The sequence below is a fragment of the Rhodobacterales bacterium HKCCA1288 genome, assembly GCA_015693905.1.
Lineage (GTDB): Bacteria > Pseudomonadota > Alphaproteobacteria > Rhodobacterales > Rhodobacteraceae > M30B80.
Genome location: CP065161.1, coordinates 1,139,086 through 1,590,000 on the forward strand (window position 1 = coordinate 1,139,086; position 450,915 = coordinate 1,590,000).

Annotated in this window: 438 protein-coding genes, 3 tRNA genes, 2 rRNA genes, 1 other RNA gene, 3 pseudogenes and 1 riboswitch (2 of these 448 cut by a window edge); of the genes and pseudogenes, 192 read left to right on the forward strand and 255 right to left on the reverse strand. The window is 56.5% G+C overall.

Annotated elements, in window-relative coordinates:
• From I3V23_05550 to I3V23_05560, 3 genes are all read left to right on the forward strand, one after another.
• Positions 1-883: the 3' end of a glycosyltransferase family 2 protein gene (locus I3V23_05550; protein QPI86706.1), read on the forward strand. Its footprint begins 884 nt before the window's first position; only the last 883 of its 1,767 coding nucleotides appear in the window; its start codon lies off the left edge, out of view; it ends in the stop codon at positions 881-883.
• Positions 840-1,364 carry a DUF563 domain-containing protein gene (locus I3V23_05555; GenBank protein ID QPI86427.1) on the forward strand — a complete coding sequence of 175 codons (525 nt, stop codon included), beginning with the start codon at positions 840-842 and terminating at the stop codon, positions 1,362-1,364. Before I3V23_05550 ends, I3V23_05555 begins: the two co-directional genes overlap by 44 nt.
• Positions 1,365-1,437: 73 nt before the next feature.
• Entirely contained in the window at positions 1,438-2,646 is a 1,209-nt protein-coding gene (locus tag I3V23_05560) for a glycosyltransferase family 2 protein (protein QPI86428.1), read from the forward strand.
• Positions 2,647-2,651: 5 nt separating this feature from the next.
• Here the strand turns inward: I3V23_05560 and I3V23_05565 are convergent, their stop codons facing one another.
• Both I3V23_05565 and I3V23_05570 read right to left on the reverse strand, forming a co-directional pair.
• Positions 2,652-3,116: a DUF1178 family protein gene (locus I3V23_05565; GenBank protein ID QPI86429.1), complete on the reverse strand. Its 465-nt coding sequence runs from the start codon at positions 3,114-3,116 to the stop codon at positions 2,652-2,654.
• 85 nt (positions 3,117-3,201) lie between these two features.
• Positions 3,202-3,678 carry an NUDIX hydrolase gene (locus I3V23_05570; GenBank protein QPI86430.1) on the reverse strand — a complete coding sequence of 159 codons (477 nt, stop codon included), beginning with the start codon at positions 3,676-3,678 and terminating at the stop codon, positions 3,202-3,204.
• Positions 3,679-3,922: 244 nt separating this feature from the next.
• Here I3V23_05570 and I3V23_05575 point away from each other — a divergent pair, with 244 nt between their 5' ends.
• Positions 3,923-4,393: a glutathione peroxidase gene (locus I3V23_05575; GenBank protein ID QPI86707.1), complete on the forward strand. Its 471-nt coding sequence runs from the start codon at positions 3,923-3,925 to the stop codon at positions 4,391-4,393.
• Positions 4,394-4,398: 5 nt separating this feature from the next.
• On the forward strand, positions 4,399-5,532 hold the full coding sequence (locus I3V23_05580; protein ID QPI86431.1) for an acetoin utilization protein AcuC: 1,134 nt from the start codon (positions 4,399-4,401) through the stop codon (positions 5,530-5,532).
• Positions 5,533-5,586: 54 nt separating this feature from the next.
• Here I3V23_05580 and I3V23_05585 read toward each other — a convergent pair whose 3' ends face one another.
• Positions 5,587-7,074 carry an NAD(P)(+) transhydrogenase (Re/Si-specific) subunit beta gene (locus tag I3V23_05585; protein ID QPI86432.1) on the reverse strand — a complete coding sequence of 496 codons (1,488 nt, stop codon included), beginning with the start codon at positions 7,072-7,074 and terminating at the stop codon, positions 5,587-5,589.
• A gap of 18 nt (positions 7,075-7,092) precedes the next feature.
• A complete protein-coding gene (locus I3V23_05590; protein ID QPI86433.1) occupies positions 7,093-8,667 on the reverse strand; it encodes a Re/Si-specific NAD(P)(+) transhydrogenase subunit alpha in 1,575 nt (524 codons plus the stop codon).
• A 235-nt stretch (positions 8,668-8,902) separates the two neighbouring features.
• On the opposite strand from I3V23_05590, the gene kynU reads away from it, so the two are divergent.
• The 3 genes from kynU to moaA all read left to right on the forward strand — a co-directional run bounded on the left by kynU (position 8,903) and on the right by moaA (position 12,547).
• A complete protein-coding gene (gene kynU / locus I3V23_05595; GenBank protein ID QPI86434.1) occupies positions 8,903-10,093 on the forward strand; it encodes a kynureninase in 1,191 nt (396 codons plus the stop codon).
• Between the two features lie 127 nt (positions 10,094-10,220).
• Positions 10,221-11,495, forward strand: coding sequence for a DUF3422 domain-containing protein (locus tag I3V23_05600; protein QPI86435.1), 1,275 nt, complete (start codon positions 10,221-10,223; stop codon positions 11,493-11,495).
• Positions 11,496-11,536: 41 nt separating this feature from the next.
• A complete protein-coding gene (moaA, locus tag I3V23_05605; GenBank protein ID QPI86436.1) occupies positions 11,537-12,547 on the forward strand; it encodes a GTP 3',8-cyclase MoaA in 1,011 nt (336 codons plus the stop codon).
• 10 nt (positions 12,548-12,557) lie between these two features.
• On the opposite strand, the gene I3V23_05610 is transcribed toward moaA, so the two are convergent.
• Both I3V23_05610 and I3V23_05615 read right to left on the reverse strand, forming a co-directional pair.
• Positions 12,558-13,721 (reverse strand): amidohydrolase, encoded by a 1,164-nt coding sequence (locus I3V23_05610; protein QPI86437.1) that lies wholly within the window; start codon positions 13,719-13,721, stop codon positions 12,558-12,560.
• Positions 13,722-13,806: 85 nt separating this feature from the next.
• A complete protein-coding gene (locus I3V23_05615) occupies positions 13,807-15,165 on the reverse strand; it encodes an exodeoxyribonuclease VII large subunit (protein ID QPI86438.1) in 1,359 nt (452 codons plus the stop codon).
• An 86-nt stretch (positions 15,166-15,251) separates the two neighbouring features.
• Here I3V23_05615 and purD point away from each other — a divergent pair, with 86 nt between their 5' ends.
• On the forward strand, positions 15,252-16,514 hold the full coding sequence (purD, locus tag I3V23_05620; protein ID QPI86439.1) for a phosphoribosylamine--glycine ligase: 1,263 nt from the start codon (positions 15,252-15,254) through the stop codon (positions 16,512-16,514).
• A gap of 21 nt (positions 16,515-16,535) precedes the next feature.
• On the opposite strand, the gene phaR is transcribed toward purD, so the two are convergent.
• The 3 genes from phaR to phaC all read right to left on the reverse strand — a co-directional run bounded on the left by phaR (position 16,536) and on the right by phaC (position 19,626).
• Positions 16,536-17,096, reverse strand: coding sequence for a polyhydroxyalkanoate synthesis repressor PhaR (gene phaR, locus I3V23_05625; GenBank protein ID QPI86440.1), 561 nt, complete (start codon positions 17,094-17,096; stop codon positions 16,536-16,538).
• A gap of 170 nt (positions 17,097-17,266) precedes the next feature.
• Positions 17,267-17,722 (reverse strand): Phasin, encoded by a 456-nt coding sequence (locus I3V23_05630; GenBank protein ID QPI86441.1) that lies wholly within the window; start codon positions 17,720-17,722, stop codon positions 17,267-17,269.
• 131 nt (positions 17,723-17,853) lie between these two features.
• A complete protein-coding gene (gene phaC / locus I3V23_05635; protein ID QPI86442.1) occupies positions 17,854-19,626 on the reverse strand; it encodes a class I poly(R)-hydroxyalkanoic acid synthase in 1,773 nt (590 codons plus the stop codon).
• A gap of 158 nt (positions 19,627-19,784) precedes the next feature.
• Between phaC and phaZ the strand changes: the two genes are divergently transcribed.
• Positions 19,785-21,041, forward strand: coding sequence for a polyhydroxyalkanoate depolymerase (gene phaZ / locus I3V23_05640; protein ID QPI86443.1), 1,257 nt, complete (start codon positions 19,785-19,787; stop codon positions 21,039-21,041).
• Here the strand turns inward: phaZ and I3V23_05645 are convergent.
• Entirely contained in the window at positions 21,038-21,784 is a 747-nt protein-coding gene (locus tag I3V23_05645; protein QPI86708.1) for an alpha/beta hydrolase, read from the reverse strand. The genes phaZ and I3V23_05645 overlap by 4 nt on opposite strands.
• A gap of 159 nt (positions 21,785-21,943) precedes the next feature.
• On the opposite strand from I3V23_05645, the gene thrS reads away from it, so the two are divergent.
• A complete protein-coding gene (thrS, locus tag I3V23_05650) occupies positions 21,944-23,896 on the forward strand; it encodes a threonine--tRNA ligase (GenBank protein ID QPI86444.1) in 1,953 nt (650 codons plus the stop codon).
• Between the two features lies 1 nt (position 23,897).
• On the opposite strand, the gene I3V23_05655 is transcribed toward thrS, so the two are convergent.
• The gene (locus tag I3V23_05655) at positions 23,898-24,227 is read right to left on the reverse strand and encodes an arsenate reductase (GenBank protein ID QPI86445.1); all 330 of its coding nucleotides are present in this window, start codon (positions 24,225-24,227) and stop codon (positions 23,898-23,900) included.
• Positions 24,228-24,454: 227 nt separating this feature from the next.
• Here I3V23_05655 and I3V23_05660 point away from each other — a divergent pair, with 227 nt between their 5' ends.
• Positions 24,455-24,661: a cold-shock protein gene (locus I3V23_05660; GenBank protein ID QPI86446.1), complete on the forward strand. Its 207-nt coding sequence runs from the start codon at positions 24,455-24,457 to the stop codon at positions 24,659-24,661.
• Positions 24,662-24,711: 50 nt separating this feature from the next.
• Here the strand turns inward: I3V23_05660 and I3V23_05665 are convergent, their stop codons facing one another.
• The 3 genes from I3V23_05665 to I3V23_05675 form a co-directional block, all read right to left on the reverse strand.
• A complete protein-coding gene (locus tag I3V23_05665; GenBank protein ID QPI86447.1) occupies positions 24,712-25,116 on the reverse strand; it encodes a DUF2177 family protein in 405 nt (134 codons plus the stop codon).
• Between the two features lie 69 nt (positions 25,117-25,185).
• Positions 25,186-25,662, reverse strand: a complete 477-nt coding sequence (locus I3V23_05670) for a dihydrofolate reductase (GenBank protein QPI86448.1) — start codon at positions 25,660-25,662, stop codon at positions 25,186-25,188.
• Positions 25,663-25,672: 10 nt separating this feature from the next.
• Positions 25,673-26,491: a thymidylate synthase gene (locus tag I3V23_05675; GenBank protein ID QPI86449.1), complete on the reverse strand. Its 819-nt coding sequence runs from the start codon at positions 26,489-26,491 to the stop codon at positions 25,673-25,675.
• Between the two features lie 161 nt (positions 26,492-26,652).
• Between I3V23_05675 and I3V23_05680 the strand changes: the two genes are divergently transcribed.
• The 4 genes from I3V23_05680 (at position 26,653) to I3V23_05695 (ending at position 30,316) form a co-directional block, all read left to right on the forward strand.
• Positions 26,653-27,081: a VOC family protein gene (locus I3V23_05680; GenBank protein ID QPI86450.1), complete on the forward strand. Its 429-nt coding sequence runs from the start codon at positions 26,653-26,655 to the stop codon at positions 27,079-27,081.
• Positions 27,048-27,746 (forward strand): DUF1194 domain-containing protein, encoded by a 699-nt coding sequence (locus tag I3V23_05685; protein ID QPI86451.1) that lies wholly within the window; start codon positions 27,048-27,050, stop codon positions 27,744-27,746. Before I3V23_05680 ends, I3V23_05685 begins: the two co-directional genes overlap by 34 nt.
• A gap of 81 nt (positions 27,747-27,827) precedes the next feature.
• Complete coding sequence (locus I3V23_05690; protein ID QPI86452.1) at positions 27,828-28,283, forward strand: Lrp/AsnC family transcriptional regulator; 456 nt, start codon at positions 27,828-27,830, stop codon at positions 28,281-28,283.
• A gap of 62 nt (positions 28,284-28,345) precedes the next feature.
• On the forward strand, positions 28,346-30,316 hold the full coding sequence (locus I3V23_05695; protein QPI86453.1) for a cation:proton antiporter: 1,971 nt from the start codon (positions 28,346-28,348) through the stop codon (positions 30,314-30,316).
• Here I3V23_05695 and cobT read toward each other — a convergent pair.
• Positions 30,313-31,323 carry a nicotinate-nucleotide--dimethylbenzimidazole phosphoribosyltransferase gene (gene cobT, locus I3V23_05700; protein QPI86454.1) on the reverse strand — a complete coding sequence of 337 codons (1,011 nt, stop codon included), beginning with the start codon at positions 31,321-31,323 and terminating at the stop codon, positions 30,313-30,315. The two genes, I3V23_05695 and cobT, sit on opposite strands and share 4 nt — an antisense overlap.
• 87 nt (positions 31,324-31,410) lie before the next feature.
• Between cobT and I3V23_05705 the strand changes: the two genes are divergently transcribed.
• Positions 31,411-32,175, forward strand: a complete 765-nt coding sequence (locus I3V23_05705; GenBank protein ID QPI86455.1) for an adenosylcobinamide-GDP ribazoletransferase — start codon at positions 31,411-31,413, stop codon at positions 32,173-32,175.
• A gap of 57 nt (positions 32,176-32,232) precedes the next feature.
• Here I3V23_05705 and I3V23_05710 read toward each other — a convergent pair whose 3' ends face one another.
• The 5 genes from I3V23_05710 to I3V23_05730 form a co-directional block, all read right to left on the reverse strand.
• Positions 32,233-32,745 carry a CarD family transcriptional regulator gene (locus I3V23_05710; GenBank protein ID QPI86456.1) on the reverse strand — a complete coding sequence of 171 codons (513 nt, stop codon included), beginning with the start codon at positions 32,743-32,745 and terminating at the stop codon, positions 32,233-32,235.
• Between the two features lie 318 nt (positions 32,746-33,063).
• The gene (locus tag I3V23_05715) at positions 33,064-33,399 is read right to left on the reverse strand and encodes a ferredoxin family protein (GenBank protein QPI86457.1); all 336 of its coding nucleotides are present in this window, start codon (positions 33,397-33,399) and stop codon (positions 33,064-33,066) included.
• Positions 33,400-33,456: 57 nt separating this feature from the next.
• Positions 33,457-33,831 carry an RNA-binding S4 domain-containing protein gene (locus tag I3V23_05720; protein ID QPI86458.1) on the reverse strand — a complete coding sequence of 125 codons (375 nt, stop codon included), beginning with the start codon at positions 33,829-33,831 and terminating at the stop codon, positions 33,457-33,459.
• On the reverse strand, positions 33,828-36,626 hold the full coding sequence (locus tag I3V23_05725; protein ID QPI86459.1) for a disulfide oxidoreductase: 2,799 nt from the start codon (positions 36,624-36,626) through the stop codon (positions 33,828-33,830). Before I3V23_05725 ends, I3V23_05720 begins: the two co-directional genes overlap by 4 nt.
• Before the next feature lie 46 nt (positions 36,627-36,672).
• Positions 36,673-37,131 carry a tetratricopeptide repeat protein gene (locus I3V23_05730; protein QPI86709.1) on the reverse strand — a complete coding sequence of 153 codons (459 nt, stop codon included), beginning with the start codon at positions 37,129-37,131 and terminating at the stop codon, positions 36,673-36,675.
• A 230-nt stretch (positions 37,132-37,361) separates the two neighbouring features.
• Between I3V23_05730 and I3V23_05735 the strand changes: the two genes are divergently transcribed.
• Both I3V23_05735 and I3V23_05740 read left to right on the forward strand, forming a co-directional pair.
• Positions 37,362-37,655, forward strand: a complete 294-nt coding sequence (locus I3V23_05735; GenBank protein ID QPI86460.1) for an SCP2 sterol-binding domain-containing protein — start codon at positions 37,362-37,364, stop codon at positions 37,653-37,655.
• A complete protein-coding gene (locus I3V23_05740) occupies positions 37,652-38,569 on the forward strand; it encodes an alpha/beta hydrolase (GenBank protein QPI86461.1) in 918 nt (305 codons plus the stop codon). Before I3V23_05735 ends, I3V23_05740 begins: the two co-directional genes overlap by 4 nt.
• Here the strand turns inward: I3V23_05740 and I3V23_05745 are convergent.
• The 9 genes from I3V23_05745 to I3V23_05785 all read right to left on the reverse strand — a co-directional run bounded on the left by I3V23_05745 (position 38,566) and on the right by I3V23_05785 (position 47,088).
• Positions 38,566-39,258, reverse strand: a complete 693-nt coding sequence (locus tag I3V23_05745) for an ABC transporter ATP-binding protein (protein QPI86462.1) — start codon at positions 39,256-39,258, stop codon at positions 38,566-38,568. The genes I3V23_05740 and I3V23_05745 overlap by 4 nt on opposite strands.
• On the reverse strand, positions 39,251-40,564 hold the full coding sequence (locus I3V23_05750; GenBank protein ID QPI86463.1) for a lipoprotein-releasing ABC transporter permease subunit: 1,314 nt from the start codon (positions 40,562-40,564) through the stop codon (positions 39,251-39,253). The genes I3V23_05745 and I3V23_05750 overlap by 8 nt, the downstream gene beginning before the upstream one ends.
• 33 nt (positions 40,565-40,597) lie before the next feature.
• On the reverse strand, positions 40,598-41,170 hold the full coding sequence (locus tag I3V23_05755; GenBank protein ID QPI86464.1) for a peroxiredoxin: 573 nt from the start codon (positions 41,168-41,170) through the stop codon (positions 40,598-40,600).
• 11 nt (positions 41,171-41,181) lie between these two features.
• Positions 41,182-42,537 carry a proline--tRNA ligase gene (locus tag I3V23_05760; GenBank protein ID QPI86465.1) on the reverse strand — a complete coding sequence of 452 codons (1,356 nt, stop codon included), beginning with the start codon at positions 42,535-42,537 and terminating at the stop codon, positions 41,182-41,184.
• Between the two features lie 110 nt (positions 42,538-42,647).
• Positions 42,648-42,974 carry a multidrug efflux SMR transporter gene (locus I3V23_05765; GenBank protein QPI86466.1) on the reverse strand — a complete coding sequence of 109 codons (327 nt, stop codon included), beginning with the start codon at positions 42,972-42,974 and terminating at the stop codon, positions 42,648-42,650.
• Between the two features lie 30 nt (positions 42,975-43,004).
• Complete coding sequence (locus I3V23_05770; protein QPI86467.1) at positions 43,005-44,213, reverse strand: peptidoglycan DD-metalloendopeptidase family protein; 1,209 nt, start codon at positions 44,211-44,213, stop codon at positions 43,005-43,007.
• A gap of 132 nt (positions 44,214-44,345) precedes the next feature.
• Positions 44,346-44,987: a protein-L-isoaspartate(D-aspartate) O-methyltransferase gene (locus I3V23_05775; protein ID QPI86468.1), complete on the reverse strand. Its 642-nt coding sequence runs from the start codon at positions 44,985-44,987 to the stop codon at positions 44,346-44,348.
• A 6-nt stretch (positions 44,988-44,993) separates the two neighbouring features.
• Positions 44,994-45,779, reverse strand: a complete 786-nt coding sequence (gene surE / locus I3V23_05780; protein QPI86469.1) for a 5'/3'-nucleotidase SurE — start codon at positions 45,777-45,779, stop codon at positions 44,994-44,996.
• A 91-nt stretch (positions 45,780-45,870) separates the two neighbouring features.
• The gene (locus I3V23_05785) at positions 45,871-47,088 is read right to left on the reverse strand and encodes a multidrug effflux MFS transporter (GenBank protein ID QPI86470.1); all 1,218 of its coding nucleotides are present in this window, start codon (positions 47,086-47,088) and stop codon (positions 45,871-45,873) included.
• A gap of 214 nt (positions 47,089-47,302) precedes the next feature.
• On the opposite strand from I3V23_05785, the gene I3V23_05790 reads away from it, so the two are divergent.
• The 5 genes from I3V23_05790 (at position 47,303) to I3V23_05810 (ending at position 52,215) form a co-directional block, all read left to right on the forward strand.
• Positions 47,303-48,835, forward strand: coding sequence for an acyl-CoA carboxylase subunit beta (locus I3V23_05790; protein ID QPI86471.1), 1,533 nt, complete (start codon positions 47,303-47,305; stop codon positions 48,833-48,835).
• A 159-nt stretch (positions 48,836-48,994) separates the two neighbouring features.
• Positions 48,995-49,141: a hypothetical protein gene (locus I3V23_05795; protein ID QPI86472.1), complete on the forward strand. Its 147-nt coding sequence runs from the start codon at positions 48,995-48,997 to the stop codon at positions 49,139-49,141.
• 54 nt (positions 49,142-49,195) lie between these two features.
• Positions 49,196-49,570: a hypothetical protein gene (locus tag I3V23_05800; GenBank protein ID QPI86473.1), complete on the forward strand. Its 375-nt coding sequence runs from the start codon at positions 49,196-49,198 to the stop codon at positions 49,568-49,570.
• Between the two features lie 280 nt (positions 49,571-49,850).
• On the forward strand, positions 49,851-50,057 hold the full coding sequence (locus I3V23_05805) for a hypothetical protein (protein QPI86474.1): 207 nt from the start codon (positions 49,851-49,853) through the stop codon (positions 50,055-50,057).
• Between the two features lie 112 nt (positions 50,058-50,169).
• Positions 50,170-52,215: an acetyl/propionyl/methylcrotonyl-CoA carboxylase subunit alpha gene (locus tag I3V23_05810; GenBank protein QPI86475.1), complete on the forward strand. Its 2,046-nt coding sequence runs from the start codon at positions 50,170-50,172 to the stop codon at positions 52,213-52,215.
• Between the two features lie 21 nt (positions 52,216-52,236).
• Here I3V23_05810 and I3V23_05815 read toward each other — a convergent pair whose 3' ends face one another.
• Positions 52,237-52,668, reverse strand: a complete 432-nt coding sequence (locus I3V23_05815) for a DUF4174 domain-containing protein (GenBank protein QPI86476.1) — start codon at positions 52,666-52,668, stop codon at positions 52,237-52,239.
• A 134-nt stretch (positions 52,669-52,802) separates the two neighbouring features.
• Between I3V23_05815 and scpA the strand changes: the two genes are divergently transcribed.
• From scpA to I3V23_05845, 6 genes are all read left to right on the forward strand, one after another.
• Positions 52,803-54,932, forward strand: a complete 2,130-nt coding sequence (scpA, locus tag I3V23_05820) for a methylmalonyl-CoA mutase (GenBank protein QPI86477.1) — start codon at positions 52,803-52,805, stop codon at positions 54,930-54,932.
• 96 nt (positions 54,933-55,028) lie between these two features.
• Positions 55,029-56,096: an AI-2E family transporter gene (locus tag I3V23_05825; GenBank protein ID QPI86478.1), complete on the forward strand. Its 1,068-nt coding sequence runs from the start codon at positions 55,029-55,031 to the stop codon at positions 56,094-56,096.
• A gap of 1 nt (position 56,097) precedes the next feature.
• Positions 56,098-56,772: a chromosomal replication initiator DnaA gene (locus tag I3V23_05830; GenBank protein QPI86479.1), complete on the forward strand. Its 675-nt coding sequence runs from the start codon at positions 56,098-56,100 to the stop codon at positions 56,770-56,772.
• Positions 56,773-56,824: 52 nt separating this feature from the next.
• Positions 56,825-59,002 carry an RNA degradosome polyphosphate kinase gene (locus I3V23_05835; protein ID QPI86480.1) on the forward strand — a complete coding sequence of 726 codons (2,178 nt, stop codon included), beginning with the start codon at positions 56,825-56,827 and terminating at the stop codon, positions 59,000-59,002.
• A gap of 33 nt (positions 59,003-59,035) precedes the next feature.
• Positions 59,036-60,622, forward strand: coding sequence for a Ppx/GppA family phosphatase (locus I3V23_05840; GenBank protein QPI86481.1), 1,587 nt, complete (start codon positions 59,036-59,038; stop codon positions 60,620-60,622).
• On the forward strand, positions 60,619-61,068 hold the full coding sequence (locus tag I3V23_05845) for an NUDIX domain-containing protein (protein ID QPI86482.1): 450 nt from the start codon (positions 60,619-60,621) through the stop codon (positions 61,066-61,068). Before I3V23_05840 ends, I3V23_05845 begins: the two co-directional genes overlap by 4 nt.
• Here the strand turns inward: I3V23_05845 and I3V23_05850 are convergent.
• The 3 genes from I3V23_05850 to I3V23_05860 are packed head-to-tail and all read right to left on the reverse strand — an operon-like array spanning position 61,065 to position 64,746.
• A complete protein-coding gene (locus tag I3V23_05850; protein QPI86483.1) occupies positions 61,065-61,934 on the reverse strand; it encodes a DMT family transporter in 870 nt (289 codons plus the stop codon). The two genes, I3V23_05845 and I3V23_05850, sit on opposite strands and share 4 nt — an antisense overlap.
• Positions 61,931-63,073, reverse strand: coding sequence for an alpha-D-ribose 1-methylphosphonate 5-triphosphate diphosphatase (locus I3V23_05855; protein ID QPI86484.1), 1,143 nt, complete (start codon positions 63,071-63,073; stop codon positions 61,931-61,933). The genes I3V23_05850 and I3V23_05855 overlap by 4 nt, the downstream gene beginning before the upstream one ends.
• Positions 63,074-63,078: 5 nt before the next feature.
• Positions 63,079-64,746, reverse strand: coding sequence for an NAD+ synthase (locus tag I3V23_05860; protein ID QPI86485.1), 1,668 nt, complete (start codon positions 64,744-64,746; stop codon positions 63,079-63,081).
• A gap of 173 nt (positions 64,747-64,919) precedes the next feature.
• Here I3V23_05860 and I3V23_05865 point away from each other — a divergent pair, with 173 nt between their 5' ends.
• Entirely contained in the window at positions 64,920-66,404 is a 1,485-nt protein-coding gene (locus I3V23_05865; GenBank protein QPI86486.1) for a 2-isopropylmalate synthase, read from the forward strand.
• Between the two features lie 2 nt (positions 66,405-66,406).
• Here I3V23_05865 and I3V23_05870 read toward each other — a convergent pair whose 3' ends face one another.
• The gene (locus I3V23_05870) at positions 66,407-68,113 is read right to left on the reverse strand and encodes a bifunctional sulfate adenylyltransferase/adenylylsulfate kinase (GenBank protein ID QPI86487.1); all 1,707 of its coding nucleotides are present in this window, start codon (positions 68,111-68,113) and stop codon (positions 66,407-66,409) included.
• Between the two features lie 209 nt (positions 68,114-68,322).
• Positions 68,323-69,288 (reverse strand): thioredoxin-disulfide reductase, encoded by a 966-nt coding sequence (gene trxB, locus I3V23_05875; GenBank protein QPI86488.1) that lies wholly within the window; start codon positions 69,286-69,288, stop codon positions 68,323-68,325.
• A 245-nt stretch (positions 69,289-69,533) separates the two neighbouring features.
• On the opposite strand from trxB, the gene I3V23_05880 reads away from it, so the two are divergent.
• Positions 69,534-70,034 carry an Lrp/AsnC family transcriptional regulator gene (locus I3V23_05880; GenBank protein ID QPI86489.1) on the forward strand — a complete coding sequence of 167 codons (501 nt, stop codon included), beginning with the start codon at positions 69,534-69,536 and terminating at the stop codon, positions 70,032-70,034.
• Positions 70,035-70,045: 11 nt separating this feature from the next.
• On the opposite strand, the gene I3V23_05885 is transcribed toward I3V23_05880, so the two are convergent.
• The 4 genes from I3V23_05885 to I3V23_05900 form a co-directional block, all read right to left on the reverse strand.
• Positions 70,046-70,186 (reverse strand): hypothetical protein, encoded by a 141-nt coding sequence (locus I3V23_05885; protein ID QPI86490.1) that lies wholly within the window; start codon positions 70,184-70,186, stop codon positions 70,046-70,048.
• Positions 70,187-70,314: 128 nt separating this feature from the next.
• A complete protein-coding gene (pgeF, locus tag I3V23_05890) occupies positions 70,315-71,091 on the reverse strand; it encodes a peptidoglycan editing factor PgeF (GenBank protein ID QPI86491.1) in 777 nt (258 codons plus the stop codon).
• Position 71,092: 1 nt separating this feature from the next.
• Positions 71,093-72,181: an SAM-dependent methyltransferase gene (locus tag I3V23_05895; protein QPI86492.1), complete on the reverse strand. Its 1,089-nt coding sequence runs from the start codon at positions 72,179-72,181 to the stop codon at positions 71,093-71,095.
• A complete protein-coding gene (locus I3V23_05900; protein ID QPI86493.1) occupies positions 72,181-73,107 on the reverse strand; it encodes a prolipoprotein diacylglyceryl transferase in 927 nt (308 codons plus the stop codon). Before I3V23_05900 ends, I3V23_05895 begins: the two co-directional genes overlap by 1 nt.
• Before the next feature lie 141 nt (positions 73,108-73,248).
• Here I3V23_05900 and I3V23_05905 point away from each other — a divergent pair, with 141 nt between their 5' ends.
• The 4 genes from I3V23_05905 to I3V23_05920 all read left to right on the forward strand — a co-directional run bounded on the left by I3V23_05905 (position 73,249) and on the right by I3V23_05920 (position 75,462).
• Positions 73,249-73,494 (forward strand): accessory factor UbiK family protein, encoded by a 246-nt coding sequence (locus I3V23_05905; GenBank protein ID QPI86494.1) that lies wholly within the window; start codon positions 73,249-73,251, stop codon positions 73,492-73,494.
• A 280-nt stretch (positions 73,495-73,774) separates the two neighbouring features.
• Complete coding sequence (locus I3V23_05910) at positions 73,775-74,278, forward strand: YbjN domain-containing protein (protein QPI86495.1); 504 nt, start codon at positions 73,775-73,777, stop codon at positions 74,276-74,278.
• 30 nt (positions 74,279-74,308) lie between these two features.
• Entirely contained in the window at positions 74,309-75,121 is an 813-nt protein-coding gene (locus I3V23_05915) for a pyrroline-5-carboxylate reductase (GenBank protein ID QPI86496.1), read from the forward strand.
• Positions 75,122-75,123: 2 nt separating this feature from the next.
• A complete protein-coding gene (locus I3V23_05920) occupies positions 75,124-75,462 on the forward strand; it encodes a tRNA-binding protein (protein ID QPI86710.1) in 339 nt (112 codons plus the stop codon).
• Here I3V23_05920 and I3V23_05925 read toward each other — a convergent pair.
• Positions 75,454-76,044 (reverse strand): thymidine kinase, encoded by a 591-nt coding sequence (locus I3V23_05925; protein ID QPI86497.1) that lies wholly within the window; start codon positions 76,042-76,044, stop codon positions 75,454-75,456. The genes I3V23_05920 and I3V23_05925 overlap by 9 nt on opposite strands.
• Positions 76,045-76,185: 141 nt before the next feature.
• On the opposite strand from I3V23_05925, the gene I3V23_05930 reads away from it, so the two are divergent.
• Positions 76,186-76,632 carry a YHS domain protein gene (locus tag I3V23_05930; protein QPI86498.1) on the forward strand — a complete coding sequence of 149 codons (447 nt, stop codon included), beginning with the start codon at positions 76,186-76,188 and terminating at the stop codon, positions 76,630-76,632.
• 8 nt (positions 76,633-76,640) lie between these two features.
• Here I3V23_05930 and carB read toward each other — a convergent pair whose 3' ends face one another.
• From carB to I3V23_05950, 4 genes are all read right to left on the reverse strand, one after another.
• Positions 76,641-79,970, reverse strand: coding sequence for a carbamoyl-phosphate synthase large subunit (gene carB, locus I3V23_05935; GenBank protein QPI86499.1), 3,330 nt, complete (start codon positions 79,968-79,970; stop codon positions 76,641-76,643).
• Between the two features lie 175 nt (positions 79,971-80,145).
• Positions 80,146-81,222 (reverse strand): 5-(carboxyamino)imidazole ribonucleotide synthase, encoded by a 1,077-nt coding sequence (locus I3V23_05940; GenBank protein ID QPI86500.1) that lies wholly within the window; start codon positions 81,220-81,222, stop codon positions 80,146-80,148.
• Positions 81,212-81,703 (reverse strand): 5-(carboxyamino)imidazole ribonucleotide mutase, encoded by a 492-nt coding sequence (gene purE, locus I3V23_05945; protein QPI86501.1) that lies wholly within the window; start codon positions 81,701-81,703, stop codon positions 81,212-81,214. The genes I3V23_05940 and purE overlap by 11 nt, the downstream gene beginning before the upstream one ends.
• A 59-nt stretch (positions 81,704-81,762) precedes the next feature.
• Entirely contained in the window at positions 81,763-81,981 is a 219-nt protein-coding gene (locus tag I3V23_05950; GenBank protein QPI86502.1) for a DUF465 domain-containing protein, read from the reverse strand.
• 205 nt (positions 81,982-82,186) lie between these two features.
• On the opposite strand from I3V23_05950, the gene I3V23_05955 reads away from it, so the two are divergent.
• The gene (locus tag I3V23_05955; GenBank protein ID QPI86503.1) at positions 82,187-82,642 is read left to right on the forward strand and encodes an Hsp20 family protein; all 456 of its coding nucleotides are present in this window, start codon (positions 82,187-82,189) and stop codon (positions 82,640-82,642) included.
• Entirely contained in the window at positions 82,639-82,866 is a 228-nt protein-coding gene (locus tag I3V23_05960; protein ID QPI86504.1) for a DUF1150 family protein, read from the forward strand. Before I3V23_05955 ends, I3V23_05960 begins: the two co-directional genes overlap by 4 nt.
• Positions 82,867-82,957: 91 nt before the next feature.
• Here I3V23_05960 and groL read toward each other — a convergent pair whose 3' ends face one another.
• Together groL and groES are read right to left on the reverse strand one after the other, a co-directional pair.
• Positions 82,958-84,601: a chaperonin GroEL gene (gene groL / locus I3V23_05965; protein ID QPI86505.1), complete on the reverse strand. Its 1,644-nt coding sequence runs from the start codon at positions 84,599-84,601 to the stop codon at positions 82,958-82,960.
• 53 nt (positions 84,602-84,654) lie between these two features.
• A complete protein-coding gene (gene groES, locus I3V23_05970; protein QPI86506.1) occupies positions 84,655-84,942 on the reverse strand; it encodes a co-chaperone GroES in 288 nt (95 codons plus the stop codon).
• A gap of 272 nt (positions 84,943-85,214) precedes the next feature.
• On the opposite strand from groES, the gene I3V23_05975 reads away from it, so the two are divergent.
• The 6 genes from I3V23_05975 to I3V23_06000 all read left to right on the forward strand — a co-directional run bounded on the left by I3V23_05975 (position 85,215) and on the right by I3V23_06000 (position 90,215).
• The gene (locus I3V23_05975; GenBank protein ID QPI86507.1) at positions 85,215-86,138 is read left to right on the forward strand and encodes a manganese-dependent inorganic pyrophosphatase; all 924 of its coding nucleotides are present in this window, start codon (positions 85,215-85,217) and stop codon (positions 86,136-86,138) included.
• Positions 86,139-86,248: 110 nt separating this feature from the next.
• Positions 86,249-87,139 carry a TIGR01459 family HAD-type hydrolase gene (locus tag I3V23_05980; GenBank protein ID QPI86508.1) on the forward strand — a complete coding sequence of 297 codons (891 nt, stop codon included), beginning with the start codon at positions 86,249-86,251 and terminating at the stop codon, positions 87,137-87,139.
• Positions 87,140-87,263: 124 nt separating this feature from the next.
• Positions 87,264-87,716: a MaoC family dehydratase gene (locus tag I3V23_05985; protein ID QPI86509.1), complete on the forward strand. Its 453-nt coding sequence runs from the start codon at positions 87,264-87,266 to the stop codon at positions 87,714-87,716.
• Between the two features lie 71 nt (positions 87,717-87,787).
• Complete coding sequence (locus I3V23_05990; GenBank protein QPI86711.1) at positions 87,788-88,714, forward strand: bifunctional riboflavin kinase/FAD synthetase; 927 nt, start codon at positions 87,788-87,790, stop codon at positions 88,712-88,714.
• Positions 88,711-89,163: a YcgN family cysteine cluster protein gene (locus I3V23_05995; GenBank protein ID QPI86510.1), complete on the forward strand. Its 453-nt coding sequence runs from the start codon at positions 88,711-88,713 to the stop codon at positions 89,161-89,163. The genes I3V23_05990 and I3V23_05995 overlap by 4 nt, the downstream gene beginning before the upstream one ends.
• The gene (locus I3V23_06000) at positions 89,160-90,215 is read left to right on the forward strand and encodes a low specificity L-threonine aldolase (protein ID QPI86511.1); all 1,056 of its coding nucleotides are present in this window, start codon (positions 89,160-89,162) and stop codon (positions 90,213-90,215) included. Before I3V23_05995 ends, I3V23_06000 begins: the two co-directional genes overlap by 4 nt.
• On the opposite strand, the gene I3V23_06005 is transcribed toward I3V23_06000, so the two are convergent.
• Complete coding sequence (locus I3V23_06005) at positions 90,212-90,811, reverse strand: 2-hydroxychromene-2-carboxylate isomerase (protein QPI86512.1); 600 nt, start codon at positions 90,809-90,811, stop codon at positions 90,212-90,214. The two genes, I3V23_06000 and I3V23_06005, sit on opposite strands and share 4 nt — an antisense overlap.
• Positions 90,812-90,915: 104 nt before the next feature.
• Between I3V23_06005 and I3V23_06010 the strand changes: the two genes are divergently transcribed.
• Positions 90,916-91,944 (forward strand): ribose-phosphate pyrophosphokinase, encoded by a 1,029-nt coding sequence (locus I3V23_06010; GenBank protein ID QPI86513.1) that lies wholly within the window; start codon positions 90,916-90,918, stop codon positions 91,942-91,944.
• Positions 91,945-92,050: 106 nt separating this feature from the next.
• Here the strand turns inward: I3V23_06010 and I3V23_06015 are convergent, their stop codons facing one another.
• The 6 genes from I3V23_06015 to I3V23_06040 all read right to left on the reverse strand — a co-directional run bounded on the left by I3V23_06015 (position 92,051) and on the right by I3V23_06040 (position 97,997).
• The gene (locus I3V23_06015) at positions 92,051-92,467 is read right to left on the reverse strand and encodes a F0F1 ATP synthase subunit epsilon (GenBank protein QPI86514.1); all 417 of its coding nucleotides are present in this window, start codon (positions 92,465-92,467) and stop codon (positions 92,051-92,053) included.
• Between the two features lie 12 nt (positions 92,468-92,479).
• Positions 92,480-93,904, reverse strand: a complete 1,425-nt coding sequence (gene atpD / locus I3V23_06020; GenBank protein QPI86515.1) for a F0F1 ATP synthase subunit beta — start codon at positions 93,902-93,904, stop codon at positions 92,480-92,482.
• Between the two features lie 18 nt (positions 93,905-93,922).
• Positions 93,923-94,801 (reverse strand): F0F1 ATP synthase subunit gamma, encoded by an 879-nt coding sequence (locus I3V23_06025; protein QPI86516.1) that lies wholly within the window; start codon positions 94,799-94,801, stop codon positions 93,923-93,925.
• Positions 94,802-94,813: 12 nt separating this feature from the next.
• Positions 94,814-96,352: a F0F1 ATP synthase subunit alpha gene (locus I3V23_06030; GenBank protein ID QPI86517.1), complete on the reverse strand. Its 1,539-nt coding sequence runs from the start codon at positions 96,350-96,352 to the stop codon at positions 94,814-94,816.
• Positions 96,352-96,912: a F0F1 ATP synthase subunit delta gene (locus I3V23_06035; protein QPI86518.1), complete on the reverse strand. Its 561-nt coding sequence runs from the start codon at positions 96,910-96,912 to the stop codon at positions 96,352-96,354. The genes I3V23_06030 and I3V23_06035 overlap by 1 nt, the downstream gene beginning before the upstream one ends.
• A 296-nt stretch (positions 96,913-97,208) precedes the next feature.
• Positions 97,209-97,997, reverse strand: coding sequence for a hypothetical protein (locus tag I3V23_06040; GenBank protein QPI86519.1), 789 nt, complete (start codon positions 97,995-97,997; stop codon positions 97,209-97,211).
• Between the two features lie 63 nt (positions 97,998-98,060).
• Between I3V23_06040 and gloB the strand changes: the two genes are divergently transcribed.
• From gloB to I3V23_06055, 3 genes are all read left to right on the forward strand, one after another.
• A complete protein-coding gene (gene gloB / locus I3V23_06045; GenBank protein QPI86520.1) occupies positions 98,061-98,849 on the forward strand; it encodes a hydroxyacylglutathione hydrolase in 789 nt (262 codons plus the stop codon).
• A 163-nt stretch (positions 98,850-99,012) separates the two neighbouring features.
• The gene (clpA, locus tag I3V23_06050; protein QPI86521.1) at positions 99,013-101,349 is read left to right on the forward strand and encodes an ATP-dependent Clp protease ATP-binding subunit ClpA; all 2,337 of its coding nucleotides are present in this window, start codon (positions 99,013-99,015) and stop codon (positions 101,347-101,349) included.
• Positions 101,350-101,387: 38 nt separating this feature from the next.
• Positions 101,388-102,332 carry a M23 family metallopeptidase gene (locus I3V23_06055; GenBank protein QPI86522.1) on the forward strand — a complete coding sequence of 315 codons (945 nt, stop codon included), beginning with the start codon at positions 101,388-101,390 and terminating at the stop codon, positions 102,330-102,332.
• On the opposite strand, the gene I3V23_06060 is transcribed toward I3V23_06055, so the two are convergent.
• The 3 genes from I3V23_06060 to I3V23_06070 form a co-directional block, all read right to left on the reverse strand.
• Positions 102,329-103,822, reverse strand: coding sequence for a peptidoglycan -binding protein (locus I3V23_06060; protein QPI86523.1), 1,494 nt, complete (start codon positions 103,820-103,822; stop codon positions 102,329-102,331). The genes I3V23_06055 and I3V23_06060 overlap by 4 nt on opposite strands.
• Positions 103,822-105,024 carry a biopolymer transporter ExbB gene (locus tag I3V23_06065; GenBank protein ID QPI86524.1) on the reverse strand — a complete coding sequence of 401 codons (1,203 nt, stop codon included), beginning with the start codon at positions 105,022-105,024 and terminating at the stop codon, positions 103,822-103,824. Before I3V23_06065 ends, I3V23_06060 begins: the two co-directional genes overlap by 1 nt.
• Before the next feature lie 80 nt (positions 105,025-105,104).
• Positions 105,105-105,671: a gamma-glutamylcyclotransferase gene (locus tag I3V23_06070; protein QPI86525.1), complete on the reverse strand. Its 567-nt coding sequence runs from the start codon at positions 105,669-105,671 to the stop codon at positions 105,105-105,107.
• Between the two features lie 59 nt (positions 105,672-105,730).
• Here I3V23_06070 and I3V23_06075 point away from each other — a divergent pair, with 59 nt between their 5' ends.
• The gene (locus I3V23_06075; GenBank protein ID QPI86526.1) at positions 105,731-106,738 is read left to right on the forward strand and encodes a DUF2125 domain-containing protein; all 1,008 of its coding nucleotides are present in this window, start codon (positions 105,731-105,733) and stop codon (positions 106,736-106,738) included.
• On the opposite strand, the gene I3V23_06080 is transcribed toward I3V23_06075, so the two are convergent.
• The 3 genes from I3V23_06080 to I3V23_06090 all read right to left on the reverse strand — a co-directional run bounded on the left by I3V23_06080 (position 106,735) and on the right by I3V23_06090 (position 111,026).
• A complete protein-coding gene (locus I3V23_06080; GenBank protein QPI86527.1) occupies positions 106,735-107,658 on the reverse strand; it encodes a prephenate/arogenate dehydrogenase family protein in 924 nt (307 codons plus the stop codon). The two genes, I3V23_06075 and I3V23_06080, sit on opposite strands and share 4 nt — an antisense overlap.
• Complete coding sequence (locus I3V23_06085) at positions 107,655-108,749, reverse strand: histidinol-phosphate transaminase (protein ID QPI86528.1); 1,095 nt, start codon at positions 108,747-108,749, stop codon at positions 107,655-107,657. Before I3V23_06085 ends, I3V23_06080 begins: the two co-directional genes overlap by 4 nt.
• Before the next feature lie 84 nt (positions 108,750-108,833).
• Positions 108,834-111,026 (reverse strand): primosomal protein N', encoded by a 2,193-nt coding sequence (locus I3V23_06090; protein QPI86712.1) that lies wholly within the window; start codon positions 111,024-111,026, stop codon positions 108,834-108,836.
• Positions 111,027-111,297: 271 nt separating this feature from the next.
• On the opposite strand from I3V23_06090, the gene I3V23_06095 reads away from it, so the two are divergent.
• Both I3V23_06095 and I3V23_06100 read left to right on the forward strand, forming a co-directional pair.
• Positions 111,298-111,993 carry a DUF484 family protein gene (locus I3V23_06095; protein ID QPI86713.1) on the forward strand — a complete coding sequence of 232 codons (696 nt, stop codon included), beginning with the start codon at positions 111,298-111,300 and terminating at the stop codon, positions 111,991-111,993.
• Positions 111,994-111,997: 4 nt separating this feature from the next.
• Positions 111,998-112,924, forward strand: coding sequence for a tyrosine recombinase XerC (locus tag I3V23_06100; GenBank protein ID QPI86529.1), 927 nt, complete (start codon positions 111,998-112,000; stop codon positions 112,922-112,924).
• On the opposite strand, the gene I3V23_06105 is transcribed toward I3V23_06100, so the two are convergent.
• Together I3V23_06105 and I3V23_06110 are read right to left on the reverse strand one after the other, a co-directional pair.
• The gene (locus tag I3V23_06105) at positions 112,921-113,721 is read right to left on the reverse strand and encodes an inositol monophosphatase (GenBank protein QPI86530.1); all 801 of its coding nucleotides are present in this window, start codon (positions 113,719-113,721) and stop codon (positions 112,921-112,923) included. The genes I3V23_06100 and I3V23_06105 overlap by 4 nt on opposite strands.
• Before the next feature lie 114 nt (positions 113,722-113,835).
• Positions 113,836-114,747 (reverse strand): LysR family transcriptional regulator, encoded by a 912-nt coding sequence (locus I3V23_06110; GenBank protein QPI86531.1) that lies wholly within the window; start codon positions 114,745-114,747, stop codon positions 113,836-113,838.
• Between the two features lie 95 nt (positions 114,748-114,842).
• Here I3V23_06110 and metF point away from each other — a divergent pair, with 95 nt between their 5' ends.
• The 3 genes from metF (at position 114,843) to argF (ending at position 118,110) form a co-directional block, all read left to right on the forward strand.
• Positions 114,843-115,709, forward strand: a complete 867-nt coding sequence (metF, locus tag I3V23_06115; protein QPI86532.1) for a methylenetetrahydrofolate reductase [NAD(P)H] — start codon at positions 114,843-114,845, stop codon at positions 115,707-115,709.
• Between the two features lie 269 nt (positions 115,710-115,978).
• Positions 115,979-117,157, forward strand: a complete 1,179-nt coding sequence (locus I3V23_06120; GenBank protein QPI86533.1) for an aspartate aminotransferase family protein — start codon at positions 115,979-115,981, stop codon at positions 117,155-117,157.
• Positions 117,158-117,183: 26 nt separating this feature from the next.
• A complete protein-coding gene (gene argF, locus I3V23_06125) occupies positions 117,184-118,110 on the forward strand; it encodes an ornithine carbamoyltransferase (GenBank protein QPI86534.1) in 927 nt (308 codons plus the stop codon).
• Here argF and I3V23_06130 read toward each other — a convergent pair.
• The gene (locus I3V23_06130) at positions 118,107-118,892 is read right to left on the reverse strand and encodes an ABC transporter permease (protein ID QPI86714.1); all 786 of its coding nucleotides are present in this window, start codon (positions 118,890-118,892) and stop codon (positions 118,107-118,109) included. The genes argF and I3V23_06130 overlap by 4 nt on opposite strands.
• A 276-nt stretch (positions 118,893-119,168) precedes the next feature.
• Here I3V23_06130 and I3V23_06135 point away from each other — a divergent pair, with 276 nt between their 5' ends.
• On the forward strand, positions 119,169-119,807 hold the full coding sequence (locus I3V23_06135; protein ID QPI86535.1) for a GcrA cell cycle regulator: 639 nt from the start codon (positions 119,169-119,171) through the stop codon (positions 119,805-119,807).
• On the opposite strand, the gene mnmH is transcribed toward I3V23_06135, so the two are convergent.
• The 7 genes from mnmH to I3V23_06170 all read right to left on the reverse strand — a co-directional run bounded on the left by mnmH (position 119,804) and on the right by I3V23_06170 (position 126,767).
• Positions 119,804-120,847, reverse strand: a complete 1,044-nt coding sequence (gene mnmH / locus I3V23_06140) for a tRNA 2-selenouridine(34) synthase MnmH (GenBank protein ID QPI86536.1) — start codon at positions 120,845-120,847, stop codon at positions 119,804-119,806. The two genes, I3V23_06135 and mnmH, sit on opposite strands and share 4 nt — an antisense overlap.
• Complete coding sequence (locus I3V23_06145; protein ID QPI86537.1) at positions 120,844-122,130, reverse strand: glycerate kinase; 1,287 nt, start codon at positions 122,128-122,130, stop codon at positions 120,844-120,846. The genes mnmH and I3V23_06145 overlap by 4 nt, the downstream gene beginning before the upstream one ends.
• 3 nt (positions 122,131-122,133) lie before the next feature.
• Entirely contained in the window at positions 122,134-123,018 is an 885-nt protein-coding gene (locus I3V23_06150; GenBank protein QPI86538.1) for an NAD(P)-dependent oxidoreductase, read from the reverse strand.
• A 71-nt stretch (positions 123,019-123,089) separates the two neighbouring features.
• A complete protein-coding gene (locus I3V23_06155; GenBank protein QPI86539.1) occupies positions 123,090-124,583 on the reverse strand; it encodes a TRAP transporter large permease in 1,494 nt (497 codons plus the stop codon).
• A complete protein-coding gene (locus I3V23_06160) occupies positions 124,576-125,121 on the reverse strand; it encodes a TRAP transporter small permease subunit (GenBank protein QPI86540.1) in 546 nt (181 codons plus the stop codon). Before I3V23_06160 ends, I3V23_06155 begins: the two co-directional genes overlap by 8 nt.
• A 27-nt stretch (positions 125,122-125,148) precedes the next feature.
• A complete protein-coding gene (locus I3V23_06165) occupies positions 125,149-126,219 on the reverse strand; it encodes a TRAP transporter substrate-binding protein (GenBank protein QPI86541.1) in 1,071 nt (356 codons plus the stop codon).
• 194 nt (positions 126,220-126,413) lie between these two features.
• Positions 126,414-126,767, reverse strand: a complete 354-nt coding sequence (locus I3V23_06170) for a hypothetical protein (GenBank protein ID QPI86542.1) — start codon at positions 126,765-126,767, stop codon at positions 126,414-126,416.
• 535 nt (positions 126,768-127,302) lie between these two features.
• Between I3V23_06170 and I3V23_06175 the strand changes: the two genes are divergently transcribed.
• Together I3V23_06175 and I3V23_06180 are read left to right on the forward strand one after the other, a co-directional pair.
• Positions 127,303-127,944: a response regulator transcription factor gene (locus I3V23_06175; protein ID QPI86543.1), complete on the forward strand. Its 642-nt coding sequence runs from the start codon at positions 127,303-127,305 to the stop codon at positions 127,942-127,944.
• Between the two features lie 68 nt (positions 127,945-128,012).
• Positions 128,013-129,809, forward strand: coding sequence for a hypothetical protein (locus I3V23_06180; protein ID QPI86544.1), 1,797 nt, complete (start codon positions 128,013-128,015; stop codon positions 129,807-129,809).
• Positions 129,810-130,021: 212 nt separating this feature from the next.
• Here I3V23_06180 and I3V23_06185 read toward each other — a convergent pair whose 3' ends face one another.
• From I3V23_06185 to I3V23_06225, 9 genes are all read right to left on the reverse strand, one after another.
• On the reverse strand, positions 130,022-130,459 hold the full coding sequence (locus I3V23_06185; protein QPI86715.1) for a DedA family protein: 438 nt from the start codon (positions 130,457-130,459) through the stop codon (positions 130,022-130,024).
• Positions 130,459-130,872 (reverse strand): VOC family protein, encoded by a 414-nt coding sequence (locus I3V23_06190; GenBank protein QPI86545.1) that lies wholly within the window; start codon positions 130,870-130,872, stop codon positions 130,459-130,461. The genes I3V23_06185 and I3V23_06190 overlap by 1 nt, the downstream gene beginning before the upstream one ends.
• A 70-nt stretch (positions 130,873-130,942) precedes the next feature.
• The gene (locus I3V23_06195) at positions 130,943-132,430 is read right to left on the reverse strand and encodes a mannitol dehydrogenase family protein (GenBank protein ID QPI86546.1); all 1,488 of its coding nucleotides are present in this window, start codon (positions 132,428-132,430) and stop codon (positions 130,943-130,945) included.
• Positions 132,430-133,203, reverse strand: coding sequence for an L-iditol 2-dehydrogenase (locus tag I3V23_06200; GenBank protein ID QPI86547.1), 774 nt, complete (start codon positions 133,201-133,203; stop codon positions 132,430-132,432). Before I3V23_06200 ends, I3V23_06195 begins: the two co-directional genes overlap by 1 nt.
• The gene (locus I3V23_06205) at positions 133,200-134,204 is read right to left on the reverse strand and encodes an ABC transporter ATP-binding protein (protein ID QPI86548.1); all 1,005 of its coding nucleotides are present in this window, start codon (positions 134,202-134,204) and stop codon (positions 133,200-133,202) included. The genes I3V23_06200 and I3V23_06205 overlap by 4 nt, the downstream gene beginning before the upstream one ends.
• An 11-nt stretch (positions 134,205-134,215) precedes the next feature.
• Positions 134,216-135,046 carry a carbohydrate ABC transporter permease gene (locus I3V23_06210; protein QPI86549.1) on the reverse strand — a complete coding sequence of 277 codons (831 nt, stop codon included), beginning with the start codon at positions 135,044-135,046 and terminating at the stop codon, positions 134,216-134,218.
• Positions 135,047-135,058: 12 nt separating this feature from the next.
• On the reverse strand, positions 135,059-135,925 hold the full coding sequence (locus I3V23_06215) for a sugar ABC transporter permease (protein ID QPI86550.1): 867 nt from the start codon (positions 135,923-135,925) through the stop codon (positions 135,059-135,061).
• A 128-nt stretch (positions 135,926-136,053) separates the two neighbouring features.
• Positions 136,054-137,358 carry a sugar ABC transporter substrate-binding protein gene (locus tag I3V23_06220; GenBank protein QPI86551.1) on the reverse strand — a complete coding sequence of 435 codons (1,305 nt, stop codon included), beginning with the start codon at positions 137,356-137,358 and terminating at the stop codon, positions 136,054-136,056.
• A 115-nt stretch (positions 137,359-137,473) separates the two neighbouring features.
• On the reverse strand, positions 137,474-138,505 hold the full coding sequence (locus I3V23_06225; GenBank protein ID QPI86552.1) for a LacI family DNA-binding transcriptional regulator: 1,032 nt from the start codon (positions 138,503-138,505) through the stop codon (positions 137,474-137,476).
• Between the two features lie 162 nt (positions 138,506-138,667).
• Here I3V23_06225 and I3V23_06230 point away from each other — a divergent pair, with 162 nt between their 5' ends.
• Together I3V23_06230 and I3V23_06235 are read left to right on the forward strand one after the other, a co-directional pair.
• On the forward strand, positions 138,668-138,931 hold the full coding sequence (locus tag I3V23_06230; protein QPI86553.1) for a hypothetical protein: 264 nt from the start codon (positions 138,668-138,670) through the stop codon (positions 138,929-138,931).
• 158 nt (positions 138,932-139,089) lie between these two features.
• Complete coding sequence (locus I3V23_06235; GenBank protein QPI86554.1) at positions 139,090-139,650, forward strand: hypothetical protein; 561 nt, start codon at positions 139,090-139,092, stop codon at positions 139,648-139,650.
• Positions 139,651-139,814: 164 nt separating this feature from the next.
• Here the strand turns inward: I3V23_06235 and I3V23_06240 are convergent, their stop codons facing one another.
• From I3V23_06240 to cadA (I3V23_06255), 4 genes are all read right to left on the reverse strand, one after another.
• Positions 139,815-140,768: a cation transporter gene (locus tag I3V23_06240; protein ID QPI86555.1), complete on the reverse strand. Its 954-nt coding sequence runs from the start codon at positions 140,766-140,768 to the stop codon at positions 139,815-139,817.
• A gap of 61 nt (positions 140,769-140,829) precedes the next feature.
• Positions 140,830-141,294, reverse strand: a complete 465-nt coding sequence (cueR, locus tag I3V23_06245) for a Cu(I)-responsive transcriptional regulator (GenBank protein QPI86556.1) — start codon at positions 141,292-141,294, stop codon at positions 140,830-140,832.
• A complete protein-coding gene (locus I3V23_06250; protein ID QPI86716.1) occupies positions 141,291-141,548 on the reverse strand; it encodes a glutaredoxin family protein in 258 nt (85 codons plus the stop codon). Before I3V23_06250 ends, cueR begins: the two co-directional genes overlap by 4 nt.
• An 85-nt stretch (positions 141,549-141,633) precedes the next feature.
• On the reverse strand, positions 141,634-144,162 hold the full coding sequence (cadA, locus tag I3V23_06255) for a cadmium-translocating P-type ATPase (protein ID QPI86557.1): 2,529 nt from the start codon (positions 144,160-144,162) through the stop codon (positions 141,634-141,636).
• 320 nt (positions 144,163-144,482) lie between these two features.
• Here cadA (I3V23_06255) and I3V23_06260 point away from each other — a divergent pair, with 320 nt between their 5' ends.
• Positions 144,483-145,130, forward strand: a complete 648-nt coding sequence (locus I3V23_06260; protein QPI86558.1) for a hypothetical protein — start codon at positions 144,483-144,485, stop codon at positions 145,128-145,130.
• A gap of 482 nt (positions 145,131-145,612) precedes the next feature.
• Here the strand turns inward: I3V23_06260 and I3V23_06265 are convergent, their stop codons facing one another.
• The 7 genes from I3V23_06265 to I3V23_06295 all read right to left on the reverse strand — a co-directional run bounded on the left by I3V23_06265 (position 145,613) and on the right by I3V23_06295 (position 151,363).
• A complete protein-coding gene (locus I3V23_06265) occupies positions 145,613-146,278 on the reverse strand; it encodes a L,D-transpeptidase (GenBank protein ID QPI86559.1) in 666 nt (221 codons plus the stop codon).
• A gap of 37 nt (positions 146,279-146,315) precedes the next feature.
• The gene (locus I3V23_06270; protein QPI86560.1) at positions 146,316-147,044 is read right to left on the reverse strand and encodes a thioredoxin domain-containing protein; all 729 of its coding nucleotides are present in this window, start codon (positions 147,042-147,044) and stop codon (positions 146,316-146,318) included.
• A gap of 4 nt (positions 147,045-147,048) precedes the next feature.
• On the reverse strand, positions 147,049-147,537 hold the full coding sequence (locus tag I3V23_06275) for a cytochrome c (protein QPI86717.1): 489 nt from the start codon (positions 147,535-147,537) through the stop codon (positions 147,049-147,051).
• Complete coding sequence (locus I3V23_06280) at positions 147,537-148,931, reverse strand: multicopper oxidase family protein (protein QPI86561.1); 1,395 nt, start codon at positions 148,929-148,931, stop codon at positions 147,537-147,539. Before I3V23_06280 ends, I3V23_06275 begins: the two co-directional genes overlap by 1 nt.
• Positions 148,932-148,975: 44 nt before the next feature.
• Entirely contained in the window at positions 148,976-149,914 is a 939-nt protein-coding gene (locus I3V23_06285; protein QPI86562.1) for a cytochrome c, read from the reverse strand.
• A 2-nt stretch (positions 149,915-149,916) separates the two neighbouring features.
• Positions 149,917-150,516, reverse strand: coding sequence for a cytochrome c (locus I3V23_06290; protein QPI86563.1), 600 nt, complete (start codon positions 150,514-150,516; stop codon positions 149,917-149,919).
• 391 nt (positions 150,517-150,907) lie between these two features.
• Entirely contained in the window at positions 150,908-151,363 is a 456-nt protein-coding gene (locus I3V23_06295; GenBank protein QPI86564.1) for a cytochrome c, read from the reverse strand.
• 163 nt (positions 151,364-151,526) lie between these two features.
• Between I3V23_06295 and I3V23_06300 the strand changes: the two genes are divergently transcribed.
• Together I3V23_06300 and I3V23_06305 are read left to right on the forward strand one after the other, a co-directional pair.
• Positions 151,527-152,294, forward strand: coding sequence for a DsbA family protein (locus tag I3V23_06300; GenBank protein ID QPI86718.1), 768 nt, complete (start codon positions 151,527-151,529; stop codon positions 152,292-152,294).
• 41 nt (positions 152,295-152,335) lie between these two features.
• Positions 152,336-154,426, forward strand: coding sequence for a thioredoxin family protein (locus tag I3V23_06305; protein ID QPI86719.1), 2,091 nt, complete (start codon positions 152,336-152,338; stop codon positions 154,424-154,426).
• 21 nt (positions 154,427-154,447) lie between these two features.
• On the opposite strand, the gene I3V23_06310 is transcribed toward I3V23_06305, so the two are convergent.
• The 10 genes from I3V23_06310 to I3V23_06355 all read right to left on the reverse strand — a co-directional run bounded on the left by I3V23_06310 (position 154,448) and on the right by I3V23_06355 (position 163,805).
• Entirely contained in the window at positions 154,448-154,669 is a 222-nt protein-coding gene (locus I3V23_06310) for an SHOCT domain-containing protein (protein QPI86720.1), read from the reverse strand.
• 7 nt (positions 154,670-154,676) lie between these two features.
• Positions 154,677-156,188 (reverse strand): HAMP domain-containing protein, encoded by a 1,512-nt coding sequence (locus I3V23_06315; protein QPI86565.1) that lies wholly within the window; start codon positions 156,186-156,188, stop codon positions 154,677-154,679.
• On the reverse strand, positions 156,185-156,907 hold the full coding sequence (locus tag I3V23_06320) for a response regulator (GenBank protein ID QPI86566.1): 723 nt from the start codon (positions 156,905-156,907) through the stop codon (positions 156,185-156,187). The genes I3V23_06315 and I3V23_06320 overlap by 4 nt, the downstream gene beginning before the upstream one ends.
• A 22-nt stretch (positions 156,908-156,929) precedes the next feature.
• On the reverse strand, positions 156,930-157,991 hold the full coding sequence (locus I3V23_06325; protein ID QPI86721.1) for an IS630 family transposase: 1,062 nt from the start codon (positions 157,989-157,991) through the stop codon (positions 156,930-156,932).
• Positions 157,992-159,053: 1,062 nt separating this feature from the next.
• Complete coding sequence (locus I3V23_06330; GenBank protein QPI86567.1) at positions 159,054-159,740, reverse strand: L,D-transpeptidase; 687 nt, start codon at positions 159,738-159,740, stop codon at positions 159,054-159,056.
• On the reverse strand, positions 159,737-160,468 hold the full coding sequence (locus I3V23_06335; GenBank protein ID QPI86568.1) for a DsbA family protein: 732 nt from the start codon (positions 160,466-160,468) through the stop codon (positions 159,737-159,739). Before I3V23_06335 ends, I3V23_06330 begins: the two co-directional genes overlap by 4 nt.
• Before the next feature lies 1 nt (position 160,469).
• Positions 160,470-160,982 (reverse strand): cytochrome c, encoded by a 513-nt coding sequence (locus I3V23_06340; GenBank protein ID QPI86569.1) that lies wholly within the window; start codon positions 160,980-160,982, stop codon positions 160,470-160,472.
• The gene (locus I3V23_06345) at positions 160,964-162,358 is read right to left on the reverse strand and encodes a multicopper oxidase family protein (protein QPI86570.1); all 1,395 of its coding nucleotides are present in this window, start codon (positions 162,356-162,358) and stop codon (positions 160,964-160,966) included. The genes I3V23_06340 and I3V23_06345 overlap by 19 nt, the downstream gene beginning before the upstream one ends.
• A 66-nt stretch (positions 162,359-162,424) precedes the next feature.
• Complete coding sequence (locus I3V23_06350; GenBank protein ID QPI86571.1) at positions 162,425-162,943, reverse strand: copper-binding protein; 519 nt, start codon at positions 162,941-162,943, stop codon at positions 162,425-162,427.
• 397 nt (positions 162,944-163,340) lie between these two features.
• Entirely contained in the window at positions 163,341-163,805 is a 465-nt protein-coding gene (locus I3V23_06355; GenBank protein ID QPI86572.1) for a cytochrome c, read from the reverse strand.
• A 261-nt stretch (positions 163,806-164,066) separates the two neighbouring features.
• On the opposite strand from I3V23_06355, the gene I3V23_06360 reads away from it, so the two are divergent.
• Both I3V23_06360 and I3V23_06365 read left to right on the forward strand, forming a co-directional pair.
• Positions 164,067-164,327, forward strand: a complete 261-nt coding sequence (locus tag I3V23_06360; GenBank protein ID QPI86573.1) for a DUF2933 domain-containing protein — start codon at positions 164,067-164,069, stop codon at positions 164,325-164,327.
• Between the two features lie 381 nt (positions 164,328-164,708).
• Positions 164,709-166,760 carry a thioredoxin family protein gene (locus tag I3V23_06365; GenBank protein QPI86722.1) on the forward strand — a complete coding sequence of 684 codons (2,052 nt, stop codon included), beginning with the start codon at positions 164,709-164,711 and terminating at the stop codon, positions 166,758-166,760.
• A 104-nt stretch (positions 166,761-166,864) separates the two neighbouring features.
• Here I3V23_06365 and I3V23_06370 read toward each other — a convergent pair whose 3' ends face one another.
• From I3V23_06370 to I3V23_06380, 3 genes and pseudogenes are all read right to left on the reverse strand, one after another.
• Positions 166,865-167,086 (reverse strand): SHOCT domain-containing protein, encoded by a 222-nt coding sequence (locus I3V23_06370; GenBank protein QPI86723.1) that lies wholly within the window; start codon positions 167,084-167,086, stop codon positions 166,865-166,867.
• A 103-nt stretch (positions 167,087-167,189) separates the two neighbouring features.
• Positions 167,190-168,608: a HAMP domain-containing protein gene (locus I3V23_06375; protein ID QPI86574.1), complete on the reverse strand. Its 1,419-nt coding sequence runs from the start codon at positions 168,606-168,608 to the stop codon at positions 167,190-167,192.
• A pseudogene (locus I3V23_06380) lies at positions 168,605-169,327 on the reverse strand (response regulator). The gene I3V23_06375 and the pseudogene I3V23_06380 overlap by 4 nt, the downstream one beginning before the upstream one ends.
• Before the next feature lie 170 nt (positions 169,328-169,497).
• Here I3V23_06380 and I3V23_06385 point away from each other — a divergent pair.
• The 8 genes from I3V23_06385 to I3V23_06420 all read left to right on the forward strand — a co-directional run bounded on the left by I3V23_06385 (position 169,498) and on the right by I3V23_06420 (position 176,399).
• Entirely contained in the window at positions 169,498-170,124 is a 627-nt protein-coding gene (locus I3V23_06385; GenBank protein QPI86575.1) for a calcium-binding protein, read from the forward strand.
• A gap of 75 nt (positions 170,125-170,199) precedes the next feature.
• Complete coding sequence (locus I3V23_06390) at positions 170,200-170,586, forward strand: DUF302 domain-containing protein (GenBank protein QPI86576.1); 387 nt, start codon at positions 170,200-170,202, stop codon at positions 170,584-170,586.
• 12 nt (positions 170,587-170,598) lie between these two features.
• On the forward strand, positions 170,599-171,072 hold the full coding sequence (locus I3V23_06395; GenBank protein ID QPI86577.1) for a rhodanese-like domain-containing protein: 474 nt from the start codon (positions 170,599-170,601) through the stop codon (positions 171,070-171,072).
• Positions 171,035-171,805 carry a TVP38/TMEM64 family protein gene (locus tag I3V23_06400; GenBank protein ID QPI86578.1) on the forward strand — a complete coding sequence of 257 codons (771 nt, stop codon included), beginning with the start codon at positions 171,035-171,037 and terminating at the stop codon, positions 171,803-171,805. The genes I3V23_06395 and I3V23_06400 overlap by 38 nt, the downstream gene beginning before the upstream one ends.
• Positions 171,802-173,148 (forward strand): APC family permease, encoded by a 1,347-nt coding sequence (locus I3V23_06405; protein ID QPI86579.1) that lies wholly within the window; start codon positions 171,802-171,804, stop codon positions 173,146-173,148. The genes I3V23_06400 and I3V23_06405 overlap by 4 nt, the downstream gene beginning before the upstream one ends.
• A gap of 49 nt (positions 173,149-173,197) precedes the next feature.
• Positions 173,198-175,531 carry a heavy metal translocating P-type ATPase gene (locus I3V23_06410; protein QPI86580.1) on the forward strand — a complete coding sequence of 778 codons (2,334 nt, stop codon included), beginning with the start codon at positions 173,198-173,200 and terminating at the stop codon, positions 175,529-175,531.
• 150 nt (positions 175,532-175,681) lie between these two features.
• On the forward strand, positions 175,682-175,876 hold the full coding sequence (locus tag I3V23_06415) for a heavy-metal-associated domain-containing protein (protein QPI86581.1): 195 nt from the start codon (positions 175,682-175,684) through the stop codon (positions 175,874-175,876).
• 67 nt (positions 175,877-175,943) lie between these two features.
• Positions 175,944-176,399 (forward strand): DUF411 domain-containing protein, encoded by a 456-nt coding sequence (locus I3V23_06420; GenBank protein ID QPI86582.1) that lies wholly within the window; start codon positions 175,944-175,946, stop codon positions 176,397-176,399.
• Between the two features lie 165 nt (positions 176,400-176,564).
• On the opposite strand, the gene I3V23_06425 is transcribed toward I3V23_06420, so the two are convergent.
• The 4 genes and pseudogenes from I3V23_06425 to I3V23_06440 form a co-directional block, all read right to left on the reverse strand.
• Complete coding sequence (locus I3V23_06425; GenBank protein ID QPI86583.1) at positions 176,565-176,822, reverse strand: hypothetical protein; 258 nt, start codon at positions 176,820-176,822, stop codon at positions 176,565-176,567.
• Positions 176,819-177,235, reverse strand: a pseudogene (locus I3V23_06430) (DUF882 domain-containing protein). Before I3V23_06430 ends, I3V23_06425 begins: the two are co-directional and overlap by 4 nt.
• A 286-nt stretch (positions 177,236-177,521) precedes the next feature.
• Positions 177,522-178,031: a hypothetical protein gene (locus I3V23_06435; protein ID QPI86584.1), complete on the reverse strand. Its 510-nt coding sequence runs from the start codon at positions 178,029-178,031 to the stop codon at positions 177,522-177,524.
• A 90-nt stretch (positions 178,032-178,121) separates the two neighbouring features.
• Positions 178,122-178,406, reverse strand: coding sequence for a hypothetical protein (locus I3V23_06440; GenBank protein QPI86585.1), 285 nt, complete (start codon positions 178,404-178,406; stop codon positions 178,122-178,124).
• A 162-nt stretch (positions 178,407-178,568) separates the two neighbouring features.
• Between I3V23_06440 and I3V23_06445 the strand changes: the two genes are divergently transcribed.
• Positions 178,569-180,917: a cation-translocating P-type ATPase gene (locus I3V23_06445; protein ID QPI86586.1), complete on the forward strand. Its 2,349-nt coding sequence runs from the start codon at positions 178,569-178,571 to the stop codon at positions 180,915-180,917.
• A gap of 62 nt (positions 180,918-180,979) precedes the next feature.
• Complete coding sequence (locus I3V23_06450; protein ID QPI86587.1) at positions 180,980-181,492, forward strand: L,D-transpeptidase family protein; 513 nt, start codon at positions 180,980-180,982, stop codon at positions 181,490-181,492.
• On the opposite strand, the gene lnt is transcribed toward I3V23_06450, so the two are convergent.
• The 10 genes from lnt to I3V23_06500 are packed head-to-tail and all read right to left on the reverse strand — an operon-like array spanning position 181,473 to position 188,925.
• Positions 181,473-183,080, reverse strand: a complete 1,608-nt coding sequence (gene lnt / locus I3V23_06455; GenBank protein QPI86588.1) for an apolipoprotein N-acyltransferase — start codon at positions 183,078-183,080, stop codon at positions 181,473-181,475. The two genes, I3V23_06450 and lnt, sit on opposite strands and share 20 nt — an antisense overlap.
• A complete protein-coding gene (lspA, locus tag I3V23_06460) occupies positions 183,047-183,505 on the reverse strand; it encodes a signal peptidase II (GenBank protein QPI86724.1) in 459 nt (152 codons plus the stop codon). The genes lnt and lspA overlap by 34 nt, the downstream gene beginning before the upstream one ends.
• 28 nt (positions 183,506-183,533) lie before the next feature.
• On the reverse strand, positions 183,534-184,316 hold the full coding sequence (locus I3V23_06465; GenBank protein QPI86589.1) for a ZIP family metal transporter: 783 nt from the start codon (positions 184,314-184,316) through the stop codon (positions 183,534-183,536).
• Between the two features lie 12 nt (positions 184,317-184,328).
• Positions 184,329-184,784 (reverse strand): DUF411 domain-containing protein, encoded by a 456-nt coding sequence (locus tag I3V23_06470; GenBank protein QPI86590.1) that lies wholly within the window; start codon positions 184,782-184,784, stop codon positions 184,329-184,331.
• Positions 184,785-184,787: 3 nt separating this feature from the next.
• Positions 184,788-186,161 carry a M23 family metallopeptidase gene (locus I3V23_06475; GenBank protein QPI86591.1) on the reverse strand — a complete coding sequence of 458 codons (1,374 nt, stop codon included), beginning with the start codon at positions 186,159-186,161 and terminating at the stop codon, positions 184,788-184,790.
• Complete coding sequence (locus I3V23_06480; protein ID QPI86592.1) at positions 186,158-186,784, reverse strand: SCO family protein; 627 nt, start codon at positions 186,782-186,784, stop codon at positions 186,158-186,160. The genes I3V23_06475 and I3V23_06480 overlap by 4 nt, the downstream gene beginning before the upstream one ends.
• Positions 186,784-187,251, reverse strand: coding sequence for a copper chaperone PCu(A)C (locus I3V23_06485; protein QPI86593.1), 468 nt, complete (start codon positions 187,249-187,251; stop codon positions 186,784-186,786). The genes I3V23_06480 and I3V23_06485 overlap by 1 nt, the downstream gene beginning before the upstream one ends.
• 23 nt (positions 187,252-187,274) lie before the next feature.
• A complete protein-coding gene (locus I3V23_06490) occupies positions 187,275-187,934 on the reverse strand; it encodes a thioredoxin domain-containing protein (protein QPI86594.1) in 660 nt (219 codons plus the stop codon).
• Complete coding sequence (locus I3V23_06495; GenBank protein ID QPI86595.1) at positions 187,931-188,353, reverse strand: disulfide bond formation protein B; 423 nt, start codon at positions 188,351-188,353, stop codon at positions 187,931-187,933. Before I3V23_06495 ends, I3V23_06490 begins: the two co-directional genes overlap by 4 nt.
• Before the next feature lie 5 nt (positions 188,354-188,358).
• A complete protein-coding gene (locus I3V23_06500) occupies positions 188,359-188,925 on the reverse strand; it encodes an SCO family protein (protein ID QPI86725.1) in 567 nt (188 codons plus the stop codon).
• 207 nt (positions 188,926-189,132) lie between these two features.
• Here I3V23_06500 and I3V23_06505 point away from each other — a divergent pair, with 207 nt between their 5' ends.
• Positions 189,133-189,561 (forward strand): helix-turn-helix domain-containing protein, encoded by a 429-nt coding sequence (locus I3V23_06505; protein ID QPI86596.1) that lies wholly within the window; start codon positions 189,133-189,135, stop codon positions 189,559-189,561.
• A 22-nt stretch (positions 189,562-189,583) separates the two neighbouring features.
• Here the strand turns inward: I3V23_06505 and I3V23_06510 are convergent.
• Positions 189,584-189,889 (reverse strand): annotated as a pseudogene (locus tag I3V23_06510) (transposase).
• A 319-nt stretch (positions 189,890-190,208) separates the two neighbouring features.
• Entirely contained in the window at positions 190,209-191,237 is a 1,029-nt protein-coding gene (locus I3V23_06515; protein ID QPI86597.1) for an IS110 family transposase, read from the reverse strand.
• 35 nt (positions 191,238-191,272) lie between these two features.
• Between I3V23_06515 and I3V23_06520 the strand changes: the two genes are divergently transcribed.
• The 7 genes from I3V23_06520 to I3V23_06550 all read left to right on the forward strand — a co-directional run bounded on the left by I3V23_06520 (position 191,273) and on the right by I3V23_06550 (position 196,352).
• Positions 191,273-192,175, forward strand: coding sequence for a cation transporter (locus I3V23_06520; GenBank protein QPI86598.1), 903 nt, complete (start codon positions 191,273-191,275; stop codon positions 192,173-192,175).
• Positions 192,176-192,511: 336 nt separating this feature from the next.
• Complete coding sequence (locus I3V23_06525; protein QPI84289.1) at positions 192,512-192,832, forward strand: helix-turn-helix transcriptional regulator; 321 nt, start codon at positions 192,512-192,514, stop codon at positions 192,830-192,832.
• Positions 192,829-193,749 carry an ImmA/IrrE family metallo-endopeptidase gene (locus tag I3V23_06530; GenBank protein QPI84290.1) on the forward strand — a complete coding sequence of 307 codons (921 nt, stop codon included), beginning with the start codon at positions 192,829-192,831 and terminating at the stop codon, positions 193,747-193,749. Before I3V23_06525 ends, I3V23_06530 begins: the two co-directional genes overlap by 4 nt.
• A gap of 222 nt (positions 193,750-193,971) precedes the next feature.
• Entirely contained in the window at positions 193,972-194,163 is a 192-nt protein-coding gene (locus I3V23_06535) for a hypothetical protein (GenBank protein ID QPI84291.1), read from the forward strand.
• Complete coding sequence (locus I3V23_06540) at positions 194,147-194,647, forward strand: DUF2924 domain-containing protein (GenBank protein ID QPI84292.1); 501 nt, start codon at positions 194,147-194,149, stop codon at positions 194,645-194,647. Before I3V23_06535 ends, I3V23_06540 begins: the two co-directional genes overlap by 17 nt.
• The gene (locus I3V23_06545) at positions 194,647-195,972 is read left to right on the forward strand and encodes a recombinase family protein (protein QPI86726.1); all 1,326 of its coding nucleotides are present in this window, start codon (positions 194,647-194,649) and stop codon (positions 195,970-195,972) included. Before I3V23_06540 ends, I3V23_06545 begins: the two co-directional genes overlap by 1 nt.
• A complete protein-coding gene (locus tag I3V23_06550) occupies positions 195,969-196,352 on the forward strand; it encodes a hypothetical protein (GenBank protein QPI84293.1) in 384 nt (127 codons plus the stop codon). Before I3V23_06545 ends, I3V23_06550 begins: the two co-directional genes overlap by 4 nt.
• A gap of 173 nt (positions 196,353-196,525) precedes the next feature.
• Here the strand turns inward: I3V23_06550 and I3V23_06555 are convergent, their stop codons facing one another.
• Entirely contained in the window at positions 196,526-196,939 is a 414-nt protein-coding gene (locus tag I3V23_06555; GenBank protein ID QPI84294.1) for a helix-turn-helix domain-containing protein, read from the reverse strand.
• A gap of 112 nt (positions 196,940-197,051) precedes the next feature.
• Between I3V23_06555 and I3V23_06560 the strand changes: the two genes are divergently transcribed.
• The 6 genes from I3V23_06560 (at position 197,052) to I3V23_06585 (ending at position 201,341) form a co-directional block, all read left to right on the forward strand.
• Positions 197,052-197,423, forward strand: a complete 372-nt coding sequence (locus tag I3V23_06560) for a mercury transporter (protein ID QPI86727.1) — start codon at positions 197,052-197,054, stop codon at positions 197,421-197,423.
• 15 nt (positions 197,424-197,438) lie between these two features.
• The gene (locus I3V23_06565; protein ID QPI84295.1) at positions 197,439-197,744 is read left to right on the forward strand and encodes a periplasmic mercury ion-binding protein; all 306 of its coding nucleotides are present in this window, start codon (positions 197,439-197,441) and stop codon (positions 197,742-197,744) included.
• Positions 197,745-197,761: 17 nt separating this feature from the next.
• A complete protein-coding gene (locus tag I3V23_06570; GenBank protein QPI84296.1) occupies positions 197,762-198,016 on the forward strand; it encodes a hypothetical protein in 255 nt (84 codons plus the stop codon).
• Positions 198,013-198,399 carry a mercury resistance system transport protein MerF gene (gene merF, locus I3V23_06575; protein ID QPI84297.1) on the forward strand — a complete coding sequence of 129 codons (387 nt, stop codon included), beginning with the start codon at positions 198,013-198,015 and terminating at the stop codon, positions 198,397-198,399. The genes I3V23_06570 and merF overlap by 4 nt, the downstream gene beginning before the upstream one ends.
• A gap of 135 nt (positions 198,400-198,534) precedes the next feature.
• A complete protein-coding gene (merA, locus tag I3V23_06580; protein ID QPI84298.1) occupies positions 198,535-199,965 on the forward strand; it encodes a mercury(II) reductase in 1,431 nt (476 codons plus the stop codon).
• A 23-nt stretch (positions 199,966-199,988) separates the two neighbouring features.
• Positions 199,989-201,341 (forward strand): NAD(P)/FAD-dependent oxidoreductase, encoded by a 1,353-nt coding sequence (locus I3V23_06585; protein ID QPI84299.1) that lies wholly within the window; start codon positions 199,989-199,991, stop codon positions 201,339-201,341.
• 461 nt (positions 201,342-201,802) lie between these two features.
• Here the strand turns inward: I3V23_06585 and I3V23_06590 are convergent.
• Positions 201,803-201,892 (reverse strand) — tRNA-Ser (locus I3V23_06590).
• 1,321 nt (positions 201,893-203,213) lie between these two features.
• Between I3V23_06590 and I3V23_06595 the strand changes: the two genes are divergently transcribed.
• Positions 203,214-203,987 carry a hypothetical protein gene (locus I3V23_06595; GenBank protein QPI84300.1) on the forward strand — a complete coding sequence of 258 codons (774 nt, stop codon included), beginning with the start codon at positions 203,214-203,216 and terminating at the stop codon, positions 203,985-203,987.
• Here the strand turns inward: I3V23_06595 and ychF are convergent.
• A complete protein-coding gene (gene ychF, locus I3V23_06600; GenBank protein QPI84301.1) occupies positions 203,984-205,081 on the reverse strand; it encodes a redox-regulated ATPase YchF in 1,098 nt (365 codons plus the stop codon). The genes I3V23_06595 and ychF overlap by 4 nt on opposite strands.
• A 142-nt stretch (positions 205,082-205,223) precedes the next feature.
• Between ychF and I3V23_06605 the strand changes: the two genes are divergently transcribed.
• Both I3V23_06605 and I3V23_06610 read left to right on the forward strand, forming a co-directional pair.
• Complete coding sequence (locus I3V23_06605; GenBank protein ID QPI84302.1) at positions 205,224-206,018, forward strand: tryptophan synthase subunit alpha; 795 nt, start codon at positions 205,224-205,226, stop codon at positions 206,016-206,018.
• A gap of 60 nt (positions 206,019-206,078) precedes the next feature.
• Positions 206,079-207,242 (forward strand): alpha-hydroxy-acid oxidizing protein, encoded by a 1,164-nt coding sequence (locus tag I3V23_06610; protein ID QPI84303.1) that lies wholly within the window; start codon positions 206,079-206,081, stop codon positions 207,240-207,242.
• Here I3V23_06610 and I3V23_06615 read toward each other — a convergent pair.
• Positions 207,239-208,447, reverse strand: coding sequence for an MFS transporter (locus I3V23_06615; protein QPI84304.1), 1,209 nt, complete (start codon positions 208,445-208,447; stop codon positions 207,239-207,241). The genes I3V23_06610 and I3V23_06615 overlap by 4 nt on opposite strands.
• Before the next feature lie 155 nt (positions 208,448-208,602).
• On the opposite strand from I3V23_06615, the gene I3V23_06620 reads away from it, so the two are divergent.
• From I3V23_06620 to I3V23_06630, 3 genes are all read left to right on the forward strand, one after another.
• Positions 208,603-209,229 carry a 50S ribosomal protein L25/general stress protein Ctc gene (locus tag I3V23_06620; protein ID QPI84305.1) on the forward strand — a complete coding sequence of 209 codons (627 nt, stop codon included), beginning with the start codon at positions 208,603-208,605 and terminating at the stop codon, positions 209,227-209,229.
• A gap of 109 nt (positions 209,230-209,338) precedes the next feature.
• On the forward strand, positions 209,339-210,028 hold the full coding sequence (locus tag I3V23_06625) for an aminoacyl-tRNA hydrolase (GenBank protein ID QPI84306.1): 690 nt from the start codon (positions 209,339-209,341) through the stop codon (positions 210,026-210,028).
• A 63-nt stretch (positions 210,029-210,091) separates the two neighbouring features.
• On the forward strand, positions 210,092-210,460 hold the full coding sequence (locus I3V23_06630; GenBank protein QPI84307.1) for a DUF2237 domain-containing protein: 369 nt from the start codon (positions 210,092-210,094) through the stop codon (positions 210,458-210,460).
• 56 nt (positions 210,461-210,516) lie between these two features.
• Here the strand turns inward: I3V23_06630 and trpB are convergent, their stop codons facing one another.
• The 6 genes from trpB to I3V23_06660 all read right to left on the reverse strand — a co-directional run bounded on the left by trpB (position 210,517) and on the right by I3V23_06660 (position 213,814).
• Entirely contained in the window at positions 210,517-211,743 is a 1,227-nt protein-coding gene (trpB, locus tag I3V23_06635; protein QPI84308.1) for a tryptophan synthase subunit beta, read from the reverse strand.
• 74 nt (positions 211,744-211,817) lie between these two features.
• Positions 211,818-212,459, reverse strand: coding sequence for a phosphoribosylanthranilate isomerase (locus I3V23_06640; protein QPI84309.1), 642 nt, complete (start codon positions 212,457-212,459; stop codon positions 211,818-211,820).
• Positions 212,460-212,465: 6 nt separating this feature from the next.
• Positions 212,466-212,837, reverse strand: coding sequence for a LapA family protein (locus I3V23_06645; protein QPI86728.1), 372 nt, complete (start codon positions 212,835-212,837; stop codon positions 212,466-212,468).
• A 26-nt stretch (positions 212,838-212,863) separates the two neighbouring features.
• Complete coding sequence (gene ihfB / locus I3V23_06650; protein ID QPI84310.1) at positions 212,864-213,142, reverse strand: integration host factor subunit beta; 279 nt, start codon at positions 213,140-213,142, stop codon at positions 212,864-212,866.
• 223 nt (positions 213,143-213,365) lie between these two features.
• Positions 213,366-213,442: transfer RNA gene (locus I3V23_06655), tRNA-Arg, on the reverse strand.
• Between the two features lie 60 nt (positions 213,443-213,502).
• Positions 213,503-213,814: an ETC complex I subunit gene (locus I3V23_06660; protein QPI86729.1), complete on the reverse strand. Its 312-nt coding sequence runs from the start codon at positions 213,812-213,814 to the stop codon at positions 213,503-213,505.
• A 419-nt stretch (positions 213,815-214,233) separates the two neighbouring features.
• Between I3V23_06660 and uvrB the strand changes: the two genes are divergently transcribed.
• Together uvrB and I3V23_06670 are read left to right on the forward strand one after the other, a co-directional pair.
• Positions 214,234-216,447, forward strand: a complete 2,214-nt coding sequence (gene uvrB / locus I3V23_06665) for an excinuclease ABC subunit UvrB (protein QPI84311.1) — start codon at positions 214,234-214,236, stop codon at positions 216,445-216,447.
• A 170-nt stretch (positions 216,448-216,617) separates the two neighbouring features.
• Positions 216,618-217,874: a lytic murein transglycosylase gene (locus I3V23_06670; protein QPI84312.1), complete on the forward strand. Its 1,257-nt coding sequence runs from the start codon at positions 216,618-216,620 to the stop codon at positions 217,872-217,874.
• Here the strand turns inward: I3V23_06670 and I3V23_06675 are convergent.
• Together I3V23_06675 and I3V23_06680 are read right to left on the reverse strand one after the other, a co-directional pair.
• Complete coding sequence (locus I3V23_06675; protein QPI86730.1) at positions 217,866-218,324, reverse strand: tRNA (cytidine(34)-2'-O)-methyltransferase; 459 nt, start codon at positions 218,322-218,324, stop codon at positions 217,866-217,868. The genes I3V23_06670 and I3V23_06675 overlap by 9 nt on opposite strands.
• A gap of 22 nt (positions 218,325-218,346) precedes the next feature.
• The gene (locus I3V23_06680) at positions 218,347-218,943 is read right to left on the reverse strand and encodes a carboxymuconolactone decarboxylase family protein (GenBank protein QPI84313.1); all 597 of its coding nucleotides are present in this window, start codon (positions 218,941-218,943) and stop codon (positions 218,347-218,349) included.
• 82 nt (positions 218,944-219,025) lie between these two features.
• On the opposite strand from I3V23_06680, the gene I3V23_06685 reads away from it, so the two are divergent.
• Positions 219,026-219,505 carry a pyridoxamine 5-phosphate oxidase gene (locus tag I3V23_06685; GenBank protein ID QPI84314.1) on the forward strand — a complete coding sequence of 160 codons (480 nt, stop codon included), beginning with the start codon at positions 219,026-219,028 and terminating at the stop codon, positions 219,503-219,505.
• On the opposite strand, the gene I3V23_06690 is transcribed toward I3V23_06685, so the two are convergent.
• The 3 genes from I3V23_06690 to I3V23_06700 form a co-directional block, all read right to left on the reverse strand.
• On the reverse strand, positions 219,502-221,796 hold the full coding sequence (locus tag I3V23_06690) for a right-handed parallel beta-helix repeat-containing protein (protein QPI84315.1): 2,295 nt from the start codon (positions 221,794-221,796) through the stop codon (positions 219,502-219,504). The genes I3V23_06685 and I3V23_06690 overlap by 4 nt on opposite strands.
• 152 nt (positions 221,797-221,948) lie before the next feature.
• Complete coding sequence (locus I3V23_06695) at positions 221,949-222,383, reverse strand: DUF4864 domain-containing protein (protein QPI84316.1); 435 nt, start codon at positions 222,381-222,383, stop codon at positions 221,949-221,951.
• A gap of 71 nt (positions 222,384-222,454) precedes the next feature.
• A complete protein-coding gene (locus I3V23_06700; GenBank protein QPI84317.1) occupies positions 222,455-224,035 on the reverse strand; it encodes a lysine--tRNA ligase in 1,581 nt (526 codons plus the stop codon).
• Between the two features lie 116 nt (positions 224,036-224,151).
• Here I3V23_06700 and I3V23_06705 point away from each other — a divergent pair, with 116 nt between their 5' ends.
• Entirely contained in the window at positions 224,152-224,571 is a 420-nt protein-coding gene (locus I3V23_06705) for a tellurite resistance TerB family protein (protein QPI84318.1), read from the forward strand.
• Between the two features lie 35 nt (positions 224,572-224,606).
• Complete coding sequence (locus tag I3V23_06710; protein ID QPI86731.1) at positions 224,607-225,872, forward strand: SulP family inorganic anion transporter; 1,266 nt, start codon at positions 224,607-224,609, stop codon at positions 225,870-225,872.
• 3 nt (positions 225,873-225,875) lie between these two features.
• Here the strand turns inward: I3V23_06710 and dacB are convergent, their stop codons facing one another.
• Positions 225,876-227,357, reverse strand: a complete 1,482-nt coding sequence (gene dacB, locus I3V23_06715; GenBank protein ID QPI84319.1) for a D-alanyl-D-alanine carboxypeptidase/D-alanyl-D-alanine-endopeptidase — start codon at positions 227,355-227,357, stop codon at positions 225,876-225,878.
• 62 nt (positions 227,358-227,419) lie between these two features.
• Positions 227,420-228,025 carry a nicotinate-nucleotide adenylyltransferase gene (locus tag I3V23_06720; protein ID QPI84320.1) on the reverse strand — a complete coding sequence of 202 codons (606 nt, stop codon included), beginning with the start codon at positions 228,023-228,025 and terminating at the stop codon, positions 227,420-227,422.
• 144 nt (positions 228,026-228,169) lie between these two features.
• Here I3V23_06720 and ettA point away from each other — a divergent pair, with 144 nt between their 5' ends.
• Both ettA and I3V23_06730 read left to right on the forward strand, forming a co-directional pair.
• On the forward strand, positions 228,170-229,825 hold the full coding sequence (ettA, locus tag I3V23_06725; GenBank protein QPI84321.1) for an energy-dependent translational throttle protein EttA: 1,656 nt from the start codon (positions 228,170-228,172) through the stop codon (positions 229,823-229,825).
• Between the two features lie 215 nt (positions 229,826-230,040).
• A complete protein-coding gene (locus tag I3V23_06730) occupies positions 230,041-230,574 on the forward strand; it encodes a DUF4329 domain-containing protein (GenBank protein ID QPI84322.1) in 534 nt (177 codons plus the stop codon).
• 3 nt (positions 230,575-230,577) lie between these two features.
• Here I3V23_06730 and gcvP read toward each other — a convergent pair whose 3' ends face one another.
• The 10 genes from gcvP to I3V23_06780 all read right to left on the reverse strand — a co-directional run bounded on the left by gcvP (position 230,578) and on the right by I3V23_06780 (position 242,112).
• Positions 230,578-233,418: an aminomethyl-transferring glycine dehydrogenase gene (gene gcvP, locus I3V23_06735; GenBank protein QPI84323.1), complete on the reverse strand. Its 2,841-nt coding sequence runs from the start codon at positions 233,416-233,418 to the stop codon at positions 230,578-230,580.
• Between the two features lie 22 nt (positions 233,419-233,440).
• Positions 233,441-233,803, reverse strand: coding sequence for a glycine cleavage system protein GcvH (gcvH, locus tag I3V23_06740; GenBank protein QPI84324.1), 363 nt, complete (start codon positions 233,801-233,803; stop codon positions 233,441-233,443).
• 17 nt (positions 233,804-233,820) lie between these two features.
• Positions 233,821-234,924: a glycine cleavage system aminomethyltransferase GcvT gene (gene gcvT / locus I3V23_06745; protein ID QPI84325.1), complete on the reverse strand. Its 1,104-nt coding sequence runs from the start codon at positions 234,922-234,924 to the stop codon at positions 233,821-233,823.
• A 135-nt stretch (positions 234,925-235,059) separates the two neighbouring features.
• Positions 235,060-235,151: riboswitch (glycine riboswitch) on the reverse strand.
• 93 nt (positions 235,152-235,244) lie between these two features.
• The gene (locus I3V23_06750; GenBank protein QPI84326.1) at positions 235,245-235,997 is read right to left on the reverse strand and encodes a LamB/YcsF family protein; all 753 of its coding nucleotides are present in this window, start codon (positions 235,995-235,997) and stop codon (positions 235,245-235,247) included.
• Complete coding sequence (locus I3V23_06755) at positions 235,994-237,010, reverse strand: biotin-dependent carboxyltransferase family protein (GenBank protein QPI84327.1); 1,017 nt, start codon at positions 237,008-237,010, stop codon at positions 235,994-235,996. Before I3V23_06755 ends, I3V23_06750 begins: the two co-directional genes overlap by 4 nt.
• Positions 237,007-237,759, reverse strand: coding sequence for a carboxyltransferase domain-containing protein (locus tag I3V23_06760; GenBank protein QPI84328.1), 753 nt, complete (start codon positions 237,757-237,759; stop codon positions 237,007-237,009). The genes I3V23_06755 and I3V23_06760 overlap by 4 nt, the downstream gene beginning before the upstream one ends.
• A gap of 77 nt (positions 237,760-237,836) precedes the next feature.
• Positions 237,837-239,162 carry a glutamate--tRNA ligase gene (locus tag I3V23_06765; GenBank protein QPI84329.1) on the reverse strand — a complete coding sequence of 442 codons (1,326 nt, stop codon included), beginning with the start codon at positions 239,160-239,162 and terminating at the stop codon, positions 237,837-237,839.
• A 90-nt stretch (positions 239,163-239,252) separates the two neighbouring features.
• The gene (locus tag I3V23_06770; protein ID QPI84330.1) at positions 239,253-239,804 is read right to left on the reverse strand and encodes a 2OG-Fe(II) oxygenase; all 552 of its coding nucleotides are present in this window, start codon (positions 239,802-239,804) and stop codon (positions 239,253-239,255) included.
• A 104-nt stretch (positions 239,805-239,908) separates the two neighbouring features.
• Positions 239,909-241,438, reverse strand: coding sequence for a cryptochrome/photolyase family protein (locus I3V23_06775; GenBank protein ID QPI84331.1), 1,530 nt, complete (start codon positions 241,436-241,438; stop codon positions 239,909-239,911).
• Complete coding sequence (locus I3V23_06780; protein QPI84332.1) at positions 241,432-242,112, reverse strand: SDR family NAD(P)-dependent oxidoreductase; 681 nt, start codon at positions 242,110-242,112, stop codon at positions 241,432-241,434. Before I3V23_06780 ends, I3V23_06775 begins: the two co-directional genes overlap by 7 nt.
• Positions 242,113-242,435: 323 nt before the next feature.
• Between I3V23_06780 and I3V23_06785 the strand changes: the two genes are divergently transcribed.
• The 7 genes from I3V23_06785 (at position 242,436) to I3V23_06815 (ending at position 250,883) form a co-directional block, all read left to right on the forward strand.
• Positions 242,436-244,001 carry a 2-isopropylmalate synthase gene (locus tag I3V23_06785; protein QPI84333.1) on the forward strand — a complete coding sequence of 522 codons (1,566 nt, stop codon included), beginning with the start codon at positions 242,436-242,438 and terminating at the stop codon, positions 243,999-244,001.
• A 186-nt stretch (positions 244,002-244,187) separates the two neighbouring features.
• A complete protein-coding gene (locus I3V23_06790; GenBank protein ID QPI84334.1) occupies positions 244,188-245,228 on the forward strand; it encodes a rod shape-determining protein in 1,041 nt (346 codons plus the stop codon).
• A 61-nt stretch (positions 245,229-245,289) separates the two neighbouring features.
• The gene (gene mreC, locus I3V23_06795) at positions 245,290-246,237 is read left to right on the forward strand and encodes a rod shape-determining protein MreC (protein QPI84335.1); all 948 of its coding nucleotides are present in this window, start codon (positions 245,290-245,292) and stop codon (positions 246,235-246,237) included.
• The gene (locus tag I3V23_06800) at positions 246,234-246,761 is read left to right on the forward strand and encodes a rod shape-determining protein MreD (GenBank protein ID QPI84336.1); all 528 of its coding nucleotides are present in this window, start codon (positions 246,234-246,236) and stop codon (positions 246,759-246,761) included. The genes mreC and I3V23_06800 overlap by 4 nt, the downstream gene beginning before the upstream one ends.
• Positions 246,762-246,763: 2 nt before the next feature.
• Positions 246,764-248,731 (forward strand): penicillin-binding protein 2, encoded by a 1,968-nt coding sequence (mrdA, locus tag I3V23_06805; GenBank protein QPI84337.1) that lies wholly within the window; start codon positions 246,764-246,766, stop codon positions 248,729-248,731.
• Positions 248,728-249,867: a rod shape-determining protein RodA gene (gene rodA, locus I3V23_06810; protein ID QPI84338.1), complete on the forward strand. Its 1,140-nt coding sequence runs from the start codon at positions 248,728-248,730 to the stop codon at positions 249,865-249,867. Before mrdA ends, rodA begins: the two co-directional genes overlap by 4 nt.
• A 74-nt stretch (positions 249,868-249,941) precedes the next feature.
• Entirely contained in the window at positions 249,942-250,883 is a 942-nt protein-coding gene (locus tag I3V23_06815) for a glyoxylate/hydroxypyruvate reductase A (protein ID QPI84339.1), read from the forward strand.
• A 74-nt stretch (positions 250,884-250,957) separates the two neighbouring features.
• Here I3V23_06815 and odhB read toward each other — a convergent pair whose 3' ends face one another.
• The 5 genes from odhB to mdh form a co-directional block, all read right to left on the reverse strand.
• On the reverse strand, positions 250,958-252,457 hold the full coding sequence (odhB, locus tag I3V23_06820; GenBank protein ID QPI84340.1) for a 2-oxoglutarate dehydrogenase complex dihydrolipoyllysine-residue succinyltransferase: 1,500 nt from the start codon (positions 252,455-252,457) through the stop codon (positions 250,958-250,960).
• A gap of 5 nt (positions 252,458-252,462) precedes the next feature.
• Positions 252,463-255,423: a 2-oxoglutarate dehydrogenase E1 component gene (locus I3V23_06825; protein ID QPI84341.1), complete on the reverse strand. Its 2,961-nt coding sequence runs from the start codon at positions 255,421-255,423 to the stop codon at positions 252,463-252,465.
• 62 nt (positions 255,424-255,485) lie between these two features.
• Positions 255,486-256,367 carry a succinate--CoA ligase subunit alpha gene (gene sucD, locus I3V23_06830; GenBank protein QPI84342.1) on the reverse strand — a complete coding sequence of 294 codons (882 nt, stop codon included), beginning with the start codon at positions 256,365-256,367 and terminating at the stop codon, positions 255,486-255,488.
• A 4-nt stretch (positions 256,368-256,371) separates the two neighbouring features.
• Complete coding sequence (gene sucC / locus I3V23_06835) at positions 256,372-257,565, reverse strand: ADP-forming succinate--CoA ligase subunit beta (GenBank protein ID QPI84343.1); 1,194 nt, start codon at positions 257,563-257,565, stop codon at positions 256,372-256,374.
• A gap of 277 nt (positions 257,566-257,842) precedes the next feature.
• Complete coding sequence (mdh, locus tag I3V23_06840) at positions 257,843-258,805, reverse strand: malate dehydrogenase (GenBank protein ID QPI84344.1); 963 nt, start codon at positions 258,803-258,805, stop codon at positions 257,843-257,845.
• A gap of 182 nt (positions 258,806-258,987) precedes the next feature.
• Here mdh and I3V23_06845 point away from each other — a divergent pair, with 182 nt between their 5' ends.
• From I3V23_06845 to I3V23_06895, 11 genes are all read left to right on the forward strand, one after another.
• Positions 258,988-259,740: a sulfite exporter TauE/SafE family protein gene (locus I3V23_06845; GenBank protein QPI84345.1), complete on the forward strand. Its 753-nt coding sequence runs from the start codon at positions 258,988-258,990 to the stop codon at positions 259,738-259,740.
• Between the two features lie 117 nt (positions 259,741-259,857).
• Positions 259,858-260,736, forward strand: coding sequence for a CoA ester lyase (locus I3V23_06850; protein ID QPI84346.1), 879 nt, complete (start codon positions 259,858-259,860; stop codon positions 260,734-260,736).
• Positions 260,736-261,290 carry a hypothetical protein gene (locus I3V23_06855; GenBank protein QPI84347.1) on the forward strand — a complete coding sequence of 185 codons (555 nt, stop codon included), beginning with the start codon at positions 260,736-260,738 and terminating at the stop codon, positions 261,288-261,290. The genes I3V23_06850 and I3V23_06855 overlap by 1 nt, the downstream gene beginning before the upstream one ends.
• Positions 261,283-261,498 (forward strand): DUF1737 domain-containing protein, encoded by a 216-nt coding sequence (locus I3V23_06860; protein QPI84348.1) that lies wholly within the window; start codon positions 261,283-261,285, stop codon positions 261,496-261,498. Before I3V23_06855 ends, I3V23_06860 begins: the two co-directional genes overlap by 8 nt.
• A gap of 20 nt (positions 261,499-261,518) precedes the next feature.
• Positions 261,519-262,550, forward strand: a complete 1,032-nt coding sequence (locus tag I3V23_06865) for a MaoC family dehydratase (GenBank protein ID QPI84349.1) — start codon at positions 261,519-261,521, stop codon at positions 262,548-262,550.
• 193 nt (positions 262,551-262,743) lie between these two features.
• A complete protein-coding gene (gene sdhC / locus I3V23_06870; GenBank protein ID QPI84350.1) occupies positions 262,744-263,127 on the forward strand; it encodes a succinate dehydrogenase, cytochrome b556 subunit in 384 nt (127 codons plus the stop codon).
• Between the two features lie 19 nt (positions 263,128-263,146).
• Positions 263,147-263,518, forward strand: a complete 372-nt coding sequence (gene sdhD / locus I3V23_06875; protein ID QPI84351.1) for a succinate dehydrogenase, hydrophobic membrane anchor protein — start codon at positions 263,147-263,149, stop codon at positions 263,516-263,518.
• Positions 263,519-263,543: 25 nt separating this feature from the next.
• Entirely contained in the window at positions 263,544-265,352 is a 1,809-nt protein-coding gene (locus tag I3V23_06880) for a succinate dehydrogenase flavoprotein subunit (GenBank protein ID QPI84352.1), read from the forward strand.
• A gap of 26 nt (positions 265,353-265,378) precedes the next feature.
• Positions 265,379-266,194 carry a sulfotransferase domain-containing protein gene (locus I3V23_06885; protein ID QPI84353.1) on the forward strand — a complete coding sequence of 272 codons (816 nt, stop codon included), beginning with the start codon at positions 265,379-265,381 and terminating at the stop codon, positions 266,192-266,194.
• Positions 266,191-266,490, forward strand: a complete 300-nt coding sequence (locus tag I3V23_06890; GenBank protein ID QPI84354.1) for a hypothetical protein — start codon at positions 266,191-266,193, stop codon at positions 266,488-266,490. The genes I3V23_06885 and I3V23_06890 overlap by 4 nt, the downstream gene beginning before the upstream one ends.
• A gap of 13 nt (positions 266,491-266,503) precedes the next feature.
• Entirely contained in the window at positions 266,504-267,283 is a 780-nt protein-coding gene (locus I3V23_06895; protein QPI84355.1) for a succinate dehydrogenase iron-sulfur subunit, read from the forward strand.
• 31 nt (positions 267,284-267,314) lie between these two features.
• Here I3V23_06895 and I3V23_06900 read toward each other — a convergent pair whose 3' ends face one another.
• Positions 267,315-268,298 (reverse strand): hypothetical protein, encoded by a 984-nt coding sequence (locus I3V23_06900; protein QPI84356.1) that lies wholly within the window; start codon positions 268,296-268,298, stop codon positions 267,315-267,317.
• Between the two features lie 141 nt (positions 268,299-268,439).
• On the opposite strand from I3V23_06900, the gene I3V23_06905 reads away from it, so the two are divergent.
• From I3V23_06905 to I3V23_06915, 3 genes are all read left to right on the forward strand, one after another.
• On the forward strand, positions 268,440-268,583 hold the full coding sequence (locus I3V23_06905; GenBank protein QPI84357.1) for a hypothetical protein: 144 nt from the start codon (positions 268,440-268,442) through the stop codon (positions 268,581-268,583).
• A gap of 95 nt (positions 268,584-268,678) precedes the next feature.
• Positions 268,679-269,527: an urea carboxylase-associated family protein gene (locus I3V23_06910; protein QPI84358.1), complete on the forward strand. Its 849-nt coding sequence runs from the start codon at positions 268,679-268,681 to the stop codon at positions 269,525-269,527.
• Between the two features lie 178 nt (positions 269,528-269,705).
• Positions 269,706-270,890 carry a type III PLP-dependent enzyme gene (locus I3V23_06915; protein ID QPI84359.1) on the forward strand — a complete coding sequence of 395 codons (1,185 nt, stop codon included), beginning with the start codon at positions 269,706-269,708 and terminating at the stop codon, positions 270,888-270,890.
• A 37-nt stretch (positions 270,891-270,927) separates the two neighbouring features.
• Here I3V23_06915 and I3V23_06920 read toward each other — a convergent pair whose 3' ends face one another.
• Both I3V23_06920 and I3V23_06925 read right to left on the reverse strand, forming a co-directional pair.
• Positions 270,928-271,236 carry an H-NS histone family protein gene (locus tag I3V23_06920; protein QPI84360.1) on the reverse strand — a complete coding sequence of 103 codons (309 nt, stop codon included), beginning with the start codon at positions 271,234-271,236 and terminating at the stop codon, positions 270,928-270,930.
• A gap of 122 nt (positions 271,237-271,358) precedes the next feature.
• Positions 271,359-273,326 carry a protein meaA gene (locus I3V23_06925; GenBank protein ID QPI84361.1) on the reverse strand — a complete coding sequence of 656 codons (1,968 nt, stop codon included), beginning with the start codon at positions 273,324-273,326 and terminating at the stop codon, positions 271,359-271,361.
• 348 nt (positions 273,327-273,674) lie between these two features.
• On the opposite strand from I3V23_06925, the gene ccrA reads away from it, so the two are divergent.
• Entirely contained in the window at positions 273,675-274,970 is a 1,296-nt protein-coding gene (gene ccrA, locus I3V23_06930; GenBank protein ID QPI84362.1) for a crotonyl-CoA carboxylase/reductase, read from the forward strand.
• A 51-nt stretch (positions 274,971-275,021) separates the two neighbouring features.
• Here ccrA and I3V23_06935 read toward each other — a convergent pair whose 3' ends face one another.
• Positions 275,022-275,708, reverse strand: a complete 687-nt coding sequence (locus I3V23_06935) for a ribulose-phosphate 3-epimerase (protein ID QPI84363.1) — start codon at positions 275,706-275,708, stop codon at positions 275,022-275,024.
• Positions 275,709-275,841: 133 nt separating this feature from the next.
• Between I3V23_06935 and deoC the strand changes: the two genes are divergently transcribed.
• The 3 genes from deoC to I3V23_06950 are packed head-to-tail and all read left to right on the forward strand — an operon-like array spanning position 275,842 to position 280,346.
• Positions 275,842-276,855, forward strand: coding sequence for a deoxyribose-phosphate aldolase (gene deoC / locus I3V23_06940; GenBank protein QPI84364.1), 1,014 nt, complete (start codon positions 275,842-275,844; stop codon positions 276,853-276,855).
• A gap of 8 nt (positions 276,856-276,863) precedes the next feature.
• Positions 276,864-279,227, forward strand: a complete 2,364-nt coding sequence (locus I3V23_06945) for an aldehyde dehydrogenase family protein (GenBank protein ID QPI84365.1) — start codon at positions 276,864-276,866, stop codon at positions 279,225-279,227.
• 15 nt (positions 279,228-279,242) lie between these two features.
• On the forward strand, positions 279,243-280,346 hold the full coding sequence (locus I3V23_06950) for a pyridoxal phosphate-dependent aminotransferase (protein ID QPI84366.1): 1,104 nt from the start codon (positions 279,243-279,245) through the stop codon (positions 280,344-280,346).
• A 1-nt stretch (position 280,347) separates the two neighbouring features.
• Here the strand turns inward: I3V23_06950 and I3V23_06955 are convergent, their stop codons facing one another.
• The gene (locus I3V23_06955; protein QPI84367.1) at positions 280,348-281,553 is read right to left on the reverse strand and encodes an aminotransferase class V-fold PLP-dependent enzyme; all 1,206 of its coding nucleotides are present in this window, start codon (positions 281,551-281,553) and stop codon (positions 280,348-280,350) included.
• A gap of 137 nt (positions 281,554-281,690) precedes the next feature.
• On the opposite strand from I3V23_06955, the gene I3V23_06960 reads away from it, so the two are divergent.
• The gene (locus I3V23_06960) at positions 281,691-282,452 is read left to right on the forward strand and encodes a folate-binding protein YgfZ (protein QPI84368.1); all 762 of its coding nucleotides are present in this window, start codon (positions 281,691-281,693) and stop codon (positions 282,450-282,452) included.
• On the opposite strand, the gene yghU is transcribed toward I3V23_06960, so the two are convergent.
• The 7 genes from yghU to I3V23_06995 all read right to left on the reverse strand — a co-directional run bounded on the left by yghU (position 282,453) and on the right by I3V23_06995 (position 293,122).
• Entirely contained in the window at positions 282,453-283,316 is an 864-nt protein-coding gene (gene yghU / locus I3V23_06965; GenBank protein ID QPI84369.1) for a glutathione-dependent disulfide-bond oxidoreductase, read from the reverse strand.
• Positions 283,317-283,394: 78 nt separating this feature from the next.
• The gene (locus I3V23_06970; protein QPI84370.1) at positions 283,395-286,373 is read right to left on the reverse strand and encodes an isoleucine--tRNA ligase; all 2,979 of its coding nucleotides are present in this window, start codon (positions 286,371-286,373) and stop codon (positions 283,395-283,397) included.
• A 212-nt stretch (positions 286,374-286,585) separates the two neighbouring features.
• A complete protein-coding gene (locus I3V23_06975; protein ID QPI84371.1) occupies positions 286,586-287,575 on the reverse strand; it encodes a TIGR01620 family protein in 990 nt (329 codons plus the stop codon).
• A 131-nt stretch (positions 287,576-287,706) separates the two neighbouring features.
• Entirely contained in the window at positions 287,707-288,327 is a 621-nt protein-coding gene (rpsD, locus tag I3V23_06980; GenBank protein QPI84372.1) for a 30S ribosomal protein S4, read from the reverse strand.
• A 200-nt stretch (positions 288,328-288,527) separates the two neighbouring features.
• Entirely contained in the window at positions 288,528-289,619 is a 1,092-nt protein-coding gene (locus I3V23_06985) for a Hint domain-containing protein (protein ID QPI84373.1), read from the reverse strand.
• A gap of 143 nt (positions 289,620-289,762) precedes the next feature.
• The gene (locus tag I3V23_06990) at positions 289,763-290,689 is read right to left on the reverse strand and encodes a DUF2219 family protein (protein ID QPI84374.1); all 927 of its coding nucleotides are present in this window, start codon (positions 290,687-290,689) and stop codon (positions 289,763-289,765) included.
• A 153-nt stretch (positions 290,690-290,842) separates the two neighbouring features.
• The gene (locus I3V23_06995) at positions 290,843-293,122 is read right to left on the reverse strand and encodes an adenosylcobalamin-dependent ribonucleoside-diphosphate reductase (protein ID QPI84375.1); all 2,280 of its coding nucleotides are present in this window, start codon (positions 293,120-293,122) and stop codon (positions 290,843-290,845) included.
• Positions 293,123-293,239: 117 nt separating this feature from the next.
• Here I3V23_06995 and I3V23_07000 point away from each other — a divergent pair, with 117 nt between their 5' ends.
• Positions 293,240-293,671, forward strand: coding sequence for a DUF1489 domain-containing protein (locus I3V23_07000; protein QPI84376.1), 432 nt, complete (start codon positions 293,240-293,242; stop codon positions 293,669-293,671).
• Here I3V23_07000 and I3V23_07005 read toward each other — a convergent pair.
• Genes I3V23_07005 through I3V23_07015 form a run of 3 tightly spaced genes read right to left on the reverse strand, consistent with a single transcriptional unit; the run spans position 293,668 to position 296,944 of the window.
• On the reverse strand, positions 293,668-294,357 hold the full coding sequence (locus I3V23_07005; GenBank protein QPI84377.1) for an ATP phosphoribosyltransferase: 690 nt from the start codon (positions 294,355-294,357) through the stop codon (positions 293,668-293,670). The genes I3V23_07000 and I3V23_07005 overlap by 4 nt on opposite strands.
• Complete coding sequence (locus I3V23_07010) at positions 294,354-295,466, reverse strand: ATP phosphoribosyltransferase regulatory subunit (GenBank protein ID QPI84378.1); 1,113 nt, start codon at positions 295,464-295,466, stop codon at positions 294,354-294,356. The genes I3V23_07005 and I3V23_07010 overlap by 4 nt, the downstream gene beginning before the upstream one ends.
• The gene (locus I3V23_07015; protein QPI84379.1) at positions 295,463-296,944 is read right to left on the reverse strand and encodes a histidine--tRNA ligase; all 1,482 of its coding nucleotides are present in this window, start codon (positions 296,942-296,944) and stop codon (positions 295,463-295,465) included. The genes I3V23_07010 and I3V23_07015 overlap by 4 nt, the downstream gene beginning before the upstream one ends.
• Positions 296,945-297,081: 137 nt before the next feature.
• Here I3V23_07015 and I3V23_07020 point away from each other — a divergent pair, with 137 nt between their 5' ends.
• The gene (locus I3V23_07020) at positions 297,082-297,282 is read left to right on the forward strand and encodes a SlyX family protein (GenBank protein QPI84380.1); all 201 of its coding nucleotides are present in this window, start codon (positions 297,082-297,084) and stop codon (positions 297,280-297,282) included.
• A gap of 3 nt (positions 297,283-297,285) precedes the next feature.
• On the opposite strand, the gene dnaE is transcribed toward I3V23_07020, so the two are convergent.
• The 7 genes from dnaE to I3V23_07055 form a co-directional block, all read right to left on the reverse strand.
• Positions 297,286-300,780 carry a DNA polymerase III subunit alpha gene (gene dnaE, locus I3V23_07025; protein ID QPI84381.1) on the reverse strand — a complete coding sequence of 1,165 codons (3,495 nt, stop codon included), beginning with the start codon at positions 300,778-300,780 and terminating at the stop codon, positions 297,286-297,288.
• Positions 300,781-300,890: 110 nt separating this feature from the next.
• On the reverse strand, positions 300,891-303,407 hold the full coding sequence (locus tag I3V23_07030; GenBank protein ID QPI84382.1) for an FAD-dependent oxidoreductase: 2,517 nt from the start codon (positions 303,405-303,407) through the stop codon (positions 300,891-300,893).
• A 184-nt stretch (positions 303,408-303,591) separates the two neighbouring features.
• Entirely contained in the window at positions 303,592-304,167 is a 576-nt protein-coding gene (locus tag I3V23_07035; protein QPI84383.1) for an ATP F0F1 synthase subunit B, read from the reverse strand.
• Positions 304,168-304,170: 3 nt separating this feature from the next.
• Complete coding sequence (locus I3V23_07040) at positions 304,171-304,719, reverse strand: F0F1 ATP synthase subunit B' (protein ID QPI84384.1); 549 nt, start codon at positions 304,717-304,719, stop codon at positions 304,171-304,173.
• An 89-nt stretch (positions 304,720-304,808) separates the two neighbouring features.
• Complete coding sequence (locus tag I3V23_07045; GenBank protein ID QPI84385.1) at positions 304,809-305,045, reverse strand: F0F1 ATP synthase subunit C; 237 nt, start codon at positions 305,043-305,045, stop codon at positions 304,809-304,811.
• Positions 305,046-305,101: 56 nt separating this feature from the next.
• On the reverse strand, positions 305,102-305,809 hold the full coding sequence (locus tag I3V23_07050) for a F0F1 ATP synthase subunit A (GenBank protein QPI86732.1): 708 nt from the start codon (positions 305,807-305,809) through the stop codon (positions 305,102-305,104).
• 155 nt (positions 305,810-305,964) lie between these two features.
• Positions 305,965-306,303, reverse strand: coding sequence for an AtpZ/AtpI family protein (locus I3V23_07055; protein ID QPI84386.1), 339 nt, complete (start codon positions 306,301-306,303; stop codon positions 305,965-305,967).
• A 244-nt stretch (positions 306,304-306,547) separates the two neighbouring features.
• Between I3V23_07055 and I3V23_07060 the strand changes: the two genes are divergently transcribed.
• The gene (locus I3V23_07060; GenBank protein ID QPI84387.1) at positions 306,548-306,892 is read left to right on the forward strand and encodes a winged helix-turn-helix transcriptional regulator; all 345 of its coding nucleotides are present in this window, start codon (positions 306,548-306,550) and stop codon (positions 306,890-306,892) included.
• Here the strand turns inward: I3V23_07060 and I3V23_07065 are convergent.
• The 3 genes from I3V23_07065 to I3V23_07075 are packed head-to-tail and all read right to left on the reverse strand — an operon-like array spanning position 306,889 to position 308,705.
• Complete coding sequence (locus tag I3V23_07065) at positions 306,889-307,770, reverse strand: LysR family transcriptional regulator (protein ID QPI86733.1); 882 nt, start codon at positions 307,768-307,770, stop codon at positions 306,889-306,891. The genes I3V23_07060 and I3V23_07065 overlap by 4 nt on opposite strands.
• Positions 307,771-307,781: 11 nt before the next feature.
• Complete coding sequence (locus I3V23_07070) at positions 307,782-308,384, reverse strand: DUF1523 family protein (GenBank protein ID QPI84388.1); 603 nt, start codon at positions 308,382-308,384, stop codon at positions 307,782-307,784.
• A gap of 42 nt (positions 308,385-308,426) precedes the next feature.
• Complete coding sequence (locus I3V23_07075; GenBank protein QPI84389.1) at positions 308,427-308,705, reverse strand: hypothetical protein; 279 nt, start codon at positions 308,703-308,705, stop codon at positions 308,427-308,429.
• A 118-nt stretch (positions 308,706-308,823) separates the two neighbouring features.
• Here I3V23_07075 and I3V23_07080 point away from each other — a divergent pair, with 118 nt between their 5' ends.
• Positions 308,824-310,107: an acetylornithine deacetylase/succinyl-diaminopimelate desuccinylase family protein gene (locus I3V23_07080; protein QPI84390.1), complete on the forward strand. Its 1,284-nt coding sequence runs from the start codon at positions 308,824-308,826 to the stop codon at positions 310,105-310,107.
• On the opposite strand, the gene I3V23_07085 is transcribed toward I3V23_07080, so the two are convergent.
• A complete protein-coding gene (locus I3V23_07085; GenBank protein QPI84391.1) occupies positions 310,104-310,289 on the reverse strand; it encodes a hypothetical protein in 186 nt (61 codons plus the stop codon). The two genes, I3V23_07080 and I3V23_07085, sit on opposite strands and share 4 nt — an antisense overlap.
• A gap of 293 nt (positions 310,290-310,582) precedes the next feature.
• On the opposite strand from I3V23_07085, the gene I3V23_07090 reads away from it, so the two are divergent.
• Positions 310,583-312,052: an ABC transporter substrate-binding protein gene (locus I3V23_07090; protein QPI84392.1), complete on the forward strand. Its 1,470-nt coding sequence runs from the start codon at positions 310,583-310,585 to the stop codon at positions 312,050-312,052.
• A 78-nt stretch (positions 312,053-312,130) separates the two neighbouring features.
• On the opposite strand, the gene hemC is transcribed toward I3V23_07090, so the two are convergent.
• The gene (gene hemC, locus I3V23_07095) at positions 312,131-313,087 is read right to left on the reverse strand and encodes a hydroxymethylbilane synthase (GenBank protein QPI84393.1); all 957 of its coding nucleotides are present in this window, start codon (positions 313,085-313,087) and stop codon (positions 312,131-312,133) included.
• A 118-nt stretch (positions 313,088-313,205) separates the two neighbouring features.
• On the opposite strand from hemC, the gene I3V23_07100 reads away from it, so the two are divergent.
• Positions 313,206-314,234 (forward strand): uroporphyrinogen decarboxylase, encoded by a 1,029-nt coding sequence (locus I3V23_07100; protein ID QPI84394.1) that lies wholly within the window; start codon positions 313,206-313,208, stop codon positions 314,232-314,234.
• Between the two features lie 48 nt (positions 314,235-314,282).
• Complete coding sequence (locus I3V23_07105) at positions 314,283-315,341, forward strand: glycosyltransferase family 4 protein (protein QPI84395.1); 1,059 nt, start codon at positions 314,283-314,285, stop codon at positions 315,339-315,341.
• Here the strand turns inward: I3V23_07105 and hemF are convergent.
• Both hemF and I3V23_07115 read right to left on the reverse strand, forming a co-directional pair.
• Positions 315,338-316,219, reverse strand: coding sequence for an oxygen-dependent coproporphyrinogen oxidase (gene hemF / locus I3V23_07110; GenBank protein ID QPI84396.1), 882 nt, complete (start codon positions 316,217-316,219; stop codon positions 315,338-315,340). The two genes, I3V23_07105 and hemF, sit on opposite strands and share 4 nt — an antisense overlap.
• 185 nt (positions 316,220-316,404) lie before the next feature.
• Complete coding sequence (locus I3V23_07115; GenBank protein ID QPI86734.1) at positions 316,405-317,466, reverse strand: IS630 family transposase; 1,062 nt, start codon at positions 317,464-317,466, stop codon at positions 316,405-316,407.
• Between the two features lie 250 nt (positions 317,467-317,716).
• Between I3V23_07115 and I3V23_07120 the strand changes: the two genes are divergently transcribed.
• A complete protein-coding gene (locus I3V23_07120; protein ID QPI86735.1) occupies positions 317,717-319,120 on the forward strand; it encodes a serine hydrolase in 1,404 nt (467 codons plus the stop codon).
• 3 nt (positions 319,121-319,123) lie between these two features.
• On the opposite strand, the gene ccoS is transcribed toward I3V23_07120, so the two are convergent.
• The 8 genes from ccoS to ccoN all read right to left on the reverse strand — a co-directional run bounded on the left by ccoS (position 319,124) and on the right by ccoN (position 327,195).
• Positions 319,124-319,282, reverse strand: coding sequence for a cbb3-type cytochrome oxidase assembly protein CcoS (gene ccoS, locus I3V23_07125; protein ID QPI84397.1), 159 nt, complete (start codon positions 319,280-319,282; stop codon positions 319,124-319,126).
• Between the two features lie 8 nt (positions 319,283-319,290).
• Positions 319,291-321,489 (reverse strand): cadmium-translocating P-type ATPase, encoded by a 2,199-nt coding sequence (gene cadA / locus I3V23_07130; protein QPI84398.1) that lies wholly within the window; start codon positions 321,487-321,489, stop codon positions 319,291-319,293.
• A gap of 7 nt (positions 321,490-321,496) precedes the next feature.
• On the reverse strand, positions 321,497-321,988 hold the full coding sequence (locus I3V23_07135) for a FixH family protein (GenBank protein ID QPI84399.1): 492 nt from the start codon (positions 321,986-321,988) through the stop codon (positions 321,497-321,499).
• Positions 321,985-323,415: a cytochrome c oxidase accessory protein CcoG gene (ccoG, locus tag I3V23_07140; protein QPI84400.1), complete on the reverse strand. Its 1,431-nt coding sequence runs from the start codon at positions 323,413-323,415 to the stop codon at positions 321,985-321,987. Before ccoG ends, I3V23_07135 begins: the two co-directional genes overlap by 4 nt.
• Before the next feature lie 332 nt (positions 323,416-323,747).
• Entirely contained in the window at positions 323,748-324,644 is an 897-nt protein-coding gene (gene ccoP, locus I3V23_07145) for a cytochrome-c oxidase, cbb3-type subunit III (protein ID QPI84401.1), read from the reverse strand.
• On the reverse strand, positions 324,641-324,844 hold the full coding sequence (locus tag I3V23_07150; GenBank protein ID QPI84402.1) for a cbb3-type cytochrome c oxidase subunit 3: 204 nt from the start codon (positions 324,842-324,844) through the stop codon (positions 324,641-324,643). The genes ccoP and I3V23_07150 overlap by 4 nt, the downstream gene beginning before the upstream one ends.
• 15 nt (positions 324,845-324,859) lie before the next feature.
• Complete coding sequence (ccoO, locus tag I3V23_07155) at positions 324,860-325,579, reverse strand: cytochrome-c oxidase, cbb3-type subunit II (protein ID QPI84403.1); 720 nt, start codon at positions 325,577-325,579, stop codon at positions 324,860-324,862.
• A 14-nt stretch (positions 325,580-325,593) separates the two neighbouring features.
• The gene (ccoN, locus tag I3V23_07160) at positions 325,594-327,195 is read right to left on the reverse strand and encodes a cytochrome-c oxidase, cbb3-type subunit I (protein QPI84404.1); all 1,602 of its coding nucleotides are present in this window, start codon (positions 327,193-327,195) and stop codon (positions 325,594-325,596) included.
• 205 nt (positions 327,196-327,400) lie between these two features.
• Here ccoN and I3V23_07165 point away from each other — a divergent pair, with 205 nt between their 5' ends.
• Positions 327,401-328,255 (forward strand): universal stress protein, encoded by an 855-nt coding sequence (locus I3V23_07165; GenBank protein ID QPI84405.1) that lies wholly within the window; start codon positions 327,401-327,403, stop codon positions 328,253-328,255.
• A gap of 2 nt (positions 328,256-328,257) precedes the next feature.
• Here I3V23_07165 and I3V23_07170 read toward each other — a convergent pair whose 3' ends face one another.
• The gene (locus tag I3V23_07170; protein QPI84406.1) at positions 328,258-329,475 is read right to left on the reverse strand and encodes an FAD-dependent oxidoreductase; all 1,218 of its coding nucleotides are present in this window, start codon (positions 329,473-329,475) and stop codon (positions 328,258-328,260) included.
• A 66-nt stretch (positions 329,476-329,541) separates the two neighbouring features.
• Positions 329,542-330,291: a helix-turn-helix domain-containing protein gene (locus tag I3V23_07175; protein ID QPI84407.1), complete on the reverse strand. Its 750-nt coding sequence runs from the start codon at positions 330,289-330,291 to the stop codon at positions 329,542-329,544.
• Positions 330,292-330,376: 85 nt separating this feature from the next.
• Here I3V23_07175 and hemN point away from each other — a divergent pair, with 85 nt between their 5' ends.
• The gene (hemN, locus tag I3V23_07180) at positions 330,377-331,732 is read left to right on the forward strand and encodes an oxygen-independent coproporphyrinogen III oxidase (protein ID QPI84408.1); all 1,356 of its coding nucleotides are present in this window, start codon (positions 330,377-330,379) and stop codon (positions 331,730-331,732) included.
• Here the strand turns inward: hemN and I3V23_07185 are convergent.
• The 5 genes from I3V23_07185 to I3V23_07205 all read right to left on the reverse strand — a co-directional run bounded on the left by I3V23_07185 (position 331,729) and on the right by I3V23_07205 (position 338,166).
• A complete protein-coding gene (locus tag I3V23_07185; protein ID QPI84409.1) occupies positions 331,729-333,312 on the reverse strand; it encodes an ABC transporter ATP-binding protein in 1,584 nt (527 codons plus the stop codon). The two genes, hemN and I3V23_07185, sit on opposite strands and share 4 nt — an antisense overlap.
• A complete protein-coding gene (locus I3V23_07190) occupies positions 333,309-334,418 on the reverse strand; it encodes an ABC transporter permease (protein ID QPI86736.1) in 1,110 nt (369 codons plus the stop codon). Before I3V23_07190 ends, I3V23_07185 begins: the two co-directional genes overlap by 4 nt.
• Before the next feature lie 7 nt (positions 334,419-334,425).
• Positions 334,426-335,580: an ABC transporter permease subunit gene (locus I3V23_07195; protein QPI84410.1), complete on the reverse strand. Its 1,155-nt coding sequence runs from the start codon at positions 335,578-335,580 to the stop codon at positions 334,426-334,428.
• Positions 335,581-335,585: 5 nt separating this feature from the next.
• Positions 335,586-337,493, reverse strand: a complete 1,908-nt coding sequence (locus tag I3V23_07200; GenBank protein ID QPI84411.1) for an ABC transporter substrate-binding protein — start codon at positions 337,491-337,493, stop codon at positions 335,586-335,588.
• 145 nt (positions 337,494-337,638) lie between these two features.
• Positions 337,639-338,166 (reverse strand): cytochrome c family protein, encoded by a 528-nt coding sequence (locus I3V23_07205; protein ID QPI84412.1) that lies wholly within the window; start codon positions 338,164-338,166, stop codon positions 337,639-337,641.
• A 104-nt stretch (positions 338,167-338,270) separates the two neighbouring features.
• On the opposite strand from I3V23_07205, the gene I3V23_07210 reads away from it, so the two are divergent.
• Positions 338,271-339,125 carry a prephenate dehydratase gene (locus I3V23_07210; protein QPI84413.1) on the forward strand — a complete coding sequence of 285 codons (855 nt, stop codon included), beginning with the start codon at positions 338,271-338,273 and terminating at the stop codon, positions 339,123-339,125.
• A 72-nt stretch (positions 339,126-339,197) separates the two neighbouring features.
• Entirely contained in the window at positions 339,198-340,118 is a 921-nt protein-coding gene (locus I3V23_07215; GenBank protein QPI84414.1) for a DMT family transporter, read from the forward strand.
• A gap of 2 nt (positions 340,119-340,120) precedes the next feature.
• Here the strand turns inward: I3V23_07215 and I3V23_07220 are convergent, their stop codons facing one another.
• Positions 340,121-340,591 (reverse strand): hypothetical protein, encoded by a 471-nt coding sequence (locus I3V23_07220; GenBank protein QPI84415.1) that lies wholly within the window; start codon positions 340,589-340,591, stop codon positions 340,121-340,123.
• A gap of 94 nt (positions 340,592-340,685) precedes the next feature.
• Entirely contained in the window at positions 340,686-341,669 is a 984-nt protein-coding gene (gene nudC / locus I3V23_07225; GenBank protein ID QPI84416.1) for an NAD(+) diphosphatase, read from the reverse strand.
• Positions 341,670-341,790: 121 nt separating this feature from the next.
• Here nudC and I3V23_07230 point away from each other — a divergent pair, with 121 nt between their 5' ends.
• The 3 genes from I3V23_07230 (at position 341,791) to I3V23_07240 (ending at position 344,606) form a co-directional block, all read left to right on the forward strand.
• Positions 341,791-343,641, forward strand: a complete 1,851-nt coding sequence (locus tag I3V23_07230) for a bifunctional 2',3'-cyclic-nucleotide 2'-phosphodiesterase/3'-nucleotidase (GenBank protein QPI84417.1) — start codon at positions 341,791-341,793, stop codon at positions 343,639-343,641.
• Positions 343,642-343,697: 56 nt separating this feature from the next.
• Positions 343,698-343,796: signal recognition particle sRNA small type (gene ffs, locus I3V23_07235), an RNA gene on the forward strand.
• Positions 343,797-343,892: 96 nt separating this feature from the next.
• The gene (locus tag I3V23_07240) at positions 343,893-344,606 is read left to right on the forward strand and encodes a CatB-related O-acetyltransferase (GenBank protein ID QPI84418.1); all 714 of its coding nucleotides are present in this window, start codon (positions 343,893-343,895) and stop codon (positions 344,604-344,606) included.
• Between the two features lie 5 nt (positions 344,607-344,611).
• On the opposite strand, the gene I3V23_07245 is transcribed toward I3V23_07240, so the two are convergent.
• Complete coding sequence (locus tag I3V23_07245; GenBank protein QPI84419.1) at positions 344,612-344,929, reverse strand: hypothetical protein; 318 nt, start codon at positions 344,927-344,929, stop codon at positions 344,612-344,614.
• A gap of 129 nt (positions 344,930-345,058) precedes the next feature.
• Here I3V23_07245 and I3V23_07250 point away from each other — a divergent pair, with 129 nt between their 5' ends.
• The 3 genes from I3V23_07250 to recR are packed head-to-tail and all read left to right on the forward strand — an operon-like array spanning position 345,059 to position 347,790.
• Positions 345,059-346,810 (forward strand): DNA polymerase III subunit gamma/tau, encoded by a 1,752-nt coding sequence (locus I3V23_07250; protein ID QPI84420.1) that lies wholly within the window; start codon positions 345,059-345,061, stop codon positions 346,808-346,810.
• An 18-nt stretch (positions 346,811-346,828) separates the two neighbouring features.
• Positions 346,829-347,173: a YbaB/EbfC family nucleoid-associated protein gene (locus I3V23_07255; protein ID QPI84421.1), complete on the forward strand. Its 345-nt coding sequence runs from the start codon at positions 346,829-346,831 to the stop codon at positions 347,171-347,173.
• A gap of 5 nt (positions 347,174-347,178) precedes the next feature.
• Positions 347,179-347,790 carry a recombination protein RecR gene (recR, locus tag I3V23_07260; GenBank protein QPI84422.1) on the forward strand — a complete coding sequence of 204 codons (612 nt, stop codon included), beginning with the start codon at positions 347,179-347,181 and terminating at the stop codon, positions 347,788-347,790.
• A gap of 122 nt (positions 347,791-347,912) precedes the next feature.
• On the opposite strand, the gene I3V23_07265 is transcribed toward recR, so the two are convergent.
• From I3V23_07265 to I3V23_07275, 3 genes are all read right to left on the reverse strand, one after another.
• Entirely contained in the window at positions 347,913-349,361 is a 1,449-nt protein-coding gene (locus I3V23_07265) for an NAD-dependent succinate-semialdehyde dehydrogenase (GenBank protein ID QPI84423.1), read from the reverse strand.
• 20 nt (positions 349,362-349,381) lie between these two features.
• On the reverse strand, positions 349,382-350,377 hold the full coding sequence (locus I3V23_07270) for an aldehyde dehydrogenase (protein QPI84424.1): 996 nt from the start codon (positions 350,375-350,377) through the stop codon (positions 349,382-349,384).
• 69 nt (positions 350,378-350,446) lie between these two features.
• Entirely contained in the window at positions 350,447-351,079 is a 633-nt protein-coding gene (locus tag I3V23_07275; protein ID QPI86737.1) for a ribonuclease T2, read from the reverse strand.
• Between the two features lie 148 nt (positions 351,080-351,227).
• On the opposite strand from I3V23_07275, the gene I3V23_07280 reads away from it, so the two are divergent.
• Complete coding sequence (locus tag I3V23_07280) at positions 351,228-351,983, forward strand: DUF1013 domain-containing protein (GenBank protein ID QPI84425.1); 756 nt, start codon at positions 351,228-351,230, stop codon at positions 351,981-351,983.
• 59 nt (positions 351,984-352,042) lie between these two features.
• Here I3V23_07280 and I3V23_07285 read toward each other — a convergent pair whose 3' ends face one another.
• From I3V23_07285 to clpS, 3 genes are read right to left on the reverse strand one after another with little or no spacing between them, the layout of a single operon-like run.
• Complete coding sequence (locus I3V23_07285) at positions 352,043-352,855, reverse strand: SDR family oxidoreductase (GenBank protein QPI84426.1); 813 nt, start codon at positions 352,853-352,855, stop codon at positions 352,043-352,045.
• A gap of 20 nt (positions 352,856-352,875) precedes the next feature.
• Positions 352,876-353,898 (reverse strand): class I SAM-dependent methyltransferase, encoded by a 1,023-nt coding sequence (locus tag I3V23_07290; protein ID QPI84427.1) that lies wholly within the window; start codon positions 353,896-353,898, stop codon positions 352,876-352,878.
• A 21-nt stretch (positions 353,899-353,919) separates the two neighbouring features.
• A complete protein-coding gene (gene clpS / locus I3V23_07295; GenBank protein QPI86738.1) occupies positions 353,920-354,240 on the reverse strand; it encodes an ATP-dependent Clp protease adapter ClpS in 321 nt (106 codons plus the stop codon).
• Positions 354,241-354,398: 158 nt separating this feature from the next.
• On the opposite strand from clpS, the gene I3V23_07300 reads away from it, so the two are divergent.
• Entirely contained in the window at positions 354,399-355,106 is a 708-nt protein-coding gene (locus tag I3V23_07300) for an HAD hydrolase-like protein (protein QPI84428.1), read from the forward strand.
• On the opposite strand, the gene I3V23_07305 is transcribed toward I3V23_07300, so the two are convergent.
• The gene (locus tag I3V23_07305; GenBank protein QPI86739.1) at positions 355,103-356,089 is read right to left on the reverse strand and encodes an NAD(P)H-quinone oxidoreductase; all 987 of its coding nucleotides are present in this window, start codon (positions 356,087-356,089) and stop codon (positions 355,103-355,105) included. The two genes, I3V23_07300 and I3V23_07305, sit on opposite strands and share 4 nt — an antisense overlap.
• A gap of 26 nt (positions 356,090-356,115) precedes the next feature.
• A complete protein-coding gene (locus tag I3V23_07310) occupies positions 356,116-356,823 on the reverse strand; it encodes a COQ9 family protein (GenBank protein ID QPI84429.1) in 708 nt (235 codons plus the stop codon).
• 105 nt (positions 356,824-356,928) lie between these two features.
• Between I3V23_07310 and I3V23_07315 the strand changes: the two genes are divergently transcribed.
• Positions 356,929-357,135 (forward strand): 30S ribosomal protein S21, encoded by a 207-nt coding sequence (locus tag I3V23_07315; GenBank protein QPI84430.1) that lies wholly within the window; start codon positions 356,929-356,931, stop codon positions 357,133-357,135.
• Positions 357,136-357,234: 99 nt separating this feature from the next.
• Here the strand turns inward: I3V23_07315 and I3V23_07320 are convergent, their stop codons facing one another.
• The 3 genes from I3V23_07320 to I3V23_07330 form a co-directional block, all read right to left on the reverse strand.
• A complete protein-coding gene (locus tag I3V23_07320; protein QPI84431.1) occupies positions 357,235-357,810 on the reverse strand; it encodes a hypothetical protein in 576 nt (191 codons plus the stop codon).
• Between the two features lie 18 nt (positions 357,811-357,828).
• Entirely contained in the window at positions 357,829-357,969 is a 141-nt protein-coding gene (locus tag I3V23_07325; protein ID QPI84432.1) for an aa3-type cytochrome c oxidase subunit IV, read from the reverse strand.
• Positions 357,970-358,095: 126 nt separating this feature from the next.
• On the reverse strand, positions 358,096-359,121 hold the full coding sequence (locus tag I3V23_07330; protein ID QPI84433.1) for an MBL fold metallo-hydrolase: 1,026 nt from the start codon (positions 359,119-359,121) through the stop codon (positions 358,096-358,098).
• A gap of 94 nt (positions 359,122-359,215) precedes the next feature.
• On the opposite strand from I3V23_07330, the gene I3V23_07335 reads away from it, so the two are divergent.
• On the forward strand, positions 359,216-360,196 hold the full coding sequence (locus I3V23_07335) for a threonylcarbamoyl-AMP synthase (GenBank protein ID QPI84434.1): 981 nt from the start codon (positions 359,216-359,218) through the stop codon (positions 360,194-360,196).
• Here the strand turns inward: I3V23_07335 and I3V23_07340 are convergent.
• Positions 360,193-360,795 carry a YqgE/AlgH family protein gene (locus I3V23_07340; GenBank protein QPI86740.1) on the reverse strand — a complete coding sequence of 201 codons (603 nt, stop codon included), beginning with the start codon at positions 360,793-360,795 and terminating at the stop codon, positions 360,193-360,195. The genes I3V23_07335 and I3V23_07340 overlap by 4 nt on opposite strands.
• A 116-nt stretch (positions 360,796-360,911) precedes the next feature.
• On the opposite strand from I3V23_07340, the gene I3V23_07345 reads away from it, so the two are divergent.
• Positions 360,912-361,766, forward strand: a complete 855-nt coding sequence (locus tag I3V23_07345; GenBank protein QPI84435.1) for a hypothetical protein — start codon at positions 360,912-360,914, stop codon at positions 361,764-361,766.
• Here I3V23_07345 and I3V23_07350 read toward each other — a convergent pair.
• The 4 genes from I3V23_07350 to I3V23_07365 form a co-directional block, all read right to left on the reverse strand.
• Positions 361,763-365,134, reverse strand: coding sequence for an efflux RND transporter permease subunit (locus tag I3V23_07350; GenBank protein QPI84436.1), 3,372 nt, complete (start codon positions 365,132-365,134; stop codon positions 361,763-361,765). The two genes, I3V23_07345 and I3V23_07350, sit on opposite strands and share 4 nt — an antisense overlap.
• A 2-nt stretch (positions 365,135-365,136) precedes the next feature.
• Complete coding sequence (locus I3V23_07355) at positions 365,137-366,477, reverse strand: efflux RND transporter periplasmic adaptor subunit (protein ID QPI84437.1); 1,341 nt, start codon at positions 366,475-366,477, stop codon at positions 365,137-365,139.
• A 106-nt stretch (positions 366,478-366,583) separates the two neighbouring features.
• Positions 366,584-367,126, reverse strand: coding sequence for a molybdenum cofactor biosynthesis protein B (moaB, locus tag I3V23_07360; protein QPI84438.1), 543 nt, complete (start codon positions 367,124-367,126; stop codon positions 366,584-366,586).
• Positions 367,123-367,947 (reverse strand): uracil-DNA glycosylase, encoded by an 825-nt coding sequence (locus tag I3V23_07365; GenBank protein ID QPI84439.1) that lies wholly within the window; start codon positions 367,945-367,947, stop codon positions 367,123-367,125. Before I3V23_07365 ends, moaB begins: the two co-directional genes overlap by 4 nt.
• A 133-nt stretch (positions 367,948-368,080) precedes the next feature.
• Between I3V23_07365 and I3V23_07370 the strand changes: the two genes are divergently transcribed.
• Genes I3V23_07370 through plsY form a run of 3 tightly spaced genes read left to right on the forward strand, consistent with a single transcriptional unit; the run spans position 368,081 to position 370,916 of the window.
• Positions 368,081-369,037 carry an aspartate carbamoyltransferase catalytic subunit gene (locus tag I3V23_07370; protein QPI84440.1) on the forward strand — a complete coding sequence of 319 codons (957 nt, stop codon included), beginning with the start codon at positions 368,081-368,083 and terminating at the stop codon, positions 369,035-369,037.
• Complete coding sequence (pyrC, locus tag I3V23_07375; GenBank protein ID QPI84441.1) at positions 369,034-370,317, forward strand: dihydroorotase; 1,284 nt, start codon at positions 369,034-369,036, stop codon at positions 370,315-370,317. Before I3V23_07370 ends, pyrC begins: the two co-directional genes overlap by 4 nt.
• Positions 370,318-370,328: 11 nt before the next feature.
• Complete coding sequence (gene plsY / locus I3V23_07380; protein QPI86741.1) at positions 370,329-370,916, forward strand: glycerol-3-phosphate 1-O-acyltransferase PlsY; 588 nt, start codon at positions 370,329-370,331, stop codon at positions 370,914-370,916.
• Here plsY and I3V23_07385 read toward each other — a convergent pair whose 3' ends face one another.
• The 3 genes from I3V23_07385 to I3V23_07395 are packed head-to-tail and all read right to left on the reverse strand — an operon-like array spanning position 370,917 to position 373,574.
• Positions 370,917-372,287, reverse strand: a complete 1,371-nt coding sequence (locus I3V23_07385) for a glutamate--cysteine ligase (protein QPI84442.1) — start codon at positions 372,285-372,287, stop codon at positions 370,917-370,919.
• A gap of 20 nt (positions 372,288-372,307) precedes the next feature.
• Entirely contained in the window at positions 372,308-372,847 is a 540-nt protein-coding gene (locus tag I3V23_07390) for a hypothetical protein (GenBank protein QPI84443.1), read from the reverse strand.
• A complete protein-coding gene (locus I3V23_07395) occupies positions 372,834-373,574 on the reverse strand; it encodes a 16S rRNA (uracil(1498)-N(3))-methyltransferase (GenBank protein ID QPI84444.1) in 741 nt (246 codons plus the stop codon). The genes I3V23_07390 and I3V23_07395 overlap by 14 nt, the downstream gene beginning before the upstream one ends.
• 11 nt (positions 373,575-373,585) lie before the next feature.
• Between I3V23_07395 and I3V23_07400 the strand changes: the two genes are divergently transcribed.
• The 3 genes from I3V23_07400 (at position 373,586) to I3V23_07410 (ending at position 376,798) form a co-directional block, all read left to right on the forward strand.
• Positions 373,586-374,539 (forward strand): 4-hydroxybenzoate octaprenyltransferase, encoded by a 954-nt coding sequence (locus I3V23_07400; protein QPI84445.1) that lies wholly within the window; start codon positions 373,586-373,588, stop codon positions 374,537-374,539.
• 64 nt (positions 374,540-374,603) lie between these two features.
• The gene (locus tag I3V23_07405; protein ID QPI84446.1) at positions 374,604-376,484 is read left to right on the forward strand and encodes an OmpA family protein; all 1,881 of its coding nucleotides are present in this window, start codon (positions 374,604-374,606) and stop codon (positions 376,482-376,484) included.
• Positions 376,481-376,798 (forward strand): hypothetical protein, encoded by a 318-nt coding sequence (locus I3V23_07410; GenBank protein ID QPI84447.1) that lies wholly within the window; start codon positions 376,481-376,483, stop codon positions 376,796-376,798. The genes I3V23_07405 and I3V23_07410 overlap by 4 nt, the downstream gene beginning before the upstream one ends.
• Position 376,799: 1 nt before the next feature.
• On the opposite strand, the gene I3V23_07415 is transcribed toward I3V23_07410, so the two are convergent.
• The 7 genes from I3V23_07415 to I3V23_07445 all read right to left on the reverse strand — a co-directional run bounded on the left by I3V23_07415 (position 376,800) and on the right by I3V23_07445 (position 382,248).
• Entirely contained in the window at positions 376,800-377,261 is a 462-nt protein-coding gene (locus I3V23_07415) for a molybdenum cofactor biosynthesis protein MoaE (protein ID QPI84448.1), read from the reverse strand.
• A 4-nt stretch (positions 377,262-377,265) separates the two neighbouring features.
• Positions 377,266-377,514 (reverse strand): molybdopterin converting factor subunit 1, encoded by a 249-nt coding sequence (gene moaD / locus I3V23_07420; GenBank protein QPI84449.1) that lies wholly within the window; start codon positions 377,512-377,514, stop codon positions 377,266-377,268.
• 4 nt (positions 377,515-377,518) lie between these two features.
• Positions 377,519-378,133, reverse strand: a complete 615-nt coding sequence (gene pgsA, locus I3V23_07425) for a CDP-diacylglycerol--glycerol-3-phosphate 3-phosphatidyltransferase (GenBank protein ID QPI84450.1) — start codon at positions 378,131-378,133, stop codon at positions 377,519-377,521.
• Positions 378,134-378,151: 18 nt separating this feature from the next.
• A complete protein-coding gene (gene uvrC / locus I3V23_07430; protein QPI84451.1) occupies positions 378,152-380,047 on the reverse strand; it encodes an excinuclease ABC subunit UvrC in 1,896 nt (631 codons plus the stop codon).
• A gap of 301 nt (positions 380,048-380,348) precedes the next feature.
• The gene (locus I3V23_07435) at positions 380,349-381,128 is read right to left on the reverse strand and encodes an SDR family oxidoreductase (GenBank protein ID QPI84452.1); all 780 of its coding nucleotides are present in this window, start codon (positions 381,126-381,128) and stop codon (positions 380,349-380,351) included.
• A 14-nt stretch (positions 381,129-381,142) separates the two neighbouring features.
• Complete coding sequence (locus I3V23_07440; protein QPI84453.1) at positions 381,143-382,087, reverse strand: calcium/sodium antiporter; 945 nt, start codon at positions 382,085-382,087, stop codon at positions 381,143-381,145.
• Positions 382,084-382,248 carry a hypothetical protein gene (locus I3V23_07445; protein QPI86843.1) on the reverse strand — a complete coding sequence of 55 codons (165 nt, stop codon included), beginning with the start codon at positions 382,246-382,248 and terminating at the stop codon, positions 382,084-382,086. Before I3V23_07445 ends, I3V23_07440 begins: the two co-directional genes overlap by 4 nt.
• Before the next feature lie 216 nt (positions 382,249-382,464).
• Between I3V23_07445 and arfB the strand changes: the two genes are divergently transcribed.
• Both arfB and I3V23_07455 read left to right on the forward strand, forming a co-directional pair.
• Entirely contained in the window at positions 382,465-382,881 is a 417-nt protein-coding gene (gene arfB / locus I3V23_07450; protein QPI84454.1) for an aminoacyl-tRNA hydrolase, read from the forward strand.
• Between the two features lie 255 nt (positions 382,882-383,136).
• Positions 383,137-384,249, forward strand: coding sequence for a Fic family protein (locus tag I3V23_07455; GenBank protein QPI84455.1), 1,113 nt, complete (start codon positions 383,137-383,139; stop codon positions 384,247-384,249).
• Here the strand turns inward: I3V23_07455 and pncB are convergent.
• On the reverse strand, positions 384,246-385,538 hold the full coding sequence (pncB, locus tag I3V23_07460) for a nicotinate phosphoribosyltransferase (GenBank protein QPI84456.1): 1,293 nt from the start codon (positions 385,536-385,538) through the stop codon (positions 384,246-384,248). The two genes, I3V23_07455 and pncB, sit on opposite strands and share 4 nt — an antisense overlap.
• Positions 385,539-385,605: 67 nt before the next feature.
• Between pncB and I3V23_07465 the strand changes: the two genes are divergently transcribed.
• Positions 385,606-386,700, forward strand: a complete 1,095-nt coding sequence (locus tag I3V23_07465; protein ID QPI84457.1) for a class I SAM-dependent RNA methyltransferase — start codon at positions 385,606-385,608, stop codon at positions 386,698-386,700.
• On the opposite strand, the gene pncA is transcribed toward I3V23_07465, so the two are convergent.
• Positions 386,689-387,300: a bifunctional nicotinamidase/pyrazinamidase gene (gene pncA, locus I3V23_07470; protein ID QPI84458.1), complete on the reverse strand. Its 612-nt coding sequence runs from the start codon at positions 387,298-387,300 to the stop codon at positions 386,689-386,691. The genes I3V23_07465 and pncA overlap by 12 nt on opposite strands.
• 79 nt (positions 387,301-387,379) lie before the next feature.
• Between pncA and I3V23_07475 the strand changes: the two genes are divergently transcribed.
• The 4 genes from I3V23_07475 (at position 387,380) to arsJ (ending at position 391,437) form a co-directional block, all read left to right on the forward strand.
• The gene (locus I3V23_07475; protein ID QPI84459.1) at positions 387,380-388,282 is read left to right on the forward strand and encodes a rhodanese-related sulfurtransferase; all 903 of its coding nucleotides are present in this window, start codon (positions 387,380-387,382) and stop codon (positions 388,280-388,282) included.
• Positions 388,283-388,360: 78 nt separating this feature from the next.
• A complete protein-coding gene (locus tag I3V23_07480; GenBank protein ID QPI84460.1) occupies positions 388,361-389,185 on the forward strand; it encodes a helix-turn-helix domain-containing protein in 825 nt (274 codons plus the stop codon).
• 3 nt (positions 389,186-389,188) lie between these two features.
• Positions 389,189-390,187, forward strand: a complete 999-nt coding sequence (locus I3V23_07485) for an ArsJ-associated glyceraldehyde-3-phosphate dehydrogenase (GenBank protein ID QPI84461.1) — start codon at positions 389,189-389,191, stop codon at positions 390,185-390,187.
• Positions 390,184-391,437: an organoarsenical effux MFS transporter ArsJ gene (gene arsJ, locus I3V23_07490; GenBank protein ID QPI84462.1), complete on the forward strand. Its 1,254-nt coding sequence runs from the start codon at positions 390,184-390,186 to the stop codon at positions 391,435-391,437. The genes I3V23_07485 and arsJ overlap by 4 nt, the downstream gene beginning before the upstream one ends.
• Here the strand turns inward: arsJ and I3V23_07495 are convergent.
• A complete protein-coding gene (locus tag I3V23_07495; GenBank protein ID QPI86742.1) occupies positions 391,417-392,262 on the reverse strand; it encodes a DMT family transporter in 846 nt (281 codons plus the stop codon). The genes arsJ and I3V23_07495 overlap by 21 nt on opposite strands.
• A 192-nt stretch (positions 392,263-392,454) precedes the next feature.
• On the opposite strand from I3V23_07495, the gene I3V23_07500 reads away from it, so the two are divergent.
• Positions 392,455-393,975: a deoxyribodipyrimidine photo-lyase gene (locus I3V23_07500; protein ID QPI86743.1), complete on the forward strand. Its 1,521-nt coding sequence runs from the start codon at positions 392,455-392,457 to the stop codon at positions 393,973-393,975.
• A 1-nt stretch (position 393,976) separates the two neighbouring features.
• Here the strand turns inward: I3V23_07500 and glpD are convergent, their stop codons facing one another.
• Positions 393,977-395,554: a glycerol-3-phosphate dehydrogenase gene (gene glpD / locus I3V23_07505; GenBank protein ID QPI86744.1), complete on the reverse strand. Its 1,578-nt coding sequence runs from the start codon at positions 395,552-395,554 to the stop codon at positions 393,977-393,979.
• A gap of 190 nt (positions 395,555-395,744) precedes the next feature.
• On the opposite strand from glpD, the gene I3V23_07510 reads away from it, so the two are divergent.
• From I3V23_07510 to I3V23_07520, 3 genes are all read left to right on the forward strand, one after another.
• On the forward strand, positions 395,745-396,524 hold the full coding sequence (locus I3V23_07510) for a DeoR/GlpR transcriptional regulator (protein ID QPI84463.1): 780 nt from the start codon (positions 395,745-395,747) through the stop codon (positions 396,522-396,524).
• A gap of 3 nt (positions 396,525-396,527) precedes the next feature.
• Positions 396,528-398,024, forward strand: coding sequence for a glycerol kinase GlpK (glpK, locus tag I3V23_07515; GenBank protein ID QPI84464.1), 1,497 nt, complete (start codon positions 396,528-396,530; stop codon positions 398,022-398,024).
• Positions 398,025-398,134: 110 nt separating this feature from the next.
• Positions 398,135-399,565 (forward strand): NAD-dependent succinate-semialdehyde dehydrogenase, encoded by a 1,431-nt coding sequence (locus I3V23_07520; protein QPI84465.1) that lies wholly within the window; start codon positions 398,135-398,137, stop codon positions 399,563-399,565.
• Here I3V23_07520 and I3V23_07525 read toward each other — a convergent pair.
• Positions 399,562-400,458: a LysR family transcriptional regulator gene (locus tag I3V23_07525; protein QPI86745.1), complete on the reverse strand. Its 897-nt coding sequence runs from the start codon at positions 400,456-400,458 to the stop codon at positions 399,562-399,564. The two genes, I3V23_07520 and I3V23_07525, sit on opposite strands and share 4 nt — an antisense overlap.
• Positions 400,459-400,566: 108 nt before the next feature.
• On the opposite strand from I3V23_07525, the gene I3V23_07530 reads away from it, so the two are divergent.
• The gene (locus I3V23_07530; GenBank protein QPI84466.1) at positions 400,567-401,643 is read left to right on the forward strand and encodes a sodium-dependent bicarbonate transport family permease; all 1,077 of its coding nucleotides are present in this window, start codon (positions 400,567-400,569) and stop codon (positions 401,641-401,643) included.
• 46 nt (positions 401,644-401,689) lie between these two features.
• On the opposite strand, the gene I3V23_07535 is transcribed toward I3V23_07530, so the two are convergent.
• From I3V23_07535 to I3V23_07550, 4 genes are all read right to left on the reverse strand, one after another.
• On the reverse strand, positions 401,690-402,724 hold the full coding sequence (locus I3V23_07535; GenBank protein QPI84467.1) for an AbrB family transcriptional regulator: 1,035 nt from the start codon (positions 402,722-402,724) through the stop codon (positions 401,690-401,692).
• A gap of 75 nt (positions 402,725-402,799) precedes the next feature.
• Complete coding sequence (locus tag I3V23_07540) at positions 402,800-404,317, reverse strand: tripartite tricarboxylate transporter permease (GenBank protein QPI84468.1); 1,518 nt, start codon at positions 404,315-404,317, stop codon at positions 402,800-402,802.
• A gap of 12 nt (positions 404,318-404,329) precedes the next feature.
• Positions 404,330-404,836 carry a tripartite tricarboxylate transporter TctB family protein gene (locus I3V23_07545; GenBank protein QPI84469.1) on the reverse strand — a complete coding sequence of 169 codons (507 nt, stop codon included), beginning with the start codon at positions 404,834-404,836 and terminating at the stop codon, positions 404,330-404,332.
• A 108-nt stretch (positions 404,837-404,944) separates the two neighbouring features.
• Complete coding sequence (locus tag I3V23_07550; GenBank protein QPI84470.1) at positions 404,945-405,931, reverse strand: tripartite tricarboxylate transporter substrate binding protein; 987 nt, start codon at positions 405,929-405,931, stop codon at positions 404,945-404,947.
• Positions 405,932-406,072: 141 nt separating this feature from the next.
• Here I3V23_07550 and I3V23_07555 point away from each other — a divergent pair, with 141 nt between their 5' ends.
• The 3 genes from I3V23_07555 to I3V23_07565 all read left to right on the forward strand — a co-directional run bounded on the left by I3V23_07555 (position 406,073) and on the right by I3V23_07565 (position 409,121).
• On the forward strand, positions 406,073-406,741 hold the full coding sequence (locus tag I3V23_07555; GenBank protein QPI84471.1) for a response regulator transcription factor: 669 nt from the start codon (positions 406,073-406,075) through the stop codon (positions 406,739-406,741).
• A 92-nt stretch (positions 406,742-406,833) separates the two neighbouring features.
• A complete protein-coding gene (locus tag I3V23_07560) occupies positions 406,834-408,123 on the forward strand; it encodes a sensor histidine kinase N-terminal domain-containing protein (protein ID QPI86746.1) in 1,290 nt (429 codons plus the stop codon).
• Positions 408,093-409,121 carry an ABC transporter substrate-binding protein gene (locus I3V23_07565; GenBank protein QPI84472.1) on the forward strand — a complete coding sequence of 343 codons (1,029 nt, stop codon included), beginning with the start codon at positions 408,093-408,095 and terminating at the stop codon, positions 409,119-409,121. Before I3V23_07560 ends, I3V23_07565 begins: the two co-directional genes overlap by 31 nt.
• Before the next feature lie 2 nt (positions 409,122-409,123).
• On the opposite strand, the gene I3V23_07570 is transcribed toward I3V23_07565, so the two are convergent.
• Positions 409,124-409,324 (reverse strand): hypothetical protein, encoded by a 201-nt coding sequence (locus I3V23_07570; GenBank protein ID QPI84473.1) that lies wholly within the window; start codon positions 409,322-409,324, stop codon positions 409,124-409,126.
• Between the two features lie 16 nt (positions 409,325-409,340).
• Positions 409,341-410,561 (reverse strand): MFS transporter, encoded by a 1,221-nt coding sequence (locus I3V23_07575; protein QPI84474.1) that lies wholly within the window; start codon positions 410,559-410,561, stop codon positions 409,341-409,343.
• Between the two features lie 131 nt (positions 410,562-410,692).
• Here I3V23_07575 and I3V23_07580 point away from each other — a divergent pair, with 131 nt between their 5' ends.
• Positions 410,693-411,547, forward strand: coding sequence for a shikimate dehydrogenase (locus I3V23_07580; protein ID QPI84475.1), 855 nt, complete (start codon positions 410,693-410,695; stop codon positions 411,545-411,547).
• On the opposite strand, the gene I3V23_07585 is transcribed toward I3V23_07580, so the two are convergent.
• From I3V23_07585 to I3V23_07595, 3 genes are all read right to left on the reverse strand, one after another.
• The gene (locus tag I3V23_07585; GenBank protein ID QPI86747.1) at positions 411,544-413,028 is read right to left on the reverse strand and encodes a fused MFS/spermidine synthase; all 1,485 of its coding nucleotides are present in this window, start codon (positions 413,026-413,028) and stop codon (positions 411,544-411,546) included. The genes I3V23_07580 and I3V23_07585 overlap by 4 nt on opposite strands.
• 171 nt (positions 413,029-413,199) lie before the next feature.
• A complete protein-coding gene (locus tag I3V23_07590) occupies positions 413,200-414,600 on the reverse strand; it encodes a purine permease (GenBank protein QPI84476.1) in 1,401 nt (466 codons plus the stop codon).
• A gap of 252 nt (positions 414,601-414,852) precedes the next feature.
• Entirely contained in the window at positions 414,853-415,737 is an 885-nt protein-coding gene (locus tag I3V23_07595) for a glycerophosphodiester phosphodiesterase (protein ID QPI86748.1), read from the reverse strand.
• Between the two features lie 217 nt (positions 415,738-415,954).
• Between I3V23_07595 and I3V23_07600 the strand changes: the two genes are divergently transcribed.
• From I3V23_07600 to I3V23_07610, 3 genes are read left to right on the forward strand one after another with little or no spacing between them, the layout of a single operon-like run.
• Positions 415,955-416,599: an SGNH/GDSL hydrolase family protein gene (locus I3V23_07600; protein QPI84477.1), complete on the forward strand. Its 645-nt coding sequence runs from the start codon at positions 415,955-415,957 to the stop codon at positions 416,597-416,599.
• A 21-nt stretch (positions 416,600-416,620) separates the two neighbouring features.
• On the forward strand, positions 416,621-417,529 hold the full coding sequence (locus I3V23_07605) for a 2-dehydro-3-deoxygalactonokinase (protein ID QPI84478.1): 909 nt from the start codon (positions 416,621-416,623) through the stop codon (positions 417,527-417,529).
• The gene (locus I3V23_07610) at positions 417,526-418,131 is read left to right on the forward strand and encodes a 2-dehydro-3-deoxy-6-phosphogalactonate aldolase (protein ID QPI84479.1); all 606 of its coding nucleotides are present in this window, start codon (positions 417,526-417,528) and stop codon (positions 418,129-418,131) included. Before I3V23_07605 ends, I3V23_07610 begins: the two co-directional genes overlap by 4 nt.
• Before the next feature lie 52 nt (positions 418,132-418,183).
• Here I3V23_07610 and I3V23_07615 read toward each other — a convergent pair whose 3' ends face one another.
• The gene (locus I3V23_07615; protein QPI84480.1) at positions 418,184-418,567 is read right to left on the reverse strand and encodes a DoxX family protein; all 384 of its coding nucleotides are present in this window, start codon (positions 418,565-418,567) and stop codon (positions 418,184-418,186) included.
• 395 nt (positions 418,568-418,962) lie between these two features.
• On the opposite strand from I3V23_07615, the gene xylB reads away from it, so the two are divergent.
• Positions 418,963-420,411, forward strand: a complete 1,449-nt coding sequence (gene xylB, locus I3V23_07620) for a xylulokinase (protein ID QPI84481.1) — start codon at positions 418,963-418,965, stop codon at positions 420,409-420,411.
• A 217-nt stretch (positions 420,412-420,628) separates the two neighbouring features.
• Here the strand turns inward: xylB and I3V23_07625 are convergent, their stop codons facing one another.
• The 4 genes from I3V23_07625 to I3V23_07640 form a co-directional block, all read right to left on the reverse strand.
• Complete coding sequence (locus I3V23_07625) at positions 420,629-421,177, reverse strand: carboxymuconolactone decarboxylase family protein (GenBank protein QPI84482.1); 549 nt, start codon at positions 421,175-421,177, stop codon at positions 420,629-420,631.
• 86 nt (positions 421,178-421,263) lie between these two features.
• A complete protein-coding gene (locus I3V23_07630; protein QPI84483.1) occupies positions 421,264-422,025 on the reverse strand; it encodes an SDR family oxidoreductase in 762 nt (253 codons plus the stop codon).
• A 147-nt stretch (positions 422,026-422,172) separates the two neighbouring features.
• Positions 422,173-423,501 (reverse strand): histidinol dehydrogenase, encoded by a 1,329-nt coding sequence (hisD, locus tag I3V23_07635; protein QPI84484.1) that lies wholly within the window; start codon positions 423,499-423,501, stop codon positions 422,173-422,175.
• A gap of 200 nt (positions 423,502-423,701) precedes the next feature.
• A complete protein-coding gene (locus I3V23_07640) occupies positions 423,702-424,193 on the reverse strand; it encodes a flavin reductase family protein (GenBank protein QPI84485.1) in 492 nt (163 codons plus the stop codon).
• A gap of 108 nt (positions 424,194-424,301) precedes the next feature.
• Between I3V23_07640 and I3V23_07645 the strand changes: the two genes are divergently transcribed.
• Both I3V23_07645 and I3V23_07650 read left to right on the forward strand, forming a co-directional pair.
• A complete protein-coding gene (locus tag I3V23_07645; protein ID QPI84486.1) occupies positions 424,302-425,246 on the forward strand; it encodes a LysR family transcriptional regulator in 945 nt (314 codons plus the stop codon).
• A 65-nt stretch (positions 425,247-425,311) separates the two neighbouring features.
• Entirely contained in the window at positions 425,312-426,325 is a 1,014-nt protein-coding gene (locus I3V23_07650; protein ID QPI84487.1) for a Gfo/Idh/MocA family oxidoreductase, read from the forward strand.
• A gap of 19 nt (positions 426,326-426,344) precedes the next feature.
• On the opposite strand, the gene pcaD is transcribed toward I3V23_07650, so the two are convergent.
• The 4 genes from pcaD to I3V23_07670 form a co-directional block, all read right to left on the reverse strand.
• Entirely contained in the window at positions 426,345-427,163 is an 819-nt protein-coding gene (gene pcaD, locus I3V23_07655; GenBank protein ID QPI84488.1) for a 3-oxoadipate enol-lactonase, read from the reverse strand.
• Positions 427,160-428,266 (reverse strand): LLM class flavin-dependent oxidoreductase, encoded by a 1,107-nt coding sequence (locus I3V23_07660; protein ID QPI84489.1) that lies wholly within the window; start codon positions 428,264-428,266, stop codon positions 427,160-427,162. Before I3V23_07660 ends, pcaD begins: the two co-directional genes overlap by 4 nt.
• 129 nt (positions 428,267-428,395) lie before the next feature.
• A complete protein-coding gene (locus I3V23_07665; protein QPI84490.1) occupies positions 428,396-429,712 on the reverse strand; it encodes a TRAP transporter large permease in 1,317 nt (438 codons plus the stop codon).
• Positions 429,713-429,726: 14 nt separating this feature from the next.
• Positions 429,727-430,248, reverse strand: a complete 522-nt coding sequence (locus I3V23_07670; protein ID QPI84491.1) for a TRAP transporter small permease — start codon at positions 430,246-430,248, stop codon at positions 429,727-429,729.
• A gap of 226 nt (positions 430,249-430,474) precedes the next feature.
• Here I3V23_07670 and I3V23_07675 point away from each other — a divergent pair, with 226 nt between their 5' ends.
• Both I3V23_07675 and I3V23_07680 read left to right on the forward strand, forming a co-directional pair.
• Entirely contained in the window at positions 430,475-431,551 is a 1,077-nt protein-coding gene (locus I3V23_07675; GenBank protein ID QPI84492.1) for a C4-dicarboxylate TRAP transporter substrate-binding protein, read from the forward strand.
• A 74-nt stretch (positions 431,552-431,625) separates the two neighbouring features.
• A complete protein-coding gene (locus tag I3V23_07680; GenBank protein QPI84493.1) occupies positions 431,626-432,507 on the forward strand; it encodes a polysaccharide deacetylase family protein in 882 nt (293 codons plus the stop codon).
• A gap of 40 nt (positions 432,508-432,547) precedes the next feature.
• Here the strand turns inward: I3V23_07680 and I3V23_07685 are convergent, their stop codons facing one another.
• From I3V23_07685 to I3V23_07695, 3 genes are read right to left on the reverse strand one after another with little or no spacing between them, the layout of a single operon-like run.
• Complete coding sequence (locus I3V23_07685; protein QPI84494.1) at positions 432,548-434,938, reverse strand: xanthine dehydrogenase family protein molybdopterin-binding subunit; 2,391 nt, start codon at positions 434,936-434,938, stop codon at positions 432,548-432,550.
• Positions 434,935-435,414: a (2Fe-2S)-binding protein gene (locus I3V23_07690; GenBank protein ID QPI84495.1), complete on the reverse strand. Its 480-nt coding sequence runs from the start codon at positions 435,412-435,414 to the stop codon at positions 434,935-434,937. The genes I3V23_07685 and I3V23_07690 overlap by 4 nt, the downstream gene beginning before the upstream one ends.
• Entirely contained in the window at positions 435,415-436,266 is an 852-nt protein-coding gene (locus I3V23_07695) for an FAD binding domain-containing protein (GenBank protein ID QPI84496.1), read from the reverse strand.
• A 114-nt stretch (positions 436,267-436,380) separates the two neighbouring features.
• Between I3V23_07695 and I3V23_07700 the strand changes: the two genes are divergently transcribed.
• Both I3V23_07700 and I3V23_07705 read left to right on the forward strand, forming a co-directional pair.
• Positions 436,381-436,842: an OsmC family protein gene (locus tag I3V23_07700; GenBank protein ID QPI84497.1), complete on the forward strand. Its 462-nt coding sequence runs from the start codon at positions 436,381-436,383 to the stop codon at positions 436,840-436,842.
• Positions 436,843-436,858: 16 nt separating this feature from the next.
• Entirely contained in the window at positions 436,859-437,374 is a 516-nt protein-coding gene (locus I3V23_07705; GenBank protein QPI84498.1) for a redoxin domain-containing protein, read from the forward strand.
• Positions 437,375-437,376: 2 nt separating this feature from the next.
• Here I3V23_07705 and I3V23_07710 read toward each other — a convergent pair whose 3' ends face one another.
• Together I3V23_07710 and I3V23_07715 are read right to left on the reverse strand one after the other, a co-directional pair.
• Positions 437,377-438,054, reverse strand: coding sequence for a TetR/AcrR family transcriptional regulator (locus I3V23_07710; protein QPI84499.1), 678 nt, complete (start codon positions 438,052-438,054; stop codon positions 437,377-437,379).
• Positions 438,055-438,067: 13 nt separating this feature from the next.
• Positions 438,068-438,556 carry an OsmC family protein gene (locus tag I3V23_07715; GenBank protein QPI84500.1) on the reverse strand — a complete coding sequence of 163 codons (489 nt, stop codon included), beginning with the start codon at positions 438,554-438,556 and terminating at the stop codon, positions 438,068-438,070.
• 149 nt (positions 438,557-438,705) lie between these two features.
• Between I3V23_07715 and I3V23_07720 the strand changes: the two genes are divergently transcribed.
• Both I3V23_07720 and I3V23_07725 read left to right on the forward strand, forming a co-directional pair.
• Positions 438,706-439,662, forward strand: a complete 957-nt coding sequence (locus I3V23_07720; GenBank protein QPI84501.1) for a cyclase family protein — start codon at positions 438,706-438,708, stop codon at positions 439,660-439,662.
• A complete protein-coding gene (locus I3V23_07725; GenBank protein ID QPI84502.1) occupies positions 439,659-440,288 on the forward strand; it encodes a glutathione S-transferase family protein in 630 nt (209 codons plus the stop codon). The genes I3V23_07720 and I3V23_07725 overlap by 4 nt, the downstream gene beginning before the upstream one ends.
• Positions 440,289-440,300: 12 nt before the next feature.
• Here the strand turns inward: I3V23_07725 and I3V23_07730 are convergent, their stop codons facing one another.
• Positions 440,301-441,494, reverse strand: a complete 1,194-nt coding sequence (locus I3V23_07730; protein QPI84503.1) for an FAD-dependent oxidoreductase — start codon at positions 441,492-441,494, stop codon at positions 440,301-440,303.
• 77 nt (positions 441,495-441,571) lie between these two features.
• On the opposite strand from I3V23_07730, the gene I3V23_07735 reads away from it, so the two are divergent.
• The 7 genes from I3V23_07735 (at position 441,572) to I3V23_07765 (ending at position 449,074) form a co-directional block, all read left to right on the forward strand.
• Positions 441,572-441,991 carry a hypothetical protein gene (locus I3V23_07735; protein ID QPI84504.1) on the forward strand — a complete coding sequence of 140 codons (420 nt, stop codon included), beginning with the start codon at positions 441,572-441,574 and terminating at the stop codon, positions 441,989-441,991.
• 170 nt (positions 441,992-442,161) lie between these two features.
• Positions 442,162-443,118: an SLAC1 anion channel family protein gene (locus I3V23_07740; protein ID QPI84505.1), complete on the forward strand. Its 957-nt coding sequence runs from the start codon at positions 442,162-442,164 to the stop codon at positions 443,116-443,118.
• Between the two features lie 134 nt (positions 443,119-443,252).
• A complete protein-coding gene (locus tag I3V23_07745; GenBank protein QPI84506.1) occupies positions 443,253-443,897 on the forward strand; it encodes a hypothetical protein in 645 nt (214 codons plus the stop codon).
• Positions 443,898-444,126: 229 nt separating this feature from the next.
• Positions 444,127-444,324 (forward strand): helix-turn-helix domain-containing protein, encoded by a 198-nt coding sequence (locus tag I3V23_07750; GenBank protein QPI84507.1) that lies wholly within the window; start codon positions 444,127-444,129, stop codon positions 444,322-444,324.
• A gap of 183 nt (positions 444,325-444,507) precedes the next feature.
• Entirely contained in the window at positions 444,508-446,304 is a 1,797-nt protein-coding gene (locus tag I3V23_07755) for a site-specific integrase (protein QPI84508.1), read from the forward strand.
• On the forward strand, positions 446,301-447,431 hold the full coding sequence (locus I3V23_07760; protein ID QPI84509.1) for a tyrosine-type recombinase/integrase: 1,131 nt from the start codon (positions 446,301-446,303) through the stop codon (positions 447,429-447,431). Before I3V23_07755 ends, I3V23_07760 begins: the two co-directional genes overlap by 4 nt.
• On the forward strand, positions 447,431-449,074 hold the full coding sequence (locus tag I3V23_07765) for a recombinase family protein (GenBank protein ID QPI86749.1): 1,644 nt from the start codon (positions 447,431-447,433) through the stop codon (positions 449,072-449,074). Before I3V23_07760 ends, I3V23_07765 begins: the two co-directional genes overlap by 1 nt.
• Here I3V23_07765 and I3V23_07770 read toward each other — a convergent pair.
• From I3V23_07770 to I3V23_07780, 3 genes are all read right to left on the reverse strand, one after another.
• Positions 449,031-449,107 (reverse strand) — tRNA-Met (locus I3V23_07770). The genes I3V23_07765 and I3V23_07770 overlap by 44 nt on opposite strands.
• Before the next feature lie 83 nt (positions 449,108-449,190).
• Positions 449,191-449,305, reverse strand: a 5S ribosomal RNA gene (gene rrf, locus I3V23_07775).
• A gap of 89 nt (positions 449,306-449,394) precedes the next feature.
• Positions 449,395-450,915, reverse strand: a 23S ribosomal RNA gene (locus I3V23_07780) (it continues 1,311 nt past the right edge of the window).

A 450,915-nucleotide genomic window follows, 5' to 3' on the forward strand; every position in this document is an offset into this window, starting at 1 on the left:
GGCGCGATTGGCGGATTACAAACAAACCGAAGCCTATATCACCTTACGCGACAGCCTGATTGCGGCTTCGGCCGTGCCGATTACCCAAGTTGAGGCAAAACCGCCCCAAGCCCGAGATCCTGCAAAAATTGCAGCCTTGATGAGCCGCGTGGAAAAGTCAGTCGCCGACCAACCCAAAGAGCAGCGCCGCAACGAAAATGTTGCAGGATGGGCAGCGGCGGATGGCTATCCCTATCTGCAAAGCGCGATTGACCTTTCTGCTGAGATTGCGGTCGATTGGGTTTCCAATCACGATATTCTTTTGCCTGCTGATCCCCGTATTTTTGCGCCCGAGGCCTTGAGCGCCATTATCACGGGCCGCTTTGAACGCCGTCATGCCCGCAACGCCACCGCCTATGCCGAAGACGCCACTCGCCTGCTAGAGCTGGGTGCAGGTGTCGGGTTTATTGCCCTAAAGCTTGCGCGGGATTTGCCCAATACGATTGTCATGGCCCAAGAAACCCGACCCGAATTGGCGCAGATGGCCGCGCGTGTTGCCGAGAAAAATGCACTGATCAATAGCGCCAAGTTCAAATTGGTCTCGGGCAATTTAGTGTTTGAGACAGATGGCGCTGCGCAGGCCACAGGGCTTGCTGCCTATCTGCGTGACTTTCGACCCGATACATTGCGCATCAACCCCTATGCCGATCTTACGCCTGAGGCGCTGCGCGGCGCTGATTTAGGGCCCGTCACCCGCGTGATATTTCCCTTCGAAAGTGACACCCGTGCAGGTCAATTGCGCCAAGGGTTCGGGGCTGCCCTGATCCATCAAGGCTTCACCGAGGATGAGGTGCGGGCCAATGCGGGCTCCTTGCTTTATCGCCGTGTCTCAGCCTCAAGATAGGGCAGTAATTTCTGGCGCGCCTGAAAGGCAAAGAGATATTTCTCGCGCTTCTCTAGGACAGACAAAGGGCCGTGTCTTTGCCGAAAGTCGGATCGAGGCCATGTTGGCCGCGGAAGGATACGAGATTTATCATCCGCAACTCCATTCACAGCTTGATCAATTGGCGCGCTATCGCGCGGCGCGTCATGTTGTGGGCCTAGATGGCTCGGCCTTTCATTTGGCGGCCTTCGCTTTGGCGCCTGAGACGAAAATCGGCCTCATCGCCCGCCGCACGACCGCCTTGCAAGATTATCTGACAGATCATCTGCAGCAGTTCACTGGCGCTGAAATTCATTCCATCAATGTGCTGCGCGATGTTTGGGTGAATAAGGGCCAAACTCGGGTCGATTATAGCGCGATTGGCGAGTTGGATTTTCCTGCCTTGGCCGCGGCCCTGCGGAAATCTGGTTTCTTAAAAAAATGCCGAAAGTGGAAAACCTAAGCGCTGGCGATCTCGCCCTAGCAATCTCGCAAAGTGGGCGGGGCGACATGGAACGGTTCAGTGACGCCGCGCCATGAGGGGGGCCACGCTGATTACGATGATGAAGGATGAAGGCCCCTATCTTTTGGAATGGGTCGCCCATCATCTGGCTTTGGGATTTGACCATATCTTGGTCTACACCAATGATTGTCGTGATCGCACTGATGCAATCTTAGACAGGCTCGGCACGATGGCGCCTGTGATACACCGCGAAAATGTGGTGGAGGCAGGCCAAAAGCCGCAAGCCTCCGCCCTCAAACGCGCACAATCCGAAGCACTGGTGCAAAACAGCGCATGGGTGATGGTGCTTGACTGTGATGAATTTCTCGACCTGAAGTCGCGCAGTTTATCAGAATTCACCACCCTCATCGAAGGGCAGACCCATGTTGACGCTGTGGCGCTGACATGGCGATTCATGGGATCGGGCGGGATTGAGAATTGGAACCCCGGTCTTGTCACACAAACCTATCAGCATGGCGCACGCGATGGGTTTCAACGCGGATGGGGGGTGAAAACCCTGTTTCGCCCTTTTGCACAGATGCGATTGGGCATTCACCGCCCCTCAATCGCAGGGCTTAATTCGGACGCAAAGGCGCGGGCGCAAATCACTGCGCAACATTGGGTCAATGGGTCTGGTCTGCCTTTGCCCCCAAGGTTCAAATTGGGGGCATGGCGCAGTTCCCCCCTGACAGTCGGGCGCACCTTTGGCGAGGTAAAACATTACGCAACCCGCAGTTTTGAAAACTATCTCCTGCGGGGGATGCGGGGCAATGTGAACAACAAAAAAGCCAAATATGATCTGGCCTATTTCACAATATTTGACCGCAACGAACAGGCCGATGAAGGGCTTGTTAAGCATGGGCCTGCGCTTCGGGCTAAATTGGCGGAATTCCTGAGTGATCCAATTTTGGCGCAGCTCTACCATGACAGCCTTGCTTTTCACGAAGCCCGATTGGCCACGCTAAAATCGAACCCCGGCTATAAGCAAATCATCGCAAGCCTGCGCGCGGCGCATGAAACACCATACAGCGCTCTGAGCAGCGTATTATTCACCCAACCCCTGCCCCCCGTAGCAAAGGATATGGTCGCGCAACTGCGCGCAGGCGGTCATAGCGATCGAGAAATCGCGCAAATGATTGCTCAGTCCCCCCTCATCGCGGCAAAAGAGGCCGAGATTGACGCGGCTGATGCCGCCTTTTATCGCGAGTTGGGGCTTACGCCGATCCGAACGTCACCAGAATAGCGGCGTTAATTTGCCTTTGACTTTGGCAAGAAGGGCAAGGGCGCAATTTGCACCCCGTCCTCAACCAGGGCTTTTGCCTCCTCAGGGGCTGCTTCGCCGTGGATCATGCGTTCGGGCGCGGTGCCATCATGGATTGCGCGCGCTTCTTTTACAAAATTCTTGCCAACATAGGTCGAATTTTCTTCGACATGTTTGCGCATCGCTTGGATCATTTCCTGAAGTTTACCATCGGGGGCGCTTAACGCCCCTGTGGGCGGGGTGCTTGGCACGGGCAGGTTATCTGCAATTTGAGGGCTATCGCCATCGCTTGGGGCGACACGAGGCGCCATGATCGCCTTTGTGACATCAGAAGATCCGCAAACACCACAAGACAGCAATCCCCGCTCCGCCAGATCGTCAAAGGCGGCAGCAGATTGGAACCAACTGTCAAACCCGTGCCCTTCGGCACATTTCAACGCATATCGGATCATAGAAGCCCTAATTGTGGCGAAAACGTCAGATTGCAAGTGGCGCTAAGTGTTACATCCTGCACATTGCCCCCTGCAAGGGCCAAAATTACGCTGCGGGTGGTGGTGGCAGAAACCCTTTCAGGATCGCCTTAAGGTCAGGTTCCCGCACCTTTGACGCGGCCTTTTTCGGGGAAAACCATTTGCGCCGCCGTTCCCCCGCTTCGGGATATTTATCGGCCAAAGATTTCACCTCGACAGGAAAGACGGAGACGATACAGGGCACTGGATCGGCGCTATCAATCTCTTTGGAATAGGAATAAAGCCCGACACAAAGGTCTAGGGTCGTGCCGCGCACACCTGCCTCTTCCCATGCCTCTATCCCTGCGGCTTCGGCGGGGGTTTTGCCATCCATGGGCCATCCTTTGGGGATGATCCACCGTTCACTATCACGCGAGGAGATCAACAAAATCTCAACGCCTTTTTTCTTGCGGCGAAAACACAGCGCTGCGAATTGCGAGCGCGGATCCCGTTTGGATGCCCCCTCAACCCGTAATGGCCCTTGCACTGTGCGAAGATTGCTCATCGCGTTTTATCACCGCTCTTTGTTATGTTCGTTATGCCCCAGTCTGCCGAACTTTCCCAAGAAAAGCAAAACAAACCATGAATTTTTCAAGGGAGGATGGGCGCATGTAGCACCCGCGCCCTTGATCGCTTTGGCATTTCGACTAACTTTTGCACAAATGCCAATCGAAGGAGCAGCATTGATGACAGTCTCAGGGATTTTGGCCAAATCCGTTTTGGTTTGGGCAGTGGCCGCATCAATGGCCATGGCTGTCGAGGATTTCACATTTCCTTCGATTGATGGCGGTGAATATCGGTTTTCAGACTGGCACGGGCAGCCAATTTTGGTGGTAAACACGGCATCGCAATGCGGCTTCACACCACAATATGAGGGGTTGCAGGCCTTGCATGATCGTTATGCCGATCAGGGATTGATTGTATTGGCCGTGCCTTCCGATGATTTTGGGCAGGAACTGGCCAACGAGGCCGAAGTGGCCGAGTTTTGTGAATTGAATTACAATTTGACCCTTCCGATGACCGAGATCACGCGGATTAAAGCCCCCGATGCACATCCATTTTTCGAATGGCTCGCACGCGAACATAATGCGCGGCCGTCATGGAATTTTTCAAAGTTCCTCATTGGTGGAAATGGTGAATTTGTCGAAGATTGGTCAAGCCTGACAGGCCCGACCAGTGGCGCGATCATTCGGGCGGTTGAGCGCGAATTGGCGCGCTAGTCCCTGTGACCACGCCCGTTTTTCTTGGCTCCGAGATATATCGCGGATCAACCTATGGTTCGTGGCACCCCTTACGCATTCCGCGTGTCTCAACTGTGATGGATTTATGCCGCGCCATGGGGTGGCTCAGCGCCGCGCAATATCGCCAAAGCCCGCGCGCCAAGCCAAAAGCCCTAACGGCATGGCATGACCCCCTCTATATCGAGGCGCTCATGCGCGCTGAAGAAACCCAAGATGTGGATGACGCAACCCGCGCGCGCCATGGCCTTGGGACTGTGGCAAACCCCGTCTTTCCCGAAATGTATCGCCGCCCCGCCACGGGGGCAGGTGGCGCGCTTTTGGCGGTTGAATTGCTGCGCGCGGGCGGTGTTGTGTTTCATCCAGGCGGTGGCACGCATCACGGGCTGCCCGACCGCGCGAACGGGTTTTGCTATCTCAATGACCCTGCGCTTGCGATCACGGCGTTGCGACAGCAGGGGCTGACGCGCATCGCCTATGTCGATATGGACGCCCACCATCCAGACGGGGTGGAGCATGGGTTCAAGGGCGCGTCCGATGTCTTGATGATCTCTGTGCATGAAGAGCGGCGTTGGCCATTTACAGGGGCGCTGGACGATGATGGCGGGGGAAATTGCCTAAACCTGCCCGTCCCGCGCGGGTTTCATGATGCGGAAATGGCACTCATTCGCGATATGCTGATCTTACCCGCACTTGCGGCGTTTTCGCCTGAGGCTATCGTATTGCAATGCGGTGCTGATGCGGTGACCGATGATCCGCTCTCAAGGCTCTGTCTCTCTGCGCAAAGCTATTGGGACATGGTCGCTGCCGTTCAATCGTTACGCTGTCCCCGCCTATTGGTGACAGGGGGTGGGGGCTATAACCCGTGGACAGTCGCCCGCGTCTGGAGCGGGATTTGGGCCACACTCAGCGGGCAAGATATTCCTGACCGCCTCCCACAAGAGGGCGAAGCGGTCTTGCGGGGCCTATCTTGGGCGGGGCATTCGAAAGGGAAATCGCCACCCGCGACATGGTTCACGCAGTTGCATGACAGCCAAGACGAAACACCAATTCGCGACACAATCCGAGATCGCATTGCCCTGCTCTCTGCGCGCCCTGCGGCGCAGGGCGTTTTGCCATAAAAAAGGCGGCCCCGAATAAGGGCCGCCTGATTGTCATTCGCGCACCACAAGGGCTTAGGCGATTTTCGGCAGCAAGCTGTCGATTGAGGCCTTTGCATCGCCGTAGAACATCCGCGTGTTCTCTTTGTAGAAAAGCGGGTTCTCAATGCCCGAATAGCCTGTGCCCTGCCCCCGTTTGGAGACGAAAACCTGCTTGGCTTTCCAGCATTCCAACACAGGCATCCCTGCGATTGGCGAGTTGGGGTCTTCTTGCGCGGCTGGGTTCACGATGTCGTTTGAACCGATCACAATGGCCACATCGGTGGATGGGAAATCCTCGTTGATTTCATCCATTTCCAGAACGATGTCATAGGGCACTTTGGCCTCTGCAAGCAGAACGTTCATGTGACCAGGCAAGCGGCCTGCAACGGGGTGAATGGCGAAACGCACAATTTTGCCCGCCGCGCGCAGCTTGCGTGTAAGCTCGGCCACACCTTGCTGTGCCTGTGCCACCGCCATGCCATAGCCGGGGATGATGATGATGCTGTCGGCCTCGTTCAGCGCATTGGCCACACCATCGCTGTCGATTGCGATTTGCTCGCCCTCAATGGCCTGCTGCTCGCCTTTGGCACCGCCAAAACCACCCAAAATCACGCTGATGAAACTGCGGTTCATGGCTTTACACATGATGTAGCTGAGGATGGCACCCGAAGAGCCCACCAAAGCCCCCACAACAATCAACAGATCATTGCCAAGGCTAAAGCCAATCGCCGCCGCCGCCCAACCTGAATAGCTGTTCAGCATGGACACAACCACGGGCATATCCGCGCCGCCGATCCCCATGATCAGGTGATAGCCGATAAAGAGAGCCAGAACTGTCAAGGCAATCAATGTCCAGCCGCCTGCGCCGCCCAAATACATCGCGGCCAACGCCAAGGATGCGGCAGCGGCAGCAGCGTTCAAGATATGCCCACCAGGCAATTGCTTCGCCGCACTGTTCACACGCCCTGCAAGTTTGCCATAGGCGATGACGGAACCCGTAAAGGTCACGGCACCGATCCAAATCCCCAAGACCAATTCAACGCGCAAAATGCCAACTTCAACGGCGGTTTTCTTGCCCAACAGTGCCGCGAAATTGGACAGGGTGCCAAGCATGTCATAAACAGGCGCCTCAATCGGGCCTTTGGGTTGCGGGAAGGCCATACCTGCCTCGCGCAAAACCTCGCCCACGCTGACCAATTCAAGATGCGCGTTAAAGCCCACGAAAACGGCAGCAAGCCCCACCAAGGAGTGCATGATTGCCACAAGTTCAGGCATTTGCGTCATTTGCACCTTGGTGGCGAGTTGATACCCAACCCCTGCGCCTGCCGCGATCAAGACCAATGACATCAGCCACAGCCCCGAACCTGGGCCGATTAAGGTGGCCGAAATCGCAATGGCCATGCCTGCGATGCCATACCAAACCGCGCGCTTGGCACTTTCTTGTCCCGACAAACCGCCCAGCGAGAGGATGAAGAGGACGCCCGCGACTGCATAAGCCGCAATGGTGAAACCGAAATCCATATCTGATACCCCTGCTGCTTACGATTTCTGGAACATGGCGAGCATCCGCCGTGTCACGAGGAAGCCGCCGAAAATATTAACTGCAGCCATAAAGATACCAAGGGCCGCCAAGATCGTGATCAGCGCAGAGCTAGAGCCGATTTGCATCAGCGCGCCCAAGATCACAATCGAGGAAATCGCATTGGTCACCGCCATCAAAGGCGTGTGAAGGCTGTGCGCCACGTTCCAAATAACTTGGAACCCGATGAACACCGACAGCACAAAGACGATGAAGTGCTGCATAAAGCTCGCAGGCGCAATCAAGCCCACGCCCAAGACCAACGCGGCACCAATCGCCACAAGGGTGATTTGGTTCTTCGTCTGCGCCTTGAAGGCGGCAATCTCTTGCTCCCGCTTTTCTTCGGGCGTCAGTTCTTTGGGCTTTTCACGCTTCTGCGCGGCAATTGCCGCCACTTTGGGTGGGGGCGGTGGGTAAGTGATCTCACCGCTAAACACCGCAGTTGCCCCGCGGATCACGTCATCCTCCATGTTGTGCACGACCTGCCCATCCTTTGCGGGGGTAAGATCGGCCAACATATGGCGGATATTCGTGGCATAGAGGGTTGAGGATTGCGCCGCCATACGGCTAGGGAAATCGGTATAGCCGATAATCACCACGCCATTGTCGCTGACAATCCGCTCATCTGCCTTGGTCAATTCACAATTGCCGCCCCGTTCTGCGGCCAGATCGATGATCACCGAGCCAGGCTTCATCGCCTCGACCATATCCTTCGTCCACAGCAATGGCGCAGGGCGGCCTGGGATCAAGGCCGTGGTGATCACGATATCCATATCTGGCGCGATCTCGCGGAATTTGGCCAATTGCTTGGCTTGGAACTCAGGGCTTTGGGGCGGGGCATACCCACCAGTCGCTGCCCCATCGGGCAATTCGTCATCTGAGAATTCAAGGAACACGAATTCCGCGCCCATGGATTCAATCTGTTCTGCAACTTCGGGACGCACGTCAAACGCATAAGTGATTGCGCCCAGAGATGTGGCCGTGCCGATGGCGGCTAGGCCCGCAACGCCTGCACCAACCACCAAAACCTTTGCAGGGGGAACCTTGCCTGCCGCAGTCACCTGACCTGTGAAGAAGCGGCCAAAGTTATTGCCTGCCTCAATCACCGCGCGATAGCCTGCGATATTCGCCATTGAGGAGAGCGCATCCATTTTCTGCGCGCGGCTGATGCGGGGCACCATATCCATAGCGATCACATTGGCACCTTTACTGCGGGCCAATTCCATCAACGCCTCATTCTGGCCGGGCCAGAAGAATGAAATCAGGGTCTGCCCCTCGCGCAAGCGCTTGACCTCAGCCTCTTGGGGCGGGCGCACTTTGATCACAACATCCGAGGCTTTGCACAAGGCCGCCGCTGTTTTCACAACGCTGACGCCAGCCGCCTTGTAGACTGCGTCTGAAAAGCCAGCTGCTGCACCCGCACCTGTTTCGATCACGCATTCATGGCCAAGCTTCTGCAATTGCGCCGCGCTGTCGGGTGTCATCGCAACCCGCGCTTCGCCCTGTTCGATTTCTTTTAAAGCGCCAATTTTCACGCTACATTCCCTCCAGTTTTTGGTGGCTCCCGCCCCCATAACAACTGCCGCAGATGGATACAACGGCCCATTCCGCGACATAATATTTCGTATACAACCGCATACCGCGCAATATCTGTTCAAAACAAGAATTGGCTCAAGTTGCGGCAATGTCCAGAGGCAGAACGCAGCCGCGCCAGATCAATTGACCTCAACAGGCAGATGCGGCAGCAATTCGAAAAGAGGAGAGGCCAAGATGACAGATTTCACCAAAACCCGTGCGGCGTTCCATATTCCCGATGGGGTGATCTATCTTGATGGCAATTCCCTCGGCCCCCTGCCCTTGGCGGCACAAGCAGCAGCCAGCCAAACCTTGACCGACCAATGGGGTGAGATGTTGATCACTGCATGGAACCGCGCAGGCTGGATTGATCTGCCGCGCAAATTGGGGGATCGCATCGCACCACTGATTGGGGCTGAGCCTGAAACAGTTCAAGTGGGCGATACATTATCCCTGAAACTTTATCAGGCGCTTGGGGCCGCTTTGGCGATGACAGATCGCAAGATCATTCTTAGCGATCAGGGCAATTTTCCGTCCGATCTCTATATGGCCGAAGGGTTGATCCAAACCATGGGCCAAGGCCACGAACTGCGCTTGGTTGCACCCGAAGCCGTGGAGGAAGCGCTCAGTGACGAGATCGCCGTGCTGATGCTGACCCAAGTTGATTATCGCACAGGCCGCAGGCATGACATGGCGCGCCTGACGGCTCGGGCACATGAATTGGGGATTATCACAATCTGGGATTTGGCCCATTCGGCGGGGGCGTTCCCCGTGCATCTGGCGCAAACAGGCGCGGATTTTGCCGTTGGATGCAGCTATAAATACCTCAATGGCGGGCCAGGGGCGCCCGCCTTTATCTATATCGCCCCGCAGTATCGTGACCATGCGCATACCGTGCTCAACGGGTGGCTTGGGCACGCAACACCCTTTGCATTTCCGCTAGACTATACACCCGCCACAGGGGTGGATCGAATGCGGATTGGCACCCCTGCGGTGGTGCAGATGCAAATCCTAGATGCCGCCCTTGATGCGTGGCAGGGGGTTGATCTGAATGATCTGCGTGCGGCCTCGGTCGCGCTATCCGAGCGTTTGATTGCGGGCATTGAGGCCAGTTGCCCTGATTTGCGCCTCGCAAGCCCCCGCGACCCCGAGCAACGCGGCAGTCAGGTTTCATTTCATTTTCAAGACGCTTATGCCCTATGCCAAGCCCTGATCGCGCGCGGTATCATCGGAGACTTCCGCGCGCCCGACATTCTGCGATTTGGGATCGCGCCGCTTTATATCGGCACGGCTGACATTGACACAGCCATTGCCGCAATTTCGGAAATCATCAAAGGCCGCCTTTGGGATCGCCCCGAATGGAAGACACGCAACGCGGTGACCTAAGGTTGCCTGATTGCATACCGCGGTGTGCAGATAAACCTTTAAAATACAAATAAATTTTTGGTTTACATATCCAGAAATTTTCGTCAGGTTGAAGCATCTTCCCCCCGCCTGAAAGGCGTGACGGCATATGCTACAAGATCATCCGCTGCGCTATGCGCTTGCCAATGAGTTGCACGCGCGGCCCTTTCCTTCGCTGAACGCGCCTTCGCAGGCTTTGTTCCTCGCGATCAAACAGCCGCAAAATGCCGCCAAGCGCGACCGCGCTCTTGATCGCGCACATCTTATCGCGCTGCTTGATCGATTTGGCGCCGCGCATCCGCAGCCTGATGCCACCCATTATTTCGGTGATATGGGCAAGTTCCGTATCAAATGGGAGATGCATACGGAATTTGTGACCTATACCGTCTTTGTGGACGGGCCAGAAACACGCGCCTTTGATCCTGAGCTGTGGCAGGTCTTTCCCGAGGCGTGGCTAAAATCCGCACCCGGTGCGCGGATCACATCCCTGCATATTCGCGTGGCCAATGCCCCAAGCGATGCCCAAATCGCGCAAGAGATTGACGAGTGGTTCGTTCCAGAAAGCCTAGCCGTAAGTTCGGTTCTCGATGGAAGTGCCGTGATTGCAGGCGATTTTCGTATTGATAGCGGCGGGCATATGCGCTTTGCCGTGTTTGTGGATAGCGAGACAGGTCAACGGCGTATCGGCCGCGTGGTGCAGCGTATTTGCGAAATCGAAACCTATAAAACCATGTCCATGCTCGGCCTTCCGCGCGCGCGCGATATTGGCGCAAGGATGGGAGAGTTGGACGAAACCCTGTCGCAACTTGTCGCTGATATGAATGGTGACTTGGCACAGCCCGAAGACACGCTTGATCAACTTCTCTCCATCGCCGCGGAATTGGAGAAATTACAATCCGAAAGCGCGTTTCGCTTTGGGGCCACCACCGCCTATAACGCGCTCGTCAATCAACGCATCAATGTGCTGCGCGAAGAGCGGTTCGCGGGGCGGCAAACCTTTGCGGAATTTATGATGCGCCGCTTTGACCCCGCTATGCGAACAGTCAAGGCGAATGAAAACCGCCTGCAACAGATCACAGATCGCGCCATTCGCGCGGGCGATTTGTTGCGGACACGAGTCGATGTGGGACGGTCAGCGCAGAACCAATTGCTGCTGGAAAGCATGAACAAACGCGCGGATCTGCAGTTGCGGCTGCAAAAAACGGTTGAGGGTCTTTCGGTCGTGGCCATCAGCTATTACGCCATCAATCTGGTGGCCTATCTTTTGGCCCCTTTGTCCGAACCTTTGGGGATTTCCAAAACCACACTCACAGCCGCTGCGGTGATCCCTGTGATCGGGCTTGTCTGGTTTGTGATCAACCGCCTGCGCCGCCATATCGAATGAGGGCTTGCGCAGGGTTTATGCGCTGATTTAGGCTTGTGCGCATGAACACCACCGCGCCTTTAATCGACCCATTTGCCCGCGCGATTTCCTATCTGCGCGTCTCCGTCACGGATCGCTGCGATTTTCGCTGCGTTTACTGTATGGCGGAGAACATGACATTCCTGCCCAAGGCCGAATTGTTGAGCTTGGAAGAGTTGGATCGGCTTTGTTCCAGTTTCGTCAATCTTGGGGTCAAGAAACTGCGGGTCACAGGCGGGGAACCCTTGGTGCGCCGTGGCATCATGACCTTTTTCGAGGCGATGGGACGGCATCTGGAAACAGGCGCGCTCGAGGAATTGACCCTCACCACCAATGGCAGCCAACTGAGCCGCTTTGCGCAGCCGCTTTATGATTTGGGGATGCGGCGGATCAATGTCTCGCTTGATACGCTGAAGGATGACAAATTCGCCGCCATCACCCGATGGGGCCGCCTGCCCCAAGTCCTCGCCGGGATCGAGGCCGCGCGCGCCGCGGGTCTGCGTGTCAAAATCAATGTGGTGGCCCTTAAAGGGTTCAATGAGGATGAGTTATTCGACATCCAATCCTGGTGCGCGCAGCACGATATGGATCTGACCTTTATCGAGGTGATGCCAATGGGCGATCTGGGAAATGAAGACCGCTTAGACCAATATTGGCCCCTGTCGGATTTGCGCGCACGTCTGGCCACGCGCTTCACCCTGACCGATCTGGCCGAACGCACAGGCGGCCCTGCCCGCTATGTCCGCCTTGAGGAGACAGGGCAGAAAATCGGGTTCATCACGCCACTCACGCATAATTTCTGCGAAAGCTGCAATCGCGTGCGCCTGACCTGCACGGGGAAGCTTTATATGTGCTTGGGCCAAGAGGACATGGCCGACCTGCGCGCGCCCTTGCGCAACAGCGATGATGACGCCGCCCTAGAGGCCGCCATCCGCGCCGCCATCGCCCGCAAACCCAAGGGCCATGATTTCGACTATTCCCGCCAAAAAGTGGCGGGGCAGATGTCACGGCATATGAGCCATACGGGGGGGTAGGTTTACCCCTTCAGCCCGCCGCCATCCGCCGCTCTACGATCTCGGCCCACCAGCTGCAGCCTGCGGGGATGGCTTCATCGTTGAAATTGTATTTTGGGTGATGCACGCCTGCGCTGTCACCATTGCCGACCAGAATATAGGCCCCCGGGCGGGAATTGAGCATGAAGGCGAAATCTTCGCCACCCATAATCAGGGGCGCTTCGACACAATCGCCTGAAACGGCGCGGGCGACTTCGGCGGCGAATTCGGTTTGCTCCTCCGAATTGATCATCACAGGATAGCCGTGGTGATACTGCACCTCGGCCTGCCCGCCAAAGCCCTCGGCGGTGGCTGTGGCAATCGCGGTAATCCGCGCTTCGGCCAATTCGCGCAGATCAGGGTCAAGCGTGCGCACCGTGCCGCGCAGATGGATTTTCTCAGGGATCACATTATAGGCCTCGCCCGCGCTGTGCATCGCCGTCACCGACACCACCACCTGTTTCACAGGGTCGGCGTTGCGACTGGCAATGGTTTGCAGGGCAAGCACCAGATGGCTGCCCATCACCACAGGGTCAACCGTGTCTTGCGGTTTGGCGGCATGGCCCCCTTTGCCCGTCAGGTAAATATCGAATTGATCGGTCGCGGCGAAAAATGGGCCGGAGCGGATCGCGAATGCGCCCGTAGGCATCCCCGGCCAATTATGCATCCCGTAGACCTCTTGGATGCCGAAGCGCTCCATCATCCCGTCATCGACCATTTCGCGGCCACCGCCGCCGCCCTCTTCGGCGGGTTGGAAGATGATGGCGACTGTGCCATCAAAATTGCGCGTCTCAGCCAGATATTTCGCGGCACCAAGCAACATGGCTGTGTGCCCGTCATGGCCGCAGGCATGCATCGCACCGGGTGTTTTCGAGGCATAATCAAGCCCCGTTTCCTCATGGATCGGCAGGGCATCCATATCCGCGCGCAATCCGATGCAGCGGCCCGATGCAGTGGATTTGCCTTTGATGATGCCCACAACCCCTGTGCGCCCTAAGCCCGTAACCACCTCGTCACAGCCAAATTCGCGCAACCGCTCGGCCACCACGGCCGAGGTGCGATGGGTTTCAAACAGGATTTCTGGGTTCTCGTGCAGATCGCGCCGCCACGCGGTGACTTCGGGCAGCAATTCGGCAAAGCGGTTTTTGATCGGCATAAGAGGCCCCTTTCTTGTGCATAGGCTGTCTCACGAAAACTATAGCCCGCCGAGATAGGGCAGCAAGCGGATTCCCACCGCCCCGTTACCGGAGCGGCTTAACCTGCGCCTTACCATCGGCCAGTTCAACCTCAACCTCAGACGCCGTTCGCAAAGCCGCGGTTGTGGTGATCAACCCCGTCTCATTGCGCAACACCGCATAGCCGCGCTTGAGCGTTGCCGTGTAACCGAGGCTTTGCCGCATCCGTTCAAGGGCATTCAGTTTCTGCTGTGCATCGGCAATCGCGCGGCTCAGAACCGAGGGGCGCAAATTGGCGCAAGCGCGCTCATAAGGCAGGCGCTTTTGCGCTAAAGCACGATCCAAGGCAGGCACCAGTCGCGCGCCCACAGTTTGCACATGATGGCTGCGGGTTTGCACGGATTGCACCAATGCAGGCTCAAGCCTGTCTGCCACGCGATCAAGGCGCTGCTGCGCAGTCTCAAGCAGTGACGCAGGGCGCGGCAAGGCGCGCGAGAGATCCGCCAGCCGCACGCGGCGCTGCGTAACACCCGCCTGCGCCCCCCGCGAGAGGCGCGCGCCGCAATCTTGAACCCAAGTGAGGATATCCATCCGCACAGGCACCGCACGCTCGGCCGCAGCGGTCGGTGTGGGCGCGCGATAATCGGCCGCAAAATCGATCAAGGTGGTATCGGTTTCATGCCCCACAGCTGAGATCAGCGGGATCCTGCTTTCGGCGGCGGCGCGCACCACGATTTCCTCGTTGAACCCCCACAGGTCTTCAAGGCTGCCCCCGCCCCTCGCCACGATGATCAAATCAGGACGGGGGATGTGCCCCCCCGCGGCGAGGGCGTTAAACCCCCGAATGCCTGCCGCCACTTCTGGCGCACATTTCTCTCCCTGAACCGCGACAGGCCAGATCAAGACCTGCCGTGGAAAACGATCTCGTAGGCGGTGCAAAATATCGCGGATCACCGCCCCAGAGGGCGAGGTAACCACACCGATCACCTCAGGCAAAAAGGGCAGCTCTTGTTTGCGCGCGGCATCAAATAAACCCTCAGCAGCCAGTTTCAGACGGCGTTGTTCCAACATCGCCATCAAGGCACCCGCCCCTGCAGGGCGCATGTCTTCGATCACCAATTGATATTTCGATTGGCCTGCAAAGGTCGTCATGCGCCCCGTGGCGACAACCTCCATCCCCTCTTCGGGTCTGTGGGTGAGGCGCGCGGCTGTGCCCTTCCAGATCACGGCATCCAAATTTGAGCGATCATCTTTCAAGGTCAAATAGATATGACCAGAAGCAGGGCGCGAAATACGGCCCAATTCGCCGCGCACGCGGATATGCGAGAATTCCCCCTCAATCATGCGCTTGACCGCGCCAGAAAGCTCGGTGACAGAGAACTCTGGTGCGTTTCCGCCCTCGGCTTCTTCGATCAAATCCGACATCTGCCCCTCGTCCCTTGGGTTGGCTTGCGTTGATTTCCCTCGCAGCTTAGAACGCGGCAACGAAAAGGCCAAGTGGAGCGGATGCGATGAATATCTTGATTTTGGGCAGTGGTGGCCGTGAACACGCGTTGGCTTGGGCGGTTCTGCAAAACCCCAAATGTGATACGTTGATCGTTGCCCCTGGCAATGCGGGGATCGCGCAAATCGCCGCTTGCGCGGATATCAATATTCTCAACCCTCAGGCGGTTGTGGATTTCGCTGCCGAAAACGCGATTGATTTTGTGATTGTTGGCCCCGAAGCCCCGTTGGCCGAGGGCGTGGTAGATGCCTTGTCACAATCGGGCATCTTGGCTTTCGGCCCAAGCCGAGAGGCGGCGCGGCTTGAGGCCTCTAAGGCCTTTACCAAGGAAATCTGTGATGCGGCCAAGGCACCGACTGCAGCCTACGCGCGGTTCACCGATGCAGCATCCGCGCGGGACTACGTCACAGCACAAGGCGCGCCCATCGTGGTCAAGGCCGATGGTTTGGCGGCGGGCAAAGGCGTGATCGTGGCCATGACCTTGACCGAAGCGTTAGACGCGATTGACGATATGTTCGGCGGCGAGTTCGGCGATGCAGGTGCCGAGGTGGTGATCGAAGAGTTCATGGAAGGTGAAGAAGCCAGTTTCTTCATTCTCTCTGATGGCGCATCCATCCTGCCTATTGGCACGGCCCAAGATCACAAACGCGCCTTTGACAATGATGCGGGGCCGAATACGGGTGGCATGGGTGCCTATAGCCCTGCCCCCGTCCTAAGCGATGAGATCGCCGCGCGCGCCTTGCGCGAGATTGTTCAGCCCACGATTGACGAAATGGCCAAGCGCGGCACGCCCTATCGCGGTGTGCTTTATGCAGGGTTGATGATCAAAGACGGCCAAGCACGCTTGGTTGAATATAATGTGCGCTTTGGTGATCCTGAATGTCAGGTGTTGATGATGCGCCTCGGCGCGCAGGCCTTAGATCTGATGGTGGCTTGCGCGGAACAGAGGCTTGACCAAATGTCGGTCAACTGGGCCGACGATCACGCGCTGAGCGTTGTGATGGCGGCAATTGGCTATCCAGGATCATATGAAAAAGGCAGCGTGATCAACGGGCTTGAGGCGTTGGCGCAAGATAGCAACCACATGGTATTTCACGCAGGCACCAAGGAAGTGAATGGCGCAATCACAGCCGCAGGGGGGCGCGTTTTAAACGTCACCGCCCGTGGCGAAACTTTGGCCGAGGCCCGCAGCCGCGCCTATGACATGGTCAATAAAATTGATTGGCCTGACGGGTTTTGCCGCTCAGACATAGGATGGAGGGCGCTGTAGCACAGCGCACCTCCGATGCCGTCACAGCTTGGAGAGCTTGTTTTGCAATTCCGCAAGCTGGCGTTTGATCTGGCTCAGTTCGTCCTCTTCGCGCGCAGGGGTGGGCGCGTCTTCCTCCTCTGCGCTCGGGCCTGACCACCCTTTTCCCAAACCACCAGTCATGGCCTTCATGAAGGCTTCTTGCTGCGCGCGCATGGCCTCGAACCCGGGCATGGAGGCCATCGGGTTAATCGCGCTCATGTTTTCCATCATCGCGGATTGGCCCTGTTTGAGCATATCAAAGGACATCGCGAGAAAATCGGGAACCACGCTTTGTGCTTGGCTTGTGTAACTGCGCACCAAGTCATTCAGCACGGCGATTGGCAAAACACTTTCGCCGCGTGATTCATGTTCTGCGATAATCTGCAACAGAAATTGGCGGGTCAGATCATCCCCTGATTTCAGGTCAACAATCTTCACCTCGCGCCCTGCGCGGATGAACCCCGCAATATCATCAAGCGTCACATAATCGGAGGTCTCAGTATTATAGAGCCTGCGGCTGGCATAGCGTTTGATCAATAAAGGCTCTTGTGCCTGTGCCATTTCATCCTCCCTGACTTACTGTCACGCGTTCACCCTAGGGATCAGCCTAAGCAGTCGCAGAAAAAAAACAATAATTGTTTTGCAGATGCAAAAAGGGCAGGCGGTGAGGCCTGCCCTTCTTGGGAGCGCGTTGGAAGGGAGGATACCAACGCGGCACAGAAATCTGTAGCTTATGCAGCTGCAGTTGCTGCTTTCTTGGCTGCTGCAGTAACTTCAGCAGTTGCTTTTTTAACAGCTGCAGAAGCTTCTTCAGTTGCAGATTTGCCTGCAGCCATCATCAACTCAACAGTGTCCATCTGAACTTTTTTCGCAACTTCAGCGAAAGCAGCCATGTTTTCAGCTGCGATTTCTGCTTGTGCAGAAGCGAAATCGGTCAGGGCTTTGCTGTAGTCAGCAGGCTCTTCTTTAACTTTGGCAACATCGCCGAGTTTCGCGATGGTGTCTTTTGTCCAACCTGCTTGGATCTCAGCGGATTTCTCAGCGGCTTCAAGAGCAACTTTCGAGAACTTCTCGCCCATCGCGGCAGAGTTTTTGAACGCATCGGTCATTGCCGACATGTCCATTGGGTAAGCCTTCATCATGTCCTGAAGAACTTTTGTGAATTCGTTTGCGGCGGTTTTTGCCATGGTCTCTACTCCAAAAAATATCGCGTGTTTCGCGGGCTGCGTTTGCTGCATGCGCAGTATATGCCATGCTGCACTGCAGCAAGTCAAGCATTTTTCTGCACCGCAGCAAAAGCCAAAAATTTTATGGATTATCAGAGTTCTGGCGTTTCCTTGACATAGGTGCCAGGGGCTTGCGCCAATATTTTATAGCCCGACTCACCCAAGCTGCGCGCAGCAACGCGCTTTCCCGAATGGGTGCGCAACCATGCTTCCCACCGAGGCCACCATGACCCTTCGTGGAATTCAGCCTGCTCGCGCCAGTCTTTCACGGAAAGGCTAAGGTCATCATTTGTATAGTGACCATATTTCTTTTTGTTGGGCGGATTGATGATCCCCGCGATATGGCCCGATTGGGACAAGATAAAGGTTTTATCCTCTGACCCCATTTTTTGCACACCGCGATAACTGTCCTTCCACGCCGCAATGTGATCCGCCTCGCAGGCAATGGCGCAAAGCGGCAGGTCGACATCACTGACCTTGAGCTTCTTTCCCATCAATTCAAACGTGCGCTCCGCAAAATCATTGCTTTGGCAAAGACCTCGCAAATATTGCACAGTCATCTTGCCAGGCAAATGCGTCCCGTCACCATTCCAGTAAAGCAGATCAAAGGCAGGCGGGGCCTCGCCCATCATATAGCTGCGCACCGCAGGGCCGTAGATCAAATCCTTGGCGCGCAAAAAGCTAAAGGTCTTGGCCATATATTTGTTATCTAACACACCATCTTCGGCAACCTGCCGTTCGATGGCATCGACAAAATCATCTTGCAGAAAGACCGTAAATTCACCCTGATCGGAAAAATCCGTCAGCGTGGTGAAGAAGGTAGCAGATGAGATCGGCTTTTGGCGGCGTTTTTTCAGCAGCGAGAGCGTGAGGCTGAGGGTGGTGCCTGCAATGCAATAGCCCACCGCATTGACCGCCTTACTCCCCGTGACCTCTTTAACCACGTCAATAGCCTTGAGATAGCCTTTCTCGATGTAATCTTCGAGGCCCTTATCTGAATAGGATTTATCAGGGTTCTTCCACGACACTACGAACAAGGTATAGCCTTGATCCACAATCCATCGGATCAAACTATTTTCGGGGCGCAAATCCATTACGTAATATTTGTTGATCCACGGCGGGAAGATGATCACAGGTTTTTTGTAGACGGTTTCTGTGGTCGGCGCGAATTGCAGCAACTCCATCATTTCATTGCGATAGATCACGGCGCCTTTTGCGGTTGCAATATTCTTGCCCAATTCAAAGGCCGAACCATCGGCCAAGGTTGGCAAGATCTCACCCTTATGGGCCTCAATATCACGCACGAGGTTCTCTAAGCCTTTCACAAGGCTTTCGCCCTCGGTTTCAACCGCACGCTCTAACGCATCTGGGTTCGTGGCCAGAAAATTTGTTGGTGCAAAAAGATCAACCATCTGTTTTGCAAAGAATTCGATTCTCTGCCGATCTTTATGCTCTAGCCCCTCAAGATCCTTCAACGAAGCCTCTATGGCATTGGCCGAGATCATATATTGCTGTTTGACGTAGTTAAAATAGGGGTGCGTTTTCCACAGCGGATTGGAAAAACGGCGATCATCTGGGGTGTTATCCTCGGGCGGCTCTAGCTTGCCTTGCGCAAGATTCTGTTGAGCTTCGGCGTAATGCGTGACGGAGTCAGCCCAAAATTTGACCTGCCGCTCCATTAATTTTGCGGGGTTATTCACCAGTTCCGACCAATACGCCATGCTGGCTTTCATATAGAGATCGGGGCCTGGCCCATTCAGGCCAGGGTCGTTTTGGCCTTTATTTGCGAGGGCTTCAACCAAACGTTGGCTTAACTCTTCCACGCGTTTGAGATTGGTGTTTAACTTTTCTAAATGGTCACCCATGACCCTTGCCTCCTCGCGCGCGGATCGTCACTTTGCTTGATTTTATCCGATAAATGCTGCATTTGCATAGAGAGGCTTTACCAAGGTGAGGGGGTAGGGCTGATTTACCGCAGGGTGCATTGACGGCGCCCAAGCTCAATTTTGGAGATATGCATCCGATGCGACAGCTTCTCACCTATGATTTCATGGAAACCATGCGCGTGACCAATCAATGGCTTGGATCAACCGCGCGGGCGATGTGCTCCTATCCGCAATTCGGGCTTGTAGCCAATCCTGCCATCCAAATGACCGCCGCTTGGGGCGAGGTGATGGAGCGCAGTTTTGCGCGTATGGCCGTAAAACCTGATTGGGGAATTCGCTCCATCACACTCGGCGATGGCCGTGACCACGCTGTCAGTCCAAATGTGGTTCTTCCAAAACCTTTTGGCGATTTGGTGCATTTCGCTGTTGCCGGGCGCGAGGCTATGGCCCGCAAAGTGTTGTTGGTTGCCCCAATGTCGGGCCATTACGCCACGCTTCTGCGCTCGACCGTCATCAGTTTGCTGCCCGATTGTGATGTCTATGTCACCGATTGGCACAATGCCCGCGACATTCCTGTCAGCGCGGGCAAGTTCGATGTCGAGGATTACACTCTCTATCTGGTGGATTTCATGCGCCACATGGGGCCAGACACCCATGTTATCGCGGTCTGCCAACCCGCCCCACTGACCTTAGCGGCAACCGCCTATCTGGCCGAGGAAGACCCCAAGGCACAGCCCCGCTCATTGACCCTGATTGGGGGGCCAATCGACCCGGAAGCCGCGCCAACGGATGTCACCGATTTTGGCAATCGCGTCACCATGGGCCAGTTGGAACAGTCCATGTTGCAGCGGGTGGGGTTCAAATATGCCGGCGCGGGCCGCATGGTCTATCCAGGCTTGCAGCAGCTTAGCTCGTTTATGGCGATGAATGCCGAAAAACACAGCCGCGCCTTCACCGAGCAGATCCTTCGTGTGGCCAAGGGCGAGGCATCTGACAATGACAAGCATAACCGCTTTTATGATGAATATCTTGCGGTGATGGATATGCCTGCGGAATTCTACCTCTCAACCGTGGATCGTATTTTCAAGAAACGCGAAATTGCGAAAAATACCTTCACCGTTGCGGGTAAGCCTGTCGATATCGGCAAAATCACATCGGTTGCGGTGAAAACCGTTGAGGGCGGCAAAGATGATATTTCCGCCCCGGGCCAATGTATTGCAGCCCTAGATCTATGCACGGGCCTGCCAGACAGCAAAAAGGCGAGCCACCTCGAGCCTGATGCAGGCCATTACGGGATTTTTGCAGGCAAAAGCTGGCGCAACAATATCCGCCCGCTTGTTCTGGATTTTATTGACGCCAACAATAAGTCCGCGAAGATCAAAGCCGTCAGTTAAACCGCGCTTTCCAGCATTTCATCCAGCCTGCGCGCCAAAAGATCAAGGCAATGCGGGCTGGAAAAGCGGTGATCTTCGCCTTTGACCAATTCCAAATGCAAATCATCGCACTGCAAGTGCGCAAGAAGGCGCAAAGCCACCGCTTGATCTACCGCCTCATCCTCGGTGCCTTGGAAAAGGCGCACAGGGGCATCAATCACCAAAGGGCTGCGCAGAACCAAATTCTTGCGCCCATCTTCAATCATACGCTTGGTGACGATCATCGGCTCCCCGTATTCTGAGGGCAGCGCGGTTTGCCCCTGCCCCATGACTTCAGCGCGTTGATCTTCGGAAAAACTGGCCCAAAACCCATCTTCAGTAAAGTCAGGGGCAGCCGCGATGCCAATCAGCCCTGCAATCCGTTCGGGGTTTCGGCGCGCCATCAACAGTGAAATCCATCCCCCCATGGACGACCCCACCAAAACCACCCGCTTCGGGGCAAGGCGATCTAAAACCTCCGCAGCGTCTTCGGCCCAATCGCCAATACAGCCCTCAGTGAATGCGCCGCTGCTTTCGCCATGGCCAGAGTAATCAAACCGCAGAAAAGCGCGGCCACGGGATTTAGCATATTCCTCAAGGAATACGGCCTTGGTTCCCGCCATGTCTGAGCGCAAGCCGCCCAAAAACACAACCATCGGATGGGTGCCTTCTGTCAGATGATAGGCAATGCGGCGAGATTTCGCGGTGATCAGATGGTCGGGCATGGTTTCGCTTTCATGTGCGGGCATATGCCCCCTCCATGCCAAAAACCTGCCCCCCCGCGCAAGAGTTGACACCACATCAAAGCCGCGCCAAAAGACCAAGCAACACTTAACCCGCAACCGGGCGTTTCGTAGGCGCCAAACTGACGAGGAGCTATGGCGATGCCACAGATTTCCCTAACATTTCCCGATGGCAATTCCCGCAGCTACGAGGCTGGCGTGACAGCCGCCGAGGTGGCCGAAAGCATCGCAAGCTCGCTTGCCAAAAAGGCGATCAGCGCCACAGTGAACGGCGCGCATTACGATTTGGCTTGGCCAATTGATACCGATGCCACCATCGCGATCAACACTATGAAGGACAATGACGCCGAAGCCTTAGAGCTGATCCGTCACGACTTTGCCCATGTGATGGCGCGCGCCGTTCAAGAAATCTGGCCAGATGTAAAAGTGACAATCGGCCCTGTCATAGAAAATGGCTGGTATTACGATTTCGACCGCAAAGAGCCCTTCACCCCAGATGATCTGGGTCGGATTGAAGCGAAGATGAAAGAGAGCATCAACGCCCGCGATACCGTGCGCACAGAAATCTGGGATCGTGCACGCGCAATCGCCCATTACGAAGCGGCAGGCGAACCATATAAGGTTGAACTGGTTGGGATGATCCCCGAAGATCAACCCGTGCGGATGTATTGGCACGGGGATTGGCAAGACCTCTGCCGTGGCCCGCATTTGCAGCACACGGGGCAATTGCCCGCTGATGCGTTTAAATTGATGAAGCTCGCAGGCGCATATTGGCGCGGCGACAGCAATCGCCCTATGCTGCAGCGCATCTATGGGGTCGCGTTCAAAAACCGCGATGACCTCAAGGCACATCTGACTTTCTTGGAAGAAGCCGAAAAGCGCGACCACCGCCGCTTGGGCCGCGAGATGAACCTGTTCCATATGCAGGAAGAGGCCCCAGGTCAGGTGTTTTGGCACCCCAATGGGTGGCGCATATACACGGCGCTGCAAGATTACATGCGCCGCCGTCAGCAAGATGGCGGCTATGTAGAAGTTAACACCCCGCAAGTGGTTGACCGCCGTCTTTGGGAGGCCTCGGGCCACTGGGAAAAATACCAAGAGAATATGTTCATCGTGGAAGTGGACGAAGACCATGCCCGCGAAAAGGCCATCAACGCCCTGAAGCCGATGAACTGCCCCTGCCATGTGCAGATTTTCAATCAAGGCATGAAGTCCTATCGCGACCTGCCCTTGCGGATGGCGGAATTTGGATCATGTAACCGATACGAACCATCAGGTGCCTTGCACGGTATTATGCGGGTGCGCGGCTTTACCCAAGATGACGCGCATATCTTCTGCCGCGAAACGCAGATTGAGGATGAAACAAAGCAATTCATCGAATTGCTTTCGGCGGTTTACAAGGATCTTGGGTTCGAGAAATTCCGCGTGAAATTCTCTGACCGCCCCGACACCCGCGCGGGCAGCGATGAGGTTTGGGACAAGGCCGAAGCGGCGCTGAAATCTGCCACCGAAGCGGCGGGATATGCCTATGAACTGAATCCCGGCGAAGGGGCATTTTACGGCCCGAAACTGGAATTCGTGCTGACCGATGCCATTGGGCGCGATTGGCAATGCGGCACGTTGCAGGTGGATTTCGTTCTGCCCGAACGTCTGGACGCCACCTATATCGGTGAGGATGGCGCGAAACACCGCCCCGTCATGCTGCACCGCGCTATTTTGGGCAGCTTTGAGCGTTTCATTGGCATCTTGATCGAGAACTTCGCAGGCCGCCTGCCCTTCTGGTTGGCCCCGCGTCAAGTTGTGGTTGCCTCTATCGTCTCCGAAGCGGATGGGTTTGTGGATGAGATTGTAGCGCTGCTCAAAAAACGGGGCGTGCGCGCCGAGGCTGATAAGCGCAACGAAAAGATCAATTATAAAATCCGCGAGCATTCCACAGGAAAGGTGCCTGTGATTTTGGCCGTTGGACGCAAAGAGATGGAAGATCGCAGCGTGACCTTGCGCCGTTTGGGTGAACACCAAACTTCCGTTCAGCCCTTAGATGCTGTGATCGATGCCTTGGTCGCCGAGGCGATTGCGCCTGATCTGCGCAGCTAATTTATAAAAGCGCGGCTTTTACATCCGCGCCCCATCCCAGATAGAGCGCCCCGTTATCCGCAAGGATGACGGGGCGTTTCATCAGCGCGGCATGGGTCGCCAATAGCGCCTTTGGGTCAGTAGCGCGCGTGTTCTCATCCAAACCACGCCACGTGGTGGATTTGCGATTAATGAGGGCATCCGCCCCAAATTCTGCCAAAAACTGCGAAATCTCAGCATCGCTCAACGGGGTTTCGCGCAGATCACGCAACACGGCGCTATGACCTGCAGCGGTCAATTCCTTCACCGCCTTGCGGCATGTGTCACAATTTTTCAGCCCAATAATCTGCATCTGTGCCTCTTTTTTATTCCATAAACCACAGCATAGGGCCGCAGGCGCTGGGTTCCAGAGAGTTTTTCTTGATTTTTAGCAAAACCAAGGCACTCTCTTGGCGTGCCTCTAGGTCACCTGTTGAACTGCTTTTGAGACGGCAGCAAAGGTATGGTCATCGGCCCTGGCTGCACCCCACGCGCAGACACGCTTGTGGGATCGAGACTTGAGACAGGAAAGATACGAAAATGCCCACTGGCACTGTGAAATGGTTCAACACCACCAAAGGTTACGGGTTTATCGCGCCTGATGGCGGCGGCAAAGATGTGTTCGTGCATATCTCTGCAGTTGAACAAGCGGGGATGAAAGAATTAGCCGATAACACGAAAATCAGCTTTGAGCTTCGTGAAGGCCGCGATGGTCGGGCCTCTGCGGTCGATCTGAAAATTCTCTGACGTCAAAACCCCGCGCGCAAGGCAGCCACACCGCTTTGCGCGCATGGCCCCTAGGCCGTGATGGCGCGCGCGATCATGACCCCACCCCATGCGGCAACCCCTGTCAGCGTGGCGCCCCAAATCACATCCATCACCACCATTTGCGGGTGCCAGTCACGCATTACCGCCCATGACGTGAACTCATAGGTGCCATAGGCCACAAACCCCAAAATTGCGCCATTGATCAGGGCCAGGCTTGGCGTATCTGCGCGCATCGCGGGGGTGGAGGCAAAGTAAAGAATGCCCCCCATATAGGTCAGATAAAACAAGATTGCAGGCAACAGGCGAAACCCACCTTCATAAAGCAAATCGCCAATATGCCGCGCAAAGACAGGCTGTAACACTGTGTTCAACATCACCGCATCGGCGATGAGGAAGATCAAAGATGTCGCCACAAAGAGGATTAAGAGGGTCATCAAGTGCCGCCTTTTCGCGCTACGTCCCGCATGGCATTAGTTAGCGGTGCTTTTGCATAAGGCAAAACCTTAGGCCCGCACCAATTCCCGCACCACGCACGCGGGGCCATCCTCGCGCAAGGAATGCCGCCACGCCTCGCGCCAATCACCTTCGTTGATCTCAGGGAAGTAGGCATCTGCCGCCTCAATCACCAAATCAACCTCGGTGACCAAAAGCCTGTCTGCCATCGGCAGCATTTGCGCATAAATCTGTGCGCCGCCAATCCCGTAAATCCGCGGATACCCTGCGCTTCGGGCCAACTCAATCGCTGCATCCACAGAAGCGACAACCGTATCGTGCAGCGTTTTATCACGGCTGACCACGATATTGAGGCGATTTTTCAGCGGCTTAAACGGTAGGCTCTCCCATGTGTTGCGGCCCATAATCACCGCCCCGCCCAGTGTTTCACGTTGGAAAAAGGCCAAATCTTCGGGCGCATGCCACGGGATTGTGTTGCCTTTACCAATCGCGCCGTTCTGCGCCCGCGCTACCACAAGTGAAATCATGACCGCCTCCCTAAACCGCCACAGGCGCTTTGATGGCGGGATGGGGATCATACCCTTCGATGATGAAATCATCGTAGCGGAAATCGAAAATCGACCCGACATCGCGTGCAAGCCGCAAGGTCGGCGCAGGGCGGCTGTCGCGCGACAGCTGTTCTTTCACCTGATCCATATGGTTCGAATAGATGTGACCATCCCCAATGGAATGCACAAATTCACCAGGCTTATAGCCCGTGACATGGGCCAGCATCACCGCAAGCAAGGCATAAGAGGCAATGTTAAACGGAACCCCTAAAAACATATCTGCCGAACGCTGATAAAGCTGCAGGCTCAGCCGCCCGTTCAAGATTTTCACCTGCCACAGCGTATGGCAGGGCGGCAGGGCCATTTGATCCACCTCGCCAGGGTTCCAAGCAGACACAATCAGGCGGCGGCTGTCAGGCGTGCGTTTGATCATCTCAACCAAATTCGAAATCTGATCAACCGATCCAATCGACACGGCGCCATCTGCGCCACGCGCAACCTTTGGGAAATGTCGCCATTGGTGGCCGTATACAGGGCCAAGATCGCCCTTCTCATCGGCCCATTCATCCCAAATAGACACACCATTTTCTTTGAGATAGCCGATATTCGTGTCGCCCGCGAGGAACCATAACAACTCGTGGATGATGGATTTCAGATGCAGCTTTTTGGTTGTGATGAGCGGGAAAGTCTCGCTCAAATCATAGCGCGCTTGCAGGCCGAAATAGCTGCGCGTGCCCGTGCCTGTGCGGTCGGTTGTATCCACGCCCTTTTCAAGGATCAGCGCCAATTGGTCATGATATTGCTGCATCGCCACACATCCACAGGTTGGGCCATCGTTACGCTATATATTGAAACGATTTTAGCGCAAACCGCAATATCGGGTAGGGCATTTCTTGCCCCAGCCCCCTGTAATTCTGCAAATTTCACGCTAAGCTTGAAGCAACGCGAATTTTCACGAGGGAGACAGCCGTGGCAATCCGATATCTTCATACAATGGTGCGCGTCAAAGACCTTGAAGCAACCCAAAAATTCTTTGCGCTTTTAGGCCTAAAGGAGACGCGGCGCTCTGATTATGAAAGCGGGCGCTTCAGCCTGATCTTCATGGCCCCTGAAGGCCAAGAAGAATGTCCCGTTGAACTGACCTATAACTGGGATGGCGATGATGGGCTGCCATCAGATAGCCGCCATTTCGGGCATCTCGCCTATGAGGTGGATGATATCTACGCGATGTGTCAGCACTTGATGGATCATGGCGTGACAATCAATCGTCCCCCGCGCGATGGTCGTATGGCCTTTGTGCGCTCACCCGATAATATCTCGGTGGAATTGCTTCAAAAAGGGGCGGCACAAGAGCCCGCTGAACCATGGGCTTCGATGCCAAATATCGGTCATTGGTAAGGGCCGCCCTCATAATTGGGGTGGCTTTGCTGCTGCCCCAATCGGCAACAGCTTGCCGCTTGGCCTTGGCCCTTGGGTTGGATGCATCGGCATCGGTTGACAGTGATGAACACAGCCTGATGCGCGCGGGCCTTGCCAATGCGTTGACAAGCCCAGTTGTCATGACCGCACTCTTTGACAGCGCGGCACCTGTGGCCATCTTCGTGTATGAGTGGTCAGGGAGGAGGCAACAGCAGGTTTTGGTTGACTGGACGATCCTCGACACCCCGACAACCCTCACCGCTGTTGCTGCCGAAATTGTGGCCGCGCCGCGCGGGGATGATGAATTTCCAACCGCACTTGGATACGCGCTTGGCTTTGGAGCCACGCAATTAGCCGCCGCACCTGCCTGTGATTTTTATACGCTCGACATCTCTGGGGATGGTGAAAATAACGAGGGATTTCAACCAAGCCATGCTTTTGCCCATTTCCCCTTTGACGGTGTTACTGTGAACGGGTTGGCGATTGGGGGCGCGGCGGTTGATATTGTCGAATATTACCAACGCGAAATCCTGCGCGGGCCGGGTGCCTTTATCGAACAGGCGCGCGATTACCAAGATTTTGAAGCCGCCATGTTGCGCAAACTCGAACGCGAATTGCGCCCCATGATGTTGGGCGGCCTTTAATCCGCGCGCAAAAGACTTGGAAAGCCCCAAAAAACATGCAAATTATATGCAAGTTTTGAGTATATTTTGGGTGATTTGCGCATGCTTGATCGAACTGACCGCCGCTTATTGCGTGCCTTGCAACAAAATGGCGCAATGACGGCGCAGGAGATGGGGCGCCATCTTGGTCTTTCGACCTCTCAAGCAGGGCGGCGGCGACAAAAGCTAGAACAAACAGGCGTGCTGCGCGCGGTCAGCATAGATATTGCACCAGAGGCCTGCGGCCTCTCCGTGCAGGCGTTTTTGACACTCACCCGCAGCGCCCATGATCCTGCCTTGATGGATGATTTCAAGCGATTGCTGCACAGCACCCCTGAAATCGTTTCAGCCTTTGATGTCACAGGCTCTGCAAACACAATCCTGCGCGTTTGGTGCAGCGATCTAGACGCGCTACGCGAGCTTATTGATACCATCATCTTACCCCATCCGATGGTCGAGAAATTGCACACCGAGATCGTGATGGCGCAAATCAAGCCAGACAGTGCCTTGCCGCTCTGATCCACTCGTGTCAAAGTTGCACTCAAGACGAACGCAACCTCCCCCACGCAAAGGACAGGCCGATGGAAAGCCTGCTTTTACAGGCGACAATCTATCTTTCTGCGATGGTGATCGCTGTGCCCCTGACCGTGCGGTTTGGTCTGGGATCGGTCTTGGGGTATTTGCTTGCTGGCATCGCGATTGGCCCATTGATTGGGTATATCGGCTCGGACACAGATGACCTTCAACATTACGCCGAATTTGGCGTGGTGCTGATGCTGTTTCTGATCGGTTTAGAGCTAGAGCCGCGCAATCTTTGGGATATGCGGCAACGCTTGATTGGTTTGGGCGGGGCGCAGGTTGTTTTGACAACCTTCGCGCTTGCAGGGGTCGCGCTGCTCTTTGGCTTGCAATGGCAATTGGCCTTGGCAACAGGGATGATCTTGGCCCTGTCTTCGACCGCGATTGTGCTACAGACGCTCAGCGAAAAGGGATTGATGAAAACCAACGGCGGCCGCGGCGCGTTTTCTGTGCTTATGACCCAAGATATTGCCGTCATTCCGATGTTGGCGTTCCTTCCCCTTTTGGCCGTGTCGGGCAGTTTAAGTTTTGCGCAAGACGGCTCGATCCAACGCGCCACCGATACGGCGGATCATGGGGCCCATTCCTTCTCACTGGTCGAAGGACTGCCGGGATGGGGGGTGACGCTGGTCACAATTGCCGCCATCGCGCTTGTGATCCTTGCGGGGCATTTCCTATCCCGCCCCCTGTTCCGCTTTATCCACATGGCGCGTTTGCGCGAGGTCTATACCGCGGTGGCCCTCGTGATCGTTGTTGGAATCGCAGCCCTGATGATCTTGGTGGGTCTTTCGCCCGCGCTTGGGGCGTTTATTGCGGGCGTTGTCCTCGCCAATTCCGAATTTCGCCATGAATTAGAGGCCGATATCGCCCCATTCAAAGGCCTGCTCTTGGGGCTATTCTTTATCACAGTGGGCGCAGGTATAAATTTCGGAACGCTATTTTCAGCGCCCCTGACAATCTTGGGTCTGACCTTGGGAATGATGGCCCTCAAAGGCGTGATCCTTCTGGCTATCGGCTTTGCCTTTGGAATGCGGAAAAAAGACCTGTCTCTCTTTACGCTGGGCCTTGCACAAGCGGGCGAGTTTGGCTTTGTTTTGATCTCATTCTCAGTGCAGCAATCGGTGATGACCGATGCGACCGGCCAAATGCTATTGTTGGTTGTGGCGCTGTCCATGCTCCTGACACCTTTGGCCTTCATCCTCTATGATCGGCTTGCCCATCGTTTGGCCGATACAGGCACCGCCCCAGAGGCCGATGAAATCGGGGAAACCGCGCCCATCATCATCGCAGGCGTGGGGCGGTTTGGGCAGGTGGTCAATCGTGTTGTCCAAGGTGCAGGGTTTAAGACGGTGGTGCTCGATGCCGATTTATCGGTCATCCAGCTGATGCGCGGCTTTGGCTTTAAGGCGTTTTTCGGTGACCCGACCCGCCCCGAACTTTTGACCGCGGCAGGGTTAGAAGAGGCCAAGGTTCTTGTCGTTGCGGTCGACAACAAGGAAAGCGCGGTGCGTCTTGTCACCTATGCGCGCCGCATCAGGCCAGATCTCCATATCACCGCACGGGCGCATGATCGGCTGCACGTCTACGAGCTTTATAAGGCAGGTGCAGATCATATCGTGCGCGAGATGTTCGACAGCTCACTGCGGGCCGCGCGCTATGTGCTTGAGGATATGGGCCTGTCTGATTACGAGGCCCATGAAATGGAGGTGGCCTTTTACCGCCATGACCGCCAAAATCTGCGCGATTTGGCGGAACTGTGGAAACCAGGCGTGCCGATTGCCGAGAACCCCGCCTATATGGAACGCGCGCGCGAATTGAACGCGAACCTTGAGGCGGCGCTGCTCAGCGCATTAGACGAAGCCACGCGTGAGAACGCCATGGGGGAAGGCCCGACAGATCGCCGCCGCGCGCGCGGTGATGCCAGCGCACTTTCGGGCAAGCTGTCACGTGGCGGTGCGCGGGATGCCTCTTAACCCGCGCTGACGCCAGCTTCAGCAAAGCTTGCCATGCCTGAGTGGCAGGCAAGCGCCCCTTTAAGAATTTGAATGGCCAAGGCGGCCCCGCTGCCTTCACCAAGACGCAATCCAAGGTTCAGTAAAGGCTGTTTGCCAATCGCGTCCAGCAATTTGCGATGCCCCCCCTCAGCCGAAAGATGGCCTGCCACACAATGATCCAATGCACCCTTTTGGGCCTGCTCCAAACAGGCGGCCGCCGCAGTGCAGATAAATCCATCAAGGATAACAGGGATGCAGTTTGCGCGCGCCGCAGCAATCGCGCCCGCCATGGCAACAATCTCGCGCCCGCCCAAGCATCGCAAAGCCGTCAATGGATCGCTCCGCGCCCCAGGGTTCGCGGCAATCCCCCGCGCCACCACATCCGCCTTGCGCGCAAGGCCCGCATCATCCACACCCGTGCCGCGACCAACCCAATCGCCCCCCGTGCCACCAAACAGCGCACAGGCCATCGCCGCAGCCGCGGTGGTGTTGCCGATCCCCATTTCTCCTACCACCAAAAGATCAGAAGTTGGATCAACAGCCCCCCAGCCTGTTGAGAACGCAGCCAAAAACGCGGCCTCATCCATTGCAGGGCCTTCCGTGAAATCTGCGGTTGGCTGTTCCAGATCAAGCGCATGAACATCCATCTTCGCACCAGCAAGTTTGGACAGTTGATTGATCGCTGCCCCGCCTGCCTCGAAATTAGCAACCATTTGCACTGTGACCTCAGGGGGAAAGGCACTGACACCCTGAGCTGTGATCCCGTGGTTCCCTGCAAAGACAATGACCTGTGGGGCGTCAATTTGCGCGCGCGCATTGCCGCGCCACCCGCAATACCAGATTGCCACCTCCTCAAGCCGCCCCAAAGCAGCAGGCGGCTTGGTCAATTGGCCGTTGCGCAGCTCGGCAGCCTCCAACGCGGTTGCGTCAGGTTTGGGGGCTGCGGCAAGGGCCGCGTGAATGTCGGAAAGGGTCTCAAATTGCATGACGAGCTTTGTCCACTAGATCAAAGGATTGCGTGCTGCCCCCCCTATCCGATAGACAATGGCGGGGACAACAGGAACATCGCAAGAATGACCCATAACTTTCTGCATGGAAACCGACCAAAACTAGGCGATATCGCCGTTGCCTTTGCGCTTTTGAGCCGCCTTTCCCTGCCCTTCAAACCCGATTACACGCGCGGCGCAGAGGCCGCATGGGCCTATCCGCTTGTGGGCGCGGCTATCGGCGCGATTGGGATGGGGCTTGGCGGTGCGGCTTTGGGGCTGGGCCTGCCGCTTAGCGTTGCGGGTATAATCGCGCTTGCCGCCCTTATCCTCAGCACAGGCGCGATGCATGAGGACGGTCTCTCGGATGTGGCTGATGGGTTTTGGGGCGGATGGAGTGTGGAAGATCGCCTGACCATCATGAAAGACAGTCATGTGGGCGTATACGGCGTCATTGCCCTGACCTTATCGCTGCTGCTTCGCGCAAGCCTAATCATCACGGTTTTACCGCAAGCCCCCCTTGCCCTGATTGCCATCGCCGCATTGAGCCGCGCGCCCATGGTCGTGCTGATGCGTTTTTTGCCCAACCCCCGCGCCGCGGGACTGTCGCGCAGCGTGGGAACCCCGTCTAACGTCACCACGGGCGGCGCAGCTATTCTTGCCTGTCTGATAACATTGGGCCTGATCGGGCCGCTTTCGGGCCTCTTGGTGATTGGCGTTGCGGCCTTGGCGGCATTAAGCCTTGGTTTGTTGGCTAAGGCCAAAATCGGCGGGCAAACGGGGGATGTGTTGGGGGCAAGCCAACAGATCACCGAAATTGTTGCCTTAGCGGCAATTGCATCTGTCTTATAACGAAAACGCCGCGCGAAGATCCCTTCACGCGGCGCATCGAATGTTTCAAGAAATGGCTTAGGCCGCGCGGGCGGTCAAAACCTCATCCACGCGCTGCTGCGCGCCGCGCTCATCCATGCCTTGCACGGCGGCCAACTCGCGGGTCAAACGCTCGAGCGCTGCTTCATACAGCTGACGCTCAGAATAGCTTTGCTCGCGCTGGTCATCCGCACGATGCAAATCGCGCACCACTTCGGCAATTGCGATCAAATCGCCAGAATTGATCTTTTGCTCATATTCTTGCGCACGGCGCGACCACATGGCCCGCTTCACCCGCGCCTTACCCTTCAGCGTATCTAGCGCCTTGGACACGACATCGGGGCTCGACAGCGAGCGCATCCCGACCTCAGTGGCCTTTGCGGTTGGCACCCGCAGGGTCATTTTGTCTTTTTCAAACGAGATCACGAACAGCTCCAGATTGATGCCAGCAATCTCTTGCTCTTCAATCGAGATGATCTGACCCACACCATGGGCGGGATAGACCACATAATCATTGGGGCTGAATTCTTGCGATTTACGCGCCTTGCTCATAAGCAGTGTTTCCTTTGCACGGGCCACCCACGGCAATCAGCCGAAAAAACCGCATGCAGAAAAGAGCTGCTTTTCTACATTGGCGATTGTTACGGAATGTGAGGCGATGGCCTAAGCCCGTGAATATGTTGGTTTGGGCAGTGATTCCAAAAAAGTTTGCAACAGCAATGTAACACAAAATTACGCTGATTCAAAGTTGGCGCAGCAGACCTGCGCCCATATCCCTATTTTTTCAGATAAATTTGCGCACAAATAAAGGCCAGCACAAATAGAACACAGGCGAATCGGTGCCAGAATCGCCGCGCCCTTGTTTGCTATTTAGCCACCTTCACCGGGCTTTTCGGAAAAGAGATCCATTTTGCCAGGCTTGCCATCCATCTCCTCTGCCTCGGGCAGTGGGTCTTTCTTGGTGATGATCACAGGCCATGCTTCTGACCATTTGCGGTTAAACTCAACCCACTGCTCCATATCTGGCTCAGTATCGGGCCGGATCGCATCGGCAGGGCATTCAGGCTCGCAGACGCCGCAATCGATACATTCGTCTGGATGGATGACCAACATATTCTCGCCCTCGTAGAAGCAATCCACGGGGCATACCTCAACGCAGTCTGTATATTTGCAGGCAATGCAATTGTCGGTCACGACATAGGTCATAGGGTCATCACTCTTTTCAAAAGATCATGCGGCATGGGTTTACTGCCCTGCCGCCCATCATTCAAGCACCCCTTGGCGCAAAGAAATAGCCTGTCGCCTTTCGCGTTTTGAGGGGCGTCCATGTCCCTCCATCTGGGGCTTTTCTGGAACAGTTTCTTTGATCTCGCTCAAATCGGCATAACAGGCCTGCGCCTCCGAAGCGGGGCCGCGGCGGACGGGCAAGGATATAACCCGCACCACGCGCACCGTCTGGCCTTGCGCGAAGGTCAGAACATCCCCCGCGCCGATGGCAGTTGCGGGTTTGGTAACCCGCGCGCTGTTCACCCGCACCGCCCCCTCCTCAACAATACGGGTGGCGAGGCTGCGGGTTTTGAAGAACCGCGCATGCCACAGCCATTTATCAATCCGCAAGGTCGGGCGGGGTTGGGTCAACCTTTCTCCTTCAGACCCATCAAGGCCTGCGCAAATGGGTTATCGGGATCAATGCGATCTTTTTTCTCAGGCTTGGCGCTGAAACTGCGCGCGGCCTCAGGCTTGCCGCCCTGACCCTTTCCTTTGGGCCCGCGCTGCGGCTTGCCACCTTTGCGCGGAGGCCGTCCTGATCCATCCGTCTCACCCGCACCTTCGCGGCGCGGGTTTGGTTTACGATCCCGCCGTGGTGGCGCCCATTTGAAGTTATAGAAAACTTCCATCTCTGGCGCATCCTCTGGGGCATCGGGTGCGGCAGCATCTGCCACCTGTGGCACTTCGGCGGTTGGCTCAGGCGTAGTTTCGGCGGGTTCCGCATCCGTGGCGGCATCAGGCGCTGCGATCTCTGCGGGGGCATCAACCACCGCCTTAACCTTCACCCGTTCGCCCCTCTCAGCGCGATAGCCAAGACCTGTCATCAAATCCGCGAATTGCTCCAGCGTGAGGCCTGTGATGGACAGCATATCTGCATTGCCCTCGAACCCTGCGCGGCTGTCTTCCTTGCGCAGCATGTCAGCGAGACGTTCAAGCATATCAATACGGATCGCACGCGTACCAGCGGGACGGTAACCTGACATTGTGAAATACCCCTCTGGCGCTTCTGCGTCATTGGGAATTGTCACGAGCCCCGGAGGGGGGCTTTCGGGGAATTGATCCAACTTGCCCGCCAACGCCCATAGAACCAAGCGCAACCGTGTCGGCGCGGGTTTTAGCAAGGCAGGCATGAACACGGTGAACTGACCAAAGCGCACCCCATGTTTGCGCAAGAGCGCGCGTGCCTCTTGATCAAGGGCTTTGACATCTTCTGCGACATCGCTGCGTGGCAAGATGCCCATGGCCTCAGACAGGCGGAAGGCAAAACCGCGCGCAAGCCCCGTGATGCCCTCATCTTTTTGCATCGCCAACATAGGCTCAAACAGGGCCGCAATTTTGCGATCAATAAAATGCTGCAAGCGCCGCTGCACTTTCTGGATAACCTCAGGGCCAGCATCCTCGTCCACAAAGGCCTCAGCCACGGGGCGTGTTGCGTCACTGCCAAGGGTGAGTTTGCCAACTGCTGATTGGCCCCACATCAGCCCACCTTGCTCGGTGAAGTCAAATTCTGTGTCGGGCGCATTATATAGACGATCTGCGCGCAGATGCAGCTCGGGCTTGAGGGCAGCCACGGCGGCTTGGCGCAAAGTTTTCGCCTCATCAGGGGTGGCGGCACTATCTTGGCGGAAGCGGAACCCGTCCAAACGACCAATGAATTGGCCCTCTACGGTGACTTCCCCGTTTTCATTCACTTCGGCCACAAGGCTCTCCTTCTGTTTCAATCGCCGCATCAAAACCGATGTGCGCCGATCGACAAATCTTTGGGTCAGTCGCTCATGGAGCGCATCTGACAAGCGGTCTTCTACCGCACGGGTTTCCTCGCGCCAATACGCGACATCATCCACCCAAGCAGCACGTTGTGCGACAAATGTCCATGTGCGGATATAAGCCAAGCGTTTCGATAATGTGTCAATGTCGCCATCTTGCCGATCAATCCGCTTTACCTGCCGCGCAAGCCAATCATCAGGCACGCGGCCCAATTCATGCAAATATTGAAAGATACCCGCCAAGAGGCTGCTATGCTCAGCGGGGCTAATCCCCCGAAAATCAGGGATACAGCATACATCCCACAAAAGCCGCACATCTTGGGCATCTCTGATCCGATGGGTCACATCGGCCCGTTCCGAAAGCGTCCGCAGCGCGATGACATCATCTGCTGCACGCGCCCGCGTCAGCCATTCATTGTCGGTTTGCGCCTCTAAAGACATCAAAAGACGCGAAATTGATCCAAATGACAGGCGACTGTTGCGCCATTGCAATTTGCGGATGGGGGCAAAACGATGCTCGGTGATGGCTTTAGCCACTTCATCATCTAATGGGCTTGCCTCGCCCGTGACGCCAAATGTGCCTGGCAAAGTATGACGGCCCGCGCGGCCCGCGATCTGACCCAATTCATTCGGCGCCAAATCGCGCATCTTGCGGCCATCAAATTTGCGCAGACCCGAAAAGGCCACGTGCTTGATATCCAGATTAAGCCCCATGCCAATGGCATCCGTAGCCACCAGAAATTCAACATCGCCGTTTTGATACAAATCGACCTGTGCATTGCGCGTGCGCGGGCTAAGCGCACCCATCACAACCGCAGCACCGCCCTTTTGGCGGCGCAAAAGCTCGGCAATGGCATAGACGTTTTCAACCGAAAACCCGACAATGGCCGAGCGCGGCGACATGCGCGACAGTTTCTTTGAACCAGTATAAGTCAGTTCCGAAAAGCGTTCTCGGCTCAGGAATTGCGCCTTCGGCACAAGCGCCGCGATTGCGCCCCGCATCGTATCTGCGCCCAGAAACAACGTCTCATGCAGGCCCCGCGCATGAAGCAAGCGATCGGTAAAGACATGGCCCCGCTCTGGATCAGCACAAAGTTGGATTTCATCCACAGCCAAAAAATCGCATGCGTGATTTGTGGGCATCGCCTCGACTGTGCAGACCCAATATTGCACGCGATCAGGAATGATGCGTTCCTCGCCCGTGATCAGCGCGACCACGGAAGGGCCGCGTATGGCCACAATGCGATCATAGACTTCGCGCGCCAAGAGGCGCAAAGGCAGGCCAATCACGCCAGTGCGATGCGCCAACATCCTCTCGATGGCGTAATGGGTCTTGCCCGTATTGGTGGGGCCTAATACGGCAGCGATCCGCCCTTGGCCCATCAATGTGCCCGTCATGCCGCCCATCTTGCCCGTTTTAGGCAGAGCCCTGCCCGCCTCCTGCCTAGAGGCTGATTCCTTCAAGCTGGCGCTCCAGCCGCTCCACTGCCTGTTCTAGGTCGGGGCGATGCGGATGTATAGCGCGCGCGGCACGAAAAGCGTCCAAAGCATGGGAATAGGCCTCCACCTGCTCCATGATCATGCCCAATCCCGTGAGCGCCCCAAAATGATTGGGGTTCAAGGCCAAAGTGCGCGCGATATCATCAAGGCTTGGGCCATAATCGCCCATTTCATAAAATAAGGTCGCGCGCGCGTTCCAGCCTTCCGCAAATTCAGGCGCATGATCGGTCAAGGCCGTCAAATGGGTCAATGCAGCGGAATAATCCCCCCGTGCCATGGCCTGCCTGCCACGGCGCAGCAATAAATCCATCGCGGGAGAGCCCGAGCGCGACCAAAGGTTTAGGATTTCGGCTTCGACCCGTTCCCAATCGGGCAAAATGGGGCTTTGCAACTCGCTCAACAGCGAGGCGAGCCTTGCATCGGATGCAGCTTCCTCACTGGGTGCAGCAGGGGCAGATTGTGCGAGGGCAGCACCGCAGAGGGCCGTATTTATTGAAAATACCGCGATCAGGATGTTGAAGCTGATCCGAAATAGCCACATCATAGGTGAGAAGTTAGCAGCCAATCACGCGACATCCAGTCCTGATTTTCAAAATCCTTGCGGTGAGGCCGCGTTATGAAAGAGAAATTCCAATGTCCGATTTGATTGCCGCAGCCGTGGATGCAATCGCCAAAAAACTGGTCAAACCTTACGATGGCGCGGCAAAATTCGTGATCGAGGGGGCGGGCTGCGTGATTATCCAAGGCGCAGACGTGCGCCCCAGTGACGAGGCAGAGCCTGCCGATGTGACCATGCGTGCATCATCAGAGGTGTTCCAAGACATCCTCGCAGGGCGATTAAACCCCGCCATGGCATTTATGTCAGGCAAACTTAAACTTGAGGGCGATATGAGTGCCGCCATGCGCCTTGGTGGGGTTCTGGCGTGACACCTCCCCCGTTTTACGGCGCAGATCGGCCCGAGGATATACGTTGGATCACCGCCGCAGACGGCAAACGCCTACGGGCGGGCCATTGGCCGAAGGGGCAAAAGGGAACAATTCTTTTGTTCACGGGGCGCACCGAATTCCTTGAGAAATACACGGATGCGGCCCAAACTTTTGCCGCGCTAGGATGGGGGATGGCCTCGCTTGACTGGCGGGGGCAAGGCCTCTCGGCGCGGCTGCTAGAAGATCCACAAATCGGTCATGTGGGTGATTTTTCTGAATATCAACGCGATGTGGATGCGTTTCTTGACTATTGCGCGCGTTGCGATTTGCCCAAGCCATGGGTCATGTTCGCCCATTCGATGGGGGGCGCTATCGGCCTGCGCGCCCTTCACAACGGGTTCCGCCCCGCGGCTGCGGTGTTCTCAGCGCCAATGTGGGACATTCAACTGAGCCCCGTCTTGCGGATCTTGGCAAAGCTTGCCTATGTCATCGCTAAGCCGATTGGCCTTGCCGCGCGCTATGCGCCTACGCAAGGCCCGCATGAGCCGATGGTGTTTGAAGGCAATCCCCTAACCCATGATCAGGCGCGTCTCGATTGGATGAAGGAACAAGCTAAGGCAGACCCGCTGCTGACCCTTGGGGGGCCATCCATTTCATGGGTCTATCATGCCTTGACCGAGTGTCAGGCCCTTGCCGCACTGCCTGCGCCAAAAGGTGTTCCGACCCTTGGCTTTGTCGGCACGGATGAGCGCGTGGTCTCGCGCGAGAGAATTGCAGAGATCATGGCGACATGGCCTGATGGTCAGTTTCTTGAAATTGAAGGCGCCGCGCATGAGGTGTTGATGGAAACAGATCCCCTGCGCGATCAAGCCTTGCGCGCCATAGCCCAGATTTTGGGGCGCGTTGCCCCTTAGGGGCGATGCGGGGCAATCTGCCCTTGGGATAGCACCACCACCCGATCCATGCGCGCAGCCAAGGCGTGGTTATGGGTGGCCACAAGCGCGGCCATGTTAGAGGCGCGCACGAGATCAAGCAGCATATCAAACACCATATCCGCCGTATCAGGATCAAGATTGCCCGTTGGCTCATCCGCCAAAAGCATCCGTGGCGCATTGGCCAAAGCACGGCAAATTGCCACGCGCTGCTGCTCACCTCCAGACATTTGGGCGGGGCGATGCTGCGCCCTTTGCGAGAGGTCAACACGATCAAGCAAGGCGGCGGCCCGTGCCCGTGCGGCCCCCTCACCATGGCCAAGGGCCAATTGTGGCAGCACGATATTCTCTAGCGCGCTGAATTCAGGCAAGAGATGGTGAAACTGATACACAAACCCCAGATCACGGCACCGTGCAGCACTGCGCGCCGCATCAGTCGCGCGCGCCATGGCCTGACCGCAGAGATCAACCTGCCCCGCGTCAGGCGTATCAAGCAGGCCCGCGATATGCAAAAGCGTGGATTTACCAGCGCCTGACGGCGCAATGAGCCCAACAATCTCGCCTGCATGAATGCGCAGATCCGCACCCGACAAAACACGCGTCTCATTGGGGCGACCAAGGTTATAGGACTTTTCCACCCCCTCAAGGCGCAGCACAGGCTGATCATTCATAACGCAGTGCCTCCACAGGGTTCATTCGCGCCGCACGGCGCGCAGGGAAAATCGTCACCAAAAATGACAACCCAAGCGACAGGGACATGGCGGAAAGAATATCGCCCATCTCCAATCGGGCAGGCAATTGCGACAGATATCGAACCGAAGGATCCCAGACCCCGCCCCCTGCCATCCAATTCACGGCAGCAAAAATGGGGTCAATATAAATCGCGAAGGCCGAGCCAAGGGCCACGCCACACAGCGTTCCCGCCACCCCTACAGAGGCCCCGCAAATGAAGAAGACGCGCAAAATCGCCCCTTGCGTGAGGCCAACTGTTCGCAAAATCCCAATATCGCGCCCCTTGTTTTTAACCAACATGATAAGGCCCGAAACAATATTGAGCGTGGCAATCATCACAAGGATCGACAAGATGATGAACATCACATTGTCCTCCATTTGCAACGCTTGCAAAAAGGCGCCAGAACTGTCTTCCCAAGTCCACGCTGTGGCCATGGGCCCCGCTGCGCCGAGCACACGGGTCACGGCCGCATTTGCTTGTTCGGGGTCGTCCAGCATCACATCGATGCGATCAACCAGACCTTCGCGGTTAAAATAGGGCTGCGCTTGGTCAAGTGGCATATAGACCCGCACGCGGTCGATATCGAAACGGCCCACTTGGAAAATATAGACCACTTCAGCATTCACAATTCGCGGGCTTGTGCCAAAAGCGGTGCGCGCGCCATCGGGCGAAATCAGGCGGATTTTATCTCCAACCACCACCCCCAATTCCCGCGCCACGCCCGAGCCGATAGCGACACCTTGATCAAATTGATCCAGATTGCCCCATGCGCGTTCAGGGTCCGCGACAAGGGGCAGACTACGCAAATCTGCGCCTGTGATCCCCACAACCTCAACGCCTGCATTTCGGCCAAAAGCGGCGGCCATGACCTGCCCCGTGACCACCGGGGCCACATGGGCCACGCCATCTAGCGTTGCAATTGCCGAAGCAATATCCGTGTAATCTGAAATCTCACGGCTCATCGCGCCTGTTGCACTGTAATTGGGCGCACCATAGACTGAAATATGTGGGTTCGCGCCCAAAATCGTGCCAACAAATTCATGTCGAAACCCCGCCCGCACCGAGAGGGTCGCAATCAACGCCGCCACGGCCAAAGCGATGCCAAGAAAGCTGATCCATGTCATCGCGGACACGCCCCCCTCAGCACGGCGGGCGCGCAGGTAGCGCAAGGCGATCATAAATTCAAACCGCGCAAACGGGCGCGGGGAACGCGGTGCAGGGTTGGCGGTGGCAGCGGTGGTCATGACCACTCCTTCGCAGAGCTTCCTTGCCCTGATTTAGGGCTTCTTAAGGCGCTCTACAACTTGGCTCGCGTTTTCGTCAGGCGGAAACACGGGATAGATCACATCTTCGATCACCCCATCGCGACAGATCAGGGTCAGGCGTTTCAACAACACCTCCCCCGCAACCTCAAAACTGGGCAACCGCAGCGCATCGCGCAGAGCAAGCCCCTGATCCGATAGCATCGCATAGGGCAGATGCAGACGCAGAACCGCCTCAGCCTGATAGGCGCTGTCTTGGGTTGAAAGGCCAAAAAGATGATCGACCCCAAGCGCGCGCAAATCTGCGTAAAGATCACGAAACGCGCAAGATTGGGGGGTGCAGCCCCGCGCACCGGGTATGTCATTCCACCCGTCTGGCAGCGCGACATCAGGTCGTCCCGTGCGCGGATAGGCAAAGACCACGCTCCGCCCCCGAAGCGCCGCCAGAGAGACAACCGCCCCATCGGTGGCAGGCAAAGATACATCAGGCAAGGTCATACCGCGCAAGTGATCTGCCGCACCATCATCAACAGGCGCAGGGATGGTTGACCAATCAATCTCAAGCCCGTGCTTGGCAGATGCAGACATGGCTGCGCTCCTCAGTTCTGGATATGCCCGAAATGCGGGGCGTAAATCTCGACCAAGCGTGCAATCGCATCTTCTGGCTTCATCTCAACGCTTTCGCCCGTGCGCCGCGAGGTCAATTCAACCACGCCATTGGCAAGGCCACGCGGGCCAACAGTGATACGCCATGGCAGGCCGATCAAGTCCATCGTGGCGAATTTGCCCCCTGCCCGCTCGGCGCGATCATCATAAAGCGGCTCAAGACCCTTGGCACTGAGCGCCTTGTAAATCTCGTCACAGGCTGCATCTGCGGCAGCATCACCCTGCTTGAGATTGACAATCCCGCAATGGAACGGGGTCACGCCTTCGGGCCAGATGATGCCATTATCATCGTGGTTGGCTTCAATGATCGCACCCAAAAGACGGCTCACCCCGATGCCATGGCTGCCCATATGGACGGGCACACGATTGCCATCACGATCTGAGACAACAGCCCCCATTGCCTCTGAATATTTTGTGCCAAAATAGAAAATCTGGCCCACCTCAATCCCGCGCGCCACGCGCTGACGCGCTTCGGGCACTTGCGCGAAAATCTCGGCATCATGTGTTTCATCTGTGCGCGCATAGCGGCTTGTGAATTCCTCCAGCACGCTTTGGCACTGGTCGACATTGTCGTAATCAATATCCCGATCACCAAAACGCAGATCCGTGATTTCGCTGTCATAGAATACCTCAGACTCGCCCGTCTCGGCCAGAACAAGGAATTCATGGGTGTAATCGCCGCCAATAGGGCCACCATCTGCGCGCATCGGAATGGCTTGCAGACCCATACGCTCATAGCTGCGCAGGTAACTGACCAGATGGCGGTTATAGGCGTGCAGCGCATCCTCTTTGGTCAGGTCGAAATTATACCCGTCCTTCATCAAGAATTCGCGGCCCCGCATGACACCGAAACGCGGGCGGATTTCATCGCGGAATTTCCACTGGATATGATAGAGCGTCAGCGGCAAATCCTTGTAACTGCCGACATGGGCGCGGAAGATATCAGTGATCAATTCCTCATTGGTCGGGCCATAGAGCATATCGCGACCATGGCGGTCTGTGATGCGCAGCATTTCTTGGCCGTAATCATCATAGCGTCCGCTCTCGCGCCAAAGATCGGCAGATTGCAAGGTGGGCATCAGCATTGGAATATGGCCTGCGCGCACCTGCTCTTCATGCACGATCGTCTCGATCCGCTTGAGAACCTTATATCCTAAAGGAAGCCAGCTATAGATCCCCGCGCTGGCCTGTTTGATCATGCCTGCACGCAGCATCAAGCGGTGGCTTGCAATCTGCGCTTCGGAGGGCGTTTCTTTCAGGACGGGCAGGAAATAGCGGGTCAGGCGCATAGCGATCCTCATGGATTATGGTGATGCGCCCTCTCAATCAGGCGCAATACGTTTGACAAAACCGCTTAGGCCATCATCCGCGATGCGGCAAGGGGCCTGTGGCCAAGATGCTAATCTGTGCTGTTGGAAAAAAGCTGCACCACCACAATGCCGCCCACGATCATGCCAATCCCAATGATGCCCGCAAGGTCAAGTTTTTGCCCATAAACCCACAGGCCCACCAGTGCGATTGCGGCAATCCCTGCCCCTGACCAAATCGCATAGGCCACGGCCAAATCAAAAACCCGCAAGGCCTGTGAAAGCATGACAAAGGCCAAGCCGTAACTGATCACAACCACCACAGATGGCAAAACCCGTGTGAACCCATCAGAAGCCTTGAGCGCGCTCGTTCCCGCTACTTCTGCGCATATCGCGATAGTAAGATAGATCCAATGCATGGGTTAAGCTGCCTTCTACCCCAGAGCGGGTTAATCAAAGAAGGGCATCGGATCGATGGCTTCGAACCCGCGCCGCACCTCAAAATGCAAGAAGGACGGCGAACCTGGCCCAACCTCGGCAATGGTTTGACCGCGGCTGACACGATCCCCGCGCGAGACGGTGATGTCGCGGATATTGGCGTAAACGGTCAGCAACCCATCGGCATGGCGCAAAACCAAGATCGGCACTTGATCTGTATCTTGGGTAATCGCCGCCACTTCGCCAGCCTCAGCTGCGCGCACGGGCGTGCCAACCGCCGAGGCGATATCAACCCCCTCATTGCTGGCCGAGAAGGCACGGATGATATTGCCCGATACGGGGCGCAACAAAGCCCCCCCTGCATCTGCCACTGCGGGCGCGGCTGCCTGCGGCTGTGCAGCAGGTGCAGGTGCGGGTGCGCTGCTTGGGGTCGCGGGGCGCGGCGCAGGCGCAGTGCTGCTTGCAGGTGCCGCCGCGCTTTGTTGTGCGGGCAGCGTTTCGCTAGTGATGGGGGCTGGCAAAGCTTGGCTTGCAGAAGGCGGCGGGGGTGGGGTCGAGGCACCTGGCACCGCCCCATCGGCAATATTGCCTGTGGCGGTTTCAAGGGCCAATGGGATGATGAGATATTGCCCCTCGCGCACCTCCAGATCGGGGCCAAGCCCATTCCAATCCGACAAGGCGCGCACAGACACGTTGTAAAGGCGCGCAATGGAATAGGCCGTTTCCCCGCGTGTCACGCGGTGGCGCACAGGCTCTTGACCAGATTGCACGGCGGGCGATTGCGGGCTGCGTGTCTCAGCCGCATCAATGGCCGAGCTTGCAATCTGTGTGATGTCACGCCCCGCACCGCCACTGCCCACACGCGCATCGCGCGGCAAGGCCAAAATCTCGTTCGGGCGCAGCGGATCATCCGCAGTGCGGCCATTGAACCGCGCCAAGCTGTCCGCATCAATACCGATGCGCGATGCCACGCTGCGCACTGTGTCACCCGACCGCGCGACAGCAAGCTGATAATTGGGATAGGTGATTAGCCCTTGCGCATCAGGCTCAGGCCGTGGGGCTGTGGCGCTGACATCCGTGTTGGAAATTGCATTTCCACGGAAATCAAAATCTAAATCGCTGACCGCACCAACGCAGCCCGACAACAGCGCAGCGCTCAGCCCGAAGGCGAGAATATTGGTCACAGGCAAGTGGCGCGCCACCGAAAATTTGCGTTTCATCATCTGCTCTTTCAGCTTCTGGCCGCTCAGCCAGAGGGAGGGCATCGGTTTCACCGCTGCACGTTCTTTACGCTCAACTATATATCAAAGATGTGGGTCGTTTCTACCCTTTGTCCCGCGTTATTGCGCGCTTTATGCCTCGGCCAATCCTTCGACAAGCGGAACAAAGCGCACAGGCATCAATTCTTCGTAGTCAAACCCGTCCTCATGGCGCACAACCTTGATCAGGCTTTGCACCTGATCGGACTGCCCCACAGGGAGCACCATGATGCCGCCCACCTTCAACTGCGCCAATAAGGGTGTCGGCGGGTCCTCGGCCGCGGCTGTGACGAGGATACGATCAAACGGGGCTTGTTCCTCCATCCCGAAACACCCGTCCCCGGTCACAACAGTGACATTGGGAATACCGAGCGCCGTGATCACCTCTTGCGCGGCACGGGTCAGGTTGCGATGTCGGTCAATCGTATAGACACGGCGCGCCAGATGCGACAGCACCGCAGCCTGATATCCAGACCCTGTGCCAATTTCCAAAACCTTATCGCGTTCGCTCACCTCAAGGGCTTGGGTCATCAACCCCACCACGGAGGGTTGCGAGATGGTCTGACCCGAGGCAATCGGCAAGGGCATATCTTCATAGGCCCGATCCGCGAAATGGCCGCGCACAAACATGCCGCGGTCGACTTTTTCCATAGCCGCCAAAACACGCGCATTGCTGATCCCCTTGGAGCGCAAGGTGAACAGAAACTGCATTTTGCGTTCGGCCAGATCGCTCATATTGGATCACTCAAGGCGGGATTTCAGATCTGACAGCGCATCATGGGCGGTCAAATCTGCGCGCATTGGCGTGATTGAGATATAACCTGCCAAATTGGCATGGGCATCCGTATCGGGCTGGGTCGGCACATCTTGCGCGCCGCCCTTGATCCACAAAAAGCGGCGCTGGTTGGGGGCGATCATAGCCTCGACTTTAAAGCTTGTTTCGCGGCGGAAGCCCTGCGCAACAACGCGGCGCCCTTTCACATCTGCTGCGGCAACGGGTGGGAAATTCACGTTATAAAACAGCCGATAATCATTTTGATCCCAATGCGCCTGCTGCCACAACGCGCGCAAAAGATCTGCGCCATGCGCCTCGGCAGCCTCAAACGGGTTTTCAAGATGGGCATTTTGCGGCCCGAAATATTGCGACAATGCGATGGCAGGCAAGCCCTGCAAGGCCGCCTCCATCGCACCGCCAATCGTGCCAGAGTAGAGCACGTTCTCAGCAGAATTATTGCCGCGATTGATGCCAGACAAAACCAAATCTGGCGGGCTGTCTTGCAGCACATCGTAAAGCCCTGCCAAAACGCAATCCGCAGGCGTGCCTTCAGCGGCAAATTTTTTCGGGCCAAGTTCAGCGATCATCGTAGGATGCACATAGGAGATACAATGCGCCACACCTGACTGTTCAAAGGCAGGGGCAACCGTCCAAACTTCGCCATCAGGGCCTGCGAGATCAGTTGCGATTTTGTAAAGGCTGGCCAGGCCCGGCGCATTGATGCCATCGTCATTGGTAATCAGAATTCGCATCAATCGCACTCCTTCACGGCTATCGTTCTGTGAGTGTTGTTAGCGAAGGGGGCGGCGCACGACAAGGGCAGAGCTGCGCTGTGGGGATCGTCTAACTGATCCGAAGCGCATGATTGCGCCGCGCCGTGTAGATCGCCGAAGCGGCGGCGCCAATAGCGCAAGCGAGCATCAAATAAATCAGCGGATAGGCCTGATCCGATTGAGACAGAATGACGCCCGAAAGCGCGGAAAGACTGGCCCCACCCGCCAACATAATCGAGCCACCAAGCCCCGAAGCCGTGCCCGCCAGATCAGGTCGGATGGACATCATCCCAGATGTTGCATTCGGCAGCACCATCCCATTTCCAAGGCCCACAAAGGTCATTGAGCCAAAAAAGACCAGTGCGGTCTTATAGCCTAAGAAAAACATACCCAAGCCCGTGCTGAGACCTGCAACGGTGATCAGTGCGCCCCATAGGATCATGCGGTCAACGCCCACGCGCACTGAGAAGCGCCCCGATATAAAATTACCAAAGAAATAACCCAAAGCGGGCGCGCCAAAAAACAGGCCAAGCAATGCAGGCTCTAGACCGAAGATGCGCGCGCCCACCAAAGGAGCACCGCCCAAATAGGCAAAAAAGGCGCCCGAGGCCAAAGTGCTTGATAGGCTGTAGCCCCAAAAGCGGCGCGAAAGCAGCAAAGTGGGATATTGCGCGAATTGATCCCGCAAGCGCCCCTCCCCCTTGCGCGCGGTCTCGCCCAAATCAGCCCATGCCAAGAGCAAGATCACGAGGCCTGCGCCGAATAAGAGCCAGAAATTGGCCTTCCATCCGAAGGCTTGCCCCAAAGCGCCGCCGATGACAGGGCCAACCATTGGAACAATCGCCATACCCATGGTGACATACCCAATCATCGAGGCCGCTTGATCCCGAGGGTAAAGGTCACGCACTACAGCACGTCCCAACACCAAACCCACAACAACGCTGGCTTGTATCATACGAAACACCAGAAAGGTGATGACATCTGGCGCCCAAAGGCAGCCCAAACTGGCCAAGCAATAGATCGCCACCCCAACAAGCATCACAGGTCTGCGGCCATAGCGATCAGAGAGCGGGCCAACCAACAGCTGCAAGGCCGCGTTCACCCCCAAATAAAGCGCCACAGAAAGCTGAACCACACCGTATTCTGCCCCGAAATACTCGGCCATCTGCGGCAAAGACGGCAGAAATACATTCATCGACAACGCGCCCAAGCCCGTGAGCACGATCAATGTGAAAATGGATGGGGCCGTGCTGCGGTCTAAGAACCGCTGCGGAGGGATGTGAGACATAGCCCATCGCTAAGCCTGTTTGACTAAACTGTCTAGTTCAAAATCTACACATGGCGGCAATGCCTCTGATATTTGCAGATTTGCAAAATTATTAAAAGCAAAGCGAAGTAATTTGCAAATATGCCAGAGAAGACTCGCCCGACCCCATCAGATTGCGTAAGGTCAATGGAATTGTGAGACCGCTCCATGACGCGGCACGAAGGAGGATCGCCTGATGAAGGATATTTTGCAACAGCTTGAGGACCGCCGCGCGGAGGCGCGTTTGGGGGGCGGGCAAAAGCGCATTGATGCCCAGCACAGCAAAGGCAAGCTGACCGCACGCGAACGGATCGAACTGTTGCTCGATGAAGGCTCCTTCGAAGAATATGATATGTTCATCACCCATCGCTGCACCGATTTTGGCATGGCCGAAAGCAAGCCACGCGGCGATGGGGTGATCACAGGATGGGGCACCATCAATGGCCGCTTGGTCTATGTGTTTAGCCAAGACTTCACCGTGCTTGGTGGTTCCGTATCAGAAACCCACGCGCAGAAAATCTGCAAAATTATGGATATGGCCATGCAAAATGGCGCGCCTGTGATTGGCATGAACGACTCGGGCGGTGCGCGCATCCAAGAAGGCGTTGCCTCCTTGGCCGCCTATGGCGAGATTTTTCAGCGCAATATTGAGGCCTCAGGCGTTGTTCCGCAGATCAGCTTGATCATGGGGCCCTGTGCGGGCGGTGCGGTCTATAGCCCCGCGATGACTGATTTTATCTTCATGGTCAAAGACAGCTCTTACATGTTCGTCACAGGGCCAGATGTTGTGAAAACCGTGACCAACGAGGTCGTCACAGCCGAAGAATTGGGTGGCGCCTCGACACATACCAAGAAAAGCTCAGTCGCGGATGCCGCCTTTGAAGATGACGTTCAGGCTATCTCAGAAGTGCGCCGATTGATTGATTTCCTTCCGCTATCCAACCGCGAAAAACCCCCAGTCCGCCCTTTCTACGATACGCCCAATCGGATTGAGGAGAGCCTTGATACGCTCGTCCCCGACAACCCCAACACGCCCTACGATATGAAAGAGCTGATCGAAAAGGTCGCGGATGAGGGCGATTTTTACGAGATCCAAGAAAATTTCGCGAAAAACATTATCACGGGCTTTATCCGCCTTGAGGGGCAGACCGTGGGTGTCGTTGCCAATCAGCCGATGGTTCTGGCGGGTGTTCTTGATATCGACTCGAGCCGCAAAGCCGCCCGCTTCGTACGTTTTTGCGACTGCTTCGAGATCCCGATCCTGACCTTCGTGGATGTTCCAGGCTTCCTGCCAGGCACGAAGCAGGAATATGACGGGGTGATCAAGCACGGCGCAAAGCTGCTCTTTGCTTATGGCGAGGCGACCGTGCCAAAAGTCACTGTCATCACCCGCAAAGCCTATGGCGGGGCCTATGTGGTTATGGCCTCCAAACATCTGCGCGCCGATGTCAATTACGCGTGGCCCACCTCAGAGGTGGCCGTTATGGGCGCGAAAGGTGCCACCGAGATCCTCTATCGTTCCGAATTGGGCGATGCCGCAAAAATCGCGCAGCGCACCAAAGATTATGAGGATCGGTTCGCCAATCCTTTCGTGGCCGCAGAGCGTGGCTTCATTGACGAGGTGATCCAACCGCAATCCACCCGCAAGCGCGTTTGCAAAGCTTTTGCCATGCTTCGCAGCAAAAAGCGCAGCATGCCATGGAAGAAGCACGACAATATCCCGCTCTAGGACAGAACGACCCATCATGGGCATGAAAATCATGTTTAATTTATATTGGGAATTTCCTTTGACTGCGTATATGATGCGCGCAAGCCATGAGTTCATGGCCAAAGCGTTGCGCGAATTCGGAAGCGAATTTGCGCCTATAACAAAGTTGAGGAGAGCAAGATGTCAGCGAGCATCAAAATTATTCTGGTTGCGGCAGGTTTGGCCAGCCTTGCAGGCTGTGCGCAACGCGCGCCTGTGCAAGACGAAGTCATCTATGTCGAGCCTGCACCAATCATGCCAGAGCCTGTTTACAACAAATACCGCTGAACCGCGTTATAATCGGTTTGGGTTCACGATGGCCGCTCCTTACGAGGTGCGGCCATGATCAAGCATCGCGGTTTCCCCTCGCGCCTTCCAGGCACCGATTATCACTTCACCATCCGCCGTGAAAGCCGTGAAGGGGCCACCCCCCTTAAGCGCCGCGAGCGTTTTGCGGATCGCAAAGCCGCAGATCGCCGCGCAGATGCAGCTTTCATGGAGGCGTTGTGGCTCTATTTCGGCGAGGCCCCTTTCGAGCGGGGAAATCTCGATGCAGGTCGCCTGTCATGGCTCTTTGGGCGCGAAATTATCGCCGCCGAAGACCCGTTTGATCCAGAAAGCTATGATGCGCTTTTGCGGATTGATGTGGCCCGCGCGCAGGCCGCCTTCCCTGAAGCCTTTGATGGATCAGGCGTTTGGGAGGGGGGATCGGCATGAATCTGCCCATCTTCGACAGATTTCAGCGAATTGCCGCCGATGCCAAATCTGCGCCCGCTTCCCCGCTTGAAGCACGGCAGCCGCCTGCCCATATGATTGATCACGCAACGGATTTTACCTCCTATTCTAGCCGCTGCAGCGGGGCCCATACGGCCCCAAGATGTTCCATCTATTCCCCTTCGAAAGGGTCGGTGCGCCCCGCGCATCGACCCTCTAGGATTGCATGGATAAAACATGTATTATTTTCGCATAGAGGCAGTCATCGGACAGGAGATCCAATATGCAAAAAACACTCAAACTCTTCGGCATCGTTCTTGTGGGCGCAATGCTTTCGGCTTGCGTCTCCTCAGATATTGAGCGCGCGGGCGTTGGCGCCGCTGCGGGGGCTGGTGCAGCTGTTATCTTGGATGGCGACATTGCCACAGGCGCCATTGTCGGCGCAGCAGGCGGTGCGCTTTGTGACGATGTGGGGCTGTGCCGCCGCTAACCCAGCGCAATACGTAAAAATTCAAATCGCCGCGTGTGGGGAAGCGCCCCGCACGCGGCTTTTTGTTTGAGACAGACGGCCAGCTTGGCCCAAAAGGAAGGAACGTGAACCCATGTTCAAAAAAATTCTGATTGCCAACCGTGGCGAAATCGCCTGTCGCGTCATCAAAACCGCGCGCAAAATGGGCATCGCCACTGTGGCGATCTATTCCGATGCGGATCGCAACGCGCTGCATGTGCAAATGGCAGATGAGGCGGTGCATATCGGCCCCGCCCCCGCCAATGAAAGTTATATCGTCATCGATAAGGTGATGGCAGCCATCAAGGCAACGGGTGCCGAGGCCGTGCATCCCGGCTATGGGTTCTTGTCCGAAAATAAGAAATTCGCCGAAGCCCTTGAGGCTGCAGGCGTGGCCTTTATCGGGCCACCTGCAGGCGCGATTGAGGCCATGGGGGATAAGATCACCTCAAAGAAACTCGCCAAAGAGGCAGGAGTCTCAACTGTTCCGGGCTATATGGGGCTGATTGAAGATGCTGAAGAAGCTGTGAAAATCAGCAATGAGATCGGCTATCCCGTGATGATCAAGGCCTCCGCAGGCGGCGGCGGCAAGGGGATGCGCATTGCATGGAATGATGACGAGGCACGCGAAGGGTTCCAATCCTCCAAGAATGAAGCGGCCAATTCCTTTGGGGATGACCGCATCTTTATCGAGAAATTCGTAACCCAGCCGCGCCATATCGAAATTCAGGTTCTCGCCGATGGTCACGGCAATTGCGTCTATTTAGGCGAGCGCGAATGTTCAATCCAACGCCGCAACCAAAAAGTGATCGAAGAAGCCCCCTCGCCCTTCTTGGATGAGGCCACCCGCAAATCCATGGGCGAGCAGGCCGTGGCCTTGGCCCAAGCAGTGAATTACACCAGCGCAGGCACAGTTGAATTTATTGTCGATGGCAATCGCAATTTCTACTTCCTTGAAATGAACACCCGTTTGCAGGTGGAGCATCCTGTGACCGAGTTGATCACGGGCGTTGATCTGGTCGAGCAGATGATCCGTGTCGCCTATGGCGAGAAACTGCCTTTCTCGCAAAAGGATGTGACGCTGACAGGTTGGGCCATGGAAAGCCGCCTCTATGCAGAAGACCCGTATCGGAACTTCTTGCCTTCAATCGGCCGCCTGTCCCGCTATCGCCCCCCTGTCGAAGTGGCTGCGGGGCCGCTGTTGGAAAGTGGCAAATGGCAGGGCGATGCCCCCAAGGGCGATACGGCGACACGCAACGATACGGGCGTCTACGAAGGCGGCGAAATCAGCATGTATTACGACCCGATGATCGCCAAGCTGTGCACTTGGGCCCCAACGCGGGCAGAGTCCATCGAGGCCATGCGCCACGCCCTAGACGGATTCGAGTTGGAGGGGATTGGCCACAACCTGCCCTTCCTCTCTGCCGTAATGGATCATCCGAAATTCGTGTCAGGTGATATGACCACGGCCTTTATCGCCGAGGAATATCCCGAAGGCTTCGAAGGCGTGACCTTGCCTGAGGATCAAATGCGCCGTGTCGTGGCCGCCGCAACCGCAATGTATCGCGTCAGCGAAATCCGCCGCACCCGCGTGTCGGGTCGGATGGACAATCACGAGCGTGTGGTTGGCAATCACTGGGTTGCGCGCATGGGTGAAACAGAATGGTCTGTGACCATTACGGCAGATCATGACGGGGCCACAATTCGCTTTGATGATGGTCAAGACATACGAGTGACATCGGATTGGCGGCCTGGAACGATGTTGGCAAAACTGACTGTTGATGGCAGCCCATTGACTGTGAAAGTGTCAAAAATTCCGCAGGGCTTCCGCGTGCGCACGCGCGGCGCGGATTTCAAACTGTTCATTCGCAGCCCGCGCCAAGCCGAGCTTGCGCGCCTGATGCCTGAAAAGCTGCCCCCAGATACTTCGCGCCTTCTGCTTTGCCCAATGCCAGGATTGATGGTGAAACTCAGCGTTGAGGAAGGCCAAGAAGTGCAAGAGGGTCAGGCCCTTTGCACAGTTGAGGCCATGAAGATGGAAAACATCCTCCGCGCTGAGCGCAAGGGTGTTGTGGCCAAGATCAACGCCGCAGCAGGCGACAGCCTTGCGGTCGATGATGTGATAATGGAGTTCGTATAAATGACCCTTGCCGCCCAAAGCCTAGCGGTTGCGCAACTCGTCCTGACGCAGGGCGAAATTGTCAATCGCGCGGGTCAGTTCGCGCACATCGCGCGGGCTGGGGCGGCGCAGGCCGACACGGCCATCTTTCTGCAAAATCACGACTGCAAAACCACGCGGGCGCAAGGTGCTGCGAATGTCACTTTGGCCATCGGGGTCAGTGTCGATGATCACGACAACATCGCGCTCCAACAACGGGGCGGGGCGCGCCGCAAGCCGCGCCATTTGTTCCGCAAACCGCGGATCGGCCTCGGTGTCGGCGAAAACAATCAGCGGTCGCGCCGTCCACAGATAGTCATCCAGACTGACATCTTCGGCCCGCAAAATCGGCAACTCCCCCCCCTCATCGGCCCATGCGCCATTGGGGGCGAGTGCCATCCAGACTGTAATCACAAAGGAAAGAACCCGTTTCATCACGCCTCCTGCTGATGAAAGACATATAGGGCCTAAGCCACGAAACCAAAGGCCGAAGCTACGAGAAACTGCGCCAAACAAGCATTTCCGCCACAAGGATTTGCGCCGCAGATGAAGGACAGAGGAAGACGGATATGACTGTGACCAAAAAAGACTGGCAAGAGCTCGCCTCGAAAGAATTGCGCGACAAGCCGCTTGAGAGTTTGAACAAGGAAACGCTTGAGGGGATCACTGTCCAACCGCTTTACACCCAAGAGGACATCCAAGACTTGCCCCATATGGGGAATTTACCCGGATTTGCGCCCTTCACGCGGGGGGTAAAGGCCACGATGTATGCGGGCCGCCCTTGGACGATCCGCCAATATGCGGGTTTCTCAACTGCCGAAGAGTCAAACGCCTTCTATCGCAAGAACCTTGCAGCGGGGCAGCAGGGCGTCTCGGTCGCCTTCGACCTCGCCACCCATCGCGGCTATGACAGCGACCACCCCCGTGTCGAGGGGGATGTCGGCAAAGCAGGCGTGGCCATCGACAGCGTTGAAGATATGAAAATCCTCTTTGATGGCATCCCGCTCGATCAAGTGTCGGTGTCGATGACGATGAACGGGGCCGTTATCCCCATCTTGGCCAATTTCATCGTAGCAGGCGAGGAGCAAGGCGTGTCCCGAGCCGCCCTGTCTGGCACGATCCAGAATGACATCCTCAAAGAATTCATGGTGCGTAACACCTATGTATATCCACCAGAGCCCTCGATGCGGATAGTGGCGGATATCATCGAATATACCTCCAATGAGATGCCAAAATTCAATTCGATCTCAATCTCAGGCTATCACATGCAAGAGGCAGGCGCCAATTTGGTGCAGGAATTGGCCTATACTTTGGCCGATGGCCGCGAATATGTGCGCGCTGCGATTGCGCGCGGCATGAATGTCGACAAATTCGCGGGCCGTCTCAGCTTTTTCTTTGCCATTGGCATGGATTTCTTCATGGAAATCGCCAAGCTACGTGCCGCGCGCCTGCTCTGGTCGCGGATCATGGACGAGTTTGACCCCAAAGATCCCCGCTCGAAAATGCTGCGCACCCATTGCCAGACTTCAGGCGTAAGCCTGCAAGAGCAAGACCCCTATAACAACGTGATCCGCACGGCCTATGAGGCCATGTCAGCGGTCTTGGGCGGGACGCAAAGCCTTCATACCAATGCGCTTGATGAAGCGATTGCGCTGCCCACCGAATTCTCGGCGCGTATCGCGCGCAACACGCAATTGGTGCTGCAAGAAGAAACACGCGTGACCGATGTGGTCGACCCGCTTGCTGGGTCTTACTATGTCGAAAAGCTCACCCATGACCTCGCCGAAGCTGCTTGGAAACTGATTGAGGAAGTTGAAGATATGGGCGGCATGACCAAAGCTGTGGCTTCGGGTCTGCCGAAATTGCGGATCGAGGAATCCGCCGCCAAACGCCAAGCCATGATTGATCGTGGCCAAGAGGTGATCGTTGGCGTCAACAAATATCGCAAAGAAAAAGAAGACCAGATCGACATTCTCGAAGTCGATAATGACAAGGTGCGCGCGTCACAAATCGCGCGGCTTGAGCATATCCGCGCCACCCGAGATGGGGCGGCGGTTGAGGCGGCTTTGGCCGAATTGACCCGCCGCGCAGCAGAGGGCGGCAACCTTCTCGAAGCGGCCGTTGATGCGGCACGCGCAAGGGCCAGCGTAGGAGAGATCAGCATGGCGATGGAGAAAACATTCGGGCGTCACCGCGCCGAGGTCAAAACTCTCGCAGGGGTCTATGGCGCGGCCTATGAAGGCGATGCGGGCTTTGCACAAATTCAAAAAGATGTCGAAACTTTCGCAGAGGAAGAAGGCCGCCGCCCCCGCATGTTGGTGGTCAAAATGGGCCAAGACGGCCATGATCGTGGCGCCAAGGTGATCGCCACGGCCTTTGCTGATATAGGCTTTGATGTGGATGTCGGCCCCTTGTTCCAAACGCCCGATGAGGCGGCCCAAGATGCCATCGACAATGACGTCCATGTGGTGGGCATTTCCAGTCAGGCGGCAGGTCACAAGACCCTAGCACCCAAATTGATCGCCGCACTTAAGGCGCAAGGTGCCGAGGAAATCATCGTCATTTGCGGCGGCGTGATCCCGCAGCAAGATTACGACTTCCTCAAGGCTGCAGGGGTCAAGGCAATCTTTGGGCCTGGCACGAACATCCCCGCCGCAGCCGCCGATATTCTGCGCCTTATTCGCGAGGCACGGGGATAGTTTTGCAGCGCGCCTTTGGCGAAACCCCTTGAACCACAGGCAGCAATGCCGCAGATGTGAGGAAAGGGAAGTCTGGTTCAAAGGCGCGCGCAATCAATGGCATTGCCAATCAAACAACAAGCAGCGATTTGGGGTGGCATTATTGCCGTCTTTTTGGCGCTGTTATGGTTCTTGGGTGATGTCATTCTGCCCTTTTTGACAGGGGGGGCGATTGCCTATTTTCTTGATCCTCTCGCAGATCGGCTTGAGAAATGGGGGCTTGGTCGTGCGGCGGCTACAACCGTGATCTCCTTGGTTGCGCTTTTGGTGGTCGTGGCAGGTATTTTTGTGATCGTTCCACTTTTGGTGGCGCAAGCCACGGCGTTAATCCAATCCGCACCGCAAATATTCAGCGAATTGCAGGCCTTTTTGACCCAACAGTTTCCGTCATTGATGGATGATGGATCGCCTTTGCGCCAATCCTTGGTCTCGGTCGGCCAGACCATTCAGGCGCGCGGGGGCGAATTGCTCAATACGGCTCTCAGTTCAGCAATCAACGTAGTAAACGCGATCGTGTTTATGGTCGTTGTGCCTGTTGTCGCCTTTTACATGTTGCTCGATTGGGATCATATGGTGGCCCGTATCGATGAATTGCTGCCCCGCGACCATCGCCCCGTGATCCGTCAAATCGCCGCTGATGTGGATCGCACTTTGGCAGGGTTTGTGCGGGGGCAAGGCACAGTGTGTCTCATCTTGGGCACATTTTATGCCATCGCGCTCATGGTCGTTGGCTTGCAATTTGGGCTTGTGGTGGGTTTGATTGCAGGGCTTTTGACCTTTATCCCCTATGTTGGCGCTTTGGTGGGGGGGCTTTTATCCATAGGGCTTGCCCTTTTCCAATTCTGGGGAGATTGGTGGAGCATCGCAGCCATCGCAATCATCTTTCAGGTCGGACAGATGCTTGAGGGCAATGTATTGACCCCGAAACTGGTCGGCTCCTCCGTTGGGTTGCATCCCGTTTGGCTGATCTTCGCGCTCTCGGCCTTTGGGGCGGTGTTTGGCTTTGTCGGGCTTCTGGTTGCTGTGCCTGTGGCCGCAGTGATCGGCGTTTTGGTGCGCTTTGCCATAACCCGCTATCAGGCAAGCCTGCTCTATCGCGGGCTTGAACCCCCTCAGGACGACTGACATGGCCAAACAGATGCAATTTGATCTGCCCTATCGCGCAGCTATGGGGCGGCAAGATTTCTTTCTTTCCCCCTGCAACGCGGTTGCGGTCGCGGGCATTGACGCGTGGCACCATTGGCCCTTGTCAAAAATGATCTTGATCGGGCCTGAAGGCGCGGGAAAAACCCACCTCGCCCATGTGTTTGCGGCACAATCAGGGGCGCTGATCCACAACGCAACGGGGCTGCAAGAGGCAGACATCCCAAAACTCATGCAAGCCTGTGCTTTGGTGATTGAAGATTGCGACCAAATCGCAGGCGATGCTGCGCGTGAGGAAATGCTGTTTCACCTGCACAACGATGCAGCCACCCGTCAAGCGCCACTCTTGCTGACCGCTCGCGACAAGCCAGAGGCCTGGGGCATCGCCCTGCCCGATCTTGAGAGCCGCTTGCGTCAGGCCGATCTGCTGCGCCTTGAGGCCCCAGATGATGCGGCCTTAATGGCGGTCACGATGAAACTGGCCCATGACCGCGGCATCAGCCTGCCTGCATCAGTCCTACATTACGCGCTGCCCCGCATTGAGCGCAGTTTCAAAGCCGTGATCGATTTTGTGATAGAACTTGATCAACAAGCCCTTTCTGAAGGAAAATCCCCAAGCCTTTCGCATGCCCGTGCAATCCTTGGGATGGAGGGGTGAGCCAATGTTGACTGTCATTGAATTGTGATAGAGAGCCAGTAAAGACGCAGGCATGACACATTTTACAGATTTCCTGAATGCCCCCATGCCTGATCCCGTGACCCTTCCTGAGCGGGAGATCACGGGGCCTAGCCGTTATTTCAACCGCGAATTGAGTTGGTTGGCCTTTAATTGGCGCGTTTTGGATGAGGCGGAAAATCCGCGTGTTCCCCTGCTTGAGCGGGTGCGCTTTGTGTCAATCTCGGCAAGCAATCTGGACGAGTTCTACACTGTGCGCGTGGCAGGTTTGCGCGAATTGGCCCATAGTGGCAACACAACCCCATCTGACGATGGGCGCACTGCGATTGAACAGCTCAAGCTCATCAACGCAGATGCGCGCAAATTGATGACCTATCAACAACAGGTGTGGCGCAAGCTGAAATCCGAATTAGAGGCCGAAAAGATCACGGTCTGCACCCGCGCCAATCTCAAGGCGCGCGACAAGGCAGATCTTGAAGAGATTTTCATCCGCCGCGTCTTTCCAATCTTGTCGCCCTTGGCGATTGACCCCGCGCATCCGTTTCCCTTCATCCCAAACGAGGGGTTTGCCCTCGCCCTCCAGATGAAGCGTAGCAAAGATGGGCGGATGTTATCGGCGCTGCTGCCAATCCCTGCGCAAATTGATCGCTTCATTCGACTGCCCGCCGCAGAAGGCCAAGCGCGGTTCTTGCCCCTTGAAGAGCTGCTGCTGCTGCATCTTGGCAAATTATTTCCTGGCTATGAGTTGACAGGTTCCTGCACCTTCCGCGTCCTGCGCGACAGCGATTTGGAGGTTGAGGAAGAAGCCGAAGATTTGGTGCGTGAATTTGAAACCGCCCTCAAACGCCGCCGCCGTGGCGAAGTGGTGCGCCTTCAAATCAGCGCGGGCGCGCCCGAAGATCTGCGCGATGAGATCATCGACCAATTGGGCGTGGATGACACTGAGATTGTCGAAGTGCGCGGCATGATTGGCCTTGTGCATCTCAAGGAGTTGGTGATTGACGAGCGGCCCGATTTGCTGTGGCCCGCCTTTGCCCCGCGCGTGCCAGAACGGGTGCAGGATTTTGAAGGCGATATGTTCGCCGCAATCCGCCAAAAAGATATGCTTTTGCATCACCCCTATGAAACCTTTGACATGGTGATCCGCTTCCTCGCACAGGCCGCGCGCGACCCGAATGTTGTGGCGATCAAACAGACGCTGTATCGCACCTCAAATGAAAGCCCGATTGTGGCGGCCCTGTGTGAAGCGGCGGAAAACGGCAAGTCAGTTACGGCCCTTGTGGAGTTGAAAGCCCGTTTTGACGAGGCCGCCAATATTCGGCAGTCACGCAAACTCGAGCGCGCAGGCGCCCATGTGATCTATGGCTTCATCAACTATAAAACCCATGCCAAGATCAGCTCGGTTGTGCGCCGTGAGGGTGACCGATTGGTGACCTATACCCATTATGGGACAGGCAATTATCACCCGATCACGGCGCGAATTTACACTGACCTTAGCCTCTTTACCTGTGACGATTCTTTGGGGCGCGATGCGGTCAAAGTGTTTAATTATGTAGGCGGCTATGCCGAACCTGAGGGGCTGGAAAACCTGTCCATCTCGCCCATCAACCTAAAATCGCGCATCTTAGAGGAAATCGATGCCGAGATTGCCCATGCAAAAGCGGGTCGCCCTGCGATGATGTGGGCCAAGATGAACAGTCTCATCGATCCCGATGTGATTGACGCGCTCTATCGCGCATCTCAGGCTGGGGTGCGAATTGATCTGGTGCTGCGCGGCATTTGCGGCTTGCGTCCCAATATCAAAGGGCTGTCTGAAAATATCCGCGTCAAATCTATCGTGGGCCGCTTTCTCGAACATTCCCGTATCGTTTGCTTTGGAAATGGGGCGGGGCTGCCTTCGAAAAAGGCGCGGGTCTATATTTCTTCAGCTGACTGGATGGGCCGCAATCTCGGTCGCCGCGTAGAGACTTTGGTCGAATGTAAAAACCCGACTGTAAAGGCGCAGATTGTCAGCCAAATTATGGCGGCGAATATGGCAGATGTCGCGCAATCTTGGATGTTGCAGCCTGATGGAAGTTTCCTGCGCCCTGACCTCAGCGTGATTGACCAACCCTTCAACTGTCACCGCTTTTTTATGGAAAACCCATCCCTTTCAGGGCGGGGGTCTGCGGGGGCAAATGATGTGCCCGAATTGACCCATACAGAAGATTGACGCAAGACCACGCTTTGTGAAACAACCAATTCCATGAGTATCGTGGCGCCCGCTGAGAAATCCGAATTGGTGGTTGAGGATCATCCTGAATGGGGGCCTTTCGGCGCGCCCCTTTTTGATGCCGATCATGCCCGTTCGCTCTCTCGGGTGGGGGTTATCGACATCGGCTCAAACTCTGTGCGGATGGTAGTGTTTGATGGGGCCGCCCGCAGCCCTGCCTATTTCTACAATGAAAAAATTCTCTGTGGTTTAGGGGAAGGCTTTGCAGAAACGGGGCGCTTAAACCCAGAAGGCCGCCAGCGCGCCCTTGTCGCGCTGCGCCGCTTTGCCACGCTGTGCAAGGGCATGGGGGTGGCACCTCTTTTGACTGTGGCCACTGCGGCGGTGCGCGATGCTCAAGATGGCGCGGACTTCCGCAAAGATGTGCTTGATCAAACAGGCCTCGCGATCCGCATCGTAACAGGCGAAGAGGAGGCCCGTCTTTCTGCGCAGGGCGTTCTCTTGGGGTGGCCCGGAGCCTATGGGTTGATCTGCGATATTGGTGGCTCATCAATGGAATTGGCCGCCCTTGAAGGCGGCGGCAGCATCGGGCGGCGCAGATCGGTGGATCTTGGGCCGCTGAAGCTGATGGGGATCACAGGCGGCAAACGCGCAATCAAGGCGCATATCAAAGCACGCATTGCGGAGCTCAAGGCTGAATTTCCCGAAGATCACCAAAGGCTGTTCTTAGTCGGCGGATCATGGCGCGCTATCGCGCGGATCGATATGGAGCGGCGCGGCTACCCGCTTAAGGTTTTGCATGAATATCGCATGACGCCAAAGGCCATTCTTGAAACGATTAAATATATTGCCAAGACCGATATCGAGACGCTGCGCGCACAGACAGGCACCAGTCTTGAACGTCTGCGCCTTGTGCCCCTTGCGGCGATCGTGCTGAAGGAATTGCTGCGGCAGTTGAAACCACGCGATGTGGCCATCTCAAGCTATGGTATCCGCGAAGGTCTGCTCTATGAACAAATGTCCGAAGAGCTGCGCCAACGCGACCCGCTGATCGAGGCCGCCCGCCACGCCGAGGCCATGTCAGCCCGCATTCCAGGGTTTGGGCGCAAACTCTATCATTTTGTTGAGCCGCTTTTTCCACGGGCAAAGCCCGCAAAAAAGCGACTGATCCGTGCGGCGTGCTTGCTGCATGATGTCTCATGGCGCGCGCATCCCGACTATCGGGCCGAGACATGTTTTGACAATGCAACGCGCGCCAATTTGGGCGGGCTCGCCCATTGGGAACGCGTCTATTTGGGTCTTGCCCTGTTGCATCGGTATAAATCGAACCGCGAGGCGACACATTTTGACACCAATCTCTTGACCCTCTTGCCCGAGACCGAGGTGCAAGAGGCCGAGATTTTGGGGCGCGCCATGCGCTTTGGAGCGATGCTGACCTTGGAAAAACCGCTGGATCATTGCTATCTCGAAGTGAACAGGCGGCGCAAAAAATTGATCCTACATTTGCTCAGCGATGCGGCGGATGACCTGTTTGGCGAAGTCGCCCAAGCACGTTTCGGGGCTTTAGCCTTGTCTATGGGTCTTACGCCCGCCATCACCGATGAGCGCAACAGCCGATGATCCGCGCCAAACCCCGTTTGGCCGTGCGCGGCCTGTTGGTGGTGGCAGATAAGCTGTTGCTTGTGAATGCCTATAAGGGGCGTGAAGGGGCGCTGTATTGCGCCCCAGGCGGTGGGGTTGAGGCAGGCCAATCCCTGCCCGAAAACCTGCAGCGCGAGTTTCACGAAGAAACGGGGCTGACAGTTGAGGTAGGGGCACCCTGCTTGGTCAACGAGTTCCACGACCCTCACGGCACATTTCATCAGGTCGATATTTATTTTCATGTGACCCATATCGCAGGCAATCTTACGGGAGAGTGGCGCGATCCAGAGGGTGTGGTGAGCGAAAGGCGCTGGGTGACGCGTGCAGAGCTTGCGACCCTAAGGGTGAAACCTGATAGTCTTGCACGCGTTGCATGGGATGGCGAGATCATGATCTATGACGCGCTAGAGCCAATTCTGCGCTAAGGCGCTTTATGCGCGCCCGTCAGACCATAGGCCACGCCACCAATGACCACGAGGCTTGCAGCGATCAAATGCAGCGTCAAAACCTCGTCCAACAGCAGCACACCGCCCAAAATTGCCAAAGGCGGCACACTGAGCTGCGCAAGCCCTGCGCGGGCGGCACCCAGATGCGGCAAGATCGTATACCACAGCGCATAACCCATTCCCGAAGTCACCGCACCTGACAGGATCGCCAAACCCCGCCCCGTTGCATCGGCAGTCTGACCTTCGGGAAGGGGAAACAAGAACAGGGCCAAGGCGCAAAGGCCAAAGGCAATCCAAAAATTCACGGCTGTTTCAGGGATCGGGTCGCGGGCCTTTCGCCCCAAAAGCGAATAGCCCCCCCATCCTAACCCTGCGACCGCAATTGCAGTGACCGCATCTAGCGGCAAAGTGATCTGCCCTTCTGGCAGAAGCAGCCAAACCAACCCTGCAAGCGCGACAGCCGCGCCCCCCAAGCGGCGGGGTGACACCCCCTCCCCCAAAAGGAGCGATCCTGAAAACATGGTCAATTGCACCGCGCCGAAGAGCAGCAAAGTGCCCAAGCCTGCATCCAATTTCAAATAGGCCAATGAAAAGCCCAACATATAGGTCGCAAGGCAAAACCCGCCCGCAAGGCGCATCTTGGGATTGGCGCGCGCAATCGTCAGAAACGTCCGCCCGCGTAAAATCACACTCAGGCCAAGCAGCGTCACAGCGCCCGCAGCCACACGCCAAATTGCGAAATCCCCAACGCTGATATGCCCCCCCGCCACGGCCATACGGTTCAGCACCGAATTGGCAGCAAAGGCAATCAAGGTCAGAAGGGCCGCGAAGATCAACCGCGTCATGACAACAGCCTTTGCACAATATCCCCGCGCGCATAGGCAATCTGCCCGCCCGCGATTGTGGCAGCCACCGCATGGCTTTTGGCATCTAGGATGACAAAATCGGCGCGCTTGCCCGTGGCAATCACACCACGATCCTCCAAACCCAAAAGCCGCGCGGGGCCAGAGGACACGAGCGCCCAAGCCTCTGTCAAACCCATTCCCCCTTGCCACAAAGTCAGCGCGGCGCGCAGCAAAGCAGGGTAGTGGTAATCTGACGCCAACGCATCGACCAAACCCGCTTCGACCAAAAGCCGCGCAGAGACCTTGCCCGCATGCGACCCGCCACGCAGAACATTGGGCGCCCCCATCACCACGCCATGGCCTTCTGCGCGCGCGGCCTCTGCGGCTTCGACTGTTTCAGGAAATTCCGCCAAGCTGACGCCAATCTCCGAGAATTGCGCATGTGCGGCGGGGGTTGCGTCATCATGGCTGCCCATCACCACCCCAAGTTCAGAAAGCTGTCCCGCCAGATCACGCAAGGCAGGCATCACTTCGGGCTTTCGGTCATGGAGGCTGTGCAGAAACGCGAGATGTGCCTCAGGCGAGCGGCCCGCCTTAAGCGCCTGCCCCGTCAAACGTGGCGGGCGTTTTCCCGCCGCTAAAGCCTCATGCGGCAGATGATCATTAAACACCACGCACGCGATTTGGTGATCGCGCACCAAGTCTAAAATCGCGGCGAAATGGTCGACCATATTCATCTCAACGCGCAATTGCAGACGCAAATCACAGATCAAGCCCTGCGCATCTTGCAAGGCGCGGGCCATGGCGGCGGCGAAATCGGGGCCGCGCATCCCCCCCTCCCAAGAGTAGAATTGTGCAAGCATAGCTGTCGTTATCCCATTGGCCGCCAACTCCGCTTCGATGGGACGTATCCCCTCGCGCGGGTCAACAACGGCCCCACGGCGGGGCGCAACATGGCGTTCGAACCCATCGCCATGGAAATCGACCAATCCCGGCAAGATGATATAGCCAGATAGATCAATACAGCGCGGGCCTTGATCTTGGGTGATAACCCCCTCCGCTATGCTCACAGGGCGCGGCGCAAGCCCCTCAGGGCCCAAGACCTCAGCCCCCATTAGCGTTAGGTTCAGACCCAGCATGCGCCCTATTCCGCAGATGGATCGCGCCAGCGATTGACGATTGGATAGCGCCGATCCAACCAGAATGCGCGGGACGTCAGCCGCGCCCCCGGTGCGGATTGAAAGCGCTTATATTCCGAAATGTAGATCAGATGCTCAACCCGCTTGACTGTCGCGGCATCAAACCCTTGTGCAACCAAATCTGCAACGCTTGCCTCATGATCTATCAGCCCCTCAAGGATGGCATCCAAAACCTCATATGTCGGCAGGCTATCCTCGTCTTTTTGATCATCGCGCAATTCCGCCGATGGCGGCTTTTCAATCACTGACACAGGCATCACAGGCCCGTCTGGCCCTTTCATCCAAGCGCGGTGGTTGGCATTGCGCCAATGGCATGTTGCAAAGACGCGCGTTTTGTAAAGGTCTTTGATCGGGTTATAGCCCCCCGCCATATCGCCATAGATGGTGGCATAACCTACCGCGACCTCGGATTTATTGCCTGTGGTCAACAACATTTCGCCGAATTTATTCGACAACGCCATCAGAAGAACCCCGCGCAAACGGGATTGGATGTTTTCCTCGGTCAAATCTGGATCGCGGCCTGCAAAGAGCGGGGCAAGCGTGGCCTCAACCGCCTCTTTCGGGGCCTCAATCGGCAAACTGTCAAGCCTGACCCCAAGCATCTGGGCCACATCGCGGGCATCATCAAGCGAAGCCTGCGAGGTATAGCGCGAAGGCAGCATCACGCAATGCACGTTTTCAGGGCCAATGGCATCGGCGGCAATGGCCGCAACCAAGGCCGAATCCACCCCACCCGACAGGCCCAAAACCGCGCGAGAAAACCCTGCCTTGGCCATGTAATCACGCAGACCCAAAACCATCGCGTGATAATCCGCCTCGATGTCATCGGGCAGGCGCGTCAGGTCAGTCTTGTCAATCTGCCAGCCCTCAGCCCCCTCTTGAAGTGTCAGATGGGTCAGTCCTTCTTCAAAGGCGGGCATCTGCGCCACCAAGGCCCCGCCTTGGTTCAAGGCGAAACTGGCCCCATCAAAAATCTGATCATCTTGCCCACCGACAAGGTTCAGATAGATCAATGGCAGGCCCGTCTCGATCACGCGCGCGACCATATGGGTCTGCCGCAATCCCATCTTGCCGCGATGATAGGGCGAGCCATTGGTGACAAGCAAAACCTCTGATCCCGCTTCGGCGAGCGTCTCGGTAATGTCCTCATGCCACGCATCTTCACAAATCGGGATGCCGATCCGCACAGGGCCAATGCGCACGGGGCCAGACGGATTGCCTGACTTGAAATACCGCTTTTCGTCAAAAACGCTGTCATTAGGCAAATGATGTTTATTGATCCGCGCAATCTGCACGCCGCCTTGCAAAATGACATAGGCATTGTTGATACCCCCGCCTTCGGCAGGCAAAGGCACGCCAATCCCACAGGCAGGGCCATCCTTGGTGGCCTCTGCCAAATCTTCTAAGGCCTGCACGACTGAGGCCAAAAAAGCGGGCCGCGTGACAAGGTCTTGCAGCTGATAGCCCGTCAGCGCCATTTCGGGGAACACCACCAAATCAGCCCCCGCATCCCGCGCTTCGGCCCAATAAGCCAAGACCTTTTGTGCATTGCCTGCGAGATCACCGACTGTGGGGTTAATCTGCGCAACACTCAAACAAAACCGAGACGCCATTTAGCTGTGCCTTCCCTACTCACTCACCCGAGGTTCTAGCAGATCAAACCCGCAGGCCAAGGCCATTGCGCATATTGATCGCACCCAAAGGCGCAAAAGACGTTGCGAGATGAGGCGGGCTTCAATAGTTTCTTTGACAAGGCCAGAGGAAGCAGATGGGACATTTGCTAAATATGCGAAATAAAATGCGCCCCTTGGAAAGGACAGCACAGGCAGCTTTGCTTGGTCTTTTTTTTGGATTAGCGCCGCAGAGCGGGCTTGCCCAAGAGGGCGAAATCATCCGTGACGAACAGCAATATGACAATGGCGCGATCTATCGCGGGCAATTCCGCAACGGGCTGCAACACGGGACGGGCACCTATACTTTGCCCAACGGGTATGAATATACGGGGCAGTGGGTTGATGGCCAAATTATGGGCGAAGGCCGCGCAACCTTTCCTGATGGGTCGGTCTATGAAGGCTCGTTTGTGGCGGGCAAACCCAATGGCCAAGGCACGATCACCTTTGTCGATGGATCAACATATACAGGCACTTGGGCAGACGGCCTCATGTCGGGCGAAGGGCGCGCCTTTTATTCCAACGGAATGACCTATACGGGCAGCTTTGTCGCAGGCCTTCAAGAGGGACAGGGGCGGCTGTCTAACACTGATGGTTACGTCTATGAAGGTGGGTGGCAATCTGGCCAGAAGCATGGCCAAGGAAGCCTCACTTTCCCAGATGGCTCAACATATGTGGGGGAATTTCTCAACGATATGCGCCACGGCGCAGGACGTTTGGAAACCTCGGATGGCATGGTGTTTGAGGGCGAATGGGAAAATGATCAGATCAACGGTCAAGGCAGCCTGACCCAACCCAATGGCGATATATATGAGGGCGGTTTGGTCAATGGCGCGCGCCAAGGCCAAGCCGTAGTGCGCTATGCGAATGGCGATCTCTATGAGGGCGAATTTCTCAATGACCGCCGCCATGGCCAAGGTCGTTTCACAGGGCATCAGGGGCTTGTTTATGAAGGCCAATGGGTCGAAGGGCGCATTGAGGGGCAAGGCGTGATGACCTACCCAGATGGGGTGGTCTATGCTGGCGGATTTGAAAATGATTTGGCCCATGGGACGGGAACCATAACCTATCCTGACGGCACCAAATACGAGGGCGATTGGGTCGCGGGGGCGATGCAAGGCTTTGGCATTGCGGAATATGCCGATGGGTTGCGCTATGAGGGCCAATTCCTCAATGGGCGCCAACACGGCCAAGGGGTCATGACCTCAACCAACGGCTATCGCTACGAGGGCGGATGGAACGCAGGCCTGCGCGAGGGGGAAGGGATCACAACCTATCCTGATGGCAGCAGCTATCGTGGGCAATTCGTAGGCGGGGCGCGCGAAGGCATAGGCCGCCTCGAGATGGCCGATGGGTTTACCTATGAGGGCGCTTGGCGCGCAGGTGAAATCACAGGTCAAGGCGTGGCGCGCTATCGCTCGGGCGATGTTTATGAAGGGACGTTTGAAAACGGAACCCGCCAAGGTCAAGGGCGACTGACCTACGCCACGGGCCAAGTGGTAGAAGGACTGTGGGAAAACGGCCAATTCGTGGGCGCGGGGGCGGCGGATTTGCCACCTGCCCCCGAAACCCCTGATGTCAGCGAACCGCAATCGCAGTAAAATCAGGCTGCAATCAGCCCCATGCTTTCGAGTTTCAACAGCACCTGCTGCGCGCAGTAATCCACCTCTGTGCCTTCGGTATCGACCACCAATTCTGCGGCGGTTGGGGCCTCGTAAGGATCAGAAATCCCAGTGAATTCCTTGATTTTGCCCTCGCGCGCCAATTTATAGAGACCCTTGCGGTCACGGCGCTCGCATTCTTCAAGGCTGGTGGCCACATGCACTTCAACAAAAGCGCCAAAGCTTTCAACCATCTCGCGCACTGAGCGGCGGGTCGCTGTATAAGGCGCGATGGGGGCGCAAATGGCGATCCCGCCATTCTTCGTGATCTCCGAAGCGACATAGCCAATGCGGCGAATATTGATATCGCGGTGTTCCTTGCTAAACCCCAATTCCGAGGAGAGATGCTTGCGCACCACATCCCCATCAAGCAGCGTCACAGGACGGCCGCCCATTTCCATCAGCTTGACCATCAGGGCATTCGCAATGGTCGATTTGCCCGAGCCTGAAAGCCCCGTGAAAAACACTGTAAAGCCCTGCTTGCTGCGCGGTGGAGAGGTGCGGCGCAATTCCTTAACCACCTCAGGGAAGGAGAACCATTCGGGAATTTCCAACCCCTCGCGCAGACGGCGGCGCAGTTCCGTGCCCGAAATATCCAGAACAGTGTCGCCCTCTGGTACCTCATTGGCGGGGTAATATTGGGCCTTTTCTTGCACATAGACCATGTGCTTGAAATCCACCATCTCAAGGCCAATTTCGTCTTGGTGCTGCTTGAACAGCTCCTGCGCGTCATAGGGGCCATAGAAATCTTCGCCGTTTGAATTCTTTCCTGGCCCCGCGTGATCGCGCCCCACGATGAAATGGGTGCAGCCATGATTGGCGCGGATCAAGCCGTGCCAAACCGCCTCGCGCGGGCCAGCCATGCGCATGGCAAGGTTCAGCAAGCTCATGGTTGTGGTTGCGGCAGGGTATTTATCAAGCACAGCCTCGTAGCAGCGCACACGGGTAAAGTGATCCACATCGCCGGGCTTAGTCATGCCAACCACAGGATGGATCAGTAGGTTTGCCTGTGCCTCTTTGGCGGCGCGGAAGGTCAATTCCTGATGCGCGCGGTGCAGCGGGTTGCGGGTTTGGAAGGCAACAATCCGCTTCCACCCCAATTTGCGGAAATAGGCCCGCATCTCGTTGGGCGTATCACGGCGTGCGCGGAAATCGTAATGCACGGGCTGTTGGATCCCCGTGATCGCCCCGCCCAAATAAACGGGGCCTGCCACATGATGCAGATAGTTTACCGCAGGATGGGCCAGATCATCTGCGCCAAACACCTTTTCTGCCTCGCGCGCCTTATTGGGCACCCATTTGTCAGAGATAGAGAGGATCGCAAGGATCACCCCCTCCTGATCGCGCAGTGCGATATCTTGGCCCGTCTCGACCTTGGCGGCGAAGTCCTCGGAAATATCAAGCGTGATCGGCATCGGCCAAAGCGTGCCATCTGCCAGACGCATGGTCTCGACCACGCTGTCATAATCCTCCTGCCCCAAAAACCCTTTGAGCGGGTTGAACCCGCCATTCATCAGCAATTCCAAATCGCAGATTTGGCGCGGGGTCAGATCCCATGAAACCAACTCCGCGGCCTCAAGCTTGAGCTTCTGCGCGGAGTCGTAAGAAACATAAAGTTCAGGGATCGGGGCGTGAAATTGGGCAGCCATCAAGTTTACTTTCCAACAAGGGTCAAAACATTAGGGGCCGCAAAAAACGACACGGCCCCGCATTCAGCGCCGCCATAGACCCCGAATGTGGCGAAATTCAAGCAAAGCTGTCTTTTTCAAAGAAAAAAGAAACAGCGTGATTGCCGATCCGCCGCAAACGAAATGGCGGTGCTGAAAAATCGGCAATCACGCAGCCCCTGTTCTTAGCCCTATTCGGCGGCTTTCACATCACCTGCCGCTTGTTCCGCCAACCACCGCTCGGCATCCAAAGCGGCCATACAGCCCATGCCCGCGCTTGTGACCGCTTGGCGATAGGTGTGGTCGGTCAAATCCCCCGCCGCAAAAACGCCAGGGATCGAGGTGCGGGTCGTGCCGGGTTCAACCCAAACATAACCGCCCGAATGCAGCTTAAGCTGATCCTTGATCAAATCGCTGGCAGGTGCATGGCCAATGGCCACGAAAAACCCTTTGCAAGGCACTTCGGTGATGGCGCCAGTCTCGACATGGCGCGCTTTGACCGCCTCAACACCACGGGGGGCATCTGTCCCGACCACCTCATCCACCTCGTGGTTCCAGATCACCTCGATTTTCGGATTTTTGAAAAGGCGATCTTGCATGATCTTTTCCGCACGCAGGCTATCGCGGCGGTGGATCAATGTGACCTTTGAGGCGAAATTGGTGAGAAACAGCGCCTCCTCAACGGCTGTATTGCCGCCACCGATAACCACCACCTCTTGCCCGCGATAGAAGAACCCATCACAGGTCGCACAAGCCGACACGCCAAAGCCCTTGAAATGCTCTTCAGAGGGCAAGCCCAACCACCGCGCCTGCGCGCCTGTCGCCAGAACCACAGCATCGGCCGTATATGTTGTGCCTGTATCGCCCGAAGCGCGGAAAGGGGGCTGCGATAAATCGAGATCAGAAATATGATCCGAGATGATCTCTGCCCCCATCTCGCGGGCGTGGTTCTCCATCCGCACCATGAGATCAGGCCCCATGACGGAGGCATCACCCGGCCAGTTTTCAACATCCGTTGTGATGGTCAACTGTCCGCCCGGTTGGATGCCTTGCACCAAAATCGGCTCGAGCATAGCACGGCTGGCGTAAACCGCCGCCGTATAGCCCGCAGGGCCAGAGCCAATAATCAATAGACGGGTATGGCGGGTTGCACTCATGAGATGGATCCTTCATTAAACCTGTCACGCGCCGCCATCGCAGCATGGGCAATGACACCCGAACGACACAGCGCGACACTTATCTTAATCCTGATATAACCACCGATCGCCCGCGATGAAAGCCCCGCCTAAGCCTTGCAAAGCGGCGCTCAATATTCCATATATTGCGCGGGTGCGAAATAAAATTGCGTATTTCTGGCATTATCGCTCAGGATCGCAAAGTCGCGAGCGAGAGGATAACAATAATGCCAACGACCAAACTCGATCCGATTGACCGCAAGATTCTTGCGGAACTGCAAAATGACGGGCGGATGACCAATGTGGAATTGGCCAAACGCGTTGGGATTTCTGCACCCCCTTGCCTACGGCGCGTGCGCACTTTGGAGGAGTCGGGCTATATCCGCGGCTATCACGCAGATGTCGATGCGCGGATGCTTGGGTTCGAAGTTCAGGTTTTCGCCATGGTGGGCCTGCACAGTCAGGCTGAGGCTGATTTGGTCGCCTTTGAAAACCGCTGTGCCGAGTGGCCCCTCGTGCGCGAATGTCATATGCTGAACGGCGAGATTGATTTCATCTTGAAATGCGTGGCGCCTGACCTGTCCACATTCCAAAGCTTCCTCACCGAACACCTAACCGCCGCCCCGAATGTTGCAAGCGTGCGCACATCGCTTGTCATTCGTGGGGCTAAGGATCAACCAGGCGTACCCTTCGAAGTTCTCGAAGACCGACTGGCTAAGATGGATTAAGGCGAAGCGGATTATCCTGCCCGTTTCAAGCCAATTTCTGCACGATCCGTCATCGCTGGTCGCTGCACTTCGGTTTCTTCGCGCATCCAAGGCATGCGTGGCGCTTCGTGCTCGGTCATCGCGATAACCGACTCCATCCAACGTGTTTTCATCTCAGACCCTCCAAAAAGATTCGCGCAACATTGCGCTTCGATGGGTCTAAAGTCGCGTCCAAATCTGTCAAAGATTGGACGAAATCCCGTCAGCTTGGGGAAAGAAAAAGGTGATTGCGCGGCAAAGCCTAAAGGCGAATAGCCGAAATGAGGCGCCCGTAATCCGCCTCGCCCCGATGTGTGGCGCGGCGGTAGGAGAAGAACAGCTCTTCGTCACGATAGGTGCAATGCCCACACCATTCTGCCTGCCCGATGCCCGCGTTGCGCAGGCGCGTTAATCCGTAGCTTGGTAAATCAAAGAGATATTTATCAGGTGCTGCCCCGTTGATAAAAAACCGCGCAGACTCCGGATCATCATCTACGAATTCCTCAAAGAATTCTTGCCCGACCTCATAATTGGCTTGGCTGATCGTAGGGCCAATCACCGCGTTGATTTTTTCGCGCACCGCCCCTTGTGCAACCATCAAGTCAATCGTGGCCTCAAGCACCCCTGCCCGCGCGCCCTTCCAACCCGCATGGGCAGCGCCAATCACGCCTGCCTCCGCTTCATGAAACAGGACGGGCTGACAATCGGCTGTGAGAATCGCAATGGCCAAATCCTTGCTGCAGGACACCAGACCATCTGCCTCAGGGGTGCCACCACCAATCGGGCCTTCAACCAAGACAACATCCGCGGAATGCGTTTGATACACCGTCACAAGGCAATCTTCCGCCACCCCCATCTCACGCGCCACGCGCGCGCGGTTGATTTCGACCAAATCCGATTGATCAGATGATCCCGCACCACAATTCAGACTGCTAAAAATGCCGCTAGATGCACCACCCTTGCGTGTAAAAAAACCATGCTTTGCTGCCCCCAAAAGCGGCGATGTGATCGGGTCAATTGGAGCAAAATGCGCAGCCATCTCACATATCCCTTATTTCAAGATCATCCAAACCTGGCAGGGCGGGCGCAGACTGTTGTGTAAGACCCAGCACTTTGAATAGCTGTCCCATTTCTTCGGGGTGGGTCAACCTACGATGCGCGGCAATGTGCGATTGAAGCGCGTCACCGTGCAATTTTTGCGCAAGCGCCTGCGCCCGTGCGGTGATCCCAAGACGCTCAAGAAACAGACCTTGCGTCTGTAGCGGTGCCGCGCGGGCGGGTGCGGCACTGGCCGCCAAAGGCTGAAACGCCACATGGGCGGTCAGATCGGATGTGCCAATATCCACCAATGGATCAGCGTATCTGTGATCTTTGACGGCTTGAAAGGTGTCGCCTGCGCTGATCCAATCCCCGTAATCAATCAAAAGCGCCGCGCCGCCATGCGCATCAATGCGCCGCCCTATATCTGATGCAATCGCCTCGGCCGCAGCATTAACCTCGACAATCGCACCCTCTGGCATGTCACCAAAACGGGCCGTTAGCCAATCGGGCGCAATGACAGGGCCAAGCCCCCATATGAGCGCGCCCTGATCTGCACCAATTTGGCGTTCATGCCATCCGTCACGCCCTTTTTGAAATTGCCGAATGGGCAAAGCATCAAAAAATTCATTCGCGACCAAATAAAGCGGCCCGTCAGGTAGGGTGGCAATAGTGTCGTGAAATTGCGGTTGATACTGTCCCAAAGCCTCTGCTTGGGCTGCGCGCATCAAGGGCGAGGCTTCGACCATGTGCAATCTGATCGTTTGGGTGAATTCGGGCAGCAGTTTTGCAGCGCGCAAAATATCGGCCATAAACGTCCCACGCCCGCCGCCAAGCTCGACCAAATTTACATCGGATGGTCTGCCTTGGTCAGACCAAACCTGCAGGAACCACAACCCAATCATCTCGCCAAAGATTTGCGAGACTTCGGGTGCCGTCACAAAATCCCCGCCCCGACCGATGGCGGGTTTCTTCATGTAATACCCAAATTCAGGGTGAAGCAGCGCCTCGGTCATAAACTCGGCCACAGAAAGCGGGCCTGACTGCGCGATACGGCGCAACAGCCGATCCTGCGCGCGCCCTGCCCCCATTAGGCACCTGCCTTACGCCGCGCGACCTGCCGCGCGACCAAGATCACCGCTAGCCCCACAATGACCATGGGCAATGACAAGATCTGCCCCATGCTCAGACCAATATCATCAGACAGCCACAGCGCATAACCGCGCGGATGGTTCACGAAGAACTGTGCATCAGGTTGGCGGAAATATTCGACAATAAACCGCCCCACCCCATAGCCTGCAAGAAACAGACCCGCCACTTGCCCTGGCACCCGCAACGCCCCTTGGCGATGGATCACATACAGGATCACAAGCCCCAAGATGAGCCCCTCAAGCAGCGCTTCGTAAAGCTGTGACGGGTGGCGCGCGCAAACTTGCATGCCTGCGTCCATCACAATCCCCACAGGGCCCGAACAGTCCTGTGCCGCGGCCCCGGGAAAGATCACGCCCCAAGGCGCATCGGTGGGTCGCCCCCATAGCTCGGCATTAATGAAATTTGCGCTGCGCCCCAGAAAGAGCGCAGGCGGGGTGGCCAAGGCTAACAGGTCGGCAAGGCTGGCTATGCTGACCTTGTGGACACGACAAAACAAAAGCCCCGCGATGACAACACCCAAAAAGCCACCATGAAAAGACATCCCCCCCTGCCAAACCTGCAAAATCTCAGTAGGGTTTTGCAGGTAATAGCTTGGCTGATAGAACAGCACATATCCAAGCCGCCCCCCAAGGATCACACCCAAGACCATCCATGTCAAAAGCGGTTCTACAACTTCGGGGGACATCGGGGCGGTGGCATGTCTCCACAGCGTGGATTTGCGCAAATGCCGTCCGATCATCCATGCAGCGATGAGAAACCCAGCGATATAGGCCAGCGCATACCACCGCAGGGCAAAGTGAAACCCACCAAAATCAATTGAGAAGAGCGCAGGCGAGATATCTGGAAACGGTATCGCGTAAAACATAGCGGCCCTTTTAGATGCGCGTGGGAACCCTTGTTAGATAGACTCCCATGCGGCGATGTCAACCTTGAAGCGGCGCGCCATTTACCCCATATCAAGGTCGAACGTATGAACGCGCCCCGCCGCGAGACAAGAGGACAGCCTATGCAAACCCGCAATAAGATGATGGATGACATCAGCCAATTGATGACCAACGCCATGGGTGTGGCCCAAGGCGCACGCGAGGAAGCGGAAAATGCGATGAAATCGCTGATGGATCGCTGGCTTGCGGATCGCGACTTTGTCACCCGCGAGGAATTTGATGCCGTGCGCGCAATGGCCCAAAAAGCGCGCGAAGAAAATGAGGCGCTGTCTGCGCGGCTAGAGGCATTGGAAAAGAAAAAGAAATAAGCGCGGTCACAGCGCAGTTGAACAAGGGCGGGTTTGGCCAGACCAAACCCGCCCTATCTTTATGCACAGCCCCCAATTTCTTGTGGACAGGATTAGGAAAACCGCAATTTCTGGGTGCGTCATCAAAATATTGCTTTACAGGTGAAGAAAGTAACCGCACCATATTTGGTATGGGGCCGCGCAAATCAGCCGACCCTTAGTGGAGACACCCAGCCTTAGTGGGCAAATTGGGATTGAACCCAACGCCCGCAACAGGCTGCCAAGAATGAGGCCTAGGGCAATGTCACTTTCCGAGCAGTATATGGATGTCGAAGACCTCCATCCCATCGATATCGTTGAAACCCTTGCCACACGGCATGAATGGGATTTCGACCGTGTTGCCGATGATCAAATCGCAATGGCCCTCGAGGGGCAGTGGCGCACCTATTCGGTGACGCTGGCATGGTCGAGCTATGACGAAACGCTGCGGATGATCTGCACCTTCGACATGGATCCACCCGCCGAATCTATGGGCAAGCTTTACGAGACATTGAACCTTGCCAATGACAAATGCTGGGCGGGTGCGTTCAGTTTCTGGGCCGAGCAAAAGATGATGGTCTATCGCTACGGCTTGGTTCTCGCAGGGGATCAACTGGCAAGCCCTGAGCAGATTGCCTGCATGGTTGAAACCGCGATTTTGGCAAGCGAGCGCTATTACCCCGCCTTCCAATTGGCCTGTTGGGGCAGCCAATCACCGAGCGAAGCAATCCAAGTGGCCATTGCCGAAGGGTTCGGTCGCGCCTAACCTGTTGCAAACCGCAACAGGGGATGAGTGATGACGTATGACGATATTGCCGCGCGCGGCATGGTGATTTTCGGCTGTGGGAAAATGGGCTCTGCAATGTTGGCAGGGTGGCTTGCACGAGGAATACCACCTGCCTGCGTGACCGTAATTGACCCGCACCCCTCTGATTGGCTCAAGGCTGCGGGGGTAAATCTCAACACGCCCCTGCCCGCAAATGCCGCTGTGGCCATTATCGCGGTAAAACCGCAGATGATGGGCGAAGCTTTACCCAATCTTGCGGCGCATATGGGCCGTGAGACATTGGTGATCTCTGTGGCGGCAGGCACACCAATCGCCAGATTTGAAGCCGAATTTGGCGCATCCACCAAAATTATCCGCGCTATGCCCAACACCCCCGCCGCAATCGGGCGAGGGATCACCGCGCTTATTGGCAACGGGCAATGCAGCCAAGCCGATCTTGCGCTTGGCGAAACCCTGTTATCTGCGGTCGGTCAGGTGGTGCGTCTTGAAACGGAAGATCAGATTGACGCTGTGACAGGCGTCTCGGGCTCTGGCCCTGCTTATGTATTCTATATGATTGACTGTCTCGCTGCTGCCGCGCGCGCCGAAGGCCTGCCTGACGCGATGGCGATGGAATTGGCAAAGGCCACAGTCGCGGGCGCAGGGGCCTTGGCCCGAGAGGCCAGCGAAAGCCCAGAACAATTGCGCATCAACGTGACATCGCCCAATGGCACCACGCAGGCGGGGCTAGAGGTTTTGATGGATGAGACAAGCGGCCTCGCCCCCCTCATCCGCGAAACAGTCAAGGCTGCGGCGGCGCGATCCCGCGCGCTGAAAGGATAAGCCTGATGGAAACCGATTTTGAAACATTCCTGAAGGTCGACATTCGCGTGGGGCGCGTCACCCGCGCCGAGCCCTTTCCCGAGGCCCGCAAACCTGCAATCAAGTTATGGGTGGATTATGGGCCAGAGATTGGGGTCAAAAAAAGCTCGGCCCAAATCACCGCGCATTATGCGCCCGAGGCATTGGTGGGCAAGCTTGTTATGGGGGTGGTGAATTTCCCACCCCGCCAGATCGGCCCCTTCATGTCCGAGGCGCTTGTGCTTGGATTTCATGATGCGGGCGGGGATGTGGTTTTGGCCGTGCCCGACAAGGATGCGCCCCTTGGCGCGCGACTATGCTGACGGGCTATCGCCGACCGCTTCGCGCCAGTGACGGCGGCACAAGCTGACATAGGTTTCATTGCCGCCGATTTGCACCTGCTCCCCCGATTTGGCAACGCTGCCATCAGGAGATTTTCGCACCACCATCGTGGCTTTGCGCCCGCAATGGCAAATCGTTCTGATCTCACGCAAATCATCCGCCAAGGCCAAAAGCGCGGCGGAGCCTTCGAATAATTCACCACGGAAATCGACCCGAAGGCCGTAGGTCATCACGGGCAGCCCCAAATCATCAGCCACGCGCGCCAATTCCCAGACCTGTGCCTTTGTGAGGAACTGCGCTTCATCCAGAAAGACGCAATCAATCGGCTGCGCTCTGTGCGCCGTCTCGATAAGCGCGAACAAGTCCGTATCAGGGGCAAAGGTTACGGCCTCTTTCGACAGCCCAATGCGGCTTGCAATAAGGCCTTGGCCTGCGCGCGTATCGTGATGCGCCGTCAGCAGAAATGGGGTCTGGCCGCGTTCGCTATAATTATGGGCCGCTTGCAAAAGCAGGGTCGACTTGCCCGCATTCATAGTCGAAAAATTGAAATATAGCTTGGCCATGGCGCGCCCTGTTGTTCCTTTGTCGCCATATGCCAATAGATGCGCCCGCCTTGCAAGCGCGCCCTCTCACGCGAAGTTCAAAACCCGTGATCTAAAAACAGGCTATACCCAAGCCAAGTTTTGGCAACAGGAGCACCCACTATGATCACCCGCCGCGCAGTCATAAAGTCAGGCTTAGCACTGCCGCTCGTCACACAGCCTCTGCTTGCTCAGGCCGTCTTCCAACGTGATGGCGTGGCTTTGCGGGGATATGATCCTGTGGCCTATTTCACCAATAGCGCCGCCACCAAAGGTGCGGCAGACTTCGCCGCGCACTGGGACAACGCCATATGGCATTTTGCATCAGCAGCCAACCGCGCGCAATTCTTGAACAGCCCCGAAGCCTTTGCCCCGCAATATGGGGGCTATTGCGCTTGGGCCGTGTCGCAAGGTTACACGGCCCCGATTGACCCTGATGCATGGCGCATTGTTGACGGAAAATTATACCTCAACGCCAACCGGCGCATTCAACGCCGTTGGGAACAGGATGTTGCGGGGCATATTGCCCGCGCAGACGCCAATTGGCCAAACCTCCGCGCGGGGCTGTAACTAGGGCTTTACCCCTGCAGCGAACGCACCGCCAATTCACCCTCACGTGCGGCTTTCATGGCCAAGGCTGCCGCATGGCTGCCTGCAAGCGTGGTGTAATAGGGAATCTTGTCATAGAGCGCGACTGTGCGCATCGAGCGGCTGTCTTCCACCGCTTGCGCGCCTTCGGTCGTGTTCAAGACCAGATCAACCATCCCGTCCTTCATCATATCGACAATCGTGCGCCCACCTTCATAGGCCTTGTTGACCACATCAGATGAAATCCCGTGATCGGCCAAGAATTTCGCCGTGCCTGAGGTGGCCAAAATCTTGAGGCCCAAATCGGTCAAGGTTTGCGCAGTCTCCACCAAGAGCGGCGATTTATCCGCATCTTTGATCGACAAGAACACTGTGCCTGCCGTTGGCAAAACAGTTCCCGCGCCAAGCTGCGCCTTGAGGAAGGCACGCGCAAAGCTGCGATCCCACCCCATAACCTCGCCCGTTGACCGCATTTCTGGCCCAAGCAGCGTATCCACGCCAGGGAAACGGGCAAAGGGCAGCACCGCTTCCTTGACCGAGAACCACGGCGTGCGGAAATCTGACAGGCTCATCGGATCGCCCATCGGGATAGACGCGTTATCATCCACAGGTTGATGAGGCGCGGCCTTGGGGAAAACCGAAAGTTTCTCTCCCGCCATCAAGCGCGCTGCGATAGAGGCAATTGCGCTATCCGTGGCCTTGGCCACAAAGGGCACAGTGCGCGAAGCGCGTGGATTGACCTCAATCAAATAGATATCATCGCCTTTGACCGCGAATTGAACATTCATCAAACCAACCACATTGAGCGCGCGCGCCAGTGCCTCGGTCTGGCGGGTGATCTCTGCGATAATCGCATCGCTAAGCGTATGAGGCGGCAAAGAACAGGCACTGTCGCCCGAATGCACGCCCGCCTCCTCAATATGCTGCATAATGCCCGCGACATGAACCGCGTCACCATCGCACAGCGCATCCACATCAACCTCGGTCGCGCCATCAAGATAGCTGTCAAGAAGCACAGGGCTGTCGCCAGACACCACCACAGCCTCTGCGATATAGCGGTTAAGCTGTGCCGTATCGCGCACGATCTCCATTGCGCGCCCCCCCAGAACGTAAGAGGGGCGGATCACCAAAGGATACCCCAAGGCCTCAGCCGCGGCTTTTGCTTCCTCGTCAGAATGGGCAATCGCATTTTCGGGCTGCTTAAGCTCGAGCTTTTGAACAAGCTGCTGGAACCGCTCGCGATCCTCCGCCAAATCAATCGCATCGGGCGATGTGCCAAGGATTGGGATACCTGCCTCATGCAGCGCGTTGGCCAATTTCAGCGGGGTCTGACCGCCAAATTGCACGATAACCCCATGCAATGTGCCTGCGTCCTGCTCCACGCGCAGAATTTCCATCACATGCTCGTAGGTGAGAGGCTCGAAATACAGGCGGTCGGATGTATCGTAATCTGTTGAAACCGTCTCTGGGTTGCAGTTGATCATGATGGTTTCATAGCCTTGCGCGGTCAGCGCAAAACACGCGTGGCAGCAGCAATAATCAAATTCGATCCCCTGCCCAATGCGGTTTGGCCCGCCGCCCAAAATCACAACTTTTTTTGCATCCGAGGGACGCGCCTCGCATTCCACATCGCCCATCGCAGGGGCCTCATAGGTGGAATACATATAGGGGGTCTGCGCCTCAAACTCGGCCGCGCAGGTGTCGATCCGCTTAAATGCGGCAACAATCCCTGCACTGGTGCGATCAGCCCGCACAGAGGCCTCGCTGCGGCCCGTCAGTGTCGCCAAACGCGCATCGGTGAAGCCCATCATCTTGATCTTGCGCAAGGCATCCGCCTCGCGCGGCAGGCCATTGGTGCGAATATCTTCCTCGACATCCACGATCTCGCGAATGCGGGCCAAGAACCATGGATCAAATTTGGTGACATGACCGATCTCATCATTGGTCAGACCATGGCGCATGGCTTGGGCGATCACACGCAGACGATCAGGCGTCTGCAGGCTGAGCGCCTTCGTGATGGCGGCCTTATCAGGCGCGCCGGCAATCTCGATCTCGTCAAAGCCAGACAGACCCGTCTCAAGACTGGCCAAGGCTTTTTGCAAACTTTCGTGGAAGCTGCGGCCAATGGCCATTGCCTCGCCAACGGATTTCATCGCCGTGGTCAATTCAGGCTTAGAGCCGGGGAATTTCTCAAAAGCAAAGCGTGGAATCTTGGTGACAACATAATCGATGCTTGGCTCAAAGCTGGCCGGGGTGACACGGGTGATGTCATTGTCCAACTCATCCAATGTGTAACCTACGGCCAATTTCGCCGCGATTTTCGCAATCGGGAACCCCGTGGCCTTAGAGGCAAGCGCCGATGAACGCGACACGCGCGGGTTCATCTCGATCACCACCATCCGCCCATCGGCAGGGTTAATCGCCCACTGCACGTTGGAGCCGCCCGTCTCAACGCCAATTTCGCGCAATACAGCAATCGAGCCGTTGCGCATGATCTGGTATTCTTTATCGGTCAGGGTCAACGCGGGCGCGACTGTGATACTGTCGCCCGTATGCACACCCATCGGATCTACGTTTTCGATGGAACAGACGATGATCGCGTTATCCGCTTTGTCGCGGACGACCTCCATCTCGTATTCTTTCCAACCAAGCAGCGATTCATCGACCAAAATCTGCGCCACGGGCGAGGCCTCAAGCCCAGAACGGCAGTAATACTCATATTCTTCGCGGTTATACGCCACACCGCCGCCTGTGCCGCCCAAGGTAAAGGCGGGGCGAATGATGGCGGGCAGACCGATGTCTTCCAAGGCCTCCATCGCATCGCGCAGACCTGCGGCGATGTCGAATTTGCCGTTCTCTTTTTTCGGCGCCGCAACGATCGTGGCGCGCGGGTTTTCAAGGCCAATACGTTCCATCGCCTCGCGGAACAGCTTGCGGTCTTCGGCCATTTCAATCGCAGGGCGCTTTGCCCCAATCATCTCGACCCCGAATTTCTCCAACACACCCGCTTCTTCAAGTGAGAGAGCGGTGTTCAGACCCGTCTGGCCGCCCATGGTGGGCAACAGCGCATCGGGGCGCTCTTTTTCGATGATCTTTGCTACAACATCGGGGGTGATTGGCTCGATATAGGTGGCATCGGCCAATTCTGGATCGGTCATAATGGTCGCGGGGTTAGAATTGACCAGAATAACGCGATATCCTTCTTCGCGTAGGGCCTTACAGGCTTGTGCGCCCGAATAGTCAAATTCGCAGGCTTGCCCAATGACGATTGGCCCCGCGCCGATGATCATGATGGAGCGGATATCGGTTCTTTTGGGCATCGGATAACCTCGGTATTGGCTGCGGGCCTACAAACGGCGAAACATCAGGGTGCGACCGCGCACGCAAAGGCGCGCTTCGAGAGCGGTGCAAATTGATGGCGTTATAGTCAAGCGAGAGCGCGGCGCAAGGGCAGAAGCGCGGCAAAATTTCCTACACCCTTCCCAAGAGGCAGGATCACGCTGGGCCTGTCACTCGATTAACATGGCCCATCTTACGGCCTGCACGGGTTTCAGCCTTACCATATAGGTGGATTTGAACGCCTTTTGTCTCGGCCATTTCAGCCGCGCGCGCCACATCATCACCGATGAGATTCTCCATCACAACATTCGCGTGACGGCTGCCATCCCCTAAAGGCCAGCCAGTGATGGCCCGGATATGCTGCTCGAACTGATCGACTGCGCAGCCTGCTTGCGTCCAATGGCCAGAGTTATGCACCCGTGGTGCAATCTCATTGACGACCAAGCCCTCAGGCGTGACGAACAGCTCGACCCCCATGACACCCACATAATCCAAAGCCGTGACAATTTTTGAGGCCAGCAAAACTGCATCAGCGCGCAGCATGGCAGGCAAGTCAGCAGGGATAGTGGTGGTTGCAAGAATGCCATCGCGGTGGATGTTTTCACCTGGATCATAGGCCGAGACACGGCCATCGCGCCCGCGCGCAATGATCACCGAAACCTCTCGGCTAAACTTTACAAAGCCCTCGGAAATTGCAGGCGCCCCATTGAGACTAGCATAAGCGGCATCCGCCTCGGACGCGGCCATAACCCGCGCTTGCCCCTTGCCGTCATACCCAAAACGGCGGGTCTTGAGGATCGCGGGACAGCCCGTTTTTTCAAGCGCCTGCGCCACGCCCTCGGCCGCATCAATCGCACAATATGGCGCGGTTTTCAGACCAAGACTGTTGAGAAAATCCTTCTCCACCAAGCGATCCTGAGACACTTCAAGCGCCGTGCGTGCAGGAAAGAGCGGGCGCGTATCTTCGAGCAGGGCCAAGGCCGCGCTTGGGATATTTTCAAATTCAAAGGTCAACACATCGCAAGACAGCGCAAAGGCCTTGAGCGCCTCATGATCATCATATCCCGCTTGCGTCACGGATATTGCCACATCACCCGCAGGGGGCTGTGCGCCTGGTTCGAAAATCCGAACTTTATATCCAAGGCGTGCTGCGGCCATAGCAAGCATACGCCCCAATTGACCGCCCCCCAAAATACCAATCACGCTGCCATTGGGCAGAACCTCATGCGTCATCTTGAGGTTCCTCGGGGATCGAAGCGGAGAGATCGGCGCGCCATTGATCCAGACGCGCGGCAAGATCTGCGTCATGCACGGCCAAAATGGCCGCCGCCATCAGCCCGGCATTGGCCGCCCCCGCAGCGCCAATCGCCATGGTCGCGACAGGAAATCCGCGCGGCATTTGCAAAATCGAATAAAGCGAATCAACCCCAGACAAGGCCTTGGTTTGCACGGGCACGCCGATGACGGGCACCCGCGTCTTTGACGCCATCATACCCGGCAAATGCGCGGCCCCACCTGCGCCTGCGATAATCACCTTCAAGCCACGGCTTGCGGCGGTTTTACCATAGTCCCACAGCCGATCAGGTGTGCGATGCGCAGAAACGATTTTGGTTTCGTAAGGAACGCCCAACGCGTCAAGCATTTCGGCGGCTTCGCGCATGGTGGGCCAATCAGACTGGCTGCCCATGATGATGCCAATTTCGATATCCGCCATGGGGAGGATCCTTTGCAATAAGCCTTGTGAGAGGGGCGCACTATAGCGAGATCAAACCGCTATGCAATGATGTCAGGGGTGAGTTCATCCTCAATGCGGGTGATCGCATCTTTGAGGGACAACTTCTGCTTTTTCAGACGACGCAGCGTCAATTGATCAGGGCTTGGCCGTGTCTCAAGGGCGGCAATCGCCTCGTCCAAATCCCGATGCTCGCGCTTAAGCACCTCCAAGCGGATGCGCAGCACGTCTTCGTGGCTCATTTCGGTCGGGGCGTTCATGGGGCGCTTATGTCTTTCTGAATCTGGGGTGGTGCCGCACCATACTGTGACATTGCACGCCACGCAAAGGAAATGGCGCGCCTGCGTGCGCCAGATGCAAACAGGGCTTGCAGGGGGACTGGGCAGGCCCCATATTTACCTCAGATCCAGTTGCCGAATTACGGGGCTGGCGCTTGCACAGATCGCTTATCAAAGGATGTGCCTTATGACGAAACTAACCCTAGGGACGCACCCGTTTCTGTTGGGCTTTGATCAACTCGAACGTTTGGTCGAACGCACTGTGAAATCTGGGAATGATGGTTACCCCCCCTATAATATCGAACAACGCGGCGACACGGCTTATCGCATCACTTTAGCGGTGGCAGGCTTTGCCGAAACAGATCTCTCAATCACAGAAGAAGATCGCCAATTGGTGATCCGTGGCCGCCAATCAGATGAGGATGCGGAGCGCATCTTTTTACATCGTGGGATTGCGGCGCGGCAATTTCAGCGCAGCTTTGTCTTGGCCGATGGGGTCGAGGTGACAGGCGCCACGATGGAGCATGGGCTGTTGCATATCGACCTGCATCGCCTGCAGCCCGATAGCGTTGTGCGCAAGATTGAGATTTCAAATTCTGGTGCAGCCTCAAAATCGCTGCAAACGAAAGGGGGAAGATCATGACCAATCCCGAACACCCAAAGAGCAAGTCCGAGCGGCCTATCGTTTATATCCGCCCCGTTGATGTGGCGAGCCTCCCTTCGGAGATCCGCGCCCAAGCGGGTGCGCGCGAACAACTTTACGCAATTGGAACCGAGGAAGGCACGCAATTGGCCCTCGTCAAAGATCGCGCCTTGGCCTTCGTTGTGGCGCGCCAAAATGATCTGACACCTGTAAGCGTCCATTAACACGCAACGGTTTCATTTAGCCCAAATGAAAAAAGGCCCGCATGACGCGGGCCTTTCTTTTGTCCAAAGCCACAGGGCCTTGGGGGCATGATTACATCATGCCGCCCATGCCGCCCATGCCGCCCATGTCAGGCATTGCAGGTGCGTCCTCTTTCTTTGGCTTGTCGGCCACCATTGCTTCGGTGGTGATCAAGAGGCCTGCAACAGAAGCTGCATCCTCAAGCGCAGTGCGCACCACTTTCGCAGGGTCGATCACACCGAATTTGAACATGTCGCCATATTCTTCGGTCTGAGCGTTGAAGCCAAACTTGACGTCTTTGGATTCGCGGATTTTGCCCGCAACAACCGCACCGTCAACGCCTGCGTTTTCCGCAATCTGGCGCAGTGGCGCTTCAAGCGCACGGCGCACGATGGCGATACCTGCGTCTTGATCCGCGTTTTCACCAGACAGGCCGTCCAGGGCTTTTGCACCTTGAACGAGGGCAACACCGCCGCCCACAACGATACCTTCTTGAACGGCAGCGCGGGTTGCGTTCAACGCGTCATCCACGCGGTCTTTGCGCTCTTTCACTTCGACTTCGCTCATGCCGCCGACTTTGATAACCGCAACACCACCTGCCAATTTGGCAACGCGCTCTTGCAGTTTTTCTTTGTCGTAATCGGAAGAGGTTTCTTCGATCTGCTGACGGATCTGCGAAACGCGTGCTTCGATTTCGGCCTTATCGCCTGCGCCGTCAACGATGGTGGTGTCGTCTTTCTTGATCATCACTTTCTTCGCGGAGCCGAGCATATCAAGCGTAACGCTTTCCAGCTTCATGCCGAGATCTTCGGAGATCACCTGACCACCGGTCAAAATGGCGATATCCTGAAGCATCGCTTTGCGGCGATCGCCAAAACCAGGTGCTTTCACCGCAGCGATTTTCAGACCGCCACGCAGCTTGTTGACCACGAGGGTCGCCAAGGCTTCGCCTTCTACATCTTCAGCGATGATCAGAAGAGGCTTCTGAGACTGGATCACAGACTCGAGCAGTGGAACCATTGGCTGCAAGGAAGACAATTTCTTCTCATGCAACAGGATCAAGCAGTCGTCCAACTCTGCAACCATTTTGTCAGGGTTGGTGACGAAGTAAGGCGAAAGGTAACCGCGGTCGAACTGCATGCCCTCTACGACCTCAACATCGGTCTCAAGGCCTTTGTTCTCTTCAACAGTGATCACGCCGTCATTGCCGACTTTCTGCATCGCGTCCGCGATCATGCGGCCGATTTGCGCCTCGCCATTTGCCGAGATCGTGCCGACCTGCGCAACCTCATCGGAATCTGCAACAGGGCGTGCAGATGCTTTGATGCTGTCGATGACTTTCGTCACTGCGCTGTCGATGCCGCGCTTCAGATCCATTGGGTTCATGCCCGCCGCAACCGACTTCATGCCTTCGCGCACAATGGCTTGGGCCAGAACAGTTGCAGTGGTGGTGCCGTCACCCGCTTCGTCATTGGTGCGCGATGCCACTTCTTTGACCATCTGCGCGCCCATGTTTTCGAACTTATCTTCCAGTTCGATTTCCTTCGCCACGGAAACACCATCTTTGGTGATGCGTGGTGCACCGAAGGATTTTTCAAGAACCACATTGCGGCCTTTTGGGCCGAGAGTCACCTTTACCGCATTGGCAAGGATGTTGACGCCTTTGAGCATACGGTCGCGGGCATCGGTATTGAATTTGACTTCCTTGGCAGCCATTTCAGGGCTCCTCCTTGGATGAAATCAGGTTAAAAATTCGATCAGGAACGGTCTCAGGCGATGATGCCGAGAATGTCCGATTCCTTCATGATCAGCAGTTCTTCGCCATCAACCGTGACTTCGGTGCCAGACCATTTGCCGAACAAGACGCGGTCGCCAGCTTTGACGCTCATTGCGATCAGCTCGCCCGAGTCCTTGCGTGCGCCTTCGCCAACGGAGACGATTTCGCCCTCTGCGGGTTTCTCTTTTGCGCTATCGGGGATGATCAGACCGCCTTTGGTCTTTTCGTCGCTCTCTACGCGGCGAACCAGCACGCGGTCATGCAGTGGTTTCAATGCCATCTGTCGAACACTCCTTAAGGTTCGTATGTTTCACTGTATTAGCACTCAGTCTATGCGAGTGCTAACGACAGGCAGATAGGCAGGGGATGCGGAGGTGTCAACGGGCCGCAGGCGGAAAATTTCGAAAAAAGTTTCTGCGCGCGAGAACCCTGCCGAAATTATGGAAATTAAAGCCTAAGCCGCGACAAATTCCCGCCTTTGCCCCCCGTGACATGGCCAAAGCCCTGCCCTATAAGGCGCGCGAGTTTTCACAAAAATAGATGGATAATGACATGAGCACCTTGGTCTTTGGCCACAAATCGCCAGACACAGATTCCACTGGCTCCCCGATTTTGTGGGCATGGTATCTTAATGAGGTGAAAGGCGTAGAGGCAGAAGCCGTTCTTTTGGGTGAGCCAAACACCGAAGCCGCCTTTGTTTTGCAGAAATGGGATTTGCCAAAACCGCGTCTTATTGACGATGTTGCAGAAGGTCAGGCGTGCGTTGTGGTCGACACCAACAACCCTGCAGAACTGCCTGCCTCAATCAACGCTGCCGATGTTCAGGCCATCATTGACCACCATAAACTGGTGGGCGGGCTTGAGACGAAAGGGCCGATTGATATCACCATCCGCCCCTTGGCCTGCACAGCGACCTTGATGATTGACCTGATGGGTGATGATGCGGCGAAAATGCCAAATTGGGCGAAAGGTGCTGCCTTGTCCTGCATCCTGTCTGATACGTTGGAATTCCGCTCCCCGACCACAACCGATCATGATCGCGCCGTGGCCGAAGGCCTCGCTGCTGATCTGGGCGTGTCTATCCCCGATTATGCTGCTGAAATGTTTGCGGCGAAATCTGATGTCTCGCGCTTTTCTGATGCAGAATTGCTGCGCATGGACAGCAAAACCTATGAGGTGGGGGGCAAGACCTTCCGTGTTTCCGTTCTGGAAACAACTGCGCCCGCAACGGTTTTGTCTCGCAAAGCAAGCCTGATGGACAGCATGATCACAGTCGCCAAAGAGGACGGCGCCGATCAGGTTTTGTTGTTTGTCATCGATATTTTGCGCGAAGAAGCCACGCTTTTGGTGCCAAACGATCTGGTGCGCCAAGTGGCCGAGAAAAGTTTTTCCACTGTTGTGGGCGATGCCGATCAGGTCGTGCTGCCAGGGATTGTGAGCCGCAAAAAGCAGATCATCCCGAACCTCGCGCTTTGATCAGATGAAAGTTTGATGAAAGGGCGGCCTGAGGGCCGCCCTTTTCCTTTTATCCCATCGCAGGGCGCGGTAAGAGAGGCGCGAAGAGCCTCAAAGAGAAAGCACGCCCCATGAGCCATAGCGCAGACGCCCCCGCGATCATCTCTCACCTCTCCGAGATTTCCGACCGCTATGACGCGCTTTTTTGCGACCTTTGGGGCTGCGTGCATAATGGCATCGCCCCTTTTCCTGACGCGATTGCGGCGCTGCAGGCCTTTCGCACCAAAGGGGGTGTTGTGGTTTTGGTCACCAATGCCCCACGTGCCCATGTCGAGATTGCCAAACAGTTGGATGCAATGGGGGTTCCCCGCGATGCATGGGACATGATCGCAACCTCTGGCGACAGCGCACGGGCGGCGATGCTAACGGGGGCAGTTGGCGAGAAGGTCTATTTCATTGGCGAGCCGCGCGATGACACATTTTTCGCACCGATGAAACTGATTGAAAACCCTGTAACCCTGACCAAGGTCGATGTGGCCGACGCCGAAGGGATTGTTTGCACAGGCCCGTTTGATCCCCATGCCGAACCTGATGTGCTGCGCCCGCAATTGCTTTTGGCGAAAACACGCGGGCTCAAGCTTCTCTGCGCAAACCCTGACATCGTGGTGGACCGTGGAGAAAGCCGCGAATATTGCGCTGGCGCAGTGGCGAAACTTTACACCGAGATGGGCGGCGAGAGCCTTTATTTCGGGAAGCCCCACCCCCCCATCTATGATCTGGCACGGCGGCGCTTGGTGCAAAATGGCCATGATATCAGTGACGAGCGAATCTTGGCCGTTGGAGATGGCATCTTTACCGATGTGCAGGGCGGGATTGGCGAAGGCATTGATACCCTGTTTATCACAGGCGGTTTGGCCCGCGAAGAAACAGCGACAACCGATCAGCCAAATCCAGAAAAACTTGCTCAATATCTGAAAGATAGCGGTCAAAATCCAACATTTAGCATTGGGTTCTTACGCTAATCGGGCAAATTGTCGCGCAACAAAATTACAACATTTGCGCGCCTGAGTTAATTTAATTGTTGCTGCATTGCAGAAATTTGCTATGGTCAGTTCCAAGCGAAGGGCATTTCTCTTGGAGACTGGAATGTTGGACACGAGTCATAACCTCCCCCGTGGGACGATCTGCATCGAAGATATCGAATTGGGGATGACGCGGCATTTGACCAAAACTGTCAGCGACCGCGATATTGAGCTTTTCGCAGAGGTCTCAACCGACCGAAACCCCGTTCATCTTGACGATGATTACGCCCGTGACACGATTTTTGAGGGGCGCATCGCCCATGGGATGCTAACCGCAGGGCTGATTTCAGCCGTTATCGGCGAACAACTGCCAGGGCATGGCACTGTTTACTTAGGTCAAACGCTGAAATTCATGGCACCCGTGCGCCCTGGTGATCAAGTGCGGGCCGAGGTGGAAGTGACCGCGATTGACCACGCGAAGCGCCGTGTGACCCTTGAGACGCGCTGCCTGATTGATGGCAAACCTGTCCTCAAAGGCGAAGCAGTCGTCCTCGCCCCGTCACGGAAATTCGATTAACCTCGCAGCGGCGCAGGATTTTTACCGACCCGATGCTTGCCCTAGATCGCGGGCTTGGATATTCGGGCAGTATGCGTATCGTTCGTGACCATCAATTTGTCCGACCCGAAAACCGTGGCGCCTCTGTGGCCATTGGGAATTTTGATGGTGTGCATCTGGGTCACGCGCATTGCATCGACCTTGCCCGCGGTCATGAGGCCCCTTTAGGGGTTTTGACCTTCGAGCCGCATCCGCGCGAATTCTTTAACCCTGACGCCCCGCCATTTCGGCTGATGAATGCCGAAGCCCGCGCCAATCGCCTTGAGAAAATGGGGGTGGAGATCCTCTATGAGCTGCCCTTCAATCGCACCCTTTCCGCACTTGATGCAGAAGATTTCATCCGCGAAGTGGTGGTTGAGGGGCTGGGTCTGAAGCATCTGGTCGTGGGTGCGGATTTCTGTTTTGGCAAAGGCCGCAAAGGCACAACCGATATGCTGCGCGCCTTCGGGGCGCGTTATGGGTTTGATGTGACCGTGGTCGATCTGCTGAATTCGGGCGGTGTGGCCGTGTCATCCACCGCTATCCGAGACGCGCTCAGCTCGGGTGATCCGCGCCAAGCCCGCGACATGCTTGGCCACTGGCACCGCATCGAAGGCCCCGTGATCCATGGCGAGAAACGGGGGCGCACATTGGGCTACCCGACCGCCAATATGTCATTGGATGGCCTGCACGTTCCCAAACTTGGCGTTTACGCAGTTTTGGTTGAATTGCGCAGCGGGCCATATGCGGGCCAGTATCACGGCGTGGCCAGTCTTGGCGTGCGGCCCATGTTCAATGGGCAAGAGCCAAATCTCGAAACCTTCATCTTTGATTTTTCGGGCGATATTTACGGCATGGATATGTCTGTCGGTCTGGTCGAGTTTCTGCGTGGTGAGGAGAAATTCGACAGCCTTGAGGCCTTGATCGCCCAAATGGATCGCGACAGCCAGATGGCGCGCGAGATCCTTGCTGCGTTATGACCAAGAAAGCCCCCTTTTGGAAACGCAAATCCTTGGCCGATATGACGGCACAAGAATGGGAAAGCCTCTGTGATGGGTGCGGGAAATGTTGTCTCAACAAGCTAGAAGATGCCGATACGGGTGAGGTGGCCCTGACACGGGTTGCATGTCGCCTGTTTGATGATGCAACCTGCCGATGCGGACAATATGAGATTAGAAAGACACTTGTGCCCGAGTGTATCCAATTGACCCCTGAGGGCATGAAGGATGTCGCCTATTTCATGCCTGAAACCTGCGCCTATAGATTGCTGCATGAGGGCAAGGATTTGTATTGGTGGCACCCTTTGGTGTCAAGGGATCCTGAAACTGTGCACCAAGCGGGGATTTCCGCGCGCGGGATCACGGTTGCCGAATTCGACATTCCAGAAGAAGACTGGGAAGATTACATTATCGAGGAGCCAGGATTATGAACTTTGCCTCCGACAATACAGGCCCCGCCCATCCAGATGTGATTGCGGCCATTACAGCGGCCAATGAGGGCTATGCTATGCCCTATGGCGCAGATGACGCCATGGCACGCGTGCGCCAATCCATCCGCGACCTGTTCGATGCCCCAGAGGCGGCGGTTTATCTCGTCAGCACGGGCACAGCCGCCAATGCTTTGGCCTTGTCGGTGATGGTGCAGCCGTGGCAGTCGATCTTCTGCCATCGCATCGCCCATATCGAAGAAGATGAATGCGGCGCACCTGAATTCTATGCCAATGGCGCGAAACTGGCCTTGGTCGAAGGCGAAGGGGGCAAGATGACCCCTGATGGCTTGGCGCAGACCATTGCACATACGGGCGACAAAGGTGTGCATGGCATGCAGCGCGGCCCTGTGAGCCTAACCAATATCACCGAAGTTGGCACCGCCTATAGCCTAAGCGAGATCAAGGCGCTCAGTGATGTTGCAAAATCCTATGACCTGCCCGTTCATCTTGATGGCGCGCGTTTTGCCAATGCCTGCGCGGCCCTTGGCTGCCGCCCTGCCGATATGACATGGAAAGCGGGTGTGGATGCAGTCAGTTTTGGCGGCACAAAGAACGGCTGCATGGGTGTTGAGGCCGTGATCCTGTTCGACCCGAAAAAGGCGTGGGAATTTGAATTGCGCCGCAAGCGTGGCGCACATCTATGGTCAAAGCACCGCTTTCTCTCGGCACAGATGGAGGCCTATACGCGTGATGATCTCTGGCTGCGATTGGCGCAATCCGCCAATGCGCGCATGGCAGAATTGCGCGCAGGTTTGGCGCAGATCGAGGGGGTGCATATCGCGCATGAACCTGCGGGCAATATGCTGTTTGCGCATCTGCCCCGTGCAGCCCATAAACGCGCTTTTGCGGCGGGGGCGCAATATTACCTCTTTCCCTTCAACGCCACGCTTGAGGGGCCAGAGGATGAGTTGATCCTCTGCCGCCTCGTCACCGATTGGTCATGCTCACAGAGCAAGGTTCAGGCTCTATTGGACTGCTTTAAGGCGGGCTAAAGCTTACCCTCTAAATGGAGCGCAAGATCGTCTAGGCGGTCTTGCCCCCAGAAATGCGTGGCCCCATCCACCACATAGAAGGGCGCGCCAAAAACACCTGCCTCAACCGCGGTTTCGAGATTGGCAGCATATTCTTCGGCCCCTGATAACAGCCCGCGATCTGCCAAGTTGGGGTCAAAGCCTGTCGCCGTCAGAGCAGCGCGGATCACATCATCCTCTGCAATGTTCTTTTCCTCGCGCCACACCGCGCGCGTTACCCCGTGAACCAGTTCGGCCAAATCCCCGCCACCTTCGTTTTGGGCGGCAATAATGGCATAAGATGAAGGCGCAGAATTGGTTGGGAAAAATGCAGGCTTCAGCGTAAGGGCAAGCCCCGTCTTTTTAGACTGGCGCTGCAGCTCTTGAAGGCGATAGGCCTGCCGTGCGGGGTGGCGTTCGGCGGGTGGTGTGCCGCCCGTGCGCGCAAAAAGGGCGATAATATCCAAAGGTCGATACCGAATTGTCGCCCCATGTGCGGCGGCAATCTCCTCAAGTCGCTTTCCCGCGAGATAGGTGTAGGGAGAGATGGTCGAGAAATAATAATCAATATGCGACATTTCGCGGATCCTTTTTGGCTTTGCGTCACGTTGGCCTGAGTGCTAGGGGGTGTCAACGCGCCAAATGGGGCGCGCCCTGCACAGATCAAGGACTTTGCGAAAAGATGAGCGCCTCAGACCCAAAACTGATTTCTGGTAACGCCAATCGCGAATTGGCCAAGACGATTGCAAAACGGATGTCGATGCATCGCGGCATGAAAGTCGGTCTTGTGGATGCCCGCGTGGAACGCTTCAACGACCAAGAAATTTTCGTAGAAGTTTACGAGAACGTGCGCGGCGAGGATATGTTCATCGTCCAACCCACATCGAAGCCTGCCAATGACAACTTGATGGAGCTGTTGATTATCGCTGACGCGCTGCGCCGCTCATCTGCTGCACGTATCACGGCGGTGATCCCCTATTTTGGATATGCCCGCCAAGACCGCCGCACCAAGGCGCGCACGCCAATCTCTGCGAAACTTGTAGCGAACCTGATTGCCGAAGGCGGCGTTGAGCGCGTATTGACCATGGATTTACACGCCGCACAGATCCAAGGCTTTTTCGATATCCCCGTGGACAACCTTTATGCGAGCCCGATTTTCGCGCTGGATATCTTGCATCAATTTGAGGGCAAGGTGGATGATGTCATGGTGATCTCGCCTGATGTTGGTGGCGTGGCGCGTGCGCGCGAACTTGCCACGCGTATTGGCGCGCCTTTGGCAATCGTGGACAAGCGCCGCGAAAAGCCAGGTGAGGTTGCTGAAATGACCGTGATCGGGAATGTCGAAGGCAAGCGATGCTTGATCGTGGATGATATGTGCGACACCGCTGGCACATTGTGCAAAGCGGCCGAAGTGTTGCTTGAACATGGTGCGACCGAAGTGCATGCCTATATCACCCACGGCGTGATGTCTGGCCCTGCGGTAGAGCGCGTGACCAAATCGGTTATGAAATCGTTGGTCTTGACCGACACGATCGAGCCAACCGAAGCTGTCAAAAACTGCCCCAATATTCGCATCGTTCCAACGGCGCCCATGTTTGCGCAGGCGATTTTGAACATTTGGAATGGCACAAGCGTCTCATCCCTGTTTGAGACGGAAACCCTCGTGCCGATCTATGAAGGGCTGTATCCCAACGGAATGTGGGGCCGCTAAGCGGCCACATTCTGGCATAACACACTCAACAGCGCGCCCATGAAAAAAGGCGCGCCTTTTTTATAGGCGCGCCTTTTCTAAATTGCGTCCTCAAGGGGACAGGGAATCACAGGTTGATGTGATCGCCCAATGCCACCATGTCAGACAGAAGCTTGGCCGCGTCATCCACGGGGCCAGGCTCGTTTTTGAATGTCTCTTTCGCAGTCTCATGTGCCTTGCGATACTCTTCCACCATTTCGGCATAGAGTTCTTTAGTCACTTCCGCGCGGGGCAATGCACGCTCTGCAAGAACAGTGACCTTATCGGCGCTGATCTCGGCAAAGCCACCCAGAACGATGTAATCGTCCTGACCGCCCGCATGGATGACCTGCAGCAAACCCGGACGCAGCGTGGTGATCGTAGGCGCGTGGTTTGCCATCGCCGTCATATCACCCCCTGCACCAGGGATTTGCACCTCGGTTGCATCTAACGAGGCCAAGCGGCGCTCGGGAGAGACGAGGTCAAATTTGAACGCTTCGGCCATTCGGCCCTCCTATCAGGCTGCTTCTGCTGCCAGACGCTCGGCCTTGGCTTTCACGTCTTCGATACCGCCCACCATGTAGAACGCGGCTTCTGGCAGGTGGTCATATTCGCCTGCAACAACCGCCTTAAAGGAGGCAATCGTGTCTTCCAATGGAACCTGAATACCATCAGAGCCAGTGAAGACCTTCGCCACGTCAAATGGCTGCGACAAGAAACGCTGGATCTTACGTGCGCGAGACACTGTCAGCTTATCTTCTTCACTCAATTCGTCCATGCCGAGGATGGCGATGATGTCCTGCAGCGATTTGTAACGCTGAAGGATACCCTGAACGTCACGAGCCACGTTGTAATGCTCCTCACCAATGACAGCAGGGTCAAGCAGGCGCGAGGTCGAGTCGAGCGGGTCAACCGCAGGGTAGATGCCCAATTCCGAAATCGCACGGCTGAGAACCGTGGTTGCGTCAAGGTGCGCAAACGAGGTTGCAGGTGCAGGGTCGGTCAAGTCGTCCGCAGGAACGTAGATCGCCTGAACCGAAGTAATCGAACCAGCTTTGGTCGATGTAATCCGCTCCTGCAGCGCGCCCATGTCGGTCGCAAGTGTTGGCTGGTAGCCCACCGCAGAAGGAATACGGCCCAAAAGCGCCGACACCTCAGAACCCGCCTGCGTGAAGCGGAAGATGTTGTCCACGAAGAACAGAACGTCTGTGCCCGACTGGTCCCGGAACTGTTCCGCCAAGGTCAGACCCGTCAAAGCCACACGCGCGCGCGCCCCTGGAGGTTCGTTCATCTGGCCGTAGACCAAGGCCACTTGGCTTTCGCTCAACGCGTCTGGCTTGATAACGCCAGATTCGATCATCTCGTGGTAAAGGTCATTGCCTTCACGGGTGCGTTCACCCACGCCCGCGAACACCGAGAAGCCCGAGTGCACTTTTGCGATGTTGTTGATCAATTCCATGATGAGAACGGTTTTACCCACGCCCGCACCACCGAACAGACCAATTTTACCACCCTTCGCGTAAGGCGCGAGAAGGTCGATCACCTTGATACCTGTGACGAGGATTTCAGACTCGGTGGACTGTTCCGCGAACTCAGGCGCAGGCTGGTGAATGGCGCGGGTTTCATCCGCTTTCACAGGGCCTTTTTCGTCAATGGGCTCGCCCACAACGTTCATGATGCGGCCCAATGTGGCGTTGCCCACTGGAATGGTGATTGGCGCGCCCATATCGGTCACTTTCGCGCCGCGCACCAAACCCTCGGTTGCGTCCATCGCGATGGTGCGCACGGTGTTTTCACCCAAGTGCTGCGCCACTTCGAGGATCAGTTTCTTGCCATTGTTCTCGGTCTCAAGCGCGTTCAGGATCTCCGGCAGGTGATCTTCGAACTGCACGTCAACGACAGCGCCGATGACCTGAGTAATTTTGCCGACTGCTTGTGCCATGTCGTGTCTCCGGTTTCCTTAGAGCGCTTCCGCGCCCGAGATAATTTCAATCAATTCATTGGTGATCACAGCCTGACGCGAGCGGTTAAACTCAATCGTCAGTTTGTCGATCATGTCGCCTGCGTTGCGGGTTGCGTTATCCATTGCGGACATACGCGCCCCTTGCTCCGAGGCCCCATTTTCGAGAAGCGCTGTAAAAATCTGCGTTGTCACGCCAATGGGCAGCAGATCAGACAGGATTGCCTCTTCGGAAGGTTCATAGTCATAGGGCGTTTCTGCCCCAACATCTTCTGCAGCATCTTCAAAAACAGCAGGGATGATTTGCTGCGCAGTTGGGATCTGAGAAATCACCGACTGGAAGCGATTGTAGAAGATGGTGGCGACATCAAATTCGCCCGCATCAAAGCGTGCCATCACATCCTTTGCGATGGCTGCTGCGTTTTCGTAACCCACGCGCTTCACTTCCGAGAGGTCAACGTGACCAATCAAAAGGTTTGCATATTCGCGGCGCAGTTGTTCACGGCCTTTTTTGCCGACAGTCAAAACCTTCACAGTTTTGCCCTGTGCGGTCAGCTCGGCAATGCGCGCTTTTGCAAGACGCGCGATGGAGGAGTTAAAGCCCCCACACAAACCGCGCTCGGCTGTCATGACAACGAGCAGATGTGTCTGGTCTTGACCCGTCCCTGCCAAAAGGCGCGGGGCACTGTCCGACTCACCGACCGAAGCGGCCAGCCCGCCAATCACCGCTGCCATTTTCTCGGCATAAGGCCGCCCAGCTTCGGCTGCTTCCTGCGCACGGCGCAGTTTTGCAGCAGCCACCATCTGCATGGCCTTGGTGATCTTGCGGGTCGATTTGACCGACTCGATCCGTGTTTTCAGATCCTTGAGACTTGGCATAAACCCGTCCCCTTACGAGAAATCTGCGGCGAATTCTTCGATGACTGCCTTCAGTCGGTCGGCTGCATCACCTTTGATCTTTGGATCTTCATTGGTGATCCAATCGAGAACATCCTTGTGCTTCCCACGCAGATGCTGAAGCAGACCCTGCTCAAAGCGGCCAACTTCGCGCACGGCGATCTTGTCAAGGAAGCCAGAGATACCCGCGAAGATCACACAGACGATTTCTGCGTTGGTCAGCGGTGCATATTGTGCCTGCTTCATCAACTCGGTCAGACGCGCGCCGCGGTTCAGCAAACGCTGTGTCGCCGCATCAAGGTCAGACCCGAACTGCGCGAAGGCCGCCATTTCGCGATACTGCGCCAGTTCCAGTTTCACCGAACCTGCCACCGATTTCATCGCATTGGTTTGGGCCGAAGAGCCCACGCGAGACACGGACAGACCTGTGTTCACAGCAGGGCGAATACCCTGATAGAACAAGTCGGTTTCAAGGAAGATCTGGCCGTCTGTGATCGAGATCACGTTGGTCGGAATAAACGCCGAAACGTCACCGCCTTGGGTTTCAATCACGGGCAGAGCGGTCAAAGACCCTGCACCAAGATCTTCGTTCAGCTTCGCCGAACGCTCCAACAAACGAGAGTGGAGGTAGAAAACGTCACCAGGATAGGCTTCACGCCCTGGGGGACGGCGAAGCAGCAAGGACATCTGGCGGTAAGCAACAGCTTGCTTGGACAGATCATCATAGATGATCAGCGCATGCTTGCCGTTGTCACGGAAATACTCGGCCATAGCGGTCGCGGAATATGGCGCAAGGAACTGCATCGGGGCAGGGTCAGACGCGGTCGCGGCCACAACGATGGAATATTCAATCGCGCCTGTCTCTTCGAGCTTCTTCACCAACTGCGCCACAGTCGAACGCTTCTGGCCAACCGCAACATAGATGCAGTAAAGCTTCTTGCTTTCGTCTTTGCCAGCCGCTTCGTTATAGCTTTTCTGGTTCAGGATCGCGTCCAAAGCCACGGCAGTTTTGCCTGTCTGACGGTCGCCAATGATCAATTCGCGCTGACCACGGCCGATGGGGATCATCGCGTCAACAGCCTTGAGGCCTGTTGCCATAGGCTCATGAACAGATTTACGCGGGATAATGCCAGGCGCTTTGACGTCCGCAACGCGGCGCTCTTTCGACTTGATCGGGCCTTTGCCATCAAGTGGGTTGCCCAAGCCGTCTACAACGCGGCCAAGCAATTCTGGGCCAGCAGGAACGTCCACGATTGAATTCGTGCGCTTAACAGTGTCACCTTCTTTGATGTCACGGTCAGAGCCGAAGATCACGACACCTACGTTGTCGGCTTCAAGGTTGAGGGCCATGCCCATAATTCCACCTGGGAATTCGACCATTTCACCCGCTTGAACATTATCAAGCCCGTGAACGCGGGCGATCCCATCGCCAACACTCAGCACGCGGCCAACTTCGGCCACTTCTGCATCCTGACCGAAACTCTTGATCTGTTCCTTCAGGATCGCGGAAATCTCTGCAGCTTGGATCGCCATTATCCGACCTCTTTCATGGTGTTCTGGAGGGAGTTGAGCTTGGAGCGGATCGAGCTATCGATCATCTTCGAGCCAACCTTTACGATAAGACCGCCAATGAGGCTTTCATCAACGGTCGCATTCAAATTAATTTTCTTGCCCACGGAAGCTGACAAGGCTTTTGCCAGTTTATCCGCTTGGGTTTTGGTCAGGGCCTTGGCAGATACGACCTCTGCGGTCATCTCGCCACGGCTTTCTGCGATTTGGGCGCGCACGGCGCGCAGCACCATCGGCAGAACGAAGAGACGGCGCTTTTGCGCCATAACTTGCAGCGTGTTGGTTGCGACCATACCCAATTTCATCGCCTTGGCGACAGCGCCAACGGCAGCCTGAGACTCGTCACGGCGGTAGATCGGGGAGGAGATCAAATCGCGCAGGTCTGCGCTTGCGGCCAATGCGGCTTCGAGCGCGTCAACATCTTTGGCCAGCGCATCAATCGCTGCCGCCTCGGTGGCTAGGTCGAACATCGCGGTCGCGTAGCGCGCGGCGATGCCAGTTGAGATCGAAGCCGATTCGGACACGTCCACCCTTTCAACAATTTGGCTCGGGCAGCGTGAGGATCACGCCCGAGCAGTTCGTTCTTCGCGACTTGGAGATGCCGCCGTTCCTCAGATTTGGCGGTCGTTTAGCAGAGGGTTTAATTTGCTGCAACCGCCGATGGCGCAAACATGATTTTGACAAAATCCTTGTTTTTCAGAGGTTAACCAAATCTTTCTGCAGATGCGACGCTTTGAAGCTAAAAAAAAACGCGCCCATGGAGACGATTTTGCCCCTAATTTAGGCGCAAACGTCCCGAGTTGGCCTCTTTTGGCCCACCTTAGCGATTCTGCATCTGCGAAATAGAGGGGCCTTTTTGGCGGCGCACGCGGCCTGTTGCAGGGCTTGGAACACCATCAAGGATGCGCAAGGGATTGCGCATGCGTGCGGCGTGACCCCGTTTTGTAGGGGCAAAGACTTGCTTACTCGCTTCAACCATGATCACACCGCCTGCATAGTGCGAACTCATCCAGCGCCCCGCGCGTTCCATCATATCGGCAGACCTGAGCCAGAACCGCGCATGGCTTGGCGGCGCAAAAAGTGCGGCACGGTGACGTTCTGGCACAAAGCCATGGTGGCGCAATTGTGCCTCAAGCTGGCTGAGGCTGTAGGGCCGCCCATAGCCGAAGGGCGTGGCATCGCTGCGCGCCCACAAGCCACCGCGATTTGGCACAATGAACAAAGCCCGCCCCCCTGCGCCAAGCGCGCGGGCGGCTTCATCCAACAGCGCCGCAGGATCATCGCTTGTCTCAAGCCCATGCAGCATGACCAAGCGGTCTGCCATCCCCTCAGACAAGGGCCAACGCGCATCTTCGCACAGGGCCGCAACATTCGACATCCCAGCAGGCCAAGGCATCACCCCCTGCCCTTGCGGCATCAAGCCAATCACGCGGCGCGATTGATCGAGATACGGGCGCAACAGTGGAACAGCAAAGCCAAAGCCCACCACAGTCTGCCCACTTGCATTAGGCCAAAGTGACAACATCGCATCGCGCACAGCCTTTTGCGCAATTCGCCCCAATCGGGTGCGATAGTAAAATTGACGCAAATCAACGACATCAAGATGCATTGCAAAAGCCAGTCCGCTGCGATTGTCTGAGGCCATATGTGCCACGAAGCTGAGGAGATTGCCATGACCACCACCGCGCCCGTCACTGAAATTATGACAATCCCCTGCCTCAAGGACAATTATGCCTTTGCGTTGCATCTACGCGAAACGGGTCAAACCTTGATCGTAGACGTGCCAGAAGCCGCGCCCATTGTTGCCGAATGTGCGCGGCGCGGATGGGTGATTACAGACGTTCTCTTAACCCACCACCATTGGGATCATGTGGACGGCTTGCCCGATCTGCATGCGGCGACCGACAGCCCAATTCGCGTTTGGGGGGCCGCCGCAGATGCCCACCGACTGCCCGCGCTTGACCACGCGCTCTACGAAGGCGATGTCATGGAAATCGGGGCCTTGCGTGGCACGGTTTATGATGTGTCTGGCCATACTGTCGGGCACATCGCCGTTCATTTCCCACAGGCGGGCGTAATCTTTACCGCTGACAGCCTCATGGCGCTTGGCTGTGGTCGCCTGTTTGAGGGCACACCCGCTCAGATGTGGCAAAGCCTGTCAAAACTGACCGCACTTCCGCGTGATACGCTTGTCTGTTCGGGTCACGAATACACCCAATCAAATGCGCGGTTTGCCTTGACCATTGATCCCGAAAACAAGGCGCTCCAAGCTCGCGCCACCCGCATTGACGAGGCGCGCGCAAAAGGCTTGCCAACAGTGCCAAGCAGCCTTGGCATGGAATTGGACACAAACCCATTCCTGCGCGCCAATGATCCCCAAATCAAAGCACATTTAGGGATGACACAAGCCAGTGACGCAGAATGCTTTGCTGAGATCAGGCAGCGCAAAGATCACTTCTGATGGATTTTCACGCAAATTTGCGCCGATCACAGGTTTTTTTTCAAGTTTAGCTTGAAACTGGCAAAATAAAACCGAAGCTTAATACCATGAGGCTATGGCTAGACTCAGTGGAGGCGGGCCGAACCCGCTTGCGCCTCTGGCCGCAACGAAAGGAGCACTTATCGTGCCGTCGTTTTCAAATACCCTAGAGCAGGCCATCCATGCGGCTTTGGCGCAGGCGAATGCGCGCAAGCATGAATTGGCAACATTGGAACATCTTCTGCTGGCGCTGTTGGACGAGCCTGACGCGGCCAAAGTCATGCGCGCCTGTAGCGTAGACATTGATGCCCTGCGCGAGACGCTTATCACCTTCATTGATGAAGAATTGGCCACGCTTGAGACAGATATCGAGGGCTCTGAGGCAGTGCCGACCGCGGCCTTCCAGCGGGTGATCCAACGCGCTGCGATCCATGTGCAATCCTCGGGTCGCACCGAGGTCACAGGGGCAAACGTCCTTGTCGCGATTTTCGCAGAGCGCGAGTCAAACGCAGCCTATTTCCTGCAAGAGCAGGATATGACCCGCTATGACGCGGTGAATTTCATCGCCCATGGCGTGGCGAAAGATCCGTCTTTTGGGGAAAGCCGCCCTGTTTCAGGCGCGACTGATCCGATGGACGAGGGCGGTGAAACAAGTGGCAACCCGCCCGAGGGTAGTGATGCCAAGGAATCCGCCCTTGCCAAATACTGCGTTGATCTGAACAAAAAGGCGCATGATGGCGATGTTGACCCGCTGATAGGTCGCCATGATGAGGTGGAACGCTGCATTCAAGTGCTGTGCCGCCGCCGCAAAAACAACCCGCTCTTGGTCGGCGATCCCGGTGTTGGCAAGACTGCCATTGCCGAAGGTCTGGCGAAAAAGATTGTCGAGGGCGAAACGCCTGAGGTTTTGGCGAAATCCACCATTTATTCGCTCGACATGGGCGCGCTTTTGGCAGGCACACGCTATCGCGGTGATTTTGAAGAACGGCTGAAGGCCGTGGTCAACGAATTGGAAGACCATCCTGACGCGGTTCTTTTCATCGATGAAATTCATACTGTCATCGGGGCGGGTGCGACATCGGGTGGGGCCATGGATGCCTCAAACCTGCTTAAGCCCGCGTTGCAGGGCGGCAAATTGCGCTGCATGGGATCGACAACCTATAAAGAGTTCCGTCAACATTTTGAAAAAGACCGCGCGCTCTCGCGCCGCTTCCAGAAGATTGACGTCAATGAACCATCCGTTGAGGATTCGGTGAAAATCTTGCGGGGGCTGAAGCCTTATTTCGAAAGCCACCATGATGTGAAATACACCGCCGATGCGATCCGCACCGCGGTGGAACTGTCGGCGCGCTATATCAACGACCGCAAATTGCCCGATAAAGCAATTGACGTGATAGACGAGGCCGGTGCGGCACAGCATCTGCTGCCAGATAGCAAGCGGCGCAAGACCATTGGCCCAAAGGAAATCGAAGCCGTGGTCGCCAAAATCGCGCGCATCCCGCCAAAGAACGTCTCAAAGGACGATGCAGAAGTGCTGCGCGATTTGGAAAAAACACTCAAGCGCGTGGTGTTCGGCCAAGACAAAGCGATCGAGGCCTTGGCCTCTGCGATCAAATTGGCCCGCGCGGGTCTGCGGGAACCAGAAAAGCCGATTGGCAACTATCTCTTCGCGGGGCCAACAGGTGTTGGTAAAACCGAAGTGGCCAAACAACTGGCAGATATCCTTGGGGTCGAGTTGCTGCGTTTTGACATGTCCGAATACATGGAGAAACACGCAGTATCCCGCCTGATTGGCGCGCCTCCGGGATATGTCGGGTTCGATCAGGGCGGACTTCTGACTGATGGTGTGGATCAGCATCCTCATTGCGTGCTGTTGTTGGACGAAATCGAAAAAGCCCATCCTGATGTGTTCAACATCCTGTTGCAGGTCATGGATCACGGTACGTTGACCGATCACAATGGACGTTCAGTCGATTTCCGCAATGTCGTCTTGATCATGACCTCAAACGCAGGCGCAGCCGAACAGGCGAAGGCGGCTATTGGATTTGGTCGCGACCGCCGCGAAGGTGAGGATACCGCCGCGATTGAGCGCACCTTCACCCCTGAATTCCGCAACCGCTTGGACGCGGTGATCAGTTTCGGCGCACTGCCAAAAGATGTAATCCTGCAGGTGGTTGAGAAATTCGTGCTGCAACTTGAGGCGCAGCTGCTTGATCGCAATGTGACGATCGAGCTGACCAAACCCGCAGCTGAACTTTTGGCCGATTTGGGCTATGATGATCGTATGGGCGCGCGCCCATTGGGCCGTGTCATCCAAGAACAAATCAAAAAGCCACTGGCCGAAGAATTACTGTTTGGCAAACTGGCCAAGGGTGGCAATGTGAAGGTTGGTGTTAAAGACGGCAAAATCGACCTGCGCATTGAAAACGGTGCGCCACCGCGGATCAGTTCGAAAAAGCCACCGCTGCTCACGGCAGAATGACCTGCGGCGCAGCGTTAACATCAAAAGCGACCCCCTTTTTGAGTGGGGTCGCTTTTTTCTGCGCCTCTTTTGCAGGTAATGCCACCCCGCCGAGCCTCAGCTTTCCTGTCGACTGCCGATTGGGTGAGACCTGTTTCATTCAGCAATATGTCGACCATGATCCAAGCATAGCGGCGCGCGATTACACCTGCGGCCCCCAAAGCTATGACGGGCATCAAGGCACTGATTTCCGCCTTTCTGATCTGGCAGCCCTAACGCGCAATGTCGCCGTTCTGGCTACGGCGGATGGTATTGTGCAGGCCACGCGAGATGGGGTTCTCGATCAAGGCATCGCCGCCATGCCCAAGGGGCAGGATTGCGGAAACGGTGTTGTGATTGACCACGGCGATGGATGGCAAAGCCAATATTGCCACCTTGCCCAAGGCAGCATCGCCGTGACCCACGGGCAAAATGTTCAAGCCGGCGCGCGGCTTGGGGTGATCGGGCTGTCAGGGCGCACCGAATTTCCGCATCTGCATTTCACCTTGCGCCACAATGGCACGGTGATTGATCCTTTCAATCAAAGTGCTGAGGGGCATTGCGGCCTCGACACGGCCCAACTCTGGCACCCTGCATTGCCCGCGCCCACCGCAGATGTCATGGCAGCAGGTTTTTCCGATGCCCTGCCCGATTATGATGCAATTCGCGCAGGGCGCGCGCATCTGCCCATGGCCACCCGCAGCGCAAGCGCCTTGGTGGTCTGGGGCTTTGCCCATAGTGGGCAGATCGGCGATCGTATGGAGTTTGAAATCACAGGGCCGAACGGGGCGCTTCTGCACGAAAACAGTGTCACATTAGAGCGCGCCCAAGCGCAGTTTTTTCGCGCCTCTGGCCGCCGCGCGCCAAACGGGGGATGGGGCGCGGGACGATATATCGGGGAAATCCGACTGATCCGCGAAGGTGAACTTATCTCAATCCGTCAAACAGAAATCGAGCTGCGCTAACGCTCAGTCAATTTAAGTTCTATCCTGCGGTTTTGCGCCCGCGCTGCGGCGCTATCCCCTTCGGCTACGGGGTGGAATTCACCAAACCCTGTGGCGGCCAATCGCTCGGACGGAATGCCCAATTCCTCGCTCATATAAAGAACCACGGACAAGGCGCGCGCCTGCGACAATTCCCAGTTGCTCGAAAATTCCGCATTGGCTGATAGGGGGACATTATCGGTATGGCCATCAACACGAATGATCCAATCGATGGTATCTGGAATTTCATCGGAAACCTGCAACAGCAATTCTGCCACATTGGCAATTTGTGCGCGCCCCTCAGGGCTCAGATCAGCGCGGGCGCTGTCAAACAAGACCTCAGACGAAAACACGAAACGGTCGCCCACGATCCGCACGCCATCACGCCCCTCAAGCACCTCTCTCAGGCGACCAAAGAAATCGGATCTGTAGCGTTCCAAACGCTGCGCTTCTGCGGCTTCGAGATCAGCACGCGCGCGCTGCTCGGCCGCTACTTGCGCCAGAGCCGTGTTCAATCGCGTTCCTAGCGCGTCAATTTGGACTTGTGCCGCCTCATCGCGCGCCTCGGATTCGTCCAATGTAGTTTCAAGCGCGGCGAGCTGCGCGCGCAGGGCTGCAAGCTGCTCATTTAGCACAACCACACGCCGCTGCGCTTCGGTCGATTGCGCCTGCGCCGTGGCAAGCTCGGCATTGGCGACCGCTAAAAGGGCCTCTCGCTCAGACAGTTGGGATTGCAAATCTTCAACGGCGGGTAGGTTTTCTTGCGCCGCCCGCGCGGCGGCCAACAGGGTCAGCGTTTCTTCGGCCCTTGCGCGCTCCTCCTCTAATGCGAGGGTGAGCGCGGTCAATTCTGCGTCAGAATTGGCCAATCTCTCGCGTAGGGCTTCGGCTGCCGCGGCATCGGCCATGCGTGCGGCTTCTTCTCCAGACAGTTGGGTTTGCAGATCGCTGTTCTCACGGCGCAAATCTGCCAACAATGCCTCAAGCGCCTCACGCCGCGCTGCTGCTAGGCGCGCGGCCTCAGCGGCGCTGTCAATCTCGCTGCGCGCTTGTGCAAGCGCAAGGTTCAACGCCTCCTCGCGGGAGAGTGTTTCTGCAAGTTCAGCGCGCGTGCTGTCCACTTGAGCGCGCAAATCAGCCTGACGCGCCAAGAGACTGGCCACCTGCTCCTCAAAGGAGGCGATGCTTGCCTGTGCCTCGGATAACTGGCCGCCCAATGTGGCAAGGCGGGTTTCCAGATCGCTGGAGCGGGCCTGTTCCAACCCAAGCGCATCGCTGAGCGCATTCAATTCTGCATTGAGCGCATCAAGCTCATTATCCTTCGTAGCAATCTGATCGCTTAGAACGAACTGCACTACCATGAAAATGGTCAGCACAAAAATCATCACCATCAGCAATGCGGTGATGGCATCCACAAAACCCGGCCAAATCGCGGCAGAAAACCGATTGCCTGTTCTGCGGTGAAACGCCATCAGGCTTGCCCTTCCCCGTTTTCATCCGTCTCGGTCACACGCCGAATAGCCGCGGTCAGTGCCGCCATCTCACGGCGTAACGCGCGCACTTCGCCATCGCCTTCAGACGATTGGTTCACCCGCGCGGCCATTTGTTCAAAAATTTGCACAAGCTGCAGGTCAATCGACCGCATCCGCGCGCGGGCTTCATCGTCAAATCCGCCGAGACTACCCAGAATTTCCAATCGCTCGACCAGTTGTTCTTGAGCTTGGGCCTGACGCGCCGCGATTTCTTGCGATTGCGGGGTCATCCGTTCAGCTAAGGCCACAACCGCGCCTGTCATCTCTACCATCCGCGCTTCAACTTCGGCCTGCCGAGCGTTGGATTGCGTGAACATCGCCTGCAAGCTGTCGATCTGGTCAACCATGTGATCCAAGACTGTGGCCACGGCCGCACGATCCACCCCACCGCCGTCCCCATCAGCATCTGACGAGGAAAAACTCATCCGCGTGATGGAGGACAGCCATTCTTCCATTTCACGGTAAAATCGGTTCTGGCCATGTCCCGCGAAAAGTTCCAAAAGCCCCACAACCAAAGAACCCGCGAGCCCCAAAAGCGAGGAGGCGAAGGCCGTGCCCATCCCGCCCAACTGGCTTTCAAGCCCCGTCATCAGCCGCGCGAAAACCGCAAGCCCGTCTTCATCGGCACTGGGCTGTAGACCGCGAATTGTATCTACAACTGCAGGCACTGTTGTGGCCAATCCAAAAAACGTGCCCAAGAGCCCGAGAAAAATCAGCAAATTCGCCAAATAGCGGGTGATGTCGCGGCTTTCTTCCATCCGCGCGCCCACGGAATCCAAGACCGAACGGGTCGTCATGGTCGACAGTTGCATCCGTGCACCGCGCCCTTGCAAAGCGGCGGCCAAAGGCGCCAATAGTTCGGGACGCCGTTGATCTGTCAAACCTTGCTGCGCCGCGCCTTCGATCCAGCGCACCGAAGAAAATAACTGCAGCACCTGCCAGAAACAGGCCATCACGCCGACCAAGAACACCACGCCTATCGTGCCATTGAGGTATGGGTTAGAGAGGAAAACAGGCAGCACCATAGGATAAACCACTGCGCCCCCTGCCGCGACCAAGCCGCATATGATCATCATCAGGAAAATCTGGCGGGTGGGGCGTGTGAAACTAGACTGCGCCCCGCTTCTGTTGCTGCCGCTCATCAAAAACTCTCCTGCCCCGTGGCCTCGCTTGGGCCCAACCTACCGCCCTTCCATGGCTCTGCCAACAGGGGGGCGCAAGATCACGATGGTTTTATCTCTGCTTTTATCTCGGCAACGCGTGATTGCAGCCACGATAATTCGGCATCAGGAACGCCGATTTGGTGCAAATGCTCGGCTGTGTTGATCAGATATTCATCGTTTGGCCCCCGCCCACCCACAGCGCGCGCGATAATCTGGGCTTGGGTCTCAAGGTCAAGATCGCCGCGATATTGGCAATGGTCGGGGTCAATGACAAAAGTCAGCACATTCTCAAGCGTCCCACCCGCTGACAGATGCACCGTTTGGCGCGTCTCAAGATAGGCAGAGCTGACCAACTCACGCTCGCGCAAATATTCCAAGGTTGCGCTTTCATGACCATCAGTCACGCGAAACGCTACCCCGTCACAATGGGCATTTTCGGCCTGATCCAAGGCCAAAACCAACCCTGGTGCCTCGGGCGTGCCGCGGTGGTGAATAGAGGACATGCAAAACGACCGCCGCCAGCCCATAAGCCGCGCATGCGCGGTCTGCGCCACAGGAAAGCCCGGGTTCCAGATTAGGCTGCCATAGCCAAAGACCCAAAGAGGTTCAAACTGTGCCTCAGACATGAGATGCCACCTCGCTTTGGCGCTTGGCAGTCCTGACGCGCAGCGTTAAGGAATAGCGCATGAAAAAGGTTCTTATCATCATCGCGGCCCTTTGCCTGTTGGCCAGTGGGGTTTGGTTTGGGCTTGCCGCAGCAAGCAAATCGACCCTCGCAGCATGGTTTGAAGCACGCCAAGCCGATGGGTGGCTTGTCTCACATGATCCGATTGAGGTGAAGGGCTTTCCCCTCAGCCTGAATGCCACAATCCCGAATTTGGAACTGGCTGACCCTGAAACAGGGTGGCTTTGGTCAGGCCCAGCAATCTTGATTGATCAGGCCTTGCTGTCTGCAGGGGACATATCCGTTACATGGCCAAGCGCCCATGTTTTTGCCACGCCCGAAGCACGTTTCGATATCGCCTCGGCGCAGTTTCAGTCCAATTTGCAGCTTGAACCAACCCGCAATCTGGCAGTGTCAGGGGCGGCGACCCAGTTGCGCGATCTCACCCTTCAGCGCGCGAATGACGCTGCTTGGCAGGCCAGTTTAGACGCGGCCACGATCACATTCACCCGATTGCAGAATGAGGATCAAACCTATGATCTGAATGCCGCAATCGAGGGGTTATCTCTCCCCCAAGGCCTGCGCGCGCGGCTTGATCCTGCGGGGGTCATGCCTACGATTTTCGAGCAATCCAGCCTTGATGCCACTTTGACCTTTGATCGCCCGTGGGATTTGGAAGCGCTTGAACAGGCCCGCCCGCAATTTACGGCCATCCAAATTGACGAAGCCTCTGCCATCTGGGGGGATATGGTTTTGCGCGCTTCGGGTGCGGTCACAGTGGATGCACAAGGCATAGCTGAGGGTGATCTGGCGCTGAGGGCAGAAAACTGGCGCGCGATGTTAGATATGGCCTTGCGCGCTCGGGTCATCTCGCAAGACCTGTATCAAATGCTAGATGGCGGGCTTGGGCTTTTTGCGCAGCTCTCGGGCCAGCCCGAAAACCTTGATATCATCTTACGCTTTAGCGGGGGTGCGGTCTTTGCAGGGCCGATCCCCATTGGCCCCGCACCACGCTTGATCCTGCGTTAATCTTTCTTGCGCGCAATCCGCCCAAAATCAGGCGCATCTGTATCCTGCCCCGCCTCAATAATGCCGCGCCGAATGGCGCGGGTGCGGGTGAAATAGGCGTGCAGATGATCCCCATCGCCCCGCCGAATAGCGCGCTGCAATGCGAATAATTCTTCGGTAAAGCGCCCCAAAATCTCTAGGGTGGCATCTTTGTTGGACAAAAAAACATCGCGCCACATGGTCGGATCAGAGGCTGCAATGCGGGTGAAATCACGGAAACCCGCCGCAGAATATTTGATCACTTCGCTATCCGTCACGCGGCGCAAATCATCGGCGACACCGACCATCGTGTAGGCGATCAAATGCGGTGTATGGCTGGTGACGGCAAGAACCAGATCGTGATGATCTGCGTCCATCTCCTCAACCTTAGCACCGCACCCTTCCCATAGGGCGCGCAATCGCGCCACCGCATCAGGGTTGCTGTCTGCCTCTGGGGTGAGGAGCACGTAGCGATTATCAAACAACTCGGCAAAGCCCGAGCGAGGGCCAGAATGTTCGGTGCCTGCAAGCGGGTGCGCAGGGATGAAATCCACCCCGTTCGGCAAATGCGGGGCGACCGCATCGATCACCGCGCGCTTCACCGATCCCACATCAGAGATTGTGGCACCTGTGGCCAAATGCGGGGCCATTTCACGCGCTACGGCCTCCATCGCGCCAACAGGAACGCAAAGAACCACCAAATCCGCACCCGCGACCGCGCTGGCCAGATCATCCGCGATATGATCACAAAGCCCGATTTCGCGCGCAACATCCCGCGTCTGGGGCGAGCGGGCATAGCCCACCACCTCGCCTGCAAGACCCGCGCGGCGCATCGCAAGCGACATTGAGCCTGCAATCAGCCCCAGACCGATGAGGGCAACACGAGTGTAAAGCTGGCTCATTCCGCCCCCCTGAAGGCGCGCATTGCCGCCAGAACATGAACATTATCCTCGGGCCGCCCGATGGTGATCCGCAGCCCATGCGGAATTTTATAAGACTTTGGCGCCCGCACGATAATGCCGCGCGATTTGAAAAACGCATCAGCCGCGTCAGCGGTCGCCTCATCCTCGAAACGGGCCAAGATGAAGTTCGCTTCACTGTCCGACACTTTGATCCCCAACTCACGCAAGCCTCGCGTCAGGGTATCGCGCTCGGCATTGTTGATGCGCACCGAATTTTGGGCGAAATCTTGGTCTGCAATCGCCGCCTCTGCCCCTGCAAGCGCAAGGGTTGAGAGGTTAAAGGGCTGACGCAAACGCGTTAAAATTTCAATTAACCCTTTCGCGCCATAGCCCCACCCCACCCGGAGGCCCCCAAGCCCATAAAGCTTGGAAAACGTGCGGGTCATCACAACATTGTCGCGCTCTGTTGCAAGGCTTGCACCGCCATCATACCCATCAACAAACTCTGCATAGGCCGCATCAATCACCAACAAACAATTTGGCGGGATAGCATCGGCCAAACGCGTCAATTCCTCATGGCTGAGAAAAGTGCCTGTTGGGTTTGCAGGGTTAGCAATAAACACCAATCGGGTGCGCGGCGTTATCCCCGCGATCACGGCATCAATATCGACACGAAAATCCGCCTCGGGAACCTCAACGGGTGTGGCGCCAACCATCAGCGCACAGATGCGATACATGGCAAATCCATGCTCGGTGAACAGAACCTCATCCCCCTGCCCCGCAAAAGCGTGGCACAGAAACTGGATCACCTCATCCGAACCAACGCCACAGATAATGCGATCAGGGTCAAGCCCGTGCAACGCGCCTATGGCTGCGCGCAAGGCCGTGTGACCCGTGTCAGGGTAGCGGTGCATATCCGCCGTTGCCGCCTCAATCGCCGCGCGAGCCTTGGGGCTTGGCCCGAACGGATTTTCGTTTGACGAAAGTTTAATCGGGTTTTGATGCCCCTGAAGCGCACTTAATCCGCCCTGATAAAGGGCAATCTGCATGATCCCTGCCTTGGGGTCAGGATATGTGCCGCGCGCGCTCATGGATGCGATCCTTCTTGTCAAATCACCCCCGCCTTCTAACGGGGCTTGCGCGCCAAGGGAAGTTCCCGCGCAAAAATTGCCAGATCAATAGAAACTTTGCGGATCAATATCGACCGAGAGACGCAGCTTGTTGGAATATTTCAATCCGTTCAGCCAATGCGCAAGCGCAGCTTGAATGGGCGCGCCTTTTGGGGCCTTGACCAAAAGGCGCACACGATGCCGCCCCCGCACCCGTGCGACAGGCGCAGGGGCAGGGCCAAAAACCTGCGCCTCAATCTGACGCAGCGGGCCATCATGGCGGGCCAGATGATTGCCCAGATCAAAACATTCGGCCAAATCGGGGCTTGAGATCACGATCCCCGCAAGCCTGCCATAGGGTGGCATCGCGGCCGCTTCGCGCATCGCGGCCTCGGCACGCCAGAACCCCTCATCATCATTTGCCAGAATGGCGGTGATCACGGGGTGCTCGGGCTGATAGGTCTGCATCATGGCGACCCCTGCTTTTTCAGCGCGCCCTGCGCGGCCTGCAACTTGGCGCATCAGCTGAAAACTGCGCTCAGCCGCGCGCAGGTCAGAGCCGTGCAACCCAAGATCAGCATCCACCACCCCCACCAAGGTGAGGTTCGGGAAATTATGCCCCTTGGCCACCAATTGCGTGCCGATAATAATATCGCATCCGCCTTCTGCAATCTCAGCAATCTGCGCTTTCAGCGCGCGGGCGGAGCCAAACAAATCAGATGATAAAATCGCCACGCGCGCCTGTGGAAATAGGGCTTGCGCCTCTTCGGCAATGCGTTCGACCCCAGGCCCTAAGGCCGTCAACTTACCATCAACGCCACAGGCGGGGCAGGTTTCGGGAATATCTTTCGTCTCGCCGCATTGATGGCACATCAACCGCTTTTGAAAGCGGTGTTCAACCATGCGAGCATCACAATGATCACAGGCGATTTGCACACCGCAAGCACGGCATAGGGTAATCGGCGCAAACCCACGGCGATTGAGGAATAGCAAGCTTTGCTCACCTGCTGAAATACGCGCCGCCACCTCATGCGCCAAGCTCGGTGAAATCCATTGCCCCGAGGGCACATCCTCAAGGCGCATATCAATCGCGCTCATCTGTGGCAATTCAGACGCGCCAAACCGCGCGGGCAGATCAAAGCGTTCATATTTGCCCGCCTCCGCATTCGCCCATGTCTCAAGCGAAGGGGTCGCCGATGCCAAGATCACCTGCGCGCCTGCAACGGAGCCGCGCAGAACAGCCATGTCGCGGGCATTGTAGAACACGCCGTCTTCCTGCTTGTAAGAGGCATCATGTTCTTCATCGACCACGATCAAACCCAAATCTCGGAACGGCAGGAACAGGCTAGAGCGCGCGCCCACCACCAATTGCGCCTCCCCTTCGCCCACCATTTTCCAGACGCGCCGCCGTTCTGCCATGGTGATCCCTGAATGCCATTCGGCAGGGCGCGCACCAAACCGCGCTTCAACCCGCGTCAGGAATTCCGCAGAAAGGGCAATCTCAGGCAAAAGGACAAGCGCCTGTTGGCCTTTTGCCAAAGCCTCGGCAACCGCCTCAAGATAGACTTCGGTTTTGCCTGACCCCGTGACCCCCTTGAGTAAACTAGCTCCAAAGCCGCCTGCCGCAATTTTGTGGCGCAAGCGGCGTGAGATATCGGCCTGATCGGGGCTGAGGTTCTTGCCCTCAAGGTGATGATCCAAAGCGGGGAAAGGCGCATCGCGGGGGGCCTCGACTTGCGCCAATGCGCCTTGTTCGACCAATCCTTTGATGACCGCGCTGCTGACCCCTGCCGCCTGCGCCAATTCGGATTGCGACAGCGCGGCCCCCCCATATTCGTCAATCACATCCATGACACGGGCCCGCGCATCCGTCATCCGCGCAGGCGTGCTTGCCCCCCGCGTGTATAGTCTGCGCGCTTGAGGCGAAGCCCCCAATGCAGGCGCGCGCGTGGCCAAACGCAGCATCGCCGACAAGGGCGTAAAGGTGTATTGCGCCGCGCGCTCTAGAAATTGGCGCATTTCAGGGCGCATTGGCGCCACATCCACCACATTCGCGATTTTACGAATTTTTGCAGGGTCATAGCCCCCCTGCCCCCGGCCCCAAACCACGCCAATCACGCGGCGCGGCCCAAGCGGCACTTCGACAAAGGCACCGATCCCACAGCCACCCTCTGGCGCGCGATAATCCAGCACGCGATCCAGCGGTTCAGCGGTCAGCACACCAACAAGCGCCCCTTCAGTGAAATAATCAGCTTCCATCGCGTTGGCGTTCATTCTCTTTTGCATTCAAGGTCAAGCGGGATATATGCAAAGAACCACGCAAGCGCCGCGATGAAAAGCACCAAAACCAAGCCCCCACCGCCCCATAATTTGCAGAAGCGAAAAAACAGGGCAGAAATCGGAAAAGCTTTGGTGTAAGGTGACGGCGTAGCAAGTAAACAGCACGGCACCAGACCGTGGCACAAATGAGATGCCCCCCAAAAGGCGGGGCGCGCAGAATGAGGCAAGGACAGTGACACAGAAAGCAGAAATGCTCGGCGATTGGCGTGAGCGCGTTCTCAAAGACCCCGAACTCATCCTAGAGGATCGCGACCTAATGCGCGTTCTGATCTCGGCCAATGATCGGCTGATGGGCGGTAATGTGGTCGATATGCGCGGCATTGCAATGGAGCGATTGGAAAGCCGCCTTGAACGCCTAGAGGACACGCATCGCTCTGTGATCGCGGCAGCCTATGAAAATCTGACGGGCACTAATCAAATTCACCGCGCCGTTTTGCGTGTGTTAGAGGCCGAGAATTTCGAAGATTTTTTAAAAATTACAGCCGCAGACCTACCTGAAATCCTGCGTGTTGATCGCGCGAAACTGGTTCTCGAAAGTCATGAGGCCGAAGAACGTGACCCCGATGACCTGAGCGGTCTTGATGAGGTTCTCTCCATCGTGCCGGCAGGTTTTGTTGATGCCTATCTCACAGGCGGGCGCGATGTGCCCTCGCGTCAGGTTACATTGCGCGGCGCAAGCCCCCATGCCGAACAGGTTTTTGGCACGGCCGCAGAATGGATCAAATCCGAAGGTCTTGTGCGTCTGGATATGGGGCCAGATCGGCTGCCTGGGATGTTGGCTTTTGCCGCAGAAGACCCGCATCAATTCCGCCCCAGCCAAGGGACTGACCTCTTGGCGTTTTTTGCAGGCGTCTATGAGCGCGTGATGCATACCTATTTGGGCTAAACCCATGCTGATTGCCCCCGCCACCCGTGATCTTTTCGAGCGATGGATCACCCATTTGCGCGGGGTGGAGGGGCGTGCGGAGGCCACGATCGAGGCCTATGGGCGGGATCTGCGTGATTTTCTTGAATTTCACGCCCGCCATGACCCAGACAACCGCGGCCCAAACGCCCTAAAATCTATCAGCTTGCGCGACATGCGGGCCTATATGGCCGCGATGCGCGCGCGCGGTGTATCAGCCCGATCTTTGGCGCGCGCCTTGTCATCGGTGCGCAGTTTTTACAATTGGTGGTCAGACCACGATGGCTTTGATGCAAGCGTGGTGCTCTCTATGCGCGCGCCCCGCTATCAACGCAGCCTGCCGCGCCCTCTGAGCGAAGGGGATGCACGCCACCTGCTTGACCAAGTGGCGAGCGAAGATCACCGCCCGTGGGTGCAGGCCCGAGATTTGGCGATTGTCACGCTGCTGTATGGGTGCGGTTTGCGCCGTGGTGAGGCTTTGGCCCTTACAGGGGCGACCCTCCCCTTAGGCGATGTCTTACGGGTGCGCGGCAAGGGCAATAAGGAACGCGAATTGCCCGTTTTGCCCGCTGCACGCAACGCATTGGCGCGCTATGCTGACCTGTGCCCTTATGAATTGACCGCCGATGCGCCGCTTTTTCGCGGCATTCGCGGCGGCGCGCTAAACCCGCGCATCATTGCACTGATTGTCGAGAAAGCACGGATGCAGCTTGGCCTGCCCCCAAGCGCGACACCGCACGCGCTGCGACACAGTTTTGCTACCCATCTGCTAAATGCAGGGGGCGATTTGCGCGCCATTCAAGAATTGCTTGGCCATGCAAGCCTATCGACAACCCAAGCCTATACTGCGATTGACACGAAAAGATTGGTTGAGATTTACGAAACCGCCCATCCCAAAGCGCGCGCGGTTTAACTGTCCTCGCGGCTGCGGATGATTTTCGCGAAAGCCTCAAAAATCGGCTCAGCAGCGGCAATTAGGTGGCCATCCACCATCATATCCTGCCCTTCGCGGATCGGCTCAACAAAGCCGCCCGCTTCGCGCACGATCAACAGACCTGCGGCAAAATCCCATGGCTTCAGGTGGTAATCCCAAAAACCCTCATACCGCCCCGCCGCCACATAGGCGAGATCAAGCGAGCCTGCACCCAAGCGGCGAACCCCCGCGCAAACAGGCAAAAGCTGCCCCATATCGCGCAAGACAGCGGGCAGATATTTCTGCGTGCCGAAAGGAACGCCCATTGCAAAGATTGATTCAATCAAACGATTGCGGGCCGAGACGCGCAAGCGTTGACTGTCATTAAGCCAGGCACCCGCACCTTTTTCGGCAAAAAACAATTCATCGCGGCTTGGATCATATACCACCGCAGAGACGACCTCGCCCTTATGCTCAAGCGCGATGGACACGGCCCAATGGGGCAGACCATGCAAATAGTTTGTCGTGCCATCAAGCGGGTCAACAATCCAACGGCGGGTTGGGTCAGTGCCTGCAATCTCGCCACCTTCTTCGCCCAAGAAACCATAATTGGGGCGTGCGCCCATCAATTCTTCGCGCAGAATTTCCTCCGCGGCCCGATCCGCACGGCTTACGAAATCGCCCGGCCCCTTTGAAGAAACTTGAAGGTTCTCAACCTCACGGAAATCTTTCAACAAGCTGCGCCCCGCTTTACGGGCAGCTTTGATCATGACGTTGAGATTTGCAGAACCTTGCATCGCGGTATTCCTTTCGGGGGGCGTTTCGCCCAAGCAACAGGCGCGCCCTATAGCCCGCGCGGGGCCAAGTGCCAAGGGTGCAGGGGCGCGATTTCTTCAAAATCTGCGCGCGCCTTAACCACGGCGCTGTAATTTTGGTGGCTCAGTGCGCGCAAGGCGCAGCACATTGGCCATGAAGGGCTTGGCCGTATCTTCGGCACGCGTAGCCCCATAGAGACGTTTGGTCACCCCGTTTTGCGTCAGGCGTTTCGAGACAATAGAGGCGTTTTGCAACGCCTGCCCCCGCACAACCCAATCGGGCAAAACTGCCACCCCGCGCATAGAGGCCACCAAAAGCACGATCACGGCAGATAGCTCGACCCGCCGAATTGCTTTTGGCTCGATCCCTGCGGGCATCAAAACTTCGGTAAATACATCCAGCCGCGCGCGATCTACGGGGTATGTGATCAAGGTTTCCTGCGCGAAATCCTCGGCGCTGATGAAATCCTTTTGTGCAAGCGGATGATCCTTAGAGCAGATGAAAACGGGCTCGTAATCAAAGAGCGGGGTAAAATCGACCCCATCCAAATCTTCTGGATCAGAGGAGACAACCAAATCCACCTCCTCGCGCAGAAGGGCAGGCAGGGCCTCGAATTGCAAACCGGGGCGAATATCGACATCAACCTCTGGCCATGCGGTGCGGAAGGCCTCAAGCACGGGCAAAAGCCAGTCAAAACAGGCGTGGCATTCAATGGCGATATGCAACCGCCCCGCTTTGCCAGACCGAAGGCCTGAAAACTCATCTTCTAAGGCCTCGATGCGTGGCAAAACCTCTTCAGCCAAACGCAGCAGCTTCATCCCCGCCGCAGAAAGCCGCATGGGTTTGGAGCGGCGCACAAATAGTTCCAACCCCGCTTGATCCTCCAGCCCCTTGATCTGGTGGCTCAAAGCACTTTGCGTGATGTGCAACTGATCCGCCGCTTTGGCGAGGCCACCGCATTCATGGATCGCTTTGATCGTGCGCAGGTGACGAAACTCGATATGCATATCAACCTCATGTTGATGATGAATTTTATGAATTTGCTTCACTGAACATCTCTATGCGACAAGATCTCAAGCAATTCAAGGATTTCAGAATCACCATGTCCACACCGCGCATTTCATTCGAGTTCTTTCCACCTCAGTCGATTGAGGCCTCCTTCCGCCTGTGGGACACATTGGGCAAGTTGGCCCCGCTCTCGCCCGAGTTTGTCTCCGTGACCTATGGCGCAGGCGGCACAACGCGGGACTTGACCCATGATGCCGTGAAAACAATTCACGCTAATTATGGCGTTGCGGTTGCAGCGCATCTGACTTGCGTGAACGCGACCCGCGAAGAAACTTTGGCCATTGCGGACAGCTATGCTGAGGCGGGCGTGACCGAGATCGTGGCATTGCGCGGCGACCCACCGAAAGGTGCAGGCAAATTCACCCCCCATCCTGAGGGATTTGCAAGTTCGGTCGAATTGGTTGAGGCCTTGGCCAAAACGGGCAAATTTCACCTACGTGTGGGCGCCTATCCTGACCCGCATCCAGAGGCAGAAAACCTAGATGCCTGTGTCGAGTTCCTGAAGCGCAAGGTTGATGCAGGTGCGAATTCCGCAATCACACAGTTTTTCTTTGAAGCTGATACGTTTTTCCGCTTCCGCGATGCTTGTGCGGATGCGGGGATCAATGCACCCATTATTCCTGGAATTCTGCCCGTCAACAATTGGACACGCGTGCGCCGATTTGCATCGGCCTGCGGTGCGCATATTCCCGCTTGGGTGGATGAGGCCTATGAAAAGGCCATCCGCGATGACCGCGAAACGCTGCTGTCGACCGCCCTGTGCACCGAACTTTGCAGCGATTTGATCGAAGGCGGCGTTGACGATTTGCATTTTTACACTCTCAACACGCCTGAATTGACGCGCGATATTTGCGCTGCCCTTGGCGTGACACCGAAACAAGCCTTGGCACAAGTTGCATAAAGCATAAAAACGGCGCCCTGAGATGGGCGCCGTTTTTTCTCTGGCCTGTTGGCAGAAAACACTTTATGCCGCAGCCTATGATAACAAAACCGCATCCTATCGCGCAAAAGCGCCGCCGACGCTAAGGCCTTGGCCCTCCCCGCCGCTTCTGGTGTGGGATTTGGTGCATTTTTTGTCCCGCTGCCCTTGCGCAGCAGCTTTTTCCTCTGTTCAATCTCGACTTTCACAAAACCGCTGATGACGCGGTCAACCACAAGGATTTCCGAGCGATGACTTCCTCGATTCTTCCAACCTATAACCGCACCCCGCTTTCCTTCGTGAAGGGTGAAGGCGCTTGGCTGGTCGAGGCAGATGGTCGCCGATTTTTGGACATGACGGCGGGCATTGCGGTCAACGCGCTCGGTCATGCCCATCCCAAACTGGTGCAGGCGCTCAACGATCAAGCACAAAAACTGTGGCACGTCTCCAATCTCTACACGATCCCTGAACAGGAGCGCCTTGGTGATCTATTGACCGAACATACATTCGCAGATCGGGTCTTTTTCACCAATTCAGGCACCGAGAGCGCCGAGTTGGCGATCAAGATGGCGCGCAAATATCATGCTGAAAAAGGCGCGGCGCATCGTGTCGAGATTGTCGCCTTTGAGGGCGCGTTTCACGGCCGTTCAACGGGTGCAATTGCGGCGGCAGGGTCTGAGAAGATGATCAAGGGCTTTGGCCCGTTAATGCCAAATTTCACGCATTTGAAATGGGGCGACCACGCCGCGCTTGAAGGGGCTATCACAGATCAAACCTGCGCCGTCATCATTGAGCCAATCCAAGGCGAAGGCGGAATTCGTCGGGTGCCTGAGCAATGCCTAAAAGGTCTGCGTGATCTGTGCGACAAGACAGGCACGCTGCTGATCTTTGATGAGGTGCAATGTGGCATGGGCCGCACGGGGCGGCTGTTCGCCCATGAATGGGCAGGCGTGACCCCTGATATCATGATGGTCGCCAAGGGCATTGGCGGCGGCTTTCCACTGGGTGCAGTTCTGGCCACCGAAGACGCGGGCAGCGGCATGGTTGCAGGCAGCCATGGGTCAACCTATGGCGGCAATCCTTTGGCCTGTGCGGTTGGCACCGCCGTTATGGAGGCCATGCTAGAGGATGGGTTTTTTGATCATGTCTCGCGGGTCAGCGGTGTGTTGCGTCAGGGCTTGGAGGGTTTGATCGCACAATTCCCCAACCATCTCGAGGAGGTGCGCGGCAAAGGTCTGATGCTCGGTCTGAAGTGCAAAATCAGCAACCTTGACCTTGTGCGCGCCGCGCAAACGCAATTGATGCTCAGCGTGCCTGCCGCAGATAATGTGGTGCGCCTGCTGCCCCCCCTCACCTTGACCGAAAACGAAGCGCAAGAGGCTGTGTCTCGCCTGTCACATGCGCTTGAAACCCTTGACGCAGGCGCGTGATCGCTGCCGCGAATGGAAAAAAAACAATGAACCATTTTCTCGATATCCATAAAACAACGCCAAGCGATTTACGGGCCATGATTGATCAGGCGGCCGCGATGAAACAAGCACGGGCAGGCAGGCCTAAAGGGGCAGCCGATGACACGCAGCCGCTTGCGGGGCATATGGTGGCGCTGATCTTTGAAAAGCCCTCGACCCGCACCCGCGTCTCGTTCGATGTGGGCGTGCGCCAGATGGGCGGTCAATCCATGGTGCTTTCTGGCAGCGAAATGCAGCTTGGCCATGGCGAAACCATTGCAGATACGGCGCGGGTGTTGTCTCGCTATGTTGATCTGATCATGATCCGCACCTTCGAGGAAGATGTGCTGTTGGAATTGGCAGAGAATGCCACCGTGCCTGTCATCAACGGGCTGACCAATCGCACCCACCCCTGCCAGATCATGGCCGACATCCTGACCTATGAGGAACATCGCGGGCCGATTGCAGGCAAAAAAGTGGTCTGGTCGGGAGACGGGAACAATGTCTGCGCCTCAATGATCCATGCCGCGGGGCAGTTTGGGTTTGACCTGACCTTCACGGGCCCCGAAACCCTTGATCCTGAGCGCGTCTTCATCGAAGAAGCCCGCGCCAAAGGCTCGAAAATCGAAATTGTGCGCGATCCTGCTCGTGCTGTGGAAGGGGCGGATTTGGTGGTGACAGATACATGGGTGTCGATGCATGACAGCCAAACCACCAAGGAACGCCGCCACAACCAATTGCGCCCCTATCAGATCAATGCCGCGCTGATGGCACAGGCCAAGGAAGATGCGTTATTCATGCATTGCCTGCCCGCGCATCGCGGCGAAGAAGTCACCAATGAGGTGATGGATGGCCCACAATCCGTGATCTTTGACGAGGCCGAAAACCGCCTGCACGCTCAAAAAGCCGTGATGCGGTGGTGTCTTGGTCTTTAACTTTTGAGGCGATAGCCTGAACGAAACATCGCCCAAGCCACAAAGGCAATGGCAACCGTGGCGCCACCTGCGACAGCGAGTCCCAAAACGGGGCTGCTGTCCGACACCCCCAAGACTGAATAGCGCAAACCATCAATCAGGTAGAAAACTGGGTTAACGTGGCTCACCACATAAAGCCAATTAGGCAGGCCTTCGATCGAATAGAATGTGCCTGAAAGAAAGCTCAGCGGGGTCACAATGAAATTTGTGATCGCGGCAATCTGGTCGAATTTCTGCGCGATGATCCCCGCGACAACGCCCACAAGCCCCAAAAACCCCGCGCCAAGGATCACAAAGACAAGCGCCCAAAGGGGATGCGCAACCCCAAGCCCGATGAAGGGGAAAATCACCGCCATCGTGCAAAGCGCCACCAAAATCCCACGCGCGATGCCGCCCGCCATATAGCCCACAACCAATTCTAGCGGGCTAAGAGGTGGCATCAATGTATCAACGATATTGCCCTGCACCTTTGAAATGACGAGGGAGGAGGACGTGTTGGCAAAGGCGTTCTGGATGACTGTCATCATCAATATCCCCGGCGCAATGAAATGCACAAACGGCACCCCCATCACATCCCCGCGCTTTGCACCAATGGCGAGTGAGAAAATCGCAATGAATAAGGCGGCCGTGACCAATGGCGCGAGAATTGTTTGGCTCCAGACCGTGGCAAAGCGCATCACCTCGCGCCAGATCAAGGTATAAAGACCCAACCAATTCATCCGACCAAATCGGCGCGCGCCCATCTCTGCTGACATTGCCTGCTCTCCGCCCTTTATCAATGCCCAACAGGTAGAGCAGCCCCTGTCGCATCTCAACCCCCCATGCTTTGACAAGGTCAGCCCCCACCTTGACCTTTCGCCACCGCTTCGCCTCTTGTCTTGGCGAGTGGGACAGTTAGAATAGGGCTTCACTTTCGGGTGTAAAACGCCCATATCCCTATCTTTATGACTGGCGCGATTGCGCTGTGTAAGGATGGGCCGCAAGGGCCACAAAGCCATATCTGATGCAGGAGGGACGTGATGTCCTGGACCGATGAGCGCGTAGAGCTACTCAAGAAAATGTGGGCCGAAGGGCAATCCGCAAGCCAAATCGCTAAAGAGTTGGGCGGGGTGACGCGCAATGCCGTCATCGGCAAAGTGCATCGCTTGGGTTTGTCGAACCGCTCGACCACCACCCCTGCAAGCACGGCCAAAGCCCCCAAAGAGACAAAGGCCCCCGCCGAGCCAAATGCCGCAACAGCGCGCGCCAATGCAAAGCGCGACACAGCCGCAGAGACGAAACCAAGCCCCAAGCCGCGCCCCGCAGCAGAAGCCAAGCCCGCGACAGAAGCCCCTGCCGCAGCCCCTGTGCCACGCGCGAATAATGTCACGCCTTTGCGCAAGCCGATTGTCCCCGCAGGTCAACCATTGCCGCCGCAGCCTTCGGCAAATGAAATCAGCCCCGAGGCTTTGGCGAAGGTGAAAGAAGTGGAAAACCACGCCAAGCGGATCAGCCTGATGGAATTGACCGAGCGCACCTGCAAATGGCCCATTGGCGACCCCGCCACAGAGAATTTTTATTTCTGCGGCCTGCCTGTGCAACAGGGGAAACCCTATTGCGAGGCCCATGTTGGCGTTGCCTTCCAACCCATGAGCACCAGACGCGACCGCCGCCGTTAAAGCGCGGCTTCGATCTCATCCACGATTTGGGCTATCTCTGCAGGGCCTAAGCTGTCTTTTGTGATGCGCATCATCTGCGACGCCTCTGCCTCTGTGCTGCGCAAGCGCGCATAGGCAGGGTCATAATGATGCTTGATCAACTCAAGCGCCAAATCGGGCCACGCCCCTTGGCGGATCATATCTTGCCACTGATCAAGGCGTTCGTTGCTTTGCAGCCCGCGCAAATGCTCAAGTCGCGCGGCAAATTCCGCCTGATCTGCGGTTAAATCTGCATAGGCTTTGGCCAGATAGGTGGCGCGGGCAGCAGGGCTGATATCGAGCATGATACGCGGGCTGTCGCGCATCGCGACCCACAGCATGGGCGGTATGCGCAACGTGCCAATACGCGCGGATTCTGCCTCAACCAAAACAGGTCGTGACGGGTCAAAGCGACTCAGTTTTGCGGCAATCGCAGATTCATAGGCTTTTTGGCTCGGCTGCGCCCCTGCCATTTGACCCAAGCTCGAACCGCGATGGCGCGCCATGCCTTCAAGATCCAGAACCTGCACCCCGCGCGCCTCAAGGCGGTTCAAAATTTCCGTCTTGGCGCTGCCCGTATTGCCATCAAGGCGAATGATCCGCAGCCCCAAAGGCTGTTCGTAAAGCCGTGCCACGACCAATCTGCGATAGGCGCGATAGCCCCCCTCAACCACTTCTGCCCGCCATCCGATTTGGCGCAATATGGTTGCGAAAGAATTGGATCTCTGCCCGCCGCGCCAACAGTAAACCAAGGGCCGCCATGCGCCGTCATGATGGGACAGTTGGGTTTCAATGTGATGCGCCGCGTTCCGCGCAACCAAGGCCGCCCCGATCTTGCGCGCGGCAAAGGGGCTGTCTTGTTTGTAAACTGTGCCAACCCGCGCGCGCTCCTCATCAGACAGCACGGGGCAACTGATGGCATTGGGCATATGATCTTCTGCAAATTCAGATGGGCTGCGCACATCCAAAATCGCGTCAAATTCGGAAAGGGCCGTAAAATTCAGACCATCAAGGGCAATCATAGCGCGGCATCCGCAGGGATCAGGATGGCCCGAAAATCATTCACGTTGGTATGGGTTGGGCCAGTGGTGACAACACCATCTGCCATCTCAAAAAACTGCAATGCATCATGGGCAGCAAGAAAGGCGCGTTTGTCGAGATCTGCGCCTAGGCGGGCCACGCGCGGCGACCAGATCGCGCCTGCATTGGTGCCTGCCCCATCTATCCCATCCGTATCACATGCCAAAGCATAAACCCCTTTAGGCGCATGGGTGGCAAAAGACAAAAGAAACTCGGAATTGCGGCCACCTCGCCCGGGCTTGGTCTGCCCAATGGTGACAGTGGTTTCCCCACCCGACAAGAGCAACACAGGCGCCGAAAATGGTGCGCCGTGACGCAAGATGGATTGCGTGATCCCTGCCATGGCTTGCCCCAAATCGCGCGCTTCCCCCTCCAAAGCGTCACCCAAGATCACCACGCTCAGATCAGGCCAAAGCGCCTTCGCACGGGCCTGCGCGGCGCGTAACGCTGCCATGGGCGTTGCGATCATATTGGTCTGTGCGGCCCCGAATACAGGGTGATCCGCGGACGGCGTGCCCTGTCCTGACGCAAGGCGCGCCGATACGCTTGGCGGCAGATCAAGGGCGTAGCGCCCCACGATGGCGCGCGCCTCATCTATGGTTGATGGGTCAGGGACAGTCGGCCCTGATGCAATAATCGCGGGGTCATCGCCTGGCACATCCGAGATCAAGAGGGTCACCACCTGCGCGGGATGGGCCGCCACAGCCAGATGGCCGCCTTTGATCGCAGAGAGTTGCTTTCGCAAAATATTCATTTGCGAAATGGACGCGCCCGAGCGCAAAAGCGCGCGATGCACCGCCTGCTTATCAGCGAGACTAACCCCTTGGGCGGGGGCGGCCAACAGCGCCGATCCCCCACCAGAGATGAGAAACAGCGCAAGATCATCGGCGCCTAGGCCTTGCGCCAGTTCAAGCAGACGCACGGCCGTGGCTTCACTGGCCGCGTCAGGCACGGGGTGGGCGGTTTCCACCACCTCAATACCCTGCAAAGGCAGGCTTGCGCCATGGGGCACGGCAATAAGCCCCTCGCATGGCCCCCATGCGGCCTCAACCGCCTGCGCCATACGCGCTGTGGCCTTACCCGCCCCCATAACCACCACGCGTCCCTTTGGGCGTTGAGGCAAATAAGGGGCAAGGATTGCGCGCGGATCAACGGCGGCAATCGCCGCGTCAAAGATATCCCGCAAAAACCCCTCAAGATCTGTGGGGGCCGCCGACTGTTCCATGCGTTAGATATCCATATCATGCAATTTGCGGAAGCGTTGGATCAGGCTAGACGTATCCCAACGTCCGCCCCCCAAAGCCTGCACATCGCCGTAATATTGATCCACTATGGCAGTCACAGGCAGTGAAATGCCCAATTCCTTGGCCTGCCCCAAGGCAATGGCGAGGTCTTTGCGCATCCAATCCACCGCAAATCCGTGATTGAACTTATTGTCCACCATTGTCTCGGCGCGGTTGGCCAATTGCCATGACCCACCCGCCCCTTGCGACACAAGGGCTGCCACCTTTTTCGCATCAAGACCTGCCTGCATAGCGAAAAACAGCCCTTCAGAAACGGCTTGAATAGCGCCTGCGATGCAGACTTGATTGATCATTTTGGTGATTTGGCCATTGCCCAATTCCCCGAAATGGACTGTCGCCTTGGAATAGGCGGCAACGATGCTCTCTGCACGGACGAAATCGGCTTCCGCGCCACCGCACATGATGGCAAGCTGTCCATTTTCTGCGCCTGCCTGCCCCCCTGAGACGGGGGCATCAACCCAACCCACGCCAGATGCGGCGGCGGTTGCGCCAAGCTCACGCGTGACAATCGCGGAAACTGTCGTGTGATCCACGTAAAGCGCGCCCTTGGCCATACCCGCCAAAGCGCCCTCATCCCCTAGCACAACGGCGCGCAAATCATCGTCATTGCCCACGCAAGACAAAACCACATCTGCGCCCTCGGCGGCAGCGCGCGGGGTGGTGGCGAAGCCGCCCCCATACTCTGCCGCCCATTTCTCTGCCTTGGCTGTGGTGCGGTTATAGACTGTCACCTCGTGACCCGCTTTTTGCAGATGACCCGCCATCGGATAGCCCATCACGCCCAAGCCCAAAAATGCAAGTTTTGCCATTGCCGTCTCTCTCCCTGCCGAAGTTTTTCAGATTTCTGCTATCCTAGCCCGCAGCGCGGCACGAGCAAGCTTTAGATCAGCCAGATCAACGTGATCGCAGGAAAGGCCACCAATAAGGCCACGCGCAAGAGATCACTGGTGACAAAATAAAGAACCGCCCTATACGTGGCCGAGACAGGCGTGTCGCGATCCATTGCGGAAATCACAAAGAGGTTCATCCCAACGGGTGGCGTAATCAACCCTGTTTCCACCACAATCAGCACAAGGATGCCGAACCAAATAGCCACCAATTCGGCCTCCATCCGCGCGACACGCGCCTCGGTCAAAGTGATCCCCAATGCCCGCGCCGTATCTTGCGCAAGGGGGAGGCCTGCCTCAAGAGCGGCCCGCGCCTCGGCCAATTGATCCGCTGCAAAGCCAGAGAGATCACCGCGCAGAACCTCGGCCACAGCCTCGAGCTGTAGCGAGGTGAAATCCAACAAGCCAAAATCAAGGGATAAGATGACAGGGAAAAAAATCGGTATCGTAAGAAGGATCATCGACAAGCTGTCCATGACACAGCCGAACAGCAGGTAAAGACACAAGATCAGCAAGAGGATCACATAGGGGTTCCATCCCAGCCCCCCAACCCATTCGGCCAAGCCTTGCGGCACTTGGGTGAGGGCAAGAAATCCATTGAAATAGGCAGCGCCTAGAATGATAAAAAATATCATCGCGGTCGAACTGGCCGTTTGCAGCAGGCTTTGCGCGAGGGTTTCGCGCGTCAACCCGCCCTGCGCCCAAGCCACACCACCCGCCCCAAGCGCACCGATTGCAGCGCCCTCCGTGGGGGTGAAGATGCCCCCATAAATACCGCCCACCACCACCAAAAACACCGCCAACACAGGCCAAGTTGCGCGCAAAGCCCGCGCGCGCATCGCCCAAGGGGCACGCGGGCTCAGCCTGCCTTCCTGAGGGTGGCGGCGCATATAAATCGCAATGGCCGCCATATACCCCAGGGCCGCCAAAACCCCAGGGATGAGCGCGGCGGCAAAAAGCTTAGCGATATTTTGTTCCGTAAGGATCGCATAGATCACCAAAACGATGGAGGGGGGGATCAAAATGCCCAAGGTGCCCCCTGCCGCCAATGTGGCGGTGGCAAGCCCCCCCGAATAGCCCTTGGCGCGCAGTTCGGGCAAGGCGACCCGCCCCATCGTGGCCGCTGTGGCCAGAGAGGAGCCACAAATGGCCCCGAAGCCCGCACAGGCCCCAATCGCAGCCATCGCCACCCCGCCCCGCCGATGCCCTAAGAAAGAGGCCGCCGCATCAAAAAGCGCACGGCTCATTCCACCCAAAGTGGCGAAATGGCCCATCAATAGAAACATCGGGATGATGAAGAGCGCATAATTTGCGAATGTCGTGTAGCTTTCACTGCGCAGCCGCCCTAAGGCCAAACTGGCGTCACCCTGCACGGCGCACAGGCCCAAAAAGCCAACCCCAAACATCGCCAACCCAATCGGAATGCGCAGAAAAATCAGCGCAAGCAAGGTCGGAAAAGACAGGATGCCGATCCAAAGATCACTCATCTTGCGACCCTTGCCCAAATTGGCGCATCGCCACATAGAGCGCGACTATGGCCGCCACCCAAGCCGCAATGACAGCCGCCGCTTGCGGCATCCATACGGGAATGGCGAGGATGAACGAGGTCTGACCTGATTGATATTTTGACCATGTTCCCACCGACAACATAGCCGCCATGACCGCAAATGCCGTGGCAAATCCCCATGCGCTCAAATGATCGCTTCCCCTCTTCACGCTACGGGGCAGATAGGGGGTCAAGAGGTCAACCCGTGCATGCGCGCGCTGCAAAGACGCAAGGGGCATGAAGGCGAAAATGACAAACCCTAGGGCCGCTTCGACCAATTCAAAATCACCACGAATAGCCCCAAGGCCCAGATCAATCAGCGCTTGTGCGAAAGGCAGGCTATCGCGCAGACCATGAGCAAGGTCGCTAGAGGCGCGCCCTAAAACGGACAGGCCCACCATCACAATCACAGCGCACAAAACAATGCCCCCCGCGAGGGCCATTCCAATCGCCACGCGATGAGTGAACCTGTCCAACATGGGGCGCATATCCCCTTCCACTTGGGCTTAGGGGTTTGCGGCCTCATATTCGGCCATCAAGGCGCGCGCCTCGTCAATCAGAGCCGCGCCATCACGCCCCTGCGACGCCATATCGGCCACCCATGCCTCGTATACGGGCGCGGCAAGATCGCGCCATTGGGCTGCATCCGCCTCTGGGATCGTGATGATCTCATTTCCCAAATCAACAGCAATATCGCGTGCAGGCGCATCGGCGGCTTGCTGTGTGCGTCCTGCAAAAACCGAGAACTCTAGCCCTGAATTTGCGTCAATGACCGCCTTCAGATCATCGGGCAGCCCCGCGTAAACATCCTTATTCATCGCCATAACGAAGGTCAGGTTGTAGACAGCAGGCCCTTCGAATTCGGTGTGATAAGAGATCAACTCAGCCACGCGCACAGAGGATGTAACCTCCCACGGGAAGGTCGCACCATCAATCACGCCCCGCGAGAGTGCCTCGGGAACAGCGGGGGCAGGCATACCAACTGGCTCAGCCCCCAATTGCTCTAGCAATTGGTTCACAAGTCGCGAGCCACCACGGATTTTCATCCCCTCAAGGTCACTGGGCACTGAAATGGGCGCATTGGCATGGAACACGCCTGGGCCATGAACCCAAGTCCCCAAAACATGATAATCTGCAAATTCGCCTTGCGCCATGTGCCGCTCGAACATCGTCCAATAGGCGTATGAGGCCGCTGCTGCATCTTCGACCATGAAGGGCAGCTCAAAAACCTCAGTGGTTGGGAAGCGGCCCGGCGTATAGCCCACCACAGTCCAAACAATATCCGCCACACCATCGCGGAGTTGGTCAATCAATTCAGGCGGCGTGCCGCCAAGCTGCATCGATGGATAGCGTTCAATCTCAATCCGACCGCCAGAGGCCGCTTCGACAGTATCGGCCCAGACATCCAAAATCTGCGCAGGCACAACGGATTGTGCGGGCAAGAATTGGTGAAGTCGTAACGTCACTTCTTGCGCCAGAGACATCGAGGGAAGCGCGGCAAAGCCAACGGCCGCCGCTATCAAGCTGCGCCGTGTCAGCCCAGTGAGTTTATTTGAAAGTCCTGAAAAAGAGGTCATCACCAACCATCCCCCAAAATGATAGCCCAAGGTTCATATCCGCAAGATAGGCGCGGCCAATTGCGTTTGCTATCACGCTGATAAACCCTGCCATGGGGCATGTGAAACACCTATTTCACCAATCTGCGCCCTCAATGCTGCGACACTGCGCCTGCCAAAGGCGACTTGCGGCGCAGTTCAGGGCGCGTTTTGGCTTAGGCTTGCTCTTTCATCAAGCGAGTGCGAAGCGCAAAGTAGTTCTCGACCTCTGCCTTCAGGCTGTTGGACAAGGTCAGGGTTTTGCGGCTTTTCTTGGCGCCAAATTGCACCTCCAAAGCGCCATTCGAAATTTGCGCGCGTAGGAAATTGGACAGCGTCAATCGGGTCACACTGCCCGTTTTGCACATGTCGATATAGTCGTTGATGCCATAGGTTTCATCGCCATCTAGGACATAGATATTGCACAGCAATTCCCAATGCGCTGGCGAACGCATAAAACCTTTCAAAACTGGAAATCGGCTTGTTTCGGCCAATAGATTAAGATCGACCAGCGCCATCTGCTTTGACATCAAACTACCCTCACCAACTAACATACGAAACCAAAACGCCGTCCCAAACTCCTAAATGGGCAGCGCTGCTTAAGCCGAGCCTATAAAATTACTACCTATCATAAAAGATCAAAATGATAATTTTTTTGATTTGCCTAATTTCCGCTTTTACCATCAAAACGAAAACGGCGTATGGGGCGACTTTCCCACCCCATACGCCGTCACGCGCCCCGTCTTTTTCGTTCGATGTATTTGATTGCGCGCTTAAATCACGCCCATGCTCAAAGTGGCCAATATGACCAATGCCAGAACGGCCTTTCCAAATGAAGACAGCGCATTATGCCACGATGCACGGCGATAGGTGCGCCCACTTGGGTCAAACATATCTCAGCCCCCTAATTTTCCCCTAAACCTATGCGTCTTTCCAAGAGCTTAGGTAACATTGGATTCGCATCTAAAAAATATATAGAATCATATATACTCATGCAGTCGAGAAGTGCCAAAATAAGGGCATGAAACGGGGCACTGAACGCCCAAAGGCTCGGCGGGGGCGAAGATGCATTCAGTCATCATCCTTGAAGATAAGCTCGAAATTCTTTCACGGCTGCAAACCGCAGTGAATGAAACAGAGGGTCTCTGCGTTGTGGGAACCGCCACGCATCTCAGCGATGGCCTTGATTTGATTTACGACAAAAAACCAAGGGTGGTTTTGGTTGATCTTGGCCTGCCAGATGGTTCGGGCATCGAGGCAATCCGCGCCGCCGCGCAAGCGGATTGGCCCATTGATACGCTGGTGATTTCTATCTTCGGGGATGAGGCCCGCGTGGTTGAAGCAATCCGCGCTGGCGCAAAAGGCTATATTCTAAAAGGCGGCCCCATTGACCAAGTAGGGGCAGATATTCACGCGATCCTTAAGGGTGGCAGCCCCATCAGCCCATCGATTGCCCGCCACCTTTTGGGAATTGTGACCCGCGAATATCACACCGCCGAAATTGAAATGGGGAAATGCCCCCTCAGTGAGCGTGAGATGGAAATCCTAAATGCTGTTTCTCGGGGCTATAAAAGGCGCGAGATCGCCCAAAAGCTATCCATCAGCGAGGGGACAGTCGGCAATCACATCAACTCCATCTATCGCAAATTAGGGGTCGCCTCGAACTTGCAAGCCGTGGCAACCGCAACACGGATGGGGCTACTTTGACCAACAGCACGGCGCACAGGGGTGCGGCCGATCCCGTTTCGCTTAAAGCCTATCTGTTGAACGGGGGCATGGCCATATTTCTGACAGGCCTCGTCTTGTTGGTCATGATTTTCGTGCGTTTTGGCAATGTGCAGCCCATCGAAGGCACGCTTATGATCACCGAAGCGGTGCTGTGCCCGATGCCGCCCACCGCAGCAGCCTGTGATACGGGCACCCCCGTCACCCTGCCCTATAACATACCCGCCCGTGGCAGCGCAGATATTCATGACCCAAGGTTTCGGATCACGGCAGAGCTTGACGGGCTACAGCGCCCTTTGGCGATATTTTTACCACGGGTAAAACGCAGCCTCGAAATCACAGCGAACGGCACGATCATCCAAACGCTTGAGCCTTTGGAAACACGGCAATGGAACCGCTCCATTCTCGTTGATATCAACGAAGCTACGGCACCAGAAAACACCATAGTGCTTGATCTTCGGGTGCAAGGGTTCGGGCAAGAAGGTCTGCAGCTTTGGCCCGTTTTCCTTGGTCCAAGTGAAATACTGACAGCCCGCAAAATCCTGCGCGACCGTGTTGCCATCGACTTGGCCGTATTTGCACAAGCGATGTCGGTGCTTTTGTTTTTTGGCCATTTGATTGTGCGCCGCGCCCTGCCCGATGAAGAAATCCATCTCTGGCTTGCCGCATCAGCGCTTTGTGCGATTGTGTTCCTGACCCATTTCACCACGCCCGTTGCCTTGTTGCCTTATCCCCTCTGGACGGTGATCTGGACAACCATGCCTGCGCTTTATGTGTTGTTCCTGCTAAAATTTGTAACGCGCTTTTTCGGGGTTAAGCTGCCCATGATTGAGGCCAGTTTCACGCTGCTCATTGGGCTCTCTTTCCTCTACGCCGCAACGATCATGCCCGAAGGCTATGCGCTGCTATATGGGGCTGCGTTAAACTCGACCAACATATTTTTTGGAACAGTGGTTTTGACGACCTTTTGGGTGCATCGAAGGAATATGGGACAAGGCACCTTTGTGTTGTTCTTCTTTTGCTTCTGCGTTCCGCTTGCGGCAGGGATGTTTGAAATTGTCCTCACCCTCAGCCCCACCGCCCTTACGCCCCTGTCCCTGTTCCATCTTGCGCCTGTCTTTTTGGCTTCGGTGGCGATTTACCTCTTTATCTCACAGCTCATCACCGCAATGAAAACCAGCAAAGCTCGCGCTGGCGAATTGGAGCGTTTGGCTGAGGAAATCCAAGCCGAATTGGCGTTAAGCTATGAAACCTTGGCACGCGAACGCGAGAAAAGTGCGATTGACAAAGAACGTTCGCGAATTTTGCTGGATTTGCACGATGGGGTTGGGGGGATTTTGGCCAATACCATCGCCTATATCGACAATCATGGGCGCGGCGATGATGTGATCCGCGCCTCCCTCTCCGAGGCTCTCCGCGATCTTGGGTTAATGTTGGACGGGTTGGAAAACAGTCATTCCTTGGCCACACTTTTAGGCATGATGCGCGAAAGGCTCGAGCCTTTGATGAATGACCACAATCTCAGCTTTGATTGGCAGGTTGAAGAGGAACCTCAAATTCCACATCAAGGCCCATCTCATAATCTGGCCGTTGCGCGTATCGTGCAGGAGGCAATCACCAATACGATCAAACACGCGAATGCCAGTTCAATCCGCATCTATACCCAACAGGATCTGGTGCGGGTCAGTGATAATGGCCGCGGCTTCGATGTCACGGCAGAGCCCCGACAAGGCTATGGCCTAATGGGAATGCGGCGGCGCGCGGCAGATTTGGGAATTGGTCTTGAGATCAAGAGCGGCCAAAGCGGCACGCAGATCAGTCTCTTTCTCAACCCCCAAACCGTTTGAGTGCCGCGCGGATCACTTGGCGTCTTTTTCGGCCTGACGCTTTTCCCAAGCGGCTTTCTTTTCGAGATATTCTTCTTCGGTCAGATTATGCCAACCCACACATTTACCCGTTGGCGAACGTCCGCATCCACAATCACTCATTATTTTTTCCTCGGCTTTGATCTGTGTAAGGGGGGAGATAGAGAGAGAATGCCCGCTGGAAACCCCCCATCTCAAAAGAAATGCACAGCACCCAAAACAGTGGTCGCCAAAACGATATATCGACCAAATTTGGCGATGCTGACAACCAATACAAACCGCCAAAGAGGCTCGCGCATCACCCCTGCGGCAAGCGTAATCGGATCACCGATAATTGGCACCCATGAGGCCAAAAGGCTGATCCAACCCCAACGCTGATAGCGGTCTTGCGCACGGGCCAAATTCGCGCGGGATATCGGAAACCAGCGTTTATCGGCTTGTGTCTCAGCCACGCGCCCCAAGCCCCAATTAACACAAGAGCCCAGAACATTGCCAATCCCAGCGACCAAGACCAACAGCCAGACGGGATAGGTCTGGCCCAGGATTAGCCCAACCAAGACCGCCTCAGATTGCGCAGGGATTAGGCTTGCCGCAAGGAAGGCCGCCCCAAAGAGAAGCCACAGACCCCCCATCATACAGCTTGGTGCACCTCGATCACATTGCCCTCGGGATCATGGAAAAAGACCTGATGCCATTCTTTCGCAAAGGCAGTGCCGTAATCGGAATAAGGAATGTTATGTTGGTCAAGCAGGGCCATAAAGGCTGCAATGTCATCTGTGCGAAAGGCAATATGACCGCGTTCGACAGGGTTGATCACCTCGCCATTGCGAAAGGCGACAGACAAATCCTTTGTGGCAAGATGCATCTGCATCTGCCCATCCGTGGCAAAACGAATTTTACCATCATACCCGCTTTGCGATGTTGCCTCAGGGCGCGGGAAAGATTGGATTGGGATGTCGTCCAACCCCAAAACACCCGTGTAGAACGCGTGCAACCGATCCACATCTTCGGAGACGAAATTGATATGGTGAAATTCTAGCTTCATGCTGCGGGCCTTTGTTGTCGAAGATCTGTGCCCCGACTATAGGCGCAAAGACCCTGCAAATGCCAAGGGCTTAATCCGCCGCCACATAGGCGCGCAAAGCAGCGCGCAACCCTTGCGACCAAATCAAAGTCAACCAATCGCAAAAGGCTGTCGCAAAGCGCGGATCATCGGCCAGATCACCATAGATCCGCGACATAGAAAGCCATGCCATTGGATCAGATTTTGCGACAAGCGCCGTCTGATGCAAATCAGACCAATTAGGGTCATTCGCTTCAATCACTGTTCCATCTTCGCGGGTAGCGGCACACATGCGCGCCCATGCGGCCTCGACCAAAGCGAGCCCTGAAATTGAGCTGCCCTTTTCCAAACCATCGCGCAACGAAGGCAGCACAAAACCTGGATGACGGGACGAGCCATCAAACGCCACGCGGCGCGTTGTGTCGACAATCATCTCATTTCCAAAGCGCCGTTCAATCAGCGTCACATAATCGGCGGGGGTCATATCTGGCACGGGCTGCACATGGGGCGCGATTTCCTCGCGCACCACTTTTGCAAAAAAGGGCGCAACATCCGCATCCCCCATCGCAGCAGAGATTGTGGCAAGTGACAGAACCTCACCTGCATTGGCCAACACCTGATGTCCGCCGTTTAGAATGCGAATTTTCATCGCCTCGAACGCGTGAACGTGATCCGAGAAGGTCGCACCGGCCAAATCCCAATCGGGGCGGCCCGCACAAAAATCATCTTCGATCACCCATTGGCGAAAGGCCTCGTGGGTGACGGGCACTTGATCATGCAGTCCAAACTCCTCGACCAAGGCCAATTCATTCGGCCCTGTCGCAGGGACGATGCAATCCACCATCGAATTGGGAAAGCTGCAGGCGGTGTTGATCCAATCGGCCAAATCAGCATCCATCAGACGCGCAAGCGACACAATCGTCTGACGCAGAACCGCGCCATTGCCCTGTAGGTTATCGCAAGATTGCAACGTGATTGGCCCCTGCCCCTTGGCACGGCGCAGACGCAAGGCCGCAACAATCGCGCCAAAGGCCGTGCGCGGCTGGTCAGGATAGGCCACATCATGCACAATATCAGGATGCGCCGCATCAAACCCGAGCGTAACAGGGTCGATATAATAGCCACCTTCGGTCACAGTTAGGGCGACAATCCGAATATCCGCCTCAGCCATGCGCGCGATCAGCGGGCCGTTACCCTCAACCACAGGGATGTAATCAATCATCGACCCGACCACTTCGGCAGAGACACCTTCGGGATCAAGCTTGATCAATGTCGTCAGGCAATCTTGTGCCAGCATTTTTTGACGCTGCACGTCATCGTAAGGGCGCACGCCTGCACCGATAATCGCCCAATCATGCGCCAGACCCTGCTCCATCAGGCGATGCAAATACCACGATTGGTGCGCGCGGTGGAAATTCCCAAGACCAATATGAACAATTCCCGCCGAAAGCGCACTTCGATCATAACTGGGCCGCGCAATCTTTGAAGGCAGGCTTGAAAGGTTATCTTGGCTAAGGGCAATCATCGGCACGTCTCGCATCAGCTCATCCAATTCCCGCCATCGACATTATATGTCTGGGCCACGATGTAATCGGCATCCGCGCTTGCCAGAAACACGGCCATGCCTGTTAAATCTTCAGCTTGCCCCATGCGCCCGAAAGGCACGGCTTCGCCGACTTCGCGCTTTTTCTGGCCAAGGGGCTTGCCCTCATATTTTGCAAAAAACGCATCCACCCCGTCCCAATGCTCGCCATCCACCACACCAGGCGCGATCGCATTCACATTGATCCCATGGGAAATGAGGTTCAGCCCTGCGGATTGGGTCAGACTGATCACAGCCGCCTTAGAAGCACAGTAGACTCCCACCAAGGCCTCACCGCGCCGCCCTGCTTGGCTGGCCATATTGATAATCTTGCCCCCCTGCCCGCGGGCAATCATTTTCTTGGCGACAGCCTGCATGGTAAACAGAACGCCCGCCACGTTGATCGCAAAGACCTTGTCAAAATCGGCGCGCGTGATTTCGACAATGGGGGCAGCGGTGAAAAGCGCTGCATTGTTGATCAAGATATCAATGCCACCAAGATTGGATTCAACCTGATCCACGGCTGCTTCGATACTGGCTTGGTCTGTCACATCCATTTCAACCGCGCACGCCTTGGGGCCAAGCGCCGCTGCCGCCTCGCCGGCGCGGGTGATGTTAATGTCGCCAATCGCAACCTCTGCGCCTTCTGCAATGTAGCGCTGCGCAAACGCGTATCCGATGCCGCGCGCAGCCCCCGTGATCAGCGCCTTTTTCCCAAGAAGCCGTGTCATGACTGGCGGAGCCCCTTTGCATCAAAGCGGTGGATGTGATCGGGGTTTGGCGTCAAATGCACAGTCGCGCCGTAATCTACGTCCATCTCACCCGAGATCCGCACGGTGATCGGTTCGGCATGGCCCTCGATTTGAACGTGCAAAAACGTGTCAGACCCCAAATGTTCAGACACACCAACCTGTCCTGACCATGTGCCTTTGCTTGTGGAAATTTCCAAATGCTCGGGGCGGATGCCAATCGTATGGGCGCCATAAGGTGTAGCCAGATCACCGCCTAACAGGTTCATCTTGGGTGATCCGATAAAGCCTGCGACAAAGGTGTTGCACGGGCGCTGATACAGCTCCAACGGGCTGCCCACCTGTTCGATAACGCCTGCACGCAAGACCACGATCTTATCGGCCATGGTCATCGCTTCGACCTGATCATGGGTCACATAGATCATCGTGGTCTTCAGGCGCTTGTGCAATTCGCTGATCTCAAGGCGCATCCCAACCCGCAGCGCCGCATCTAGGTTTGACAAAGGCTCGTCAAACAAGAATGCGGCAGGCTCGCGCACGATGGCACGGCCAATGGCCACGCGCTGGCGCTGACCACCCGATAATTGCCCTGGCTTACGGTCGAGATAATCCGTTAGGTTCAACACCTCTGCCGCTTGCGCAACACGGGCGTCTTGTTCCGATTTGCTCAGCCCCGCCATACGCAGCGGAAACGCGATATTCTTGCGCACCGACATATGCGGATAAAGTGCGTAAGACTGGAACACCATCGCCAGACCACGCTTGGCTGGGGCAATGTCAGTTGCATTCACCCCGTCAATCATCACCGCGCCATCGCTGACATCCTCAAGCCCTGCGATCAAACGCAAAAGCGTGGATTTCCCGCAGCCTGATGGGCCGACAAAGACGACAAACTCGCCATCATTAATGTCCAAATCTAGCGGCGGAATAACTTCGACATCCCCGAATTTCTTGGACACTTTGTTTAATGTGATCTGTCCCATTTCCGCTCCGCTTATTTAACCGCGCCAAAGGTCAGGCCGCGCACAAGTTGTTTCTGGCTGAACCACCCCATCACAAGAATGGGCGCAATCGCCATGGTCGAAGCTGCCGATAGCTTCGCGTAGAACAGCCCTTCTGGACTAGAATAACTGGCGATGAAGGCCGTCAGCGGGGCCGCATTGGCCGCTGTGAGGTTCAATGTCCAAAACGCCTCGTTCCACGCCAAAATGACATTGAGCAAAATGGTTGAGGCAATTCCAGGAATAGCCATTGGTGTCAGCACATACAGGATTTCCTCGCGCAAGGTGGCGCCATCCATCCGCGCGGCCTCTAGGATCTCGCTCGGGATTTCCTTGAAATAAGTATAGAGCATCCAGACAATGATCGGCAGGTTGATGAGCATCATAACCACAACCAAACCAAAACGGCTGTCGAGAAGGCCAAGCTCAATGAAGAGCAGGTAAATGGGATAAAGCACCCCAACCGCAGGCAGCATTTTGGTGGACAACATCCAAAGCAAAATATCCTTGGTGCGTTTGGACGGCACAAAGGCCATAGCCCAAGCGGCAGGGATCGCCACCAACAGGCCAAGCGCGGTTGAACCAAACGCGATGATGATCGAATTCCACAGATAGCGGGTGTAGTCCGACCGCTCCTGCACAACGCCATAATTCTCTAGCGTCCAGTCAAAGAACAAGAATAAAGGCGGGTCATTGATCGCTTGCGCCTCGGTTTTGAAGCTTGTCAGGATCGTCCACAAAATCGGGAAGAAGATCAAAAAGCCAATCGTCCATGCAACCAAAGTATTGATGAGCTTACGGTTTGGGGTGACTGCGCGGGCCATAGCGTTTCCTCCTCACGCGTCCAAATTCTTGCCAACGATGCGCATCAAGAAGACGGCAACAATATTGGCAAGGATGATGGCGTAGACCCCGCCCGCAGACCCCAGACCCACATTCTGGCTTTCCAACACGCGTTGGAAGATCAGGTAGGTCAGCGTCCGCGTGCCAAAGGCCCCGCCCGTGGTCACAAAAATTTCGGCGAAAATAGACAGTAAGAAAATCGTCTGGATTAAGATCACAATCGTGATCGCCCGCGCCAAATGCGGCAGCACCAGATTGAAAAACCGTGCAACAGGGCCTGCGCCATCCATTTCGGCGGCCTCTAGTTGCTCACCATCCAAAGATTGGATCGCGGTTAGTAAAATCAGCGTGGCAAAAGGCAGCCATTGCCACGAGACAATCATGATCAACGATGTAATCGGCACATCCGACAACCACACAACAGGTTCGGCCCCAAAGGCGCGCCACAAATGCGCAAACAGGCCATTGACGGGATCCATAAAGATATTCTTCCACACCAAAGCCGATACAGTGGGCATAACGAAAAAGGGCGCGATGACCATGATCCGCACGACACCCTGCCCCCAAATGGGCTGATCCAACAGCATGGCGAGGAATATGCCAAGGATAACAGTGATGGCCAAAACCCCGAGCACGATCACAAGGGTGGTTTGAACCGCAGGCCAAAACGAACTTGAGCTGATAAAGCGGATGTAATTCTCAAACCCGATAAAGCCTTGGTCGCCACCGCGCAGCGGCAGATATTGCCGAAACGAAAACCACAAGGTCATGGTCAACGGAACAAGCATCCAACCAAGCAGCAAGATCACGGCAGGGGCCATCATCACACGCGCAGCGGATCGTGAATGTTGGGTGGCCATCGGCAAATCCTTCACGGGACAGACATCGGGTCTGGTCAATATATATTAACAAATACGGGGGCGATGTCGGAAAATGTGGGAGGCGACCTTGAGACGCCTCCCACGTTCTTGGGGAGGTGGGTTACCGCTTAGCGATAGCCCGCTGCTTCCATTGCTTCATTGGTGATGGCTTGTGCTTTTTCCAAAGCCTCATCAATCGACTGCTGGCCTGCATAAACTGCCGAGAATTCTTGGCTCACTTCAGATGCGATGCCCGCAAATTCTGGGATCGCTGCGAACTGAATGCCGACATAGGGGCTTGGCTCTACGGTCGAGTCGTTCGGGTCTGCGGACAAGATCGAACGAAGTGTCATGTCTGCAAATGGAACGTCTGCGTAGTTGGGGTTCTCATAGAGCGAGGTGCGCGCGCCTGGAGGCACGTTTGCCCAACCTTCATTGGCGGCAACCAATTCGATATATTCTTTGGAAGTCGCCCATTCGATGAACTGCTTGGCTGCATCTGCTTGCTGTGTGCCCGCAGGGATAGCCAAGGCCCAAGCCCAGAGCCAGTTGGAACGCTTGCCAAGGCCATTATCAGGTGCCAGGGCAAAACCTACGTGATCTGCAACAGTCGAGTCATTGGGGTTGGTGACGAAGGATGCCGCAACAGTCGCGTCAATCCACATACCGCACTTGCCCTGCTGGAACAGCGACAGGTTCTCGTTGAAGCCGTTGGTGGCATAGCCCGCAGGGCCCGATTCATTCATCATGCCAACAAAGAATTCCAACGTGTCACGCCATGGCTGTGTGTCGAACTGTGCGTTCCAGTCCATGTCGAACCAACGTGCGCCAAACGAGTTGGACATTGCAGTGATGAAAGCGCCGCCTTCACCCCAGCCTGCCTTACCACGCAGACAGATGCCGTTGATGTCATTTGCGCGATCTGTCATCGCTGCCGCCGCTTCGCGGATGAAGGCCCAAGTTGGCGCTTCTGGCATTTCCAGACCCGCTGCTTCCATCAGGTCTGTGCGATACATCACCATCGAGCTTTCGCCGTAGAAAGGTGCCGCGTAAAGCGTGCCATCATGGCTCAAACCGCCTGCCATTGCGGGCAGAAGGTCAGCCACATCGTACTCGGCGCTGAGGTCGTCCAAAGGCACAAGCCAGTCATTAGAACCCCAGATCGGCGCCTCATACATGCCGATGGTCATGATGTCGAACTGGCCACCATTTGTGGTGATGTCGGTGGTCACGCGCTGACGCAGCACGTTTTCCTCAAGGGTCACCCACTCAACATTGATACCAGTTTGTTCTGTGAATGTATCCGTATAGCCCTGCATACGGATCATATCGCCATTGTTTACGGTTGCGATTGTGATGGTCTGCGCCATCGCAGCGCCAGCAGTCAGCACAGACAAAGCTGTCGCTGCAAGCAACGAGCGTTTCATAGTCATCCTACTCCTCCCAAGGATTCTATTCAGTGAACAGACGTTACTGACAAGACTTGTTTCCCGTCAATAAAAAAATTTACGCGTGTAAATTTTTATTTTAGCCCTTGATAATCTTGGATTATGCCGAAGCGCGCATAATCAACTCGCCATCAAACAGCGTCACTTGTCGGGTATCGCCGCGTTCGCCCGACTCGATCAAAGCCATCATTGTCTCAACGCTTTTCGTGGCAATGCGCGCATAATCATGCGAGATCGTGGTCAAGGTCGGGCAGGTAAACCGCGCCACGGGGTGGTTGTCATGCCCCGCCACCCGCAGCGCGCAATCCGCCTCGCGCCCCACGCGCAAACCCAATTCATAAGCCGCTGCCAAAAAGCCAATGGCCAAGCGGTCATTACTGCAAAAAATCGTATTGCTTGAAAAGGCGCGTTCCATAATCACCCGCCGCCCTTCGTTATAGCCGATCTCCTCGAGCGCCCACCCTTCCCCATGGGCCTGCACGACCTGTGGTGCGAACCCCAATCGCTCCATCGCGCCGATATAGGCCAAGCGGCGCTTATTCGCATTTGGGTTGGGCGGCGTGCGCATCTCGAAAAATACGGGCGGCTCGCCTGTGCGGGTCAGATATTCGACCATCTTATCGGTTGCTTGTTCGTTGTTGTGACCCACAAAGGCCTCGCCGATCCCCTCAATATTGGCATCAAAATTCACTGTAGGCACATCAGCGCAAAAGCTTTCCAAAGCCGCCCGATCAGAGGCGCGCCCAAGCGGGGCCAGTAGAACAGCCGCAGGCTTAATCGCGCGTAGTGCGTCCAAATTGCCAACCTCAAGCTGCGGATCGCCATGCGAGCTCAGCAAAATTGGACGAAACCCCTGCGCAATCACCAATGTCTCGATCCGCCTTGCGATTTCGGCAAAAAACGGGTCTGCCAGATAGGGCAAAACAATGCCGATATTTTTCGTCAGTTTGCGGTTCTGGTTCACCGCAAAGATATTGGGACGATAATTGCTTTCCTCCAACGCCTGCTCAATTTTGGCGCGGGTGGCGGGGCGGACGCTGTCGGGGTCGTGAAAATATTTTGACACAGTCGGACGCGACACTCCGCAAAAGGCGGCAAACTCCTCCATATTGCGCACGGGCCGATCTTCCATTTGTCTCACTTTCAATTTTTTACCAAGCTTTACGTTTTCTTATCGCGCGAAAAAAATCAAGACTTGAGAAAATCTCGGATACGGCCCGCAGTTCAACCTGACGCCTTGCCTTTCGCGCCACGGCACTAAGTCAGCGGGACTGACTTGATTTAGGAGGCGAGGATGAATGACCAATCAATGACCCGCGACATGGTGCAACAAGGTCAAATTGATCTCAAAGCGCGCTATGCCCAGTCACAGGCATCACTCAAACAAGAACAGCTGAAACGCGAAGCGGCGGGCTATGCAGTCGGTGCGTTTTTGGGGTGGTTTGGTGAAATGACCACCGGTAAAGGCCCGCTAGCCTGCGCCGTGTGCCTGTCGAAAGCGGCCTGTGCAACTTTTGCAATCGCGGCCCCGATCTATTTTCTGTCGCAGATGCTGTAATCATCGGCGAGATCAAAACACGATGCGACAGGGGGCCAGAGATGGCTCCCTGTCCATTTAGAGCAACCTTTTTTGGTTTACGCGAAAGCTGTTATACGCGAGACAGGTGTTCGATAGCTCTGTGGCCCCTGCCACGCCTGTGTGACGAAAGCGGAACTGTGCAAACGGAAAATCGCGACAAACAACCCACCCTGCGCCAGATCAAAACCTTTACCGCAGAATATGTGCCCATCGAAGATCGCGTGCGCCTCAATTGCGTGGATGCGCAAGGCATGACCTTTGCGTTTTGGCTAACCCGCCGATTGAGCGATAATTTTGTGACTGTCGCCGCCGATAAGATCGCAGAGGTCGCCACCACAAAGGGCCTCGGCGGTGCGTCTGCGCATAGCGCAACGCTGAACCAACTTGAACAACAGGTGGCCCGACAAGAACGCGCCGCCGCCCCAAGCGTGGCGCCCGTGAAACTTGCCGATGATCAACAGGCATGGCTCTGTCATTCAATCGACTTTGTCCCGACAAATGATGGCTTTAACCTGCTGTTCAAATCGCACCAAGACATTGCGGAAATCTATGCGATGTCCCTCTCGATCCAAGATTTTCGTAACGTGCTTGATGTGCTGTTTCGCACCTATGCAAAAGCCACATGGGCCACCGCCGCCTTCCCCAACTGGCTGCGCGAAGATGACAAGATCGACCCATCCATCTCGCTGCTGAACTAACGCAGCGGCAACATCCAAACGACCCCACCAAAGCAGCAGGCCCGACTTTATACCGCCAAATAAAGGAAGATGGCGGAGGGGACGGGACTGGAATCGAACGTTCTCCGCCGCCTAGATCATTGATATTAATATGTTTCTGATCGCCGGGAGCACAGAAACGAGAATCAATGGTCAGGTGCTACCAGCCTATCTGAAGCTCCATGCTCGCTTTCATGCGTCCGCGTAATATCGATGTCCTCGGCTCCTGCTTCGTCGAGGCATCTGTCTTCAACCTGAAGCGTGATAAGGAAGAAGCCGAATTTTTCCTTCAGCAAAGCATGCGCGGCTGGCAAAACCGCGGCGGCATCGGCACCGGATGACATCAGCACGTGCCCGGAAAAGACGTCCTTGCCACTGGTCAACGTCCATGCGTGGACGTGATGTACGTCGGCGACGCCCTCGAGACCGCCAATTGCCGCGATGACATCATTCAAGTCCACATCTTCCGGCGTTCCCTCCATCAACATGTGGATCGACTCCTTCAGGATACCCCAGCTCGCCCAAACAAGGACAAAGCCGAAGGCCATGCCGAGGAGCGGGTCGATCAGCAGGAAGCCAGTGAACTGGATCACGAGTGCGGTGACGATGATGAGCAGACTGCCAACGAATGTCTGCACGATGTGCCAGACGGCCCCACGCGTGTTCAGATCTCCGCGCCCTTCCTTCCAGAGCAGTCCGAGCGAGATCACCTCGGTCACAAGCCCTCCGGCGGCAGCCAAGAGCATCGGACCAGTCGGCAGATCGATCGGTGCCGAAAGCCGCATCGCCGCCATTCCGATGACGAACAGCGCCATGGCCAGAAGAAAGGCCCCGTTGATTGCCGCACCGACGATTTCGGCCCTGTACCAGCCAAAGCTCCGGTCGCTGTCGGCGGGACGTCGAGCGATCCGCGCTGCGACGATGGCGACAAGAACACCACCAACGGCCGAAAAGGTATGGAACGCATCGGAAATCACCGCGATCGAACCCGTCCATATGCCGATCCCGAGTTCGACGACGAAGTAAAGGCCAGTCAACCAGGCCGAGATCGTCAAAGCCCGACCTCCGCTGGGCAGATGCCCTGAGTGTCCATGATCCATGTCTTCCCCTCCTAATGCCGCCAGCGGCGACGCACGCGCGGCCGACTAAACGGCAATGTAATCAGCGCTTTGCGGTCTGAATTGCCGCCCCGATCGCACCGGCCCGGGGCTTGGGCTTGCCTCGGCCGCTTCCTGGGTCGGTCTTCGCGAGATCGGCGATGATTGGGCAGTCCGGGCGATGATCGCCGTGGCAGGACTCGATCAGCGTCTCCAGCGTCTCCGACATGGCCTCAAGTTCTTCGATCTTGCGGCGAAGGTTGCTCAGATGGCCCTCTGCCAGCTGCCTAACATCCGCGCTCCTGCGCGATTGATCCGTCCAGAGCCCCAGCAGTTCACCGATCACCTCGACCGAAAACCCGAGGTCCCGGGCACGGCGCACGAAGCTGAGCATATGCACGTCTCGGTCGCTGTAGTCCCGGTAGCCGGAATCGGTACGCTGCGCGGGCGGGATCAGGCCGGTCTGCTCATAGTAGCGGATCATCTTTGCCGAAACGCCGGATTTCTTGGCGGCTTCTCCGATGTTCATGTGCGTTCCTCCTCAAACAGCTTCAGCGCTGCTGCGATCCTGGGTCTCTGTTCGGAGTAAGTTCCATAGGTGAACCAGTCCCCGATCACCGTGATCGGCGCAACGCGCACACCGTAGCGCGCCTTGGCTTCCTGCATCACCTCCGGCTCGGCCAGATCACGTTCCTCGTAGACGATGCCGCTCCGCTCCATCCATGCCTTGAGCTGGCGGCAATCGGGACAGGTGGGCGTGGTGTAGAGGACGACATGGGCCATGTTCTTCGTTCGCTTTTGCACTGGTCCGCTCCTTCAATCTGCTTCGGTGAGTGCCCCGGGCATGGACAGCCCGGAGCGATCGTGGTCATTCCGCCGGAACGGCCGTGGGCGCAGCGGCCCAGCTGCCGGCAGGCGCATCGGCTGGCGACGGAACAGCAAACCGCTTGAGCCGCAGCGCGTTGCCGAGGACGAACACGCTGGACATTGCCATGGCGCCCGCCGCGAAGACGGGTGATAGCAAGATACCGAAGGCCGGATAGAGAACGCCGGCAGCGACCGGGATCAGCGCCGTGTTGTAGGCGAAGGCCCAGAACAGGTTTTGCCGGATGTTGCCGATAGTAGCCTGGCTGAGTGCAATGGCATTGGGGATGCCTCTCAGGCTGCCCGACATCAAGACCACGTCGGCCGCCTCGATGGCCACATCCGTGCCGGTTCCTATGGCGAGGCCCACATCCGCTTCGGCGAGCGCCGGGGCGTCGTTGATGCCGTCCCCGACATAGGCCAGCCGGCCTAGAGCCTTCAGTCGCTTCACGGCTTCGACCTTGCCGTCGGGCAGCACTTCGGACACGACCTCGTCGATCCCGAGCCGACGGGCGATGGCATCGGCCGTGCGCGCATTGTCGCCGGTGATCATCGCGACCTTGAGGCCGAGAGCGTGGAGCGCCGAAATTGCCTCGGAGGTTGTCTCTTTGATCGGATCGGCCACGGCGATGATCGCAGCAAGTTTGCCGTCGATGGCAGCATAGAGCGGCGTCTTGCCTTCGTCGCCAAGGCGCTCGGCCGTCTGGTCGAACGCGTCGATAGCGAGGCCGAGCTTGCGCATGTAACGGTCGGCACCGATCTGGACGCGTCTGTTCGCAACCGTCGCCTCGACGCCGTAGCCAGTCACGGAGTTGAACCCCGCGACAGGAAGCGACCCTGCCCCTTCTGCTTGCGCCGCCTCGACGATAGCCCGCGCGATAGGATGCTCGGACCGATCCTCGACCGCGGCAACCAGCTCCAGTACCTCCGCCCGGTCGAATCCCTCCGCAAGTTCGAGATCAGTGAGCGCGGGCTTGCCCTCGGTCAGCGTGCCGGTCTTGTCGAGCGCGACCACCCGTGTCTCCTTGAGAAGCTGCAGGGCTTCACCCTTGCGGAAGAGCACACCCATTTCGGCGCCGCGCCCCGTCCCGACCATGATCGAGGTCGGCGTTGCGAGGCCCATGGCGCAGGGGCACGCGATGATCAGCACGGCCACAGCATTCACGAGGCCGAAGGTCAGCGCGGGATCGGGCCCCCAGATCAACCAGACACCGAAGGTCAGGGCTGCCAGCGTCATCACCGCCGGGACGAACCACATGGTCACACGGTCGACGAGCGCCTGGATCGGCAGTTTCGAGCCTTGTGCCGCCTCGACCATCCGGATGATCTGCGACAGCATCGTGTCACCGCCTACCGCGGTTGCGCGGAAGGCCAAGGCGCCGTTCTGGTTCACCGTGCCACCGACAACCTGCGCGCCGGCGCTCTTGGCAACGGGGACCGGCTCTCCCGTAATCATCGACTCGTCGACGTAGCTTTCACCCTCGACAACTTCGCCGTCCACGGGCAACCGGTCGCCCGGTCGGATCTCGACAATATCGCCCGCGGTGACATCGGCCACCGGGATCTCCATCACCGTGCCCTCGCGACGCACGCGGGCCGTCTTGGCCTGGAGCCCGACGAGCCGCTTGATCGCTTCGGAGGTTCGACCCTTGGCGCGCGCCTCCAGGTAGCGACCCAGCAGGATGAGCGTGACGATCACCGCCGCGGCCTCGTAGTAGACGTTCACTGTGCCGTCGGGGAGAACACCCGACGCAAAGGTCGCTACGACCGAGTAGAAGTAGGCCGCCAACGTCCCCACCGCGACCAAGCTGTTCATGTCGGGCGTGCCACGGAGGAGCGCCGGGATGCCCTTGGTGTAGAAACGCAGTCCCGGCACCGCGAGCACGAAACTCGTGAGCGCGAATTGAAGGAGCCAGCTCGCCTGATGCCCAATTGTGGACCCGATCAGTGCGTGCATGCCGGGAATGAGGTGGCTGCCCATCTCAAGCACGAAGACCGGCAGGGTCAGCACCGCGGCAAGGCTAAGGTCACGTCTTAGGGCCGCCTGTTCGGCATCCTTGCGCGCTGTTTTTCCTTCCTCGTCACCGGCCTGTTGGGAGACTTCCCGGGCTGTGTATCCGGTTTCCGCGACGGCGGCGATCAGCGTCGATACGTCCGCTGTGCCCTCGACGGTCGCCTGCTCGGTCGCGAGATTAACGCTGGCTCTGGTGACACCGGGGATGGCCTGAATCGCCCGCTCGACACGGCCGACGCAAGACGCGCACGTCATGCCGTCAACGGCGAGCACGATCGTCTGTCCAGGCACAGCATAGCCTGTCGCCTCGATCGCTCGGATCAGTTCCGGCCGAAGGGACGGCTTGGCGATACGCACCTCCGCAGACTCGGTCGCGAGGTTGACGTTGGCCGACAGCACACCGGGCACTGCCGACAGCGCTCGTTCGACCCGGCCAACACAGGAGGCGCAGGTCATGCCTTCTATCGGGATCCGCACCGTCCCGCCCGTCCGCGGCGGCCTATCCGTGTGAGCTTTCATGGCTTGTCCTTTCGAGTTCGAATCATTGCTCACATGTCGAGATAAGGGTTCCAACGATTGGAAGGTCAAGCGCCATGCGAGTACGCGAAAGTCGAGAGATCAATCGGCAAGCTCGCAGAAATGACCAGGTCGGATCATCCAGCTCGTTAGACGGCGGCGAACGGCGATGTCCCTATGTCCAGCCGAGACTTTTCGGCGTGGGCAACACAGCCTATTCGAGGCTGAAGAGGACCAAACCTGAAGCCAGGCCGACAAGTTCACAGAACATTCTGCGGCGATGGGCCTGATCAGCGTTGCCGTAGTAGGCTACAGACACAAGGATGCAGCGCTTCTTCTCACTCGAAATGCCGTTCTCGCGGTTTGCATGGAACACCATGCTTGTCAGCCTCGCAGGGCTGCTGCCGCTCCTTGCGATCTTCGTCGCGCTGACGCCAGGCTTCGCGACCGCATTGTCCGAGAACCAACAGGCGCTCGAGCGGTTCCTGCGCCAGGTTGTCACCAACGGGCTACCCGTCGCCTTCGTTGTGAATTATCTCGCCTTCTTCCTCTACGCCTCGACCAACGCGCGCGGAAACCTTGAGCGACGACCAGGCTTGGTCCTGTTCCTTGACGTCGCCGCAAGGCTCGTTGCCTTCATTGTGCTGCACATCTTGATCTACGTGCTTTCCGCTGATTGGTTCGGGTCTTTCGGAGGCAGTCGCGCAACGGCCATCCGCGTCGTCGCACCCACCCTCGCGCGCTCGGCTTTCTTCGAGAATATCTCGGGGGTCTATCTCTACGCGACGCTGGTCAGCGCAATTCCACTCTATGTCTCCGTGATCGAGGGTTGGCTCGCGCAGGGCCGATCATTTGCGCATAGCCGTTCTCGGGGAATCGCTGTGTTCTTGTCGCTCGTGCTCTTCGGTGCAGTCGTCGTGCTTTTGACCGGCATCGGCTATCTTGTGTCCGCGCTCCAATCATCCAGCTGATGCAATGACGCAGCCCGGTTGAGGATTGGGCCACGCATAACGCGAAATTCATATGGCCATCGTTGCTACCCGTGGCCAGATTGTTCACTCTGGGAACAACAAAAATCTACTGGCAGAGGGCAGTACGCGTGAAGTCGAGACATCTGGCGCAAGGAAGTCTGGTATTGGTCCTTGGCGGATGTTCGCCTTCGTTCGATCAGGGAGGCCGCGGAACTGAACGGGCTGAAGCGCCGGTGCCCGAAGCCGTCATCCAGATCGCGGCCCCTTACCAGGATCTCGCGACGGCCCGCCTTCGTACGGAAGACGGATGCTACTGGTATCTCCACTCTGGGCCCGTTGAAACGACCCTTCTGCCACTTCGAACGGTGGAGGGTCGCCCGATCTGCACAGCATCCAGCCCGGCAGTTTCCGGCTGATTAATTTTGGCGCTGGCACGGTAGAACGGGCTCACGTCCGCTCGTGGCCCTTGAGCGCCGGACACTTCAGGTCCTTGAGCCGAGGGAATTTTCGGCCGGGTAAAGACGCGCAGTGACACCGATTGCGACTTGATCGAAGAGTCCGTTGATATGCGCCATGACCATTCGGACGCAGCCCGAGCTGGCTCTCGATCCGATCGATCTTGGATACGGTGTACCATGGATACGAAGATAAGTGTCCCGTTCGCCCACATATAGATAGAGCGCGCGAGATCCCAAAGCGTTGCTCGGTCCGGGCTCCATCCCGTCTTCGTACTGCGCATAAAGATCGGGCTCTCGCTCGATCATGGAACGGGTGGGCGTCCAGTGCGGCCAGCGGACCTTGCGACGGATCGCGTAGGTGCCAGGCTCATAAAGGTCGCCGCGCCCGATAGCCACTCCATAGCGCATGGCCGTTCCGCCTTCTTCGATGTGGTAAAGGTAGCGCGCGACCGCGTCGACATGGATGTCGCCCGGTCTCAAACCATCGTTTGCGATCACCCGGGTTGGCAGGAAGCGCGGATGAAGGCCCCAGGGGTTCGACGCGGCCGGATCGTAGTTCACAGGCGTGACCTGCGCATCCCATTCCGCTTTCTGTGCCTCGCTCGGCCAGGTGCTGGCAACCAGCGGACCGGTGATGGGCGGCGAGAACAAAGCGGCCGTAGAAGCGATGAAATGGCGGCGGGTCAGCATCGCGCGTAACTCCGGTCAGTCGATCGCAGGCTTGCGGTCATTCGGACCCGTCACGCACCTGCGCGACCAAGGCCTGCAACTGCTCCTGTTCGACGAGACCCGGAACGAGCGCCTCACCGATCACGAAGGACGGAGTGCCGTTGAACCCCAGAGCCTGGCTAAGGCGCATGGAGGTTGCGATATGCTCTTCGATCTCGGGCGCCGCCATGTCCCGACGGAGCTGCACGAGATCGAGCCCGACTTCTTCGGCCACCCGCATGACGGCTGCCTCCTCCGCCCGGCCGTTCATCCCCATCAGAGCCCAGTGGAATTCCTCATAAAGGTCCTGTTCGCGTGCGGCGAGTGCGGCCCGCGCTGCAAAAACAGATCCCTCGCCCAGAATGGGCCACTCGCGATAGACGAGCCGAACGTTTGGATCGGCGGCCAGCAAAGCCTCGATCTCCGGTTTTACCCGCCTGCAGTAGGGGCAGTTGTAGTCGAAGAACTCGACGATGGTGACGTCGCCATCAGGATTTCCGAGTACGGGCGCATTCGGATCCCGCTCGAGAAGATCGCGCTCGTCCTCCAGAACCTGCGCTTGTGCCTCGGCCTGTGCGTCGGCCTCCTGACGTTGCAGGATGGCGACGGCCTCCATCACGATTTGCGGGTTCTCTCGAATGGTCTCGAGGACCAGCTCGCGTACCCGATCCTCCGACAGGTCGTCCGCGGACGCGGCGATCGGCAGAAAAACGGCCAATACCGTGGCGCAGAGAATGGATTTCTTCATTGGGTCAACTCCCTTCGTTGGCGAAGCTCGCCTCCGTACGGGCAGCCTGCGCGGCACGCGCGCGCTCCGGCCACGTCGATCGGATGTAGGCGAGAATGGTCCAGATTTCCTGATCGCTCAGCTGCCCGGAGAAGCCGGGCATGCCGCTGTCGAACTCGATGCCCTGCATGGCCAGCGTCTCACGGCCGCCAAGCTTCGTGTATTGGAACAGGACACTGTCGGGGTGGTGCCATGTATGCCCGGTCTCGTCGTGAGGGGGCGCCGGCAACCGGCCGTCGGGCCCCGGGCTTTGCCAGTCAGGCTGCCCTTCCAGGTTTGCGCCATGACAGGACGCGCAGTACTCGCCGTAGAGCACCTCACCTTGTGCCAGGTCGAGACCTTCTGGAATGACCATTGCAGCCTCAGACTCCGAGCCCCCGCCCTTCCACCAGAAAGCAACCAGCGCGACGGAGACGATGGCGGCAGCAGCTACCGCGACGACACTCCTCCGCATCAGGTCACCCTGACCCAAGTCGTCATCCCTGACGCGGCATGAGAAAGCATGTGGCAGTGAAACAGCCAGTCGCCGGGATTATGCGCCGAAAACGCGATCTCGCGCGTCTCCCCCCCGAATGTCAGGACGGTATCCCGGAGCGGTCCTAGCGTGCCGTCTGCCGCGATCTCGCGGAAGTGCATTCCGTGAAGGTGCATGGCATGCGGAAAGGAGGTGTCATTGACTATTTCAAGACGGACCGGCTCATCACGTGCCAGAACGGCCAGTGGGTCATCTGTCATGCCGATGACGTCATTGAAGGCCCAGAACTGGTTGGCATCGACCAGTTGGCGAAAGGTTCTCCGCTCACCGTTGAATTGGGCCGACTGCAGGCGGCCCATCGCGCCTCCACCCATGTGAAGGCGCACATGCCGGGCTTGTGAGAGATCCGGACGAGCCATGTTGGCGTTCGGGGGCAAGGCCTGCGGGGCATCCCTGCGCGCGCCGGACGATGCCGCGATCACCGGGAAGGCCGACTGAACGAACCCCTCACCGTTGTCGACACGAACCAGATAGGCCGTCTCACCTTGCTCCGCCACGACGTCCACAAGGAGGTCGGCCCGCTGCCCCGGCCCGAGCAAAACCGTATCGGACACGGGCTGCGGCGCCTCCAGCGGCATGCCGTCGAGCGCCATCACCCAGCCTTCGAGGCCGGCCAGCGCCAGTTCGAAGATCCTGGCATTTGCCGCGTTCACGAGGCGAAGCCGCAGCCGCTCATGGCGGCGCACATCGAGGCTGTGCCCGTATTGTCCGTTCGTCGCGATGAAGTTCCCGACCCGGCCCGCGTGACTGCGATCATGGCGCGAGGTGAAGTCGGGATCGATCTGGGCAGTGTCAGGGTTCAGGAGCCAGTCGTCGAGGATCAGGACCTCGTCGCGATACACGTCGGGCCCCTCCGGCTCTTCGACCACGAGCGCTCCGTAAAGACCGCGCGCGACCTGTTCAACGGAGCGATTGTGGGCGTGGTACCAGTAGGTGCCGGCATCGGGCGCGACGAAATCGATGTCGAAGGACGCAGCCGGCGCGACGGCCTCCTGCGTCAGGCCCGCGACACCGTCCATCGCATTGTCGATCCGGACGCCGTGCCAGTGGAGCGACGTGGCCTGAGGCAGTTCATTGACCAGCCGGCGCGTGACACGACCGCCCTGCCGAACCCGGATCACCGGTCCCGGCATGGAGCCGTCAAAGCCCCAGATGGCGGTCTGCGGATAGTCCGGCGGCGCCAGTTGCAGGCTGGCTTCGCGGGCCGTCAGCGGCACGGCCGAGTTGCTCTGCGCGAACAGATTGGACGGTGCGGTCGAGGCGAACCCCGCGGCCGCACCGATCTTCAGGATATCGCGTCTTGAGTAGGTCATGTCATCTTCCTCGGGGGCGCACGCCAGGATTGGATCGCGCCATCTCAGTCGGCCTCGCCTTCCGTCGCATGCACACCTGCCATCTCGATCCCGGCGACATCGCTGTCGAGCAGGTATGTAGCCATCGCTTCGAGATCCGCGGGTGTCAGGAAGCTCGTCCCGTACATGACGACCTCTCCCATCGAGCCTCCGAAAGCGTCGCCGGAGGGCGTGATGCCCGTTCTGAGAGCGTAGGCGAGGTTGGAGACGGTCCAGCCGCCCGCAATCAGGTCGGGGGATCTGATCGACGGAGCGTCGTTGCCGCCGGGAAGCGCATCGTTGCCGGCGAACACGGCGTCGAGCACGCGCCCACCCGCAAGGTTCCGCTCCGTATGGCAGGCGCCGCAATGCGTCGCGCCCCGAACCAGTTCCCGCCCGCGGTTCCACATCTCACTCTGCCCATCGACCGGCTCCGTCTCAGGATCATCGAGATAGGCCGCCCGCCAGAGCTTCAGACCCCAGCGCTGATCGAAAGGGAACATCACGTCATGCGAGGGCGCATTTTCGGCCACCGGAGGAACAGTCTGGAATGCGGCCCAGAGGTCGGCAATGTCCTGGTCGGAAAAGTCAGCGTAGAACGGATAGGTGAATGTCGGATAGTAGGGCGCGCCATCCGGCCCGATGCCTTGCCGCACCGCGCGCGCAAAGTCCTCGACAGTCCACGCTCCGATGCCAAAGTCGGGGTCAGTGGTAATATTCGGCGGATAGAACGTGCCGAAATCGGTTGGAAGCGGCGCGCCGCCGGCAAGCGGCGCGCCTCCGTCCTCGAAGTTGGTGTGACAGGCAATGCAGCCGCTGGCGCGGGCCAGATAGGCCCCGCGCTCGATATCTCCGACCAGCTCGATTGGTTCCGGCTCCACCCCAACCGGCCATGCGGCCAGCGCAGCGACGGTCGCGACACCAAGCACCGCAGCCGCTGCGCCGAATTTCAGGACCGGGCGCATCGTCACTCGTCCTCGGCGCGAAACCGGGTGTGACAGGCCGAACAGACCTGGCTCGTCATTGCGAATGCCGCATCGGCGGGCATGGCGCCGATATCTGCGGCGGTCATGCCACTCATCATGCCGCCGCCCATCATGCCGTTGCCACTGCCCATCATGGCGCTGCCGTTTCCGCCCATCATGCTGCCGCCGCCCATCATGGTGCCGGTAGACATCCCACCTTGCTCATGAGCGAGGCCGTTGTCTGCGGCCAGGGCGAGACCGCGTGCGGCCACCTGCATCTGCTCAGCGAGGGCGGCGAACCTGTCCCACTCATCCCAGATCAGATCGCGGGCCTCGGAGGGTGCGCCGTTGCTCCCTTCCGGGAAGAGATCCGTCATGGCGCTGCCGGAATGCGCCTCGATGGTTTCCGCCGCGCGCCTCACGGCGTCTGCATCGTATTCGCGTTCGCCGCGCATCATGGGGGCGACGGCCTGCACCGCATCGCCCATAGCCTTCATGCCTTCCATGCGCTTCAGGACGACGCCGGTGGCGCCCGTGTGCGCCAGCGCCGCCGCACCGGCGACAACACTCGCGATAGCAATGCTCGTCAGTCTGATGTTCATAGGGTTTCTCCTCGTCTCGGGGGTCGAAATTCTAGCAAGGCTCACGACCCATTTCGGGGAGGCGGTAGATCAAAAGGTATCGTCACGCTTTGGCCATCGCTTCTGGTCAAAGCAAAGCGATGGCCGAATTCCGCAACTTGGATTTCGAACCGGGGATTATTCAGAAACACGGATACGGTCTTGCAATCGAGCCCCGGATGACAATGCCGGTCCACCGCTGCGTTTTCATCCTCGGCATGGCCTCGATGAGCGTCCGCATGGTCGTGCAAGTCCACTTGCTCCGACACTCCGCCCATTGCGGAAGCGGTATCGGGCAAAGACGAGAGGGCCATCGACAGCACGACGCAGACGACGAGAATGGCTCTGGCCAAGGTGCGATGCCCGGTTCACATCAATTGATCCCGTTCGCACGCTGCAGTTCACGGACATACGCCGTGATGGCCATGACATCGGCGCGCGTGACGCCTTCAACCGGCGGCATGTTCCCGAAATTCCAATGATGCGCCATCACGCCGTTCTGGGCAGCCAGAAGAAACGCGGCATCTGCGTGGTGGCTGGGTTCATAGATACGGTGAACGAGCGGCGGCCCGATCCCCTGACGTCCGGCCGCGTTCTCGCCATGACACTGGGCGCACAGACCCTCAAACCCGCGTTGCCCGATCTGCGCCTGCCCCGAGAGTGTTTCAGGCACCTGCACCTCGACCATGGGCGAGCCTTGTGCGACCGCCACTGCGTCCGAGGCAGCCGTTGGATTCTGCTCGTTGCCGCCCGGCGCGAATAGCCACCAGCCAACTCCGACGAAAACCGCAATGAATGCGATCGCGACCGTGACAGTCTTTGAATTCATTCTGCTCTCACATCTTGTCGTGTGCTCGGTTTGGCGCCCATGGATTTCTTACACGCTTCGCGCTATCCATCAACCTGACAAGGCAGTGATTTTTGTATCGGTATGTATCCTTGACCTACCGGCGGTGATGGACTGCAAATGGCTTCGAAGGTTCGGGAACGGTTTGATGGCCGACAGGCGCACACTTCTCTTGATGCTTGTTGCAGGCGGCGCCGTGGTCGGCGGATTTCGCGTGCTGCCTTCCCTGTTCGAAGGTTTGCCCGAGTTTGAACCCCTCGATGACCCGCCGGGATTTCGACGGGTTGCGGGCGGGTCCGTCTCTTCGGGCTTCAATCCGTTTGCGGGTCTGAGCGTCGGCGCAGCGGAGGAAACACCGGCGCGAGTGACCCCCGACAGCCTCCGTGCAGATCTGTGCTCGCATCTCTTCGGGACTGCGGCGAGATCCGAAGGCGTGGTCCCGATTGCGTCTTTCGCCGACTACTACTGTCCATATTGCAGGGTGCAGACCAAGCGGCTTTCAGAACTGGGATCCGAACTTGGCTCAGAGGTCGCCATCGAGTGGCATGAGCTGCCGCTTCTTGGCGAAACCTCGATCCTTGCAGCGCGCGCTGCGCTCGCCGCAAAGCGCCAGGACGCCTACGTATCGTTCCACGAGAGCCTTCTGACAAGCCCGTTCCGCGCGAACGCGGAATATTTGTCCCTGTTGTCCGAGCGGATTGGTGTGGACCATGCTCGATTGATCGCAGACATGGAGAGCGACAGCGTCTCTCGCGAACTTGAAATCAGTGCTGCGCTCTCTCGCCTGTTCGCTTTCGTGGGGACGCCTGCAATGGTGGTCGGTCGGACTGTGATCCAGGGAGAGGTGTCGGATCGAACCTTGCGCCGGATCATCAGCCTGGAGCGAGAGGAAGGCTGGTCCTCGGTATGCTGACCCGTTTCAAGGCAGATTGTCTCCGCATTCTGGCGGGCGCCATGCTCGCGGCCATCTTCTTTTCCGCCGCCTCGTCCCAAGTCGGCGCCGCCAGTTCGGATCCCGTCACGACACCGGCAGTGACCGCGCGGCTTCTGACCGTCGAGAACGGGATTGCGCCCGGCGCCGGCACGCTTTCGGCCGGGTTGGCGCTGGATCTCGCCGAGGGCTGGAAGACCTACTGGCGCACGCCCGGAGAGGTTGGCTTTCCGCCGGAGATCGACTGGTCGGGATCGCAGAATATTGCGTCGATCGATTTCCAGTGGCCGGCGCCGGACCGCTTCATCGCATTCGGCATCGAGAACTTCGGCTATCACGACGAAGTTGTCTTTCCGATCCGCATAACGCTGGAGGAACCGGGCGCGCCGGTTCGGCTTTCTGCGGACGTGACGCTGCTCACATGCTCGGACATCTGCGTTCCACAGGAGTTCTCCTTGTCCCTCGATGTGCCGACCGGCATCGGCATCGACGAGGCGAGCGCCGCGCGCATCACGGCCTTTGCTGATCGGGTTCCTGTCGATCCGTCCGCCGGGGGCATCACCGACGTGTCCGCATATGTCGATCCGGCAATGAGCGCGGTGGTGGTCTCGCTGCTGGGCGAAGCGCCCTTCACCGCGCCGGACATCTTTGTCGAGCTTGGGCCGTTTACCTCTCTCGGCCGCCCGGACATCCGCCTTGGCGACGATGGATATCTCCTCTGGGCCCGCGTTCCGATACTCTCTGCGCTGGACAGCCCTTTGCAGGACCTCTTGGTGACAGTGACTGACGCGGGCGGGTTCGCTGTCACCGCAGCCCCCCGATCCCTTTCGGAACCGCCTGAACCACCCTTCGCTGTCGCGACCTCAGGCGTCGATCTTGCGGCGCTGGTCTGGATCGCTGCCACCGCGTTCATTGGAGGCCTCGTTCTCAACGCGATGCCTTGTGTCCTTCCAGTTCTGTCGATCAAGCTCGCTTCCGCCATGCGGCTGGGTGGCGACGACAGGATTGCGGTCCGACGGGGGTTTCTCGCTTCGGCCGCAGGCGTGATGGCATTCATGTGGGGCCTCGCTGCCGTTCTTTTCATGCTGCGGGAGATCGGCGTCACGGTGGGATGGGGCCTTCAATTCCAGAACCCGGTCTTCCTCTCCCTGATGGTGCTGGTTGTTGGGGTATTCGCAGCCAATCTCGCGGGCGCGTTCGAGATTGCGCTGCCGTCTCGCCTGCAGACGCGGCTGGCGAATGCAGGCTCAGCGCAAGGCCTGTCCGGGGATTTTGCCGCGGGGGCTTTCGCAGCCATCCTCGCGACCCCGTGTTCGGCCCCCTTCCTCGGAACCGCCGTCGCCTTCGCGCTGGCCGGTCGCGGCATCGACATCGCGGTCGTCTTCACGTTCCTCGGGCTTGGACTGGCAGCCCCGTACCTGGTCATCGCCGCGCGGCCCGGATTGGTCCGGCGCCTCCCGAAACCAGGGAGGTGGATGAGCCTGCTACGCGCGGTTCTCGGTCTCCTGCTTGGCGGGACCGCTCTTTGGCTGGTGTGGGTCATGATTGGCGTTGCAGGACCGATCGCGACCCTCGCGTCCGTTGCAGTGACCGCCGTCATCGTCGGGGTTCTATCTATGCGCGGTCTGAGCGGTACGGCGCGGAGTGCAACCGCAGCCGCTCTCGCCTTCGTGATGCTGTTCGCCACCGGAACCCTGTCCGATCACCTTTCGTCGCCCGGAACCATTGCATCCGAGTCGGGCGGAATTGCCTGGCTCCCGTTTGAACGGGCCGAAATCGCCCGACGCATCTCCACGGGGGAAATTGTCTTCGTCGACGTGACGGCGGACTGGTGCCTGACATGCAAGGCCAATAAGGCGCTTGTGCTGGACCGAGACCCGGTCGCGGCTTTGTTGGGCTCTCCCGGGGTCGTAGCGATGCAGGCCGACTGGACCCGCCCGGACGAGGCGATTTCCCGCTATCTCGAGGGCTTCGGCCGCTTCGGTATCCCGTTCAACGTCGTCTATGGGCGGGGTGCGCCGGAGGGTATCGTTCTGCCGGAACTGCTGACGGCCGACGCAGTCATGGACGCCCTCGATCGGGCCGGAACCCGCGAGTTCAGCCGAACCGAGTGACCGGCCCGACGGGGTGATGCTTCAGCGTTCCAGCGCCTTCTTCCGGCGCTCGAATTCCTCTTCGTCGATCTCGCCGGCGGCGAAGCGCTCGCGCAGAATATCGACTGCATCGCGCCCTCCACGATTGCCACCGGCCTGGTTGTCGGTGAACCATTTCACGGCAAGAACGATCAAGACGATGACGACGCCCCAGAAAAGAAGCATCACCAGGCCGCCCACCATGCCGTAGCCGCCGCCCCACATCATGTGATCATACCTCCCCTGCCAATCCGCCGGAGGATCGGCCGCCACTGCCGTCGGAAGCATGGCGAACGTCGCCATTATCGCTATCGATCTCAGCATTCTTCCACTCCTCTTTCGCCGATGACGTCTTGTGAGATCGCCTGCCTGCGAGCGGGACGACCATGGTCGCCACGAGTCCGCCGTTCCTGCGGTTCGCGAGATGAATCTCGCCGCCATGCGCACGGACGATGGATCGGGCAATGGAGAGCCCCAGACCATGCCCGCCGGTCTCAAGCGAACGCGAGCCTTCGAGCCGGAAGAACGGATCGAAGACCTGCTCGAGCTTGTCGGATGGGATGCCAGGGCCCTGGTCGCGTATCTCGATGACGAGGGTATCGCCTTCGGCCCGCCAGGCGATGTCGGCGTCTCCTCCATAGCGCAGGGCGTTCTCCGCGACGTTTCGCACGGCGCGACGAAACGAGACCGGGCGCAGGCGCGCATGAACGACGGGGCCACCGAGGATCTTGGGCTGATCCGGCATGTCGGATGCCAGGTCGTGAAGAAACGTACCGACATCGACCTCTCGCGGCTCTTCAGTTCCGGTCAGGTCCTCGGCGAAGCTCAACGTCGCCTCCGCCATGGTCTGCATTTCCTCGATCGACTCGATCAGGCTTTCTCGGGTCTCGTCGTCGTCCACCATCTCGGCGCGCACCCTGAGCGCTGTAAGCGGCGAGCGCAGATCATGGCCCACGGCGGCAAGAACACGCGTCCTGTCGGCCACGTATCTGGTCAGGCGTTCCTGCATCAGATTGAACGCCCGCGTCAGGTCCTCGACCTCTGCGGGACCCACGAGGGGCAACGGTACCGCGTCTTCACCTCGCCCGAGCCGCTCGGCCGCACCGGCCAGCTTGCGCAATGGCCCGGTAAGGCGCGTGACCAGAAACCAGCACACCGTGACGAGGATGAGCGCCGCCGTCAGAGCGAAGGTGAACGTGGAAAACAGGGGCCATTGCAGCGGCGGCCGCTCGAACCGGGTCCCGACGTTCAGCCACTGCCCTCCGGCGAGCGCAATGGACAGCGTCATCTCCAGCGCCGCCATTTCGCCCCGCATCATCGAGCGGTGCATTTCCGCCATCTCCGGCGAGAGGTTGGGCAGCGGCAGGACCGGCGTCTCGATATCATCGAGTTGGACACGGATATCGCGGCTGTAGCTGTCGCCAAGAAGTGCTCGCACGCGGGCTTCCACCGGCGCCGCATGGTGGTGGTCCGGCTCGGTCACGCTCGGTGCGTCGGATAATTCGAAACGGACGAGCGGCGAGTTCGCGGCACGCAGGATCGACGCCTGAAGGTCGGGCGGCGCTTCTTCAAGGAGCCGGGCGACGTTGGCGGCCCTGCCGGCGGCCTCGAAGCCAAGCGCCGCGCGGATGGCCAGGCTGCGCTCGTCCACGAAGAGCCACAGGCTGATAGCCTGCGCGACGACGAGTGCGGCGACGATCAGAATGACCAGTTGTGCGCGCAGGCTTCGGAACGGCCGTCTCATTCGACGACCTCGACATCCGTTGCGAGGCAGTAGCCGCCGTTTCGGACCGTCTTGATGATCCTCGGCCGCAGGGGATCGGGCTCGATCTTGCGCCGGAGCCTGCTGATCTGGTTGTCGATGGTCCGGTCCATGGGGCCGGCGGCCCGGCCCGAGGTCAGGTCGAGCAGCTGATCCCGGCTCAGGACCTTCCGGGGGCGCTCCAGGAGGACCGTCAGCAGGCGAAAGTCCGCGGTCGTCAGCGGCAAACGTTCCCCGCCTGGCGTCTCGATCGCCTGTCCATCCGTGTCGAGCGTCATGCCGGCGAAGCGCACGCGTTTTCCTGCGAGTTCCCCGGCGTGATTCTCGGCGGATGAACTCCTGCGCAACACAGCCTTGATGCGCGCCAGAAGCTCACGGGGGTTGAAGGGCTTCGGCAGGTAGTCGTCCGCACCGAGTTCCAGGCCTACAATCCGGTCCGTCTCCTTGCCGAGTGCGGTCAACATTATGATTGGGAGGCTCGATTGCCTCGCAAGCCTTCGGCAGACGGAAAGACCGTCCTCGCCCGGCATCATCACATCCAGCACCAGCAGATCGTAATGGCCAGAGGCCAACTGGGCGTCCATTTCGACCGCGTCCTTGGCCGCGGTTGCGCGCATGCCGTTTTTTTCCAGGAACCGGGTGACCGACTCCCGGATCTGCCTGTGGTCATCCACGACCAGGATATGAGGGCTGCTGGACATCATTTTCTTGTTTATACCGCGCTTACTCCAAAACCCGAAAATCCTCGTGAGTGACGACCCTGAAGCTATCTGACACCTGATCACGGAATGTTTTCCACTCTTTGGGCAGGGTCTCTCGAAAGAACCTCAGGATCGCATCTGCGAACTTCTTTTGTGTGGGGTAGTAGCGATTGTGAGTGACGTATTGGTGCATGACCGCCCATAATCGTTCTATCGGATTTAGGTGCGGGCAATAAGGCGGTAGCTGGATCAGTCGTATGCGGCAGTCTGGTCGTTTGAGGAATTCGCGCACGTCCGGGCCCTTATGGTAAGCCGCATTATCCCAGATGACATAGATGATCCGCGAGAGAGGATTGCGTTCCTCAATCTTGGCCAGAAGCTGGGCGGCACTGACCCCGTCTACGGTGGTTGGTTCGACAAAGGGCGCATCAAAATTCTCAAGGTTGAGCGCGCCATGGATATTAACCCGCCCGCGTCCCGCGGTGGTTGTCACGGTGGGCTTTGATCCTGCCTTGACCCAGCCAAACGCAGGCTTTGTCTGATATTCGGGATGCACCGCATCGGCGAAATACACGGCTTCATCGGCGCCCAACCCGTTCAGCAGCTGCTCGTATAGCGCAATGAATTCGGCTTGTTTCTCTTCAGATGCAACGCGTGGCAGCCCTTTCGGCTTCCGGTATTCATAGCCCAGCCGCGACAGAAGCTTGATGCAGCCCGAGTGGGAATAGTCCACGCCATATTGTGCCGCGATGTACGCCCTGATCTCGACAGTCGATCGACAGAAGCGGTCGTCCAGCCAGGTGCAAAGCTCCGTCTCTTGAGCTGTCGTCATGCGGGACTGACCACCCTTCCAGCCGTCGGTCGAAAGCGCGTCCCAGCCGCCCTCTCGGTAGGTCTTGTACCAGCCCCGAATGGTATCATCGTCCAGATACAGAAACTCCGCGATAGCCTGACAGGACTTACCGTCATCAAGGAGCAGGATTGCATTGGCGCGCCGTGCAACGCCGTGATCTTCGCGCTGGCTACGCACGCAAACCTCAAGTTCACGCCGTTCTGAAGAGGAGAGAAAACCGGGACGGATCATGCGCATATCTGAATCGTTGCCCACTCGAACGTCAACCCTTCAAATCTCGGTTCTTCAATGACTCCCAGTATAATAACAAAACTATCTTCTCAGGACTGATCGACATCACCGCGAGTTCGAACGTTTTTCAGACGGGTTGGGCGGAACTCATCAAAGCGGCGAAAGCCACACTGCCCTGCTGGAACGTCGACACCCAGGTCATCTGGGATCGTTTCCTCGCCTTCAATCGGTCCCGAGGCAACGGCAGGGTGCCGGCCGGCTTCCTGCTTGGCTTCATGCGCCGTTGGCGGAATTCGCCGGCGACTCCACCTCGTCCCGAGGTGAAATCATCGCAGAAACGGGTAGCAGCCCCCAAAGAGCGCGAATTGCTGAGACAGATGCAAGCCGCACCGACTGCAAACCGCCAGTTCCACGCGTCCGACCTGTGTCGTTTGATCGGGCACGCTGCCTACGAAGCGCGGGTACTCGACGTGATGAGTAAGTTTGGGTGCCAGAGGTTTTCAGCAACCTTGGCAGTGCACGGACGAGCGGTGTTGGCAGGGGAGATATCCAGGTGAAGGGTATGTAAGGTGTTCAGTGCCGGTATCACTGCGATGCTGTTGTCACTGAGGCAAGCTTCTTCGCAGGCTTGCCGAATGAAGACTTCCGGTCCGCCCTCTATCGCGAATTGGTGAGGCGCCGGGTCGTGGGCTCTGGAGCTCGAGCGAGGACGGAATAACCGAGGCCGATTACGGCGCAGCCCTCTACTCTCGCGCAGTGCAGATCGGTCGCCCGGCGGCTGTTCTGAGCGGTAATAGGGTTGCTTCGACGGGTCCCTCGTGAAGATACCAGTAACATCCGTCACTTGGCAGAATGCGTGCGGTCGAGACGTCCTGATAGGGAGCGGCCAAAGCGGCAACCTGCTCGGAGATGGCGGCGGAGTTGTTGTCCCCGGTGCCAACGACAGTGGTGCATCCGCTCAGGAGGGCCGACAACACAAGGCTTTTGATGAGTTTTCGTCCCAAGTTCGGTCCTTCTGCGCAATTGGTTCGCCGGCTTCTCTCGGTCGCCCGAAGTTTGTACTCAACTCTGTGCACTGACGTAGTCTTCGGGCGGATGCAGGTAGGCTGTCACGCCGGTCTCGACCAAAGGGTAGAGCGCGATGGCATGGGCATTGACCATCCGCACGCAGCCCGAACTCGCACGCCCCCCGATGGAGCGGGGATACGGCGAGCCGTGGATGCGCAGATAGGTGTCGCGATTTCCGACGTAGAGATACAGTGCCCGAGAACCTAACGGATTGGTCGGACCCGGTTCCATTCCGTCCGCGATATCCGCGTAAAGCTCCGGATCGCGCTCGATCATCGAGCGCGTTGGCGTCCAGTGTGGCCACCGGACCTTGCGCCGGATCGTGTAGGTGCCGGGCTCGTAGAGATTGCCGCGGGCGATGGCCACGCCATAGCGCATGGCCGTCCCACCGTCTTCAACGTGGTAGAGGTAACGGGCGATGGCATCGACGTGGATATCACCTGATACAAGGCCCGCCCGCGCCTCCACCCGTTGTGGAAGAAAGCGCGGATGGAGGCCCCAGGGATTGGATGTCTCCAAGTGGAAGAACGGCGGCGTTACTTCGGCGTCCCAAGCACTTTTCTGCGCCTCGCTCGGCCAGGTATCCGCCAGAACCGGCCCCGAGATAGACGGCGAGAACAGCACTGATGCGGTCACGATGAAGTGGCGCCGGGTTATGTCCTTCTTACCGGCAGCGGTCATTGTTCCGGTTCTCTCGCATCGGAGACAAGCACTTGCAACTGATCCGCATCCACGACACCGGGGACAAGTGCCTCACCGATCACGAAGGATGGCGTGCCCGTGATACCAAGGGCTTGCGTCAGGCGCATTGACGATTCTATGTGTGCGTCGATCTCCGGCGCTTCCATGTCGCGGCGCAGTTGTGCGACGTCGAGACCGATGTCTTCCGCGATCCGAAGGACGGAAGATTCCTCGGCGCGGCCGCTCATGCCCATCAACGCCCAATGGAATTCTTCGTAAAGCCCCTGTTCGCGAGCTGCCAGCGCGGCTCGGGCGGCGAAAACCGACCCTTCGCCAAGGATCGGCCATTCGCGATAGACAAGACGAACGTTTGGATCGGCCTCGAGCAGGGCCTCAATCTCGGGCTTTGCACGACGGCAATAGGGACAGTTGTAGTCGAAGAACTCCACCACCGTGACATCGCCATTCGGATTGCCCAAGACCGGCGCATTGGGGTCGCGTTCCAGCGCGTCGCGTTCCCGGGCAAGCACATTGGCCTGCGACGCAGCCTGCGCCTCGACCTGCCGGGCCTCCAGGATCGCGACCGCCTCCATGATGATCTCGGGGTTCTCGCGGATAGTTTCGAGGACCAGTTCGCGCACCCTGTCTTCGGAGAGGTCCTGGGCTGCTGCCTGGACAGGCAGCGCCAATGAAAGCGCCACCAGGATTGTCGAGATCAGTCTTTTCATGTCAGATGCCCCCATTGGCCAGATCGGCGGCCGTGCGTTCGGCCTGCGTTGCGCGCTCGCGCTCGGGCCAGGATGATTGGATATAGGCCAGGATGTTCCAGATCTCGCGATCTGTCAGGACGTCGCCGAAAGCGGGCATACCACTGTCGAACTCCACCCCTTGCAGCGCCAGAGCTTCCCGTCCACCGAGCTTCGAATATTCGAACAAGACCCGGTCGGGGTGGTGCCAGGTATGCCCGGTTTCATCGTGAGGCGGCGCGGGCAGACGTCCGGTCGCATCGGGCGTTCGCCAATCCGGCTGTCCTTCGAGGTTGGCGCCGTGGCAGGACGCGCAGCTCTGGACATAAAGCGTCTCTCCTTGCGCGATGTCCGCCGTAGCCGGCATCACCGGCATGGTGGGATCCATAGCGGCCTGCGTTGCGTCGCGCAGTGCCAGCCACACACTGGCCCCGGCAAGGCCAAGCACCACCGGCGCTGCGATCAGGATCCATGTCTTCATGTTACCCGCACCCATGTCATCATCCCGCTTTCGGCGTGGCTGAGCATGTGGCAGTGAAACAGCCAGTCGCCGGGGTTGTCCGCCACAAAGCCGATCTCGCGAGTCTCTTGCGCGGCCACAAGGAGCGTGTCGCGCATGGGGCCAACGGGACTGCCGTCGCGGGTTTCGCGGAAGTGCATCCCGTGAAGATGCATGGCGTGGGGAAAGACGGTTTCGTTAACGATCTCCAGCCGCACCGGTTCTCCAAGCGAAAGATCGGCCAGTGGGGCCTGCGTCATCTCGGCCATATCGTTGAAGGCCCAGAACCGTCCCCGCGCCGCAAGCGCGCGGAAGCCTAAGCGCTCTCCGCCCAGGAAAGCGCTATCCAACCGGCCCATGGCGCCGCCCGACATCACGAGCCGCAACGGTCGCGCATCGGCCAGCGACCGGATGCCGTCACCGCGATTGGGCGGCAGGGGTGCCGGTGCCGCGCGCGCCACTTGCGAGGTGCTGCCCGAGACAGGAAACGCCACTTGCGAGGCGGGTCGGTTGTCATTGCCGATGCGGACGAGATGCACGGTCTCGCCCGCTTCGCCTGTCACATCGACGATCAGATCGATGCGTTGCGCCGGGGCGAGGATAAGGATGTCCTCCACAGGTTCGGGTTGGGCGAGCGGCATGCCGTCGAGCGCGACCGTCCAGCCCCGCAACCCGGCCAGCTGCAACGGGAAGATCCGCGCATTCGACGCGTTGATGAGCCGCAGGCGCAGACGCATGTGCCGCTGTACCGGGATCGAAAGGTCGAATTGACCATTGGTGGTAATCAGGTTCCCGATCCGGCCGCCATGGCTCATCATCATCGGCTGGTCGAAACTGTCGTCGATCAGTGCCGTTTCCGGATCGAGCAACCAGTCGTCGAGCACGAGGGTCTCTTCGCGATCTACCTCGGGCGGTTCGGCCTCTTCAATGATCAGCGGCCCGTGCAGGCCGCGGGCGACCTGCACCCAGGAACGGTTATGCGCGTGATACCAATAGGTTCCGGCATCGGGCGCCACGAAATCATAGTCAAAGATCTGCCCCGGCGCGACGGCCTCTTGCGTCAGGCCCGAGACCCCGTCCATCGCGTTGTCGATGCGGATCCCGTGCCAGTGGACCGAAGTCGGCTCGGGCAGGTCATTGACCAGCCGCCGCTGCACCCGTTCGCCCCGGCGCACCCGGATGGCCGGGCCGGGCGCGCGGCCCTCATACCCCCAGATGGATGTCGCCGGATAACCGTCGGGGGCAAGCTGGACCGTGGCTTCGCGCGCTGTCAGGATCGCGGGCGCATGAGAGGCGGCAAGCACCTGCCGACCGCTCATCACCATGCCCAGAGTGGCGGCGGTCTGTCCGATAAAGGCGCGTCGTGTCAGCATGGCCAATACCTCCTCAACAGTGTCGAGGCGGGCGAGAGTCTCGCCCACCCCCTTGTCGTTTGAGCGTCAGGAGTCGTGGCCCATCCGGAAATCGCCAACCATGCCGGCCTCGCGGTGACCGGGCACGTTGCAGGCGAATCCGATCTCGCCACCTTCGGGGAAGGTCCAGATGACTTCGCCCGTATCGCCCGGCTCCAGCAGGACGCTGTTGGCATCGTCATGCATCATCCCGGCTTCCATCATGCGGTCATGATTGATGCTGCGCATCGTCATCATGCCTTCACGCATCATGGTACGCATTTCGTCGCGGTGGCCGTTCCAGGTTTCGTTCGTGCCGATGTTGAACTCGTGCACGGCACGTCCAACATTCACCACTTGGAAACGGATTGTCTCACCGGGTGCAACCTCGATCGTCTCGGGGCTGAAGCTCATCTCGTCCATTTCGACGATGATGGTGCGGTCGACCTGCGCGGCGTCGCCAGGTTCACCGATGCCGTCACCATCTCCATGTCCAGGGCTGGCAACCGCGATGGAAGCGGCAAGGCTGGCCGCGAGGGCGGTCCCGGTCAGAAGTGTCTTGATCATGTCTTGGTCTCTCATGTCTGTAGGTAGTTCAGGGGATTTGGTTGTGAGACGGCCCAAGGTCGCGGAGGTGGAAGATCTACGGGCGCAGTTCTTCCCCGTGTTGCTGTTTTCGCAAACGGATGACACGCGGCGCGGAAACCGCGTGCCCCGAAAATCGGTCGTGCCATCAGAATGGCGGTCGAGGAACAGGTCGGGTCGGGATGGCAGGAGCGGTCAAGCGTGTCCTCAGGCGCGGCGTGCCCGGCACTCACGCCAGCACCGTCCACGCCCACGGCGATCGCTGAATGCGCATCCGGCGTGCCTGCAAGGCCCGGCGACGGTGCGGCGAGGATTGCAAGCGCCATCATGAGCACCGCGACCAGTTCCTGGCGCGCGAAAAAAACCGATAGCACCCGCATCAATTGATCCCATTCTCGCGCTGCACCTCGCGGATGTAGCGAGCGATATACTGAACGTCGGCGCGAGTCAGGCCCTCGACCGGGGGCATGTTGCCAAAGGGCCAGTGATGCGCGCGTACGCCGTTCCGAACCGCCATCTGAAAGGCCTCGTCGGAATGATGGCTCGGTTCGTATGTGCGGTGGATCAGCGGCGGCGCGACACCGTTCTGACCAGCCGCGTTTGCCCCATGACAAGCCGCACACACGGTTTCGAAGGCGCGTTGACCAATCGCCGCCTCGGGCGACAACTGTTCGGGAAGCCTAACCTCGACGATGGGCGCGCCCTGAGCCAACTCGCTTATTGCTGTTGGGTCCGGGTGGACCATGGTCCCTGCCGGTTGCTCGACCGGTTGCATAAATTGCCAGATCGCCACGCCAAGCCCGGCGACAAACACACCGCCGATGAGAAGCCCGAGCTTGTTCATGTTCCTTGCCCTTTTCTTGCCTTTGATCTGCTCCACTCCACCCAGGCGCCGGCCAAGGCACTGTGGGTTCAGACCGCTCGAAACTTGAGGATTTTTTTTACCGGCTCTCAGCCACGTTGCAATCCGTTAGCCCCGTGTTTTTTGTAACCGAATGTATCCTTGACCTTCACCCGGAAAAGGCACCTAACGTGCGGCCGGTAGAGTGTAGCGGAGGATGTGATGTCCTGGAACCCAAGGAACTTTTTATCGAATGGTGCCAGAATGAAGCTTGGCATGCTGGCCTGTTGTGCCGTGATGCTCGTCCCGCTCGGCGCCTTTCTTTTGGCGGGCGGAACGTTCGGCGGGCTTGCGAGCAATCTTGGGCTTTTGGCGCCGCTGGCGTTGTGCCTCGGCGCGCATGTCGTGATGCATCGCATGATGGGCAGATCCTGCCACGACAGCGCAGTGAATACCCCCCAGGAGGACATCGAACAAGATCGCGACCCAGCTGCGGCGGTTGTCACGGTCAATGCTGCGCGCTGACTGGGTAGCAGCGGGTTCCGGACTGCGTCCGAAACTGGCGCTGGTTGTCCTTCTTGCGTTGGCCGGGTGCGGGACGACTTTGCAGCAGTGCCCGAATCCCGACGCCACGCAGTCAACACGTGGCGCGACATTGACGCTCCCGGATGGATGCCGTGCGGTCCAGACCGGCGCCGTTGGTGTCGTCACCCTCGCCTGCGATGGCGGACGGGTCGGTTATGCGTTCGACGCGCCCGTTTTTGCGGCGCAATGATGGCCAGGGCCTCCGGCACAAAAAGGGAATCTGTAGCGGTGACGGACAATTTCGGCAGACTGAGCCGGTTGAAACGCAGGGGCGGCTCCCGGCTGGCAGCGGCTCTTGTTGTCATGGCCACGTCGGCACCGATGGCCCCCGCCGCGACCTCGGAACAGGTAGCGACATCAGCGGTCAGCGCGCAGCTTATCACGGCGGAAAATGGTGTTGCACCCGGGGCGGGAGCGATTTCGGCAGGGCTGGCGCTGGAACTTGGTGAAGGCTGGAAGACCTATTGGCGCACGCCGGGCGAGGTGGGCTTCCCGCCCGAGATCGACTGGAGCGGGTCGCGCAATGTCGCCGAGGTCGAATTTCAATGGCCCGCGCCCGAGCGGTTCACCGCCTTCGGTATCGAGAATTTCGGCTATCATGACGAGGTGGTCTTTCCGTTGCGCATAACGCTGGAACAGCCGGGCCAGCCTGCCCATCTGTCCGCGTCCGTAACGCTGCTGACTTGTTCCGATGTCTGCGTGCCTCAGGATTTCACCCTGACGCTTGACCTGCCCCAAGGCGCGTCGATCGACCCGGACAGCGCGGCCCGCATCGCCGATTACGCGGCCCGCCTACCGGTCGGGGCCGAAAGTGGAGGTGTCCAGTCCGCCAGCGCGCACGTAGATGTCGAAGAAACCGCGCTGACAATCACCTTGCGGGGGGCCTCGCCATTCCAGACACCGGATGTGTTCCCGGAACTGGGAGAGGGTACTGCCTTCGGGGCCCCTGACATCAGGCTGGGCGAGAATGGCCGCCTGCTCTGGGCGCGCTTGCCCATCCTTTCGCCGCCCGACGACCCGACGGCCGGCCTGTCGCTCACAGTGACCGACGCCCGTGGTTGGGCCGTGACCGTGACGCCTGACAGGCTCGAGACTGCGTCGCTCCCGCCCTACACGGAAGGACGCGCCGCCGCGCCGCTGTCCAGCATGGTCTGGATCGCGCTGACGGCCTTCCTCGGCGGGTTGATCCTGAATGTCATGCCCTGCGTGCTACCGGTACTGTCGATCAAGCTGTCCTCTGCCGTGAAACTGGAGGGTGCCCGTCGCGCTACCGTTCGATGGGGATTTCTCGCCTCGGCCGCAGGAGTCATGGCTTTCATGTGGGGCCTTGCGACCGCGCTGTTTGTGTTGCGGCAGGCAGGTGTTACCGTCGGCTGGGGCCTGCAATTCCAGAACCCGGTTTTCCTCGCTTTGATGATCGGTCTCCTTGCCATTTTCGCGGCGAACCTCGCGGGCGCCTTCGAGGTCGCTCTGCCTGCTGGTCTGCAAACCCAGCTTGCCCGCGCGGGAGGTGCCAAGGGGCATGGGGGCGATTTCCTGACCGGTGCCTTCGCAGCGGTACTTGCCACGCCCTGCTCCGCGCCCTTTCTCGGGACAGCCATCGCTTTCGCGCTGGCAGGGCGCGGTGTGGACATTGCGCTGGTCTTCACATTTCTCGGGCTGGGGCTCGCAGCCCCTTACCTTCTGATTGCCGCTCGCCCGGGCCTGGTCCGCCATCTTCCAAGGCCGGGGCGATGGATGATCGCGCTGCGCGTCGTGCTGGGCCTTCTTCTGGCGGTCACCGCGGCTTGGCTGGTCTGGGTGATGCAGGGTGTCGCGGGAACGGCCACGATGCTCGTGGTTGTTGGGGTGACGGCAGGCGTCGTTCTGCTGCTGTCGTTGTCGAGGTTCCGGGGCACAGTTCGTGCCGGGCTCGCGCTGCCCCTCGTGGGGGTCATGCTCTTCGGGGCAGCGTATCTGGCCGACACATCAGCGCCCCGCGCGCTTTCGTCTCAGGTGACCGAATGGGTGCCCTTCGACCGGGCAGAGATCGCGCGCCGCGTCTCGCGGGGCGAGGTTGTGTTCGTGGATGTCACGGCCGACTGGTGTCTGACGTGCAAGGCGAACAAGGCGCTCGTGCTCGACCGTGACCCTGTCGTCTCGGCGCTTGCCGCAGAGGGCGTCACACCCATGCAAGCTGATTGGACCCGGCCCGACCCGGCGATTTCACGCTACCTGGAAAGCTTCGGCCGTTACGGCATTCCGTTCAATGCGGTCTATGGCCCGGCAACCCCGGACGGCGTCGTCTTGCCGGAACTGCTGACCCCGGACGTGGTCATGGCGGCGCTCGACGATGCCGCAGGGGAAGAACGGGATATCGCCGGTCAGCCCTGAATGCACGCTGCCGCACCTGTTTCCGGCTGCGGCAGGTGAGGTTCATGGCGTGGCTCTCGCGCCGGCCTTACCCCGCAGCGGCGGGCCTGGCACAGAACCGCCGCTCACTTTTCCAGCACCTTGCGCCGCCGGTCGAACTCATCCTCGTCGATCTCGCCCGAAGCAAAGCGTTCGCGCAGGATCTCCATTGCATCGCGCTTCCCGGGGTTGCTGCTGCGCTGGTTGTCGGTGAGCCATTTCACCGCGATTACGATCAGGGCGATGATGATGCCCCAAAACACAATCATCATAAGCCCGCCAAATATGCCGAATCCACCACCCCACATCATGTGACCGTATCCTTCCTGCCAGTTTTCCATGGGGTCCGCAGCGGCCAGTGTCGGCGCCGAAAGACTGCTGATTGCCCAGATTGCCAATCGTTTCATTTCATTATTCCTTCCGTTGTCTCGCGTCGTTGATGGCTGCGCCCTCTGCCAGCGGGATGAGGATCGATGCCTTCAGACCGCCTTCGGGACGGTTTTCAAGCCGGATGTCACCGCCGTGTCCGCGCACGATCGCCCGTGCGATGGCAAGGCCCAGCCCATGCCCCCCGGTTTCGAGCGAACGGGAGGCTTCCAGCCGGTGAAACGGCGCGAAGACCTCTTCGAGTTCATCCTGGGGGATTCCGGGGCCACAGTCGGTAATCTCGATTGCCAGATCGTCGCCTGCGCGGTGCCAGCCGACCGTGGCCCCGCCCCCGTAACGCGTGGCGTTCTCCACAAGGTTGCGAACGGCCCTGCGCAGGGCAAGGGGGCGTATACGCAGCGTCATCGGGGGGCCACCGGACAATTCGAACGGCGTGGCCTTGTCGTCTGCCTGTGTTTCGAGCCAGTCGGGCAGGTCGACGACCTCCGAGGTTTCCCGCCCCGCCAGCCCCTGGGCGAAATCGAGCGTGGCCTCGGCCATGGCCTGCATCTCGTCGATGGAAGCGATCAGGCTCTCGCGGGTCTTCTCGTCCTCGACGAGTTCGGCATCAAACCGCATTGCCGTGAGAGGCGAGCGCAGATCATGGCTGACCGCGGCGAGAATGCGGGTGCGATCCGCGACAAAGCGCGTCAGCCGGTCCTGCATGCGATTGAACGCGCGGGTAAGGTCGCGCACCTCATCAGGGCCGGCGACAGGCAACGGGTCACGCGCGTCGCCGCGCCCCAGGTCCTCGGCGGCGCGCGACAAATCTCGCAGGGGGCCCGTCAGACGGGTCATCACGAACCAGAATGCCGCGACGAGGATCAACGCGGCCGTCAGCCCGAAAGCGAGGAAGGACGACAGGGGCCACTGCAATGGCGGGCGTTCGAACCGGGTGTCGACGTTCAGCCACTGGCCGCCGGACAGTGCAATAGACAGGGTCAGCTCGACCGCCTGCATCCGGCCGCGCATCATTTCCTGATGCATCTCGGCCATCTGCGGGGACAGGTTCGGGATCGGATGAAGGGGGCTTGCGGTTTCCCTTAGGTTGACCCGGATATCACGACTGAAGCCGTCACCCAGCAAGGCCCGGATGCGCGTTTCGATATAAGCGGCATGATGGTGATCGGGCGTGGTCACGCTTGGGGCAGGCGCAAGGTCGAACCGAACGAGTGGTGAATTTGCCGCCCGCACGATAGACGCGGACAGATCGGGCGGCGCGTCTTCCAGCAGGCGAACGACATTGGCGGCGCGTCCTGCTGCCTCGAAGCCAAGGGCGGCGCGGACGGCCAGGCTGCGCTCGTCCGTGAAGAGCCACAGGCTTACCGCCTGCGCGATGGCCAATGCCCCGAGGATGAGGATCACGAGCTGCGAACGCAGGCTGCCTATGCGCAGCCGGGTCATGCGACCACCTCGACATCCGTGTTCAGACTGTATCCCTGGCTTCGGATGGTAGTGATGAGCGTCGGGCGCAACGGGTCCATCTCGATCTTGCGTCGCAGCCGACTGATCTGGTTGTCGATCGTACGGTCGAGCGGTCCCGCCGCGCGCCCCGCCGTAAGATCGAGAAGCTGCTCTCGGCTCAGAACCGTGCGCGGACGCGCCAGAAGGACCGTCAACAGCCGGAAATCCGCTGTCGTCAGTTGCAGGCGATTGCCGTCCCGGTCGATCAGAACGTGTGCGTCGGTATCCAGCGTCAACCCGCCAAAGCGCAGAATGCGGCCTGAAAGGTCTCCGGCATCGCTTCTCTCCTGAGATGTGCGGCGCAGGACCGCCTTGATACGCGCGAGAAGCTCGCGCGGGTTGAACGGTTTCGGGAGGTAATCGTCCGCGCCGATCTCGAGGCCCACGATCCTGTCCTGATCCTGCCCGAGGGCCGTGAGCATGATGATCGGAAGCCGTTTCTCGGCCGACAAGCGCTTGCAGATCGAAAGTCCGTCTTAGCCCGGCATCATGACGTCGAGCACCATCAGGTCGAAGTGACCTTTGGCGAGCTTCTCGTCCATGTCCCGGGCATCCTTGGCCGCCGTTGCCCGCATGCCGTTTCGTTCCAGGAATCGCGCGACCGAGTCCCGTATCTGGCGGTGATCGTCGACGACGAGGATATGCGGCAAACTGTTCATACATCTCATCTGGCAGTGTGGCGACGCGCGGTCAGCACCGGGATTGTAACGCTTTGTATCAGGTACCTGCGTTGCGACGAACGGATACAAGATCGGCAATGACGCAGCCTTGGTCTTCCCTATTGTTTTCCCATGTCGGTGAGGCGTTTCACACGAGAAAGGATACAGACATGAAAACCAGAGCGAAACTCGCGGCGACGACCGTCATTCTGATAGCAATCGGCGGGGCTGCGCTGGCCTCGGGCGATCATGGCCACGGTGGACAAAGTGCCCCGGCTGCGCAAGGTCCCGGCGCCGGCAACCATGACATGATGCAGATGATGATGCGGATGCATGGGCAGATGATGGGAGGCGGCATGGGCATGATGGGATCCGGTGGGCCCATGGGCGGAATGGGCCAGGGCATGATGGGCGGCGGAGCGTCGCTGATGGGAATGGGTCTGGAGCGGTTCGACGCCGATGGCGATGGCTCGGTGACGCCCGAAGAAGCCCATGCAGGACTGCAAGCTCTGCTGGCGGAATATGACGCCGATGGCAATGAAGCTCTGTCGCTCGCCGAATTCGAGACGCTCCACAGCGCGCTCATTCGTGAAGCCATGGTGGACCGCTTCCAGTTCCTCGACGACGATGGAGACGGCGCGGTGTCGGTGGCAGAGATCGTCAAGCCCGCCGACATGATGGAGCGCATGCAGACGATGCGCGACGGCATGATGCCTGGGATGATGCGCGGGCCGAACGATGGGATGATGGGTGACGGCGGCATGCAGGGCAACGGTAGTATGATGGACGACAACTGAGCCTGATGTACCGTCACCCCTTGCCCGGCCCCGCAGGATGCTGGGCCGGGCCAAACCCCTGAAAGGACAGACAGAATGGCATATACACATGACCGCCTGATGGCGGACACCGGCCTGGACGAAGCAGAGGCACGGGTGCGCGCGGCGCTGGCAGACGCTGGCTTCGGCGTTCTGACCGAGATCGACGTCAAGGCCACGATGAAGAAGAAAATCGACAGGCACATGGACGGCTACAAGATCCTGGGCGCCTGCAACCCGAACATGGCATGGGAGGCAATCGGGTTGGAGCCACGCATCGGCGCGATGTTGCCCTGCAACGTGATCCTGCGCAGCGTGGACGGCGGCACCGAGGTCAGCGCCATCGACCCCGTGGCCTCGATGCAGGCGGTGAACAATGCCGAATTGCACAAGGTCGCAGGGCAAGTCCGCGAGATGCTCGTGCACGCGGTGGATGCGGCCTGAAGGAGACAACCGATGACAATGGCACACGGTCGGCGCGTCTTCGTTCTTGGGCTGGCGGCAGCGCCTGTCACCCTCGTCACGTCTCCCCTGACCGCACAGGCCCGGACAATCTGGTCGGCAGACGAGGCCTACGACGCCCTTCTCGCAGACAGTGCGCGTGTGATCGATGTGAGGTCGCGCGAGGAATGGCTGGAAACCGGCGTCGGGGCCGGGGTCTGGCCGATCAGCATGCACGAGGACCGTTTTCCAGATCGGCTCTTTGCGGCGAAAGCGCTGGCCGGATCTCGCAACGTCGGCCTAATCTGCGCGACCGGGGGGCGTTCGGCGTCCCTGCTCCGTGCGCTCAGGCAGGCTCGCTACGATGGCTACGTGGACATCTCCGAGGGAATGCTGGGATCTCGCCGGGGCCCCGGCTGGCTTGCTGCCGGTCTGCCCGTGGTTCCGCTGGATGCAGCGCTTGCTTCGATGCCGGAGGACCTTGCCTGACGTGCCAGAAGAGAGCGCCTCAAAGAGAAATCACTACCTGTCCCTCGGCAAGGGTGCCGCCCTTGTCGTCGGCGCCGTCCTTGGGCTGGGCCTCGTTGGCTGGGCTGCAGGATGGTGGTCGTTCGACCTGGACCGGGTGACGGTCGAGACGTGGGTCGCGAGTGCCGGGCCCTTGGGACCGCTCGCGGTCGTCTTCCTCATGACAGTCGCGGTCGTTGCCAGCCCCATTCCCAGCGCACCGATCGCGCTGGCTTCGGGGGCCGCTTATGGCCACTACGCCGGTACTCTATATGTCGCCCTTGGATCCGAGATCGGTGCGCTTGTGGCTTTCCTCATCGCTCGAGGTTTGGGGCGTGGACCGGTCGAGCGTCTTCTTGGCGAAAGGGCCGACTACGGTCTGCTGGGGTCGCAGAACGCGTTGACGCTCACGGTTTTCGTGAGCCGTCTCCTGCCCTTCGTCTCTTTCGACGCGATGAGCTATGCAGCCGGGCTCAGTCGGTTGCACTTCTGGCGCTTCGCCCTCGCCACGATGGCCGGCATCCTGCCCGCGAGTTTCGTACTCGCGCATTTCGGCAGCGCTGCGATGGAGGGCAGCATCGGAAGCGCCGAGTGGATCGCCCTCGGACTGGGCCTCATGACAGGCCTTCCCCTCCTGCTGGTTGCGCTTCGCCGTGGCGCAACTTCGAGAAAGGACGATCCGGCGAAAGACACCACGGAGGCTGGTCGATCATGAGTTCGGACTACAAGAAGAACAGCCTCAGCCTGCCCGACGCCGTGGCGATGGGAACGGGCGTGATGATCGGCGCCGGTATCCTTGCACTGACCGGGCAGATTGCCGAACTGGCGGGCCCGTTGTTCCCATTGGCGTTTGTCGCGGGCGCCGTTGTGACCGCATTCAGCGCCTACACCTACATCAAGATGTCGAACACCTGGCCGTCCGCGGGCGGCATCGGCATGATCCTCAAGAAGGCCTATGGACCGACAACGGTTGCCGCTGGCGCGGCACTCCTGATGGCCCTTTCGATGGTCATCAACGAAAGCCTGGTTGCACGGACCTTCGCCACCTACCTGATGCGCGGTCTGGGGATGGAGCCGGGCGGCTGGCTCGTCCCGGCAATCGGTGTCGGCCTCATCGTTTTCGCCTACCTTGTGAATGCCTCCGGGAACAGATCGGTCGGCCTTCTGTCGCAGATCATGGCGGTCCTCAAGGTTGGAGGGATCGCGCTCTTCGGCATCGCGGCGCTGTGGGCGGGCGGTGTCTCCTTCGAGGCGACGGGCGGCGGGGAAACGGGCGTCGCCGGTTTCGTCGCATCGCTTGCCCTCGCGATCCTGGCCTTCAAGGGCTTCACGACGATCACCAATTCCGGCGCCGAGATCACGGACCCGCACCGCAACGTCGGCCGCGCCATCGTCATCTCCATCGCGATCTGCGTGGTGGTCTACCTGCTGGTGGCCTTCGCCGTGGGCTCGAGCCTGCCGCTCGACCGGATCATCGCAGCGAAAGACTACGCGCTCGCCGAAGCGGCGGAGCCGGCGCTCGGCCGGATCGGATTCTACCTGACGGTGGCGCTGGCGCTCGTCGCGACGGCCTCGGGCGTGATCGCAAGCATCTTCGCGGTGTCCCGCATGCTCGCGATGCTGACCGACATGAAGATGATCCCGCACAGTCATTTCGGGATGCCGGGCACGATCCGGGATCACACTCTTGTCTACACGGTCGTGATCGCAGGCGTTCTCACCATCTTCTTCGACCTCAGCCGCATCGCGTCGCTCGGAGCTTTCTTCTACCTCGTGATGGACATGCTGATCCATTGGGGCGTCTGGCGTCACCTGAGGGAAGAGATCGGCGCGCGAGGGTGGATTCTCCTGACTGCCATCGGGCTCGACGCCGTCGTGCTCGGGGCCTTCATCGTGATGAAATGGGAAAGCGACCCAACGATCGTTCTGATCGCGCTGGCCGCCATGGCCGCCGTCTTTGCGTTCGAGCATGTCTTTTTGAAGCTCAACCCGCCCATGGACGGCGATCATGACCACGGGCCAGCTGACATCAGTGAAACAGAGAAATCATCCCCTTGACCTTCCAACCGTTGGAAGCCCCACATTGAGTCCCGAAAGGGGAATCCCAATGTCTGAACACGCCCATCATCATCACGACGCTCCACCGTCTGGCGCGAAGACCGCGACGGATCCCGTCTGCGGCATGCAGGTCGAAATGCGCGAGGACGCGCGATCGCGCGAGTATAGCGGCGAGACCTTCTGGTTCTGTTCGGAAGGCTGCCAGACGAAATTCGATGCCGATCCCTATTTCTATGCATCAGGGAATGCGCAGAAGACCGAGCAGAAAGCCACGCCAGGCACTCAATGGACCTGCCCGATGCATCCCGAGATCGTCCGCGACGAGCCGGGGAGTTGCCCGATCTGCGGCATGGCGCTCGAACCGATGGTGCCCTCGGACGAACCCAGCGAAGAACTCACCGACTTCACCCGACGTATGTGGATCAGTGCTGCGGCAGCGGTGCCGTTGGTCGTGATCACCATGGGCGAGCTTGTAGGCCTCGACGTGCGGGGCTGGATGGGCCACCAGCTGTCCATCTACGCCGAGTTCGTGCTTGCGACCCCGGTCATACTCTGGGCGGCCCTACCCTTCTTTCGGAGGGGCCTCGACTCATTCCGGAACCTTTCGCCAAATATGTGGACCCTGATCTCGCTCGGGGTCGGCGCAGCCTACGCCTATTCGCTCGCCGCCACCTTCACACCCGGTATCTTTCCCGAGGAATACCGGATGGGGCACGGCGTCGGTACGTACTACGAGGCGGCCGTCGTCATCGTCGCACTCGTCTTCGTGGGTCAGGTTCTGGAGCTTCGAGCCCGGGAACGCACCGGTGACGCGATCCGTGCGCTTCTGGACCTCGCACCCAAGACCGCCCGGCGTATCCTGGAGGACGGGACGGAGTACGACGCCCCCCTCGAGAACATCGTCGAGGGCGACCTCCTGCGCGTACGGCCGGGCTACAGCGTCCCGGTGGACGGCGAGGTGGTCGAGGGCCGATCCTCCATCGACGAAAGCATGATCACGGGCGAGCCGGTTCCCGTCGAGAAGACCGAAGGCGACCGGGTGACCGGAGGAACCATCAACAAGAACGGAACGCTGGCGATCCGGGCAACGCAGGTCGGCGCCGACACGGTGCTTGCCCAAATCGTCGAGATGGTCGCCGGCGCACGGCGTTCCCGCGCGCCGATCCAGGGGCTGGCGGACCGGGTCTCGTCGATCTTCGTGCCAACGGTCGTCGCGGTCGCCATCGTTGCGTTCTTCGCCTGGCTCGCGCTCGGTCCCGAACCGGCGCTGGCCTTCGCCATCGCCTCTGCCGTCTCCGTTCTGATCATCGCCTGTCCTTGCGCCCTCGGGCTCGCAACACCGATCTCGATCACGACGGCTGCGGGTCGAGGCGCGCAGGCGGGCGTGCTGATCAAGGACGCGGAGGCGCTTGAACGGATGGCGCGTGTGGACACGGTGATCGTGGACAAGACCGGCACGCTGACCGAAGGCAAGCCGAAGCTCACGGATGTCGTGGCGCTTGATGGGCACGACGGGACCGAGGTGCTTTCGCTCGCCGCGGCGCTCGAGCGTGGGTCCGAGCATCCGCTCGCCGAAGCTATCGTCGAGGGCGCTCGGGACCGTGGTGCGGAGATCGGTCGTTCAGACGACTTCGACGCCGTGACAGGCAAAGGCGTGCGCGGCAAAGTCGGCGGGCGACAGGTGGCGCTTGGCAACGCTGCCATGATGGCCGAGTTGGACATCGCGACTGACGTTGCGGAGGAGGCCGCCGATGGACTGCGGACCGAAGGCAAGACGGCGATGTTCGTTGCGGTCGGTGGCGAACTGGCGGGGATCGTCGCCGTGGCCGACCCGATCAAGGAGACCACGGAAAGCGCGATCCGCGAGTTGCACGCGCTGGGGCTGACCGTAATCATGGCCACCGGGGACAACCAGCGCACGGCCGAGGCGGTGGCACGCAAGCTCGGGATTGACGAGGTGCGCGCCGGGGTTCTCCCCGAAGACAAGAAGACGCTCGTGGAGGAGCTTCGCGCCAAGGGCGCCCGGATCGCCATGGCGGGTGACGGGGTGAACGACGCCCCGGCGCTTGCGGCGGCTGATGTCGGCATCGCCATGAGCACGGGCGCGGATGTCGCCGTTGAAAGCGCCGGGATCACACTGATGCGCGGCGATCTCGTGGGGCTCGTGCGCGCGCGCAAACTCGCGACAGGCACCCTGCGTAACATCAAGCAGAACCTGTTCTTCGCCTTCGCCTACAACGCAGCCGGTGTGCCGATCGCGGCCGGGATCCTCTACCCCTTCGTCGGACTATTGCTGTCGCCGATGATCGCGGCCGCGGCGATGAGCCTGTCATCGGTCTCGGTCATTTCGAACGCACTGCGGCTGCGGCGCCTCGAACTCTGAGAGGTGCGACTTGCAGTTCCAGATTTTGTCGCAGATGCCGAGAACCGAAGATCGGAAACAACGCCCCGTCCATCCAAGGGGACAAAACAGCCTTCAGCTTGCCGCCAGAAGGCAGCCCCCTAAGACTCAAAATGCAAAGGAGAGACCAAAATGAAGTTTCACGTCCCGGACATGAGCTGCGGCCACTGCACGGCCGCCATCGACAAGGCGCTCAAGTCGATCGACCCGAATGCCAGGGTAGATACAGACCTGACGTCGAAGACCGTCACGGTTGCGTCCGCCAAGGATGCCGCTGCGTTACAGACCGCCCTCAAGGAGGCCGGCTACCCCGCAATTCCGGCTTGATGGCCTCTATGTGAAATCTCAAACGCATAGCCGCCAAAACCGAACAGGATTGGAACTGGAAATACGCATGAACAGACGAGAATTCATTGTTGCGGGCGTCGCTGCCGCCGGGCTGCCCGGTGTGGTCCACGCTCAGTCGCTGGCACCGCGCATCGAGGTCTACAAATCGCCGACCTGCGGATGCTGCTCGGCCTGGGTCGAGCACATGGCGCGCGCAGGCTTCGCCGTGGACGCGCACGATATCGATCAGGACGCGCTTTATGCACTCAAGGCTCAGTCCGGAATTACGCCCGAACTGGCCTCGTGCCATACGGCGCTCGTGGACGGGTATGTCGTTGAGGGCCACGTGCCTGCCGAGGATGTCGCCCGTCTGCTCGCCGAACGTCCCGAGGCCATCGGCCTGTCGGTTCCGGGCATGCCGATCGGCTCACCCGGCATGGAGATGGGCAATCAGCGTGATGTGTTCGATACCCTAATGGTGATGGGTGACGGATCGACGGAAGTCTTTCAGCGACACGGCTAGCGCATCGCTCCACAGGCTCTCGCCTGTTCCCGCATCACGGCGAAATCCGCCAACATCTCTGCGATCGCCGAGCCGTTTGGCAGCAAGGCCAGTTCCTCGGCCGCCCGCGCCTGGAATTCCCGACTGTACGCGACGACCGGCGGACATGCCCGCAATGCTCCGCCTTCAGAACCGACCGTCGCGCAGCCGCTCAGCCAGATCGTCGCGAGAGCGAGGCCGACGCGCCGCCGCCTCGAGCATCCGTCTTTGCGCATCGTGGGATCTCTCCGTGGTCTCGAGCCGTTCGGCCAGACGCCCGGCGCGCTCGCCGACGCGGCGCAGGGCCAGCAGGAACAGAAGGATCGCGAGGGCTGTGACGCCGTAGCGAAGCGCCGCGCGCGCCACAGTCGATCCGGCGAGCGTGGCCAAGAGCCCGCCGATCACCGCCGCCCCCGTTTCCAGTCGTCGAGCCGTGCGTAGATCGTGACCGCAATCCCGCCGAGCGCGACGGCAATGAACACCAAACGCAGGGTATCGAGATACGGCACAAGCGGCAGGATGGCATTCTGCGTTTCGGCCAGCACCTGTTGCGCCACCTCCACGCCGGCTGCACCCAGCGTCGCGACACCCGCGGCTCCGCCGCCTTTCATGGTCCGGCTCTCCGCCAGAACCTCGCGAGCCGGCGGGGTCTCAGCCGCGAAGGGCACGCGCCGCGCCGGGAACCGCTCGCCCCACTGGCGCGCAGGGCCGAGGTCGACGTGCATGAAGCCCGAGCGCGGATAGAAGCCGAAGCCGAGGAACCCGACCTCGCGCGCCGCCGCCTCGAAGGCCGCAGGATCGTGGTTCGCCATGGCGATCTGGCATTTGACGGGAATGGTGGTGGTTGGGCTGGAAGGTGGCAGATTGCCGTCCCCGTAAGCGCGACGAGCTTGTTGCCCGGTTGCGCGACGGTCCGTTCTGAGGACGGCGGCGCTGCAGCATGTTCACCGGTTGTCGGGTACAGCCGGGAGTTCCAGGCGCGGGCGGTGCATAACCTGGCATGCTGCCAAATGGAACGGCGATCTCGAACGTGCCAGGCGACTATGCCGTGATGCGAGGGCAGGCTCGGGATTGCCGCGACCCATGATACACGCGAGGCACGCTTTATTCTTGATATTGCGCCGCCACGAAATCGGCACCATCTTTGGTGAACAACACATCCGGTCCACGGGCATCCATCTGCTCATCCAGCATGTCAAAGATGGTTTGCCCCCGGTCAACATCGACTGCGTCACGCAGTTCAGTGCCGTACGCACTCGCCACCATGGTCTCCAAATGATCCATGAACTCCAGTGTAAATCTGCCAATGCAAGGCTCGAATAAACTAGATATGGTGTTCTTGTCGTAAATTGGATAGGCTGAATTCCACGTCGTCCCATAGAAACTGAGAATGAATATCTCGATAGAAACGGGGGCCCATCCTTTAGACCTTGCATGCGCGCCGATCGAGGCTTTTATTCTGCCCAGTCGCTGGTCAATTGCGCTGATTTTGTCACCATCGAATGATCCGTGACCACGTTTGCACTCAAACACGAAAAGCTTGCCGGAATTGGTATTGAGTGCAAGGCAGTCGAGATGGGCCTTGCCTCCTGCGACTGGGATCTGTTCCTTCATGGCCTGCCAATGCGACAGCTTATTGATTGCATAAATGAGCGCGCGCTCAATCAGTAAGCCGTGACGCTTCTTGCGGTCGGTCGAGCGATCTCAGGTTGGGCGCGCGGCGCAGATCGGATTGCCGTTCGCTGTTCGCAGGGGGAGCAAGGTCACCTCCACCGGGCCGTTGTGCTCGTACCAATAACAGCCGTCTCCCGGCCTGAGGCGGGCGGTCGAAACGTCTTGATCGGGTGCCGCCATCGCCACCACGCTTTCGGGCACGTTCCCGATCGCGTTTGCGGTATCGCTGCTGTCGCTCGGTGAAATGGCACACCCGGCAGCGAGCATTAACGTGGGCAGGACCATCATGTTACGTTTTTGCATGATCGATTGCATTGAGTTTCCTTTCGCATTTGCTTTCTGCCTCGCCAAAACGGGGCAATCCGCTGTCAGTCCTACCAAAAAACAGAACATGAAGACCAACCGATTTTTCACTTGAAGCTCTAGTTGCTGTAGGTGCTATGTCGATCTGAACTGTCCGAATCCCGAGGTCCGTTCATGCCGTCTTATATCCACCGCCATGATGATACCGACGCTCCGCAGGCATCCGGCGACGGCTGCTGCGGAGGCAGTCGAAGCTGTGGCAACGTCGCTCCAGTAACGCCCGCGCCGTATGCCGGGCGCAGCTTTCAGGTTTCAGGCCTCGATTGCGCCGAAGAGGTCGCGATCCTGAACAAGGTGGTCGGCCCGAAGATCGGCGGGGCGGAGCATCTCGCGTTCGACGTGATCAATGGACGGATGACCATCCTCGACAGCGCAATGAAGGTATCGGACGGCGAAGTTGCAGAACTGGTGGCAAGCACCGGCATGACCGCCAAGCCCTGGGATGCCGAAAACGCGTCGGTCGACCAGGCAGCCCATCTTGCACGACAGCGGCTGTTTACGGCGCTCAGCGGCGGCTTCTGGGCCGCGGGATTCCTTTGGCACATCATCGAGACGGGCATGGGCGGGGCGTTCGGCCTTTTCGCGGGGCACGGCGAAGCGCCGATGCCGCTGGTCGAGGCAGGGCTGTTCGCGGTTGCGATCCTGTTCGGTGTCTGGCTCGTGGCACCCAAGGCATGGTCGTCCGCTCGGCGGCTGTCGCCGGACATGAACCTGCTCATGGTTGTCGCCGTGGCCGGTGCCATCGGGCTTGGCGAATTCTTCGAGGCGGCGACGGTCGCGTTCTTCTTCTCGCTCTCGCTCTACCTCGAAAGCTGGAGCGTCGGGCGTGCGAGGAATGCGGTCTCGGCGCTCTTGGATCTTGCACCACCGACGGCGCGCATGATCCGCGAAGACGGAAGCGAGGCCGACGTTCCGGCGGCTCAAGTCGCCGTAGGCTCAAGCTTCATAGTACGCGGTGGCGACCGTATCCCGCTCGATGGTGAGGTGACGGACGGCGCGGGCGCGGTCGATCAGGCGCCAATCACCGGAGAGAGTGCGCTGGTCCCAAAGGAACGAGGCGACGAAGTCTATGCTGGCACGATCAACGGCGAAGGCACATTGACGGTGCGCGCCACGAAGGCCGCCTCGGACACCGTCTTGGCCAAGATCATCCGCATGGTCGGCGACGCCCATGCCCGCCGCGCGCCGGTGGAGCAATGGGTGGCGAAGTTCGCCCGCATCTACACGCCTATCGTCATGGCTCTCGCCATTGCAATTGCCCTGCTGCCGCCGCTCATTTTCGGTGGGGCCTGGGATTATTGGTTCTACAATGCACTCGTGCTGCTGGTGATCGCCTGCCCGTGTGCTCTGGTCATCTCGACACCGGTCTCCATCGTCGCCGCACTCACCGCCTCAGCGCGGGCCGGAGTGCTGATCAAGGGCGGTGCATATGTTGAGGCACCGGGCAAGACCACTGCACTGGCCATGGACAAGACCGGCACGATCACCATGGGCGAGCCCGAGGTGGCGGCGGTGCATCCGCTGGGTAGAGCATCGGCGCAGGATCTGATGACCCTCGCCGCGGGGCTCGAGGCACGTTCCTCGCATCCCTTGGCGCGCGCCATTCTCGCGCGGGCAGAAGCCGACGGCATCAAGGTGTCCGCCGCAGAAGATACCCGAACCGTTCCTGGTAGGGGACTTGAAGGACGCACTGACGGCCGGTCGATCTGGCTAGGGTCGGACCGGTTTGCCGAGGAGAAGGGTTTCGGCGACGCCATTCCGAAGGATTTGCGCGACCGCATCGAAGGGGCTGGCAGCACCCTTGTTGCCGTGGGCGACGACACCGGCGTGACCGGCATCCTGGAATTGCGCGACCGTATCCGCCCCGACGCCAAGGGCATCGTGGCACAGCTCCACGCGCAAGGCGTGAAGACCATCGTCATGCTGACGGGCGATAACGAGCGGACGGCGCGCGCCGTTGCAGCCGAGGTCGGCATCGACGAGGTCCGCGCCGAGCTTCTGCCCGAAGACAAAGTGACAGCCATCGAAGAACTGGTCGAAACGCATGACATGGTGGCCATGATCGGCGACGGGGTGAACGACGCCCCCGCCATGGCGCGGGCGCATTACGCCATCGCGATGGGTGCTGTTGGTTCGGACGCGGCAATCGAGACTGCGGATATTGCCCTGATGACCGACGACCTCGGCAAGGTGCCTTGGCTGATCGGTCATTCGCGCCGGACAATGTCGATTATCCATCAGAACATCGGTATTTCCTTGGCGACCAAGGGCGTTTTCGTTGTCGCTACCGCGTTTGGAGTGGCATCGATGTGGGGCGCTATTGCAGCCGACGTAGGAGTGTCATTGCTGGTGGTGGCCAACGCCCTGCGCCTGCTGAACAGCCAAGAGGCCAAGGCGCCTCCGTCCGGCGGTGAACAGGTTGGTCCACAGATGACAAAGGCCGCGCTTGCCCATGCAAATTGATCACGCAGCATTTGCAAGGTACCGTAATATCCATATCAGACCTCACCAAAGAGGCATGAGGAGTGAAAACCATCCGATTTCCCCGCCGCGCCGTCCTGTTGGGCGGGTTCGCAGCGTTTTTGTCCGGCTGTGCCAGCAAGTTCCGCAGCTATGGCGGACCCGAGGTGACCCGTGTTCGGCTTTACAAGGGGCAGCGCTTGCTTGTTCTCGACGGAGTCGACCGGGTATTGCAAACCTATCCGGTCGGGCTGGGTTTCGCGCCCGAAGGTCACAAGCAATTCGAGGGAGACGGTCGGACCCCGGAGGGCGACTACGTAGTCGATAAGCGCAACCCTGAAAGCACTTATCATCTTTCGGTTGGCATCTCTTATCCGAATGAGGCCGACATCGCCTTTGCCGAAGCGCAGGGCCTTTCCCCCGGCGGCGACATCTTCATTCATGGTGGTCCACGCCCGGGCATCGACCCAACGGCCGTCCGCGACTGGACAGCTGGGTGCATCGCGGTCACAGATCGGCAGATCGAGGACATCTATGCAATGGTGAAGGACGGAACACCTATCCACATCTTTGCATGACGGTCTTTCTCATGCGGCGGTAGCGAGCCGTCGCATTCGCCGCCATTGCCCAGCTCCACGAAGCCAAGATGAGCGCCAACAGCATCCAGTCCCCGAAGCTCGCGTAGAGGGTCGGCGGTCGCGCGGAGGGCATCCTAGCGTCGATGATGCCCGTTTCGCCGGTATCAAGCCGCGCAACGATCTCTCCGTTCGCGTCGATGACCGCGGAGATGCCCGTATTCGCGGCCCGGATGACAGGAAGGCCTTCCTCTACGGCGCGCATCCGTGCGGAAGCCAGATGCTGCTCCGGTCCGATGCTGGTGCCGAACCAGGCGTCGTTCGTCGCGTTGAAAATCCAGTCAGGTCGGAACAGGTCGTCGACCACATGGCCTGGGAAGATGATCTCATAGCAGATCGCCAGGGCGACCAGCGGCAAACCCGGAAGCGCAAGCGTTCGAGGGCCTGGTCCGGGCGTAAAGTCGCCCAGACCCGCCGTGAGCCGCTCGATGGGCAACCAGCCACGGAATGGCACATATTCGCCGAAGGGTACGAGATGGTGTTTCGCGTATCCGGTCAGGATTCCGCCGGTCGCGCCAAAAGCCTGGACCGTGTTGAAATATCGGGTGCCATCGTCGCTCGGTACACGGTCCGGCGCCCCGGTGAGCAGCACGCTGCCTTCCGGTAGCGCAGCGGCAATGCGGGCCTGCGCCTCCGTATCCTCATCGAGGAAACCCGGAAAGGCAGTTTCCGGCCAGAGAAGAACGTCGAAATCGCCGCGCCGGGTTGAAAGCTCAAGATAGCGCGCGAATGTCGCCTCGCGGTTCTCGGGCGCCCATTTCTCCTCTTGGGGAACGTTGCCCTGGACGATGCGCAGGTCGACACCGGGTGGCTGTTGTGCATCCGACTGGAGGCGAAGCGTGCCGACGGCCCACATCGTCGCTATGCCGGCCAGCGCCATGAGCGAGATGGTCAATCGTTGCCGCCCGGACGCCATGGCAGCCGCGCTGGGGAGTACCGCGACGAACACGGTGAGAAAGCTTAGCCCATAGCTTCCGACCCAGGCGGCGGTCTGGCGAAGGGCGGCGTAGTCTACAAGTGCGTAACCGGCCAGATTCCAGGGAAACCCTGTCAGAACGTGACCACGCAGCCACTCGGCCGCGGTCCAGGAGGTCGCGAACAGGAGGCAGGCCAAGAGACTGCCCATGGCTCCGCGCCGCGCGATTTCGGCAAAAAGCGCAGCGGCAATGGCTGGGAAAATCGCGAGACCTGCGGACAATCCCGCGACCGCCGGAATCGCCATCGTCCCAAACCGCTCGGCCTCGACGTAGAAACTTTCCGCGATCCACCAAATCCCGAAACCGAACTGGCCGAGACCAAACGCCCAGCCGACGAGGAAAGCGCGCCCGAAGGATAGATCGCGAAGACCGACAAACAACGCGGAATAGGCAATGGGAACAAGCAAGAGAAGCGAGAAAGGCGGGAAAGTCAGAACGGTCAGCGCCCCGGCGACGAAACCAAGCGTCATCCGCGAAAGAAAACGGTGGCGCAGAGCGATGCGGTTCAGAATTTCCGGCTTCACGACTTGATCGAACGCCGCGCGCTGATCCATGGCGCGGCGAGCAAGAGCCCCACGCCACTGACGACAAATACATCGGCCAAGTTGAAGGCAGGCCAATGTGTTGTGCCAATGTAGAAATCGAGAAAGTCTGTTACAGCCCGATACCGCACACGATCGATGACATTGCCCAGGGCTCCGCCAATGATCGCGCCATAGGCAAGTGTTTCGACAGCATTTTCGGCGCGAAACAGCATAACCCCTAGCCAAACACAGATGGCAAGAGCGAGAGCGATGAGGCTCCACCACGGCGCGCCGCCCAACATCCCGAAAGTCACGCCGTCATTACGATAAAAGACGAGGTTGAATCCCGGAAACACGGAAATCCCGGCGCTTAAAGTGGCGGCATTCGCAACAACAATGGCTTTGGTGATCTGATCAATCGCGAACGCAGCAAGCGCCGCGAAGACGCCGATCACCGGAGATACCTTGTTTAGTGACATTGCCTCAACCCAACCAGACATCGAGAAACAGCATCAGAACGAGCCCGACTGCGAGACCGAGCGTCGCCCTGTTCTGATGGCCGCTGCGATGGGTTTCGGGGATGATTTCGTGGCTAATGACGTAGAGCATTGCGCCCGCGGCAAAGGCCAGACCCCATGGCAGAAGCGGTTCCGACAGGTTGATGATACCGGCCCCGAGCAGGCCGCCAATCGGCTCGACCATGCCCGTGAGCGCCGCGATGCCCCAGGCGCGCAGCTTCGGATATCCCTCGCCCAGCAGCGACACCGCGACGGCCAATCCTTCGGGCGCATTCTGAAGCCCGATGCCGATGGCGAGCGGCAGACCGCCCTCCATACCTCCGGATCCGAAGCCGACCCCCACGGCAAGGCCTTCGGGGAAGTTGTGGATCGTGATCGCGATGATGAACAGCCAGACCCGCCGAAGAGACGCCGCTTCGGGCCCTTCGCGTCCCGTCTTGAAGTGCTCGTGCGGCAGCTTTTCGTTCATCAGGGCGACAGCCCCCATGCCCAGAAGAATCGAAACGCATACGATGGCAGCAGGCATCGCGCCGTTTTCGAACATCGGCTCCGCCGCATCCAATGCCGGGATGATCAGCGAAAAGAAAGAAGCGGCGAGCATCACACCGGCAGCGAAGCCGAGCGACAGATCGCGCGCGGCCCGGGACGGGATGCGCCCGAACAGCACGGGAACTGCTCCGACTGCTGTGAGCGATCCGGCGGCGAGACTTCCGAGAAAGCCGAGCATTATCGGAGACAGATTTTCCATGGGCGGGCCAGATTATCCTTCGGCGTAGCTCGAAAAGACTTCCGTCGACCCGTCCTTGCGGATGAGGAAGACATCATAGGCCTCGCGGTCGTCTTCTGGCCCCATGCCGGGCGAGCCATAGGGCATCCCCGGAACGGCGAGGCCGACGGCGTCCGGGCGCTCCTCGAGAAGGCGGCGGATGTCAGCGGCCGGGACATGGCCTTCGATCACGTAGCCATCAATGAGCGCGGTGTGGCAGGAGACCATGCGCTGCGGCACGCCGTTGTCGAGCTTGAAGCGAACCAGCAACCCGCCGAACATGTCCTGGCCGGTCGGCGCAAAGCCATTCTCTTCGAGATGGTTCATCCACGAGAGGCAGCAGCCGCAACCGTTCGTCTTGCGGACGTCGATCGCCGTTGTCTCTGCGAGGACCTGGGCCGCTGGTAACAGAGCGAGGGTGATTGCCAGAGCTTGGGTCATGCGTTTCATGGGTCAGAGCCTTTCGGTTGTCGTTTCGGCAATCTCGCTGCCGAGGTTTTCATTCAGAAGCGCCCGCGCCTCGGCCAGACGCGATAGTGCTGCGGTGTCATCGGCTTCGCTCTCGGCCGCTTCGGCGAGCCGGTCGTCAGCGAGGGGGTCAGTCGGGCGCCCATCCACGAGGACTTCGTAGTGCAGGTTCGGACCTGTCGCCGTACCAGTCGCGCCGACGCGGCCGATCACATCTCCCGCCGCAACGCGTTGGCCTTGTGCCAGGTCTTCCGGCACGGCGCTCAGATGCGCGTAGCGCGTCATGGTGTCGGAGCCGTGCGAGATTTCGACCACGCGACCATATCCGCCGCGCCAGCCGATGAAATTGACCCGCCCCGGTGCCGTCGCTTGAACCGGTGTCCCACGTGCCGCTGCGAAATCGACGCCGGTGTGCATCCGAACGTTGCCAAAGACCGGATGCGTGCGGCGCCCGAACACCGAGCTGAGGCGCGCACCCTCGACCGGCTGTGCGAAGACGCGCAGCACCTCGCCATCGACGTAGATCGTCGCCTGACCGCTGCCGTCGTCAGGCCATACGATCTCGTAGAGCGAACCGCCGATCTCCAGTGCGGCGAAGGCGAGTTCGGGCTGTCCTATCCTGTCCTCGCCGACCCGCGCCTCACGCCAGAGAAGCCTTAGTGTTTCGCCACCAGCCATCTCGCGGCGGAAATCCACGGTCCCACCCAGCATCTGCGCAAGGTCCACGGAAAAACGGGCGGGTATGCCGGCTTCGTCGAGTGCCGCGAAGATGGAGCTGTCGATCACGGCTTCGCCGGCGAGGGTTACGATCTCCGGATCCGGAGCCACGACCTGTGTGGACAACTGCTCGCCGAAAACCACCTCAATCCGAACCCCGTCCTCGACGGCAAGTGCGACGGTGCGGGGGCTGCCGTCCATGGTCGAAGCAACAGTGACCGAGTGCCCCGGCCGCAGCCGTCGCAGATCGTATTCGGCACCGAGCGCGAGGGCAACTTCCGCTCTGTCAGGTGCCGCAAGACCGGCTTCGGACAGCAAGAAATCGAGCGTCTCGCCGGGTGCAATGTCGCGCGACCACGTCGACAGCGGTGGCTCGATCGCCCGTACCGGCACGTCGGCAACAGCGACCTGCAGAAGGGGCAGCGGGCCGAGGTCGGATGCATCTTCTGCCCATGCCGTCGCGGGCAGCGTCACGGGAATGTCAACGTTCAGGGGGGCTTCAAGACTTTGGGGCATCCAGCTACCTGCCTGGGCAAGTTCCGGCGGCACGGGTTCTTTCGACAAAAGATCGGAGATGGCGATAGCCGCACCCGAAACCGTCCCCGCAATTGCAACACAAGCCGCCAGAGTTCTGAGCCTCATGTCGCCCCCTCCATTTCTTCTGCCAGCGCGCGACGGATCTTCGGCACCGCGAATTCTCTGGCTTCGTGATAGTCGATCATGGTGACGAACCGCCCGGAGGCTGCGAACAGGAAGACGCTCGCGCTGTGGTTCATCGTGTAATCGCCGCTCTCCGTCGGCACCCTTTCGTAGGTGGCGCGGAAGCCGTCCGCGACGCGCGCTATCTGCTCCTCCGGCCCCGTCCAGCCACGGATCGCAGGATGGAAGTAGCCGACATATTCGGCCATCGTTTCGACAGTGTCGCGCTCGGGATCGACCGTGATGAAAACCACGTTCATCTCGTCGGCCTCGTCTCCCAGATCGTCGAGCCATCCCGATATGTCCGAGAGCGTGGTCGGGCAGACATCGGGACAGTAGGTGAAGCCGAAGAACGCCATCGTCGGGCGACCGATCAGGGTTTCTGGCCCGACCCCATTGCCCTCATGATCCGTCAGACGGAAATCCATCTCGGTCAGGGCCACAGGCCGCTGCCCGACAGGTTCGGGTCCACCGGGTCCATCGACCTGCCACCAACCGACGAAGAGCATCAGGGCGACCGCCCCGACACCAGCCGCGCCGTACCCCAGGATCGCCCGTCGCCGCATCAGTCCTCTGGCCCCCGCGCGGCGATTCCGAGGATCGGCACCTCGACCGTCACTTCGCCTCCATCGTCGAAAAGCAGGGTCAGCGGAAAGGTGTCCCCTTCCGTCATCGGTTCTTGTAGCCGCATCAGCATTGCGTGCAGGCCCCCCGGTTCGAGCGCGACGCTCTCGCCCGGGGCGATCGCGATCTCCCCCGCCGGGCTCATGGAACTCACACCTTCGGCATTTGTCTTCGTCTCGTGAATTTCGGGCATCATCGCGAGCGGTGTTGTAAGGCCGATCAGCGTCACTGGCTCGTCGCCAGTGTTGCGGATCGTCATGTAAGCGGCCCCGGGACGGTTGATCCCGATGGAGGCGCGGGACCACGCATTCTCGACGACAACATCCTCGGGTCCGGCCAGCGCGGGCACCGAGAGCCCTCCAAGGGTCAAAAGTGCGGCCAGTGTGCCAGTCAAAATATACTTTTTCATCGTTCTGATCCTGCCCTTTCTATTCAGCTTTGCGCGGCAGCGACTTCGGCGGCCACCAGACGACGCAATTCTGCCTCTCCGAATGGATCGAGCGGCTTGCCGTTCACGAAGAATGTGGGCGTCTGGCGAATTCCCACGGTCTCGACGTCAGCACGATCCTGGTTCAGGATCGCCACGACATCGGGTGCCAGCATTTGCGTGCGCGCGGCCTCGGCATCGAGTCCGGCCGTGGCGGCGATCTGAAGGATCAGGCCGGGCGCCGGGGCACCGTGCGACGCCCATCTCGGCTGTTCCCGCAAAACAGCCTCGAGCACCGGCACGTAAATGTCCTGCATGCGCGCCGCCTCGAGCACGCGGATCGCTTCCTCGGATGCCACGCCGTGGAAGGGCGTGTAGCGGATCACGACGCGGACAGCATCCCCATGCTCGGCCATGATGTCCTTCACGATGGGATGAAAGGCGCGACAGGCCTCGCAGGCCGGATCGAAGAATTCGACGATCGTGACGGGCGCCTGCGCAGGTCCGAGGATGGGCGAGTAGGGGCGGATCATCGCCTCCGCGAGTTCCGGAGCAACAGGCTCCGCTTCGACCACCGGGCCGGGGCGGGTTGCAAACCAGGTGGCTCCGCCGAAACCGGCGACGCCGAGGGCGAGAACGGACAGGATCAGGCCGCGTCGGTTCATGTTCGTGTGTCCTTCAATGAAAGGGCCGACAGCGCCCCGATCAGCGCGAAGGCGACGAGCGCCATCAGCGGGATAGGGACGCCGAAGACCAGTTGGTTGTCATCGGTGCAAGAGGGGCCGGTGGCTGTGCAAGGCTGGATGCGTTCGGGAACAAGACCGACGTACAGCCCCATGTGCCACAGGGCGACTGCGCCGCCGCCAAGCGCCAATGCGATGCCGTAGCGCCCCACGCGGCCGTCCCGCCACCAAAGGCCGAGCCCGAGGACAATGGCCAAGGGAAACATGAAGGCGCGCTGGAACCAGCACAGCAAACAGGGCGTCTGCCCCAGCACCTCGCCGATGAAAAGCACGGCAAGCGAGGCGACGAGTGCGATGATCCACGCCAGCCCGAGGGCTGTTTCTCCGGATATGCGGTTCATTTCGGTCAGATCCTCTCTTCCAGATCGGCGAGGATCTCTTCGGCGGAGGTGCCGTAGGGCCACGAGTCGGCGAAGCCCGCGTCGGGATCGAAGAGGAACAGATGCGACGTGTGGCCCATCGTGTAACCGTCCGGCGCCGCAGCCTCTTCGACGCGTTCGAAGAAGATCGGAAAGGTCTCGGATGTGGCGGCGATCTGTTCCGGCGTGCCGGTCAGCCCGATGATGCCCGCATCGAACAGCGGGACGTATTCGGCGAGTGCTGCGGGCGTGTCTCGTTCGGGGTCGATTGTTATGAAAATCGGCTGGACCTTGGCGACATCGTCGCCCAGACCGTCCATCACCGCCGCGACCTCGGATAGGGTCGTCGGGCAGACGTCGGGGCAGTTGGTAAAGCCGAAAAAAACCAGCATCCAGCGCCCCGCAAAGTCCTCCTCGGTTCGAACCATACCCTGGTGGTCCGTCAGTTCGAACTCAGCGAAAAAAGGCGGTTCGGCGTCGGTTCGGGCGCTATCGGCACGATAATCGGACCATAGCAAAAGCCATACGAAGGCAAGCGCTGCCACGCCTGCCAAAACCCAAAGAAACTTCTGTGCCGATGTAAGGGACAATCCTGTTCGCCTGATTTTGATTCTTATTGCCTGTGCGGATACATCCTCTAGCTGCTAGAGGTTCAAGCACGAAATCATGGTATGGCTTGAGCTCACGCGTCTGTGAATCCGACACTTGTTTATTCCGATGGCAAAACCTACATAAACTGTATCTTTTTCATGGAGGCGAAAATGCTCACGATCGGTACTCTGTCAAAGAAGACTGGCACAAAAGTGCAGACCATCCGGTACTACGAACAGATCGGACTCATGCCCGATCCTGGCAGGACCGGAGGCGGACAGAGGCGCTACGACAATGCACAGCTTGATCGACTGTCCTTCATCCGCCACTCGCGGCAACTCGGCTTCTCGCTCGATGCGATCCGCGAGCTGCTCGACCTCAGCGATCATCCCAATCGGCCCTGTGATGAAGCTGATGCCATCGCGCGTCGCCAGCTCAAACAGGTGGAGCAGCGCATGGCCCGCCTGAAGGCGCTGCGCACGGAACTGAAACGCATGGTTCACGAATGCAGCGGCGGGCGGACAGCGGATTGCCGGGTGCTGGAGGTATTGCGGGACCATTCTGAATGTCTGACCGAGCACGACGAGATTGGGGCCTGATTGGGCTCTGTTGCAATAAAGCCGTCTTCTGGCGCCGCGACAGCGTGCTGAAGTCGGGCACAGCCCAGTCCAGGCCGATCAGGCGCAGCAGGCTCTCGACGAACCCGGTTATATGGCGCAGGGCCATGCCGAACAGCACCTTCATCGTCAGGCAGGTCTGGATGGCGGCGTCGCTGTCGTCTGGCTGGCGCCCGCGCTTGCCGGTGGGCGCGGCTCCCCACATCATGGCGGGATCGAACCAGATCGTCAGCGAGCCCCGGCGCTTGAGCGCCTCGTTGTAGGCTGGCCAGTTCCGGGTCTTGTAGGTCGGGGGTATCGGTCTGCTCATGCAGCCCAGCTACCACGCTGGATTCACAAGATGAATCCCCTCAGACCATTTGTGCAACATGTGTAACCGCCCCATGCGCAAGAGGGGTTTTTCGGAGCTGGTTCTGGCGCGTCATTGGGTGCTGACATGTGTCCGGCCTCTGTTGCGGCCATGTATATGCCGCGGGCCCGTATGGTGTTTGCAGGTCGGGTCCAGATCAAAGCCGCGTGCTCGAAGGCACTCTGTTGCACCCTGGGTTTCCCGATCCCGTCTCACGACCGTTGCGCCAAACTTGTCCTTGCCCTCTTTCGCTCCGACGTCCTCGCGACCGACGACCGGCTTATGCCGCCGCGGCCGGAGACCGGTAGACGCCGCCCTTGGCCATCAAGGCCCAGACGATCCGCGCCATCTTGTTCGCGAGGGCCACTCGAACCAGAATCGGTGGCTTGCGCTTGAGCATCTCTCCCAGCCAAGTGCCGGGCTGGGCCGCGGCATGGACATGCCGTTCGATGATGACGCTGTTGGCTCCAATGATCAGCAGCCGTCTGAGGGATCGCTCACCCATCTTCGTCGTAGCCCCGAGCCTCTGCTTGCCGCCGGTGGAATGCTGTCTCGGCGTCAGGCCGAGCCACGCGGCGAAGTCGCGCGCCTTGCGGAATGTCTCCGGCGGCGGAGCCAAGACGGCGATGGCCGTGGCGATCAAGGGACCGATGCCGGGCACCGTCATCAACCGGCGCGCAATTTCGTTCTCTTTGGCACGCCGGGCGATCTCGGCATCAAGCTTGCTGATCTCCGTCTCCACATGGGTGAGGGCACCGACCAGAACCTTCAAGGTCGCGGTGGCATCGGCGGGCAATCCGCTTTCCAGGTCCTCCACGATGGAGATCAGCCGCGCGGTGTTGGCTGCGCCTTGCGGCACGGTCTGCCCGAACTCGCCCATATGGCTGCGCAGCGCGTTGATCATCTGCGTGCGCTGCCGGATCAGCAGCTCGCGGATCCGGAAGACCATCGCAGCCCCCTGTGTCTCTTCACTCTTCACAGGCACGAACCGCATCGTGGGACGCTGGGCAGCCTCGCAGATCGCCTCGGCATCGGCTGCGTCGTTCTTCTGCCGCTTGACGAACGGCTTGACATAGGCGGGCGGGATCAACCGCACCTCATGCCCGAGCTTCCCGATCTCGCGGCCCCAGAAGTGGGCGCCCCCACATGCTTCCATGGCAACGACGCAGGGTCGCAGCTGACTGAAGAAGGCCAGAACCTGATCCCGTCTCAGCTTCTTGCGCAGAACTACCCGCCCCGAAACATCAGCGCCATGCGCCTGAAACACATTCTTCGCAAGGTCGAGCCCGACCGTGGTAATCTCAAACATGACCGTCCTCCTATGTGGATCCTCGCAGACCCACCTTGGCACATCGATGCCGTCGGGGGGCGGTCACATCATCAGAGCCAGCGAACGCCCTTCTGACCGTCGCGCAGATCGCAGGCGGGATCGTTTCGGGCAGTCTCGCGCTGATCGCGGATGAGCTGCACAACTTCTCGGATATGGCGTCGCTGGTGATCGCTTTCGCAGCGCGCAAGATCGCGCGGAGGCCTGCGGACGAGCGGATGACCTTCGGATACGGCCGGATCGAGATTGTCGCGGCACTGATCAACTACACGACACTCATCCTCGTCGGCGTTTATCTGATCTACGAGGGCGGTATGCGCATTATCGATCCGCCCGAGATTCAGGGTTGGACCGTCGTGATCCTCGGCGGCGTGGCGCTCGTGGTCGACGCTCTGACTGCGGCGCTCACCTGGTCCATGCAGAAGGGCAGCGTGAACATCTGCGCGCTCTTCCTGCACAACCTCTCGGATGCGCTAGCCTCGGTCGCCGTGATCGTCGGCGGCACGCTGATCATTCTCTACGACCTGCGCTGGGTCGATCCCGCAACCACCATCGGAATCGCGCTGTACATACTGTATCTCGCACTGACCGAGATCGGCGGCCCGATCCGGACACTGATGCTGGGCAGCCCGCCGGATATCGACAACTCGGCCGTGATCGCCGCGATGCGGGACGTGGACGGCGTTACGGATGTCCACCGCGTGCACCTATGGCAGATGCAGGAACACGAGGCGGCGCTCGACTGCCACGTGGTCGTCGCCGAAGATGGATGGACGAGAATTGAGGCCATCAAGGGCAAGATCAAAGCACGACTGAGCGAACGCTTCGGCATCGCTCATTCCAGCCTCGAATTCGAGAATGAAAGGAACGCCCACACCAACGCCAACCTCTACGGTCACGGTAGTAATGGCCATGAATGATCAGGAGGACGAATTGACGGAAGAACGATATTATCTTGCACCTTCATACACTTAAGCGCAGGGCAGGCAGTGTCAGCTTGGTGGAGAGGGTTCGCAATGTGTAAGTGGCGGAGCCGGTAAAATAGTCATGCAACCGTGTTACGGGGGTCTTGCGAAGGAAGGAGGCGATAGCAGTCATAGGAGCCCTTTCTGGCGAGGAGGATGGAAGAATCGGCGTGAAGCAATACGATGTTGTTCGATATATACCGAACAAACCGCCAAGTCTACTTGCGCGGAACGATTTTGTTCGGCATACCGAACAAGCTTCCTACAACCAAGGAAAACAAGGATGATACTATGACCACGTCCCTCGGCGCCAAGATCAAGCGCCACCGCCAGGAGAAGGGATACTCCCTCGATAAGCTCGCGGAATTGACCGACTCGAGCAAGAGTTACATTTGGGAATTGGAAAACCGCGACGCCCGTAAGCCTTCCGGCGAAAAGCTGACCCGCATCGCACAGGCCCTAGAGGTCACCACTGATTACCTCCTCGACGAAAGCGCAGAACCCGGTGATGAGGTGTTGAAGGAGGCCTTCTTCCGCAAATTCAGCAAGCTCGACCCTGACGATCAAGCGAAGATCAACCAGATGATCGATATGTGGGGAAAGAAGGATTGAGCCTGCCCACGACCCCACAAGGTTGGGCAATCCGCCTAACCCAAATTCTGTCGCTGCATCAGGCAGCCCATGGATTACCGCGGTTTCCAATCGATGTGGCCGCGCTGGCACAGGATGTCTCTCGACAGGTATTTCCGGATGCACCGATAACTATGGTCGGCGGTCTGGACCTCTCCAAGGGCGTCGAAGGCATGTTGATGCCGCGCCAAGATGGGTCCGGCGAATGGGGCATCATCTATAACGATACGATCCGTTCGCCGGGACGGCAGAACTTCACGTTGGCCCATGAACTGGGCCATTACCTGCTGCACCGTCAGACCAATCCCAACGGTCTCGAATGCACCAATCGCAACATGGCTGACTGGGATGAGGGGCGGAATAAGATCGAAGGGGAGGCAAACACATTCGCCTCCTACCTTTTGATGCCGCTGGATGATTTTCGTGAGCAGATCAAAGGGCGGGCCAGCGATATCGATCTGATGACTGATTTGGCCGACCGCTACGCCGTGTCACTGACGGCAGCGATCCTGAAATGGATGACCATCACCGACAAGCGGGCGATGATCGTGGTTGGCAAAGAAGGCTTCATCGACTGGGCATGGTCCAGCGAGCCTTTGCTGAAATCTGGCGTCTTCTACAGGGCGCGGCAAACCGTGACCGAGATGCCAGCCGCCTCCTTGGCCGCGCAGGAGGTGGACTGGGATACTGGTCGCCATGGTCACCTCCACCCGGCAGGTGTCTGGTTGGGATCTGAACCCGTCCATGAAATGACGGTATTCTCGCCCCGCAACGACCAGATGACGATCTCGCTGCTGCTTTATCCCGACCGCGCGCCCTCACGGTGGGAGGTGGCCGAGCTGGAAGAAGAGCAGACCGTCGATACGTTCGACAAATTCATGGACGGTCGGACAGGCTGATTCGGCTCAGCGACAACGATCGGCACTCCGCGCACTCGCATGTTCATTACGTAGAGATACGCGGATCTACGCGCATGCCGAACCCGTCCTCAAAGTATTGATTTGCTTGTATTTTAAAGATTTTGAGATACCTTTTGGGCATCATCTCAATCGCGAAAAGTCGCCATGCCCAATAACACATCAGGCCCGATTTCGGGTCCCAATCCTCTATGCCCCGAACGCATGTCAGCAGACGCGCGCCTCGAAGAAATTGGCCGCATCCTCGCTGCTGCTGTGGTTCGGCTGAACGTCGAACAGTCCAGCGATTTATTTTCTGAGGACGGAGACAGTTTCGTGGACTTCTCGCCCCGAAAGAGCGGTGGTCGTCGTGCAAAACGCATCCGCATCGGAGGAATTGATGAAACATCACAATAAGATAACCCCAACACTGCCGGGGCAAAATCCTAGTTTGGATCAGACGGCATTGTCGCGCATGGCCGCCCTGAAAGCGATGTCGGTCAAGGAACTCAAAGCCCAATGGGAGAAGCTGATTGGCACTTCGGCGCCGAACAACAGCCGGGCATTTCTTGAACTTCGGATCGCCTATCGGATCCAGGAGCTGACCTACGGCGGCCCAGATCGGGAAACCCGCCGCATGCTGGATCTGCTGGCAGACGAGGTTGAAGGCCATGCCCGCCGCAAACATCAGATCGCCGATCCCCGCAATCCTGTGGCCGGAACGAAACTCCTGCGCGAATGGGACGGCACCGAGCATACCGTCACAGTGCTGAAGGACGGCTTTGACTGGCAAGGCCGCAAATACAAATCACTCTCGGCGGTGGCCCGCGCAATCACCGGAACGCGCTGGAATGGGTATCGCTTTTTCGGTCTACGTGAACGCAAGCAGGAGGAAGCATGATGGACATCACCGCCCGTCCAAACCGCCGCCTGCGCTGCGCCATCTACACCCGTAAGTCGACGGAAGAAGGGCTCGACATGGAGTTCAATACCCTCGACGCCCAGCGAGAGGCCTGCGAGGCTTATATCGCCAGTCAGAAGTCCGAGGGATGGGTGGCCACCCGCGACCGCTATGACGATGGCGGTTTTTCTGGCGGCAACCTTGAACGCCCCGGGCTGAAGCAATTGCTAGCCGACATCGACGATGGTCTGGTCGATGTCGTGGTCGTTTACAAAATCGACCGCCTGTCGCGATCGCTGATGGATTTCTCCAAGCTGGTCGAGGTTTTCGACCGCAATGGCGTCACCTTCGTGTCGGTCACGCAGTCGTTCAACACCACCACGTCGATGGGGCGGCTGACGCTGAACATCCTGCTCTCCTTCGCCCAGTTCGAGCGCGAGGTCATCGGTGAGCGCATCCGCGATAAGGTGGCAGCATCGCGCAAGCGCGGGATCTGGATGGGAGGCTACGTGCCGCTCGGCTACGATGTGCAGGATCGCAAACTGTTGGTGAACGACGCAGAGGCCTCATCGGTCCGACGCATCTTCGAACGGTTTGTTGAGCTCGGCTCCGCCACTGTGCTGGCGCGGGAACTACGTGGTGATGGTTTCCGCAACAAGCAGGGAACGCTGATCGATAAAGGCTACCTCTACCGGCTCCTGAATAACCGTGTTTATCGCGGTGAGGCCGTCCACAAGGGCAAGGCCTACCCAGGCGAGCATGACGCCATCATCGACGAAGCGCTTTGGGATCAAGTCCACGCAATCCTCAAGGAAAGTCCGCGCAAACGAGCCAACAACAGCAGATCCAGGACACCCGCACTCCTGAAAGGGTTGATCTTCAGCGACACCGGCGCAGCCATGACGCCTACCAGCACGAAAAAAGGCGCGAAGCTTTATCGATACTATGTTTCGATGGACGTGATCCGGAACCGCGAGACCGGCGAAGAAACCGCCCCGATGCGGCTGGCGGCAGGAATGGTGGAGGATGCTGTCGTGACCGAGGTCCGCCGCATCCTGCAAACGCCAGAGGTTGTCACGCAGGTGCTGGCGGCCCTGAAGCAACAGGATAACGCAGTTTCGGAGGCGGACGCCGTCGCGGCATTGCATGAATTCAGCGCGCTCTGGGCGCAACTGTTCCCGGCCGAGCAGGCAAGGATCATTCAGTTGCTGGTGCGGCGTGTCACCGTCACCGCAGCAGGGCTTGAGGTCGACATCAGGCGCGAGGGGATCGCAGGCGTCATCCGTGAGATGGTCGCGCCGCGTAGTCTGGAGGCAGCCGAATGACCAATGCCGATGACACGATCCGCGTCTTGATCCCGTTGAAGGTTGGCAAGAAGAACGGTCGACCAAAAATCCTGCCGCCCGCCGACTATCTGCCGAGCGAGGACCAAACGCAGGACCCGCATATCCTGCGCGCCATTGGGCGGGCATGGGGCTGGCGGCGGCGCATGGAGGCAGGTGAGTTCGCGACAATCCAGGAACTGGCTGAGGCGGTGGGATTAGCTGAACGTCATGTCAGCCGTCAGCTGCGACTGGCATACCTCGCGCCCGAGGTGCTGAAGCGCCTGACCTGCGGGCGCGAGGCGTCGACGGTCAGCCTGTACGATTTGTGTTTTCTGGCTGGAGATGCTTGGGGAGAGCAAGTGGGGCGCACATTCGACTGACGGCGGGCGTCTGGCCTGGAAATGGTAGGGGAGGCACCCATTTCACATAGAGCCGACGTTCGTGCCTTCTGCAGCTAATGGCTCTTGAGAGCCCAAACTACCGTTTTTCTGCGAAGCGGCGAATGGCTGTTCTTGCGCTACCAACGATTTGGCACCCCAGAATTGTAGTTGGGTTATGCTTCTAAAAGCGCGTCGATCACCGCACATTCCGGCGCGGCATCACCGGTGCATCGGGCGACGGTTTCCGACAGGACACGTTCGATCCGCGTGAGGTCGGCAATTTTCGCCTGCACATCTTCAAGATGCGTCTCGGCAACGGTCTGGACTTGAGCGCAGGTTTGAGCCCGGTCATCAACCAACCCGAGTAGCCCGCGAATTTCTTCCAGGGAGAACCCGAGATCGCGGGACCGCATGACGAATTTCAACCGTCTGACATGTATATCATCATAGCATCGATACCCTTTCGCGGTGCGCGGTGGGTCCGGCATGATGCCGACCGTTTCATAATAGCGTATGGTTTCAAGGTTGCAGCCAGTGGCGCGTGCCAGATCGACGCGCCGGAGTGCTTTCACGCTTCTGTTATCCATTTTCGGCAAAAACCTCTTGAGCCTGTATCAACTACAGACCGTAGAACGGTGGAAAGAACAGAACAAGGGCGATTCGATGGAGCATAGTATTTCAGACGAGAACACCGACCAAATGCGTCAGATCGACGATGACACTGCTAAAGGTTGGGGTGCGACCGGATTTGGTGTTCTCGGCGCATTGGCGATGACCTCGTGCTGCATTCTGCCTCTTGTGCTGGTCAGTTTCGGCGTGACTGGCGTCTTCATCGCTCAGCTTGGGGCGCTCTATGCCTATAAATGGTACACGTTCGCGCTGAGTGCCACGTTTCTCGGGTACGGGTTCTATAAGGCGTACAAGCCGGTGAACCCGGAAGCCTGCGCCGATGGCTCTTGTGCCCGCCCGATCAACCGTACGGTGATGCGGGTGACACTTTGGACCGCCGCCGCAATCGTCGCGATAGCGATGGCCTTTCCCTACATCACGCCCTTCATTCTCAAATTCTGAACAAGGAACAAAATCATGAAACACATACTGTTATCGTCAACGCTGGCCATTGCTGCATTTGCCCCTGCGGCTTTTGCCGAAGAGCGCACCGTCGAGATTGCGGTCGGCGAACTGACCTGCCCCTCCTGTTCGTTTATCGTTGCTAGTTCGATGCGCGGCGTTCCATCGGTCCAGATCGACGACTTCGTTGACGGTCCCGAGTATGGACAGGGCGTTTACAGTGTCACCTTCGACGATGCTGAAACCAGCGTGGAAAACATCATCGATGCTGTGGCGGCAAATGGCTATCCCGCCCAGGCTCTGCCGGACACGGCGTCCTAACCACCGGGAAGTTCGCAATGCGTGACAACTTGATGGGCGGGCTACTGGCTTTCGGAGTTGCGGCTCCGGTCGTGATCGTGTGCTACGGTGGCGGCACAGCTCTTCTTGCTGCGGCGTTCGGCGGCCTCGCAGCGTGGATGTCGGGGCTTGGCTGGATAGCCGTCACACTGGTTGTGGCGCTCGCCTTCCTTGTCGTTCGTGAATTCCGGCGGTCCGCCAGACGCCGCGCCTCGATTTTCAATAATTCTTCAGAAAGAAAGACCGCACCTTGACCCAAAACATTGAGAACCCCGACCGCTTGCTGAAATGGGGGCTGGGCGGCGCAGTCTTTGCGGCCCTGTGCTGCTTCACACCGCTCCTTGTCGTCGTCGTAGCCGGTGTCGGCCTGTCAGCCTTCACCGGCTGGCTCGACTACGCGCTGTTTCCCCTGCTGTTCTTTTGCCTTGCCGTCGTGGCGCAAGCGCTCTGGCTGCGCGCCGGGCACGTGGGGCCCAACCCGAAACTCTGGGCGACGGCGATTGCCGCTGCTCTGTCGATCCTCATCATCTGGATAGAGTTCCGTTTCGCGCTGCGGATTACGGTCGGCGCTTTCGTGGCTGTCGGCGTCTACGCCTTTTTCCTCAATCAAATGAAAACCAAGGGAGCGACACACTGATGATGGGATCTTGCACAGCGATTGGCATGTTCTTCGGAATGCTTGGCATGCTGACACCGCTCATAGCCATTGGTGCGATCATTTATTTGATCGTTGCCAAACGAAAGAACTCCAATTTGGACGAGGCACACTGAAATGAAAGATATCAACAAAAATGACGACGGAAACGGCGGCTATGACCTGATCGCCATAGGGGCCGGATCGGCAGGGTTCTCCGCCGCGATCACGGCTGCTGATGCGGGAAAACGTGTAGCACTTGTCGGACATGGCACCATCGGCGGCACCTGCGTGAACGTCGGCTGTGTGCCGTCCAAGGCGATGATCCGCGCGGCAGAGGCGATCCACGGCGCACACGCGGCCAAGCGGTTCCCCGGTGTGTCCGGGCATGCGCAGGTCGATGACTGGCGCACGCTGATCCAGTCCAAGGACGATCTGGTGGCGACCCTGCGTCAGAAGAAATACGCCGACCTTTTGCCGGAATATGCCGGAGTAGATTATATCGATGATGGTCCCGCGAAACTGATCGAGGGTGGCGTCATTGTCGGCGGTCGCACCCTGACCGCAGCGAAACTGATCATCGCGACCGGCGGTCATCCGGTCCTACCGACGATTGATGGAATTGAGGATATCGGTGCCCTCGATAGTACCAGCTTGCTGGAACTTGAAACTCTGCCGGAAAGCCTGATTTTTATCGGGGCGGGCTACATCGGAGCGGAACTGGCGCAGATGATGAGCCGGATGGGCGTGAAGGTCACGCTGGTGACACGGTCACACCTGCTTCCCGGTGCCGAACCGGAAGTGTCCGAGGCTTTGACCGATGCTTTTGCCGCCGAGGGGATCACCCTGCTGACCGGCCTAAGTTATGTGAACGTCAGACGTGACGCGTCGGGCGTGACCTTGCGGGTTATGCAGGGCGGCGAGCCTGTCGAGGTCACGGCGGATCATATTGTTTCGACCGCAGGTCGGCGTGCCAATACCGACGGTATGGGTCTCGACGAGGTCGGCGTGAAAACCGACGCGCGCGGGTCCATCGTCATCGGCGACGACATGCAGACGTCGGTGCCAGGCATCTATGCGGCGGGCGACGTTACAGACCGCGACCAGTTCGTCTATATGGCAGCCTACGGGGCAAAATTGGCTGTGAAGAACGCCATTCTGGGCGATGATCAGCGCTATGACAATTCTGACATGCCCTGGGTCGTGTTCTCCGATCCGCAGGTCGCGGGTGTCGGGCTGAGCGAACAACAGGCGCGGGACGCAGGGTTCGACGTGAAGACATCGGTTGTGCCGCTTGATCAGGTGCCGCGCGCTTTGGCCGCCCGCGACACACGTGGTTTGATCAAGCTTGTGGCGGATCGGGCTACAGATAAGCTGCTGGGTGGCCAGATCATCGCGCCCAAAGGGTCCGACACGATCCAGACGCTGGTCATGGCGTTGAAGTTCGGTATGACGACCAAAGACCTCGGCGCAACGATCTTTCCCTATCTGACGACCGTCGAGGGCCTCAAGCTTGCAGCCCAGACTTTCGATATGGACGTGGCAAAGCTCAGCTGTTGTGCAGGGTAAGACGATAAATTGAGGACCAAGATATGAGTGAAACGTATGACCTGATCGTTATCGGGGCGGGTATGGCCGGTGTTGCGGCAGCGAACAAATGCGGTGCGGCAGACTGGCGCGTGGCCATCGTGGATGCGCTGCCCTACGGCGGCACCTGCGCCTTGCGGGGCTGCGACCCCAAGAAAATCCTGCGGCGTGGCGCTGAAATCGTCGATGCCGCACGGCTGATGGACGGCAAAGGGATCGATCCCAGCGGGCTGAAGATCAACTGGTCGGATCTGATGGCCCACAAGCGCGGCTTTACCGACCCGGTGCCGGACAAGATGGAGAAGGGTCTGATCGGAAACGGCGTCGAGACGCTGCACGGTGCCGCGCGGTTCACCGATGCTGATACGCTCGAAGTTGACGGGCAGCGCTATCAGTCGCAGCGCTTCCTTGTCGCTGCCGGAGCGATCCCGAAACCTGTCACCTTCGCGGGTGCCGATCTGATGATCGACAGCACGGATTTTCTCAACCTCGAAGCCTTGCCCAAACGTATCCTGTTTGTCGGGGGTGGGTTCGTGTCCTTCGAGTTCGCGCACATTGCTGCGCGGGCAGGTTCCGCGCCGGTCATTGTGGATCGGGGCGCAAGACCGCTGAACTCCTTTGACCCCGATCTGGTCGAGATGCTCATCGAGCGCAGCGCAATTGTCGGTGTGGACTTGCAACGCGAAACCGAGATCGTCTCGATAACCGCATCCGGTGCGGGTTTTGCCGTTGAAGTGAAGACAGGCGAAAACACAGCGACCATCGAGACCGATCTGGTCGTACACGGTGCGGGCCGCATCGCCGCCCTTGCCGATTTGAACCTTGAGGCCGCCGGTGTCGCGTATGGCGACAAGGGCATCATCGTGGCACCCCACCTGCAAAGCACGACCAACAGCGCAGTCTTCGCCGCCGGGGATTCCGCCGATACCAAGGGAATGCCGCTGACGCCTGTTGCCGTGATCGAGGGCAAAGTCGCGGCCTCGAACATGCTCAAGAATACCCAGACCGCGCCGGACTACGGAGGCATCCCGACAGCAGTGTTCACTGTGCCTGAACTGGCCCGCGTCGGAATGTTGGAGGCTGAGGCCAAGGAGGCCGGTCACGATGTCGATGTTCGTTTCACTGACACGGGTGGCTGGTACTCGAATTATCGGATCGGTGAAAAATCCGCTGCTGCAAAGGTGTTGGTGGATAAGTCGAGCAGCAAGATACTCGGCGCACACCTGTTCGGGCCAGAGTATGGGGAGTTGATCAACTTCTTCGGGTTGGCGATCAAATTGCAACTGACGGCCAAGCAGCTCAAGTCGATGACAGCCGCCTATCCAAGCGTCGGGTCAGATTTGGGATCTCTCTTGTAGTGGCCGTTTTGTAAAGGAGACATTCAGGGCAACGGCATGAATGTTTGCAATGTCCCGCATCTCGGTCGTTGCTGCAAGCTGCAGCGAATGACTGGTCCAGGATCCGGTGACCGCTGTCCCGGGAGCATCGTCGCCCGACCTGGTTGTGGCCCAACCTGCTAAGGCTTTCTCACTACCCCGCTCAATCACGCCGCCTTCGGGTGTCTCTGACCGTTTCGACAGCGGTCGAACACACCTCAACTGCGGCGTAATCCATTTTTCGCAAGCACTTGAAAAGGCGTGCCTTTTTGAATGCGTCTCGATTTGGGTGAAGGGCGGGTGAAAGGAGACGCGGGGCGTTCGGAGACCAATTTCGGGCCAACGGCCAATCTCCGAAAGTCGGATGGCTCCGCTAAACCCCTTTGAAACAAAAAGAAAAAAGGCCCGCGCTGGGGCCTCGTCTCGGGTTCGCGAATGGTTTGTGGCGGAGACGATGGGATTCGAACCCACGAGACGGTTTCCCGTCTACTCCCTTAGCAGGGGAGCGCCTTCGACCACTCGGCCACGTCTCCGCCGACCCGTCTAACGACATGGGCGCGCAGGGGCAAGGGGGGAAATCGCGTGAAATGCGATGGGGTATGGGCAAAGCCCTTGCCGCGTGCGTGGCGACAGACATAAGCTGATCCTGCTAAACTGGGTTTTATCGGGGTATCGCTTGTGAAGGCTTGGGAAGATTTGGTCGGGGGCGAGCTGACGCCCGCTGAGGTGAAGTTGATCGAGGCGTGCCTTGCAGGGCAGCCATGCGTTCTTGGCGAAAACAGGCCTGATAAGGCATCCGAAGACCGCGAAATCCGCGCACCCATCCTCAAGGCGCTGATCACAGGCGGCCTGCGCGACCAGCCGACCACGGATATCGGGGTGCATCTGGAAGGAGCCTATATCAGCGGCGTTCTCAACCTTTTGATGTGCCGCGCCAAGGGCCTGACAGGTTTGTTCAATTGCCGATTGGACAACGGCATAGACGCTTTTGAGGCCACTTTTGAGGCACTGAATTTGAGTGGGTCTGAGTTCCTTTACTTTATGGGACAGGGGGCACGCATAAGAGGTAATCTTTTTATCACGAGTGCATCCATCAACGGCCAGGTGTCGATATCCGCCGCCACAATCGGGGGCCAACTTGCTTTCGCTGGAACAAGGATAGTTTCCGACACGGGTGTTGCAGTGGCTGGTGAAGGTGTTTCAATCGGAAGCGGGGCATTTTTTCATCACGGGTTCTTCTCACATGGCGAGGTCAACCTAGCCCGATCAACTATTCGCGGAACACTTGAATTTCAGACAGCCAATATTCACAACCCAAATAAAAAAGCGATCAATGCTAGCGGATCGCGGATCACATCAAACGTTCGTTTGGGGGACGGATCAATAATATTGGGCGAGGTCGACTTCAGTGCAGCGAAGATTGAAGGTCAAACATCTGTAGATAATCAAGAGATATACCAATCCCAAAGTTATGCGCTCAACTTCCAATCTGCTCAATTGGGCATGGGTGCTATCGTCAACAATGTAAGCACCGATAAGGAAATATCATTCGCAACCTCGGCTATTGAGGGACAGCTTGGCTTCAGCAACCTGTGGGTTGATCACTATGATGGACGCGCCATAAATCTTCAAAAAGCGGCAGTTAGAAATGATTTAATTATAGGTCCTAATGTAAATATCAATGGTGAAATTCGGCTGATCGGAGCTGACATATCAGGGCAGCTTTCACTGGTAAAACTAAAAGTAAAAAGTAAATGCTACGCTCTGAACATGCAGGATACCCATTGCCGAAATACGTTTATTTTACATGAGTTTTCCTGTGATAATGGGATCATAGACCTAAGTGGCGCTAATGTGGGCACTTTATGCGATGATCTCAAGTCATGGCCCGAAGACGCGCGCGTGATCCTTAACGGGTTCACCTATGATCGGATCAGTGGCGCGCCGACAGATAGCAAGGCGCGGCTTGCGTGGCTGGCGCGTGGGGATCGATTGCGGAATGAATTCTTCCCCCAACCCTATACCCAACTCGCCAAAGTCCTGCGCAATATGGGGCATGAGCGTGGGGCGCGGGATGTTTTGGTGGCGCGGGATCGGAAAATCGCCGCTGAGGAATGGACGCGGGCGTATCAGTCTTTGGACGGCACATGGACAAAAGCATGGGCCAGTCTTGGCGCGGATTTGCGCGCCTATGTCAGCTTCATCTCGCGCCTTTTCTTCGGCTATGGCCACCGTCGGGAGAAGGCCGTTTTGTTGCTTCCTGTGTTCGGGCTGATAGCCGCCGCCCTTGCCCATTGTGCGTGGGAAGCAGGCGATATGGTGCCGAATTCCGATGTGATCCTGACATCCGAAAATTGGGCAGTGGTGTATGAGCCCGATCACCCCGCGATTGCGTGGGGCGAGACACCCGAAGGGCAGTCTTGGGAAAGTTTCTGCAGCCTTGTTTGGGGTTTGGATTTGGTCGTGCCGATCCTTGATTTGGGTCAGACACAGGCTTGGACACCTTCAACCAATCTGGGATTTGCGGGCCAGTTCCTTTGGGTCGCCAAGCCGATTTTGACAATTCTCGGCTGGATCGTCCTTGCCATCGCCGCCGCAGGGGTCACGGACGTAGCGCGGCGGGATTAGGCGTTGAAGAGGAAATGCAGCACATCGCCATCTTTGACGATATAGCTTTTGCCTTCGACCCGCATTTTGCCTGCGTCCTTGGCCGCAACCTCGCCGCCCAAGGTGACGTAATCCTCATAGGCGATGGTTTCGGCGCGGATGAAGCCGCGCTCGAAATCGCCATGGATCACGCCCGCGGCTTGTGGCGCGGCAGTGCCGTGGCGGATCGTCCATGCGCGGGCCTCTTTCGGGCCAACGGTGAAATAGGTTTCCAATGCCAGAAGGTCATAGCCCGCGCGAATAAGGCGGTCGAGACCTGCCTCCTCTAGACCCATTTCGCCCAAGAACACGGCAGCATCCTCGGCGGGCAATTGGCTGATTTCTTCCTCAATCGCGGCTGAGATAACGACCGAAGCCGCCCCTTGCGCCTTGGCCATCTCCTCAACCCGCGCGGAGAGGTCATTGCCTGTGGCGGCAGAGGCCTCGTCCACATTGCAAACATATAGCACGGGCTTGGTGGTCAGCAGTTGCAACATCTTCCACGCTTTCGCGTCATCCTCGGCCACCTCAACCATGCGGGCGGGTTTGCCCTGCTCTAGCATCGCCTGCGCCTCTTTCAAAAGGCGCTCTTGTTGCACCGCCTCTTTGTCGCCACCGCGCACTTTGCGGGTCAGGTTTTGCAGGCGTTTCTCGATGCTTTCGAGATCAGCGAGCATCAGTTCGGTTTCGATGGTCTCAGCATCGGCCACGGGGTCAACGCGGCCTTCCACATGGGTCACATCATCATCAATGAAGCAGCGCAACACTTGGGCGATGGCATCAGTCTCGCGGATATTGGCTAGGAATTGGTTGCCCAACCCCTCGCCCTTAGAGGCCCCGCGCACGAGGCCCGCAATATCGACAAAGGTCATGCGGGTTGGAATGATCTGTTTTGAGCCTGCTATCGCGGCCAATTTCTCTAGGCGTGGGTCAGGCACGGCTACATCGCCCACATTCGGCTCGATGGTGCAAAAGGGGAAATTCGCGGCCTGTGCGGCTGCGGTTTTGGTCAAGGCGTTGAACAGCGTGGATTTCCCAACATTGGGCAGACCCACGATTCCCATTTTGAAACCCATTGCAAGCGACCTCCGTGATGCGCGTTGGCTGCCTTCTAGGGCGAACTGCGCGGCGGGGCAATGGCCCGAACCCGTCAGGCCCCATTGATTTCCGCCGCTATTTGCCGCAAACCCCAAACGAACGATTTCGCGGGAGGCATCTATGACACGGATCGACACCACTTTTGCGCGGCTGGCCCAAGAGGGCAAGAAGGCCTTTGTCGCCTATGTCATGGCGGGCGATCCTGATTACGACACCTCGCTTGAGTTGATCAAAGCCCTGCCTGCGGCGGGTGTGGATATCATCGAATTGGGCCTGCCCTTTACCGATCCAATGGCGGATGGCTCGACCATTCAGCTTGCGGGACAGCGCGCGCTTGAAGGGGGGCAGACCCTCGACAAAACGCTGCAAATGGCGCGTGAGTTGCGCAAAACCGATAATGACACGCCGATTGTGATGATGGGATATTACAACCCGATTTACAGCCGCGGTGTGGATCGCTTTTTGGAGCAAGCCAAAGAGGCGGGCATTGACGGCTTGATCATCGTTGATTTGCCTCCCGAAGAAGACAGCGAGCTGTGCATTCCCGCGCAAAACGCAGGGTTGAATTTCATCCGTCTGGCGACACCGACCAGTGATGACAAACGCCTGCCCAAGCTGTTGGAAAACACATCGGGCTTTATCTACTATGTTTCTATCACAGGCATCACAGGGGCCGCCAATGCGCAGGCGGGTGATGTTGGGCCAGAGGTGGCACGGATCAAATCGCAGACCGATCTGCCCGTGATTGTGGGCTTTGGCATCAAAACGCCTGAGGCCGCCGAAGCGATTGCCGGCGTTGCCGATGGGGCGGTCGTGGGGTCAGCGATTGTCAGCCTGATTGAGCAGGGAAAAACCGTGCCAGAGATCACCGCATTTGTGAAATCCTTGGCCGATGGGGCGCATCGCGCCAAATGATTGCGGGCCTTCGCAAGAATTGGTAAGACTTCCTTACCAGCCTTGCGGAGGAGTGCCACCATGCCCGTCATCACCGAAATCGAAGACCTGCGCCGCTTGCATCAAAAGCGCACGCCAAAGATGTTTTACGATTACGCAGAATCAGGCAGTTGGACAGAGCAGACCTTCCGCGAAAACTCATCCGATTTCGACCTGATCCGCCTCCGCCAAAGGGTGGCGGTCGATATGTCAAACCGCAGCACAGCCTCGACCATGATTGGCCATGATGTGGCGATGCCCGTGGCCTTGGCGCCTGTTGGGCTGACGGGTATGCAGCGCGCTGATGGCGAGATCAAAGCGGCGCGTGCCGCGGAAAAATTTGGCGTGCCTTTCACCCTCTCGACTATGTCGATCTGCTCTATCGAAGATGTGGCGGCACATACCAGCAAACCCTTCTGGTTTCAGGTCTACACGCTCAAAGACGATGATTTCATGACGCGGCTGTTTCAGCGCGCGAAAGACGCTAAATGCTCGGCCATCGTAATTACAGTGGATTTGCAGCTTTTGGGTCAACGTCACAAAGACCTCAAAAACGGGCTGTCAGCCCCGCCCAAATTCACTGTGAAATCCGTGGCTGATATGATGACCAAAGTGCAATGGGGCCTTGAGATGCTCGGCACCAAGCGGCGCTTCTTTGGTAATATTGTGGGTCATGTGGCTGGGATTGATGACCCCTCCTCGCTGAGTGCATGGACGGCGCAAGCCTTTGATCAAAGCCTTGATTGGGAACGCATTAAACAATTCCGCAAAATGTGGGATGGCCCTGTGATCATCAAAGGCATTTTGGATGCCGAAGATGCAAAAATGGCCGCAAAGGTCGGCGCGGATGCCATCGTTGTGTCCAACCATGGCGGGCGTCAATTGGATGGGGCCTTATCCTCAATCCGTATGTTAGAGCCGATTTTGGACGCAGTTGGCGACAAGATCGAAGTGCATCTCGACAGTGGCATTCGCTCTGGTCAGGATGTGCTAAAGGCTTTGGCCATGGGTGCAAAAGGCACCTATATCGGGCGCGCCTTCGTCAACGGGCTTGGCGCCATGGGGGAAGCGGGCGTTACCCGCGCTTTGGAAGTGATCCATAAGGAACTGGACAGCACGATGGCGCTCTGCGGCGAGCGTGATGTGAAGGCCCTTGGACGTCACAACCTGCTCGTTCCGAAAAACTTTAGTGGCGAGTGGGGCTAAACCCCGCTGATGCGCCCCTCTTGCCCGCCACGCGCAGGTGAGAGGGGGCGCAGCGCACGCGCGCAGATCAGCGGGATGATGAGCAAAATCACCGCGATCATGCCAAAAGCCACCCGCAGACTGGCCAATTCTGCCATCCATCCCATTGTTGCAGGGGCGAGCAAAAACCCTGCAAACCCAATGACCGACACGCGGGCGATGATCCGCGTTCTTTCCCCAGACCCTGCAAGTTGCCCCGCCAAACCAAGCGCCAAAGGCGCGATAATCGAGACGCCCAATCCTTGGATCGCAAATCCTGTATAGGCCATCTCGGGCGTCACTGCGAAAGCGGCGATCACCGCCCCTGCCGCCGAAACCAACGCCGCGCGCGAAACCATGCGCAGCGTATCATGCGCTTGCGTGAGAAAATGCCCTGCAAGACGGCCAATCCCCATGGTTAAACCCAACATGAAGGGGCCAATCGCCCCTTCGACAGCCCGCCCGCCGAGCGAGCGTTCAATATGCAAGGCAGACCAACTTTCCATCGCGGCCTCTGACATGAAGCCAAACATCACCACCAATCCAGGCCAGATCACCAAACCTGACCAGAAGGGTGCCAAATCAACGACCTGCTCCATTGCGCAATCCCGCGAAGCACCGACCAAAAAAGATGGGCTGCGCAAAATGGGCAGTGCCAAAGCAACGATGACCCCTAATCCCAAAAACACCTGCAAGGCTGAGGCATCAAATTCCCGCGCCGTGCCTGCGCTCAATGCAGCAAGCGCATAGGCGAAAGAAAACATCGCATGATTAAGTGACATAAGCGGACGCTTATAGGCGGCCTCTGCCTCTGAGACGCGGGCATTGATAATGACATCCGTCAGCCCCGAAGCAGCCCCCGCTAAAACCATCCCAATGCCAAACTCCAAGGGTCGGCTTGCCGCACCCAAAACCGCAAACGACAAGGCCAATAGACCCGCGCCAAGGGGTAGCCCCCATTTGCCCAAATGCCGATCCACCCGCGGCGCCAACCACATTGCGGTGACAAGCCCCAAAGCGGACATCAACAAAAGCGTGCCAAAAAGCCCATCACCTGCCCCAATCTGCGCTTTGATCTGCGGGGCAAGCGCGGCATAAGATCCCCAAAAGATGCCCAAAACCATAAAGCCAAACACGGGCCTCATGGTCAGCGAAAGATCCTGTTTGATTTTGGTGAGCGCATGCATGCTGAAATCGCTACCCCGCCGATTGGAATGGCTCAAGCGATATATGAGCAAAATGGCAGATTTAGCTCTGGTCAAAGGCAGAAAATGCTTGTAAGAGCGCGGCTTCACGGGCCCGACACCCTTGGAGGCGGCCCATAACATATGGAGATATAGCTATGGCTGGTGAGATTCCTGATCTTATCGCCGAGGCACGGACGGGGACAGGCAAGGGGGCCGCTCGTCAAGCTCGCCGTGAAGGCAAAGTGCCCGGTATTTTGTATGGCGGTGGGGCTGACCCTCTTGCGATTCAAATCCCCTTTAACCAATTGCTCAAGCGCCTGAAAGAAGGCCGCTTCCTCTCGACTCTGTTCAACCTCAAGGTTGAAGGTCAAGAAGATGTGCGCGTCATTTGCCGTGGCGTGCAGCGCGATGTGGTAAAAGATCTGCCGACCCATGTTGATTTGATGCGCTTGCGCCGCACTTCGCGTGTGAAGCTGTTCATCCCTGTCAACTTCATCAACCACGAAGCCGCACCTGGCATCAAACGCGGTGGCGTTTTGACAGTCGTGCGCGCCGAGGTTGAGCTTTCGGTGATTGCAGGTGACATCCCTGAAGGGATCACTGTTGACCTGACAGGCCGCGGCATTGGCGATGTAATCCACATCTCTGACGTCACCCTGCCAGAAGGCGTTAAGCCAACAATCGACCGCGATTTCGTGATCGCCAATATCACCGCCCCATCGGGTCTGGTAAGTGCAGATAACGAAGCCGCTGCTGAAGGCGAAGAAGAAGCAGCCGAGTAATCAGGCCGATCTTCTGACGAATTGATAAAGGCGCGAAGATTTCTTCGCGCCTTTATTTTATCAGACACCACCCTTTTACGGGACGGGCAATCGGGGTATCACAGCAGCTATGAAACTTTGGGTTGGTCTTGGAAATCCCGGCGCGAAATATAGCCAGAACCGTCACAATATAGGGTTCATGGCCTTAGATCATATTGCTGCAGATCATGGGTTCTCTCCGTGGCGCAGCAAATTTCAAGGCCAAATCTGCGAAGGGATTTTGGGCGGCCAAAAGGTGATCTTGCTCAAGCCAGAAACCTATATGAACCGCTCGGGGCAATCCGTGGGCGAGGCAATGCGGTTTTTTAAACTGACCGCGCAAGATGTCACAGTTTTTCATGACGAGCTTGACCTTGCCCCATCGAAACTTCGGCTTAAGTCGTCCGGGGGGCATGCAGGGCATAATGGTCTGCGGTCGCTACACGAGCACATTGGTGAGGCTTATCACCGTGTGCGGCTTGGTATTGGCCATCCAGGCCACAAGGACCGGGTCGCGGCCTATGTTCTGTCTGATTTTTCCAAGGCCGATCAGTCTTGGCTAGACCTGATGTTGCGGGGCATCTCGAATGGGGCCAAAGCGCTTGCCGAGGATAATGGCGCGCAGTTCCAAAATGCAGTGGCCTTACAAACCACCACACCCGCCCGCGAAACAGCGCCGAGGCACAAATCACGCGACACGGCCCCACCCCCTGCGGAGGCCGTAGAGACACCGCAAGACAGCCGAAGCCCGTTACAAAAGCTGGTTGATCGGTTTCGATAAACATTTAGCGCCTTGGGTGTTCCTATCCCTCTCTCGCAACACCTTTGGCGCGTATGAGGATAGATGATGGATGAAAGCGTAAATGTATTTGGTGCGCCGCTGCAAAGCTGCGGCCGCGATCCAATGACGGGCTTCTTTCGCAACGGGTGCTGCGACACCAGCGATGATGATTTCGGCGCGCATACTGTCTGCGCGGTCATGACCCGCGAATTTCTGGCCTTTTCAAAATATGTGGGCAATGACTTAACCACGCCCCGCCCCGAATATGGATTTCTTGGCTTAAAGGAGGGCGATCGCTGGTGCCTATGCGCCTCGCGGTTCCTACAGGCCCATGAAGAGGGCGTTGCGCCAAAGGTGAACCTGCACGCAACCCATATGCGTGCGCTCGAAATCATTCCGCTGACCGTATTGGAATTGCACCAAATCGAGTGACACCCGAACCGATGGTTTAGGCGCAGAGCGGGCATAAATGGAGAGAGATGCGGGGATTAGCCCTGCATCTCCCATCCCAAGGCACGGGCCACTGTGAAGATATCTTTATCACCGCGACCACACATATTCATGCAGATCAAATGATCCTTTGGCAGGGTCGGCGCGATTTTCATCACATGCGCCAAAGCATGGCTTGGCTCTAGCGCGGGAATGATGCCCTCTTGGTGGCAGCACAGCTGAAACGCATCCAAAGCTTCGCTATCGGTGATCGAGACATATTCAGCACGGCCAATATCGTGGAGCCATGAATGCTCAGGCCCGATGCCAGGGTAATCCAGCCCCGCCGAAATCGAATGACCCTCAAGGATTTGTCCATCTTCGTCTTGCAGCAAATAGGTGCGGTTGCCATGCAGCACACCCGGACGCCCCCCTGTCAGGCTTGCGCAATGCTCCATCTTGTCATTGACGCCTTTGCCACCTGCCTCAACGCCAATGATCTGCACATCCTTGTCATCCAAGAAGGGGTAAAACAGCCCCATCGCATTTGAACCGCCGCCAATGGCCGCAATGATCGTATCTGGCAAACGGCCTTCGGCGGCCAACATCTGTTCGCGGGCCTCTTTGCCAATAATCGCTTGGAAATCACGCACCATCGCAGGATATGGGTGGGGGCCTGCGACCGTGCCGATGCAGTAGAATGTATCACGCACATTCGTCACCCAGTCGCGCAAGGCATCGTTCATCGCGTCTTTCAAAGTGCCACGCCCTGACGTCACAGGCACAACCTCGGCCCCAAGCAGTTTCATGCGGAACACATTGGGCGCTTGGCGTTCGACATCATGCGCGCCCATATAGACCACGCATTTCAAGCCAAATTTTGCACAGACTGTCGCCGTGGCCACGCCATGCTGGCCCGCACCTGTTTCCGCAATAATCCGTGTCTTTCCCATGCGGCGGGCCAAAATGATCTGACCCAACACATTGTTGATTTTATGCGCGCCCGTATGGTTTAGCTCATCTCGCTTGAGATAGATTTTTGCGCCGCCCAAATGCTCGGTCAGGCGCTCTGCGAAATAGAGGGGGCTCGGACGGCCGACATAATGTGTCCACAAATCATGCATTTCATCCCAGAAGGATTGATCTGTTTTGGCGCGTTCATATTGGGCTTCCAATTCCAAAATCAGCGGCATCAGGGTTTCTGACACAAACCGCCCGCCGAATTGGCCAAAGCGGCCGCTTTCATCAGGGCCAGTCATAAAGCTGTTCAAGATATCATCGGGCATGGAGGCACCTTTTTTCACATTCGACCCACTGCCTAACGCGGGCGCAAGAATTGAGCAAGAGAAAGGGGCAAGGTTTAGCCCCCGTTCACCGCATCGGCAAAAGCATGGATCAGGGTAGGGTCTTTTACCCCTGCCCGACTTTCCACGCCTGATGAAACATCAACCTGCTGCGCGCCTGTCATTTGCACGGCAAGCCGCACATTGTCAGGCGTCAATCCACCCGCCAGCATCCATGGCACAGGCCATCTGCGTCCGGCCAACAACCGCCAGTCAAAAGAAAGACCATTCCCCCCAGGAAGATCAGCGTTTTTCGGCGGCTTGGCATCAATTAGCAATTGATCACTGACCGCCGCGTAATCCGCAATCTGCCCCAAATCATCCGCATCTGCGATACCAATGGCCTTCATCACAGGCAGGCCCGTGCGCACACGGATTTCCGCCACACGGGTAGGTGTTTCATGGCCGTGCAATTGCAAAATATCGAGCGGCACTTCGGCCAGAAGTTGATCGAGAAAGGCATCCTCTGGATCGACCACCAAACCCACCTTGGCCACGCCAACAGGAACGGCAAGCGCCAAGTCACGGGCCTGTGTCAGGCTAACCGCGCGGGGTGATTTTGGGAAAAAGACAAAACCCACATAGCGCGCACCCGCCTCGGCCGCAGCCACAATATCGGCAGGCTGAGAAAGGCCACAAAATTTAATGGAAATGCTCATCAGGGATCAACCAAGCCGCAAGGGCTTGTCATCCTCCAACAAGGCAAGAATGTCATCCTGCCCCTCTTTCGCCCGTGCCTCGCCCTTGAGGGTTTCCAATTCCCGCGACAGGCGTGTCGCATCACGCTTCGCGCGCGATGCATCCACACGATGCCGATGTTCGCGCAGCCATTCCCAAACAAAGCCTAGGACCAACCCTGCGGTAATCGCGCCGAAAATGATCAAGAACAGCGGGAGGGATATAGACACATCCATCCGCAGCCACAGCGCCAAATCGGCAGGCAACAGATGAATCACCACCGGATCGCGATTGGCAATTGCCAGAACAATCAGAACAACCGCGACACAGAGAATGAAACTCAGCTTTACTATTCGGATCACGCCTTACCCTCGCGCAGTTCTCGTTACGAATTCAATCGGTCACGCAGCAATTTGCCCGCCTTGAAGAAGGGAACATGTTTTTCTTCGACTGATACAGTCTCGCCCGTCCGCGGATTGCGGCCCACGCGTGCATCACGCTTTTTTACCGAAAACGCGCCAAAGCCGCGCAATTCGACCCGATCTCCTCGCGCCATGGCTTCGATGATTTCGTCAAAAATTGCTCCCACAATCCGCTCAACATCGCGCTGATAAAGATGCGGATTTTCCTCCGCGAGTTTTTGCACAAGTTCTGATCTTATCATGTCATGCCTCCCCGCAAGCGCATGTGTGTTGCAAAACTGTATAAGCCTTTCATACGCGCCTAGGAACCGAAAAGCAGGATTTTTTTAAGGTTTGGCCGCCAGATGCGCGGATATCAGCCCGCGGGCGAGGAAATTCAGCATATCGCAGAGATGTCACATAGACCTCGCCCTGTGCCGCCCATGACGGACGCTCCGCGTGATTCGTGAAAGCGTTACCGAAAAATGGCGATCCCTGAAGGACTCGAACCCTCAACCTGCTGATTAGAAGTCAGCTGCTCTATCCAGTTGAGCTAAGGGACCGCATGCGGGCTGATTACCCAATCTTGGGGCCTGCGTAAACGGGCAAAGGGGGATGTTGGGTTAATGCGTCCAAACCGTTCGGCGGTTGGTGGCGAAATTCTCGCCATAGCCGCCTGCGCGCACATTAGGCTTGCGCGATTTGGGGCGCAACACCACTGCTTCGATCCCATGGGCGCGGGCGTAATCCTCGGCCGCTTCTTGGCTGTCGAAATAAAGGCGCACTTGCGCTTTCGTATCGCCGCTTGATGTCCACCCCATCAGTGGATCAATCTCGCGCGCGCTTTCAGGAGCAAACTCTAGAACCCAATCCTTGGTTTTTGCAGTGCCCGAGGACATTGCGGTTCTGGCGGGTTTGTAAATGCGCGCGACCATGGCTTGCTCCGTCATTCTATTGGTTCTGAGCGTTCGGGGTATCGCTCAGCCATCAAAACTGGTTCACATATCGGCAAAACGCGCGGAAGTTGCAAGATGAAGATGAGCGCGGGCAGCAGGAAATACCCCAAAATTGAATTGCCGGCCGAGATCTAGGGAGCGAGGGGTGGGTGGTGCGATCCCGACCGACAATCAATTTGCTGCTTGCAAGAAAAAGCTACGGAAATTTTCTCTCGGATGCAATCAAAATTTCTCCTTAAAGTTGTATAAATTTGCGACAAATTGTTCTGAGTTGATTAACTTTTCGGAAACCTCACAGCGCCTCAATGAATGAGCCCTCTATCGCTTGTCCTTGGCGCGCAGCGCGATAGGATAGACCCTGCGCACAGACCATGCGTGTGACCTGTGGAAGGGCCAAAATGCATAACAATTCGCCAAGCTCTATGCCCGATTTGCCACGCGCTGCGTCCCCGCGCGAGGGACGCGCCAATAGCGATCGTTTGGCACGCGAAAAACTCGAAGGCGGCAAGCGCTTTGTGATGCATACCGAGTTTACCCCCGCGGGCGACCAACCTCGCGCGATTGCCGAGCTTGCAGCCGCCGTAACAGATGGGGATCGCAACCAAGTTTTGTTGGGGGCAACTGGCACGGGCAAGACCTTTACCATGGCCAAGGTGATTGAAGAAACACAGCGCCCCGCAATCATACTTGCCCATAACAAGACCTTGGCAGCTCAGCTTTATGGGGAGTTCAAAAACTTTTTCCCCGATAACGCGGTCGAGTATTTCGTCAGCTATTACGATTACTACCAACCCGAGGCCTATGTCCCGCGCACGGACACGTTCATTGAGAAAGAAAGCCAGATCAACGAACAGATTGACCGAATGCGCCATTCCGCCACCCGCGCGCTGTTGGAACGGGACGATGTGATCATCGTGGCATCGGTGTCCTGTATTTACGGCATTGGCTCGGTCGAAACCTATACGGCTATGGCAGTCGATCTGTTCGCAGGACAAGACCATGATCAACGGCAGGTCATGGCCGATTTGGTTGCGCAACAATATCGGCGCAATGATCAGGCGTTTCAGCGCGGCTCATTCCGCGTGCGCGGCGACAGTCTGGAAATTTGGCCCGCGCACCTTGAGGATAGGGCATGGCGTCTCTCGTTTTTTGGCGAGGAACTCGAAGGCATCACCGAATTTGATCCGCTGACGGGTCAAAGCACCGATAAATTCGAAAAAATCCGCATCTACGCCAATTCGCATTACGTCACCCCACGCCCAACCATGCAACAGGCGGTGAAGGCCATCAAAGAAGAATTGCGCCAGCGCTTGGATCATCTTGTGGCTGACGGGAAACTGCTTGAGGCACAGCGCCTTGAACAGCGCACAAATTTCGACATCGAAATGCTTGAGGCCACGGGCGTTTGCAACGGGATTGAGAACTATTCGCGCTATTTGACAGGCCGCGCCCCGGGCGAGCCGCCCCCCACCTTGTTTGAATATATTCCAGATAACGCCATTGTCTTTGCCGATGAATCGCATGTTACGGTGCCGCAGATCGGGGGCATGTATCGCGGGGACTATCGGCGCAAATTTACTTTGGCCGAACACGGGTTCCGCCTGCCCTCTTGCATGGATAACCGACCGCTGAAATTCGAAGAATGGGACGCGATGCGGCCACAATCTATCTTTGTTTCGGCCACCCCTGCTGCTTGGGAATTGGAACAGGCAGGCGGCGTCTTTACCGAACAAGTGATCCGTCCAACGGGCCTGTTAGACCCGCAGATTGAGATCCGGCCAATTGAGACGCAAGTGGATGATCTGTTGGATGAAATCCGCCAAGTCGCGGCCAAAGGCATGCGTGTGCTTGTCACCACATTGACCAAGCGCATGGCCGAAGATTTGACCGAATATCTCCATGAACAAGGCGTGCGCGTGCGCTATATGCATAGCGATATCGACACAATCGAACGGATCGAGATTTTGCGCGATTTGCGCCTTGGCGCCTTTGACGTTCTGATCGGGATCAACCTGTTGCGCGAAGGATTGGACATTCCCGAATGTGGGCTTGTCGCAATTTTGGATGCCGACAAAGAGGGCTTTTTGCGTTCTGAAACCTCGCTCATTCAAACCATCGGACGGGCCGCGCGCAATGCGGATGGCCGTGTCATCATGTATGCTGACCGCATCACAGGCAGCATGGAACGCGCCATTGCGGAAACGGATCGCCGCCGCGCCAAGCAGATCGCTTATAATGAGGAACACGGGATCACCCCCGCGACAGTGAAGAAGAATGTCGAGGATATCTTGGCGGGGCTGTATCAAGGCGATGTGGACATGAGCCGCGTCACCGCAAAGGTCGACAAACCTATGGTCGGTGCAAATCTGGCTGCCCATCTCGATGGGCTGCGCGCGCAGATGCGCAAAGCAGCAGAGAATTTAGAATTCGAAGAGGCCGCGCGCTTGCGCGATGAGGTCAAGCGCCTAGAGGCGGTGGAACTGGCTGTGGCGGATGACCCGCTCGCTCGCCAATCTGCCGTGGATGAAGCGGTCGAGGCGGCAAGCGCCGCAAAAGGGCGCAGCACCGCAGGGAGACCAGGGCAACGGGGCGGGGTCAAGCGCCGCAGATAGGGCGGCACCCTGCGCGCCCTCACGGCCCAAGCTGGCCTTTTGAACCGCGCAGACAAAGGCCTCTGAAACGGCACATCTGCCAATTTTTGTGGATCATCATCCCGCATTCTTGTCGCCCTTGCGCGAAGAATTTGGTAGAAGGAAGCGCATAAGAACAAGAGGCCGCGAGCATGACCCTCACCAGACGCATGATGATGCTAACCACGGGCGCATCCCTGCTTGGCGGGTGCGTCCCAAACCCGTTGGATGGCTTGACCCAAGCAGGTCAAAACTTCTTGCGCCCAACTCCGCCTGATCTGCAACCAACCCCAAATGCGGGCTATGCCCAATGGGTGGCTAATTTCAAATCCCGCGCAGAGGCACGGGGAATACACCCCGTCACCATTTCGCAAGCTTTCCGTGGAACAGGCTATTTGCCAGGTGTCGTGACCCGCGACCGCAATCAGGCAGAATTCTCTCGCAGTTTCGAGGATTATTTGAACCTTGTCGCCTCTGAGGCCAAGGTGACTTCGGGCCGCGCAGCCTATACCAATCAATCGCGCCTCTTGCGCCGCATCGAAGACCAATATGGCGTCCCACGCGAAGTGGTGGCGGCGATTTGGGGCGTTGAAAGCGAGTTTGGCGCAAAGCGCGGGGATATTCCCGTGATCTCAGCCACATCGACCCTTGCCTATGACGGACGGCGCGCGGCCTTTTTCGAGGCGCAGCTTTTTGCTGCTCTGCGGATTTTACAGCAAGGCCATACAACCGCCGAAAACCTCAAAGGATCATGGGCAGGGGCCATGGGGCATACCCAATTCATTCCCACCACCTTTGCGGCGCATGCGGTGGATTTCAATGGTGATGGCAAGAAAGATATTTGGGGCATTGATCCCACAGATGCCTTGGCCTCAACGGCCGCTTATCTGCGCGAAGGCGGCGCATGGCAAAGCCAATTTGGCGTGGGTTGCGAGGTGCGCCTGCCCCAAGGATATTCGGGGCCTTCTGGGCGCGGCGCGCCAAGCACGCTTGCCACTTGGATTGCGCGCGGGGTGGTGCCTGTGGTGACGCCCACCCGCGATTTGGGCAATGCCGCCCTGCTGCTGCCCGCAGGGCCAAACGGGCCTGGGTTCCTCGTTTCACCCAATTTCGGCGCGCTCTTGCGATATAATGCATCGGATAATTACGCGCTTGGGGTCATCTACCTCGCAGGGCGGCTGACTGGGGCGGGGCCTATATCCACGCCATTCCCACCAGATCAATATGGTCTGCTGATTGAAGATCGCCGCGCCATCCAAGAGGGCCTGAAGGCGCGTGGCTATGAGATTGGCACAATTGATGGCGTATTTGGCCGCCAAACCGAAGCCGCCATTCGCGCCTTTGAGGCTGAAAGAGGATGGCCCATCACAGGCCAACCCTCGCAAACCCTGCTGACCGCTTTACGCTAAGGCGTGACTGCGTAAGGCTTGGTAGGCCGCCGCGCAAGCGATATTTGCCAGATTCAAAGAGCGAATATGCGGGGAATACATCGGCAAGGAGACAAGCCGATCCGCATAGGCTGCGATAATCTCAGGAGACAGCCCTGTCGTCTCACGGCCAAAAACCAAATAGGCATCTTGGGGATATTCGACCTCATAGGCCGATTGCGCCCGATCATTTTCAAAGAGAAACAACTGATCCGCGCGCGGCTTGCGCGCTGCGATAAACGCTTCCCAATCATCATATTCTGTCAGGCGCACATGTTTCCAATAATCCAATCCCGCGCGGCGCACTGATTTCTCCGATAGCTCAAACCCATAGGGTCGGATCAAGATCAATTCCATATCCAAGCCCACGCAAGTGCGCCCAATCGTGCCGGTGTTCCCGGGTATCTCAGGTTGGAACAACACGATCTTCATCTGATGCGGGGCTTGGGGGCGCTCAGACATGCTTGCCGACACTCCACCCTGTGGCGTCTTTCAAACGCGCCTCACCTTTGCTGATTGGAAGATCTTCGAGGGCGGATCCCATACTGTCATTCCAACGATTAAGATATCCAAACAGCGCGACAACGGCCATGATCTCGACCACGGCGGCCTCACCCCAATGCGCCTTAAGGCGTGCGCCGATTTCTGGTGTCACCGCGTTTGGCACAAAGGTTGCAGCCTGCGCAAAGGCCAAGGCGGCTTTCTCGGCCTCGGTAAAATGGGGGCTATCTTCAAAGGTGAACACATCGTTCAACCGATCTTCTGACGCGCCAAACCGCTCGGAGGCCAAGATCATATGGGCCTGACAATACAGGCAGCCTGATGCCTGACTGGACACATACCCAAGCAGGCGTTTGAATTCAGGCGTGACCGCGCCGTAATCCGTCATGACCGCCACGTTCAAATCGGTAAAGGCACGCGCGATTGGCGCACGATGTGCCATGGTGCGCACAGAATTTGGGATCACCCCCAACGGCCCTTTGAAAAACTGAACGTGATCTGCCAGATCGCGCTCCATTTCCTCTTCCTCAAGCGGGCGGATCAATGCCATGATGCGGGTCTCCCTTCTTTTCCCTTCGCTGCGCAGACCGTGGCGCGCAGGGGCAAAACTTGCAAGCGAAAGGCGCGGGCCAATGGAAAAAGCGACCAACCCCATACGCCCAACCGATGATGCGGCGCGCGCATTGGCCCGTGGGATATTGGCAGACCATAACTATGCGGCGCTTGGGGTCACAGACCCGCAGACAGGCGCGCCCGCCCTCAGCCGTGTCGCCTATGTCTGGCTGCCTGAGACGGCACAAATTCTTAGTCTTATTTCAGATCTCTCCGCGCATAGTCGCGCCTTGGCAGAGCGGCCAAACTGTGGGCTATTGATCGGCTCTGTGCCTGATCGCGGCGATCCTTTGACCCATCCCCGCCTGAGTTTAGAAACCTATGCCCTGCCCTGTGACAAGGCCGAAAAAAAGGCGGCCTATCTGGCCGCCTATCCCAAAGCAAAGCTCTATTTTGATTTTGGCGATTTCCGTATGGTGGAATTCACCGTCAAAGCCGCGTTTTTAAATGGCGGCTTTGGTCAGGCCTTTCACCTTACCCCCGATGATCTGCGGCCTTAGGGCGTGTCACAGCGCGCGGTCAATTGCACAGTGCCACGCACAGGCTGCGGCCAGTTGAGGCGAATTGAGCCGCGCCCAACCCCATGCCGCGTGGTGGCATAGGGGGTGACGTATTGGACAACATTGGCGCTGTTGCGCAACGGCCCCTCAGGCAGGGCAGAGGCCGCAACCCGCGCCTGACCCTCAAAAGGCAGCCAATCGCGCAAATCCACCTCCCAAACCTGCTGCGGGCTGTTTTCCGTGACGGCAAGCGTCACTGGGTTTTGGGTATCCCGCACAATCCCGTGAAAAGTATTGCCTTGCATCAAGAAATTCTTGGTGCGGCTGCCATCCAACGGCGCGACACTGCTATCCACGGCATCAACACGCTCAAGCGGCGCACCTTGGATATGCTTAAACGAGTTGTCACAGATTGAGAGGGCGTTGATATAATGGCCCGGGCCTTGCGGACGGATCACAAGAAAGCTGAACCAAGGGGCAGAGCGGATCGACATGAAAATATTGTCGTTGATCGTGAGCGCCCCAAAAGACAACTCGCTCGACAGTTCTGGCGCGGGGTCATGTTCATTGATCCACTCAATGGAGCAATTATCGATATAATTGCCGTTCACAGTCGACCGAATATTGATGCCCGTAAAGATCAAACCCGCGCTGCGCACCCCATTTGGCACATCATCGCCTTGGAAAAAGTGATTGCCAGAAATCAGATAGCCCGTCCCCGCAGCGAGCATGAAATGGCGAAATTTCACAACGCGATTGTCACGAATTTTTGCGTCATTTGAGTTGATGTTAATCGCGACACTCACCCGATCCTCAACGCGCTCAGCCTGTTCCTTGGACAGGAATTGGCAGCGTTCTACCTGCAACCCCTGACAGGCCTCACCGGGCGATGTGATGCCGCGATCTTTCGGGCCTGTGAAAAAACAATCCTGAACCTGCACCACCAAACCATCAATCGGCAGCATGATGGCACTTGCACGATCAGCACAGAGAAACTCGATGTCGGTGATGACAAAGCGTTGCAGGTTTTGAAATCCAGAAAAATCCAACAGATATTTGAAGCGCCGAAACCCGTAGCTTTGGGTTTGGGGCGGCACGCCCAAAGGCAGCGAAAGCGTGATCGTGCCCGCCGCGATATCGCGCGCGCGCACATAAACCTCGCGCCCGACTCCGACCGCGCCCGTGACCAATGATCCAACGGGGATTTGCGCCACATTGGCAATATTGGTCAGCTTGCGCGGGTCATTCACCGACCATTGCGCCGTGGCTACCACAAAATCATCATCCCATGCAGGGGAATTGTCAGGGGTCAATTGCCCATTCCGTAGAACGCGGCGGTTGGCATAGGTGGTGCGGTTGCCAACGGCGGCTTGAACATCCAAAGGCTCGGTCAGGATCACGCGGCGGGCATTGAGATCGAACCCTTCGAAATCCGATTGGTTGAGCAAGGTCTGTATCCCCTTGCGCAAGCCCAGTTCTGCATCCCCAAAAGCATCCGCATAGCCATTAAGATCAAAATTCTGGTTCAGCGCCAAGCGCGCAGCATCAGGCATCACAACCCGCCCCTCGAAGCGCACCCGCGCATCAAGCCCAAGTGTTGAGCCGATAAAATAAACCCCCGCAGGCACGAGGATCTCGCGCCCCTGTGCGGCTTGATCAGCCGCAGCAAAGGCGGCGCGGCTATCCGTGATCCCATCACCAATGGCGCCAAAATCGGTGACATCAACCCAATCCATCAACTCGCGATAATAAATATCGGTCGCATCTGTGATCTCGATATCCTCGATCCGAAACACACCGCCGTTATCACCGATGATATCAATCCCAAAATGGCCAAACACGGCAGAACCGCCCCAAACCATATCCACGCCTGTGCGCGCGCCCACACCCACAATGGCAGATAGCTCGACAACTTCGCCGAATGTGTCCACGGCACGGCTGGGGCCAAATTGGGCGACCCCCGCGATATTGGTATTGGCCGAGCTGCCCGCCCAAGCGCCAATACGCGCCACCGCAGCCGTTCCAGAGATCAGTTTGATCCGCGCGCGGATTTGCAAATAGAGGCCCGCCCGAATGGGTGTTGCCCCCGTGAACCGCAGGCGCGTGGTGCTTTCAATTTTTACGATTTCCAGACAGGTGCCGAAATCTGCATCAGCCGCCACAAGGGCCGCATTGGCGGCGGTGGCATAGGTGTCTTGGTTCGGGCGCCCATCTTCGCGCGACCATTGCGCCAGACCTTCGGCAAAAGCGGGCGGCATAAGTTGCAGGCCTTCGGTGATCACTTGGTTCATGGAACCCCCATTTTTTGTGGAGTTCCGCCAAGACCCTACAAAGCGCATATCCCGCAAAGCCCTGAACGGAACCTCGCAGAATGTAAAATATTGGTTTGATAGATGCGTTGCGGAGGGGTTCTACGTCAAACGTGTTAAAAACGTCTTAATCCTTAGACCGAGGCGGGCGGCTGCGGCATGTAATGGACACCATTGATCCGCCAATCACCCGCAATCTCGACCATTTCGTAAATCAAAAGATGGCTTTGCCCATCGCGATCAATCACTTCGACCTGCTGAAAAACGCCAGTTTGGGTCATACGCGCCGTACCAAACCGATAGGTCAGCGGATGCCACACCATGGGATAACCTTGCTCGACCATGCGGGCAAATTGATCCTGATCGCCAAATAAATTTTGAATAAGGGGGCTTGCATAGCTCCATGCGCGGGGGATGTCTTGGGCGCGAAAGGCTTCAAGCTGGGCGGCAATAGTCGCTTCAACGCGATTATCAATCTCAGGTGCAGACTGCGCCAGCGCCGCGCGCGGCGTACCGGCCAAGCCCACCCCCAGAACCAAAATCAAAGTGATGACATAATGACGGATCACGCCTGATGACCTTTGACCTCTACCCCTTGCTGGCAAGAGGTAGGGGACAAAAAGTAAAGGTCAATTGCGCCTCATGCCGCCAAATCGCCGCGCAATCCTGCCTCGATCAGCGCGATTGTCTCGTTCACACCATAAAGCGCGATGAACCCGCCAAAGCGCGGGCCTTGGCTTGCGCCCATCAACACCTCATAAAGTGCGCGGAACCAATCGCGCAGCGGCTCGAACCCGTGATCTTTGCCAACCGAAAAGACAAGCGTTTGCAGCGCCTCATCTTCAATCGGCCCATCATAGACCTTGAGCCGCGCAGCAAGATCCTCAAGGGCAGCGCGCTCTGTGTCATTAGGCAGACGGAAAGTTTTTTCTGGCTTCACAAAATCATTGTAATACCGCACCGCAAAACCCGCCGCTTGATCCATATCTGGATTGGTTTCAGGCGAGGCATCAGGCGCATAACGGCGGATGAACCCCCATAGGGTTTCCTTGTCTTCCGCCCCAGCCACAGAGGCCAGATTGAGCAACATCGCAAAACTGACCACCATATCGGAGGCAGGCACAGTGCCGTTATGAATGTGATGCACAGGGTTGGATAATTTCTGCGCCCAGTCCTGATCAGGATAAGCCCGCAATTGTTGGTGATATTCATCCACGGCCTTGGGGATCACATCAAAATAAAGCCGCTTGGCGGTTTTGGGTTTGCCAAACATAAAATAGCTCAGGGACTCGGTCGAGGCGTAGCTGAGCCATTCATCAATCGAAATCCCGTTGCCAGACGATTTCGAGATTTTCTGCCCCGTCTCATCCAAGAACAATTCATAGGTGAAATGATGCGGCGCAGGCGTGCCTAAGATTTCACAAATCGCGTCATAAATCGGCGTGTTTGTGGAATGGTCTTTGCCATACATTTCGAAATCAACGCCCAACGCCGCCCAGCGCGCGCCAAAATCAGGCTTCCACTGCAATTTGCAATTGCCGCCCGTCACGGGCAGCGTCCATTCACGCCCATCCTCATCATCAAAGGTGATCGTATGGTTCTGCGCATTCACCTCTTTCATCGGCACATACAGCACGCGGCCCGTTTCAGGGTGGATCGGCAAGAAGATGGAGTAGGTCTGTTGGCGTTCTTCGCGCAACGATTTCAACATCACCTTCATGATATCGTCATAGCGCTCCGCAGCACGCTTTAGAACGGTATCAAACTGGCCTGACCGATAGAATTCGGTCGCCGAATAAAACTCATATTCAAAACCAAATGTATCGAGAAACCGCCGCAGCATGGCGTTGTTATGGTCGCCAAAACTGTCAAATTCTTCGAACGGATCAGGCACAGATGTCAGCGGCTTTTGCAGATGCTCACGCAGCATGTCTTGGTTAGGTACATTGCCCGGAACCTTCCGCATCCCATCAAGATCGTCCGAAAAACAAATGAGTCGCGTTGGAATGTCGCTGATCGCTTCAAAGGCGCGGCGGATCATTGTGGTGCGAAGCACCTCGCCAAATGTGCCGATATGTGGCAAGCCACTGGGGCCGTAGCCCGTTTCAAACAGCACATAGCCCTTTTCAGGCGGGGCTTTTTCATACCGTTTCAAAATCGCGCGCGCTTCCTCAAAAGGCCAAGCTTTGGAACTGAGGGCGGCATCACGAAAATCAGACATTTGGCTTCATCCATCACAAGCGCGGCATCGGGTGGCCGCATTGCCCCTGCACCTATTGCGGCAACCGAGCGGGGTCAATAATCTAAACCCAAAACAGAACCCTGAAAGGATCCCGCATGAGCTCTGAAACCTCCCTTTCTGCGCAAGACGCGCTTGTTGCGCTCATGATGGCAGTCTCGCTCTCGGATGAGTCAGTCGGCACCGCTGAGCTGGTCACCATCGAGGCCTTAGTGAATAACTTGCCCGTCTTTGCCAATTACGATGCAGATCGGATGCAAAATGTCTCAAAAACTGTGTTCGACCTGTTCGAAGAGGAAGATGGCTTGGATGCGCTGTTTGGACTAGTGAACCAAGCCTTGCCAGAAAAGCTCCATGAAACTGCATATGCACTGTGCTGCGATGTGGCCGCCGCAGATGGGTTATTGGGGCAAACGGAACTGCGTATGCTGATGGAAATCCGCTATCAATTGGACATTGATCGTCTTGCGGCGGCAGCGATTGAACGCGGTGCACGCGCGCGGCATATTACACTTTAAGGCGGCAATTTTTGCCGCGATTCGATGGCGGCACCATGAAACCACAAATCCTAAGCACGTGGCCGGGCTACACGGCAGCGGCAGCAACGCGTGACGTTTTTGCAGGCGTCACTGTGGCGATGGTGGCCATCCCCCTGTGTCTTGCGATTGCGATTGCCTCGGGTGCAGAACCCATTCATGGGCTGATCACCGCGATTGTGGGCGGGTTCCTCATTTCCGCCCTTGGCGGCAGCCATGTGCAAATTGGCGGGCCAACAGGCGCTTTCATCGTTGTGGTCTATGATGTCATCTCTCAACATGGAATGGATGGCTTGGTATTGGCCACGCTGATCGCGGGCGTGATCCTATCGCTCGCTGCACTATTTCGCGCAGGCAGCCTCATCGCGCATGTGCCAGAACCCGTGATCAACGGATTTACCGTTGGCATTGCGGTGATTATCGCCACAAGCCAACTGCCCGATTTTTTGGGAATTCCCTTAAATGATGCGCCCGCGCATTTTTTGGGAAAACTGGCCGCTATTTGGCAGGCGCGTGATCAAATCGCGCTGCCAAGCTTTGCGATTGGCCTTGCAACCATGGCGGCCATCGTCCTGTTGCGGCGGTTCTTTCCACGCTTCCCGGGCTTGATTTTAGCTGTCTCGGGGGCGTCTGGACTGGCGTTTACGTCCCTACCTGATGTGGCCACAATCGGCAGTCGCTTTGGCGCATTACCCACCGAATTCCCGTGGCCGACCCTGCCGCAGATCACCTATGAGCGCGTATTGGAATTGCTGCCCTCTGCCCTCATCATCGCCTTTCTGGCAGGGATAGAGTCGCTTCTATCGGCTATGGTCGCAGATCGGATGACCAAGAATGTGCATCGCCCAAATGCAGAATTGATGTCGCAAGGTGTCGCCAATCTGGCATGTGCGGCCTTTGGATCGCTTCCCGCAACGGGTGCAATTGCACGCACGGCGACCAATATTCGCGCAGGCGGCACAACCCCTGTTGCGGGGATGGTGCATGCGGGGGTCATCTTGTTGGTCTTTCTTTTTGCAGCGCCTTTGGCAAATTACTTGGCCCTGCCCGCTTTGGGTGGGCTTCTGTTGCTGACGGCTTGGAATATGTCCGAACCGCATCATTGGCGCAGCTATGTAACAGCGGGGCCCGTCTCTGATCGTGGCCTCTTTGTGCTGACGTTGGTTTTGACAGTCTTCACGGATCTGACTGTTGCAATCGCCACGGGTGTGGCCATCGGCCTTGCGCTGAGACTGAAGCGGCGCAAAGTTCCGCCGCAAGATTGGACGCCGCCTGATCGGTAAATGTCACCCAAAGCCGCGCAGCCATGACACCAGCATATCATTTTGCAATGTGCGGGCGCGACCAATCCATGTCCGCCCACCGGGGGGGCGGTCGCGCTCATCAGGGCCAAGCGCCGCACGGCGGGGCAAATCTGCATTAAAAATAGCGAAGGCCAAGGGCCGATTGGGGCCCTCGATATAGCCAGTTAAGGTCGAGACAAAATTCAACGTTCCCGTCTTCGTCACAATCTCGGCCGTGCCAATTTGGGCTTGCATCTCGTCATTCACGCGATGCGCCCGCAACAGGTTTCGCAAGCGCCCCCTTGGCCCCGCCGCAACCAAAGCCTGCACCATTTGCACAGGCGTCATCTGGCTTGAATCCTGCAAGCCAGAATGATCATATAACTCAGCCCGCCCCGACACATAGCGCCCTTCAAGCCGTGCCGCCATGTGATCGGCAGATTGGCGCAAACTTGGATTGGCCGCCCCCGTTAGGGTCTGTGTTGCGCGCAATCCTACAACCTCAGCCGTGAGATTTGTCGAATAGCGCAGCATAGAGCGCAGCATCGCATCAAGGGGCGCGCTTGAAATTTCCGAAAGAACCACAGCCTCAGACGGCACGGCCGTTGCGCGCTGCACCCTGCTCAGCACGATGCCAGAGGATCGCGCAAGCGAGGCAAAAACTTCGCCCACATAGGCGGCTGTATTGCGCACAGGCAACCAGCGCCCCCCATCACCCGTAAGGGCAGATCTGGCCACTGACCAGCCCTCGCGCGCCGTTGCCGTTTCCGCGCGGTAGTCCAAAACAGGGGCCGCGCGATCCACGACCGACAAGCCAATTCCCAAAACCGCAGGGCGCAAGTCATCCGCGCGTGCATCAAGCCCAACCTGTAGGCCATTCGCTCCCTGCTCCCATGCCAGATAGACCCTGTTGAAATTCAAGTTCAGACCCGAGATTGCAGGATTATACCCCGCATAATCGGCCTGTGTCACATCGATGAGCGGAATGGACGGCAGGGATGTATCCACGAGGTGCAGCGCGCCTGTCACCTCGCGCAGACCTATGTCGCGCAGGCCCGTGACCAGCGTGGCAAGCCCCGTGGTGTCCAAATGGGGATCCCCCTCGCCATACAGCCAAAGATCCCCTTCAAGCCGCCCGTTTCGCAAATTTCCCGTGGCCAAAACCCGCGTTGCAAATCGATATCCTGCCCCAAGGGCGTCCAACGCGTAAAGCGTGGTTAAAACCTTCATCGTGCTTGCGGGGGGCAAGTTTGTGCTGGCGTTATGGCCCTGTAATATCTCGCCCGTGCGCGCATCGGCCACAACAGCCGCCACCGTGCCTTGATAGGGGCTTGCGGCAATAAGGGTCTCAAGACCAGTGGCCCCTGCGGGGGTGGGCGCGGTCGGACGCGGCATCGGCACGAGGGAAGACAACGGGGCCTGCCCATAGGCCGCGCTTGCCGCAGTCGAGATACCACCCGCCAAAACCCCGCGCCGCGTGATCATCTGCCCACCTCGTTATCCCTTGCCAATCTTGCCGCACAGTAAGCCAAGCCCGAACGGGTTTCTCAAGACCATACACCCGCTGCGCGCAATTGCGATGAACTTTCACTGCGCAAAGGTAGGGTGAGATAAGTCCAAGCTGGGGCTTCGTACTCGGCCAAGTCATAGGCCAATTCAGGCGCCACCCGCGCGGCATCGTAGGCGCGCGCAGCTTTCGAGAAGCGGGCAGGCAACCCCGCTTGCGGGCGCGCAAAAACAGCAATCGGTAGGCTTGAGATGATCTCCTGCCAATCCTGCCACAGGTGAAACTGGGCCAAATTATCAGCCCCCATCATCCACACAAACCGCAGCTTTGGATAAAGCGCCTGCATTTGTCGCAATGTCTGCGCGGTAAACCTTGTGCCAAGCTGCGCCTCAATGCCCGTGACCCGCAGTTTCGGATGGCCCGCTTGCAAGGCCCGCGCGGCGTTGATCCGCGCATCAAGGGGCGCAGGCCCGCGAGATTTCAACGGATTACCTGGGCTGACCAACCACCAAACCTGATCCAACCGCAGCCGCTTGAGCGCCTCACGACTGATATGCAAATGCCCCGCATGTGGCGGATCAAACGAACCACCAAAGAGGCCAATGCGTGCAGCCTCAGGGGCAAAAGGCAAGGTGTGGCGAAACACAGGGTAAACTTCCACGACAAATCAGACGTTCACCTTCGCCTCTATCACGAAGCAAAGCCGCAAGGAAAGCAGGCGAACTGATTGCCGAAAGCAGCCATCCCCATTAGAAGAGGAAAAAATCCACTCTCAAAGGACAACGCACGCATGGCCTCCTATCAATATGTCTACCACATGGACGGTGTCTCTAAGACCTATCCTGGTGGCAAGAAATGCTTCGAGAATATCCGCCTCAGCTTCTTGCCCGGTGTGAAAATCGGTGTGGTCGGTGTCAACGGCGCAGGTAAATCCACATTGCTGCGGATTATGGCGGGCTGGGACAAGGACTTCTCTGGCGAGGCATGGGCCGCGCAAGGCGCAAAGGTGGGCTATCTGCCCCAAGAGCCGCAACTCGATGAAACCCTCACAGTGCGCGAAAACGTAATGTTGGGTGTGGCCGAGAAAAAAGCCAAGCTTGATCGCTTTAACGAATTGGCCATGAACTATTCGGATGAAACCGCCGATGAAATGGCAGCGTTGCAAGATGAGATTGACAGCAACAACCTGTGGGATCTCGACAGCCAGATAGATGTGGCCATGGAGGCCTTGCGCTGCCCGCCCGATGAGGCAATGCCAGAGCATCTTTCAGGCGGGGAACGCCGCCGCGTGGCGCTGTGCAAATTGCTGCTTGAAGCGCCTGATATGCTGCTGTTGGACGAACCGACCAACCACTTGGACGCGGAAACCATCGCTTGGTTGCAGCAGCATTTGATCGACTACAAAGGCACGATTTTGATCGTCACCCATGACCGTTACTTTTTGGACGACATCACGGGCTGGATTCTCGAACTCGACCGCGGCCGCGGCATTCCATACGAAGGCAATTACTCAAGCTGGTTGGAGCAAAAAGCCAAGCGCCTCGAGCAAGAAGCCCGCGAGGATAAATCACGCCAGAAAACCCTTGAGCGCGAATTGGAATGGATCAGACAGGGCGCAAAGGCGCGTCAGGCCAAGCAAAAGGCCCGTATCAACGCCTATGAAGAATTGGCGGGCCAATCAGAGCGCGATAAAATCAGCCGCGCGCAGATCGTCATCCCCAATGGCCCTCGCTTGGGTCAAAAGGTGATCGAAATCGAAAACCTGACCAAGGCCTATGGCGACAAGCTGCTCATTGAAGATCTCAGCTTTAGCTTGCCTCCTGGCGGGATCGTGGGCGTGATCGGGCCAAACGGCGCGGGTAAATCCACGCTGTTTCGAATGCTGACGGGCCAAGAAGGGCCTGACGCGGGCACGCTTGAATATGGCGATACGGTCAAGCTGTCCTATGTCGACCAATCCCGCGATGCACTGGATCCAGAAAAAACAGTTTGGGAGGAGGTTTCGGGCGGGGCCGAGATCATCGAACTGGGCGATGCCACGATGAACAGCCGCGCTTATTGCTCGGCCTTCAACTTCAAAGGCGGGGATCAGCAAAAGAAAGTGGGCCTTTTGTCAGGGGGCGAACGCAACCGCGTGCATATGGCCAAACTTTTGAAATCAGGCGGAAATGTTCTTTTGTTGGACGAACCGACCAACGATTTGGACGTGGAAACCTTGCGCGCGCTCGAAGATGCGCTGACCGATTTCGCAGGCTGCGCCGTGGTGATCAGCCACGACCGCTTCTTCCTTGACCGCATCTGCACCCATATCCTCGCCTTTGAGGGCGAGGCCCATGTGGAATGGTTCGAAGGCGCCTTCTCCGATTACGAAGAAGACAAAAAACGCCGCCTCGGGCCAGATGCGCTTGAGCCGAAACGGGTGAAATACAAGAAATTCGCGCGGTGAGATAAAAAAGTCGCCCCATTCGGGGCGGCTTTCTCTCGGATAAATTCTGGCGCTGAACCCGAAGGCTGCATCCATTTTGAACTCCGTGAGCGCAGACCCCAAACTCGCCAATCTTAAGAAACACGATATGAGTTCCTAGATTTCCCAAACCTGAGCTCTGGTTTACTCCCCCAATTCCTTTATCTTATCGGCAACTGGTTCAGGGAGCACCGCCCATGCCCAAGATGAAGTTGACCCTTGCAAGTCTGTTCCTTGGCCTATGCCTCGGCCTCCCCGCCCATGCGCAAGATGCGGATGAACAGCAATTCGTCATGGCGCTGATGCACTCCATGAACCGCCATTCCATCACCTATAACCGCGAGGTCTGTGGCTATGTCCTGCGCGATCAAGCGGGGCGCTTGTCCAGTTCGAAATCCAGTTGGGGCGGGCGCGACAGTTGCGCGATGATGGATGCGCCTGCGGGCATGCGGATTATATCCTCTTGGCACACCCATGCGGCTTTTGATCCGCGCTATGACAATGAGGTGCCCTCCACGATTGATGTTGAGGGCGATATGAGCCGTGGCACGAATGGATGGGTCGCCACCCCTGCGGGGCGGTTATGGTTCATTGATGGCGAGACGGGCGTGATGCGTCAGGTCTGCGGCGAGAATTGTCTGCCCGCAGACCCAAATGTTGTCTCAGACCCACATCCCGAAGCGGCCAAAACCTATACGCTCGATCAGCTGTATCGCCGCTTCGGGGGTTAGGGCCTATTCGGCTGCGTCCAGATAATCTGTAACGGGCGGGCAGGTGCAAATCAGATGCCTGTCGCCATAGACATTGTCCACGCGGTTCACGGGCGGCCAATATTTATCAACGCGGAAGGCCCCCGCAGGGAAGCAGCCGACCTCGCGGCTATAGGCGCGCTCCCATGGGCCAACCAAGTCTTCGACCGTGTGAGGCGCATGGCGCAAGGGGCTGTCTTCGGCGGCGATTTTGCCCGCCTCGACATCGGCAATCTCGGCCCGAATGGCGAGCATTGCATCACAGAAGCGGTCAATCTCCGCCTTGGTTTCGCTTTCGGTTGGTTCGACCATCAATGTGCCTGCCACAGGCCAACTCATCGTGGGCGCGTGGAACCCGTTATCCATCAGACGCTTGGCGATATCATCAACTGTCACCCCCGCCTCGGCAAAGGGACGACAATCAAGGATGCATTCATGCGCGATATGCCCGCCCTGCCCCGTGAACAGGATCGGATAGGCATCCGATAGGCGCTTGGCGATGTAATTGGCATTGAGGATTGCGATTTTGGTGGCCTGTGTCAGACCTGCCCCGCCCATCAATTTGATATAGGCATAAGAAATCGGCAAGATCGAAGCCGAACCATAGGGCGCGCCCGACACGGGCCCTTGGTCGCTGTCCAATTCTGGATGTCCCGGCAGATAGGGGGCAAGATGCGCCTTCACGCCAATCGGCCCCATCCCTGGCCCGCCACCACCATGCGGGATGCAGAAGGTTTTGTGCAAATTCAGGTGGCTCACATCTGCCCCGATCTCACCGGGTTTGGACAGGCCCACCATGGCGTTGAGGTTCGCACCATCCAAATAGACTTGCCCCCCATGGGCATGGGTGATCTCACAAATCTCGCGCACCGTGCCTTCAAACACGCCATGGGTGGACGGATAGGTTATCATGCAAGCAGCCAGACGATCACCCGCCGCCTCGGCCTTGGCACGGAAATCTTCAAGATCAACATCGCCGTTTTCCGCAGATTTGACTACAACCACATCCATTCCCGCCATCTGTGCAGAGGCAGGGTTGGTGCCATGCGCGGAAACAGGGATCAAACAGATCTTGCGGTGATGATCGCCGCGCGCCTGATGATAAGCGGCAATGGTCAAAAGGCCTGCATATTCACCTTGCGCACCCGAATTGGGCTGCATCGACATCGCATCATAGCCTGTGATCTCGCACAGATAATCCGACAGGGCCGCCAGCATTTGCGCATAGCCCTCGGCCTGATCTTTTGGCGCAAAAGGGTGCAGCCCACCAAATTCGGGCCATGTGATTGGCATCATCTCGACCGCGGCGTTCAGCTTCATCGTGCAAGAGCCAAGCGGGATCATGGCACGATCCAGCGCCAAGTCACGATCCGACAGGCGGCGCATATACCGCATCATCTCGGATTCCGCGCGGTTCATGTGGAAAATCGGATGGGTGAGATACTCAGTTTCCCGCAAGAGCGCGTCAGGGATAGATGGCGCTTCAACCGCATCCAAAAGCGGTGTGCCGAACGCCTCACAGACCGCGGCCAAATGGGCTTCGGTTGTTACCTCATCCACGGAAATGCCAATCCGATCTTGGCCAACATCACGTAGGTTGATCCCCCGCGCCACAGCCGCCGCCATGATCCGCGATTGTTTGGCCCCGACCTTGACTGTGATCGTGTCAAAATAGCTTTGCGTCAGCGGCGCAAAGCCGCCCGCCTCGAGACTTTTGGCGAGACGCGCTGCGTGCAAATGCACCCGCTGCGCAATCGCGCGCAATCCGCGTGGGCCGTGAAACACCGCATAAAGCGAGGCCATGACGGCCAAAAGCGCCTGCGCGGTGCAGACATTCGAGGTGGCTTTCTCGCGGCGAATATGCTGCTCGCGCGTCTGCAAGGAGAGGCGATAGGCACGGCGCCCCTGCGCGTCAACCGATACGCCAACAAGCCGACCTGGGATGGCCCGCTTATAGGCCTCGCGACAGGAAAGAAATGCTGCGTGCGGGCCACCATATCCCAGCGGAACACCAAAGCGTTGCGCTGAGCCCACCGCAATATCTGCGCCAATCGCCCCAGGCTCGCGCAGAACTGTAAGGGCCAGCAAATCCGTGCAAACAATCGCCACGGCATTTGCAGCATGCAGGGCCGTAACTTGCGCAGATGGATCATAGAGATCACCGAATGTGCCAGGATATTGGAAAATCGCACCAAAGACCGTGCTTGCGTCCATATCCTTCGGATCGCCCACAATCACCTCAATCCCCAAAGGTTCTGCGCGGCGCTGCATGACGGCAATATTTTGCGGATGGCAATTTTGGTCGATGAAGAAACCACGCGCCTTTGATTTTGCAACGCGCTCGGCCATCACCATCGCTTCGGCGCAGGCGGTGGCCTCATCAAGAAGCGAAGCATTGGCAATCTCAAGCCCCGTTAAGTCAGCAACCATCGTCTGAAAATTGAGCAGGGCCTCAAGGCGGCCTTGGCTGATCTCGGGTTGATAGGGGGTATAGGCCGTATACCAAGCAGGGTTTTCCAAGACATTGCGTTGGATCGCAGGCGGGGTATGGGTGTTGTAATACCCCTGCCCAATCATCGAAACCATGACCTTATTTTTGGCTGCAATCTCGCGCATATGCGCCAGCAATTCCGCCTCAGACATTGCCGCCCATTCAAGTGGCTTGGTCTGACGAATATCCTTCGGCAATGTTTCATCAATCAGCGCATCCAAATCTGGTGCACCGATCACCTCTAACATCTCTGCCATTTCGGCGGGGGAAGGCCCGATATGGCGGCGATTGCCAAAATCGGTCGGATCATAAGTTTCACGCATCCATTTTGTCATGTGTCACACCTGCTCGGGGGGCTTATTCGCCAATGAAATCTTTGTATTCATCCTCGGTCATGTAGGCATCGACCGCAGAGAGATCGTCTACCTTCATCTTAAAGAACCACGCCTCACCGGTGGGATCGTCATTGACCAAAGAGGGGTTATCAACCAAGACGTCATTAACCTCGACAATCTCACCATCCAGCGGGGCCAAGATGTCAGAGGCCGCTTTGACAGATTCAATAACCACCACCTCATCACCCTTCGCGGCTGCAGTCTCAAGCTCTGGCAATTCTACGAAAACCACATCACCCAATTGAGTGGCCGCGTGTTCGGTGATGCCGACCACAACCAGATCACCATCAACCAACAACCATTCATGTTCTTCTGTGAAACGCATTTGGATGTCTCCCTGTCTTATCGTTTGTAGGATGTTTTGAAGAATGGCAGATCAACCTGCCGCATAGGATGTCGTTTGCCGCGCAACTCGCCCCAGATTGGCGCATCTGCATCCGTGTCAGATTGCACCAGCGCCATCGCAATAGGGTGACCTAGGCTTGGGCTAAACCCGCCCGAAGTGATCTCGCCGATTTGTGTTTGGCTTGTCTCTGACAAAAACAGGGGCACGCCGCCGCGCATCGGCGCGCGCCCCTCTGGCACAAGACCGATCCGTTTGCGCGCAGCTTCGCCCGCAAGATGAGAGGCAATGACCCCAACACCCAAATACCCGCCTGCCTTGGCCCCATCGGGGCGGCGTGATTTGGAAATACCCCAAGAGAGGCCAGCCTCAACAGGGGAAATGGTTTCGGAAAGATCGTTGCCATATAGGGGCAGGCCCGCCTCCATCCGTAGACTGTCACGCGCCCCTAAACCAATGGGCGCGACCTCATCCATCGCCAATAATGCGCGGGCGAAGGCATCGCAGACGGCCACAGGCACGGAAATCTCAAACCCATCCTCGCCCGTATAGCCAGAACGGCTCAACCACAGATCCGAACCCTGCCATGTCAATCTGCGCACATCCATAAAGCGCAGTGTCGCCACATCAGGCAGCAGACGCGCAAGCGCGCTTTCGGCCTGTGGCCCCTGCAAAGCCAAAAGGGCACGGTCATTGATGACCTCAAAACCCGCTAAATGTTTCTCAAACAGTGCCAAATCTTCGGCGCGGCGCGCGGCATTGATCACGATAACGAAACAATCTGCGTAGCGCGCGATCATGAAATCATCGACCAAACCGCCCGCCTCATTGGTAAGGAAACCATAGCGCTGGCGGCCTTCTGCGAGGCCTTCAACCTCGATGGGCGCGATCCGCTCAAGTGCCGAAGCTTGATCTAAAGGCAGCCGCACCTGCCCCATATGCGAGACATCAAACAGTCCCGCCTTTTCGCGCGTCCAAAGATGTTCGGCCATCACGCCCGCTGCGTATTGCACGGGCATAGAGTAGCCCGCAAAAGGCACGAATTTTCCGCCTAGCTCTGCGTGAAGCCCATTAAGTGGCAGCTCCAAAAGCCCCGTGGTCATCAACCCTCCAACACCCCGAGATATACCCGGAATCGGTTACGCCGAAAAATCGGCTGTCGATGCCCCCTCTGTCCTTTCGCCTGAGATCGTTATCCCTTCGGCGGATGCGCAATACCGCATCACTCTCCAGAGTTTTCTCACATACAGGTTCTTTTGCCTGAGAGTTTACCGGGGCGGTTGCTCCTTCGGCCTTGTGCAAACGGCACAATGTCTCCCTGCATGTAGTGTTATCATAAGTAATGACGCGCAGAGCATCAAGAACAATCGCACCATTTACGACTATTGCGCCGCAAAAAACGGCAGAACCTTCGCAGAAGCAATTAAAATTGCCCGATTTGGATTTTCTCCGCCTCAAGGCAACTGCGCAAATTACGAGCAATCTCAACCGCCTGCGGCGTATCCCCATGCAGGCAGATTGTATCAATTTGTGTGGGGATGCGGGTTCCATCTTCGGCAATAATCGCGGCCTCCTGCAACATCGCCAAAATGCGTGCCGCGACCTGCTCTGGATCATGGATCACCGCGCCTGCAATTTTGCGATCTTGCAGGCGGGCACTTGGCAAATAGGCCCGATCCGCAAAAATCTCGCGCGCGATTGGGGCACCGATGGCAAGGGCGGCTTCTTCCTGCTCTGTGCAAGCAATCACCATGACGATCAGGTCAGGATCCGCCCGCAACGCCCCTTCATAGGCGGCGCGTGCAAGGGCCGCATCATCAGCGGCCATGTTGGCCAAGGCCCCATGCAATTTGACATGGCGCAAGCGCCCCCCCGCCGCGCGCGCCATCGCTATGGCAGCGCCTGTTTGATAGGTCACCATATTGGCCACCTCTGCATAGCTCATCTGCATTGGGCGCCGTCCAAACCCTTGCAAATCAGGAAACCCCGGATGCGCGCCTAGGCCCACGCCACGCGCCACTGCGGCTGACATAGATTTTAGCATCTGATCGGGATCGCCCGCGTGAAAGCCGCAGGCGATATTGGCCGATGAAATCACATCCATCATCGCCGCATCAGCGCCCATGGGCCAAGGGCCAAAACCTTCGCCCAAATCGGCATTTAGATCGACCTTCATCCCTCGTCCTCCCCTGCGGTAACACCGCTGATCAATTGCATTGCCAAAAGATCACCCGCCTCGCGCGGGTCACGCAAAACTGGCTTACACATGGCCCCAAGTTGTGCGCGCGCAGCCTGTGCGGCGCGCTCAATCTCTACCGCCTCGCCATGGCTGATCATTTGAAACATGACCTCGGCCCCGCTTGAGAGTTGCGCCAAGCGCGGCAAATCACAAGGCAGAACCTGCGCGATCCGTGGATAGCCCCCTGTCGTCTGGCTTTCGGCCATCAAAACATAAGGTGTTCCATCGCCTGTGATCTGGATATCCCCCTCCATCACAATATCAGAAAGAATATTGCGCGCTGCCTCAGGGGCGAAATTGGGCGCATCGGGCGCAGCCAAGCGCACCCCCATCCGATTGCTGCGCGGGTCGCGCGTGAAACTTGTATTTTGGAACGCCGCCAATAGATCAGCCCCGAACATATCACTTTGTAGGGTTGGCAAAATGCGAATGACACCGCCTGCACTGCGATCTGCCACATCTAGGGACAGGCCTGCGCGGGTCGCGGAGGATGGGCCAAAGGGCAGTTCCGCCCCCTCACGAATTGCCGCGCGCAGACCTGCGGCCAAATGCGTTCCGCGCCCCTGCAAGATCAATGGCGGCTCAAATCCGCCTGATATGTGCAGATACCCATAAACACCGCGCATGACGGGCCCGATGTTCAGTTTCGCGCCCGCAGGCACAGCATGGGTCGCGTTCCATGCCAAAGCACGCCCATCCAAATCCGCGCGCATCTCGGCGCCCGTCAGTGCAATGACGCAGTCGCGGGTCGCACTAAAGACACCCCCGAACCCTGCCATCTCTAACGCCGCAAGGTTGGGTGATTGCCCTAACAAGGCCGCGCCTTCTGCCATCGCCAACATATCTATCGCCCCGCCGCGCGACACACCTTGTGCGACATAGCCGTGCCACCCCAAATCCTGCACAGTCACGGCAGGCCCTGCTTGGTGAACAAGAAACGTTGCCGTCATGGCAACGCCCGCCGCACAGCACCGCCATATGGCGCGGCGGCGCATGACGTCTCAAATTCTGCCTCAGAAACAGGCCGAAGTGCAATTTCGTCTCCCGCTCGCAACATGAAGGCGGGGTCACGCGCGGGGTCAAACAGGCTAAGACCCGTTTGACCAATATGCAGCCAGCCCGTTGGCGATGGCACAGAAAACAGAACAATCTGGCGGATTGCTGCAACCAACGCCCCTTTTGGCACCTGCGGATTTAGGGTTGCCTGTCTGGGGAAATTCCAATTGGGTGGCAACTCTCCCAAATAGGGCTGTGACGGCGCAAACCCGATTGCCTGAACCCGAAGCGGGGTTGCACACAACTCTGCAACCGCCTCAGCCTGACTGACACCTGCGAGCGAACAAGCCTGTTCGAATTCTGGGCCATATGCACCGCCAAAACAGGCAGGCACCTCCCAAACTGTGCGCCCCTGAGGCAGGGATGCAGCATACCAATCGCGCTGCGTAAGAGCCGCCGCGAGATCCGCGCGGAGTGCTTCAGGGGATACAAGCAGGGGATCATACCGCAAAAGAACGGATTGCAGGGCGGTTGAGACCTCCAAAACCCCCGCCAGACCTGCCGCTGTCACCTCAGCAGCAAAGGCAAGGCTTGCGCGATTGCCTGCTTCGTTCAATTGATCGCCAAAGCGCACAACCAGTCCAGCATAACCCGTCTGGCAAATCTCGGGGAATTTTGGAGGTTTTGCGGCTTGCGCGTTCACGGGAACCTGAACCTTTCTAATTGCCACCCCAATGGTGATTAGGGTGGCATGAAAAAGGCAGCGCTTTCAACAGGCGCTTACAGCGTGGGCTTGTTTTGCAACAACTGCAAAAGATCGGCCATTTCAGGCCCACGCTCGCGCCCTGTCACAGCTTTGCGCAGCGGCATGAAAAGGGATTTCCCCTTGCGTCCCGTGGCCTCTTTCACCGCGTTCGTCCAATTCGACCATGCCTCTGGCCCGTAGGGTGGCTCAGGCAGCAGGGCGAGGGCCTCGGTGATGAATGCTTGATCCTCTGCGTCAACCAATGGGGCCGCACCATCACGGCACAGCTGCCACCAACCCGCCAGATCATGCAGCGTGGTGATGTTTTCACGCGTCACCTGCCAGAATAGGGGCGCGAGATCATCTGGCACCCCCGCAGCCCGCACCGCATCTGCCACCACGCTTAAATCTTGCGCCGCCAGAATGCGTGCGGTCAGCGGATATAAATCATCAACATCAAATTTTGTGGGGGCCGCGCCGAAATGCGCCAAATCAAATCCAGCAGCCAAGTCATCAAGACTGCTTGCAATCTCAACAGGTTGGGAGGATCCAAGCCGCGCCATCAAAGACAACAACGCCATAGGATGCACCCCTGCCGCACGCAAATCGCGCAAGGCCAAGGTGCCAAGGCGTTTCGATAACGCCTCACCCTGCGGGCCTGTCAAAAGTGAATGATGCGCGAAGTTGGGCGCAGCAAAGCCAAGGGCCGCCATAATCTGGATTTGTGTCGCTGTGTTGGTCACATGATCCGACCCGCGCACGACATGGGTGATACCCATATCTGTGTCATCGACCACCGAGGCCAATGTATACAAAAACTGCCCATCCTGACGGATCAAAACAGGGTCAGACAGGCTGGCCGCGTCAATCGACAAATCGCCCAAAATACCATCCGTCCACTCGATCCGTTCTTGATCAAGCAAGAACCGCCAAACGCCCATACCACGCTCGGCGCGCAACGCATCGCGCTCGGTTTCGCTCAATTTAAGCGCAGCGCGATCATAGACGGGCGGCTGCCCCATATTCAGTTGCTTTTTGCGCTTAAGGTCGAGTTCTGTGGGCGTTTCAAACGCCTCGTAAAATCGTCCTTTGTCGCGCAAATCTTGGGCCGCGGCCTCGTATCGATCAAGCCGCGCCGATTGGCGCTCCTCTTGATCCCAAGTCAGGCCCAGCCACTCTAAATCTTCGCGGATCGCATCCGCATATTCCTGCTTTGAGCGTTCGGGATCCGTATCATCAAGGCGCAAAATAAATTTGCCGCCTGTGCGCCGCGCAATGAGGTGATTGAACAAAGCCGTGCGCAGGTTGCCAACGTGCAAATAGCCAGTTGGGGACGGCGCGAAACGGGTGACTGTTGTCATGCTCAAAACCTCCTGTGTTTCAAGCGCCCCGTGTTTCACAGCCCATCAGATTTGTCCATATCGCTGCGGGTGAGATGTTGCGAAATCCCATTAGCGAAAGCTTGGCCCGTGACACCACAAGGTCAGCGAATGGCGCGTGCCTTTGGTGACGGGCGTCACCCGATGCAACATGAAAGACGGAAACATGACCGCATCCCCACGCCCGCGCGCGGCAGTCACAGTGTGGTTGCTTGGCATGATCTGCAAATCCCCCCCCTGATATCCCGCACCTGCATCAAGTTGGATGACAATGGTTAATTTTCGCCGCGCGGCCAATCGGCCATCCCCAATATCGGAATGCCAATCGAAATGGCCTTCGCGGCTGCTGTCATATCGGGCAACCTGTGGGCTTTCGGAAAAATCGGTGATGTCGAAATCAAACATCTCACGATTGGCCACGCGCACCAGATCAATCGCGCGCTCGGTCACCCATTCGCATCCCTCGACCTCGTCCAACCAAACCAGATCCGCACGGCGCACATTATGGTGCTGCGCTTGTCCCACTAGTTTCGCATCGCGGGTGGGGGTAGCCGCGATCTGATCCAAAATACGCAGACATTCAGCCTCGGTGAATGCCGCGGGGGCAGCATAAACATCAATCATGTCAGAAACCCATCGCACCACCCTGCCCGATCCCAATGATCGGCAGGCGGCACCACTAAGCTATGTGCAAAATCCTACGGGTTTGGGAAGCCCCAAAATGATCCTCACAATTGATCAAGCCGCGCCAAATTGGCCTCGGCTGTCTCAAGGGTTGCGGCGCGTGTATCCGCATCCATCTTCGCCCAAACGCGATACATTTGCGCCATACGCGGATTTTTTGCGAATTTTTCTTCGTTTCGGATCAGGAAATGCCAATACAACGCATTAAACGGGCAGGCTTGCGTCCCAATTTTTTCTTTCACCTTATAGGCGCAACGCCCACAATGATTTGACATCTTATGGATATAATTGCCGCCCGAGACATATGGTTTTGAGGCCACAATGCCGCCATCGGCGAATTGGCTCATCCCAATCACATTGGGGGCTTCGACCCATTCAAAGGCATCGGCATAAACCGCCAGATACCATTCATGCACCTCTTTGGGATCAACCCCCACAAGAAGCGCAAAATTCCCCGTCACCATCAAGCGTTGGATATGGTGCGAATAGGCATGGTCACGCGTTTGCAGGATCGCATCCCGCAGACAGGCCATATCCGTGTCGCCCGACCAGTAAAACGCAGGCAAGCTGCGGCTATGCCCAAGCGCGTTGCGCGATGTGTAATCTGGCCCCTCAAGGAAATAAATGCCGCGAATGTATTCACGCCATCCAATAATCTGGCGAATGAACCCCTCGACCGAATTTAGGGGCGCCGCTCCTGTGCGGTAGGCGGCCTCAGCCGCCTCGCAAATCTCGCGCCAATTCAACAGCCCAATGTTCAAATACATCGACAAGATCGAATGGTTCAGAAACGCCTCACCCTGCACCATTGCATCTTGATACCGCCCAAAATCGGGGAGGCGGTTCTGGATGAAATCCTCTAACGCGACCAAAGCCTCGGCGCGGGTTGTCGCGAACCAAAAGGGGCGCAAGCGGCCAAAATGTGCGCCAAATCGCGCCTCAACCAGATCAAGCACCTCAAGGACGGTTTCATCTGGTTCAAATTGCGGGGGCATGCGATTGGATAGCCCCTCCTTTGGCGGTTCGCGATTGTCATGGTCGAAGTTCCATTTCCCCCCTTCAGGGTGATCACCCGCCATCAAAATCCCTGTTTTGCGGCGCATTTCGCGGTAAAAAAACTCCATCCGCAATTCTTTACGCCCTTCGGCCCAATCGGCGAATTCTGAGGCATGGCACAAAAAACGATCATCAGGGAATTGATGAACCGGGATTGGGCAATCTTCCAAGGCGGCAATCACACGCCATTCGGCAGGGGCTGTGGCAATCGCCTCTTGTGCGCCCGTTTCAGCAGCGCGGCGGATAACTTCACCCACCAAGGATTGCGCATTTTGCGCATCGTCAAGGCGGGTATATGCGACAGTCCACCCATCATTCCGCAATTCTTGCGCGAATTTGCGCATTGCGGCAAAGATCAGGGCAATTTTTTTGGGATGATGCGGCACATAGCTCGCTTCATCCCACACTTCAGCCATGACCACGATGTCGCGGGATTTATCTGCTTCGCGCAACGCGGCTATAGCGTGACTTAATTGATCCCCTAAAACGAGGATCAAGCGGGGCGGGAAATTTACCATGGCACAGGCTCGCCTTTCCAATCGAAGAACTGACCTGTTTGCGCGGGGCCGATCCCTGCCAAAACACGCGCGATATTCGCGGCGGCCTCCTCGGGCGCAACGGCGGGATGGCGCCCAAGATAGTTTTCGGTGAATTTTGTGCGCACCGTGCCAGGATGTAGGGCAATCAAGGCCGCGCCTTTGTGACTGCGCGCCAATTCAATCGCCCCTGTCCGCACGATCTGATTGACCGCAGCCTTTGCCGCCCGATAGCCATACCACCCGCCCGCGCGGTTATCCCCGATCGATCCCACCCGCGCGGACAAGACGGCACAGACGCCCGCGCCCTGCCGATCCATCAAGCGCGGCACATGGCGCAAGATCAAAGCGGGGCCAATGGCGTTGATCGCAAATTGCCGCGCAAGCGCGTCTGCATTGATGTGGCTTAAAGATTTCTCAGGGCCTTTGCCGTCAATCTCAAGCGCCCCTGTAGCGACAATGACCAAATCAAATGGGCCAGTTTGCGCCACCAAATGGGCCTCGACTGTGGCGGGCACGGTCAGATCAAAGCCGTCCTCGCGGCGCGACAAGCTAGACACCTCAGCACCGCTTTCGCGGTAATGGTTAACCATTGCACGCCCGATGCCTCCTGATGCGCCCACAATGAGAACGCGCTGAAATCTATTCTCTGTCATAGGGCGTGATGTAGGGGGCGGCGCAGGCGGGGCAAGTTTGACATTGGGGTGAAAAAGGGGGTTTTCATCCCTGATCTTGCGCGGCATAGTCTGCACATCATGACCAAGAACGCGACACATATGACAGCGATGCACAACCGCCCAGCAGGCGGCCTAAACGCATTGCTAGCGCTTCTTCTTAGCCGCCTCTGAGCGTGCCAGTCGGCGCGACCGCTCAGGGGGGATTTAGCGCCGAAAGCTTCACCAAAACAAAGCATCATTGATTGACAAGGCCGCTTTGCAGATGCACAGGGCCGCAAAAGACTGGCTGGGGAGAGAACCCAATGACGAACGAGAAAAACCGCGTCTTGATTTTTGACACGACATTGCGCGATGGCGAACAAAGCCCGGGCGCGACCATGAGCCATGCTGAAAAGCTCGAGATCGCAGCCCTTCTTGACGAGATGGGTGTTGATATCATCGAGGCAGGCTTTCCAATTGCCTCCGAGGGTGATTTTGCGGCTGTCTCCGAGATTGCCAAGCAAACCCAAAATGCCACGATCTGCGGCCTTGCGCGTGCGAATTTCAAAGACATTGACCGCTGCTGGGAGGCGGTTCGCTACGCCAAAAGCCCGCGCATCCACACTTTTATCGGCACTTCGCCCCAACACCGCGCGATCCCGAACCTCTCGATGGATCAAATGGCCGAGCGCATCCACGAGACAGTCAGCCATGCGCGCAATCTTTGCGACAATATCCAATGGTCGCCGATGGACGCCACCCGCACCGAATGGGAGTATCTCAAGCGCGTTGTAGAAATTGCCATCAAGGCAGGCGCGACCACCATCAACATCCCCGACACAGTCGGCTACACAGCCCCCCGCGAGAGCGCGCGCCTGATTGAGCGCCTTATCGCGGATGTGCCTGGCGCAGAGGATGTCATCTTCGCCACCCATTGTCACAATGACCTCGGCATGGCGACCGCCAATGCCTTGGCCGCAGTGGAGGGCGGGGCGCGTCAGATTGAATGCACCATCAACGGCTTGGGTGAGCGGGCAGGAAACACCGCCCTTGAGGAGGTCGTGATGGCCATGCGCGTGCGCAATGACATCATGCCCTATCACACCCGCGTGGATGCTAAGAAAATCATGCACATCTCGCGCCGTGTCAGCACAGTTTCTGGGTTTGCTGTGCAGTTCAACAAGGCGATTGTCGGCAAAAATGCCTTTGCGCATGAATCTGGCATCCACCAAGATGGAATGCTGAAATCGGCCGATACGTTCGAGATCATGCGCCCCGAGGATATCGGCCTCTCTGGGACATCGCTGCCACTGGGCAAGCACTCTGGTCGCGCGGCCTTGCGCGCGAAGCTCAAGGATTTGGGCTTTGAATTGGCCGATAATCAGCTCAACGATGTATTCGTGCGCTTCAAAGCATTGGCAGACCGCAAGAAAGAAGTGTTTGACGATGATATCATCGCCTTGGTGACAGATGCAGGTGCCATTGATGCCTCTGACCATTTGGAACTGAAATTCCTGCGTGTCATCTGCGGCACCGAAGCCCCCCAGAATGCGGATCTGGTGATCCGTGTGGGCGATGAGGAAAAAACTGTTGTGGCAACGGGAGATGGCCCTGTGGATGCCGCCTTTAATGCGGTCAAACAAGCCTTCCCACATTCGGCCCGTTTGCAACTTTACCAAGTGCATGCGGTGACCGAAGGCACCGATGCGCAAGCCACCGTATCCGTGCGGATGGAAGAAGATGGACGCATTGCAACCGCGCAATCAGCAGATACCGATACCGTTGTGGCAAGCGTTAAGGCCTATATCAACGCGCTTAATCGTCTGATCCTGCGGCGTGGGAAAGCGGGCGGCGACCGCAAGGAAGTTTCCTATCGGGACGCAAACTAAGCCAATCCTAAAATCCGCCCCACATTTTGGGGCGGATTTTTGCTACAACCATCGGCGGTTTGGTAAAAACGCCCTTATTGTTCTTTACCTTACCATGGGCCTTTGCCTATATGCGGTTCAGAGGATGATCGGCTGCTAACGGGTCAACCTCGGCTGCGTAGGATGACTATTTGGGATCGCCACATTATGGCCTTTGGACTTGGACGACTATTCACTGCCGATATGGCGATTGATTTGGGCACCGCAAACACGCTGGTCTATGTGCGTGGCAAGGGCGTTGTTCTTAACGAACCCTCCGTGGTGGCTTATCAAGTCAAGGACGGCGTGAAAAAGGCACTGGCCTTTGGCGAAGATGCTAAGCTGATGCTGGGCCGCACCCCTGGTTCCATTCAGGCAATCCGTCCGATGCGGGACGGGGTGATTGCAGATTTTGATGTTGCGGAAGAGATGATCAAACATTTCATTCGCAAAGTGCATAAAAGCACAACTTTCACTAAGCCAAAGATCATCGTTTGCGTGCCGCACGGGGCCACCCCCGTTGAAAAGCGCGCAATTCGTCAGTCCGTGTTGGGCGCAGGCGCGCGCAAGGCGGGCCTGATCTCAGAACCCATCGCAGCCGCCATTGGCGCAGGGATGCCCATCACAGACCCAACGGGCAACATGGTGGTTGATATTGGCGGTGGCACCACAGAGGTGGCGGTCTTGTCACTTGCAGATGTGGTCTATGCCCGCTCCGTTCGGGTCGGCGGCGACCGCATGGATGAGGCGATCATCTCCTATCTGCGCCGTCAGCATAACTTGCTTGTTGGGGAAAGCACGGCTGAGCGGATCAAAACAACCATCGGCACGGCAATCATGCCGCGTGATGGCAAAGGGCAAGTGATGGCAATCCGTGGCCGTGACCTTTTGAACGGGGTTCCAAAAGAGATTGAACTGAACCAAGCCCATGTGGCCGAGGCGCTGTCTGAACCTGTGCAACAGATTTGCGAGGCGGTGATGAGCGCGCTTGAAGCGACACCACCAGATTTGGCGGCTGATATCGTAGATCGCGGGGTTATGCTGACAGGCGGCGGCGCGCTCTTGGGCGAATTGGATCTGGCGCTGCGTGAACAGACTGGCCTCGCCATTTCCGTTGCGGATGAAAGCCTCAACTGCGTGGCACTTGGCACGGGCAAGGCGCTTGAATATGAAAAGCAACTCCGCCACGCCATTGATTACGAGTCGTGATTGGGTCAGTCTTCTGCCTACGGGCAGAGAGGCTGAGGCGAGATGACAAGGTTATGCGGATATGGCACGGGATAGACACGAGGAAAATCTCGCCAATCCAACACGCCGCCTTTTGGTGGTCATTCTGATCATCATCCTCTTTGGGTTCATTTTGCTGTGGCGCATTGACAACCCGCGCGCAGAACGCATCCGCGCAGCTGTGGTAGATCGCATCGTTCCAAACATGGAATGGGCCATGGCACCCGTTACTGGGCTTGCGCGGATGGTCGATGATTTCCAATCTTACGCGCGCCTCTACGAACAGAACGAACAGCTGCGCCGCGAGTTACAACAGATGCGCGCATGGCGCGAGGCGGCGATTCAGCTTGAACAAGAAAATGCCCGCCTCTTGGATTTGAACCGCGTTCAGCCCGACCCATCGCTGACTTGGATTTCAGGGATTGTTTTGGCTGATAGCGGATCGCCGTTCCGCCGCTCGGTTCTGCTGAATGTGGGCGCGCGCGATGGGGTGGAAGACGGATGGGCCGCCATGGACGGGCTTGGCTTGGTCGGACGGATCGCGGGCCTTGGGGAGCGCACGGCGCGCGTTTTATTGCTGACCGATAGCAACAGCCGCGTGCCAGTGTTGATCCAACCGTCTGGGCAGCAGGCCCTCCTGACAGGCGACAACAGCGCCGCCCCGCTTATTGATTTCATCGAAACCCCCGAAGACATCGCCGCAGGGGATCGTATCGTGACATCGGGCGCGGACGGATTATACCCTGCGGGGTTGTTGGTTGGCCAAGTGGTTGTTGACCCAGAACGCGACCTGCGCGCACGGCTTGCTGCTGATTTTGGTCGGCTGAATTTCCTGCGGGTCATGCGCAACCCCGATGTTGTGCCGCTCAATGACAGCGACACATTGATCGGCCCCCCCTTGCCAGAAAATGAGGAAATAGGGGATCAGATCGAAGCCGACCCCGTGCCAGAAACCGCCGCAGCACAAGACACGGAGGGGGATGGCACATGACCGACCCTTTGACCCTCCGCATATGGATTTACCGCGCTTATTATCTGGCGCTCTGCCTGTTCATCCTTCTATGGCAAATCCTGCCCTTAGGTTTTGACGAAGGCAGTCTGCCAAGCCCTGACATGATCACGGGCCTAACCCTTGCTTGGTTGCTCAGGCATCCCAATGTTGTCCCGCTTGGGGCTATTGCCATCGTTTTCCTGATCTCAGACTTTTTGACCCATGCGCCTGTCGGCTTGGGTGCGCTGCTGATAGTCTTAGCCACCGAAAGTCTGCGCAAGCGCCAGCCGCAAATCGAAAACATGACATTTCTCAGCGAGTTCGGCACAGTAACCGCCGTGATCTTGGCTGTTACTTTGGCCGAGCGGGTGCTTTTGACATTGCTTTTGGCGGATCAGCCCCCCTTTGGTGAGGTGGTCTTGCACGCGATTGTGACCATCGCAGCCTACCCCGCGCTGGTTGTGATCTCGAAATATTTGCTCGGTTTGGATAGACTATCCGCCGCAGACCCAGACAATGTTTAACCATGGCCCGCAGTCAGAAACGCAAAAACCAAGATAATAACGCGCAAATGTCCCGCCGCGCGTTGGTTTTGGGTGGGCTTATGAGCACCACCTGCCTCGTGCTGGCAGGGCGCATGCGCTATTTGCAACTTGAGCGGGCTGATGATTTTCGACTTTTGGCCGAAGAAAATCGGATCAACCTCCGTCTGTTGCCCCCTGCGCGTGGGGTGATCTATGACCGCCATGGAACAGTTCTGGCAGACAACTCGCCCAATTACCGCATCACGATGGTGCGCGAGGATGCGGGGGATGTGGATTTGGTGCTGTCGCGCTTAAGCCGCATTGTGAATATTGACCGCGCGAAACTAGATCGCGCACGTGACGAGATGATGTCCCGCCCGCCCTTCGTGCCTGTCACCATTGCAGATCGTCTATCATGGGAGGAGTTCTCTCTGGTTTCGGTCAATGCCCCCGCACTTCCAGGGATCACGCCTGATGTGGGATTGTCGCGGGACTACCCGCTTGGGGCAGATTTCTCTCACGTTGTGGGCTATGTGGGGCCTGTCTCGGACTATTATCTTGAGACAACAGGGGACACGGATCCCGTGCTGCAAATCCCAGATTTCCAAGTCGGGCGCTACAATGTCGAAGCGCGGCTTGAGGATGTCTTGCGCGGGCGCGCGGGCAGCAAGCGGGTCGAGGTGAACGCCGCAGGTCGCGTGATGCGCGAGCTTGACCGCAGTGAGGCCCAACCTGGTGCGGATGTGCAACTGACGGTTGATGCCTATCTCCAAAACTATGCCGAAGCGCGGCTTGAGGGCGAAAGCGCGGGCGCGGTGGTGATTGACACCCAAAATGGCGACATCCTCGCCTTGGCCTCAGCACCTACCTATGATCCGAACCTCTTTGTGCGCGGCATCCCATCGTCCATCTGGGAAACGCTGAACACCGACCCCTACCGCCCCTTGGCCAATAAAGCCACGCAAGGCCTCTACCCGCCCGGATCGACCTATAAAATGGTCGTGGCCTTGGCCGCGCTAGAGGCAGGGTTAATTGATCCGTCCGACACTGTGTTTTGTGGGGGATCCCTCCAGTTGGGCAATCGGCGTTTCCATTGCTGGAAGCGGGACGGCCATGGTCACATGGATATGGTGCAAAGCATCGCGCAAAGCTGTGACGTCTATTATTACGATCTTGCGCAACGCGTTGGCATTGATGCCATTTCCGCCATGGCCGAAAGGCTGGGCTGCGGCGTGCGCCATGATGTGCCCCTTTCAGGCGTGGCCACGGGCATTGCACCCACGATGGATTGGAAATTATCCAACCGTGGCGAGCCATGGGTGATGGGCGACACGCTCAACGCGTCAATCGGTCAGGGCTTTGTTCTTAACTCACCGTTGCAACTGGCTGTAATGACCGCGCGCCTTGCCTCTGGCCTAAACCTTAATCCGCGCCTTATTCGCAGCGTAGACGGGGTAGAACCTGATTACCCTGCCATCACGCCTTTGGATGTAAATCCTGCCAATCTGGCAAAAATTCGTGATGGGATGTTTGAAGTCTCGAATGGCGCGCGCGGCACGGCCTCGGGCAGCCGCACAATTTTGCAGGACTATTTGATTGCGGGAAAAACAGGCACAAGCCAAGTGCGCAATATCACCGCCGCCGAGCGGGCCGCAGGCGTGATCCGCAATGAAGACCTGCCGTGGGAGCGGCGCGATCATGCCCTTTTTGTGGGCTATGCCCCCGCCCATGCACCACGCTATGCCATTGCTCTGATTGTGGAACATGGCGGCGGTGGGTCGGCGGCAGCGGCGCCCCTTGCGCGCGACATTTTGCTTTATGCGATGTTTGATGATCTGCCCCCGCTTGACGCCTATCCGGCAAACCAGCGCGCGGCAGTGCAAGAGCGCCATGCCGCCATGACCCTTTTGCCGCGGCGCGGCAGTCCAGATGCCCCAACATCTGGCACCACAGGGACAAGCCGCGCATGAGTTTTTCACTCTACCAGATCAATACGATGCCAAGCGGGTGGCGCAAGGTGCTGTATTTCAACTGGCCGCTTGTGTTGCTTCTCACCCTTGTGGCCTGCATCGGGTTTATGATGCTTTATTCGGTTGCGGGGGGCTCAACACGGCCTTGGGTCATTCCACAAGTGCAGCGTTTCGCCCTTGGCATGGCCGCGATGTTCATCATCGCCCTGATCCCAATTGCCTTTTGGCGGATGGTGGCATGGCTGGGCTATGCGTTCTCGCTTGTGTTGCTGCTCGTGGTCGAGTTTTTCGGCACGGTCGGTATGGGCGCACAACGATGGATTGACCTTGGGGGGTTCCGCTTACAACCCTCAGAATTGGCGAAAATCACCATCGTGATGGTCTTGGCCGCCTATTATGCGCGCCTCGATACCACGAAGAAATCGCATCCGCTCTATATCCTGCCGCCCCTGCTCCTGATCTTGGTGCCCGTTTTCTTGACGCTCAAGCAGCCCGATTTGGGCACAGCCCTTCTGCTGCTTTTGGGCGGTGGCGCGGTGGTATTTGCCGCGGGCGTTCACTGGGCCTATTTTGGTGGGTTGATTGCGGCGGGCGTGGGCGCGGTCTTTGCTGTGTTTGCATCACGCGGCACATCATGGCAATTGATCAAAGATTACCAATTCCGCCGCATCGACACCTTCCTTGATCCAACCCAAGACCCGCTTGGCGCAGGATACCACATCACCCAAAGTCAGATCGCGCTTGGATCGGGCGGGTTTTCTGGACGGGGATTTATGGAAGGCACGCAAAGCCGCTTAAACTTTTTACCCGAAAAGCAAACCGATTTCATTTTCACGACCTTGGCTGAGGAATTCGGCTTTATTGGTGCTTCCTCCCTGCTGTTTATCTATCTACTGATTGTGGCCTTGTGTATTTGGACGGCCCTTTCCACCAAAGATCGCTTTGCCTCGCTGCTTAGCATTGGGATTGCAGCAACCTTTTTCCTCTATTTCGCAATCAATATGGCAATGGTCATGGGATTGGCCCCCGTGGTCGGCGTGCCTTTGCCGCTCGTCTCTTATGGCGGCTCAGCAATGATGGTGCTTTTAGCTGCGTTTGGTTTGGTGCAATCGGCCCATATCCATCGTCCACGCTAAAGTGAAATTGGCGGGTTTTCCCGCCCTGCACCCTCTGATAGCCCTAATTGCATCTCATATATCAGGAGCAGGCCATGCCATCCCCCACCATCCTTTTCGCTGCAAAATCTGAAAAATGGGCGGAATATGAACCCGCACTGCGCAAGGCGTTGCAGAAGACAGGGGTTGATGCCACGGGCCTAACCACTGAGGCTGACCCAGCTGAGGTGGATTATATCATCTACGCCCCCAATTCAGGGCTACAGGATTTTACCCCCTTCACCCGCGCAAAAGCCGTGCTGAGCCTTTGGGCAGGGGTTGAGGATATTGTCGGCAATGAAACAATCACCATGCCGCTTGCCCGCATGGTCGATTACGGGCTGACGCAAGGTATGCTCGAATTCGTCACGGGTCATGTGCTGCGTTATCACCTCATGATTGACGATTTCCTTGCAGGGCAAGATGGGGTCTGGCGCCCCAATTTGGTGCCGCCCTTGGCGCGGGATCGCAAGGTGACCATCTTGGGTCTTGGTGTATTGGGCGCGGCCGCAGCGCAAAGCCTTGCGCAAATTGGCTTTGATGTCGCGGGCTGGTCGCGAAGCCCCAAATCAATCGAAGGCATCGCATGCTATCATGGTGAAGACGGGCTTTTCGATGCATTGCGTCATGCCGAAATATTGGTGACACTTCTGCCCGACACCGCCGCCACGCGCGGGCTGATCAATCAAACCACCCTCGCCGCCCTACCCCACGGGGCCAAGATCATCAATCCAGGACGCGGCAGTTTGATCGAGGATGCTGCACTTTTGGCCGCGCTCGATACAGGCAAGATCGCAGCGGCCACTTTGGATGTTTTCACCATCGAACCCCTGCCTGCCTCACATCCCTATTGGCGCCATCCGCGCGTCACTGTAACCCCGCATATCGCCTCTGCCACAAGGGCCGAGACGGCATCGGAAACCATTGCCGAGAATATCCGCCGTGGTGAGGCGGGTGAGCCATTCTTACATCTGGTGGATCGCGCGGCAGGGTATTAGGCAGCAAAAAGCCCCCATCCTATGCAGCCAGAACGGGGGCGTTTCGCGGTCGTTTTCTCAGTCGTTTGCGGGGATCAGAGATCCATCAACAAACGGCGTGGGTCTTCCAGTGCATCCTTGACGCGGACAAGGAAGGTCACCGCGCCTTTGCCATCGACAATGCGGTGGTCATAGGACAGCGCCAGATACATCATCGGGCGGATTTTGATCTCGCCATTGATGACCATGGGGCGGTCTTGGATTTTATGCATCCCCAAGATACCCGATTGTGGCGGGTTCAAAATGGGCGAAGACATGAGCGAGCCGTAAACCCCACCATTCGAAATGGTGAACGTGCCGCCCTGCATCTCGGCCATAGACAGTTTGCCATCACGCGCGCGCTTGCCCTTTTCGACAATCGCCTTTTCGATTTCGGCAAAAGACATCTGATCGGCGTTACGGATCACTGGCACAACCAGACCCTGTGGCGTGCCTGCCGCGATGCCCATATGCACGAAGTTTTTGTAGACGATGTCGGTGCCATCGATTTCAGCGTTCACCTCAGGCACCTCTTTCAAGGCGTGGATACAGGCCTTGGTGAAGAAGGACATAAAGCCCAAACGCGCGCCGTGCTTCTTTTCGAACTCGTCTTTATAGGCGTTGCGCAGGGCCATCACCTCGGTCATGTCCACCTCGTTATAGGTGGTCAGGATCGCTGCGGTGTTTTGCGCATCCTTCAGACGCTTTGCGATGGTCTGGCGCAGACGGGTCATTTTGACCCGTTCTTCGCGGGCAGCATCCTCTGCGGCCACAGGCGCACGCGGAGCGGCGGCAGGGGCAGCAGCAGGCGCTGCAGTGGGGGCGATTGCGGCCTTCAAAACATCTTCTTTCATGATGCGTCCATCCTTGCCCGAGCCTTGAACAGCCGCGGGATCAATGCCTTTTTCCGCCATCAGTTTCTTGGCTGATGGGGCATCTTCTACATCCCGACCGCTGCCTGTTGGTGCAGCGGCAGCAGGGGCCGCAGCGGGTGCTGCGGCAGGGGCGGCGACAGCAGCGCCATCGGTGGAAATTACACCAAGCTGCCCGCCTGCATTGACAGTCGCACCTTCCGCCGCATCAATGCGCGCCAAAACACCTGCAGCGGGGGCGGGAACCTCGACCGACACTTTGTCAGTTTCCAATTCACACAGCATCTCGTCTTGCGCGACCGTATCGCCAACCTGTTTGAACCATGTGGCGATGGTGGCTTCGGTCACAGACTCGCCCAACGCGGGAACCATAATATCAACCGATGCACCCGAGGAAGCAGCGGCCGCTGGCTTTGCGGCAGGGGCCGCTGCAGCAGCGCCAGCACCCGCAGCGGCAATCGTAGCGAGCAAGGCATCAACGCCAACCGTCTCGCCCTCGCCCGCAACGATCTCGCCCAATGTGCCTGCGGCGGGGGCGGGAACCTCAACGGTCACTTTATCGGTTTCCAATTCGCACAGCATCTCATCCTGCGCGACTGTATCCCCTGGTTTTTTGAACCAAGTTGCCACGGTGGCCTCGGTCACGGATTCGCCCAAAGTGGGCACGCGGACTTCTGTCGCCATTGTCTTTACCCTTCGATCGTCAGCGCTTCGTTGATGAGCGCGGTTTGCTGTGCTTTATGTTGTGAGGCTAGGCCAGTCGCAGGCGAAGCCGAAGCGGCGCGGCCTGCATAAGTGGCGCGACTATGGGTTGCCCCAATCCGTGTCAGAACCCATTCAAGATTTGGCTCAACGAATGTCCAAGCCCCTTGGTTTTTCGGCTCTTCCTGACACCAGACAATCTCTGCGGTCTTAAAGCGCTCCAATTCCTTCATCAGCGACATCGCAGGGAATGGGTAGAACTGCTCAAGACGCAGGAGATAGACATCATCCAGACCACGCGCATCGCGCTCTTCAAGCAGGTCATAATAAACCTTGCCTGAACTGATCACGACACGGCGGATTTTATCGTCTGATTTCAGCTTGAGATCTGAATTGCCATATTGGGCATCATCCCACAGCACGCGGTGGAAGGAAGACCCTGTTGTGAACTCCTCCGCCCGTGAGACGGCCTTTTTATGCCGCAAAAGGGATTTCGGCGTCATCAGAACCAATGGCTTACGGAAGCTGCGATGGATCTGGCGGCGCAAGATATGGAAATAATTGGCGGGTGTGGTGCAATTGGCCACAATCCAGTTGTCTTGACCGCACATTTGCAAGAACCGCTCAAGACGCGCGGAGGAATGTTCGGGGCCTTGACCCTCAAACCCGTGCGGCAACAGCATCACCAATCCAGACATCCGCAACCATTTGCTTTCGCCCGATGAGATGAATTGGTCAAACATGATTTGCGCGCCATTGGCGAAATCGCCAAATTGCGCTTCCCACATGACCAAGGCATTCGGTTCCGCAAGGCTGTAGCCATATTCAAAGCCCAGCACCGCATATTCGGACAGCATCGAGTCAATGACCTCGTAGCGCGCTTGGCCCTCACGAATGTTATTGAGAGGATAATAGCGTTCCTCGCTCTCCTGATGGATCAGGCCCGAATGGCGCTGGCTGAATGTGCCACGGGTGCTGTCTTGGCCTGCAAGGCGAACTGGATATCCTTCGGTCAGCAAGCTGCCAAAGGCCAAAGCCTCGGCAGTGGCCCAATCAAACCCTTGGCCCGTGTCGAACATCTCTTGTTTCGTTTCCAAAAGACGCGCCACGGTCTTATGCAACACGAAGTTCTGGGGCGCGGTCACCAAGGCCTTGCCGATCTCTTTCATCGTCTTGGGCTTAATTGCCGTCTCACCGCGCTGGTAATCTTCGCCCTCACGATTGAGATGGCTCCAACGGCCATCAAGCCAATCCGCTTTGTTGGGCTTATATTCCTTACCTGCCTCAAACTCGTCATTCAGACGGGCTTGGAAGGCCGCCTTCATATCTTCGATTTCACCTTCGGGGATCAGCCCGTCCTGCACCAAACGCTCGGTATAGAGTTGCAAGGTCGTTTTGTGCTTCTTGATGCGGTTATACATCATCGGGTTGGTGAACATCGGCTCATCGCCTTCGTTGTGACCAAAGCGGCGATAGCAGAAGATATCAATCACAACATCTTTGCCGAATTTCTGGCGGAATTCCGTAGCAACTTTTGCAGCATGAACAACGGCTTCGGGATCGTCCCCGTTGACATGGAAAATCGGCGCCTCAACCATCAAAGCAATATCTGTTGGATAGGGCGAAGAGCGGCTGAAATGGGGCGCAGTGGTGAAGCCGATTTGGTTATTCACCACGATATGGATTGTGCCACCTGTGCGGTGGCCGCGCAGGCCCGAAAGCCCCAAGCCTTCTGCAACCACACCCTGCCCCGCAAAGGCCGCATCACCATGCAAAAGGATACCCAAAACTTGGTGACGTTCTGTGTCGCCCAACTGATCTTGCTTGGCGCGCACTTTGCCCAAAACAACGGGGTTAACCGCCTCAAGGTGGCTTGGGTTCGCGGTCAAGGAAAGGTGGACAGTGTTATCATCAAAAGTGCGATCCGAAGACGCGCCCAAGTGATATTTCACATCCCCTGATCCATCGACATCTTCGGGCTTAAAGCTGCCGCCTTGGAATTCGTTGAAAATCGCGCGGTAAGGTTTGCCCATCACATTGGCCAAAACGCTGAGGCGCCCGCGGTGGGGCATGCCAATCACGATTTCTTTCACGCCAAGCGCGCCACCGCGTTTGATGATTTGCTCCATCGCGGGGATCAACGCCTCGCCACCATCAAGGCCGAAACGCTTTGTGCCCATGTATTTCACATGGAGGAATTTCTCAAAACCTTCGGCCTCGACCAATTTGTTCAAGATGGCCTTACGGCCCTCGCGGGTGAAGGCGATCTCTTTGCCATAACCCTCAATCCGCTCTTTGAGCCAACTGGACTGCTCGGGATCGGAGATGTGCATATATTGCAGCGCGAATGTGCCACAATAGGTGCGCTTCACGATCTCCATGATCTGGCGCATTGAGGCCATTTGCAGGCCCAAAACATTGTCGATGAAAATCGGACGATCCATATCCGCATCGGTGAAACCATAGCTGCGCGGATCAAGTTCTGGGTGGGGGGTCTGGTCACGCATGCCAAGCGGGTCGATATCGGCAATCAAATGACCACGGATACGATAGGCGCGGATGATCATCAGCGCGCGGATACTGTCCAAAACCGCGCGCTGCACCTGTGCATCGGTCAACTCGATGCCTGCATCTGCCGCCTTTTCGCGGATTTTCTTTTCTGCGCCTTTGACTTCGACCGCTGCGGCAGGCCACTCGCCCGTGAGCGCATGGGTCAAATCATCGGCAGGCTGCAACGGCCAGTCACCACGCGCCCAAGAGGGGCCTGCGGCCTCGGCCTTTGCGTCAGCTGGTGCATCGCCAAGCGAAGCAAAAAACGCCCGCCAACTTTCTTCGACCGAATTTGGGTCTTGCGCATAACGCGCATAAAGCTGTTCGAGATATTCGGCATTATGCCCCTGCATAAAGCTTGAGGCGTGGAAGATATCATTCGGGCTTTGTTCAGTCATGACCGCACCTGAGAAATGGAATAGCCCCGCACGATCAAAATGAGCGCGCGAGGCAACTGTGTTTAACCGATTGCTTTGAGAACCGCTTCACCAAGGGTTGCGGGGCTGTCTGCCACCACGATCCCTGCGGATTTCATCGCTTCGATCTTATCTTCTGCGCCACCTTTGCCGCCGGCAACAATTGCGCCAGCATGACCCATACGGCGGCCTGGAGGGGCCGTGCGCCCTGCAATAAAGCCCGCCACAGGCTTCTTGCGGCCACGCTTGGCTTCGTCTTTGAGGAATTGCGCCGCTTCTTCTTCCGCGGAACCACCGATTTCACCGATCATGATAATCGACTGGGTTTCATCGTCCGCTAAGAACCATTCCAACACATCCAAATGTTCGGTGCCTTTGATGGGGTCACCCCCGATGCCGACACAAGTGGACTGACCCAGACCCACATCTGTGGTTTGCTTCACCGCCTCATAGGTCAAGGTGCCAGAGCGCGACACTACACCAACCGACCCACGGCGGTGGATATGACCGGGCATGATGCCGATTTTGCAGGCGTCAGGTGTAATCACACCGGGGCAGTTTGGCCCGATCAACTTGGAGGATGAATTCTCCAAAGCACGCTTGACCTTCATCATATCCAGCACAGGGATGCCTTCGGTGATGCAGATGATCAATTCCATCTCGGCATCAATCGCCTCAAGGATGGAGTCAGCTGCAAAGGGCGGTGGCACATAGATCACCGATGCGTTTGCTTCGGTCTTGGCTTTCGCCTCATGCACGCTGTCAAAAACGGGCAGGTTAAGATGGGTCTGACCGCCTTTACCAGGCGTCACGCCACCAACCATTTTTGTGCCGTAAGCAATCGCCTGTTCAGAGTGGAATGTGCCTTGGCTTCCCGTGAAACCCTGACAAATGACTTTTGTATTTTCATCGACAAGAACAGCCATAAGCTCAGCCTTTCACCGCTTTAACGATTTTCTGGGCCGCGTCCGACAGATTGTCAGCCGCGATCACATTGAGGCCAGAAGTGTTGATGATCTCCTTGCCCTTCTCCACGTTTGTGCCTTCAAGGCGCACGACCAGTGGCACCTGCAGACCCACCTCTTTCACTGCGGCCACAACGCCTTCGGCGATGATGTCGCAGCGCATAATGCCGCCAAAGATATTGACAAGAATACCTTTCACGTTCGGGTCAGAGGTGATGATTTTGAACGCCTCGGTCACCTTTTCCTTGGTTGCACCGCCGCCCACATCAAGGAAGTTCGCGGGCTCAGCGCCATAGAGCTTGATGATATCCATCGTGGCCATTGCAAGACCCGCGCCGTTGACCATACAGCCAATCTCGCCATCAAGCGCGATGTAGTTCAGGTCAAATTTGGACGCGGCCAATTCTTTGGCGTCTTCTTCGGTCTCATCACGCAGTGCAGCAATATCTGCATGGCGATAAATGGCGTTGCCATCAAAACCAACTTTCGCGTCTAGCACCTTGAGGCTGCCCTCATCCGTCACGATCAGCGGGTTGATTTCCAACATCTCCATATCCTTCTCAACGAAGGCCTTATAGAGGATGCCCATCAGGCTAACGCATTCTTTGACCTGCTTGCCTTCAAGGCCAAGCGCAAAGGCAATGCGGCGCCCGTGGAAGGCTTGGTATCCAGTGGCAGGATCAACAGCGAAAGACAGGATTTTCTCTGGTGTCTTTGCGGCCACATCTTCGATATCCATGCCGCCCTCAGTGGAGCAGACGAAGGAGACACGGCTCGATTGGCGATCCACCAAAAGGGCGAGGTAAAGCTCGCGCTCAATGCCCGACCCATCTTCGATATAGATGCGGTTCACAACTTTGCCGACTGGGCCAGTTTGATGGGTCACAAGGGTGCGGCCCAACATCTTTTTGGCTTCGGCTGCGGCCTCTTCGACCGACTTGGCAAGGCGTACGCCGCCTTTTTCGCCCGCATCGGATTCTTTGAACTTACCCTTGCCGCGACCGCCTGCGTGGATCTGCGCCTTGACCACCCAAAGTGGGCCATCCAATTCGCCCGCTGCGGTTTTGGCCTCTTCGGCTTTCAGAACAACGCGGCCATCACTGACCGGTGCGCCGTATTGGCGAAGCAAGGCTTTCGCCTGATATTCATGAATGTTCATGAAACTGTCCCGTGTGTTGCTGTCGTTTCACGGCGTGTAAGCACATCCCGCTGCATGAAATAAACGGCAATCTGCCCAACAGCTTAGTTTTAAGCGCAAAATTCGACATTTGTGATCACAGAAAAAATAAGCGTGATCACAAATGGGTTTCCAAGGCAGGGCCGCGGCCTACTCGCCTTAAGAGTGTATTAACTTTGCCGACTCACCATTCATCAAAACCAAAAAAGGCGGCGCAAAGCGCCGCCTTTTGGTTAAGTTTTGGAATTCTTCACTTGGATCAAGCGAGGCTCTCATCGATGCCTTTACAAGCATCCACAAGACCCTTCACGGCAGCGACAGAATTGTCGAACATCGCTTGCTCGTCTTTGGTCAGCTTGATCTCAACGATGCGCTCAACACCGCCTGCACCGATGACTGTGGGAACACCAACATACATGCCTTTCAGGCCAAACTGGCCATCACAATAGGCCGCACATGGCAAAACACGCTTCTGGTCTTTGAGGTAGGCTTCGGCCATCTCAATCGCGGATGTCGCAGGCGCATAGAATGCAGAGCCCGTTTTCAAAAGACCCACGATTTCAGCTCCACCATCACGGGTGCGCTGCACGATGGCATCCAAGCGATCCTTGGTTGTCCAACCCATTTCAATCAGGTCAGGCAAAGGAACACCTGCAACTGTTGAGTAGCGCACAGAAGGCACCATCGTGTCGCCATGGCCGCCCAAAACAAAAGCTGTCACGTCTTTCATGGACACGTCAAACTCTTCTGCCAAGAAATGGCGGAAGCGCGCGCTGTCCAAAACGCCTGCCATGCCGCAAACCTTTTCATGCGGTAGGCCAGAAAATTCGCGCAAGGCCCAAACCATTGCGTCCAATGGGTTGGTGATACAGATCACAAAGGCATTGGGCGCATGATCGCGAATGCCTTCGCCAACAGATTTCATGACTTTGAGGTTGATCCCCAAAAGATCATCGCGGCTCATGCCAGGCTTACGAGGAACACCTGCAGTCACAATGCACACATCAGCGCCCGCGATATCGGCGTAATCATTCGTGCCCTTGAGCTTGGCATCGAATTTTTCAGAAGGCCCAGATTCGGCAATATCAAGGGCTTTGCCCTGTGGGGTGCCCTCGGCGATATCAAAAAGGACAACGTCGCCCAATTCTTTTAGCGCCGCGAGATGGGCAAGCGTGCCGCCAATCTGTCCTGCGCCGATCAGTGCAATCTTAGGTCTGGCCATGAGAAATGTCTCCGGATCCGTGTTGAAACTGAAGCGACCCCTACATCCGCCCCTGCCTCGTTGCAAGTCTCTGCGCTGCGGCACAAAGCGCATGACGCACCATATGCGGCCCGAGCATCGGGGGTTTCCCTTCAATCAAAACACTGTATTTTGGTCATAATTCAGCGGACAAAGAGGGCAAAATGCTAGAGGGATGGCTATGGCTGCTGGCGGCATTTGCGGTCTTTGTCGCAGGCATGTCAAAGGGCGGATTTGGGTCTGGCATTGGGTTTGTTTCGTCAGCGATTCTCGCTGTCGTTCTCGAGCCAACCCACGCCTTGGCCCTTATGCTGCCCCTTCTGATCATCATGGATTTCTCAGCCCTCAAACCCTATTGGAAGCAATGGGATGGCCCCTCAACCCGGGTGCTTATGATTGGGTCTGTCTTTGGCTGTATCGCTGGGATCTTACTGTTCAAAATCATCTCAGCTGATGCGCTGCGCCTCATGATTGGGGCGATTGCATTGCTCTTTCCCCTATTTCAATTGGCGCGCGCGCGGGGGTGGATTTCCCCGCAACCGCGCGATTTCTCAAGTCGGGATGGCATCATCGCGGGCATCGCAGCAGGCTTCACAAGCTTTATTTCCCACGCAGGCGGGCCTGCGGTGGCGGTGTTTATGCTGTCGCAACGTAATGTGGGAAAGACATTATACCAAGCGACCACGGTTATTGTGTTTTGGGCAATCAACCTGATGAAATTCGCAAGCTACGCCTATCTTGGCCTCTTCTCATGGGACTTGATGGGCGATGTGGCGCTGCTTGCCCCTGTTGCCATTTTCGGGACGTGGGTGGGTGTTAAGGCCCATCACGCCATCCCAGAGCGGCTATTTTTTGGCATCACCTATGTCGCATTGGTGCTGACGGGCGTGAAGTTAATTTACGATGGGCTATTCTGACCAGCCAGACGCGCGCAATAAAATTTCTTATAGATGCGTCAAAACGTAACTTGCGGTCGCGCGCCCATCCTGCTTTTTATGCTGCAACGCAGAATCAATCAGCCCAAAGGGGGCCATATGTCCGATCCATACGCACGCAGCGCCCGCCCTTATCGCTCCGTTCTCTATATTCCTGCCTCTAAGGAACGTGCCTTGGAGAAGGCGCAGACGCTTCAAACCGATGCGATTATCTTTGATCTTGAGGATGCGGTCGCCCCTGACGAGAAAATAGCAGCGCGTGACATTCTTAAAAATCGCCTGCAACAGGGCGGCTATGGCAAGCGCGCACAAATCGTGCGGATCAACGGCAGCGACACAGTCTGGGGCAAGGATGATCTGGTGGCCCTTGCCGCGATTGGCCCTGAAGCGATCTTACTGCCAAAAGTGAACACCGCCGCGGATATTGAGGCGGTTGCGGCCCTACTCGACACAATACCCGCAGCGCGGGATACCCAGATTTGGGCGATGATGGAAACGCCACTGGGCATCTTGAATGCCGCCGCAATTGCCGCAGCCCCGCGCATGGCCGGCTTCATCATGGGCACGAATGATTTGGCCAAGGATCTAGGATCGCGCACCAGAGGCGCGATGCATTTCGCACTGCAATCCTGCCTCATGGCCGCACGCGCCCATGGGATTGTTTGTATTGATGGGGTTTATAACGCCTTCAAGGATGAAGATGGTCTTCATGCCGAATGCCTTGAGGGGCGCGATTGGGGCATGGATGGAAAAACCTTGATCCATCCCGCGCAGCTTGAGATTGCAAATAAGGTCTTTTCTCCGTCTGAGCCTGAAATTGACCTCGCCCGCCGACAGATAGACGCCTATGATGCCGCCATCGCGCGTGGCGAGGCGGTCGCGGTTGTAGATGGTAAGATCGTTGAAAACCTCCATGTCGAGACAGCCCGTGCCATGCTTGCAAAAGCAGAAGCAATTGCAGAATTGGAGCAAATTTAATGGGCTATCTCCTTCTCATCCTTGGGCTTGTCCTGTTCGCGGGCGGGCATTGGGTCAAACGGCTTGCACCTGATTTTCGTGCCAACTTGGGGGATCCAAAAGGTCGGCTGATCCTGACCCTTGCAATGCTTGCAGGTGTTGTGCTGATGATCATCGGCTATCGTGCAGCACCCGTGGTGCAAATTTGGTCACCCCCCGCCTTCTTCACTCATATCAACAATCTTTTGGTGCTGATCGCGTTTTGGTTGTTCGCGCTTTCGCACATGTCAGGCACCCTCTCGGCCCGCATCCGCCACAAACAACTGTCTGCGATTAAGGCTTGGGCCATTGCCCATCTCTTGGTGAATGGCGATTTGGCCTCAATCATTTTGTTTGGGGGAATGTTGGCTTGGGCGGTGGCCTCAGTCATCATCATCAACCGCCAAGGTCGCGATTGGGTGCGTCCCGCCAATCCAAGTATCGTCAAGGACGTCTTGGCCTTTGTCATCGGGATCATCGTGATGGGCATTGTGGGCTATATCCACACATTGCTGGGGTATTTCCCCTATGGCTGAGTCAAACGTAATTTATAGGCTTCTCACTGAAGAGGACACATCGGCCTTCTGCCACAAAGTGTCAGATGCGCTAGCGAAGGGATGGGTGCTCTATGGCAGCCCATCCTATGCCTTCGATCCAAGCACCAACAAAATGCGCTGCGCGCAGGCAGTGACGAAAACAATCGCAGATGCCTATCACCCCGATATGAAACTCGGTCAGCAATAAACACGCAAAGGAATGGCGGCATGAAAACCAATTCTGGCAATTTTTTCGAGGATTATCGCCTCGGCCAAGTGATTGAGCATGCCGTCCCGCGCACAGTTTCGGGTGGAGAGCGGGCTCTCTATCACGCGCTCTATCCTGCACGCCACGCGTTGCATTCCTCTGATGCTTTTGCCCAATCCTGCGGGCTGGCGCAAAGCCCATTGGATGACCTGATCACGTTCCACATCGTCTTTGGCAAAACTGTGCCCGATATTTCGCTCAATGCCGTTGCTAATTTGGGCTATGCTGAAGGGCAGTTTTTGCAGCCCGTTTACGCAGGTGACAGCCTGACCTCAAAAAGTCAGGTCATTGGCCTCAAGGAAAATTCCAATGGCAAATCTGGCGTGGTCTATGTGCGCACACAAGGCAGCAATCAAAATGGCCATGTGGTGCTTGATTATGTGCGTTGGGTCATGGTGCGCAAAAACAATCTTGATGCCGCCGCACCAGAAACCGTAATCCCAGATTTGGCAAAGGTCATTGCACCAGATGATTTGGCTATTCCCCAAGGCCTTACTTTCGCCAATTACCCGACCACTCTGGCAGGAGAGCCGCATCTTTGGGGGGATTATGAAATTGGCGAGGTGATCGACCATGTGGACGGCGTCACCATCGAGGAGGCCGAACATATGATGGCCACCCGCCTGTGGCAGAATACGGCCAAAGTGCATTTTGACGCGACCTTCCGTGATGACGGCCAGCGATTGATCTATGGGGGACATGTCATCTCCATGGCGCGGGCTTTGTCCTTTAATGGCTTGGCCAATGCGCAGATGATTGCAGGCATAAACGCGGGTGCCCATGCCAACCCATGCTTTGCAGGCACGACAATCCGCGCATGGTCTGAAGTGTTGGACAAAGCTGAGACTGCATCGCCAGATATCGGCGCGCTGCGCCTTCGCCTAGTTGCCACCAGCGCGGCAGGCACCGCAGGACAGCTGCGCGATGAGGCAGGCAAATATCTGCCCCATGTGTTGCTTGATCTGGATTACTGGACACTCATGCCACGCTGAGATTCCACAGAAATTTAGTGATCACAGGATTTCTCAATGTGATCACAAAGGGCCAACTGCGGCAATAAATCACCTAATTCTGCCCTTAATTCACCTGTTAGCGTTCACTCCCCCCGTGACAGGGGCGAAAATTCGGGTATGGATGGTCGTTGAACAGACGACCAGACCAAGACAACCTGAGAGGGTTCCCAGAATGGCAGACGTAAATCGGGGCAATCGCCCTTTGTCGCCGCATTTGCAGATTTATCGCAAACAGCTCAATTCCGCGACATCAATCCTAAACCGCATCACGGGTATCGCGATGCTTGGCTCGGCTTTGCTTATCGTTTGGTGGCTACTGGCCGCAGCGACAGGAAAGGCCTATTTCGATCTCGTAGACGGGCTGATGACATCGCTGCTTGGAGATGTCGTGATGACGCTTTCCGTATTGGGGCTGTGGTATCACACGCTTGGCGGGCTGCGTCACCTGATCTGGGACACTGGCCGCGGGCTAGAGCTTGAGGCAGCAGACCGCATGGGATGGGCGATGATTGTGGGCGCGGTGGTGCTGACCATTCTCACCCTCATCTTTGTCTAAGGCAGGAAAGGAATAGGTTATGAAATTCGCAACAGACCGCAAACGTGTGATCGGCCTTGGTTCTGCTCGCTCAGGCACAGAACATTTTTGGACAATGACCCTCACCTCGGTGGCGCTCATGGTTCTGACCCCGCTTTTCGTGTTCACCTTCGGGCCACTTTTAGGCCAGCCTTATGACGCGGTGATCGCAGCCCTCGGTCATCCGCTGCGCGCGCTGATTATCGCTCTGATGTTGATCGTGGGCCTGCACCATTTTCGCCTCGGCATCCAAGTGGTGGTTGAGGATTACACCGGCGGCTTGACCCGCAAAGGCCTTCTCATCGCCTTTTCGATCATCTCCTACGGGCTGATGGCGATCGGGCTTTTCGCGATTGCAAAACTCGCGTTCTGAACAGACAAACAGGAGCAGACGGAACATGACCGCTTCCTACGAAATTCATCACCACAGCTATGACGTTGTCGTTGTTGGCGCGGGCGGATCGGGCCTGCGTGCGACCTTAGGCATGGCAGAACAAGGTCTTAAGACCGCCTGTGTGACCAAGGTTTTCCCAACCCGTTCTCACACTGTTGCGGCACAAGGGGGCATCGCAGCCTCACTTGGCAATATGGGGCCTGATAGTTGGCAGTGGCATATGTATGACACAGTCAAAGGGTCGGACTGGCTTGGCGATACGGATGCGATGGAATACCTCGCCCGTGAAGCGCCCAAGGCGGTTTACGAGTTGGAACATTACGGCGTTCCATTCTCGCGCACCGAAGAAGGCAAGATTTATCAACGCCCCTTTGGCGGCCATACCACCGAATTCGGCGAAGGCCCGCCCGTGCAGCGCACCTGCGCCGCAGCAGACCGCACAGGTCACGCGATCTTGCACACGCTCTATGGCCAGTCGTTGAAGAATAACGCGAATTTCTACATCGAATATTTCGCGACTGATCTGATCATGTCAGAAGACGGCCAGTGCCAAGGCGTTCTGGCTTGGAAATTGGACGATGGCACGCTGCACGCGTTCAATGCCAAGATGGTCGTTCTGGCCACAGGTGGCTATGGCCGCGCCTATTTCAGCGCAACCTCAGCGCATACCTGCACAGGCGATGGCGGCGGCATGGTCGCGCGTCAGGGTCTGCCCCTACAGGATATGGAATTCGTGCAATTCCACCCCACAGGGATTTACGGCGCGGGCTGCCTGATCACGGAGGGCGCGCGCGGCGAAGGCGGCTATCTGACCAACTCCGAGGGTGAGCGTTTCATGGAGCGCTATGCCCCAACCTATAAGGATCTTGCGTCACGCGATGTGGTTTCACGCTGTATGACAATGGAAATCCGCGAAGGCCGTGGTGTTGGCAAAGAAAAGGATCATATCTTCCTGCACCTCAACCATCTGCCGCCTGAAACCCTGGCAGAGCGTCTGCCAGGTATCTCGGAAAGCGCACGGATTTTTGCTGGCGTGGACGTAACCCGCGAACCAATCCCTGTGCTGCCGACTGTGCATTACAATATGGGCGGCATCCCCACTAATTACTGGGGCGAGGTGCTTAACCCAACCAAGGACAATCCCGATGCGGTCGTGCCCGGCTTGATGGCCGTGGGTGAGGCAGGCTGCGCCTCGGTGCATGGGGCCAACCGCCTTGGGTCAAACTCGCTCATCGACCTTGTGGTCTTTGGCCGCGCTGCTGCAATCCGCGCGGGCAAGGTTGTCAATCCTGACACACCCAATCCCGCATTGAACCAAGCCAGCCTTGATGCAGCTTTGGCCCGCTTTGACGGGTTGCGCCATGCGAAGGGCACGGTCGCTACAGCCGAATTGCGCCTTGAGATGCAGAAAACCATGCAGGCCGATGCGGCCGTTTTCCGCACCGACAAGACCCTTGCGGAAGGGTGCGCGAAAATGGAGGCGGTTGCCGCCAAGATGGATGACCTATCAGTCACCGATCGCAGCCTCGTGTGGAACTCAGACCTGATGGAAACATTGGAACTGACCAACCTGATGCCAAACGCCTTGGCCACCATCGTCTCGGCCGAGGCGCGGAAAGAAAGCCGTGGCGCACATGCGCATGAGGATTATCCCGACCGCGATGACAAAACATGGCGCAAGCACAGCCTTGCGGTGGTTGAGGGTCAAAAAGTGGCTCTCGATTATCGCCCTGTTCATCTTGATCCGCTGACCACACATGAGGAAGGCGGAATTGACCTCAAGAAAATCGCGCCGAAAGCGCGGGTTTACTAAGGGAGAATGCGGTGGGACTGCAGGCCATGACCACCGATTTCCAGACGGGCGCAGACCATATGACTGCGCCCGCCGCCCCTGTGCGCCTGATTTGCATTGGCACCCACCACAAGACAGGCACGCTGTGGATGCGGTGGGTGTTTCGGGCGATGTGCTACAAGCTCGGCCTTCCTTTTGGTTTTGGAAAAACCGCCACGGCGGATGAGGGGCGTAATGTGATCGCGCATTGGTCCTCTGATTTCGCGCCCGAAACCCTGAGCCGCGGCGACATGCGGGGGCTGCACCTAATCCGCGACCCGCGCGATGTGCTGATCTCAGGCGCGCGCTATCACGCCCGCGTGCCCGATGCGCGCGAACCGCAATTGGCAAGCCCCGACCCTGCGCTTGGCGGGAAATCCTATCTCGCGCATATGCGCAGCTTGCCCGATCTGGCCGCACAATTGCGCTTTGAGATGGCAGGGCGGCACGCACGGACCATGGCGGAAATGACCGCATGGGATTACAACCGCGATACATTTGCCGAAATCCGATATGAGGATTTGATGGCAGATCAGGACGGCGCGCTTTTCGCGGATATTCTGCACTTCTTGGGTTTTGATGCGGAGGCCATTGACATTGGGCGCGCATGTTTTCTCGATCATTCCCTGTTCGGATCAATGACTCATCGTGACCGCATTGGCGAGACGTTGGATATCCATATCGACTCGGGCGCGCCCGCGCGGTGGCGCGATGAATTACCCCGCGCCATTGCCGAAGACTATGCCGAGACATTCGGCGCGGATTTGGTGGCGCTTGGCTATGAAACCCATCCCACCGATTGGGTGCAGGAGACACGACCATGATGCGCGCCCTGCCCCTTCTTGCGGCGGCGCTGATGGCCGCCTGCACGCCCCCCGCGCCGCCCACGATGGCGCAGGCCGAGGCGCAATGCCGCCAACGCGCAGACGCGGCAACACGACCCCAAACCCAAATCGCGGTTGGCGTTGGCACAGGCGGCACATCTGCGGGTGTGCAAATCGGCCTGTCCTCGGATTACCTCGCAGGGCGCGACCCAGAAGATGTCTATACGACCTGCGTAACCAGATTGACGGGCCAAGCGCCCGAAACACCCCTCTACCCCGAAACGGGCAGCCAGTGAGACGGAGACGACCATGGTAGAACTCGCACTTCCAAAGAATTCGCAGATCACAACGGGCAAAACTTGGCCCAAACCCGAGGGGGCCACGAACCTGCGCAAATTCCAGATTTACCGCTGGAACCCCGATGACGGGCAAAACCCCCGTGTCGACACCTATTGGGTGGATATGGACAGCTGCGGGCCGATGGTTTTGGACGCGCTAATCAAGATCAAAAACGAGATCGACCCGACACTTACCTTCCGCCGTTCCTGCCGCGAGGGGATTTGTGGGTCTTGCGCGATGAATATTGACGGGATCAACACATTGGCCTGCATCTATGGCATGGATGAGATCAAAGGCGATGTGAAAATCTATCCGCTGCCCCATATGCCCGTGGTCAAGGATTTGATCCCCGACCTGACCCATTTCTACGCGCAGCACGCCTCGATCATGCCATGGCTTGAGACGAAAACACAGCGCCCAGAAAAGGAATGGCGCCAATCCATCGAAGACCGCAAGAAATTGGACGGGCTTTATGAATGCGTGATGTGCGCCTCCTGCTCCACCTCCTGCCCCAGCTATTGGTGGAACGGCGACCGCTACCTTGGGCCAGCGGCGCTTCTGCACGCCTATCGGTGGATCATCGACAGCCGTGACGAGGCCACGGGCGAACGTCTGGACGAGTTGGAAGACCCGTTCAAACTTTATCGCTGCCACACGATCATGAACTGCACCAAAACCTGCCCCAAAGGCCTAAACCCCGCCAAGGCCATCGCCAATATCAAGAAGATGATGGTGGAACGGCAGTTGTGAGGGAAAGAGAAAGGGGGCCGAAAGGCCCCCGTTACCCATCCAACAGACGATAATAAATATGATTGCTTACCAAACCTAAGGCGATGTGAATTAGAAGGGAAATAAAAACTGTTATTGACTTTAAAATCAATTTTTTATTAGAAATATCTATTTTTTCTTCATATTTTGTGTCGCCACGTGTAATTGAGATAGTGTTTTTTTTCTTATAGCTATCAATATAGTACTCAAGCAAGCGCGCTAATTGTTTTGAAAACTCGTGAATTGTGTAGATAAACGCGGACGCGTAGAATAAAAGAAGTGCGATATTATAATTTTCAGGGCCTACACTTTTAATATAAATTATAGGCCCAATCAGCGCTGCAAGGGTAACAAGAAAAACAAAGATTGATCGAATCTTACCAGAGTTCCTTTGTAACCAATTTATTATTGGCCTCTCATCAGTCGAGAGGCTATCTGCCCATTGCTCAACAACTCCAATCAAATTTTTTCCCATCACGTAATCCGAATACTCAACGGAAGAATGGATGGGGACAGGGGGCAACCCTGCATCTTCGATACGGCTCAAAATCACAGGGCCAAGGAAGATGCTATGTCTCATTTGCAAATTTTGAATTGCTACCTGCACTTTATAGATCTGTAGCTTGTTATCTGGGGTGCTAGCGCTCCTTGTGTAAGTAAATGAAATCGATTTTGTACGTTCGTTCTTTGAGGAGTCAAATTCCGCAAATTCTTTCCAGCTTGCAAAAGCGAATCTTTGATTTGAGCTGAGGTGCAAACTCAATGTGAGGTTCTTAGTGATAAATGGATCGCCCCGAAACTCTTGCTCAATCTTTATCAAAAGTTGTTTAAGATTATCGATTTCAACGATATAATTTTTACGGAATACTTGCGTAGCCTTTTGAACTGGCTGCTGTAAATTTTTCACAATTGCTTCAAGGACACTCGGCGGTAGACTTGTCACATTTACAAGAGGTTCTGGATCTTCTCCATCAAAACGCTCAACAATCTCTGTCATTTGATCCCCCAATGACTTACGAGCACGGCAGGTATAATCATAAATATATAATTTTTATTATAAAATTGTATACATGTTTTTTGTAAATGCTATAACTACCCCATAGGGAGGATCACCTCAGCCTGATGAAAGGGCAAAAAGATGATCCATATGTTGCAGTTCCCCGTTTGGCCGATGCTCTGGCCGCTGATTTGGCCATTTGCTTGGGCCAAGCCGCATCAAAAGACACCACCCAGTCTGGATGACCCCGATCTTGAGGGGGTTTTTGGCTATTACACGCCTTAGGCACCGTCCCTTGCCAAAGGGGGATGTCATTCCCCCTTGGCCCCACGCCCGCCTTGCCGCTAAAACGGGTCAAACCCCATGCAGGAGGGCAGAGTATGACAGACCATATCAAGGCCCCACAGGATGCCGAGGCGCGCCGCGCGGTGGCGCCTGTGATCTGCTATCCCACCGATAGCCTGCCCGCGCCCGACCTTGCCCGTATGGCGCGCGCGCGCAAGCACTGGCGCAAAACCGCCGAGGTGCTGATCCCCCCACGCGAGGCGGCCTGTTTCGAGGTGAAGGCAGGGCAATCCTTCCGCATCTCCCTGCCGCAAGGGGCGCAGGTGGGGGATCTTAACCTATGGAATGCGCATGATCTGTCCGAGCGGTTCTTTTCGGGCAAAACCCGCGCCATCCATGGCAGCCATGTCAGCACAGGCCACACGCTTTATTCCAACCTGCCGCATCTGCGCGCCATGGCCCTAATCCTAGAGGACAGTTTGGCGTGGTATGGGCGCGATGATTTTGGCGGCGCGGTGCATGATGTGATTGGCACGCGCTGCGACCCCTATACGCATAACCTGCTGTCTGGCGGGCAGTATCATCACTGCTGTCATTCCAACCTGACCCGCGCGCTGGCCTCACATCGCGGCCTATCTTTGACCGAGGCCGAGATGGCGGTGCATGACGTGCTCAACGTGTTTATGTGCACAGGGTTCACCCGTGACACGGGCCAATATTTCATGAAGGCCACGCCCGCGCGGGCGGGGGATCATCTGGATTTCCTTGCCGAGATGGATCTTTTGGGTGCGCTCTCTGCCTGTCCTGGTGGGGATTGCGGGGCGGAACATTCCTCTGACAGCGCCACCTGCCACCCGATGTTGGTGGAGGTGTTTGACAGCGAGTTGACCGCTGATTTCACCCCCCGCCCCGCCAATGGTTACGACCGCAGCCATGGTTTGTGAGGCGGGCTGCAAAAAACTTCTTGCTATTTGATCGCAGGTGATGCAAACGCCCGCGCACAGACGCCAACGCACGCGCCTCTGGCGAGGTGGGCTAGCACCCACGCGGTTAATGTAGCGACGGTAACGTCTCCCTTGGAACGTCTGGTCGAGTTTCGGCCCATGTCTATTGGAGATGCCAATGAACGCTACATTTGCCGAGCCTTCGGTTTGCGAAGCTATTTCTCAACCCGTTGATCCCGATGCCCGTCTGTTGGGCTATATCCGCAGCACAAGCTTTGATCGCCCGACCCTTGTTCTGGATCTGGAGCGGATCGAAGCACAGTATCACGCACTCAAAGCGGGCTTGGGCCATGCGGATATTCATTACGCGGTCAAAGCCAACCCTGCGCCTGAAATCTTGGCCCGTCTTGTAGGTCTTGGCGCGCATTTTGATGCGGCCTCTCGCGCCGAGATAGAGGCCTGCTTGGCCCATGGCGCGCGGCCTGCGCATATCTCTTATGGCAACACGATTAAGCGCCCAGCCGATATTGCCTATGCCCATGCGCAAGGAATCACGCTCTTTGCCGCCGATGCGGTGGAAGAGTTGGACAAAATTGCGGCCCATGCCCCGAATGCCCAGGTCTATATCCGCGTGATTGTCGAAGCCTCGGGTGCCGATTGGCCGCTGACCCGCAAATTTGGCACAAGCCGCGAGACTGTATTGGGCCTGATCGAGCACGCCCACGCCGTTGGTTTGACCCCGCGCGGTCTGTCCTTCCATGTGGGCAGCCAGACCCGTGATCCGATGATGTGGGCTGATACGCTTGATCAAATCGCCGCCGTTTGGCACGCCGCGCAAGCCGCAGGACATGGTTTGGACTTGCTCAATATCGGGGGCGGTTTCCCCGCCTTTTACGGCGATGACATCCCACACCCCACCGCATATGCCCGCGCCGTTATGGATCAGGTTCACGCCCGCTTTGGGGATGTGGCGCAGATCATGGCCGAGCCTGGCCGCGGTCTAGTCGGTGAGGCGGGCATGATCGCCGCAGAGGTGCTGCTTGTCTCGCGCAAATCAAACGATGACCTATGCCGTTGGGTTTATCTTGATATTGGCAAATTCTCAGGCCTCGCCGAGACAATGGATGAGGCGATCCGCTATCAATTCATCACAGAGCGCGACCACGAAGTCACGGGCCCCTGCATTCTTGCAGGCCCATCTTGTGACAGCGCGGATGTTCTCTATGAAAAGCGGCCCGTGCAATTGCCGCTTGGGCTAAAGGGCGGAGATAAAATCATTATCCGCGCCTGCGGGGCCTATACATCAACCTATGCATCCGTAGGATTTAATGGCTTTCCACCTTTAGATGTGGTTGCCATTTAAAAGAAAAAGCCGCCCCTTTTGGGCGGCTTTATTCAATTTAGATCGCTAGATCATCCAAAGATTTTCCAGAATTCAACGCGTCCACAACCCAAAGGGGTTTGCGGCCACGGCCCGTCCATGTTTGGTCAGGATTGCTTGGGTTACGATAGCGTGGCGCAACTTTCGCACCCGCTTTACGACCGCCCAACACTTCTTCAAGGCTAAACCCAAATTCTTGCGCCGCTTTTTGGGCTGCAATCAGGGCTTCTTTCTTTTTCCGTTTATCAAAGTCTTTAATTGCCGCTGCGACATCTTTTTGAAGTGCGACAAGCTCATCTTTCGACATTTTTGAAAGATCAATAGACATAATGCCTCCAACCCTTTTGGAATTTCAAACTGGCAGAAGAATTAAGCCTGTTATTTTATATTGGCAACAAGAATATATTTAATGCGCGCGCTATAATTATTGAAAATATAGCGCTTTATTATTTACTCAGCCGCAACGGAACGGGGCTCAACCAAGGCAACGATATCAAACATAATGCGGTTTAATTCGAAATCCTTGGGTGTATAAACCCGCGCCACGCCCATTGATAAAAGGCGCTTTTCATCCGCCTCTGGGATAATGCCGCCGACAACCACAGGCAAATGCCCCAATCCTGCAGCCTCTAAGTGCCCCATCAATTGCTCGATCAGAGGCACATGGCTGCCTGATAGGATCGACAGCCCAATAACATGGGGTTCTTCCGCAAGGGCCGCTTGAACGATTTCCTCGGGCGTCAGACGGATACCCTCATAGCTGATATCCATTCCACAATCGCGCGCGCGGAAGGCGATTTGTTCCGCCCCGTTGGAATGCCCGTCAAGTCCGGGCTTACCCACCATGAACTTAAGACGGCGGCCCAGTTTATCGCTGACTGCATCCACGGCAGCCCGGATATCCTCCAGACCTTCGGTTTTGTTCGACACAGATTTCGAAACACCCGTTGGGCCACGATATTGACCATGCACGGCGCGCATGACCTCGGCCCATTCGCCAGTCGTCACGCCCGCCTTTGCGGCGTCAATCGAGGCGGGCATGACATTGCGCCCTGCAGTTGCATCATCGCGCAATCGCGCCAAAGCTGCCTCGACAGCGGCGCTGTCACGCGCGGCGCGCCACGCAGTAAGGCGCCCGATTTGATCGGCCTCAACCGCAGGATCAACAACCATGATCCCGCCCTCTTCATCGACCAAAGGCGAAGGCTCTGATTGCGTAAAGCGGTTGACGCCGACAACAGTGGTCTCGCCCCGCTCAATCCCCCCCACACGGTCAGCATTCGCTTCGACCAAACGCGCTTTCATGTAATCAATAGCCATGATCGCGCCGCCCATCGAGTCGAGATTGGCCAATTCGGCCCGCGCACCTGATTTCAATTCCTCGACCTTGGCATCAACCACAGGGTTACCGTCAAAAAGGTCACCATATTCCAACAAATCGGTTTCATAGGCCATGATCTGCTGCATCCGCATCGACCATTGCTGATCCCAAGGGCGCGGCAGGCCCAAGGCCTCGTTCCATGCGGGCAATTGCACCGCCCGCGCGCGGGCGCGTTTCGACAGTGTCACGGCGAGCATCTCAATCAGGATGCGATAGACATTATTTTCAGGCTGCTGCTCTGTCAGGCCGAGAGAGTTCACCTGAACCCCATATCGGAAACGGCGGAACTTAGGGTCTTCCACCCCGTAGCGCTGTTCCAAAATTTCATCCCAGAGATCAACAAAAGCGCGCATTTTGCACATCTCGGTCACAAAACGGATGCCCGCATTCACAAAAAAGGAGATGCGACCGCAAAGTGCTGGGAAATCTTCTGCTGCAACGCGGGGCTTTAGCGCATCAAGAACCGCAATCCCTGTCGCTAGGGCGAATGCCAGTTCTTGCTCGGGTGTCGCACCCGCCTCTTGCAGGTGATACGAGCAGACATTCATCGGATTCCATTTTGGCACATGCGTATAACAATACTCAGCCACATCTGCGATCATCCGCAGAGACGGCGCAGGGGGGCAAATATATGTCCCGCGCGACAGGTATTCTTTGATGAGATCGTTTTGCACTGTGCCTTGTAGGGCCGCCACCTCGGCGCCCTGCTCCTCAGCCACCGCGATATAGAGCGCCAAAAGCCACGGCGCAGTCGCGTTAATGGTCATTGAGGTGTTCATCTGCTCCAGTGGGATATTCTCAAACAGGGTGCGCATATCGCCCAAGTGGCTGACAGGCACGCCGACCTTACCCACCTCACCGCGCGCAAGCGCATGGTCGCTGTCATATCCCGTTTGGGTCGGCAAATCGAAGGCAACGGATAGGCCCGTTTGGCCTTTGGCCAGATTGCTCCGATACAGCGCGTTCGAAGCTTTGGCTGTAGAATGACCCGCATAGGTGCGGATCAACCAAGGCTTATCTTTCTGCATCTCGGCCATCAGCGCCCTCCAGATTCGTCTTTAGCAATATCCTTACTCAAATAGAGGTATATGGAAAACTTTATGTCTCTGTCAATTCGCTGCAATGCAGAATGAAGGCGCGCCCTCATCAGCCCATAATAATTTACAATAAAATCAATATATTGAAGAATATCCACCTATGATCTCGCAAAGCTGATGCAACTAAAAAGGCGATACGCCACGTCCCGTGAGACATTTTATTTCTCAAAATTTGTATTTTTATTTGAATTGTTGCGCAGCCCTTGCTATTCAATGCTGCAATAGCACATCAGCGATTCCGCATCGCAGCACCACACGCCCCTTGGGGCGCAATTTACGGAGGCCCCAATGGCTTTGGACAGCAATCAGACGCCCCTCTACTACGAGGCGCCCGAGAAAGACCTCTATGATATGGGCGAGATGCCTCCGATGGGATATGTGCCGCCAAAAATGCACGCATGGGCCATCCGGAAAGAGCGCCACGGCACGCCCGACAAAGCGTTTCAGCTTGAAGTCGTAGAAACACCCAGCATCGACAGCCAAGAAGTATTGGTTTTGGTGATGGCTGCGGGTGTAAACTATAACGGCGTTTGGGCGGGCTTGGGTCAACCGATTAGCCCCTTCGATGGACATGGCGCCCCCTATCACATCGCAGGCTCTGATGCCGCAGGCATTGTCTGGGCCGTTGGCGACAAAGTGAAATCTTGGAAAGTTGGGGACGAGGTCGTGATCCACTGCAACCAAGATGACGGGGATGACGAAGAATGTAATGGCGGTGATCCAATGTTCTCGCCGACACAGCGCATTTGGGGCTATGAAACCCCCGACGGGTCTTTTGCCCAATTTACCCGCGTGCAGGCTCAGCAATTAATGCCACGCCCTAAGCACCTGACTTGGGAAGAATCCGCGTGCTACACCCTGACCCTTGCCACAGCCTATCGTATGCTGTTTGGCCATCACCCGCATGAGTTAAAACCTGGCCAGAATGTTCTGGTCTGGGGGGCATCAGGTGGGCTTGGTGTCTATGCCATTCAGTTGATCAACACCGCAGGCGCGAATGCAATTGGCGTCATCTCAGATGAAAGTAAGCGCGACTACGTCCTCAGCCTTGGCGCAAAAGGTGTGATCAATCGCAAGGAATTTGACTGCTGGGGTCAAATGCCCAAGGTGAACACCCCAGAATATAACGCGTGGCTGAAAGAGGCCCGCCGCTTTGGCAAAGCAATTTGGGACATCACTGGCAAAGGCGTGAATGTCGATATGGTGTTTGAGCACCCAGGTGAATCGACCTTCGCCGTCTCAACTCTCGTGTGTAAAAAGGGCGGCATGGTTGTTATCTGTGCAGGCACAACAGGGTTCAACTGCACCTTTGATGTGCGCTATATGTGGATGCATCAAAAGCGCCTGCAAGGCAGCCACTTTGCCCATCTCAAGCAAGCCGCAGCCGCCAATCGCTTAATGTGCGAGCGCCGTCTTGATCCGTGTATGTCCGAGGTCATGCCATGGGCCGAGTTGCCCGATGCGCATAACAAAATGCTCAACAACCAACACAAGCCAGGCAATATGTCGGTGTTGGTTCAAGCGCCCCGCACAGGCCTGCGCACCTTAGAAGATGTGCTTGAGGCGGGCCCCAATAAAGCATAGCCCCACTTTCAGACAAACTAATCCAAAGGCGCGCAGTTTTGCGCGCCTTTTTTATTGCGCCGATACGGCCGCTTTTCGGATAGACGCGATATTGTCGCCGTAAACCTCAGGGCGATCAACCGAGCCGCCCTTGAAAACGGCTGAGCCTGCGACCAACACATCCGCGCCCGCGGCAGCCACCAATGGTGCAGTTACAGGATCAACACCCCCATCGATCTCAATATGGATCGGACGATCCCCTATCATCGCGCGCAGACGCGAGATTTTGTCCGTCAGATCAATAAATTTCTGCCCGCCAAAGCCTGGGTTGACCGTCATAACGCAAACCAAATCGCACAAATCCAAAAGATGCGCGACACTGTCGGCGGGTGTTCCAGGGTTCAACGCCACCCCAGCTTTCATGCCTGCACCACGAATGGCCTGCAGCGTGCGGTGAATATGCGGGCCCGCCTCAATATGCGCGGTCAAAATATCTGCCCCTGCATCCGCATAGGCATCAATATAGGGGTCAACAGGCGCGATCATCAAATGCACATCCATGACCGTTTTCACATGAGGCCGAAAGGCCTTCACCGCAGGCGGGCCAAAGGTGAGGTTCGGCACGAAATGCCCATCCATGACATCGATATGCACCCAATCCGCCCCTTGCGCCTCAATGGCGCGGATCTCTGCACCAAAATTGGCAAAATCCGCAGAGAGAATAGACGGGGCGATTTTTATCGAGCGATCAAAGGACATCGGGCAGGGCTTTCAAAAGTTTGGGCTAAAGCGTTGTCTCTCCCTTAACGCTCAATTCTACCCCTGTCACCACCTTGCCAAGCATCGCCGCGCGTGTAAGCGTAACAGCTGACTGTATGAGTGACGCCAAAACATGACCCAAACCACCAAAACTTTTGCCGCAACGGGCCACCAGACGGGCCATGCGCAGCTGCCGCAATTGCACCTCCCCCGCAACGAGGGAATGGCGCTCGACCTTGATTGGGTTGCGCGTGCTACAGCAAATCGATCTGCAATTGAACGGCGCGCAGCCACAATTGGCACAAGGCGCAGCGTGAAAAAGGCATATCAAACAGCATGGCTTGCCCGCGCCGTAACGATGATCGACCTGACCACATTGTCAGGCGATGACACCAAAGCGCGGGTGGCGCGGCTTTGTGAAAAGGCCAAGCAGCCCGTGCGCGCAGATATTCTAGAGCGTCTGGGACTGCCACAGATCACAGTGGGGGCGGTCTGCGTCTATCACGACATGGTCGAGCCTGCGCTTAAGGCGCTGGAGGGCAGCGGCATCCCTGTGGCAGCGGTATCCACAGGTTTTCCTGCGGGGTTGTCGCCCTTTCATCTGCGCGTGGCAGAGATCAAGGAAAGCGTTGCCGCGGGCGCGCAAGAAATCGATATTGTGATTTCGCGCCGCCATGTCCTCGAGGGGAATTGGCAGGCTCTATATGACGAGATGCGAGAGTTTCGCACGGCTTGCGGCGCGGCCCATGTCAAAGCGATCTTGGCCACAGGCGAACTTGGAACACTGCGCAATGTTGCGCGCGCAAGCCTCGTTTGCATGATGGCGGGCGCAGATTTCATCAAGACCTCAACCGGTAAGGAAGCGGTCAATGCCACCCTACCCGTCAGCCTAACCATGATCCGCGCAATCCGCGCTTATGAGGCGCGCACAGGGTTTAAGGTCGGCTACAAACCCGCAGGTGGCATTTCCAAAGCGAAGGACGCGCTGACCTATCTGGCGCTGATGAAAGAAGAATTGGGACAAGCTTGGATGTCCGCGCAGCTTTTCCGCTTTGGCGCGTCCTCTCTTCTTGGCGATATTGAACGCCAACTCGAACACCAAGCCACGGGTGCTTATTCCGCCCGTTACAATCACCCGATGGCCTGAGGCAGATCATGAATATCACCGAAATTTTCGAAACCATGGACTATGGCACCGCGCCCGAAGCCGATACTGAGGCGCGCGCATGGATTGCGGGGCATCATGGCCAGTTTGGACATTTCATCAATGGCAGCTTCACTAAGGGCCAAGATCATTTCGAAACCCGCAACCCTGCCCGTGGCGAGGTTCTATCGCATGTCGCGCAAGCAACTGAAACCGAGATAGACACGGCCATTAGCGCGGCGCGAAAGGCCTTCGGGCCATGGTCACGGCTCAGCGATCATGCGCGCGCGCGCTACCTTTATGCTTTGGCGCGGGCTTTGCAAAAACACAGTCGCCTCTTTGCAGTTCTCGAAACTCTCGACAATGGCAAGCCAATCCGCGAGGCACGCGATGTCGACATTCCGCTTGCTCAGCGGCATTTCTACTATCATGCAGGCCTCGCCCAATTGCGCGGAACTGTGGCCGAAGACCATCAACCGCTTGGTGTTTGTGGGCAAATCATTCCTTGGAACTTTCCGCTGTTGATGCTCGCTTGGAAAATTGCCCCTGCCTTGGCCGCGGGCAATACGGTTGTGTTGAAGCCTGCCGAGTTCACCCCGTTGACCGCCCTTCTATTCGCAGAAATCTGTCAGGAGGTTGGCCTGCCCAAGGGTGTTGTGAACATCATAACAGGGGATGGCGCAGCGGGTGCCTATTTGGCTGCGCATGCAGGCATCGACAAATTGGCCTTCACAGGCTCAACCGAAGTTGGGCGCAAAATTTATCAAGCCCGCGCAGGATCAGGCACGAAACTCAGCCTCGAATTGGGTGGCAAATCGCCCTTCATCATCTTTGATGATGCCGATCTCGACAGCGCTGTTGAGGGCTTGGTTGATGCGATTTGGTTCAATCAAGGGCAGGTCTGTTGCGCGGGGTCACGCCTGTTGGTGCAGGACAGCGTGGCCGATGAGGTCTATGCCAAAATTCGCGCGCGGATGGCAAAACTGCGCGTGGGTGATCCGCTGGATAAATCCATCGACATCGGCGCGATGGTCGATGACAGCCAAGCCGCCCGCGTGCGCGACATGGTGGCGGATGTTGATGCATTCAGCCCTGAATGTGTCTTGCCTGAGACAGGCTGCTTTTTGCCGCCCATGCTGATCACCGATCTTGGCACCGCCCACCCCCTGATGCAGGAAGAAATTTTTGGCCCCGTTCTTGTGGCCGCGCGGTTTCGTACCCCTGAGGAGGCTGTGAGCCTTGCCAATAACACGCGTTACGGCCTTGCCGCGTCAATCTGGAGCGAGAATATCAGCCTTGCGCTTGATATTGCCCCGAAACTGGCAGCGGGTGTTGTCTGGGTCAATGGCACCAATATGTTTGACGCTGCCGCGCCCTTTGGCGGGGTGCGTCAATCAGGGGTTGGTCGTGAAGGTGGGGTTGAGGGGCTGCGCGCCTATATGAAGGCACCGCTGCCCCTGACCAAAATTGAAAAACCAGTGCGCCACCCCGCCCCTGCAACGCCCAAGCAGGCCAATACACCCGCGATAGACCGCACCGCCAAACTTTACATTGGCGGCAAACAAGTGCGCCCTGATGGCGGCCATGTCATTCCAATTTGGTCAAAATCGGGCGACATGCTTGGCCAATTGGGCCGCGGCAACCGCAAGGATATTCGCAACGCCGTTGAGGCTGCGGAAGCTGCGTCAGGATGGGGCACGATGCCGGCCCATAGTCGCGCGCAAATCCTGTATTACCTCGCCGAGAATTTGGCGGCGCGCGGACAGGAATTTGCGGAACGTCTCTGTGATCTCACAGGACAATCCAAAGCCACCGCCAAAGCGGAGGTTGAAACAAGCCTAAGCCGCCTGTTCAGCTATGCCGCATGGGCCGACAAATTCGCAGGCGAAGCGCGGGCCGTGCCCTTGCGCGGCCTAGCGATGGCGCTACGCGAGGCGGTCGGGGTGATTGGCATCATAGCCCCGCAAAACGCCCCGCTCTTGGGCGCAATTTCGCTTCTTGCGCCTGCGGTCGCGATGGGGAACCGCGTGGTTCTCCTGCCCAGTTTGGAAGGTGGTCTTGCGATGACCGATTTCTATCAAGTGCTCGACACATCCGATGTGCCCGCAGGCGTGATCAATATTGTGACGGGCGACCCATCCGAGATGGCCACAGATTTAGCAGCGCATATGGCCGTTGATGCAATCTGGAATTTCAATGCAAATATAGAGGCGCATCTCGTTGACACGAAGGCCTCTCTCAACCTCAAGCGCAGTTGGGGTCTGTCAGGCTTTAAGGGCAAAAGCCCCGATTGGCGCAATCCCGCTTGTGAGGGCGTGGTATTTTTGGAAGAAGCAACTGAAGTCAAAACCGTTTGGGTTCCATACGGGGCCTGAGGATCAAGCCATTTCATGACCAGCCCACGCTACACCAAGCTTATTGATAGCCTGCCCGCAAAAGTCCCGTTTGTCGGCCCCGAGGCGCAAGAACGCGCGCAGGGCTTTGACTTTGTCGCAAGGCTTGGCGCCAATGAAAGTGTCTTTGGCCCCTCACCCAAGGCGATCGCCGCAATGCAGGCCGCAGCGCGCGATGTGTGGATGTATGGCGATCCTGAACTCCATAATTTGCGTCATGCCCTTGCTGCCCACCATAGGGTCGCGCCTGAAAACATCGTGGTTGGCGAAGGGATAGACGGCTTACTTGGATATTTGGTGCGGCTGTTGGTGGCTGAGGGCGATGCTGTCGTTACCTCGCTTGGGGCTTACCCCACTTTTCTTTACCATGTCGCGGGGTTCGGTGGGCAGGTTACAGCTGTGCCCTACAAAGACGATCACGAAGACCCTGAAGCACTGCTTGCGGCGGCGCGGGCGACCGGCGCAAAGCTGCTTTATCTTGCAAATCCCGACAATCCTATGGGCACATGGCACAAGGCCGAGACAATCGAATGGCTTATCGCCGCGCTGCCCCCTGAGACGGTGCTGATCTTGGACGAGGCTTATGCCGATACCGCGCCGCAAGAGGCCATTCCTGCGATGGATGTTAGCCATCCCCGCGTGATCCGAATGCGCACCTTCTCCAAAGCCTATGGTCTTGCGGGGCTTCGCGTGGGTTATGCCATCGGCCATCACGAGCTGATCCGTGCCTTTGACAAAATCCGCAACCATTTTGGGATGGGGCGTATCGCACAAGCCGGCGCTTTGGCGGCCCTGAAGGATCAAGATTACCTCAACCAAACCGTTCAGAAAATCAGCCAAGCTCGCGCCGAGATTGCCCGTATCGTGCAAGAGAATGGTTTAACGCCGCTGCCTTCGGCCACGAATTTCGTGGCGGTGGATTGCGGGCGCGATGGTGCCTATGCAGCGGCGCTTCTCAACGAGTTGACCAAGCGCGGCGTATTTCTCCGCATGCCCGCGATTGCCCCGCTCAATCGCACAATCCGCGTCTCATGCGGGGATGCCGCGATGTTGGCACATCTTGAGGCAGAATTGCCAAAAGCGCTTGCCACCCTCGGCTAGATCAGCCTGCTTCGCCAATGACCTCAATCGCGGCCTCTAACCCAGTTGGGTCATGTGGGATCTGCATCGCCTTCATACCTGCTTGCAAACTGCCCAACAGACCTAAAACCATATGCGCATTCACATGCCCCATATGGCCGATACGGAAAAAATCAACTGCGCGCGCAGGGTCGGGACGCAACCCCTGCAACGGGATGCCCAGTGTCACGCCCACCGTGGCCGTCATCCAATCGCGCATCTTCGCGCCATTCCCCGTGCCCATATCCACGGTGGTCACAGCATGCGAGCGTTTCGCAGGATCCGTAATATTGGCCGCGACAGGGCCATTCGCGCCCCAACGCTCCAACGCCGCCCATACGGCACGGGCCAAAGTCGCATGGCGCGCCCAAACGGCCTCCAACCCTTCTTCATGCAAGATCATGTCCAAAGCCACACGCAACCCATAAAGGTGATGGGTCGGCGCAGTGCCGTTGAAATATTTGTAAAATTCGGTCGGATTCACACGGGGCCGCCAATCCCAATAGGGCGTCACACAATTGGCCCGTCCCCGCGCTTGATCCGCTTTTTCCGAGAAATAAACAAACCCAATCCCGGGCGGGGTCATCAAACCCTTTTGGCTGCCTGTGACCATCACATCCACGCCCCATGCGTCAAATTCAAACGCATCACAGGCGAGACAGGCGATGTTGTCAGAGAATAACAGCGCGGGGTGCCCCGCTGCATCCAAGGTCTGCCGCAGGGCCAAAATATCATTGCGCACACTGCTAGAGGTATCCACCTGCACCGCGAGAACGGCCTTGATCTCATGAGCCTTATCTGCCGCCAAGACCTCAGCCACACGGGTCATGTCGATATCGGATTGAGGGCCAAAATCAATGATCTCGCAGTCAATACCCAGACCCGCCGCAAACTCGCCCCATCCAAGGCAGAAGCGCCCCGTGCCAAGCACCAAAATCTTGTCGCCCCGCGACAGCGTGTTGCACAGCGCCGCCTCCCAGACACCATGACCATTGGCAATATAAATCGCCACATTCGCCTTTTGCGCACGACCAACCGCCTTGAGATCAGGGATCAGCCCATGCACCATTTCGACCAACTCGCCCGTGTAAATATTCGGCGCGGGACGATGCATGGCCTGCAACACGCGATCAGGCATGACCGAAGGGCCAGGAATGGCAAGATAGTGACGACCGTTGGCAAGGCTCATGGAAGTGTCCCTTTGTTGAAATCGGCAAAAAGCAAGGCACAGGCTTTTGCGTCTTGGTGCAATTTCAATTACTCTGACGGCCTTGGCAAGAGCGCAAGAATGATTAGCTCTCTGGTCAAGACAAGGGAAACAGCGCCATGACTAAAGAGCAGCCACAAAATCGTAAAATCATTGAGGTATCAGGGTCTGACCGCGAGAAATTCTTGCAAGGTTTGACCACCAATGCCCTCCCTGAAGATGCCGAAGGGCTGCGCTACAGCGCGATCCTGAGCCCGCAAGGTAAGTATCTGGCTGATTTTTTCATGCTGACTCGCGGCGATCGCGTTTTGCTTGATGTGGACGGTGATTTGGCTGCACCGCTGATGCAGCGCTTGTCGATGTATAAGCTGCGCGCAGATGTGGCACTGACCCTCTCGGATATGACAGTGGCCGTGGGGCATGGCACCCTGCCACAAGGGGCATATGCTGATCCGCGTGACCCTGCCCTTGGGTGGCGCGCCTATGGCCAGTCGGGCTTGCCCAACTTATGGGATGCGGCAGGATGGAAAACCACGCGCATTGCCCATTTGATCCCCGAGCATGGGCGCGAACTGATCCCCAATGACAGCTATATCCTAGAACTTGGATTTGAGCGGCTAAATGGTGTGGATTTCAAAAAAGGGTGCTATGTCGGCCAAGAGGTGACAGCGCGGATGAAACACAAGACAGAACTGCGCAAAGGGCTGGCGCGGGTCACGGTCAGCGGCACAGCTGTGGAAGGCGACCTCATCACCGCAAACGGCCGCGAGGTCGGGCAGCTTCATAGCATTTCTGGGGATCAAGCACTGGCGTATTTACGTTTTGACCGCGCCCAAGCTGTTATGCAGGCGGGCGCAGCCGAGGTGCATTTCGCCGAGTAATCACCCGCCGATTTTATCCTGCGTGCGGTTCAGGAAATCATCGGCAGAATGACGCTCGTGCAATTGCCCTTCAAGCGGGCCATAGGTGCGGTTGACCATCGCACCGCGCTGCACAGCAGGGCGGGCATAGAACCGCTCGGCCCAAGCGACCACATTTTTATAGTCATGCACGGAGAGAAACTCGCCCGCGTCATAGGCCTCACCGCGCACAAGGCGGCCATACCATGGGGCAATGGCAATATCGGCAATGGTTATCTCATTCCCCACCATCCAATCGCGCCCTGCAAGATGACGATCAAGCACATCCAATTGGCGCTTCACCTCCATCGCGAAACGATTGATCGGGTATTCTTGCGCAAATGGGGCATAGGCATAGAAATGCCCAAAACCGCCGCCCAAATAGGGCGCACTTCCCATTTGCCACATAAGCCACGACAAGAGTTCTGGCCGATCCTCTGGGCGGCCCAAAAAGGCGCCAAATTTTTCGGCCAAATGCATCAAAATTGCGCCCGATTCAAAAACGCGCACAGGGGTTTGGCCAGAATAATCCATCAGCGCGGGAATTTTCGAATTTGGGTTCACATCGGTAAAGCCAGACCCGAATTGATCGCCATCCCCGATACGGATCAGCCACGCGTCATACTCCGCCGCATGACCCGCGGCGAGCAGCTCCTCGAACATGACGGTGACCTTCACCCCATTCGGTGTAGCCAATGAATAAAGCTGAAACGGATGATCGCCCCGTGGCAAATCCTTGTCATGGGTAGGCCCTGCAATCGGGCGGTTCAGACCCGCCCATTTGCCGCCATTCTCCTTGTCCCAAACCCAAACCTTTGGCGGGGTATATGGCGCATTTTCCGACATGATCCGTCCCTCATTTCTTGAACATAAAAAGGATCCTAACCCTTTCGGGTCAGGTTCCAAGTCACGAGATTGCGATTTTCAGGTCAACGCGCTGTCGCAGCGCCCGCAAACATGGGCATGGCTGTGGCTGCCCACATCAGGCAGAATTTTCCAACAGCGCGCACATTTTTCGCCATCCGCTTTGGCAAAGACCACACCAACCCCCTCAATTTCAGGCAAGGTGAAGGCATCCGCGGGCATCGCCTCATCGCTCAGCGTCACTGCAGAAGTGATGACCAAATCCTCGAACTGCACAGATTGCAGCGCTGCGCGCATTGCGGCATCTGCCACGTAGATCACAGGCGCGGCTTCTAGGGAGGCCCCAATCACCTTGTCACGGCGCTGCACCTCAAGCGCGGCTGTCACCACGCGGCGCGCACGGCGGATCATCGCCCATTTCGCGGCCAAGTCTGCATCATGCCACGCCGCAGGGGTGTCGGGGAAATCCACCAGATGCACTGAGGCCTCAGGGTCTTTGTTCCGCTCAAGCCAGACCTCCTCCATGGTGAAGGTCAAAATCGGCGCAAGCCAAGTGGTCAGGCGTTGGAATAGGTGATCCAAAACTGTGCGCGCCGCACGGCGTTGCGCAGTATCACCATCACAATAAAGCGCGTCTTTGCGGATATCGAAGTAAAAGGCCGACAAATCAGTGGTCGCAAAATTGAACAGCGCTTGGAACACGCCTTGGAAATCATATTTCGCATAGCCTTCGCGCACGATCCGATCCAACTCTGACAAACGATGCAGGATGAACCGCTCCAACTCGGGCATATCGGCGGCTTCTGTGCGGTCGGCTTCCGTTAAATCACCCAAGGACCCAAGCATAAACCGCATCGTGTTGCGCAAACGGCGATAGCTGTCGGCCACGTTCTTCAAGATCTCAGGCCCGATGCGCAAATCCGCCGTGTAATCGGATTGCGCCACCCAAAGCCGCAGGATATCGGCGCCATATTGGTCAATCACCGCCTGCGGCGCGACCGTATTGCCCAAGGATTTGGACATTTTCATGCCCTTCTCATCCAGCGTGAAGCCATGGGTCAGAACACCGCGATAGGGCGCGCGACCGATTGTGCCGCAAGCCTGCAACATCGAGGAATGGAACCACCCGCGATGCTGGTCTGTGCCTTCAAGATAGAGATCGGCAATCCCATCCTCTGAGCCATCCTCGCGATCCCGCAAGACAAAGGCATGGGTCGAGCCAGAGTCAAACCAAACATCCAAGATATCAAAGACCTGCTCATAGGCATCTGGGTCATATTCATTGCCCAAGAAGCGGGCTTTGGCCCCCTCCTTATACCATGCATCTGCGCCCTCAGCCTCAAAGGCCTCAAGGATGCGGGCATTCACCGCGTCATCGCGCAGCAAGAAATCGGGGTCACTTGGCTGTGCATCTTTTTTGACAAAGCAGCTGAGCGGCACACCCCATGCACGTTGCCGCGACAAAACCCAGTCAGGGCGGGCTTCAATCATCGAATGCAGACGATTGCGCCCAGTTTGCGGTGTCCATGTCACCAATTCATCAATCGAGCGCAGCGCGCGTTCGCGGATGGTCTTGCCATAGGTGTCATCCCCGCCAATCTCGCGATCAATGGCTGCAAACCATTGCGGGCGGTTCAGGCGGATCACAGGCGCTTTTGAACGCCAGCTATGCGCGTCCGAGATGGTGATGCGGCGGCGGGCCAGCAGGCCGCCAACCTCAACCAGCTTGTCGATCACGGCCTTATTGGCCTTACCCGCCTTGCCGTTTTCTTCGATGACGCGAAGCCCTGCAAAGAAGGGCAGATCAGCGCGGAAACTGCTGTCATCCAGAATATTATAGGTCATCTCAAGCCCATGCTTGAGGCCGATTTGATAGTCATCATCCCCGTGACTTGGCGCGGTATGCACGAAACCCGTGCCCGCATCATCGGTGACATGGTCGCCTGCAAAAAGTTTGACCTCAAAATCCCATTCGCCATTCGCGCCCTCAGCCCCATGCAGCGGGTGATGGGTGACAAGCGTGGCCAATTCATCGGCGTTGACATCGCGCAGGCGCGTGTAGTGGCCCGCCTCAAGACGCATCGCGCCAAGCGCATCCTCGGCCAGTTTATCAGCTACAAGATAGCGATCACCAACCTTGGCCCAACATTCGTCAGGGGTCGCGGTGACCTCATAGAGCCCATAGGAAATCGAAGGGCCAAAACAAATCGCGCGGTTTTGCGGAATCGTCCAAGGGGTGGTTGTCCAGATCACGACAAACAAGTTGTCGCGCTCGTCTATAGTCTCAGCGCCAGTTGGAATAGGTGGTTCTGTAGATGGAGCTGCCCCAGTTGAAAGGATACCTCGTGCAACACGGAACGGCACCCAAATCGCATCGGTCTGGCGGTCATGATATTCGACTTCCGCCTCAGCCAATGCGGTCTTTTCAACGGGCGACCACATCACGGGCTTCGAGCCTTGGTAAAGCGCGCCGTTCATCAGGAATTTCATAAACTCGCCCGCGATCACCGCCTCGGCGTGGAAATCCATGGTGAGGTATGGCTTGTCCCAATTCCCTGTTACGCCAAGGCGCTTGAACTCCTCGCGCTGCACATCAATCCACCCTTCGGCAAAGCGGCGGCATTCCTGACGAAAATCGACAACGTCAATTTTATCCTTATCTTGGCCTTTGGCGCGATAGGCCTCCTCAATCTTCCATTCGATGGGCAGGCCGTGACAATCCCAACCAGGAATGTAGCGCGCCTCATGGCCCATCATCTGCTGGCTGCGCACAACCATATCCTTCAGCACTTTGTTCAGTGCGTGACCGATATGCAGATTACCATTGGCATAGGGGGGGCCATCATGCAGCACGAATGGTGGGCGTGGCGCGCCCGCCTTAGCCGCCTCTGCCGCCTTGTCGCGCAGGCGTTGATAAACGCCAATTTTCTCCCAACGGGCCAGCCAATCAGGCTCGCGCTGTGGCAGGCCTGCGCGCATCGGGAAATCAGTTTGGGGAAGGTTCAACGTGTCTTTATAGTCGGGAAGATCGGCACACATGGGAAGGACGTCCTATTGGCTGAAACGGGTCATGGCAGGCCATGACCAATGAGCGGGGAAAGAGCGGCGCGATAGCTCAACACCTTAGTCCCGGCGGCCCTGCTGATCAGAGCGCCGGGCAGATAATTCGTAGGGAAATCTGCGTGTTCATCCGTCTCATGCTTAGCCCTATATCGCTGCTGGCGCGCGGGGTAAAGCCGCGCTTTGCGCGATCAGCCCTTTGATCCCGTGAAAAGCCCAGAAAATGCCTCGGATAAAACACTGCGCAAAGCAGGACGGGGTAAGGCGTGAAAGGGCAAAGGTCGGCAAAGCTGCATCGCAATTACCCCAAGCCGCGCGGTCATCGCCCCATTTAAGACGCCTTCACCAAAGCGGCGCGATAATTTCCCTGCCAATGACCCGCCCAAAGTAGAACTGAGCAAATCATCCCCAAGGGCAATGGCCCCTGTCGCCACAAGTTGCGCAATCACAGACCGCGCCAAGCGCATGGCGCCAAACGTGCCCGCGCGCCCACCATAAATCTCGGCCACACGGCGGATCATCCGCAGATTGATCCAAAAGCTGATGACCATATCAAGCGACCCCATCGGAACGAGGGCCGTGACACTGGCGACACGGCGGGTGGCTTGGGCCACCTCAGCACGGGCCTGTGCATCTAGCCCTTCCAAAAACGCTGTCTCAATCACGCCCATTCGCAAATCTGCATCAAGCACATCCTCGACACTCTGCAAACGGTGGTCTGCTGCGCCCTGCACGGCCATGCGATCGCGATAAAGCGCGCGCAGTTTGGGGATCAAAGCGGAAAGCTGTGCAAGGTTTTGGGCGGTCAAGGCCGATTGGGCCTCAGCCTGCAAAGCCGTCATGCGCGACAGCCGCGCATAGGCCCGCCATTCGCTGATCGCAAAGACGATTACAGCCACGAAAAACAGGCCCACACTCACAAGGGCCACCTGCCCCCAGATTGTGCCGCGCGCCATCATATCAAGAACAAAACCCCAAACAGCGTTGATCAAAAGCGCACTGGCAAGGCCGCCCGCCGACCAGAGCAAAAACCGCGATGCACCTGACATCTTTTGGGGCGCGGGCCGTTCATCGGGCGCGGCGGATGGCGCGTCAAAAATCGCAGGCGCGTCCACGGGGGACGCGTCACCAACGCCCGCCGTTTCCTCATCCAAGATGATTGGGTTTTTCCGCGTGGCCATACGCCCCCCCTCCTCACTTCGCCGTCACCCGCAAGGGCGAGCATAAGCAAAGAACCCTGCAGAGGAACAGTCACAAAAAAGCGCGCCACAGGGGGCGCGCTTTTGATCTTCTGAACTTGTGGCGGCGAAGATTAGTTCTTCGCGTAGAATTCAACCACGAGGTTTGGTTCCATCACGACAGGGTATGGCACATCGCCCAAACTAGGGGTGCGCACGAAAGTCGCGGTCATTTTGGAATGGTCGGCCTCGACATAGTCAGGCACATCACGCTCTGCCAATTGCACAGCTTCCAGAACTGTTGCCAATTGCTTGGATTTCTGACGCACCTCAACAACATCACCCTCCTTCACGCGGTAGGATGGGATATTGACGCGCTTGCCGTTCACCAAAACATGGCCGTGGTTTACGAATTGGCGGGCCGCAAAAACGGTTGGCACGAATTTCGCGCGGTAAACAACGGCGTCCAAGCGGCGCTCCAACAGGCCGATAAGGTTTTCACCTGTATCACCTTTTACGCGCTCTGCTTCTGCATAGATGCGGCGGAATTGCTTTTCGGTCAAATCGCCGTAATAGCCCTTCAGCTTCTGCTTGGCGCGCAACTGCGTGCCGAAGTCAGACAGTTTCGCCTTGCGGCGCTGACCATGCTGGCCTGGGCCATATTCGCGGCGGTTTACTGGGGATTTGGGGCGACCCCAAATGTTTTCGCCCATGCGGCGGTCGATTTTATACTTGGCAGACGTGCGTTTGGTCACGGCTGATCTCCTTCGTTAGAACGCCCCAGATCGGGGCTATGAAGGGCGTTGTCCTTTGCCGCTGCTTTCGCTTTGGCCGACAGGCGTTCCCTTGCGGGGGCCACCAACACCAATGAAAAGAAGCACCGCAAACGGTGCCTCAGTGACGCGGGGGCTATAGGGGATTCCTCGCGCTGTCAAGCGCATGGGGGAAATCAAGCCTAGCTTAAGCCGTAAATCCCACGCGATGGCCCAAGATGGGCGGATAAAATCGCGGCTTCAGCCGCACCCAACATCCGCCGCACAGCAGGGCCAAACAGATCGGGATGGCCTGCAAGATCAGGATGACGTTCATAAAGGTCATCAAGGCAGGCGGCCGCATCGGCATCCATCTCGTCCTCGGGCAGTGCTGCATAAGCAGGGTGGAAACTGTCCACCGCGACACTGTTTGCAATCACGACCTGATGCCCCTCAAGCATAACGTGGAAATATGTGACAGAGGCCGCGCGGTGATCCACCCGTGCGCCCAAATCGCCTACCAAATCCTGTGCGCGCATCATGACCTCATCTTCGCCCCAAAGCGCCCGTGCCTCGGGCGATTTAATCAATACGCGATGATCAGGGGACACCAAGAGATCGGGTTCAGGTTTGCCTTTCCCAAAAAGACCCTGCGGCAATCGAATTGGGCGAAGATGCGGCATGGCAAAAAGCTGCGCGCCTGACAGGCTGCGCTGTCCCACCCAGAGGACTTCTTTCAAACCATTGTCGCGGGTGACAAGATAATCCCCTGCCCGCACATCCTCGACCGCAATTTCCCCTTTCAGTGCGGCCAATCGCGTGCCTTTGACAAAGCAAACAACAGGGCCTTGGCGGCGAAAGCGGGCGGAAAACCCGCCCCCCAAAGAGATGATTGTCAAATGTTGGCGCGCGGGTGGCATGCCATCGGGAAAGAGCAATACCGTTTCGCGGCTATCCTCAAGGGTCAAGGGAACGGCACTAAAAAACCGCACGCCATCGGACAGCACCATCGCATCACGATACAGGGGATCGTCAAGGTCGCTCGACAAGTGAGGCAGGGGCGCGGGTCTTTGCATGAACTTATGCACGACCCGCGCCGCTTTGGCACGAAGTTGGAGAAGATCACGGCTGGATGTCAGAACAAGGGCGGCGTCTTTGCCTTCAAGCGGGAAGGCACGACCGTGCCAGCTCCAACTCATCCCTTCAGCCAGATCTTTCTTATTATAGTCCGAGTCTCCCTCGATCCGCGTCTGCGCCCAAGAAATGATGAACGCACCGCGCAACCCCATGCTCATGCGATGCCTGCCTTACTTGCCTCAATGCGTGCCGTTTATGTTTCGGCTTGGGCGGCAAGCTAGCATGGGTGATTCGTTCTGTGAATCCCCTTTGACGCGTCTTGGCGAATTTTCGCACATAGACCTATGTTCAAGGAGGGGGGTTAGAAATTCCATCCAAGGCTGACCGACCCAACAACCTGCCCCGTAGTTTGGCCGGCAAATTCGGGCGAGAGATAGGTCACCCCATAAAAGGCCGTGTAGCCGTTTTGGCCATAATGCACACCCCCGCGTAGGCGGTGACGCTCATCTTGTGCATCAGCACCATGGCCCGCGGGTAAGTATTCAGAGGCATCGACATAGGCCCAATCCGCACCCAAGACCAAAGATAGCCCATTGTCCTCCTCAGAGGCTATACCACTAAACCGCTGACCCGTGATTGGATCTCGTAGGCGCAACCCGTTTTGCCCCCATTGACCCAATGTCAGGTCAAACCCAAAACGGGCCAAATCCTCTGCCCCGTAGGTCAGACCAAGGAACGGGCGCAGAAAGACCCCTTCGGAGATCGCATATTCATTATTCGCCTCAAAACTAAGATCCAATAGGGTCTTGTTTTGCAATTCACGATTGCCGGCATTCACAACGGGTTGGCTTAACGCCTCATGCAAATCGCGCTGCAACTCGCGAATGCCTGTCTGTGGGCCAACCCCCAAAATATCCGCGCCCATCGCAATATCGGCACCGCGCCAATTGAAATGGCTATGCACCCCAAAGGCCAACACGCCCGTATAGAGGCGATCATTCAGCGCAGGGGTCGTGACATTGGCAGGAGCAATCGCCTCGCCGCGCAGGCGGAATTCGATGACATCGAGCGGGCGTGAGGTCAAATCACCCTGCCATTCCGATCCGTAAAGCACGCTGATGGAATAGGAGCCTGTGCGCCACCGATCTTCGCCATCCCCAATGACATCATTGTTCAGCAACCGCCCATTGCCGAGATAGGTAAATCCCGCGTCTTCAGCGGCCACAGGCAAAGCGCCCCCCGCAATGATCAACAGCCCAAGCAGGATGCCTTTGGAACCAAATCGCATTATTAAATATCCTTGCAAACGTCACTCTGGCCAAAGGCGAGCGCATAATAAACCTGACAGGGCCAGATTACGGCCAGCCGCGTTCACAAGGCAATTAATAATAAAATTGTGTCTAAAATTTGTTTATGACTGTGCTGTGTTATCCACAGGGACTTAGCCGCATTTTGAATAGCCGCAATCGGTGCAAGTCATGCACCCCTCGCTCATCCGCATCGCAGAAGACCCACAGGAATTACACTCTGCCGCCCCTGTGCGGCCTGCGCCCAAATCATAGACCTCGGCGGTGGGATCGGTTTTCAACCCCATCCCCTCGCCCGAAATAAACCCGATTGAGATCAGATGCCGTTCGATAACACCGCCAATCGCCGCTAAGATCGAGGGCACATATTTACCCCCAATCCATGCCCCCCCGCGCGGATCAAACACGGCTTTGAGTTCTTCTACCACGAAACTCACATCACCGCCGCGGCGGAAGACAGCCGACATCATCCGCGTCAACGCCACTGTCCACGCGTAATGTTCCATATTCTTGGAATTGATAAACACCTCAAACGGCCTACGATGACCGCTGAGCACGACATCATTGATCGTGATATAAATCGCGTGCGGGCTATCGGGCCATTTCAGTTTATAGGTATTGCCCTCTAGGGTCTGCGGCCGCTCTAGCGGCTCGGAGATATAAACCACTTCGCCCGTAGAGGCCTCGCGCGCGGTGGCGCCATCTGGCTTTGCTTCTGCCTCAGAAACACTCAGGACACTGCCCGTCACATCATTGGGGCGATAAGTGGTGCACCCCTTACAGCCCGTTTCATAAGCCTGCAGATAGACATCTTTGAAGGCCTCAAAGCTGATATCTTGCGGCACGTTGATGGTTTTCGAGATGGAACTATCCACCCATTTCTGCGCGGCCGCCTGCATGCGCACATGATCAGCAGGGGCAAGGGTTTGCGCATTTACAAAAAACGCAGGCAATTCTGCATCACCCTGTTTTTCGCGCCAAAGTTTTACCGCGTAATCGGTCACCTCCTCCTCGCTGCGCGACCCATCCCGCTGCAACACTTTGCGCGTGTAGCTATAGGCAAAAACGGGCTCAATCCCAGAGGAGACATTTCCCGCATAAAGGCTGATGGTGCCTGTGGGCGCAATCGAGGTCAAAAGCGCGTTTCGGATGCCATCTTTGGCAATCGCCTCGCGCAAATCTTGATCCATCTGCGCCATATTCCCGGACGCCAAGAACGCCTCGGCGTCAAATAAGGGGAATGCACCTTTTTCCCGCGCCAATTCAACCGAAGCCCAATAGGCCGCATGGGCAATTTCCTTCATCCAAATCTCGGATTGCGCCACTGCGTCATCGGCGCCATAGCGCAGGCCAAGCATCAAAAGGGCATCGGCCAAACCCGTCACACCCAAACCAATGCGCCGCTTTGCTTGGGCCTCGCGCGCCTGTGCCTCGAGGGGAAAACGACTGGCATCCACCACGTTATCCATCATCCGCACAGCGACCCGCACCAAATCCTTCAGCGCCTCAAGATCAAGGGCCGCATCCGCCTCAAACGGCGCGCGCACAAGCCGCGCAAGGTTAACAGAACCAAGCAAACACGCCCCATAGGGCGGCAAAGGTTGTTCGCCGCACGGATTGGTTGCCGCAATGGTTTCGCAATAGGCCAGATTATTGGATTGGTTGATGCGATCGATAAAAATCACACCTGGCTCAGCGTAATCATAGGTCGATTGCATAATCTGGTTCCACAGGTCGCGCGCCTGCACCGTGCGGTAAACCTTGTTGTCAAACACCAATTCCCAAGGCCCGTCCGCTTTGACCGCCTCCATAAAGGCATCGGTGACGAGAACAGAGACATTGAACATCCGCAGCCGCGCCGCATCAGATTTGGCGGTGATAAAATCTTCGATGTCTGGGTGGTCGCAGCGCATCGTTGCCATCATCGCGCCGCGGCGCGAGCCAGCCGACATAATCGTGCGGCACATGGAATCCCAAACATCCATAAAACTCAGCGGGCCAGAGGCATCCGCGGCCACGCCCTTAACATCCGCGCCTTTGGGTCGGATGGTCGAGAAATCGTAGCCGATCCCGCCCCCCTGCTGCATCGTCAAAGCCGCCTCTTTGAGCATATCAAAAATGCCGCTCATGCTGTCGGGGATTGTGCCCATGACAAAGCAATTGAAAAGCGTGACACTGCGCCCCGTTCCCGCACCCGCCGTGATGCGACCTGCCGGTAGATATTTGAAATCCTCAAGGGCTTCGTAGAATTTTTCTTCCCAATAGGCGGGATCTTTCTCCACCGAGGCCAAAGCCCGCGCGATCCGCCGCCAAGTGTCCTCGACAGTGCGGTCAATGGGTGTGCCATCCGCCTCTTTAAGGCGATATTTCATATCCCAAATTTGTTCAGCAATCGGGGCGGCAAAACGAGACATAGCGCAGACTTTCACGATCAGATGGGGAAACACAAACTAGGGGCCTTGGCGCAAGCGGTCAACTTGAACCTTGTGAAAAATAGCATACCATATCTTGAGGGACTTTGGGGAAGAGATATGAGCAGCACCATAAATCTGGTCAAATTATGTGTCGGCGCCGAAGAGGTGCAGGATCTTTTGAACTGGCAAAAGAACCCGCGCGCCTTGGGGCCATCGGGCCTGCCGCGCCATGTGACACGGATGTGGCCCAAGCGTGAGGCAGAAATTCTTGCAGGCGGATCGCTTTATTGGGTGTTCAAAGGATTGATCCTGTGCCGCCAAAAAATCTTGGCCCTCGAGGAGGTTGATCGCGGCGATGGGATCAGGCGCTGCGGCATCGTTTTGGAACAGGACGTCACCCGCGTGACACCCACGCCCAAACGCCCGTTTCAAGGGTGGCGCTACCTCAAACCCGAAGACAGCCCCCGAGATTTAAACGCCAATCGCGCAGAAGAAGAAACTTTGCCGCGTGAATTGCAAACTGCTTTGGCTGAAATCGGCGTTCTTTAGATCGAAAGCTTGGTTTTCAGCCCATCAAGGGCGGCTCGGGCCCCATCTGTCCAATCTGCGCCGCGCGCCCGAAACAGCATCGCTTGGCTGCGCAAGATCATCCCATCCGACAGGATTTTCAGGTTATTGGCCCGCAAGGTTTCCCCTGTTGAGGTGATATCAGCGATCAATTCCGCCGTGCCATGCGCCACGGTGCCCTCGGTCGCGCCTTGGCTGTCGACCAATTGATAATCGGCAACACCTGCAGCGCGCAGATAGTCCCGCACAAGACGATGGTATTTCGTGGCGATCCGCAAACGCATCCCATGGGCCTCGCGGAAATCTGCGGCAACAGCGTCCAGATCATCCACGCAATCCACATCAATCCAACATTGCGGCACGGCCAAAACCAAATCCGCAAAGCCAAATCCAAGCTCGGCCAATTCTTCGACCGACTGATCCCATGCGGGGATCTTCTCACGCACAAGATCGGTGCCTGTCACGCCCAAATGAATGCGGCCCGCCGCCATTTCGCGCGGAATTTCTCCCGCAGACAGCAACATCAACTGCATATCCGCCCCCGAAACTTCGGCAGCATAATCGCGCTCTGAGCCTGCGCGGCGCATCTCAACCCCGCGCGCTGCAAACCAATCAAAGGTCTTTTCCATCAACCGCCCCTTAGACGGCACCGCAATACGCAACGTCATATGCCACCCTCCTGACACGAGAGGCCATGCAGCAATTCAGGACGGATCACCCCGCCCACGGCAGCAATCTCACGACCATTGCCCAAGATTTTGGTCAGCGCATCATAGCGTCCACCTGTGGCAACGGGGGGCATATGCGGGTCAGTTTCGTTGAAAAAGCCGAACACAAACCCATCATAATATTCCATATTCGTCCGCCCATAGGAGGCCTCGAACCATAGGTCATCTACGGCGACACCTGCGGCGGACATCGCCTCAATACGGCGCACCAAGCCTGAAATGGCGCTATCGATCTGCGGTAAATCCACAGCCAAATCCCGCAATTGTGCGACTGCGTTTGGTAGGGTTTCGCGCAAGGACAAAACCCGCTCCAAGGCTTCGGCCTGCGCCGCCGAAATACTGGGCGCATCATCATCCTCGGCCAAAGCGCGCATACGGCGCAAGACATCAGCGGGGCTGCGTAGACCACTCCAATTTTCAGTGGCGTCAATCATGGCTTCAGGCCCTAAATCCGACATCTGGGCAATCAATGCTGCACGGGTCGCAGGGGCATCGCTGCGGCCTGAAAAACGATCCAGCAAGCGCCGAAAACGGCGCGGACGCCACACATGACGCCGCAAGGCGCGTTTGCGCCGCTCGGTTGTATCAAGGGCAGATATCGCGGCCAAAACGACGCCAATATCGCCAGTGACGGCACGCAGGCCATATGGGGCAAGCAATGAGGTAAAAAGGGCAAAGACTTCGGCATCTGCGCGCGCAGGGTCATCACGATCAAACAGCTCATATCCCACTTGCAGATATTCGCTCGCGCGGGCGGGACTGGCCTCCTGCTTGCGGAAAACCTCGCCCATGTAGCTGTAGCGCGCAGGCTCCGCCCCGTCCGACATATGGCGCTGCACCACGGGCACGGTGAAATCGGGCCGCAGCATCATTTCGCCGCGATTGGGGTCATGCGTGACATAAGCCCGCGCGCGGATATCTTCGCCATAGAGATCAAGCAGCGTATCAGCAGGCAGCAAATGATCGGCCTCAAAAGCCACGGCGCCCGCGGCTTGAAATGCTGCAAAGAACCGCTCCGCCTCCGAACGAATGGCCGCTTTTTGGCTCATCCCTGACGCTCCAATATAGCGCGAATTTCGGCGACCAGATCACCGCGCGCCACTTCGCGCTGTGCAGGTTGCGCCTTCCATTCCTCAAGGCTTGCATTGGCTGCAATCTTGGCCCCTAAGATCAAATCCTTGATCTGAACCACGCCGCGCGCGGCCTCGTCCGAACCTTGGATGACCGCAACAGGGCTTTCGCGTTTATCTGCATATTTCAACTGATTTCCGAAATTCTTAGGGTTGCCCAAGTAAACCTCGGCGCGGATGCCCGCATTGCGCAACTCAGTCGCCATGGCTTGATAATCCGCCATGCGGTCGCGATCCATGACCGTCACCACGACAGGCCCCTGCATCGCGCCGCTGATCCGCCCTTTGGCGCGCAATGCGGCCAAGAGGCGATCAACCCCGATGGACACACCCGTTGCAGGCACATCTTGGCCTGTGAAGCGTTTGACCAAATCGTCATAACGTCCGCCGCCTGCAACAGACCCAAATTGACGCGGGCGGCCTTTGTCATCCAGAATCTCAAAGGTCAGCTCCGCCTCGAACACGGGGCCCGTATAATAGCCAAGGCCACGCACCACCGAAGGATCAATCACGATCCGGTCGGGGCCATAGCCTTGCGCGTCAAGCAGCGTGGCAATGGTTTCAAGTTCGGCCACCCCAGCCTCACCAATCGCAGATGTGCCAATCAGCTTGCGCAGCATCACCAAAGTCTCGGCATTGCTGTCTGCGCGCGCCAACAGGAATGCCACGATCTGATCGGCCGCTGCCGCATCAAGACCCACGCCATCGATATAAGCCCCAGACTCATCCAAACGGCCCTTGGTCAGCAATTGGATCACGCCTTCGCGGCCCACTTTGTCGAATTTATCAATCGTGCGCAGCACAGCTTGGCGGGTAGCTTCATCCTCGGAGGACAATCCAATGGTCGCCAGAACCCCATCCAACACCTTACGGTTGTTCACCCGCACCACATAATCGCCGCGCGGAATACCCACAGCCTCAAGCGTGTCTGACAGCATCGCGCAAATCTCGGCATCTGCGGCAACGCTGGCCGCGCCGACCGTATCGGCATCGCATTGGTAGAATTGGCGGAAGCGCCCCGGCCCTGGCTTCTCATTGCGCCAAACGGGGCCAAAGGTGTAGCGGCGATAGGGGCTTGGCAAATCATTGCGATATTGCGCCGCTACGCGGGCCAAGGGGGCGGTCATGTCATAGCGCAGCGCGACCCAACCGCCGTCTTCCTCCTCCTGCCAAGCAAAAACGCCCTCATTGGGGCGATCCGTGTCAGGCAGGAATTTCCCCAAGGCCTCCACGGTTTCCACGGCGGATGTCTCAAGCGGGTCGAAGCCATAGCGCTGATAGGTTTCGGCAATTTTGGCAAGCATCTCTTGCCGCTCCAACACCTCCGCGCCGAAGTAATCGCGAAATCCACGCGGCGTCTCTGCTTTAGGGCGGGGCTGTTTTTTCTCTTTTGCCATAACCATATCCTCGATCTCGCGCGTGGTGTAGCGCCCTCGCGTCAAAGGGGCAAGAGAGGGGTGGTCATGGGGCCCCTGCAAAGGTTAGTTTGCATCCGAACGCAACGACACAATCCCAGACAAGGATCATAGGCCCCATGAGCGCCTCTCGCGATGATTTGGAGATGCATTTGGCCCATCTCACCCGCACAGTCGATGACCTCTCAGAGGTGGTCGCACGCCAAGATCGGGAAATCACCCGTCTCACTGCCCGTGTTGAGATGCTGATGCAGCGTGAGGCAGATCGTGAAGCCGCAGGCGATATGCCCGCCGCCAATCAAAAACCGCCCCATTGGTGAGGGTTAGACCTCTTCCACCGCGATGACACCGCCCAAAGATTTCAGCGCCCCTTTTATGGCGGGATTGACGGGGTAATCCTCGCCCAAGAGGACTTCGACCTCACCCGGAAGATCGGCGGCTGTCAGGCATAATTGAATTGGGCCTGTCACCCGCGATGCATTAGTCTTTTTGGCCTCGCCCAACACATTGGCCAATTGCGGCAAAGCGGCCGCGTCCTCGACAAACACCCTCAAGCCTGTAGCCCCACCTTGTGCGGCAACCGCATCAATGGGCTGTACCGCGCGAGCAAGGAGTTTTAATTGCTCCGCTTCATAGGTGGCCTCAACGGTCAACACCACATTCTGGCCCGCCTCTAACAAATGCCGAGCAGACTCGAGCAGGTCAGAGAACACTGTTACTTCGTAAAGTCCCGTTGGATCGGAAAGACCCACAAAGGCAAAACGGGTGCCGCGCTGGCTTTTGCGCTCTTGCTTGACCGCAACCGCCCCTGCCAATTTGGTGACAAAAGCCCCCCCTTGCACCCGCGCCTCAACCTCACGCAGCGACAAACAGCCTGAGCGTTTCAAGCTTGGCATATATTCATCCAAAGGATGGCCAGAAAGATAGAAACCAACCGCCTGATGCTCTTGGGAAAGCCGTTCATTCGGCAACCAATCTGGCGGATTAGACAGGCGTGGCTCAGGCAAATCATCGCCCCCTTCCCCGAATAGGGAGGTCTGGTTTGACGATTTTTGATCATGAATTGCAGCAGAAAAGGCGACCAGCGCATCCAAACTGTCAAACACGCGGCGGCGGTTCGCATCCAGCTCGTCAAAGGCGCCTGCGCGCGCCAACATCTCAAGCGGCCGCTTGCCCACCCGTTTCAAATCAACCCGCCGAGCGAAATCAAAGAGCGATGCAAAGGGCTGATCTCCGCGCCCTTCAACGATCAGGCGCATTGCATCGACACCGACATTTTTCAAGCCACCCAAGCCATAGACCACGCGCCCATCAGACACGGAGAACGTAGCAAGCGAGCGATTAACACAAGGCGGCACGATCTCTATGCCAAGGCGACCCACCTCTTGGCTGTAAATAGACAGCTTATCCGTCAGATGGATATCGCAATTCATCACCGCAGCCATGAATTCGACAGGATGGTTCGCCTTAAGCCAAGCGGTTTGATAACTGACAACCGCGTAAGCGGCCGCGTGGGATTTGTTGAAGCCGTAATTGGCGAATTTTTCTAGAAGGTCGAACACTTCTTCGGCCTTGGCCTTGTCGACCCCATTTGCCTTTGCCCCTTCCACGAATTTGGGGCGTTCGGCATCCATGGCCTCTTTGATCTTCTTCCCCATGGCGCGGCGCAGCAAATCCGCACCGCCTAGGCTATAGCCTGCCATGACCTGCGCAATTTGCATCACCTGTTCTTGATATACGATGATGCCTTGCGTCTCTTCGAGGATGTGATCAATCAACGGATGGATCGAGGCACGCTCTTTGATCCCGTTCTTCACCTCGCAATAGGTTGGGATATTCTCCATCGGTCCCGGGCGATAGAGCGCCACAAGGGCCACGATATCCTCAATGCAGGTGGGGCGCATACGCCTTAGGGCATCCATCATGCCCGAGCTTTCCACCTGAAACACCGCAACAGTCTTGGCCGAAGCATAGAGCGCATAGGTCGCTTCATCGTCTAACGGGATCGCGTTGATCTGGTTTTCTGCCCCCTCAGGCGGTTGATAGAGCGCGTGGCCATCTGGTGCGACATGCAAATCGCGGCCCGATGAATGGATCAAATCAATGGCATTTTGCACCACAGTCAGGGTTTTCAGGCCGAGAAAATCAAATTTCACCAAGCCCGCAGGTTCTACCCATTTCATATTAAACTGGGTTGCAGGCATGTCCGAGCGCGGGTCTTGGTAAAGTGGCACCAACTCGTCCAAAGGGCGGTCACCGATCACAACGCCCGCGGCGTGGGTTGAGGCATTGCGCAAAAGCCCCTCGACCTGTTGACCATAATCCAAAAGCCGCGCGACCACTTCTTCGGCCTGCGCTTCTTCGCGCAGGCGCGGTTCATCGGCCAAGGCTTTTTCGATGCTCACGGGTTTGACCCCCTCAACAGGGATCATTTTTGACAGGCGATCCACCTGGCCATAGGGCATTTGCAAAACCCGCCCGATATCGCGCACGGCCGCCTTGGATAACAGCGCACCAAAGGTGATGATCTGCCCCACGCGGTCGCGACCATATTTTTCCTGCACATATTGGATCACCTCCTCGCGGCGATCCATGCAGAAGTCGATATCGAAATCGGGCATTGAGACGCGTTCAGGATTGAGGAAGCGCTCAAACAGCAAGCTATAACGCAGAGGATCAAGGTCGGTAATCGTCAAGGCATAGGCCACAAGGCTGCCTGCACCCGACCCGCGCCCAGGCCCGACTGGGATGTCATGCTCCTTGGCCCATTTGATGAAATCGGCCACGATCAAGAAATAGCCCGGAAAGCCCATCCCCTCGATGATGTCCAATTCGAAATCGAGGCGCTTTTGATAGTCCTCAACTGATGCCGCATGCGGGATCACCGCAAGGCGCGCTTGCAGACCTTCATTGGCCTGACGGCGCAGTTCTTCAACCTCGTTCTCGGCAAAGCGCGGCAAGATCGGGTCGTGGGTGCGCGCGCGGTAGGCGCAGCGTTGTGCAATCTCGACCGTGTTTTCAATCGCCTCGGGCAGATCAGCGAAGAGTGTCACCATCTCTTCGGGGGTTTTGAAATAATGCTGAGATGTCAGGATACGGCGTGGTTCTTGTTGATCGACATAGGCCCCTTGCGCGATGCAAATCAACGCGTCATGCGCCTCATACATTTTTGGTTTGGGGAAATAGACGTCATTGGTCGCCACAAGGGGCAGGCCCATCTTATAAGCCATATCAATCAAATGCGGCTCACTCAGCGCCTCTGCCTCGGGCAGACCCTGATCTATGGGATGACGCTGTAATTCAACATAAAGCCTATCCCCGAAGATCTCAGCCAATCGCGCCATCAATCCTTCGGCTTTGGCTATTTGCCCCGCAGAGAGCAGCGCGCCAAACGGCCCCTCAGGGCCACCAGAAAGACAGATCAACCCCTCATTATGCGCCGCCAATTCATCAAGGGTGACATGGGGAATCTGGCCATCGCCGCGCAAGTAGAAATGCGAATTCAGCTTTAATAGGTTCAAGTAACCCTGACGCGATTTCACCAAAAGAACAATGCCGCGCGGGGGGCGCGGTTTCTCGCCCTGCGCCGCCGCCTCATAGGCCAAATCAATCTGGCACCCCAATATCGGCTGCACACCTGCCTTGACCGCATATTCGGAAAACTCAAGCGCGCAGAACATGTTGTTGGTGTCTGTCACTGCGACAGCGGGCATGCCTGCATCGGCCACCAATTGCGGCAAAGATTTGATCCGCATCGCCCCTTCAAGCAGCGAATATTCGCTATGCACACGCAAATGGATGAATCGAGGCTTTGACATAAACCCAACCTATGAAATGCGCGCCGAGCAGAAAAGCAAAAAAGCCGCCTGCATCTCCAAAGGGATGCAGGCGGCCTTCACGGGAGGAACCCTGTCTCGATCAGGTTGGATCAACCATCCACGCGGATCGTGACGTTCTTCGGATCATAAGGGCTGTCTTCGGTAATTTCCGCATCATAAAGCGCGCCCATGATCATCACCTTCAGCTTTTGCCCAACCTGTGCATAGTCAGGTTTCACATAGCCCATGCCGATCTGTTTTCCGAAATGCACGGAATAGCCACCTGATGTCAGACGCCCAACACGGGTTTCGCCATCAAACAAGGCTTCGCGCCCCCATGGGTCAGCATCCTGAGGCCCGTCTATCAACAGCGTCACACATTTAGAGCGGATACCCTTATCAAGCATTGCTTGCTTGCCATGGAACTCCTTCGAGAGATCAACAAAGCGATCTAGGCCCGCCTCCAACGGCGTTGCATCACGGCCAAGTTCATTGCCAAAGGCACGATAGGATTTCTCCTGACGCAGCCAGTTCTGCGCACGCGCACCAACCAGCTTGAGCCCATGCTTTTCGCCCGCAGCCATAAGTTGATCCCACAGGTGATTTTGCATCTCAATCGGATGGTGCAATTCCCAACCCAACTCACCTGTATAGGCCACACGCGCAGCGCGCACAGGCACCATTCCCAGCTCGATGTCGCGCACAGACAGCCATGGCGAACGCTTGTTCGAGAGGCGCGTTTCTGGCTCTGCGTCACGGACAAGCTCGTTCAAGATCGCGCGGGAATTTGGCCCCGCAAGGGCAAAGACACCCCATTTCGTGGTCACATTCTCGACCGCGAACCAGTTGCCTGTGCTTTGGGTTTTGGCCCAGAAATCTTCTTCGGCCTTGCGCAGATAATCGCCGTCATAGGCCTCCCACGCGCCTGCAGAGACGAGGTAGTAATCATTCTCAGCAATCCGCATGATAGTGTATTCGGTGCGGGTCGTGCCTGCATCGGTCAGCGCATAGGTCAGGTTAATCCGTCCCACTTTGGGCAATGCGTTACAGGTAAACCAATCCAAGAAAGCAGTCGCTCCAGGCCCGAACACACGATGCTTGGCAAAGGCTGTTGCATCAATCAGGCCAGCGGTTTTACGGATCGCTTCCGCTTCCTCGCGGGCAAAGTTCCACCATCCGCCGCGACGGAAACTGCGCGCATCATGGTCGAAATGAGACGGCGCATCTTTGGGGCCGTAGTAGTTTGGACGTTCAAATCCGTTCACACAGCCAAATTGCGCGCCAAGCGCCTTTTGACGATCATAGGCAGGGCCTGTGCGCAAAGGACGGCAGGCTTCGCGCTCTTCGTCAGGGTGGTGCAGAACATAGACATGCGCATAGCATTCTTCATTTTTGCGCGCTGCATATTCGGTCGTCATCCAATCTTGGCCGTAACGCTTAGGGTCAAGGCTGGCCATATCGATTTCCGCCTCACCTTCGACCATCATCTGCGCCAGATAATAGCCTGTGCCACCTGCCGCGGTGATGCCGAAGCTGAAACCTTCAGCCAACCACATATTCCGCAGGCCAGGCGCAGGGCCGACCAATGGATTCCCATCGGGGGTGTAGCAGATCGGGCCATTGTAATCGTCTTTCAGACCCACTGTCTCACTGGACGGGATGCGGTGGATCATGGACATATATTCTTCTTCGATCCGCTCCAGATCGAGCGGGAAGAGATCCGCGCGGAAACTGTCGGGCACAGCATATTTGAAGCATGCAGGTGCGCCTTCTTCATAAGGCCCTAGAATCCACCCACCGCGTTCTTCGCGCACATACCATTTTGCATCTGCATCGCGCAAAACGGGATGCTCGGGCGCGCCATTTTGACGGAAGGCCACCAATTCTGGATCAGGCTCCGTGACGATATATTGATGCTCGACTGGGATGGCGGGGATTTTGATGCCCAACAATTTCGCTGTGCGCTGCGCATGGTTTCCTGTTGCGGTCACAACATGTTCGGCAGTGATCACTTGGGTTTCCTCAGACGGAACCAAATTGCCGCCCTTTTCCACCATCTTAGTGACAGTGACGCGCCATGCCTCGCCTGTCCATTCATAGCCATCAACTTGCCACTTGCGCTCGATAATCACGCCACGCTGGCGCGCGCCCTTGGCCATGGCTTGGGTCACGTCTGCAGGGTTGATATAGCCGTCAGTCGGGTGGAACAGCGCCCCTTTGAGATCTTCTGTACGCACCAGCGGGTAGCGGTCTTTAATCTGCGCAGGTGTCAACCACTCGTAGGGAATACCAACCGTCTCAGCGGTCGATGCATAAAGGTGGAACTCGTCCATGCGTGCATCGGTCTGCGCCATGCGCAAGTTACCGACCACAGCAAACCCTGCGTTGAGGCCTGTCTCTTCTTCCAACGTCTTATAGAATTTCACAGAATAGTCGTGAATATGGCTGGTTGCGTAGCTCATGTTGAACAAAGGCAAAAGTCCGGCCGCGTGCCATGTCGAGCCAGAGGTCAATTCATCCCTCTCCAACAGCATCACATCCTGCCATCCCGCTTTTGCAAGATGATAGGCAATAGATGCGCCAACGGCACCGCCGCCGACAACCAAGGCTTTGACATGTGTCTTCATGATATCCGCTCCCGCGCGTGATCTGTGGTTGTCCCCTCTTGCCAGAGGTCAAGCCGCGCGGCCTCGCCCGCCCGACCGAAAAAAGACAGAAAACGACATCTGTGACACAGGCCACATAATCAACAAAAAAAAGGCCCCTCTCAGGGGGCCTTTTTCATAACTTTTACCTTCCAAGCATACCTGCTTAGTGCAAGCGGCTTTCCACTTCGGCGATGGCCGCATCAATGCGCTTGTTCGCTTCGGTTGCAGTGGTGCTATCGGCCAAAATCTTTGCCGCCGCCGCAATCGCAACATCCACAGCACGGTTGCGCAATTCACGGGTCGCTTTTTCTTCGGCGCTCGTGATCTGCTCCTCAGCTGCCTTTAGGCGGCGCGCGATGGAGTGCTTGAGGTCTTCTTTGGCAGCATCGGCAGCCAAACGAGCCTCTTCGCGGGCGTGGTCGATAATGCGCTGAGATTGTTCAGCCACTTCGCGGCTTTTGCGCTCATAGGCCGCAAGAACGGCTTGCGCTTCATCGCGTAGGTTGCGGGCCTCATCCAATTCGGAACGGATGGTTTCCGCGCGGTCATCCAACATCTTGAGGATCATCGCAGGCACGTTGAAATAGAACAACAGCGCCAAGAACAAGATGAAGCCAATCAGCACCACGTAATTGGTGTTGAAGAAAGACGCAAAGCCGTAATCACCACCTGCTGCAAAAGCAGGCGCCGCGATTAGGGTCAGGGCAGATGTTGCCAATGTCGCGTAACGCAGTGTCATGGCTTATCCTTTCATCCGCTCTGCAATGGCCGCTTTCAGCGCCTTGGCATCGGGCTTGCCGCCACCAAGTGCCGTTACAATCTCGGTTGTCGCATCTTTTGCGACCGCTTCGATGTTTTTCACAGCGCCTGCGCGGATCTCACCGATACGCGCTTCAGATTCTTTTGCCTTCGCAGCGATCTGCGCGTCCGCTTTTGCAGTTGCATCCGCCAATTCAGCCGCGATTTCGCTGCGGGTCTGGGCGATGATGTCTTGCGCTTGCGCGCGCGCATCTGCGAGGGCTTTGTTATAGGCCTCTTCCGCTTCAGCAGCTTTGGCTTTGAGGTCTTCAGCAGCGGCAATGTCCTTTGCAATCGCGCCTTGGCGGTCTGCCAAAACGGATGCAACGCGGGGCAACGCCACGCGGCTCAAGATCAAATAAACGACCACCAGTGTAACCACGAGCCAGAAAATCTGGTTCGGGAAGGTGGAGAAGTCGAGTTGCGGCATACCCCCCGAGGCGGCTTCGCCACCATGGGCTGCACTGGCAACGTTGTGGGCAGTCTCTGCCATCATGTCCTCCTGGAACCGGTGATTACACTGGGCCGCTGTGGCGCGCTGCGCGCAAAGCGACCCAGCCGTAAGGATGGTTCGCTAAAGGCTTAGACTGCGAACATCAGCAGAAGTGCAACGAGGAACGCGAAGATCCCCAAAGCTTCTGCGAACGCGATACCGATGAAGAGCGTTGCGGTCTGACCTGCAGCTGCAGATGGGTTACGCAAAGCACCTGCGAGGAAGTTGCCTGCAACATGGCCCACACCGATCGCTGCTGCGCCAGAGCCGATAGCGGCAAGGCCTGCACCGATGAATTGACCGAGTTCTGCGATATTGCCTTCCATTTCCGTTTCTCCTTACGTTGGAATTGGCTGAATAGGTGTCCTGAACCGTGATCCGCTTAGTGATGCGGATGCAGCGCGTCTTTCAGATAGACGCAGGTTAGGATGGTGAACACATAGGCTTGGATCACGGATACGAGCACTTCGAGCCCGTAGATCGCGACAATGCCCAAGATTGGGGCGAAGGCTGCGGCGCCCATCGCGCCGGCGAAACCTGCAAACACTTTCAAAACTGCGTGGCCCGCCATCAAGTTACCCGCAAGACGGATGGAGTGGCTGACGGGGCGCACGAAGTAAGAAATTAATTCGATGATGGCAAGGATCGGGCGCAACGCCAATGGCGCGGAACTGACCCAGAACAGGCTGAGGAAGCCTGCGCCGTTCTTGATGAAACCCACCAAGGTCACTGTCAGGAATACCGCCGCCGCCAAAATCGCGGTCACCGCGATATGCGATGTGGTGGTAAAGCTCATTGGGATCAGGCCCAAGAGGTTCGACAACAAGATGAACATAAACAGGGCGAAAATATAGGGGAAGAAGGGCAGTGCATCTTTGCCTGCAACATCTTCGACCATCTTACGCACGAAGCCATAGATCAGCTCAGCGACCGACTGGCCGCGCGATGGAACCACGGCGCGACCGCGCGTGCCCATGACCATCAATGCCACAATCGCGATGACGCTGAGCGCCATCCAGAGCGTGGAATTGGTCGGCGTGTACCAGTTCAGCGTGTCACCAAACAATGGGGAGATGACGAATTGATCCATCGGGTGGATCGCCAAGCCGCCTTCGTAATCGTCAAGTAGACCCAAGACGAAAAGCACAGCCGCGATGGCCAAAAGAACAAATGCAATCGGCTTGCCCGAATTAGAGGGCTTGTTCTGATCAGAATTCGTTACATCCGAAGCCACGGTGTATCCCCTTATTTTGTGCCGCCCTCATCCGCGTTTTCGCGGGCTTGGGCTTGGTTCTGAAGCTCTTGCGCAGATCGGATCATCGTTTTGACCCCAGCCACAAAGCCCAGCAATGTAAAAACGACCATCAGCCAAGGGCGCGTGCCCAAGAGGCTATCCAAGCCCCAGCCTATGCCAACACCGATCAACAACCCGCTGACCAGTTCAATCACCATCCGCCACGCGTGCTGCGCTTGGGAATAATGCTCCCCCATCGGTGGTTTCTTGTCGGCCTCGCGCGACCGAATGTTTGCCAATTTTTCTTCCAACGCCTTAAGGCGGTCGGGATTTGGCGATGGCTCGGTCATGTGCAAAGCACCTTCAGAAAACGCCCCTCGGGTGTCGCGCGGAACCTAAGAACAGGCCGCGCCAGAGTCAACGAAACTTTGCACCCGCAGAGAAACGCATAAGCTATTGAATATAAAGTAATAAAATTACCTGCGACAAGTTGGTCAAATCCACCCGTTAGAAGGTCTGCGGCAAATTTCGACAATTTCCTATATTCAACCAAATGGTTGACGATTGCCTCAGAAGGCAGGATAGGATGCCAATATGAGTGCCAGTTCCCTAGATCTGACCTTTGCTGCCTTGGCAGACCCAACCCGCCGCGCGATCTTGTCGATGCTGCTCGAAGATGACATGGCCGTGACCGATGTGGCGGAACCGTTTGAAATGTCTCTGGCTGCGATCTCAAAGCACCTCGCCATCCTTGCCCATGCGGGACTGATTGCCCAAGAAAAGCGGGGACGGGTCAAGTGGTGCAAACTCGAGCCTGACGCGCTGCGCGCCGCAAGTGTTTGGATGCAGGGGTTTGGTCAATTCGAACCCATCCACCTAGACGAGTTCGAAGCCTTTCTCGCCCGCGAATTGGATGGGGCTGATACGCAGGGCGGTTAAACCGTCCCCACGATATTTTTGGCGTAATCTTTAAGATAGGCCAAGACGCGCTGCACCTTTGGGCTGCGATGCAAATCGACATGGGTGACCAACCAGACAGAAGAATTCCATTCGTCCAGTGAGGGCATCACCTCAACCAAGTCTGCATTTTGCTCAAGGGCAAAGGCAGGTGCAAAGCCTATGCCGATCCCCGCATGAACGGCCTCAATCGCACTCGCGAAATCTGAGGCCCGAAACACGATTGCATCTTCAGGCACATGATCCTTGAGCCATCTTAAAAACGGCGCGCGGCTATCGGCTTGAGTGGTTGCCACAAAGCGATGCTGCCCTGCTGCTTCTAGGCTGAATGGCCCGTGCTGTTCGAGATAGGACTTGGTTGCGCAAAGACGCGCCCTGAGCGTGAAAAAGGGCTGCACGACATTATCGGGCTCCGATGGGGCAGACCCTGCACGAATGGCAATATGCGCCTCGCCCAATTCCATCCGAAAGACGCGCTCATCCGTCACCAAACGAATGCGCAAATCTGGATGATCGTTTTGTAATTCGGCCAATGCGGGCATCAACAACTGCGCCACGAAGCCAAGCGCGGTCAGCACCAATTCCCCCGACAGCGTATCGCCCTGCCCTGCAATCCGCGAGGCCAATTGTGAAAACCGCGCTTCAGTTTCAGCGGCAGTCGCGAGCAAATCCTGCCCGGCCTCGGTGGGGGTGTAGCCGCGCGCATGACGATGAAACAACCGCACCCCAAGACGCCCTTCAAGCGCGTCTATATGCCGGATCACTGTAGCATGATGCACCGATAGATAATCTGCGGCCCCAGACACCGTGCCCAGTCGTGCCACATGATAGGCCGTGCGCACCTCATCCCATGCATCCATCATCGCACCCTTTACTTGCCGCGCAAACGATCACGGCTTTTCGACCAAAACACAGCCGCCCTGTCATAAAGCGGATCAAGAATGCGGGCTTCAAACCGCTCCCACAAGCGCCATAGGGCCAACAAGACACCCAAAAGAAGGACGAGAATCGTAATCGGCATCCATGGGATCAGCGTCACATCTGGCCCTGCCACCTGACGCAAGGCCACAGCATTGGGATAGGTCGTCAAAAGGCGCGAACGCCATCCGTAATGGGTAACCGCTACCCAAATCGGGTCAGCCGCAGTCGAAATCAGGTTTGCCGCTTCGGCCTGCAGGTCTGAGCTGTCCAACTTGAAATAAGGAGGCCACCCAAAGCCTGTATCCTCATTGCGGAACACGTGAACCTCGCCCTGCGCATCGACCGTATTGATCAAACGCAAATCGCGCGATGCGAGTTGTGCGCTGCCTGTATCGCCGCGCGCATAGAAGATGCGGTTGAGGCCTGAAAAATCTTGCCTAATGATTTCTGTCTGCGTGATCCGCAAAATATCCCGTTGCGGCAGCGTATAGTGGAAGAACGCGACAAGGAGCGCGCCCAATATCAGTAATGCTATGATCCGTGGCCAACGCATGCGCCGCCTGCCCCTTTGTCGTTTATTTTCCCATTGCGCCCCCTAAGGCGCGAACGGATCGGTGAACCCAACATAAAGGAACAGCGCCGCCAGTGGCAAAGCATAAACCACAACCGCCAAACGCAGCGCGATTTTACGCATAGATCCTGCCAGACGGCGATTGATCCAATCCTCACGATGCTCATTCGCGGCATCAGACGGATCGCGCTTTTGCCATTCCTCGATTAAGGCCTCACGCTGGCCTGCGCGCAAATAAAAATAGAGCGATACAAAGACCACTGTCAAAAGCACCGCCATCAGCAAGGCTATGCGAATAATCACACCCTGTTCTCCCAGATCCGTGTCTCATCCCTGATATAGGCACGGCGCAAAAATTTGCACGGGCTTGCAATGCGCAAATTCCCACAGCAAGCTGAAAAAGACAGAAGGTGGGACAAAAATGGACAGCAAAGATCAACTTGAAACTGCGATTGCCGCACGGCGGGACGATTTGATTGCACTGACCCAAGATTTGATCCGCATCCCCACCCTCAATCCGCCCGGTCAAAACTACCGCGAAATTTGCGACTATCTCAAACAGCGCTTGGAGGCAGCGGGGTTCACGGTTGACTTAATCCGCGCCACAGGGGCGCTTGCCGATAGCGATACATATCCACGATGGAACATGGTGGCGCGCTATGAGGGCGGCGCAGCGGGGGACACCGTTCATTTCAACAGCCATCACGATGTCGTGGAGGTTGGGCATGGATGGACGAAGCCGCCTTTTGGTGGGGTTCTCGAAGATGGCCGCATTTACGGACGCGGGGCGTGCGATATGAAAGGTGGACTTGCAGCCTCAATCATCGCAGCTGAGGCCTTTATTGCCACCTACCCAAAATTCGCAGGTGCGATTGAAATCTCTGCCACCGCAGATGAGGAGTCAGGTGGCTTTGGCGGTGTTGCCTATCTGGCCGAGCAGGGCAGATTTGACCCTGCCCGCGTTCAGCATGTTATTATCCCCGAACCTTTGCAAAAAGACCGCATCTGCCTTGGCCATCGTGGCGTATGGTGGGCACAGGTCGAAACGAAGGGGCGCATTGCGCATGGCTCAATGCCATTCTTGGGCGACAGCGCCATCTCTCACATGGGCGCGGTTCTCGCTGAAATAGAAACGCATCTTTTGCCACTCCTCGCAGGGAAAACCACTGCCATGCCAGTCGTGCCGCCGCAGGCGCGCCAATCCACGCTGAATATCAATTCAATCCATGGAGGCGAGCCTGAACAGGCCGATGATTACACTGGCCTGCCCGCACCATGTGTTGCAGATCGCTGCCGCATCGTGATTGATCGCCGCTTTTTGATTGAAGAGGACATCGCAGCGGTCAAAGCGGAATTGACCGATATGCTAGAGCAAATCAAAGCCAGCCGCCCCCGATTTGACTATGAGATTTCCGATCTGTTCGAGGTACAACCGAGCATGACGGATGAAAGCAGCCCGCTTGTGCAATCGGTGGGCCAGGCCATCGAACGCGTGCTGGCCCAAAAAGCGGAATATGTGGTCAGCCCAGGCACCTATGACCAAAAACATATCGACCGCATTGGTCGGTTGAAAAACTGCATCGCCTACGGGCCAGGTATTTTGGAGCTTGCCCACCAACCCGATGAATGGGTTGTGGTTGATGACATGGCAGACAGCGCGCTTGTTATGGCGCTGACCTTGGCAGAATTGCTACCAACAGCTTAGGGCTGAAGAACAAAACCCATATGCTCAATCGCGCGTTGCGCGATCTTGTCACCCTTGAGGGCCGCATCGTTCAAAGCCTTCATCAGCCCCGAAAGTTTGCGGCTGCTGGCTTGCTCTTTTACGAAATTACTGACCTCTTCGGCAGACAGGGCGAGGATAGTCTGTGCTGTATCGCATACCATATGCGTATCTCCCGAGTTCGACCCTCGCCTCAGCGCATCGCCGCAAAGCGTATATCGCGCTATGGCCGAGGGGCTTATCAGAACCAGCAAGTGCCGATCCGACTCAGAGCGTTAACCTCTCGTCACGATTCGGGCGAGTCGGAAATGACAGTTCTGCGACAGTATGCGCAGCCTTCCGCCGATCCCAATTCCCTCAAAAGGCACAGCAAGCAGGCCGCATTACAACCAGAACGCTTGCCAGACCAAGCCTTGCGGCACTACGATGGCCCTCTGAACTTTCGCGGGAGGGCCACATGGTTCGGTTTCTAACATCCGCCGCAACGGCGTTGATCATTTCCACCACATGCGCCTTTGCGCAAGGCAATAGCATCAAAATCGGGATGGTGCTTGAGCCGCCAAATCTCGACCCTACAGCAGGTGCAGCAGCGGCCATTGATGAGGTGGTCTATGCCAATGTTTTTGAAGGCCTGACACGGTTCGGCCCTGACGGCTCTGTGCAACCTGCGCTTGCGCGATCATGGGAGATTTCAGACGATGGTTTAACCTATCGCTTCACCCTCGCGCCAAATGTGCAGTTTCACGATGGCAGCGACATGAATGCGGATGATGTGGTCTTTAGCCTAGATCGGGCCCGCGCTGAGGGCACCACCAACGCACAGGCCGCCCTCTTTGCAGGTATCGCCTCTGTTGTCGCAGAAAGCCCTGACACCGTTGTGGTTACGCTAAACGCCCCTGATGGGGCCTTTTTGTTCAAGATGGCTTGGGGGGATGCGGTGATCGTGGCCCCCGAAAGCGCAGAAACAAACGCGACCAACCCCATTGGCACAGGCCCCTTCCGCTTTGTCGATTGGGTGCAAGGGGATCGCGTGGAACTGGCCCGCAATGCCGCGTATTGGGGCACGCCCATCGCGCTTGACAGCGCAACCTTCCGCTTCATCACGGATCCAAATGCCGCCTATGCCGCATTGATGGCAGGTGATGTCGATGCTTTCCCAAATTTCCCAGCGCCTGAAACTTTGGCCCAATTCGAGGCAGACCCACGCTTTAACGTGATTGTCGGCTCGACCGAAGGCGAGACAATTTTGGCGATGAACAACAAGCAAAGCCCGCTTGATGATATCCGCCTGAGAGAGGCGATTTCGCACGCGATCAATCGGCAAGACATTATTGACGGCGCTATGTTTGGCTATGGCACACCCATTGGCACACATTTCGCGCCGCATAATCCCGACTATGTCGATCTGACCGCGCAATCGAATTACGACCCAGAACGCGCGCGTGCTTTGCTGCAAGAGGCAGGGCTAGACGGGGTAACATTGCGTCTGATGCTGCCCCCGCCAGCCTATGCGCGCCGTGGTGGAGAGATCATTGCGGCCCAATTGCGTGAGATTGGTATTGAGACAGAAATCACCAATCTAGAGTGGGCGCAGTGGCTTGAGCAGGTGTTCCGTGGTCGCGATTTTGATCTCACCATCGTCAGCCATACCGAACCTATGGATATCGGCATCTATGCGCGGGAGGATTACTATTTCCAATATGCCCGTCCCGAGTTTGTTGCGCTGAACGAGGCGCTGACCTTGGAAAGCGATCCTGCTGCGCGTAGTGACTTGCTCGGACAAATGCAGCGCATGATCGCGGATGATTATGTGAACGGCTACTTGTTTCAGTTGGCCAAAACAGGGGTTGCGGATGCGCGCATCCGTGGTCTTTGGGAAAATTCGCCGACACAGGCCAATGATCTGACAGGCGTCTCTTGGGACTAGGGCACGCGATGCCCCGTTAACAAAGCCCCGCTTGGCATCTGCGAAGCGGGGCTTTTTTCATCTCTTGTCACGCGCGCCTCAAGCCTTGGCGGTGATCCAATCAAAAAATCCTTCACCTGCGCGCGCGCGTAAATCTCGCGCCATATCAGCGCCAAGCTTCGCGGCCTCAGCAATGGGGGCGCTGCGATCCTCGCTCAAGACCTCGCTGCCATCAGGGCGCAATATCTCGCCGCGCAGACGCAACATAGGGCCATCAATCTCGGCCAGACCTGCAATCGGGGTTTCGCATGAGCCATCAAGCCCCGCCAAAAACGCGCGCTCAGCGGCAAGCCTGATGCCCGTGTCGCGATCATGAATAGCGGCCAACATCTCGGCCGTGCGGGGATCATTCGCGCGCCGCTCAATCCCGATAGCGCCTTGTGCAACAGCGGGCAGCATATCTTCGGGTGAAATAGCAGAACGCGCGACATCGGCCATGCCCAATCGATTAAGACCTGCCTGCGCCAAAAACGTGGCTCCTGCGACCCCGTCCTCCAGTTTTTTCATTCGCGTCTGCACATTGCCACGAAACTCGACCACCTCGAGATCAGGACGGCGCGCAGTCAATTGCGCACGCCTACGCAGCGAAGATGAGCCAACCTTCATGCCAGCGGGTAAGGCATCGAGACTGTCAAATTCAAGTGACACAAATGCATCGCGCACATCCTCGCGCGGGAGGTAGCAATCAAGCAGCAAACCTTCAGGCTGCAACACGGGCATATCCTTCATGGAATGCACCGCAATATCAATCGCCCCAGATAGCAGGTCTTCTTCTATCTCGCGAGTGAACAGACCCTTGCCGCCAATTTCCTTGAGGGGACGGTCTAAAACCTTGTCACCTGTGGTTTTTATGACCACAATTTCAAAGGCCTCATGCGGCAGATCAAAGGCCGCTGCAAGCCGCGCGCGCGTCTCATAGGCTTGCGCCAAAGCAAGGGGAGAACCACGCGTGCCAATGCGCAGCGGAGAGGCGGGAGTTGGTCGTTCGTTTTTCATGGGTTCTTTCTAACTCTGTCAACTTGACATGACAACCATAGACAGCATGGCTTGGGCAGGTTAGGACAGGATTGAGCCTACATCCAAAGAAATTTGGCACAAGAAAATCGGATCGACCATGACAAAAACACTTCTGCGCGCGTTGAGCGGCGAAACCCTCCCCACCCCACCCGTCTGGCTGATGCGCCAAGCGGGGCGCTACTTGCCCGAATATCGCGCGACACGCGCGCAGGCTGGGGATTTTCTTTCGCTGTGCTACACACCCGATTTGGCGGCAGAAGTCACCTTGCAACCAATCCGCCGCTACGGGTTCGATGCTGCAATTCTTTTCGCAGATATTCTCTTGATCCCCGATGCGCTTGGCGCGGATTTGTGGTTTGTCACGGGTGAAGGCCCACGCCTCTCTACAATCACTGGGCCAGACGGCTTAAAGCCTTTGAAGGGCAAGGACGACATCCACGACCATCTCGCGCCCGTTTACGAAACCGTCAAAATCTTGTCGCAAGAATTGCCCAAAGAGACCACACTCATTGGCTTTGCAGGCGCGCCATGGACAGTGGCCACATACATGATCGCAGGGCGCGGCACACCCGACCAAGCGCCCGCACATAAACTGCGCCAAGAAGATCCCGCAACTTTTGACGCGCTCATCAACCTGCTGACCGATGCGACCATCGAATATCTCTCGAAGCAGGTCGAGGCTGGTGCAGAGGTCGTGAAAATCTTTGACAGTTGGGCAGGCTCGCTGAAAGGCGAGGCTTTTGACCGATATGCGCTAGCGCCCGCGAAAAAGATCACCCAAGAGATGAAGCAGCGTTTTCCAGGCTTGCCCGTCATCGCGTTCCCGCGTGAGGCGGGCGACAAATATATCGGCTTCGCAAAGGCTGTTGGTGCGGATTGTTTGGCCCTCGACACGAGTGTTGATGCGACATGGGCGGCCCAGCATTTACAAAAGGATGGCTGCGTGCAGGGCAATCTTGACCCCAAGCTGATGATCACGGGCGGTGATGCCTTGCGCCAAGAGGCGCGGCGCATTGTGGACGCGCTGAAAAACGGGCCTCATATTTTCAACCTCGGCCATGGCATTACACCTGAAGCTGATCCTGAAAATGTGCACGTTCTGCTTGAGGAAATTCGCCGCGCGTAAGTCGCGCGGCGCTTGCCCATGCCGCGTTTGCGCGGTAACGCTCGGGGCATGGCGCACCCTCGGATTGATCAAATCGACATCCTCGCCCCCAATTTCAAGCAACGCTTGTCTGGGGTGACGGCGACCATTGTGCGCCTCGTGCCGCATCAGGCTGAAAAGGTGGCGATAGCCGCCGTGGGGCGCGGCTTGCCCGCAGGCTTGCCACAAATCCCGCTCAATGATCTGCTCACAATGTCGAAAAACGGACCACATGGTCCGCGCGTCTGGCACGCAAGGCGCAATAATGAAATGTTGGCGGGGATCGTGCTGAAGCATGTTTTTGGAAAGCGGTTAAAACTGCTGTTCACCTCCGCATCACAACGAAACCACACGCGCTACACGAAATGGCTGATTGGCCACATGGATCATGTGATCGCTACGTCTCAGAAAACGGCGGCTTTCTTAGATCGACCCGCAACTGTGATTTTGCACGGAATTGATGTTCACGCGTTCAGCCCTGCGCCCGATCACGGCGCGCTGAAAGCCAAGCTTGGCTTTGGCAAAGGGCCATTGATTGGATGTTATGGCCGTATTCGCCCCTCAAAAGGGACAGATCGGTTTGTGGATGCAATGATCAACCTTCTGCCCCAACATGAGGGGGCAGAGGCGGTTATCTTGGGCCGCGCAACCGACCGGCATAAAGACTATCTGAAATCGCTAAAGGCAAAGATCGCCGCAGCAGGCCTTCAGGGGCGGGTTCATTTCCCAACCGAAGTTCCAACCCACGAGATTATTCCCTATTATCAGGCGGTGGATCTGTTTGTGGCCCCGCAGCGTTACGAAGGGTTTGGTTTAACCCCGCTCGAGGCAATGGCCTGTGGTGTTCCCGTTGTCGCCACCCGCGCAGGCGCATTCGAAGAACTGATCCGCGATGGGGAAACCGGATATTTGGTCGGGATTGAAGATCAAGCAGCGCTAGAGACGCAGATCGACCACCTTTTGCAGGATGCACCGTTGCGCAGCAAAATGGGCGCGGCTGCCCGCGCCCATATGGTTGATCACTTTTCGCTAGAACGCGAAGCAGATGCGATCATCTCAGTCTATCAGCGCCTCTTGAGCGGCACTTAAACCCACTTGGCCAAAGGCGGCAGGCTCATCAAAACAGCATTTGCATCATGGCCTGTCTCAAGGCCAAATTTTGTGCCGCGATCATAAACGAGATTATATTCGGCATAGAGACCGCGATGGATCAACTGAACGTCACGATCCGCCTCGTCAAATGCCATCTCGCGCCGCTTTTCGACCACGCCTAAAAAGGCAGGCAGAAAGGCACGACCGACATCTTGGGTAAAGGCGAAATCCGCCTCCCAATCGCCCGTGTTCAGATCATCGTAGAAAATCCCGCCAACCCCACGCGCGCGACCACGATGCGGCACATAGAAATACTCATCTGCCCATGCTTTGAGACGGGGATAGATGTCGTCACCATGCTTATCGCAATGCGCCTTGAGAACCGCGTGAAAATCCGCGGTGTCTTCCTCATATTCAATGCAAGGGTTGAGGTCGGAACCGCCCCCGAACCACCACCCGTGCGGCGTCCAGAACATGCGTGTATTCATGTGCACCGCAGGGACATGCGGGTTGTTCATATGCGCAACCAAACTGATACCCGAAGCCCAAAAACGCGGGTCATCCCGCAGGCCTTCCATATCTTTGCGCGCAGACATTGCCGCCACGGCGCGCGCGCCCAATGTGCCATGCACAGTGGACACATTGACACCGACCTTCTCAAAGACCCTGCCCCCGCGCATCACGCTCATGAGGCCGCCCCCTGCATCGCTGCCATCCTCAGAATGACGTTTGGTCTGCGACACATCAAATCGTCCCGCGGCATCGGCGCTCTGGTGGCGGTCTTCCAAATCTTCAAACGCAGCCACGATATCATCGCGCAATTGCCTAAACCACGCGGCAGCGCGGGCTTTGCGCTCATCAAAGGGATCGGTCATGCAAATCGTCCTACAGCTGTATTGCGCATACCTAACACCACCTTTGACATAAGGTCACGCGCTGAAAGCAAAAATCCGAATGAAATATGAAAAATACGCTTGCAAATGCAAGCATGGGGCCCGCACCACGCCACAAATTTCTTGTGATCAAGAAAGCTGAAACCTTCCAATAGTTTATACCGCGCTTACTCCAAAACCCGAAAATCCTCGTGAGTGACGACCCTGAAGCTATCTGACACCTGATCACGGAATGTTTTCCACTCTTTGGGCAGGGTCTCTCGAAAGAACCTCAGGATCGCATCTGCGAACTTCTTTTGTGTGGGGTAGTAGCGATTGTGAGTGACGTATTGGTGCATGACCGCCCATAATCGTTCTATCGGATTTAGGTGCGGGCAATAAGGCGGTAGCTGGATCAGTCGTATGCGGCAGTCTGGTCGTTTGAGGAATTCGCGCACGTCCGGGCCCTTATGGTAAGCCGCATTATCCCAGATGACATAGATGATCCGCGAGAGAGGATTGCGTTCCTCAATCTTGGCCAGAAGCTGGGCGGCACTGACCCCGTCTACGGTGGTTGGTTCGACAAAGGGCGCATCAAAATTCTCAAGGTTGAGCGCGCCATGGATATTAACCCGCCCGCGTCCCGCGGTGGTTGTCACGGTGGGCTTTGATCCTGCCTTGACCCAGCCAAACGCAGGCTTTGTCTGATATTCGGGATGCACCGCATCGGCGAAATACACGGCTTCATCGGCGCCCAACCCGTTCAGCAGCTGCTCGTATAGCGCAATGAATTCGGCTTGTTTCTCTTCAGATGCAACGCGTGGCAGCCCTTTCGGCTTCCGGTATTCATAGCCCAGCCGCGACAGAAGCTTGATGCAGCCCGAGTGGGAATAGTCCACGCCATATTGTGCCGCGATGTACGCCCTGATCTCGACAGTCGATCGACAGAAGCGGTCGTCCAGCCAGGTGCAAAGCTCCGTCTCTTGAGCTGTCGTCATGCGGGACTGACCACCCTTCCAGCCGTCGGTCGAAAGCGCGTCCCAGCCGCCCTCTCGGTAGGTCTTGTACCAGCCCCGAATGGTATCATCGTCCAGATACAGAAACTCCGCGATAGCCTGACAGGACTTACCGTCATCAAGGAGCAGGATTGCATTGGCGCGCCGTGCAACGCCGTGATCTTCGCGCTGGCTACGCACGCAAACCTCAAGTTCACGCCGTTCTGAAGAGGAGAGAAAACCGGGACGGATCATGCGCATATCTGAATCGTTGCCCACTCGAACGTCAACCCTTCAAATCTCGGTTCTTCAATGACTCCCAGTATATCATGGATTTTTTCAAACTTCTGCCGTATTGTCGGAGGATAACAACCGCGCAAGACGGTTAATTGAGGCAGAGTGAGCAGGTCTCGTGGCATATAATCGGTTTTTTTCCGCCCTCTTGGGGCTTTTAATTGTTGTCTTTTTCGCTGCGACACCCGTAAAGGCCGCGCCTTATGCGGCTATGGTGATTGACGCACGAACGGGCGAGGTTTTGCATTCGCGCAATGCGGATACACGGCTGCACCCCGCCTCTCTGACCAAGATGATGACGCTTTACATCGCTTTTGAGGCGGTGCGGCTTGGCGAAATTACCATGGACACCTTGGTTACGGTGTCGCAAAACGCGGCCGCAGAACCTCCCTCGAAACTCGGTTTGCGCGCAGGCCAGCAAATTCGCCTACGCTATTTGGTGCGCGCGGCGGCTGTGCGCTCGGCCAATGACGCGGCAACGGCCATTGGCGAAGCGATTGAGGGGTCAGAGGCGGCTTTTGCACGGCGCATGACCCGTACCGCAGAAGCCCTAGGGATGACGCGCACAACATTTCGCAATGCCCATGGCCTGACTGCCGAGGGCCATTTGTCGACCGCTAATGACATGACAATGCTTGGGCGGCGCATGGTTTATGACTATCCAGAATATTATAACCTGTTCTCGCGCCTTTCGACTGATGCAGGTGTCGCGACTGTGCGCAACACGAACCGCGCTTTTTTGTCGGCCTATCGTGGCGCCGATGGGATCAAGACAGGCTACACACGCGCCGCAGGGTTTAACCTCGTGGCCTCCGCCCAGCGCGGCGATGTGCGCATCATTGCCACTGTCTTTGGCGGCCAATCTACGGCATGGCGCAACCAACGCGTCTCGGAGTTATTGGATATGGGCTTTGCCCGCGCGCCTGCCCATGCCGAATTGAGATTGGCAGGCTTCCCCGTCTATTCAGGCGGCTCAGGCGGCGGCGGGAGTGGGCCTGCCAGCGATTACGAGCGCGGGCCAGTTGCACGCACGATCCGCCCCTCAGGGGTTGTTGCGCGCAGCCTAGTGCCGCAACCGCGCCCGCTTCCGATTACACCGCCAAGTGAAACCTTACTCGCCGCGATTGATGTTGCAGTTGAGGAGGCGCTCACAGCCGCAGCCCCCAGTGCCGAAGGGGTGACCTCTGTCATCAGCGAGGCAGACACCCAACCCGTAATCGTGGATGACGCACCAAGCCCCGCCCTTGCAAGTTTAGATGAGGACGCGCTTGCGCCAGAAGAGGCGCCTTTGCCAAGCCAACGCCCAATCGAATTGGCGGCAGCACTTTCTGAAAACGCCTTACCTTCTGCGCCTGAAATCGTGACCCGTGCTACGTCTACGGGCGAGCGGCTTTATGCGATATCCTTGGGGCGTTACCCCACCCAGAACACCGCTGAGCGTTTGCTGCTGCAAACGGCTTTGTCGGAATCTTCGCTGCAACAGGCCCTGCGCCATGTGACCCAACGCCAAGGTGGCTTTGAGGCGCAATTCGCGGGCATGACAGAAGATGAGGCCACTCGCGCCTGCGCACGGCTTGTGGCGCGCGACACAGCCTGCATGGTGGTCGGGCCGTAAAACTTAACTTTTGGGCTTGTTGTCAAAATCACTGCGCAAAATGCGCGCAGCGTCCCCTTCTGGGTCATCATATTGCCCGCCTTTCAGCGACCAAAAGAAAGCAGCCAAGCCAACAGCCCCAAGAAACAGGGACGCGGGGATGAGGAGTGCGAGAATATCCATAAACCACCCTACCCCCGAAGCCGCAACGCGTTCAAGGACACTGTGATGGAGGAGGCCGACATGGCCAAGGCCGCCACCAAGGGGGTCGCAAAACCCGCCACTGCAATCGGAACGGCAATCACGTTATAGGCCGTAGCCAATGTGAAATTTTCTTTGATCCGCGCCCGCGCGCGTTTCGCGGTCTCCATTGCATCGGGCAACGGCGCCAAATCGCGCCCAAGCAGCACCATATCCGAGGCCGCACGGGCCGCGTCCAAGGCGGTTGCAGGCGAGATCGACACATGGGCCGAGGCCAAAGCAACTGTGTCATTTAATCCATCCCCCACCATCAACACCTTATGGCCCTGATCCGCGAGGTCTTTCAGCATTGCCGCTTTTTCTTCGGGTTTGGCGTTGGCGCGGTAGTCTTCAATGCCAAGTCGCGCAGCGAAGCTTGCAACCGCCCCTTCTTGATCGCCAGACAGCATCAAAATCCGAACGCCCTTGGCCTTAAGCGCGGCGATTGTGGCCTCTGCCCCATCGCGAATGTGATCGCGAAACCGCAGGGCAACGGGCGGCGTATCGCCAATCGCCAAATAGGTCGCCGTTTCGTCCAATGCCTCTGCGCCGACCCATTCGGCACGGCCCAATCGGATCATTTGACCCTGATAGCGCCCTTCGACCCCCAACCCTGACTTTTCGCGCAAATCGTCAAGCGGGGCGGGAGTCACCTTCAAATCGGCCAATGCCTCCGCCAATGCGCGTGACAGCGGGTGATCTGACCCTGCGACCATTGCTGCAAGGATGGCTTTTTGCGCGGCGCTTAAGTCATCAAGCCCCATGGCCTCGGGCGCGCCCATGGTAAGCGTGCCTGTTTTGTCAAAGACCACGCAATCCACTTCGGCCAGACGCTCAAGCGCGGTTGCATGTTTGATCAGCAAGCCCTTCCGAAACAAACGACCCGAGGCCGCGGTTGTCACAGCAGGCACCGCCAGACCAAGCGCGCACGGGCAGGTGATGATCAAAACCGCAGCGGCAATATTGAGTGAGACGCGAATGTCTTGCGTATAGAGCCACCACCCAACAGCCGCTAAAGCGGACAAGATATGCACAAATGGCGCATAAAGTTTGGCGGCCTGATCGGCAAGCGAGGTGTAATTGCTGCGCCCCGCTTCTGCCATTGCAACCAGATCAGCGATACGCGCAAGCGAACTGTCCCGACCTGCCGCTGTCACCCGCAGGTCTAGCGGGCCCGTCAGATTGATCTCGCCCGCGCTGACCTGCCCACCAACACCAATGGCCGCAGGCAGGCTTTCCCCCGTCATGAGCGCGCGATCAAGTTCGGATGTGCCGCGGGTCACCACGCCATCCGCAGGGATCCGCCCCCCTGGACGCACGCGGATCACATCACCGATGGCCAGATCAGCAGCGGCGACAACCTCTTCGCCTGTTGCCGTCACGCGCAAGGCGCGCGGCACTTCAAGGGCGGACAGCTCTTGTGCCGCAGATCGCGCAGATGCGCGGGTTTTGAAATCCAAATACCGCCCGCCTAAGAGGAAAAAACACAAAGACACCGCCGCATCAAAATACGCATGCGCCCCAGAATGCATTGTCTCATAAAGCGAGGTTACAAGCGCCAAGAGAATGGCGAGGGTGATTGGCACATCCATATTAAGCCGGCCCACCCGCAACGCAGACCATGCCGAAACATAAAACGGACGACCCGCAAAAATCACCGCAGGAATGGCAATAGCGGCTGATATCCAATGCATCATGTCACGGGTCACGCCCTCAGCCCCCGACCAAACCGCAACCGAAAGCAGCATGACATTCATCATAGCGAAGAAGGCCACACCCAGCCGCATCAGCAAATCGCGACCCTGCCTTTGTGCGGCCGTGCTGCTCAGGCGACCTGCATCAAGCTCGTGCGCCTCGTAACCAACAGCCGCCAGACGCGCGATCAAATCATCGACCGACACTGTGCCATCGGTTTTCACAGCCGCGCGGCGCAGGGTGAGGTTCACCCGTGCATCCGTCACGCCGTGCATCTTGCTCAACGCCCGCTCAACTGCCGAAATACAGGCCGCGCAATGGATTGTGGGCAAGGACAACATGATTTCCGCATCTTTTGGCAATTCTGCCAAATGCTCGGCCAAAGGGGCCACGCTGCAGGCGGGACAGGCGGCAGGTCTTGGCCGTTCTTCGTAATGGAAATCAGTGCTTGCCATGATTTGTTTAGTTCACCCAAAAGGTCAGGTTATGGCGGTAATCCGTGCCGTCATCCGCGCGCCCTGTCAGGCGCAAACGCCACCGCCCTTGATCCAAATCTGCGGGTGCCTGCCATGCGCCATCAATGAGCTGCAGGGCCAAAAGCTGATCTTGGGTTTGGTTCGTGGGGCGGGTCAAGAGCGCCTCCATCTGCGCGGGCATTACAGGCGCGCCTGACGCATCGGTCAAATGCAAGATCACAGTCGCCCCTGCCCCACTCCCCCGCGTTTCAACCGCCGCTTGCCAGTGCAAAGCCTCTTGGGCATCGCGGCGTATGTTGAAATCCTGACTGTCGGCGTAGGAGGAGCTAACCTCCAGCCCAGGAAAAGTGGACAGGGCTTGAAACGCCATAAAGATATTCACGGCGAACATGACCCCGAAAAATCCCACAAAAATCATCAACACCTTGCGACCTGTAAGGCGGCCTTTACTGGGGTTATTGCTTGTCGGTATGCTCATTCCATATCTCTCCCTGCAAAGCTGCTGTCTTGCGAACTGCGCTCATTGGTGGCGAGGTTTTCAATCCAAAACCGAATATCCGTGCGCTCGGTTTGCGCAGCTTGGCTGTTGGGGGCTGCGTAAACATAGACGCGCTGCAAATGGGTTTCATCGGCAGGCACAGTGACGGTGGTGTTATCTTCACCTTCAAGGCTGATCTCCAAGCCCGCCTCTGAGACTACGCTCACAGCGAACACGGCATCCTCATGGGTCATGTTGCGCAGTCGGATATCATAGGTGTTGCGGATCGTTCCGTCAGACAGCGTGACATAAAGCGGGTTGCGCACGGGCGCGACCGTCATGTCGATCTCGCCCCGCATAAACAGGGCCACAGTCAAACCGATACCGATGCCCGACCACAGGATCGTGTAAATAATCGTGCGCGGACGAAAGATGTGTTTCCACACAGAAACTTTTTTATTTCCAGCGCGCTCGTTCTCTTCATCGGTCAAGGCCATGTAGTCAATCAAACCGCGCTCTTTGCCGACCTTGGCCATCATATCATCGCAGGCATCAATGCACAGCGCGCAGGTGATGCATTCCAACTGCTGACCATCGCGAATATCGATCCCTACAGGGCAGACATTCACGCAGGCATTACAGTCGATGCAATCGCCCAACTGATCTGCGCCTTCTGCCTTGCGATGCTTACCACGCGGCTCGCCGCGCCAATCGCGATAAGCGACCGTGATTGTATGCTCGTCCATCATCGCAGCCTGAATACGGGGCCACGGGCACATGTAGATGCAAACCTGCTCACGCATGAAACCGCCAAACACAAAGGTTGTCGCGGTCAAAACGGCGATGGTTGTATAGGCAACGATATGGGCCTGCCCTGTCAGAAAATCGCCAAGCAAGGTCGGTGCATCGGTAAAATAGAACACCCAAGCCCCCCCCGTTGCGACCGCAATCGCCAACCAAACCGCCCATTTAAACACCCTTAGTCTGATTTTGCGCGCATCCCATTTGGCATTCCACAAACGCACGCGTGCGTTGCGATCACCCTCGATCCACCGCTCGACAGTGAAGAACAAATCCGTCCAGACCGTTTGCGGGCAGGAATAGCCGCACCAAACCCGACCAAGGGCGGAGGTAAAGAGGAACAACCCCAATCCCGCCATAATCAACAGGCCCGCCACGAAATAAAATTCATGGGGCCAGATCTCGATCCAGAAGAAGAAAAAACGGCGGTTGGCCAAGTCGACCAAAACCGCCTGATCGGGCAGGGAGGGGCCACGATCAAACCGTATCCATGGCGTGACATAATAAATCGCCAAGGTGATAGCCATAATCACCCATTTCAAATTGCGGAAATTGCCTTTCACACGGCGGGGAAAGACAGGCTCACGCGCAGCATATAGCTTTGGCGGCTCTGAAGAGGTGGTCATAGCTGACGCATCCTTGGATGATTCGATAATAGGTCTGGTCATTGTTCGCGCGGCCAAACTAGGGCCAAAACGGTGGTGCTTCTTTGACTTGAATCAAACAATGGGCCCAAGGGTCGGTGGCTGTCATCTGCCAGATAAATCGGGCTGCGATCCTTGACTTGGGCGCGTTTCGCGCTTTCTTGTTTTCATTAAGAAACCTCTCTCCACATTGTGCAGAGAGAGGTTTGAGGAGGAAGACGTCGGCCTCGTAGGAAACGCGCGAACAGGACCGAGGCCGACGCCGCACCACATTTCGCAAGGGAAACGTGGATCTTTGTGCCCGAGGGCGGCGGTTATTCACCGCCCCCAAGCGAATGGACATAAAGCGCAACCGAACGGATCTCGGCTTCGGACAGGCGCTCATTCCAGTTTGGCATCACACCAAATCGGGCATAGCGCACAGTCTCCTCGATCTTCTCGGCTGAGCCACCATAGAGCCAGATTGCATCAGTCAGATTGGGGGCGCCCATGAAACGATCCCCTAGGCCTTGATCCCCGTGGCAGGCAGCGCAGTTATTGAGGAACACCTCCTGTCCTGCGGCAGCAAGCCCCGCATCATGCTCTTGGTTCGAGATTGCCAGAACATGATTGACGACCTGACCGATTTCTTCATCGCTGAGCATGCCTTCAAAAGCAGTCATCGCTGAATAGCGCGCATCTGGGTCTGTCTCGTTGCGGATGCCGTGGGTAACAGTGTAGTGGATATCGTCAATACTCCCACCCCATAGCCAATCATCATCCAACAGGTTCGGGTATCCTGCGGCCTGAACGCCAGCTGCGCCCGATCCGTGACATTGCGCGCACCATGTGCGGAAGGTCGCCGCGCCACCTTGGATCGCGTAATTATAAAGATCAGGTGTGGCCTGCGGGGTGATGGCCGCAAGATCGACTGTCTCAAGCTCTTGACGCAGACCTGCATTCATCGCGTCAAATTCCGCAATGTCATCGACCACATTAGCGCGGGTCGAGAACCCAAGCAAACCTGGCGTTGCCTCTTTCAACAGCGGCCATGCGGGATAGGCTACAGTATAGGCCAAGCCCCAAACGATACAGGCGTAGAATGTCCACAACCACCAACGTGGCAGGGGGTTGTTGAACTCCTTGATCCCATCCCAAGAATGGCCCGTTGTTTCAGGGTCACCCGCTTGCAAGGTTGGGTCAACGTGATGTGCGTTTTTATGGTCGGTCATTGCCGTGCCTCCTTGGTCGCAGGGCTGCGTGCGGCGGGCTTGTCATCATGGCGAAAGGGGATATTTGCCGTGTCTTCGTGCAGTTTGCGGCTTCCTGGGCGGAAGGTGAAAAATACCACCGCCACGAAAGAGACAAACATAAACACAGCGCCCCAAGAGCCTGCAAAAACCCGCATCAGGGTGTAGCTGTCATCAAGCATCAGATCAGCCCTCCCTTAACGGCTTTCGTCAGGCGTAAAGGTCGAGAAATCGACCAATGTGCCCAACATTTGCAGATATGCGACCAAAGCATCCATTTCGGTCACAGCGGGATTTCCATCAAAGTCGCGCTGCTGCGCGCCTGGATAGCGGGCGACAACACCCGCATCGCCATAGGTCGTAGCTTGTTCGATGAAATCGAGCTCGGCCATTTCCAATTGCTCATCCGTGTAAGGCACACCGACCAAGCGGTGGGTTTCCATCAGATCAACAACATGCTCAGGCGAGATGACACGATCAGATAGGAACCCATAAGCGGGCATGACGGATTCAGGCACAACCGACTGCGGATCGGTTAAGTGATCCACATGCCAAGCATCCGAATAACGGCCGCCCACACGGGCCAAATCTGGCCCCGTGCGCTTAGAGCCCCACTGGAACGGATGGTCATACATGGATTCAGCCGCAAGGCTGTAGTGACCATAACGCTCCACCTCATCGCGCATTGGACGGATCATCTGGCTGTGACAGACATAGCAGCCTTCACGCACATAGATTTCGCGACCCGTCAATTCGAGCGGTGAGTAGGGACGCATCCCATCCACTTCTTCAATTGTGTTCTCAAGATAGAACAAGGGGGCGATTTCCACGATACCGCCGATGGTGACGACCAGAAAGCTGAGCGTCAGCAGAAGCGTGGCATTGGTTTCAATTTTCTTGTGACCTTCAAGAGCCATTTCTCACGCCCTCCTTATTCTGCTGGTGCCATGGCAGGGGCTTGCTGCGTAGCAGCGCCTTTGCGCACGGTCATCCAGAGGTTGTAGGCCATGATGATCGCCCCAGTGAGATACATGACCCCACCCAAGCCGCGCACCACATACATTGGGAATTTGGCCGAAACCGTGTCTGCGAAAGAGTTCACAAGGAAGCCTTGCGCATCAACTTCACGCCACATCAGACCTTCCATGATCCCCGTGACCCACATCGAAGATGCGTAGAGAACGATCCCAATGGTCGCCAACCAATAGTGCCACGACACGGCCCGCAGGGAATACAGGGCCTGACGGTTCCACAGTTTGGGCACGAGATAGTAGAGCATCCCGAAGGTGATCATCCCGTTCCACCCCAAGGCACCAGAATGCACGTGACCAATCGTCCAGTCCGTGTAATGCGACAGCGAGTTCACCGCGCGGATCGACATCATTGGGCCTTCGAATGTGGACATTCCGTAGAAGGCAACCGAGGTGACCATCATCCGCAACACAGGGTCTGTGCGCAGCTTGTCCCAAGCACCCGACAAGGTCATCAGGCCGTTGATCATACCGCCCCAAGACGGCATCCAAAGAATGATTGAGAACACCATGCCAAGGGTAGACGCCCAGTCAGGCAGCGCGGTGTAATGCAAATGGTGAGGGCCTGCCCAGATATAAAGGAAGATCAGCGCCCAGAAGTGGATGATCGACAATTTATACGAGTAGACAGGGCGCTCGGCCTGTTTTGGAATGAAGTAATACATCATCCCCAAGAAGCCCGCCGTCAGGAAGAAGCCCACAGCATTGTGGCCATACCACCATTGCGTCATTGCGTTTTGCACGCCAGAGAACACCTGAACCGAGCGCGACCCAAAGATCGACACTGGGATCGCAAGGTTATTGACCACATGCAACATGGCCACGGTCACGATAAAGGACAGCAAGAACCAGTTGGCCACGTAAATATGCGGCTCACGGCGGCGGATCAGCGTGCCAACATACACGGCCAAGAACGCCACCCAAACGATGGTCAACCATAGGTCAACATACCATTCAGGTTCCGCATATTCTTGGCTTTGGGTTGCGCCAAGCAGATAGCCTGTCGCCGCCAGAACGATGAACAGCTGATAGCCCCAAAACACGAACCAAGCCAGACCGCCGCCCCAAAGCCGTGCGGCCGTGGTGCGTTGAACAATGTAAAATGACGCGGCCAAAAGCGCGTTACCCCCAAAGGCGAAGATCACCGCCGATGTGTGCAAGGGGCGCAAGCGGCCAAAGTTACCAAAGGGCTGAGCCCAATCGAAATTCAACTGCGGAAAGGCAAGCTGAAACGCGATATATGTGCCAGCGAGAAAACCGACCACGCCCCAGAATACTGTGGCGATGGTAGCGGCGCGCACTGGCCCGTCATTATATTCGTCCAAGGCTGGAGCAAGCTGTGGCTCGCCAGTGCGGCGCAATTGCCACAAAAACACCCCCGATGCGACCAGCATGACCAAAACGGCATGCACCATATAGGCTTCATCGCGGGCATATTGCGCAGCAATCGCGGCCAAAACCGCAACCAGACCAAGGATCAATAGCTTTGCATAATCAAGCATAGATCGTCCCTTCGTATCGCTCTTGAGGTGAATCAATCACCCGTAAAGCTGTTTCCTATTGCCCCTCAAATCGCCCATGCGGGGCGATCCCTCCTTGATCCATGTCAAGCGTTTCCGCGCTTTCTTTTGACCCAAGTCAAAGGCTGATGCGCTCTGCGCGGCCTAAGCTCGGCCCGTAACGATTCATCCCAAAAGGAGATGCGCCATGTCCGTCCAAACCTGTTTTCCCACAGTGATGACCGTTCTTGATCAGCCTGAAACTGTGGACAGCACCCTTGCCCCGATCTTGCCTTTCGCTCGCGCCACTGGCGCGCATTTGCGCGCCCTCAGCCTTGGGGTGGATGCAACTCAGGCAGGGTATTTTGTGGCGGGGGCCACCGCGGCGATCATGAGCGATGAAACCTTGCAACTCGCACGCGAAGACGCGCTCGAAATCAAATCGCGGGCCGAGGCCCTACTTGAAAAGGCTGATATCTCTTTTGAGGTTGAGGCAACCATCACCCAATCCGCGGGACTAGGCAGCGTTATTTCCGCGAATGCCCATTTTGCAGATTTGGTGATCCTTCCCCTCCCTTACGGGCCGAATATGGGTAGTGAGGCCCCTATGATTGCCGAAGCGGCCCTGTTTGATGGGGCGGCACCCGTTTTGGTTGTGCCAAATGGGGTGGATATTCCAAACCCTGCCCGCCGTATTGTCATTGCGTGGAACAACAGCGCCGAGGCGCTATCGGCGGTGCGCCATGCTTTGGGGTTGTTAAAGGCAGCGGATGAGGTGGATATCCTCGTCATCGATCCCGAGCGGGGTCACATGAGCCCCGCTGAACCTGGCGCAGATTTGGCAACATGGCTGAGCCGCCACGGGGTGCATGCCAATATCAGCCTTGTGCCGCGCCGATTGGGCCGCGTGAGCGATGAAATCGCACGGCATCTGACAGACACGAACGCAGATCTCCTTGTGATGGGGGCCTACAGCCATTCACGCCTGCGCGAGGCGATTTGGGGCGGGGCCACCCGTGACCTTTTGACCGAAGCCAAGCTGCCCATTCTCATGGCGCATTGAAATCAGAGGTATAGCGCGGCTAAGGCCGCGCTTGCCCTTTGGCCCAAAACCTCTGTGGATAGGCCTGCAAGACTGCGGGCATAATCCCCCCCATTGAGCGCCATGAGGGCGGCTTGACCCGTAAGGGGAAGCAAATTTACAAAAGCGGCAAAGGCACCATCACGAGCATCAGCGGCCAAAATAACCTCCGCCCCCTGATCCCAAAAGGCGTGATCATAGTGCAAAACGACCTTTTCCAAACTGCCCATCCGCAAACGTGACAGGGAGGCTTGAACCTCTGGCGGCAAGCTTGGGGCGAACTGCACCGCACCTGATTGCAACACCCCCAATGGCAATGTGACAATCGCAGCCTGCGCAGTCAGCGTCCCTGTGTTTGATCCAGCTGCCGTGACGATCTCTACGCCGCCCGTGCCATATCTGATTTGCACAATGGGGCTTGCGAGATGCAACCGCGCCCCATCCGTCTCAAAGCCTGCCAAGATCTGATCATAGCCGCCTGAAATCATCACATCAGGCCCACCGAATTCTTCACCCTCATCCAGCGCAAGATCGGAGAGGTTGTCATAATCATCGGCGTAATCAAGATTGGCGATGCTGTGCCAGTGCAGCCATTCTGGCATATCCACAATACGGCCTTCCCTGTTGCGGGTCACAACCCCTTCCCAATCACTGCGCAATAGGGTCAGGCCAAGCGCGTGCGCAATCTCCGTGACTGGATTGGCATGGCTGCCGTGAATCCATGACGCCCCAAGATCGGCGGCAAAGCCAAGACTGCGATCCGTTATCACCCGTCCGCCAATTCGCGCGCGCGCCTCAAAGAGATCCACCGCAATGCCATCGCGCAACAGAAGTTCAGCCGCCGCCAATCCCGCAACGCCTGCACCGATGATGGCAACATGATCCACGCCCAAATCGCGGATTTGATCCGCAGCCCGCCTGCCCGATAAAATCGCCCCATGCACTGTTGAGGGGTAATCAGGTTCGGTCGCCTCACCCGCGAACACCAACCGCTCAGCAACAGGTTGCGCCAACTGCACGCGGTCTGCCCGAGTGCCATGCAAACCTAAATGCGAATAAGACCCCCGCGCAAAAGGATCAGACCACCACGCAGTGCGCAGCACGGCACGCGGGGTAGAGGCATAAGATTTTCCAAAAAGTAATGCGGGCGCAGCCAATGCTGACACAGCCCCAACAACAAGCTGCCGCCTGCGTCTTTGCATTGCGATCCCCCCAATCTTGCGCGGCTGGCCTGCGCGCGCGTGGGATGGATTAAATCGCGCAACGCCCTAGGATGGCAAGCCCCCATCATCATCATCGCCCGTCTCATCCAACAAGGCTTCGAAATCGGGGATGATGATGCGCCGCTTGCCGTCCAATTCGATGACACCGTCCTTGCGCAGGGCGGTCATTTGGCGGCTGACTGTCTCGATGGTTAAGCCCATATAATCCGCCATCGCCTCGCGCGTGAGTGGTAAATCAAAGCTCAACGGCCCGCCCAGAGAGGGCACATTTTTAAGACTAGCATCACGCCGCGCAATGATTGTCAGGAAAGAGGCGATTTTCTCGCGCGCGGTCTTGCGGCCCAAGAGCAGCATCCACTCCCGCGCGGCATCCAACTCATCCAATGTCATTTCCAACAAGCGTTGGCTGACATGAGGTGTGGTGGCAATCAATTGTTGAAACGGATTACGGCGGAAACAGCACAGCACAATATCAGTTGCCGCATGCACATCGTAAGACACCGTGTCACGATTCGGACGACCCAAGAAATCTGAAGGCAACAAAAGACCGACCATTTGGCGGCGGCCGTCCTCCATGGTTTGGGTCATTGACGCAACACCCGAGACAACCGATGCCACAAATTCCATCGGATCGCCTGCCCAAACAATCGGCTGCCCTGCCGTAAAGCCTTTATAATACTTGATTTCTTCCAAAAGCGTTAGTTCATCAGGCTCGCATCGCGCACAAACCGCTTTGTGGCGAATAGGACAATCAGCGCAGTCCTGTTTTGGGAGGGTCAGCGGTCTGTTTGGCATGGATGCCATCCGTCAGTTTAGCTCAAGTCAGTTTGGGTTGATCTAGGTCAATCCCAGTTTGGTCGGTTCGCCTTATGGTAGTCTGATGGACAATAACACGCAACTCCGCAAACTGGGTTTGTTCGACGCCAAAGTGCCGCGCTATACCAGTTACCCGCCCGCCACGAAATTTTCGAATGACGTGACTTCGGAAAGATTCGCATCATGGATCCAAGGGTTGCCCGAAGGTGCGCGCATTTCGGCCTATATCCATGTGCCATTTTGCAGACGCCTGTGTTGGTTCTGTGCCTGCCGCACACAAGGGGTGCGCTCGGACGAGCCGATCATTGCCTATCTGGAAAGCCTAAAACAAGAAATCACCAATCTCTCTGCACTCCTCCCAAAGGGGGTGAAACTGGCGCGATTGCATTGGGGCGGCGGCACGCCTACCTTGCTGAGCCCTGCACAGATGACAGATCTCGCAAGCCATTTGCAAACTGTGCTTCCTCTTGATGAGAACTATGAATTCTCGGTTGAGATTGATCCAAACGAAATAGATGACGCGCGCCTTGATGCATTGGTGGCTGCAGGAATGAATCGCGCTTCAATCGGGGTACAAGATTTTCATTCCGAAATTCAAAACACAATTGGCCGCCTGCAAACATATGATGTGACAAAGGCAGCGGTGGATGCCATCCGCGCGCGTGGGATTACTTCGCTGAATGCAGATATTCTATTCGGCCTGCCTCATCAGGATGCAAAGCGCATCGCAGAAACTGTTCAAATGCTGCTCTCGCTAAGCCCTGACCGCGTGGCGCTTTATGGCTATGCCCATGTGCCATGGATGTCCAAGCGTCAATCCATGATCCCAACCGATGCTTTACCGACACCCGAAGAACGGCTTGCCTTGTTCGATGTCGCGCGTGAATTGTTTATGTGGGATGGATATCAGGAAATCGGGATCGACCATTTCGCCCGACCCGATGACAGCTTGGGCCGTGCCGCGCGTGAAGGTCGTCTGCGGCGCAATTTCCAGGGTTACACAGATGACACCTGCGATACGCTGATTGGGTTAGGCGCTTCGGCTATTTCGCGCTTTCCACAAGGCTATGCGCAAAACGCCTCAAGCACCGCCGAATATCAAAAAGCCGTCCGTGCAGGCGCATTGGCCACAGGGCGTGGTCATGTCTTCAAAGGAGAAGATCGGCTCAGATCCCGACTGATCGAAGCCATCATGTGCGATTTCCAAATCGACCGCGCCGAAATTTTGGGGAATTTTGAAATCGCGCCCGCAAGTCTTGAGGCCCTGCTTCAAAGCACAGCGCGACAGTTTCCCAATATGGTGTCAGTCACGCAATCTGGTTTCTTTATTCATCCAGAGGGGCGCCCCCTGACCCGCATGATCGCGCGCGCTTTTGATGCTTATGAAATGCGCAGCGAAGGACATTCTTCAGCCATCTAATGGCTCAGAACAGCCTGCAGCAGCGATTGCGTATAAGGGTGGGCGGGTGCATCAAAGACCTGCGCCGCCTCACCCATCTCGACCACATCGCCTGATTTCATCACCAAAATCCGATGCGCTAAGGCGCGCACAACACGCAGATCATGGCTGATGAACAAATAGGCCAGCCCCTTTTTTGCTTGCAGATCGCGCAACAATTCCACGATTTGAACTTGCACGGTCATATCAAGTGCCGATGTTGGTTCGTCTAGAACGACAAGCTTTGGATTAAGCACCATCGCACGCGCAATTGCGATGCGCTGTCTTTGACCGCCCGAAAATTCATGCGGGTAACGATGCATCATGGCTGGATCAAGCCCCACCTCTCGCAACATCTCAGCCACGCGCTCTTGTCGCGCGGATTTGCTTTCAGGGTGATGAATGCTCAACCCCTCGGCAATGATTTGTTCAATCGTCATGCGCGGGCTAAGCGAGCCATAAGGGTCTTGGAACACAATCTGCATATCGCGGCGCAAGGGTTTCATTGCCGCGCTTTTCAAACCTTGAATGTCTTGCCCCTCTAGACGGATCGGCCCTTGTGACGAGATCAAGCGCATCAGCGCAAGCGCAAGCGTGGTTTTACCTGACCCCGACTCGCCCACGATGCCAATTGTCTCCCCCGCGCGGATTGAGAGAGTGGCGGCGTTGACCGCCTTCACATCCCCCACTTTGCGGCGCAGCAGCCCCGCAGTGATTGGAAACCAAACACGCAAGGCGTCACATGCGATCACTTCAGGCGCATCTTTCGCCACAGGGGCAGGCGCGCCCGTGGCCTCAGCCGCCAAAAGCTTTTGGGTATAAGGATGCTGAGGCGCCCCAAAAACATCCGCTGTTTTGCCCTGCTCAACAATTTCGCCCGCTTGCATCACGCAAACCCGATCCGCGATTTTGCGCACAACGCCGAGATCATGCGTGATGAACAAAAGGCTCATCCCTTCGGATTTTTTCAATTCGGCCAAAAGATCAAGGATTTGCGCCTGAATGGTGACATCAAGCGCAGTGGTGGGCTCATCTGCGATCAAAAGATCAGGCCCGTTGGCCAAGGCCATTGCAATCATCACGCGCTGCCGTTGTCCGCCTGACAATTGATGCGGATAGGCCCCGATCCGCGCCGCAGGATCAGGGATACCAACCTTTTCCAAAAGCGCGACACTGCGCGCCCGCGCCTCTGCACCGCTCAGGCCCTGATGCAGGCTCAGCGCCTCGCCCAGTTGCTTTTCAATGGTATGAAGGGGGTTCAGCGATGTCATCGGCTCTTGAAAGATAAAGCTTATGTCATTGCCCCGAACCGCGCGCAGCCGCGCCTCAGGCGCGCCGATCAGGCCTTCGCCGCGATAGCGCACCTCGCCCGATACTTCGGCCGCATCAGGCAAAAGCGATACAGTAGAAAGCGCGGTCAAAGATTTGCCTGATCCAGACTCGCCCACCAATGCAACAGTTTCCCCTGCCTCGATGTGAAAAGACACACCGCGCACCGCCTCGATCCGCCGCCCATCTTGCTGAAAGGTGATGCGTAGATTTTCGACCGACAGCAGGCTCATTGGAACGTCTTTCTGGGGTCGAACGCATCGCGCACCCCTTCGAAAATGAACACCAACAGCGACAGCATGATCGCAAAGGCAAAAAACGCCGTGAAGGCCAGCCATGGTGCTTGCAGGTTGTTTTTGGCCTGCAAGGTCATCTCGCCCAAAGACGGGGCGGATGAGGGCAAGCCAAAACCCAAGAAATCTAGCGCAGCCAGTGAACCAATCGTGCCCGTGACGATAAAGGGCAGCATGGTCAGCGTGGCCACCATCGCATTTGGCAACACATGGCGGAACATGATCACACGATCCGAGACGCCAAGCGCACGGGCCGCGCGCACATATTCGAAATTGCGGGCGCGCAAAAACTCGGCCCTGACAACCCCGACTAGGGATGTCCAACCGAATAAGACCATCAAAAACACCAAGAGCCAGAAATCCATGGTGAAAATCGCGGCAACGATGATGATGATATAAAGGCTTGGGGTCGCGCCCCAAATTTCGATCACACGCTGGAAAATAAGATCAATCACGCCGCCAAAATAGCCCTGCACCGCCCCCGCCGCGATTCCGATCACCGAGGCCAGCGCGGTGACGATCAGCGCGAATGTCACCGAAAGACGGAACCCGTAGATCACACGCGCCAAAACATCCCGTGCGGTGTCATCCGTGCCAAGCCAATGGTTCCCATCAGGCGGCGATGGGGCCGCGCGCCCGATATCGTTGACGGTATTGTAGCTATAGGGAATGGGCGGCCAGAGGAGCCAGCCCTTTGCAACCTCTACGCCATCAAACCGCCTTGTGGTTTGAACGGTTTCAATCACGCCTTCTGGATCATCCCAACAGGCGTCTAACCCGCCCGAGATAATCAGACATTGCACTTCAATATCACGATAAACCGCCTCGGTGCGGAAATCGCCGCCAAACTCTGTCTCAGGGTAAAAGTTAAAAATAGGCGTGTAATAGCCGCCCTGATATTGCACCAAAATCGGTTTATCATTGGCAATGATTTCAGCGAATAGGCTAATCCCGTAAAGCACAAGAAAGATCATCAATGACCAAAGCGCGCGGCGGTTGGCCTTGAAATTGCGCCAACGGCGCTGGTTAAGAGGGGAGAGCGTGATCATGCGCTCACACCTCCCGCGTTTCAAAATCAATGCGCGGGTCGATCCAAACATACATCAGATCCGACAAGATCCCCACGACCAGACCAATCAGCCCAAACACAAAAAGCGTTCCGAAAATAACGGGGTAATCACGGCTCACAGCCGCCTCAAAGCCCAAACGCCCCAAACCATCGAGGGAAAAAATAGTCTCGATGATCAGTGAGCCACCAAAAAACACCGACACAAAAACCGCGGGAAAGCCCGCGATGACAATCAGCATGGCATTGCGGAACACATGCCCATAAAGCACCCGCCCCTCCGACAGCCCTTTTGCCTTGGCTGTCATGACATATTGCTTTTTGATTTCATCCAAAAAGCTGTTCTTTGTCAAAAGCGTTAGCGTGGCAAAAGCTGCAATGGTCGAGGCGAGCACAGGTAGGGTGATGTGCCAAAAATAATCCCCGATCTTACCCAAGAGGCTCAGATCTTCCCAATTGTCCGAAGTCAGACCACGCAGCGGGAAAATCTGAAAATAACTGCCCCCCGCCAACAAAACCAACAGCAAAATCGCAAACAGAAACCCAGGGATCGCATAGGCCACGATGATCAACCCGCTTGTCCAAGTATCAAAGCGGCTGCCATCGCGCACCGCCTTACGGATGCCAAGGGGGATCGAGACCAAATAGGCAATGAGGGTCGACCACAGCCCCAAGGTGATGGAGACAGGCAATTTCTCGATCACCAAATCCACCACAGAGATTGAGCGGAAATAACTGTCGCCAAAATCAAAGCGCAGATAATCCCCCATCATAAGGAAAAACCTCTCCATCGCGGGGATGTCTTCGGCCACACATTCTGGCGCACGCAACGAAGGGGTGCCCGTAAACCCATCTTCGCAAACAAGGCGCGCGAAGTTAAATTCTAGCTTCAGCTGATCCAAAAATTGCGGCGGCAAGCCGCGCGCGCCTTGGTAATCGCTGCCGACCTGCTCCATCTGCGCGCCTGCGTCACCGCCGCCGCCAGAAATGCCTGCGAATACATCCCCTTCCCCCTCAAGCTGTGCGATCACCTGCTCAATCGGCCCGCCTGGCACGAATTGCACAAGGGCGAAATTGATCACCATGATCCCCAATAATGTCGGGATCATCAGCAAAAGACGTCTGAGGATATAGCTTGCCATAAAGTTTACAACACGCCCTGTTCTTTGAGCGCGGCTTCAGCCGCGGGATCAACCCACCAGAAATCGAGGAAGCCAAGATCATAGGGCGGCAGCGTGTCGGGATAGCGATAGATGTCATAATAGGCGACCCAATGGTTGGGGTTATACCATTGCGGCACGCGGAAAACATGGGCACGCAGCACACGGTCAAGCGCCTGCACGGCGGGGGTCAACTCCTCCTGCGTTTCAGCATCGACCACTTTTTCGATCAAGGCATCGACACCCTCATCAGCCAAACCCATGACGTTAAAGAGTGACTCATCCGCCCCAAGCGACCCAAAATATTGGCGCAACCCTGATCCCGGCTCAAAGCCCATGGGGAAGTGATCCGTGATAATGTCAAAATCCGCATCTCGTTGCCGCTGCTGCAATTGCGCAGGGTCAACGCGGGTCAAAATGGCGTTCACCCCAATCGCCTGTAGGTTTTCGACATAGGGGTTGATGATCCGATCAAACAACGGACTGGCATTCAGGAATTCCACATCCAATGTCGCGCCATTCGCGTCACGCAGCATCCCGTCATCACCAACGACCCATCCCGCCTCCTCAAGCAAGGCAGAGGCACGGCGCGCGGCGCGGCGGTCGAGACTGCGATCAGGGTCAGAGGGCGGGGTGGCAAAGGCATCTTCGGTAAAGACCCGTGCAGGCAGTTGATCCCGCAATGGATCCAGCAGCGCCAACTCAGCCTCAGATGGCAGGCCATGCGCGGCCAAATAGGTGTTTTCCCAAAAACTCGTATTCGGCGCGTAAAGCCCATAGAACAAAGTCTGGTTTGTCCATTCAAAATTGAACATCAACGCAATCGCTTCGCGCACACGCGGGTCAGCGAATTTTTCACGCCGCAAATTCATCGCAAAACTTTGACCCGAAGTGATAGACCCATCATGCAATTCTTCGCGAATAATGATCCCATCATTCAGACGCGGGAAATCATAGCCTGTGGCCCAAGTTTGGCTGCTGGATTCTTGACGGAACAGGTAATTGCCCGCCTTGAACCCCTCAAAGGCGGCAATCGCATCGCCATAATATTCAATTCGGATGCTATCGAAATTGTTCCGCCCGCGATTGATGGGCAGATCATTTCCCCAATAGTCCCGATTGCGAACATAGACCACACGTTGACCCGGATTCGCTTCGCCCAAAACATAAGGGCCAGAGCCGATGAGGGGCGTGAGGCGGCTGTCTTCAAAGGCCAAACCTGATGCCTCATGGCTCGCACGGCTGAAAACGGGCAAGCCACCCGCCGCCTCAATCCGCCCCCGCAGCGGGCTTTCGGGATTGAAGGTGAATTTGATCTCGCGCGGGCCCAAAACCTCCGCACTTTCAATGGTCATGGGCAGAGATGCACGGAAGGATGGCAAACCCTCATCGCGCAGAATTTCGTAAGAGAACAGCACATCATCCGCGGTGACAGGCGTGCCATCTGAGAATTGCACCTCTGGCCTTAGGGTGAAAATCACATAGTCACGGCTCTCAGGAAACCGCATGGTTGCGCATAAAAGACAATAAGAGGCGCCGATTTCATCCGCCGTGCCTGTCAACATGGATTCAAAGAAAATCGAGGACAAAACCGCCGAATTACCCACGCGCGTGTAAGGGTGCAGCGAGTCAAACGTGCCTGAGGGCCACGAAAAGGACATCTCCCCACCCTGTGGCGCATCTGGGTTCACATAGTCGAGATGCTCAAAATCCGCCGCGTATTTTGGTGTTCCGAAGGTGGATATGGCGTGGGTTTCGATCAAGTCTTGCGCCAATGCCTGCGTGACACCCATGCCAATTATCACGGCCCCCATCAGGCCCGTTGCCAAGGATTTCGGCACCATCCGTCTCTCGTGCATCGCAACCTCCCGACCCTTATCTCTGCGTGCGCCCATGCAGGGCGATTTGTCATTTCCCAATAACTTAGCGATCACACAGCAAAGAACCAGACCCCATGAAGTTTGCGCGCGAATCTGTGAATGAAAAAAGCCGCCCCCTGACAGGGCGGCCTTCTGAAAAATACAATCTCTCGAGACGAGCTTAGTTGCCGATGGTCGCGAGATAGGCAATCAGGTTTGCACGGTCTTCGACCTTGCGCATCCCGTTATAGGCCATGGCAGTGCCAGGTGCATATTCGCGAGGTGCTTCCAAGAAACCATTGAGGTTCTCTGGTGTCCAATCGCCTTCCAAGGCGCGGAGGCCATCCGAATAGTTGAACCCGTCAACCGAATGCTTTGCGCGGCCAACAACGCCATAAAGATAGGGGCCTACACCGTTGGCGCCTTGCTCCAGCGAATGGCAGGCCTGACACTGGCGCCACAGGCCTTCACCCGCGCCCGCATCTGCGGCGGCGTATACATCGGCAAAGGCAACCTCAACCACCTCTTCGGCAGGTTCGGCGCTACCGGCATCGGCCACTTCAATCGGATAGCCGCTAACGTGTTCTTCACCATGGCTTGCAGTGCCAACGGAATATAGCCCGTCACTGGCCCAACCAGCGAGGAGAAGTGCAAGCAGGGCTGCGCAAAGCGATGCGCCTGCTTTCGTGATGGTCATTGTATCAAACATGTCGTTCCCGTTCTCTAGCCCGAGTTGAGGGCTATCTATCTTCTTCCAACATAAGATGGCAAGGTATAGGAAGCGCGACAGAACGCCCATCTGAAAGATTTATTATGACTGCCACCGCAAACCCACGCCGCATCGCCTTTCAAGGAGAGCTTGGTGCCTATTCTCACCAAGCCTGCCGCGAAGCACGCCCCGATTGGGATGTGCTGCCCTGTGCAAGCTTTGAGGAAACGATGGATGCGGTGCGCCAAGGCGATGCTCAAGCCGCGATGGTGCCCGTAGAAAACACGACTTATGGCCGTGTGGCCGATATTCATCGTCTGTTGCCTGAAAGTGGCCTTTATATCGTGGGCGAGGCCTTTGTGCGCGTTCACATCAATCTTTTGGGTGTCAAAGGCAGCCAGATTTCTGACGTAAAAGAGGCGTGGTCGCATCTGGTTCTTTTGCCGCAATGCTCGAAATTCTTAAAAGAAAACAACATTAAAGGCTGTGTAACCACCGACAATGCCCGCGCCGCGCGCGATGTTGCTGCATGGGACGACAAAGCCAAGGCCGCGCTTGCCTCGGAACTTGCTGCTGAAATCTTTGATCTCGATATTTTGGCCCGTCATATCGAGGATCAAGACAGCAACCGCACACGATTCTTGATCATGGAGCCAAAGGCCGATCTACGCCCACGCGCGGAACATATGATGACCACCTTCGTTTTTCGCGTGCGCAACATCCCTGCGGCGCTTTACAAGGCCATGGGCGGCTTTGCGACCAATGGCGTGAACATGACCAAGCTTGAAAGCTATATGGTTGGGGGATCTTTTTCGGCGACACAATTTTATGCCGATATCGAAGGGCACCCCGATGATCGCGCCGTGCAATTGGCCTTGGAAGAGTTGGAATATTTCACCAGCGAGTTGCGAATCTTAGGCAGCTATCCCGCTGATCCTAGCCGCGATTACGGGGCCTAATCCGCCCTTGCATTGCCATCGCGCCTCGCGCAAGGTTTGCGCCGACACAAGATTTGCGCGAGCGCCCCTCACATGAACCCCCTTCGCGGCATTGCCCTGAAAATCGCGTCTGTATGCGTTTTCGTGGGGATGGCATCGTTGATCAAAGCCACCTCTGACCATGTGCCGCCGGGTCAGGCCGTCTTCTTTCGATCATTTTTTGCGCTGCCTGTGATCATCGCATGGCTGTGGATGCGACATGAATTGTCAAACGGCCTGCGCACAGTCTCGCCCTTGGGTCATGTTTGGCGTGGGGTTGTGGGCACCAGTGCGATGGGGCTTGGGTTCGCGGGGCTTGGCCTTTTGCCATTGCCCGAAGTAACCGCGATTGGATATGCCGCACCAATTTTGGTGGTTGTTTTTGCCGCCATGTTCTTGGGCGAAGATGTGCGGCTTTTTCGCCTGAGCATGGTGGGTTTGGGGATGCTTGGCGTGGTGATTGTTCTCTCTCCGCGCCTCAGCCTTGGCGGCGCTGACACCACCCATGCCGAGGCGCTTGGGGCAATGATTGTTTTGATGAGCGCGGTATGCGCCGCCCTTGCACAGGTGTTTGTGCGCAAAATGGTTGCAACCGAAGCCACATCGGCCATCGTTTTTTGGTTCTCAATTACGGCGACCTTAATGTCCCTTTTGACCCTACCATGGGGGTGGGTCATCCCTGCGCCCCGCGAAGCGATGCTCTTGATCTTGGCGGGCGTTTTAGGCGGCGTGGGTCAGATTCTGCTCACCTCAAGCTATCGCGAAGCCGATGCTTCCTTGATAGCGCCGTTTGAATATAGCTCGATGCTCTTGGCGCTTGGGGTGGGCTATATCATATTTGACGAAATCCCAAGCACGACCATGTTGGTGGGTGCGGCCATCATCATCACGGCAGGCATCGCCATCATACTAAGAGAACGGCAATTGGGGATAGAGCGCGCACGCCAACGTAAGGCCATGACGCCGCAAGGCTAAACCTAGCCCAAGGAAGCGCGATATTCCGCCTCGACCTCATTGCCACGGCGCACCAAATAACCCGTCATCCGTTGCAAAACGCGGCCCCGCGCAAGTTTCAAAGATTGGATCACAAGCCGCGCACTTAACGTGGTTGGCTTCAACTCCAAGGTCGCGCTGACATTCGACATTTGCGGATTGATGCCTTGAAAGCGCAGCTCATAGATCGTCTGCATTCCCCCGATTTGGCTTTCAATCACCATCACCTCTTCGTGGATGAAATTCGTGATTTGCGAAGAAACAGGGCGCGCGCGGCCGCGCAATTTGATCTCACCTGACCAGCCTGTGCCTTTGCGGGGCTGCAACCACCCGCCTTCCCGCACGAGCTTGGCGCCGCGTCCCGTCAAATCAGCTTCGATCTGCGTAAAATCGCAAAACCGCTCGAACACCAGTTCAAGCGGGGCATCAATATCTTCGGTCGCTTTGAATTTCATAGCTGATCACCCCAATGCTATACGCCGATCTTTTACGCGCTGTGAAGGCAGGGCGTCTGGCCAAAGACCACCCCAATCGCGCACCGTTTGCAGCCTATATGAACCGATCTGCGAGCCAGTTTTCCAGCAAAAACCGCGCAATTGCACCTTTGCGCGGCGAAGATATTTCTGGGTGTGACCCACAAAAGACATCCATCGCTTCTTGGCGGCTTAACCATCGCGCATCATCCAATTCATTTGGATCAACCGTGATCTTTGTGCTTGTGGCGGTGGCTAGGCAGCCGAACATCAAAGAGTTGGGGTAAGGCCAAGGTTGATTGGCAACATAGCGCACTTCGGATGTGGTGATCCCCGCCTCTTCTAACACTTCGCGGCGCACGGCGGCCTCGATTGTCTCACCAGGTTCGACAAACCCTGCGAGTGCGGAATACATCCCTTCGGGCCAACCATGCGAACGCCCCAACAAAATTTGATCGCCATAGGTCACAAGCATGATCACCACGGGATCCGTGCGCGGGAAATGCGAGGCGCCACAGGCGGGGCATTTGCGCTGCCACCCGGCCTGCACCATCTGCGAAGGGTTGCCGCATTTGGCGCAATAGAGATGCGAACTGTGCCAATTCAACAAAGCACGGGCTGTTGCTGCCAATTCCGCTGCGCGTGGAGGCAGGGTGATCATAATGCTGCGCAATTCCAAAAACACTGCGCCCTCGGGCGCATCTGGATGAGCCTGCTCGGACAGATCAACAAAGGAGTTCAAGCTGACCCCTTCTGGCAATTCAGGGTCCCAATTGCTGAGCTCTTGCGCAAAATAGGCCACCCCATCCTCGGACAGCCCCAAAAACAACCGCGCCTCCTCTGCGAGATCTCGCAAAAGCGGTGCGTCTTTTGGCAAAAAGCACAAGGACGCCAGACCCGTTTCTGCATCGCGCTGACATAGCACCTTGCCGCGCCACAGAACCAAGATATGCGCCTTTGCGATTTGCCCCAATTGCACAGGATCATCCCGCAAATGCGCCGCACGATCTAAATTCGATCCACCAAAGGTGACGGCAGAGGCAGTTGGTAAAAGGGGCATGTGATGTGATCCTTGCTTCGCGCCCGAACCTTACAGAGACGTGAACGCGGTGCAACAAGAATGGGATTGCGCAGCACTACCCTTATGGTTGTATGATGCCCCCATCATAAGGGGATGAGATTTGGCTGCGGGACGGATCATCACAAGGACGGCGCGGTCCGCGCGTCTGAAGGTCACGCTTTTTGCGACCACCGATTTACACGCTCATCTTACAGAATATGATTATTTCCACGACACCCCCGACCCCACCCGCGGGCTTGATGCTTTAGCCCCGCTGATTGCACGATTGCGTGGCGCTTTTCCCAATTCTCTACTGCTTGATAATGGGGACACATTTCAAGGAACCCCGTTGGGGGATTTGGCCGCCCGTGAGTCAGGGCCGCACCCAATCGTTGCGGCAATGAATGCGCTGCAATACGACGCGATGGGGCTTGGCAATCACGACTTCAATTATGGGCTAGACTTCACCCAAGCCATCGCCAAGGGCGCGAATTTTCCAGTGGTCCTGTCAAATGTCGAAGGTATTGCTGCACCAGCGGGCCTTGCCAAGTCCCACATGCTCACCCGCAATTTCCGAGATGAAATGGGTCGCAGCCACGAAATTAAAATCGGGCTTTTGGCCTTGGTGCCGCCACAAATTCTGCAATGGGATCGCGCCCTTTTAAAAGGCCGCGTCACAGTCACCCCCATCGCCGAGCAAGCTGCCATCACTGCGCGCGCCCTTAAATCTGACGGGGCCGATATTGTTGTGGCCCTTTGCCATAGTGGAATCGACCGCAACGGCCATGATCCTTCAGGCGAAAATGCCGCCGCCGCGGTGGCGCGCATTCCTGAAATTGACGCGCTGATCTTTGGCCATACGCATCGTCTCTTCCCCGATCCAAAATCAGCCGCAGCTGAACCCCTGCCCGCCTTAGACCATTACCGCGGGCGCATTCACGGCAAACCTGCCGTTCAACCTAAATTCTGGGGCCGTGGCATTGGACTGATCCATCTCACCCTCGCACAAGATGGCGATGCGTGGCGGGCGATAGAGGGCCATGCAGCACATCACATGCTGCGCCCAAAAGCGGTCGCAAAACCACCGCAAACCCCAATTCATGACCGCGTCATAGCCCATATTCGGCGCCCTCTTGGGCAAACTGAGACTCGGCTGACCAGTTATTTTTCGATGATCACACCTTGCGCGATTGGCACGCTTTTGGCCGATGCGCAGCGCAAGGCCGCAGCCCATGCTTTGACCGAGATCGGCGCAGAAGACCTGCCCCTGCTATCGGCGGTTGCACCTTATAAGGCGGGCGGACGGGCGGGCCCTGATCATTACATCGACATCCCCGCGGGTGATTTAACGCGCAAACATGCGGCGGAAATTTGCCTTTATCCCAACAGCCTTGAGGTGGTCGAGGTGACGGGTGCCGATATTGTCGAATGGCTTGAACGCAGTGCATCGGCCTTTGTGCAGATCACAGGGCATGGCAGGCCCGAACTTATTGACCCGCGCGCAATGAGCTATAATTTCGACACGCTCTATGGCCTGAGCTATGAGATCAACCTCGCCCAACCCGCCCGTTTTGACCCCGAAGGTGTCCTAAAAAACCCACATGCAAGACGGATTGAGAACATAACCTATCAAGATGCGCCGCTGCGTTCAGAGATGCGGTTTCATGTCGCCACCAACTCCTATCGGGCGGGCGGGGGCGGTCATTTCACCGCGCCCGCGCGCGGCATAGCAAAATTAGGGGATATGACCCCCATGCCTATCGAAGAGATCCTCTGCGCCTATCTTAGCACGCAAAGCCCCCTTGCGGTTACGCCCAAGCCAGTTTGGCGCTTTACACCCCTAAACGGCGCGAAGGCTCTATTCAGCACATCCCCTACTGCGCGGGAGGTCGGCAAAGAGCGCGATTTGAATGGTCTGGCCTATTGTGGCGTCTCGGCCCAAGGGTTCGCACAATTTGAAATCACGCTGTAGCCTGCATTTTTTCTGCAGCCCTTGCACCAAGAGCTAAGATTGACTAATTGAGGGGTTGAGAGGTTGGCGCGGACAGGCTCCTCGCCAACCCGGTCAGATCCGGAAGGAAGCAGCCGTAACGAGTCCCGCTTGGGTCGTTGTCCAGCCTCTCACCTTTCCCCTGCAAATAAGTGTCACCTGAACCCTTGCGGCGATGCCCAAAACCAACCAAGCTGTGGCTTGGGTTACGGAGTTTCGGGGAATAGGCTGCAATGAATCGCTTTCGCTGCACCGATTTGGCATTGGTCGAAACGCTGCCTATGCGTTTTTATCCAAAACTGCGCGCAGGCCATGTTTTGAACAATGCAAGCGCCAAGTTTGAGCGCCACAGCCAGCATAATCCAAAAGGTCTGATGCCGCTTGGTGCCTATTCCTACAGCCATTCCGTGTTTAATGCGGGTTGGATTGGGCGATATTGCTCGATCAGCGAAAATGTCCGCGTCATGGGGGCCAGCCATCCGAATCACTGGGTGACAACCTCGCCTGTGCAATATCAACCCCGCAGGCGGCGGATGTTTGACCTGCCCCCCTTGCCTGACTCTGCTCGGTATGATGGCGCGGCACGGCCTGTGCGCATCGGGCACGATGTTTGGATTGGCCAAGATGTGCTGCTGCGTGATGGTATATCCATCGGCAATGGCGCGGTGATTGCAGCGGGTTCTGTGGTGACACGCGATGTGGCAGATTACATGATTGTTGGCGGCAACCCCGCCCGTGTCATCCGTCCCCGTTTTGCACCTGAGATTGCAACGCGACTTCTACGCAGCGCGTGGTGGGAGAGCACCCCCGAAACATTATCTGACCTGCCTTTTGATGACCCTTTGGCGTTTTTAGATGGGTTCGAGGCAAAATCCGCCCCACCTGAAATGCCCGATGACCGGCGCACCATATGGGACTGGTCGGGGATCACACCGCCCAAAGCGTGATGACCTTAGCTGCCCCCACCATAAAGGCCATTCACAAGTGAAGCCCAAATAAAATTCCCCGCCATCGCGAAGAACAGGGCCACGCAAAAATAGAGGGTCAGCCCATGCACCAAATAGCGCATCCGCCCCAAGGCCCCTTGACGCCATAACCAAATGCCCGCGGCGGTTGCGGGCAAATGGATCAACACGAAGATCGACACCACCGATAACGGGATGGCCCGAAACCCGCCCTCAACAAGAGCGGCCCATAGATGAACCAACGCGACAAAGACGCTGGCCAAGATCAAAAACAGGAATATCAAAAGCCGTGATCTATCGCTCATCGCGTCCCCGCTTGCTTTGCGCGCAGGAAGCGGTTGCCGCGCCGCTCATCTGCGCCTAGTTTGCTATTAACCCTGCAGGCAGGACGCCGTTCTGCCAAGCAAAAACCGTCAAGAGCCGTTGGAAACCCTATGACCCAAACCACCGATCAAGCCTATCAGGTGCTTGCGCGCAAATATCGCCCCGCAAGTTTCGCCGATTTGATCGGGCAAGAGGCCATGGTGCGGACACTGAAAAACGCGTTCGCCGCAGACCGCATCGCGCAAGCCTTCATTATGACAGGCATTCGCGGCACAGGGAAAACGACCACCGCACGAATTATTGCTAAAGGCCTAAACTGCATTGGCCCTGATGGTTCGGGCAAGCCCACGACTGAACCCTGCGGGCAATGCGAACCTTGCACCTCTATTGCCGAAGGGCGCCATGTCGATGTCATGGAAATGGACGCGGCTTCACGCACTGGCGTGAATGACATCCGCGAGATTATTGAAAGCGTCAATTATCGCTCTGCCAGCGCGCGCTATAAGATTTACATAATTGACGAGGTTCACATGCTGTCGACCAGCGCGTTCAACGCGCTGCTTAAGACATTGGAAGAACCGCCTGCCCATGTGAAATTCATCTTCGCGACCACAGAGATTCGCAAAGTGCCTGTCACCGTATTGTCGCGCTGCCAGCGGTTTGATTTGCGCCGCATCGAGCCCGAGGTGATGATCACGCATTTGCGCAAAATCTCGGATCTGGAAAAAGCCGAAATCACGGACGAAGCCTTGGCCCTGATCACGCGCGCGGCGGAAGGGTCTGTGCGCGATGCGCTCAGCCTTTTGGATCAGGCAATTTCCCATGGGGCAGGCGAGACCAGCGCGGAACAAGTGCGCGCGATGCTCGGCCTTGCAGATCGCGGGCGTGTCATGGATCTGTTTGAGATGATCATGCGCGGCGATGCCAAGGGGGCATTGGATGAATTGGCCACGCAATACGCTGATGGCGCTGACCCAATGGCAGTTCTGCGGGATTTGGCCGATATCACCCATTGGCTGTCGGTTGTGAAAATCTCGCCCGAAACCGCGGAAGACCCCTCTATTTCTCCTGATGAGCGCAGCCGCGGGATGGCGCTATCGGGGGATTTGCAAATGCGCGCCTTGTCGCGGATGTGGCAGATGCTGCTGAAGTCGCTTGAGGAAGTGGCCTTTGCCCCCAATGCGATGATGGCCGCCGAAATGGCCGTTATCCGCCTGACCCATGTGGCCGAATTGCCAAGCCCCGATGATTTGATCCGTAAGCTGCAATCCACAACACCGCCCCCTGCCGCACCGCCGCGCGGGCCAGCCCCCACACAAGGCGGATCGCATGGCGCACCCGCGCGAGGCTCAAGCCTTCCAAGCAGCACAGGCGGCGCAAATGGCGCGCCACAAGCGGCCCTTTCTGAGGCCCCAGAGGCCCTACTGGCCCGATACCCAACTTTTGAACATGTGGTCGCATTGATCGAAGAGATGCGCGACATCAAACTGTTGGTTGAGGTCAAGACCACTTTGCGCTTGGCCTCCTATCGCGCGGGGCGCATTGAATTTGAACCCACCGACCGCGCGCCCGAAGATTTGGGGCCGCGCCTTGGCCAGCGCTTGACGCAATGGACAGGGACAAGATGGGTGGTTTCGGTCGTCTCCTCGGGCGGCGCACCCACCATCGAAGAGCAAGCGAATGCGGAGCGTGCCGAGCTTGAAAAAGAGACCAAAGACCATCCGCTGATGCAGGCCGTCCTCTTGGCCTTTCCACACGCCAAAATTACAGATATCCGCAGTCACACAGATATTCAGGCCCATGCTGCGGTCGAGGCCTTGCCCGAGATCGAAGATGAATGGGATCCGTTCGAAGATGATTAACCACAAAGGATGATTGATATGCTCAAAGGCCTTGGCGGTCTTGGCGATATGACCAAGATGATGAAACAGGCGCAAGAAATGCAGACCCGCATGGCGGAAATGCAAGAAAACCTGCACACAATCCGTGTCACAGGGGAAGCAGGCGCAGGCCTCGTAAAGGCCACAGCCAGCGCCAAAGGCGAATTGGTGGGTTTGGATATAGATCCCTCCATCTTTAATGGGGATGACAAGGAAGTGGTCGAAGATTTGATCTTGGCCGCCATCAAAGATGCGCAAGCAAAAGCCTCTGATCGCAGTCAGGAAGAATTGCAAAAAATCACTGCTGAGCTTGGCCTGCCAGCAGGCATGAAGCTGCCCTTCTGATTTCGATGAGCGAAGGCGCGCGCCAAATAGAGGAATTGATCGCGCTGATGGCGCGCTTGCCTGGTCTTGGGCCACGCTCGGCACGGCGTGCGGTTTTGCACCTGATCAAAAAACGCGCAGGCCTGATGACACCCTTGGCGCAATCCTTGGCCGAAGTGGCCCGTGACGCGCGAGAATGCCTCTCTTGTGGCAATATCGGAACCGATGAGGTCTGCGCGATTTGCACCGACCCCAAGCGGGGCAATGGCCAAATCTGCGTGGTCGAGGATGTCGCCGATCTTTGGGCGATGGAACGCGGCCGCGCCTTTGGCGGACGTTATCATGTCTTGGGTGGCACGCTATCGGCACTAGACGATGTTGGCCCTGACGATCTGCGTATCCCGCGCCTTATTGAGCGGGTCGCTAGAGATGGAATTGAAGAAGTGATCCTTGCGCTGAATGCCACCGTTGATGGTCAAACCACCGCCCATTACATTGCAGGCGAACTCGCCCCAATGGCGCGCGAAGGACACGTGAAAATCACATCACTGGCGCAAGGTGTGCCCATCGGGGGTGAATTGGACTATCTTGACGATGGCACGATTTCCGCGGCCTTGAGCGCGCGGAAATCCTTTTAACCTAAATCCCAAACCTAAGCGGTCGTTCTACAGGTCAGGGCATATGCATGCCTCATGCGCATCCACGCGCCCCTCGACCATATGCGCAATCCCCCACACGCATCAGGTCGAGGGAAGTGGGATCAGAGCCCGTCAATGCAGACATATTTGGTATCAAGATAATCTTCGACACCTTGGCTGCCGCCCTCTTTGCCAAGACCTGATTCCTTGACGCCGCCAAAGGGGGCCTCAACCGTGGTGATCATGCCAGAATTGATCCCGACCATGCCATATTGCAAATCTCGATCAAGGCGCATCGCGCGCGCCAAATTGGAGGTGTAGGCATAAGCCGCAAGGCCAAAGCGGGTGTTATTGGCCATATCAATCCCGTCTTGATCTGTCTCAAATTTGAACACGGGCGCAACAGGGCCAAAGATTTCTTCCTGCGCAAATTCCATGTCGGCTTTGGCCCCTGTCAAAATCGTTGGCTGAAAGAATGTGCCGCCCAATTGATCCCGCATGCCGCCTGTGGCCACAGTGGCACCTTTGGCTTTGGCGTCTTCCACAAAGCCCTCGACCTTTTTCAACGCCGCTTGATTGATCAACGGCCCTTGGGTCACGCCCGCATCCATGCCATTTCCAAGTTTCAGCGCGCGGGTTTTCTCAACCAGTTTCGCCACGAATTCATCATGCACACCAGCCTGCACAAAAACACGATTGGCGCAAACGCAGGTCTGACCAGAATTGCGAAACTTAGAGGCCATTACCCCGTCAATCGCACGATCCAGATCAGCATCGTCAAAAACGATGAATGGAGCATTCCCCCCCAATTCCATGGAGACTTTCTTGACTGTATCAGCTGACTGGCGGATCAATAATTTGCCCACATTGGTCGAGCCCGTGAAGGTCACTTTGCGCAATTCAGGGCGGGCCATCATCGCCCCACCAATGGCGGGTGCATCCCCCGTGACGATGTTAATCACCCCTTTGGGATAGCCCACATCCTCGGCCAAAGCTGCCCAAGCCAAGCCTGAATAGGGGGTTTCTTCCGAAGGCTTCGCAACAACTGTGCAGCCAACCGCCAAAGCAGGCGCAAGTTTGCGGGCCAGCATCGAGGAGGGGAAATTCCAAGGCGTAATCATGCCCACAACACCCACGGGATGCTTTGTTACCAAAATACGGCGACCATTGACGCCTGCAGGAACGATCTCGCCTTTCACACGGCGGGCCTCCTCTGCATACCACCGCAGATATTGCGCACCGATGGCAATTTCGCCCTTCGCTTCAGCCAAAGGTTTACCCATCTCGCGGGTCAACAATTCGGCCAAACTGTCTTGGTTATCCATCAACGCATCGTGCAATTTCCACAAAAGCGCCAAGCGCCCCATCAAGTCCATCGCTGCAAAAGCAGGAAAAGCTGCATGGGCTGCATCAATCGCGCGCATGGTTTCTGATTGGCCAGATTTTGGAATTTGCCCAATCACCTCGCCCGTGGCGGGGTTTGTAACATCCAAGGTCGCACCATCATCGGCGCCCACCCATGCGCCTGCGATATAATTCGCCTCGCGCATCCAGTTTTTCCAATCTGCCATGCTCCTCGCTCCTTTCTTATTCAGGCTTGCGCCCCCATCTTGCGCGCCACATCCAACATGCGCGCAGAAAATCCCCATTCATTGTCATACCACCCAAAGACGCGCAGCATCCCGCCTTTGGAGCGTTTGATCTGATCCCCTTGCACGATCAAAGACTCGGGGCGCGCCCGAAGATCAGTCGAGACAACAGGCGCCTCGGTATAGCCTAAGATCGGCCCTTTGGCTGCGCGCAGGACATCGCGCGCCGCCTCAACCGATGGTCGCTGCTCGGTGATGACCGCCAAATCGATACAAGAGACACTTGCCGTTGGCACCCGAATAGCAGAGCCAGTGATCCGCCCCGCAAGATGGGGCAGCACAAGATCAATCAACTTTTCCGCACTGGTCGTTGTGGGCACCATCGACAAGGCCGCCGCGCGGGATCGCACCAAATCCCCCATCGGCATATCCACGGTGGGTTGGCTGCCCGTATAACAATGCACTGTCGTCATCAAAGCCGTCTCGACCCCAAACGCCTCATCGAGAACCCGCATCAGGGGGGCTGTGGCATTGGTGGTGCAAGATGCGTTCGACACAATGCGCGCTTCGGGCACTAAGGCCGCATCATTCGCCCCCAAGACCAGCGTCACATCAGCATCAAGGGAGGGGCCAGAAATCAGCACCCGTGCGGCACCTGCGCGCAAACCTGCCTCGGCAATCCGCCGATCCATGGCGCGCCCTGTGCATTCCATCAGAATATCCACCCCCGCAAGGGGCAGCGCCGCCAGATCAGGCTCGCAGGTAAATGCAATCGGGCGTCCATCAATCACCAATGTGCCATCACCGCAGGTCACCTCGCCCGCGTAAGGGCCAAAGACGCTGTCATATTCGAACAGGTAAGCGCAGGTCTTGAGAGGGGCGATGTCGTTGATGGCGACAATCTCAACCTCGGGCCAACCGCCCTTAAGCCACGCGCGCAGCACGGTGCGCCCAATGCGACCAAAGCCATTTATTGCCACACGAATGGGGGCGGTCATGATGCCGAATCTCCTGATTGCTGTGAGGGGGCGAGTGATGCATGCCCACCGCGAAGGTGCAAGCATGCATCAGCGGATTGGATCAAACAGCGCCTCACGCAAAGAACAATCGCGCCCCATATCGGCAGGGCAATCACGGGGCTCTAAATCGCGGGTCAGACAAATGCGCAATTCTGCGATGCGACCTGCGCGGCAGGTGGTGACAACACCAGCGTCACTGAAATCGGGGTTGGCTTCGCGGAGCGCGTCCTCCACCACTTCGGCTGGCAGGCGGACAGGCCGATTAAGTTGGGTCAAAACCGCAGGCACAGTCACCGCCGCATAAGCGCGGCGCGATAGGGCGAAGTAATCCTCAGCAGGCAGGCCAGAACAGACCCCATGCTTACGCCATTGGTGCCACGCAAGGCCTGAGCTTCCCATGATATCAACCATGCCTGCCGTCAACGCATCACTTGGGCCGCGCGCGGGTGTTGAGCAATAACTGGGCCACCCCTCCTCATATTGTGGCCAAAGCCCGTGCAAGGTGAACCCATGGCCTGCGCCCGACTCGCATTGCGCCGCGCCACGCTCATCCCCCTCAATCGCGCACCATGTTGAATTCCAACTGAGGGCTAAGACATAAAGGTCAAACACCCCCGCCTGATCTGCCCGCGCAGGGAGTGCCGCGCCACATAGTGCAAAGGCCAAAAGCCCCGCACGCATCAATCTGCACCCCATCTCGCGTTTCCCTCTTTCCTTGCGCCAATCGCTGTCTTATATAACGGGCAACTTCCCCGAAATCGAGGAATTGCGGCCCCCGCCGCAGCGTTGTTTCAGCGCCCGCCCGATTGCATCCGAAAAGGAGCTAAAAATGACAAAACCCATCATGGCAAAAGCCACCGCCGTTTGGTTGGTGGATAACACCACGCTCAGCTTTAAGCAGATCGGCGATTTCTGCGGGCTGCATGAATTGGAAGTGCAAGGGATTGCAGATGGTGACGTAGCCACAGGCGTCAAGGGTTTTGACCCGATTGCCAATAACCAGCTCGACCAAGACGAGATTGATCGTGGTGAGAAAGACCCTGCGCATAAGCTAAAGCTGAAGCATAACCCCGCAGCACTGGGCGAGGAAAAGCGCCGTGGCCCACGCTACACGCCCCTGTCCAAGCGTCAGGATCGTCCTGCTTCAATCCTTTGGTTGGTCAAATTCCACCCAGAGCTGTCCGATGGCCAGATTGGCAAATTGGTTGGCACCACCAAACCAACCATCCAAGCGATCCGCGAACGCACCCATTGGAACATTTCCAACATCCAACCAATCGACCCTGTTGCGCTTGGTCTGTGCAAGCAGTCTGAATTGGATGCCGCCGTGCAATCAGCCAACGCGAAACGCGCCAAAGAAGGTCTGGTTATGACCGATGATGAGCGCCGTAAATTGGTCTCGACCGAACAAAGCCTTGCAGGTGATCCAGAACCCAAAATGCCAAGCGCGATTTCGGGTCTTGAAACATTCAGCCTCTCAGGCAATGCGTCTGCCGCCGATGAGGACGGGGACGAAACAGAAAAGACCTATGATGCGGACAGCTTCTTTAACCTGCCAGACGATAAAGACGAAGACGACAAATAATCAGGCGTTATAACGCCTGCCCTCTGAAAACCGCGCGACCCCAAAGGTTGCGCGGTTTTTTAATGCAAAGGCACGCCAACAGGATCAAGCAGGCTGCGCCCACCATCCACGCAGAGAACTTGCCCTGTAACAAATCCCGCTCCATCCGAGGCAAAGAATTGGGCCGCACCCGCCACCTCGCGCGCCGAAGCAATGCGGCCAAGCGGTGTGTGGCTTTGGATGTCTTTGCGCTTCAATTCATCTTCTGCCAAACCCGCTTGAAGGCTCGCTGACATCACCGATCCAAAAGACACCGCATTCACACGAATACGATTTGGGGCGAGGGACAATGCCAAAGACCGCGTAGATTGCTCAAGCGCCGCTAACGACACCGAATAGCCCATCAAATCAGGATGGCTGCGCATCGCAGCGATGTTCGAGATATTCACAATCGCGCCGCGCGTCTCATCATCGCGGTCATCCCCTTCGGCCTGGGCAATCATCTTTTTTGCAACGGCTTGGCTCAGGCGCAGCGATGTAAACAGGTTTTGCTGCAACATTTGCTCAATGCTGGTATCGGCAGGATCAAACGGGTCCGTTGGAATGATCTGGCGGCACGCATTGACCAAAATATCGACCCGATCAAAGGCATCAATCGTGGCCGAGATCAAATTGGCCACTGTCAGCTTTTCGCTCAAATCTCCCGCAAAGGCGCGAATATTTGGCGCGCGCTCATCATCTGAGGCGCCACATTCATCAAAAAGCCGCTCCTCATCGCGATCTGTAAACACGACATTCGCGCCAAGGTCAGAAAAATGACGCGCAATCGCAAGGCCAATCCCATTGGCGGCCCCCGTCACAATCGCAGTTTTCCCTTGGATGGATAAAGACATTCCAAAAACCCCTTTGCCGATCATCGCGCGGATCGCGCAGCTTTCGGTTTCCCAGCTTGATAGAGCTTGTAGCCCTGCATCTCGGCCAACATGCGGCCCGTTGAAAAATTCGCCTTCAGCGCCGATTCATAAGGCAGGTGACGATTTGCGACCATCAAAAATTGTCCCGAAGGCTTAAGCAGGCGACTTGCCGCCGAAATAAACGCTTGCCCCAAGGCAGGATCAGCCGCGCGTGATGTATGAAAAGGCGGATTGCACAAAATCGCATCATAAAGTGCATCAGGCTTATATGCAGTCGCATCTGCCCAGAAAAAGCGCGCGCGCGGATCATCGACATTATGACGGGCGGCCTCAAGCGCCGCGTGATCGGCCTCAATCAAATCGAGGGTTTCAATACTATCCTGTTCATCCAGAATATGGGCGGCGATATATCCCCAACCCGCCCCAAGATCAGCAACGCGTCCCTTAAGTTTAGGGGCTAGTGCAATCAGTATTTCCGATCCTTGATCTGGCCCGTCCGCAGAGAAGCTGCCAATTGGCACGATATGGCCATCTTCGGTTTCCGTGGCGCTGCCAACCCATTCCGCGCAGGTTTGGGGCAGGACATCTGGGCGCGCGAACCAAATCAATTTGCCATGCGATTTTGAAAAAACTTCTACGCCGTCAAAGGTTGATTTTAGGGCCTTGAGGATCGATTCAATCCCGATGGTTTTCGCCCCGTCCACCATCAAAATGCCACCCTTGCGCAATGACATCAGTGATTGTGCGATCCGCGACAGGGTCAATTTTTTTGATTTATGGGCCGCAACCAAGGCCAGATCAAACGCGTCCACCGCATCGGCTGGCAGATCAGGATGCACTTCAATTCCACGGGCCACAACGCGGGCATAATCGGGGTAAAACCCTTGCACAGCCAACAAACGAGCCTGTCCGAACACATCAAGTTGCATATCGCCAGTGGCACCATAAATCAAAACCGCCGAAAGAGGCGGCAAGCTGAGCGCGTTTTGCTCAAGCGCGGAAATCCATCTGTCTGGGGTCATAAGCGGCGGCGGGACTGGGGATCAGTCCTCTTTCTCCATGGTGCATTGCAACGGATGCTGATTGCGGCGCGCGAATTCCATCACCTGCGCCACTTTCGTTTCGGCAATCTCATAAGAGAAGACACCCACAACGGCCACCCCTTTTTTGTGCACAGTCAGCATAATCTCGACCGCCTGCGCGTGAGAGATGCCGAAGAAGCGCTCAAGAACGTGAACGACAAACTCCATCGGGGTATAGTCATCATTCAACAGCAGTACCTTATACATCGGGGGCCGCTGCGTTTTTGGTTTTGTTTTGGATATAACGGTGGTGTCGTTTTCCTCAACAGGAGGTTTCGCCATCATCGTCAAGCCATCGCGCCGCATATCTACTCCAAAACTGGCCATCTGGTCTAAAACTGGCGTGCTCATGGTGCCATCGTCCATGTGCCTTTATATAAGCCGCAAGGTGATTCAGAAAAGGGGCCACAAGGCATCTGCCTACGGTCGTGCATAACCCAATGACAAAAAAGCTGCAAATAATCGGTTTGGACGCGGATGATACGCTTTGGCAGAACGAAGAATTTTACCGCGTAACCCAAGCGCGCTTTGCAGAACTTTTGGCGGATTACTGCGCCGAAGACGATTTGCACAACCGCCTCTTGGCGGCAGAGCGGCGCAATATAGGCCATTACGGATTTGGCATTAAAGGGTTCATGCTCTCCATGATTGAAACCGCGATTGAAGTCACCGAAGGAAAAGTCAGCGGTGCAGTTATCGCGGAAATTTTGGCTGCGGGTCAGGACATGCTCCAACATCCCATCACCCTGCTGCCCCATGCCGACAGGGTGGTGCGCGATCTGTCGCAAAGCCACAAATTGGTGCTGATCACTAAGGGCGATCTTCTCGACCAAGAACGCAAATTGGCGCAATCAGGCTTGGGCGAATATTTTCATGGCGTTGAAATTGTCAGCGACAAGAAACCTGAAATTTACACCCGCGCTTTCGCGCGGCATGGCGCGAGTGCCGATGTGGCACTGATGGCGGGCAATTCCATGAAATCGGACGTCATACCCGCCCTTGAGGCAGGGGCGTTTGGGGTCTATGTGCCGTCAACCTATATCTGGGCGTTGGAGGAGGCAGAAGCGCCTCAAACCCACGCACGCTATCACAGCCTACCCGATTTGGGTGGGCTGCCTGCGCTGGTCAAAACCTTGGAACAGGCCTAAGGCGCAACTTCGAGAACGATTTTTCCGATATGGGCGGACGCCTCCATATGGGTATGGGCAGCGGCGGCCTCGGTCAGATCAAAGCTGCTATCCATCACGGGCGCAATTTGGCCAGTTTCGAGCAAGGGCAAAACATGAGCGCGCAACTCAGACGCAATTGCGGCTTTGGCGGCATCTGATTGGGGCCGTAAGGTCGACCCTGTCAGCGTCAAGCGCCGCGTCATCATCTGTGTAAAGTTCAGCTCAACCTTCGCGCCCTGCAAAAAGGCGATTTGCACAAGCCGCCCGTCATCCGCCAAAGCCCGAATATTGCGCGGCAGATATGGCCCGCCCACCATATCGAGAATGACATCAGCGCCCCCTTCGGCCCGCATGATCTCAACGAAATCTTCCGTGCGGTAATTGATCGCCCGCTCCGCCCCCAAGGCTTCGCAGGCTCTGCATTTTTCATCTTGGCCTGCGGTCACAAAACCCCGCACCCCAAAAGAACGCGCCAATTGAATGGCCGTTGTGCCAATCCCAGATGCGCCGCCATGCACCAAGAGCCGCTCACCCGCGCGCAAAGCGGCGCGTTGAAACAGATTTGACCACACGGTGAAAAACGTCTCACAAAGCGCAGCAGCAGCGCGCAGATCCATGCCGCTTGGCACGGGTAAAGCGTGGGATTGATGGGTCAGCGCATAATCTGCATACCCCCCGCCTGGCAAAAGTGCACAGACCTGATCCCCGATTTTCCACTCGGACACAGCCTCGCCCACCGCCACAACTGTGCCAGAGGCCTCAAGACCGGGAAGGTCAGAGGCCCCTTTTGGCGGATCATAGAGCCCCGCCCGTTGCAGCGCATCGGGTCGGTTTACCCCTGCATAGGCAATTTTGATCAAAATCTGTTCAGCCTCAGGACGGGGGCAAGGGCGGCTGCACAGCGTCAATACGTCTGGCCCGCCCGCCTCGCTGATTTCAACCGCGCGCATGGTTTTAGGCAGGGTCATGTAACTCTCCAGAACAGATTTCACTGTTGGTCTTTTGGACGAATATATCCTGGAAGGTCAATTCGTGCGACCCGCGCGGGCGGGCGAATCTTTCCAAGTAGCCAATTTGGCCCCGCCATAAGAGGCTTAAGCGCAGGGTTCTCATTGACAGATTTCTTTAGCTTTTCGATTTGCATCACATCATCGATGCGGCGATCCAAAAACGCCCATGTCGCAGCGTGATCTGGCGATTGATCCCCCAACCAGTAAAGCACAGTAGCCGAATACACCCCCGCCAATGTCGCACGCTTGGAATACCAATTGAAATCATTGGCGCGATCCCCAAGCCCCTCCCAAATGCTGTCAGCGGTTTCCCAGACGGCTTTGGCGCCATCTGCGGCATGGATGGGCAGGGCAAACAAGGTGGTGCCGCGGCGCACGGCCTCTTTGTGGTCGGCGACCGCCTCAAGGCGCAGGCGCACCCCATAAGCCACGCGATCACGATAGCGCATTTCAGACAAGTCAGCATTGCGCAAGGCGCGCAACAAATCTGCATCCCCCTGCCGATGAAAGGCCAATGCCAAATCAACCGCTCCCCGAGGGAAAAGCGCGCGACCCGTTTCTGTGTCTACATCGCAATCGCTCAACGCAGCGCAAAGGGCCGCATCAGACCACCCATCAAACGGCACATGATCCAATGCTGCGGTGACAATGCGCGCTTTCAGCTCGGTCGTGGCTTGGCTTTCCATCGCATCACTCCATTTTTCTGCGTTGCTTTACAACTTAGCAGATTCTTGCTAGATGGCCACTTCCTGCAACTTTGAAACTCTAACTTAGAAAGGTGGTGACACCACATGCAGGTGAGTGTTCGCGACAACAATGTTGATCAAGCATTGCGCGCTCTGAAGAAGAAACTTCAGCGCGAGGGCGTTTTCCGTGAAATGAAGCTTAAGCAACATTTCGAAAAGCCTTCCGTCAAGAAAGCACGCGAGAAAGCGGAAGCAATCCGCCGCGCGCGCAAACTGGCGCGGAAAAAAGCGCAGCGTGAGGGTCTGCTCTAAGCAGAACCTTCGCAAATGCGAAGTTTTCTTCAAAAAAGATATCCCCCGTCCTTTTGGCACGGGGGTTTTCTTTTGCGCTATGCTCAGAGGGTGAAGGGGTCACCCTTCGTCATCATCATCCCAAATTTCATAGGTTCGGATGCCATCATAGCGCGCCAAATTTTCCATGGTCTTTTCGGGAAACCATGTAACTGGCAAACCGGAAAACTGCGGTAATTCGCTAAGCAATTCCGAGATTGAGCGCGAACAATTTGCCTTGGGGACAGGGCCAATTTCCTGAATGCGCTGCGCCACGAATCGCGCCTGTTCTGGCGGCAAAAGAACCTCTTGCGCCACGACATGATGAGTCTCGCGCGCATGCCACTGCAAATAAAACCCATAGAGCGTGGGATTCATTCCAAAGAGCACATCATTGCGTTCAGGTGCGGCTGGGTGGAACCAACCGCCGGCAGGATCAAACAGCAATCGCTGTGTCCCGTCATCGACAACAAGGGCGCTATGCGCACCCGTGCCTGTTTCACTGCGCAGCATTGTCAAAAGTGTGATGCGCGTTGGCCCTGGCTCGCGATAGCTTGCTGTCGCAATGTCTTGATCACTGGCCCAAATCGATGGATTCGCGCAGCCCGTAAGGGCCAGCGCGAGACACAAAACTGTAAGAGACGAACGCCACCCCATCGGTGTTCGGCTTCAAACTTAGCGGGCGAAAAGGGCCAAGAAGATCACAACAGCGATCGAAACAGCAGCAACGCGCATGCTCCACGTCATGAAACCATCAAAGGTTTTCTCCTGCTCGCTGATATCCATCGAGCCGTGCTTATGTTCGTTCTTTGCCATGGTCGTCTCCATTGATCTGGTCGCTTTGACGATGCGCTTACCGAATTTCATGCGCCCTGTCACGCGACACTGTGACACGATCTGTGTAAAAATCTTACAAGGCGACAAGGAAGCAGGGCGGGGCCCTCAACTGCGCAACTGCCACACCCATGCACCGCGCGCGTCCATTTCACGGGCAACCTCGCCCAGATGATAGAGATGGTTGAGATGGGCCACGGCCTCGACCATCGCCAGCCCATAAGTCGCCTCATCAATCTGGCGTTTGAACAAGGGCGCAAAGCAATCAACCGCTGTGCGGGGTTCCGCGCGCAAATGTTCACGCAATCGGGCAAGCGCACCGTGATGATTGTCCGATAATTGCGCCAATCGTGCAGGCAACCCGTGATAGGGCAGCTTGTGACCTGGCAAAACAAGATGATCTTCGCGCGCCATGGTTTCAAACCTTGCGCAGCTTTCTAGCCATTCGGCCACGGGATCTGCCATCGGTTCTGTCGGATACACCCCAAGATTGGGCGATATCGATGGCAAAAGCTGATCCCCCGCCAAAACAAGCGGCACATCTTGGCACCATAGGGTGGCATGATCTGGCGCGTGACCTTGGCCCAAATGCACGACCCAATCACGCCCGCCAAGACGATGCATCGCCCCTTCCTCCAACCGCGTAAAGCCCAAGGGTAAAGGATAAACTGTGTCACAGAAATTAAAGGGGCGGTTATCAAGGCGCTTGCTCAAAAGCGCCTCATCCATGCCCGCCGCACGCCAAAAAGACACCGCTTCTGGGCTCGGTGTTGGCTCCTCGTCTAAGGTCAGCATCCTTGCCGTCAGCCATGCGGTGCGGGTCATCAATAACTCCGCGCCTTGCGCCATAAACCAACCCGCAAGCCCGACATGATCGGGGCGGTGATGGGTGACAACCACCCGCAAGATAGGATCACCGCGCAGATCATCTTTTATAATCGCGGCCCATTCACGGCGATTGAGTTTTGTATCAAGCCCTGTGTCGATCACAGTCCAGCCATTTGGTTCGCGCAAGGCATAGACATTCACATGATCCAAGCCCAAGGGCATGGATAACCGTATCCACAGGATGCCATCCGCTATTTCCCGCGCAGTGCCTTTTGCAGGTGGGGTCTCGTGTGGATAGTGGATCATGTTACACCTTTTTGCAGCGCGGCTTGGCTTCACAGCGCGCCCAAGCTATATCGGGCCGCGCAAACACCAGTGCCGTCCTAGGCGATGAACCCCAATGTCACAAGTGCCACCCACCCCAGACCGCCCCTCCCGTTTGTCCCCTGATGAGCAGGGGATCGCGCGGGCCTGTGGCTTGTTAGAACAGGGGGAATTGGTCGCGCTGCCCACGGAAACTGTCTACGGGCTTGGCGCAGACGCACGCAATGACCAAGCCTGTGCCAAAATCTTTGAGGCAAAAGGGCGACCTACATTCAACCCGCTGATCGTGCATTTGGCTGACCTCGCACAGGTCGCGCAAATTGCAGAGGTGACCGATACCGCACGGGTCTTGGCAGATCGCTTTTGGCCCGGCCCTTTGACCTTGGTCTTGCGCCTGCGCCCTGATCACGGGCTATCCCCCTTGGTCAGTGCAGGTCTGCCGACTGTGGCAATTCGCATCCCAAACCACCCTGTGGCCCAAAATATCTTGCGCCGCTTTGGTGGTCCAATTGCGGCACCATCTGCCAATAGATCAGGGCGCTTGTCCCCCACATCGGCCGAACATGTGGCGCGGTCGTTGGGCAATCGCATCGCGGCTATCGTAGATGGTGGGCCTTGCCCCGTAGGCCTTGAGTCAAGCATCGTGGACGCAAGTCAGAAGCCCGCGAAACTCCTGCGCGAGGGCGGCATTGCGCGCGAAGACATTAGCGCGCTCACGGGGGCGCTTGTGTCTGACCTCACGCCTGGACGCGTAGCTGCACCCGGTCAGATGAGCAGCCATTACGCCCCCAATGCACCGCTGCGCATCAATCAGGATCTCAGCGACCCAACACGGCTACGCATTGCCTTTGGCCCGATTGGGGATGCAGATTTCACCCTCTCGGAAAAGGGCGATTTGCGCGAAGCGGCTGCGGCACTGTTTTCGATCCTGCATCACGCCGATGCGGAACTGGCATTGCACGGCAAAACTGGGATTGATGTCGCGCCTGTCCCACAAAAGGGATTGGGCCTTGCAATCAATGATCGGCTGATGCGGGCTGCCGCCCCGCGAGATTAAGCGCGCCCTGCCTGCGCGGACAACAAAATCGGATCAATGCCCAATTTTGCAAGGGCAGCTTCCCATTTGCGCGGCATATCAACATTGAAAACCAGATCAGGCGCGGCCTCGCAAATCAGCCACGCATTCTGCGCAATCTCACTTTCCAACTGGCCCCGACCCCAGCCCGCATAGCCCAAGGCGACAATCGCCTGATCTGGGCCTTCGCCTTGCGCAATATCGTCTAGGATATCGAGGGTCGCGGTCATGGCAAATGTGTCATCCACCTCTAGGCGTCCCGCATGACCTGCGTCACCTTGCGCATAAGAGGTTTCATGCAGAACAAATCCACGCCCCTGTTCAACGGGGCCACCAAAGCAGATTGGTAAATCAGGCAAAGATCCCGAGCCATTGGCAATGCCCAATTGCTCGAACATCTCAGACAAGGTCAATTCGGCTAAAGGTTTGTTAATGATCAACCCCATAGCCTGTTCGTCATCATGCGCGCAGAGGAACACCACCGCATGAGCAAAACGCGGATCCCCCATTCCAGGCATAGCGACCAAAAGTTTACCCGTTAAAGTCTCGATCGCACTGTCGATATTTTCAATTTCATTCATATGTCCAAAATGCGCGGAGCCTGTCGCAAGGGCAAGGGGCGACCGCGCGGAATTTGCCGCATCTTCGCCGAAACGTGACTTTTCATTCATGGCGTCTGCCGCTAACCAATGAGGCTATGATGAATGGATCCACCCCATGCAATGCCGCCGCGCGCGCCCTCACTTTGGGCGCTTTTGCGTTTTGCATGGCCTGCGGGATAACGGGCGCCGCGTCAGGCCAAACTGTTGCCTTGAACGGTGATGATGTCGTCACGGCACGGTTTCTGTCGGGATGGCGCATGGAAAATGGCCATCACATGGCCGCCGTAGAAATTAGCCTAGCCCAAGGGTGGAAAACCTATTGGCGCAGCCCTGGGGATGGGGGCCTCGCACCTGAATTGCGGATCGAAAGCAACACTCAAATTGCAGCGGCTTGGATGCATTTTCCCCGCCCCGAAGTGATCTTCACGGCGGGCACGCTCAATATTGGGTATCATGATCACGTGGTCTTTCCGATTGAGCTTGCAATGCCCCGCGGCCTTGGCCCCATGCCCCTTTCGGCAGAGTTGAGCATTGGTGTTTGTGACGAAATTTGCATGCCAATCACCCTTGAGCTTGAGGGTATTTTACCAGATCGCGGCGCTCGTGATCCGATGATCCTGCAGGCGTTGGCAGATCAACCCACCCCCGCCGCAGAAGCGGGCGTTGGCCCTGCCCGATGTGCAATCAGGCCAATTTCAGATGGGTTGCAAGTGTCGGTAGAGGTCACCGCCCCCGATTTAGGCGCGCCTGAAACGATGATGTTAGAGCTGCCCCTCCCAGATGTCTGGATGTCGCCGCCCGCCTTTCAGCGCAATGCGGGGCAGATCACCGCAACGGCGGATTTGGTGCCCCCGCAAGGCCTGCCCTTTTCGATGGAGCGCTCAGACCTGCGCATCACACTTGTCGGCTCTCATCGCGCGATCGAGATTGAGGGCTGCGTGGCGCATTAGGTCTTGCGATTTTGATAAGCGACCCCTGCGGCAAGCCCCAAAACCAAGATCAGCACGCCAAGGCTAAAGACAAGGAACGCCGTCAGGGCACTCGCGGGTAGGAGTGCGGCCCCCCATCCCCAAGCCCCGCCCGTCAAGATTGGGCCGCCCATGACCAAACCCCACCACAGAACCACCCCCAAAGAGGCAAGCCAAAGTGTAGCGCCTGCTTGACCAATCCGCCCGCGATGGCCCAAGCCGCGGCGCAAACTGCGCACACGCTTTCCAATATCAGCTTGTATTGCCAAAACCGCTGGCACCAAGAGCAAAACAACAAACATCCCAAAGCCCAAACCATAAACCAACGTAATCACAGTGGGTTTGAGGAACTGCGCCTGTGACGATGTTTCAAACAACAAGGGCGCAAGACCCAGAACCGTGGTGAGGGTGGTCAAAAGAATGGGTCGCAAACGATCACAGGCAGCATCAATAACGGCAGGGATCAGCCCACGGTCTTTTGCATATTCATCCACAGTGGAAACCAAAACAATCGAGTCATTGATGATGATACCCGTCATCCCGATCAGACCCACAACCGTAAACATCGACAAAGGCACATCCCAATGCCAATGGCCAAATATCGCCCCCGTCAGGCCAAACGGGATCACGCATAGCACGACAAGCGGGCGTAGCCAGCTTGCGAAAATCCACGCCAAAACGATGTAAATGCCAACCATACAGGCCAAGAACCCCGCAAGGGCATCGTCCAAGAAAGCGCGCTCCTGCTCGGCCAAGCCCGAAAGGGTCGTGGTCACCCCAAATTGCGCCTCAATATTTGGCAAGATTTGATCACGCAATTGCGCCATGATTTCCTCAGCACGGGCCGGGTCATCTTCGGATAAATCCCCCGTCACTGACACCACGCGCTGTCCGTTTTCGCGGCGGATTGTGGAAAAGCCCGTCCGCGTCTCAACCGAAACAATATCGGCCAAGGGCACATAACTGCCGCCATCCGCCCGCAACAACATGCGATCCAGAAAATCAGCGGTTAACTCGCCTTCCGGCAATTCCACCCGCACGGTGGCCGTGCGCAACCCATCGGGAAAGCTTGCCGCTTCAACCCCACCCAAGCGATTGCGCAATATCCGCCCCAAAGCCTCAATTTCAAATCCCAAGGCCTCACCGCGCGGGGTCAGAGATAAACTTACCTCCTGCCGATCATAGGGCAGATCATCGGCCAAACCCGATACCTCGCCAAAGGGCAAAAGCGCGGTTTTGACGGCCTCGGCCGCAGCCTTGAGAACCTCGGTTTCCGCCCCCGTGACTTGAACATCAATCGCATCGCCACCTGGCCCACCGCGCCATCCGCGAAAGCTGATCTCTTCCACCATCGGATTTTGCCGCACTTCATTTTGTAAGTCCGCAACAAAAGCAAAGGAGGAATAGGGGCGCAGGTCAGGGTCAATCAACTCGATGGAAATTGACCCCAAAAGATCGCTGTCTTTCCCATCGGCAGATGCAAGACTGCCGCCCGTATTCCCACCAATTTCGGCCAAGACGTAAGAGGTTGGGTTGCGGCCATGCTCAGCCTCATACCGGCTTGCAACGGCCTCAACCGCGCGTTGCATTTCAGCCAACATGGCAAGGCTATCCTCACGCCCTGCCCCATCAAGCATGGCAAAATTCCCTGAAACGGAGCTCAGCTCAGGCGCATTGAAAAAGCGCCACGTGACATCACCGCGCAAGAAACTGGCAGCTTGGGTGGCCAAAAGCAGCAGCATCACGGCCACAACAGGATAGCGTGCTTTGACGGCAAAATCGATGAAGGGGCGGAAATAACGCCCGCGCAGCCTCTCGAACCAGTGGTTCACAAAACGTGAGGGGCGATCATACCAAGCATCCTTCGCATTCGCCGCCAAAGCATGCGCCATATGATTGGGAAGGATTAGGAAACATTCCACCAAACTGGCCGTCAGCACCACGATAACAGTAAAGGGAATATCAGCGATCAAATCCCCAAACCTGCCGCCAATGGCAGCAAGTCCTGCAAATGCCAAAACAGTGGTGAGGGTCGCGGCAAAAACAGGCGCTGCCATGCGCCGCGCGGCTGTTTCGGCGGCAGTGATAGGGTCTTCCCCAAGGGCACGATGGCGGTAGTCGGCATGTTCGCCCACCACAATCGCATCATCCACAACAATCCCCAAAGTGATGATCAAAGCAAAAAGCGAAATCATATTCAGGGTGATCCCAACGGCATACATCAGCGCAATTGCGGCCAACATCGCCACGGGGATGCCCGCTGCCACCCAAAATGCGGTGCGGGCATTGAGAAACAAAAACAACAAGCCAAGAACCAAGGCCAACCCTGTCGCGCCATTGGACAACAGAATTTCTAAACGCCCCGAAATAAACTCTGCGCGCGTGCGGATCAGATCAATCTGCACATCTTGCGGCAAGGTCGCCTCCATTTGTGTGGCGATCTCTTCGACCGTTGCCTGTATGGAAATCGCATCAGCCTTATCCGAGCGATCCACCCGCACCGTCATTGCTGGGTTACCATCCACGAAGTATGCACTTTCGCGGTCAACCGCCAATTCCATCACCCGCGCCACATCCCCAATCGAGACTGTGCGCCCATTAGGCTCACGAATAAGGGCAATTGCCGCAATCTCCTCTGCACTGCGCTTGGCTGATCCTGCCCGCACCCGTGCATTGGCCCCATCAACCGCCCCTGCAGGCGCGGTATCGACTTCGGCCGCAATGGCCGCCGCAATATCAGCCATCGTGAGATCATATTGAATCAACCGCACAGTTGGCACTTCGATCAAAATCTGCGGGGCAGCGACCCCGCGAATGGTTGTGCGTGTCACCCCCTGATCAAAGAGGCGCGCCACGAATTCATCTGCGAAGCGACCCAATTGGGCGGGAGCCACGGGCCCTGTAATCACCACATCGGTCACGCGATCACGCCATGTGCCGCGCCGCACCTCTGGCGTATCGGCATCTTGGGGTAGGTCGGTGACACTATCGACTGCCTGCTGCACATCATCCGCTGCGCGCGCCATGTCCCAGCTGGGCTCAAATTCCAAACGAATATTGGCCACACCTTCACGCGCGGTGGCCTCGGATGAGACAACACCATCAACCGCCAAAAGAACAGGTTCCAAGACGCCCACGATGGCGGCATCTACATCCTCAGCCCCTGCCCCATCCCATCGGGCCGAGATGTCGATATCATCCACCACAACATCGGGAAAAAACTGCGCGCGCATATTGGGCAGGGCAAATAAGCCTGCCACGATCAATGCAACCAAAACCAAATTGGCCGCCGTGCGGTGACGCGTGAAATAAGATAATATGCCCGAGGCCTGTGGCGGAAGGCTACGCATGGTTAGCCCCCCATTCGTTCTTCAAGCCGCGCCACCACCCCGCTTGGCACACGGGGTTGGTTTAATTGATCCAAGAGCCGCGATTTCACATCATCAGGGATAAAGCTGTTGCCTTCAACATAGGCGATCAGCCGCGCACGGCGTTCAGGGTCAAGCTCTAGCTCCTCGTTTTGAACCACCTCAGGAAGGCTGCCATCGGCTGTAGGGCGCAGAGGGTCAACCTTGATCCCCGCCCCCAAGACGGGGGTTCGGGCGGCCACAATCTCACGGCCTGCCAAGTGATCCGCGCGGAAAATCACATCATCCCCTTGGCGGCGCAGGAGCGTCACTTCGGCTTCTTCAAGGCGATCTTCATCCCCCAAAACAAGCACATGCGCGCCATCGGCCAAGGCCGTGGCAGGCGCAATCATGACGCCCTCAAGCGCGGGCTCGGTCACATGGACAGTGACAAAATCCCCCGCTTGCAAGCCCGCAGGGCGCAGCACATCGGCAAAGAGCAACCGTCCCGTTTGCCCTTCACCCACCGCCCCGCTTTCCCGCGTCAGGCGTGCAGGCAGGGTCAAAACTTGCTCACCCAGATCAATGCGCAACTCCACATCAACTTGCGGCAGGCGGCCATCTTCGCCAACAAGGCGCGCATATTGCGCGGTCGATAGACGAAAGGCGACTTCAAGCTGATCAGGATCAAGCAGGCGGCCAAATTGCTCATTCGCGCTCAACAGTCGCCCTTCGGCCAAATCAACCTCGGATAAAACCCCAGAAAATCCCGCGCGAATTTCAGTATCAGCCAAACGCCGCTCTGCATCCGCAAGCGCCTGTCTGCGGGCCAATGTGGCTTGGCTAGCGGAAGCCACGGCCAATTCCGCCGCCTCAACCGCGGCCAAACTGCCGACACCGCGATCCGCAAGATCACGCGCCCGCTCTAGCGCGCGGCGGCGCAATTCTTCCTGTGCTTCAGCATCCTGTAGATCTGCCGCGGCGGTGTCGCGCGCCCATTCTGCCTCGGCAGGATCAATCCGCACCAAAAGCGCGCCTTCCTCAACACGCCCCCCCTCGCGGAAATTGGGCGCAAGTTCGACCACACGCCCCCCGATGGCCGCCCGCAATTCTAGACTGCGCCGCGGCAAAATCTCGCCAAACGCAGTCAGTTCAGGACGCAAGCTTTGCGGGGTCAGGGTCAGAACTTCGGCGGCAAAAACCCGCTCTCGGGCAGGCGGGCGACTGCCCTGATCGCCCATGCGTTCCTGCAAAGATGACCAGATCAGCCCGACCGCCAAAGATAACAGTCCGAAGGTCACAGCGCTTAGGAATAACCCCGTCAATGCACGATTGAAAAATCTCATAAATGTATCGCCTCAGCAGGGAAGGTTACCATAAGAATAGACCACGAAACTGCGATGGAAATAGCGCGGCATAGTGACCCCACACAGGAGGATACGCGCGGCATGGCTATTTCCGGCGCCGATGTTCCTCAAGGCGGGGCAAGATTTCAACAAAATTGCAGGGGCGATGGCGATAATCGAGCTGCCATTTTAGAATTTCATCCCACGCATCGGCACAGGCCCCCGAACTGCCTGGCAAGGCAAAGAGATATGTGCCTTGGCAGACCCCGCCCGTTGCCCGAGATTGAACTGCTGATGTGCCGATTTTTTGCATCGATACCATGGTGAAAACGGTGCCAAAGGCCTCGATTTCTTTTTCGTAGACATCGCGATGCGCCTCCACCGTGACATCGCGCCCTGTAAGACCCGTGCCACCCGTGGTCAGGATCACGTCAACCACAGGATCCGCGCACCACGCGCGCAGTTTTTCTGCGATCTCAGTGCGCTCATCTCGTAAAATCTCGCGGTAGATCAAATGATGGCCCGCCGCTTTGATCCGCCCTTCCAAAAGGTCGCCAGATTTATCTTGCGTCAAATCCCGCGTGTCAGAAACGGCCAGAACCGCAATGCCAATGGGGATAAAGTCGCGCGTCTCATCAATGCGGCTCATCTCGCGCCCCCAAGGCTCGCTTTCAGTTTCAACAAATCCGCCCATGCCTCGCGCTTGAGCAAAGGCAAGTTCATCAATCGCGCGGGCGAATAAATTGGGAAAGCAGCGCAGCGATGCGCGCCTGCCTCAAGCATATGATCCGATTCACGCAGACGCTGCACACCCGTTTGTGACAGGGCTGAAACGCAAGATGCGTTTCCAAGCAGCACCACCGCCTTCGGCGCACATAATGCGATATGGCGCAGCAAGAAAGGGCGCAGCACCTGATGCTCGGCCTCTGTGATTGGGCGATCTTGCGGCATCCGCCACGGAGAAACATAGGTGAAATAGAGCGCCTCGCTCTGACCCTCTGTCGACCGCGAAAGACCGATCGCTCCAAACATCGCATCAAAGAGTTTGCCCGCCTCATCGCTAAAACCCTGCCCCGCCTCATCATCGGCACGGCTTGGGGCTTCGGCAATGACCATCACATCGGCCTGAGGATTGCCCTGCGAGAAAACCATATTCCGCGCGCCTTTGCGCAGATCAAGCCCATGGAAATCCGCCATTGCAGCCCGCAATGCGTCTAAGGAAAGTGCCGCCTGTGCTAGGGCATCTGCGGCTTTGGCCAAATCTGAAACAGTGGCCGCCTTCGGTGCGGGTGTTGGTGCAGGCTTAGACTGCGCCACCTTTGGTGAAACGGGCGCAGGCTTCACCTCGGGCTCAAGGTCAAATCGGTTGATCGGCGCTTCTTCAATCGCATCGCTCACACCCAAATCCACCTGCCAACTGAGCGCGGCAAGCGCATCGGTATAGGTCATCTGATCAAGGTCATGGCGCATGGTCACAATGCTACTGCCAGTGCGCCGCGAGGTAAATGGGCCATAACAGCCTCTATCGGATGGGTTGTGTCCGCCCCCAAAGACAGCCTATAAGCGGCGCAGTCAAATAGGAAGACAGATCAGGGGGAGCCCGATGTCGTTTCGCCAAAACCACCTCTTAGGTATCGAAACACTTGCCCCCGATGAAATCGTTACAATTCTTGATCTTGCCGATCGCTACGCCGAACTCGAGCGCGGCGATAACAAGCATGGTGATGCCTTAAAGGGGCTGACCCAGATCAATATGTTTTTCGAGGCCTCCACCCGCACGCAAGCCAGTTTTGAATTGGCAGGCAAACGTCTTGGCGCGGATGTGATGAACATGGCGATGGCGGCGTCTAGCCTCAAAAAGGGTGAAACGCTCATTGATACGGCGCTGACGCTTAACGCGATGCATCCTGATCTTTTGGTTGTGCGACACCCGCATTCGGGCGCCGTGAACCTCTTGGCGGAAAAGGTAAATTGCGCGGTTCTGAATGCGGGCGATGGCAAGCATGAACACCCAACCCAAGCCCTGTTAGATGCGCTGACCATTCGCCGCGCAAAGGGGCGCTTGCACCGCCTGAACATTGCGATATGCGGCGACATTGCCCATAGCCGCGTGGCGCGCTCAAACATTCTGCTGCTTGGCAAAATGGAGAACCGCATTCGCCTAATTGCCCCCCCCACCTTGATGCCCGCAGGGGTCAGCGAATGGGGCGTGGAAATGTATGACGATATGCAAGCAGGGCTTGCAGGCTGTGATGTGGTGATGATGCTGCGTCTTCAAAAAGAACGCATGGACGGCGCCTTCATCCCCTCAGAACGAGAATATTATCACCGCTTCGGGCTGGACGCAGAAAAGCTGAGCGCCGCCAAGGATGATGCGATTGTCATGCACCCGGGCCCAATGAATCGCGGGGTCGAGATTGACGGAACCATTGCCGATGACATCAATCGCTCAGTGATCCAAGAGCAGGTTGAAATGGGCGTTGCCGTGCGTATGGCAGCAATGGATTTGCTGGCGCAAAACTTGCGTGCCAGACGAGCCGAAAAGGGGGCGCAGGCATGAATATCCTATTCAAAAATGCGCGCCTCATAGACCCAGAGGCAGGCACCGAGGATTTGGGCTGGCTTCTCGTCAAAGATGGAATGATTGCCGCGCGCGGAGCGGGTGACACGACCCAAAACGCAGAGCGCGTCATTGACTGCGCCGAAGCCTGCCTTGCCCCCGGTCTGGTCGATATTGGCGTCAAAATCGGCGAGCCTGGTGAACGGCATAAGGAAAGTTTCCGCAGCGCAGGCGCGGCTGCCGCCGCAGGTGGCGTGACCACCATCGTCACGCGTGCTGACACCACCCCCCCGATTGATACGCCTGAAACATTGGAATTCGTGCGCCGCCGCGCGCAAGATGCAAGCCCCGTGCGTATTCTCCCAATGGCTGCCCTGACAAAGGGCCGTGAGGGGCGCGAGATGACGGAATTGGGCTTTCTCTTGGATGCAGGGGCTGTGGCCTTCAGCGATGGCGACCTCGTTCTGCGCGACAGCAAGGTTCTCAGCCGCTGCATGGTGTATGCCCGCAGTCTTGGCGCGCTCATTGTGGGCCATCCACAAGACCCTATTTTGTCAGAAGGGGCGGCTGTAACCTCTGGCAAATTCGCCTCTCTTAAAGGCTTGCCCGCAGTGTCGCCTATGGCAGAACGTATGGGGTTGGAGCGCGATCTTGCATTGGTTGAAATGACGGGCGTGGCCTATCACGCAGATCAGATCTCCACCGCGAAATCCTTACCCGCGCTGCGCCGCGCGAAAGAGGCAGGGCTGAATGTTACGGCAGGTATTTCAATCCACCATTTGACGCTCAACGAATTTGACGTAGGCGATTACCGCACCTTTTTTAAGGTCAAGCCACCCTTGCGCGCCGAGGAAGACCGCGTGGCGATGGTTGAGGCGCTGCGGGAAGGGCTTATTGATATTATTTGCTCCATGCACACGCCACAGGATGAAGAAAGCAAACGGCTGCCTTATGAAGCGGCGGCCAGTGGCGCAGTGGGGCTTGAAACCCTGTTGCCCGCCGCGTTGCGGCTGCATCACGGGGCGGGTCTGAGCCTGCCTGACCTCTTCAAAGCCTTGTCGTTGAACCCCGCCCGCCGCTTTCATGTCCCAGGTGGCAGCTTGGCCGAAGGTGCTGTGGCTGATCTCATTTTGTTTGATCCAAATCGACCCTTTGTTCTGGATCGCTTCGCTTTGCACTCAAAATCCAAGAACACGCCCTTTGATGGCGCACGGCTGCAAGGGATGGTTTTGGCAAGTTTCGTCAACGGCCAATGCATTTATGAACGGAACGCATCGTGATCGAATTTAACTTGATCCAATTGGGCCTCGTTGGGATCGGTGCCTACCTGTTGGGCTCGGTTCCATTTGGACTGGTCATGGCGCGTCTGTTCAATTTGGGCGATTTGCGCAGCATTGGGTCGGGCAATATTGGCGCAACCAATGTCCTGCGCACAGGCCATAAACTGGCGGCTTTCCTGACCTTGGTTCTTGATGCAGGAAAAGGTGCAATTGCCGTTTTGGTGGCACGTGCCCTGTTTGGCGATTTAGCTGCACAAGTCGCAGGGGGCGCGGCATTTCTCGGGCATTGCTACCCTGTGTTTATCGGTTTCAAGGGAGGCAAGGGGGTGGCAACCTTTCTTGGCACGCTCCTCGCACTTGCTTGGCCTGCAGGTATTGCAGCTTGTGCCACATGGGCGATTGTCGCCGCGCTGTTTCGCATTTCGTCCCTATCCGCGCTGATCGCAGCAGTATTGTCACCCGTATTCGTGGCAATCTTGGGCTATCCGCAGACCGCAGTCGTCACGGTCATCTTGGCTGCGCTGATTTTCAACAGACACCACGCGAATATCAAAAGACTGCTCTCTGGAACCGAGCCGAAAATTGGCCAGAAATCCTAATCAGTATTTATACTCTTCATAGATCCGCGTCAGATCACCGCCCCATTCGCCGTGATAGCGTTCCAACAATTCATCGGCGGGGGTTTTGCCGCTCTCTAGGCTTTCTTTCAACGCATTCAGAAAATGTGTCTCATCAGGCACAAGCCCACCCGCGCCCGCGCGCGCGCGGGTTTTTAACCCCGCCTCAGAGAGCGCCACAACTTCACGCGCCAGATCATGCATCTTTATCCCATGAGTGTCAGCCTGAAGCCCATCTACGGATGCCGCAACGCGCAGCGCATCGCGCGTCTCAGCGTCCCATCCCTTCACCAAATCCCATGCGGCGTCTAATGCGGTCTGATCATACATCAAACCCACCCAAAACGCGGGCAAGGCACATAGCCTGCGCCACGGGCCACCATCGGCACCGCGCATTTCGATGAATTTCTTGACCCGTGCCTCAGGGAAAATTGTGGTCAAATGATCCGCCCAATCAGAGAGGGTCGGAACTTCACCTGGAAGGGCAGGCAATTGACCTTTGAGAAAATCGCGGAAGGATTGACCAAGCGCGTCAATGTAGACCCCATCGCGATATACAAAATACATCGGCACATCGAGCGCATATTGCACCCATGCCTCAAAGCCAAAACCCTGCTCAAACACAAAGGGCAGCATCCCCGTGCGCGCGGCATCGAGGTCACGCCAAACACGGGCGCGCCATGATTTATGCCCATTTGGCTTGCCATCAATAAAGGGCGAATTCGCAAACAGTGCAGTCGCGACAGGTTGCAACGCCAAAGCCACGCGCAGCTTTTGCACCATATCCGCCTCAGAGGAGAAATCGAGGTTCACCTGAACCGTGCTGGTGCGATACATCATGGTTTTACCCATGCTGCCCACGCGATCCATATAGCCTGTCATCAGGCGATAGCGCCCTTTTGGCATCATCGGCATATCCTCATGCCGCCAAATCGGGGCCGCACCTAGACCGATGAATTCAACCCCGATCTTATCGGCGACATCACGCACCTCGCGGAGGTGTTGGTTCACCTCGTCACAGGTCTGGTGGATTGTCTCGAGAGGCGCACCTGAAAGTTCAAGCTGCCCGCCCGGCTCAAGGCTGACATTCGCGCCATCCTTGGTCAGGCCGATGATGTGCGCGCCCTCCATCACGGGCGCCCATCCGAATTTATCGCGCAACCCCTCAAGCACCGCTTTGATTGAGCGGGGGCCATCATAGGGCAGCGGGTTTAGCGTGTCGCGGCAATAGCCGAATTTTTCATGCTCTGTGCCAATGCGCCATTGACCCCGCGGCTTGCACCCTGCGGCCAAATACTCGGCCAATTGGCTTTCGCGTTCAATAGGGCCACCGCCTTGCTGAGGTATCGACATGGGCGCTGCTCCCGCCTGAATTATGATTGCACACCAATGCGGAACTGGCCCGCCTGACCATCCGTGTCAAGGCCACGCGTCCACAGAATTTGCGTGCCGAGGCGTTTCTTATCGCGCGCGGAAATCAGCGCGGCCATTGAAATTTTGGGCAGGGCAGAAAACCCATCAAACAAAACCTCTGCGCCACTTGCCTCAAGGGGAATGGTCAAAACACTGTCGCGGGTTTTCAAAACCCATGCAGGATCTTTGTCCCTCTCAACCCGCAAGCCAAGGCTTTCTAAATCATCCAAATCCACTGCACCGCCCCAAATTGGGCCCATATAGGCGATGCGCCCTTCAACAAGGCTGACCACCCCCACGCCTTGCCCAGACGATGCAAACCGCGCGCGGCGCCATGCGACAAAGCCCGTTGTGGTTGCCACGGCAACCACCATCCACCCAACCATACCCAAAATTGGGCTCGGGCGCGTGATCAACCACAGGCCAAAGCCAACTGCGCAGAGGGCTGCGATCACCTCCGCGTATCGCACAAAGGCGTGGCGCAATTCAGGTCGGATCATGCCAATCCCCCAAATGCGATTGAAACAGCGTCAGCAGGGCTACGGCAGCGGTATCCGCGCGCAAAATGCGTGGGCCAAGGCTGACTGGGGTCACAAAAGGCAGGCGCGACAAGCTTGCGCGCTCTCGCGGGGAAAACCCGCCCTCAGGGCCAATCAATAGCGCCCATTTCTGACTATGTTGCGGCCCTGCAAAAGCCACCGCAACACCCACCCGCGCCTCATCCGCCCAAATAATCTGACGATCCTCAGGCCATTGCGCCAATAGACGATCAAGGCGCATCAGATCACTGACCTCAGGCACGAAGGTGCCGCCACATTGCTCTGCCGCCTCTATTGCGTGGGCTTGCAAGCGATCCTGCCTGATCCGCTCGGAATTGGTGAACTCGGTCTGAACGGGGATGATCCGCGCTGCCCCCATCTCGGTCGCTTTTTCCACGATAAAATCGGTGCGCGCTTTTTTGATTGGCGCGAAAATCAGCCATAGGTCAGGCGGCAGCTGAACCGCGCGGGTTTGTTCGCGGCACAAAAGCCGTCCTGCGCGCTTATTTGCTTCGACAACTTCGGCAAGAAACTCACCGTCACGGCCATTAAACACCAAAATCTCGGCCCCAATGGAAAGCCGCATCACAGCAAAAAGATAATTCGCCTGATCACGCTCGAGAGAGAGTGTTTGCGCTTTGGCAAGCGGCTGGTCTAGGTAAAGGCGTATCTTGGCGGCTTGAGACATAAGGGGATCATATGAGCGCAGATAACCAAATGCCAGAGGGTCGCGTGCGCGATGCCTATCAGGGCAATTGGGTCGATCATCTCGCCCCTGCCGCAACACGGCCCTATCTGCGATTGTCGCGGGCAGATCGCCCAATTGGCACATGGTTATTGCTTTTGCCGTGCTGGTGGGGCTTGGCGCTTTCTGTTGCGGCTGACCCTGCGGGTGGCACAGTCTACGATCTCTGGATTGCACTAGGATGCGCTATTGGCGCGTTTCTCATGCGCGGTGCAGGCTGCACATGGAATGACATCACCGACCGCCATATTGATGCGGGCGTTGCCCGCACCCAATCGCGCCCTTTGCCATCAGGTCAGGTGACAGTGCGCGGGGCACTGGTTTGGGCGGTTGTGCAGGCACTCATCTCTTTTGGCATTCTGCTCACCTTTGAGGCAGCCGCAATTTGGTTGGGCATTCTGGCTCTGTTGCCTGTAGCGATTTATCCTTTTGCCAAGCGTTTCACATGGTGGCCGCAGGTGTTTTTGGGCATTGCCTTTAACTGGGGGGCGCTTTTGGCTTGGGCGGCGCATCAAGGCAGTCTATCGCTTGCCCCCATCCTTCTTTATCTCGCAGGAATTGCTTGGACCCTGTTCTATGACACGATTTATGCCCATCAAGACAAAGAAGATGACGCGCTGATGGGCGTGAAATCGACCGCACGCCTTTTTGGAGAGAATTCGGCGCAGTGGCTTTGGGGCTTCTTGATCCTCAGCGCGGGCCTTGCGGCAGCGGCTGTGATGGTTGTCCTATCAGGGTCGGCGCTGATTTTGGGTCTTTGCGGCGTTGTGGGTTTTGCCGCCCATATGATCTGGCAGATGCAGCACTTGGACATCAACAATGTCGACCGCTGCCTGTCACTGTTTCGCAGCAATCGCGATGCTGGGCTGATCTTTGGGCTATTTCTTGCCGCTGCAGCATGGCTGTGATTGATCCTCGGGCGATTAATCTCTAAGCCATCCGCAGGGGATAAATTCGGATCACATTTCCAATATGAAAATTTCGCTCTCTCTTGCAGCAGTTTTAACTTTTTTGGTCGCAGGCCTGTTGTCTTACCTCGTGGCAATCGCCGCGGCGATCTCTATCGAAAATCGTTCGGTTACGGCGGTTGAGGATCGGCTGGAGCAATCTGGCGTGAGTTGGGTCGAGTTGCGCGGGGACGGGCTGCAAGTTCACATTTCAGGCGAGGCCCCCAATGAGGCCGCACGGTTTCGCGCGCTGACACTTGCCGCGGCAGTCGTGGATGATGACCGGCTGATTGATGAAATCACCGTTGCCGACCCCGCAGGCATTTCAACCCCAGATTTCCTGCTCGAGATGTTGCGCAACAGTGACGGCATTTCGATGATTGGACTGATCCCAACCGATGCCGATGGCGAAACCATTGCCGCGCGCATCGCCGATATCACCAATGGGGTCGAAGTCGCCAATCTCGTGGAAAGCGTTGACTATCCTATTCCGCAAGGTTGGGATGCCGCACTTGAATACGGGCTGCGCGCCTTGCGCTTGCTTCCACGTTCAAAAATCTCGGTGATGCAGGGCAAGGTGACTGTCACGGCCGTTGCCGATAGCGTGGCGGAGCGTGACAGCGCAATATCCCGCTTAAACAGTTACCCTCAGGCAGGGTTGGATGTGGTTATCGACATCTCCGCCCCCCGTCCCGTTATTACACCCTTTGCCTTTCGTATGATCCGCGAGGACGATGTGGCCACCCTTGAGGTTTGCTCCGCAGATACGGAGGCGAATGCGGCGCGGATTATCACCGCGGCTGAGGCTGCAGGCCTTGCCACAGGTGAAAGCTGTGATGTGGGCCTTGGCGTGCCATCTACAGAATGGGCGCGGGCCATTGAGGTAGCAGTTGCCGCTCTGGCAGAACTGGGGGATGGGACGCTCACCTTCTCAGACGCCGATGTCAGCCTTGTGGCGAAAGAAGGCACATCGCAGCGTCTTTTTGATAGGGTGGTGGGTGAATTAGACCGCAACCTCCCCAATCTGTTCTCATTGCAGGCCATCCTACCGCCCCCGCCCCAAGATAGCGGCGCGTTAGAAGCACCAGAATTCACCGCAAGCCTTTCTGAAACAGGGGCCGTTCAGGTGCGCGGTCGCTTACCCGATGAAAACCTGCAAGCCGCGAACCAAGCTTTCGCGCAGGCGCTTTTCGGCAGCGAAAATGTCTATTTCGCCACGAATTTGGACGAAGCCTTGCCCGAAGGATGGTCAGTCCGCAGTCTTGCAGGCTTAGAGGCGCTGTCCTTTTTGCATGACGGCGATTTGCTGATCACCCCTGCAAAACTGACATTGTCTGGCCGTGTTGCAGATCGAGATCATATCGAACTGGCCTCACGCCTCCTCTCAGATAAACTTGACGGTGCAGATTTCGAGATCAACGTGACCGTGGATGCAAGCCTTGCGCCTGAACCCGAATTGCTGTCACCTGAAACCTGCCTTTCGCGGATCAATGATCTATTGGCAGAGACGAAAATCACCTTTGATCCTGGGTCGATTGAAATCAACGAAAGCACAGGCGCAATCCTAGATCGCTTGGCTGAGATCCTGCCAGATTGCCGCCATGTCGATATGGAAATCGGCGGTCATACCGACAGTCAAGGGCGCGAGGAAATGAACCTCACATTGAGCCAAGCCCGCGCTGATGCGGTCTTAAACGGCCTTCTGGCGCGGCGGGTTCTGGTGTCGAACCTATCGGCGCGTGGCTATGGAGAGGCCAACCCAATCGCGGATAATGACACCGAAGAGGGCCGCGAGCAAAACCGTCGTATCGAGTTTAAACTGATTGATCGAACCGCAGCCGAAAATGACACGCCCGAGGAGGCGGCAGATGCCGAAGCCCCTGTAGGCGAGGAGGCCCAACAATGAACCGCACTGAATTCATTATCGCCATTACGATCATTTTGATCATCGCCTTTGCCCTTGGTTGGTTCGCAAATTGGCTTGTGCATCGCCTGACGCGCGTATCTGATGCAGATGTGAATGAGTTGGAAAGCCTCGCCGCTTCGCTGCACGAAGCCGAAGAATTGCGCGACCAAGCCATCACTTATATCGAACAGCGCGAAAGCGAATTGACCACGCAGCTTTCCCAAACCGAAGCCGAGTTGCGCGCCGCGATGGAAGGGTTGCGTGAAGCCCGCAGCGAAAACGACCATCTGCGCAGTAAGTTGGAGAAATCTTAATCTAAGATTTTACCCATTGGGCAAGCGCGGCCTCATCTTCGTCTTTGGCCTCTACCCAATCCGCGCGCCCATCGTGGCGCGCTTCTTTTTTCCAGAATGGCGCACGGGACTTCAGATAATCCATGAGGAAATCAGCGCTTTCAAATGCTGCTTTGCGATGGGGCGAAGCGGTCGCGACCATCATGATCTGGTCTGACGGCACAAGTTTGCCATAGCGGTGGATGATCAAGACACGGATCAACGGCCAACGCGCTTGCGCCTCGGCGGCGATTGCACCGAGTGCTTTTTCAGTCATGCCTGCATAATGCTCTATTTCCATGTGAGCGAGGCTTTGATCGGGCAAATCGCGCACCAGACCTGTGAAACTGACGACAGCGCCCGCACCCGTTGCGGCTGCGGCGAAATTCGACATCTCAGCGCCCAAATCAAACGGCGCAGACTGGACGCGGACATCTACCGCCATGGCCCTAACCCCCCGTCATTGGTGGGAAGAAAGCAATCTCGCGCGCGCCCTGAACGGGATGATCCAAATCGACCAATTCCTGATCAACCGCCGCGCGCACAGAGGATAGATCCGAAAAAACCAAGTCATGCGCGTCAGATTTACCGCGCAGCTCAGCAATCAAATCGGCGATTGTTGCCGCATCGGTGTTGATCATCTCGCGATCCGCGCCAATGCGTTCGCGCAACCATGCGAAATATCTTAGTTCAATCATCCCGTCAGCCTTTCTGGTCACTGAGGAATGGCAAGGCTTTGAGGAAGTAATCAAACCCTGTGACAAAGGTCAAAACGGCTGCAAGCCACAACATCCCCATGCCGCCCCACGCCAAAGCATCGCGCAGCACATGCAAGCCAAAGGTGCCAAATGAATGGTCATTGTGCATATTATGCTCTGCAATCGCCCATAAGAACATCAAGACAATCGCAACCATCTGCACCATGGTTTTCCATTTGGCGAGTTTTGTAACCTTAAGTCGCCCTGCATCCGCGCCCAAGAATTCGCGCAGGCCCGAGACGAAGACCTCGCGAAACAAGATAAGAACAACAGGTGTGATCAGGGCCACGGATAGATCAAACAGTCCGACCAAGATTGCCAAGGCGATCACCACCATGGCCTTATCCGCAATCGGATCAAGCATAGCACCGAAACGGGAAACTTGCGCCCATTTGCGGGCCAAATATCCATCCAGATAATCGGTGGTGGCCGCGCCAATAAACAGGATCAATGCCACCCAATCGGCAATCGGACGCGGAAAGATTGCAAACACCACACCGACCGCAATCGCGGCCAACAGGCGCAGCACCGTCAGAATATTTGGAAGTGTCCATGTCATAGGTTTGATCTTATCCGCTCACGCCCCGTCATGGAAGAAGGCATAGATGGTTTCTGCCATCCGATCTGAGATTCCTTCTACCGCCTTAAGATCTGCCAAATCTGCGCGCGACACGGCCTTGGCACTTCCAAAATGGGCCAAAAGCGCCCGCTTGCGGGTGGCGCCAATGCCGGGAACCTCATCCAGCGGGGTCGCGCCAATCGCCTTTGATCGTTTGTCGCGATGCGCCCCAATTGCAAAGCGATGCGCCTCATCGCGCAGGCGTTGGATAAAATAGAGCACAGGGTCATTGCGCTTAAGCGCAAAGGGACGCGCTCCATAGCGGTGGAACTCTTCCTTGCCCGCATCACGATCAACACCTTTGGCGACACCGATAAAGGGCACATCGTCAACACCTAGATCCCCCATGATCTCGGCAACAGCACTGATCTGCCCTGCCCCACCATCGATAAGCAATAAGTCAGGCCAAGCATCCGATTTGCGGTCAGGGTCTTCCTTAAGGAGGCGCTGAAAGCGGCGCGTTAGAACCTCTTTCATCATGCCAAAATCATCCCCGGGGGTAAGGTCGTCTCCGCGGATGTTGAATTTGCGATACTGGCTTTTGAGAAAGCCCTCTGGCCCCGCAACAATCATGGCCCCAACGGCATGCGCGCCTTGGATATGCGAGTTGTCATAAACCTCTATGCGCGCAGGCGCGCCATCTAGGCCAAACGCATCGGCCAAACCGCGCAACAATTTTGCTTGGGTGGCGCTTTCGGCCATACGCCGTGCAAGGCTTTCGCGGGCATTGCGCAATGCCCCCTCAACTAATTCAGCCTTTTCGCCGCGCTGTGGCACGAGGATCTCAACCTTGCCACCGCGCTTTTGGCCCAGGGCGGCCTCCATCAGCTCGGCCTCCTCCAGCCCATGCGACAGGATCACTTGGCGTGGGGGTTCCTTGTTATCATAGAACTGGCCCAAAAAGGCTTCCATCACCTCATCGGGGGATTCAGAACCACCCAAGCGCGGGTAGTAGTCATGGTTGCCCCAGTTTTGGTTGGCGCGGATAAAAAAGACCTGAACACAGGCCTGACCGCCCTCCATATGTAAGGCGATGATATCGGCCTCACGCACAGTTTGCGGGTTGATCCCTTGGGTACCTTGCACTTGCGTCAGCGCGCGAATGCGGTCGCGCAGGGCTGCAGCGCGCTCATATTCCATCGCTTCAGCCGCCTCGGCCATTTGCGCGCCAAGCTGCTCTTGAATTTCGGTGGAATTCCCACGCAAAAACCGCGCGGCATCAGCCACGCTCGCGGCGTAATCTGATGCGCTAATATAGCCAACACATGGCGCAGAACACCGCTTAATCTGATAAAGCAAACAGGGCCGCGTGCGGCTGTCAAAAGTCGTGTCGCTGCAATTGCGCAGCAAGAACACTTTTTGCAATTGGTTCAACGTGCGATTAACCGCACCCGCCGATGCAAACGGGCCAAAATACTGCCCTTTCTCCGTCTTCGCCCCTCGATGTTTGCGGATTTGCGGAAAATCATGCGCAGCCCCAATTACGATATTCGGGAAGCTTTTATCGTCACGAAGCAAAACATTGTATCGCGGCTTGAGCTGCTTAATGAGATTTTGCTCTAACAGCAGCGCCTCGGTTTCGGTGCGCGTGGTCAGAAACATCATCGAAGCAGTTTCCGAAATCATCCGCGCGATACGCGGACTATGCCCCGAGGGTTTCGCATAATTCGACACCCGCCGCTTAAGGGCACGCGCCTTGCCAACATATAAAACGCGGCTCTGCGCATCGAGCATGCGATAAACACCAGGGCTTTGATCTAGCGTCTTAAGATAGTCGCGGATGACCTCATGCCCCTGCCGCGGCGCATCTGCTGAGGGGCTAATTTCCACGCTGTTTTCTAACATGTCATCCATGATGCAAAGCTTGCCCTGATTCCAATTCGCGCTGCAACGAAGAGCAGCCAAGTTCAAGGGAAAATATGTCCACTAAACCTGTGGATAAACCTGCGGAAAACCCTTGAAGCATCGAAATTTTTCTTTGTTTTTCGGAGGGTTCTGTGAATTGCACAATTTTTAGGCGTCTTTTTAACTATTTGAATTTGTTAATTATTTTCTTTTCCAGCGGGGCTTTGTGATCAAAGCGTTACTTAAACTTTACCTAAACGTTACCTAAGGAGCCGCGGTGGAAAACTCCAATCATGATCAAAAATTAGACCTATTCCGTCCCCACAACATCAGGGGTCGCCCAAGCCAGATGCTGCCCCCCATCCACGGCGATCATTTGGCCTGTCACAGCCTTAGCTTTCACCAAATAGATGAGCGCATCGGTGATATCGTCCAAATCGGCGCCACGGTGCAAAATTGTAGATTGTCTCTGGCGGGCAAAGGCCGCTGCATCCTGCCGTCCCCCACGCAATGTTGGGCCGGGCCCAATGGCATTTACGCGAATATCGGGCGCTAAATTCTGCGCGGCGGTTTTGGTAAATGTCCACAATGCGGATTTTGCCAATGTGTAACTGACAAAATCGGGGGTCAACTTATGCACCCTTTGGTCGATCATGTTGATGATGACTGAGGTTGCGCGCGGCTCACCGCCGCTATCTTGAACGGCTTTGGGGGCCTGCGCGGCAAAAGCCTCGGACAAGACCACGCTCGCGCGCAAGTTGGAATTCATGTGCCGATCCCAACTCTCGCGGGTGAGGCCCCCGAATGTATCATGCTCGAATATGGAGGCGTTGTTGACCAGAACCGAAAAAGGCGCCCCGATTGACGCACGGGCCTCAGGCAAAAGGGCCTGTGTCGCCGCCTCGTCCAAAAGATCGGCCTGCACCAGAACCGCCTGACGCCCTGCGGCCCGAACGGCTGCCGCGGTCGTCTCAGCCCCTTCGCGGGATGAGGCATAATGGATCGCCACATCGTAACCCGCCTGTGCCAATGCAATCGCCATTGCCTGACCCAAGCGCTGACCTGCGCCTGTCACCAAAGCTGCGGGCATCTGTGAACCTCCGACTAGTGCAACAAGAAACTTACATAGCCGATATAGAGCGCCACAAAGAGAAGTCCCACCGCGCGCCCCATGCGCCACCGGAAAAACACGAAAGGCAGCAAGATCAGCGAAGTGCCCAACATCACCCAAAGATCAAAGCGCAGGAATTCACTATCCACGGGAATGGCGCCAAACCATGGCGCGACCCCAAAAATGAACACCAAATTAAAGATGTTCGAGCCAATTACATTGCCCAAGGCCACATCTGCATGTTTGCGCAATGCGGCCATCACAGATGTCGCCAATTCGGGCAAACTGGTGCCAAGGGCCACCAGGGTCAAACCAATGACCACCTCCGACACGCCAAAGGCGCGCGCGATTTCTGTGGCGCTGTCAATCAAGAGATCCGCCCCCAAAGGCAGACCAATCAAGCCAAGCCCAAGATACATGCCAATCTTCCAATAGGGCATGGACGGATCAGCTTCTTCCAATTCTTCGGGTAACTCTTCGGGCGCATCACCTGCAAAGGCATGACGAATTTGATCGCCCAATATCAGCGCAAAAACCGCCAGAAGGATCAGACCGTGCCACCAGACAAAGGGCCCCAGAAACGCAAGCACGACAAAGACCAAACTGGCGCAGAGCATGAAAATGTAATTCTTGCGCGTGTCCGAGACACTGGGATCAAGGCAGGAAATAATTGCGGGCAACCCCAAGACCAAAAGAACATTGGCGATGTTCGACCCCACGACATTGCCCAGTGCCAAGCCTGGTGCATCGCCAAGCACCGCTTGGATCGACACCAATAATTCTGGCGCAGATGTCCCAAAGGCCACCACGGTCAGGCTGACGACCAAGGCCGAAATGCCCAACCGCAACGCAAGGTTGACAGCCCCCCGCACCAACGCATCCCCCGCAAGAACGAGGATCACCAAGCCCAAAACAGCCAAGGCAATATGCGCGGTCATTCAGGTTTGTCCTCGTCTCTCGGATCTCGTTTTAGCGGATCACGCTTTAGGGGGTCTGGAGGAAAGCGCGGCTTGCGCGATTTGAACTTGGGCAGGCGCAGCTTTCCAAACATGGCAAGCACGGCCATAAAAATTAGAAAAAGACTGATGATCTTAAGCATCACAAATCAATCCGCCCCAAAACAAAGGACCAAGGGACTTGTGCAAGATGAGGGCGGAGTGGTCTTTTCATCATAGCCCCTCACGTAACGATGCCCCCCCCTTCAATCAAGGGGCGTCATCTGCGAAATCTTACGGGCTTGAGGCGAAGGATCGTCACTGGGATTATCCGCCTTTGCCCGCTATGATGCCCGCACAAACCCGCAAGGCAGACCCAGATGCTGACCATCACCGACCAGATCACCATTGCCGATTGGGAATTGACCGAAAGCTTCACCCGCGCCCAAGGGCCAGGCGGTCAGAATGTGAACAAGGTTTCAACGGCAGTGGAATTGCGGTTCGAGGCCGCCCGTTCCCCCCATCTGCCCGCGCACGTCAAACGCCGCTTGCAACGCATCGCGGGCCAGAAATGGACGAAAGACGGCGCGGTGGTGATCTTTGTGCAAGACACCAGAAGCCAAGCCCGCAACCGCGAGATCGCCCGTGAAAGACTAGCCGAGATGATCCGCGCCGCCCTAGTGGTGCCAAAACCCCGCCGCCCGACCCGCCCCACGAAGGGATCGGTGGAACGGCGGATCAAGGCGAAGAAGGTGCGCGCCGAGGTGAAGGCAGGACGGGGGAAGGTGGAGGGGTGAGGGGTGGATGAAACCCATCATGCACGCGGGTGGTGGGCGGGGATGGTGGGTTTCACCTGGCCAACATAGCGTGATGCAGGTTACACATTTCCTTTACCGACGCAGGGTGGGAGCCTACGCTTGCGGTGACAAGCTGTGGTGATGACGCGGCGACCTTGTGGTGTGTTTCAAAAAACGGCTTCCTTCGACATAGCGACTCTCATATGTTAAGAAAATATCGTTTTCTTAACATATATGCAGTATCGAGGTAAGCACATGGACAGAACGACAACAGTATCGGGTCCCCGCTTAGTCGAGACCTACAAGATACCTGCACTTCCACCACCGGTAGACTTTGAAACGCTGCCTATCCTCAAGGCACTTAAGGAAGCGCACAAGAATGTTGCCGAACTGAAAGGGCGCGCCGGATCATTGCCAAACCAAGGCATTCTAATCGATACTCTCACCCTACAAGAAGCAGCAGCAAGTTCTGAGATCGAGAACATCGTGACCACGCAGGATGAACTCTATCAAATGAATACCCGACTGGGATTATACCCGTCGCCCGAAGCAAAAGAGGTCGCACTCTATGGCTCCGCTCTACGCTTAGGGTTTGAACAATTACATGAAAAGAAGGGCAACATCAGCAATAGCACAATAATCGCGCTTTTTCAGACACTGAAGCGGAGCACGGGTGACTTCAGAAGAACGCCGGGAACAGCCCTAAAGAACGATAGGACTGGCGAGATCGTTTACGTGCCCCCACAATCCTTCAATGACATTTCACGACAAATGGGTGAGCTTGAGTCTTTCATTAATGAACCACTTCCTGAGAATATTGATCCGCTAGTGGCTATGGCAATTGTCCACCATCAGTTTGAAAGTATCCACCCATTTCCAGACGGCAACGGCCGTATCGGGCGAATTCTGAACGTTCTTTTTTTGTGTAAACTTGGGCTACTTGAGATCCCAATTCTATACCTGAGTCGATACATTACTCGAAATAAGGGGGACTACTATCGGCTTCTTCAAGCTACACGCGATACTGGCGATTGGGAGCCATGGACTCTCTATATGCTAGCTGCCGTTTCAGAAACTGCTGCGGAAACTACGCGGCTAGTTCAGGGGATACGCATACTAATGGCAGAGACCAAAAAGAGGCTTCGTGATCAGCACTCAAAGATCTATTCTCAAGAATTGATCAATAATCTCTTTCGACACCCATACACTAGAATTGAATATGTTGTTGATGAGGTTGGAGTCAGTCGTCAAACTGCGGGAAAATACCTGAACGAGCTGGCAGAATCCGGTCTACTAAAGAAAATGAAGATCGGGCTAAACAACTATTACATTAATGGGCCGTTGGTTGACTTGCTAGCAAAGCCCTAAACCACCACCTCAACCCGCTCCTGTTCCCCCACCCCGAACACGCGCTTATAGCGCGCGATCTCGTCCTGTGGCCCCATCGCTTTCTCGGGGTTGTCGGACAGTTTGACCGTGGGGCGGCCGTCGGCGCGGATGGCTTTGCAGACCAGCGAGAAGGGGGCGAGTGCATCGCCCTCGACCAGCCCGCGGAAATCATTGGTCAGAAGCGTGCCCCAGCCAAAGGACACGCGCACGCGGCCTGAAAATTTTGCGTGCAGCTCGGCGATGCGGTCGACATCCAACCCGTCCGAGAAGATCACCAATTTCTGCGTAGGGTCTTCGCCGCGCGATTTCCACCAGTCAATCGCGGCCTCGGCCCCTGCCTCGGGCGTGCCTGAATCGATACGAATACCCGTCCAACCCGCCAACCAATCGGGCGCGTTCCTGAGGAACCCCGCCGTGCCATAGGTGTCAGGCAGGATGATGCGCAGATTGCCATCATGTTCCTCATGCCAATCCGCAAGCACATCGTAGGGCGCCCGGGCCAGTTCCGTATCATCGCGGGCCAAGGCGGCATAGACCATCGGCAATTCATGCGCGTTCGTCCCGATGGCCTCAATGTCGCGCTTCATCGCGATATGGCAATTCGAGGTGCCCGCGAATTTACCCCCCAAACCTTCGATCATCGCCTGCACACACCAATCCTGCCACAGATAGGAATGGCGGCGGCGGGTGCCGAAATCGGCAATGCGCAGCCCCTCAATCGCGCGCATTCTTTCGATTTTTTCCCAAAGCTTTGTCATCGCGCGGGCATAGAGCACCTGCAACTCGAACTTACCCATGTCTTTCAAGACAGCGCGCCCGCGCAATTCCATCAAAACTGCAAGCGCGGGGATTTCCCAAAGCATCACCTCGGGCCATGCGCCTTCAAAGGTCAGCTCATATTGATCTCCCACCCGTTCCAGATGGTAGGGGGGCAGTTGCAGCGCCTCGAACCATTCCATGAAATCGGGGCGGAACATCTGGCGCTTGCCGTAAAACGTATTCCCGCGCAGCCACGTGCTTTCGCCCCGCGTCAGGCGCAGTGTGCGGATATGATCCAATTGTTCACGCAATTCACCCTCATCAATCAGATGCGCAAGCGGGATGCGCGTTGTGCGATTGATCAGTGAAAATGCGACTTGGGTTTTGGGCCGATTGCGAAAGACCGACTGACACATCAGCAATTTATAGAAATCCGTGTCGATCAGCGAGCGCACGATCGGGTCAATCCTCCAGCGATGGTTATGGACACGGGTGGCGATATCGACCATGGCTAGGCTCCAAGCAGGCGTGTTTCGCGCCGTTTAGAGCAAATCATAGGCCATAAAGGCAAGAGCGATGGAAATTTTCCTGCAAGGCACCCCAGGATTGGAGGATATCCTCGCCGAGGAGGCCCGCAGCTTATCCTTCTCGGGCGTGCAATCTGTGGCAGGGGGTGTAATCTGTCAGGGTGATCTCGCTGAAGCAATGCGTGCCAATCTCTGGCTGCGCTGCGCGGGACGCGTATTGATCCGTATCGCGGAATTCCGCGCGATGCATCTGGCACAATTGGACAAGCGCGCGCGCAAATTGGATTGGGCCAGCATTTTGCGTCCTGATCGAGCTTGGCGCGTTGAGGCCACCTGCCGCAAATCAAAGATTTACCACCAACGCGCGGCTGCGGAACGAATTGAGGGGGCAATCAGCGCGGCGCTTGGCATCACGCCAAACCCTGAGGCGCTGATTGTTGTCAAACTGCGCATCGAAGATGATCTTTGCACACTCAGCCTCGATACATCTGGCGAGAGCTTACACAAACGGGGCGCCAAGGAATTCATCGGCAAAGCGCCGATGAAAGAAACCCTTGCAGCCGCGTTTTTGCGGGCCTGCGGCTATCATGGCGGGATGCCTGTAGTTGATCCGATGTGTGGCTCGGGCACGTTTTTGCTTGAGGCCGCCGAGATTGCCGCGCGGTTGCCCGCAGGGCGTGCGCGCCGTTTTGCGTTTGAAGATCTTGCCGGATTTGAGAGTGCTGATTGGTCTGCAATGCGCCGCAATTTTTCCTCACGCGAGGCTGAGGCCGTGCAATTTTACGGGTTCGACCGCGACCAAGGGGCGATTACAGGCGCGCGCGCCAATGCCGAGCGGGCGGGTGTTGCGGAATGGACCAGCTTTGCCTGTCAGCCCCTCAGCGCGCTTGAACCACCGACAAAGCAAAAAGGGTTGGTCATTCTGAACCCGCCCTATGGCGCGCGGATTGGCAATCGCAAATTGTTGTTTGGGCTTTACGGCGCCATTGGCGCGGTCATGCGCGAACGGTTCACGGGATGGCAATTTGGCATGGTCACATCGGACGAAGGGTTAGCCAAGGCCACAGGTTTGACATGGTCAGAGGTGAGCCGCCCCGTGGCCTTCGGTGGGTTAACTGTCAAACTCTATCAATCAGCCCTTTGACATCATCACGCCCAAAGCGGCCATGTCATCCAAAGCTGTCGCCAATGATCCGCCCAGATCAATCGCGCGACACAAATCGCGGCGCAGCTCGACTGCAAACCCTAGTTTTGCGGCATCTTGCGCGGAATAATTGACACAGAAATCTGTCGCCAATCCGACCATGGTCAGATGCGTGATCCCACGATTGCGCAAATATCCCTCAAGCCCCGTGGGGGTCTGGTGATCATTTTCGAAAAACGCAGAATAGCTGTCGATGGCAGGGCGAAACCCTTTGCGAATAATCAGATCCGCACGGTTTGTGCGAAGTTCTGGATGGAATTCCGCCCCCGCGCTGCCTTGCACGCAATGATCAGGCCATAAAACCTGTGGGCCATAGGGCATCTCAATCATCTCTAGGGGCGCGCGCCCCTCATGCTGGCTTGCAAAACTGGAATGATCCGCGGGATGCCAATCTTGGGTCAGGATCACGGCGGCATAGTCATCCATCAAGGCGTTGATCCCCGCTACAATCGCGCTGCCCTCAGGCACAGCCAAGGCGCCGCCTTCACAAAAGTCATTTTGCACATCAATCACCAAAAGCGCGTGAGTATCGGGTTTCATACCATGGTCTCCGTATAGGGCAGCGTGCCGCATCACCTAAGGGTTGAGTTGCACAATGCAAGGGCGTAAATGCGCAGCTATGTATATTGTCGCCGCTCTCTATCACTTTACCCGATTTGACGCGCCCGAAGAGTTGCGCGCGCCCCTGCTTGAGCTTTGCGAGACGCAGGGGATCAAGGGATCGCTTCTTTTGGCGCGCGAAGGGATCAACGGCACCATCGCAGGCAGCCGCACGGGGATTGACGCGGTGCTATCCCATATCCGCAACCTGCCTGGTTGTGCGGCGTTTGAATGGAAAGAAAGCACAGCCACCGAAATGCCCTTTGGCCGCCTCAAGGTGCGCCTGAAGCGCGAGATCGTCACGATGGGTGTGCCAGAAACTGATCCGCTCAAAATCGTGGGCACTTATGTTGCGCCTGAAGAATGGAACGAATTGATCTCGGCCCCTGATGTCGCCGTGATCGACACGCGCAATGATTACGAAGTGGCCATTGGCACTTTCAAAGGCGCGGTTGATCCACAGACCGAAAGTTTCCGCCAATTCCCACAATGGTGGGAGGAAAATAAACATCGCTTTCACAACAAGCGGATCGCAATGTTCTGCACCGGTGGCATCCGTTGCGAGAAATCCACCGCGTTCCTCAAGGATCAAGGCGTGGAGGAGGTGTATCACCTCAAAGGCGGCATCCTAAAATATCTTGAGGAAATGCCACAAGAAAGCAGCCTTTGGGAGGGCGAATGTTTCGTCTTTGACGAACGCGTCTCTGTCGGTCACGGCCTTAAACAGGGGCCTTATGGTCTGTGCCGCGCCTGTCGCCGCCCGATTTCTGTCGAAGATCGCAGACATCCCCATTTCGAAGAAGGCGTCTCCTGCCATCAATGTATGGGCGAGCACAGCGATGAAGATCGCGCGCGTTTCCGCGAACGTCAGCACCAGATTGCCTTGGCCAAAGCCCGCGGTGAAAGCCATTTGGCAGGCTAGTTTACGCTCTCCGTGAATTTTTCATGACAGCGCCATTTGAGACTTTGCTTGATTCATTATTTCGATTATTCACGAAATATGGAAAATATACTCGTCACACAGCTGTCAACTTTGGGCCATGGCCCACGCCTTGATATTTTTCGTCTGCTGATGCGCCGGTATCCTGATGCGGTCGCGGCGGGGGAAATTGGTGCTGCTTTGGGGGTTAAACCCTCAACCTTGTCGGCCTATCTTGGCGCGCTTCATCAGGCGGGGTTGATCGCGCAAGAACGCGAAGGCACTTCGCTGCGCTATCGCGTAGCGATGGACACCACCCATGATATGATGGCTGCTCTATTTTCAGAGTGCTGCCGTGGACGGGTAAACCTTCAGTTTGACTGTGCGCCTGACCCGCAGAATGACGGCAGGCTATTTAATGTGCTGTTCCTCTGTGTTGGAAACTCGGCACGCTCCATCATGGCTGAAACTTTGCTACGCGATATGGGCGGGGATCGGTTTCGCGTATACTCCGCCGGTGTCCAACCGCAAAGCACACTCAACCCGCTCGCGCTCGAGGTGCTGCGCCAGAAAGGTCACGATACCTCTGCTCTCAGTTCTAAGCATCTTAGCGTTTTCCAAGCGCCCGAAGCGCCGCAGATGGATTTTGTTTTTACAGTCTGTGATGTGGCCGCCAATGAGGATTGCCCCGCTTGGGCGGGACAGCCTGTCAGCGGGCACTGGGGCCTGCCTGACCCTGTAAAGGCCCAAGGCAGCGTTGCTGAGCGGGGGCTGGCTTTTCAGGCAACCTATGGCGCGTTGCGCAATCGTATTGCCGCCTTCACCGCCCTGCCCCTTGAAAGCCTAGAACGCGCGGCGCTGCAAAAGGCGGTGGATCACATCGCAGAGATTTCTAAAGAGGATTGAAATATGACTGTCTACGCGCTGAACGGATTGGGCCGCATCGGCAAGCTTGCGCTGCGACCCTTGCTTGAGGCGGACGCAGAGATTGCATGGATCAATGATGCGGTCGGTGATGCCGCCATGCACGCCCATCTGTTGGAGTTTGACACAGTGCATGGCCGCTGGCCCGCGTCTTTCTCAGCAACTGAGGATGCTGTCATCATAAATGACCAACGCATTCCTTTTATTGGCACCAAAGACATCCATGACCTGCCCCTTAAGGGGGTGGATGTGGTCATTGACTGCACGGGGAAATTTAAAACAGCTGCGGCCCTTGCGCCCTATTTCGCCGCAGGCGTGAAAAAGGTCATTGTCTCCGCCCCCGTCAAAGATGGCCCCACCGCGAATATCGTCTATGGCGTGAACCATGAGATTTATGACCCTTCCGCGCATCACATCGTGACAGCGGCAAGCTGCACCACAAATTGCCTTGCCCCTGTCGTCAAAGTGATGATGGAAGAATTTGGCATCAAGCACGGCTCAATCACCACAATCCATGATGTCACAAACACCCAAACCATCGTGGATCGGCCAGCTAAAGATTTACGCCGCGCGCGGTCTGCGCTGAACTCGCTGATCCCGACCACAACGGGCAGTGCCACGGCGATCACGCTGATCTATCCTGAATTGAAGGGCAAGCTTAATGGGCACGCTGTGCGCGTGCCTTTGTTGAACGCGTCCCTGACCGATTGTGTCTTTGAGCTAGACCGCGAGGCCACAGCGGCGGAAATCAACGCAGCCTTTGCACGTGCGGCAGAAGGGGCGCTGAACGGCATCCTCGGCTTTGAAGCGCGCCCTTTGGTGAGTGCGGATTACACCAATGACACGCGATCCTCGATTGTGGATGGGCCATCCACGATGGTCATTAATGGCACGCAGGCCAAGATTTATGCGTGGTATGACAATGAAATGGGCTATGCCCATCGCCTGATTGATGTCGCGCGCATGGTTGGCGCAAGCCTATGACCGCGCCAAAGCCATCCGCCCTGCCCGCCTATATCGCCGTAACAGCGGCTTATTGGGCGTTTATGCTGTCGGATGGCGCGCTTCGGATGTTGGTTCTCTTGGCCTTCCACGAGCGCGGCTTTAGTCCCGTTCAACTGGCCTATCTGTTTTTGCTCTATGAGCTTGCAGGCGTCATAACCAATCTTTCTGCGGGCTGGCTGGCCGCGCGTTTTGGCCTGACCCGCACCTTATATGCGGGGCTGATCCTACAGGTTGGTGCGCTTTTGGCCCTCACCGCGCTGGATCCTGCGTGGTCGATCGGCGCATCTGTGGCCTATGTGATAGCCGTGCAAGGGGCCTCAGGCGTGGCTAAGGATCTGGCGAAAATGTCCTCAAAATCGGCTGTCAAACTTTTGGCACCCGAAGGGGCTGGATTGCTGAAATGGGTATCTTGGCTGACAGGATCAAAAAACGCGGTAAAGGGATTGGGGTTCCTTTTGGGCGCAGGCCTTTTGGCACTTTATGGCTACAACACCGCCTTGTTGGGCATGGCAGCTATTTTGGCACTGATCCTTGTGGCGCTGCTTTTCTTCATGCCGGACGGCCTGCCCAAAGGGAACAAAGCGACCAAGTTTTCCACCGTCATCTCGCGAGACAAAAATATCAATCGTCTGTCTGCGGCCCGCGTCTTTTTATTCGGCGCGCGGGATGTGTGGTTTGTGGTGGGCATCCCCGTTTATTTCTACGCCGTTCTTTCCGATGGCAGCGATGAAAGCAGGCGCGCGGCCTTTTTCATGATTGGCACCTTCATGGCGGTCTGGATCATCCTTTATGGCGCTGTTCAGGCCATGGCCCCGCGCATCCTGCGCAAAGGGGCTAACAATCTGGCGCTACTGTCTGCAAGTGCGCGCCAATGGGCCTTGGCGCTTGTGCCAATCCCTGCGCTTTTGGCGATTACTGTCTCCACCGCAGGCACGCCCGCCCCTTGGCTGACTGTGACGCTGGTCTTGGGTCTGTTGGTCTTTGGCGCGATATTTGCCGTGAACTCGGCCCTGCACTCTTACCTCATTCTCGCATTTTCAAAATCCGAGCGGGTCAGCCAAGATGTTGGTTTCTACTACATGGCGAATGCGGCAGGCCGATTGTTGGGCACGGGCCTATCGGGCCTTGCCTATCAATGGGGCGGGGTTGAGGCCTGCTTGATGGTAGCAAGCGGACTTTTGGCCTTATCGGCGGTCGCCGCAAATCGCCTAAACCGCAGCACGGCGTGAGCGCGCGGCAAGGCGCTCCCGATGCATCGTGTAAAGACCTGTGGCCACGATCACGGCCGTTCCAATAAGCGTCCACCCATCAGGCAATTGCGCAAAGACGAGATAGCCATACATGACCGACCATAGGATCATCGAATAATGCACAGGGGCCAATACCACCGCCTCCGCAATCTCCAGCGCGCGGATGACCATGAGCTCCGCCACACCTGCAATCGCCGCGATTGCAATCATCAAAACGATTGAGACGGGGTCACTTGGCCAAATCCATACAAAGGGCAGCGGCAGGCTGATCAACGCACTGCCAACAAGCGCGGTATAAGCTACCGTGGTATAGGTGTTGTCATAGGGCGCAATCATACGCGATAAAACCTGACGCAAGGCAAATAAACTGGCGGCAAAAAGCACCAGAAGAACCGCGGGATGCACGATCCCTAGGCCTGGTCGGATCACGATCAACGTGCCAATGAAACCGATGGAAATCGCAGCCCACCGATGCCATCCCACCGTTTCGCGCAAGATGACGGCGCCCAGAACAGTCACGATTAAAGGCGCCACAAATGTCACGGCGACCGCATCGGCCAACGGCACGAAACTGACGCCCAAGATGAAACATGTGGCCGAAATCACCGCAATCGCCCCGCGCAACGCCTGCAATTTCGGTCGCGCCGTGCGCAAAATCACAGGCCCGCGCCACAGCAGCAAAACCAAAACCCCAAACAGCAGCCCCAATTGCCGCGTCCAAACGATCTGCACTGGATGAAACAGATCGGTCAGGAATTTGGCCATTGTGTCTACGGCAGCAAATAAGAAAAAACCCAAGGCCATGAGGGCCAAACCCTTGAGATTGCTCGGGGCTTTGGGGGTTTCACTTGGTGTCGCTGTGTTATGCGGCAGGTCTGGAATGGTCGGCATAATGGGCCCACGGATTTGGTATACCACATCCTTAGGCCGCAAATCAGCTTCTGTCGACTGGGCAAATGGCTGACAAGCCCAATGAACGCACTAATTTGCAAGATCATGGAAAAGCGGCCTGTTCAGCTTGTTTGGTTCAAACGTGATTTGCGCGTTACAGATCATGCCTGCCTCGCCTCTGCGGCAGCGCGCGGGCCTGTTTTGCCCCTCTATATCATTGAGCCTGATTTCTGGGCCGAGCCCGATGCAAGCGCGCGACATTGGACGTTTCTGCGGCAATCCTTGGGAGAGTTGCGGGAGGCATTGGCGCGCTTGGGTCAGCCGCTTGTGATCCTTCGCGGGGATGCCGTTGCGGTGCTCGAAGAAATCGCAACTGCGCACACAATTGCCGCGCTGTGGTCGCATCAAGAAACGGGCAATGATTGGACATATGCGCGTGACAAACGGGTTGCGGCATGGTGCAAATCGAAATCCATCCCATGGCACGAACCGCGCCAATTCGGTGTCATCCGAAACTTACCCTCGCGCAACGGATGGGCGGAGGAATGGGACAAACAGATGTCACATCCCTGCCATGCAACCCCGCATCTTGAACCCATTTGCGAGGCACCCAGTTTCGATTTACCTAAGCCCGCGGATCTCGGCCTTGCGCCCGATGGCGGGGATCACCTGCAGATTGGCGGATCAATGGCAGCACGCGCGCTGCTCCATAGTTTTCTTACTGAACGCGGCGCGCCCTATCGCGCGGCAATGTCTAGCCCGCTTTTGGGTGCTGATGCCTGCTCGCGCCTATCGCCGCATCTGACATTCGGCACAATCTCGCTCCGCGAGGTGGCACAAGCCGCCGCCCGGCGCGCAGGCACCCTACCCAAAGGGCCGAGCCACAAAGACTGGCGCGGATCCCTGCGCGCCTTTCAATCCCGCCTTTATTGGCACTGCCATTTCATCCAAAAACTTGAAGACGAACCACGGATCGAATGGGAGAATATGCACCCCGCCTATGATGGTCTGCGCGATGATCCACAGGGGCATCCATGGTTTGAAGCGTGGAAAGAGGGGCAAACGGGGCTGCCGTTTCTGGACGCCTGTATGCGGTCGCTGCATCACACGGGATGGCTGAATTTTCGCATGCGCGCGATGGTGATGGCCGTTGCCAGTTATCACATGTGGTTCCATTGGCGCGAAACGGGCCTGCATCTGGCGCGGATGTTCACCGATTATGAGCCTGGAATTCATTGGTCACAGGTGCAGATGCAATCTGGCACAACGGGCATCAACACGATCCGCGTCTATAACCCAATCAAGCAAGGGTTGGATCAAGACCCCGATGGGGTGTTCATCCGCCGTTGGGTGCCTGAAATTGCACAGCTCTCAGGGGATGCCCTGCACCGCCCGTGGGTGCATCCTGACGCGCATGGCATTTTGGGACGAACCTACCCCAACCCCATCTTTGATCCGGCGGCGCGCGCCAAATGGGCCAAAGATCAGATTTGGGCCAAGCGCCGTGCGCCCGATCACAAGGCGGGCGCGGTTGCAGTTCTCACCCGCCATGGCAGCCGCAAATCCCCCCGCAAGACAAAACGTGCCGCCAAACACCCAACGGAACAATTGTCCCTGTTTGATTAGCCTATTCTGCGGCCATCTGCGTTGCGGCGCTTTGCATCCATGCATCAAGGGCCGCTATTTGTGATGGGTCTAGCCGCAGCCCCAACTTGCTGCGCCGCCAAACCACATCTTCGGCTGTTTGCGCGAATTCGTGTTTCATAAGCCAACGCACCTCTGCCTCGGTCAAAGTTGCGCCGAAATCGTGACCGAGATCCTCTGATGTTTGAGCCCCCGCCAGTATCGCCCAAGCATCCCGCCCATAGGCGCGAATGAGGCGCGTGGCCCATTTGGGCGTAAGAAACGGATAATCCGCCACAAGGCTTGCAATCAACCGATCCACATCCCCCACCTCGAAATCGCCACCTGGCAAGGCCACCCCCGCCGTCCACGGCCCGCGCGCGGATTTCGTGAACTCTGCAATTTTCTCAAGCGCGGATTCCGCCAAGCGGCGATAGGTGGTGATCTTGCCGCCAAAAATATTCAGCAAGGGCGCATCCCCATCCCCTTCAAGGATCAGCGTATAATCCCGCGTAGCGGCAGATGCCGATTGCGCCCCGTCATCATAGAGCGGCCGCAAACCAGAATAAGACCACACGATATCCTCGGCAGTAACAGCCGTGCTGAAATAGTTATTCACAAAGGACAGCATATAATCCCGCTCCTCGATGCTGCATTCGGGGCGGGTATCGGGGTCGCGGTGATCTTTGTCGGTCGTCCCGATTAAGGTGAAATCCCGCTCATAAGGAATGGCGAAACATATGCGCCCGTCCTCACCCTGAAAGAAGTAGCATTTCTCATGGTCATAAAGACGCTTGGTCACAATATGGCTGCCCCGCACGAGACGCACGCCGCCTTTGCTGTTTTGACCGATCTTCTGGCCGATCACATCGCTGACCCATGGCCCTGCGGCATTGATCAAAATCCGCGCCTGATGGTGATGGGTTTGCCCATCGCGGGTCTGGGTGCTGATCTTCCAAATGCCATTCTCCCGCTTGGCGGTCACCACCTTGTGACGCGGCAAGATCACCGCGCCACGCTCAGCCGCATCGCGGGCATTCAGCGCCACAAGACGGCTGTCTTCCACCCAACAATCTGAATATTCATAGGCCTTGGAAAATTTACGGTGCAGCGCCGCCCCCTCAGGGCCTTTGCGCAAATCCACCACCGAGGTTCCAGGCAATATCTTCCGCCCGCCCAAGTGGTCATAAAGAAACAGTCCCAATCGGATCAACCATTGCGGACGCCGCCCCGCCATCCACGGCATAAGCCGCGCCAAAAGTCGTGATGTGGGGGTTTGGCTCTCAAAGCGCATATCTTTGTGATAGGGCAGCACAAACCGCATCGGCCAAGAAATATGCGGCATGGCTTTGAGCAAAATTTCACGCTCAATCAGCGCCTCGCGCACCAAGCGAAACTCAAAATATTCTAGGTAGCGCAACCCACCATGAAACAGCTTGGTCGATGCCGAAGACGTAGCCGAGGCCAGATCGTTCATTTCCGCCAAACGCACCGTTAAGCCGCGTCCCGCCGCATCGCGGGCAATGCCGCAACCATTGATGCCACCGCCGATGATGAAAAGATCGTCAATCTCGCTCGTCATATCCATTGCGCCTTTCTTGCGGGCCTCATTCCACCGAAACCTAACGCCGCTATGACACAAACGAACACAAACGAAAATAATAATCTTCAAAATTATTCATTTTTGACGTCATTCGAAGAATTGACCCCCGATTTTAAGCCATCTAAGGTCTGTTAACCGCGCAAATGCGCGAAAAGGAAAAGGAACGCGCATGTCGCAAAGCTTTCGCTGGCCAGAGATTCTCGATATCGCGCGGCGCGAGGGGAAAGTGAGTGTCGAAGGACTGGCCGCGCATTTTGGCGTGACCACCCAAACCATCCGCCGCGACCTTAGCGATCTTGCCGATGCGGGAAAATTAGAGCGCGTCCATGGCGGCGCGATCCTGCCATCGAGCGTATCAAATATCGGCTATGAAATGCGGCGCGGGTTATACGCTGAAGAAAAGGCACGCATTGCGGCAGCTTGTGCGGCCCAAATACCCGATGACATTTCGCTCTTCCTCAATATCGGCACCACGACAGAAGCCGTTGCGCAAAATTTGCTGCATCACAAGAATCTCTTGGTGGTCACAAATAACATCAATGTCGCGACTATCCTTGCCGCCAATCCTAATTGCGAGATCATCCTTGCGGGCGGGCAATTGCGCCGCGCCGATGGGGGGCTGATCGGCAAGCTGACCTCGGATGCGGTGGCACAGTTCAAATTTGACCTTGCGGTCATAGGATGCTCAGCCATTGATGCGGAAGGGGATATGTTGGATTTCGACATCCAAGAGGTGGGGGTCAGCCAGACAATCATCTCACAATCGCGGCGCGTGTTTTTGGTGGCCGACCGCTCAAAATTTACGCGCAGCGCGCCTGCAAAAATCGCTGCACTTTCGCAAATTGATGCGCTGTTTACAGATCATCCGCTTGACGCCCCATTGGCCGCACGTTGCCGTGATTGGGGGCTTGCAACACATATAATCCCATACAGTTCGACAGGGGCCTAAACCATGACCCATATTCTTGCAATTGACCAAGGCACCACCTCGACCCGCGCGATTGTTTACGATGCAGGGTTTGATGCCCTTGCACAGGCACAAGAGGAGTTTACCCAACACTACCCGCGCTCGGGCTGGGTCGAGCATGACCCGATGGATTTGTGGCAGACCACGCAAAATTGCATCACATCCGCGTTGCGCGATGCCGCGACACCCGCAACGGCGATTGCGGCCATCGGCATCACCAATCAACGTGAAACCGTGCTTCTGTGGGATCGCAAAACGGGCGCGCCTTTGCACAATGCCATCGTTTGGCAAGACCGCCGCACAGCGGATCGCTGCGCAACTTTGCGTGCCGCAGGGCATGAAGAGATGATCACCGCCAAAACAGGACTTGTGCTTGATCCATATTTCTCAGCCAGCAAATTGGCATGGATGTTAGATGAAATCCCAGATGCCCGCAGACGCGCCGAGGCGGGCGAATTGGCCTTTGGCACAGTGGACACTTGGCTGATTTGGCATCTGACGGGGGGCGCGGCCCATGTGACCGATGTGACCAATGCCGCGCGCACGATGCTGTTCGACATCCACAGCCTTGAGTGGTGCGAAGATATCCTTTCGCTTTTTGACATACCCCGCGCAGTTCTGCCGAATGTTCTCGATTGTGACGCGCATTTCGGGACAACCGCAATGGATGTCATCGGCGCAGAAATTCCGATCCGCGCCGTTGCGGGTGACCAACAGGCTGCAACAATTGGCCAAGCCTGTTTTGACAAAGGCATGGCCAAAGTCACTTATGGCACTGGGTGCTTTGCGCTGATGAACACAGGCACAACTGCTGTCCCTTCGAAGAATAAACTTTTGACCACCATCGCTTATCGCATGGAGGGGCAAACGGCCTATGCGCTAGAGGGCTCCATCTATATTGCGGGCGCGGTGGTGCAGTGGTTGCGCGATGGGTTGGGCATCATCGCCTCGGCGGCAGAGACACAAGACATGGCCAAAGCCGCAGATCAAGGCCAAGCCATCACGCTTGTGCCCGCTTTTACGGGTTTGGCCGCACCCTATTGGAATTCCGAATGCCGTGGGGCCGTTTTCGGTCTATCGCGCAACACAGGGCCGAATGAATTGGCGCGCGCCGCGCTTCAATCTGTGGGCTTACAAACCCGTGATCTGATGGAGGCTATGGCCGCCGATATGGCAGCTTCGCAAACGGGCCAAACGGTGCTGCGGGTGGATGGTGGCATGAGCGCGTCAGATTATACCCTGCAATATGTGGCCGATATCCTGAATGCGCCGGTCGACCGCCCCACGCACCTTGAGACGACTGCCCGCGGCGTTGCGTGGTTGGCAGGCTATAAGGCAGGCCTTTACCCAGACCAAGCAGGCTTCAGAAAAACTTGGGCCATAGATCGTCAATTCGCCCCCAAGATGGATGCAGATACCCGCGCTTCAGATTATGCGCGTTGGCAAAGGGCGGTTGCTGCGACCATCGCGGCAGGGGCTTAACACCAGACTTGCAACAATGATTGCGGAATTCTTTATTTTGCATTTTTTGTTGATTGAGTCCTGAAACTCAGATAGCCCTAACCCGTGTATCGGTGGGAGGGTTTTTGAAGATGTATGCTGATTTCGGTCTTTTTATTGATGGGGCATGGGTCAAGTCTGGCCAACAAAGCGATGTGATCTCGCCCGTCACCGAAACCCCTCTCGGTCGGGTCTACACGGCCGCCGCAACAGATACCGCGCGCGCCATCGATGCGGCGGATAAGGCCCGCGCCGCGCTTTTGGACATGGGGGGATTTGGGCGCGCAGATGCCTTGCACAAAGCAGCCGATGCCATGGCAAACCGCGCCGAAGAGGCTGCGCAAATGATCTCTCGCGAGACAGGCAAACCATTGGCACAATCGCGCCGCGAATGGGTTTTGGCCGTGGATCAATTCCGTTGGTATGCCGAAGAGGCCCGCCGCATTTATGGCAGGATCATCGCCTCACGCGTCCCCAATGGTCGCTTCGAAGTGACCAAAGACCCCGTGGGAATTGCCGCAGCTTTCACTGCATGGAATTTTCCCGCCTCACTCCCTGCGCGCAAACTGGCCCCTGCTTTGGCCGCGGGATGCCCCGTGATCTTGCGCCCCTCCTCCCAAACACCTGGGGTTGCGATGATCATGATTGACTGTTTGCGTGCAGGGGGATGGCCCGATGGCGCAATCAATCTGGTCGTAGGCGCAACGGCCGACACATATGCGCCCATCATGAAAGCCCCGCGTGTGCGCAAAGTCTCTCTCACGGGTTCGACACGCGTGGGCCAAGAGATGCTGCGCGATGCGGCAGAGACGGTGAAAAAAGTTTCGATGGAATTGGGCGGCAATGCCCCGCTTATCATTTATGATGATGCGGATTTGGCAACAGCCCTCGACATGGCCGTCCCCACGAAATTCGCCAATGCGGGACAGGTCTGCGTCACGCCAGATCGCTTTTTCGTACATGAAAGCCTGCATGATGCCTTCATAACTGAATTCACGAAACGGGCTGATGCTTTGACGCTTGGCGATGGCTTGGACGAGAAAAGTGAAATGGGGCCGTTGATCAATGCCCGCCGCCTCGCTGAGATCACCGCGATTGTCGAGGAGGCGGTGCAAGACGGCGCCACCTTGCACTGTGGTGGCGTGCGGGACAGTGGGCATAACTCGGGCTATTTCTATCGCCCAACGGTTCTTAGTAATGTCACCGACCAGATGCGCGTCTTTTCGGAAGAAAACTTTGGCCCAATTGCCGCCATCACCAGCTTCCGTGATGAAGACGAGGTGTTGGCCCGCGCCAATGCCTCATCCATGGGTCTGTCCGCCTATGCGTTCACCCGCGATCCCGCCCGCGCCAAGCGCACAGTTGCAGCCCTGCATGCGGGCATGGTCGGGATCAACAGTTTCGCCCTGGCCGCAAGTGAAGCGCCCTTTGGCGGCACGAATTTCTCTGGCTTGGGTCGTGAAGGCGGCAGCGAAGGAATCGAGGATTACCTCGATACAAAATTGGCGCAGATTGTGTTTTAGGTCGCCCGTGCAACCTTAAGCAACTCGGCCAAATGCGGATTTGGGAAGCGGCGCGCACGGGTCACCGCAAAAAAGCTTTCGGTGATGCCCTCTAGCCGCTTTACCTCAACCAATCGGCCCGAAGCCAATTCATCGCGCGCAACAATGGGCGGGATCACGCCAAGCCCTGCATCTTCGCGCACCAATAGACGCAACATGGCCATATCATCCGCTTCTGCGGCAATAATCGGGGTGACCCCAAGTCGTGCCGCCAAAGCATCAAACCCCGCACGAATTGCGGTTTGCGGGCTTGGCAGGATCAATGGCATGTCCCGCAGCAGCGCGCCCAAATCATCGCCCCGCCCCGTGATACGAGCAGCGATACGTGCAGGCGCTGCGATAAGGCTGACAGGTTGTTCATCTATCGCATGGATCAGCCAAGGCGTCTGCGCATCGCGCGCGGGCGCAAGATTTGTCAGCACCACATCCAAGGACAGATCTTCAAGGCCCCGCAAAAGATCATCTTGAACACCAGATTGCACACTGACCTCTAGATCGGGGGTGTTCAACAGCGGCTTTAGAAACTGCATTTGAAAGTTGCGCGAGAGGGTCGCCAAGGCGCCAACCCGCACTCGACTGCGCGCGCGACCCGCCTCGCCCAATATGGCCGTCAGGTCAGAGGCGGTACGAAAAATCGTATCGGCGTGATCCAACGCGATGCGGCCTGCTTCGGTCAGGATCAAACCGCGCCCGCGCCGCTCGAATAAATCATGTCCAAGTGAGGCTTCAAGCGCACGCAATTGGGTCGAGACAGCAGATTGCGATATGTTCAACCGCGCGGCAGCCCCCGTCAACGTGCCATCTTGGGCGATGGCATGGAACAGATGCAGGTGATGTAGGTTTAATCGCATAATGGCACCCCCCATAATTCTATAAAATAGAACAAAAACAAAGAAAACATATATTTGATATAATTCAGTATTTGCGCGACACCCGCACCACCAAACGAAGGGGTGAGAGCCATGGATATTATCATTAACATCTTGATGACGATGCTTGAGCAGCTACAGAAACCAACGCTTGCCTTTTTGATCGGCGGCATGGTCTTGGCGGCAGCCTCAAGCAAATTTGAAATGCCCGAACCAATCTACAAGCTGATCGTTATGCTTCTCTTGCTCAAGGTCGGCCTCTCAAGCGGCATGGAGATTGCGCAATCCAATCTGATCGAGCTTGCCGTGCCCGCGCTGATGGCAACGGTTGCAGGTATTGCGATTGTGCTGTTGGGGCGGGTGACGCTGCGGAAATTACACGGGGTCACCGACATGGATGCGATGGCGACAGCGGGGCTGTTTGGGGCCGTTTCCGCCTCGACCTTGGCTGCAGGCATGGCCATGCTAGAAGCCGAAGGTGTCACCTATGAGGGCTATATTGGCGCGCTCTATCCGTTCATGGATGTCGCCGCTTTGATCACCGCAATTCTCGTGGCACGGATGGCCGCCGCCCGCAAAGAGGCGGGCATGACCATAAACGGCGGCGCGATGGCCTTAGGGGGCGGCACAAGAAAAGCGGGGCTTCTTAGTGGAGGGGATGGCCCAGAGGCAGGCGCAATCGCCAAGGCAATATTACTGGACACGCTGCGCAGCCCTGCCATCTCTGCCCTTCTTTTGGGGTTGGCCATTGGTCTTTTTGCAAAGCCCGATGCGATCTACCAAGAATTCTACAAACCGCTGTTTCATGGCCTTCTGTCTCTCTTGATGCTTGTGATGGGCATGGAGGCTTGGGCGCGGCTGTCCGAATTGCGCAAGGTGGCTCATGCCTATCTGCTTTATGGTCTGTGCGCGCCCTTTGTGCATGGTGCAATCGGGCTTGGACTTGGGTTGGTGGCGCATAACCTCATGGGCTTTTCTGAGGGCGGAATGGTGCTTCTGGCGGTGATGGCCGCATCGAGTTCCGACATATCTGGCCCGCCCACATTGCGCGGCGCTTTGCCCGAAGCCAATCCTTCGGCCTATATCGGCACATCAACGGGGATCGGGACACCGATTGCGCTTCTTTCCATCCCGCTTTGGATGGCCGCCGCCAATTATCTGGTCGGCTGACGAAAGACAGAAATGATCGGGCGGTGTGGTATCACGCCGCCTGATCTTATGGCTTCATCCGAACAATCAGCAGCGGCACGGCTACGCTTAAAATCAGGAGGCGCGCCACATGATGCGCTGCAACCAATGCAGGCTCAAGGCCTGTGCTGACCGCCAAGGCCGCCATGATCTCCACCCCACCCGGCGCAAAAGCCAAAAGCAGTGCCGCAGGCGGCAAGCCAATCAGTTCAGCCGCAATGATAGCGCCAAGTGCCGCCACCGCACAGGAGACGAGCGTTCCCACCGCCCCCGCCGCCAAGGCCCCAAACAGACCCTTGCGATCCAGCCCCCGAAATCGCGTGCCAATCAAGCAACCCATCACCATAAAGGCCAGTGAGGTCAGCCAGATCGGCAAATTGCCTGGGGTCAGGTTCGCCCCATGGCCAATGGCTGATGCGGCCATCGCGCCCAATAAAAGCGGCGCAGGTATCGAAATCCGTTTAAAGATAAGACCCAGAGCTAAGGCCGCCGCGAAAACAACCGCAGCCGCCAAAAGGCTGATGGCCCCGTGATCCACGACATAGGCCGTGCCTGTCATCCCCCAAAGCGAGATGAGCAAAGGCACACAGAGGGTTAGCAACAAAACCCGCGTGGCCTGCACCAAAGCCACCCGCGCCACATCTACGCCCATTGAGGTCGACAACCCAAGAACATAGCTGAGATGCCCAGGCGTGGCGGCGAGGGTCGCGGTCATCACATCATAGCCAAAACCGCGCATCAAGATGGCCCGCAGCGCAAAAATCAGCACAACCAAAGTGACCGCCAAAATGGCCAAGGATATTGGCCATGTCAGCGCAGTCTCGATCACCTCAGGTGTGACCGTGCTGCCAATCGAGACGCCAATCACCACGAACACCACATCGCGCAGGGGCAACGGGATTAAACTTTTCAACCCCAACATCGTGGCAACCGAAACAGCCGCAGCAGGCCCAGTCAGCATATAGGCAGGAAACCCAATCAGCCAAAAAAGCCCAGCCCCTGCCGCACCAAGCGCAAGCGTGGGCAGAGTTTCTTTGACAATGCGTTGAGCGGTCGGACGCACCCGATGGGCCTTTGCAATTTTTACAAAAGGGGGCGCGGATTATCCCCGCGCCCGATTACTTATGTTTTGCGCTGATCAATCGCCATCTGCAACACCAGCCTGACGCAAGCGCGCGCGGCGGGCGCGATAGGCGGGCACAAAAACCAGACCCACCGCAAGGATCAACAAACCCAAGGTCATTGGACGTTCGAGGATAAATCCAAATCCACGATAAAGCTGCATAGCGCGGGCAAAATTATCCTCCATCATCGTGCCAAGGATGAACCCAATCAGAAGTGGGGCAAGGGGATAATCCGCAAAGCGCAAAATCGTAGCAACCACCCCAAAACCCACCAAGATCAGCAATTCAGTCGCATTGTTTTGGCCGATATAGCTGCCCATCAACGTGAAGAATAAAATGAACGGGATCAGATAGGCCCGCGGGATCGTCAACAGTTTGGCGATATAGGGGATAAGCGGCAGGTTCAGAACCAAAAGAACCAGATTGCCAATATACATCGAGATAATAACCGCCCAGAACACATCAGGCTCATCGGTCATCAATCTTGGGCCAGGGGTGACATTCAGGGCGATCAATGCACCAAGCAAAATCGCAGTTGTCCCAGAGCCAGGAATACCCAAAGTCAGCAGTGGCACGAAAGAGCCCGTGCAAGCCGCATTATTCGCAGTCTCGGGTGCGGCCAAACCTTTGATTGAGCCTTTGCCGAATTCTGCCTGCTCTTCGCCTTTGGCGATGTTGCGCTCAACCGCATATCCCAAGAAGGATGCAATCGTGGCCCCCGCACCTGGCAGGACACCGATGAAGAACCCTTGCACCGATTGCCGCCCGATGACGGGTGCAATTTTGCGGGCCTCATCTTTGGTGATGCGCAGATCTTTGATCTCGCCGCCCGACCCACTTTGCGCACCGCGCGCAGGGTTCAAGACCAAAAATAGCGCCTCAGGCAGGGCGAACATGGCCATCGCGAGGGTGATGAAGGAAAACCCCGATTGCAATTCCATGATCCCAAAGGTGAAGCGCGGCATATTGGACAAGGCCCCTTCACCGACAGTGCCCATGATAAGGCCAAGAATGGTCATCATCAGCGCCTTGGCGACTTGCCCTGTGCCCGCAAAGGCAGCAATGGCCGAAAGCCCAACAACCATAAGCGCGAAATATTCCGCCGAATGGAACAAAAGCGCGACCGAGGACAGCGCAGGTGCAAAGATCATCAACAAGATCGCGCCGATGGTGCCCCCTGCAAAGGACGCAATGGCTGCAATCGTCAGCGCCTTACCCGCTTGACCCTTTTGCGCCATCGGGTATCCATCAAAGGCGGTGGCAACTGTTCCCGCGACCCCCGGCGCATTGAGCAAAATTGACGAGGTCGACCCGCCAAAAATCGCGCCATAATAGACGCCAGACAACAAGATCAAAGCGCCCGTTGGATCGCCCAATCCAATCGCGACAGGGATCATAATCGCAATAATCGACATTGGCCCAAGACCGGGCAACATACCGATAACAGTGCCAATCACGCAGCCAAACACGACCATTGCAAGGTGAAAGGGCGTTATTGCGGCCGCAAGGCCAAGAAGCAAACCTTCAAGCATGATGCGTCCCCCTCACATCAGAAACGCAGGCCAAGGGCGCAGGAAAATACCCAGCACCTCCTGCACAAGATACCAGATCGTGCCTGCGGCAATCGCGGCCACAGGTATAAGAATGTGAAATTTCCGCTCGCCTAAGATGAACCCACCAAGCGCAAGGAAAAGAATGGTCGCCCCCACAAACCCTGCTGGGCGCAGAAAGAGCGCATAAGCCACCATCAGCGCCAAAAGCGACAGGGCTTGGCCGATATTGTAATCCCCAAGACGGCGGTGATCGATATCTTCGGCGCTTTGCTCTTTTGTTGTATCTGCTTCGGCTGTCTTTGCGGACTTGCCAGAAAACAGCACAACCAAACCCACAATCACCCCAAGCACACTCAGGATTTTTGGAAATGTTGATGGCCAAATCGGATTGCGCTGCAAAATTGCAGGCAAGAGATGATCCATCGTGAAAAACGCAGCATAGCCATAGATGCAGCATAGCGCCACAAAGGCCAATGCAATCCAACGTTCCAAGGCCATAAACGCCCCCTTTGTCTCAGCCAAATTCGTGGGTCTGTTGCAAGGATGGGCCACCGCAAAATGAGGCAGCCCACCCAAAGATCAATTGCGCAAAACGCGCTTCCCCTCTTAGAGGAAGCCCAACTCGCGCATCAGATCACCGATCTGCTGCTCTTGTGCTTCAAGGAAGCTTTGGAACTCAGCGCCGGGGCGGTAGATATTCACCAGACCCATACGGCTGCGCACTTCTTCCCACTCAGGGGTTTCCATCATCGCCGCCAACATCGCTTGGTAGGCTTCAACTTTTTCTTGCGCCATGCCAGGTGCGGCGAAGAACCCGCGCCAGTTCACGAATTGCGCATCAATACCCTGCTCAGCGAAGGTTGGCGCGTCTGCATAGGCAGGAACGCGGTCAGGGGCGGTCACGCCCAAGATACGGACTTCGCCCTGCTCGGCCAAAGCAACCGCTTCGGAAAAGCCAGTGGACAGCGCATCAATCTCGCCCGATAGCAAACCCGCCATCGCCTCGCCACCAGCATCATAACCGATATAGTTAAACGCAGTGGGATCTTCGCCCGCAGCCTGCATCACAATCGCGGCGACCAAGTGATCCATCCCACCAGGAACAGAACCGCCACCAATGGCGAAATCCATCGGTGCTTCGCGGTATGAAGCCAATGCGTCTTCCATCGAAGCCAGCGGGCTATCTGCAGTCACAACCAATGCCGCGTAGTCACCCACTGTGCCTGCGATCAAGGTCAGGTCACGGAAGCTTTGAGAAATCTCACCCGTCAAAGCGCGGATCACGATGGGGGTCGAGTTTACCATCAATGTGCCATCGCTTGAGGCTGCATTTTCGATCAAATGCGCAATGGCGACACCGCCACCACCGCCTGACATGTTTTCATATGTGGCATTGCCCACAAGACCAGAATTGACCAACGCCTCGCCCGTGCCGCGCGCTGTGCCATCCCAACCACCGCCAGCACCGCCGGGGATGAGGAAGTGAACCTGATCCATCATTTGATGCCCGCCCGCATTGGACATGCCCGAGAATGCAAGCGTAGCAGTTGCAGCCGCGATCATAGCGCGGCGTGTCCACCCAAAGGTGTTCATAGTGTATTCCTCCCATTTGACAGGCGATCCTCCACCGCCATAGTCTCACCCGACCACAGAAAGCTGACACGAGCCTGACACGCAGGACGAAAACATCAGCCCACCTGTTTGGGGAATAGTCAGGGAAAGGCCACGCGCCCAATGCGCTATCTGCTTGTAGAGGATAACGAGGAATTGGCCGAAGCGGTGGTCAAACGTCTGGTCTTGGACGGTCATGCGGTTGATCACGCCCCCGATTTGGCCCATGCGCGCGCTTGCCTTGCGGATGCCAGCTACGATCTGATCTTGCTTGATGTGATGCTTCCCGATGGCGATGGTCGCGCATTTTTGGCGCAAAGCCGCATCCATATCGAAACGCCCGTGATCATGTTAACCGCCCGCAGCCAAGTGTCGGATCGGGTTGGTGCCCTTGACCAAGGGGCCGATGACTACATCACGAAACCCTTCGATTTTTCCGAATTAGAGGCGCGGTGCCGCGCCGTTTTGCGCCGCCGCGGCGGGGCCGCGCGCAATGATATCGCGCTTGGCCAAACCATCTTTGACCCGCTTGCAGGCACGCTGCGCCATCACGCGCATACCATCGAATTGCGCAGCCGCGAATTGCGTCTTTTGGAAGTGTTCGTGCGCCATCAAGGACAGATTTTGTCAAAGGCGCAATTGATGGACAGGCTGTTTTCCTATGATGCAGAGATCACAGAAAACGCGATTGAGGTCTATGTGGGCCGCTTGCGCCGCCGTCTTGAGGGAACGGATATTCACATCGAGACTGTGCGCGGCATTGGGTATCGGATGGAGGTGAAAACCCCGTGAGCGAGGCGCAACAGGGCACAGGTTCCATTGGTCGGCGATTAACGCTCTATCTCGCGATTGTGGCGGCACTGTTGTCATTGCTATCTTGGGGGATGGTTGCGGGGTTCGCCCGCCAAGCCGCCGAAGAAACCCAAGATAACGTCTTGGCCGCTGCAGTGACTGCAATCGCCGAAACCCTGCGCAGCGAGCAGGGCGAATTGCGGCTTGAACTGCCCTATTCTGCGTTTTCCATGCTCGGCGCGATTAGCGAGGATCGGGTTTTTTATCGGGTCACCGCGAATGGCGCATTGCTGACAGGCTATGCAGATCTTCCCGTTGCCACTGACCCGAACACCCGCGCAGGCGAGGTCAGTTTTGCAACGCAATCTTATCGCGGCGAAGATTTGCGACTGGCCACGCTCTCGCGCCGCATATTGGCGGGAAATCAACCGACATTGGTGATCGTCACAGTCGGACAAACCCGCGAAGGCATTGCCGCCATCGCACTTGATCTCTCGCGTCAAGCAGGCCTGTTGTCGATTGCCTTTTTCTTGGTCGCGGTGCTGCTGTCCTTTTTTGCCGCCCGCACATCATTGCGGCCGTTGAACGAGATTGCAGGGGCTGTCTCGCGGCGCGGGCCATCCGATTTGCGCCCCTTGCGCCGCCCCGCCCCTGATGAATTGGCGCCGCTCATTGCCGCGCTCAATCGCTTCATGGATCGATTGGGGCAATCCATTCGCCGCTCGGAAGAGTTTATTCTAGAGGCCGCCCATCGCGTCCGCACGCCTTTGGCAACTGTTCGAGTGCAAGCGGATCTTGCCTTGCGCAACGCCTCAGGCGAGGCCGAACGCAACCGTCTGCGCCAGATGATCCGCGCGATTGATGAAAGCTCCCGTTCGGCGGGACAGCTTTTGGATCACGCCACTGTGGCCTTCCGCGCGGATGACCTTCTGCGCGATCATATCTCGCTCAAAAGTTTGGCCGCCCAAACGGCGACCGCAATGACCCCCACGGCAAGCATGAAGGATATCAACATTGACCTGAAAGCCGAGGACATCATCGTTGCAGGTGATGCGGTGCTGCTCGACAGCGCGTTGCGCAATATTCTCGACAACGCCATCAAATATTCGCCTGAAGACACCACCATATCAATTTGCGTGGAGACCAAAGGGGGCTATGGCTACATCACTGTGCGCGATGAGGGCACAGGGCTAGGCGATGACCCTGCCGAGGTTCTCACGCAGCGTTTCAAACGAGGACGCAACACCGAAAACATTGTGGGATCAGGATTGGGCCTTACCATTGCCGCTGATGTTTTGGCCGCCCATGGCGGGCGCTTAGAATTGTCAAATAATAAGGAAGGAAAGGGCACATGCGCCTCGCTTGTCTTACCCTTGCTTTAAGTCTCTGGATCAGCCCTGCAACCGCCTTTGAACCAGAGGATTTCCTACGCATCGAAGGCACGGGCGACAGGGTTTTGCGGATACTCTCCACCGCTGATTTGGACGTCTTCACACCCTATCTCGAAGCGTTTCATCGCGCCAATCCAACCTTAGATTTGGAATATACGGTTGCCTCCTCTGCGGATTTGCATCGTGAGATCAGTTCAGGCGCAGTTTATGATGTGGCCATTTCATCGGCGATGGATTTGCAATTCCAACTGGCCAATGATGGGCTGACACAACGCTATCGCTCGCCGATGACACAAAGCCTGCCAGACTGGGCCACATGGCGTGATGTCATTTTCGCATTCACGACCGAGCCCGCGGTGGTCTTGGTTTCGACTGAATATTTTGAGGGGCTATCCATTCCGCAGTCGCGGCAGGATTTGATCGAAGTTTTACGCGACAACCCTGCACGTTTCGCAGGGTCTATCGGCACCTATGATGTGCGGGACAGTGGGCTTGGCTATCTGTTTGCCACGCAGGAAGCCCGTGCCACAGATGCCTATTGGCGACTCTCCGAAGTGATGGGCCGTCTCAACCCCACGCTCTATTGCTGTTCAAGCCAAATGATTGAGGATGTGATGAGTGGCAAACTGGCCCTCGCCTATAATGTCTTGGGCAGTTACGTGGCCGAACGTTTGGCCGATCAATCCGAAGGTCGTGTCCAAATTCTGCGGATGACCGATTTTTCCAACGTGATTTTGCGCACCGCCTTGATCCCAAGCACGGCGCAGAACCCAAACGATGCAGGGGCGTTTATTGATGCGCTACTCAGTATCGCCTTGCGCGATGGGGCCGATGGTTGGCCCCTGCCACCGCTCAATGACGCATCGCCTGCTGCGTCTAGTGCGGGATTTGGGCCTATTCGGATCGGCCCCGCCCTGATGGTCTATCTTGACCCGCTCAATCGGCGCAATTTCTTGGCCGAATGGGAAAACGCGATTGTCCAACAATAACGCTAGCCTGCAAAACTCCAGCGTTGCAAAACGGAAATCGCATAGGCCTGTGAGAGGCTTGTGAGTGCCGCGCTTGATCCTTCGGCCTCAAGGCCCAAAGCCTCGAAATGACCGCAAGATTGACAGGTGATCTTTGTCGCATCCATCGCGATATCGTTTGCCCCACATTCGGGACAAATGGCGGCAACATCATCATTGAACATGAACTCTCCTCCTTCCCTAGCCTGCGGCCAAAACGGGGGCTTGCGGGCGGCGACTGCGCGTCAAAAGCCACGCGATTATCGCCACATTAAACCCGTTCCACAAAATACCGTTGATGAATGCCATCTGATAGCTGCCTGTTACATCGAAAATCCACCCCGACATCCAACCGCCAAGCGCCATGCCCACAATCGTCATCATGATCACAAATCCAACCCGCTGACCTGCTTCGCGGGCGGGCATATATTCGCGCACAATCAAAGCGTAGGACGGAACAATCCCACCCTGAGCCAAACCAAAAATCAAGCTGACAACATAAAGCGACACAAGCCCATCATAGGGCAGATAAAAAAACAGCGCCGTCATTTGGAGAACCGACCCAATCAATAGGGTGCGCACACCACCCAAACGATCAGCAACTAAGCCTGAAATGATGCGGCTGACCACACCACCCAGAAGCATCAGCGACAGCATCTCGGCCCCCACCGCAGGGCCATATCCAAGGCCCACGCAGTAAGATACGATATGCACCTGCGGCATCGACATGGCCACACAGCAGGCCACGCCTGCAAAGCCCAGCAGATATTGCAACTGGCGCGAGGACAGACCAACCGAATTTGCCTTGGCGCGCGACATTGCCTCGGACTGGGCATGGGCGGTTTCTGGCAGTTTGCGCCGCAACGCAAATGAAAGCGGGATGATCCCCACAAGCGCAATCACTGCAAGGGTGAGGTAGACAGCCCGCCATCCATCCTCAGCTAAAATCCCAGAAAGAACCATCGGCCAAATCGCACCAGAGAGGTAATTGCCGCTGGCCACCAAGGCCACGGCAATCCCGCGGCGGCGCAAGAACCAATGCGATATATCCGCCAATAAAGGGCCAAAGCCCGCGGCCGTTCCAAGGCCCAAAATCAGATGGATCAGGGACAGCGTGTAAATGCTGCTTGCAAGAGTGGAGAGAGCGAACCCTGCCGCGATCATGACAGCTGCCAGAGAGAGGGCAATCGTGACACCAAAACGATCCACCAAGCGCCCTACCAAAAGATTGCCCGCGCCAAACCCCACCATCGTCATCGTGTAGGGCAAGGACGAGGCCGCGCGCAGCGATCCAAATTCCGCCTCAACCGCAGGCATGATCACGATGATGGCCCACATGCCCACATTAGCAATCATCGCAATCGCCAAGGTGATGGCGAGCCTACCCCAAGAATAGGCGCTATCATGAATATTGCTTTGCATGGATCAGACCTGTTCACATCGCGCAAATCTAACGCTATCGCCATTCCAAAAAGAGCGCCAACAAAAGTTGCATCTGCCCGCCATTCGTGGCGAGATGGCCAAATAACGCGCGAAGAGAAAGACCAGGCGATATGTCCTTAAGCCCGACCCAGAACCAAGCCCCGCTCAAATTGGGGCTGATCGGTGACAATATCAAACAATCCAGCACCCCGCGTTTGCACCGAATTGCAGGCCACCTGAACGCCCGCGCGGTCAGCTATGATCTCTTGATCCCCCCTGAACGCGAGGAAACCTTTCTTGAGGTCTTCGAGACCGCGCAAATTGAAGGCTATTCAGGGCTCAACATCACATATCCCTATAAAGAAAAAGTGGTGCCACTTGTGCAACTGGCCGATCCCGTGTTGGACGCGGTTGGGGCCGTGAACACCGTTCTTTTCACGGCCCAAGGGCCTATTGGCTATAACACAGATTACACGGGCTTTAAGGCCGCCTATCAGGCCACACGGGGCGATGACGCACCAAGCGAGGTGCTGATCATCGGGTCAGGTGGGGCGGGACGCGCGATTGCCTTTGGCCTTGCCGATTTGGGGGCAAGCGCGTTGCATCTGGTTGATACAGATTTGCCTAAGGCCGATGGCCTAAAGCGTGATCTGGCGCGTGGCTTTCCGACATTGCAGGTCACAACAATGCGCGAGGTGTCCAATCTGCCACCTGAGATCACGGGCCTTGTGAACGCAACGCCCATTGGCATGGTTGGCTATGGCGGCACCCCGCTGCCGGCTGCGCATATGCGAGAGGCAAAATGGGTGTTTGACGCGGTCTATACCCCACTTGAGACACCGTTCCTCAAAGATGCAGCGTCTCTTGGTCTAGAAATCATTTCTGGGTGGGAATTATTCTTTTATCAAGGCGTGCACGCATGGGCACATTTTTCGGGCGGCAGCGTGGATGAGGCGGCGTTGCGCGCGGCGCTGTTGCAAGCTTAATTCAAGATGGGCTCAAACCCGATCAGGGCGCTAATCGGCGCATAGTCATCTGTCAGAACGCGCGGCTGCTTATCAGCCACAATCTGCGCCACGAAGGCATCATCGAGAGGTTGAAAGATCATTGGATCAGGCGACCCCGCCGTGAGGCGAGAGACAGGACTTGGTGTTTCGCTACAGAGAAGAACAAAAATCCGCCGCTCACCTTGGCTTGGCCCGCGCGCCTCTGTCCAGACTTCGACACTTGGGAAAACCGCCTGCAAAGTCACGATCATCGCCGCCAAGGCATCCATGCGGTCAACATTGTCGATCAGGTTCATCGCAAAAACCCCGCCATCCGTCAGGCGGCTTGCAACCAATTCAAAAAATTCTTGCGTGATCAAATGTTCGGGCACGGCAATATCGGTGAAAGCATCCCCAATGATCACATCATAGCGCGTGGGGGTGTTGCGCAGCGCCATACGCGCGTCTTCATGCAGCACGGTGACCTCATCTGCAGGAAGCCAGAAATAATCAATCGCCACCTGCGTGACGGCGGGGTCTATCTCAGCCACCGTGATTTGCCCTAAACCATGCGCGGCCCATCCCCGCGGGACGGAAAAGGATCCGCCGCCGATATGGAAGGATGAGAAATCCTTCTCTCCCATCCGCATGCGCGGCAGCGCGTCCAACATTGCAGCATGATCGGTTTGCATATGGCGCGGTTCCGCCTCGCTACTGATGCCATGGGCAAGGTGATCCAAAACCATCAGATGAACGCGCGCGCCCTCGGCATCAGAAAGGGTCACTGTGCGGATACAGAAATATTCGCTTTCCTCGTCACAAATCGCTGGCAGGCTGAGGGTCTGATAGCCGAGCCCCACAAGCGCCAAACATGCCGCGAAGCTAAGACCAAGATCGCGCCCTTTAACCCGCGCCAACGCAAAGCAGACGACCGCCGCAAACGCATAAATCACAGCAATGACCATCAAGGTGGTCATCGAGCCTAAGCGCGGAACAAAGAAAAACCCTGCAAGCAAAGTGCCAAAAATCGCCCCAATCGCCCCAGTTGCAAACATAACCCCCAAGACGCGTTCAGACTGGCTTTGACCGCGCATGGCAACAACCGTCAAAACAGGCGCAGGGATGCCCGCAAATAGCGAAGGCAGGAAAAACGCGACCATGCTTAGGGCGGTGATGGCGGCGAGGGGATGGCTGAAGGCCTCAATTAGCGGAGCTGCAAACCCGCGCAACATCAGACTTGCCGCAGCGGTGGTCAAAGCGGCGGCAACCATCGTCCATGCGGTTTGGCGCAATGCATTTTGACTGTCATGCGCAGCGATGCGACCGCCCCACCAATGACCTACGGAAAAGCCCGCCAGAACAACCGCAATAATGGCTGTCCATGTATAGAGGCTCATCCCGACATAGGGCGCAATCATGCGGCCTGCGACAATTTCCACCACAAGGCTTGATGCAGAAATCGCCGCCTGCAGCAGCACCATGATCCAAAGGTATTTTCCTTTGCCTGCCACCCGATTGCACCTCGCTTGAGACTGACTGTCGCGCCATCGGGGAAAATTTACACCAGCCCCGCAAAGGCACAAGCCAGATAAAGCAAAAGCGGCAAGGTTTCCCCTGCCGCTTCGCGTTCTAGGTCATGCTCACCTGTGAGCTTATTTTGAGCTCTTTCCCGACATGCCGCCAGAAACCTCTTCCGTGGATTCTGCACTGAGTTCTGCGGGCAGCACGAGGTTTAGGATAATCGCGATGAGGGCCGCAGGCAAAATGCCCGAGGTTGCCAAGATTTTCATCGTGCTTGGCAGATATTGCAGTGCGTCAGGTTCAAGCTGCAAACCAAGCCCCAAGGACAAGGCAATCGCAAAAATCACCATGTTGCGGCGGTTCCAATTCACATCCGACAGCATCGAGATGCCTGCAGCGACAACCATGCCGAACATGACGATCACACCGCCGCCCAAAACCTCAATCGGCACAGAGGAAATCACCGCGCCCACCTTTGGCACCAAGCCACAAAGGATAAGGAATATTGCGCCGATCGTGACAACCGCGCGGCTCATCACGCCCGTCATCGCAATCAGGCCCACATTCTGTGAGAAGGATGTGTTCGGCAATGCCCCGAACAAGCCAGACACAGCCGTGCCCAGACCATCGGCAAAAGTCGCGCCTTGGATTTCCTTATCGGTCGCTTCGCGGTTCGCACCCCCTTTGGTGATCCCTGACACATCGCCCACTGTTTCCACGGCGGAAACAAAAGACATGGCACAAAAGCCGATGATTGCGGCGACCGAAAACTCTAACCCAAAGTGAAGCGGGTTTGGCATCGCAAAGCTTGCGGCACGGCCAACATTGCCCAAATTCACTTGCCCCAAGGCAAAGGCCACCGCGTAGCCCGCCAAAAGGCCAACCAAAACGGCCGAGACAGACAGCATCCCACGCGCAAAGAATTTCAGCCCCAAGGTCACAAGGATCACTGTGCCCGCCATGAGCCAGTTCAGACTAGAGCCGTATTCCTCGGTTCCAATTGCAGGCACACCGCCCGCAGCATATTGGATGCCAACCTTAACAAGTGCCAAACCAATCATCGTGACAACAAGGCCCGTCACCAAAGGCGGCAAGGCAAAGCGCAAGCGGCCAATGAACAGGCCTAAGAAGGCATGGAACAAACCGCCGACCAAAATGCCGCCCATCAAAACGGCAATCGCGTCAACGCCCTTACCTGCAACCAAGGGAATCATGATCGGAATAAAGGCAAAGCTCGTTCCTTGGACAATCGGCAGCCGCGCGCCAACAGGGCCAAATCCAATGGTTTGGAACAAAGTGGCGATGCCCGCGAAGAACATCGACATTTGAATCATATAGATCATCTGCGGAAAATCCGGGCTGTTTGAGCCAAAGCCAAACCCAGCCGCACCGCAAATAATGATGGCGGGTGTTACGTTCGAGACAAACATCGCCAAAACGTGTTGAATTCCAAGTGGCACCGCCTGAGTCAAAGGCGGCGTGTAATTCGGATCGCGCAGCTGCTCTGGCGTTCCAATTGATGCGTCTGACATCTTCTAGTCCCTCCCTTTTCGATGCTTTGGCGGCTCCTCCTCCGACAAAGTCTCATCGAATGTTCGCGCTTCGCGCTTAGCGCCGCCCGACCTGTGGACGGAACGACAGACCATGACCCAAAAGTCATGACTCAAATCGCAGGCTAAATCAGAAACTGAAGATTTATTTTCAAAAAAAACAAAAAGCTGTCACAAACAAGGTCTGGCACAGGTTTTTGCGCTGAAATCATTGAGAAAATTGCGCTTTCGGCCTTACTGCCAGCGCAAACCCCTATCCGACAAGCGGCGCTGCACGCGGGCGGGGTAGTCAGAACAGATCGCATCCACCCCAAAATCAATCATGCGATCGATATCTGCGGTTTGATTTACTGTCCAAACAACAACGCCCAAATCTAGGCTTTGCGCATAGGCCACATCTGCTGCTGTGATATCCGCGAAATGCGGGCACCATAGCGCGCCACCTTCCGCCTTGATATGAGCGGGAATATCGGGCGGCAATTGAAACTGGGGCTCGGATGCAATCGACAAATAAGACCGCGGGATTTCTGGCGCTTGTGCCTTACACTCCGCCAAAATGGCCCAATCAAAACTGTGCAAGACGGTCTGCCCAACCACGTGGGCGCTACGGATCACATCCAAAACTGCCGCAACAAAATGCGCCCGCGCGGCGGTATCTTGGGCAAGCACGGGATCAGATTTCATCTCCAGAAGCAGACGCGCCGCGGCGTGTTCAGGCCGCGAAATAAGGGCGCATAGGTCGGCCAATCGTGGCACCTGTAGCCCGTCAACCTGCGCCTGATCGGGAAAGGCCGCGCCATAAGCGCTCTGCCCATCAATCTTACCAACCTCATAGCGACATAGATCAGCATAGCTCAAATCACGGATTGGCATCTCATTTGTGATGAACTGTCCTGTTTCGTCCCGAAAAGTTGCGGCGTGCAGCGTGGGATTATGCGTAATGACGGGGATGTCATCGCCCGTCAGCACCACATCAAACTCAAGCAACGGCACACCTGCGGCCAGCGTATAATCAAAACCAAGCATTGTATTTTCGGGAAACACACCGCGCGCGCCCCGATGGCCAACGATACGGATCAGCCCTGACAATTTGCGAAAATCTGCCGCCGCATTGCCCATCACGCGCCCTGACATTTACTGTAACGTCTACGTCTTGCCTAGCACCCCGCAGCCATTGCTTGCAATCAGCCAAGTGGCGCTTATTGTTTCGTGCAGTAAAACAAGAAAGTAACGATCACATGACCCATTATCGCATTCTGTTGGCCTGTATCATCCTTGCAGGCTGTGGCGTGCCATTTGTGCCCTTGGTCTAGGGGCCAGTCGAAAAAGGGACGAGATGGAACAAGACCCCAAAACCCTTTTGCTTTTTGGCGATTCCAATACCCATGGCACTGTGCCTTTAACTGTGCTTGGGCAGCCAGAGCGCTATCCCCTTGCGCAAAGATGGCCAACCCTTTTGGCCCAAAAACTTGGGGCCACATGGCGCGTGATTGATGAAGGCTTGCCCGGTCGCACGACTTTGCATGATGACCCGGTGGAAGGGCCGCATAAGAATGGCGCGGCGGCATTACTTGGGATTTTAGAAAGCCACAGCCCAATTGATACAGTGGTGGTGAAACTTGGCACCAATGACCTAAAGCCGCGCTTTTCTGTCAATGCTTTCGATATTGCGCAGTCTGTGGGCAAACTCGTGCGTATCATCCGCGCCTCTGGCTGCGGGCCTGCGCGTGGTGTCCCGCGGGTGATTGTGGTCTGCCCTCCACAGATTGAGGAACGGGGGGTTTTGGCGGAAATGTTCCGTGGCGGCGCTGCGAAATCAGTGGGCCTATCGCCCGCCATGGCCGAGATGGCGGCACGCGAGGGCGTGGATTTGGTCGATCTCACAGGCGCGGTGACGGTTTCATCCGTGGATGGCATCCACTATGAGGCCACGCAAATGCCCCGCATTGCCGAGCTGATTTTTGCAGCCATTCAAAACTGAATATCGGATAAGAGAGACGCGATGACATCGAATTGGTTGGCGGTAGATTGGGGCACATCGCATCTGCGCATTTGGTGGATCAACGCCGAAGGGTCGGTCTTGGCGCAACGTCACTCCTCCGATGGTATGGGCAAGCTTCGCCCTGACGGGTTCGAGGCCGCCCTCGTAGAATTAGCGGGCGATCTTTTGCCCGCATCGGAAAAAACTACGGTTTTGATATGCGGCATGGCGGGCGCACGCCAAGGATGGGCAGAAGCGCCCTATGTCGCGACCCCTTGCCCCCCGCCCTCTGTCGCCGCATCCGTCAAAGTGGATACCACAGACCCCCGCTTGGCCGTCCATATTATTCCTGGGATCAAGCAAGAGCGACCCGCAGATGTGATGCGTGGAGAAGAGACGCAAATCGCGGGGTTTTTAGACGAGTATCCAAATTTTGATGGCATCCTTTGCCTGCCTGGCACGCATTGCAAATGGGTGCAGATCAGCGCAGGCGAGATCGTCAGCTTTCGCACCTTCATGACAGGGGAATTGTTCGGCCTGTTGGAGCAGGCCTCGGTTCTACGCCATTTCGTGGACGGCGGGGGCTGGGACAGCGCCACCTTTCTTGCCGCTTTGGATGAGGCAATCGCCCATCCTGCATTGGTGGCGGCCAATCTCTTTTCCATCCGCGCCGAGGGGTTGCTCCATGGGGCTGACACGAATGCGGCCCGCGCGCGCCTATCTGGTCTGTTGATCGGTCAGGAACTGGCAGGCGCCAAACCCTACTGGCTTGGCCAAGATATCCGTGTGATTGGGACAGGCGGCATTGCGGATGCCTATCACGAGGCCCTCACTGCCCAAGGGGCAAGTGTCATCAAGATTTCTGGCGAGGGCATGGCCCTGAGCGGGTTAAAAGCCGCGTATAGATCCTTTTTAGAGGCCGCAGAATGAGCCGCAACATTATTGCTATTTTGCGGGGCCTTCGGCCTGAGACTGCGCTCTCCATAACGGATGCACTGATTGCGGCAGGGATCACTCGGATCGAAGTGCCATTAAACTCGCCAGACCCGTTTGACAGTATCGCGGCCATGGTTGCCCATGCACAAGGGCGCGCCCTTATTGGCGCGGGCACCGTCCTAGACGTGGCAGCCGTTGATCGCTTGGCGCAGATCGGGGCGAAAATGGTGGTATCACCTGATACAAACCCCGCGGTGATTGCAGCCACAAAGGCACAGGGGATGCTGTCTTATCCGGGTGTATTTACTGCGACCGAATGCTTGACCGCAGTGCGGCACGGCGCAGACGGATTAAAACTCTTTCCTGCCTTCAAGCTTGGGGTGGATGGCTATAAGGCCCTCGCCGCCGTTCTGCCGAAATCGGTTGAAACCTATGCTGTGGGTGGCGTTGGCCCCGCAGATTTTGCCGCGTGGCAGGCCGCAGGGATCACTGGTTTTGGCCTTGGTTCACACCTGTTCAAACCTGATTATGACGCAACCAAAGTTGGCCATCTGGCGAAGGATTGCGTGACGGCCTATGATGCGGCCTTCGGGTGAAAATATTTGAGGGGACAGGGCGGGGACATACCCCCGCCCCTTTTGCCAAACATCAGGCGGCGTTTTTATCCAAGGCATAAGCGCCAGCGCCATGCGCGAAGAACATCAAGAATGCACCTGCGATAGAGAAGTTCTTGAGGAACATGATCATCTGTATCTGATCGGCAAAATTGCTGTGATATAGCACTGCTGTCACCACACAGAAGGCCGCGCCTGCCAATGCGACAAGACGCAATTTGAACCCCACCAATAGCGAAGCACCCACCAAAATCTCGAAGATAATCGCAGGCCATGCCAAGAAGGCAGGCAAACCACCCATCGTGACATAGCCGGCAAAGCCTTGCACATCGGCAAGCTTGCCCAGACCTGCCATCAGGAAAAATCCACCAATGAACACGCGCGCAATCAGCGGCGCAAATTTTTCAAGCTGCTGCATAAGATATCCATCCTTTTCCAAAAGCCATTCTCGGCTTGGCGCGGACATAAACACAGCGTTCAGCGGTCGGATATTCCAAAAGAATTGACGCGCTTTGTGCAAATACGCACAGAGAGAGGGCTTTACAGATTTAAAAATTATATCTGACCTTTTGCATTCACCGAGTGACGGGCCCGTCATTTCTGCATCCAAGAGATACGGTTTCTATGGGATTGCCTTTGTGACTGAATGATTGGCCATCAGGCTGGCAAATTACGAGCGGATGCAGATGATTTACTCTTGCCTCTTGCGCTGCAATACCGACAAAACTTTACACGAGTTAAATTTCAAAAATGCCCCTTTTACGCTCAAATCCACAGACGTGGGCATTCAGCCGGGGGGAAAGGATGTCGAAGATGTATCTTGGGATCGATTTGGGAACTTCGGCTGTTAAGCTTTGTGTCATTGATGCTGAGGGAAATCTGATCGCGCAAGGCAGCAAAGATTTGCCCATTTCGCATCCGTTTGATGGGGCAAGCGAGCAAAATTGTGAGGATTGGTGGGAGGCAACACGCGCCTGCATCAAGGCATTAGATCCCGCGCTTCGCGCCGCCATCAAGGCGATTGGCCTATCTGGCCAGATGCATGGTGCCGTTGTGCTGGACGCGCAACGCAAACCTGTGCGGCCCGTGATTTTATGGAATGACGCCCGTGCGGATGTTGAATGTTCCGATATCATCGCGGCCGATCCGTCAGCCGCGCAACGCGCAGGCGTTTTGCCAATGCCGGGTTTTACGGCACCAAAAATCTTGTGGTTGTCACGTCATGAGCCCGAGGCCCACGCCAAGATCCGCCATGTGATGTTGCCCAAGGATTATATCGGGCTCTGCCTGCATGGCAAATGTGTGACCGACCCATCAGACGCCGCAGGCACATCATGGTTTGACGAGGCCGCGCGGTGTTGGTCTGCGCGGCTTTGTGAGCTGACCGCAACCGAACCTGCTTGGCTGCCCCGCGTCCTGCATGGCACCGATGTGGCTGGCACGCTTTTGCCCGATATCGCCATCGATCTGGGTCTGACGCCTGATATTCCTGTGGCGGCAGGGGCAGGCGATGGTGCGGCGGGGGCAGTCGGTCTTGGTGCCGTGCAAGCAGGTGATGGGTTTATCTCGCTTGGCACCTCGGGGCAGCTTTTTGTGACCACGGATGCCTATCGCCCAAATATCGAAAATCGCATTCACGCCTATGCCCATACCGTGCCTGATCACTGGTTTCAGATGGCCGCAATGTTGAATGGCGCACGCCCGATGGCGTGGCTGGCCGATTTGTTAAACCGCCCCATTGATCTTCTCTTGGCCGAAGCGGCCGAGGCACGTCCAGGCCCGCTCTTCCTGCCCTATCTGACGGGGGAGCGCACACCGCATGGAGACACTACAATACGCGGGGGATTTGCCAATCTGGGAGAGGGCATGAGCCAAGGCAGCTTGATGCGCGCTGTTCTTGAGGCGATCGCCTTTTCTTTTGCAGATGCGGCCGAGGCCTTTGCAAGAGCAGGCACGGCCCCAACCTCACTCTTGGCCATTGGCGGGGGCACCCGCAGTGATTTGTTGATGCAAATGATCGCAGATGTGACAGGAATTACACTAGGTCGCAGCGATGAGGCCGTTGTGGGCCCTGCCCTTGGAGCCGCACGGCTTGCGCTTGTGGCCTGCGGCGACAAACCTATGGAGGCAGTGATGCAGCGCCCCACTGTCCGTCATTGGTTCAAGCCGAAGGGGGCAATCGATCAGGGCACGCAGATACGCCTTGAGGCATATCGCGCTTTATATCCCGCATTGCGAACAGTTCAGCAAAAACTGAGGTGAGGAAGGTGCAATTCTACCAACCGCGAGCGGATCGCACAGGGCAAGAAACCCACCAAGCCTATCACATCCGCCAAAGTGACAAAATCATACAGCGCGATACGAGCAGACTAGTTGATTTTATTGGTTGCGGGGGCGGGATTAAGCCTGTGCCGAACCATTGTTTTTTAAAATAAAACGCTACTCAACAAACATATCTGATTTGGAGTAATCTCATACCTTAAACTGCACAAAACGGAGTTTCGCGCAGCTCACGCACAATTTCCTCATCCAGCGGTGGGGGGAAGGAGTTAAGGATAAAACCAAGCGTGCTGTAAAAGCCCACTGTGGCAATCAAATCAAAAATGCCCTCTTTGCCAATTTCCGCCTCAAGCGGCCCCTGCATCTGGGGGGGGATCGCGCGCGCGCTCATCAGGGCATCGACTGCGCGGGCGATGGTTTGATCCTGACCTGTGATCTCGTCAATTGGGCCTGCAAGACGCGCGATGCGGTGATCTTCAAACCCAAGGGCGCGCGCACGGCTGACATGATGCGCCCATTCATAATCCGAGCCCATCCAATTCGCGGCACGCAGGATCACCACCTCGCTCAATTCGGGGCCAAGCGCGGTTTTGACCACCACATGATCCCGCAAAGCTGCCCAAGCCCGTAGTAATGCAGGGTGATGTGCCATCACCCGATAGACATTCAACCGCCCCGCAAACCCCGCTTGCATATCTGCCAGCTCATGGGGCCAATCGGTTCCGTCCAAGGGTGGATAGTAGGACATGATGATCTCCACCTAAAAGTTTTACTCATCGATTAATAAAATTATCGTTTAAGCCAAACTAGGAACTGATCAAAAATCTTAAATCATCAATCAGCAGTCCAACCTCCATCTACCATCAACGAGCTTCCGGTAATCAAAGCAGCTGCTTCAGACGCAAGGAACACAACCGCTCCCATTACGTCTTCGACCTGACCTGGGCGGCCTAATTTTATCTTCTCTTTAATCCAAGCTGCACGTTCTGGATTGTCAAATGTGCTTTGCGTAAGCGGAGTGAGAATAAATGTCGGACAAATTGTATTAACCCGAATTTGCTTAGGGCCCCATTCGATCGCCATTGCTTTCGTAAAGCCTTCGACTGCGTGCTTCGTCGCGCAATAAGCCGCACGATCCACGCCGCCCACATGCGCCATCTGGCTAGAAATGTTCATAAGCGAACCTGACTTGCCGGCATCGATCAAGCCTTGCGCTACAGCGCGGGTCAGAAAATAAGCACCTTTGATATTCAACGAACTCACTGCATCGAAATCGGCCGCTGTAGTTTCTAAGGCTGGTCCATGTCGCGCAAGGCCTGCAGAGTTGACCAAAATTTCAAAGGGACCAGAAGATGCAACATCACGTCCGGTGCGTTCGATATCTGCAACATCCAACACCATCGCTTTGGCAGCCCAGCCTTGCGCGGCCATTTGCTCGACAAGTACTTGCAGTTTGTCACCACTTCTTGCCGCAACGGTCACCTCTGCCCCCGCCTCAGCCAGGGCAACCGCGGCCGCCAGACCAATACCGGACGACGCCCCGGTGACGAGTGCACGCTTACCGTCTAACCGAAACGAAGGCGTTTTGGGTAACATGGTGCACCTCTTTTACTAAACATTACGGAAAATTTGGACGATTTTATTTTTTTGAATAGAGGAGAAACATAGTAATGATTCAACACTAAACCAAACCAAATTCAGTATTATGAAGAACGCCGACACACGTTTTATATTGGCTGCGCATCATTCGGCAGGCTCGCGATGAGGCGCGCCTTCGCCATAAGGGACGTTTAGGCCACCATAACGGCGCACACGCACATTACATTGCTCCGCATGACCAACAAAACCCTCTAACATACAGAGACGTGAGCCATATTCGCCTATCATAGTGGCCGCTTCGTCCGTCAAAACCCGTTGATAACTATGCGTTTTGAGAAACTTTCCGACCCAAAGGCCACCCGTATAACGACCCGCTTTCTTCGTAGGCAATGTGTGGTTAGTGCCAATCACTTTATCGCCATTTGCAACATTCGTGCGGGCGCCCAGGAACAAGGCACCGTAGCATGTCATGTTTTCAAGGAACCAGTCATCCCTGTCCGTCATGACCTGCACATGCTCCGAAGCAATGTCATCTGCTACAGTGAGCATTTCTTCGTAGGTATCGCATAGGATGACCTCGCCGTAATCCTCCCAACTCGTTCGGGCTGTGTCCGAGGTAGGAAGGATAGAGAGAAGGCGATCAATTTCTGATAATGTGTCTTCTGCGAGCTTACGTGAGTTCGTTAAAAGAACTGCAGGCGAGTTGTAACCATGTTCGGCCTGCCCCAACAAATCAGTCGCGCATAGTTCTCCATCTACAGTATTATCAGCAATCACCATGGTCTCTGTGGGGCCCGCAAACAGGTCAATGCCCACGCGACCGTAGAGCTGACGTTTCGCCTCTGCTACATATGCATTGCCCGGGCCAACCAACATGTGGACAGGCTCAATTGTCTCTGTCCCAAGCGCCATTGCGCCAACTGCCTGGATGCCCCCCAGAACATAGATTTCATGGGCACCCCCAAGATGCATTGCAGCAATAACGGCGGGGTTCGGTTTTCCTTGCCATGGTGGGGTGCAAGCAACAATCCGCGGCACACCTGCAACTTTTGCGGTTGCGACCGACATATGCGCGGAAGCCACCATTGGGAATTTTCCGCCAGGCACATAGCAACCGACTGACTGAACGGGAATATTCTTGTGACCGAGAATTACACCAGGCAGAGTTTCAACTTCGATGTCTTGCATTGAGGCCCGCTGAGCCTCAGCAAATTTCACAACCTGCTCTTGTGCGAATTTGATATCAGCTAGTTCCCGTGGAGACAGCTCTGCGATTAAGCTCTCAATCTCGGCCAGAGACAACCGATAGCTTTGGGGCGAATACCCATCAAACTTTTCTGACAGTTCTCTGACTGCCGCATCACCGCGTGCCTCAATGTCAGCCAGGATCGCTTCGACAGCTGCGCGCGTCTTTGCATCATCATCCGCACGTTCAGTAGCGGGCTTGCCTGATTTGAGATATTCAATCGTCATCTTCTTTTCCATTACCTACGTATTATTAGTCTGCAGTTAGCCTGCGCTAGTGGCTAAATTTTTGATCCTAATGTACTTTTTTACTTAACCTCGCCACACCTGAAACCTAACTAGGGGTAGGTCCATGACGCTCCCAATTCACAGTTCAGCATCTTCGACAGTCGGCTGATAGACTTGCCACAAGTGTTGAACTAGCGTTGTTATCCGCCAAAGCTAGACATTTTTCCGCGATGAAAAACCAATGGATCACCCGCTCCCTGCCAAAAATGTCTGACCGCACCCACAATGAGTTTATGATCTCCACCATCCAAAACTTGGCTAACGACACACTCAAAATGAGCCAAACTGCCATCAATACTCGGAGGCCATACCACAACCGATGGCCGAGATTTCACATTCGCAAACTTGTTGCGACTTGGTTTCGCAAATTGCCAAGCAATCTCCTCTTGAGATGCCGATAGCACGTTCACAACAAATTCTTTCTGTTCTGCCAGCAAGCTCAGACTTGCTTGCGAATTTCCAAGCGAGAATACACAAAGAGGAGGATCCAAGCTTAAGGATGAAAAAGAATTGACCGTTACTCCAGTGGCTGATCCATCGTTGTCCAATAAGGTTACGACGCAAACTCCAGTAACAAACTCACCAAAGGTATTTCTCAGTCGCTTCGAGTGTGAGAGATCAGTATCAAGCATTTCCAGTACCTTTAGAGTTGACCTATTCCTGCTTTAAGTTAGCGCTTCCAAAAATAAGTAAAAATGATATTTTGTGATAAAAAATATCAAAAAGAGAGATGCCAAAAAATGCCAATCCCCAAAATCTCTATAAGAGCATTGAAAGCTTTAATCTCAGTTTACGAGGAACAGTCGTTCTCACGAGCCGCCGCTCGCGAGAATGCGACACAATCAGGCATGTCGATGCAGATCAAAACATTAGAAGAGCGGCTTGAGGTGAAAGTTTTGGAACGCGCCAGAAACCAACTTAATCTGACCGCAGAGGGTCGCATTTTGTATGATGAAGGACGAAAAATAATAAAATCATTGGTAGAGGCAGAAGAAAAAATTTCTGCACAAGCAGACACGCTTCAGGGCTCTTTAAAAATTGGCATCATCCCAGCGCTCACAAGATCTGTCGTTCAAGCTGCATTAAGTCAGTTTAAAACTATTGCTCCTATGGTGGAGATTTCATTAGTAGAAGAATATTCAGGCAGCCTGATCAATCGAGTTGTGGCTGGAGAAATTGACTTTGCTATCGTCCCTGCAGGACCAGTCGGGCCAGGGCTGGATGCAGAGTATATCGCCCAAGACAACGAAATGCTATTGTGCAATTCTAAAATGTTTCCTGAATATTCGCATCTTTCAGCAGCACCACTTTCGAGCCTGAATAACAAAAAGTTGATAGTTCCATCGCATCAAAATGTACGACGGGTCCAAATTGAAAAGCTACTTGATAGTTATCAAATCGAAGTGAGCGACCTGTTAGAAATGGATGGAATGCTCGCCACAATTGAGTTGGTCGCACAGTCTGATTGGGTTGCAATATTACCTTCAGCCATTTGTCATGCAGATTTAGATGGACGAATGCGAAAATCACTCAAAATCACTGAGCCGGCAATTCCGTTAGACTACATCATGGTCAAAAGGAATGATGCAACCTTCACATTACCAGCTCAAAAAATGGCTGAACAAATCAAATATCAAACAAAAAAAATCATTTCCGAATTCCAGGAAACTTCAAAGCTACATTAGAGAAAACTTTGTGCAGGCTCTTGTTAGTTGTACGATGGTTTAATCATGATAAGCATCGAGGTGACATGATGATAACTTGTGCAGTAGTAGGCTTTGGCTGGTGGGGTCAGCACATCTCGCGGATACTGAAAGATTTAGATGAAATCAAAATCGTATGTGTTGTAGAACCAGACGTCCAAAAACGTTCTGATATAGAAAGTTTAGGCCTCGAATACGAAAAAGAATATGCAGATGCTTTATCTAAATATTCCATAGACGCGGTCGTATTAACGTCACCAAATGATAAACACGACGAGCAGATTGCACTAGCAGCGAACAAAGGCATCCATATCTATTGTGAGAAACCACTGTCTCTCACATCTACTGGCGCAAAACTTAGTATAGCTGCATGCAAGGAGAATAATGTTGTTTTAGCCATTGGTCATGAACGCAGGTTCGAGCCCGGCATCCAAATCATTAAGGAAATGATCACAACTGGCCGGCTCGGCACGCTGATGCATGGCGAATTTGCATTTTCCCACCAAAAACTCGCAAGTCTACCGGCGACCAGCTGGCGCACTAAAAAACAGTATGCTCCAGCTGGTGCGATGACGCAGATGGGAATCCACTTGACGGACCTCATGATATGGTTCTTTGGGCCTGTAAAAACCGTTCACGCTATAACTGCAGACCGCTCTTTAGGCTGGGAAACTGGAGACCTTACGAGCGTTCATTTTCAATTCGAAAGCGGAGCAACAGCAACGCTACAGGCCATTTTGAACACACCGAATTACATACGCACATTCGTCAGCGGTACAGATGCGTGGGTCGAGGTTAAAAACTCGAGCCATCCAGACACACCAGGAGGTATAGTTTCAATACAAAAACTGGATAAGCATGGCACAAACACCGAAGAAAAATTGCAGTGGTCAGATGCAGTTCAAGCTAACCTACTCGCTTTCTTTCAAGCGATATTAGGCCATGCAGATTACCCTTTCAGCCAATTTGAACTAATGCATAACATCGATGTGCTCGAAGCGATCATAAAATCAAGCGAGACTGAGACTTCTGTCAAGGTGCATGCCACTAAATTAGAATGATTTATTGGAATGTACTTGCCTAAATGTCTAAAAAATTTTTGATTGCCGCATTGAACAGCTCTGGCGCATTTATGTTTGCCACATGCGCCGCATCTCTAATCTTGACGTATGTCGCGTTAGGCGTCGCTCCGGCCATAGTAGACATTACCTCTGGTGAAGCGCCTTTGTCTTGATCACCACCAACGTAGAGAACTGGCACAGTTAATCGTGGCAAGTCTTTGAGATAATCAAGCTCTTTGAGAGCATAGCAACAACTCACATATCCTTCTGGATCGTTGGATAGCAGCATTTCTTTGATCTCGGCTACGCGGCTTGGATTTCGTTCGACCCAATCTGAGGTGAACCATGACTGTATTGTACCGTCCACTATGGCTTGAAGGCCACCATCTTGAACTTTAGCAATCCTATCGTCCCACATATTACGAAACACTTCTGGCGAGTCAGCACGTCCATCGGCACACACAATTTTACTGAAGCGCTCCGGGAGCTGAAGACCAAGACCAAGGCCAGTCATTCCTCCCATCGACAAGCCCATGAACACCGCTGACTCAATTTCAAAGTGATCTATCAGCTGCAGAACATCAAAACACAAATCGTCAAATGTATAACGGCCAATTGGCGTCGAGCTACCCCCATGACCTCTGGTGTCATAACGCAATACGCGAAACTTTGACGACAGCAGCGGGATCTGATCATTCCACATATTCAGGTTTGCACCCAGTGAATTTGAAAGAATTATCCAATCACTGTTTTCTGCGCCATCAATACGGAAATTTATTTTCGACTTAGGCGTCTCAACAAACCCAGTTTCGACACAATATCTACCCGCCTCCATCATTCTGCGGCCTTACTAGACCCGGCTTCGGCGGTATCCACTAGCGGTTTAACCTGCTCGGCTAGCAATCGCATAGAACGGCGCGATAACTCTAAATCGGCCCAATCCTTCCCTGCGTAAAGCAGAGTGCCAAATCTTCCAACCTGCTCACGAAATTCGAGCAACTCGTCGGCCACTTTATCTGGCGTGCCCCAAATAACCAGCCTATCAAAAACACTTTGCAAAGTGACTTCATCATCCGGCTGGTCTTTGTACTCTTTAAACAGGTTAATACGGCCGTGCTTCTTAAGTTTAGTGTATAGCTGCTTGTAATAGAAATAATATGGTCCGTTGGGATCCGTTGCATAGTTGCGAGCGGTGTCCAAATCATCTGCTACAAAAATACTCTTCGCAACGCGCCAATTTTTTAGATCTGCCACGCGCCCCACACGCTGGCAACCTTCAACGTACTTTGGCCAGTGACTAGCCACCCATTGCGGCATCAGAAAGTTTGCGCTTATGGGATCCCAACCACGTGCAGCTGCTTCGGTAACACCATTAGAAAATGGTGCAACTGCCGTCACAACGATTGGGGGGTGTGGCGTTTGGAGCGGCTTCGGCATAATACCTTGGCCTATCTCTGTCATAGAAGTCCGCTCTGTACTGATATTCCAAAAATCGCCAGTTATATTATATGGCGCCTCACTTTCCCAAATTTTCAGTACCATGTTGATACTTTCTAGGAACATAGCAGGGCGATCTTTATCCAGGTTACCGAACACTTCAGCATCAGAAGCTAGCCCCCCAGGAGAAATACCGAGATTGAACCTACCATCAAGCATGTGATCTAACATTGCCGCCTGCGCAGCAATAGCGGCAGGATGATTGTTCGGCATGTTGAAGGTGCCCGTTCCCAGGCGAATGTTTTTGGTTGCAGCCGCCAAATAGGCGACGAACGCTGCACAGCTGGTAATGTTTTCAGCGGCGTCGGTTACATGCTCTCCAACATATCCCTCAACAAAACCCAATTCATCGGCAAGCAGAAACGCCTCTCTATCTTCGGCAATTGACTGCCTCCAATCCTTGTCAATTGGGTGAATAGGCATAGTGAAAAAGCCAAGTTCCATCAACATCACTCCATGTCAGTGCAATCTACGTGTTTATTTTTTTATGAAAATAGATCGCCATCCACGCCTCGGAAAATTATAATTTCAGCGGAGCTTCATCAAAAAAAATGATACTAGCGCTCCCCCCAGTCAGAGCATAACCCGCGGGAGCCACGTTGCTAAACTGGGGATAACAATAACAAGCACGGCAGCGACAAGAATTAGAACAAAATAAGGCGCCGATCCTTTGAAGATAGTCCCCAATGACACAGTTTTGTCTGGTAGAGCCCCTTTGACAGTGTAGACGAGAAGCCCAAATGGAGGCGTTAACAAACCGGCTTCAATCACCAAGATACCAAAGATAGCAAAAGCTATTGGATTGAAGCCAAGAGCCATAGCCAGTGGAGCAAAGATAGGGACGGTTAACAGAATGATGGAAACACTATCTACCAACATCCCGAGAATAATCCAAATAACGGCCATTATCATCAAGATGATCCACGGGTCCGCACCCAAACCCAGGAAGATGGATTGAATGAAGTTAACGGCCCCGCCCATAGCCAAAAGGCGCGAATACATTTGAGCTGTAATAAGCAAAAACATTATCGGTGCAGTAGTGCGACCGGCCTGCAAGATTGCGTCCATCAGCTCAGCTTTTCTCATTCCCTTCACCAGGCCGATTGCAAGAGCGCCGATAGCTCCAAAACCTGCGGCCTCGGTCGGCGTGAACAACCCAAGCCAAAGCCCACCAATGACCAAGAAAATAAGCCCAAGAATGCCTAGGCCCCCAATTAATTCTTGTTTGCGCTCTTCGGAGCTCAAAACTACCAAATCTTGGTTGGAGGAAGGTGCTACATGCGGCCTGAGCTTGGCGGCTGTTACCACATACCCGGAAAACAATAATGCCAATACAATACCGGGAATTATTCCGGCTATGAATAAAGCACCCACGCTCATTTCCGTTAGGATTGCCCAAACGATCAGTAAGATTGATGGAGGGATCAGCATTCCCAAGCACGCAGAACCAGCAACCGCCCCAACAGAAAAGGTGTCTTTGTAACCGAGCTTTTTCATTTCAGGGTATGCAATTCGAGAGAATGCGGCTGCAGCAGCAATCGAAACACCGGTGACCGCGGCGAACACAGTGTTACCGGCGATAGTTGCAATAGCGAGCCGTCCAGGTAGGCGTTTCAGTCCCCTGTCGCATATTCGATAGAGATCTCCCGCAGCGCCAGACCTCGAAATTATGTCCCCCATAAGCACAAATAGCGGGATTACGGCAAAGACATCTTTACGCACTGCCTCGTACGCCGTGTTGCCCATGATAGAAACAGCTGCCTCGAAGCTCCCGATCATTAGCCAAACGCCGAGGCCTGAACACAAAGCCAGTGCTATACCAATGTGCACCCCCATTACGATCAGGGTCACAAGCAGAGCAAGCATCCAAAGAACAATATCTGCACCCATGAGCCTTCAGCCCCTTATTCTTCTAGAGGTGGAAGCGCGCCAGGCGCCTCGGTCTCGTATTCCAGTTTGTTTTGCCAATCGAAGATTATCATTGAGAAATATGCCCAAGCCGCAAAGACAGATGTCGCAAGGACCACTCCACGAACCGGCCAAGTAGGCACTCGCAAAGCCCCCTCGCCCTCATATTCGCCAATCCGGTAGGCATCCCAGAAGGATGGATACGTACTTTGAATAATCCCCAAAAAAACAACCAAACCGAGCAAGCAGGTAATGGTTCTCAAGATTTTTCGCCCCAGTGGCGGCAGCGCATCTGAAAAAATCGAAGTTCGGAGCATTGACCCGGAATATATCGCCAAAGGGATCTGCAGAAAGGCAATGGAAACAATAGAGTTCTGTAAAATCTCTTTGGTTCCGGGCAACGGTTGATTGAAGACGCTTCTACCCATCACATCAACAAAGATGAGCACTGCCAGGCCTATGACCCATATCGATGAGACCAGGTGAATTGCTTTCGCGACGGAAACCGACTTTAGCATCTAACCTGTACACCTCCCCTTGCACATCTCATTGGCGATAACGCTATCCAATTAAGAATTTGGGTCAAGAAATAAATTAGCGAGCGATAAATAATCTCAATGCTTGACGGACGAAGATTTCTGTATTGAACTTGGTTCTGTGTTTAGCAATCGATAAATAAGGGCCAATGAAGAACACTTCATCCAGCCTCTAATCAAGTCGATAGCGGACAAAAGGGAGGATAAAATGCATCACAAACGACTATCAATTGCGAGCTTTTTGGCGGCTACAGTTTCAACTATTGCTGCAACTAGCGCAGTCGCTGAAACTTTTACACTGCGCATTGGAGCTGGGCACCCAAATGGCCCTGCTGCTTACGTGGCGGATGTTGCGGACGTCTTTGTACCAGAGGTTGTTAGGCGGGTCGCAGAGGAAACAGATCATGAAATAGAGTTCGTGGAAGGTTATGGCGGTGCTATTGCTGGCGTCGCTGAAACGCTGGAAGCCGTTCAAAATGGCATTCTAGACATTGGAGCGTATTGTATTTGCTTTGAACCAGCAAAGCTGTTTTTGCACAACTTTCCCTACTATGCGCCGTTCGGGCCTCAAGACTCTGTGGACGAAATGCGCGCAGTACGCGCCGTATATGACCAAGTGCCTTGGTTGACTGAACAATTTTCATCGGAATATGGCCAAGAGCTTCTGGGGCTCCACGGCTGGGACAACTATCACCTAGGAACCACAGATCCTTGGGAGACCGCCGAAGATTTGCAGGGAGTAAAAATCGGCGGCGCAGGACCTAACTTGCCCTGGCTTGAATTTGCGGGTGCTATCCCCGTTCAATCATCCTTGCCAGACGGGTATTTGTCGCTTCAGACTGGTGTTTACAATGGTTGGCTAATGTTCCCATCAGCCTACCTTGGTTTCAAATTTCACGAACCCGCACCCTACTATACGCTGATTGGCTTCGGAGCCATGGGCGTTAACGCACTGACGATGAACGAACGGAGCATGGCAAGACTTCCAGAAGATGTACAAGCCATTATTCGAGAAGTTGGTCAGCTGTACGAAGAACGGGCTGGTGAAACATTGAACGCGCGTCAAGCGTCAGGCATGGCTGGGCTGCGTGAAGCAGGAGCTACAATAACTGAGCTGTCTCAAGAAGCTCGTGCTGGTTGGGCTGCTTCTCTCGCATCTTTTCCATCGCAACAAGCGGCAGATGCAGACAGTCGCGGGATGCCAGGATCAGAAGTTATGGCGGCTTATCTCGAGGCAGTCGCCGCCACTGGTTACGAATGGCCATACGAGTACAGTCTGAACTAAACTCTACAAAAAGGGGGCGAAAGCCCCCTTTTCTTTAATTACTAAGCCAATTATCCCAATATCGAGACGCGCAAATGTTGAGCAACCGAATTCCGTACACTGCTATTGTTGATCGTCCAAAACTCTTTTTACCCAACAAGAAAAAAATGGCCGTTTGGGTTATCCTGAATGTAGAGCATTGGTCTATCGACAAACCTATGCCACGAACTGTACTACCACCACCAATGGGAAAACCGCTCATTCCTGATGTGCCGAACTGGTCTTGGCATGAGTACGGAATGCGGTCGGGCTTCTGGAGGCAATATCAAGCTTTAGTAACACGCAAAATCCCGACAACTCTAGCAATTAACGGAAATGTATGCGTTTCATATCCGAGAATTGCTTCTGCCGCGCTTGAAGCAGGTTGGGAATTCATGGGCCATGGATTTTTACAAGGGCCTATGCACAACTTAGAAGACCAAGAAAAAGAAATATGCAAAGCTCTCGACACCATAGAACAATTTTCTGGCACACGCCCCACTTCATGGGAAAGCCCCGGATTAACTGAAACCGCTGAAACCGTTGATCTCTTGAGAAAGCACGGAGTTAAATACGTAGCAGACTGGGTTATTGATGACTTACCAGAAACCATTGATACGCCACATGGGACGATTACTACTATTCCGTACACAGTCGAAACAAACGACATAACAGTCTATGCGTTGCAAGCGCATCGTTCACCGGAATTTTTCGACCGCGGAAGAGATCAATTTGATCGACTTTATGCTGAAGCGGAACATAACGCGCGAGTTATGGCAATTTCTATTCATCCATACATTACGGGCGTGCCCCATCGCATCAAGTACCTCGAAGCGTTACTAGATTATATAGGAAGTCACGAAGAAGTTGAATGGATGACAGCCAGCCAAATTGGTGACTGGTACGGGAGCGAGTTAAAACGGCTTTCGGAAAAATAGTTTAAGCGGTTTGGGCCATTGGTCCTGGCCCAAACCAACATCAATTGTCTGTTTTTGTTTCTGCCAAGGCAGAAAGAATGCGATCTGGTGTCATTGGCATTTGATAGACTGTTACTCCCAAATGACGGAGAGCATCGTTTACAGCGTTCATTACGGCAGCTGGTGCACCTCCAGTACCGGCTTCACCAGCTCCTTTAGCACCTAAAACAGAAGATTTTGTAGGTGTTTCTATGTGTGCGACATGGATATCCGGCATCTCCGACGCCATCGGTACAAGGTAGTCTGCCAAGGACGTATTCAAAAGCTGCCCTTCGTCCGAATAAAGACACTCTTCATATAGGGCGCCACCAATTCCTTGGACCACTCCGCCTCTAATTTGCTCGTCAACCAAGAGAGGGTTAATCACGCGACCACAATCCTCAACTGCCCAAAAATCCAAAACTTTCACGAAGCCAGTTTCAATATCCACCTCTACGTGTGCTGCCATAGCGCCATTAGTAAATACAAATGGCGCATCGGTGACGCGATAATGACGTGTCGCAACTAGCTCTGGCTTTGCTTCATCAGGTAACTCGTTACCACGATAATAAACAGTCCGGGCCAAATCAGATAAGCTTAGCTTCTCAACAAAAGTCTTTGCATCCACGATTTGTCCATTGTTGATGTCAAGCTCGGCAGGTTTGGCTTGCAGTATAACAGATGCTGCATCCAAGATCTGCTCTTTTAGCGCATTTGCAGCTAACAATGCAGCTTCACCACCAATACCAGCGCCGCGGGACGCCCACGTTCCACCGCCGTAGGGTGTAGTTTTTGTATCGCCGGTGGTAACTTTAACTCGAGCTAGGTCTACTCCCAACACATCCGCTACAATCTGGGCGAGTATGGCGTTAGTTCCTTGGCCTTGCTCAGTGACTGACGATGATACATGGATACCGCCTCCGGCATCTAGCCTAACGGTCGCCCCATCTTGACTGGCAATTGGAGCACCACCAATCCCATAAAACATTGGGCTTGGGTTCGTAACTTCCACCATGGAAACAAATCCAATACCCCTGAAAACTCCATCTTTACGCTCCTCTAATTGGTCAGCGCGCAGGCTGTTATAATCCATCATTTCGATCAGTTTGTTCAGCGCGGCCTGATGCGACAACTCATCTAATTTCATCCCAGATGCACTGGTGCGCGGATAGGAGTTGTCAGCCATCAAATTAATGCGACGCACTTCCACCGGATCCATTTGAATATGAGCCGCCGCCTCTTCAAGCAGGCAGTCGCAAATGGCCATAGCAATTGGATGCCCTACAGCACGATATTGGCACATCAAATTTTTATTTTGAAAAACTACCTTTGATGTTGCTCGATAGTTCGGGATGACATACGGGGCACCGGTCAGGTTCAGTACCTGATTAGCTTCAATCGCAGATGTCCGCGGGTACATCGAATAAGGCCCTATCCCGGTCACGTCGTCAAATTCTAAACCAACAATTTGACCAGAGGCACTAATGGCCATTCGCGCATCAACCACATGATCTCGCGCATGAATGTCAGACATAAAGCTCTCATAGCGATCTGCGGTGAATTTTATCGGGCGCCTCAAGAGCTTTGCTATTGCGGCAACAGCGACTTCATCGCCATAGGTGTGCACCTTAATCCCGAAAGATCCGCCAACATCTTGTGAGATAACTCGGACGTTCTCTTCCATAAGGCCAAGATGCTTGGCAAAAATAAACTGCATCATATGCGGCGCTTGGCCAGAATACCAAACCGTCAACTGATCATCAGACGGATCATATTCTGCGATACTCGTTCGAGGTTCTAAAGTCACGCCCGTATGCCGCCCGAACTTGAACTTCTTTTTTACAACAAAATTTTCAGGATTACTGAACGCGTTTGATACATCACCTACGTCAACTGTACGTTGCCAAGCTAGATTGGAGTCGTAGCCTTCGTGAATTAGGGGACAACCCTCATCGAGTGCCTTTTCCATATCAACCACTGCTGGCAGCTCATCATATTCTATCTCAACAAGTTCTGCCGCATCCTCTGCCTGCGCTCTTGAGTGAGCAAGGACAACAGCTACTGGCTCTCCTTGCCACTTCACATAGTCAATGGCTACTGGCGCCTGTGGAGGGGACCTCAGACCCGCCAAGTGACTTAGAACTCCGACATATGGCTCGACAACGTTTTCTAAATCTTTGCCAGTAAAAACATTTACTACACCATCTGCATCAATCGCTCTGGATACATTTATTGAAACAATTTTACCGTGGGCAATTGGCGATCGTATAAAATACGCATGTAGCATTCTAGGAAGTTGAATGTCGTCAACAAACCTTCCGCGGCCGTGCAGTAAACGCTTCGCATCTAAACGCGCTTCAGGCTGACCAATTAATTTAGTCGGTTTATCGAAATCGAACTTAACGCCAGTCATGTTTCCGCACCCACCTGTATTACATCACAAATCGCATCAACGATTGATTGATAACCAGTACATCTGCAGTAATTCCCGGATAAGTGTTCGCGAATTTTTTTGCGATCTGGCTCTCCAATTTTCTCAATATATTCAACGGCTGATGCGAGCATACCAGGTGTACAGTAGCCGCATTGGAGTGCATTTCGTTTCAAAAAGGCAGCTCGCAATGCTGATACTGGTCCACTGTCAGCTAGTCCTTCAACCGTGGTTACCTCGAGATCATCCACTTGGACAGCTAGCATCAGGCAGGAACGAACAGTTTGACCATTAACACGCACGGTGCATGCTCCACATACACCATGTTCACAACCTACATGAGTGCCAGTCAGACCCAGATCATTTCTCAAAAAATCTGAAAGATTTGTGCGTACGGCAACGTCTCGTTCAATTCGCTCGCCATTAACCGTCACTTTGATTTTTTTAGTCTGCCCCATTTACATCGCCTCCAAAGCGCGGCGCACACACACAGTCGCAAGCCGCCGTTTCGTGTCCTGAGAATTGTGCAAATCAGAGTCAAAAATTAAATCAGACAACGCTTCACTAGCGCCGCGAATTTTCCGTTTATCAGTACGAGCGACGCCCACTAGGCGCTCTTCAACAGACTTTGCACGCAATGGGCGATCAGAGACACCAAACAACACAACTTTAGGGGCATTAAATGCTTCAGATGGACGACTGTCATCAGAAATGCAGACGCCTGCTATTGCGTAATCTCCATGCCTTCTTGCCAACTCATAAAACCCAGTGCTCAACGACTTAGAAGAATTTGGTATGAGGACCGACAAAACCAACTCATCGTCTTTCCGGTCAGTAAGATAAAGCCCTTGAAAAAATTCATCCGCCAACACAAATCTGGTGCCTCGTTGGGACGCCAGCTCAACACTGGCCCCTAGAGCCATTAAGACTGCCGGCATTTCCGCAGCAGGATCAGCAAGCGCCACACTTCCCCCAATCGTTCCTCGATTTCGTATCGCTGAATGAGCTATATGAGGCAGGACGCTATCAAAAACCTGCGAAAACTCTGACACCAGAGCTGACGCCCCTAACTCGCTGTAGGTGACAGTGGCCCCGATGCGAAGGCCATCACCCACGGCCACAATCTCTTTCAAGTCTTTCAACCCACTCAAATCAATCAGCGTTTTAGGAGCCGCGAGCCTAAAATTCATCATCGGCAACAAACTCTGGCCTCCCGCCAGAAACGCCTTTTCGTCAGCATCCTGCGCAACTATAGCGAGTGCCTCAGATATTTCTGTGGGGCGTTCGTAGGTAAACTCTGACGCTTTCATAGGTCTTCCCTTAAATCCGTGTTGCACAACAAATTTGGTTGCACAGCTCGGCGTCTGTCAATAACAATTTATCAATCTATAAACTAATTCATGGCTATCAAGGAAGGACTTCCGATGGCAATTCGTCCCAAAACCACCATTCAAATGTCGCTGACAGGGGCTGGACAAACTCACGCGCGCACGGTCGTTAAAACTAGAGATGTAACTGCATTAATAGACGAACCAATGATTAGGGGCGGAACAAATCTGGGTCCGAGCCCAACTGAAACCTTCATGGCATCGCTGATCGGTTGCACAAATGTAATTTCCAGCCGCATAGCTCAAAAGATGGGGCTAGTGTGGCAAAACTTAGATGTCGAACTGTCCGCAGAATTTAACCGCCTCGGCACAATGTTGGAGGAGGAAGTTGAGCACCCTTTCGCCAACATCGTTATGGATATTTCGGTTGAAACAAACGCATCGGAGCAAGAACTCGAAAAGTTAAAAAGCGATTTGTCAAAATTTTGCCCAATCGCGAGGGTGATCCGGAACAGTGGCATCACCATTACAGAAAACTGGTCAACTAAATCGATTTAAGTCGGAGGTTTACACTATGGACACCCAGCCAAAACCCGGGAACGTCGCACCCAATCTAGAGTTGAAACTTGTCGGCGGCGAGGCTTTTAGCCTTCAAAACAGCAAGCCACAACTGATTGATATGCTTGTGTTCTACAGGGGCTATCATTGTCCGCTTTGCAAGGATTTTTTGCATAAATTAAATAGCCTAGCGAGCGCATTTGCAGAATCTGGCGCTAACGTTGTTGCCGTGTCTATGGACACCGAAGAGCGTGCCCAAAAGTCAAAAGATGAATGGGGTTTAGATAACCTTACGATTGCGTATGGGCTCTCTGAAGAAGCGGCACGTGCATGGGGATTGCACATCACAGAGTCCATCAAAGAAGTTGAACCTCAAACATTTAGTGAGCCTGCTTTGTTTTGGGTCCTTGCCAACAAGAAAATATATCTCATGGATGTTGCCAGCATGCCATTTGCTCGCCCGGACCTAGAACTATTACTCGCTAAGGTTCCGGCTATAACGGCTGGCTACCCCGCGAGAGGGACTAAATAACATCAACGTGCGGCGCCACTATCATGGACGGCGCCGCTTTTTGTGCGCGAATTCGAATTGTGTTCACGAATGGCTATGAGTTGATGTGTCCATGCTTGAATACTGTTTTCAATGACAAATGATTTATCAGAGTGTACGGCCATATTATATATCAAAAGGCGCACACCATAATAAAAAATGCCACCATGTATCGTCCAGCCAAATTCTATTTCATCATCACTTGGCGGCGTATTCTCGATATGATGTTCTGCTAAAATTTCTTTCGTAATTACTTCTATGAGGTTCTGACGTATGAAGAGCAAATATTCACGATTCAGACCAATTCCCTTTAGGCCAGAAAATAAAAAGATGCGCATCCAGTCGTCTCGGAAAATCACATCAGTGTATTGAGTGTAAAATAAATTCAGGCGATCTTTAATTGACTTACTCCTGTCTATTAACAAATCATTCCACTCATCACGCCACCTTTGAAGATAAACAGCCTCGTAAACCTCACGGATTAAATCCTCTTTTGAGGGAAAATATCGATATAGAAGAGGCTGCGTGACGCCCAAACTACGGGCTAAATCACGGGTCGAACTCTCAAAGCCCTCTTTTGCAAAGAATTGAACAGCTTTTTCGACAAACTGTTCTCTCCGTTCATCATACGGCAATCTCTGCCTTACAGGTTTATTTGGCATAGTAGTCTCAAATTCAAACTTCAATCCAACCAGAGTTGTCTTTTAAGCGATGCTTGACCTTCACCCGATCTGAGAGTGACTGCTCGATAAAACAACCCTTGGTTGCGGCCTGTATCAATGCAATTTTTTCAGAAACATTAACATCTGTGTCCATCTCGATGTCCAATGTAAACAACTCTGGCATAGAAACATAAGGCTTATTACCTTCTTGCTCAGCACTCCAATGCAATTTGGTGTTCACTTTCAAATCATGTATTTGAACATCCAACCTTTTCGCAAAAGCTCTCAGTTGTGTCATCAAGCATCCAGTAAGAGCTGCCGTGAATAACGCGAGTGGCGGTGGCGCTGTGCCGTCTCCCCCATGGAAAGGCCCTTCATCAGTCGCGAGCTCAAAATGCTCATTCATCATGGGCCAACTGACAGCGATGTCATTGCGCATCTTACCAGTCGCAACTCCAACACCTTCAAAAATCACACTAAATTTTTTTATACTTCCAGCCACAAGCTCAACTCCACATTAACACAATCATAAATTATTCGGCGATTGACCCCCACAAAGTAACAGTCAACCTCGATGCATTTTGCTCGATTGACAAATTTTACAGCTTATTTTTCAATTGATAAATAGTGGAGGATCAAAGGAAGCCATAAATGCCTAAGTTCACGCGTGATTACATTTATCAAACCGCTAAGGAGCTCTCCAATTGGGGACGTTGGGGCACTGATGACCAGATTGGCACCCTCAATAACATCTCACCAGAAGATGTTGTTGAAGCTGGCAAGCTCATACAAAAAGGCCGGGTATTTGCTTTAGGCCTGAACCTTAAAGAGCAGATCCAGTCTGGGCTTTTTGGCGGCCGGTGGAACATGATTCATCAGATGCTCGCCACCGGCACTGATGCTGCAATTGGAGCTCAAGACGGCGACGGTAAAGCCTACTTGCGTTATGCTGATGACGCCATCAACTTACCTTGCCAAGGATCTACGCAGTGGGACGCCCTCTGCCATATTTTCTTGGACGACAAAATGTACAACGGGTTTCCTGCCACGGACGTGACAGTACAGGGCGCAAAAAAGCTTGGCATAGAGCATGTACGAGACAAGATGGTCGGGCGCGGAGTCTTGCTCGACATAGCGCGTTGGAAAAATCAAGAATTTTTACAAGATGGTTATGCAATCACGCCTGAAGACCTAGACGGTTGCGCTAGTGCACAGGGCGTTAAAATCAAAAAAGGAGACTTTGTAATCGTTAGAACGGGCCAACAAGAGCGCTGTCTGAAAACCGGTGACTGGACAGGATACGCTGGCGGCGATGCTCCTGGCTTAAGCTTTGAAACAGCTCGTTGGATAAAAACAAAGGATATCGCCGCCATATGCGCTGATACTTGGGGTTGTGAAGTCCGACCCAACGAAACAGATGAGGCGAACCAGCCCTGGCATTGGGTGGTTATTCCTGCAATTGGCATCTCAATGGGCGAAATTTTTTACGTGAAAGAATTGGCACAAGACTGCGCTGAAGATGGCGTGTATGAATTCTTTTTCAGCGCACCTCCACTTCATATTCCTGGAGCCGCAGGCTCGCCGATCAACCCTCAGGCTATAAAATGATTACGCTCTGGGGACGAGGAAGCTCTGCTAATGTTCAGAAAGTTATGTGGGCATTAGCAGAGCTCAACTTACAATTTCGCCACGTTATAGTGGGAGGACCTTACGGGGGCACCACCTCGGAAGAATTTAAATCACTTAACCCAGTTGGAAAAATCCCTGTTTTTCAAGACGATAATATCACTCTCTGGGAGAGCCATGCCATATTGCGATATTTATCTCGCAAACATGGAGGACACCTTTCCATAAAGGAAATTGATCAACCTTTCGTTGATCAATGGCTGGACTTCACAGCAACCTGCTTCTTTCCACCATTTGTCGGCTTGTTCTGGCAATTGGTTCGCACCCGTCCAAGTGACCGCTCGCAAGAGTTAATAGCTCTGCATACAAATAATTTAGGCGCCGCTTTGGACATAATAGACGAACAGCTAAAGAAAAGCAGGTGGTTGGCAACAAATACATTCACGATTGCCGATATTGCAGCCGGCGTAACCATGGAAAGGTGTTTAGAGATCATCGATCTACACCAAAACCGACCGAACCTCACAAGATGGCACGGCAAACTAGCTTCTCGTGAGGCTTACAAAACGGTAGTTGCGACGTCCTACGAAGAGCTACGTGCCAAATAAAAGCTATTGACGCTAAAAATCAGCTGTAGCTGTCAAGCGGACAATTTCATCTTCAAAGGGGTGAGAGGCTCCATCCAGGTTTCCTTTTGGATCTTCGCCTTGCACAAAACTTCCCAAACGCTGAGACCGGGCATTTATCATCAACGCGATTGGACGCCTTGCAGCGTCATAGGCCTCAAACGCCTCTTCAATAGTTCGGTTGGCGCGCAGACAACTCGAAAGACAAAGCGCGTCTTCTGCCGCTTTTGTTACACCCATTCCGACATGCGGACGAATTAATGCGGCAGCATCGCCTAATAAGCAAACATTGCCGCAACAAAAGCGTGGAGAGACATAATCATAAATCGGCGCGAGAAAGGGACTAGCCGCGCATTTGAATGCTTCAGAAAACATCCAAGGCAAGTCCACCTCTGCTGCCATCAATGCGCAGTCTACAACTTCACGACGAACCAAAGGCGGCGGTATTGAAATCTCATGGACTTTACCACTTTCATCCGTCAGTAAATCGACAAGCTCATCGTGGGATGTGGGCTTATACCAAACAATATTATATCTTCGCGATCCTTTATTCGTCTCATTGTGGAACCCTGGTATTGGATATCCAATCACCTGGCCTCTGTTGGGTATAAAAAAGGAAAAATCGTCAAAAAAAGCATCTCGAAGATTGGGCTCGATTAACGCTTCTTCTACAACGGCTCGCCATACAACATAGCCAGAATAAGCTGGCGCTGGGCGCTCAGCAAATTTGGACCTAACCGCTGATCTATAGCCATCTGCACCAATCAGTGCATCAAACTGTTGAACCGAGCCATCAGACAAATGGACGTTGACTTTGCCTGCTACGTTCTCCCAGTTTAAGACGCTTGTGTCGGTGAAATAGAGCTCACGCGGCAGCCGTGCGTGAAGCAACGAATAGATCATATCCCAACTTGTAACTAGTTGTGGAAACTCGCGCTCTGAGACAATCTTACCAAACTTATCGAAGACCCGACGAAAGCGTACCTCTACGCCTATATCTTGCAATGATACCCCAATAGATCCAAGAGCTTTCAGCAGCGACTCATGCGTGACGATGCCAGCCCCTCTGCCTGAAAGGGCGCTTCTAACTTTTTCGAAAACGGTAACCCGCCATCCAGCTTCGGCCAAAGCCAGTGCAGCAAACAAACCACCTATAGATCCGCCAGATACAGCAATGTGACCGCGCATTCGACTAAATGTTTCTCAATTATGATAACTATGCTAACTTTATCACACGATAATTTAGTAACAATGGTATCTCAAGAATGTCTGACAATTTTGACCAAGAAAATAATACTGACGCCAACATTTGGTCCAGCTGGACAGCCGATCTGAAACAGGAACTGGACCGCAACGCGGGTAAAAATGGCCGAGTAGGATCTGAACTCGTAAGTACTACTGATCGAGTTAGAATTTGGTTGATATCGCTCCATCCCGGCCAAAGGTTAGAGTTTCATACCCATGTACTAGACTACTTCTGGACTGCTACGAGCAGCGGCAAAGCTAGATCTCGTTACTCAGACGGTCGCCTGGTTGAAATGGAATACACAGTGGGCCAAACACAACACCATAAATTTAAGTTTGGCGAGTCAATGACACATGATCTCGAAAATATCGGTGAAAACGTTTTGAGCTTCACCACAGTAGAATTTCTTGACAGCCCAAACTCTCCCTTAAATATATAAATTAAATATAAATTATATAGATCTATAAGGTTTTTATAAATTATATAAAAAATATATCATAAATATTTCGAGTAGAGGAATTTTAAAAAATACATGCCTTTACGCCTGAACATTTTTTTTCAAAACTTTCCGCGTACTCTCTGCACGCTCAAAAACCAGTGACCACTCGAATGAAAAACGAAGAAGAAAAGACCAGCTGGCTAGAAAACTTTCCAGTTTTACTATTTACGGTAATTATGGGGTATTCAGGTTTGACCCTCGCGCTTCAGATAGCAGGCGAGGTCTACTTAAGTAAGATCGCACTACTTATTACTACATGTCTATTTTTAATTATTCTGCTAATTTATATAATGAAAATTATAGTATACCGAAATTCGGTGATCCATGAATGGCAGCACCCAATAAAAATTTCTTTTTTTCCAGCTATTTCCATCTCTATCCTTTTACTTTCACTGCTTTTTAAGACATTCTCAATCGAAATTGCGACGATCTTATGGCTAGTGGGCATAGCCGCTCAAACGCTCTTAGCTCTTTCGGTACTGGCAAATTGGATCGGCAATCGTCCTTACGAAACCATACATATTTCTCCTGCTTGGTTTATCCCCACTGTAGGAAACATCATTGCCGCAGTGGCCGGCGTCGATTTGGGATTCATACAAATTTCGTGGATATTTTTTTCAGCAGGAGTGATATTTTGGATATTATTATTAACATTAGTATTTAATCGCTTAATTTTTCATAATCCACTTCCAGAACGGATGGTTCCTACGCTAGCAATTCTAGTGGCCCCCCCTGCCGTCACTTTTCTGGCATGGGTAAAGTTTAATGGTGGAAACGTTGATAACATGGCGCATGCAATGTACGGAGCTAGCCTTGCGTTCTTGGCATTAACTCTTACTCAGGCCAGGCTACTTATTCAGCTTGCATTCTCTTTATCGTGGTGGGCCTTGAGCTTTCCCTTTGCCGCGCTTGTTTCGGCAACCATGATCTATGGAACTGCACTGAATAGTCAGCTTCACCTACTACTAGGAAACGTCGGCGTATTTCTTCTTTTCTTGCTCATCGTTGGGCTGTCATTACGTACTGTATTAGCGTTTTTTCGCAAAGAAATTTGTATGCCTGATTGAACGACCCAGCGCCGGTGAAAATATAATAAATGCTAGAGCGCAGGACTAAAATACAGCCATCATCTCATTAACAACTTAACTTTATGTTGCAAAAATGATATTCAAGATTACCAACAACACGTTGCGTGATAACCATGCCATTAGGGTTACAAACAAATTTTTTAGATTTGATTGATCAAGCGGTTAGCGCTTTAGACACAGCATGCTCCAGCCCCGCCACTTACTCGCAAGTTCAACGGCTAACCACGCTTCTAACCACCCTGCTGTATTACCACCATACAGCGCGAAAGGCGGTTCCTCTCACACCGTTGCAACAAACTGCTGCTGAACTGCAACGCTATAAGGACGACTTGAAGTCCCGATCAAACCGCTCAGAACATGTTACCATCAAAAGTTTTTCCAAGCTGAGCCAGAATGCACAAAATCTCATCGGCAGTATGCTGGCGTTAGAAACGCGCGAGATGCTGGATGACTTCTCACATCTGGACTTGAGCAAGAAGTCACAATTTGAGGCCCTAAAGAGGGCCGTTGACCGAGCTCAAGACCAGGTGGCGCAGTCGCAAGGAAGACCCCCACTGGAATACCTTGATCAGTTTTGCAAAGACATTACGGAGTTTGCACGAGATGATCTCAAAATCGACGTGAAAGTCCGAAATCATCACAAAGGCGAACCTGTGACAGACTTTGAACACATGTTGGTTATCGGCTTTCGAATCGTCGATACGGCCATTAGCTATCACGGCATCGTTAAACGATACCATAAAGCCATAAAACGTTAATAAATACTGGCCCAAAAACCAGGAGGTTTATGGGCTTAGCAAGAGCCATATCCAAGATGCGATACTTAGCGCATGACTTTGTATCGCTCCCATACCCCCTCTTCTGCACAGGCAGCTTCGACTGATCTTTGTGCCACGCTTGAGGCGCTTGCGCGCCTGATGGCGCGGCACTGCGCGCGGGCGGATGTGGCGGGCGCACATTCTCAATCGTTAGATGGAGGACCTGCCCATGAGCAGTTCAAGACCCTTCCGCCTGCTCACGATCAGTGAGGCGGCGGAGTATCTCGCTATATCCGAGCGCTCGGTTAAGCGCCTCATCGCACGCGGTGATCTGCCCTGCATTCGGGTGGGCAGTGCCTTGCGGTTTGCCTTTGCAGACCTTGAGGCCTTCATCGCCCGCAACCGCTCAGGGGGGATGTTCGGATGACCCTGACTGTCCCCTTCGGGTCTGCTTTGACCCTTGGTCACGCGTCTTCGTGCAAATCTATATGTTGTTATTTTTACCATCAATTGTGGTATATTTGCACTATATGTAGTATTTTACCTCGAATGGCTTCACGTGACCCAAACTGTCCTGCATCTTGCTTCACGTCTTCCTGGAGTAACCGCCATGACCATGCATAACCCGTTCTTTGACGCCGATCAGATGAGCTTGGCTGAGCTGCGCGAACGCATCGAAGCGGATCATGAGCTATCCGTGTATAAGCGCCGCGATATCGCTTCCGCCTGCCGCAGCTTGGCCGAATGGTTCCACTTGCCTGAGGCCAGCATCCCAGCTTCTGCGCCCTACATCCGTGAGAAGCTTGAGCGTGTGCATCCAACCTTGATCAATGTAACGCGGCGTCGTGTGCAAAATGTGCGGTCTTTGATCTTGGGCGCGATGCGGCATCTAAAGATCAACACCAAGCTTGCGCCAGCCTCAGCAAAGCTCACGGCTGAATGGCAGGTGCTTTATGATCTTCTGAGCGGCGACACCTATCGTAAGTCTGAGCTCAGCCGCTTTATACGCTACTGCTCGAACCAAGGGATCGCGCCTGGCTCTGTCTCTGACATTGCATCTGACGGCTATCTTGCCGCGCTTGAGGCCGAGAGCCTGATCAAACACCCCCGCGTGCGGCATCAATCGACCTGCCGTGTCTGGAACCAAATGGTGGAGAAGCATTGCAGTGCGGGTTGGCCACAGGTCAGGCTTAAGGTGCCGCGTTATGAAGACCGGCTCTATGCCATCGACTGGGCTCTCGTCTCTGATCCTGTGAAGGCGGATATCGATGCTTATCTCGATCACCTCTCAAGCAAAGATGTCTTCAGCAAGGGTTTGAAGAAGCCCTTTGCGCCAATCAGCATCGATGCGGTGCGGGGGCAGCTCCATCGTTACATCTCTGCGCTCTCTTACCAGGGCGTGGATGTAGGCCGCGCTCAGTCTCTCCGTGATCTGGCCACTCCCGCCATGTTTGAGACCGGCATAAGCTGGCTTTTAGAGCGTAATGGGGGCGAGACCTCAAAGCATATCGGGGAGCTTGCCTGGAGTGTGCGCTGTTACGCCGTCAAGCACTGTGAGCCCTCCGATGAAGATGTGGCCTTCTTTGCAGAGCATATGCCCAAGCTGCGTCTCTCCCATGACGGGCTCTCCGAGAAGAATGCAGCCTCTATGCATCAGTTTGATGATCCAAAGGCTGTTCTGCGCTTCCTCACCTTACCGCAAGTGCTCTGGGACCGCGCCCTCTCCATGTCCAAGACGGTTGAGAACGGCACTGTACGCAAGGATGCGCATCTCTTGATACAGGCGGCTGTCGCCATCGAGATCCTGCAGTTCGCGCCAATGCGGATCCGTAATCTCAATGCTCTGCGCCTTGATCAGCACTTCATCTGGCATGGCAAATGCCTGCGCATTGTCGTGCCCATGGAAGAGGTGAAGAACAAGGTCGCGCTCGACTTCCTCTTACCAGAGGCCACGACCGAGCGGGTGAAGCGCTATATCGATGACTGGCGCATGATGTTCATCCCTGGCGCAAGCCCCTATCTCTTCCCGGGCCGCAAGGGGGCTGCAAAAGACTGCTCGGCCTTGCGCAAGCTCATCACGAACACGCTCTGGTCCCATGCGGCGATCCGTCTGACCCCGCACCAGTTCCGTCATGCGGCGGCCAAGCTCCTCCTAGATCGCCTGCCCGGTCATTATGAGGTCGTGCGTAAGCTTCTGGGTCATAAAGCGCTCACGACCACCTATGCGCATTATGCGGGCGCTGAGACCCAAAAGGCGATCGAGCTTTACGGTGAGGTGATCACCAAAGCCCGGCGGGATGGTGTGGCCCAAGCCTTCACAGAGCAGAAGCAAAACCCAAAGCGTCATGAGGATCTGTTCATGGATCCCTTGGCTCTGATGGGCAAGCCAAAGGGGCGTGCGTCATGAGTAAGATTGAACGTACCTCCCTGCCCCTTAACGACTGGCCTGAGCAAGACCGCACGCTCTGGCAATCCGCCACAGAAGAGGGCCGTTACTTCCAAAAGGCAGGCAAGGCTTCTCATTGGTCTGAGGCCACCAAGCTGCAGGTTCAAAAGGGCTATGCCAAATGGCTCTGGTATTTGCAGAGCGGCAGCCTGCTTAATCCTGCCGTCTTCCCCTCAGAGCGCATCTCGGAAGACCATCTGCGCGGGTATCTCGCTGAGCTAGACCGTCAGGGTCTGGCTAGTGTGACCATCACTTCGCGCATCACCGATCTGACAGAAGCCATCCGCGTGATGGAGCCAAAGGCCGATCTAGCCCTACTGCGGGATCTCTGCGCCCGGCTGAACGCACGCGCCGTGCCTTCCCGCAAAAAGGCCGAGCGCCTGCGAGCCCCCTCAGAGATCTGGGAGGCAGTCGCTGCAGAGATGTGGTCGATCAGGTCGGAAGGCACCCTCACCACCCAATCCGCCTCACGCTTCCGCGATGCAATGTCTGTGGCCTTCCTCATTTGGTCGCCCATACGGCTCAGCAATCTGCAATCTCTCACAATAGGTGAGACCATCACCTTCTCAGGCGACCTCTGGCGCTGCAGTTTTGCGGCGCATCAGATGAAGGACAAGACGCCTTTGGACTTCTATCTCCCGCAGGACGAAGAGTATCGCGCGCTCATGCAGCTCTATCTGCGCCGCTACAGGCAGAAGCTTCTCCGGCAGCCGGAGTTGCCCATTGACGCCCCCCTACCCTCAGGCGGCCCGCTCTGGGTCTCCACCCGCGCAGAGGCCATGTCCGGCCAATCCCTCTATTACGGCTGCAAACGCTGCACCAAGGCCACCCTCGGCACGGCGATAAACCCGCATCTCTTCCGAGACTGCGCCGCCAGCGCCCTCACAGCCGACAAACCAGAATATGTGCTCGCCGCAGCGCGCATTCTCAATCACAACCAACTCTCCACCACCCTCACCCATTACGAGCACGCCTCCATGATCCAGGCCGCCTCCCGTCTCCATGACGTCATCGGCCAGATCATCGATGAGGCTGCGGAAGGAAACGATGTGTTCGAGGCGCTCTTCGACAAATGGGGGGATGAGTAATGCGCGTTGCTGTCTATGCCCGCTTCTCTACTGATATGCAGCGCGATACGTCCATAGAAGATCAGGAGCGACTTTGTTTACGACTGATCGAGGGCAGGGGATGGTCACATGTCAAAACATTCGCCGATCGCGGACTGTCCGGCGCCTGTCATACACGTCCAGGCTATCAAGACCTGCTTGGCTTTGTCAGAGAGGGCGGCTGTGATGTCGTGGTGGCCGAAAGCATTGATCGTCTTAGTCGGGACCAAGAGCACATCGCTGGCTTCTATAAAGCGATGGCATTCCAAGGCGTGGTAATTTGCACTGTGGCTGAGGGGGTCATCAACGAACTACACATTGGCCTAAAAGGCACAATGTCAGCCCTGTATCTTAAAGATCTCGCACAGAAAACAAAGCGTGGCCTTGAGGGGCGCGTTGCAAAAGGAAAAAGCGGCGGTGGTAACGCCTATGGGTATTCAGTCGTTCCGGGCGATGAGCGCGGCGACCGAATAATCAATGAAGGCGAAGCACGAATAGTTCGTCGGATTTTCGAAGAGTTTGCCAACGGAAAATCACCGAAGCAAATTGCGCGGGACCTAAATCGGGGTCGCATACCTGCGCCGAGAACGCGGCTTTGGCGCGACAGCGCCATACGGGGTCATGTTCAGCGTGGAACGGGTATTCTCAACAACGAACTCTACGTGGGCCGGTTGGTTTGGAACCGCCAGAGGTACATCAAGGACCCGGAGACTGGGAAGCGCGTCTCGCGCCGCAATGCCGAACACGAGATCCAAGTCACCGCGGTCCCGCACTTGAGAATTATTGACGACGAGCTCTGGAGGCGCGTGAAACAACGCCAGAAGGAGATTTGGCCCAAGCAGAAGCGCGCGCCACAAAAGCAACCAGACTTTTGGCAAACTCGACGTCCCATCCACATCCTGTCCAATAAGACACACTGCAGTCACTGTGGAGGGAAGATGGTGTCCGTGGGGCGCGATTATCTGGCATGTAGCAATGCGCGAAAGCTGCAGACGTGCAGTCAAAGCAAAGGCATACGCCGCCCAGATCTGACGACTAAAGTGGTCGAGCTTCTTAATCATGGATTAATGCGCCCCGAGGCCGTGAAGGCATTCGTCAACGCTTATCAACGGGAGTTCAACGAATTACAAAAACATCGTTTTGCTGCCACCAATGCCCTTAGGGACGATCTTGCCGCAGCCAATAAGAAGTTGGATGGTCTTTACGATGCAGTGGCTGATGGAATACGCAGCGAAGGCATAATGGCTCGGATTGGCGAACTTGAAGCACGCGTGAAGCAGCTCAGGGCCGCCCAAGATCAGCAAGTGGAGGCATCGCCTGTTCTGATGCATCCGAACCTCGCGGAAGCGTATCAACGTAAACTCGGTCAACTCACCAGTATGCTGAACGATCCCGCATTTGCGTCTGAAGCCATTCCTCGAATACGCGAATTGATCGATCGAGTTGATCTGCGCCACACTCCTCAGGGATGGGAAGTCGTGCTGCACGGTCAGTTGGCAGCTTTGTTCAATGTCGCTCTATCAGACAAAAAACAAGCTCACCCGGTTACGGATGAGCCTTGTTTTATTGGTTCGACAAAAGTGGTTGCGGGGGCAGGATTTGAACCTGCGGCCTTCAGGTTATGAGCCTGACGAGCTACCGGGCTGCTCCACCCCGCGCCAATATACAGGCCCCAAGGCTGAAAGTTCAGGCAATTTGGGGCTGCATCGTTAGAGAGATCGGTGTTCGTGTTTCTTACTAGGTTTGGCGGTGACCTACTCTCCCACGTCTTAAGACGCAGTACCATTGGCGCAGTGGCACTTAACGGCCGGGTTCGGAATGGAGCCGGGTGTTTTGCTCACGCTATGACCACCAAACCGAGAAAGAAACACAAAACATCCAAGTCAGCACACCTGAGTGTGATGCTTTCATCAATCCTAGAGGCCAAACCTGGCTTCTACTGGATCAAATCAAGCCTATCGGGCAATTAGTACCAGTCAACTGAACGCATTGCTGCGCTTACATCTCTGGCCTATCGACGTGGTGGTCTTCCACGGCCCTCAGGGATACCTTGTTTTGAGGGGGGCTTCCCGCTTAGATGCCTTCAGCGGTTATCCTGTCCGATCATAGCTACCCTGCACTGCTGCTGGCGCAACAACAGGTCCACCAGTGGATCGTTCACCCCGGTCCTCTCGTACTAGGGGCAACTCCTCTCAAGTATCCTACACCCACGGCAGATAGGGACCGAACTGTCTCACGACGTTCTAAACCCAGCTCACGTACCTCTTTAAATGGCGAACAGCCATACCCTTGGGACCTGCTCCAGCCCCAGGATGAGATGAGCCGACATCGAGGTGCCAAACGATGCCGTCGATATGGACTCTTGGGCATCATCAGCCTGTTATCCCCGGCGTACCTTTTATCCGTTGAGCGATGGCCCTCCCACTTGGGACCACCGGATCACTATGACCGTCTTTCGACTCTGCTCGACTTGTCAGTCTTGCAGTCAGGCTGGCTTCTGCCATTGCACTCAACGAGCGATTTCCGACCGCTCTGAGCCAACCATCGCGCGCCTCCGTTACTCTTTAGGAGGCGACCGCCCCAGTCAAACTACCCACCACAGAGGGTCCCGGACCCGGATAACGGGCCGCGGTTAGACATCAAGCAAAGCAAGGGTGGTATCTCAAGGATGACTCCACAGGAACTGGCGTCCCTGCTTCAAAGTCTACCACCTATCCTGCACATGCTTGGCCTGATGCCAATCTGAAGTTGTAGTAAAGGTGCACGGGGTCTTTCCGTCTAACCGCGGGAAGCCTGCATCTTGACAGGCAATTCAATTTCGCTGAGTCGATGTTGGAGACAGCGGGGAAGTCGTTACGCCATTCGTGCAGGTCGGAACTTACCCGACAAGGAATTTCGCTACCTTAGGACCGTTATAGTTACGGCCGCCGTTTACCTGGGCTTCAATTCGGAGCTTGCACCCCTCCTTTTAACCTTCAGGCACCGGGCAGGCGTCAGACCCTATACGTCGTCTTGCGACTTCGCAGAGCCCTGTGTTTTTAGTAAACAGTCGCCACCCCCTGGTTTGTGCCCCCGGATCCAAGTTGCCTTGAACCCGGGCCTCCTTCTCGCGAACTTACGGAGGTATTTTGCCGAGTTCCTTCAACATCGTTCTCTCAAGCGCCTTGGTATTCTCTACCAGTCCACCTGTGTCGGTTTAGGGTACGGTCTGGTGTGGGGCTATTTCCAGGAACCGATTAGCGGCCCACCCAATCCAATAAGGGTGAACAACAGTCACGATCCGTCACATCCCACTGGCCCAGGAATATTAACCTGGTTCCCATCGACTACGCATTTCTGCCTCGCCTTAGGGGCCGGCTTACCCTGCTCAGATTAGCTTTAAGCAGGAACCCTTGGACTTTCGGCGACAGGGTCTCTCACCCTGTTTGTCGCTACTCATGTCATCATTCTCGCTAGTGATCTCTCC

What these genes read in the sequence shown, in the direction of transcription:
- I3V23_07585 (QPI86747.1), bottom strand. Translation starts at nt 413,028, where the DNA reads ATGGTGCTGCTGCAGGCGGCGATTTCTGCATCAAGCCTTGTGGTGGAA.
- I3V23_07565 (QPI84472.1), top strand. Translation starts at nt 408,093, where the DNA reads ATGCGCCTCGCTTGTCTTACCCTTGCTTTAAGTCTCTGGATCAGCCCT.
- ihfB (QPI84310.1), bottom strand. Translation starts at nt 213,142, where the DNA reads ATGATAAGATCAGAACTTGTGCAAAAACTCGCGGAGGAAAATCCGCAT.
- I3V23_05840 (QPI86481.1), top strand. Translation starts at nt 59,036, where the DNA reads ATGAGTATCGTGGCGCCCGCTGAGAAATCCGAATTGGTGGTTGAGGAT.
- I3V23_06200 (QPI86547.1), bottom strand. Translation starts at nt 133,203, where the DNA reads ATGACACGGCTTCTTGGGAAAAAGGCGCTGATCACGGGGGCTGCGCGC.
- I3V23_06885 (QPI84353.1), top strand. Translation starts at nt 265,379, where the DNA reads ATGACCACCGATTTCCAGACGGGCGCAGACCATATGACTGCGCCCGCC.
- I3V23_07300 (QPI84428.1), top strand. Translation starts at nt 354,399, where the DNA reads ATGACAAAAAAGCTGCAAATAATCGGTTTGGACGCGGATGATACGCTT.
- I3V23_06190 (QPI86545.1), bottom strand. Translation starts at nt 130,872, where the DNA reads ATGAAGCTAGAATTTCACCATATCAATTTCGTCTCCGAAGATGTGGAT.
- carB (QPI86499.1), bottom strand. Translation starts at nt 79,970, where the DNA reads ATGCCCAAAAGAACCGATATCCGCTCCATCATGATCATCGGCGCGGGG.
- I3V23_07355 (QPI84437.1), bottom strand. Translation starts at nt 366,477, where the DNA reads ATGAGATTTTTCAATCGTGCATTGACGGGGTTATTCCTAAGCGCTGTG.
- I3V23_07720 (QPI84501.1), top strand. Translation starts at nt 438,706, where the DNA reads ATGCCTAAGTTCACGCGTGATTACATTTATCAAACCGCTAAGGAGCTC.
- I3V23_06675 (QPI86730.1), bottom strand. Translation starts at nt 218,324, where the DNA reads ATGAAGATCGTGTTGTTCCAACCTGAGATACCCGGGAACACCGGCACG.
- I3V23_06320 (QPI86566.1), bottom strand. Translation starts at nt 156,907, where the DNA reads ATGTCCAGCAGCCCTCATATCCTGGTCGTGGATGACCACAGGCAGATC.
- I3V23_07395 (QPI84444.1), bottom strand. Translation starts at nt 373,574, where the DNA reads ATGTCTCAAGCCGCCAAGATACGCCTTTACCTAGACCAGCCGCTTGCC.
- I3V23_06390 (QPI86576.1), top strand. Translation starts at nt 170,200, where the DNA reads ATGGCATATACACATGACCGCCTGATGGCGGACACCGGCCTGGACGAA.
- moaD (QPI84449.1), bottom strand. Translation starts at nt 377,514, where the DNA reads ATGATTGAACTAAGATATTTCGCATGGTTGCGCGAACGCATTGGCGCG.
- I3V23_06895 (QPI84355.1), top strand. Translation starts at nt 266,504, where the DNA reads ATGGTAGAACTCGCACTTCCAAAGAATTCGCAGATCACAACGGGCAAA.
- clpS (QPI86738.1), bottom strand. Translation starts at nt 354,240, where the DNA reads ATGGCGAAACCTCCTGTTGAGGAAAACGACACCACCGTTATATCCAAA.
- hisD (QPI84484.1), bottom strand. Translation starts at nt 423,501, where the DNA reads ATGACGATTGAATATCTCAAATCAGGCAAGCCCGCTACTGAACGTGCG.
- I3V23_06250 (QPI86716.1), bottom strand. Translation starts at nt 141,548, where the DNA reads ATGGCCCATGTCGTCCTCTACACCACGCCCACCTGTCCCGATTGCCGC.
- I3V23_06340 (QPI86569.1), bottom strand. Translation starts at nt 160,982, where the DNA reads ATGGGTGCGGGTAACATGAAGACATGGATCCTGATCGCAGCGCCGGTG.
- phaZ (QPI86443.1), top strand. Translation starts at nt 19,785, where the DNA reads ATGCGACAGCTTCTCACCTATGATTTCATGGAAACCATGCGCGTGACC.
- I3V23_06880 (QPI84352.1), top strand. Translation starts at nt 263,544, where the DNA reads ATGACCGCTTCCTACGAAATTCATCACCACAGCTATGACGTTGTCGTT.
- I3V23_07545 (QPI84469.1), bottom strand. Translation starts at nt 404,836, where the DNA reads ATGGCCTTGGAACGTTGGATTGCATTGGCCTTTGTGGCGCTATGCTGC.
- I3V23_07330 (QPI84433.1), bottom strand. Translation starts at nt 359,121, where the DNA reads ATGATCCACTATCCACACGAGACCCCACCTGCAAAAGGCACTGCGCGG.
- I3V23_06800 (QPI84336.1), top strand. Translation starts at nt 246,234, where the DNA reads ATGACCGACCCTTTGACCCTCCGCATATGGATTTACCGCGCTTATTAT.
- I3V23_06410 (QPI86580.1), top strand. Translation starts at nt 173,198, where the DNA reads ATGTCTGAACACGCCCATCATCATCACGACGCTCCACCGTCTGGCGCG.
- pgsA (QPI84450.1), bottom strand. Translation starts at nt 378,133, where the DNA reads ATGACATGGACACTTCCAAATATTCTGACGGTGCTGCGCCTGTTGGCC.
- I3V23_07660 (QPI84489.1), bottom strand. Translation starts at nt 428,266, where the DNA reads ATGGAACTTGGCTTTTTCACTATGCCTATTCACCCAATTGACAAGGAT.
- I3V23_07195 (QPI84410.1), bottom strand. Translation starts at nt 335,580, where the DNA reads ATGGCAAGCTATATCCTCAGACGTCTTTTGCTGATGATCCCGACATTA.
- I3V23_07605 (QPI84478.1), top strand. Translation starts at nt 416,621, where the DNA reads ATGACATCGAATTGGTTGGCGGTAGATTGGGGCACATCGCATCTGCGC.
- I3V23_05885 (QPI86490.1), bottom strand. Translation starts at nt 70,186, where the DNA reads ATGAAAACACGTTGGATGGAGTCGGTTATCGCGATGACCGAGCACGAA.
- I3V23_07040 (QPI84384.1), bottom strand. Translation starts at nt 304,719, where the DNA reads ATGGCAGAGACTGCCCACAACGTTGCCAGTGCAGCCCATGGTGGCGAA.
- I3V23_05845 (QPI86482.1), top strand. Translation starts at nt 60,619, where the DNA reads ATGATCCGCGCCAAACCCCGTTTGGCCGTGCGCGGCCTGTTGGTGGTG.
- sdhD (QPI84351.1), top strand. Translation starts at nt 263,147, where the DNA reads ATGAAATTCGCAACAGACCGCAAACGTGTGATCGGCCTTGGTTCTGCT.
- phaR (QPI86440.1), bottom strand. Translation starts at nt 17,096, where the DNA reads ATGGCACAGGCACAAGAGCCTTTATTGATCAAACGCTATGCCAGCCGC.
- I3V23_06080 (QPI86527.1), bottom strand. Translation starts at nt 107,658, where the DNA reads ATGAGCCAGCTTTACACTCGTGTTGCCCTCATCGGTCTGGGGCTGATT.
- I3V23_07350 (QPI84436.1), bottom strand. Translation starts at nt 365,134, where the DNA reads ATGCGTAGCCTTCCGCCACAGGCCTCGGGCATATTATCTTATTTCACG.
- deoC (QPI84364.1), top strand. Translation starts at nt 275,842, where the DNA reads ATGACCCAAACCACCAAAACTTTTGCCGCAACGGGCCACCAGACGGGC.
- I3V23_07185 (QPI84409.1), bottom strand. Translation starts at nt 333,312, where the DNA reads ATGAGCCTGCTGTCGGTCGAAAATCTACGCATCACCTTTCAGCAAGAT.
- metF (QPI86532.1), top strand. Translation starts at nt 114,843, where the DNA reads ATGTCCACACCGCGCATTTCATTCGAGTTCTTTCCACCTCAGTCGATT.
- I3V23_05565 (QPI86429.1), bottom strand. Translation starts at nt 3,116, where the DNA reads ATGATCCGATATGCGTTGAAATGTGCCGAAGGGCACGGGTTTGACAGT.
- moaA (QPI86436.1), top strand. Translation starts at nt 11,537, where the DNA reads ATGAACACCACCGCGCCTTTAATCGACCCATTTGCCCGCGCGATTTCC.
- I3V23_06110 (QPI86531.1), bottom strand. Translation starts at nt 114,747, where the DNA reads ATGCATATCGAGTTTCGTCACCTGCGCACGATCAAAGCGATCCATGAA.
- I3V23_05775 (QPI86468.1), bottom strand. Translation starts at nt 44,987, where the DNA reads ATGAGCGATCTGGCCGAACGCAAAATGCAGTTTCTGTTCACCTTGCGC.
- hemF (QPI84396.1), bottom strand. Translation starts at nt 316,219, where the DNA reads ATGACCGATCCCTTTGATGAGCGCAAAGCCCGCGCTGCCGCGTGGTTT.
- I3V23_06670 (QPI84312.1), top strand. Translation starts at nt 216,618, where the DNA reads ATGACCCTCACCAGACGCATGATGATGCTAACCACGGGCGCATCCCTG.
- I3V23_05810 (QPI86475.1), top strand. Translation starts at nt 50,170, where the DNA reads ATGTTCAAAAAAATTCTGATTGCCAACCGTGGCGAAATCGCCTGTCGC.
- I3V23_06130 (QPI86714.1), bottom strand. Translation starts at nt 118,892, where the DNA reads ATGGGCGCGCGCCGATTTGGTCGGATGAATTGGTTGGGTCTTTATACC.
- I3V23_05800 (QPI86473.1), top strand. Translation starts at nt 49,196, where the DNA reads ATGATCAAGCATCGCGGTTTCCCCTCGCGCCTTCCAGGCACCGATTAT.
- I3V23_05760 (QPI86465.1), bottom strand. Translation starts at nt 42,537, where the DNA reads ATGCGCCTGACCCGCTATTTCCTGCCCGTCCTGAAAGAAACGCCCTCC.
- I3V23_05615 (QPI86438.1), bottom strand. Translation starts at nt 15,165, where the DNA reads ATGTCGGATTTGATCGAAGAAGCCGAGGGCGGAAACGCACCAGAGTTC.
- I3V23_06170 (QPI86542.1), bottom strand. Translation starts at nt 126,767, where the DNA reads ATGTCAAAGCAGATGGCGCTGGTCGATCTTAATCTATTGGCCGAAACA.
- I3V23_07640 (QPI84485.1), bottom strand. Translation starts at nt 424,193, where the DNA reads ATGCTTGATACTGATCTCTCACACTCGAAGCGACTGAGAAATACCTTT.
- I3V23_05940 (QPI86500.1), bottom strand. Translation starts at nt 81,222, where the DNA reads ATGACGCATGAGGTTCTGCCCAATGGCAGCGTGATTGGTATTTTGGGG.
- I3V23_07705 (QPI84498.1), top strand. Translation starts at nt 436,859, where the DNA reads ATGGACACCCAGCCAAAACCCGGGAACGTCGCACCCAATCTAGAGTTG.
- uvrB (QPI84311.1), top strand. Translation starts at nt 214,234, where the DNA reads ATGCATAACAATTCGCCAAGCTCTATGCCCGATTTGCCACGCGCTGCG.
- I3V23_06415 (QPI86581.1), top strand. Translation starts at nt 175,682, where the DNA reads ATGAAGTTTCACGTCCCGGACATGAGCTGCGGCCACTGCACGGCCGCC.
- I3V23_06985 (QPI84373.1), bottom strand. Translation starts at nt 289,619, where the DNA reads ATGAGCATGGGGTTGCGCGGTGCGTTCATCATTTCTTGGGCGCAGACG.
- I3V23_06610 (QPI84303.1), top strand. Translation starts at nt 206,079, where the DNA reads ATGCCCGTCATCACCGAAATCGAAGACCTGCGCCGCTTGCATCAAAAG.
- I3V23_05745 (QPI86462.1), bottom strand. Translation starts at nt 39,258, where the DNA reads ATGAATGATCAGCCTGTGCTGCGCCTTGAGGGGGTGGAAAAGTCCTAT.
- I3V23_07045 (QPI84385.1), bottom strand. Translation starts at nt 305,045, where the DNA reads ATGGAAGGCAATATCGCAGAACTCGGTCAATTCATCGGTGCAGGCCTT.
- I3V23_07500 (QPI86743.1), top strand. Translation starts at nt 392,455, where the DNA reads ATGGAAAAGCGGCCTGTTCAGCTTGTTTGGTTCAAACGTGATTTGCGC.
- I3V23_05860 (QPI86485.1), bottom strand. Translation starts at nt 64,746, where the DNA reads ATGGCGTCTCGGTTTTGTTTGAGTGTTGCGCAGATTAACCCCACAGTC.
- I3V23_06095 (QPI86713.1), top strand. Translation starts at nt 111,298, where the DNA reads ATGCTCGGCGATTGGCGTGAGCGCGTTCTCAAAGACCCCGAACTCATC.
- I3V23_07695 (QPI84496.1), bottom strand. Translation starts at nt 436,266, where the DNA reads ATGAAAGCGTCAGAGTTTACCTACGAACGCCCCACAGAAATATCTGAG.
- I3V23_07730 (QPI84503.1), bottom strand. Translation starts at nt 441,494, where the DNA reads ATGCGCGGTCACATTGCTGTATCTGGCGGATCTATAGGTGGTTTGTTT.
- I3V23_07520 (QPI84465.1), top strand. Translation starts at nt 398,135, where the DNA reads ATGTATGCTGATTTCGGTCTTTTTATTGATGGGGCATGGGTCAAGTCT.
- I3V23_05725 (QPI86459.1), bottom strand. Translation starts at nt 36,626, where the DNA reads ATGACGGGCACATTGATGGGCCAAGGGCGGATCGCTGCCGTATTAGGC.
- merA (QPI84298.1), top strand. Translation starts at nt 198,535, where the DNA reads ATGAAAGATATCAACAAAAATGACGACGGAAACGGCGGCTATGACCTG.
- I3V23_06195 (QPI86546.1), bottom strand. Translation starts at nt 132,430, where the DNA reads ATGCGAGACGTGCCGATGATTGCCCTTAGCCAAGATAACCTTTCAAGC.
- I3V23_07015 (QPI84379.1), bottom strand. Translation starts at nt 296,944, where the DNA reads ATGGCAAAAGAGAAAAAACAGCCCCGCCCTAAAGCAGAGACGCCGCGT.
- I3V23_07580 (QPI84475.1), top strand. Translation starts at nt 410,693, where the DNA reads ATGTCCTTAAGCCCGACCCAGAACCAAGCCCCGCTCAAATTGGGGCTG.
- I3V23_06615 (QPI84304.1), bottom strand. Translation starts at nt 208,447, where the DNA reads ATGCATGCGCTCACCAAAATCAAACAGGATCTTTCGCTGACCATGAGG.
- I3V23_06690 (QPI84315.1), bottom strand. Translation starts at nt 221,796, where the DNA reads ATGAACCAAGTGATCACCGAAGGCCTGCAACTTATGCCGCCCGCTTTT.
- atpD (QPI86515.1), bottom strand. Translation starts at nt 93,904, where the DNA reads ATGGCACAAGCAGTCGGCAAAATTACTCAGGTCATCGGCGCTGTCGTT.
- I3V23_06905 (QPI84357.1), top strand. Translation starts at nt 268,440, where the DNA reads ATGATCCATATGTTGCAGTTCCCCGTTTGGCCGATGCTCTGGCCGCTG.
- I3V23_07005 (QPI84377.1), bottom strand. Translation starts at nt 294,357, where the DNA reads ATGACGTTGCGTATTGCGGTGCCGTCTAAGGGGCGGTTGATGGAAAAG.
- I3V23_06970 (QPI84370.1), bottom strand. Translation starts at nt 286,373, where the DNA reads ATGTGTGCCGATCTTCCCGACTATAAAGACACGTTGAACCTTCCCCAA.
- I3V23_06420 (QPI86582.1), top strand. Translation starts at nt 175,944, where the DNA reads ATGAACAGACGAGAATTCATTGTTGCGGGCGTCGCTGCCGCCGGGCTG.
- I3V23_07650 (QPI84487.1), top strand. Translation starts at nt 425,312, where the DNA reads ATGATGATAACTTGTGCAGTAGTAGGCTTTGGCTGGTGGGGTCAGCAC.
- I3V23_06850 (QPI84346.1), top strand. Translation starts at nt 259,858, where the DNA reads ATGTCCGATCCATACGCACGCAGCGCCCGCCCTTATCGCTCCGTTCTC.
- I3V23_07680 (QPI84493.1), top strand. Translation starts at nt 431,626, where the DNA reads ATGTTGAGCAACCGAATTCCGTACACTGCTATTGTTGATCGTCCAAAA.
- I3V23_07315 (QPI84430.1), top strand. Translation starts at nt 356,929, where the DNA reads ATGCAGGTGAGTGTTCGCGACAACAATGTTGATCAAGCATTGCGCGCT.
- I3V23_05690 (QPI86452.1), top strand. Translation starts at nt 27,828, where the DNA reads ATGCTTGATCGAACTGACCGCCGCTTATTGCGTGCCTTGCAACAAAAT.
- I3V23_06845 (QPI84345.1), top strand. Translation starts at nt 258,988, where the DNA reads ATGCTAGAGGGATGGCTATGGCTGCTGGCGGCATTTGCGGTCTTTGTC.
- I3V23_07645 (QPI84486.1), top strand. Translation starts at nt 424,302, where the DNA reads ATGCCAATCCCCAAAATCTCTATAAGAGCATTGAAAGCTTTAATCTCA.
- I3V23_06440 (QPI86585.1), bottom strand. Translation starts at nt 178,406, where the DNA reads ATGCAATCGATCATGCAAAAACGTAACATGATGGTCCTGCCCACGTTA.
- I3V23_06240 (QPI86555.1), bottom strand. Translation starts at nt 140,768, where the DNA reads ATGGATCATGGACACTCAGGGCATCTGCCCAGCGGAGGTCGGGCTTTG.
- I3V23_06150 (QPI86538.1), bottom strand. Translation starts at nt 123,018, where the DNA reads ATGGCAAAACTTGCATTTTTGGGCTTGGGCGTGATGGGCTATCCGATG.
- rodA (QPI84338.1), top strand. Translation starts at nt 248,728, where the DNA reads ATGAGTTTTTCACTCTACCAGATCAATACGATGCCAAGCGGGTGGCGC.
- I3V23_05870 (QPI86487.1), bottom strand. Translation starts at nt 68,113, where the DNA reads ATGGCTGCCCAATTTCACGCCCCGATCCCTGAACTTTATGTTTCTTAC.
- xylB (QPI84481.1), top strand. Translation starts at nt 418,963, where the DNA reads ATGTATCTTGGGATCGATTTGGGAACTTCGGCTGTTAAGCTTTGTGTC.
- I3V23_06445 (QPI86586.1), top strand. Translation starts at nt 178,569, where the DNA reads ATGCCGTCTTATATCCACCGCCATGATGATACCGACGCTCCGCAGGCA.
- I3V23_07175 (QPI84407.1), bottom strand. Translation starts at nt 330,291, where the DNA reads ATGCCAAACAGACCGCTGACCCTCCCAAAACAGGACTGCGCTGATTGT.
- I3V23_07550 (QPI84470.1), bottom strand. Translation starts at nt 405,931, where the DNA reads ATGAACACCTTTGGGTGGACACGCCGCGCTATGATCGCGGCTGCAACT.
- I3V23_06285 (QPI86562.1), bottom strand. Translation starts at nt 149,914, where the DNA reads ATGCGCCCGGTCCTGAAATTCGGCGCAGCGGCTGCGGTGCTTGGTGTC.
- I3V23_06990 (QPI84374.1), bottom strand. Translation starts at nt 290,689, where the DNA reads ATGCGATTTGGTTCCAAAGGCATCCTGCTTGGGCTGTTGATCATTGCG.
- I3V23_07265 (QPI84423.1), bottom strand. Translation starts at nt 349,361, where the DNA reads ATGGCAGATTGGAAAAACTGGATGCGCGAGGCGAATTATATCGCAGGC.
- I3V23_05695 (QPI86453.1), top strand. Translation starts at nt 28,346, where the DNA reads ATGGAAAGCCTGCTTTTACAGGCGACAATCTATCTTTCTGCGATGGTG.
- hemC (QPI84393.1), bottom strand. Translation starts at nt 313,087, where the DNA reads ATGAAAAACGAACGACCAACTCCCGCCTCTCCGCTGCGCATTGGCACG.
- I3V23_07630 (QPI84483.1), bottom strand. Translation starts at nt 422,025, where the DNA reads ATGTTACCCAAAACGCCTTCGTTTCGGTTAGACGGTAAGCGTGCACTC.
- I3V23_05750 (QPI86463.1), bottom strand. Translation starts at nt 40,564, where the DNA reads ATGACCACCGCTGCCACCGCCAACCCTGCACCGCGTTCCCCGCGCCCG.
- I3V23_07595 (QPI86748.1), bottom strand. Translation starts at nt 415,737, where the DNA reads ATGGGCAATGCGGCGGCAGATTTTCGCAAATTGTCAGGGCTGATCCGT.
- I3V23_06205 (QPI86548.1), bottom strand. Translation starts at nt 134,204, where the DNA reads ATGGGACAGATCACATTAAACAAAGTGTCCAAGAAATTCGGGGATGTC.
- I3V23_05735 (QPI86460.1), top strand. Translation starts at nt 37,362, where the DNA reads ATGTCCGATTTGATTGCCGCAGCCGTGGATGCAATCGCCAAAAAACTG.
- groES (QPI86506.1), bottom strand. Translation starts at nt 84,942, where the DNA reads ATGGCATTGAAACCACTGCATGACCGCGTGCTGGTTCGCCGCGTAGAG.
- I3V23_06485 (QPI86593.1), bottom strand. Translation starts at nt 187,251, where the DNA reads ATGAAAAAGTATATTTTGACTGGCACACTGGCCGCACTTTTGACCCTT.
- I3V23_06490 (QPI86594.1), bottom strand. Translation starts at nt 187,934, where the DNA reads ATGAACCGACGCGGCCTGATCCTGTCCGTTCTCGCCCTCGGCGTCGCC.
- I3V23_05805 (QPI86474.1), top strand. Translation starts at nt 49,851, where the DNA reads ATGCAAAAAACACTCAAACTCTTCGGCATCGTTCTTGTGGGCGCAATG.
- I3V23_07215 (QPI84414.1), top strand. Translation starts at nt 339,198, where the DNA reads ATGAACCCCCTTCGCGGCATTGCCCTGAAAATCGCGTCTGTATGCGTT.
- I3V23_06175 (QPI86543.1), top strand. Translation starts at nt 127,303, where the DNA reads ATGCATTCAGTCATCATCCTTGAAGATAAGCTCGAAATTCTTTCACGG.
- I3V23_06145 (QPI86537.1), bottom strand. Translation starts at nt 122,130, where the DNA reads ATGGAACAGTCGGCGGCCCCCACAGATCTTGAGGGGTTTTTGCGGGAT.
- I3V23_07070 (QPI84388.1), bottom strand. Translation starts at nt 308,384, where the DNA reads ATGCGTTGGCCACGGATCATAGCATTACTGATATTGGGCGCGCTCCTT.
- I3V23_06280 (QPI86561.1), bottom strand. Translation starts at nt 148,931, where the DNA reads ATGACCTACTCAAGACGCGATATCCTGAAGATCGGTGCGGCCGCGGGG.
- I3V23_07390 (QPI84443.1), bottom strand. Translation starts at nt 372,847, where the DNA reads ATGATCCGACCTGAATTGCGCCACGCCTTTGTGCGATACGCGGAGGTG.
- I3V23_05955 (QPI86503.1), top strand. Translation starts at nt 82,187, where the DNA reads ATGACGAAACTAACCCTAGGGACGCACCCGTTTCTGTTGGGCTTTGAT.
- cobT (QPI86454.1), bottom strand. Translation starts at nt 31,323, where the DNA reads ATGCAATTTGAGACCCTTTCCGACATTCACGCGGCCCTTGCCGCAGCC.
- I3V23_06770 (QPI84330.1), bottom strand. Translation starts at nt 239,804, where the DNA reads ATGATTGATGTTTATGCTGCCCCCGCGGCATTCACCGAGGCTGAATGT.
- I3V23_07755 (QPI84508.1), top strand. Translation starts at nt 444,508, where the DNA reads ATGACCATGCATAACCCGTTCTTTGACGCCGATCAGATGAGCTTGGCT.
- I3V23_05925 (QPI86497.1), bottom strand. Translation starts at nt 76,044, where the DNA reads ATGGCCAAGCTATATTTCAATTTTTCGACTATGAATGCGGGCAAGTCG.
- I3V23_05675 (QPI86449.1), bottom strand. Translation starts at nt 26,491, where the DNA reads ATGCAGCAATATCATGACCAATTGGCGCTGATCCTTGAAAAGGGCGTG.
- I3V23_06680 (QPI84313.1), bottom strand. Translation starts at nt 218,943, where the DNA reads ATGGCATTGATCCGCCCGCTTGAGGAAGAGGAAATGGAGCGCGATCTG.
- gcvH (QPI84324.1), bottom strand. Translation starts at nt 233,803, where the DNA reads ATGCGTTTCACAGAAGAACATGAATGGTTGTTGGTTGATGGTGATCTG.
- I3V23_06640 (QPI84309.1), bottom strand. Translation starts at nt 212,459, where the DNA reads ATGAGCATTTCCATTAAATTTTGTGGCCTTTCTCAGCCTGCCGATATT.
- I3V23_05560 (QPI86428.1), top strand. Translation starts at nt 1,438, where the DNA reads ATGAGGGGGGCCACGCTGATTACGATGATGAAGGATGAAGGCCCCTAT.
- I3V23_06270 (QPI86560.1), bottom strand. Translation starts at nt 147,044, where the DNA reads ATGAAGAAATCCATTCTCTGCGCCACGGTATTGGCCGTTTTTCTGCCG.
- I3V23_06515 (QPI86597.1), bottom strand. Translation starts at nt 191,237, where the DNA reads ATGTTTGAGATTACCACGGTCGGGCTCGACCTTGCGAAGAATGTGTTT.
- I3V23_07465 (QPI84457.1), top strand. Translation starts at nt 385,606, where the DNA reads ATGGAAATTTTCCTGCAAGGCACCCCAGGATTGGAGGATATCCTCGCC.
- I3V23_06995 (QPI84375.1), bottom strand. Translation starts at nt 293,122, where the DNA reads ATGTCTCGTTTTGCCGCCCCGATTGCTGAACAAATTTGGGATATGAAA.
- I3V23_06100 (QPI86529.1), top strand. Translation starts at nt 111,998, where the DNA reads ATGCTGATTGCCCCCGCCACCCGTGATCTTTTCGAGCGATGGATCACC.
- I3V23_07240 (QPI84418.1), top strand. Translation starts at nt 343,893, where the DNA reads ATGAATCGCTTTCGCTGCACCGATTTGGCATTGGTCGAAACGCTGCCT.
- I3V23_06215 (QPI86550.1), bottom strand. Translation starts at nt 135,925, where the DNA reads ATGGCCACCCAACATTCACGATCCGCTGCGCGTGTGATGATGGCCCCT.
- I3V23_05825 (QPI86478.1), top strand. Translation starts at nt 55,029, where the DNA reads ATGGCATTGCCAATCAAACAACAAGCAGCGATTTGGGGTGGCATTATT.
- I3V23_05630 (QPI86441.1), bottom strand. Translation starts at nt 17,722, where the DNA reads ATGGCAAAAACCGCCGCAAACGAATTCACAAAAGTTCTTCAGGACATG.
- trxB (QPI86488.1), bottom strand. Translation starts at nt 69,288, where the DNA reads ATGAGTGCAACCCGCCATACCCGTCTATTGATTATTGGCTCTGGCCCT.
- dacB (QPI84319.1), bottom strand. Translation starts at nt 227,357, where the DNA reads ATGATCACGCGGCGCGGGGTTTTGGCGGGTGGTATCTCGACTGCGGCA.
- I3V23_07220 (QPI84415.1), bottom strand. Translation starts at nt 340,591, where the DNA reads ATGAAATTCAAAGCGACCGAAGATATTGATGCCCCGCTTGAACTGGTG.
- I3V23_07540 (QPI84468.1), bottom strand. Translation starts at nt 404,317, where the DNA reads ATGCTTGAAGGTTTGCTTCTTGGCCTTGCGGCCGCAATAACGCCCTTT.
- kynU (QPI86434.1), top strand. Translation starts at nt 8,903, where the DNA reads ATGACAGATTTCACCAAAACCCGTGCGGCGTTCCATATTCCCGATGGG.
- I3V23_06765 (QPI84329.1), bottom strand. Translation starts at nt 239,162, where the DNA reads ATGACAACAGTCACCCGTTTCGCGCCGTCCCCAACTGGCTATTTGCAC.
- I3V23_07480 (QPI84460.1), top strand. Translation starts at nt 388,361, where the DNA reads ATGGAAAATATACTCGTCACACAGCTGTCAACTTTGGGCCATGGCCCA.
- I3V23_06660 (QPI86729.1), bottom strand. Translation starts at nt 213,814, where the DNA reads ATGGTCGCGCGCATTTACAAACCCGCCAGAACCGCAATGTCCTCGGGC.
- I3V23_05660 (QPI86446.1), top strand. Translation starts at nt 24,455, where the DNA reads ATGCCCACTGGCACTGTGAAATGGTTCAACACCACCAAAGGTTACGGG.
- I3V23_06685 (QPI84314.1), top strand. Translation starts at nt 219,026, where the DNA reads ATGGAAAAAGCGACCAACCCCATACGCCCAACCGATGATGCGGCGCGC.
- I3V23_06350 (QPI86571.1), bottom strand. Translation starts at nt 162,943, where the DNA reads ATGATCAAGACACTTCTGACCGGGACCGCCCTCGCGGCCAGCCTTGCC.
- I3V23_07285 (QPI84426.1), bottom strand. Translation starts at nt 352,855, where the DNA reads ATGTCTTTATCCATCCAAGGGAAAACTGCGATTGTGACGGGGGCCGCC.
- I3V23_06040 (QPI86519.1), bottom strand. Translation starts at nt 97,997, where the DNA reads ATGCATCTTGATGTCGTTGATTTGCGTCAATTTTACTATCGCACCCGA.
- I3V23_07035 (QPI84383.1), bottom strand. Translation starts at nt 304,167, where the DNA reads ATGACACTGCGTTACGCGACATTGGCAACATCTGCCCTGACCCTAATC.
- I3V23_07410 (QPI84447.1), top strand. Translation starts at nt 376,481, where the DNA reads ATGAACCGCACTGAATTCATTATCGCCATTACGATCATTTTGATCATC.
- pcaD (QPI84488.1), bottom strand. Translation starts at nt 427,163, where the DNA reads ATGATGGAGGCGGGTAGATATTGTGTCGAAACTGGGTTTGTTGAGACG.
- I3V23_06855 (QPI84347.1), top strand. Translation starts at nt 260,736, where the DNA reads ATGGGCTATCTCCTTCTCATCCTTGGGCTTGTCCTGTTCGCGGGCGGG.
- I3V23_07510 (QPI84463.1), top strand. Translation starts at nt 395,745, where the DNA reads ATGTCGCAAAGCTTTCGCTGGCCAGAGATTCTCGATATCGCGCGGCGC.
- I3V23_07765 (QPI86749.1), top strand. Translation starts at nt 447,431, where the DNA reads ATGCGCGTTGCTGTCTATGCCCGCTTCTCTACTGATATGCAGCGCGAT.
- I3V23_05705 (QPI86455.1), top strand. Translation starts at nt 31,411, where the DNA reads ATGACCCATAACTTTCTGCATGGAAACCGACCAAAACTAGGCGATATC.
- I3V23_06065 (QPI86524.1), bottom strand. Translation starts at nt 105,024, where the DNA reads ATGAGCGGCAGCAACAGAAGCGGGGCGCAGTCTAGTTTCACACGCCCC.
- I3V23_06755 (QPI84327.1), bottom strand. Translation starts at nt 237,010, where the DNA reads ATGACGGCAACGTTTCTTGTTCACCAAGCAGGGCCTGCCGTGACTGTG.
- I3V23_05785 (QPI86470.1), bottom strand. Translation starts at nt 47,088, where the DNA reads ATGTCTCACATCCCTCCGCAGCGGTTCTTAGACCGCAGCACGGCCCCA.
- I3V23_06015 (QPI86514.1), bottom strand. Translation starts at nt 92,467, where the DNA reads ATGGCCGAAGCGTTCAAATTTGACCTCGTCTCTCCCGAGCGCCGCTTG.
- I3V23_06480 (QPI86592.1), bottom strand. Translation starts at nt 186,784, where the DNA reads ATGCGGCGACGGGCGATCCTGGGGTACGGCGCGGCTGGTGTCGGGGCG.
- I3V23_07200 (QPI84411.1), bottom strand. Translation starts at nt 337,493, where the DNA reads ATGGGCGCACGCAGAGATAAGGGTCGGGAGGTTGCGATGCACGAGAGA.
- I3V23_05975 (QPI86507.1), top strand. Translation starts at nt 85,215, where the DNA reads ATGAGCACCTTGGTCTTTGGCCACAAATCGCCAGACACAGATTCCACT.
- glpD (QPI86744.1), bottom strand. Translation starts at nt 395,554, where the DNA reads ATGACGAGCGAGATTGACGATCTTTTCATCATCGGCGGTGGCATCAAT.
- purE (QPI86501.1), bottom strand. Translation starts at nt 81,703, where the DNA reads ATGGCGGATATCGAAATTGGCATCATCATGGGCAGCCAGTCTGATTGG.
- trpB (QPI84308.1), bottom strand. Translation starts at nt 211,743, where the DNA reads ATGCCCGATGATATCTTGAACAGCTTTATGACTGGCCCTGATGAAAGC.
- I3V23_06945 (QPI84365.1), top strand. Translation starts at nt 276,864, where the DNA reads ATGAATATCACCGAAATTTTCGAAACCATGGACTATGGCACCGCGCCC.
- I3V23_06090 (QPI86712.1), bottom strand. Translation starts at nt 111,026, where the DNA reads ATGGAAGCTGATTATTTCACTGAAGGGGCGCTTGTTGGTGTGCTGACC.
- I3V23_06000 (QPI86511.1), top strand. Translation starts at nt 89,160, where the DNA reads ATGAACTTTGCCTCCGACAATACAGGCCCCGCCCATCCAGATGTGATT.
- I3V23_07205 (QPI84412.1), bottom strand. Translation starts at nt 338,166, where the DNA reads ATGTTTGATACAATGACCATCACGAAAGCAGGCGCATCGCTTTGCGCA.
- I3V23_07325 (QPI84432.1), bottom strand. Translation starts at nt 357,969, where the DNA reads ATGGCAAAGAACGAACATAAGCACGGCTCGATGGATATCAGCGAGCAG.
- glpK (QPI84464.1), top strand. Translation starts at nt 396,528, where the DNA reads ATGACCCATATTCTTGCAATTGACCAAGGCACCACCTCGACCCGCGCG.
- moaB (QPI84438.1), bottom strand. Translation starts at nt 367,126, where the DNA reads ATGAGCCGCATTGATGAGACGCGCGACTTTATCCCCATTGGCATTGCG.
- I3V23_06315 (QPI86565.1), bottom strand. Translation starts at nt 156,188, where the DNA reads ATGAGACGGCCGTTCCGAAGCCTGCGCGCACAACTGGTCATTCTGATC.
- sdhC (QPI84350.1), top strand. Translation starts at nt 262,744, where the DNA reads ATGGCAGACGTAAATCGGGGCAATCGCCCTTTGTCGCCGCATTTGCAG.
- I3V23_06305 (QPI86719.1), top strand. Translation starts at nt 152,336, where the DNA reads ATGCTCGCGGCCATCTTCTTTTCCGCCGCCTCGTCCCAAGTCGGCGCC.
- I3V23_06310 (QPI86720.1), bottom strand. Translation starts at nt 154,669, where the DNA reads ATGTGGGGCGGCGGCTACGGCATGGTGGGCGGCCTGGTGATGCTTCTT.
- I3V23_05880 (QPI86489.1), top strand. Translation starts at nt 69,534, where the DNA reads ATGCCAACGACCAAACTCGATCCGATTGACCGCAAGATTCTTGCGGAA.
- mrdA (QPI84337.1), top strand. Translation starts at nt 246,764, where the DNA reads ATGGCCCGCAGTCAGAAACGCAAAAACCAAGATAATAACGCGCAAATG.
- I3V23_06605 (QPI84302.1), top strand. Translation starts at nt 205,224, where the DNA reads ATGACACGGATCGACACCACTTTTGCGCGGCTGGCCCAAGAGGGCAAG.
- I3V23_07310 (QPI84429.1), bottom strand. Translation starts at nt 356,823, where the DNA reads ATGGAAAGCCAAGCCACGACCGAGCTGAAAGCGCGCATTGTCACCGCA.
- I3V23_07555 (QPI84471.1), top strand. Translation starts at nt 406,073, where the DNA reads ATGCGCTATCTGCTTGTAGAGGATAACGAGGAATTGGCCGAAGCGGTG.
- I3V23_06070 (QPI86525.1), bottom strand. Translation starts at nt 105,671, where the DNA reads ATGTCTGAGGCACAGTTTGAACCTCTTTGGGTCTTTGGCTATGGCAGC.
- I3V23_06325 (QPI86721.1), bottom strand. Translation starts at nt 157,991, where the DNA reads ATGATCCGTCCCGGTTTTCTCTCCTCTTCAGAACGGCGTGAACTTGAG.
- I3V23_07090 (QPI84392.1), top strand. Translation starts at nt 310,583, where the DNA reads ATGGTTCGGTTTCTAACATCCGCCGCAACGGCGTTGATCATTTCCACC.
- I3V23_07345 (QPI84435.1), top strand. Translation starts at nt 360,912, where the DNA reads ATGATGAATGGATCCACCCCATGCAATGCCGCCGCGCGCGCCCTCACT.
- I3V23_05985 (QPI86509.1), top strand. Translation starts at nt 87,264, where the DNA reads ATGTTGGACACGAGTCATAACCTCCCCCGTGGGACGATCTGCATCGAA.
- I3V23_07495 (QPI86742.1), bottom strand. Translation starts at nt 392,262, where the DNA reads ATGGCCTTGGGTTTTTTCTTATTTGCTGCCGTAGACACAATGGCCAAA.
- I3V23_05665 (QPI86447.1), bottom strand. Translation starts at nt 25,116, where the DNA reads ATGACCCTCTTAATCCTCTTTGTGGCGACATCTTTGATCTTCCTCATC.
- cueR (QPI86556.1), bottom strand. Translation starts at nt 141,294, where the DNA reads ATGAACATCGGAGAAGCCGCCAAGAAATCCGGCGTTTCGGCAAAGATG.
- I3V23_06210 (QPI86549.1), bottom strand. Translation starts at nt 135,046, where the DNA reads ATGGCCCGCGCAGTCACCCCAAACCGTAAGCTCATCAATACTTTGGTT.
- phaC (QPI86442.1), bottom strand. Translation starts at nt 19,626, where the DNA reads ATGGGTGACCATTTAGAAAAGTTAAACACCAATCTCAAACGCGTGGAA.
- I3V23_06120 (QPI86533.1), top strand. Translation starts at nt 115,979, where the DNA reads ATGACTTCCTCGATTCTTCCAACCTATAACCGCACCCCGCTTTCCTTC.
- I3V23_07335 (QPI84434.1), top strand. Translation starts at nt 359,216, where the DNA reads ATGTCACAAGTGCCACCCACCCCAGACCGCCCCTCCCGTTTGTCCCCT.
- ccrA (QPI84362.1), top strand. Translation starts at nt 273,675, where the DNA reads ATGGCTTTGGACAGCAATCAGACGCCCCTCTACTACGAGGCGCCCGAG.
- I3V23_07245 (QPI84419.1), bottom strand. Translation starts at nt 344,929, where the DNA reads ATGAGCGATAGATCACGGCTTTTGATATTCCTGTTTTTGATCTTGGCC.
- I3V23_06535 (QPI84291.1), top strand. Translation starts at nt 193,972, where the DNA reads ATGTCAGCAGACGCGCGCCTCGAAGAAATTGGCCGCATCCTCGCTGCT.
- groL (QPI86505.1), bottom strand. Translation starts at nt 84,601, where the DNA reads ATGGCTGCCAAGGAAGTCAAATTCAATACCGATGCCCGCGACCGTATG.
- ychF (QPI84301.1), bottom strand. Translation starts at nt 205,081, where the DNA reads ATGGGTTTCAAAATGGGAATCGTGGGTCTGCCCAATGTTGGGAAATCC.
- I3V23_06180 (QPI86544.1), top strand. Translation starts at nt 128,013, where the DNA reads ATGGCCATATTTCTGACAGGCCTCGTCTTGTTGGTCATGATTTTCGTG.
- I3V23_07270 (QPI84424.1), bottom strand. Translation starts at nt 350,377, where the DNA reads ATGACCGCCCCCATTCGTGTGGCAATAAATGGCTTTGGTCGCATTGGG.
- I3V23_07320 (QPI84431.1), bottom strand. Translation starts at nt 357,810, where the DNA reads ATGGGGTGGCGTTCGTCTCTTACAGTTTTGTGTCTCGCGCTGGCCCTT.
- I3V23_07685 (QPI84494.1), bottom strand. Translation starts at nt 434,938, where the DNA reads ATGACTGGCGTTAAGTTCGATTTCGATAAACCGACTAAATTAATTGGT.
- I3V23_06365 (QPI86722.1), top strand. Translation starts at nt 164,709, where the DNA reads ATGGCCCCCGCCGCGACCTCGGAACAGGTAGCGACATCAGCGGTCAGC.
- I3V23_07670 (QPI84491.1), bottom strand. Translation starts at nt 430,248, where the DNA reads ATGCTAAAGTCGGTTTCCGTCGCGAAAGCAATTCACCTGGTCTCATCG.
- I3V23_07050 (QPI86732.1), bottom strand. Translation starts at nt 305,809, where the DNA reads ATGGATCAATTCGTCATCTCCCCATTGTTTGGTGACACGCTGAACTGG.
- I3V23_06220 (QPI86551.1), bottom strand. Translation starts at nt 137,358, where the DNA reads ATGACTATGAAACGCTCGTTGCTTGCAGCGACAGCTTTGTCTGTGCTG.
- I3V23_06385 (QPI86575.1), top strand. Translation starts at nt 169,498, where the DNA reads ATGAAAACCAGAGCGAAACTCGCGGCGACGACCGTCATTCTGATAGCA.
- I3V23_05960 (QPI86504.1), top strand. Translation starts at nt 82,639, where the DNA reads ATGACCAATCCCGAACACCCAAAGAGCAAGTCCGAGCGGCCTATCGTT.
- I3V23_05915 (QPI86496.1), top strand. Translation starts at nt 74,309, where the DNA reads ATGACGTATGACGATATTGCCGCGCGCGGCATGGTGATTTTCGGCTGT.
- I3V23_06625 (QPI84306.1), top strand. Translation starts at nt 209,339, where the DNA reads ATGAAACTTTGGGTTGGTCTTGGAAATCCCGGCGCGAAATATAGCCAG.
- ccoN (QPI84404.1), bottom strand. Translation starts at nt 327,195, where the DNA reads ATGCTTGATTATGCAAAGCTATTGATCCTTGGTCTGGTTGCGGTTTTG.
- I3V23_06165 (QPI86541.1), bottom strand. Translation starts at nt 126,219, where the DNA reads ATGACCTCTTTTTCAGGACTTTCAAATAAACTCACTGGGCTGACACGG.
- I3V23_06730 (QPI84322.1), top strand. Translation starts at nt 230,041, where the DNA reads ATGCCCAAGATGAAGTTGACCCTTGCAAGTCTGTTCCTTGGCCTATGC.
- I3V23_07740 (QPI84505.1), top strand. Translation starts at nt 442,162, where the DNA reads ATGAAAAACGAAGAAGAAAAGACCAGCTGGCTAGAAAACTTTCCAGTT.
- scpA (QPI86477.1), top strand. Translation starts at nt 52,803, where the DNA reads ATGACTGTGACCAAAAAAGACTGGCAAGAGCTCGCCTCGAAAGAATTG.
- I3V23_06465 (QPI86589.1), bottom strand. Translation starts at nt 184,316, where the DNA reads ATGGAAAATCTGTCTCCGATAATGCTCGGCTTTCTCGGAAGTCTCGCC.
- odhB (QPI84340.1), bottom strand. Translation starts at nt 252,457, where the DNA reads ATGGCGACAGAAGTCCGCGTGCCCACTTTGGGCGAATCCGTGACCGAG.
- I3V23_07105 (QPI84395.1), top strand. Translation starts at nt 314,283, where the DNA reads ATGGCGCACCCTCGGATTGATCAAATCGACATCCTCGCCCCCAATTTC.
- I3V23_06155 (QPI86539.1), bottom strand. Translation starts at nt 124,583, where the DNA reads ATGAGTGATCTTTGGATCGGCATCCTGTCTTTTCCGACCTTGCTTGCG.
- I3V23_07370 (QPI84440.1), top strand. Translation starts at nt 368,081, where the DNA reads ATGTCGTTTCGCCAAAACCACCTCTTAGGTATCGAAACACTTGCCCCC.
- uvrC (QPI84451.1), bottom strand. Translation starts at nt 380,047, where the DNA reads ATGGATGACATGTTAGAAAACAGCGTGGAAATTAGCCCCTCAGCAGAT.
- I3V23_06275 (QPI86717.1), bottom strand. Translation starts at nt 147,537, where the DNA reads ATGCGGAGGAGTGTCGTCGCGGTAGCTGCTGCCGCCATCGTCTCCGTC.
- I3V23_07725 (QPI84502.1), top strand. Translation starts at nt 439,659, where the DNA reads ATGATTACGCTCTGGGGACGAGGAAGCTCTGCTAATGTTCAGAAAGTT.
- I3V23_05930 (QPI86498.1), top strand. Translation starts at nt 76,186, where the DNA reads ATGATCACCCGCCGCGCAGTCATAAAGTCAGGCTTAGCACTGCCGCTC.
- mnmH (QPI86536.1), bottom strand. Translation starts at nt 120,847, where the DNA reads ATGATTGCCCTTGATGGTCTGAATTTTACGGCCCTTTCCGAATTTGAC.
- I3V23_07600 (QPI84477.1), top strand. Translation starts at nt 415,955, where the DNA reads ATGGAACAAGACCCCAAAACCCTTTTGCTTTTTGGCGATTCCAATACC.
- I3V23_06560 (QPI86727.1), top strand. Translation starts at nt 197,052, where the DNA reads ATGCGTCAGATCGACGATGACACTGCTAAAGGTTGGGGTGCGACCGGA.
- I3V23_05765 (QPI86466.1), bottom strand. Translation starts at nt 42,974, where the DNA reads ATGCATTGGATCTATCTTACTATCGCGATATGCGCAGAAGTAGCGGGA.
- argF (QPI86534.1), top strand. Translation starts at nt 117,184, where the DNA reads ATGAACCATTTTCTCGATATCCATAAAACAACGCCAAGCGATTTACGG.
- I3V23_06265 (QPI86559.1), bottom strand. Translation starts at nt 146,278, where the DNA reads ATGCTGACCCGCCGCCATTTCATCGCTTCTACGGCCGCTTTGTTCTCG.
- I3V23_06025 (QPI86516.1), bottom strand. Translation starts at nt 94,801, where the DNA reads ATGCCAAGTCTCAAGGATCTGAAAACACGGATCGAGTCGGTCAAATCG.
- I3V23_06555 (QPI84294.1), bottom strand. Translation starts at nt 196,939, where the DNA reads ATGGATAACAGAAGCGTGAAAGCACTCCGGCGCGTCGATCTGGCACGC.
- I3V23_06105 (QPI86530.1), bottom strand. Translation starts at nt 113,721, where the DNA reads ATGCAAGGTTCTGCAAATCTCAACGTCATGATCAAAGCTGCCCGTAAA.
- I3V23_05795 (QPI86472.1), top strand. Translation starts at nt 48,995, where the DNA reads ATGTCAGCGAGCATCAAAATTATTCTGGTTGCGGCAGGTTTGGCCAGC.
- I3V23_06780 (QPI84332.1), bottom strand. Translation starts at nt 242,112, where the DNA reads ATGACAGAGAATAGATTTCAGCGCGTTCTCATTGTGGGCGCATCAGGA.
- I3V23_06355 (QPI86572.1), bottom strand. Translation starts at nt 163,805, where the DNA reads ATGAACAAGCTCGGGCTTCTCATCGGCGGTGTGTTTGTCGCCGGGCTT.
- I3V23_07080 (QPI84390.1), top strand. Translation starts at nt 308,824, where the DNA reads ATGGACAGCAAAGATCAACTTGAAACTGCGATTGCCGCACGGCGGGAC.
- gloB (QPI86520.1), top strand. Translation starts at nt 98,061, where the DNA reads ATGACCACCACCGCGCCCGTCACTGAAATTATGACAATCCCCTGCCTC.
- I3V23_05600 (QPI86435.1), top strand. Translation starts at nt 10,221, where the DNA reads ATGCTACAAGATCATCCGCTGCGCTATGCGCTTGCCAATGAGTTGCAC.
- recR (QPI84422.1), top strand. Translation starts at nt 347,179, where the DNA reads ATGAGCGAAGGCGCGCGCCAAATAGAGGAATTGATCGCGCTGATGGCG.
- I3V23_05995 (QPI86510.1), top strand. Translation starts at nt 88,711, where the DNA reads ATGACCAAGAAAGCCCCCTTTTGGAAACGCAAATCCTTGGCCGATATG.
- yghU (QPI84369.1), bottom strand. Translation starts at nt 283,316, where the DNA reads ATGTCGGAAAATGCGCCATATACCCCGCCAAAGGTTTGGGTTTGGGAC.
- I3V23_06710 (QPI86731.1), top strand. Translation starts at nt 224,607, where the DNA reads ATGAAACCACAAATCCTAAGCACGTGGCCGGGCTACACGGCAGCGGCA.
- I3V23_06495 (QPI86595.1), bottom strand. Translation starts at nt 188,353, where the DNA reads ATGAACCGCATATCCGGAGAAACAGCCCTCGGGCTGGCGTGGATCATC.
- I3V23_05905 (QPI86494.1), top strand. Translation starts at nt 73,249, where the DNA reads ATGCAAACCCGCAATAAGATGATGGATGACATCAGCCAATTGATGACC.
- dnaE (QPI84381.1), bottom strand. Translation starts at nt 300,780, where the DNA reads ATGTCAAAGCCTCGATTCATCCATTTGCGTGTGCATAGCGAATATTCG.
- gcvT (QPI84325.1), bottom strand. Translation starts at nt 234,924, where the DNA reads ATGACCACGGGGCTTTTGGAGCTGCCACTTAATGGGCTTCACGCAGAG.
- I3V23_06975 (QPI84371.1), bottom strand. Translation starts at nt 287,575, where the DNA reads ATGGCCACGCGGAAAAACCCAATCATCTTGGATGAGGAAACGGCGGGC.
- pyrC (QPI84441.1), top strand. Translation starts at nt 369,034, where the DNA reads ATGAATATCCTATTCAAAAATGCGCGCCTCATAGACCCAGAGGCAGGC.
- I3V23_07455 (QPI84455.1), top strand. Translation starts at nt 383,137, where the DNA reads ATGGACAGAACGACAACAGTATCGGGTCCCCGCTTAGTCGAGACCTAC.
- I3V23_07165 (QPI84405.1), top strand. Translation starts at nt 327,401, where the DNA reads ATGTCCGTCCAAACCTGTTTTCCCACAGTGATGACCGTTCTTGATCAG.
- I3V23_07445 (QPI86843.1), bottom strand. Translation starts at nt 382,248, where the DNA reads ATGCTTAAGATCATCAGTCTTTTTCTAATTTTTATGGCCGTGCTTGCC.
- I3V23_06395 (QPI86577.1), top strand. Translation starts at nt 170,599, where the DNA reads ATGACAATGGCACACGGTCGGCGCGTCTTCGTTCTTGGGCTGGCGGCA.
- I3V23_07745 (QPI84506.1), top strand. Translation starts at nt 443,253, where the DNA reads ATGCCATTAGGGTTACAAACAAATTTTTTAGATTTGATTGATCAAGCG.
- pgeF (QPI86491.1), bottom strand. Translation starts at nt 71,091, where the DNA reads ATGGCTGCGCATTTTGCTCCAATTGACCCGATCACATCGCCGCTTTTG.
- I3V23_06005 (QPI86512.1), bottom strand. Translation starts at nt 90,811, where the DNA reads ATGTCGCATATTGATTATTATTTCTCGACCATCTCTCCCTACACCTAT.
- I3V23_06775 (QPI84331.1), bottom strand. Translation starts at nt 241,438, where the DNA reads ATGGTAAATTTCCCGCCCCGCTTGATCCTCGTTTTAGGGGATCAATTA.
- I3V23_07210 (QPI84413.1), top strand. Translation starts at nt 338,271, where the DNA reads ATGACTGCCACCGCAAACCCACGCCGCATCGCCTTTCAAGGAGAGCTT.
- I3V23_06075 (QPI86526.1), top strand. Translation starts at nt 105,731, where the DNA reads ATGAAAAAGGTTCTTATCATCATCGCGGCCCTTTGCCTGTTGGCCAGT.
- I3V23_06260 (QPI86558.1), top strand. Translation starts at nt 144,483, where the DNA reads ATGCAGCGCTTCTTCTCACTCGAAATGCCGTTCTCGCGGTTTGCATGG.
- I3V23_05910 (QPI86495.1), top strand. Translation starts at nt 73,775, where the DNA reads ATGTCACTTTCCGAGCAGTATATGGATGTCGAAGACCTCCATCCCATC.
- I3V23_06585 (QPI84299.1), top strand. Translation starts at nt 199,989, where the DNA reads ATGAGTGAAACGTATGACCTGATCGTTATCGGGGCGGGTATGGCCGGT.
- I3V23_07760 (QPI84509.1), top strand. Translation starts at nt 446,301, where the DNA reads ATGAGTAAGATTGAACGTACCTCCCTGCCCCTTAACGACTGGCCTGAG.
- I3V23_06825 (QPI84341.1), bottom strand. Translation starts at nt 255,423, where the DNA reads ATGACTGAACAAAGCCCGAATGATATCTTCCACGCCTCAAGCTTTATG.
- I3V23_05585 (QPI86432.1), bottom strand. Translation starts at nt 7,074, where the DNA reads ATGGATTTCGGTTTCACCATTGCGGCTTATGCAGTCGCGGGCGTCCTC.
- I3V23_05850 (QPI86483.1), bottom strand. Translation starts at nt 61,934, where the DNA reads ATGACGCGGTTGATCTTCGCGGCCCTTCTGACCTTGATTGCCTTTGCT.
- pncA (QPI84458.1), bottom strand. Translation starts at nt 387,300, where the DNA reads ATGAAACCCGATACTCACGCGCTTTTGGTGATTGATGTGCAAAATGAC.
- I3V23_06955 (QPI84367.1), bottom strand. Translation starts at nt 281,553, where the DNA reads ATGAGCCTTGCCAACGGTCGTCACTATCTTGCCATTCCTGGCCCTTCG.
- I3V23_05655 (QPI86445.1), bottom strand. Translation starts at nt 24,227, where the DNA reads ATGCAGATTATTGGGCTGAAAAATTGTGACACATGCCGCAAGGCGGTG.
- I3V23_07010 (QPI84378.1), bottom strand. Translation starts at nt 295,466, where the DNA reads ATGAGCCAAAAAGCGGCCATTCGTTCGGAGGCGGAGCGGTTCTTTGCA.
- surE (QPI86469.1), bottom strand. Translation starts at nt 45,779, where the DNA reads ATGCGAATTCTGATTACCAATGACGATGGCATCAATGCGCCGGGCCTG.
- I3V23_05990 (QPI86711.1), top strand. Translation starts at nt 87,788, where the DNA reads ATGCGTATCGTTCGTGACCATCAATTTGTCCGACCCGAAAACCGTGGC.
- I3V23_07115 (QPI86734.1), bottom strand. Translation starts at nt 317,466, where the DNA reads ATGATCCGTCCCGGTTTTCTCTCCTCTTCAGAACGGCGTGAACTTGAG.
- hemN (QPI84408.1), top strand. Translation starts at nt 330,377, where the DNA reads ATGGACAATAACACGCAACTCCGCAAACTGGGTTTGTTCGACGCCAAA.
- I3V23_07030 (QPI84382.1), bottom strand. Translation starts at nt 303,407, where the DNA reads ATGAAGACACATGTCAAAGCCTTGGTTGTCGGCGGCGGTGCCGTTGGC.
- I3V23_06405 (QPI86579.1), top strand. Translation starts at nt 171,802, where the DNA reads ATGAGTTCGGACTACAAGAAGAACAGCCTCAGCCTGCCCGACGCCGTG.
- I3V23_06330 (QPI86567.1), bottom strand. Translation starts at nt 159,740, where the DNA reads ATGACCGCTGCCGGTAAGAAGGACATAACCCGGCGCCACTTCATCGTG.
- I3V23_06915 (QPI84359.1), top strand. Translation starts at nt 269,706, where the DNA reads ATGAACGCTACATTTGCCGAGCCTTCGGTTTGCGAAGCTATTTCTCAA.
- I3V23_05575 (QPI86707.1), top strand. Translation starts at nt 3,923, where the DNA reads ATGGCTGTCGAGGATTTCACATTTCCTTCGATTGATGGCGGTGAATAT.
- I3V23_07275 (QPI86737.1), bottom strand. Translation starts at nt 351,079, where the DNA reads ATGCGTGCGGGGCTTTTGGCCTTTGCACTATGTGGCGCGGCACTCCCT.
- I3V23_06865 (QPI84349.1), top strand. Translation starts at nt 261,519, where the DNA reads ATGAAAACCAATTCTGGCAATTTTTTCGAGGATTATCGCCTCGGCCAA.
- I3V23_07250 (QPI84420.1), top strand. Translation starts at nt 345,059, where the DNA reads ATGACCCAAACCACCGATCAAGCCTATCAGGTGCTTGCGCGCAAATAT.
- I3V23_06160 (QPI86540.1), bottom strand. Translation starts at nt 125,121, where the DNA reads ATGTTGGACAGGTTCACTCATCGCGTGGCGATTGGAATGGCCCTCGCG.
- I3V23_06550 (QPI84293.1), top strand. Translation starts at nt 195,969, where the DNA reads ATGACCAATGCCGATGACACGATCCGCGTCTTGATCCCGTTGAAGGTT.
- thrS (QPI86444.1), top strand. Translation starts at nt 21,944, where the DNA reads ATGCCACAGATTTCCCTAACATTTCCCGATGGCAATTCCCGCAGCTAC.
- I3V23_05645 (QPI86708.1), bottom strand. Translation starts at nt 21,784, where the DNA reads ATGCCCGACCATCTGATCACCGCGAAATCTCGCCGCATTGCCTATCAT.
- sucD (QPI84342.1), bottom strand. Translation starts at nt 256,367, where the DNA reads ATGGCTGTTCTTGTCGATGAAAATACAAAAGTCATTTGTCAGGGTTTC.
- I3V23_07065 (QPI86733.1), bottom strand. Translation starts at nt 307,770, where the DNA reads ATGGATGCATGGGATGAGGTGCGCACGGCCTATCATGTGGCACGACTG.
- I3V23_06085 (QPI86528.1), bottom strand. Translation starts at nt 108,749, where the DNA reads ATGAGCGCGCGCGGCACATATCCTGACCCCAAGGCAGGGATCATGCAG.
- I3V23_05555 (QPI86427.1), top strand. Translation starts at nt 840, where the DNA reads ATGCGGGCTCCTTGCTTTATCGCCGTGTCTCAGCCTCAAGATAGGGCA.
- I3V23_06705 (QPI84318.1), top strand. Translation starts at nt 224,152, where the DNA reads ATGAGCTCTGAAACCTCCCTTTCTGCGCAAGACGCGCTTGTTGCGCTC.
- I3V23_06630 (QPI84307.1), top strand. Translation starts at nt 210,092, where the DNA reads ATGATGGATGAAAGCGTAAATGTATTTGGTGCGCCGCTGCAAAGCTGC.
- I3V23_06750 (QPI84326.1), bottom strand. Translation starts at nt 235,997, where the DNA reads ATGAAGGTCGATCTAAATGCCGATTTGGGCGAAGGTTTTGGCCCTTGG.
- I3V23_07615 (QPI84480.1), bottom strand. Translation starts at nt 418,567, where the DNA reads ATGCAGCAGCTTGAAAAATTTGCGCCGCTGATTGCGCGCGTGTTCATT.
- mreC (QPI84335.1), top strand. Translation starts at nt 245,290, where the DNA reads ATGGCACGGGATAGACACGAGGAAAATCTCGCCAATCCAACACGCCGC.
- I3V23_05895 (QPI86492.1), bottom strand. Translation starts at nt 72,181, where the DNA reads ATGGGGGCAGGGCGCGCGCAGGATCGGCTGTTGCGCCGTATCGCGCAG.
- I3V23_06960 (QPI84368.1), top strand. Translation starts at nt 281,691, where the DNA reads ATGACTAAAGAGCAGCCACAAAATCGTAAAATCATTGAGGTATCAGGG.
- I3V23_07020 (QPI84380.1), top strand. Translation starts at nt 297,082, where the DNA reads ATGAGCGCCTCTCGCGATGATTTGGAGATGCATTTGGCCCATCTCACC.
- I3V23_07055 (QPI84386.1), bottom strand. Translation starts at nt 306,303, where the DNA reads ATGACCGAGCCATCGCCAAATCCCGACCGCCTTAAGGCGTTGGAAGAA.
- I3V23_07120 (QPI86735.1), top strand. Translation starts at nt 317,717, where the DNA reads ATGGTGATTGACGCACGAACGGGCGAGGTTTTGCATTCGCGCAATGCG.
- I3V23_06335 (QPI86568.1), bottom strand. Translation starts at nt 160,468, where the DNA reads ATGAAAAGACTGATCTCGACAATCCTGGTGGCGCTTTCATTGGCGCTG.
- I3V23_06910 (QPI84358.1), top strand. Translation starts at nt 268,679, where the DNA reads ATGACAGACCATATCAAGGCCCCACAGGATGCCGAGGCGCGCCGCGCG.
- I3V23_06935 (QPI84363.1), bottom strand. Translation starts at nt 275,708, where the DNA reads ATGTCCTTTGATCGCTCGATAAAAATCGCCCCGTCTATTCTCTCTGCG.
- I3V23_07060 (QPI84387.1), top strand. Translation starts at nt 306,548, where the DNA reads ATGAGTGCCAGTTCCCTAGATCTGACCTTTGCTGCCTTGGCAGACCCA.
- I3V23_06565 (QPI84295.1), top strand. Translation starts at nt 197,439, where the DNA reads ATGAAACACATACTGTTATCGTCAACGCTGGCCATTGCTGCATTTGCC.
- I3V23_07085 (QPI84391.1), bottom strand. Translation starts at nt 310,289, where the DNA reads ATGGTATGCGATACAGCACAGACTATCCTCGCCCTGTCTGCCGAAGAG.
- I3V23_06785 (QPI84333.1), top strand. Translation starts at nt 242,436, where the DNA reads ATGACGAACGAGAAAAACCGCGTCTTGATTTTTGACACGACATTGCGC.
- I3V23_07675 (QPI84492.1), top strand. Translation starts at nt 430,475, where the DNA reads ATGCATCACAAACGACTATCAATTGCGAGCTTTTTGGCGGCTACAGTT.
- I3V23_07530 (QPI84466.1), top strand. Translation starts at nt 400,567, where the DNA reads ATGGATATTATCATTAACATCTTGATGACGATGCTTGAGCAGCTACAG.
- I3V23_06010 (QPI86513.1), top strand. Translation starts at nt 90,916, where the DNA reads ATGAGCGCCTCAGACCCAAAACTGATTTCTGGTAACGCCAATCGCGAA.
- I3V23_07435 (QPI84452.1), bottom strand. Translation starts at nt 381,128, where the DNA reads ATGCCCGCAGCTTTGGTGACAGGCGCAGGTCAGCGCTTGGGTCAGGCA.
- I3V23_05900 (QPI86493.1), bottom strand. Translation starts at nt 73,107, where the DNA reads ATGTTTTACGCGATACCGTTTCCAGATATCTCGCCTGCGCTCTTCTCA.
- I3V23_06375 (QPI86574.1), bottom strand. Translation starts at nt 168,608, where the DNA reads ATGACCCGGCTGCGCATAGGCAGCCTGCGTTCGCAGCTCGTGATCCTC.
- I3V23_06860 (QPI84348.1), top strand. Translation starts at nt 261,283, where the DNA reads ATGGCTGAGTCAAACGTAATTTATAGGCTTCTCACTGAAGAGGACACA.
- I3V23_06620 (QPI84305.1), top strand. Translation starts at nt 208,603, where the DNA reads ATGGCTGGTGAGATTCCTGATCTTATCGCCGAGGCACGGACGGGGACA.
- I3V23_06545 (QPI86726.1), top strand. Translation starts at nt 194,647, where the DNA reads ATGGACATCACCGCCCGTCCAAACCGCCGCCTGCGCTGCGCCATCTAC.
- I3V23_06400 (QPI86578.1), top strand. Translation starts at nt 171,035, where the DNA reads ATGCAGCGCTTGCTTCGATGCCGGAGGACCTTGCCTGACGTGCCAGAA.
- I3V23_07440 (QPI84453.1), bottom strand. Translation starts at nt 382,087, where the DNA reads ATGACCGCGCATATTGCCTTGGCTGTTTTGGGCTTGGTGATCCTCGTT.
- I3V23_07290 (QPI84427.1), bottom strand. Translation starts at nt 353,898, where the DNA reads ATGACCCCAGACAGATGGATTTCCGCGCTTGAGCAAAACGCGCTCAGC.
- I3V23_05670 (QPI86448.1), bottom strand. Translation starts at nt 25,662, where the DNA reads ATGATTTCACTTGTGGTAGCGCGGGCGCAGAACGGCGCGATTGGTAAA.
- I3V23_07255 (QPI84421.1), top strand. Translation starts at nt 346,829, where the DNA reads ATGCTCAAAGGCCTTGGCGGTCTTGGCGATATGACCAAGATGATGAAA.
- arfB (QPI84454.1), top strand. Translation starts at nt 382,465, where the DNA reads ATGCTGACCATCACCGACCAGATCACCATTGCCGATTGGGAATTGACC.
- nudC (QPI84416.1), bottom strand. Translation starts at nt 341,669, where the DNA reads ATGCCCCTTTTACCAACTGCCTCTGCCGTCACCTTTGGTGGATCGAAT.
- I3V23_06525 (QPI84289.1), top strand. Translation starts at nt 192,512, where the DNA reads ATGACCACGTCCCTCGGCGCCAAGATCAAGCGCCACCGCCAGGAGAAG.
- I3V23_07610 (QPI84479.1), top strand. Translation starts at nt 417,526, where the DNA reads ATGAGCCGCAACATTATTGCTATTTTGCGGGGCCTTCGGCCTGAGACT.
- I3V23_06185 (QPI86715.1), bottom strand. Translation starts at nt 130,459, where the DNA reads ATGGGGGGTCTGTGGCTTCTCTTTGGGGCGGCCTTCCTTGCGGCAAGC.
- I3V23_07405 (QPI84446.1), top strand. Translation starts at nt 374,604, where the DNA reads ATGAAAATTTCGCTCTCTCTTGCAGCAGTTTTAACTTTTTTGGTCGCA.
- I3V23_07485 (QPI84461.1), top strand. Translation starts at nt 389,189, where the DNA reads ATGACTGTCTACGCGCTGAACGGATTGGGCCGCATCGGCAAGCTTGCG.
- I3V23_06700 (QPI84317.1), bottom strand. Translation starts at nt 224,035, where the DNA reads ATGTCTGATTTTCGTGATGCCGCCCTCAGTTCCAAAGCTTGGCCTTTT.
- I3V23_07385 (QPI84442.1), bottom strand. Translation starts at nt 372,287, where the DNA reads ATGTCGATACCTCAGCAAGGCGGTGGCCCTATTGAACGCGAAAGCCAA.
- I3V23_06950 (QPI84366.1), top strand. Translation starts at nt 279,243, where the DNA reads ATGACCAGCCCACGCTACACCAAGCTTATTGATAGCCTGCCCGCAAAA.
- I3V23_05790 (QPI86471.1), top strand. Translation starts at nt 47,303, where the DNA reads ATGAAGGATATTTTGCAACAGCTTGAGGACCGCCGCGCGGAGGCGCGT.
- I3V23_06890 (QPI84354.1), top strand. Translation starts at nt 266,191, where the DNA reads ATGATGCGCGCCCTGCCCCTTCTTGCGGCGGCGCTGATGGCCGCCTGC.
- I3V23_07575 (QPI84474.1), bottom strand. Translation starts at nt 410,561, where the DNA reads ATGCAAAGCAATATTCATGATAGCGCCTATTCTTGGGGTAGGCTCGCC.
- I3V23_05610 (QPI86437.1), bottom strand. Translation starts at nt 13,721, where the DNA reads ATGCCGATCAAAAACCGCTTTGCCGAATTGCTGCCCGAAGTCACCGCG.
- mdh (QPI84344.1), bottom strand. Translation starts at nt 258,805, where the DNA reads ATGGCCAGACCTAAGATTGCACTGATCGGCGCAGGACAGATTGGCGGC.
- I3V23_06920 (QPI84360.1), bottom strand. Translation starts at nt 271,236, where the DNA reads ATGTCTATTGATCTTTCAAAAATGTCGAAAGATGAGCTTGTCGCACTT.
- I3V23_06470 (QPI86590.1), bottom strand. Translation starts at nt 184,784, where the DNA reads ATGAAACGCATGACCCAAGCTCTGGCAATCACCCTCGCTCTGTTACCA.
- I3V23_06435 (QPI86584.1), bottom strand. Translation starts at nt 178,031, where the DNA reads ATGAAGGAACAGATCCCAGTCGCAGGAGGCAAGGCCCATCTCGACTGC.
- lnt (QPI86588.1), bottom strand. Translation starts at nt 183,080, where the DNA reads ATGGATCAGCGCGCGGCGTTCGATCAAGTCGTGAAGCCGGAAATTCTG.
- I3V23_06570 (QPI84296.1), top strand. Translation starts at nt 197,762, where the DNA reads ATGCGTGACAACTTGATGGGCGGGCTACTGGCTTTCGGAGTTGCGGCT.
- I3V23_05980 (QPI86508.1), top strand. Translation starts at nt 86,249, where the DNA reads ATGAGCCATAGCGCAGACGCCCCCGCGATCATCTCTCACCTCTCCGAG.
- I3V23_07400 (QPI84445.1), top strand. Translation starts at nt 373,586, where the DNA reads ATGAGCGCAGATAACCAAATGCCAGAGGGTCGCGTGCGCGATGCCTAT.
- I3V23_07590 (QPI84476.1), bottom strand. Translation starts at nt 414,600, where the DNA reads ATGTCAGACGCATCAATTGGAACGCCAGAGCAGCTGCGCGATCCGAAT.
- I3V23_06290 (QPI86563.1), bottom strand. Translation starts at nt 150,516, where the DNA reads ATGAACATCAGACTGACGAGCATTGCTATCGCGAGTGTTGTCGCCGGT.
- I3V23_05865 (QPI86486.1), top strand. Translation starts at nt 64,920, where the DNA reads ATGCGAAATAAAATGCGCCCCTTGGAAAGGACAGCACAGGCAGCTTTG.
- I3V23_06295 (QPI86564.1), bottom strand. Translation starts at nt 151,363, where the DNA reads ATGAATTCAAAGACTGTCACGGTCGCGATCGCATTCATTGCGGTTTTC.
- I3V23_05855 (QPI86484.1), bottom strand. Translation starts at nt 63,073, where the DNA reads ATGCTGGGTCTGAACCTAACGCTAATGGGGGCTGAGGTCTTGGGCCCT.
- I3V23_05835 (QPI86480.1), top strand. Translation starts at nt 56,825, where the DNA reads ATGACACATTTTACAGATTTCCTGAATGCCCCCATGCCTGATCCCGTG.
- ccoP (QPI84401.1), bottom strand. Translation starts at nt 324,644, where the DNA reads ATGACCGACCATAAAAACGCACATCACGTTGACCCAACCTTGCAAGCG.
- I3V23_06135 (QPI86535.1), top strand. Translation starts at nt 119,169, where the DNA reads ATGTCCTGGACCGATGAGCGCGTAGAGCTACTCAAGAAAATGTGGGCC.
- I3V23_06900 (QPI84356.1), bottom strand. Translation starts at nt 268,298, where the DNA reads ATGACAGAGATTGTTGAGCGTTTTGATGGAGAAGATCCAGAACCTCTT.
- ccoG (QPI84400.1), bottom strand. Translation starts at nt 323,415, where the DNA reads ATGACCACCTCTTCAGAGCCGCCAAAGCTATATGCTGCGCGTGAGCCT.
- I3V23_07170 (QPI84406.1), bottom strand. Translation starts at nt 329,475, where the DNA reads ATGCAAAGACGCAGGCGGCAGCTTGTTGTTGGGGCTGTGTCAGCATTG.
- I3V23_05715 (QPI86457.1), bottom strand. Translation starts at nt 33,399, where the DNA reads ATGACCTATGTCGTGACCGACAATTGCATTGCCTGCAAATATACAGAC.
- I3V23_05710 (QPI86456.1), bottom strand. Translation starts at nt 32,745, where the DNA reads ATGAGCAAGGCGCGTAAATCGCAAGAATTCAGCCCCAATGATTATGTG.
- I3V23_06790 (QPI84334.1), top strand. Translation starts at nt 244,188, where the DNA reads ATGGCCTTTGGACTTGGACGACTATTCACTGCCGATATGGCGATTGAT.
- I3V23_06815 (QPI84339.1), top strand. Translation starts at nt 249,942, where the DNA reads ATGCCATCCCCCACCATCCTTTTCGCTGCAAAATCTGAAAAATGGGCG.
- I3V23_07150 (QPI84402.1), bottom strand. Translation starts at nt 324,844, where the DNA reads ATGCTTGATGACAGCTACACCCTGATGCGGGTTTTTGCAGGCTCTTGG.
- I3V23_05770 (QPI86467.1), bottom strand. Translation starts at nt 44,213, where the DNA reads ATGAAACGCAAATTTTCGGTGGCGCGCCACTTGCCTGTGACCAATATT.
- I3V23_05685 (QPI86451.1), top strand. Translation starts at nt 27,048, where the DNA reads ATGGGCTTCGATGCCAAATATCGGTCATTGGTAAGGGCCGCCCTCATA.
- I3V23_07735 (QPI84504.1), top strand. Translation starts at nt 441,572, where the DNA reads ATGTCTGACAATTTTGACCAAGAAAATAATACTGACGCCAACATTTGG.
- I3V23_06225 (QPI86552.1), bottom strand. Translation starts at nt 138,505, where the DNA reads ATGGAAGATCGGCCCGTGCGCAATATGGAGGAGTTTGCCGCCTTTTGC.
- arsJ (QPI84462.1), top strand. Translation starts at nt 390,184, where the DNA reads ATGACCGCGCCAAAGCCATCCGCCCTGCCCGCCTATATCGCCGTAACA.
- ccoS (QPI84397.1), bottom strand. Translation starts at nt 319,282, where the DNA reads ATGGATATTCTCGCACTCCTCATCCCCGCGTCCCTGTTTCTTGGGGCT.
- I3V23_06345 (QPI86570.1), bottom strand. Translation starts at nt 162,358, where the DNA reads ATGCTGACACGACGCGCCTTTATCGGACAGACCGCCGCCACTCTGGGC.
- ettA (QPI84321.1), top strand. Translation starts at nt 228,170, where the DNA reads ATGGCCTCCTATCAATATGTCTACCACATGGACGGTGTCTCTAAGACC.
- I3V23_06370 (QPI86723.1), bottom strand. Translation starts at nt 167,086, where the DNA reads ATGTGGGGTGGTGGATTCGGCATATTTGGCGGGCTTATGATGATTGTG.
- purD (QPI86439.1), top strand. Translation starts at nt 15,252, where the DNA reads ATGAATATCTTGATTTTGGGCAGTGGTGGCCGTGAACACGCGTTGGCT.
- I3V23_07280 (QPI84425.1), top strand. Translation starts at nt 351,228, where the DNA reads ATGACAAAACCCATCATGGCAAAAGCCACCGCCGTTTGGTTGGTGGAT.
- I3V23_06475 (QPI86591.1), bottom strand. Translation starts at nt 186,161, where the DNA reads ATGAGGCTCAGAACTCTGGCGGCTTGTGTTGCAATTGCGGGGACGGTT.
- I3V23_05950 (QPI86502.1), bottom strand. Translation starts at nt 81,981, where the DNA reads ATGAACGCCCCGACCGAAATGAGCCACGAAGACGTGCTGCGCATCCGC.
- I3V23_07365 (QPI84439.1), bottom strand. Translation starts at nt 367,947, where the DNA reads ATGCGCCATGACCTTGATCAGATGACCTATACCGATGCGCTTGCCGCG.
- I3V23_07000 (QPI84376.1), top strand. Translation starts at nt 293,240, where the DNA reads ATGAGCAGCACCATAAATCTGGTCAAATTATGTGTCGGCGCCGAAGAG.
- I3V23_06060 (QPI86523.1), bottom strand. Translation starts at nt 103,822, where the DNA reads ATGGCGTTTCACCGCAGAACAGGCAATCGGTTTTCTGCCGCGATTTGG.
- I3V23_06925 (QPI84361.1), bottom strand. Translation starts at nt 273,326, where the DNA reads ATGGCCGAGATGCAGAAAGATAAGCCTTGGTTGATCCGCACCTATGCG.
- ccoO (QPI84403.1), bottom strand. Translation starts at nt 325,579, where the DNA reads ATGGCTCTTGAAGGTCACAAGAAAATTGAAACCAATGCCACGCTTCTG.
- I3V23_05830 (QPI86479.1), top strand. Translation starts at nt 56,098, where the DNA reads ATGGCCAAACAGATGCAATTTGATCTGCCCTATCGCGCAGCTATGGGG.
- I3V23_07710 (QPI84499.1), bottom strand. Translation starts at nt 438,054, where the DNA reads ATGCCAAATAAACCTGTAAGGCAGAGATTGCCGTATGATGAACGGAGA.
- I3V23_07475 (QPI84459.1), top strand. Translation starts at nt 387,380, where the DNA reads ATGTATATTGTCGCCGCTCTCTATCACTTTACCCGATTTGACGCGCCC.
- I3V23_06030 (QPI86517.1), bottom strand. Translation starts at nt 96,352, where the DNA reads ATGGCGATCCAAGCTGCAGAGATTTCCGCGATCCTGAAGGAACAGATC.
- I3V23_06360 (QPI86573.1), top strand. Translation starts at nt 164,067, where the DNA reads ATGAAGCTTGGCATGCTGGCCTGTTGTGCCGTGATGCTCGTCCCGCTC.
- cadA (QPI84398.1), bottom strand. Translation starts at nt 321,489, where the DNA reads ATGGCAAGCACTGATTTCCATTACGAAGAACGGCCAAGACCTGCCGCC.
- sucC (QPI84343.1), bottom strand. Translation starts at nt 257,565, where the DNA reads ATGAACATTCATGAATATCAGGCGAAAGCCTTGCTTCGCCAATACGGC.
- I3V23_07690 (QPI84495.1), bottom strand. Translation starts at nt 435,414, where the DNA reads ATGGGGCAGACTAAAAAAATCAAAGTGACGGTTAATGGCGAGCGAATT.
- I3V23_07135 (QPI84399.1), bottom strand. Translation starts at nt 321,988, where the DNA reads ATGAGCATACCGACAAGCAATAACCCCAGTAAAGGCCGCCTTACAGGT.
- I3V23_07570 (QPI84473.1), bottom strand. Translation starts at nt 409,324, where the DNA reads ATGTTCAATGATGATGTTGCCGCCATTTGTCCCGAATGTGGGGCAAAC.
- cadA (QPI86557.1), bottom strand. Translation starts at nt 144,162, where the DNA reads ATGAAAGCTCACACGGATAGGCCGCCGCGGACGGGCGGGACGGTGCGG.
- I3V23_05755 (QPI86464.1), bottom strand. Translation starts at nt 41,170, where the DNA reads ATGTCTGCATCTGCCAAGCACGGGCTTGAGATTGATTGGTCAACCATC.
- I3V23_07415 (QPI84448.1), bottom strand. Translation starts at nt 377,261, where the DNA reads ATGGCGGTAGATGTCCGCGTCCAGTCTGCGCCGTTTGATTTGGGCGCT.
- gcvP (QPI84323.1), bottom strand. Translation starts at nt 233,418, where the DNA reads ATGACAAAATGGATGCGTGAAACTTATGATCCGACCGATTTTGGCAAT.
- I3V23_07665 (QPI84490.1), bottom strand. Translation starts at nt 429,712, where the DNA reads ATGGGTGCAGATATTGTTCTTTGGATGCTTGCTCTGCTTGTGACCCTG.
- I3V23_06505 (QPI86596.1), top strand. Translation starts at nt 189,133, where the DNA reads ATGCTCACGATCGGTACTCTGTCAAAGAAGACTGGCACAAAAGTGCAG.
- I3V23_05815 (QPI86476.1), bottom strand. Translation starts at nt 52,668, where the DNA reads ATGAAACGGGTTCTTTCCTTTGTGATTACAGTCTGGATGGCACTCGCC.
- I3V23_07750 (QPI84507.1), top strand. Translation starts at nt 444,127, where the DNA reads ATGAGCAGTTCAAGACCCTTCCGCCTGCTCACGATCAGTGAGGCGGCG.
- I3V23_07700 (QPI84497.1), top strand. Translation starts at nt 436,381, where the DNA reads ATGGCAATTCGTCCCAAAACCACCATTCAAATGTCGCTGACAGGGGCT.
- I3V23_07340 (QPI86740.1), bottom strand. Translation starts at nt 360,795, where the DNA reads ATGAATGAAATTGAAAATATCGACAGTGCGATCGAGACTTTAACGGGT.
- I3V23_06540 (QPI84292.1), top strand. Translation starts at nt 194,147, where the DNA reads ATGAAACATCACAATAAGATAACCCCAACACTGCCGGGGCAAAATCCT.
- I3V23_07100 (QPI84394.1), top strand. Translation starts at nt 313,206, where the DNA reads ATGACAAAAACACTTCTGCGCGCGTTGAGCGGCGAAACCCTCCCCACC.
- I3V23_05570 (QPI86430.1), bottom strand. Translation starts at nt 3,678, where the DNA reads ATGAGCAATCTTCGCACAGTGCAAGGGCCATTACGGGTTGAGGGGGCA.
- I3V23_07560 (QPI86746.1), top strand. Translation starts at nt 406,834, where the DNA reads ATGGTTGCGGGGTTCGCCCGCCAAGCCGCCGAAGAAACCCAAGATAAC.
- I3V23_06230 (QPI86553.1), top strand. Translation starts at nt 138,668, where the DNA reads ATGAATGACCAATCAATGACCCGCGACATGGTGCAACAAGGTCAAATT.
- pncB (QPI84456.1), bottom strand. Translation starts at nt 385,538, where the DNA reads ATGGTCGATATCGCCACCCGTGTCCATAACCATCGCTGGAGGATTGAC.
- I3V23_07625 (QPI84482.1), bottom strand. Translation starts at nt 421,177, where the DNA reads ATGTCCTACTATCCACCCTTGGACGGAACCGATTGGCCCCATGAGCTG.